The organism is Streptomyces sp. NPDC053665 (assembly GCF_055585285.1).
This window is the reverse complement of record NZ_JBVJKK010000007.1, coordinates 1-451476: the sequence shown is the minus strand read 5'-3', so window position 1 is coordinate 451476 and position 451476 is coordinate 1. Positions and strand designations below refer to the sequence as shown.

Annotated in this window: 407 protein-coding genes, 5 tRNA genes, 5 pseudogenes and 2 riboswitches (1 of these 419 only partly in view); of the genes and pseudogenes, 228 read left to right on the top strand and 189 right to left on the bottom strand. The window is 72.9% G+C overall.

Annotated features, from left to right (window positions below; translation table 11 throughout):
* The 7 genes from pstS to ACZ6ZN_RS27880 all read right to left on the bottom strand — a co-directional run.
* Nucleotides 1-363 carry the 5' end (the start) of a phosphate ABC transporter substrate-binding protein PstS gene (gene pstS / locus ACZ6ZN_RS27910; RefSeq protein WP_398110826.1) on the bottom strand. Its footprint begins 768 nt before the window's first position, so the window shows 363 of its 1131 coding nt (coding positions 1-363); its start codon is at nucleotides 361-363; the stop codon falls past the left edge of the window.
* Between the two features lie 311 nt (nucleotides 364-674).
* The gene (locus tag ACZ6ZN_RS27905; protein ID WP_451876847.1) at nucleotides 675-1121 is read right to left on the bottom strand and encodes an NUDIX hydrolase; all 447 of its coding nucleotides are present in this window, start codon (nucleotides 1119-1121) and stop codon (nucleotides 675-677) included.
* 34 nt (nucleotides 1122-1155) lie between these two features.
* Nucleotides 1156-2292 (bottom strand): CHAD domain-containing protein, encoded by a 1137-nt coding sequence (locus ACZ6ZN_RS27900; RefSeq protein ID WP_469650461.1) that lies wholly within the window; start codon nucleotides 2290-2292, stop codon nucleotides 1156-1158.
* A complete protein-coding gene (locus tag ACZ6ZN_RS27895; RefSeq protein WP_451876845.1) occupies nucleotides 2273-4639 on the bottom strand; it encodes an RNA degradosome polyphosphate kinase in 2367 nt (788 codons plus the stop codon). Before ACZ6ZN_RS27895 ends, ACZ6ZN_RS27900 begins: the two co-directional genes overlap by 20 nt.
* A 249-nt stretch (nucleotides 4640-4888) precedes the next feature.
* Nucleotides 4889-5746, bottom strand: coding sequence for an ABC transporter permease (locus ACZ6ZN_RS27890; protein WP_469650458.1), 858 nt, complete (start codon nucleotides 5744-5746; stop codon nucleotides 4889-4891).
* Entirely contained in the window at nucleotides 5743-6627 is an 885-nt protein-coding gene (locus ACZ6ZN_RS27885; protein ID WP_398110831.1) for an ABC transporter ATP-binding protein, read from the bottom strand. Before ACZ6ZN_RS27885 ends, ACZ6ZN_RS27890 begins: the two co-directional genes overlap by 4 nt.
* Nucleotides 6624-7016, bottom strand: coding sequence for a GntR family transcriptional regulator (locus tag ACZ6ZN_RS27880; RefSeq protein WP_398110832.1), 393 nt, complete (start codon nucleotides 7014-7016; stop codon nucleotides 6624-6626). Before ACZ6ZN_RS27880 ends, ACZ6ZN_RS27885 begins: the two co-directional genes overlap by 4 nt.
* Nucleotides 7017-7226: 210 nt before the next feature.
* Here ACZ6ZN_RS27880 and ACZ6ZN_RS27875 point away from each other — a divergent pair, with 210 nt between their 5' ends.
* Nucleotides 7227-8189 carry a LysR family transcriptional regulator gene (locus ACZ6ZN_RS27875; protein ID WP_451876843.1) on the top strand — a complete coding sequence of 321 codons (963 nt, stop codon included), beginning with the start codon at nucleotides 7227-7229 and terminating at the stop codon, nucleotides 8187-8189.
* Here ACZ6ZN_RS27875 and ACZ6ZN_RS27870 read toward each other — a convergent pair.
* Together ACZ6ZN_RS27870 and mshD are read right to left on the bottom strand one after the other, a co-directional pair.
* Nucleotides 8161-8682 (bottom strand): GNAT family N-acetyltransferase, encoded by a 522-nt coding sequence (locus ACZ6ZN_RS27870; RefSeq protein WP_469650453.1) that lies wholly within the window; start codon nucleotides 8680-8682, stop codon nucleotides 8161-8163. The two genes, ACZ6ZN_RS27875 and ACZ6ZN_RS27870, sit on opposite strands and share 29 nt — an antisense overlap.
* Nucleotides 8683-8685: 3 nt before the next feature.
* Nucleotides 8686-9612: a mycothiol synthase gene (gene mshD / locus ACZ6ZN_RS27865; protein WP_451876841.1), complete on the bottom strand. Its 927-nt coding sequence runs from the start codon at nucleotides 9610-9612 to the stop codon at nucleotides 8686-8688.
* 145 nt (nucleotides 9613-9757) lie between these two features.
* Here mshD and ACZ6ZN_RS27860 point away from each other — a divergent pair, with 145 nt between their 5' ends.
* Nucleotides 9758-11575, top strand: a complete 1818-nt coding sequence (locus tag ACZ6ZN_RS27860; RefSeq protein WP_469650450.1) for a bifunctional metallophosphatase/5'-nucleotidase — start codon at nucleotides 9758-9760, stop codon at nucleotides 11573-11575.
* Nucleotides 11576-11633: 58 nt separating this feature from the next.
* The gene (locus ACZ6ZN_RS27855; RefSeq protein ID WP_469650448.1) at nucleotides 11634-12866 is read left to right on the top strand and encodes an LmeA family phospholipid-binding protein; all 1233 of its coding nucleotides are present in this window, start codon (nucleotides 11634-11636) and stop codon (nucleotides 12864-12866) included.
* A 201-nt stretch (nucleotides 12867-13067) separates the two neighbouring features.
* On the opposite strand, the gene ACZ6ZN_RS27850 is transcribed toward ACZ6ZN_RS27855, so the two are convergent.
* The 5 genes from ACZ6ZN_RS27850 to ACZ6ZN_RS27830 all read right to left on the bottom strand — a co-directional run bounded on the left by ACZ6ZN_RS27850 (nucleotide 13068) and on the right by ACZ6ZN_RS27830 (nucleotide 18411).
* Entirely contained in the window at nucleotides 13068-14534 is a 1467-nt protein-coding gene (locus ACZ6ZN_RS27850; protein WP_469650445.1) for a sensor histidine kinase, read from the bottom strand.
* Complete coding sequence (locus ACZ6ZN_RS27845; protein WP_469650443.1) at nucleotides 14531-15268, bottom strand: response regulator transcription factor; 738 nt, start codon at nucleotides 15266-15268, stop codon at nucleotides 14531-14533. Before ACZ6ZN_RS27845 ends, ACZ6ZN_RS27850 begins: the two co-directional genes overlap by 4 nt.
* A 103-nt stretch (nucleotides 15269-15371) precedes the next feature.
* On the bottom strand, nucleotides 15372-16364 hold the full coding sequence (locus ACZ6ZN_RS27840) for a S1C family serine protease (protein ID WP_398110839.1): 993 nt from the start codon (nucleotides 16362-16364) through the stop codon (nucleotides 15372-15374).
* A gap of 107 nt (nucleotides 16365-16471) precedes the next feature.
* Nucleotides 16472-17494 carry a LacI family DNA-binding transcriptional regulator gene (locus ACZ6ZN_RS27835; protein WP_398110840.1) on the bottom strand — a complete coding sequence of 341 codons (1023 nt, stop codon included), beginning with the start codon at nucleotides 17492-17494 and terminating at the stop codon, nucleotides 16472-16474.
* Nucleotides 17495-17622: 128 nt separating this feature from the next.
* The gene (locus ACZ6ZN_RS27830; protein ID WP_451876836.1) at nucleotides 17623-18411 is read right to left on the bottom strand and encodes a winged helix-turn-helix transcriptional regulator; all 789 of its coding nucleotides are present in this window, start codon (nucleotides 18409-18411) and stop codon (nucleotides 17623-17625) included.
* A gap of 173 nt (nucleotides 18412-18584) precedes the next feature.
* Here ACZ6ZN_RS27830 and ACZ6ZN_RS27825 point away from each other — a divergent pair, with 173 nt between their 5' ends.
* The 8 genes from ACZ6ZN_RS27825 (at nucleotide 18585) to ACZ6ZN_RS27790 (ending at nucleotide 23769) form a co-directional block, all read left to right on the top strand.
* Nucleotides 18585-19436: an alpha/beta hydrolase gene (locus tag ACZ6ZN_RS27825; RefSeq protein WP_469650440.1), complete on the top strand. Its 852-nt coding sequence runs from the start codon at nucleotides 18585-18587 to the stop codon at nucleotides 19434-19436.
* Between the two features lie 78 nt (nucleotides 19437-19514).
* The gene (locus ACZ6ZN_RS27820; RefSeq protein WP_107456736.1) at nucleotides 19515-19769 is read left to right on the top strand and encodes a MoaD/ThiS family protein; all 255 of its coding nucleotides are present in this window, start codon (nucleotides 19515-19517) and stop codon (nucleotides 19767-19769) included.
* A 2-nt stretch (nucleotides 19770-19771) separates the two neighbouring features.
* Nucleotides 19772-20911, top strand: a complete 1140-nt coding sequence (locus ACZ6ZN_RS27815; RefSeq protein ID WP_469650437.1) for a hypothetical protein — start codon at nucleotides 19772-19774, stop codon at nucleotides 20909-20911.
* A 166-nt stretch (nucleotides 20912-21077) separates the two neighbouring features.
* On the top strand, nucleotides 21078-21815 hold the full coding sequence (locus ACZ6ZN_RS27810; RefSeq protein WP_469650434.1) for an LmeA family phospholipid-binding protein: 738 nt from the start codon (nucleotides 21078-21080) through the stop codon (nucleotides 21813-21815).
* Between the two features lie 203 nt (nucleotides 21816-22018).
* Nucleotides 22019-22099 carry an Ms5788A family Cys-rich leader peptide gene (locus tag ACZ6ZN_RS27805; RefSeq protein WP_350751515.1) on the top strand — a complete coding sequence of 27 codons (81 nt, stop codon included), beginning with the start codon at nucleotides 22019-22021 and terminating at the stop codon, nucleotides 22097-22099.
* Between the two features lie 137 nt (nucleotides 22100-22236).
* A complete protein-coding gene (locus tag ACZ6ZN_RS27800; RefSeq protein ID WP_398110845.1) occupies nucleotides 22237-23082 on the top strand; it encodes a sulfurtransferase in 846 nt (281 codons plus the stop codon).
* A gap of 43 nt (nucleotides 23083-23125) precedes the next feature.
* Complete coding sequence (locus tag ACZ6ZN_RS27795; RefSeq protein ID WP_398110846.1) at nucleotides 23126-23413, top strand: DUF1416 domain-containing protein; 288 nt, start codon at nucleotides 23126-23128, stop codon at nucleotides 23411-23413.
* 95 nt (nucleotides 23414-23508) lie between these two features.
* Complete coding sequence (locus ACZ6ZN_RS27790; protein ID WP_398110847.1) at nucleotides 23509-23769, top strand: DUF3099 domain-containing protein; 261 nt, start codon at nucleotides 23509-23511, stop codon at nucleotides 23767-23769.
* A 45-nt stretch (nucleotides 23770-23814) separates the two neighbouring features.
* On the opposite strand, the gene ACZ6ZN_RS27785 is transcribed toward ACZ6ZN_RS27790, so the two are convergent.
* A complete protein-coding gene (locus ACZ6ZN_RS27785) occupies nucleotides 23815-24177 on the bottom strand; it encodes a DsrE family protein (protein ID WP_333935212.1) in 363 nt (120 codons plus the stop codon).
* Nucleotides 24178-24381: 204 nt separating this feature from the next.
* Here ACZ6ZN_RS27785 and ACZ6ZN_RS27780 point away from each other — a divergent pair, with 204 nt between their 5' ends.
* The 3 genes from ACZ6ZN_RS27780 (at nucleotide 24382) to ygfZ (ending at nucleotide 26438) form a co-directional block, all read left to right on the top strand.
* Nucleotides 24382-24957 (top strand): heme-binding beta-barrel domain-containing protein, encoded by a 576-nt coding sequence (locus tag ACZ6ZN_RS27780; RefSeq protein WP_398110848.1) that lies wholly within the window; start codon nucleotides 24382-24384, stop codon nucleotides 24955-24957.
* A 67-nt stretch (nucleotides 24958-25024) separates the two neighbouring features.
* Nucleotides 25025-25462, top strand: a complete 438-nt coding sequence (locus tag ACZ6ZN_RS27775; protein WP_369194710.1) for a Fur family transcriptional regulator — start codon at nucleotides 25025-25027, stop codon at nucleotides 25460-25462.
* 10 nt (nucleotides 25463-25472) lie between these two features.
* A complete protein-coding gene (ygfZ, locus tag ACZ6ZN_RS27770; RefSeq protein ID WP_398110849.1) occupies nucleotides 25473-26438 on the top strand; it encodes a CAF17-like 4Fe-4S cluster assembly/insertion protein YgfZ in 966 nt (321 codons plus the stop codon).
* A 19-nt stretch (nucleotides 26439-26457) separates the two neighbouring features.
* Here ygfZ and dtd read toward each other — a convergent pair whose 3' ends face one another.
* Nucleotides 26458-26883: a D-aminoacyl-tRNA deacylase gene (dtd, locus tag ACZ6ZN_RS27765; RefSeq protein ID WP_398110850.1), complete on the bottom strand. Its 426-nt coding sequence runs from the start codon at nucleotides 26881-26883 to the stop codon at nucleotides 26458-26460.
* Between the two features lie 210 nt (nucleotides 26884-27093).
* Between dtd and ACZ6ZN_RS27760 the strand changes: the two genes are divergently transcribed.
* The 3 genes from ACZ6ZN_RS27760 to ACZ6ZN_RS27750 all read left to right on the top strand — a co-directional run bounded on the left by ACZ6ZN_RS27760 (nucleotide 27094) and on the right by ACZ6ZN_RS27750 (nucleotide 30246).
* Entirely contained in the window at nucleotides 27094-27726 is a 633-nt protein-coding gene (locus ACZ6ZN_RS27760; RefSeq protein WP_451876832.1) for an RsiG family protein, read from the top strand.
* Nucleotides 27727-27801: 75 nt separating this feature from the next.
* Complete coding sequence (locus tag ACZ6ZN_RS27755) at nucleotides 27802-29064, top strand: GNAT family N-acetyltransferase (protein WP_469650413.1); 1263 nt, start codon at nucleotides 27802-27804, stop codon at nucleotides 29062-29064.
* Between the two features lie 258 nt (nucleotides 29065-29322).
* Nucleotides 29323-30246, top strand: a complete 924-nt coding sequence (locus ACZ6ZN_RS27750; protein ID WP_451876830.1) for a FadR/GntR family transcriptional regulator — start codon at nucleotides 29323-29325, stop codon at nucleotides 30244-30246.
* 36 nt (nucleotides 30247-30282) lie between these two features.
* Here ACZ6ZN_RS27750 and ACZ6ZN_RS27745 read toward each other — a convergent pair whose 3' ends face one another.
* Nucleotides 30283-30471, bottom strand: coding sequence for a hypothetical protein (locus ACZ6ZN_RS27745; RefSeq protein WP_469650409.1), 189 nt, complete (start codon nucleotides 30469-30471; stop codon nucleotides 30283-30285).
* Between the two features lie 237 nt (nucleotides 30472-30708).
* On the opposite strand from ACZ6ZN_RS27745, the gene ACZ6ZN_RS27740 reads away from it, so the two are divergent.
* The 5 genes from ACZ6ZN_RS27740 to ACZ6ZN_RS27720 all read left to right on the top strand — a co-directional run bounded on the left by ACZ6ZN_RS27740 (nucleotide 30709) and on the right by ACZ6ZN_RS27720 (nucleotide 36340).
* On the top strand, nucleotides 30709-31590 hold the full coding sequence (locus ACZ6ZN_RS27740; RefSeq protein ID WP_451876829.1) for a GntR family transcriptional regulator: 882 nt from the start codon (nucleotides 30709-30711) through the stop codon (nucleotides 31588-31590).
* A gap of 29 nt (nucleotides 31591-31619) precedes the next feature.
* Entirely contained in the window at nucleotides 31620-32333 is a 714-nt protein-coding gene (locus ACZ6ZN_RS27735) for an HAD family hydrolase (protein WP_469650406.1), read from the top strand.
* A gap of 219 nt (nucleotides 32334-32552) precedes the next feature.
* A complete protein-coding gene (locus tag ACZ6ZN_RS27730; protein ID WP_469650404.1) occupies nucleotides 32553-33617 on the top strand; it encodes a phosphotransferase in 1065 nt (354 codons plus the stop codon).
* 24 nt (nucleotides 33618-33641) lie between these two features.
* On the top strand, nucleotides 33642-34277 hold the full coding sequence (locus ACZ6ZN_RS27725; protein ID WP_469650402.1) for a TetR family transcriptional regulator: 636 nt from the start codon (nucleotides 33642-33644) through the stop codon (nucleotides 34275-34277).
* A gap of 41 nt (nucleotides 34278-34318) precedes the next feature.
* Nucleotides 34319-36340, top strand: a complete 2022-nt coding sequence (locus ACZ6ZN_RS27720; RefSeq protein ID WP_469650400.1) for a HelD family protein — start codon at nucleotides 34319-34321, stop codon at nucleotides 36338-36340.
* A 31-nt stretch (nucleotides 36341-36371) separates the two neighbouring features.
* Here the strand turns inward: ACZ6ZN_RS27720 and ACZ6ZN_RS27715 are convergent, their stop codons facing one another.
* From ACZ6ZN_RS27715 to ACZ6ZN_RS27705, 3 genes are read right to left on the bottom strand one after another with little or no spacing between them, the layout of a single operon-like run.
* Complete coding sequence (locus ACZ6ZN_RS27715; RefSeq protein ID WP_469650398.1) at nucleotides 36372-37553, bottom strand: GDSL-type esterase/lipase family protein; 1182 nt, start codon at nucleotides 37551-37553, stop codon at nucleotides 36372-36374.
* A 4-nt stretch (nucleotides 37554-37557) separates the two neighbouring features.
* On the bottom strand, nucleotides 37558-38145 hold the full coding sequence (locus tag ACZ6ZN_RS27710; RefSeq protein ID WP_398110861.1) for a TetR/AcrR family transcriptional regulator: 588 nt from the start codon (nucleotides 38143-38145) through the stop codon (nucleotides 37558-37560).
* A 48-nt stretch (nucleotides 38146-38193) separates the two neighbouring features.
* Entirely contained in the window at nucleotides 38194-38736 is a 543-nt protein-coding gene (locus ACZ6ZN_RS27705) for a DUF2269 family protein (RefSeq protein ID WP_469650396.1), read from the bottom strand.
* A 108-nt stretch (nucleotides 38737-38844) separates the two neighbouring features.
* Here ACZ6ZN_RS27705 and ACZ6ZN_RS27700 point away from each other — a divergent pair.
* From ACZ6ZN_RS27700 to ACZ6ZN_RS27685, 4 genes and pseudogenes are all read left to right on the top strand, one after another.
* A pseudogene (locus ACZ6ZN_RS27700) lies at nucleotides 38845-39081 on the top strand (methyltransferase domain-containing protein); the annotation flags it as partial.
* A 172-nt stretch (nucleotides 39082-39253) separates the two neighbouring features.
* Nucleotides 39254-39886, top strand: a complete 633-nt coding sequence (locus ACZ6ZN_RS27695) for a helix-turn-helix domain-containing protein (protein WP_469650395.1) — start codon at nucleotides 39254-39256, stop codon at nucleotides 39884-39886.
* Between the two features lie 85 nt (nucleotides 39887-39971).
* Nucleotides 39972-40628: a hypothetical protein gene (locus ACZ6ZN_RS27690; protein WP_398110863.1), complete on the top strand. Its 657-nt coding sequence runs from the start codon at nucleotides 39972-39974 to the stop codon at nucleotides 40626-40628.
* 106 nt (nucleotides 40629-40734) lie between these two features.
* Nucleotides 40735-41067, top strand: coding sequence for a DUF2516 family protein (locus ACZ6ZN_RS27685; RefSeq protein ID WP_398110864.1), 333 nt, complete (start codon nucleotides 40735-40737; stop codon nucleotides 41065-41067).
* Nucleotides 41068-41118: 51 nt separating this feature from the next.
* Here ACZ6ZN_RS27685 and ACZ6ZN_RS27680 read toward each other — a convergent pair whose 3' ends face one another.
* The 3 genes from ACZ6ZN_RS27680 to ACZ6ZN_RS27670 all read right to left on the bottom strand — a co-directional run bounded on the left by ACZ6ZN_RS27680 (nucleotide 41119) and on the right by ACZ6ZN_RS27670 (nucleotide 44922).
* The gene (locus ACZ6ZN_RS27680; RefSeq protein ID WP_469650392.1) at nucleotides 41119-42462 is read right to left on the bottom strand and encodes a PP2C family protein-serine/threonine phosphatase; all 1344 of its coding nucleotides are present in this window, start codon (nucleotides 42460-42462) and stop codon (nucleotides 41119-41121) included.
* Between the two features lie 372 nt (nucleotides 42463-42834).
* Nucleotides 42835-43920, bottom strand: coding sequence for a C40 family peptidase (locus ACZ6ZN_RS27675; RefSeq protein ID WP_398110866.1), 1086 nt, complete (start codon nucleotides 43918-43920; stop codon nucleotides 42835-42837).
* Between the two features lie 183 nt (nucleotides 43921-44103).
* Entirely contained in the window at nucleotides 44104-44922 is an 819-nt protein-coding gene (locus ACZ6ZN_RS27670) for a class I SAM-dependent methyltransferase (RefSeq protein WP_469650390.1), read from the bottom strand.
* A 253-nt stretch (nucleotides 44923-45175) separates the two neighbouring features.
* Between ACZ6ZN_RS27670 and mshA the strand changes: the two genes are divergently transcribed.
* Both mshA and ACZ6ZN_RS27660 read left to right on the top strand, forming a co-directional pair.
* Entirely contained in the window at nucleotides 45176-46507 is a 1332-nt protein-coding gene (gene mshA / locus ACZ6ZN_RS27665; RefSeq protein WP_398110868.1) for a D-inositol-3-phosphate glycosyltransferase, read from the top strand.
* Nucleotides 46500-47009 (top strand): type III secretion system chaperone family protein, encoded by a 510-nt coding sequence (locus ACZ6ZN_RS27660; protein ID WP_398110869.1) that lies wholly within the window; start codon nucleotides 46500-46502, stop codon nucleotides 47007-47009. Before mshA ends, ACZ6ZN_RS27660 begins: the two co-directional genes overlap by 8 nt.
* A gap of 87 nt (nucleotides 47010-47096) precedes the next feature.
* On the opposite strand, the gene ACZ6ZN_RS27655 is transcribed toward ACZ6ZN_RS27660, so the two are convergent.
* On the bottom strand, nucleotides 47097-47915 hold the full coding sequence (locus ACZ6ZN_RS27655) for a helix-turn-helix domain-containing protein (RefSeq protein ID WP_469650387.1): 819 nt from the start codon (nucleotides 47913-47915) through the stop codon (nucleotides 47097-47099).
* A gap of 49 nt (nucleotides 47916-47964) precedes the next feature.
* Here ACZ6ZN_RS27655 and ACZ6ZN_RS27650 point away from each other — a divergent pair, with 49 nt between their 5' ends.
* On the top strand, nucleotides 47965-48432 hold the full coding sequence (locus ACZ6ZN_RS27650) for a DUF2000 family protein (RefSeq protein ID WP_469650385.1): 468 nt from the start codon (nucleotides 47965-47967) through the stop codon (nucleotides 48430-48432).
* 36 nt (nucleotides 48433-48468) lie between these two features.
* On the opposite strand, the gene ACZ6ZN_RS27645 is transcribed toward ACZ6ZN_RS27650, so the two are convergent.
* The 3 genes from ACZ6ZN_RS27645 to ACZ6ZN_RS27635 form a co-directional block, all read right to left on the bottom strand.
* The gene (locus tag ACZ6ZN_RS27645; RefSeq protein ID WP_398110872.1) at nucleotides 48469-48900 is read right to left on the bottom strand and encodes a nuclear transport factor 2 family protein; all 432 of its coding nucleotides are present in this window, start codon (nucleotides 48898-48900) and stop codon (nucleotides 48469-48471) included.
* A gap of 70 nt (nucleotides 48901-48970) precedes the next feature.
* Nucleotides 48971-49582 (bottom strand): DinB family protein, encoded by a 612-nt coding sequence (locus ACZ6ZN_RS27640; protein ID WP_469650383.1) that lies wholly within the window; start codon nucleotides 49580-49582, stop codon nucleotides 48971-48973.
* Nucleotides 49583-49817: 235 nt separating this feature from the next.
* Complete coding sequence (locus tag ACZ6ZN_RS27635; protein ID WP_469650382.1) at nucleotides 49818-50126, bottom strand: hypothetical protein; 309 nt, start codon at nucleotides 50124-50126, stop codon at nucleotides 49818-49820.
* 429 nt (nucleotides 50127-50555) lie between these two features.
* Between ACZ6ZN_RS27635 and ACZ6ZN_RS27630 the strand changes: the two genes are divergently transcribed.
* Entirely contained in the window at nucleotides 50556-50831 is a 276-nt protein-coding gene (locus ACZ6ZN_RS27630) for a ribosomal protein L7/L12 (protein ID WP_469650380.1), read from the top strand.
* Nucleotides 50832-50934: 103 nt separating this feature from the next.
* Here the strand turns inward: ACZ6ZN_RS27630 and ACZ6ZN_RS27625 are convergent, their stop codons facing one another.
* Nucleotides 50935-51696 (bottom strand): phosphoglyceromutase, encoded by a 762-nt coding sequence (locus ACZ6ZN_RS27625; protein ID WP_369194680.1) that lies wholly within the window; start codon nucleotides 51694-51696, stop codon nucleotides 50935-50937.
* A 159-nt stretch (nucleotides 51697-51855) separates the two neighbouring features.
* Between ACZ6ZN_RS27625 and ACZ6ZN_RS27620 the strand changes: the two genes are divergently transcribed.
* Nucleotides 51856-53133, top strand: a complete 1278-nt coding sequence (locus tag ACZ6ZN_RS27620) for an MDR family MFS transporter (protein ID WP_451876804.1) — start codon at nucleotides 51856-51858, stop codon at nucleotides 53131-53133.
* 87 nt (nucleotides 53134-53220) lie between these two features.
* Here ACZ6ZN_RS27620 and ACZ6ZN_RS27615 read toward each other — a convergent pair whose 3' ends face one another.
* The 3 genes from ACZ6ZN_RS27615 to phoU all read right to left on the bottom strand — a co-directional run bounded on the left by ACZ6ZN_RS27615 (nucleotide 53221) and on the right by phoU (nucleotide 54718).
* On the bottom strand, nucleotides 53221-53472 hold the full coding sequence (locus tag ACZ6ZN_RS27615; protein ID WP_398110875.1) for an SCO4226 family nickel-binding protein: 252 nt from the start codon (nucleotides 53470-53472) through the stop codon (nucleotides 53221-53223).
* A gap of 166 nt (nucleotides 53473-53638) precedes the next feature.
* Entirely contained in the window at nucleotides 53639-53794 is a 156-nt protein-coding gene (locus tag ACZ6ZN_RS27610) for a hypothetical protein (RefSeq protein ID WP_398110876.1), read from the bottom strand.
* Between the two features lie 222 nt (nucleotides 53795-54016).
* Complete coding sequence (phoU, locus tag ACZ6ZN_RS27605) at nucleotides 54017-54718, bottom strand: phosphate signaling complex protein PhoU (protein ID WP_398110877.1); 702 nt, start codon at nucleotides 54716-54718, stop codon at nucleotides 54017-54019.
* Between the two features lie 245 nt (nucleotides 54719-54963).
* Between phoU and phoR the strand changes: the two genes are divergently transcribed.
* On the top strand, nucleotides 54964-56286 hold the full coding sequence (phoR, locus tag ACZ6ZN_RS27600) for a two-component system sensor histidine kinase PhoR (RefSeq protein WP_398110878.1): 1323 nt from the start codon (nucleotides 54964-54966) through the stop codon (nucleotides 56284-56286).
* A 5-nt stretch (nucleotides 56287-56291) separates the two neighbouring features.
* Nucleotides 56292-56963: a two-component system response regulator PhoP gene (gene phoP, locus ACZ6ZN_RS27595; protein WP_020271862.1), complete on the top strand. Its 672-nt coding sequence runs from the start codon at nucleotides 56292-56294 to the stop codon at nucleotides 56961-56963.
* An 85-nt stretch (nucleotides 56964-57048) separates the two neighbouring features.
* On the opposite strand, the gene ACZ6ZN_RS27590 is transcribed toward phoP, so the two are convergent.
* Nucleotides 57049-57729 carry a copper chaperone PCu(A)C domain-containing protein gene (locus ACZ6ZN_RS27590; RefSeq protein WP_451876803.1) on the bottom strand — a complete coding sequence of 227 codons (681 nt, stop codon included), beginning with the start codon at nucleotides 57727-57729 and terminating at the stop codon, nucleotides 57049-57051.
* Nucleotides 57730-58331: 602 nt separating this feature from the next.
* Between ACZ6ZN_RS27590 and ACZ6ZN_RS27585 the strand changes: the two genes are divergently transcribed.
* The 7 genes and pseudogenes from ACZ6ZN_RS27585 to ACZ6ZN_RS27555 all read left to right on the top strand — a co-directional run bounded on the left by ACZ6ZN_RS27585 (nucleotide 58332) and on the right by ACZ6ZN_RS27555 (nucleotide 65151).
* Complete coding sequence (locus ACZ6ZN_RS27585) at nucleotides 58332-58814, top strand: CarD family transcriptional regulator (protein ID WP_003953493.1); 483 nt, start codon at nucleotides 58332-58334, stop codon at nucleotides 58812-58814.
* Nucleotides 58815-59125: 311 nt separating this feature from the next.
* Nucleotides 59126-59890: a 2-C-methyl-D-erythritol 4-phosphate cytidylyltransferase gene (gene ispD, locus ACZ6ZN_RS27580; RefSeq protein ID WP_469650375.1), complete on the top strand. Its 765-nt coding sequence runs from the start codon at nucleotides 59126-59128 to the stop codon at nucleotides 59888-59890.
* Complete coding sequence (ispF, locus tag ACZ6ZN_RS27575) at nucleotides 59880-60374, top strand: 2-C-methyl-D-erythritol 2,4-cyclodiphosphate synthase (RefSeq protein ID WP_398110881.1); 495 nt, start codon at nucleotides 59880-59882, stop codon at nucleotides 60372-60374. The genes ispD and ispF overlap by 11 nt, the downstream gene beginning before the upstream one ends.
* A gap of 423 nt (nucleotides 60375-60797) precedes the next feature.
* Nucleotides 60798-62192, top strand: coding sequence for a cysteine--tRNA ligase (gene cysS, locus ACZ6ZN_RS27570; protein ID WP_398110882.1), 1395 nt, complete (start codon nucleotides 60798-60800; stop codon nucleotides 62190-62192).
* Nucleotides 62193-62299: 107 nt separating this feature from the next.
* Entirely contained in the window at nucleotides 62300-63241 is a 942-nt protein-coding gene (gene rlmB / locus ACZ6ZN_RS27565) for a 23S rRNA (guanosine(2251)-2'-O)-methyltransferase RlmB (RefSeq protein WP_469650372.1), read from the top strand.
* 406 nt (nucleotides 63242-63647) lie between these two features.
* A pseudogene (locus ACZ6ZN_RS27560) lies at nucleotides 63648-64013 on the top strand (hypothetical protein); the annotation flags it as partial.
* Nucleotides 63940-65151, top strand: a complete 1212-nt coding sequence (locus tag ACZ6ZN_RS27555) for a DoxX family membrane protein (RefSeq protein WP_469650514.1) — start codon at nucleotides 63940-63942, stop codon at nucleotides 65149-65151. The pseudogene ACZ6ZN_RS27560 and the gene ACZ6ZN_RS27555, both read left to right, overlap by 74 nt.
* 189 nt (nucleotides 65152-65340) lie before the next feature.
* Here the strand turns inward: ACZ6ZN_RS27555 and ACZ6ZN_RS27550 are convergent, their stop codons facing one another.
* The 3 genes from ACZ6ZN_RS27550 to ACZ6ZN_RS27540 form a co-directional block, all read right to left on the bottom strand.
* Nucleotides 65341-66072, bottom strand: coding sequence for a nucleotidyltransferase family protein (locus tag ACZ6ZN_RS27550; protein ID WP_398110885.1), 732 nt, complete (start codon nucleotides 66070-66072; stop codon nucleotides 65341-65343).
* A gap of 97 nt (nucleotides 66073-66169) precedes the next feature.
* Nucleotides 66170-66619 carry a hypothetical protein gene (locus tag ACZ6ZN_RS27545; RefSeq protein ID WP_398110886.1) on the bottom strand — a complete coding sequence of 150 codons (450 nt, stop codon included), beginning with the start codon at nucleotides 66617-66619 and terminating at the stop codon, nucleotides 66170-66172.
* Nucleotides 66620-66837: 218 nt separating this feature from the next.
* Nucleotides 66838-67926: an ABC transporter ATP-binding protein gene (locus ACZ6ZN_RS27540; protein ID WP_398110887.1), complete on the bottom strand. Its 1089-nt coding sequence runs from the start codon at nucleotides 67924-67926 to the stop codon at nucleotides 66838-66840.
* 238 nt (nucleotides 67927-68164) lie between these two features.
* Between ACZ6ZN_RS27540 and ACZ6ZN_RS27535 the strand changes: the two genes are divergently transcribed.
* From ACZ6ZN_RS27535 to ACZ6ZN_RS27525, 3 genes are all read left to right on the top strand, one after another.
* Nucleotides 68165-68238: transfer RNA gene (locus ACZ6ZN_RS27535), tRNA-Thr, on the top strand.
* Between the two features lie 202 nt (nucleotides 68239-68440).
* Complete coding sequence (locus tag ACZ6ZN_RS27530) at nucleotides 68441-68974, top strand: hypothetical protein (RefSeq protein WP_469650369.1); 534 nt, start codon at nucleotides 68441-68443, stop codon at nucleotides 68972-68974.
* Nucleotides 68975-69106: 132 nt separating this feature from the next.
* A complete protein-coding gene (locus tag ACZ6ZN_RS27525; RefSeq protein WP_469650366.1) occupies nucleotides 69107-69883 on the top strand; it encodes a hypothetical protein in 777 nt (258 codons plus the stop codon).
* Nucleotides 69884-69903: 20 nt separating this feature from the next.
* Here ACZ6ZN_RS27525 and ACZ6ZN_RS27520 read toward each other — a convergent pair whose 3' ends face one another.
* From ACZ6ZN_RS27520 to ACZ6ZN_RS27510, 3 genes are read right to left on the bottom strand one after another with little or no spacing between them, the layout of a single operon-like run.
* Entirely contained in the window at nucleotides 69904-70839 is a 936-nt protein-coding gene (locus ACZ6ZN_RS27520; RefSeq protein ID WP_469650364.1) for an aminoglycoside phosphotransferase family protein, read from the bottom strand.
* A gap of 49 nt (nucleotides 70840-70888) precedes the next feature.
* Nucleotides 70889-71872, bottom strand: coding sequence for a zinc-binding dehydrogenase (locus tag ACZ6ZN_RS27515; protein ID WP_451876795.1), 984 nt, complete (start codon nucleotides 71870-71872; stop codon nucleotides 70889-70891).
* 46 nt (nucleotides 71873-71918) lie between these two features.
* Nucleotides 71919-73079: an FAD-dependent oxidoreductase gene (locus ACZ6ZN_RS27510; protein ID WP_469650363.1), complete on the bottom strand. Its 1161-nt coding sequence runs from the start codon at nucleotides 73077-73079 to the stop codon at nucleotides 71919-71921.
* A 178-nt stretch (nucleotides 73080-73257) separates the two neighbouring features.
* Between ACZ6ZN_RS27510 and ACZ6ZN_RS27505 the strand changes: the two genes are divergently transcribed.
* Nucleotides 73258-73929: a pentapeptide repeat-containing protein gene (locus ACZ6ZN_RS27505; protein ID WP_451876793.1), complete on the top strand. Its 672-nt coding sequence runs from the start codon at nucleotides 73258-73260 to the stop codon at nucleotides 73927-73929.
* A 42-nt stretch (nucleotides 73930-73971) separates the two neighbouring features.
* Here ACZ6ZN_RS27505 and ACZ6ZN_RS27500 read toward each other — a convergent pair whose 3' ends face one another.
* Nucleotides 73972-74472, bottom strand: coding sequence for a hypothetical protein (locus ACZ6ZN_RS27500; RefSeq protein WP_451876792.1), 501 nt, complete (start codon nucleotides 74470-74472; stop codon nucleotides 73972-73974).
* 7 nt (nucleotides 74473-74479) lie between these two features.
* On the opposite strand from ACZ6ZN_RS27500, the gene ACZ6ZN_RS27495 reads away from it, so the two are divergent.
* Nucleotides 74480-75916: a M1 family metallopeptidase gene (locus ACZ6ZN_RS27495; protein ID WP_469650512.1), complete on the top strand. Its 1437-nt coding sequence runs from the start codon at nucleotides 74480-74482 to the stop codon at nucleotides 75914-75916.
* Here the strand turns inward: ACZ6ZN_RS27495 and ACZ6ZN_RS27490 are convergent.
* Both ACZ6ZN_RS27490 and ACZ6ZN_RS27485 read right to left on the bottom strand, forming a co-directional pair.
* Nucleotides 75913-76425: a GNAT family N-acetyltransferase gene (locus tag ACZ6ZN_RS27490; RefSeq protein ID WP_469650360.1), complete on the bottom strand. Its 513-nt coding sequence runs from the start codon at nucleotides 76423-76425 to the stop codon at nucleotides 75913-75915. The genes ACZ6ZN_RS27495 and ACZ6ZN_RS27490 overlap by 4 nt on opposite strands.
* A gap of 175 nt (nucleotides 76426-76600) precedes the next feature.
* Complete coding sequence (locus ACZ6ZN_RS27485) at nucleotides 76601-77176, bottom strand: TerD family protein (protein ID WP_010035999.1); 576 nt, start codon at nucleotides 77174-77176, stop codon at nucleotides 76601-76603.
* A 146-nt stretch (nucleotides 77177-77322) separates the two neighbouring features.
* Between ACZ6ZN_RS27485 and arfB the strand changes: the two genes are divergently transcribed.
* On the top strand, nucleotides 77323-77760 hold the full coding sequence (arfB, locus tag ACZ6ZN_RS27480; protein WP_398110897.1) for an alternative ribosome rescue aminoacyl-tRNA hydrolase ArfB: 438 nt from the start codon (nucleotides 77323-77325) through the stop codon (nucleotides 77758-77760).
* Nucleotides 77761-77882: 122 nt separating this feature from the next.
* Here the strand turns inward: arfB and ACZ6ZN_RS27475 are convergent, their stop codons facing one another.
* On the bottom strand, nucleotides 77883-78470 hold the full coding sequence (locus tag ACZ6ZN_RS27475; protein ID WP_398110898.1) for a flavin reductase family protein: 588 nt from the start codon (nucleotides 78468-78470) through the stop codon (nucleotides 77883-77885).
* A 360-nt stretch (nucleotides 78471-78830) separates the two neighbouring features.
* Here ACZ6ZN_RS27475 and cdgB point away from each other — a divergent pair, with 360 nt between their 5' ends.
* Together cdgB and ACZ6ZN_RS27465 are read left to right on the top strand one after the other, a co-directional pair.
* Entirely contained in the window at nucleotides 78831-80492 is a 1662-nt protein-coding gene (gene cdgB, locus ACZ6ZN_RS27470) for a diguanylate cyclase CdgB (RefSeq protein WP_398110899.1), read from the top strand.
* Between the two features lie 116 nt (nucleotides 80493-80608).
* On the top strand, nucleotides 80609-81568 hold the full coding sequence (locus tag ACZ6ZN_RS27465) for a carbohydrate-binding protein (RefSeq protein ID WP_469650355.1): 960 nt from the start codon (nucleotides 80609-80611) through the stop codon (nucleotides 81566-81568).
* 19 nt (nucleotides 81569-81587) lie between these two features.
* On the opposite strand, the gene ACZ6ZN_RS27460 is transcribed toward ACZ6ZN_RS27465, so the two are convergent.
* The 3 genes from ACZ6ZN_RS27460 to ACZ6ZN_RS27450 all read right to left on the bottom strand — a co-directional run bounded on the left by ACZ6ZN_RS27460 (nucleotide 81588) and on the right by ACZ6ZN_RS27450 (nucleotide 84748).
* Nucleotides 81588-82517 (bottom strand): 1-phosphofructokinase family hexose kinase, encoded by a 930-nt coding sequence (locus tag ACZ6ZN_RS27460; protein WP_469650352.1) that lies wholly within the window; start codon nucleotides 82515-82517, stop codon nucleotides 81588-81590.
* A 123-nt stretch (nucleotides 82518-82640) separates the two neighbouring features.
* A complete protein-coding gene (gene nagA, locus ACZ6ZN_RS27455; RefSeq protein WP_469650350.1) occupies nucleotides 82641-83807 on the bottom strand; it encodes an N-acetylglucosamine-6-phosphate deacetylase in 1167 nt (388 codons plus the stop codon).
* Nucleotides 83807-84748, bottom strand: coding sequence for an ROK family protein (locus tag ACZ6ZN_RS27450; RefSeq protein ID WP_469650348.1), 942 nt, complete (start codon nucleotides 84746-84748; stop codon nucleotides 83807-83809). Before ACZ6ZN_RS27450 ends, nagA begins: the two co-directional genes overlap by 1 nt.
* A 132-nt stretch (nucleotides 84749-84880) precedes the next feature.
* On the opposite strand from ACZ6ZN_RS27450, the gene ACZ6ZN_RS27445 reads away from it, so the two are divergent.
* Together ACZ6ZN_RS27445 and ACZ6ZN_RS27440 are read left to right on the top strand one after the other, a co-directional pair.
* Entirely contained in the window at nucleotides 84881-86134 is a 1254-nt protein-coding gene (locus ACZ6ZN_RS27445) for an ABC transporter substrate-binding protein (protein WP_398110904.1), read from the top strand.
* Between the two features lie 55 nt (nucleotides 86135-86189).
* The gene (locus tag ACZ6ZN_RS27440; RefSeq protein ID WP_398110905.1) at nucleotides 86190-86438 is read left to right on the top strand and encodes a DUF3263 domain-containing protein; all 249 of its coding nucleotides are present in this window, start codon (nucleotides 86190-86192) and stop codon (nucleotides 86436-86438) included.
* A gap of 107 nt (nucleotides 86439-86545) precedes the next feature.
* On the opposite strand, the gene otsB is transcribed toward ACZ6ZN_RS27440, so the two are convergent.
* From otsB to ACZ6ZN_RS27425, 3 genes are all read right to left on the bottom strand, one after another.
* A complete protein-coding gene (gene otsB, locus ACZ6ZN_RS27435) occupies nucleotides 86546-87385 on the bottom strand; it encodes a trehalose-phosphatase (protein WP_469650344.1) in 840 nt (279 codons plus the stop codon).
* Nucleotides 87386-87392: 7 nt separating this feature from the next.
* Entirely contained in the window at nucleotides 87393-88781 is a 1389-nt protein-coding gene (locus ACZ6ZN_RS27430) for an alpha,alpha-trehalose-phosphate synthase (UDP-forming) (RefSeq protein WP_469650342.1), read from the bottom strand.
* Nucleotides 88782-88855: 74 nt separating this feature from the next.
* Nucleotides 88856-89800 (bottom strand): glucosyl-3-phosphoglycerate synthase, encoded by a 945-nt coding sequence (locus ACZ6ZN_RS27425; RefSeq protein ID WP_469650340.1) that lies wholly within the window; start codon nucleotides 89798-89800, stop codon nucleotides 88856-88858.
* A 152-nt stretch (nucleotides 89801-89952) separates the two neighbouring features.
* A riboswitch (SAM riboswitch) is annotated at nucleotides 89953-90108 on the top strand.
* 18 nt (nucleotides 90109-90126) lie between these two features.
* Between ACZ6ZN_RS27425 and thrC the strand changes: the two genes are divergently transcribed.
* From thrC to ACZ6ZN_RS27395, 6 genes are all read left to right on the top strand, one after another.
* Nucleotides 90127-91413 (top strand): threonine synthase, encoded by a 1287-nt coding sequence (thrC, locus tag ACZ6ZN_RS27420; protein WP_469650338.1) that lies wholly within the window; start codon nucleotides 90127-90129, stop codon nucleotides 91411-91413.
* Between the two features lie 108 nt (nucleotides 91414-91521).
* Nucleotides 91522-91797 (top strand): MoaD/ThiS family protein, encoded by a 276-nt coding sequence (locus tag ACZ6ZN_RS27415; protein ID WP_003991133.1) that lies wholly within the window; start codon nucleotides 91522-91524, stop codon nucleotides 91795-91797.
* A 447-nt stretch (nucleotides 91798-92244) separates the two neighbouring features.
* Nucleotides 92245-92448, top strand: a complete 204-nt coding sequence (locus ACZ6ZN_RS27410) for a cold-shock protein (protein WP_010035953.1) — start codon at nucleotides 92245-92247, stop codon at nucleotides 92446-92448.
* A 335-nt stretch (nucleotides 92449-92783) separates the two neighbouring features.
* Entirely contained in the window at nucleotides 92784-94406 is a 1623-nt protein-coding gene (groL, locus tag ACZ6ZN_RS27405) for a chaperonin GroEL (RefSeq protein ID WP_037759437.1), read from the top strand.
* A gap of 194 nt (nucleotides 94407-94600) precedes the next feature.
* The gene (locus ACZ6ZN_RS27400; RefSeq protein ID WP_469650336.1) at nucleotides 94601-95722 is read left to right on the top strand and encodes an NADH:flavin oxidoreductase; all 1122 of its coding nucleotides are present in this window, start codon (nucleotides 94601-94603) and stop codon (nucleotides 95720-95722) included.
* A gap of 92 nt (nucleotides 95723-95814) precedes the next feature.
* Nucleotides 95815-97365, top strand: a complete 1551-nt coding sequence (locus ACZ6ZN_RS27395; protein ID WP_469650333.1) for a carboxylesterase/lipase family protein — start codon at nucleotides 95815-95817, stop codon at nucleotides 97363-97365.
* On the opposite strand, the gene ACZ6ZN_RS27390 is transcribed toward ACZ6ZN_RS27395, so the two are convergent.
* The 6 genes from ACZ6ZN_RS27390 to ACZ6ZN_RS27365 form a co-directional block, all read right to left on the bottom strand.
* Nucleotides 97359-98627 (bottom strand): ABC transporter permease, encoded by a 1269-nt coding sequence (locus tag ACZ6ZN_RS27390; protein ID WP_469650330.1) that lies wholly within the window; start codon nucleotides 98625-98627, stop codon nucleotides 97359-97361. The genes ACZ6ZN_RS27395 and ACZ6ZN_RS27390 overlap by 7 nt on opposite strands.
* Nucleotides 98624-99337 carry an ABC transporter ATP-binding protein gene (locus ACZ6ZN_RS27385; protein ID WP_469650328.1) on the bottom strand — a complete coding sequence of 238 codons (714 nt, stop codon included), beginning with the start codon at nucleotides 99335-99337 and terminating at the stop codon, nucleotides 98624-98626. Before ACZ6ZN_RS27385 ends, ACZ6ZN_RS27390 begins: the two co-directional genes overlap by 4 nt.
* A complete protein-coding gene (locus tag ACZ6ZN_RS27380; protein ID WP_469650326.1) occupies nucleotides 99334-100677 on the bottom strand; it encodes an efflux RND transporter periplasmic adaptor subunit in 1344 nt (447 codons plus the stop codon). The genes ACZ6ZN_RS27385 and ACZ6ZN_RS27380 overlap by 4 nt, the downstream gene beginning before the upstream one ends.
* Nucleotides 100678-100705: 28 nt before the next feature.
* Nucleotides 100706-101656: a hypothetical protein gene (locus ACZ6ZN_RS27375; protein WP_469650324.1), complete on the bottom strand. Its 951-nt coding sequence runs from the start codon at nucleotides 101654-101656 to the stop codon at nucleotides 100706-100708.
* Nucleotides 101657-101744: 88 nt separating this feature from the next.
* Nucleotides 101745-102200, bottom strand: coding sequence for a hypothetical protein (locus ACZ6ZN_RS27370; protein ID WP_451876778.1), 456 nt, complete (start codon nucleotides 102198-102200; stop codon nucleotides 101745-101747).
* 121 nt (nucleotides 102201-102321) lie between these two features.
* On the bottom strand, nucleotides 102322-102891 hold the full coding sequence (locus tag ACZ6ZN_RS27365; RefSeq protein WP_398110913.1) for a hypothetical protein: 570 nt from the start codon (nucleotides 102889-102891) through the stop codon (nucleotides 102322-102324).
* A gap of 189 nt (nucleotides 102892-103080) precedes the next feature.
* Here ACZ6ZN_RS27365 and ACZ6ZN_RS27360 point away from each other — a divergent pair, with 189 nt between their 5' ends.
* Nucleotides 103081-105129 carry a hypothetical protein gene (locus tag ACZ6ZN_RS27360; protein ID WP_469650323.1) on the top strand — a complete coding sequence of 683 codons (2049 nt, stop codon included), beginning with the start codon at nucleotides 103081-103083 and terminating at the stop codon, nucleotides 105127-105129.
* A gap of 63 nt (nucleotides 105130-105192) precedes the next feature.
* Here the strand turns inward: ACZ6ZN_RS27360 and murQ are convergent, their stop codons facing one another.
* Together murQ and ACZ6ZN_RS27350 are read right to left on the bottom strand one after the other, a co-directional pair.
* Nucleotides 105193-106152, bottom strand: coding sequence for an N-acetylmuramic acid 6-phosphate etherase (murQ, locus tag ACZ6ZN_RS27355; protein WP_469650321.1), 960 nt, complete (start codon nucleotides 106150-106152; stop codon nucleotides 105193-105195).
* 46 nt (nucleotides 106153-106198) lie between these two features.
* Nucleotides 106199-107134, bottom strand: coding sequence for a MurR/RpiR family transcriptional regulator (locus ACZ6ZN_RS27350; RefSeq protein ID WP_469650319.1), 936 nt, complete (start codon nucleotides 107132-107134; stop codon nucleotides 106199-106201).
* A 55-nt stretch (nucleotides 107135-107189) separates the two neighbouring features.
* On the opposite strand from ACZ6ZN_RS27350, the gene ACZ6ZN_RS27345 reads away from it, so the two are divergent.
* Nucleotides 107190-107573 (top strand): hypothetical protein, encoded by a 384-nt coding sequence (locus ACZ6ZN_RS27345; protein WP_451876775.1) that lies wholly within the window; start codon nucleotides 107190-107192, stop codon nucleotides 107571-107573.
* A gap of 7 nt (nucleotides 107574-107580) precedes the next feature.
* Nucleotides 107581-107868, top strand: a complete 288-nt coding sequence (locus ACZ6ZN_RS27340; protein WP_398110917.1) for a DUF4031 domain-containing protein — start codon at nucleotides 107581-107583, stop codon at nucleotides 107866-107868.
* Here the strand turns inward: ACZ6ZN_RS27340 and ACZ6ZN_RS27335 are convergent.
* Together ACZ6ZN_RS27335 and ACZ6ZN_RS27330 are read right to left on the bottom strand one after the other, a co-directional pair.
* Nucleotides 107838-108917 carry a GNAT family N-acetyltransferase gene (locus ACZ6ZN_RS27335; RefSeq protein WP_469650316.1) on the bottom strand — a complete coding sequence of 360 codons (1080 nt, stop codon included), beginning with the start codon at nucleotides 108915-108917 and terminating at the stop codon, nucleotides 107838-107840. The genes ACZ6ZN_RS27340 and ACZ6ZN_RS27335 overlap by 31 nt on opposite strands.
* Nucleotides 108918-108927: 10 nt before the next feature.
* Entirely contained in the window at nucleotides 108928-109590 is a 663-nt protein-coding gene (locus ACZ6ZN_RS27330) for an HD domain-containing protein (protein ID WP_469650314.1), read from the bottom strand.
* A gap of 47 nt (nucleotides 109591-109637) precedes the next feature.
* On the opposite strand from ACZ6ZN_RS27330, the gene ACZ6ZN_RS27325 reads away from it, so the two are divergent.
* Nucleotides 109638-110315 (top strand): maleylpyruvate isomerase family mycothiol-dependent enzyme, encoded by a 678-nt coding sequence (locus ACZ6ZN_RS27325; protein WP_469650312.1) that lies wholly within the window; start codon nucleotides 109638-109640, stop codon nucleotides 110313-110315.
* Between the two features lie 99 nt (nucleotides 110316-110414).
* A complete protein-coding gene (locus ACZ6ZN_RS27320; RefSeq protein WP_469650310.1) occupies nucleotides 110415-111140 on the top strand; it encodes a copper homeostasis protein CutC in 726 nt (241 codons plus the stop codon).
* On the opposite strand, the gene ACZ6ZN_RS27315 is transcribed toward ACZ6ZN_RS27320, so the two are convergent.
* Complete coding sequence (locus tag ACZ6ZN_RS27315; protein WP_469650308.1) at nucleotides 111137-113197, bottom strand: HelD family protein; 2061 nt, start codon at nucleotides 113195-113197, stop codon at nucleotides 111137-111139. The two genes, ACZ6ZN_RS27320 and ACZ6ZN_RS27315, sit on opposite strands and share 4 nt — an antisense overlap.
* A gap of 275 nt (nucleotides 113198-113472) precedes the next feature.
* On the opposite strand from ACZ6ZN_RS27315, the gene ACZ6ZN_RS27310 reads away from it, so the two are divergent.
* Complete coding sequence (locus tag ACZ6ZN_RS27310) at nucleotides 113473-113664, top strand: hypothetical protein (RefSeq protein ID WP_363119841.1); 192 nt, start codon at nucleotides 113473-113475, stop codon at nucleotides 113662-113664.
* A gap of 16 nt (nucleotides 113665-113680) precedes the next feature.
* Here ACZ6ZN_RS27310 and ACZ6ZN_RS27305 read toward each other — a convergent pair whose 3' ends face one another.
* From ACZ6ZN_RS27305 to ACZ6ZN_RS27290, 4 genes are all read right to left on the bottom strand, one after another.
* Nucleotides 113681-115324, bottom strand: coding sequence for a DNA repair helicase XPB (locus ACZ6ZN_RS27305; RefSeq protein ID WP_398110923.1), 1644 nt, complete (start codon nucleotides 115322-115324; stop codon nucleotides 113681-113683).
* A 927-nt stretch (nucleotides 115325-116251) separates the two neighbouring features.
* Nucleotides 116252-116440, bottom strand: coding sequence for a hypothetical protein (locus ACZ6ZN_RS27300; protein ID WP_469650305.1), 189 nt, complete (start codon nucleotides 116438-116440; stop codon nucleotides 116252-116254).
* Between the two features lie 42 nt (nucleotides 116441-116482).
* Nucleotides 116483-116614, bottom strand: coding sequence for a hypothetical protein (locus ACZ6ZN_RS27295; RefSeq protein WP_398110925.1), 132 nt, complete (start codon nucleotides 116612-116614; stop codon nucleotides 116483-116485).
* Nucleotides 116615-116809: 195 nt separating this feature from the next.
* The gene (locus ACZ6ZN_RS27290; RefSeq protein ID WP_469650302.1) at nucleotides 116810-119350 is read right to left on the bottom strand and encodes a helicase-associated domain-containing protein; all 2541 of its coding nucleotides are present in this window, start codon (nucleotides 119348-119350) and stop codon (nucleotides 116810-116812) included.
* 152 nt (nucleotides 119351-119502) lie between these two features.
* Between ACZ6ZN_RS27290 and ACZ6ZN_RS27285 the strand changes: the two genes are divergently transcribed.
* Nucleotides 119503-120522: a hypothetical protein gene (locus ACZ6ZN_RS27285; RefSeq protein ID WP_469650299.1), complete on the top strand. Its 1020-nt coding sequence runs from the start codon at nucleotides 119503-119505 to the stop codon at nucleotides 120520-120522.
* A gap of 309 nt (nucleotides 120523-120831) precedes the next feature.
* A complete protein-coding gene (locus ACZ6ZN_RS27280; RefSeq protein ID WP_469650297.1) occupies nucleotides 120832-121464 on the top strand; it encodes an HAD family hydrolase in 633 nt (210 codons plus the stop codon).
* Here ACZ6ZN_RS27280 and ACZ6ZN_RS27275 read toward each other — a convergent pair.
* A complete protein-coding gene (locus tag ACZ6ZN_RS27275) occupies nucleotides 121443-121691 on the bottom strand; it encodes a hypothetical protein (protein WP_451878826.1) in 249 nt (82 codons plus the stop codon). The two genes, ACZ6ZN_RS27280 and ACZ6ZN_RS27275, sit on opposite strands and share 22 nt — an antisense overlap.
* Before the next feature lie 146 nt (nucleotides 121692-121837).
* On the opposite strand from ACZ6ZN_RS27275, the gene ACZ6ZN_RS27270 reads away from it, so the two are divergent.
* Nucleotides 121838-123451 carry a recombinase family protein gene (locus ACZ6ZN_RS27270; protein WP_469650294.1) on the top strand — a complete coding sequence of 538 codons (1614 nt, stop codon included), beginning with the start codon at nucleotides 121838-121840 and terminating at the stop codon, nucleotides 123449-123451.
* A gap of 260 nt (nucleotides 123452-123711) precedes the next feature.
* Nucleotides 123712-124095, top strand: a complete 384-nt coding sequence (locus tag ACZ6ZN_RS27265) for a cold-shock protein (protein ID WP_010035896.1) — start codon at nucleotides 123712-123714, stop codon at nucleotides 124093-124095.
* Nucleotides 124096-124129: 34 nt separating this feature from the next.
* Here ACZ6ZN_RS27265 and ACZ6ZN_RS27260 read toward each other — a convergent pair whose 3' ends face one another.
* The 4 genes from ACZ6ZN_RS27260 to ACZ6ZN_RS27245 all read right to left on the bottom strand — a co-directional run bounded on the left by ACZ6ZN_RS27260 (nucleotide 124130) and on the right by ACZ6ZN_RS27245 (nucleotide 127710).
* Entirely contained in the window at nucleotides 124130-124978 is an 849-nt protein-coding gene (locus ACZ6ZN_RS27260) for a 1,4-dihydroxy-6-naphthoate synthase (protein WP_469650292.1), read from the bottom strand.
* Nucleotides 124968-125636 carry a futalosine hydrolase gene (locus tag ACZ6ZN_RS27255; RefSeq protein ID WP_469650289.1) on the bottom strand — a complete coding sequence of 223 codons (669 nt, stop codon included), beginning with the start codon at nucleotides 125634-125636 and terminating at the stop codon, nucleotides 124968-124970. Before ACZ6ZN_RS27255 ends, ACZ6ZN_RS27260 begins: the two co-directional genes overlap by 11 nt.
* A 23-nt stretch (nucleotides 125637-125659) precedes the next feature.
* Nucleotides 125660-126133 carry a DUF2771 domain-containing protein gene (locus tag ACZ6ZN_RS27250; RefSeq protein WP_398110933.1) on the bottom strand — a complete coding sequence of 158 codons (474 nt, stop codon included), beginning with the start codon at nucleotides 126131-126133 and terminating at the stop codon, nucleotides 125660-125662.
* Between the two features lie 146 nt (nucleotides 126134-126279).
* A complete protein-coding gene (locus tag ACZ6ZN_RS27245) occupies nucleotides 126280-127710 on the bottom strand; it encodes an MFS transporter (protein ID WP_469650285.1) in 1431 nt (476 codons plus the stop codon).
* Between the two features lie 272 nt (nucleotides 127711-127982).
* Between ACZ6ZN_RS27245 and ACZ6ZN_RS27240 the strand changes: the two genes are divergently transcribed.
* On the top strand, nucleotides 127983-128909 hold the full coding sequence (locus tag ACZ6ZN_RS27240; protein WP_398110935.1) for a DUF3027 domain-containing protein: 927 nt from the start codon (nucleotides 127983-127985) through the stop codon (nucleotides 128907-128909).
* Between the two features lie 39 nt (nucleotides 128910-128948).
* Here ACZ6ZN_RS27240 and ACZ6ZN_RS27235 read toward each other — a convergent pair whose 3' ends face one another.
* The gene (locus tag ACZ6ZN_RS27235) at nucleotides 128949-129818 is read right to left on the bottom strand and encodes a helix-turn-helix domain-containing protein (protein ID WP_469650283.1); all 870 of its coding nucleotides are present in this window, start codon (nucleotides 129816-129818) and stop codon (nucleotides 128949-128951) included.
* A gap of 335 nt (nucleotides 129819-130153) precedes the next feature.
* Between ACZ6ZN_RS27235 and ACZ6ZN_RS27230 the strand changes: the two genes are divergently transcribed.
* From ACZ6ZN_RS27230 to ACZ6ZN_RS27215, 4 genes are all read left to right on the top strand, one after another.
* Nucleotides 130154-131032 carry a helix-turn-helix domain-containing protein gene (locus ACZ6ZN_RS27230; protein WP_469650280.1) on the top strand — a complete coding sequence of 293 codons (879 nt, stop codon included), beginning with the start codon at nucleotides 130154-130156 and terminating at the stop codon, nucleotides 131030-131032.
* The gene (locus tag ACZ6ZN_RS27225; RefSeq protein ID WP_451878820.1) at nucleotides 131029-131238 is read left to right on the top strand and encodes a DUF397 domain-containing protein; all 210 of its coding nucleotides are present in this window, start codon (nucleotides 131029-131031) and stop codon (nucleotides 131236-131238) included. Before ACZ6ZN_RS27230 ends, ACZ6ZN_RS27225 begins: the two co-directional genes overlap by 4 nt.
* A gap of 88 nt (nucleotides 131239-131326) precedes the next feature.
* Entirely contained in the window at nucleotides 131327-134491 is a 3165-nt protein-coding gene (locus tag ACZ6ZN_RS27220) for a sacsin N-terminal ATP-binding-like domain-containing protein (protein ID WP_469650278.1), read from the top strand.
* A gap of 149 nt (nucleotides 134492-134640) precedes the next feature.
* Nucleotides 134641-135399, top strand: coding sequence for a calcium-binding protein (locus ACZ6ZN_RS27215; RefSeq protein WP_469650276.1), 759 nt, complete (start codon nucleotides 134641-134643; stop codon nucleotides 135397-135399).
* Nucleotides 135400-135405: 6 nt separating this feature from the next.
* Here ACZ6ZN_RS27215 and ACZ6ZN_RS27210 read toward each other — a convergent pair whose 3' ends face one another.
* From ACZ6ZN_RS27210 to ACZ6ZN_RS27200, 3 genes are all read right to left on the bottom strand, one after another.
* Complete coding sequence (locus ACZ6ZN_RS27210; protein ID WP_451878817.1) at nucleotides 135406-137799, bottom strand: HAD-IC family P-type ATPase; 2394 nt, start codon at nucleotides 137797-137799, stop codon at nucleotides 135406-135408.
* Between the two features lie 133 nt (nucleotides 137800-137932).
* On the bottom strand, nucleotides 137933-138778 hold the full coding sequence (locus tag ACZ6ZN_RS27205; protein WP_469650274.1) for a class I SAM-dependent methyltransferase: 846 nt from the start codon (nucleotides 138776-138778) through the stop codon (nucleotides 137933-137935).
* 124 nt (nucleotides 138779-138902) lie between these two features.
* Complete coding sequence (locus ACZ6ZN_RS27200) at nucleotides 138903-139178, bottom strand: DUF2530 domain-containing protein (RefSeq protein ID WP_469650272.1); 276 nt, start codon at nucleotides 139176-139178, stop codon at nucleotides 138903-138905.
* 118 nt (nucleotides 139179-139296) lie between these two features.
* On the opposite strand from ACZ6ZN_RS27200, the gene ACZ6ZN_RS27195 reads away from it, so the two are divergent.
* On the top strand, nucleotides 139297-140751 hold the full coding sequence (locus ACZ6ZN_RS27195; protein WP_451878814.1) for an NCS2 family permease: 1455 nt from the start codon (nucleotides 139297-139299) through the stop codon (nucleotides 140749-140751).
* Here the strand turns inward: ACZ6ZN_RS27195 and ACZ6ZN_RS27190 are convergent.
* Nucleotides 140721-140948 (bottom strand): ribbon-helix-helix protein, CopG family, encoded by a 228-nt coding sequence (locus ACZ6ZN_RS27190; protein WP_398110944.1) that lies wholly within the window; start codon nucleotides 140946-140948, stop codon nucleotides 140721-140723. The genes ACZ6ZN_RS27195 and ACZ6ZN_RS27190 overlap by 31 nt on opposite strands.
* Nucleotides 140949-141103: 155 nt before the next feature.
* Between ACZ6ZN_RS27190 and ACZ6ZN_RS27185 the strand changes: the two genes are divergently transcribed.
* Both ACZ6ZN_RS27185 and ACZ6ZN_RS27180 read left to right on the top strand, forming a co-directional pair.
* Entirely contained in the window at nucleotides 141104-141541 is a 438-nt protein-coding gene (locus ACZ6ZN_RS27185) for a MarR family winged helix-turn-helix transcriptional regulator (RefSeq protein ID WP_398110945.1), read from the top strand.
* A gap of 27 nt (nucleotides 141542-141568) precedes the next feature.
* Complete coding sequence (locus tag ACZ6ZN_RS27180; RefSeq protein ID WP_469650268.1) at nucleotides 141569-142945, top strand: MFS transporter; 1377 nt, start codon at nucleotides 141569-141571, stop codon at nucleotides 142943-142945.
* A 6-nt stretch (nucleotides 142946-142951) separates the two neighbouring features.
* On the opposite strand, the gene ACZ6ZN_RS27175 is transcribed toward ACZ6ZN_RS27180, so the two are convergent.
* Entirely contained in the window at nucleotides 142952-143539 is a 588-nt protein-coding gene (locus tag ACZ6ZN_RS27175) for a Uma2 family endonuclease (RefSeq protein WP_469650266.1), read from the bottom strand.
* 112 nt (nucleotides 143540-143651) lie between these two features.
* Here ACZ6ZN_RS27175 and thpR point away from each other — a divergent pair, with 112 nt between their 5' ends.
* Nucleotides 143652-144224: an RNA 2',3'-cyclic phosphodiesterase gene (gene thpR / locus ACZ6ZN_RS27170; RefSeq protein ID WP_469650256.1), complete on the top strand. Its 573-nt coding sequence runs from the start codon at nucleotides 143652-143654 to the stop codon at nucleotides 144222-144224.
* Between the two features lie 190 nt (nucleotides 144225-144414).
* Here thpR and ACZ6ZN_RS27165 read toward each other — a convergent pair whose 3' ends face one another.
* Nucleotides 144415-145407 carry an aldo/keto reductase gene (locus tag ACZ6ZN_RS27165; RefSeq protein ID WP_398111140.1) on the bottom strand — a complete coding sequence of 331 codons (993 nt, stop codon included), beginning with the start codon at nucleotides 145405-145407 and terminating at the stop codon, nucleotides 144415-144417.
* A gap of 52 nt (nucleotides 145408-145459) precedes the next feature.
* Complete coding sequence (locus ACZ6ZN_RS27160) at nucleotides 145460-146134, bottom strand: SGNH/GDSL hydrolase family protein (protein WP_469650255.1); 675 nt, start codon at nucleotides 146132-146134, stop codon at nucleotides 145460-145462.
* Between the two features lie 136 nt (nucleotides 146135-146270).
* On the opposite strand from ACZ6ZN_RS27160, the gene ACZ6ZN_RS27155 reads away from it, so the two are divergent.
* A complete protein-coding gene (locus ACZ6ZN_RS27155) occupies nucleotides 146271-147251 on the top strand; it encodes a WD40 repeat domain-containing protein (RefSeq protein ID WP_469650252.1) in 981 nt (326 codons plus the stop codon).
* Nucleotides 147252-147347: 96 nt separating this feature from the next.
* Here the strand turns inward: ACZ6ZN_RS27155 and serC are convergent, their stop codons facing one another.
* Nucleotides 147348-148466, bottom strand: a complete 1119-nt coding sequence (gene serC / locus ACZ6ZN_RS27150; protein ID WP_469650249.1) for a phosphoserine transaminase — start codon at nucleotides 148464-148466, stop codon at nucleotides 147348-147350.
* 503 nt (nucleotides 148467-148969) lie between these two features.
* On the opposite strand from serC, the gene ACZ6ZN_RS27145 reads away from it, so the two are divergent.
* From ACZ6ZN_RS27145 to ACZ6ZN_RS27095, 11 genes are all read left to right on the top strand, one after another.
* The gene (locus ACZ6ZN_RS27145; RefSeq protein WP_469650246.1) at nucleotides 148970-151924 is read left to right on the top strand and encodes an FAD-binding and (Fe-S)-binding domain-containing protein; all 2955 of its coding nucleotides are present in this window, start codon (nucleotides 148970-148972) and stop codon (nucleotides 151922-151924) included.
* A 138-nt stretch (nucleotides 151925-152062) separates the two neighbouring features.
* Nucleotides 152063-153196, top strand: a complete 1134-nt coding sequence (locus tag ACZ6ZN_RS27140; RefSeq protein ID WP_469650244.1) for a lipid II:glycine glycyltransferase FemX — start codon at nucleotides 152063-152065, stop codon at nucleotides 153194-153196.
* A 117-nt stretch (nucleotides 153197-153313) separates the two neighbouring features.
* Nucleotides 153314-154318 carry an EamA family transporter gene (locus ACZ6ZN_RS27135; RefSeq protein WP_398110954.1) on the top strand — a complete coding sequence of 335 codons (1005 nt, stop codon included), beginning with the start codon at nucleotides 153314-153316 and terminating at the stop codon, nucleotides 154316-154318.
* A gap of 261 nt (nucleotides 154319-154579) precedes the next feature.
* A complete protein-coding gene (locus tag ACZ6ZN_RS27130; RefSeq protein WP_469650240.1) occupies nucleotides 154580-155374 on the top strand; it encodes a TIGR03084 family metal-binding protein in 795 nt (264 codons plus the stop codon).
* Nucleotides 155371-157041: an acyclic terpene utilization AtuA family protein gene (locus tag ACZ6ZN_RS27125; RefSeq protein WP_469650237.1), complete on the top strand. Its 1671-nt coding sequence runs from the start codon at nucleotides 155371-155373 to the stop codon at nucleotides 157039-157041. Before ACZ6ZN_RS27130 ends, ACZ6ZN_RS27125 begins: the two co-directional genes overlap by 4 nt.
* Complete coding sequence (locus ACZ6ZN_RS27120) at nucleotides 157038-158636, top strand: acyl-CoA carboxylase subunit beta (protein WP_469650234.1); 1599 nt, start codon at nucleotides 157038-157040, stop codon at nucleotides 158634-158636. The genes ACZ6ZN_RS27125 and ACZ6ZN_RS27120 overlap by 4 nt, the downstream gene beginning before the upstream one ends.
* A gap of 10 nt (nucleotides 158637-158646) precedes the next feature.
* Entirely contained in the window at nucleotides 158647-160488 is a 1842-nt protein-coding gene (locus ACZ6ZN_RS27115) for an acetyl/propionyl/methylcrotonyl-CoA carboxylase subunit alpha (protein ID WP_469650232.1), read from the top strand.
* Between the two features lie 82 nt (nucleotides 160489-160570).
* The gene (locus ACZ6ZN_RS27110) at nucleotides 160571-161698 is read left to right on the top strand and encodes an acyl-CoA dehydrogenase family protein (protein ID WP_469650229.1); all 1128 of its coding nucleotides are present in this window, start codon (nucleotides 160571-160573) and stop codon (nucleotides 161696-161698) included.
* 30 nt (nucleotides 161699-161728) lie between these two features.
* Nucleotides 161729-163294, top strand: coding sequence for a 4-coumarate--CoA ligase family protein (locus ACZ6ZN_RS27105; RefSeq protein ID WP_451878801.1), 1566 nt, complete (start codon nucleotides 161729-161731; stop codon nucleotides 163292-163294).
* Nucleotides 163291-164025, top strand: coding sequence for an enoyl-CoA hydratase family protein (locus ACZ6ZN_RS27100; RefSeq protein ID WP_469650226.1), 735 nt, complete (start codon nucleotides 163291-163293; stop codon nucleotides 164023-164025). Before ACZ6ZN_RS27105 ends, ACZ6ZN_RS27100 begins: the two co-directional genes overlap by 4 nt.
* Nucleotides 164013-164624, top strand: a complete 612-nt coding sequence (locus ACZ6ZN_RS27095; protein WP_451878800.1) for a TetR/AcrR family transcriptional regulator — start codon at nucleotides 164013-164015, stop codon at nucleotides 164622-164624. Before ACZ6ZN_RS27100 ends, ACZ6ZN_RS27095 begins: the two co-directional genes overlap by 13 nt.
* A gap of 28 nt (nucleotides 164625-164652) precedes the next feature.
* Here ACZ6ZN_RS27095 and pdxH read toward each other — a convergent pair whose 3' ends face one another.
* Complete coding sequence (gene pdxH, locus ACZ6ZN_RS27090; RefSeq protein WP_398111141.1) at nucleotides 164653-165282, bottom strand: pyridoxamine 5'-phosphate oxidase; 630 nt, start codon at nucleotides 165280-165282, stop codon at nucleotides 164653-164655.
* Nucleotides 165283-165602: 320 nt separating this feature from the next.
* On the opposite strand from pdxH, the gene ACZ6ZN_RS27085 reads away from it, so the two are divergent.
* Nucleotides 165603-166703 (top strand): citrate synthase 2, encoded by a 1101-nt coding sequence (locus ACZ6ZN_RS27085; RefSeq protein WP_383501952.1) that lies wholly within the window; start codon nucleotides 165603-165605, stop codon nucleotides 166701-166703.
* Between the two features lie 16 nt (nucleotides 166704-166719).
* On the opposite strand, the gene ACZ6ZN_RS27080 is transcribed toward ACZ6ZN_RS27085, so the two are convergent.
* Both ACZ6ZN_RS27080 and iscB read right to left on the bottom strand, forming a co-directional pair.
* Nucleotides 166720-167235 carry an HIT family protein gene (locus tag ACZ6ZN_RS27080; RefSeq protein ID WP_469650222.1) on the bottom strand — a complete coding sequence of 172 codons (516 nt, stop codon included), beginning with the start codon at nucleotides 167233-167235 and terminating at the stop codon, nucleotides 166720-166722.
* Nucleotides 167236-167494: 259 nt separating this feature from the next.
* Nucleotides 167495-169162 (bottom strand): RNA-guided endonuclease IscB, encoded by a 1668-nt coding sequence (iscB, locus tag ACZ6ZN_RS27075; RefSeq protein WP_469650220.1) that lies wholly within the window; start codon nucleotides 169160-169162, stop codon nucleotides 167495-167497.
* A gap of 284 nt (nucleotides 169163-169446) precedes the next feature.
* On the opposite strand from iscB, the gene ACZ6ZN_RS27070 reads away from it, so the two are divergent.
* A complete protein-coding gene (locus ACZ6ZN_RS27070) occupies nucleotides 169447-169857 on the top strand; it encodes a RidA family protein (RefSeq protein ID WP_469650218.1) in 411 nt (136 codons plus the stop codon).
* Nucleotides 169858-170033: 176 nt separating this feature from the next.
* Complete coding sequence (locus ACZ6ZN_RS27065) at nucleotides 170034-171431, top strand: PAS domain-containing protein (protein WP_469650214.1); 1398 nt, start codon at nucleotides 170034-170036, stop codon at nucleotides 171429-171431.
* A 33-nt stretch (nucleotides 171432-171464) separates the two neighbouring features.
* Here the strand turns inward: ACZ6ZN_RS27065 and ACZ6ZN_RS27060 are convergent, their stop codons facing one another.
* On the bottom strand, nucleotides 171465-172220 hold the full coding sequence (locus tag ACZ6ZN_RS27060; RefSeq protein WP_398110966.1) for an SIS domain-containing protein: 756 nt from the start codon (nucleotides 172218-172220) through the stop codon (nucleotides 171465-171467).
* Between the two features lie 319 nt (nucleotides 172221-172539).
* Between ACZ6ZN_RS27060 and ACZ6ZN_RS27055 the strand changes: the two genes are divergently transcribed.
* Both ACZ6ZN_RS27055 and ACZ6ZN_RS27050 read left to right on the top strand, forming a co-directional pair.
* Entirely contained in the window at nucleotides 172540-173232 is a 693-nt protein-coding gene (locus ACZ6ZN_RS27055) for a metal-dependent transcriptional regulator (protein ID WP_010035781.1), read from the top strand.
* Nucleotides 173233-174003: 771 nt separating this feature from the next.
* Nucleotides 174004-174903 (top strand): alpha/beta fold hydrolase, encoded by a 900-nt coding sequence (locus tag ACZ6ZN_RS27050; protein WP_469650212.1) that lies wholly within the window; start codon nucleotides 174004-174006, stop codon nucleotides 174901-174903.
* Nucleotides 174904-175082: 179 nt separating this feature from the next.
* On the opposite strand, the gene ACZ6ZN_RS27045 is transcribed toward ACZ6ZN_RS27050, so the two are convergent.
* The 3 genes from ACZ6ZN_RS27045 to ACZ6ZN_RS27035 all read right to left on the bottom strand — a co-directional run bounded on the left by ACZ6ZN_RS27045 (nucleotide 175083) and on the right by ACZ6ZN_RS27035 (nucleotide 178242).
* Nucleotides 175083-176675: a transporter gene (locus tag ACZ6ZN_RS27045; protein WP_469650208.1), complete on the bottom strand. Its 1593-nt coding sequence runs from the start codon at nucleotides 176673-176675 to the stop codon at nucleotides 175083-175085.
* Nucleotides 176672-177463, bottom strand: coding sequence for an ABC transporter ATP-binding protein (locus ACZ6ZN_RS27040; protein ID WP_451878793.1), 792 nt, complete (start codon nucleotides 177461-177463; stop codon nucleotides 176672-176674). The genes ACZ6ZN_RS27045 and ACZ6ZN_RS27040 overlap by 4 nt, the downstream gene beginning before the upstream one ends.
* A gap of 116 nt (nucleotides 177464-177579) precedes the next feature.
* Nucleotides 177580-178242 carry a bifunctional DNA primase/polymerase gene (locus ACZ6ZN_RS27035; protein WP_398111142.1) on the bottom strand — a complete coding sequence of 221 codons (663 nt, stop codon included), beginning with the start codon at nucleotides 178240-178242 and terminating at the stop codon, nucleotides 177580-177582.
* 307 nt (nucleotides 178243-178549) lie between these two features.
* Between ACZ6ZN_RS27035 and ACZ6ZN_RS27030 the strand changes: the two genes are divergently transcribed.
* Together ACZ6ZN_RS27030 and ACZ6ZN_RS27025 are read left to right on the top strand one after the other, a co-directional pair.
* Complete coding sequence (locus ACZ6ZN_RS27030; protein WP_398110970.1) at nucleotides 178550-179935, top strand: transcriptional regulator; 1386 nt, start codon at nucleotides 178550-178552, stop codon at nucleotides 179933-179935.
* A 200-nt stretch (nucleotides 179936-180135) separates the two neighbouring features.
* Complete coding sequence (locus ACZ6ZN_RS27025) at nucleotides 180136-181800, top strand: hypothetical protein (RefSeq protein WP_469650205.1); 1665 nt, start codon at nucleotides 180136-180138, stop codon at nucleotides 181798-181800.
* 10 nt (nucleotides 181801-181810) lie between these two features.
* Here the strand turns inward: ACZ6ZN_RS27025 and ACZ6ZN_RS27020 are convergent, their stop codons facing one another.
* A complete protein-coding gene (locus ACZ6ZN_RS27020) occupies nucleotides 181811-183121 on the bottom strand; it encodes an ABC transporter substrate-binding protein (protein WP_451878791.1) in 1311 nt (436 codons plus the stop codon).
* 117 nt (nucleotides 183122-183238) lie between these two features.
* On the opposite strand from ACZ6ZN_RS27020, the gene ACZ6ZN_RS27015 reads away from it, so the two are divergent.
* Both ACZ6ZN_RS27015 and purU read left to right on the top strand, forming a co-directional pair.
* Nucleotides 183239-183739: an SCO4402 family protein gene (locus tag ACZ6ZN_RS27015; RefSeq protein ID WP_398110973.1), complete on the top strand. Its 501-nt coding sequence runs from the start codon at nucleotides 183239-183241 to the stop codon at nucleotides 183737-183739.
* Between the two features lie 118 nt (nucleotides 183740-183857).
* Nucleotides 183858-184739 carry a formyltetrahydrofolate deformylase gene (gene purU / locus ACZ6ZN_RS27010; protein WP_398110974.1) on the top strand — a complete coding sequence of 294 codons (882 nt, stop codon included), beginning with the start codon at nucleotides 183858-183860 and terminating at the stop codon, nucleotides 184737-184739.
* Nucleotides 184740-184784: 45 nt separating this feature from the next.
* Here purU and ACZ6ZN_RS27005 read toward each other — a convergent pair whose 3' ends face one another.
* Together ACZ6ZN_RS27005 and ACZ6ZN_RS27000 are read right to left on the bottom strand one after the other, a co-directional pair.
* Nucleotides 184785-186119 (bottom strand): zf-HC2 domain-containing protein, encoded by a 1335-nt coding sequence (locus tag ACZ6ZN_RS27005; protein WP_469650508.1) that lies wholly within the window; start codon nucleotides 186117-186119, stop codon nucleotides 184785-184787.
* Nucleotides 186101-186682: a sigma-70 family RNA polymerase sigma factor gene (locus ACZ6ZN_RS27000; RefSeq protein ID WP_469650199.1), complete on the bottom strand. Its 582-nt coding sequence runs from the start codon at nucleotides 186680-186682 to the stop codon at nucleotides 186101-186103. The genes ACZ6ZN_RS27005 and ACZ6ZN_RS27000 overlap by 19 nt, the downstream gene beginning before the upstream one ends.
* 361 nt (nucleotides 186683-187043) lie before the next feature.
* Here ACZ6ZN_RS27000 and ACZ6ZN_RS26995 point away from each other — a divergent pair, with 361 nt between their 5' ends.
* The 3 genes from ACZ6ZN_RS26995 to ACZ6ZN_RS26985 all read left to right on the top strand — a co-directional run bounded on the left by ACZ6ZN_RS26995 (nucleotide 187044) and on the right by ACZ6ZN_RS26985 (nucleotide 189522).
* The gene (locus ACZ6ZN_RS26995; RefSeq protein ID WP_398110977.1) at nucleotides 187044-187424 is read left to right on the top strand and encodes an STAS domain-containing protein; all 381 of its coding nucleotides are present in this window, start codon (nucleotides 187044-187046) and stop codon (nucleotides 187422-187424) included.
* A gap of 167 nt (nucleotides 187425-187591) precedes the next feature.
* On the top strand, nucleotides 187592-188104 hold the full coding sequence (locus ACZ6ZN_RS26990) for an EF-hand domain-containing protein (protein WP_398110978.1): 513 nt from the start codon (nucleotides 187592-187594) through the stop codon (nucleotides 188102-188104).
* A gap of 929 nt (nucleotides 188105-189033) precedes the next feature.
* Nucleotides 189034-189522, top strand: coding sequence for an ATP-binding protein (locus tag ACZ6ZN_RS26985; protein WP_469650506.1), 489 nt, complete (start codon nucleotides 189034-189036; stop codon nucleotides 189520-189522).
* A gap of 550 nt (nucleotides 189523-190072) precedes the next feature.
* Here the strand turns inward: ACZ6ZN_RS26985 and ACZ6ZN_RS26980 are convergent.
* Complete coding sequence (locus tag ACZ6ZN_RS26980; RefSeq protein WP_469650195.1) at nucleotides 190073-191113, bottom strand: GlxA family transcriptional regulator; 1041 nt, start codon at nucleotides 191111-191113, stop codon at nucleotides 190073-190075.
* Between the two features lie 71 nt (nucleotides 191114-191184).
* Between ACZ6ZN_RS26980 and ACZ6ZN_RS26975 the strand changes: the two genes are divergently transcribed.
* Complete coding sequence (locus tag ACZ6ZN_RS26975) at nucleotides 191185-192489, top strand: MFS transporter (RefSeq protein ID WP_469650192.1); 1305 nt, start codon at nucleotides 191185-191187, stop codon at nucleotides 192487-192489.
* A 70-nt stretch (nucleotides 192490-192559) separates the two neighbouring features.
* Here the strand turns inward: ACZ6ZN_RS26975 and ACZ6ZN_RS26970 are convergent, their stop codons facing one another.
* Nucleotides 192560-193768 carry a flavin-containing monooxygenase gene (locus tag ACZ6ZN_RS26970; RefSeq protein WP_469650189.1) on the bottom strand — a complete coding sequence of 403 codons (1209 nt, stop codon included), beginning with the start codon at nucleotides 193766-193768 and terminating at the stop codon, nucleotides 192560-192562.
* Nucleotides 193769-194012: 244 nt separating this feature from the next.
* On the opposite strand from ACZ6ZN_RS26970, the gene ACZ6ZN_RS26965 reads away from it, so the two are divergent.
* The 3 genes from ACZ6ZN_RS26965 to ACZ6ZN_RS26955 all read left to right on the top strand — a co-directional run bounded on the left by ACZ6ZN_RS26965 (nucleotide 194013) and on the right by ACZ6ZN_RS26955 (nucleotide 195863).
* On the top strand, nucleotides 194013-194630 hold the full coding sequence (locus tag ACZ6ZN_RS26965) for a GNAT family N-acetyltransferase (RefSeq protein ID WP_469650186.1): 618 nt from the start codon (nucleotides 194013-194015) through the stop codon (nucleotides 194628-194630).
* An 81-nt stretch (nucleotides 194631-194711) separates the two neighbouring features.
* Nucleotides 194712-194930, top strand: coding sequence for a DUF4287 domain-containing protein (locus ACZ6ZN_RS26960; RefSeq protein WP_451878784.1), 219 nt, complete (start codon nucleotides 194712-194714; stop codon nucleotides 194928-194930).
* Nucleotides 194931-194981: 51 nt separating this feature from the next.
* The gene (locus tag ACZ6ZN_RS26955) at nucleotides 194982-195863 is read left to right on the top strand and encodes a GNAT family N-acetyltransferase (RefSeq protein ID WP_469650184.1); all 882 of its coding nucleotides are present in this window, start codon (nucleotides 194982-194984) and stop codon (nucleotides 195861-195863) included.
* 31 nt (nucleotides 195864-195894) lie between these two features.
* Here ACZ6ZN_RS26955 and ACZ6ZN_RS26950 read toward each other — a convergent pair whose 3' ends face one another.
* The 3 genes from ACZ6ZN_RS26950 to ACZ6ZN_RS26940 form a co-directional block, all read right to left on the bottom strand.
* Nucleotides 195895-196575 carry a pyridoxine/pyridoxamine 5'-phosphate oxidase gene (locus ACZ6ZN_RS26950; protein WP_469650181.1) on the bottom strand — a complete coding sequence of 227 codons (681 nt, stop codon included), beginning with the start codon at nucleotides 196573-196575 and terminating at the stop codon, nucleotides 195895-195897.
* Nucleotides 196576-196652: 77 nt separating this feature from the next.
* The gene (locus tag ACZ6ZN_RS26945; protein WP_451878782.1) at nucleotides 196653-197078 is read right to left on the bottom strand and encodes a pyridoxamine 5'-phosphate oxidase family protein; all 426 of its coding nucleotides are present in this window, start codon (nucleotides 197076-197078) and stop codon (nucleotides 196653-196655) included.
* 148 nt (nucleotides 197079-197226) lie between these two features.
* Nucleotides 197227-197856: a TetR family transcriptional regulator gene (locus ACZ6ZN_RS26940; RefSeq protein WP_398111144.1), complete on the bottom strand. Its 630-nt coding sequence runs from the start codon at nucleotides 197854-197856 to the stop codon at nucleotides 197227-197229.
* A 134-nt stretch (nucleotides 197857-197990) separates the two neighbouring features.
* Here ACZ6ZN_RS26940 and kbpA point away from each other — a divergent pair, with 134 nt between their 5' ends.
* The 5 genes from kbpA (at nucleotide 197991) to ACZ6ZN_RS26915 (ending at nucleotide 205579) form a co-directional block, all read left to right on the top strand.
* On the top strand, nucleotides 197991-198713 hold the full coding sequence (gene kbpA, locus ACZ6ZN_RS26935) for an AfsK-binding protein KbpA (RefSeq protein ID WP_451876670.1): 723 nt from the start codon (nucleotides 197991-197993) through the stop codon (nucleotides 198711-198713).
* A gap of 192 nt (nucleotides 198714-198905) precedes the next feature.
* A complete protein-coding gene (afsK, locus tag ACZ6ZN_RS26930) occupies nucleotides 198906-201281 on the top strand; it encodes a protein serine/threonine kinase AfsK (protein ID WP_469650177.1) in 2376 nt (791 codons plus the stop codon).
* A gap of 207 nt (nucleotides 201282-201488) precedes the next feature.
* On the top strand, nucleotides 201489-202052 hold the full coding sequence (locus ACZ6ZN_RS26925; RefSeq protein WP_469650175.1) for a hypothetical protein: 564 nt from the start codon (nucleotides 201489-201491) through the stop codon (nucleotides 202050-202052).
* Nucleotides 202053-202212: 160 nt separating this feature from the next.
* Complete coding sequence (afsR, locus tag ACZ6ZN_RS26920) at nucleotides 202213-205191, top strand: SARP-family global regulator AfsR (protein WP_398110990.1); 2979 nt, start codon at nucleotides 202213-202215, stop codon at nucleotides 205189-205191.
* A gap of 214 nt (nucleotides 205192-205405) precedes the next feature.
* Entirely contained in the window at nucleotides 205406-205579 is a 174-nt protein-coding gene (locus ACZ6ZN_RS26915; protein ID WP_398110991.1) for a hypothetical protein, read from the top strand.
* Between the two features lie 132 nt (nucleotides 205580-205711).
* Here ACZ6ZN_RS26915 and ACZ6ZN_RS26910 read toward each other — a convergent pair whose 3' ends face one another.
* Complete coding sequence (locus ACZ6ZN_RS26910; RefSeq protein ID WP_469650501.1) at nucleotides 205712-207226, bottom strand: CehA/McbA family metallohydrolase; 1515 nt, start codon at nucleotides 207224-207226, stop codon at nucleotides 205712-205714.
* A 200-nt stretch (nucleotides 207227-207426) separates the two neighbouring features.
* On the opposite strand from ACZ6ZN_RS26910, the gene ACZ6ZN_RS26905 reads away from it, so the two are divergent.
* Nucleotides 207427-208275 carry an LLM class F420-dependent oxidoreductase gene (locus ACZ6ZN_RS26905; RefSeq protein WP_469650172.1) on the top strand — a complete coding sequence of 283 codons (849 nt, stop codon included), beginning with the start codon at nucleotides 207427-207429 and terminating at the stop codon, nucleotides 208273-208275.
* Nucleotides 208276-208561: 286 nt separating this feature from the next.
* Nucleotides 208562-211147, top strand: a complete 2586-nt coding sequence (locus ACZ6ZN_RS26900; protein WP_469650170.1) for a bifunctional FO biosynthesis protein CofGH — start codon at nucleotides 208562-208564, stop codon at nucleotides 211145-211147.
* Between the two features lie 19 nt (nucleotides 211148-211166).
* On the opposite strand, the gene ACZ6ZN_RS26895 is transcribed toward ACZ6ZN_RS26900, so the two are convergent.
* Complete coding sequence (locus tag ACZ6ZN_RS26895) at nucleotides 211167-212576, bottom strand: hypothetical protein (protein ID WP_469650168.1); 1410 nt, start codon at nucleotides 212574-212576, stop codon at nucleotides 211167-211169.
* An 18-nt stretch (nucleotides 212577-212594) separates the two neighbouring features.
* Nucleotides 212595-213047, bottom strand: coding sequence for a GtrA family protein (locus ACZ6ZN_RS26890; protein ID WP_398110995.1), 453 nt, complete (start codon nucleotides 213045-213047; stop codon nucleotides 212595-212597).
* Between the two features lie 126 nt (nucleotides 213048-213173).
* On the opposite strand from ACZ6ZN_RS26890, the gene ACZ6ZN_RS26885 reads away from it, so the two are divergent.
* The gene (locus ACZ6ZN_RS26885) at nucleotides 213174-214172 is read left to right on the top strand and encodes a glycosyltransferase family 2 protein (RefSeq protein WP_469650166.1); all 999 of its coding nucleotides are present in this window, start codon (nucleotides 213174-213176) and stop codon (nucleotides 214170-214172) included.
* Between the two features lie 85 nt (nucleotides 214173-214257).
* Nucleotides 214258-214818: a hypothetical protein gene (locus ACZ6ZN_RS26880; RefSeq protein ID WP_451876677.1), complete on the top strand. Its 561-nt coding sequence runs from the start codon at nucleotides 214258-214260 to the stop codon at nucleotides 214816-214818.
* Here ACZ6ZN_RS26880 and ACZ6ZN_RS26875 read toward each other — a convergent pair.
* Genes ACZ6ZN_RS26875 through ACZ6ZN_RS26865 form a run of 3 tightly spaced genes read right to left on the bottom strand, consistent with a single transcriptional unit; the run spans nucleotide 214811 to nucleotide 216358 of the window.
* Nucleotides 214811-215323: a DUF2165 domain-containing protein gene (locus ACZ6ZN_RS26875; RefSeq protein ID WP_469650164.1), complete on the bottom strand. Its 513-nt coding sequence runs from the start codon at nucleotides 215321-215323 to the stop codon at nucleotides 214811-214813. The two genes, ACZ6ZN_RS26880 and ACZ6ZN_RS26875, sit on opposite strands and share 8 nt — an antisense overlap.
* Nucleotides 215324-215366: 43 nt before the next feature.
* Nucleotides 215367-215549, bottom strand: coding sequence for a DUF397 domain-containing protein (locus ACZ6ZN_RS26870; RefSeq protein ID WP_451876679.1), 183 nt, complete (start codon nucleotides 215547-215549; stop codon nucleotides 215367-215369).
* Nucleotides 215546-216358, bottom strand: a complete 813-nt coding sequence (locus ACZ6ZN_RS26865) for a helix-turn-helix domain-containing protein (RefSeq protein WP_469650162.1) — start codon at nucleotides 216356-216358, stop codon at nucleotides 215546-215548. The genes ACZ6ZN_RS26870 and ACZ6ZN_RS26865 overlap by 4 nt, the downstream gene beginning before the upstream one ends.
* A gap of 114 nt (nucleotides 216359-216472) precedes the next feature.
* Between ACZ6ZN_RS26865 and ACZ6ZN_RS26860 the strand changes: the two genes are divergently transcribed.
* From ACZ6ZN_RS26860 to ACZ6ZN_RS26850, 3 genes are all read left to right on the top strand, one after another.
* Nucleotides 216473-216901, top strand: a complete 429-nt coding sequence (locus ACZ6ZN_RS26860) for an ATP-binding protein (RefSeq protein ID WP_469650159.1) — start codon at nucleotides 216473-216475, stop codon at nucleotides 216899-216901.
* A 9-nt stretch (nucleotides 216902-216910) separates the two neighbouring features.
* Nucleotides 216911-217510, top strand: coding sequence for a hypothetical protein (locus tag ACZ6ZN_RS26855; RefSeq protein WP_469650157.1), 600 nt, complete (start codon nucleotides 216911-216913; stop codon nucleotides 217508-217510).
* A 153-nt stretch (nucleotides 217511-217663) separates the two neighbouring features.
* Entirely contained in the window at nucleotides 217664-218779 is a 1116-nt protein-coding gene (locus ACZ6ZN_RS26850) for an ADP-ribosylglycohydrolase family protein (RefSeq protein ID WP_398111003.1), read from the top strand.
* 37 nt (nucleotides 218780-218816) lie between these two features.
* Here the strand turns inward: ACZ6ZN_RS26850 and ACZ6ZN_RS26845 are convergent, their stop codons facing one another.
* The 3 genes from ACZ6ZN_RS26845 to ACZ6ZN_RS26835 all read right to left on the bottom strand — a co-directional run bounded on the left by ACZ6ZN_RS26845 (nucleotide 218817) and on the right by ACZ6ZN_RS26835 (nucleotide 225583).
* Entirely contained in the window at nucleotides 218817-220388 is a 1572-nt protein-coding gene (locus ACZ6ZN_RS26845; protein ID WP_398111004.1) for a sodium:solute symporter family protein, read from the bottom strand.
* Nucleotides 220389-220615: 227 nt separating this feature from the next.
* A complete protein-coding gene (locus tag ACZ6ZN_RS26840) occupies nucleotides 220616-222508 on the bottom strand; it encodes an MFS transporter (RefSeq protein ID WP_469650154.1) in 1893 nt (630 codons plus the stop codon).
* Between the two features lie 195 nt (nucleotides 222509-222703).
* Nucleotides 222704-225583, bottom strand: a complete 2880-nt coding sequence (locus ACZ6ZN_RS26835) for a D-alanyl-D-alanine carboxypeptidase (RefSeq protein WP_469650152.1) — start codon at nucleotides 225581-225583, stop codon at nucleotides 222704-222706.
* A 235-nt stretch (nucleotides 225584-225818) separates the two neighbouring features.
* Here ACZ6ZN_RS26835 and ACZ6ZN_RS26830 point away from each other — a divergent pair, with 235 nt between their 5' ends.
* From ACZ6ZN_RS26830 to ACZ6ZN_RS26820, 3 genes are all read left to right on the top strand, one after another.
* Complete coding sequence (locus tag ACZ6ZN_RS26830) at nucleotides 225819-226574, top strand: GOLPH3/VPS74 family protein (RefSeq protein ID WP_398111006.1); 756 nt, start codon at nucleotides 225819-225821, stop codon at nucleotides 226572-226574.
* Nucleotides 226575-226828: 254 nt separating this feature from the next.
* Nucleotides 226829-227686: a helix-turn-helix domain-containing protein gene (locus ACZ6ZN_RS26825; protein WP_398111007.1), complete on the top strand. Its 858-nt coding sequence runs from the start codon at nucleotides 226829-226831 to the stop codon at nucleotides 227684-227686.
* Nucleotides 227687-227882: 196 nt separating this feature from the next.
* Nucleotides 227883-228074 (top strand): DUF397 domain-containing protein, encoded by a 192-nt coding sequence (locus ACZ6ZN_RS26820; RefSeq protein WP_010035575.1) that lies wholly within the window; start codon nucleotides 227883-227885, stop codon nucleotides 228072-228074.
* 123 nt (nucleotides 228075-228197) lie between these two features.
* Here the strand turns inward: ACZ6ZN_RS26820 and ACZ6ZN_RS26815 are convergent, their stop codons facing one another.
* The 3 genes from ACZ6ZN_RS26815 to ACZ6ZN_RS26805 form a co-directional block, all read right to left on the bottom strand.
* Nucleotides 228198-229076, bottom strand: a complete 879-nt coding sequence (locus tag ACZ6ZN_RS26815; RefSeq protein ID WP_469650149.1) for a MerR family transcriptional regulator — start codon at nucleotides 229074-229076, stop codon at nucleotides 228198-228200.
* 181 nt (nucleotides 229077-229257) lie between these two features.
* On the bottom strand, nucleotides 229258-229773 hold the full coding sequence (locus tag ACZ6ZN_RS26810; protein ID WP_451876687.1) for a glutathione peroxidase: 516 nt from the start codon (nucleotides 229771-229773) through the stop codon (nucleotides 229258-229260).
* Complete coding sequence (locus ACZ6ZN_RS26805; RefSeq protein ID WP_469650498.1) at nucleotides 229770-230768, bottom strand: ArsR/SmtB family transcription factor; 999 nt, start codon at nucleotides 230766-230768, stop codon at nucleotides 229770-229772. The genes ACZ6ZN_RS26810 and ACZ6ZN_RS26805 overlap by 4 nt, the downstream gene beginning before the upstream one ends.
* Nucleotides 230769-230853: 85 nt before the next feature.
* Here ACZ6ZN_RS26805 and ACZ6ZN_RS26800 point away from each other — a divergent pair, with 85 nt between their 5' ends.
* Nucleotides 230854-232056 (top strand): MFS transporter, encoded by a 1203-nt coding sequence (locus ACZ6ZN_RS26800; RefSeq protein WP_469650146.1) that lies wholly within the window; start codon nucleotides 230854-230856, stop codon nucleotides 232054-232056.
* Nucleotides 232057-232115: 59 nt separating this feature from the next.
* Here the strand turns inward: ACZ6ZN_RS26800 and ACZ6ZN_RS26795 are convergent, their stop codons facing one another.
* The 4 genes from ACZ6ZN_RS26795 to ACZ6ZN_RS26780 all read right to left on the bottom strand — a co-directional run bounded on the left by ACZ6ZN_RS26795 (nucleotide 232116) and on the right by ACZ6ZN_RS26780 (nucleotide 235840).
* Nucleotides 232116-232844 carry a hypothetical protein gene (locus ACZ6ZN_RS26795; protein ID WP_469650144.1) on the bottom strand — a complete coding sequence of 243 codons (729 nt, stop codon included), beginning with the start codon at nucleotides 232842-232844 and terminating at the stop codon, nucleotides 232116-232118.
* Between the two features lie 333 nt (nucleotides 232845-233177).
* Complete coding sequence (locus tag ACZ6ZN_RS26790; RefSeq protein ID WP_469650141.1) at nucleotides 233178-233642, bottom strand: hypothetical protein; 465 nt, start codon at nucleotides 233640-233642, stop codon at nucleotides 233178-233180.
* Between the two features lie 252 nt (nucleotides 233643-233894).
* Nucleotides 233895-235256 carry an outer membrane protein assembly factor BamB family protein gene (locus tag ACZ6ZN_RS26785; RefSeq protein ID WP_469650139.1) on the bottom strand — a complete coding sequence of 454 codons (1362 nt, stop codon included), beginning with the start codon at nucleotides 235254-235256 and terminating at the stop codon, nucleotides 233895-233897.
* On the bottom strand, nucleotides 235253-235840 hold the full coding sequence (locus ACZ6ZN_RS26780) for a SigE family RNA polymerase sigma factor (RefSeq protein ID WP_469650136.1): 588 nt from the start codon (nucleotides 235838-235840) through the stop codon (nucleotides 235253-235255). The genes ACZ6ZN_RS26785 and ACZ6ZN_RS26780 overlap by 4 nt, the downstream gene beginning before the upstream one ends.
* A 174-nt stretch (nucleotides 235841-236014) precedes the next feature.
* Here ACZ6ZN_RS26780 and ACZ6ZN_RS26775 point away from each other — a divergent pair, with 174 nt between their 5' ends.
* On the top strand, nucleotides 236015-236542 hold the full coding sequence (locus ACZ6ZN_RS26775; protein WP_469650135.1) for an SMI1/KNR4 family protein: 528 nt from the start codon (nucleotides 236015-236017) through the stop codon (nucleotides 236540-236542).
* Between the two features lie 289 nt (nucleotides 236543-236831).
* Here the strand turns inward: ACZ6ZN_RS26775 and ACZ6ZN_RS26770 are convergent, their stop codons facing one another.
* Entirely contained in the window at nucleotides 236832-238388 is a 1557-nt protein-coding gene (locus ACZ6ZN_RS26770; protein ID WP_469650133.1) for an ATP-dependent nuclease, read from the bottom strand.
* Nucleotides 238389-238861: 473 nt separating this feature from the next.
* Here ACZ6ZN_RS26770 and ACZ6ZN_RS26765 point away from each other — a divergent pair.
* A pseudogene (locus ACZ6ZN_RS26765) lies at nucleotides 238862-239141 on the top strand (tyrosine-type recombinase/integrase); the annotation flags it as partial.
* A gap of 127 nt (nucleotides 239142-239268) precedes the next feature.
* Here the strand turns inward: ACZ6ZN_RS26765 and ACZ6ZN_RS26760 are convergent.
* The 3 genes and pseudogenes from ACZ6ZN_RS26760 to ACZ6ZN_RS26750 form a co-directional block, all read right to left on the bottom strand.
* A complete protein-coding gene (locus tag ACZ6ZN_RS26760; protein ID WP_469650131.1) occupies nucleotides 239269-239775 on the bottom strand; it encodes a hypothetical protein in 507 nt (168 codons plus the stop codon).
* A gap of 85 nt (nucleotides 239776-239860) precedes the next feature.
* A tRNA-Arg gene (locus ACZ6ZN_RS26755) sits at nucleotides 239861-239936 on the bottom strand.
* A gap of 136 nt (nucleotides 239937-240072) precedes the next feature.
* Nucleotides 240073-241311: pseudogene (locus ACZ6ZN_RS26750) on the bottom strand (M6 family metalloprotease domain-containing protein); the annotation flags it as partial.
* Between the two features lie 843 nt (nucleotides 241312-242154).
* Between ACZ6ZN_RS26750 and ACZ6ZN_RS26745 the strand changes: the two are divergent.
* Both ACZ6ZN_RS26745 and ACZ6ZN_RS26740 read left to right on the top strand, forming a co-directional pair.
* Nucleotides 242155-242799 carry a TetR/AcrR family transcriptional regulator gene (locus tag ACZ6ZN_RS26745; protein WP_369194532.1) on the top strand — a complete coding sequence of 215 codons (645 nt, stop codon included), beginning with the start codon at nucleotides 242155-242157 and terminating at the stop codon, nucleotides 242797-242799.
* Nucleotides 242800-242923: 124 nt separating this feature from the next.
* Entirely contained in the window at nucleotides 242924-244471 is a 1548-nt protein-coding gene (locus ACZ6ZN_RS26740; RefSeq protein WP_469650128.1) for an MFS transporter, read from the top strand.
* Between the two features lie 82 nt (nucleotides 244472-244553).
* Here the strand turns inward: ACZ6ZN_RS26740 and ACZ6ZN_RS26735 are convergent, their stop codons facing one another.
* The gene (locus ACZ6ZN_RS26735) at nucleotides 244554-245087 is read right to left on the bottom strand and encodes a MarR family winged helix-turn-helix transcriptional regulator (protein WP_469650125.1); all 534 of its coding nucleotides are present in this window, start codon (nucleotides 245085-245087) and stop codon (nucleotides 244554-244556) included.
* Between the two features lie 88 nt (nucleotides 245088-245175).
* Between ACZ6ZN_RS26735 and ACZ6ZN_RS26730 the strand changes: the two genes are divergently transcribed.
* The gene (locus ACZ6ZN_RS26730; protein ID WP_469650123.1) at nucleotides 245176-245961 is read left to right on the top strand and encodes a dioxygenase family protein; all 786 of its coding nucleotides are present in this window, start codon (nucleotides 245176-245178) and stop codon (nucleotides 245959-245961) included.
* 108 nt (nucleotides 245962-246069) lie between these two features.
* On the opposite strand, the gene ACZ6ZN_RS26725 is transcribed toward ACZ6ZN_RS26730, so the two are convergent.
* Complete coding sequence (locus ACZ6ZN_RS26725; protein ID WP_469650120.1) at nucleotides 246070-246588, bottom strand: GNAT family N-acetyltransferase; 519 nt, start codon at nucleotides 246586-246588, stop codon at nucleotides 246070-246072.
* Nucleotides 246589-246781: 193 nt separating this feature from the next.
* Between ACZ6ZN_RS26725 and ACZ6ZN_RS26720 the strand changes: the two genes are divergently transcribed.
* The gene (locus ACZ6ZN_RS26720) at nucleotides 246782-247780 is read left to right on the top strand and encodes a sigma-70 family RNA polymerase sigma factor (RefSeq protein WP_369194527.1); all 999 of its coding nucleotides are present in this window, start codon (nucleotides 246782-246784) and stop codon (nucleotides 247778-247780) included.
* 427 nt (nucleotides 247781-248207) lie between these two features.
* Nucleotides 248208-248879, top strand: coding sequence for a TetR/AcrR family transcriptional regulator (locus ACZ6ZN_RS26715; RefSeq protein WP_469650118.1), 672 nt, complete (start codon nucleotides 248208-248210; stop codon nucleotides 248877-248879).
* A 46-nt stretch (nucleotides 248880-248925) separates the two neighbouring features.
* On the opposite strand, the gene ACZ6ZN_RS26710 is transcribed toward ACZ6ZN_RS26715, so the two are convergent.
* Nucleotides 248926-249912 carry a helix-turn-helix transcriptional regulator gene (locus tag ACZ6ZN_RS26710; RefSeq protein ID WP_451876697.1) on the bottom strand — a complete coding sequence of 329 codons (987 nt, stop codon included), beginning with the start codon at nucleotides 249910-249912 and terminating at the stop codon, nucleotides 248926-248928.
* A 62-nt stretch (nucleotides 249913-249974) separates the two neighbouring features.
* Between ACZ6ZN_RS26710 and ACZ6ZN_RS26705 the strand changes: the two genes are divergently transcribed.
* The 5 genes from ACZ6ZN_RS26705 (at nucleotide 249975) to ACZ6ZN_RS26685 (ending at nucleotide 256177) form a co-directional block, all read left to right on the top strand.
* Nucleotides 249975-251534 carry an MFS transporter gene (locus ACZ6ZN_RS26705; protein WP_469650116.1) on the top strand — a complete coding sequence of 520 codons (1560 nt, stop codon included), beginning with the start codon at nucleotides 249975-249977 and terminating at the stop codon, nucleotides 251532-251534.
* A gap of 245 nt (nucleotides 251535-251779) precedes the next feature.
* Nucleotides 251780-252541, top strand: a complete 762-nt coding sequence (locus tag ACZ6ZN_RS26700) for a DeoR/GlpR family DNA-binding transcription regulator (protein ID WP_451876699.1) — start codon at nucleotides 251780-251782, stop codon at nucleotides 252539-252541.
* On the top strand, nucleotides 252538-253485 hold the full coding sequence (pfkB, locus tag ACZ6ZN_RS26695) for a 1-phosphofructokinase (RefSeq protein ID WP_469650112.1): 948 nt from the start codon (nucleotides 252538-252540) through the stop codon (nucleotides 253483-253485). The genes ACZ6ZN_RS26700 and pfkB overlap by 4 nt, the downstream gene beginning before the upstream one ends.
* 184 nt (nucleotides 253486-253669) lie before the next feature.
* Nucleotides 253670-255886 (top strand): PTS fructose transporter subunit IIABC, encoded by a 2217-nt coding sequence (locus tag ACZ6ZN_RS26690; protein WP_469650110.1) that lies wholly within the window; start codon nucleotides 253670-253672, stop codon nucleotides 255884-255886.
* Between the two features lie 132 nt (nucleotides 255887-256018).
* Nucleotides 256019-256177 carry a hypothetical protein gene (locus ACZ6ZN_RS26685; protein ID WP_398111027.1) on the top strand — a complete coding sequence of 53 codons (159 nt, stop codon included), beginning with the start codon at nucleotides 256019-256021 and terminating at the stop codon, nucleotides 256175-256177.
* Here the strand turns inward: ACZ6ZN_RS26685 and ACZ6ZN_RS26680 are convergent.
* The 4 genes from ACZ6ZN_RS26680 to ACZ6ZN_RS26665 all read right to left on the bottom strand — a co-directional run bounded on the left by ACZ6ZN_RS26680 (nucleotide 256174) and on the right by ACZ6ZN_RS26665 (nucleotide 260987).
* Nucleotides 256174-257016 carry a DUF6227 family protein gene (locus ACZ6ZN_RS26680; RefSeq protein WP_469650107.1) on the bottom strand — a complete coding sequence of 281 codons (843 nt, stop codon included), beginning with the start codon at nucleotides 257014-257016 and terminating at the stop codon, nucleotides 256174-256176. The genes ACZ6ZN_RS26685 and ACZ6ZN_RS26680 overlap by 4 nt on opposite strands.
* Nucleotides 257017-257216: 200 nt before the next feature.
* Nucleotides 257217-258434 carry a L,D-transpeptidase gene (locus ACZ6ZN_RS26675; protein ID WP_469650104.1) on the bottom strand — a complete coding sequence of 406 codons (1218 nt, stop codon included), beginning with the start codon at nucleotides 258432-258434 and terminating at the stop codon, nucleotides 257217-257219.
* Nucleotides 258435-258601: 167 nt separating this feature from the next.
* Nucleotides 258602-259690, bottom strand: coding sequence for a P1 family peptidase (locus ACZ6ZN_RS26670; RefSeq protein WP_469650101.1), 1089 nt, complete (start codon nucleotides 259688-259690; stop codon nucleotides 258602-258604).
* A gap of 46 nt (nucleotides 259691-259736) precedes the next feature.
* Nucleotides 259737-260987, bottom strand: a complete 1251-nt coding sequence (locus tag ACZ6ZN_RS26665; protein ID WP_469650099.1) for a low temperature requirement protein A — start codon at nucleotides 260985-260987, stop codon at nucleotides 259737-259739.
* 56 nt (nucleotides 260988-261043) lie between these two features.
* Between ACZ6ZN_RS26665 and ACZ6ZN_RS26660 the strand changes: the two genes are divergently transcribed.
* Nucleotides 261044-261256 carry a hypothetical protein gene (locus tag ACZ6ZN_RS26660; protein WP_451876707.1) on the top strand — a complete coding sequence of 71 codons (213 nt, stop codon included), beginning with the start codon at nucleotides 261044-261046 and terminating at the stop codon, nucleotides 261254-261256.
* 73 nt (nucleotides 261257-261329) lie between these two features.
* Here ACZ6ZN_RS26660 and mscL read toward each other — a convergent pair whose 3' ends face one another.
* The 7 genes from mscL to ACZ6ZN_RS26625 all read right to left on the bottom strand — a co-directional run bounded on the left by mscL (nucleotide 261330) and on the right by ACZ6ZN_RS26625 (nucleotide 267412).
* Nucleotides 261330-261788: a large conductance mechanosensitive channel protein MscL gene (gene mscL / locus ACZ6ZN_RS26655; protein ID WP_469650096.1), complete on the bottom strand. Its 459-nt coding sequence runs from the start codon at nucleotides 261786-261788 to the stop codon at nucleotides 261330-261332.
* 159 nt (nucleotides 261789-261947) lie between these two features.
* On the bottom strand, nucleotides 261948-262214 hold the full coding sequence (locus ACZ6ZN_RS26650) for an RcpC/CpaB family pilus assembly protein (RefSeq protein ID WP_469650095.1): 267 nt from the start codon (nucleotides 262212-262214) through the stop codon (nucleotides 261948-261950).
* Nucleotides 262211-262465, bottom strand: a complete 255-nt coding sequence (locus ACZ6ZN_RS26645) for a hypothetical protein (RefSeq protein WP_469650085.1) — start codon at nucleotides 262463-262465, stop codon at nucleotides 262211-262213. Before ACZ6ZN_RS26645 ends, ACZ6ZN_RS26650 begins: the two co-directional genes overlap by 4 nt.
* Nucleotides 262466-262921: 456 nt before the next feature.
* Nucleotides 262922-263830 carry an S-methyl-5'-thioadenosine phosphorylase gene (locus ACZ6ZN_RS26640; protein ID WP_469650083.1) on the bottom strand — a complete coding sequence of 303 codons (909 nt, stop codon included), beginning with the start codon at nucleotides 263828-263830 and terminating at the stop codon, nucleotides 262922-262924.
* A 90-nt stretch (nucleotides 263831-263920) separates the two neighbouring features.
* Nucleotides 263921-264250 (bottom strand): FmdB family zinc ribbon protein, encoded by a 330-nt coding sequence (locus ACZ6ZN_RS26635; RefSeq protein ID WP_469650081.1) that lies wholly within the window; start codon nucleotides 264248-264250, stop codon nucleotides 263921-263923.
* Between the two features lie 67 nt (nucleotides 264251-264317).
* Nucleotides 264318-265610 carry an MFS transporter gene (locus tag ACZ6ZN_RS26630; RefSeq protein ID WP_469650079.1) on the bottom strand — a complete coding sequence of 431 codons (1293 nt, stop codon included), beginning with the start codon at nucleotides 265608-265610 and terminating at the stop codon, nucleotides 264318-264320.
* A 272-nt stretch (nucleotides 265611-265882) separates the two neighbouring features.
* On the bottom strand, nucleotides 265883-267412 hold the full coding sequence (locus ACZ6ZN_RS26625; RefSeq protein WP_398111038.1) for a potassium/proton antiporter: 1530 nt from the start codon (nucleotides 267410-267412) through the stop codon (nucleotides 265883-265885).
* A gap of 238 nt (nucleotides 267413-267650) precedes the next feature.
* Here ACZ6ZN_RS26625 and ACZ6ZN_RS26620 point away from each other — a divergent pair, with 238 nt between their 5' ends.
* Nucleotides 267651-270515, top strand: a complete 2865-nt coding sequence (locus ACZ6ZN_RS26620; protein ID WP_469650075.1) for a penicillin acylase family protein — start codon at nucleotides 267651-267653, stop codon at nucleotides 270513-270515.
* Between the two features lie 59 nt (nucleotides 270516-270574).
* Here ACZ6ZN_RS26620 and ACZ6ZN_RS26615 read toward each other — a convergent pair whose 3' ends face one another.
* A complete protein-coding gene (locus ACZ6ZN_RS26615) occupies nucleotides 270575-271135 on the bottom strand; it encodes a 5-formyltetrahydrofolate cyclo-ligase (protein ID WP_469650072.1) in 561 nt (186 codons plus the stop codon).
* A gap of 156 nt (nucleotides 271136-271291) precedes the next feature.
* Here ACZ6ZN_RS26615 and galU point away from each other — a divergent pair, with 156 nt between their 5' ends.
* The 7 genes from galU (at nucleotide 271292) to ACZ6ZN_RS26580 (ending at nucleotide 276815) form a co-directional block, all read left to right on the top strand.
* Nucleotides 271292-272194, top strand: a complete 903-nt coding sequence (gene galU, locus ACZ6ZN_RS26610) for a UTP--glucose-1-phosphate uridylyltransferase GalU (protein ID WP_398111041.1) — start codon at nucleotides 271292-271294, stop codon at nucleotides 272192-272194.
* A 4-nt stretch (nucleotides 272195-272198) separates the two neighbouring features.
* Complete coding sequence (glp, locus tag ACZ6ZN_RS26605; protein ID WP_469650070.1) at nucleotides 272199-273539, top strand: molybdotransferase-like divisome protein Glp; 1341 nt, start codon at nucleotides 272199-272201, stop codon at nucleotides 273537-273539.
* An 81-nt stretch (nucleotides 273540-273620) separates the two neighbouring features.
* On the top strand, nucleotides 273621-274130 hold the full coding sequence (moaC, locus tag ACZ6ZN_RS26600) for a cyclic pyranopterin monophosphate synthase MoaC (RefSeq protein WP_376326778.1): 510 nt from the start codon (nucleotides 273621-273623) through the stop codon (nucleotides 274128-274130).
* Nucleotides 274127-274663, top strand: a complete 537-nt coding sequence (locus ACZ6ZN_RS26595) for a MogA/MoaB family molybdenum cofactor biosynthesis protein (protein WP_451876716.1) — start codon at nucleotides 274127-274129, stop codon at nucleotides 274661-274663. The genes moaC and ACZ6ZN_RS26595 overlap by 4 nt, the downstream gene beginning before the upstream one ends.
* 23 nt (nucleotides 274664-274686) lie before the next feature.
* Complete coding sequence (locus ACZ6ZN_RS26590; RefSeq protein WP_398111147.1) at nucleotides 274687-275307, top strand: GNAT family N-acetyltransferase; 621 nt, start codon at nucleotides 274687-274689, stop codon at nucleotides 275305-275307.
* Nucleotides 275308-275479: 172 nt separating this feature from the next.
* Complete coding sequence (gene sepX / locus ACZ6ZN_RS26585) at nucleotides 275480-276658, top strand: divisome protein SepX/GlpR (RefSeq protein WP_469650066.1); 1179 nt, start codon at nucleotides 275480-275482, stop codon at nucleotides 276656-276658.
* Between the two features lie 83 nt (nucleotides 276659-276741).
* Nucleotides 276742-276815, top strand: a tRNA-Ala gene (locus tag ACZ6ZN_RS26580).
* A gap of 133 nt (nucleotides 276816-276948) precedes the next feature.
* On the opposite strand, the gene ACZ6ZN_RS26575 is transcribed toward ACZ6ZN_RS26580, so the two are convergent.
* Nucleotides 276949-277437, bottom strand: a complete 489-nt coding sequence (locus ACZ6ZN_RS26575; protein WP_398111045.1) for a GNAT family N-acetyltransferase — start codon at nucleotides 277435-277437, stop codon at nucleotides 276949-276951.
* A gap of 60 nt (nucleotides 277438-277497) precedes the next feature.
* Between ACZ6ZN_RS26575 and ACZ6ZN_RS26570 the strand changes: the two genes are divergently transcribed.
* A complete protein-coding gene (locus ACZ6ZN_RS26570; protein ID WP_469650064.1) occupies nucleotides 277498-278301 on the top strand; it encodes an exodeoxyribonuclease III in 804 nt (267 codons plus the stop codon).
* A gap of 12 nt (nucleotides 278302-278313) precedes the next feature.
* Here ACZ6ZN_RS26570 and ACZ6ZN_RS26565 read toward each other — a convergent pair whose 3' ends face one another.
* Complete coding sequence (locus ACZ6ZN_RS26565) at nucleotides 278314-278937, bottom strand: MerR family transcriptional regulator (RefSeq protein ID WP_398111148.1); 624 nt, start codon at nucleotides 278935-278937, stop codon at nucleotides 278314-278316.
* Nucleotides 278938-279091: 154 nt separating this feature from the next.
* Here ACZ6ZN_RS26565 and ACZ6ZN_RS26560 point away from each other — a divergent pair, with 154 nt between their 5' ends.
* From ACZ6ZN_RS26560 to ACZ6ZN_RS26545, 4 genes are all read left to right on the top strand, one after another.
* On the top strand, nucleotides 279092-280621 hold the full coding sequence (locus ACZ6ZN_RS26560; RefSeq protein ID WP_469650060.1) for a flavin-containing monooxygenase: 1530 nt from the start codon (nucleotides 279092-279094) through the stop codon (nucleotides 280619-280621).
* Nucleotides 280618-281541 carry an alpha/beta fold hydrolase gene (locus ACZ6ZN_RS26555; protein WP_469650057.1) on the top strand — a complete coding sequence of 308 codons (924 nt, stop codon included), beginning with the start codon at nucleotides 280618-280620 and terminating at the stop codon, nucleotides 281539-281541. The genes ACZ6ZN_RS26560 and ACZ6ZN_RS26555 overlap by 4 nt, the downstream gene beginning before the upstream one ends.
* Nucleotides 281538-282422 carry an SDR family oxidoreductase gene (locus ACZ6ZN_RS26550; RefSeq protein WP_398111049.1) on the top strand — a complete coding sequence of 295 codons (885 nt, stop codon included), beginning with the start codon at nucleotides 281538-281540 and terminating at the stop codon, nucleotides 282420-282422. Before ACZ6ZN_RS26555 ends, ACZ6ZN_RS26550 begins: the two co-directional genes overlap by 4 nt.
* A gap of 76 nt (nucleotides 282423-282498) precedes the next feature.
* Nucleotides 282499-282696: a hypothetical protein gene (locus tag ACZ6ZN_RS26545; RefSeq protein ID WP_398111050.1), complete on the top strand. Its 198-nt coding sequence runs from the start codon at nucleotides 282499-282501 to the stop codon at nucleotides 282694-282696.
* Nucleotides 282697-282756: 60 nt separating this feature from the next.
* On the opposite strand, the gene ACZ6ZN_RS26540 is transcribed toward ACZ6ZN_RS26545, so the two are convergent.
* Nucleotides 282757-285987 carry a S41 family peptidase gene (locus ACZ6ZN_RS26540; protein ID WP_469650054.1) on the bottom strand — a complete coding sequence of 1077 codons (3231 nt, stop codon included), beginning with the start codon at nucleotides 285985-285987 and terminating at the stop codon, nucleotides 282757-282759.
* A gap of 155 nt (nucleotides 285988-286142) precedes the next feature.
* Here ACZ6ZN_RS26540 and ACZ6ZN_RS26535 point away from each other — a divergent pair, with 155 nt between their 5' ends.
* The 7 genes from ACZ6ZN_RS26535 (at nucleotide 286143) to ACZ6ZN_RS26505 (ending at nucleotide 292050) form a co-directional block, all read left to right on the top strand.
* Nucleotides 286143-286745, top strand: coding sequence for a TetR/AcrR family transcriptional regulator (locus ACZ6ZN_RS26535; protein WP_451876723.1), 603 nt, complete (start codon nucleotides 286143-286145; stop codon nucleotides 286743-286745).
* Nucleotides 286746-286841: 96 nt separating this feature from the next.
* Entirely contained in the window at nucleotides 286842-289067 is a 2226-nt protein-coding gene (locus ACZ6ZN_RS26530) for an MMPL family transporter (protein ID WP_469650051.1), read from the top strand.
* Between the two features lie 160 nt (nucleotides 289068-289227).
* Nucleotides 289228-290073, top strand: coding sequence for a helix-turn-helix domain-containing protein (locus tag ACZ6ZN_RS26525; protein ID WP_469650048.1), 846 nt, complete (start codon nucleotides 289228-289230; stop codon nucleotides 290071-290073).
* Nucleotides 290070-290255 carry a DUF397 domain-containing protein gene (locus tag ACZ6ZN_RS26520; protein ID WP_469650045.1) on the top strand — a complete coding sequence of 62 codons (186 nt, stop codon included), beginning with the start codon at nucleotides 290070-290072 and terminating at the stop codon, nucleotides 290253-290255. The genes ACZ6ZN_RS26525 and ACZ6ZN_RS26520 overlap by 4 nt, the downstream gene beginning before the upstream one ends.
* A 90-nt stretch (nucleotides 290256-290345) precedes the next feature.
* On the top strand, nucleotides 290346-290864 hold the full coding sequence (locus ACZ6ZN_RS26515; protein WP_398111056.1) for a YbaK/EbsC family protein: 519 nt from the start codon (nucleotides 290346-290348) through the stop codon (nucleotides 290862-290864).
* A complete protein-coding gene (locus ACZ6ZN_RS26510; protein WP_469650042.1) occupies nucleotides 290861-291706 on the top strand; it encodes an EamA family transporter in 846 nt (281 codons plus the stop codon). The genes ACZ6ZN_RS26515 and ACZ6ZN_RS26510 overlap by 4 nt, the downstream gene beginning before the upstream one ends.
* A gap of 68 nt (nucleotides 291707-291774) precedes the next feature.
* Nucleotides 291775-292050, top strand: a complete 276-nt coding sequence (locus ACZ6ZN_RS26505) for a DUF1876 domain-containing protein (protein WP_369194488.1) — start codon at nucleotides 291775-291777, stop codon at nucleotides 292048-292050.
* Between the two features lie 22 nt (nucleotides 292051-292072).
* On the opposite strand, the gene ACZ6ZN_RS26500 is transcribed toward ACZ6ZN_RS26505, so the two are convergent.
* The 5 genes from ACZ6ZN_RS26500 to ACZ6ZN_RS26480 all read right to left on the bottom strand — a co-directional run bounded on the left by ACZ6ZN_RS26500 (nucleotide 292073) and on the right by ACZ6ZN_RS26480 (nucleotide 296426).
* Nucleotides 292073-293239 carry a serine hydrolase domain-containing protein gene (locus tag ACZ6ZN_RS26500; protein WP_398111058.1) on the bottom strand — a complete coding sequence of 389 codons (1167 nt, stop codon included), beginning with the start codon at nucleotides 293237-293239 and terminating at the stop codon, nucleotides 292073-292075.
* 93 nt (nucleotides 293240-293332) lie between these two features.
* Nucleotides 293333-293794 (bottom strand): MarR family winged helix-turn-helix transcriptional regulator, encoded by a 462-nt coding sequence (locus tag ACZ6ZN_RS26495; RefSeq protein ID WP_469650039.1) that lies wholly within the window; start codon nucleotides 293792-293794, stop codon nucleotides 293333-293335.
* 10 nt (nucleotides 293795-293804) lie between these two features.
* Nucleotides 293805-294572 carry an energy-coupling factor ABC transporter ATP-binding protein gene (locus ACZ6ZN_RS26490; RefSeq protein WP_398111060.1) on the bottom strand — a complete coding sequence of 256 codons (768 nt, stop codon included), beginning with the start codon at nucleotides 294570-294572 and terminating at the stop codon, nucleotides 293805-293807.
* Nucleotides 294560-295321 carry a cobalt ECF transporter T component CbiQ gene (cbiQ, locus tag ACZ6ZN_RS26485; RefSeq protein ID WP_469650036.1) on the bottom strand — a complete coding sequence of 254 codons (762 nt, stop codon included), beginning with the start codon at nucleotides 295319-295321 and terminating at the stop codon, nucleotides 294560-294562. The genes ACZ6ZN_RS26490 and cbiQ overlap by 13 nt, the downstream gene beginning before the upstream one ends.
* Nucleotide 295322: 1 nt before the next feature.
* Entirely contained in the window at nucleotides 295323-296426 is a 1104-nt protein-coding gene (locus ACZ6ZN_RS26480) for an energy-coupling factor ABC transporter permease (protein ID WP_451876734.1), read from the bottom strand.
* Between the two features lie 169 nt (nucleotides 296427-296595).
* Between ACZ6ZN_RS26480 and ACZ6ZN_RS26475 the strand changes: the two genes are divergently transcribed.
* On the top strand, nucleotides 296596-296961 hold the full coding sequence (locus ACZ6ZN_RS26475; protein ID WP_398111063.1) for an SsgA family sporulation/cell division regulator: 366 nt from the start codon (nucleotides 296596-296598) through the stop codon (nucleotides 296959-296961).
* 10 nt (nucleotides 296962-296971) lie between these two features.
* On the opposite strand, the gene ACZ6ZN_RS26470 is transcribed toward ACZ6ZN_RS26475, so the two are convergent.
* The 3 genes from ACZ6ZN_RS26470 to ACZ6ZN_RS26460 form a co-directional block, all read right to left on the bottom strand.
* Nucleotides 296972-298642: a penicillin-binding transpeptidase domain-containing protein gene (locus tag ACZ6ZN_RS26470; protein ID WP_469650033.1), complete on the bottom strand. Its 1671-nt coding sequence runs from the start codon at nucleotides 298640-298642 to the stop codon at nucleotides 296972-296974.
* Nucleotides 298643-298738: 96 nt separating this feature from the next.
* Nucleotides 298739-300367, bottom strand: coding sequence for a penicillin-binding transpeptidase domain-containing protein (locus tag ACZ6ZN_RS26465; RefSeq protein ID WP_469650032.1), 1629 nt, complete (start codon nucleotides 300365-300367; stop codon nucleotides 298739-298741).
* Nucleotides 300368-300491: 124 nt separating this feature from the next.
* Nucleotides 300492-302240, bottom strand: coding sequence for a dolichyl-phosphate-mannose--protein mannosyltransferase (locus tag ACZ6ZN_RS26460; RefSeq protein ID WP_398111066.1), 1749 nt, complete (start codon nucleotides 302238-302240; stop codon nucleotides 300492-300494).
* A gap of 85 nt (nucleotides 302241-302325) precedes the next feature.
* On the opposite strand from ACZ6ZN_RS26460, the gene rsmI reads away from it, so the two are divergent.
* From rsmI to ACZ6ZN_RS26410, 10 genes are all read left to right on the top strand, one after another.
* Nucleotides 302326-303171 (top strand): 16S rRNA (cytidine(1402)-2'-O)-methyltransferase, encoded by an 846-nt coding sequence (gene rsmI, locus ACZ6ZN_RS26455; RefSeq protein WP_398111067.1) that lies wholly within the window; start codon nucleotides 302326-302328, stop codon nucleotides 303169-303171.
* A 201-nt stretch (nucleotides 303172-303372) separates the two neighbouring features.
* Entirely contained in the window at nucleotides 303373-303789 is a 417-nt protein-coding gene (locus ACZ6ZN_RS26450; protein WP_469650028.1) for a hypothetical protein, read from the top strand.
* 83 nt (nucleotides 303790-303872) lie between these two features.
* Nucleotides 303873-304754: a TatD family hydrolase gene (locus tag ACZ6ZN_RS26445; RefSeq protein WP_451876738.1), complete on the top strand. Its 882-nt coding sequence runs from the start codon at nucleotides 303873-303875 to the stop codon at nucleotides 304752-304754.
* A 127-nt stretch (nucleotides 304755-304881) separates the two neighbouring features.
* Nucleotides 304882-306339, top strand: a complete 1458-nt coding sequence (locus tag ACZ6ZN_RS26440) for a ubiquitin-like domain-containing protein (protein WP_469650025.1) — start codon at nucleotides 304882-304884, stop codon at nucleotides 306337-306339.
* Between the two features lie 56 nt (nucleotides 306340-306395).
* On the top strand, nucleotides 306396-307283 hold the full coding sequence (gene rsmA, locus ACZ6ZN_RS26435; RefSeq protein ID WP_451876740.1) for a 16S rRNA (adenine(1518)-N(6)/adenine(1519)-N(6))-dimethyltransferase RsmA: 888 nt from the start codon (nucleotides 306396-306398) through the stop codon (nucleotides 307281-307283).
* Nucleotides 307280-308179, top strand: a complete 900-nt coding sequence (locus ACZ6ZN_RS26430) for a 4-(cytidine 5'-diphospho)-2-C-methyl-D-erythritol kinase (RefSeq protein ID WP_469650022.1) — start codon at nucleotides 307280-307282, stop codon at nucleotides 308177-308179. Before rsmA ends, ACZ6ZN_RS26430 begins: the two co-directional genes overlap by 4 nt.
* Before the next feature lie 129 nt (nucleotides 308180-308308).
* Nucleotides 308309-310117, top strand: a complete 1809-nt coding sequence (locus ACZ6ZN_RS26425) for an ABC-F family ATP-binding cassette domain-containing protein (protein WP_469650020.1) — start codon at nucleotides 308309-308311, stop codon at nucleotides 310115-310117.
* Between the two features lie 189 nt (nucleotides 310118-310306).
* Nucleotides 310307-312103, top strand: coding sequence for an outer membrane protein assembly factor BamB family protein (locus ACZ6ZN_RS26420; RefSeq protein WP_469650017.1), 1797 nt, complete (start codon nucleotides 310307-310309; stop codon nucleotides 312101-312103).
* A 67-nt stretch (nucleotides 312104-312170) separates the two neighbouring features.
* Nucleotides 312171-314018 (top strand): outer membrane protein assembly factor BamB family protein, encoded by a 1848-nt coding sequence (locus ACZ6ZN_RS26415; RefSeq protein ID WP_469650015.1) that lies wholly within the window; start codon nucleotides 312171-312173, stop codon nucleotides 314016-314018.
* Between the two features lie 238 nt (nucleotides 314019-314256).
* Nucleotides 314257-314949: a helix-turn-helix transcriptional regulator gene (locus tag ACZ6ZN_RS26410; protein ID WP_398111076.1), complete on the top strand. Its 693-nt coding sequence runs from the start codon at nucleotides 314257-314259 to the stop codon at nucleotides 314947-314949.
* 105 nt (nucleotides 314950-315054) lie between these two features.
* Here the strand turns inward: ACZ6ZN_RS26410 and ACZ6ZN_RS26405 are convergent, their stop codons facing one another.
* Together ACZ6ZN_RS26405 and ACZ6ZN_RS26400 are read right to left on the bottom strand one after the other, a co-directional pair.
* Nucleotides 315055-315369, bottom strand: a complete 315-nt coding sequence (locus tag ACZ6ZN_RS26405; RefSeq protein ID WP_469650012.1) for a hypothetical protein — start codon at nucleotides 315367-315369, stop codon at nucleotides 315055-315057.
* Nucleotides 315370-315401: 32 nt separating this feature from the next.
* Nucleotides 315402-317096 (bottom strand): sodium:solute symporter family protein, encoded by a 1695-nt coding sequence (locus tag ACZ6ZN_RS26400; protein WP_469650010.1) that lies wholly within the window; start codon nucleotides 317094-317096, stop codon nucleotides 315402-315404.
* Nucleotides 317097-317314: 218 nt separating this feature from the next.
* Here ACZ6ZN_RS26400 and galT point away from each other — a divergent pair, with 218 nt between their 5' ends.
* Genes galT through galK form a run of 3 tightly spaced genes read left to right on the top strand, consistent with a single transcriptional unit; the run spans nucleotide 317315 to nucleotide 320527 of the window.
* Entirely contained in the window at nucleotides 317315-318376 is a 1062-nt protein-coding gene (gene galT, locus ACZ6ZN_RS26395) for a galactose-1-phosphate uridylyltransferase (protein ID WP_398111079.1), read from the top strand.
* The gene (gene galE / locus ACZ6ZN_RS26390; RefSeq protein WP_469650008.1) at nucleotides 318373-319338 is read left to right on the top strand and encodes a UDP-glucose 4-epimerase GalE; all 966 of its coding nucleotides are present in this window, start codon (nucleotides 318373-318375) and stop codon (nucleotides 319336-319338) included. The genes galT and galE overlap by 4 nt, the downstream gene beginning before the upstream one ends.
* Nucleotides 319339-319363: 25 nt before the next feature.
* Nucleotides 319364-320527: a galactokinase gene (gene galK / locus ACZ6ZN_RS26385; protein ID WP_469650006.1), complete on the top strand. Its 1164-nt coding sequence runs from the start codon at nucleotides 319364-319366 to the stop codon at nucleotides 320525-320527.
* Nucleotides 320528-320530: 3 nt separating this feature from the next.
* Here the strand turns inward: galK and ACZ6ZN_RS26380 are convergent, their stop codons facing one another.
* A complete protein-coding gene (locus ACZ6ZN_RS26380) occupies nucleotides 320531-320989 on the bottom strand; it encodes a GNAT family N-acetyltransferase (RefSeq protein ID WP_398111082.1) in 459 nt (152 codons plus the stop codon).
* Between the two features lie 298 nt (nucleotides 320990-321287).
* Here ACZ6ZN_RS26380 and ACZ6ZN_RS26375 point away from each other — a divergent pair, with 298 nt between their 5' ends.
* The gene (locus ACZ6ZN_RS26375; protein WP_398111083.1) at nucleotides 321288-322055 is read left to right on the top strand and encodes a LuxR C-terminal-related transcriptional regulator; all 768 of its coding nucleotides are present in this window, start codon (nucleotides 321288-321290) and stop codon (nucleotides 322053-322055) included.
* On the opposite strand, the gene tamR is transcribed toward ACZ6ZN_RS26375, so the two are convergent.
* Nucleotides 322014-322511, bottom strand: coding sequence for a MarR family transcriptional regulator TamR (gene tamR, locus ACZ6ZN_RS26370; RefSeq protein ID WP_451876749.1), 498 nt, complete (start codon nucleotides 322509-322511; stop codon nucleotides 322014-322016). The genes ACZ6ZN_RS26375 and tamR overlap by 42 nt on opposite strands.
* 138 nt (nucleotides 322512-322649) lie before the next feature.
* On the opposite strand from tamR, the gene ACZ6ZN_RS26365 reads away from it, so the two are divergent.
* Nucleotides 322650-323477: a trans-aconitate 2-methyltransferase gene (locus ACZ6ZN_RS26365; protein WP_469650001.1), complete on the top strand. Its 828-nt coding sequence runs from the start codon at nucleotides 322650-322652 to the stop codon at nucleotides 323475-323477.
* Nucleotides 323478-323504: 27 nt separating this feature from the next.
* Here ACZ6ZN_RS26365 and ACZ6ZN_RS26360 read toward each other — a convergent pair whose 3' ends face one another.
* Nucleotides 323505-324182: a TetR family transcriptional regulator gene (locus ACZ6ZN_RS26360; RefSeq protein ID WP_398111086.1), complete on the bottom strand. Its 678-nt coding sequence runs from the start codon at nucleotides 324180-324182 to the stop codon at nucleotides 323505-323507.
* Nucleotides 324179-325195: an acyl-CoA desaturase gene (locus ACZ6ZN_RS26355; protein ID WP_398111087.1), complete on the bottom strand. Its 1017-nt coding sequence runs from the start codon at nucleotides 325193-325195 to the stop codon at nucleotides 324179-324181. The genes ACZ6ZN_RS26360 and ACZ6ZN_RS26355 overlap by 4 nt, the downstream gene beginning before the upstream one ends.
* Nucleotides 325196-325490: 295 nt before the next feature.
* On the opposite strand from ACZ6ZN_RS26355, the gene ppc reads away from it, so the two are divergent.
* Nucleotides 325491-328220, top strand: coding sequence for a phosphoenolpyruvate carboxylase (gene ppc, locus ACZ6ZN_RS26350; protein WP_398111088.1), 2730 nt, complete (start codon nucleotides 325491-325493; stop codon nucleotides 328218-328220).
* A 66-nt stretch (nucleotides 328221-328286) separates the two neighbouring features.
* On the opposite strand, the gene ACZ6ZN_RS26345 is transcribed toward ppc, so the two are convergent.
* The 8 genes from ACZ6ZN_RS26345 to ACZ6ZN_RS26310 all read right to left on the bottom strand — a co-directional run bounded on the left by ACZ6ZN_RS26345 (nucleotide 328287) and on the right by ACZ6ZN_RS26310 (nucleotide 334753).
* Nucleotides 328287-329000: an LPXTG cell wall anchor domain-containing protein gene (locus tag ACZ6ZN_RS26345; RefSeq protein WP_469649998.1), complete on the bottom strand. Its 714-nt coding sequence runs from the start codon at nucleotides 328998-329000 to the stop codon at nucleotides 328287-328289.
* Nucleotides 329001-329134: 134 nt separating this feature from the next.
* Complete coding sequence (locus tag ACZ6ZN_RS26340; RefSeq protein WP_469649996.1) at nucleotides 329135-329626, bottom strand: hypothetical protein; 492 nt, start codon at nucleotides 329624-329626, stop codon at nucleotides 329135-329137.
* Between the two features lie 54 nt (nucleotides 329627-329680).
* Nucleotides 329681-330277, bottom strand: coding sequence for an aminoacyl-tRNA hydrolase (gene pth / locus ACZ6ZN_RS26335; protein WP_398111090.1), 597 nt, complete (start codon nucleotides 330275-330277; stop codon nucleotides 329681-329683).
* Between the two features lie 75 nt (nucleotides 330278-330352).
* Nucleotides 330353-330949, bottom strand: coding sequence for a 50S ribosomal protein L25/general stress protein Ctc (locus ACZ6ZN_RS26330; RefSeq protein WP_451876754.1), 597 nt, complete (start codon nucleotides 330947-330949; stop codon nucleotides 330353-330355).
* A 172-nt stretch (nucleotides 330950-331121) separates the two neighbouring features.
* Nucleotides 331122-332102 (bottom strand): ribose-phosphate diphosphokinase, encoded by a 981-nt coding sequence (locus ACZ6ZN_RS26325; protein WP_333935471.1) that lies wholly within the window; start codon nucleotides 332100-332102, stop codon nucleotides 331122-331124.
* Between the two features lie 135 nt (nucleotides 332103-332237).
* Nucleotides 332238-333686 carry a bifunctional UDP-N-acetylglucosamine diphosphorylase/glucosamine-1-phosphate N-acetyltransferase GlmU gene (gene glmU, locus ACZ6ZN_RS26320; protein ID WP_398111092.1) on the bottom strand — a complete coding sequence of 483 codons (1449 nt, stop codon included), beginning with the start codon at nucleotides 333684-333686 and terminating at the stop codon, nucleotides 332238-332240.
* Nucleotides 333687-333799: 113 nt separating this feature from the next.
* Nucleotides 333800-333872 (bottom strand) — tRNA-Gln (locus ACZ6ZN_RS26315).
* A gap of 8 nt (nucleotides 333873-333880) precedes the next feature.
* Nucleotides 333881-334753, bottom strand: coding sequence for a hypothetical protein (locus ACZ6ZN_RS26310; RefSeq protein ID WP_469649992.1), 873 nt, complete (start codon nucleotides 334751-334753; stop codon nucleotides 333881-333883).
* A 167-nt stretch (nucleotides 334754-334920) separates the two neighbouring features.
* Here ACZ6ZN_RS26310 and ACZ6ZN_RS26305 point away from each other — a divergent pair, with 167 nt between their 5' ends.
* Entirely contained in the window at nucleotides 334921-336225 is a 1305-nt protein-coding gene (locus ACZ6ZN_RS26305) for a sensor histidine kinase (protein WP_469649989.1), read from the top strand.
* A gap of 42 nt (nucleotides 336226-336267) precedes the next feature.
* On the opposite strand, the gene ACZ6ZN_RS26300 is transcribed toward ACZ6ZN_RS26305, so the two are convergent.
* Together ACZ6ZN_RS26300 and ACZ6ZN_RS26295 are read right to left on the bottom strand one after the other, a co-directional pair.
* Nucleotides 336268-336762, bottom strand: coding sequence for an SUKH-3 domain-containing protein (locus tag ACZ6ZN_RS26300; RefSeq protein WP_451876756.1), 495 nt, complete (start codon nucleotides 336760-336762; stop codon nucleotides 336268-336270).
* A gap of 76 nt (nucleotides 336763-336838) precedes the next feature.
* A complete protein-coding gene (locus ACZ6ZN_RS26295) occupies nucleotides 336839-337414 on the bottom strand; it encodes a YwqJ-related putative deaminase (RefSeq protein ID WP_398111096.1) in 576 nt (191 codons plus the stop codon).
* A 379-nt stretch (nucleotides 337415-337793) separates the two neighbouring features.
* Between ACZ6ZN_RS26295 and ACZ6ZN_RS26290 the strand changes: the two genes are divergently transcribed.
* The 3 genes from ACZ6ZN_RS26290 to ACZ6ZN_RS26280 all read left to right on the top strand — a co-directional run bounded on the left by ACZ6ZN_RS26290 (nucleotide 337794) and on the right by ACZ6ZN_RS26280 (nucleotide 342950).
* Nucleotides 337794-338828, top strand: a complete 1035-nt coding sequence (locus ACZ6ZN_RS26290; protein WP_469649986.1) for an SMI1/KNR4 family protein — start codon at nucleotides 337794-337796, stop codon at nucleotides 338826-338828.
* A gap of 7 nt (nucleotides 338829-338835) precedes the next feature.
* The gene (locus tag ACZ6ZN_RS26285; RefSeq protein ID WP_469649983.1) at nucleotides 338836-341823 is read left to right on the top strand and encodes an SUKH-4 family immunity protein; all 2988 of its coding nucleotides are present in this window, start codon (nucleotides 338836-338838) and stop codon (nucleotides 341821-341823) included.
* Between the two features lie 257 nt (nucleotides 341824-342080).
* Nucleotides 342081-342950 (top strand): cellulose-binding protein, encoded by an 870-nt coding sequence (locus ACZ6ZN_RS26280; protein ID WP_469649981.1) that lies wholly within the window; start codon nucleotides 342081-342083, stop codon nucleotides 342948-342950.
* A gap of 75 nt (nucleotides 342951-343025) precedes the next feature.
* Here ACZ6ZN_RS26280 and ACZ6ZN_RS26275 read toward each other — a convergent pair whose 3' ends face one another.
* From ACZ6ZN_RS26275 to ACZ6ZN_RS26260, 4 genes are all read right to left on the bottom strand, one after another.
* The gene (locus tag ACZ6ZN_RS26275; protein ID WP_469649978.1) at nucleotides 343026-344639 is read right to left on the bottom strand and encodes a sodium/solute symporter; all 1614 of its coding nucleotides are present in this window, start codon (nucleotides 344637-344639) and stop codon (nucleotides 343026-343028) included.
* Complete coding sequence (locus ACZ6ZN_RS26270) at nucleotides 344636-345070, bottom strand: DUF485 domain-containing protein (RefSeq protein WP_469649976.1); 435 nt, start codon at nucleotides 345068-345070, stop codon at nucleotides 344636-344638. The genes ACZ6ZN_RS26275 and ACZ6ZN_RS26270 overlap by 4 nt, the downstream gene beginning before the upstream one ends.
* Nucleotides 345071-345227: 157 nt before the next feature.
* A complete protein-coding gene (locus tag ACZ6ZN_RS26265) occupies nucleotides 345228-345752 on the bottom strand; it encodes a GNAT family N-acetyltransferase (RefSeq protein ID WP_469649972.1) in 525 nt (174 codons plus the stop codon).
* Nucleotides 345753-345772: 20 nt separating this feature from the next.
* Nucleotides 345773-347266 (bottom strand): MFS transporter, encoded by a 1494-nt coding sequence (locus tag ACZ6ZN_RS26260; protein WP_469649970.1) that lies wholly within the window; start codon nucleotides 347264-347266, stop codon nucleotides 345773-345775.
* 441 nt (nucleotides 347267-347707) lie between these two features.
* Here ACZ6ZN_RS26260 and ACZ6ZN_RS26255 point away from each other — a divergent pair, with 441 nt between their 5' ends.
* The 3 genes from ACZ6ZN_RS26255 to mfd all read left to right on the top strand — a co-directional run bounded on the left by ACZ6ZN_RS26255 (nucleotide 347708) and on the right by mfd (nucleotide 354889).
* On the top strand, nucleotides 347708-348496 hold the full coding sequence (locus ACZ6ZN_RS26255; protein WP_398111105.1) for an ABC transporter ATP-binding protein: 789 nt from the start codon (nucleotides 347708-347710) through the stop codon (nucleotides 348494-348496).
* Nucleotides 348493-351072, top strand: coding sequence for an ABC transporter permease (locus tag ACZ6ZN_RS26250; RefSeq protein WP_469649967.1), 2580 nt, complete (start codon nucleotides 348493-348495; stop codon nucleotides 351070-351072). Before ACZ6ZN_RS26255 ends, ACZ6ZN_RS26250 begins: the two co-directional genes overlap by 4 nt.
* A gap of 268 nt (nucleotides 351073-351340) precedes the next feature.
* Nucleotides 351341-354889 (top strand): transcription-repair coupling factor, encoded by a 3549-nt coding sequence (mfd, locus tag ACZ6ZN_RS26245; RefSeq protein WP_469649964.1) that lies wholly within the window; start codon nucleotides 351341-351343, stop codon nucleotides 354887-354889.
* A gap of 353 nt (nucleotides 354890-355242) precedes the next feature.
* Here the strand turns inward: mfd and ACZ6ZN_RS26240 are convergent, their stop codons facing one another.
* Entirely contained in the window at nucleotides 355243-355845 is a 603-nt protein-coding gene (locus ACZ6ZN_RS26240; protein ID WP_469649962.1) for a TetR/AcrR family transcriptional regulator, read from the bottom strand.
* 225 nt (nucleotides 355846-356070) lie between these two features.
* On the opposite strand from ACZ6ZN_RS26240, the gene ACZ6ZN_RS26235 reads away from it, so the two are divergent.
* The 13 genes from ACZ6ZN_RS26235 to ACZ6ZN_RS26175 all read left to right on the top strand — a co-directional run bounded on the left by ACZ6ZN_RS26235 (nucleotide 356071) and on the right by ACZ6ZN_RS26175 (nucleotide 370395).
* A complete protein-coding gene (locus ACZ6ZN_RS26235) occupies nucleotides 356071-356907 on the top strand; it encodes an SCO6745 family protein (RefSeq protein WP_469650496.1) in 837 nt (278 codons plus the stop codon).
* 201 nt (nucleotides 356908-357108) lie between these two features.
* On the top strand, nucleotides 357109-357885 hold the full coding sequence (locus tag ACZ6ZN_RS26230; protein WP_451880212.1) for an HNH endonuclease family protein: 777 nt from the start codon (nucleotides 357109-357111) through the stop codon (nucleotides 357883-357885).
* A gap of 278 nt (nucleotides 357886-358163) precedes the next feature.
* The gene (locus ACZ6ZN_RS26225) at nucleotides 358164-358769 is read left to right on the top strand and encodes a hypothetical protein (RefSeq protein WP_451880213.1); all 606 of its coding nucleotides are present in this window, start codon (nucleotides 358164-358166) and stop codon (nucleotides 358767-358769) included.
* A gap of 38 nt (nucleotides 358770-358807) precedes the next feature.
* Nucleotides 358808-360304 (top strand): protein kinase domain-containing protein, encoded by a 1497-nt coding sequence (locus ACZ6ZN_RS26220; protein WP_398111149.1) that lies wholly within the window; start codon nucleotides 358808-358810, stop codon nucleotides 360302-360304.
* A gap of 142 nt (nucleotides 360305-360446) precedes the next feature.
* Nucleotides 360447-361094 (top strand): SurA N-terminal domain-containing protein, encoded by a 648-nt coding sequence (locus ACZ6ZN_RS26215; RefSeq protein WP_398111112.1) that lies wholly within the window; start codon nucleotides 360447-360449, stop codon nucleotides 361092-361094.
* 799 nt (nucleotides 361095-361893) lie between these two features.
* A complete protein-coding gene (locus ACZ6ZN_RS26210) occupies nucleotides 361894-362913 on the top strand; it encodes a nucleoside triphosphate pyrophosphohydrolase (RefSeq protein WP_469649959.1) in 1020 nt (339 codons plus the stop codon).
* A gap of 46 nt (nucleotides 362914-362959) precedes the next feature.
* On the top strand, nucleotides 362960-364234 hold the full coding sequence (locus tag ACZ6ZN_RS26205; RefSeq protein ID WP_469649958.1) for a cytochrome P450 family protein: 1275 nt from the start codon (nucleotides 362960-362962) through the stop codon (nucleotides 364232-364234).
* Between the two features lie 179 nt (nucleotides 364235-364413).
* Nucleotides 364414-365412 (top strand): transglycosylase family protein, encoded by a 999-nt coding sequence (locus ACZ6ZN_RS26200; RefSeq protein WP_469649955.1) that lies wholly within the window; start codon nucleotides 364414-364416, stop codon nucleotides 365410-365412.
* Nucleotides 365413-365640: 228 nt separating this feature from the next.
* A riboswitch (cyclic di-AMP (ydaO/yuaA leader) is annotated at nucleotides 365641-365807 on the top strand.
* 4 nt (nucleotides 365808-365811) lie between these two features.
* Nucleotides 365812-366531 carry a transglycosylase family protein gene (locus ACZ6ZN_RS26195; protein WP_469649953.1) on the top strand — a complete coding sequence of 240 codons (720 nt, stop codon included), beginning with the start codon at nucleotides 365812-365814 and terminating at the stop codon, nucleotides 366529-366531.
* Nucleotides 366532-366930: 399 nt separating this feature from the next.
* Nucleotides 366931-368211 carry a phosphopyruvate hydratase gene (gene eno / locus ACZ6ZN_RS26190; RefSeq protein ID WP_365514982.1) on the top strand — a complete coding sequence of 427 codons (1281 nt, stop codon included), beginning with the start codon at nucleotides 366931-366933 and terminating at the stop codon, nucleotides 368209-368211.
* A gap of 114 nt (nucleotides 368212-368325) precedes the next feature.
* Complete coding sequence (locus ACZ6ZN_RS26185) at nucleotides 368326-368802, top strand: FtsB family cell division protein (protein WP_398111117.1); 477 nt, start codon at nucleotides 368326-368328, stop codon at nucleotides 368800-368802.
* 55 nt (nucleotides 368803-368857) lie between these two features.
* A complete protein-coding gene (locus tag ACZ6ZN_RS26180) occupies nucleotides 368858-369457 on the top strand; it encodes a DUF501 domain-containing protein (protein ID WP_469649949.1) in 600 nt (199 codons plus the stop codon).
* On the top strand, nucleotides 369454-370395 hold the full coding sequence (locus ACZ6ZN_RS26175) for a Ppx/GppA phosphatase family protein (RefSeq protein ID WP_469649948.1): 942 nt from the start codon (nucleotides 369454-369456) through the stop codon (nucleotides 370393-370395). Before ACZ6ZN_RS26180 ends, ACZ6ZN_RS26175 begins: the two co-directional genes overlap by 4 nt.
* A gap of 4 nt (nucleotides 370396-370399) precedes the next feature.
* Here ACZ6ZN_RS26175 and ACZ6ZN_RS26170 read toward each other — a convergent pair.
* Nucleotides 370400-370612: pseudogene (locus ACZ6ZN_RS26170) on the bottom strand (type II toxin-antitoxin system RelE family toxin); the annotation flags it as partial.
* Between the two features lie 168 nt (nucleotides 370613-370780).
* On the opposite strand from ACZ6ZN_RS26170, the gene ACZ6ZN_RS26165 reads away from it, so the two are divergent.
* The 3 genes from ACZ6ZN_RS26165 to ACZ6ZN_RS26155 all read left to right on the top strand — a co-directional run bounded on the left by ACZ6ZN_RS26165 (nucleotide 370781) and on the right by ACZ6ZN_RS26155 (nucleotide 375135).
* Nucleotides 370781-371707, top strand: coding sequence for a DUF2382 domain-containing protein (locus ACZ6ZN_RS26165; protein WP_469649947.1), 927 nt, complete (start codon nucleotides 370781-370783; stop codon nucleotides 371705-371707).
* A 526-nt stretch (nucleotides 371708-372233) separates the two neighbouring features.
* Nucleotides 372234-373622, top strand: coding sequence for an NAD(P)/FAD-dependent oxidoreductase (locus ACZ6ZN_RS26160; protein WP_451880022.1), 1389 nt, complete (start codon nucleotides 372234-372236; stop codon nucleotides 373620-373622).
* A 205-nt stretch (nucleotides 373623-373827) separates the two neighbouring features.
* Entirely contained in the window at nucleotides 373828-375135 is a 1308-nt protein-coding gene (locus ACZ6ZN_RS26155) for a class I SAM-dependent methyltransferase (RefSeq protein ID WP_469649944.1), read from the top strand.
* Between the two features lie 75 nt (nucleotides 375136-375210).
* Here the strand turns inward: ACZ6ZN_RS26155 and ACZ6ZN_RS26150 are convergent, their stop codons facing one another.
* Entirely contained in the window at nucleotides 375211-377745 is a 2535-nt protein-coding gene (locus tag ACZ6ZN_RS26150) for an ABC transporter permease (RefSeq protein ID WP_398111127.1), read from the bottom strand.
* Nucleotides 377746-377782: 37 nt separating this feature from the next.
* On the bottom strand, nucleotides 377783-378553 hold the full coding sequence (locus ACZ6ZN_RS26145) for an ABC transporter ATP-binding protein (protein ID WP_398111128.1): 771 nt from the start codon (nucleotides 378551-378553) through the stop codon (nucleotides 377783-377785).
* A gap of 415 nt (nucleotides 378554-378968) precedes the next feature.
* Between ACZ6ZN_RS26145 and ACZ6ZN_RS26140 the strand changes: the two genes are divergently transcribed.
* Together ACZ6ZN_RS26140 and ACZ6ZN_RS26135 are read left to right on the top strand one after the other, a co-directional pair.
* Nucleotides 378969-379052: transfer RNA gene (locus ACZ6ZN_RS26140), tRNA-Leu, on the top strand.
* Nucleotides 379053-379324: 272 nt separating this feature from the next.
* On the top strand, nucleotides 379325-380233 hold the full coding sequence (locus ACZ6ZN_RS26135) for a Bax inhibitor-1/YccA family protein (protein WP_398112480.1): 909 nt from the start codon (nucleotides 379325-379327) through the stop codon (nucleotides 380231-380233).
* 78 nt (nucleotides 380234-380311) lie between these two features.
* On the opposite strand, the gene ACZ6ZN_RS26130 is transcribed toward ACZ6ZN_RS26135, so the two are convergent.
* Nucleotides 380312-380542: a DUF4287 domain-containing protein gene (locus tag ACZ6ZN_RS26130; RefSeq protein WP_398112479.1), complete on the bottom strand. Its 231-nt coding sequence runs from the start codon at nucleotides 380540-380542 to the stop codon at nucleotides 380312-380314.
* A gap of 101 nt (nucleotides 380543-380643) precedes the next feature.
* Between ACZ6ZN_RS26130 and ACZ6ZN_RS26125 the strand changes: the two genes are divergently transcribed.
* Nucleotides 380644-380949, top strand: coding sequence for a hypothetical protein (locus ACZ6ZN_RS26125; protein ID WP_398112478.1), 306 nt, complete (start codon nucleotides 380644-380646; stop codon nucleotides 380947-380949).
* Nucleotides 380950-380984: 35 nt separating this feature from the next.
* On the opposite strand, the gene ACZ6ZN_RS26120 is transcribed toward ACZ6ZN_RS26125, so the two are convergent.
* The 3 genes from ACZ6ZN_RS26120 to ACZ6ZN_RS26110 form a co-directional block, all read right to left on the bottom strand.
* The gene (locus ACZ6ZN_RS26120) at nucleotides 380985-381770 is read right to left on the bottom strand and encodes a hypothetical protein (protein ID WP_398112477.1); all 786 of its coding nucleotides are present in this window, start codon (nucleotides 381768-381770) and stop codon (nucleotides 380985-380987) included.
* Nucleotides 381771-382043: 273 nt separating this feature from the next.
* Nucleotides 382044-383264, bottom strand: a complete 1221-nt coding sequence (locus tag ACZ6ZN_RS26115; protein ID WP_398112476.1) for an acetyl-CoA C-acetyltransferase — start codon at nucleotides 383262-383264, stop codon at nucleotides 382044-382046.
* A gap of 141 nt (nucleotides 383265-383405) precedes the next feature.
* Nucleotides 383406-384425: an SGNH/GDSL hydrolase family protein gene (locus ACZ6ZN_RS26110; protein WP_469649940.1), complete on the bottom strand. Its 1020-nt coding sequence runs from the start codon at nucleotides 384423-384425 to the stop codon at nucleotides 383406-383408.
* A 222-nt stretch (nucleotides 384426-384647) separates the two neighbouring features.
* Between ACZ6ZN_RS26110 and ACZ6ZN_RS26105 the strand changes: the two genes are divergently transcribed.
* Entirely contained in the window at nucleotides 384648-386036 is a 1389-nt protein-coding gene (locus ACZ6ZN_RS26105) for a cystathionine beta-synthase (protein ID WP_398112474.1), read from the top strand.
* Between the two features lie 453 nt (nucleotides 386037-386489).
* Here the strand turns inward: ACZ6ZN_RS26105 and ACZ6ZN_RS26100 are convergent, their stop codons facing one another.
* Nucleotides 386490-387359 carry a helix-turn-helix domain-containing protein gene (locus ACZ6ZN_RS26100; RefSeq protein WP_451880023.1) on the bottom strand — a complete coding sequence of 290 codons (870 nt, stop codon included), beginning with the start codon at nucleotides 387357-387359 and terminating at the stop codon, nucleotides 386490-386492.
* A 159-nt stretch (nucleotides 387360-387518) separates the two neighbouring features.
* Here ACZ6ZN_RS26100 and ACZ6ZN_RS26095 point away from each other — a divergent pair, with 159 nt between their 5' ends.
* Nucleotides 387519-388280, top strand: a complete 762-nt coding sequence (locus ACZ6ZN_RS26095; protein WP_398112473.1) for an SDR family oxidoreductase — start codon at nucleotides 387519-387521, stop codon at nucleotides 388278-388280.
* 54 nt (nucleotides 388281-388334) lie between these two features.
* Here the strand turns inward: ACZ6ZN_RS26095 and ACZ6ZN_RS26090 are convergent, their stop codons facing one another.
* Nucleotides 388335-388760 (bottom strand): hypothetical protein, encoded by a 426-nt coding sequence (locus tag ACZ6ZN_RS26090; RefSeq protein ID WP_398112487.1) that lies wholly within the window; start codon nucleotides 388758-388760, stop codon nucleotides 388335-388337.
* 170 nt (nucleotides 388761-388930) lie between these two features.
* On the opposite strand from ACZ6ZN_RS26090, the gene ACZ6ZN_RS26085 reads away from it, so the two are divergent.
* Both ACZ6ZN_RS26085 and ACZ6ZN_RS26080 read left to right on the top strand, forming a co-directional pair.
* Nucleotides 388931-389776 (top strand): MurR/RpiR family transcriptional regulator, encoded by an 846-nt coding sequence (locus ACZ6ZN_RS26085; protein ID WP_469649936.1) that lies wholly within the window; start codon nucleotides 388931-388933, stop codon nucleotides 389774-389776.
* A gap of 102 nt (nucleotides 389777-389878) precedes the next feature.
* Entirely contained in the window at nucleotides 389879-390463 is a 585-nt protein-coding gene (locus ACZ6ZN_RS26080) for a hypothetical protein (protein WP_398112471.1), read from the top strand.
* Between the two features lie 110 nt (nucleotides 390464-390573).
* Here the strand turns inward: ACZ6ZN_RS26080 and ACZ6ZN_RS26075 are convergent, their stop codons facing one another.
* Nucleotides 390574-391926, bottom strand: a complete 1353-nt coding sequence (locus tag ACZ6ZN_RS26075) for a type III PLP-dependent enzyme domain-containing protein (RefSeq protein WP_469649934.1) — start codon at nucleotides 391924-391926, stop codon at nucleotides 390574-390576.
* Between the two features lie 128 nt (nucleotides 391927-392054).
* Between ACZ6ZN_RS26075 and hutU the strand changes: the two genes are divergently transcribed.
* The 4 genes from hutU to hutI are packed head-to-tail and all read left to right on the top strand — an operon-like array spanning nucleotide 392055 to nucleotide 397550.
* Complete coding sequence (hutU, locus tag ACZ6ZN_RS26070; protein WP_469649932.1) at nucleotides 392055-393719, top strand: urocanate hydratase; 1665 nt, start codon at nucleotides 392055-392057, stop codon at nucleotides 393717-393719.
* Complete coding sequence (locus tag ACZ6ZN_RS26065; protein ID WP_469649929.1) at nucleotides 393716-394933, top strand: allantoate amidohydrolase; 1218 nt, start codon at nucleotides 393716-393718, stop codon at nucleotides 394931-394933. The genes hutU and ACZ6ZN_RS26065 overlap by 4 nt, the downstream gene beginning before the upstream one ends.
* A complete protein-coding gene (locus tag ACZ6ZN_RS26060) occupies nucleotides 394930-396264 on the top strand; it encodes a formimidoylglutamate deiminase (RefSeq protein ID WP_469649927.1) in 1335 nt (444 codons plus the stop codon). Before ACZ6ZN_RS26065 ends, ACZ6ZN_RS26060 begins: the two co-directional genes overlap by 4 nt.
* Nucleotides 396261-397550, top strand: coding sequence for an imidazolonepropionase (gene hutI / locus ACZ6ZN_RS26055; RefSeq protein ID WP_451880015.1), 1290 nt, complete (start codon nucleotides 396261-396263; stop codon nucleotides 397548-397550). Before ACZ6ZN_RS26060 ends, hutI begins: the two co-directional genes overlap by 4 nt.
* A gap of 159 nt (nucleotides 397551-397709) precedes the next feature.
* On the opposite strand, the gene ACZ6ZN_RS26050 is transcribed toward hutI, so the two are convergent.
* Entirely contained in the window at nucleotides 397710-398636 is a 927-nt protein-coding gene (locus ACZ6ZN_RS26050) for an RNA polymerase sigma factor SigF (protein WP_451880014.1), read from the bottom strand.
* A 239-nt stretch (nucleotides 398637-398875) separates the two neighbouring features.
* Between ACZ6ZN_RS26050 and ACZ6ZN_RS26045 the strand changes: the two genes are divergently transcribed.
* A complete protein-coding gene (locus ACZ6ZN_RS26045; protein ID WP_398112464.1) occupies nucleotides 398876-399253 on the top strand; it encodes an STAS domain-containing protein in 378 nt (125 codons plus the stop codon).
* 243 nt (nucleotides 399254-399496) lie between these two features.
* Nucleotides 399497-400051, top strand: coding sequence for an ATP-binding protein (locus tag ACZ6ZN_RS26040; RefSeq protein ID WP_451880013.1), 555 nt, complete (start codon nucleotides 399497-399499; stop codon nucleotides 400049-400051).
* Nucleotides 400052-400585: 534 nt separating this feature from the next.
* On the opposite strand, the gene ACZ6ZN_RS26035 is transcribed toward ACZ6ZN_RS26040, so the two are convergent.
* A complete protein-coding gene (locus ACZ6ZN_RS26035; protein WP_398112462.1) occupies nucleotides 400586-402124 on the bottom strand; it encodes a peptide MFS transporter in 1539 nt (512 codons plus the stop codon).
* Between the two features lie 516 nt (nucleotides 402125-402640).
* Here ACZ6ZN_RS26035 and ACZ6ZN_RS26030 point away from each other — a divergent pair.
* Both ACZ6ZN_RS26030 and ACZ6ZN_RS26025 read left to right on the top strand, forming a co-directional pair.
* Nucleotides 402641-403318 (top strand): response regulator transcription factor, encoded by a 678-nt coding sequence (locus ACZ6ZN_RS26030; protein WP_150481273.1) that lies wholly within the window; start codon nucleotides 402641-402643, stop codon nucleotides 403316-403318.
* A gap of 35 nt (nucleotides 403319-403353) precedes the next feature.
* Entirely contained in the window at nucleotides 403354-404628 is a 1275-nt protein-coding gene (locus ACZ6ZN_RS26025) for an ATP-binding protein (protein WP_398112461.1), read from the top strand.
* A gap of 35 nt (nucleotides 404629-404663) precedes the next feature.
* Here ACZ6ZN_RS26025 and ACZ6ZN_RS26020 read toward each other — a convergent pair whose 3' ends face one another.
* Nucleotides 404664-405155 (bottom strand): GtrA family protein, encoded by a 492-nt coding sequence (locus tag ACZ6ZN_RS26020; RefSeq protein ID WP_398112460.1) that lies wholly within the window; start codon nucleotides 405153-405155, stop codon nucleotides 404664-404666.
* A gap of 162 nt (nucleotides 405156-405317) precedes the next feature.
* On the opposite strand from ACZ6ZN_RS26020, the gene ACZ6ZN_RS26015 reads away from it, so the two are divergent.
* From ACZ6ZN_RS26015 to ACZ6ZN_RS26000, 4 genes are all read left to right on the top strand, one after another.
* Nucleotides 405318-406457: a 5-(carboxyamino)imidazole ribonucleotide synthase gene (locus tag ACZ6ZN_RS26015; RefSeq protein ID WP_398112459.1), complete on the top strand. Its 1140-nt coding sequence runs from the start codon at nucleotides 405318-405320 to the stop codon at nucleotides 406455-406457.
* Nucleotides 406454-406978, top strand: a complete 525-nt coding sequence (purE, locus tag ACZ6ZN_RS26010) for a 5-(carboxyamino)imidazole ribonucleotide mutase (protein ID WP_369194402.1) — start codon at nucleotides 406454-406456, stop codon at nucleotides 406976-406978. The genes ACZ6ZN_RS26015 and purE overlap by 4 nt, the downstream gene beginning before the upstream one ends.
* 5 nt (nucleotides 406979-406983) lie before the next feature.
* The gene (locus ACZ6ZN_RS26005) at nucleotides 406984-408171 is read left to right on the top strand and encodes a dipeptidase (RefSeq protein WP_451879356.1); all 1188 of its coding nucleotides are present in this window, start codon (nucleotides 406984-406986) and stop codon (nucleotides 408169-408171) included.
* Between the two features lie 109 nt (nucleotides 408172-408280).
* Nucleotides 408281-409414, top strand: coding sequence for a dipeptidase (locus ACZ6ZN_RS26000; RefSeq protein WP_451879357.1), 1134 nt, complete (start codon nucleotides 408281-408283; stop codon nucleotides 409412-409414).
* A 30-nt stretch (nucleotides 409415-409444) separates the two neighbouring features.
* On the opposite strand, the gene ACZ6ZN_RS25995 is transcribed toward ACZ6ZN_RS26000, so the two are convergent.
* Together ACZ6ZN_RS25995 and ACZ6ZN_RS25990 are read right to left on the bottom strand one after the other, a co-directional pair.
* Nucleotides 409445-409837 (bottom strand): VOC family protein, encoded by a 393-nt coding sequence (locus tag ACZ6ZN_RS25995; RefSeq protein ID WP_469649919.1) that lies wholly within the window; start codon nucleotides 409835-409837, stop codon nucleotides 409445-409447.
* 14 nt (nucleotides 409838-409851) lie between these two features.
* The gene (locus ACZ6ZN_RS25990) at nucleotides 409852-410223 is read right to left on the bottom strand and encodes a VOC family protein (RefSeq protein ID WP_398112456.1); all 372 of its coding nucleotides are present in this window, start codon (nucleotides 410221-410223) and stop codon (nucleotides 409852-409854) included.
* A 140-nt stretch (nucleotides 410224-410363) separates the two neighbouring features.
* Here ACZ6ZN_RS25990 and ACZ6ZN_RS25985 point away from each other — a divergent pair, with 140 nt between their 5' ends.
* Complete coding sequence (locus ACZ6ZN_RS25985; RefSeq protein ID WP_469649918.1) at nucleotides 410364-410870, top strand: CGNR zinc finger domain-containing protein; 507 nt, start codon at nucleotides 410364-410366, stop codon at nucleotides 410868-410870.
* A gap of 202 nt (nucleotides 410871-411072) precedes the next feature.
* Here the strand turns inward: ACZ6ZN_RS25985 and ACZ6ZN_RS25980 are convergent, their stop codons facing one another.
* Nucleotides 411073-412416 carry a UDP-glucose dehydrogenase family protein gene (locus tag ACZ6ZN_RS25980; RefSeq protein WP_398112454.1) on the bottom strand — a complete coding sequence of 448 codons (1344 nt, stop codon included), beginning with the start codon at nucleotides 412414-412416 and terminating at the stop codon, nucleotides 411073-411075.
* A 188-nt stretch (nucleotides 412417-412604) separates the two neighbouring features.
* Between ACZ6ZN_RS25980 and ACZ6ZN_RS25975 the strand changes: the two genes are divergently transcribed.
* Nucleotides 412605-413762, top strand: coding sequence for an acyl-CoA dehydrogenase family protein (locus ACZ6ZN_RS25975; protein WP_451879359.1), 1158 nt, complete (start codon nucleotides 412605-412607; stop codon nucleotides 413760-413762).
* Between the two features lie 67 nt (nucleotides 413763-413829).
* Here ACZ6ZN_RS25975 and ACZ6ZN_RS25970 read toward each other — a convergent pair whose 3' ends face one another.
* Entirely contained in the window at nucleotides 413830-415032 is a 1203-nt protein-coding gene (locus tag ACZ6ZN_RS25970) for a phospholipase D-like domain-containing protein (RefSeq protein WP_469649914.1), read from the bottom strand.
* Nucleotides 415033-415295: 263 nt separating this feature from the next.
* On the opposite strand from ACZ6ZN_RS25970, the gene ACZ6ZN_RS25965 reads away from it, so the two are divergent.
* Nucleotides 415296-415661, top strand: coding sequence for a four-helix bundle copper-binding protein (locus ACZ6ZN_RS25965; RefSeq protein ID WP_398112449.1), 366 nt, complete (start codon nucleotides 415296-415298; stop codon nucleotides 415659-415661).
* 78 nt (nucleotides 415662-415739) lie between these two features.
* Here ACZ6ZN_RS25965 and ACZ6ZN_RS25960 read toward each other — a convergent pair whose 3' ends face one another.
* Entirely contained in the window at nucleotides 415740-417020 is a 1281-nt protein-coding gene (locus tag ACZ6ZN_RS25960; protein WP_469649911.1) for an LCP family protein, read from the bottom strand.
* A 119-nt stretch (nucleotides 417021-417139) separates the two neighbouring features.
* Between ACZ6ZN_RS25960 and ACZ6ZN_RS25955 the strand changes: the two genes are divergently transcribed.
* Complete coding sequence (locus ACZ6ZN_RS25955) at nucleotides 417140-417697, top strand: acyl-CoA thioesterase (RefSeq protein ID WP_398112447.1); 558 nt, start codon at nucleotides 417140-417142, stop codon at nucleotides 417695-417697.
* Nucleotides 417698-417749: 52 nt separating this feature from the next.
* Here ACZ6ZN_RS25955 and ACZ6ZN_RS25950 read toward each other — a convergent pair whose 3' ends face one another.
* On the bottom strand, nucleotides 417750-419237 hold the full coding sequence (locus tag ACZ6ZN_RS25950) for an LCP family protein (RefSeq protein WP_469649909.1): 1488 nt from the start codon (nucleotides 419235-419237) through the stop codon (nucleotides 417750-417752).
* Between the two features lie 126 nt (nucleotides 419238-419363).
* On the opposite strand from ACZ6ZN_RS25950, the gene ACZ6ZN_RS25945 reads away from it, so the two are divergent.
* Entirely contained in the window at nucleotides 419364-420401 is a 1038-nt protein-coding gene (locus ACZ6ZN_RS25945; protein ID WP_398112445.1) for a glycosyltransferase family 2 protein, read from the top strand.
* Nucleotides 420402-420465: 64 nt separating this feature from the next.
* Here ACZ6ZN_RS25945 and ACZ6ZN_RS25940 read toward each other — a convergent pair whose 3' ends face one another.
* The 6 genes from ACZ6ZN_RS25940 to ACZ6ZN_RS25915 form a co-directional block, all read right to left on the bottom strand.
* Nucleotides 420466-422205, bottom strand: a complete 1740-nt coding sequence (locus tag ACZ6ZN_RS25940; RefSeq protein ID WP_469649906.1) for an LCP family protein — start codon at nucleotides 422203-422205, stop codon at nucleotides 420466-420468.
* 92 nt (nucleotides 422206-422297) lie between these two features.
* Nucleotides 422298-424043 (bottom strand): LCP family protein, encoded by a 1746-nt coding sequence (locus ACZ6ZN_RS25935; protein ID WP_469649903.1) that lies wholly within the window; start codon nucleotides 424041-424043, stop codon nucleotides 422298-422300.
* Nucleotides 424044-424258: 215 nt separating this feature from the next.
* Nucleotides 424259-425884, bottom strand: a complete 1626-nt coding sequence (locus ACZ6ZN_RS25930) for an LCP family protein (RefSeq protein ID WP_469649900.1) — start codon at nucleotides 425882-425884, stop codon at nucleotides 424259-424261.
* A gap of 93 nt (nucleotides 425885-425977) precedes the next feature.
* A complete protein-coding gene (locus tag ACZ6ZN_RS25925) occupies nucleotides 425978-427798 on the bottom strand; it encodes an LCP family protein (RefSeq protein ID WP_469649898.1) in 1821 nt (606 codons plus the stop codon).
* A gap of 240 nt (nucleotides 427799-428038) precedes the next feature.
* Nucleotides 428039-429271: an LCP family protein gene (locus tag ACZ6ZN_RS25920; protein WP_469649896.1), complete on the bottom strand. Its 1233-nt coding sequence runs from the start codon at nucleotides 429269-429271 to the stop codon at nucleotides 428039-428041.
* Nucleotides 429272-429528: 257 nt separating this feature from the next.
* Nucleotides 429529-430287, bottom strand: a complete 759-nt coding sequence (locus tag ACZ6ZN_RS25915; RefSeq protein ID WP_398112439.1) for a TIGR03089 family protein — start codon at nucleotides 430285-430287, stop codon at nucleotides 429529-429531.
* A 150-nt stretch (nucleotides 430288-430437) separates the two neighbouring features.
* Between ACZ6ZN_RS25915 and ACZ6ZN_RS25910 the strand changes: the two genes are divergently transcribed.
* Nucleotides 430438-431841 carry a peptidoglycan recognition protein family protein gene (locus ACZ6ZN_RS25910; RefSeq protein WP_469649893.1) on the top strand — a complete coding sequence of 468 codons (1404 nt, stop codon included), beginning with the start codon at nucleotides 430438-430440 and terminating at the stop codon, nucleotides 431839-431841.
* Nucleotides 431842-431987: 146 nt separating this feature from the next.
* Entirely contained in the window at nucleotides 431988-433070 is a 1083-nt protein-coding gene (gene manB / locus ACZ6ZN_RS25905) for a mannose-1-phosphate guanylyltransferase (protein ID WP_469649891.1), read from the top strand.
* Between the two features lie 45 nt (nucleotides 433071-433115).
* On the opposite strand, the gene ACZ6ZN_RS25900 is transcribed toward manB, so the two are convergent.
* The 4 genes from ACZ6ZN_RS25900 to ACZ6ZN_RS25885 all read right to left on the bottom strand — a co-directional run bounded on the left by ACZ6ZN_RS25900 (nucleotide 433116) and on the right by ACZ6ZN_RS25885 (nucleotide 437049).
* Nucleotides 433116-434117 (bottom strand): DNA-3-methyladenine glycosylase family protein, encoded by a 1002-nt coding sequence (locus ACZ6ZN_RS25900; protein WP_469649889.1) that lies wholly within the window; start codon nucleotides 434115-434117, stop codon nucleotides 433116-433118.
* A gap of 69 nt (nucleotides 434118-434186) precedes the next feature.
* Nucleotides 434187-435503: a coenzyme F420-0:L-glutamate ligase gene (locus ACZ6ZN_RS25895; RefSeq protein WP_469649886.1), complete on the bottom strand. Its 1317-nt coding sequence runs from the start codon at nucleotides 435501-435503 to the stop codon at nucleotides 434187-434189.
* Nucleotides 435500-436459 carry a 2-phospho-L-lactate transferase gene (gene cofD, locus ACZ6ZN_RS25890; protein ID WP_398112432.1) on the bottom strand — a complete coding sequence of 320 codons (960 nt, stop codon included), beginning with the start codon at nucleotides 436457-436459 and terminating at the stop codon, nucleotides 435500-435502. The genes ACZ6ZN_RS25895 and cofD overlap by 4 nt, the downstream gene beginning before the upstream one ends.
* Before the next feature lie 83 nt (nucleotides 436460-436542).
* Nucleotides 436543-437049 (bottom strand): cysteine dioxygenase, encoded by a 507-nt coding sequence (locus tag ACZ6ZN_RS25885; RefSeq protein WP_467739859.1) that lies wholly within the window; start codon nucleotides 437047-437049, stop codon nucleotides 436543-436545.
* 723 nt (nucleotides 437050-437772) lie between these two features.
* Here ACZ6ZN_RS25885 and ACZ6ZN_RS25880 point away from each other — a divergent pair.
* The 3 genes from ACZ6ZN_RS25880 to ACZ6ZN_RS25870 all read left to right on the top strand — a co-directional run bounded on the left by ACZ6ZN_RS25880 (nucleotide 437773) and on the right by ACZ6ZN_RS25870 (nucleotide 443548).
* Nucleotides 437773-438036, top strand: a complete 264-nt coding sequence (locus ACZ6ZN_RS25880; protein ID WP_010034659.1) for a WhiB family transcriptional regulator — start codon at nucleotides 437773-437775, stop codon at nucleotides 438034-438036.
* Nucleotides 438037-438251: 215 nt separating this feature from the next.
* A complete protein-coding gene (locus ACZ6ZN_RS25875) occupies nucleotides 438252-441977 on the top strand; it encodes a glycosyltransferase family 2 protein (protein WP_469649882.1) in 3726 nt (1241 codons plus the stop codon).
* Nucleotides 441974-443548, top strand: a complete 1575-nt coding sequence (locus tag ACZ6ZN_RS25870; protein ID WP_469649880.1) for a DUF5719 family protein — start codon at nucleotides 441974-441976, stop codon at nucleotides 443546-443548. The genes ACZ6ZN_RS25875 and ACZ6ZN_RS25870 overlap by 4 nt, the downstream gene beginning before the upstream one ends.
* Before the next feature lie 66 nt (nucleotides 443549-443614).
* On the opposite strand, the gene ACZ6ZN_RS25865 is transcribed toward ACZ6ZN_RS25870, so the two are convergent.
* Complete coding sequence (locus ACZ6ZN_RS25865; protein WP_398112425.1) at nucleotides 443615-444070, bottom strand: metallopeptidase family protein; 456 nt, start codon at nucleotides 444068-444070, stop codon at nucleotides 443615-443617.
* A 294-nt stretch (nucleotides 444071-444364) separates the two neighbouring features.
* On the opposite strand from ACZ6ZN_RS25865, the gene ACZ6ZN_RS25860 reads away from it, so the two are divergent.
* The 7 genes from ACZ6ZN_RS25860 to ACZ6ZN_RS25830 all read left to right on the top strand — a co-directional run.
* Nucleotides 444365-444787 (top strand): DUF3499 domain-containing protein, encoded by a 423-nt coding sequence (locus ACZ6ZN_RS25860; RefSeq protein ID WP_010034669.1) that lies wholly within the window; start codon nucleotides 444365-444367, stop codon nucleotides 444785-444787.
* 322 nt (nucleotides 444788-445109) lie between these two features.
* A complete protein-coding gene (locus ACZ6ZN_RS25855; protein WP_469649877.1) occupies nucleotides 445110-446474 on the top strand; it encodes a phosphomannomutase/phosphoglucomutase in 1365 nt (454 codons plus the stop codon).
* Nucleotides 446475-446542: 68 nt separating this feature from the next.
* Nucleotides 446543-446713: a Trm112 family protein gene (locus tag ACZ6ZN_RS25850; protein WP_398112422.1), complete on the top strand. Its 171-nt coding sequence runs from the start codon at nucleotides 446543-446545 to the stop codon at nucleotides 446711-446713.
* 110 nt (nucleotides 446714-446823) lie between these two features.
* The gene (locus ACZ6ZN_RS25845) at nucleotides 446824-447951 is read left to right on the top strand and encodes an SIS domain-containing protein (RefSeq protein WP_398112420.1); all 1128 of its coding nucleotides are present in this window, start codon (nucleotides 446824-446826) and stop codon (nucleotides 447949-447951) included.
* 71 nt (nucleotides 447952-448022) lie between these two features.
* Nucleotides 448023-449174, top strand: a complete 1152-nt coding sequence (gene manA, locus ACZ6ZN_RS25840; RefSeq protein ID WP_469649874.1) for a mannose-6-phosphate isomerase, class I — start codon at nucleotides 448023-448025, stop codon at nucleotides 449172-449174.
* 153 nt (nucleotides 449175-449327) lie between these two features.
* A complete protein-coding gene (locus ACZ6ZN_RS25835; protein ID WP_398112417.1) occupies nucleotides 449328-450308 on the top strand; it encodes a cation diffusion facilitator family transporter in 981 nt (326 codons plus the stop codon).
* Between the two features lie 395 nt (nucleotides 450309-450703).
* On the top strand, nucleotides 450704-451476 hold a 773-nt coding region (locus ACZ6ZN_RS25830), incomplete at its 3' end, for an adenosylhomocysteinase (protein ID WP_469649871.1).

Genomic DNA, 451476 nt, shown 5'->3' with positions numbered 1-451476 from the left:
GGTGACCTCGTCGGGCTTCAGCGCCGAGTCGGAACCGGCGAAGGCCACCTGGCCCTGGGTGAACGCGGTGACGCCGGCGCCGGAGCCGCCGCCCTTGTAGTTGATCTGGAGGCCCTGGCAGGCCGCGGTGAACTGCTTCACCCAGGCGTCGATGGCGTTCTTCTGCGCGGAGGAGCCGTCGGCGAGCAGCTGCCCCTTGGCGTCGTCGCACTTGACGTTGCTCGGCGCCGCGGCGTTGGAGGAGCCGCCGCCGTCGCTGTTGCCGCCGGTGTCGTCGGAGCCGCACGCCGTGAGGGCCAGGGCGCCGGAGACGGCGAGAGCACCGAGAGCGAGGGCCCGCCGGTTCATGCGCTGAAGCTTCACTTGAGTTCCTTCCGGGAGCCGCCGTCCTGAATTCGGCGGCGTGCGAAGTCTGAGTGACGCGGACGCGGACCCGCTCGCTTGGCGCGGCTCGCGTCGGTAAGGCCGAAATTAGGCAGATCAGGTGAAGGAGCCGATGGCCGCACATGAACGAGGGGTGAACCCCTGTCTAAGGCCTGGTGAGGTCACGGAATGCTCACGGGGAGGACACGGCGGCATGCCGCTTCGGCGGACGAAAGCGGACACAGCGGTCAGGTGGCGATCACGGCCGGCCGGTCGTCCCGGACGGCGGGGAGGCCGGCCGGGGCCGTCGGTCAGTCGGGAGCCGACGAAGGCGCCCCGGGCGGCCGCAGCGCGGTGAGCAACTCGTCGACCAGAGGCCGGTCCTGGGGCCGGGTGAGCCGGTCGCGGGCCGCGGCGGGCGTCAGCCACAGCACCCGGTCGACCTCGGCCGACGGGGTGAACGTGCCGGACACGGCCTCGGCGGCCCAGTAGCGGACCTGCTTGGGGCGGCCTCCGGCCAGGTAGTGCAGGGTGGACAGCTCCGGGCCCGGCACGGCCCGGCAGCCCGTCTCCTCCTCGACCTCGCGCAGGGCGCCGGCGAGGGCCTCCTCGCCCGGCTCGAGCTTCCCCTTCGGCCACGACCAGTCGTCGTATTTCGGCCGGTGGACCAGGCAGAGCCGCGGCTCGCCGCCGGTGGGGGAGCGGCGCCACAGCACGCAGCCCGCCGCCAGGACCGTGCCGTCCCCGGAAGTGCTCACGCCGTTCACCGCCTCCTGCCGCCCGGCCCGGTCCTCACGCGCCGACGGTCTCCTTCTGCCAGGCCTGCTGGAACGTGAAACGTGCCGCCTCCACCTCGTGCCGCTGGTCGGCGTGGAGCACGCCGAGCGCGTACGCCGTGGCCGGGGCGATCCGCGGGGTACGGGCCGCCTGGGCCGCCGCCGCTGCCGCCTCCGAGGCGTCGCGGTGCAGGTTCAGCGCCTGGCCCGCGGCGAGCAGGCGCAGGTCGACGACGGCGTTGCCGCGGGGGCCGCTGACCGTCTCGCGGGCGTAGCGGTGCAGGCGCAGCAGCAGACGGACCTGGTGCCAGGGGGCGTCCTGCGGGTGCGGGACCGTGTCGGGGGACAGGCCGTGGACGAGGGCCGCGGCGTTGTAGGGGCTGCCCGCGGTGACCAGGGGCAGGGCGGTCACGGCGTCGGTGAGCCGGTCCTCGGCCGCCCCGGCGAGGGGGCGCAGGTCGGTGGTGGCGGCGGGGCCGGTGAGGGGGACCTCGCTGGCCAGCACGGCGACCTTGTCGGCGACGGCGTGGAAGCGGCTGCTGCCCAGGGCCTGAAGGGCGGTGGAGTGGGCGCGGGTGCGGGCGAGGGTGAGCTGGCGGTCGAGCAGGGCGCCCGCCTTCGCCGCCCCGACGGTGAGGTTGCCGCGCTCCGGGGCCGCGGTGGCGCCCCGGGGAGCCGCCCCGGCCGGGACGGGCGCCGCACCGGCGGCCCGGCCGCCGGGGGGCGGACCCGCCGCGCCCGGGAAGGCGGTGGAACCCGATAGGCGGTGCAGGGCGGCCAGCAGGCGTTCCAGGCGGGCCGTGCAGGCGTGCTCCATCGCCAGGGTGCCCGACACCCAGGCCAGTTCGGGGCGCACCGCCTCGCACCAGTCGGCGTCCAGCAGGGGCTGGAAGGTGTGCAGGCTCGCGCTGATCCGGCGGGCCGAGCGGCGCAGGGCGCGGGCCGCCTCCGCCGAACTCTCCGAGCCGCCCGCCCCCACCCCCGTCTCGCGGTGCAGGCGCAGGGCCCGGAGGAACTCCGTGGCCTGGGCCCGCAGATAGCCCGCGAGGGCGTCACCGGTCGGGGCGGTCGCGACGGTCCCCGGCCGGGTTTCCGCCAGGGGCGCGGCGGTCCCGGGCCGGGGGCCCGTCGGGTCAAGGTGTCGCTGTGCCACGCCGGCGCCTCCGGGCGTCTATGAGCATCTCCTGGACGTTGCGCAGGGGCTGGCCGTCCGCGTCGGTGGCGTGCCGGGTCCACTCGCCGTCCGGACCGAGGTGCCAGGAGGCGGTGGAGTCGGACATGCCGGTCTCCAGCAGCCGGTTCAGGGCCGCCCGGTGGGCCGGGTCGGTGACCCGGACCAGGGCCTCTATCCGGCGGTCGAGGTTGCGGTGCATCATGTCGGCGCTGCCGATCCACACCTCGGGCTCGCCGCCGTTGCCGAAGGCGAACACCCGGGAGTGCTCCAGGAACCGGCCCAGGATCGAGCGGACCCGGATGTTCTCCGACAGGCCGGCGACGCCCGGGCGCACGGCGCAGATGCCGCGCACCCAGATGTCCACCGGCACCCCGGCCTGGGCGGCGCGGTAGCAGGCGTCGATGACGGCCTCGTCGACCATCGAGTTGACCTTGATGCGGACGTACGCGGGACGCCCCGCGCGGTGGTGCTGTATCTCCTTGGTGATCCGCGAGACCAGCCCGTCGCGCAGGGACTTGGGGGCGACGAGCAGCCTGCGGTAGGTCTCGCGGCGGGAGTAGCCGGAGAGCCGGTTGAACAGGTCGGACAGGTCCGCCCCGACCTGCGGGTCGGCCGTGAGCAGGCCGAGGTCCTCGTAGAGGCGGGCCGTCTTCGGGTGGTAGTTGCCGGTGCCGACGTGGCTGTAGCGGCGGAGCGTCTCGCCCTCCTGGCGGACCACCAGCGACAGCTTGCAGTGGGTCTTCAGCCCGACCAGGCCGTAGACCACGTGGCAGCCGGACTCCTCCAGCTTGCGGGCCCACTTGATGTTGGCGTGCTCGTCGAAGCGGGCCTTGATCTCGACCAGCACCAGGACCTGCTTGCCGGACTCGGCGGCCTCGATGAGCGCGTCGACTATGGGGGAGTCGCCCGAGGTCCGGTACAGGGTCTGCTTGATGGCGAGGACGTCGGGGTCGCCGGCGGCCTGCTCCAGGAAGGCCTGCACGGAGGTGGAGAAGGAGTCGTACGGGTGGTGCAGCAGCACGTCCCGTTCGCGGAGCGCGGCGAAGATGTCGGGCGCGGACGCCGACTCGACCTCGGCGAGGTCGCGGTGGGTGCCGGCGACGAACTTGCGGTACTTCAGCTCCGGCCGGTCCAGCGAGGCGATGCGGAAGAGGCCGGTGAGGTCCAGCGGGCCCGGCAGCGGGTAGACCTCGGCCTCGCTGATCTTCAGCTCGCGCACCAGCAGGTCCAGGACGTCGCGGTCGATGGACTCCTCGACCTCCAGGCGCACCGGCGGGCCGAAGCGGCGCCGCATGAGTTCCTTCTCCAGGGCCTGGAGCAGGTTCTCGGTGTCGTCCTCCTCGACCTCCAGGTCCTCGTTGCGGGTGAGGCGGAAGGCGTGGTGCTCCAGCACCTCCATGCCCGGGAACAGCTCCTCCAGGTGCGCGGCGATGACGTCCTCGATGGGGACGTAGCGGCCGGGGGAGCTCTCCAGGAAGCGGGACAGCAGCGGCGGCACCTTGACCCGGGCGAAGTGCTTGTGGCCGGTGACCGGGTTGCGCACGACGACGGCCAGGTTCAGCGACAGGCCGGAGATGTACGGGAAGGGGTGCGCCGGGTCGACCGCCAGCGGGGTCAGCACGGGGAAGATCTGGTGCCGGAACAGGGTGAACAGGCGGGCCTGCTCCTTCTCCTGGAGCTCGTTCCAGCGGACCAGGTGGATGCCCTCCTCCGCGAGTGCGGGGGCGACGTCCTCGTGGTAGCAGGCGGCGTGCCGGGCCATGAGCTCCCGGGAGCGCGCCCAGATCATCTCCAGCACCTCGCGGGGCTGGAGGCCGGAGGCGGAGCGGGTGGCCACGCCGGTGGCGATGCGGCGCTTGAGGCCGGCGACCCGGACCATGAAGAACTCGTCCAGGTTGCTGGCGAAGATCGCCAGGAAGTTGGCCCGCTCCAGCAGGGGCGTGTTCGGGTCCTCGGCGAGTTCGAGCACCCGCTCGTTGAACGCGAGCCAGCTGCGCTCCCGGTCGAGGAAGCGGCCCTGGGGCAGCTGGGGCCCGTCGTACGGCGACTCCTCGTAGGCGTCGAGGTCGGCGTCGATGTCGGGTTCCAGATCGGACACGACGGCGGCGACCGTGTGCGGGCGATGGGCCGCGATGGAGCCCACGGAGGGCTGCGGGTGCTGGACCTGTGCCTGGGTGTTCGGCTGGCTCATGGACCCATTCTTCCGCGCCGCGAGCATCACGGGCGCGTCGGAAGGCGCGGGCGCGAGCGGCGGAGTCTCATGAGCGCTCCCGTTCCCCGTGGGCCCCATCGGGGGCGGCGACGGTTCTGGCACGGCGGGATTCATTGGCCGAGCGTCGCAAGCCCGTCTGAATCGGCGGTTACGGAGACATGACGTGCGGGACACCGGGGGGCGGCCCGCCGGGGTGCGAGGGGGGCGGGTGGGGCGCGTGGGGCGTGAGGGGTGCCGGGCGCCGACGGGGGGGCGGCCGTGCACAGGCTGTGGACGGGGCCGGCCTTCCCGGGGGTGCCGTGCCCGCGCGTCGGGTGTCGGTCCGCGCGTCCGTCCCCCCGTGGACGGACGCGCGGACCGGGCTCAGGGCAGGCGCCGGGCCAGCAGGGCGAACGCGGCGGTGGCGGCCAGGGCGGCGACGGCCAGCACCAGGGACGTCTCGACCAGTTGCAGGGGCCAGAAGTGGGACGCCGGGTGCTCGTGCATCAGCTGAGCCGTCCCCGGCGGGGTCGGCCACAGATGCGGGCGCGCCTCGTCGAGCGCCCAGATCAGAGCCGCCACGGCCAGGACGGCGGCACCGAGGGCGGGCAGGGCGCGGCGCAGGACCACGCCCGCGAGGACGCCCAGGGCGAGGGCGGCCAGGGGGTGGACGGTGGCGAGGACGCCGTTGGCCTCGAAGACGCTGTCGTCGTGCCACTCGGACCAGCCGATGGCCCGGAACAGGTGGTGGTCCGAGGCCCACAGGGTGCGGTGCAGCAGGGTCAGCGCGAGGGTGCCCGGCACCAGCAGCAGGGCCGGGACGGCCAGCTTGGCGGCGAGCCAGCGGGCCGGGGTGACCGACTGGGTCCACGCCAGTCGGGCGGTGCCGTCCTCCAGCTCGCGGCCGACCAGCCCGCCCGCCCACGCGCCGGTGAGCACCGGCACGAGGGAGAGCAGGCCCTCGGCGACCGTCACCACGGTCTCGTACCGGAACATGGCGGGTCCGGGAATGTCGCAGCCCAGGTCCGGGGTGCCGTCGGTGCAGCCCATCTCCCGGTACTCGGCCCACGCGGCGTCCGCCCCCGGGCCCAGCGCCCACAGCAGTGCCCCCGCGGCCACCGCGACCAGCCCGATCCAGAAGACCAGCGCCGAGCGGTGCACGCGCAGTCCGGCGAGGAACAGCCCGCGCGGCCCCGGGAACCGGGGGGCGGCGACCGGGGTCGCGTCCGTCACGGCGGTCATACGGCGGCCTCCTGCGGGTCGAGCAGCAGCGAAGGGGCATCGGGGGCACGCAGGTGGGCCAGGACGACCTCCTCCAGGGAGGGGCGGTCGCCGTGCCGTGCGTCGCCGAGGGCGCCCGCGGGCCGTACCAGGGCGGTCAGCTGGCGGCCGGTGGTGCGGGACTCGACCACGGTGTGCGGGGCCAGGGAGTCGCCCGCCCGGGCCGTGACCAGGGTGTGCGCGGCGAGCAGGTCGTCCAGCGGCCCGGCCAGCCGGACCCGGCCGCGGCCGAGCAGCAGCAGGTGGTCGCAGGAGCCCTCCAGCTCCGCCACGACATGCGAGGACATGACAACCGTGGTGCCGTGGTCGGCGGCGTCGGCCATGAGCGTGGCCATCAGCTGGTGCCGCGCGAGCGGGTCGAGGTCGGCCATCGGCTCGTCCAGGAGCAGCAGCTCGGGGCGCTTGCCGAGGGCCAGGGCGAGGGCGACCCGGGTGCGCTGGCCGCCGGAGAGGGAGCGGATGCGGGCACCGGGGTCGAGGTCGCCCTCGGCCACGATCCGCTCGGCGGTCCGGGCGTCCCAGCGCCTCGGGTTGAGGTCCCGGCCCAGCCGCAGCGTGCCCGCGACGGTGAGCTGGGGGTACAGCGGCTTGTTCTGGGCGACGTGCGCGAGGCGCTCACGGGCCGCCGCCGGGGTGGTGCCGAGCACGGTGACGGTGCCCTCGGTGGGGCGCAGCAGCCCGGCCGCGAGGGCCAGCAGGGTGGACTTGCCGGCGCCGTTGGGGCCCACGAGGGCGCAGACGCGGCCTGCCGGGAGCCGGAAGGAGCACCCGTCCAGCGCCGGCCGGCGGCGGAGCCCGTACCTCCTGCCCAGTCCGGCCGCCTCGATGGCGGTGTCGGTCATGCGTCCCCCTTGGTCTGTGTGAACTGCGCGTCGAGTACGGAAGCGAAAAGGGCGGCCACGTCCTCGCGCTCCAGGCCGGCCTCGCGGGCCCGGGCCGCCCAGGCGTCCAGCTCCGCGCGCAGCGGGGAGTCGGCGGGGGCGGCGCCCAGGGACCGGCGTACGAAGGTGCCGAGTCCGCGACGGGCCTCGACCAGGCCCTCGCGCTCCAGCTCCCGGTAGGCCTTGAGCACGGTGTTCGGGTTGATGGCGGTGGCCTCCACGACCTCGCGGGCCGTGGGGAGCCGGTCTCCCGGTTGCAGCAGGCCCAGGCGCAGGGCCTGCTTGGTCTGCTGGACGATCTGGACGTAGGTGGCCACGCCGCTGCGCCGGTCGATGCGGTATTCGACCACTGCCTAACCACCCTTTCACTAATTGAGTAGTGAAAGGGTGGTGGGAAGTCCGGGTGGAAGTCAAGCCGGGTCGCGGCAGGCCGTCGGTCGACGGCGGTGGGTGCCGACGCCTGTCACAACCAGCAGTTGTGCAGCGGGCCGGGTCAGCGGCACGAGCACCCGAGGAGCCCCTTCCTGCACAACCACCTGGCGTGCCGCTAAGCTCCCGGCGTGGATCTCAAAGCCGTGCGGGCCTTCGTCGCGATCGCCGATTCCGGGCAGTTCCAGCGGGCCGCCGTCGACCTCGGGCTCACCCAGCAGGCCGTCTCCAAGCGGATCGCGGTGCTGGAGAAGGACCTCGGGGTGCGGCTGCTGGTGCGTACTCCCCGGGGTGCGGAGCTGACCATCGACGGCCAGGCGCTGCTGCCGCACGCCCGGGTCCTGCTGCGGGCGGAGGAGCGGGCCGCCGCCGCGGTGCGGCCCGGGGACCGGGCGCTGCGGGTGGACGTGGTGGGGCGCCGGAGCGCCGTCGGGGGGCTCGTGCAGGACTTCCACCGGGCGCATCCGGGGATCGCCCTGGACGTCGTCACGCTGTTCGACGCGGACACGGCGACGGCGGCGGTGCGGGACGGGGCCGTCGACGCCACCTTCCGCGCCGTCACGATGCCCGGGCACCGGCTCCCCGACGGTGTCGCGGCCGTCCCGGTCCTGGACGAGCCGCTGCACCTGTGCGTCGGCCCCGGGCACGCCTTCGCGAAGGCGCCCTGGGTGACGCCCGCGCAACTGGCCGGGCACCGCATCTGGATGCCGGGGAACGTGCCGGGGACCGAGTGGCACGCGTACTACGAGGCGTTCGCCGCGGAGTTCGGGCCGGCCGTCGACACCGTCGGGCCCAACTTCGGTCTGGAGGCGCTGCTCGACACGGTCGCCGGTTCCCCGACCGTGGCGACCGTCCTGAGCGAACGGACCCCGCACGTCTGGCCGGCCGGCCACGACCTGCGGCTGGTCCCGCTGCGCGACCCGGTCCCGGTCTACCCGCACTCCCTGCTGCGGCGCACGGACAACCGGCACCCCGGTCTGGCCGCGCTCCAGGACCACCTCACGGCGAACCGCCCCGCACCGCCGCAGGGGCAGACCTGGCGCCCGGCCTGGGCCCGGCCCACCCCTACGGGAGCCGCTTCTCCCTCAGCGTGAAGGACTTGGGCACCCCGCCCGGCTGCGGCTTGCCCTCCTTGCGGCCAACGACCCGGTAACCGGCGTCCTCGTAGTAGGCGTTGAGCCGGGCGTTGGCCGCCAGGCAGTCCAGCCGCACCGAGGTCCGGCCCGTCCCGGCCACACGGCGCTCGGCGGCCCTCAGCAGCAGCCGGCCCGTCCCGGGCGGGGCGACCGACCGGTCCACCATCAGCCGGTGCACGTACCCGGCCACCGGCGGCTGCGGGCCCCAGGCGTCCTCGTCCTGCCACCACAGCTCCCAGGCGCCGGTCAGGCGCCCCTCGGACTCGGCCAGCCAGACCTCGCCGGCCGTCATGGCCCGGCGGAAGTGCTCCCGGCCCAGCTCGCCCGGGCGCCACTGCCCGGTGATGCCGTGGGACAGCATCCAGCGGGCCGCGTCGTCGCGCAGGCGGACGAGGGCCGCCAGGTCGCCCTCATCGGCCGGGCGGATGCGTGGATCGGGCGCCCGGGACACGGCTCAGGTCTCCGTCCGGTACATGAGGTCCACCTCGTGCGTGGTGAAGCCCAGGCGTTCGTAGACCGTCACCGCCGCCTTGTTGTCGGCGTCGACGTACAGCATCGCGGTCGGCAGGCCCCGGTCCGCGAGGTGGCGCAGGCCGATCGTCGTGAGGGACCTGCCGAGGCCGCCGCCCTGCGCGCCCGGGGCGACACCGAGGACGTACACCTCGCCGAGGCGCTCGCGGTCGTGCACCTTCGTCCAGTGGAAGCCGACGAGCTCGTCGCCGCGGAACGCGAGGAAGAAGCCCGCCGGGTCGAACCACGGCTCGGCCTTGCGGTCGTCCAGGTCGCGCTGGGTGAGCGAGCCCTGCTCGGGATGGTGGGCGAAGGCGGCGGCGTTGACGGCGAGCCAGGCCGCGTCGTCCCGGCCGGGCTCGAAGGGGCGTACGGTGACGCCCTCGGGCAGCACCGGCTCCGGGGCGTCGAAGCCGGCCAAGGGGCGGCGCATCTGGCGGAGTTCGCGGAACAGCGTGAGGCCGAGGACCTGGGCGAGGTGCCGGGCGGCGGAGTGCCCGCCGTGCGCCCACACGCGAAGTCGCTTGCCGGAGGCGGCCAGCAGGGCCGAGCCGAGGGCCCGCCCGTGCCCGTGTCCGCGATGCCCCGGATGCACCACCAGCTCGGCGGCGGGCGGCTCGACCTCGTCGGTGTCCTCCAACTGGGCATATCCGACGAGGTGCCCGTCCACGGTGAGGAGCAGGTGGGACACGCCCTCGCGCTCCCCGCCCCGCAGCTGCAACCGGCCCTGTTCGGACACCGCCTGCTGACCGTCGGTCCGGGCCGCCTCGTCGAGCAGTCCGAGCACGGCCTCGGTCTGCTCCGCGGAGAGGGCGGCAAGGGTCTCGATCGAGCGGGGGTGGCCGGGCCGTACGGTGTCGTCGCTGGTCATGCGTACGAGGGTACGGGGCGGCACCGGCAAATCGGCGGCAAAGAAGCAACCCACTCGTAACCATGAAAGGCCTGTCGCGCTACGCGCGTTGACTTTAGGCTGCGCGCGACGACATCACTGTCACCGCAGACCCACAGGGGGGCGAATGCCAGCCACTTCACCGGCGCATCCGGAGCGCCGGAAACGCCGTACGACCCGTCTCGCCGCGCTCACCGCCGGTGTCGTCACCGTCGGCGCGCTGGCCGCCGCGGCGCTGCCCGGCTCCGCGAGCGCCGGTGAGGACCACCGCGAGGGCGGCCACGGGCACGGCCGCTACCAGGACGTGCAGCTGCTGTCCTTCAACGACCTGCACGGCAACCTGGAGCCCCCGGCCGGTTCCTCCGGCCGCGTCACCGAGACGCAGCCCGACGGCACGACGAAGACCATCGACGCCGGTGGTGTCGAGTACCTCGCCACGCATCTGCGGCAGGCCCGCGAGGGCGAGAAGTACTCCATCACCGCGGCCGGCGGCGACATGGTCGGCGCCTCCCCGCTGCTGTCCGGCCTGTTCCACGACGAGCCGACCATCGAGGCGCTGAACAAGCTCGACCTCGACGTCACCTCCGTCGGCAACCACGAGTTCGACGAGGGCGCCAAGGAGCTCGGCCGCCTCCAGAACGGCGGCTGCCACCCGAAGGACGGCTGCTACGCGGACGAGAAGTTCCAGGGCGCCGACTTCCCGTACCTCGCGGCCAACGTCCTCGACGAGAAGACGAAGAAGCCGATCCTCAAGCCCTACTGGGTGTGGAAGAAGAACGGCGTCAAGGTCGGCTTCATCGGCGTGACCCTGGAGGGCACCCCGGACATCGTCTCCGCCGAGGGCGTCAAGGGCCTGTCCTTCAAGGACGAGACCGAGACGATCAACAAGTACGCCAAGGTGCTCCAGAAGCAGGGCGTGAAGTCGATCGTCGCGCTCATCCACGAGGGCGGCTTCCCGGCGTCGACGTCGTACAACTACGACTGCGACTCCCCGGGTGCGGGCGACGGCATCTCCGGCCCGATCGTCGACATCGCCAAGAACGTCACGCCGCAGGTGGACGCGCTGGTCACCGGCCACACCCACAACGCGTACGTGTGCAGCATCGCCGACCCGGCGGGCAAGCCCCGCATGGTCACCTCGGCCGCGTCCTTCGGCCGCCTCTACACCGACACGACGCTGACCTACGACCGCAGGACCGGCGACATCGCCCGTACGGCGGTGAAGTCCGCGAACCGCGTGGTCACCCGGGACGTCCCCAAGGCGCCCGACATGACCGAGCTGATCGGCAAGTGGAACACCCTGGCCGCGCCCATCGGCAACCGGCCGATCGGTTACATCTCCGGCGACATCGGCAACACCGGCACCGAGTCCCCGCTCGGCGACCTCATCGCCGACGCCCAGCTCGCCCACGGCAAGCAGCTCGACCCGGAGACCGACCTGGCGCTGATGAACCCCGGCGGCATCCGCGCGCCCCTGACCTACGCGGCCAAGGGCGCCGAGGGCGACGGTGTCGTCACCTACGCGGAGGGCTTCACGGTCCAGCCGTTCGCCAACACCGTGAACCTCCAGGACTTCACGGGCGCGCAGGTGATCCAGGCGCTCAAGGAGCAGGTGTCCGGCCCGAACGCGGCCGCGCCGAAGATCCTCCAGGTCTCGTCCGGTCTGACGTACACGCTGGACCTCACCAAGTCCGGTGCCGACCGGGTGGTCACCGACAGCATCAAGCTGAACGGCTCGGCCATCGACCCGTCGGCCACCTACCGCGTCGCGACGAACAGCTTCCTCGCGGGCGGCGGCGACGGCTTCCCGACGCTGGGCCAGGGCACCGGCGACGTCGTGGGCGCCGACGACCTGACCGCGCTGGAGCAGTACCTGACGGCCAACTCCTCGGCGACCAGCCCGATCGCGCCTCCGAAGGCCGACCGGATCACGATCGTGAAGTAGGTCGCATACCCGGGGTTCGAGTTGCGGGTGGGACCGGTGCGCGTGGTCGGATGGCTCGATGCGTACCCCCCACCACGCAGCTGCGCATCCCCGGCCCAACCCGTACGAGGAGCTCGCCGCCCTCGACGACGGGCCTCTGGAGGTGACCCCTCTGGAGGAGTTCCTCCCCGAGGCGCCCGAGGAGGGCGCCGAGGACGCCTGGGCCCCGCCGGACCACCGGCGGGGCGGCAGGCGGGGCGGTCGACGGAGTGGCAGGCGGCGGAAGAATCGTTTCGCCGGACTGCCCTTCGCGCTGAAGGCGGTGGTCGGCCTGGTCGTCGTCGCCGCCTTCGCCGCCCTCGCCGACCGCTGGGCCCTGCTCTACGCCGAGCACCGCGCCGCCGACACCCTCCGGGACCGCCTCGACCTGGCCGCAGCGCCCGAGGTGGAGATCGGCGGCTTCCCCTTCCTCACCCAAGTCGCCGCTGAACGGCTGGAGTCGGTGAAGGTGATCGTCCCGGACGTCGCCGCCGACCGGGTCTCCCTCGCGAAGGTGTCCGCCACGGCCCACGACGTCCGCCTGGACGCCGACGGCCTCACCTCCGTACGCGGCGCCCGCGTCCCCCGCTTCGACGGGGAGGTGCAGCTGTCCTTCGCCGACCTCAACCGCGAACTCGGCGCCTCCCAGGTCGCGTTCACCGGCGAGGGCCGCGACCGCGTGCGGGCCGAGGGCACCCTGCCGGTCGCCGGGCACGACCTGCGGGTGCACGCCGAGGCCCGGATCCGCCGCCAGGGCGCGCACGGCATCGCCACCGAGATCGGCAGCATGCGCCTGGACATCGGCGACCTGGCCACCTACCGCCCGGGCACCGGTCCCGCGCAGGGCCTGCACCTCACGCCCGAGGGCAGCGCGGACCTGGCCCGGCAGACCCGCAAGGCGAAGGCCCTGCTGTCCGTCCCCGCCATCGTGCGGCGGCTCGGGGTGCCCGGGGCGACCGTGCGCGAGGCCCTGGCCGACGACGGCAGGCTCACCGAGCTCACCGGGTCCCCGCGCTTCGCGCGCCAGGCCCAGCGCCTGAACCTCGTCGACCTGGCCCTGGACCACCCGCAGGTGCTGCGCCGGCTCGGCCTCGACCCGAACCTGCTCGACGCCCTGTCCGGCCTGACCCGCCCGGTCCTGGCCGAGCGGCTGTCCCTGGCGTTCGAACTCCCGGAGCCGGAGCAGGGGAACGTGCGGTTGCAGGAGGTCCGCGTGCAGCGGAACGGCATCCGGGTGCGGGTGTCGGGGTCGGGGCTGTCCGTGGGGTCGTAAGGAGGACGCGTATCCGCCGGGCGTGGTCACCGTGGACATCTGCTCCCCCGGCATGCTCGGCTTCCACTGACACTTCACTCGTCGCCGCGGTGGAGGCGCCAGGGCGTGTTCACCGGCCTCGCCGTCGCGCAGTACCGCCCTGGCGCCTTCGAGCACCCCTGCCGCGCGGCTCGAGCCCTTGGGCATCCTTCGTGGCGTACGTCAGTCGGTAGGGAGGTCCGCCGGCGGGGGGACCGTCGCTCCTGGGAGCCGGACCGTCGCCACCGTGCCTCCGTCCTCGGCCGGGGCCAGGGTCACCTCGCCGCCCGCCTGCTGCACCGTGCGGGCCACGATCGACAGGCCCAGGCCCGAGCCCGGCAGGGACCGTGCGCTCGGGGAGCGCCAGAAGCGGTCGAAGACGTGGGGGAGTTCGTCGGCGGGGATGCCCGGGCCGTGGTCGCGGACCGTGAGGGTGCCGTCGGCCAGACGTACGTCGATCACGCCGCTCTCCGGGCTGAACTTCACCGCGTTGTCCAGGATGTTGACCACCGCCCGTTCCAGGGCGGACGGCTCCGCCCGGACGAACCACGGCTCGACGTCCGCCGTGATCGTCAGGTCCGGGCCCCGCAGCCGGGCCCGCCGCAGCGCCGACTCGACCGTGTCGTGCCAGGCGACGATCTGGGTCCGGCCGGCGTGGTGGCCAGTGTCCGGGCGGGACAGCTCCTGCAAGTCGCCGATGAGCGCGGCCAGTTCCGTCATCTGGGCCTTCACCGACGCCAGCAGGGCCTTGCGGTCGGCCTCGGGGAGGGGGCGGCCGGTCTCCTCGCTGCGGGTGAGGAGCTCGATGTTGGTGCGCAGCGAGGTCAGAGGGGTGCGCAGCTCGTGGCCGGCGTCGGCGATCAGCTGCTGCTGGAGGTCCCGGGAGCTGGCCAGCGCCGAGGTCATCGAGTTGAAGGAGTGGGACAGGCGGGCGATCTCGTCCTCGCTGTCGTCCTCCACGGGGATGCGGATGTTCAGGTCCTCGGTGCGGGCCACGTGCTCGACGGCGTCGGTCAGCTTGTCGACGGGCCGTAGCCCGGCCCGGGCGACGGCCAGCCCGGCCGCGCCGGCGCCGAGCACCCCCACGCCCGACACCAGCAGCAGGATCAGCGCCAGTTCGTTGAGCGTGGACTGGGTGCCCTTCAGCGGCAGGGCGACGACCAGCGAGTAGTCCGCGGCCACACCCGGCCGCAGGGAGTCGTCCTTGACGACGAGCGCCGTGGTCATGACGCGCAGCCTGTTCCCGTCGGTGTCGGTACCGTCCCGGAAGTGCTGCACGTTCGGGTCGGGGGCCTTGGCCACGGTCTTGTCGGCGCCGCTGACCTGCACCTGGGCCGTGGAGCTGGGGAAGAGGCACACCTTGCCGTCGACCCTGACCAACTGCCCGTAGCTCTTGGGCCGCGACCCCACGCCGAGTGCGTCGGAGGGTGTCTGGGGACAGGCGGCCACGAGGTCGCGGAACTCGTCCGGGCGCACCGGCCCCACCGACGACTTCAGGTCCTCGTCGATCTCGTCGTACAGCTTGCCCTGCACGATGAACCAGCAGGTCACCGACACCGCCGCCACGGCGAACGCCACGGCCGCCGCCACCAGCAGCGCCAGTCGCGAGCGGATCGGCAGCGAGCGGAAGCGGCGGACGAGCCTGTTCACTCGGCGCCGCCCTGGCGGAGCACGTAGCCGACCCCGCGCACCGTGTGGACCAGGCGCGGCTCCCCGCCCGCCTCGGTCTTGCGGCGCAGGTACATCACGTACACGTCCAGGGAGTTCGACGACGGCTCGAAGTCGAAGCCCCAGACGGCCTTGAGGATCTGCTCCCGGGTGAGGACCTGGCGCGGATGCGCCATGAACATCTCCAGCAGCGTGAACTCCGTGCGGGTGAGCTCCACCGGGCGCCCGCCCCGGGTGACCTCGCGCGTGGCGAGGTCCATGCGCAGGTCGGCGAAGGCCAGCACGTCCTCGTCGGCCGGGCCGGCCGCGCCCATGGCCGCCGCGTAGGAGCTGCGGCGCAGCAGGGCGCGGATCCGGGCGAAGAGCTCGTCCAGTTCGAACGGCTTGACCAGGTAGTCGTCGGCGCCCGCGTCGAGGCCGGTGACGCGGTCGCCGACCGTGTCGCGGGCGGTGAGCATCAGGATGGGTGTCGTGTCGCCGGCGGCGCGGATGCGGCGCGCGGCGGTCAGCCCGTCCATGCGCGGCATCTGGATGTCGAGGACGACGAGGTCGGGGCGGTAGACCGCGGCCATCTCCAGGGCGTCCGCGCCGTCGACCGCGACCTGCGTGCCGTACCCCTCGAAGGCCAGGCTGCGCTGGAGCGCTTCGCGTACGGCCGGCTCGTCGTCGACGATCAGGATGCGCTGGGTGTCACGGTCGCCGTCTGCGGGGCTCATGGGCGGGCGGTCCTCGGGTGTGGTGGGGGCGGGGGTGCTCTGACGTTCTCAGCGTCGCACGACTCGGCGCGGGGCCGGGCGCCCTCCGTCCGCAGGGGGGGAATCAGTCCGTCGACCCCGCCCGCAGCTTCGCGAGGTCGGCCTTCACCGTGTCGATCGGGATGGCGAAGCCCAGGCCGACGCTGCCCGCGTCGGCGGACGAGGAGGCCTGGCTCGCCGGCGAGTACATCGCGGAGTTGATCCCGATGATGTTGCCGTTCATGTCGATCAGCGCGCCGCCGGAGTTGCCCGGGTTGAGGGACGCGTCGGTCTGGAGCGCCTTGTACGTCGTGGTGTCGCTGCCGGTGTCGCCGTTGAACTGACGCCCGCCGAACTCGAACGGCCACTGTTCCCCGCCCTGCTGGGGCTGCTGCTGCCCCTCGTCGGTCGGGACGGTCACGTCGCGGTCGAGGGCCGAGATGATGCCGCTGGTCACCGTGCCGGACAGCCCCTCGGGCGAGCCGATCGCCACGACCTGGTCGCCGACCTGCACCCCGGCCGAGTCGCCGAGCGTGGCGGCCTTGAAGCCGGAGCCGTCCTGCACCTCGATCAGCGCCAGGTCCTTCTTGCTGTCGGTGCCGACGGTCTTCGCGGAGTACGTCTTGCCGTCGCTGGTCGTCACCTGGATCTTCGAGGCGCCGGAGACGACGTGGTTGTTGGTGACGATCTCGCCGCCGCTAGTGATGATCACGCCGGAGCCGGTGGAGGACCCGGCGTTGGAGTCGGCGCTGATCTCGACGATGCTGGGGCTGACCGCCTTGGCGACCCCGGCGACCGTGCCCTTCTGACTGGAGGGGACCACGTGGGTGCTGGTGGAGCTGGAGGCGACGGTGTCGTTGCCGGCCAGCTCCTGGATGCCGTAGGCGGTGCCGCCGCCTGTCGCGGCCGCGACGATCGCCACGGCGGCGAGCAGGGCCACGGGCCCGCGGGTGCGCTTGTGCGGAGCGTGCGCCGGGGCGTACGCCGGCGGGGGCGGCCACTCGGGGTTCACCGGGGCCTGCTGCTGACCCTCGTAGGGGTTCGGGTACTCGCCGCTGCGGTGGAAGCTCTCGGTCATGGCATCGAGCGTGCGGCCCGACCATGAGAGCTTCCTGAGTGCTCACTGAGAAGCCCGACAGAAGTGCGTATGCCCGATGTAAAGGGCCGCGCGCGGGAGCCGGCGGGTTACGCGCAGCCGCAGGAGTGGCGGACCACCAGCCGTGACGGGAAGACCTTCAGGCGCTCGCGCCGGGATCCCGCCACCCGCAGTCCGTCGTCGAGGACGAGGTCCACCGCGGCCCGGGCCATGGCCGGACGGTCCGAGGCGATCGTCGTCAGGGGCGGGTCGGTCAGGGCCGCCTCCTTGATGTCGTCGAACCCGGCCACCGCCAGCTCGCCGGGCACGTCGATGCGCAGTTCGCGCGCCGCGCGCAGCAGGCCGATCGCCTGGTCGTCGGTGGAGCAGAAGATCGCCGGCGGGCGGTCCGGGCCGGAGAGGATCTTCAGAGCCGCCTGGTAGGCGTCGTAGCGGTTGTAGAGGGCCTCGAAGAGGCGGCCCTCGGTGGGGATCCCGGCGTCGTCCATCGCGCGGCGCCAGCCCTCGACGTGGTCGGAGACCGGGTCGCCGACCGCGGGCGTCTCCGCTATGCCGCCCATGCAGGCGACGTACGCGTGGCCGTGCTCCAGCAGGTGCCGGACGGCCAGCTCGGCGCCGCCGAGGTCGTCCGTGGTGACGGCGACGTCGTCGATGGCCTCGGGGCGTTCGTGCAGCAGCACCACCCGGGCGTCCCAGGCGTCGATCTCGGCGGCGGCCAGGTCGTTGAGCGCGTGGCTGACGAGGATGAGGCCGGAGACCCGCATGCCCAGGAAGGCCCGCAGGTAGTGCACCTCGCGCTCGGCCACGTAGTCCGTGTTGCCGACGAGGACCATCTTCCCGCGCTCGGAGGCGGCCTGCTCGACCGCGTGCGCCATCTCCCCGAAGAAGGGCTGGCGGGCGTCCGGGATGATCAGGCCTATGAGGTCCGTGCGCCGGGACGCCATCGCCTGGGCCACCCGGTCGGGCCGGTACCCCAGTTCCTTGATCGCGGCGAGGACACGCTCGCGCGTGGCCGGGGCGACCGGCCGGGGTCCGTTGTTGATGACATAGCTGACCACGGCAGTGGAGGTCCCTGCCAGCCGCGCCACGTCATCCCGAGTCACCTTGGCCACGCGCGGAGTCTACGCGGATATACCCGCTCCGGGCAGGGCGTGAAGGAGGGTCCGTACGATATCCCGACCGCCGTCCGGGCGACGCCCTCGCGCGGGACGGGACCCAGGTCGGCGGCGGGATGCGCTCCTCACGCCCGGGTGCGCGCCTCGACGGCGTCCAGCGCGGCCGACTCGTCCGCTTTGCCGGTTTTTGCGGCGGCGGCTTCGGTCTTCGCCTCCTCGGCGGCCCGCTCCATCTTCTCCGGCTTCTCCGGCGTAACGAATCGATAACCCACGTTCCGCACGGTGCCGATCAGCGACTCGTGCTCGGGGCCGAGCTTGGCGCGCAGCCGCCGTACGTGCACGTCGACCGTGCGCGTGCCGCCGAAGTAGTCGTAGCCCCACACCTCCTGGAGCAGCTGGGCGCGGGTGAAGACCCGGCCCGGGTGCTGCGCGAGGTACTTCAGCAGCTCGAACTCCTTGAAGGTCAGGTCCAGGACCCGGCCCTTGAGCTTCGCGGAGTACGTCGCCTCGTCGACCGACAGGTCGCCGTTGCGGATCTCCATGGGGGAGTCGTCCCCGACGATCTGCTGCCGTCCCATGGCCAGCCGCAGCCGGGCCTCGACCTCGGCGGGTCCGGCGGTGTCGAGCAGGACGTCGTCGATGCCCCAGTCGGCGGTGACGGCGGCCAGACCGCCCTCGGTGACGACGAGGACCAGGGGGCAGCCCGGTCCGGTGGAGCGCAGCAGCTGGCACAGGCTGCGGACCTGGGGCAGGTCCCGCCGGCCGTCGACGAGGATGACGTCGGCGCCGGGGGTGTCGACGAGGGCGGGGCCCTCCGCGGGGGCCACCCGCACGTTGTGCAGGAGCAGGCCGAGTGCGGGGAGCACCTCCGTCGACGGCTGGAGGGCGTTGGTCAGGAGCAGCAGAGAACTCATACGTCTGGTTCCTCCTCGGTCCCTGCGAGGACGCTGGTTGGCACAGCACGGGCTCTGCGATCCCGAAGGCCCCGTACACCCGCGGTTTCCCGCGTCGTATACAACGCTTCCGAAAGCACAAAAGGACCCGGGGGCTTCGCTGCCCGAGTCCTCTGCCCAGCAGAATAGCCCACATGAGCTCTGGTCCGGCAGGTCATGTGGCGCGTTCCACCGATCGTCCGCATCCCGAGACGGCCGCGGGAACGCCCGTTCGGGGGTCGTCGCGGACGTTTCTGCGGACGTCCGACGGGGTGACGATCGACGCCCTCCACGAGCCGGGCGCCGCCGCGTCCGGCACCACCGGTACGCCCTCCGGCCACGTGGTGTTCGTCGTGGCGCACGGCTTCACCGGGGCCGTGGACCGGCCGCACGTGCGGCGGGTGGCCCGGGCCTTCGCGCGGTACGGGGCGGTGGTCACCTTCTCCTTCCGGGGGCACGGCGCCTCCGGCGGGCGCTCGACGGTCGGGGACCGGGAGGTGCTGGACCTCGCGGCCGCGGTGCGCTGGGCTGGGGAGCTGGGCTACCGCCGGGTCGTGACGGTCGGGTTCTCGATGGGCGGCTCGGTGGTGCTGCGGCACGCGGCGCTGCACCCCGGCGACAGCCGCGCGGTGGTGTCGGTGAGCGCCCCGGCCCGCTGGTACTACCGGGGGACCGCCCCGATGCGGCGGCTGCACTGGCTGGTGACCCGCCCCGAGGGCCGCGTGGTGAGCCGCTACGGCCTGCGCACCCGCATCCACCACCGCGACTGGGACCCGGTGCCGCTGTCGCCGGTGGAGGCGGTGCCGAGGATCGCCCCCACGCCCCTGCTGATCGTGCACGGCGACGCCGACGGCTACTTCCCGCTCGACCACCCGCGCATGCTGGCCGCCGCCGCCGGTGACCAGGGCGAACTGTGGCTGGAGCCCGGCATGGGGCACGCCGAGAACGCCGCGGGCGAGGAGCTCCTGGACCGGATCGCGGCATGGGTGGTCCGGCGGGCGGGCTAGCCTGTCGGGGTTCACCGTCGGGTGGACCCGTGCGAATGTCGATGTGAGTCCGCTGCGACTGTGCGATTGAGGAAGCAGATGCCAAAGGTCACGGTGCGCTACTGGGCCGCCGCCAAGGCCGCGGCCGGAGTGGCCGAGGAGCCGTACGAGGCCGCCACGCTCGCCGAGGCGCTGGCCGGCGTGCGCGAGCGGCACCCCGGGGAGCTGGAGCGCGTCCTGCTGCGCTGCTCGTTCCTGGTGGACGGCGACCCCGTGGGCACCCGCGGGCACGAGACGGTACGGCTGGCCGACGGTGGCACGGTCGAGGTGCTCCCGCCGTTCGCAGGAGGGTGACGATGACCGACCAGCCGTACGGCGGACACGACGGGTACGACGGGTACGACGGCTACCGCCCCTACGACTCGTACGGGCACCAGCCGCAGCACCAGCCACAGCAGCCGCAGCCGCAGGCGCACCAGCAGCCGCAGCAGCAGGCGTGGCCGGGTCAGGCGTACCCGGGGTACGACGACCCGCAGGCCGCGCAGCAGTACACGCAGCAGTGGCAGGGGCAGACCTGGGAGACGCAGACGCAGCAGTCGGTGTCCGCACCGGCCCCGGCGGAGACGGCGTACGCGGCGCCGTCCGCACATCCCGCGCCCGACGGCCCGCCGGACGCCGGAGCCCCCGACGGCGCCGGGCAGGCCGCCCCCGCGTACGGCCCGGCCACGGTCGGCGGCAACACCCGCCTCACGGACGCCCAGCGGGCCCGTGCGGAGGGACGCTCGCCCATCATCGAGCCGGGGATGCAGCCCGCCGCGCTGACCGCGCTGCTGGGGCTGCTGCTGGCCGGTGCGGCGGCGGTCGGCACGTACGCGCTGCTCGTGCCGCTGGTCGTGCTGCAGGCCGTGACCGCCGCGGGCTGGTTCCGGCTCAACGGCATGTGGCCGGCGCGGCAGGGCATCGCGCTCGGGTTCGCCGGGGCGCTGGCGGCGGACGCCGCGCTGCTCGCCTCGGACCGGTCGCCGGCGGCCCTCCTCGGGGCGCTCGGGGTGTGGGTGCTGCTCGCGCTGGTGCTCCAGCTGCGTTCGCACGCCGATCCCGACGAGCGGATGTACGGGCTGATGGCGACGGTCGTGGCCTCGGCGCTGGCGATCGTGGCCGGCGGCCACCTCGCCGCCGACGCGGACGCGGTGACGGTGGGCGCGGTCGCCGTGGCGGTGGCCGTCCTGGCGCGGGCGCTGCCGCTGCCGACCCCGGCGTCCGTGGTGGTGGCGCTGCTCGCGGGCGCGGGCGGCGGTGCGGCGGCCGGGGCGGTGACGGACCTGGGCACTTCCGGTGCGGTGCTGGGCGCGGGAGCGGCGGCGTGCGCACTGATCGGGCACCGCGCCGCGAGCTACGACTACCCCTCCCGCTTCGTCCACTTCACGGCCGGCGTGGCCCTGCCGCTCGCCGCGGCGGCCCCGGCGGTCTACGTCCTGGGCCGGGCGCTGGGCTAGGGGGTACCCCCTGGCACCCGCCGCCCGGACCGGGCCCCGCCCGGCCTGTCACAGATGATCGACAATTCGGCGGCCGCCCTTGCCCGCGGAGTTACGCTCACGCCAGGGACGGCCGCCCGGTCGTCGAGGGACGCCGTCACAACCGCCTAGGTGGGGGAAACACCGCATGCGCGCACTGCGAATACTGCTGATCTTCGTCGTGGTCCTGGGCGGCCTGTTCGTGATCGCCGACCGCCTCGCGGTCAACTTCGCCGAGGACGAGGTCGCCGACCGTCTGAAGTCGTCCGAGAACCTGTCCTCGACCCCGGACGTGAGCATCAACGGCTTCCCGTTCCTCACACAGGTCGTCGGCGGCTCCCTCGACGACGTCGAGGTGGGCATCGAGAACTACGAGGCCGCTGCGGGCGACGGCGGCCGCACCGTCCGCATCGACGACCTCCAGGCCGACATGAAGGGCGTCGAGTTCTCCGGCGACTACAGCTCCGCCACCGCGGCCACCGCCACCGGCACGGCGACCATCGCCTACGACGAGTTGCTGAAGACCGCGAAGGTCGAGCCCACGCAGATCGCCCCGGGCGTCACCGCCAACGTCGTCGGCCTCTCCGACGGCGGCAACGGCAAGATCAAGGTGGCCGTCGAGGCCACCGTCCTCGGCACCAAGCTGCCCGAGCCGGTCGCCGTGCTCAGCACGGTGACGGTGGTGGACGGGACCGTGCGCGTGAAGGCCGACGGCCTGCCGAAGTTCGCCGGGGTGAACCTCGCGGAGAACCGGGTGCGCACCATCACCGACTTCCAGCAGAAGATCGACGGCCTCCCCGGCGACATCGAGCTCGACAAGGTCCAGGCCGCCCCCGACGGCGTGGAGATCTCGGTGAAGGGTTCCGACGTCCGGCTCGCCGGGTAGGGGACCGGCACTCCCTTTCCACCAGGGCTGTCCGGTGGGCGAGACGGCGGCGTCCGCAGCGCAGATGCGCCGGACGGACCGGCCGGGCGGAACCGGTGCGGCGAGCGGCTCGACGGCTCACTGATCCCACATCGCGGATCATCCCGTCTCAGCATGCGACACGCCGGTGACATGGCCGCCCTGCCGTCCTTACGATCGAGGCCATGAAGCGACAGGCGGATCTCACGAAGCGGCGGGCAGTAGACCTGTGCCGCGTCGCCGCCATGCTCTGTCGCCCCTTCTGAGCGACCGCGCCGGCCTGCTCGCCGGTGCGCGCATCCCCGCCGCCCTGCATCAAGGGCACCCGTGCGCCGCCCCCGACACGGACGCGCGCCCGCAGACCTCGCACGCCCCGCCGTAACTGCCCCGGAGGAGAAAGAGCATGAGCCGCAGCGACGTCCTGGTAGACGCCGACTGGCTTCAGGAGCACCTGGACGACACGGACATCGCGATCGTCGAGGTGGACGAGGACACGTCCGCGTACGACAAGAACCACATCAAGAACGCGATCCGCATCGACTGGACCCAGGACCTCCAGGACCCGGTCCGCCGTGACTTCGTCGACCAGGAGGGCTTCGAGAAGCTCCTGTCGGAGAAGGGCATCGCCAACGACCACACCGTCGTCCTCTACGGCGGCAACAACAACTGGTTCGCCTCCTACGCGTACTGGTACTTCAAGCTGTACGGCCACGAGAACGTGAAGCTTCTCGACGGCGGCCGCAAGAAGTGGGAGCTCGACGCCCGCGAGCTGGTCCCCGGCGACGAGGTGCCGGAGCGTCCGAAGACGGACTACAAGGCCAAGGCCCAGGACACCTCCATCCGCGCCTTCCGCGACGACGTCGTCGCCGCGATCGGCGCGCAGAACCTGGTCGACGTGCGCTCGCCCGACGAGTTCTCCGGCAAGCTGCTCGCCCCGGCCCACCTGCCGCAGGAGCAGTCCCAGCGCCCCGGCCACGTGCCGAGCGCCCGGAACATCCCGTGGTCGAAGAACGCCAACGACGACGGCACCTTCAAGTCGGACGAGGAGCTCAAGGCCCTCTACGAGGCGGAGAGCGTCGACCTGGCCAAGGACACCATCGCCTACTGCCGCATCGGTGAGCGCTCCGCGCTGACCTGGTTCGTGCTGCACGAGCTGCTCGGCGTCCAGAACGTCAAGAACTACGACGGCTCCTGGACCGAGTACGGCTCCCTCGTGGGCGTGCCGATCGAGCTCGGCGCTGCGAAGTAAGCGAACCCGACCGACCTTTCCAGACCCCCTTCAGGAGTACGACATGTGCGGTGCGAAGGCCGGCGGCCCCGACGCCTCGACGATCAAGCCCGGTGAGACCACCATCCAGGGTCAGGTGACCAAGGACGGCGAGCCCGTGGTGGGCTACGTCCGCCTGCTGGACTCGACCGGCGAGTTCACGGCCGAGGTGCCGACCTCGGCGACCGGACAGTTCCGCTTCTACGCGGCCGAGGGCACCTGGACCGTCCGTGCCCTCGTGCCCGGCGCCAGCGCCGACCGCACGGTCGTCGCCCAGCAGGGCGGCCTGGCCGAGGTCGCGATCGCCGTCTGACGGCGGGAGGGCGAGAGCCCTCACGAGGGGCCGCACCCACCGGGTTGGACGCCTGGGGTGCGGCCCTTCGGCGCGCCCGGACCTACGCTGGAGTCATGTACGCACGGAGGCGGCGGACGTACTTCGCGATGATGGGCCTGTGCATCGGCCTCTTCGTCCTGGCCTGGGGTGTCGTGCGGCTGTGGTCCGTCCCCGTGGCCGTCGGGATGTGCGTCGTCGCGATGGTCATCCCGCCCGTGGCGGCCATGGTCGCGAACCGGCGCGGCCCGGAGGACCGCTGGTGGGACGACCCCTCGGGCGACCCGCAGTCCGACGACTGGTGGGACGAACTGGACGGCAGGAAGCGCCCGAGGTGAGCGACCCGCGCCCCTGCGGCTCCGCGCCGGGGCCACGGGCGTCTCTCAGTAGACGAGGGCCTGCGTGCCGTCGGCCATCGCCTCCTGGACGAAGACCTGCGCGCCCGCGATCCGTACGCCCTCCAGCACGTCCTTCTCCGTGATGTCCCGGCGGGCGGCGCACTGCGTGCACAGGGTGACGCGGCCGGCCGCGAGGATCGAGTCCAGCAGGTCCGGCAGCGGGGCGGCGTGCGGCAGCTCGAACTCGGCGGCCCGGCCGGGCAGGGCGAACCAGGCGGACTCCCCGGTCAGCCACAGGGAGACCTCGACGCCGCTGGCGACGGCCACCGCCGCCACCGTGAACGCCTGGGAGCACCGCTCGGGGGCGTCGGCCCCCGCCGTCACCTTGATCACCAGCTTGTTCGCCATAGCCGGAATCGTAGTGCGCACAGGGCCCGCGTAAGCTGGCCTCGGCCCTGTGCAACCGTTCGCACCCCCGCTCAAGGAGCACCCCGTGGAGCTTTTCTTCGAAATCCTGTTGGTCCTGGTCGCCGTCGGCGTCCTCGCCTTCGCCGGACTGACCGTGAAGAAGCTGTACCAGGGCCAGCGCTGACCCCCGTCTAGGAAGTTCCCATGATCGAGATCCCGTCCGACCTCCACAAGGACCTCGTCCCGCTCGCCTTCCTGCTCGGCAACTGGGCGGGCGCCGGCGTGCACGACTTCCCCGGCTCCGAGAAGTGCAACTTCGGTCAGGAGGTCGCCTTCACCCACGACGGCCGGGACTTCCTGGAGTACCGCTCGCACACCTGGGTGCTGGACAACGACGGCAACAAGGTCCGCCCCCTGGAGTCCGAGCACGGCTACTGGCGCATCGACGCCGACCGCAAGGTCGAGGTCACGATGACCCGCGACGACGGCGTCATCGAGATCTGGTACGGCGAGCTGGCCGACAAGAAGCCGCAGATCGACCTCGTCACGGACGCGGTGGCCCGCACGGCCTCCGCCCAGCCCTACACCGGCGGCAAGCGGCTGTACGGCTACGTCAAGAGCGACCTGATGTGGGTCGGCGAGAAGCAGACCCCCGAGGTCGAGCTGCGCCCCTACATGTCGGCGCACCTGAAGAAGGTCGTCACGCCGGAGGAGGTCGAGCGCTGGGCGAAGGCCCTGCCCGACGACATGCCGGACGACGGCATCGCCTTCTTCAAGTAGGCGCCTCGCCGAGCGGCCGGACGGCTTCCCCGTCCGGTCCGGTGCGAGTCCGCCTAGACTCTGGGGTGTGGTGAGCACCGACTGGAAGAGTGATCTGCGGCAGCGCGGCTACCGGCTGACCCCGCAGCGGCAACTCGTGCTCGAAGCCGTGGACACCCTGGAGCACGCGACCCCCGACGACATCCTCGTGGAAGTGCGGAAGACGGCGTCGGGGGTCAACATCTCGACCGTCTACCGGACGCTGGAGCTCCTGGAGGAACTGGGCCTGGTCAGCCACGCCCACCTGGGCCACGGGGCGCCGACCTACCACCTGGCCGACCGGCACCACCATCTCCACCTGGTCTGCCGGGACTGCCAGAACGTGATCGAGGCGGACGTGTCCGTCGCGGCGGAGTTCACGGCGCAGCTGCGGCAGACCTTCGGGTTCGACACCGACCTGAAGCACTTCGCGATCTTCGGCCGCTGCGAGGACTGCACCCTCAAGGCTTCAACTACCGAGTCGTAGGCTTACGGACATGAAGAGCCCTCTGCTGACCCTGCCCGGCGCCGTCCCCGCCGAGGGCGTGGACGAAGGCGTCGCCGCCCACTACGGCGACCTGTTCCGCGAGCAGCGCGCCCTCGCCGACGGCACCGGCTTCGTCGATCTCTCGCACCGCGGGGTCGTCACCGTCACCGGCGACGACCGGCTGGCGTGGCTGCACCTGCTGCTCACCCAGCACGTCAGCGACCTCCCGGCGGGCCGGGCGACCGAGGCGCTGATCCTCTCGGCGAACGGCCACATCGAGCACGCCCTGTACCTCGTCGACGACGGCACGACGGTCTGGGCCCACGTGGAGCCGGGCACCCAGGAGGCGCTGATCGCCTACCTGGAGTCGATGAAGTTCTTCTACCGCGTCGAGGTCGCCGACCGCACCGGTGACATCGCGGTCGTGCACCTCCCGGCCGGCTCCATCGCCGAGGTGCCCGAGGGCGCGGTCGTCCGGGAGACCCCCTACGGCCGGGACCTGTTCCTGCCGCGCGCCGACCTGGAGGCCTACGCCGAGCGGTCCGGGCCGCCCGCCGGGATCCTCGCCCACGAGGCCCTGCGCGTGGAGCAGCACCGGCCCCGGCTCGGCTTCGAGACCGACCACCGCACGATCCCGCACGAGCTGGGCTGGATCGGCTCGGCCGTGCACCTGCAGAAGGGCTGCTACCGGGGCCAGGAGACGGTCGCCCGGGTGCAGAACCTGGGCAAGCCGCCGCGCCGCCTGGTCTTCCTGCACCTGGACGGCAGCGAGGTGCACCTGCCGCCGGCCGGCACCGAGCTGCGGCTCGCCGAGGACACCCCCGACGGCCGGAAGATCGGCTTCATCACGACCTCCGCGCGTCACCACGAGCTCGGTCCGGTGGCCCTGGCCCTGGTGAAGCGAAACGTGGCGGTGGACGCCCCGCTGGTCGCGGGGGACACGGCGGCCGCCCAGGAAGTCGTCGTCGAGCCGTAGGACTTGTAGATCTTTCGGGTCAGATTTCGATCAGCACGGTGAACGGGCCGTCGTTGGTCAGTGATACACGCATCGCCGCCCCGAACCGGCCCGTCTCCACCGTCGCCCCGAGGGAGCGCAACTGCGCCACCACCTCGTCGACGAGGGGCTCGGCGACATCGCCCGGGGCGGCCGCGTTCCACGTGGGGCGGCGGCCCTTGCGGGCGTCCCCGTAGAGGGTGAACTGGCTGATCACCAGCAGGGGGGCGCCCGTGTCGCTGCACGACTTCTCGTCGTGCAGCAGGCGGATCGACCACAGCTTGCGGGCCAGCTGCGCGGCCTTCTCCTTGGTGTCCTCGTGCGTGACGCCGACCAGGACGCACAGTCCCTCGCCCTCGATCGCGCCCACGCTCTCGCCGTCCACGACGACGCTCGCGCCGTCCACCCTCTGCACCACTGCTCGCATGCGTCCATCATGCAGGGCGGTGACTTTCCCGCCTCACGCGGTTGGCGCATGGCTCGAAAGAGTGGTTTGCGCGGGCGCCAACAGGCAGCGCACGGACGTATTTTGCTGCTTAACCGCCCATCTGGGGTCTATCGGGGGCACTCGTTCCCATAGCGGCCAGTCGGGGTGGCACGATGCATTCACATCCGGTCGAGGGGACGGTCGAGGCACATGAGCACATCGAGCACCGGGCAGTACCCGGGCGCTGCCTGGTCGACGTACACGGGGGTCGGGGCGCCGGAGTACCACCGGCCGCCCGTCCAGCGCACGGACAGCCCGCGGCTGCCTTCGGACACCCCCGCGCGCGACCTGACCGCGCTGAGCCTGGCCGAGCTGCGCGCGCTGCGCCGCGAGGCCCAGCGCGACGAGGCCGACCTCAGTTACGTGCGGCGGCTGCTCCAGGGCCGGATCGACATCCTGCGCGCGGAGCTGGACCGGCGTGCGCCGGAGGGCGCGGCGTGTGTCGCCGCGCCCCCGGAGGCCTCCGTCGTCGAGCGGCTCGCGGAGATCCTGCGCGACGCCCCGGCCTCCAGCCGTTCCTCGGCCCGGCACCTGACGGTGGGCGCGCCGCAGGGCGAGGAGTACCGGCGGCTGGCCGCCGAGATGCTCGGCGAGGTCGAGCTGTCCGACCTGGGTGCGCGCACCGACCCGGAGCTGACCACGGGCATCGGGCGCCTGGAGCGCTACGAGCAGCAGGTGTCGCGCCGCCGCCGCCGGCTGCAGCGCACCGCCGACGAGTGCAGCACGGAGATCGCCCGCCGGTACCGCGAGGGCGAGGCACACGTGGACGACCTGCTGGCCTGAGCTTCGGGGGAGTGACCGGGAGGGCCGGTCGGATATTCGCACGACACCGGCCGGCCCGCCGCCTAGCGTGGGTCCATGACCTCCCTCGACCGCGCCGACGGCATCGACGTACGCCCGATCACGGAGACCGAGTTCACCGCCTGGCAGCGCGCCGTGGGCACCGGCTTCCTGCGGGCGCAGGCTCTGTCGGAGGAGGAGGTGGAGGCGCGGCGCCGGGTGTTCGTCCCCGGGCGGTACCTGGGGGCCTTCGACCGGGACCGGTGCGTGGCGACCTTCCGCTCCTTCGACCAGCGGCTCACGGCCGTCGGCGGGGCGAGCGTCCCGGCCGACGCCGTCTCGGGCGTCACCGTGACGGCGACCCACCGGCGGCGGGGTCTGCTCTCCCGGATGATGGCGCAGGACCTGGCGGCCGCGAAGGAGCGGGGGGACGTCGTCGCGACCCTGATCGCCGCCGAGTACCCGATCTACGGCCGGTTCGGTTTCGGCCCGGCGACCTGGACGGCCGAGTGGACCGTCGACGTGCCGCGGGCCGGGGTGGACGCCCGATGGGCGGGCCCGGCGGACGGCGGCCGGATCGACCTGGTGGACGGCGAGGATGTGCGCAAGCTCGGACCGGAGCTCCACGAGCGGCTGTGCCGCACCCGGCCCGGCGCCATCGACCGCGACGAGCACTGGTGGAAGGTGAACACGGGCGCCCTGCGCGCCGACCCGTCGTGGAAGACGCCCTTCTACGCCGTGTACCGCTCGGCGTCGGGCGAGGTGGAGGGCATCGCCGTCTACCGGGTGGACGACCACTGGGGTGACGCCAAGCAGCCGTTGAACACGGCGAGCGTGGACTGGCTGACCGGCGTGACCCCGCGGGCGGAGCGGGCCCTGTGGCACTACCTGTGCTCCATCGACTGGGTCGTCACGGTCAAGAGCGGCTGGCGCGCCCCGGACGACCTGCTTCCGCTGCTGCTGCCCAACCCGCGGGCGGCCGCCCTCACGACGCAGTCCGACTGGTTGTGGGTGCGCATCCTCGACGTCGAACGGGCCCTGGAGGCGCGGACGTACGAGGGCGAGGGCGCGCTGGTGCTGGAGGTCGCCGGGGTGGACGGGCTGACCGGCGGGCGCTACCGGCTGGAGGCCGGTACCGGCGGGGCGTCCTGCACGCCGACCACCGAGAGCGCCGATCTGGCGCTGGGTCTGGGGGAGTTGGCGGCGCTGTGGCTCGGGGACGAGTCGGCGGTGCGGCTGGCGGCTCTGGGGCGGGTCGGGGAAGAACGAGCGGGCGCCGCCCGGAAGGCCGACGCCCTGCTGCGTACGTCCAGGCGGCCGTGGTGCCCGGACATGTTCTGAGCCGCTCCCTTCTGCCGGCGGACAGGACCCGCATCCGTAGCGAGCTGTTCGGTTGTGGTGGTCGTGCCGTGTCTTCCTCCGGCCGTCCGGGGCTCCCGGCTCCCCTCCGGAGGGGAGTCCCGCGGCGATGTCGCGCCGGCCAACCGTCTCAAGGTCCGACCAGGTCGCGGAAGTTGGCTGCCAACTTCACTGTACTTATCTCCGCCTGGAAGCGGCTCATAACCACCTTTCCGTGAACTGCCGCAAGATGGCGGGAAGTTGTACGGTGCAGTTGTGGACCCGGAACACGACTCCGCCACTGGGCGGAAGAGGTCGCAACGGCCACAGCGGACACATCACGAGGTGGCCGACGCGTTGCGCGCCCGCATCAGGTCGGGGGCGTTGACGCCGGGTGCGCGCATGCCCACCCAGGCGCGGCTGGCCGAGGAGTTCGGCGTCGAGCGCGGGGTGGTGCGCCAGGCGCTGCGCGTGCTCCAGTCCGAGCAGTTGCTCACCCATGTCTCCAAGGGCAGCCCGGCGAGGGTGGCTCCCGATCCCGCCCGGGCCCTGACCGGCGGGCCCGAGGCCCCGCCGCTGCCCACGACGGTGACGCTCGCGCCCCGGATCGCGCGCGCCTTCGCCGCCGAGCACGTGGAGATCGACGCGGTGTGCCTGACCTCCGTCTCCCTCACGCTCGCCATCGGTGAGCCACTGCGGGAGATCCACGCCGGCCGGCTGAAACCGGCCAGGGTCGACGTCCGGGTGCTGCTGCCGAGCCGGGACATCGACCTCGCCTTCCCGGTGCCGGTCGCCGGGCCGCGCGGCGACGACCTGGTGCACGACCGGTGGCTGACCATGCGCAACGCCCAGGGCCAGGTCCTGCGGCACAACCTGCTGGCCCTGCGCTCCACGCACGGCATCGACGTCCGCGTCACCTTCCGCGCGCTGCCGTTCACGCCGCCGGTGAAGCTGTACCTGCTCAACGGCAGGGAGGCGCTGTTCGCCTACTACACGCTGACGCGCCGGGAGGCCGAGATCGGCCGGGAGCAGTTGGAGATGTACGACGCCCAGGGCACCCGGTCGATGCTGTTCTCGTTCCGGCAGGGGGCCGGGCCGCGCGACACGACGTTCGTGGAGCAGTCGCACCTGTGGTTCGACGCGCTGTGGGAGACGATCAGTTCGGAGCTGGCGCTCGGCGGCTGACGTCTCCCCCGGTGGTGCCGTGCGCGGTGCGCTGGTTCACAGGGCGGGTCCCGTCATGAGCAGTGCGAGCACGACGGCTCCCGCGGAGCTGACCGCCGGGCTCTTGGCCTTGATGCCGACGGTGAGCAGGAGGAGGCCGACGATGCCCGCCGGTCCGTACTTCCACTGGACGAGTTGCTCGAAGGTCACGACGAGGACCGCGGAGAGGAGGGCGAGGGCAGGCATGTTCTTTCCCCCTTCGGGCTTCCGGGGCGGGAGGGTGGGAGGCGAGAGGGTGCGGGCGGTACCGGGTGGTGCCGGGTGGTGCGGGGCGGTACCAGGCGGTGCGGGCGAACGTCGGAAGCAAAACTTCCGCCAACTCGCTCAAGTTGGCAACCAACTATGCTGAAGTTGTCCCCACTTGGTGACCGGATATAAACAACTTCCCGACAACTCCCGTCAGATGGATCAGGGTTGTAGCGTTTGGTCGTGACCCAGGAGAACGTCGCAGTGAACGGCAGCAGCAGGCGGGCCTCGCCGCAGGAGATCGCCGGCATCCTGCGGGAACGCATCCGCGCCGGGGAGCTGAGGGCGGGGGACCGGCTCCCCACCCAGGCCGAACTCGCCGAGGAGTTCGGCGTGGAGCGGGGAACCGTGCGCCAGGCCCTGCGGGCGCTCCAGGAGGACGGACTGCTCACCAACGTCAGCAAGGGCAGTCCGCCGAGGATCGCCGAGCCGGCCCCGGACCGCGACGAGCCCCAGCCGACCATGGTGGGACTGGCCCCGCGGCTGACCGAGGCGTTCTCGGCGCGGACCGTCCGCGTGGACGTCGTCTGCCACACCGCGGAGACGCTGATGGTCGCCCTCGGTGAGCCGCTCCGCCTGATCCACGAGGGCCGGATCCGCCCCGAGTCGATCGACGTGCGCATCCTGGTCCCGTCCCGGGACATCGAACTGGCCTTCCCGGTCCCGGTCGAGTCGCACGGCGAGGACGACTCCGTCCATCAGCGCTGGCTGGCCATGCGCAACGCCCAGGGCCAGGTGCTGCAGCACAACCTGCTTTCCCTGCGCTCCACGCACGGCATGGACGTCCATGTCCGCTTCCGGGCACTGCCGTTCACCCCGCCGGTGAAGCTGTACCTCCTCAACGGGGAGGAGGCCCTGATGGGCTACTACATGCTGACCAGGCGCGAGGAGGAGTGGGGGAGCCGGACGCTGGACATGTACGACGTCCTCGGGTCGAGGTCCCTGCTGTTCTCCTTCGCCCGGCGGGCCGGCCGGCGGGACGCGGCGTTCGTGGAGGAATCCCAGAAGTGGTTCGACGCCCTCTGGGAAACCATCACCACGGACCTGACACTCTCCTAGTGACTTCCGATACGCAGCAGACTGGTTCGGTGACGATCGAGACCGGGAACGATCCGGACGTGCTCCGTAGGCTGATCGCACGCGCCCGTGTGGTGCTGTGGGACTTCGACGGGCCCATCTGCCGTCTGTTCGCCGGGCATTCGGCGGAACGCGTCGCCGGCGATCTCGTCTCCTGGCTGGAGGGCCGGGGGCTGCACGGCCTTCTCACCGACGCCGAGCGCGCCTCCCTCGACCCCCAGGTGGTGCTGCGCGCCGTGGACCGCAGGCACCCCGGCAGCGACCTCGTCGCCGAGCTGGAGGAGCGCCTGACCCAGGAGGAACTGCGGGCGACGGCCTCGGCGATGCCCACCGCGTACGCCGACCCACTGATCCGCACCTGGACGGCGATCGGGTCCCGGCCGGCGGTCACCACGAACAACTCGCCCCGAGCGGCCCGCACCTACCTGGAGAGCCGCGGCCTGGCCGACTGCTTCGCCCCGCACCTCTACGGCCGGACCGAGGAACTGCGGCACCTCAAGCCCGACCCGCACTGCCTGAACCGGGCGCTGAACGCGATGGGGGCGGCCCCGGCGGACGCCCTGATGATCGGTGACACCCCCTCCGACCACCTGGCGGCGCGACGGGCGGGCGTGCCGTTCCTGGGCTACGCGCGCACCGAGGAGAAGGCCAAGAAGCTGAGGGCGGCCGGGGCCGGGACGGTGGTGGGAACCCTGGAGACGCTGCTGCGCCTGCTGCGCGGCTGAGCCGGGCGGTGCCTCGCGCCGCCGCCTCCACCGCCGTTCAGGTGTGCGCCGGTTAGCTCACACCGGGGGAACCCGGTCCCACCTGCCCGGTTCTCCCTCGCGGGCGCGGCCCGCGGGAGTAGATTGCGTCCCCTCCCACCCCGTCGGCACCACCGGAACAGGCTGAACCAGCACATGACATCCCCGTCGGTCACCGGTGCTCGACGACGAGCAGAGGGGATGAGCGGCGACCCGAGCCTGGTCCGGGGCCCGCTCAAGGGCTACCACCACGAGACCTACGTGCTCGCTCCGCCGGGCGGGACGCGCGCCGTGAAGTTCCGTGAGCCGCGGGCCGAGATCCTTTGGTTCGACCGGAGGTGCTTCCGGTCGGAGGAGGAGCTGCTCACGGCCCTGCGCCCGCACGTCAGCCGCGTCCCGGACGTCGTCGACGTGGGCGGCATGCCCCTCCAGGCCTTCATCGAGGGACGCACGCTCGGGGAACTGCGCCGTCCGGGGCGACGCGTCCCCGGGTCCGCGTGCGAGCAGATCCTGGACCTCTTCGGCGACCTGGTCCGGGTCACCCCGGACATGCTCGACGTCGAGCGACGGTGCGAGGACGACGACCGGGCCGAGGACGGGGACAGCGACGGCTTCCTGGAGCGCTTGATCGTCTTCGTCGAGGAGCGGGTGTACGCGAGGAACGCACCGGCCTTCGCCGGGCTCTTCCACGCGCTCGGTCTCTCGGACGAATCGTTCAGCCGGCTCAGGAAGCACGTGCTCGGGCTGCGGCGGCGGGGCTTCTGCCTGCTCCACGCCGACCTGCACCGGGAGAACCTGATCCTCGACCCCGCGGGGCGGCTCTGGGCCATCGACTGGGAACTGGCGATGCCGGGCGATCCTCTGTACGACCTGGCCACCCACCTGTACCTGATGCGCTACCCCGCCGACCAGGAGCGTCGCATCGTCGCCGGCTGGCGGCGGGTCGTCGAGCGGTGCGCGCCGGGCGCCTCGAACGGCTGGGAGGAGGACCTGCCGCTGCTGCTGGACTTCAAGCGGGCGCAGTCCGTGTTCACCGACGTGATCCGGGTGGCACTGTCCTTGCGGGAGGCGGGCGGATTCGACCGGGTGGCGCTGCCCGACGCGGCCGGACGGCTGCGGAGGATCCTGACCGCCGCCGCGCCACCGCTGGGGCTGACGCAGGTGCCGAGCCGTGCCCGGATCGCGGCGGCCCTGGTCCGCTGGCACGAGGACGGGCGGGCCGCGCCGGGCGAACACTCCCTGCCGGCCGCGCCGGACGTGTACTGACGCGGAGTGCATAGGCTCCCTCCCATGAGCGAGCCCGGCCTGCGTGAGCGCAAGAAGCAGCGGATGTACCGCGTCGTGTCGGACATCGCCGTCCGGCTCTTCCTGGAGAAGGGGTTCGACGCGGTGTCCGTCGCCGAGGTGGCCGCCGCGGCGGAGATCTCCAAGCCGACGCTGTTCCGGTACTTCCCCGCCAAGGAGGATCTGGTGCTGCACCGGATCGCCGACCACGAGGGCGAGGCCGCGCGCGTGGTGCGGGCGGCGCAGGAGCCGCCCGTGGCGGCGCTGCGGCGGCACTTCCTCGAGGGACTGGACCGGGAGGACCCGGTGACCGGGCTCAACGGCCACCCGGACGTGCTGGCCTTCCACGCGCTGCTGTACGGCACGCCCTCCCTCGTCGCCCGCGCCCACGGCCACCAGGAGCGGTCGGAGGCGGCGCTCGCCGACGCGCTGGGCGGTGACCTCGACGCGCGGCTCGCGGCCGGGCAGATCATGGCCGTGCTGCGGGTGCTCGCGCTGGAGAACTGGCGGCGGATCGCGGCCGGCGAGTCCGTGGCGCAGGTGCGCCCGGACGCGGTGGCGGCGGCGCGGCGCGCGTTCGGGCGGCTGGCCGAGGCCATGCCGCCCCACCTCCGGGACCGCGTCATGGCCGATACCAGGTAACTTATTTAACTCGGTTACGTTTTTGGCGTAGGCTCGGCGGCATGACGTCGACCGAGCCCGCCCTGCAGCACGTCCTCGACCGCGAACGCGCCCACCACGAACGCTGCCGTGCCGCCCTGGCGGCCATGGTCGAGGGCGCCGGCGAGCAGGTCGTCGCCGGAGAGGACGTCTCCGCGTCCGGGGCCGACGCCGAGGTCCTCGGGTACCGGCTGCGCAGCCGGGCCAAGGCCCTGCGGGAGTTGCCCGAGGGGCCGCTGTTCTTCGGTGCGCTGCACGGCGAGGAGGGGCGGCTGCACATCGGGCGGCTGCGGATCTCCGAGCACCCGGCCGAGCCGCCCCTGGTGGTCGACTGGCGCGCACCCGTCTCGCGCGCCTTCTACCAGGCCTCGGCCCGCGACCCCCAGGGCGTCGCCGTGCGCCGCCGGTTCGGCTGGGCGCCGGGCAGCCGGGGCGACTCCGGCGACCTGACCGGCCTGGAGGACGAGCACCTGGCGCGGGGGGAGACCCGGTCCAGCGAGATCGTCGCCCGCGAGATCGAACGGCCCCGCGTCGGCCCCATGCGGGACATCGCCGCCACCATCCAGCCCGAGCAGGACGACCTCGTCCGCGCCGGCCTGGCGGTGTCGGTGTGCGTCCAGGGGGCTCCCGGCACCGGCAAGACCGCCGTCGGACTGCACCGGGCCGCGTATCTGCTCTACACCCACCCGCAGCGCATCCGGCGGGGCGGCCTGCTGATCCTCGGGCCCAACCGCACGTTCCTGTCGTACATCGCGGAGGTGCTCCCCGCCCTCGGGGAGAGCGGGGTGCGGCAGTCGACCCTGACCGAGGAGATCGCGCGCTGCCCCGTGCGCGGCACCGACGACGCCGCCGCGGCCGCGGTCAAGCACGACGCCCGCACGGCCGAGGTGCTGCGGCGGGCGCTGTACGCGCGCGTGCGTCCCGAGGGGGCCGGGCCGCTGGCCGTGCCGGACGGCTCCTACCGGTGGCGGGTGCCGGAGGCGGAGCTGGCACGGATCGTGGCCGGGGTGCGCGCGGAGGAACCGCCCTACGAGGTCGGACGGGAGCGGGTCCGGGCCAGGATCGTGCGGTCGCTGCGGGAGCAGGCCGAGCGGCGGGCCGGGCCGCCCACCAACGCCTGGGTGCGCCGCGTGGAACGGGCCCGGCCGGTGTCCGCGTACGTCGACGCCGTCTGGCCGCGGGTGCGCCCCGAGGAGGTGCTGGCCGGACTGCTCGGTGACCCGGACGCGCTGGCGGCCGCCGCCGACGGGCTGCTCGACGCCGGTGAGCAGCGGGCGCTGCTGTGGGCCCGGCCGCCCCGGTCGTGGAAGTCGGCCCGCTGGTCGGAGGCCGACCTGGTGCTGCTCGACGAGGTGGCCGGGCTGATCGGTCACCCCGAGGGTTACGGGCACGTCGTCGTGGACGAGGCGCAGGACCTGTCGCCGATGGAGTGCCGGGCCATCGCCCGCCGGGCCCGCTTCGGGTCCCTGACGGTGCTGGGCGACCTGGCGCAGGGCACGACGCCGTGGGCCGCGCGGTCCTGGCGGACGGTCCTCGCGCACCTCGGGAAACCGGAAGCGCCGGTGATCGAGCTGACGACCGGGTTCCGGGTGCCGAAGGCGGTCGTCGGGCTCACCAACCGGCTGCTGGAGCGGCTGGACGTGGACGTGCCGGCGGCGCGTTCCCTGCGCGGTGACGGGGAGCTGACGGAGCGGCGGACCACCGCGGACGGCGTGCCCGGGGCCGTCGTGGACGCGGTGCGGGACGCACTGGGGCGGGAGGGGTCGGTCGGGATCGTCGCTGCGGACGCGGACCTGCCCCGCGTGCGGGCGGCCCTGGAGGCGGCCGGGGTCGCGGCGGCCGGCCCGGACGCACTCGGCGCACGGGTCTCCCTGGTGCCCGCGCGGCTGGTCAAGGGCCTGGAGTACGACCACGTCGTGGCGGTCGAACCGGCGGCCGTCGCCGAGGCGGAGGAGCGCGGTCTGCACCGCCTGTACGTGGTGCTGACCCGGGCGGTGTCGCGCCTGGAGGTGGTGCGCAGCAGGCCGCTGCCGTTCGGGTCGTGACGGACGCTCCGCTCCGCTCGGCGCTGTGCCGTCAGTCCTGCTCCGCGAACGCGCCCTTCGGCCCGAAGGCCGCTTCGGCGAAGCGTTCGCCGATGCGCCGGTGGGTGGCCGCGTCGGGGTGGACGTGGTCGGGCAGGGGCAGCTCGGCCGCGTCGGAGGCGCCGTAGAGGGTGAGGCCGTCCAGGTAGTGCAGGTGGGGGTCCTCGGCGGCGCGCCGGGCGGCGATGCGGGACAGCTCCTCGCGGATCGCGGAGAGGGTCAGCTTGCCCATCGCCGTCTCGGCCGGGTCGCCCATGGCGGCGAACGCCATGCGGCCCTTGCCGAGCTCCTCGACGTCCGGGGCGGTCGGGCCGGGGGTGTCCTCGTGGAGGGCGCAGTGGATGGGGGAGACCAGCAGCAGCGGGGTGTCCGGGTGCCCCTCGCGGATGGTGTCCAGGAACCCGTGCACGGCCGGGCCGAAGGCGCGCCGCCGCATCACGTCGTGGTTGACGATGTTGATCCCGATCTTGACGCTGATGAGGTCGGCCGGGGTGTCCCGCATGGCGCGTGCCGTGAACGGGTCGAGCATCGCGCTGCCGCCCAGGCCGAGGTTGATCAGCTCCACCCCGCCGAGCGACGCGGCGATCGCCGGCCAGATGGCCGTGGGGCCGGCCGCGTCGGACCCGTGGCTGATCGAGCTGCCGTGGTGCAGCCACACCCGGCGGCCCCGGTCCGGCAGCGGCTCCACGGGCGCGTCGGTGCGCAGGGCGACGAGTTCGGTGGTCTCGTTGTGCGGCAGCCAGATCTCGACGTCCTTCTCGCCCTCGCGCAGTCCGTCGAAACGGACCGTGCCGACCGGGCCGTGCGTGACCTCGCTCCGCCCGGTCTCCAGGTCGACCAGGAGGCGGTTGCCGCCGCTCCCGCAGGCCTGGCCGGCCGGGCGGCCGTCGACCAGCAGGTCGTACCGGCCGTCCGGGCGGTCGGGGAAGCCGGTGTAGTCGCGCTTGGTGCGCAGCGTGTCCAGCTCGACGGCGGTCGCGGAGGTACGGAACGCCAGCCGTACGCCGGAGGGCTGGGCCTCGGCCATCGCCAGCTGGGCGTCGGTGTTCTGGGCGCGGGCCCGGGCGGGCAGCCGGTGCGGCAGCAGGCCGTGCTCGGTGCGCTCCAGGTCGAGGGCGCCGCGCAGCAGGGCGGCGGTGATCGGCGTGGTGATCCAGTCGTGCTCGGTGTGCATCGTGTCAGCCTCGGGGATCCGTAGGGGGCGCGGGCCAGTTGCGCAGCAGCGTGTCGAGGGCGTCGAGGATCCGGGCCCAGGTCGCGTCGGTGTCGGGGGCGCTGTGGCTGAACCCGCCGCCCAGTTCCAGGCTCACGTAGCCGTGGAAGACGCTGCCCAGGAGCCGGACCGCGTGGGTCTGGTCCGGTTCCGTCAGGTCGTAGCCGCGCAGCAGCGCCCGGGTCATCCGGGCGTGCCGGACGCCGGCGCTCGCGGCCGCCGTCTGCGGGTCCAGTCGCAGCTGGGCCGCCGCGTAGCGGCCGGGGTGCTCCCGGGCGTAGTCGCGGTAGACGTCGGCGAGGGCGGTCAGGGCGTCCTTGCCGGAGCGTCCGGCCAGGGCCTCGGCGGCCCGGTCGGCCAGTTCCGTCAGGGCGAGCAGGGCGATCCGGGTCTTCAGGTCCTGGGAGTTGCGCACGTGCGAGTACAGGCTCGCGACCTTGACGTCGAACCGCCGGGCCAGTGCCGAGACGGTGACCTGCTCGAAGCCGACCTCGTCGGCCAGCTCGGCGCCCGCCTCGGTCAGCCGCTCCGGCGTCAGTCCCACACGCACCATCAGCGCTCTCCTCTCTACCTGAAGAGAGTGTGCCCCTGCCTAAAGCTTTTAGGCAAATGGCTTCTGCTCTCGGCCGCCGCGGCGGGTCTTCCCCCAGGGCTTGAGGACGGAGACCACCGTCATGAAGACGTAGGCGGACAGCGACACGACCGGGCCGAACAGCACGTCACCGGCGTCCGGCAGCGGTCCGCCCGCGGTGACGGCGGCGACCGCGGAGTCCATGCCGGGGCGCAGCGCGAGGACCGTGGCGGTGACCGTGCCGAGGGTCAGCCAGAACTTCGTGTACACCCACCGGTACCGGGCCAGGCCCCACTTCGTGCCCAGCGACAGCACCAGTCCGCTCAGCAGGGTGAGCAGCGCGGCGGGCAGCAGCAGCCAGTCCGCGAAGAGCTTCATGGTCCGCACGCAGGCCTCCACGGTCGCGGACGAGCCGGTGGTGGCCGCGGTGGCCCCGAGCGCGAGCAGCCCGAGCGTCAGGCCGAGCCAGCCGGCGGAGGCGACGACGTGCACGCAGAGCAGGGCCCGGCGGGCGGGACGGGAAAGTGTCGGCGCCGGGCTGGGCCTGCGGGCCGGCTTCGGGGCGGTGTCCATGCGAACCACGCTGCCGTGCGCCGCCGCCGGGGGCGTCCGGCGGCGGGAGTATCCCGGCATACCGGGATCGGCGTACGCGCCGCGCGCGCCGTCCCCTACCGTCACGGCATGACCGAGCCCTCCTACCTCGCCGCCGTCCGGCACTCCTACGACACCGTCGCCCGGGCCTACGCCGAGCGGGTGCCGCGGCCGCAGTCCCTGGACCCGGTGTCCCGTGCGATGCCGGCGGCCTTCGCCGATCTGGTGCGGGCCCGGGGCCCGGTCGCCGACCTGGGCTGCGGCCCGGGAAAGGTGACGGCCCACCTGGCCGCCCTCGGCGTCACGGTGTTCGGCGTCGACCTGTCGCGGAGGGCCCGTCGACCCGAAGGACGGGCACGTTCCTGGCGCACCGGCCGGAGGGCTGAGCACGCGGACGCGTGGTGGCCGTGGCAGGGCCATGCTGAGGCCCCGGCGTGGTGTGGCGCACTTTTGCAAGCAGGTGCTTGCAATAGTTAGCGAGGTGGGGCACTGTGAGGGCATGGCAACGCTCAACGTCGGCAATCTCGGTGACTATCTGCGCGAGCAGCGGCGCAACGCGCAGCTGTCGCTGCGGCAGCTCGCCGATGCCGCCGGGGTGTCCAACCCGTACCTGAGCCAGATCGAGCGCGGCCTGCGCAAGCCGAGCGCGGAGGTGCTCCAGCAGGTCGCCAAGGCCCTGCGCATCTCCGCCGAGACGCTGTACGTCCGGGCCGGCATCCTCGACGCCGAGCGCGACCGGGACGAGGTGGAGACGCGTGCCGTCATCCTCGCCGACCCGACGCTGAACGAACGGCAGAAGCAGGTGCTGCTGCAGATCTACGAGTCCTTCCGCAAGGAGAACGGGTTCACGGGTGGCGACGGCGGCACCGTGCCCGGCGGGTCCGCGGTGCTCGGCGTCGTGGACGGCGACGGCCCGGCCGAGGCGGCGACGGAGGCGGACCCGCCCCGCGGCGACGGCGACGGCGACATACCGGCGGGCGGTGGCGGCCGTTCCCCGGGGCGGCGCAGACGCGCCGACGACAGCGGTGCCTCCGCCCGTACGACCGGCGGCGCACGCGCCCGCCGCCCCCGCAGCACCGACGGCGGTACGACCGCCGGCAGCGACACCGACCCGCAGCAGACGGCCGGCTGAGCCGGACCAGGGCACCGGCCGCCCCCTGCGGATCACACCCTCAGCGAACCCTCGAAGCGACACAGAATCCGGGAGGACCATCACCATGGCCATCACCGACGACCTGCGCAAGACCCTCAGCGACCCGACCCCGCTCTACTTCGCCGCGGGCACCGCCGACCTCGCCTTCCAGCAGGCCAAGAAGGTGCCCGCCCTGGTGGACCAGCTGCGCTCCGAGGCCCCCGCGCGGTTCGAGGCCGTACGCAACACCGACACCAGGGCCGTCCAGGAGAAGGCCTCCGCCCGCGTCAAGGAGACGCAGGAGAGCCTGCAGAGCAAGGTCACCGGGTTCCTCGGCTCCGTCGACATCAAGAAGCTCGGCAGCAACCTGGACGCGGACCTGAAGAAGCTCGGCGAGAGCGCCCAGGACCTCGCGCTGCGCGGTGTCGGCGTGGCCGCCGAGTACGCCGTCAAGGCCCGCGAGACCTACGAGAAGGTCGCCGAGCACGGCGAGCAGGCCGTGCGCACCTGGCGCGGGGAGGCCGCCGACAGCATCGAGGACGTCGCCGAGGGCGTCGAGGAGCTGGCGATCGCGGTCGAGCCGAAGCGCGAGCCGGTCGAGGTCAAGGAGGAGCCGGCCAAGCCCGCGCAGGTCATCGCCTCCGAGGCCAAGGCCGCCGCGGCGAAGAAGACGCCCGCCGCCAAGAAGACCCCGGTGCGCAAGCCCGCCACGGCGAAGAAGACGACGCCGCCGGCCAAGTGAGCCGCAGCCGCCGACGCGGGCCGGGCACCCTGGGGGTGTCCGGCCCGTTGTGCGGGTACGGTGACCGCGTAGGGACGAGCCGAGCCGGGTGGTGGACGTTGTGCTGATGCAGGGCTTCCAAGGGTTTCTGTGGCTTCTGAACGTGGCGTTGACCGTGTTCAGCGCCTTCGCGCTGATCGACGCCGCGGTGCGCCGGGAGGACGCCTACCGCGCGGCCGACAAGAAGACCAAGCCGTTCTGGCTGATCATCCTCGGGCTCGCCCTCGTCGTGAACCTGCTCTTCCCGATCCTGTCGTTCCTGCCGATCATCGGCCTCATCGCGACGATCGTGTACATGGTCGACGTCCGGCCGGCGATCCGCGCGCTGCCCGGCGGCGGCCGCAGCCACCGCGGCTCCAGCAGCGACGGCCCGTACGGCCCGTACAACGGCGGCCGGTAGCGGCACGCGGCTCGCGCCGCGGCCCGCACGCGGGCGGCCCGGCCGTACGCCCTACGGCACCCGGTCCAGCAGGAGCACCGCTACGTCGTCCGTCAGCTCGCCGCCGTTGAGGTCCCGGACCTCGTTCACCGCCGCCTGAAGCAGCTGCTCGCCCCGCAGCCCCTCGGCGAACTGGCGGCGGACCATCTCCGTCATGCCCTCCTGGCCGAGCCGCTCGCGACCCTCACCGATGCGGCCCTCGATCAGGCCGTCGGTGTAGAGCATCAGGCTCCACTCGGCCCCCAGCTCCACCTGCATCCGCGGCCAGCGGGCCCGGGGCAGCAGGCCGAGGGCCGGGCCGTTGTTGTCGTACGGCAGCAGCCGGGCCGGCCGGCCCGGGCCCGCGAGCAGCGGGGAGGGGTGGCCCGCCAGGCACAGGCCCGCGCGACGGCCGTCGGGCGCGATGTCCACCGTGCACAGGGTCGCGAAGATCTCGTCGTCGGCCCGCTCGTGCTCCAGCACCTGCTGGAGCGTGCCCAGCAGCTGGTCACCGCACAGTCCGGCCAGCGTCAGCGCGCGCCACGCGATGCGCAGCTCGACCCCGAGGGCGGCCTCGTCCGGGCCGTGACCGCAGACGTCGCCGATCATGGCGTGCACCGTGCCGTCGGGGGTGCGGACGACGTCGTAGAAGTCGCCACCGAGCAGGGCCCGTGAGCGGCCCGGGCGGTACCGCGCGGCGAACCGCAGCGGGGAGCCCTCCAGCAGGGGCGTCGGCAGCAGGCCGCGCTCCAGACGGCGGTTCTCCTGGGCCCGCAGCTTGCCCTCGGCGAGCCGGCGCTCGGCCGACTCCGACCGCTTGCGCTCCACGGCGTAGCGGATCGCGCGGCTGAGCAGCCTGCTGTCCAGCTCGTCGCGGAAGAGGTAGTCCTGGGCGCCCACCCGCACCGCCTCCGCGCCGCGCTCGGCGTCGCCCGAGGCGGTCAGCGCCAGTACGGCGTGCCGGGGCGCGAGCTCCAGCACGTGCTTGAGCACGGCGAGCTCGTCATCGGAGTCGCTGCGGCCGGGCGCGGGCAGCGCGAGGTCCAGCAGGATGCAGTGGACGTCGTCGGTCAGCAGCCGCGCGGCCTCGGTGAGGTTGCGGGCCGTGCGGACGCGGATCGGCTTGCCGGCCTCGTCGAGCATGTCCGGCACGATCGGCGAACCGGCCGGATCGTCCTCGATCAGCAGCAGCGTCAGATTGGTGTGGGCGGTGTGCTCCACCCTTTTCGTGGTGTTCCCGGCGGTGTCCGGCGTGCGGGCCGCGCCCGGGGTGTCCGTGACGGACTCCTCGGCGGATCCGCCGCGCGGGGACGCGGCCTGCGCCTGACCACTCTCCGCGGCCGGGATCGCTCTCTGCCGCGGTATGGGTACGGGCATCGTCTTGGGTTCCTTCCCTCCCCCCGAGGGCATGGCGGGGCGAGGGACCTCGACCCACCGACGGGGACCATAGCGGGTGTCGGCGCCGCAGTGGAATGGTGCGAGCCACGGCCCTGGGTGATCGGCCGGTGTCATATGCCGCGATATGTACCGCAGTTGGACAGCCCTGGAATGCTGCGGCAATGACGAACGTCACGTCGGCGCTTGGTCGGGTGGGGTGTTCGGGGTGCGGTGGGTCACGTGGGCCAGGTCACGGGCGGTGCACCGGTGTCCGATATCCGGTGCCTTGGTGCTTGGTGCTTGGTGCTTGGTGCTTGGTGCTTGGTGCCTGGTGCTTCCATGTCCGCGCCCGTGCCCCGTGCCCGTGCGGTGTCAGCCCGCGTCGGGGCGGACCACTCCGAGGATCGGCATGGTCCCGGCCCCCGCGACGGTGATGTCCCGACCGGGCCGGGGGGCGTGCACGATCGCCCCGTCGCCGATGTACATCCCGACATGGCTCGCGTCACCGAAGTAGATGACGAGGTCGCCGGGGCGCATGTCCGCGACGGCGACGTGCCGCAGCCGCTTCCACTGCTCCTGCGAGGTGCGCGGGATGCCGCGGCCGGCGGAGATCCAGGCCTGGGACGTCAGCCCCGAGCAGTCGTAGCTCCTGGGACCCTCGGCGCCCCACTGGTAGGGCTTGCCGATCTGGGCCGTGGCGTAGGCGACGGCCTTCTTGCCCTGTGCGGAGGCCTTGGCGCTGATCTCGGACAGGGCACCGGAGTCGAGCCAGGCGGTCTGCGCCTTCTTCGCGGCCGCCTTCTCCAGCTCCGCGAGGCGCTCCCGCTCCTCCTCCTGCAACTCCGATTCGAGCTGCTCCGCCTGCGCGATCTGCTTCTCGATCTTCTTCTGGGCGGCGGCCTTGGCCTTGCGGCCCGCTTCCAGCTTCTTCCACTGGGCGGAGGCGTCCTTCGCGTACTGCTCCAAATCCTGCTGGGTGCGGGACAGTTCGCCGAGCAGTCCCTTGGTCGCGTGGTGGCCCTGGCGGACCCGGCCCGCGCCGTCGAGGAAGTCCTGCGGGTCGTCGCTCAGGACGAGATGCGCCTCGGGAGGCAGCCCGCCACCGCGGTACTGGGCGGCCGCCGCCGCTCCGGCACGGGCCTTGAGCTGCCGGAGCCGCTCCTTGCCCTCGACGATCTTCCTGGCCAGCTTGACGACCTCTTCGGACTGCTTGTCGGCCTTCTCCTCGGCGGCGTTGTACTCGTCGGTGGCGCGCGCGGCGGCGCGGTAGAGCCGGTCGAGCCTCTCGCGCACGGCCTCGAGGTCCCTGCTGGGCGCGGGCGCGGGTGTGGGGGCCGCGCTCGCGGTGGGCGCCGGGGGTTCCGGAGCGGCGAACGCCGTGCCCGGTGCCGCCAGCACGGTGACCGCGCAGACCACGGCCACGGCCGTCGCGATCAGGCCACGCCTGCCCGTACCCATACTCCAGCCCCCAAACTGATTAACCGTCAGTAACAACCGGTCCGCCTGGGGATGCTGCCACGTCCTGGCGTGAAACGACAGAGGCAGTACTTCCCGCCGCCCCCGCGCCGCCATGCCCCCGGCATGGCGATCTCCCCGCCTGTGTGACGAACGACTCACCGGGATCGTTCCACCGGGGCCGGATCACGCGCGGGGTGCCAACGCCTCCCAGCGCACGGTCACTTCGCCCTGCCGCCAGCGTGCCGGGCCGTCGGTCACCGGCCAGTCGGCCGTGAGGTCCCGGACCGTGCGGATCCAGCGCTGGCGGGCCCCGTACGACGCGTACGGCGCGGCGGCGGCCCAGGCGCGGTCGAAGTCGCCCAGGAAGGCGTGCACCGGCTCGCCCGGGACGTTGCGGTGGATGAGCGCCTTCGGCAGGCGTTCCGCCAGGTCGGAGGGGCGTTGCAGCGAGCCCAGCCGGGTGGCGAAGGTGACCGTGCGCGGGCCCTCGGGGCCGAGCGCGACCCAGACGTGCCGGCGCCCGATCTCGTCGCAGGTCCCCTCCACCAGCAGCCCGCCGCGCGAACCGGTCACCGGGTCGGCCGGGGCGAGCCGCCCGCACAGCCGCTCCCACACGCCCGCGACCTCGGCCTCCTCGTACTGCCGCAGCACGTTCGCCGCGCGGATGAGCAGGGGCCGCTGCGGCAGCGGGACCTCGAACCCGCCGTGCCGGAAGACCAGCCCCGGCCGCTCGTAGGGCCGGGCCGCGGCGACCCGGGCGGGCTCGATCTCCACGCCCACGACCCGGGTGCGGGGCGCGGCCGTGCGCAGCCGCTGGAGCAGTTCGACCGCCGTCCAGGGCGCGGCCCCGTACCCGAGGTCGACGGCCACGGGGTCGGCGGCGCGCCGCAGTTCCGCGCCGTGCGCGGCCGCGATCCAGCGGTCCATGCGGCGCAGCCGGTTGGGGTTGGTCGTCCCGCGCGTCACCGTTCCCACGGGGCGGGCGCCCGTACGGGCAGTCATGGCTACGAGGGTATGCGGCTGCCCGCGGTGGCCCGTGCGTCGCCCGGACCGCCCGGTGGTGCGGCGCGGAGGGGGGGCTGGTTGCTCCAGGGCCGGTGACGCCGCAACCGCTCGAACGGTTGAGCGAGATCGGTAATGGATCGGCAAAATACGGCGCGGCAGGAATGGGAATCACTCGCTCCCGTGTTGCACCCGCTTGGAGGGAAGAGCGCACCCTCCGGCCGGTATGCCCGCAGCCAAGGAGGATCGCCCCGTGAGCCAGTACATCGGCAGGCTCGGGCGGCGCTCCGCGCCCGGGCGCCTGCGGCTGCACCGCAGGCCCCGCCGGGTCGCCATGCTCTCCGTGCACACCTCCCCGCTCCACCAGCCCGGCACCGGCGACGCCGGCGGCATGAACGTCTACATCGTCGAGCTCGCCCAGCGCCTGGCGGCCCTGGGCATCGACGTGGAGATCTTCACGCGCGCCACCGCCGCCGCCCTCCCGCCCACCGTCGACCTGGCCCCCGGCGTCCTGGTCCGGCACATCGACGCGGGTCCCTACGAGGGCCTCAACAAGGAGGACCTGCCCGCCCAGCTGTGCGCCTTCACGCACGGCGTGATGCAGGCCTGGGCCGGCCACCGGCCCGGCTACTACGACCTGGTCCACTCCCACTACTGGCTCTCCGGCCACGTCGGCTGGCTCGCCGCCCAGCGCTGGGGCGTGCCCCTGGTGCACGCCATGCACACCATGGCCAAGGTCAAGAACGCCAACCTGGCCGACGGCGACAGCCCCGAGCCCGCCGCACGGGTCATCGGCGAGACACAGATCGTCGCGGCCGCCGACCGCCTCATCGCCAACACCGAGGAGGAGGCCGGCGAACTGGTCCGGCACTACGACGCCGACACCGCCAAGGTCGCCGTCGTCCACCCCGGTGTGAACCTCGGGCGCTTCACACCCGCCGACGGCCGCGCCGCGGCCCGGGCCCGGCTGGGCCTGCCCCAGGACGCCCTGATCCCGCTCTTCGCGGGCCGCATCCAGCCCCTCAAGGCCCCCGACGTGCTGCTGCGCGCCGTGGCCGTGCTCCTCGACGAGCGTCCCGAGCTGCGCTCCCGCATCCTCGTGCCGGTCGTCGGCGGCCCCAGCGGCAGCGGCCTCGCCAAGCCCGAGGGGCTGCAGAAGCTCGCCGCGCGCCTCGGCGTCGCCGACGTCGTGCGGTTCCGCCCGCCGGTCGGCCAGGAACAGCTGGCGGACTGGTTCCGTGCCGCGTCCGTATTGGTCATGCCCTCCTACAGCGAGTCCTTCGGCCTGGTCGCCATAGAGGCCCAGGCGGCGGGCACCCCCGTGCTCGCGGCCGCGGTCGGCGGCCTGCCGGTCGCCGTGCGCGACGGCCACACCGGCTTCCTCGTGCAGGGCCACAACCCGGCCGACTACGCGCGCGTGCTGCGCGCCTTCGCCGACGACCCGCACCTGGCGTCCCGGCTCGGCGACCAGGCGGCCCGGCACGCCCGGTCCTTCGGCTGGGACACCGCGGCCGCCGCCACGGCCGACGTCTACACGGCCGCGATGCAGTCCCATCGCCGTCGCGTACGCTCGCTGCATGGGTGAAACCGATCGGGAACAGCGTGCGGCGCAGGTCATCGAGGCGGCGTTCAAGGACGCCGAGCTGGAGTGGGAGAGCCCCGAGCCCGGGACCTACGTGGCCCAGCTCCCCGGCAGCCGAAAGCTGAAGACGACGGTCTCCCTGATCGTCGGCCGTCACTCCCTGTCGCTCAACGCCTTCGTCATCCGCCACCCCGACGAGAACGAGCAGGGCGTCCACCGCTGGCTCCTGGAGCGCAACCTCAAGCTGTACGGGGTGAGTTACGCCGTCGACCAGCACGGCGACGTCTACGTCACCGGCCGTCTCTCCCTGGACGCCGTCACCGCCGAGGAGATCGACCGTCTGCTCGGCCAGGTCCTGGAGGCCTCGGACGGCAGCTTCAACACCCTGCTGGAGCTGGGCTTCGCCTCGGCGATCCGCAAGGAGTACGACTGGCGGGTGTCGCGGGGCGAGTCCACCCGGAACCTGGACGCCTTCACGCACCTGACGCAGCGCCCGCAGCGCTAGAGTCCGCAGCGCTAGAGTCCGCAGCGCTAGGGTCCGTAGCGCTAGGGCGCCCGCAGGGCTAGGGCCCGCGGAGCCGGACCCGCGGAGCTAGGACCCGAACGACCGGCCCCGGGACCCCTGGCGGTACCGCCCGGGCGGCACACCCACCAGCCTGCGGAAGTGCCGGGTGAGGTGCGACTGGTCGTAGAACCCGGCCGCCACCGCCACCTCGCCCGGGGAACGCCCCTCCAGCAGCAGCCGCCGCGCGCGACCCACCCGCAGCGACGTCAGATACTGGTGCGGAGCGATGCCGTACGCGGCGCTGAACGCCCGTACGAGGTGGGCCGGGTGGCTGCCCGTCAGGTCGGCGGCCTCCCGCAGGGCGATGCCCTCGACGACTCGCTCGTCCAGCAACTCGCGCAGCCGGCGGGCGAGGGCGGGGTCGGCCGGGCGGGACCCTCCGTCCCCGCCCCGCAGATGCGCGCGCAGCCGCTCCCCGACGAACAACAGCCTGCTCTCGGCCTCCAGTTCGTCACCGGACCGCAGCAGCGCGCCGTGCACCTGCCCCACGCGCCGCCGCAGCAGAGGATCGCGCAGATCGGGTCGGTCGACGGCGGCGCCGATCAACTCGTCGCCCAGGTACGTCCCGTCCAGGTACAGCACCCGCTTGCGGAAGCCCTCCGGGCTGACGGGGGAGCCGTTGTGCGGCACGTGCGGCGGCAGCAGCGACACGGTGTCGTGCGGCGTGCCGTGCTCGTGCCGGTCGAGGTCGTAGCGCACGGCACCGGTGTCGACGATCAGCAGCGTCCACGCGTCGTGGACGTGCATCGGGTAGGCGTACTCGGTGAACCGGGCGTGGAAGACCTCGACGACACCGCTGACGGGGGGCCGCCAGGCGGAGACGATCCTGGAGGACTCGGAGGCCATGCAAAGAACGTACAAGACCCCGGCCGGACCCGCCGGGCACGCTCGGACCATGGACACCGCACCGATCACCGCACCGGACACCGCACCGGACATCGCGCCCGCCCCGATCCGCTTCGACACGAAGATCGCCGTGCTGCTGCGCGACGACCTGGAGCCCTGGCAGCGGCTGAACGTCACGTCCTTCCTGGTCAGCGGACTGGGGACGCACCTGCCCGAGGTGATCGGCGAACCGTACGAGGACGCGGACGGCGTGCCCTACCTGCCGATGTTCCGCCAGCCCGTCCTGGTCTTCGAGGCCACCAAGGAGACCCTGACCGCCGCCCACGCCCGGGCCCTGGCCCGCGCCCTGCCCCGCGCGGTCTTCACCTCCGACCTCTTCGGCACGGGCAACGACCGGGACAACCGCGCGGCCGTCCGGGCGGTCCCCACGGCGGAACTCGATCCGGTCGGGCTGGCGGTGTACGGCCCGAAGAACGCGGTGGACAAGGTGCTGAAGGGAGCGCGGATGCACCCGTGAAGTTCCGGACGCACCCGCGCGACGGCCGCCGGCCGACTAGGGCGTACAGGCGGCGGCGATCGACAGGCTGTTCTCGTACAGGTGGTGCCGGGTGATCCGCCCGTCCTCCACGGTGAGCCGCAGGGCGAACGGGCCCGAGAACGACTTGCCCGTCGCCCGCACGGTCCCCGACAGATGCCCCGTCAGTACGGCGTCCGGCCCGTCCACGAGCAGCGTGTCGACGGAGGCCCGGGCGTCCTCGGGCACCGTGTACCGGGCCAGTTCCTCGCCCTGAGCGGCACATTCGGCGGCGGTCGACCGGGGCCGGATCCACGGCACGGCGGGGTTCTCGGCCAGCACCCAGTCCACCTCGTCGGCGAACAGGGCGGTCAGGCCCGCGGTGTCCCCGGCGAGCCGCAACGCGAGGAAGCGCTGCACGACGGTACGGGTGGCGTCTGCGGTTTCGGTGGTGCCGGTGTGCGTCGTCATGGGGACAGCGTGCAGCGGACGGGCCCGGCGGGTCGATGACGCCGGAGGTAATGCGGCCCGCACCGTGCCCTCACTGCCCGACCCGGCCGTCGATGCGTTCGCGCAGCAGGTCGGCGTGGCCGCAGTGCCGGGCGTACTCCGCGATCTGGGCCACGAGGAGGTCGCGGAGCTGGTGCCGGCCCCCGGGCTCGGGACCGAGGTCGGAGTGGCCGGCGTTGCAGGCGGAGAGGTCGGTGGCACCGGCGAGGTAGCGGTCGGTGCGTGCCACCTCCGTACGCCACTGCTCCCAGGCGGCGTCGACGGTCTCCTGGTCGGGCGCCGCCCCGTTGAAGTCGCCGTCGCGGTCCTGGTCGGTGCGGTACAGCCGGGGCGCGTCCTCACCGGCCATGACCCGCCGGAAGTGCCGTTCCCCCTCGGTGAGGTGCCGCACCAGCCCGAGCAGGGACATGGTCGACGGCGGCGCGGAACGCGAGGCCATCTGCTCGGCGTCCAGCCCCGCGCACTTCATCTCCAGGGTGAGGCGGTAGGACCGCAGGTAGTCGAGCAGGATCCCGCGCTCGTCGACCGGCTCCGCACCGCTCTCCCGGGGATCGTCGTCCGGATCCACCCACATGTCGGGATAGACGGTCGCCCGAGTCCACCGCCCCGCAGCCCCGCCCTGCCCCTGCTCACCCGTCTCCATCCCGGCATGGTGACCGCCCGGCCACAGCCCCCGCCACCGAATTACGCCAAGCCAGCCCACAGGCCGAAGCCCCGCCCCACCGACCAGCTCCCGCCCCGCGAATTCCGGGCCGGGGGGCCCATGGCGTCCTCCTACTTCTACCCATGGGGCGTGCCGGCTATTTTGGCGAGCTGTATTTTCTCGGCCCGGGTTGCAAAGGCCACTTGGGTCAAGGCCACGACGCTCCCGGCACGGCCTACTTCGGCAGGGCCTGTCCCTGGTCCGTCACGTAGTAGTTGTGCTCGCACTCCAAAAACGCAGCCTCCGACACATTGAACGGACCGCCGGCCTGTTGAGTGCAGAATTTGAACAGGAGTCGACTCTTCTGCGCGGCAGATACCCCAGCAGGCTGGTTGTCCTGCTGCCTGCTGTTCTGCGGCTGATTGCCCGTGTGCCCCTGCACCCATGGTTCCGGGGAGGAGGAACCCGAGCCACCGTGGGAGCCCAGGATCGCTCCGCCCAGGAAGAATGAACCCGCAGCAATGGCTACGACGCCTGCCGCCATGGACATAGGCCTCCTCCACCAAGGCCTCTCCAGCTTCGCCAGGATGCGCTGGTACTCCGGGTCGTTCTCGTACTCATCCCGCCACCGGTACCGGACCCGTTTCACGGTCACCCCCACCCCGACTGGCACCTTGATCGTGCACGGGAAGTCGGGCGGCACAGGTTATCCAAGAGATGTGCATGCGCTCTACACGCCCGACCGAACTTCGGCCCGGGGGTGCGCGATTCGTCCACGTTCCCGTTGCGGGCGCCGACATGCTTCCCTCTGCCTTCCGCCACTCCAGTGTTTCCGCGTGTACGCGCACCTGATGCCGTCCAGTCAGGAGCGGCCCCACAAAGCCGTGTTCGCTCTTTTCGACGTTGTCCAAACCATGCGACAAGGCGGCTGCCGGGCTCGTAGTCTCCGGATCGGAGAAGGGCGGGGACAGGCATGGCGGACGAGTACTTCTGGCTGGTGTGCGACGACGTGCCCCACGACGTGGTGCTCACCGACCCCGGCGTCCGCGTGATGGACGTCGTCCAGGTCGTGCGTCGGTTGACGGGACTGAGCCTCTGGCGCAGCAAGGTCCTGGCAACGCAGGTTCCCGCGGTCCTTCTCGCCGGCGTGCCCGAAGAAGACGCAGCGGCAGCCGCCTCGGCCCTGCGTGATGCGGGAGCCCGGGCGGAGACGAGAGAGAGGCCGGAGCCAGACCTTCCGCAAGACTGAGCACGGCCCGATCAACGGGTTGACGGCCCGGAGGCCGCCCAGCGGCAGCGCAAAGCCCCCTACCAGCGGACAACCCGCAGGTAGGGGGCTTGTTCAGCGCTGGTTACTTCTTCTTGCCCTGGTTCTTGACCGCCTCGATCGCTGCCGCGGCCGCCTCCGGGTCCAGGTACGTGCCGCCCGGGTTCAGCGGCTTGAAGTCGGCGTCCAGTTCGTAGGACAGCGGGATGCCCGTCGGGATGTTCAGGCCCGCGATGTCCGCGTCGGAGATGCCGTCCAGGTGCTTGACCAGGGCCCGCAGCGAGTTGCCGTGGGCGGCGACCAGGACCGTGCGGCCGGTCAGCAGGTCGGGGACGATCGCGTCGAACCAGTACGGCAGCATCCGGACGACGACGTCCTTCAGGCACTCCGTGCGCGGGCGCAGCTCCGGCGGCAGCGTCGCGTAGCGCGGGTCGGCGAACTGGGAGTACTCCGCGTCGACGTCCAGCGGCGGCGGCGGGGTGTCGTAGGAGCGGCGCCACAGCATGAACTGCTCCTCGCCGAACTCGGCGAGGGTCTGCGCCTTGTCCTTGCCCTGTAGGGCGCCGTAGTGGCGCTCGTTCAGGCGCCAGGAGCGGTGGACCGGGATCCAGTGACGGTCCGCGGCCTCCAGGGCCAGCTGGGCCGTGCGGATCGCACGCTTCTGGAGGGACGTGTGGACCACGTCGGGCAGCAGGCCGGCGTCCTTCAGCAGCTCACCGCCGCGGACCGCCTCCTTCTCGCCCTTCTCGTTGAGGTTCACGTCCACCCAGCCGGTGAACAGGTTCTTCGCGTTCCACTCGCTCTCGCCGTGGCGGAGGAGGATCAGCTTGTACGGTGCGTCGGCCATGCCCCAGAGCGTAATCCACGGTTTCGCCCGTTCGCCCGGCTGCCCGGCAGGCGGACGCCCGTGCGGACGCTTGACGGGATCTGTTAATTCGGTGGCTGCCGGAGAACGGCCGCTTGTAACGTGCCGCTACTGCGAGCGCCACTTACACCGGGGGAGACCATGCCGTACGCCATGCGGGCCCGACGTGCCGTACGGGAGACGGTCTCGGGACTGCCCCGCGCCTTCTGGTGGCTGTGGACGGCCACGCTCGTCAACCGGCTCGGCGCGTTCGTCGCCACGTTCATGGCGCTGTACCTGACCCTCGACCGCGGCTACTCCGCCACCTACGCGGGTCTGGTCGTCGCGCTGCACGGGCTCGGCGGGGTCGTCTCCTCGCTGGGCGCCGGCGTGATGACCGACCGGCTGGGCCGGCGGCCCACCCTGCTCATCGCCCAGGCCTCGACTGCCCTGTCGGTCGCCCTGCTCGGGTTCGTGCGCGACCCGGTGGCGATCGCGGGCGTGGCCTTCCTGGTCGGCATGGCGAGCAACGCGTCCCGCCCCGCCGTCCAGGCGATGATGGCCGACATCGTCCGGCCCGAGGACCGCATCCGTGCCTTCTCCCTCAACTACTGGGCGGTGAACCTCGGTTTCGCGGTCTCCTCGATGGCCGCCGGGTTCATCGCGGAGGTCAGCTACCTGGCCGGCTTCCTGATCGAGGCCGGGATGACGATGGCCTGCGCGATCCTGGTCTTCCTCCGGCTGCCCGAGTCCCGGCCGGAAGCGACGGCGGAGACGGCCGCGGCCGGCCACGACTCCTCCGTCAGCCTCGCCACCGTGCTGCGCGACGGACGCTTCATGAGCGTCGTCGGGCTGTCCTTCCTGGTCGCGCTGGTCTTCCAGCAGGGGGCGGTGGGGCTGCCCGTGGCGATGGGGCAGGCGGGCTTCACCCCGGCCGAGTACGGAACGGCCATCGCGGTCAACGGCCTGCTCATCGTCGTGCTCCAGATCCCGGTCACCCGGCTCATCGAGCACCGCGACCCGCGCCGGCTGCTGGTGGTCTCCTCGATCCTCGCCGGGTACGGCTTCGCGCTCACCGCCTTCGCGGGGTCGGTCGGCGTCATCGCGCTGACGGTGTGCGTGTGGACGCTCGCCGAGATCATCAACGCGCCGACCCAGACCGGCCTCGTCGTACGGCTCTCCCCGGCGCACGGCCGGGGCCGCTACCAGGGCATGTACACGATGTCCTGGTCCGTCGCGGCCCTCGTCGCCCCGCTGATGTCGGGGTACGTCATCGACCGCTTCGGGCCGGAGTGGCTCTGGGCCCTGTGCGCCCTGGTGGGCACGGCGGCCGGGGTCGGGTACGGCGTGCTGATGCGACGTCTGCCTCAGGAGAAGACGGCGACGGTCGTGGAGCCCGTGCCGGGGCTGCGTCCCCAGCCGGAGGTCGGCGCCGGGTGATCCGGGTGCCCCGGGGGGCTCCTCGCTGTGGCGGGCGGGCATCGTCCGCCGCGGCGCGGAGCCCCCGGTGACCCCGCGGTCCCGGCCTCACTCCACGCGCAACGGCACCGGATGGATCTCGTCCGCCTTGTGGCCCGCCCGCTCGTGGATGCGCTGGACCGCCTCCGCCGAGGGGGCGTCCGACAGGCAGTAGACGAGTCCCGACTCCGGGTCCGCCCAGGCCGCCTCGAAGTGCACCCGTTCCTCGCCCTCGATGGCGAGGTCCGCGTTGTGGGCCTCGCGGAGCTGGTCCGCGGTGATGCCCTTCATGCTGTGGTGGACGTCCATGAACTTGGCCATGGCCCGGCCTCCCTTCCCGTGACCCCCCGAGCGGCGTCCGCGTCCCCCTCCATGCTCCGCCCGTCCGCTCCCGGCGGCGACCCGCACAGCCGAAGGGCCCCGGTGCGTGGCCGGGGCCCTTCCGCCGATGCGGCGTACGAGGTGTCGGGAGTCACCGGCGCCGGCGTCAGCCGCACTGGCAGGGGCTGCCCGACTGGCAGCCGCAGCCACAGCCCGAGCCGCAGCCGCACGCGGCGATCAGCGGCAGCTTCCTCAGCTCGGCGGGCTGCTCGGTCTCGCGCTGCTGCGTGGGGTCGGGCGTGGTGCCGGGGGTATCGGCCATGAGTCCCTCCTCGAGGCTGGTGCCTGTGCCCATTGGATGCCCGTTCCGCTGGGCGCATCAACGGCGCACGGAGGCGCCCGCACCGCCCGCCCGAACCCCTTCCACCCCGTTCACGCCCCCCGGCCGAGCCCTCGCCGGGCCGCCGCCGAGCCGCCGCCGCAGCAGTGGCGCGGCAGTGGCGCGGCAGTGGCGCAGCAGTGGGGTGGCGGTGGGGCGGCGGCCTCAGGCGCTCTCCGCCGGCGGCACCGACTGGATCTCCGGCTGCACGTCGGTCTGGATCTCGTCCGCGTGCTCACCCGTCACCAGGTACACCACCCGCTTCGCGACCGACACCGCGTGGTCGGCGAACCGCTCGTAGTAGCGGCCGAGCAGCGTGACGTCCACGGCCGTCTCGATGCCGTGCTTCCAGCGGTCGTCCATCAGGTGCTGGAAGAGCGTGCGGTGCAGCAGGTCCATCGCGTCGTCGTCCTGCTCCAGCTGGAGCGCCAGGTCGACGTCCTTGGTGATGATGACCTCGGCGGCCTTCGCCATCAGGCGCTGGGCGAGCTGGCCCATCTCCAGGATGGTGGCGTGCAGGTCGCTCGGGACCGCGCGCTCCGGGTAGCGCAGCCGGGCGAGCTTCGCCACGTGCTGGGCCAGGTCGCCCGAGCGCTCCAGGTCGGCCGACATCCGCAGCGACGTGACGACGATGCGCAGGTCGGTCGCCACCGGCTGCTGCCGGGCCAGCAGGGCGATGGCCCGGGCCTCCAGGTCGTGCTGGAGCTCGTCGACCCGCTGGTCGGCCTCGATGACGTTCTCGGCGAGCTTCAGGTCGCCGTCGAGCATCGCGGTCGTGGCGCGCCCGATCGCCGACCCGACCAGCCGGGCCATCTCCACCAGACTGTCGCTTATCGAGTCCAGTTCCTCGTGGTACGCGTCCCGCATCAGGTTCCCTCTCGTGCGTCTGTGTCGGGGGTCCAAGGGCCGGGGCCCCACCGGACGGCCGGCGGTACGACCGCCGTTCGACCGACGATCCGAACCCCACGCTCCCACGTTCCGTCCCGTACGCGTCCGTTTCCGTCATCCCATGTGAACCGGTACTGGCTCCGAGGTGAACTCTGGGCGACGAGTGTTCGAGCTCGCAGCCCGACGGCTGTGGAGGGCACCCGACCCATGCCTAACCTGGGGGCATGGACGTGAACGCGGCGGTCGCCGCAGCGGCAGCGATCGCCGGTGTGCTCACCGGTGTCATCGCCATGCTGGCGTTCCGCTGGAGCGAGCGCGAGCAGAAGCGCCACACCCGTACCTCCCTGCACACGGACGCGGTGCTTCCGCCCGGCGTGGACACGGTCCTGTCGGTCCTCAGGTCCTCGGCCGTGGTGCTCGACGAGGCCGACGCCGTCGTCAAGGCCAGCTCGGCGGCGTACGCCCTCGGTCTGGTCCGCGGCGGCAGGCTCGCCGTGGAGCCGATGCTGCAGATGGCGCGGGACACCCGGCGGGACGGAGAGATACGCCAGGTCGAGCTGGACCTGCCACGGCGCGGCACCGGACGCGGAGAGGCCCTGGCCGTCTCCGCGCGGGTCGCGCCGCTCGGGTCCCGGCTGGTGCTGCTGCTCGTGGAGGACCTGACCGAGGCCCGCCGCATCGAGGCGGTCCGGCGCGACTTCGTCGCCAACGTCAGTCACGAGCTGAAGACGCCGGTGGGTGCCCTGTCCCTGCTCTCCGAGGCCGTCATGGACGCCTCCGACGATCCCGAGGCCGTCCAGCGGTTCGCCGGGCGCATGCAGATCGAGGCCACCCGGCTCACCAACCTGGTGCAGGAGCTCATCGACCTGTCGCGCGTGCAGAACGACGATCCGCTGGAGGACGCCGAGCCGGTCCGGGTCGAGGAACTGGTCGCCGAGGCCGTCGACCGCTGCCGCCACCAGGCCGGCACCAAGCAGATCACCATGGCCTCGAACGTCTGGGCGCCGGACGGGCTCGCGGCCGAGGGCGGCCACGACCTGCGTGTCTGGGGCAACCGCGGCCAGCTCGCCGCCGCCCTCGGCAACCTCGTCGAGAACGCCGTGAACTACTCGCCCGCCCGCACCCGCGTCGGCATAGCGGCCCGCAGGGTGCAGGCACCCGGTGGGGAGCAGATCGAGATCGCCGTCACCGACCAGGGCATCGGCATCTCCGACAAGGACAAGGAGCGCATCTTCGAGCGCTTCTACCGCGTCGACCCGGCCCGCTCCCGTGCCACCGGCGGCACGGGGCTCGGGCTGGCCATCGTGAAGCACGTGGCCGCGTCGCACGGCGGGGAGGTCTCGGTGTGGAGCGCCGAAGGCCAGGGCTCCACCTTCACCCTGCGGCTGCCGGAGGCCGCTGCGGCCCGCGACCGCGCACATCAGCAGCCCGCCCGGGACGAACGCGCAGGAAGCGCGGGCCTCGACGAGGAGGCCGGGCGGTCCACCCCCACATCCCCCGAATCAACCGCGTACGAAACGCTTCCCGCCCCGGAGGTCCTTCCGTGACCCGTGTGCTCGTCGTCGAGGACGAGGAGTCCTTCTCCGACGCCCTGTCGTACATGCTCCGCAAGGAGGGTTTCGAGGTCGCCGTCGCGACCACCGGGCCCGACGGACTCGACGAGTTCGAGCGCAACGGCGCCGACCTCGTCCTCCTCGACCTGATGCTGCCCGGCCTGCCGGGCACCGAGGTCTGCCGCCAGCTGCGCGGCCGCTCCAACGTCCCCGTCATCATGGTGACGGCCAAGGACAGCGAGATCGACAAGGTGGTCGGCCTGGAGATAGGAGCCGACGACTACGTCACCAAGCCCTTCTCCTCGCGCGAGCTGGTCGCCCGCATCCGGGCCGTCCTGCGCCGCCGCGGCGAGCCGGAGGAGGTCACCCCGGCCGCCCTGGAGGCGGGCCCGGTCCGCATGGACGTCGACCGGCACGTGGTCACCGTCGGCGGCACCAAGATCGACCTGCCGCTGAAGGAGTTCGACCTCCTGGAGATGCTGCTGCGCAACGCCGGCCGGGTGCTGACCCGCATGCAGCTCATCGACCGCGTCTGGGGTGCCGACTACGTCGGTGACACCAAGACCCTGGACGTCCACGTCAAGCGGCTGCGCGCCAAGATCGAGCCGGACCCGGGCGCCCCGCGCTACCTGGTGACGGTGCGCGGCCTGGGCTACAAGTTCGAGCCGTAGACCGGCCCCGGGCCGGTATGCGACAGGGCGGGACCTCTTCGGAAGAGGTCCCGCCCTGTCGCGTGCTGCGGCTGTGCCGCCCGGCTCAGTGACCGGCGCCGGCGCTCGCCGAGGCCGCGTCGGTCGGCGTGCCGGAGGCGTCGTCGCCGCCCGGCTCGTCACCGGCGGCCGGGCTCTCGCTGCCGGCCGGCGAGCCCGAGGCGCTCGCGGACGGCGAGTCGGAGGGAGCGGCCGAACCGGCAGGGCCGGCCGGGACCTCGTCCGGGCCCCACTCCTTGAAGTAGTGCTCGGCGGGGACGACGAAGGCGCTCAGGCTGACCTCGCCCGTCTTGCTGAAGGTGAAGGTGATCTTCTGGGCGTTGCCGTCCTGCACGGCCTCGCGGCTGCTCGGGAGCATCGCCGTGGCGTTGTCCTTGCCGCCCACGATCAGGGAACCGCCGGGCGGGATGCTGAGGCTGCCGCCCTTGGCCGGCTTGAGCTCGGCGGTCTTGCCGGTGCCGGGCAGGGTGATGGACTCCAGCGTCTGGGCGGTGCTGCCCTCGTTGAAGAAGGTCGCGGAGATGGCGGCCGGGCCGGTGGACTCGAGGTCGGGCTGCGTGATCACGACCGCGTTCTGGATCTTGATGTCACCCACGCTCGTGGCCGCGTTGTCCGGCTTGATCTCCAGGGTCTGGGCGTTGTTGCCGGCTCCGCACGCGGCGAGCGAGGCGATCGAGAACGCGATGGCGGCAGCGGCGAGGGCGCCGCGTCGAAGGCTGCTGCTCACGGCGGCGGCAACTCCTTGATCTCGAGCGGAGCGGCCGGTGAAGCCGCCCTAAGGGTCTGTCAGCGGGCCTTAGGTTACCGAGACGTTCCCGTCAGGCCGCACCCGACCCCCCGGCACCCGTGATCCCACCCGGTTGTCACATCCGTCTCCTGCGTCACAAGCGACTCCGCGGGTGCTTTGGCGGGTGCTCGTCCGGCATTCACATAAGAAGCCGCCGGCAGCCGCACGGATTTTCCGTGAAGGAATGCGGAACCGCCCGGGAATTGATCACCGGGGGCCGACCGGGTGACCCGGTGATCAATTGGGGAATCGGCCGGAACCCCGCGCGGGCCGCCGAACGGAGTAGCGGAAGTCGATCACGCGGAACCGGACATATGGGGATGTTCGGCCGTCTGGGGGGCGCTCCGGATGCGTGTAACGTACGCGTTTCGCTCACCCCGGACAGCCGCTCCCACCTGCGAATACCTTCTTCCGCTCGCTGTCCGAAGCACGTTCGTGTCGGAGTTGTCAAGCCCCGAGATATGCCCTGACCTGCGAAAACGCCATTCAGTAGACGCCGTATCCGTGTTACCCTGGATAGCCACGGAAGGGGTACCTGTCACATGACGTTCAAGGTTGGCGACACCGTGGTCTATCCCCATCACGGGGCCGCGCTGATCGAGGCTATCGAAACTCGCCAGATCAAAGGCGTGGACAAGACCTACTTGGTGCTGAAGGTCGCCCAGGGTGACCTGACGGTACGTGTGCCAGCGGACAATGCGGAGTTCGTCGGCGTGCGTGATGTGGTCGGTCAGGACGGGCTGGACCGGGTCTTCGAGGTGCTGCGCGCGCCGTACGCCGAGGAGCCCACGAACTGGTCCCGTCGATACAAGGCAAACCTGGAGAAGCTCGCCTCGGGCGATGTCATCAAGGTCGCGGAAGTGGTGCGTGACCTGTGGCGTCGTGAGCGCGAGCGTGGACTCTCCGCCGGTGAGAAGCGCATGCTCGCCAAGGCCCGCCAGATCCTGGTGAGCGAACTCGCTCTCGCGGAGAACACCAACGAGGACAAGGCCGAGGCCCTGCTCGACGAGGTGCTCGCCTCCTGAGGCGAAGCCTTCGCTCAGCACTGAGCTGATCGAGGCTGCACAGCCGATCACGGCTGATCAGGCTGTACATCGAACTGCCGCGGTGCCCGATGACGAATTTCCTGTCGCCGGGCGCTGCGGCATGTTCGTACCCCGGCGGCGATGCGCCGCGGCCCCGGAATGTGTTATCACTCACGATCCGGTACTCGGTGTGCCGGGCCCGGGCAGCCGGCTCGACCAGCGTCACGGAAGGGTCCGGTCGAGCGCGTCGCGCCCGGCACTGTTCCAGGCCATACCCACGCCGGGCCGGCACACAAACCTGACAGGAACCGATGTCTGACGATTCGCGACCCACACCGCCCGTCGCCCCCGCCGCGGGCCGAACGGCGGCCGTGATCCCGGCCGCCGGCCGCGGTGTACGGCTCGGCCCGGGCGCCCCCAAGGCGCTGCGGGCGCTGGGCGGGACGCCCATGCTGATCCACGCCGTCCGGGCCATGGCCGCCTCCCGCGCCGTCTCCCTGGTCGTCGTCGTGGCCCCGCCCGAGGGCGCCGCCGAGGTCAAGTCGCTGCTCGACGCGCACGCCCTGCCCGAGCGGACGGACTTCCTCGTCGTCCCCGGCGGCGCCACCCGCCAGGAATCGGTCAGGCTCGGCCTGGACGCCCTTCCCCCCGGCCTCGACATCGTCCTGGTGCACGACGCGGCCCGGCCGCTGGTGCCGGTGGACACAGTCGACGCCGTGATCGAGGCCGTACGCGACGGCGCCCCGGCCGTGGTCCCGGCGCTGCCCCTGGCCGACACCGTCAAGCAGGTCGAGCCGGCCGCCGTGCCCGGCGAGCCGGAGCCGGTCGTCGCCACGCCGGAGCGCGCACGGCTGCGGGCGGTGCAGACCCCGCAGGGCTTCGACCGCGACACCCTCCTGCGGGCCCACGAGACGGTGACCGGCGAGGTCACCGACGACGCGGGCATGGTCGAGCAGCTCGGCCTCACCGTCGTCGCCGTGCCCGGGCACGAGGAGGCCTTCAAGGTCACCCGCCCCCTCGACCTGGTCCTCGCCGAGGCGGTCCTGGCCCGCAGGAGGCTCAACGATGGCTTCTGAGCACGTCCCGCTGCCGCAGGTCGGCATCGGCACCGACATCCACGCCTTCGAGGAGGGCCGCGAGCTGTGGTGCGCCGGCCTGAAGTGGGAGGGCGAGGGCCCCGGGCTGGCGGGCCACTCCGACGCGGACGTCGTCGCCCACGCCGCCTGCAACGCCCTGTTCTCCGCGGCCGGACTCGGTGACCTCGGGCAGCACTTCGGCACGGGCCGCCCCGAGTGGTCCGGCGCCTCCGGCGTCACGCTGCTGACGGAGGCCGCCCGCATCGTCCGCGCGGCCGGCTTCCGGATCGGCAACGTCGCCGTGCAGGTGGTGGGCCCCCGCCCGAAGATCGGCAAGCGCCGCGACGAGGCGCAGAAGCTGCTGTCCGAGGCGGCCGGTGCACCGGTGTCGGTCTCGGGCGCGACCACGGACGGGCTCGGCTTCCCGGGGCGGGAGGAAGGGCTGATGGCGGTGGCCACGGCACTGGTGGTGCGCTCCGGCTGAGGCCGGGGAGCCGGAACCGGCCGGGCCGCGGACCCGCCGGGCCGGGCCGCGGACCCGCCGGGCGGGGGCGCGGGCCAGCCGGGCGGGGGCGCGGGCCAGCCGGGCCGGGCCGAGGGCCAGCCGGGCCGGGCTGAAGGGCCCGCCCCGTGCGGTCGAGGGGCCGACCTCGTGCGGTCGAGGGGCCGACCCCGTGTGGCCGAGGGGCCGACCCCGTGTGGCCGAGGGGCCGACCTCGTGCGGTCGAGGGGCCGACCTCGTGCGGTCGAGGGGCCGACCTCGTGCGGTCGAGGGGCCGACCTCGTGCGGCCGAGGGGCCGGCCGGTGGCCCCGAGGGCCGGGGCCGGGCCCGTTGCCCAGGTCACGAATCGTCCGCCCCGCGGGGAAGGTCCTGAGGCACACCGCGCGGCCCACTACCCTGGAGGCGTGACTATTCGCCTGTACGACACCAGCGCCCGGCAGATCCGTGACTTCTCCCCGCTCACACCGGGTTGCGTCTCGATCTACCTGTGTGGCGCCACCGTGCAGGCGGCCCCGCACATCGGGCACATCCGCTCCGGCCTGAACTTCGACATCATGCGCCGCTGGTTCGCGTACCGCGGCTACGACGTGACGTTCGTGCGGAACGTGACCGACATCGACGACAAGATCATCGCCAAGTCGGCCGACCAGGACCGCCCCTGGTGGGCCATCGGCTACGAGAACGAGCGGGCGTTCAACGACGGCTACCGCGCCCTCGGCTGCCTGCCCCCGACCTACGAGCCGCGCGCCACCGGCCACATCACCGAGATGGTCGAGATGATGCGGGGCCTCATCGAGCGCGGGCACGCCTACGTCGCCGACGGCAGCGTCTACTTCGACGTCCGCTCCTTTCCCGACTACCTGGCGCTGTCGAACCAGGACATCGACGACCTGCGCCAGCCCGACGAGGGCGTCTCGGGCAAGCGAGACCCGCGCGACTTCGCCATGTGGAAGGCCACCAAGCCGGGCGAGCCCGACTGGGAGACGCCCTGGGGCCGCGGCCGCCCCGGCTGGCACCTGGAGTGCTCGGCGATGGCCCACAAGTACCTGGGCTCCGCCTTCGACATCCACGGCGGCGGCCTCGACCTGGTCTTCCCGCACCACGAGAACGAGATCGCGCAGGCCAAGGCCTACGGCGACGAGTTCGCCCGGTACTGGGTGCACAACGCCTGGGTCACCATGAGCGGCGAGAAGATGTCCAAGTCGCTCGGCAACTCGGTCCTGGTCAGCGAGATGGTCAAGCGCTGGCGGCCCATCGTGCTGCGCTACTACCTCGGCACCCCGCACTACCGCTCGATGATCGAGTACAGCGAGGAGGCCCTGCGCGAGGCCGAGTCGGCGTTCGCGCGGATCGAGGGCTTCGTGCAGCGCGTGGTGGAGAAGGCTGGCGCCGTCGAGCCCGCGCGCGAGGTGCCGCTCGCCTTCGCCGAGGCCATGGACGACGACCTGGGCGTGCCGCAGGCCCTCGCCGTCGTGCACACCACGGTCCGCCAGGGCAACAGCGCCCTGGCCGCCGACGACAAGGAAGCCGCCGTGGCCCGGCTCGCCGAGGTCCGCGCGATGCTCGGGGTGCTCGGCCTCGACCCGCTGGACCCCCAGTGGGCCGGCGAGGGCGACCGCGGCGACGACCTGCACGGCGTGGTCGACACCCTCGTGCGCATGGTCCTCGACCAGCGCGAGGCCGCCCGGGCCCGCAAGGACTGGCCGACCGCGGACGCCATCCGCGACCAGCTGGGCCAGTCCGGCCTGGTCATCGAGGACAGCCCGCAGGGCCCGCGCTGGAGCCTCGGCCCGCGCTAGACCGGCCGCGGCCGGAAGATCGATTGTGCCGCCCGGGCCTCCGGGCGGCACACTTCATAGACGTACGCAGTTCACCGCCTCACGGCGACAGCAGAGACAGGTAGGTCATGGCAGCCAACAACCGCCGCATGTCCGGCAAGAAGGGCGCGCAGGTCGGCAGTGGCGGCCAGCGGCGCAGGGGCCTGGAGGGCAAGGGCCCGACCCCGCCCGCCGAGATGCGCAAGGGCCACAAGAAGAACCGGATCGCCAACGCCAAGGCGCGGCAGACGACCCGCCGCCCCGCGCCCCGCGGCCGTGGCGGCAAGTCGGCCTCCGAGCTGGTCGTCGGCCGCAACCCGGTCTACGAGGCCCTGCGCGAGGGCGTGCCCGCCTCGACGCTGTACGTCCAGCAGTTCATCGACAACGACGAGCGCGTGCGCGAGGCCCTGCAACTGGCCGCCGAGCGCGGCGGGATCAACCTCATGGAGGCCCCCCGCCCCGAGCTCGACCGGATGACCAACGGCCTCAACCACCAGGGCCTGGTCCTCCAGGTCCCGCCGTACGAGTACGCCCACCCCGAGGACCTGCTCGACGCGGCCGCCGACGAGGGCGCCGACCCGCTGATCGTCGCGCTGGACGGCGTGACCGACCCGCGCAACCTGGGCGCGGTCGTGCGGTCCGTCTCCGCGTTCGGCGGGCACGGCGTGGTGGTGCCCGAGCGCCGGGCCGCCGGGATGACGGCCGGTGCGTGGAAGACGTCCGCCGGTACGGCCGCCCGGACGCCCGTGGCCCGCGCCACCAACCTGACGCGCGCGCTGGAGGCGTACAAGAAGGCCGGTGTCGTGGTCGTCGGACTCGCCGCCGACGGTGACGTCGAGCTGACCGAGCTGGAGGCGCTGGAGGGCCCGGTCGCGATCGTCGTCGGCAGCGAGGGCAAGGGCCTGTCCCGGCTCGTCGGGGAGACCTGTGACTTCCGGGTGCGGATCCCCATGCCGGGTGGCGCCGAGTCGCTCAACGCCGGTGTGGCGGCGGGCATCGTGCTCTACGAGGCGGCTCGCCGACGCGCCTGAACAGGCGTCCGCCACTTCACCCGTGCGGGGCAATTCCCGGGTCATCGGGGCGACGAGGACAAGCTTGACGGGGTCCGGACAGATCCGGCGGGTCAAAGCAGTGTCCTAACCCGACGTCACTCGGTTAGATGAGTGTGGACACCAGAACACCCCGCACTCCCACGGGGGACCGCTCGTCGGGACTCGACGACGCTCCCGCGCTGAGCATGGTGAAGGTGCCGAGCGACCCGGCGCAGGTCATCGTCAATCACGCGTCGTTCCGCGTGCAGTTGGGCGTCTCGACGCGTCGCGTCCAGTCCCCCCGGGTCGCACGGCTCCTGAACGCCACCGAGGACACCGCCCGCATCCCCGCCGCCACCGCCGGGGGCGCGGCGGACGGGGCCGCCGCCCGCCGCCGGCCGGTCGTCTGGAGCGGCAGATCCGCGCCCGACGACACCGGCGCCCACCGCCTGCTCCAGGCGGTGCGGCACGGGAGCGTCCCCCACGCCGACGAGCCCGTGGCGGACGCCGGGGCCACGCAGGTCATCGACCGCGTCGGCCCGGACTACGGCACCCCCGGGTACCAGGGCGCCGGTTACGCCGGCACCGGCTACCCGGGCGACGGCTACCAGGACGACCTCGTCCAGACCGTCGAGACCCCGGTCGTCGGCCCCCAGCGCACCCACGACCAGGCCGACGGCACGCGGCTGCTGCCCGCCATGCGCACCGTCGGAAGCGCCTACGACGAACCCGGCTACGACCAGCCCGGTTACGACGAGCACGGCTACGACGAGCACGGCTACGACGAGCGCGGTTACGACGAGCACGGCTACGAGGACGCGGAGTTCGAGGACTCCGCCGACGACGGGACCGGCCGGCGCGGCAGGCGCCACGGCGACGACCCGGCCCGGCACGCCTACTACCCGGGCCGCCGGATGAACCTCGGCGTCGTCCTGCTCCCGCTGCGCGTCTTCCTCGGCTTCATCTCCATCTACGCCGGCATGGGCAAGCTGTGCGACCCCGTCTACTTCGACGGCGGCAAGCGCGGCTCCATGGTCAAGTGGCTCAACACCCTGCACCCCTGGGAAGTCGCCGAGCCGCTGCGCCAGTTCGCCCTGGAGCACCCGGTCGGCTCCGGCCTGGTCATCGCCTTCGCGCAGGTCGTCGTCGGCGTCCTGACGGTGCTGGGCTGCTGGCAGCGCGTCGCCGCCTGCCTGGGCGCCCTGCTCTCGGCGGCCCTGCTGGTCACCGTCAGCTGGAAGAGCGTCCCGGCCTACGAGACGCCCGACATCATCTACCTCGCCGCCTGGTCGCCGCTGATCATCGCCGGCGCGCCCGTCTACTCCGTCGACGGCCGCCTGGCCGGCAGCGCCTGGCGCCGGCTCGGCCCCCGCGCCGACATCTGGGACCTGCGGCGCTACGTGCTGCGCCGCGGCGCGCTCGTCACCGCGGTCGCCACGGGGCTCACGCTGCTCGTCGGCTCCCTGCTCGGCGGCGCCGTCCGCGACGCCGACCGGGTCGTCGTCCCGGGCCCGGGCGAGGCCCCGCGCAACGAGCTGCCCGGTTCCCCGCTGCCCGGTGAGCCCGGCGGCAAGCGGCAGGAGAAGAAGCGCACCCCGTCGGCGTCCGTCTCCCCCACGCAGGGCGCGACGGCCGGTTCGGCCAGCCCCAGCGCGGGCACGACGACGCGGCCGGGCGCCACGCGCGACACCGGCACGGTCACGGGCGGCTCGCCGAGCCAGACCCAGGGCACCGGGGGCCAGGCCCCGCCCCAGCAGTCCTCCCCGCAGAACCAGGCGCCGAGCACCACGACGGGCCCGACCTCCGGCGGCGGCACGGCCACGGGCGGCGCCGGCTCGACCGGCGGCTCCGGCAGCGACGGCGGTGGCTCCACCGGCCGCCCGGGCCTGGTGGGCGGCCTCCTCGGCTGACCCCCGCGCGCCCGACGACGAGGCCCCGCACCGGGAGGTGCGGGGCCTTCTCGTGCATCGCTCGGCGACGGGGCCGGCAGGGGTGGTGGCGGGCCGGGCCTGGCCTGACCGGGCCGGGGCGGACGCCGGGGCTGGGCTCCGGGGGCGTGGCTCCGGCGGCGTGGCTCCAGCGGCGTGGCTCCGGGTGGGTCAGCGGCTGAGGGCGGCCAGTTCCTTCGCTGCTTCCGTCAGGTCCTTCGCCGTGTCGATGGCCCGCCAGTAGGAGCCCTGGGGGATCGTGAAGCCGGCCAGGCGCCGGTCACGGGCGAGGTGCGGGAACGTGGTCCGCTCGTGGTCTCCCCGGTGCGGCAGCAACTCGGCGAACTCGGGGGAGAAGACGTAGACACCGGCGTTGATCTCGAAGGTCGACGGCGGTGCCTCGATGAAGTCGGTGATGCGGCCGAACCCGTCCGTCTGCACGGCTCCCCACGGCAGGCGGGGCCGCGCGAGCGCCAGCGTGGCGACGGCGTCCCGCTCGGTGTGGAAGTCGGCCATGTCCCGGAGCGAGAACCGCGTCCAGATGTCCCCGTTCGTGGCGTACCACGGCTGGTCGGGGTGGGGGAGGTGGGCCGCGGCGTACTTGAGGCCGCCGCCGCGCCCGAGGGGCTCCGGTTCGACGACCGTCGTCACGGAGACGGGCAGCTCGGCCGTCTCCAGCCACTTCTGCAGGACCTCGGCGAGGTGGCCGCAGGAGACCACCACGTCCGTCACGCCCTCCTCGGCGAGCCAGGACAGCTGATGGCCGATGATCGGCGTCCCCGTACCGGGGATCTCGACCATCGGCTTGGGCCGGTCGTCGGTGTACGGACGCAGCCGGGAGCCCTGGCCGCCGGCCAGAACGACGGCTTGAACGGGGCGGGACGCGGCGTTCGGATCGCTCATGGAACCGAACTGTACGTGGCGTCCCGCCCGGGAAAGCGGCTGACGACCGTTCCCGTCAGCCGTGACGGACTTCCCACCCGGTGGCAGGGCGGTGTGCTCAGCGGTGCGCGGCCGCGACGCCGGTGGCGAAGGCGGTGTCGCAGACCGGCCGTGCGTAGGACTGGGCGCGGGTCGGGCCGTAGACCCGCACGGCGGCCTGGCCGAGGGCGCGGGCGATCGAGGCGCAGTGCTTCGCCAGGGACGGCCGGCCGTTGACGGCCTGCTGGAGGTGGGTGAGCGCGACGCCCGGGTCCTTCTCCTGCAGTTCCGTCAGCAGCCGGTCGCGCAGGACGTCCTGCGGGGCGCGCTTGACGGTGCGGGGCGTCCCGACGGAGGTGTCCGCGGCGGTGAGCACCGGGTCGGTGGTGTTCCCCGACCAGTTGACTCGGGTGACCGCGAGGGTCCCGGAGAGAACCAGGACGACGGGCAGGACGAATGCGAGGGTGCGGCCGATCCGGCGGGCGGGGCCCCGGCCGCGTCGCGTCTGAGGGGTGCTGGAGTGCTTCACGCGTGTGAGGGTAGCGCCCGGTAGTGGTTTGTAGACATTTAGTCACCGGTTCGGGGGATGAGGAAGTGCCCCTTCGTGGGTAGTGGGTTGACGCACGGCGCTCGAAACGTCCGTTCTGCCGGGGTATTTGTCGACAACGTGAGAGGGCCCCGCAGCGGTCTGCGGGGCCCTCTTCGTCAACCCGGGTGAATCACCCGGAGTCGTGCGTTCGCCAGGGGTCAGTCGGAGAGGCGCTCGCCCGTGGAGGTCGAGAACACGTGGGTCTCGCCGGAGCGCGGGACGATGTGCAGCTGGCTGCCCTTCTCCGGCACCTCGCGGCCGCTGACGCGGACGACGAGGTCCTTGGCCTCGTCACCGACCTGGGCGGTGCCGTAGACGTAGGCGTCGGCGCCGAGCTCCTCGACGACGTTGACGGTCACGGCGAGGCCCAGCTCGGCGTCGGGGCCGGCCACGTCGAAGTGCTCGGGGCGGACGCCGACCGTGACGGTCTTGTCGGTGGTGGCGGAGATCGCGTCGCGCTGGACCGGCACGACCGACTTGCCGAACTTCACGCCGCCGTCGGTGACCGGCACCTCGACGAGGTTCATCGCCGGGGAGCCGATGAAGCCGGCCACGAAGAGGTTGGCGGGCTTGTCGTACATGTTGCGCGGGGTGTCGATCTGCTGGAGCAGGCCGTCCTTGAGGACCGCCACGCGGTCGCCCATCGTCATGGCCTCGACCTGGTCGTGGGTGACGTAGACGGTGGTGATGCCCAGGCGACGCTGGAGCGAGGCGATCTGCGTACGGGTGGACACGCGGAGCTTGGCGTCCAGGTTGGACAGCGGCTCGTCCATGAGGAAGACCTGCGGCTCGCGCACGATGGCGCGGCCCATGGCGACACGCTGGCGCTGACCGCCGGAGAGCGCCTTCGGCTTGCGGTCCAGGTACTCCGTGAGGTCGAGGATCTTCGCGGCCTCCTCGACCTTCTGCCGGATCTCCGCCTTGTTGACGCCGGCGATCTTGAGCGCGAAGCCCATGTTGTCGGCGACGGTCATGTGCGGGTACAGCGCGTAGTTCTGGAACACCATGGCGATGTCCCGGTCCTTCGGCGGCAGGTGGGTCACGTCGCGGTCGCCGATGCGGATGGCGCCGCCGTTGACGTCTTCGAGCCCCGCGAGCATGCGGAGCGAGGTGGACTTGCCGCAACCGGACGGGCCGACGAGGACGAGGAACTCGCCGTCCTCGATGTCGATGTCGAGCGCGTCGACGGCGGGCTTGGTGGAACCCGGGTAGATCCGGGTCGCCTTGTCGAACTGCACAGTGGCCATGGTGAATGGACCCCTTCTACCGGCAGGAACGTGCCGGACGATCCGAGTAGGAAGGTGGTGCCACGACGGTGTTCCGTTGTGGTGTAGTCCACGCGTGTGAACTGGCTCAGGACGGTACCTGCCGTTCACCTGGTCTGTCAGTACTTCGGCGGCTGTGAACTTCGCGGAAATTTTCGACGGGGCCCGGGACGGACCTGGGTACACTGCTCGGGCACGCGCGGGGCCCCACCCCGCACCCGCCTCCTTAGCTCAGCTGGCCAGAGCAACGCACTTGTAATGCGTAGGTCGTCGGTTCGAATCCGACAGGGGGCTCTGTGCGTCGAAGCCCGGCCCGGAGGTCCTCCGAGCCGGGCTTCGCTTTCGGAGCCGTTCCCCTGTGGTCACCGAACCGGGTGGCGCGGTCACTGCGCGCGCCTCTAAGGTCGTTGCACGCATCTGGTCTCGGGGGGGCTTGATCGGCGTGTGTGCCAGAACGTCATGGGGCCGACGGGGCCGTGCCGGCCGTCTCGCCGGTATGCCGACGCTGGCCGTCTCGGCCTTCCTTCTCCTGGGAGTGGCCTGCAGCGGTGGCGCCGCTGAGGATCTCACCCGCGACATGAGCACAGCGGAGCTGTCGAAGTGGGGCGAAGGAATCATCGACTGTTCCGTCCCCGGACTGGGGGTGGAGATGCCTCTCGCGCCCGTGAGATCCGATGTCAGTGGCGACGGCAAGGACGATGTCATCGTCTCCCTGGAATGCGTGACCGGGGACGCGAGTTCGTTCAGTCACGTGGTCGCCTTGGACGGGGCGTCGGCGGCCGAGGAGCCGACGGTGCTCGGCACGTTGGTGTCCATGCCGAGAACCAAGGATTACCGGCGGGCCGTGGAAACGGGGGCGAAGGTCCGGAAGATCACGGTCAGGAAGGACCTGGTCACGGTCGTCGCCGATCAGTGGCGCTACATGGACGCCAAGGCGTGCCCGCGCCGCAAGTACGTCCAGATCTTCAGGGTGGAAGACGGGAAGCTTTCGGGCCGGGCGCCGTCGAGACTCGACGTGACCACGTGTTAGGGCGGGATGGACATGCCTAGATCCCGGGACACACGGCAGGCATCGACAGGCACTGCCGAGGGTGGCCGGAGCGGCGAGGCGCACGAGGGACAGGATCGCTCCCGCCCGGAGGGGCAGTCCTTCTGGGAACGCGTGCAGACAGCCTTCCAGGCCCACCGCCTTGGGGTGCTGATCGTGGGAGCGACGGCGGTGATCGGCCTTGTCGCGGCGGCCGTCGGTCTGTTCTTCACGTTCTTCCCCGATCTGCAGCCGAAGCCGGAGAGCAAATCGGCCGTCAAGATCCAGAACGTCGCCGTAGGGGGCATCAAGGAGCTGCACGGCGAGACGGAGGTGCCTGGCTACAAGAAGACGAAGCGCACGTTCGAGGCGCCCGTGCTCGACGTCCTGCTGTCGAACGAGGGGAATGAGACGTCCTACGTGAAATCCGCGACGTTCACCTTCTTCGCGGCGCAGGACATGCACCGGTGCTCCCGCATCGGAGGCGGGAACATCGACTACGTGACGTTCGGGGTCGGGGTTCCGCCCGATGTCAAGCCGGGGGACACGGTCAAGAAGGCGACGTTCTTCCAAGTGCGTCCGGGTAAAGGTGAGGCGTTGGCCTTCTCCCTGGGGCCGACGGGGGACAGCGTCTCGGAATCCTGGCTCTATGGCGTCTCCCTGGACCTGGGCATCGACTCTGCTTCCGTCTCGATCCCTGACGCGGCCGTTTCGAACGTGACTCTGTGGTCGGACGAGGTCCTGCAGAGCGCTGCCCAGTTGACAGCCCTCAATCAGCCGGAGGCCGAGAAAAGCCGTACGTGCTTCACGCGGACCCTCGACACAGTGAACGACGTACTCGACCGGGCGAAGCACGTGCCCCCCGGCCTGCAGGAATTCGCTGTCAAGCTCGAAGCGGTCCTCGCCCGGTAGGCAGGTGTCCGACGGGCTGGTCAGGCCCCCTGCGTGCGCAGGCGGTGGGCGGTCTCCAGGTGGGCCGGGTCGAGGGGGCGGCCGTCCTCGATGTCCCACAGGGCGTTCTGCAGGACGCGGCCCAGGGTCCAGGCGCGGGCCCGGGCGCGGTCCAGGGACAGGACGTCCGTCAGGGCGTCGAAGCGCCAGAGGATCTCGGCGGGGTCGAAGCGGTTGTCGAGGGCGGGCCAGAGGTCGAAGCCCGGGTCGCCCGCGAGGGGCTTGGGGTCGATCGCGAGCCAGGGGGCGCGGCGGGAGGCCAGGACGTTCTCGTCGTGCAGGTCCCAGTGCAGGAGGCGGTCGCCCGGCTCGTCGGCGACCTCGCGCACCGCGGCCGCGCAGTCGGCGACGAGGCGGCGCGCCCACGGGTCGGGGACGCGGTCGAGGGCCCGGGGCGTGGCGTCGAGCATCGCGCGGGCGATGTCGCCGAGCCGGCGCAGGCCGGGCGGGGCCGGGAAGGACGTCAGGTGGGCCAGCAGTTCGGCGATGGTGAGGACGGCCCGGCGGGTGTCCGGCTCGTGGGCGAGCATCCGGGTCTCGTCGAGGCGTTCCAGCAGCAGGGTGCCGGTGGGTGCGTCGTAGTCGAGCAGCCGGACCGCCCCGGCGCCGTCCCACACGCGCAGGGCGACGGGCTCGCCCTCGCTCTCCTCGTCGAGGAGCTGGAGCTTGAGGACGGCGGGGGTGCCGTCGCCGCGGCGCACCACCGGCAGGACCAGGGCGGAGACGCCGTGCATGGGCCTGCCGCCGGGTTCCGGTTCCAGGTCCCACCGGGTGAGGAAGCGGTCCGCCAGGCCGGGCAGGGCGGCGATGAAGGCACGGCCGGACTCGCCGTTGTACTCCGCCTGTGCGGCCGCCAGTTCCCGGGGGATCTCGATCGTCACGCCCGGCACGGTAGTGGGGGTGGCGGGGCGGGGCATGCGGTTTTCCGCCCCCCGGCCGGGCAGCCCCCGCCGTTCCCGCGTCGGCTCACGGCTCCAGGACCACCTTGCCCGTCGTCCCGCGGTTCTCCAGCGCGCGGTGGGCCGTCGCCGCCTCCGCGAGGGGGAAGCGCTGGACCGCCGGGACGAGGCGGCCGTGCGCGGCCTCGGCGAGGGCGCGCAGCTCCAGGGTGCGCAGGGGGTCGGGGCCGCCCGCCCGCCCCAGCATCACCGGGCCGAGGACCTGCTCGGACACCCCGTCGACCAGGTAGGGGCCGCCGCCCAGGACGCCCTCCCCGGACCAGCCGAAGACGAGGTGCCGGCCGCCGGGCCCGAGCAGGGCGACGGCCTCGCGGGCGACGTCGCCACCGACCCCGTCGAAGACCACGGTCGCGGGGCGGCCGCCCAGGTGGGCGCGTACCTTCGCCGGCCAGGCCGCTTCCGTGTAGTCGACGGCCATGTCGGCGCCGGCCTCCCGGACGCGGGCGGTCTTCTCCGGCCCGCCCGCGAGTCCGACGACGGTCGCCCCGGCGTTCCTGGCGTACTGCACGAGCAGGGTGCCGATGCCGCCGGCCGCGGCCGGGACGACGACCACCGAGTCCGGGCCGAGTTCGGCGAACTGCACGATGCCCATCGCCGTACGCCCCGTGCCGATCATGGCGACGGCCGCCGCGAAGTCCAGGCGCTCGGGGATCTCGTGCAGGCGCTCCGCCTCGGTGACGGCGAGTTCGGCGTATCCACCGGGGACGAAGCCGAGGTGGGCGACGACCCGCTTGCCCAGCCACAGTCGGGCGACCCCCTCGCCCAGCGACTCGACGACCCCGGCGACCTCGCGGCCGGGGATCGTGGGCAGCGGCGACGGTTCGCCGGCCGGGCCGCCGCGCATGCCCTGGCGCAGGGCGGTGTCCAGCAGGTGGACCCCGGCCGCGCGGACGGCGATCCGGACCTGGCCGGGGCCGGGACTGGGGTCCTCCACCTGCTCGTAGGTGAGGTTCTCGGCGGGGCCGAAGGCGTGCAGGCGTACGGCGTGCATACGGGGCTCCTCGTGTCGTCGCGGACTGCGGCCCCAGCCTGCGACCTCAAGCTTGCTCGAGGTCAAGCTCGTGCCGGCCGAGGGCCAGGGACACCGCCGTGAGGGCGCTGTTGAAGGAGACCTCCGAGAGCACGCCGGGGGCGGCGACCTGGTCGCCGGCGAGGTAGACACCGTCGCCCCGGTCCACGGCAGGCCGGTCGCGCCAGCTGGTGCCGGGCGGGTCGACGGCGCCCGTCCGGCCGTCGGCCACCGACGTGCGCCGCCAGGTGACCCGGTCGCGCCAGCCGGGGAAGGCCAGGTCGAGCAGCTGCTCGGCGCGGGCGGTGCCGTCCGCCTTCGCCTCGTGCGGCGCGAGCGGGATCTGCCCCTGGATCAGCTGCTCCCCGGCCGGGGCGAGGCTGCGGTCCTGGGCGGTGAACCGCTCGATCCAGCCCGGGGCGTCGAGGTCGGACACGGCGAAGGCGTCGCCGCGGCGGGTGCGCACCGCCAGGTCGACCAGGGCCGTCCGGCCGCTCGGCCAGGTCAGCGAGTCGTCGCCGAGCAGGCGGCGCGCGGCGGGCAGGGAGGTGGCGACCACGACGGGGGTGCCGGTGGGGAGCGTGTCGACGCGGGAGAGGGTCTCGATGCGCACCCCCAGGTTCCAGGCGCGGGCGGCCATCCGGTCGATGACGCTCGCCCAGCCGCCGCGCGGGTAGTGCGCCTCGGGCGGCAGCCGGGTGGCGCGCCGCAGCCGCTCCTGCACGAACGCGGCGGACAGGGAGCCGGGGTCGTGGTGGAAGAGGGCGACCGCGGAGTAGTGCGCGGCGGCCCGGGCGCCCTCCTCGCCCGCGATGCCGGTCGCCCAGGTCAGGAAGTCGGCGTCGACGGGTGCCTGCCGGCCGGTGCGGCGCAGCAGCTTGAGCATCGCGAAGGGAGGGGTGCGGCGCAGCGCGCCCTGGTGCCGCAGCCGGAGCCGGGCCGCCTCCAGGGGCGGGATCGGGGCGAGGGGGCCGATGAGATCGCGCTGCCGGAGCCAGGCCCAGTGCGGGCCGCCGTTGTACAGGGCGTGCGGTCCCTCGTTGGTGCGGTACGGGCCCTCGGCGGTGCGGGCCCGGCCGCCGAGGGTGTGATGGGCCTCGTGGACGGTGACCTGGGCGCCCGCCTCGGCGGCGGTGATGGCGGCGGTCAGTCCGGCGAAGCCGCCGCCGACGACGGTGATGCGGTGCATGGCTGGGGCTCTCCCTCGGGTCGCGGTGGCCCTCCTGGCCGGGGCCTTCCTGGCCGGGGCCCCGCGGGGCGGGCCGGGCCTTCGGGAGTACGACGGGCCGGGGGTACCGGGATGTGACACGACCGGTGTCCGCGCAGGTGGGGGCGGGTTGTCAGTGCCGGGGTGCAGCATGGGGGGCATGGCGAGGAGAGCGGCGGGCGGGGTGAAGGGCGCGCGGCGGCCGGAGGTGCGGCTGCCGTCGCCGGAGCCGTTCGGGGGCGGCGGCCTGGAGCCGGACGGGGACTACGACGGGCTGGGGTTCGACGGGCTGGATCTCGGCGGGCAGGACGGGTCCGGCGCGCGGTTCATGGACTGCGCGCTGACGGGGTGCGCGCTGGACGAGACGCGGCTGCGCCACGCCCGCCTGCTGGACTCGGTGCTGAGCGGTGTGCGCGGGGTCGGCACGGACCTGGCCGAGGCGACCCTGCGGGACGTGGAGCTGACGGACGCCCGTCTGGGCGGGCCGCAGCTGCACGGGGCGGTGCTGGAGCGGGTGCTGGTCCGCGGCGGGAAGATCGACTTCGCGAATCTGCGGACGGCCCGGCTGAGGGACGTCGTCTTCGAGGGCTGCGTGCTGGTCGAGCCGGACTTCGGCGGGGCGCGTCTGGAGCGGGTGGAGTTCGTCGACTGCGTCCTGAAGGGCGCCGACCTGCACGCGGCGACCCTCGTCGACGTCGATCTGCGCAGGGCCGCGTCGGTGGAGATCAGCAGCGGCCTGGACCGTCTGTCGGGCGCGGTGATCAGCCCGGCCCAACTGCTGGACCTGGCTCCGGCCCTGGCGGCGCAGTGGGGGATCAGGGTGGAGGGCTGACGGCTCGGAGCCCGACGGCCTCGGCGACTCGCGCCGCCGGCCTCACGACACCCGGGGGAAGCGGGACTGGAGGGTCCAGATCGCCGGGTTCTCGGCCAGGTCGTCGTGGAGGTCGCTGAGGTCGGCGATCAGGTCGTGCAGGAAGTCCCGTGCCTCGCGGCGCAGTTCGCTGTGGGAGACGGTGAGCGGCGGTTCCTCCGGGCGCATCCAGTCGGCCTCGATGTCGACCCAGCCGAAGCGCCGCTCGAAGAGCATCCGGTCCGTCGACTCCGTGAAGTCCAGCTCCGCGCGCTGTGGCCGGGAGGCGCGGGAACCGGCCGGGTCCCGGTCGACGCGCTCGACGATGTCGCACAGGGCCCACGCGAAGTCGAGCACCGGCACCCACCCCCAGGACGTGGAGACCTCGTGGTCGGTCCTGGTGTCCGCCAGGTAGACGTCACCGCAGAACAGGTCGTGGCGCAGCGCACGGACGTCCGCGCGGCGGTAGTCGGTCTGCGGCGGGTCGGGGAAGCGGTTGGAGAGGGCGTAGCCGATGTCGAGCACGCAGGTGATGGTGTCACGCCGCCATAGGATCGCGATCGTGGCCCGTTCTGCACGTGGTGTCCCCGTCCTGCTCGCCTGCGTCCTCGCCCTCACCGGATGCGGCGGTGGGGTGCACGGCACCCCGGGCGGCTCCGGCGTGCGCGACCCGTACTTCCCGAAGGCGGGCAACGGCGGGTACGACGTGCGCCACTACGGCCTGCGCCTCGCCTACGAGCCGGACGCGCACCGCCTGACCGGCACGGCCACCCTCACCGCCCGCGCGGACGAGGACCTCTCCGCCTTCAACCTGGACCTGCTCGGTCTGGAGGTCGGCGAGGTCACCGTGGGCGGCCGCCTGGCCCGCTTCAACCGCGCGGGCCAGGAACTCACCGTCAGGCCGCGCGACGACATCCGCCGGGGCGCGACCTTCCGCGTCACCGTCCGCTACTCGGGGGTCCCGCAGACCGTCACCGACCCGGACGGCTCGCAGGAGGGCTGGCTGCGCACCGCGGACGGGGTGCTCGCCCTGGGGGAGCCGACGGGGTCGATGGCCTGGTTCCCCGGCAACCACCATCCCTCCGACAAGGCCGCCTACGACCTGACCGTGACCGTGCCGGAGGGCCTGCGGGCCGTGTCCAACGGGGAGTTGCGCGGCGAACGCACCGCCGGCGGCCGCACGACGACGGAGTGGCACATGGGGCGGCCGATGGCGAGCTACCTGGCCACGCTGGCGATCGGCCGTTTCGAGGTCGACCGCTCCCGCACCCCGGCCGGCCTGCCCGTGTACACGGCCGTGGACCCGGCGGAGGCGGAGGCGAGCCGGCCGGTGCTGCGGCGGCTCCCGGAGGTGCTGGCCTGGGCGGAGCGGCGGTTCGGGCCGTACCCCTTCTCCTCGACGGGTGCGATCGTCGACCGGGCGCCCGAGCTCGGCTACGCCCTGGAGACGCAGACCCGGCCGGTCTTCCCCGGCGCCCCCGACCTGACGCTCCTCGTCCACGAGCTGGCCCACCAGTGGTACGGCGACTCCGTCTCGCCGGAGAGCTGGCGGGACATGTGGCTCAACGAGGGGTTCGCGACGTACGCGGAGTGGCTGTGGGAGGAGGAGCACGGCGGGAGGAGTGCGCAGCAGACGTTCGACGCGCTGTACTCCGGCAGCTACTTCACCACCGAGGAGGAGGCCGAGGAGGTGTGGGCCTTTCCGCCGGCCGAGCCGCCGGACGCCGCGCGGATCTCCGACCCGGCGGTGTACTGGCGGGGCGCGATGGTGCTCCAGCAGGTCCGCCGGACCGTCGGCGACGCGGCCTTCGGGCGGATCCTGCGCGGCTGGGCCGCCGCGTACCGCTACGGGAACGCCGGCACGGCCGACTTCACCGCCTACGTCGAGCGGCAGGCGCCCGGGAAGGACCTCGACCCCGTCTGGCGGGACTGGCTGTACGGCGAGGGGAAGCCGGACGGCACCCCCTAGGGAGTGCTGAGGACCTTGCGCAGGACGGTGCAGGGGCGGCCCAGCTGCCGGTCCTCGCGGTGGCCGATCGTCCCGTAGCCGAGGGAGGTCCAGAAGGTCAGGGCCCCGGCGTTGCCGGTGAGGACGGCGAGGCGTACGGCGGTGCGGCCCGCCGCGCGGAAGCGGTCCTCGACGAGGGACGCCAGGCGGCGGCCGTGCCCCTGGCCGTGCAGGGCGGCGTCCACCATCAGCAGACCGATCCACGGGTCGGGGTCGGCCGGGTCGGGGTGGTGGGCGAGGGTGACGGCGATGCCGACGAGGCGGCCGGCGCCGCGGGCGAGCAGGACCTCCGTGCCGGGCTGTTCCCACTCGGCGGCCAGCGCGGCCGCGACCTGCTCGGGGCGGATGTCGTGGGGGTCGGGGAAGTCGCCGCTGAGGGTGTGGAACGCGGTGTTGGAGGCGTAGAGGGCGGTCAGCTCCGCGAGGAGGGAACCGCTCGGGGGAACCGGGGGGAGGGGGGCGAGGATCACCCGGGGAACGTATCCCGCGCAGGGGAGGGCTTCGCGTGGCCGTAGGGGCTCGGGTGTTTCGTCCCTGCGGGGGGACGGTGGCTTGTCGCGCAGTTCCCCGCGCCCTTGGGGGAAAGCCCCCCGGGCCGGTTGTCGTCGGCCCGGGGGAACTCCGCTCACCGGGTTCGGGCGTCCGTCAGACGTTCACGCCGAAGTCCTGGGCGATGCCGACCAGGCCCGAGGCGTAGCCCTGGCCGACGGCGCGGAACTTCCACTCCGCGCCGTTGCGGTACAGCTCGCCGAAGACCATGGCGGTCTCCGTCGCCGCGTCCTCCGACAGGTCGTAGCGCGCGATCTCGGCGCCGCCGGCCTGGTTGACGATGCGGATGTAGGCGTTGCGCACCTGACCGAAGTTCTGGCTGCGGTTCTCGGCGTCGTAGATCGAGACCGGGAAGACGATCTTGTCGATGTCGGCCGGGAGGGCGGCGAGGTTGACGTTGATCGCCTCGTCGTCGCCGGCGCCCTCGCCGGTGCGGTTGTCACCGGTGTGGACGATCGAGTTGTCCGGCGTCTGCTTGTTGTTGAAGAAGACGAAGTGGGCGTCCGAGTAGACCTTGCCCTGCGTGTTGACCGCGATCGCGGAGGCGTCGAGGTCGAAGTCCGTGCCGGTGGTGGTGCGGACGTCCCAGCCGAGGCCCACGGTGACGGCGGTCAGGCCCGGAGCCTCCTTGGTGAGCGAGACGTTGCCACCCTTGGACAGGCTTACAGCCATTGTTGGGAGTCCCTTCCCTCGTGTACGTACGGCAAAGAAGCTACAGCTACCCCCATGAACGCGGAGAGGGGTACGCGAGGTTCCAGGTCCTTTACTTTCTTTACCCGGGATTATTCGGGTGACGTGGACGGGACAGGAGCGGGAACATGGACGGCATGTCCGGTCCCCATGTCATCCGCGGCTCCGTCTCCCTGCCCGAGGCCGAGCTCATGTGGCGTTTCTCGCGCTCGTCGGGGCCGGGCGGACAGCACGTCAACACCAGCGACTCCAAGGTCGAGCTGAGTTTCGACCTGGCGCGCACCGAGGCCCTGCCGGAGGTGTGGAAGCGGCGGGCCCTGGAGCGGCTGGCCGGCCGCCTGGTCGACGGTGTCGTCACCGTCCGGGCCTCCGAGCACCGCTCGCAGTGGCGCAACCGCGAGGCCGCCGCCGTGCGCCTGGCCGCGCTGCTGGCCGAGGCCAGCGCACCGCCGCCCAAGCCCCGCAGGCCGACCCGCGTCCCGCGCGGCATCAACGAACGACGGCTGCGCGAGAAGAAGCAGCGCTCCGACACCAAGCGCGGCCGCTCCGGGCAGAACTGGGGCTAGCGGGGCCACGCCGCGTCAGGCCGGGTCCGGCCCGCCCGCGCTCCGGCCGCCGCCGGGGTTCCTGCACGCGCCCCGGGGCGGGTGGTCCGGTCGCGGGGAGACGATCGGTCGCGGGGAGCCGGTCATCGGTCCAACTGCCGGTACCGGCCGCGGAAGTACGCCAGGGGGCCGCCGTCCGCGCTCGGGGTCCGGGCCGTCAGGACGCGGCCGATGACCAGGGTGTGGTCACCGGCCGGCACGCGCTGCTCGGTGCGGCACTCCAGGACCGCCAGGGCACCGCCCACCAGCGGCGACCCGGTGTACTCGCCGCGGGTGTACGGGATGTCGGCGAACAGCAGGCGGTCGCTGACCCGGCCCTTCATCGCGAACCGGCCCGCGATGTGCCGCTGGCTCTCGGAGAGGACCGACACCGCCCACAGGTCCTGCTCCTCCAGCAGCTCGTCCATGCGGGAGCCCTCGCGCAGGCTCACCAGCACCAGGGGCGGGTCGAGGGACACCGACATGAAGGCCGTGGCGGTCATGCCCACGTCCTCGCCGCCCGGGGCCGTGGGGTCGTCCGGGTCCAGCGGCGGCTCCTGGGCGGTCACCAGGACCACGCCGGAGGCCAGCCGGGACATGGCGGCGCGGAACTCGTCGTTGCTCACCCCCTCAGGATGCCCGGAGGCGGGCGGCGGCATGATCGGGGACGGGGCGGCGGGAGTGTTCGGCACATCCGGAACGCTAATCGCCGCCCTCGGCGCCGCGCATCGGGCTCCCGCCCGATCACGGTCCTAGGACTCCCGGCGGACGTCACGGACGGTGGGCAACCCCATCTGCGCAACGGCCTCATGAATAGATGTGTGCAACGAGATGAACTTTGTGCTCGGTAGACGCACGTGAAAAACGCAGAAACTCCACTCAATTGTTCAGGTTTGCCTGTGACTTGAGTCACAAGGGGCAGGAATTGTTGACCCTGTGTACCGAGTGGGCAGCGCGCTGTGATTCAGTGGCGAAGGAAGCTGCCAGGACCGTACGCCGATGAAGACCCTTGATTCTTGATTTGCTGCGAGGTACTCGGGGGGAGGGCGAGCATGGAGACCGAGTCGGAGCCGTATGTCCGTCTTGCGTCCCTGCGGCAACTGCACCAGGTCATGGCCGACATGAACACGGCCCGCAGCCTGGCGGACACCCTGCAGACCGTCGCGGAAGGCGTCGTCGCCGCCCTCGGGTACGAGCTGGCGTGCGTGAACCTCGTCCGGCCCGACGGCGACCTCGTCGTCGCCGCCTTCGCCGGGAACCCGGCCGCCGAGGCGCTCATCACCGGCCGCGTCGGCTCGCGCGACTCCTGGGACCGCCGCCTCGGCATGGGCGAGCACTGGGGCGACCTGGTGTTCATACCCCACACCGAGGGCTGGGTCCTCGACGACGACGACGTCCCCCAGTGGTACACCGACGGCCCCGCCCCCCGATTCGAGGACGAGTGGCACCCGGCCGACCGCCTCTTCGCTCCGATGTACGCGCCCGGCCCGCAGGGCAACGCGGCCTGCGGCGAGCTGATCGGGGTCCTGTCCGTGGACCGCCCGCGCAACGGCCGCCGGCCCGGTGCCTGGGGCCGCGAGGCGCTCCAGATGTACGCCTTCCAGGCCGCCATCGCCATCAGCAACGCGCGTCTGCGTGCCAACATGCAGCGCGCCCTGGTCCGCCTGGAGCGCGAGCAGCAGGCCCTGCGGGCGAGCGAGGAGAGCTTCCGGCAGGCCTTCGAGTACGCCCCGTCCGGCATGGCCATCGCCGAGATGGGCGGCGACCAGCACGGCCGGATCCTGCGCACCAACGACGCGCTGTGCCGGCTGCTGGGCCGCCCCGCCTCCGCGATGCGCCGCTACTCCTTCTCCGACCTGGTCCACCCCGAGGACATCGGCACCCTGCTGCGGACCTCCGCGGAGGGCGGTCGCGCCGAGCTCCGCCTCGGCCGCCGGGACGGCACGTACGTCTGGGTCAGCCTGCGCAACAGCGTCGTCGCGGACGCCGCCGACGGGCCGCGCTTCCTGCTCACCCACGTCGAGGACATAGAGGAGCGCAAGCGCCGCGAGCTCCAGCTCGCCCACCGCGCCTCGCACGACTCCCTCACCGGCCTGCCGAACTCCGCCGAGCTGCGCTCCCGGCTGTCGGCCCGCCTGTGCCGGCGCGCCACGCCCCCGTACGCCGCCGTCGCCGAGTCCCACGACGCCGCCTACGGCCACCCCGCGTTCGACGCGGTCGGCACCGGCTTCGACTTCCCGGCGGGGGGCGAGCCGTACGACGCGTTCGACCACCACGTGCACACCGTCGCGCCGGACGGGGACCATGACGACGGCACCAAGGGGCTCGCCGTCCTCTTCTGCGACCTGGACGGCTTCAAGTCGATCAACGACCGGTTCGGGCACAACGCGGGCGACGCGGTGCTCATCGAGGTCGCGCGGAGATTGAGCAACGGCGTGCGCGACGGCGACACCGTCGCCCGGCTCGGAGGTGACGAATTCGTCATCCTCGCCGACGGGCTCGGCCGCGCCGACGCGCAGGACCTCGCGGTCCGGCTGCGCAACGAGATCATCCAGCCCATCCGCGCCGAGGGGCGGGCCGTCCGCGTGGGCGCCAGTTTCGGCATCGGATGGGCACACTGTGGAATGACGGCGGACGAAGTGTTGAAATCCGCTGACGAGCGGATGTACGTCGAGAAACGATCTCGTCCCAAACAACACAGACGCGCGGGGTGATCCCAGGTCAGCGAGTCGGTGCGGTCTGAGTCACCCGTTCGGGTCCCTGGGAGCGGGTAGGCTCGCTGTCTTACGACCGGAACGTACGCACCGCTTTTGACTGAGGAGACCAAGGGATGACGCCCGGCAACAACGGCGCGAGCACGCCCGAGGACGACGACCCGTTCGGCTACCTCTACGCCGACGGGCAGGCCAACGGAGCCCAGCCGCCGTCCGGGGGCTACGGCTACCCGAACTCGGTCAACCGGGTGCGGACGGTCGGCACCCGCCCCTACGGCCAGCAGCAGGCGCCGGCCCAGGCGCCCTACGGGCAGCCCCCGCAGCAGCAGGGCGCCTACGGCCAGCCGAACGCGCACTACGCCGCGCCGGAGACGCTGCCCGGAGGTGCTCCCACCGCCCAGACGGCGCTGCACTCGGGCGGGCACGGGGGGCACGGCGGCCGGGGTGGCCGCGGGCCCAACACCAAGGGGCTGCTGATCGGCGCGATCGCGGTGGTCGCCGCGGTCGTCATCGGCATCGGCGTGGCCATGCTCGGCGGCGACGACGACAAGGGCGACGAGGGCAGCCAGGCCGACCCGGCGCCGACGCAGACGGAGGACTCCAAGCCGAGCCCGTCCGCGAGCAAGGGCGACGACGGCGAGGCGGAACTCCCGACGATCGACGCGAAGGCCCTGCGGCTCGGCGGCGGCGCGACCCTCGCCCAGGACGTCAAGGGCGCCCAGTCGGACGGCGGGATCTACGTCTCCAACCTCAACCAGCCCGGTTCCTCGGTGACCTGGACCGTCGACGGCATCCCGGAGGACGGCGCGTACACCGTCTTCGTCCGTTACAGCACGGTGGACGAGGACCAGAAGATGACGCTCACCGTCAACGGCAAGCCGTTCGGCACCAAGCTGAACATGGGCAACTTCACCCATGTCAAGGACGGCGACTTCGCCAAGGGCTGGACCAAGACCTACGCCTATCCGACCCTCAGCAAGGGCACCAACACGATCACGGTCTCCTGCGGAGACGGCGACAAGTGCAACGTCCTGCTGGACCAGCTGTGGCTGAAGGCGGGCCAGGTCAAGGACTAGCCGCGGCCCCGCACCCGGATCACGCCGCGCTGGCCTCCGGTGTCACCGAGACGGTGGTCAGCAGGGTCTCGTAGGTCCGGGGGTCGTACTCGCCGGCCACCGGTGAGGTGACCGCTGCCGCCGCCAGGGCCGCGGCCCGGGTCAGGCGGTCCGGCCAGGGGAGGCCCTCCAGCAGGCCCGACAGCAGGCCCGCCACCACCGCGTCGCCCGCGCCCGTCGGGTTGCCGCGGATCGCGGACGGCGGTGTGGCGCGCCAGCGGCCCTCCGGGGTGACCGCGAGCAGGCCCGCCGGGCCGAGGGAGGCGACCACCGCGCCCGCGCCCCGGCGCCGGGCGTCCTGCGTGGCGCGCAACGGCTCGTGGGAGCCGGTCAGTTCGGCCAGTTCGTCGGCGTTCGGCTTGATGATGTCGGGGCGGGCCGCCACCCCCCGCCGCAGCGGTTCACCACTGGTGTCGAGCAGGGCCGGCACCCCGGCGGCCCGGGCCGTGCGGACCAGGCCCGCGTACGCGCCCACCGGCACACCCGGCGGCAGGCTGCCGCACAGCGCCACCGCCGAGGCGCCGGGCAGCAGGCCGGCGTAGGCCTCCTGGAAGGCCGACCACTCGGCGGGCAGGACGTGCGGGCCCGGCTCGTTCAGCTGGGTGGTGTCGCCGGCGCGCTCGTCGACCACGGCGATGGTGCGGCGGGTGGCGCCGGAGACGGGGACCAGCGCGTCCACCACCCCCGGCACTGCCGCGAGCCCCTCCCGGACCACGCGGCCGGTCGGGCCGCCGGTGAAGCCGGTCACCGTGACCTCGTGGCCGAGGGCCGCGAGGACCCGGGCCACGTTGAGGCCCTTGCCGCCGGGGCGTTCGGTCACGTCGGTGACGCGGTGGGAGGTGTGCGGCCGGAGGGACCGCACGCGATAGGTGATGTCGAGAGCGGTGTTCAGCGTGACTGTGAGGATCACCTCGGCCGACCTCCCCCGGGAAACGCGCTTGTCGCCGTGGACCTGGTGAAGCCTGATCATGCCAAAGAGACGGCGGCCGGCCCAGTCCCGGACTCGGCCACCGTCTTCCGACTGCGGGACGGATCAGCCCAGTTGGGGACCGACCACCCATTCACCCCGGCGCATCACGCCCTTGAGGTCGAAGGCGGAGTCCAGGACCAGCAGGTCGGCGGACTTGCCGGGCTCCAGGGAGCCGATCGTGTCGTCCATGCCGAGCAGCCGGGCCGGGGTGGCGGACAGCGCCGTCACCGCGTCATCGACGGACAGCCCGTCGACCGTGACGGCCCGCTTGAAGGCGCGGTCCTGGGTGAGGGTGGAACCGGCGATCGTGCCGTCCTCCACCAGGCGGGCCACGCCGTCGGCGACCTCCACCTCCAGCGGGCCGAGCCAGTAGCGGCCGTCGCCGAAACCGGCCGCGTCCATCGCGTCGGTGATGAACGCGACCCGCCGGGCGCCCGCGTGATGGAACGCCAACTGGAGGGCTGCGGGGTGGAGATGCGTGCCGTCGTTGATCAGCTCGACGGTGATCCGCTCGTCCTCCAGCAGGGCGGTGATCGGGCCGGGGGCGCGATGGCCGAGCGGGGGCATGGCGTTGAACAGGTGTGTGGCGACCGTGGCGCCGGCGTCGATGGCCTCGACGGTCTGCTCGTAGGAGGCGTCCGTGTGGCCGATCGCCGCGATGACGCCGTGCTCGGCCAGGAGGCGCACGGAGTCCAGGCCGCCGGGCAGTTCGGTGGCGAGGGTGACCATCCTGGCCCGGCCCCGGGCCGCGTCGATCAGCTTGCGGACCTCCGCCGGGTCCGGGTCGCGCAGCAACTCCTCGGAGTGGGCGCCCTTGCGGCAGGGGGAGATGAACGGGCCCTCGAAGTGGAGGCCGGCGATCTCGCCCTGCTCGGCGAGCTCGCTCAGCAGGCCCGCGCGCCGGGTGAGGAAGTCCATGTCGCCGGTGACGGTGGAGGCGACCAGGGTGGTCGTGCCGTGCAGGCGGTGGGTGTGGATGCCCTTGAGGATGTCGTCGACCGAGCCGGAGGTGAAGGAGGCTCCGCCACCGCCGTGGTTGTGGATGTCGACGAAGCCGGGGATGACGTAGTGGCCGGTCACGTCGATGACCTGGGCGTTCTCCGGCGGGGTGGCGGCGATGTGGGTGCCGTCGACGGTCAGCCGGCCGTTCTCGACGGTTCCCGTGGGCAGGACCACGGTCGCGCCGGTGAGGACCGTGGGGCGTCCGGCCGGGGCGGGGGCAAGGGCCATCAGGGAGTTACCTCCATGCGGTCGGTTCGGTCGAGGAGATCCCAGGCCAGGAGCCCGGCGCCCAGGCATCCGGCGGCGTCGCCCAGGGCCGCCGGGACGATCGACGGCTCCTTCTGGAAGGTGATGCGGCTGCGGATCGCCTCACGCAGGGGCGTGAAGAGGGTGTCCCCGGCCTCCGCCAGGCCGCCGCCGACGATCAGGACGCGCGGGTCCAGCAGGGTCAGGGCCGTGACCAGTCCGTCGGCCAGGGCGTCCACGGCCTCCTGCCACACCGCGCACGCCCTGGGGTCGCCCGCGTCCACCGCCTTGGCGCAGTCCGCCGCGTCCGCGCCCGGGGTGCCGGAGGCCGCTGCCCAGGTCTCGCTGACGGCCGCCGCCGAGGCGAACCGCTCCAGGCAGCCGCGCTGCCCGCACGGGCAGGGGGCGCCGCCGGGGCGGACGACGACGTGGCCGATCTCGCCCGCGAAGCCGTGCGCACCCGCCTCGACCCGGCCGTCGACGCCGATGGCGCCCGCGATGCCGGTGCCGAGCGCCACGAAAAGGAACCGGTCCGCGCCCCGGCCCGCCCCGACCCGGCCCTCGGCGAGGCCGCCGGTGCGCACGTCGTGGCCGAGGGCGACGGGGACGCCCAGCCGCTCGGTGAGCAGGTCGCGCAGCGGGACGTCGCGCCAGCCGAGGTTCGCCGCGTAGGCGGCGACACCCCGGGCCTCGTCGACGATGCCGGGGACGGCCACGCCGGCGGCGGAGGCGGGCGTGCCGAACCGCTCGGTGCCGTACGCGTGCAGCTCGGCGGCGAAGTCGACGATGGCCGCGACGACCGCGTCCGGGCCGTGCGCGCGGCCGGTCGCCCGGCGGGCCCGGTGCAGTACCTCGCCCCCGGGTCCGGCCAGGGCGGCCTTCATCCCGGTGCCGCCCACGTCGAGGGCGATGACATGTCTCACGGGGACAGTGTGACCCGGGGACCCGCAAGAGGTCTAGTCCACTCACGTGGTGTAGACCTTGTTCCGGATATCGAAAAGTTTCGAACGGCGGTGACGCCAGGGGTGGGGAAGACAGCGGTGCAGCGGCGGCGGATGGCAGGAACGGTCGCGGTGGTGTCCGCACTGGGCATGACGGCGGTTCTCGGGGGCTGCGGGGATACGGGCGACTCGGCCGACGTCACGCTGAAGCTGGTCGCCGCCGACTACGGCGACAGCGCCGCCAACAGCTCGGAGAAGTACTGGGAGAAGCTGGCCGCGGAGTACGAGGCCGACCACCCCGGCGTGAACGTGGACGTCAGCGTCTACTCCTGGAACGACGTCGACCGCAAGGTCAAGGAGATGGTCGCGGCCGGTGACCCGCCGGACCTGGCGCAGATCGGCGCGTACGCCGACTACGCGGCGCGCGGCCGGCTCTACAAGGCCGACGAACTGCTCTCCATCCCCGTACAGGCCGACTTCCTCGGGCAGTTGGCCACCGCCGGGCAGGTGAACGGCGTCCAGTACGGCATGCCGTTCGCCTCCTCCACGCGGGTCCTCTTCTACAACAAGTCCCTCTTCGCCAAGGCCGGCATCACCCCGCCCGAGACCTGGGACGAGCTGGCCGAGGACGCGGAGAAGCTCAAGGCGAAGGGCGTGAAGTACCCCTACGCCCTGCCCCTCGGGCCGGAGGAGGCGCAGGCCGAGACGATGCAGTGGATGCTCGGCGGCGGGGGCGGCTACACCGACACCTCCGGCAGCTACGCCATCGACTCCCCGGACAACATCGGCACGTTCACCTGGCTGAAGGACGAACTGGTCGGCAAGGGCCTGACCGGGCCGGTCGCGCCGGGGAAGCTCAACCGGGCCGCCGCGTTCTCCGCGTTCGCCGACGGGGAGGTCGGCATGCTGACGGGCCATCCCTCGCTGATGGGGATGGCGGAGAAGAAGGGCGTCGACTACGGGATGGTGCCGCTGCCGGGCAAGGACGGCAGGAGCCGCTCCACCCTCGGTGTCGCCGACTGGATGATGGCCTTCCGCAAGAACGGCCACCGCGACGAGGCCGGGGACTTCCTCGACTTCGTCTACAGCGAGAAGAACGTGCTGGCCTTCTCCCGCGAGTACGACCTGCTGCCGGTGACGAACTCGGCGTCCGCGACCATGGCCGCCGCCGACCGGGACAAGCACCTCGGGCCGTTCCTGGAGGAGCTGCCCGCCTCCGAGATCTACCCGGTGGGCAAGACCTCCTGGGCCGAGGTCAGCGCGCAGGTCAAGCAGCAGATCGGCAAGGCCGTGGCCCCCGGGGGCAGCGTCTCGGGCGTCCTCGGCCACCTCCAGGCGTCGGCGAGCCGGGCGGAGAGCGCGGAGTAGCGCGGAGGCGTGCGCGGGAGCGCGGCTGTCGGTGGCAGGGGTTACGGTGCCGGGCATGGACGAGGAGAGCGGCGGCGGGACGGGGCTCGGGCGCAGGGAGCGGGACATCCTGGCGCTGGAGGGGCGTGGCTTTCCCGGCCCGGGCGCGAAGGAGCGGGCCATACGTGAGGAGCTGGGTCTCGCGCCGGTCCGCTACTACCAGCTCCTGAACGCCCTGCTGGACGACCCTCGGGCTCTCGCCCATGCGCCGGTGACGGTCAATCGGTTGCGGCGGGTGCGGGAGCGGCGGCGGGCGGAGCGGTGACGTCGGTCGTGGGTCCCCGGCCCTCCGGGGGACCCCGGGTTGTCCGTCGTCTGCGGCTGCGTCGTGGTTGTTCGCGCAGTTCCCCGCGCCCCTGGAGGGGTGGTTTCTCAGGGGATGTGGTCTGCCAGGGCTTGGAGTAGGTGGACGATGCCCTCGGGGCCGGGGACCACTACGTCTGCGCGGGCGCGCAGTTCGGTCACCTCGTCGCTGCCGCTGCACACCAGCAGGCCCGGGGTGCCCTCCGCGCGGAGGGTGTCCACGGCGGTGTAGGCGGGCAGGTCGCCCAGGTCGTCGCCGGCGTACAGGACGCAGCCCGCGCCGATCTCGCGGGCGAAGCCGGTCAGGGCGACCCCCTTGTCCATGCCGGGCGGGCGCAGCTCCAGGACCATGCGGCCGGGCTCGACGATCAGGCCGTGGCGGGCCGCCAGCGCGGTGAGCGGCTCGCGCAGGGCCTCGAGGGTGCCCTGCGGATCGGCCGCCCGCCGGGTGTGCACGGCCACGGCCCGGCCCTTGTCCTCCACGTGGGTCCCGGTACCCCCCAGCAGCCCGGGCAGCTCGGCGCGCACGGCGTCGACCCCGGGGTGCGCCGGCGGGGCGGTGACCTCACCCGTCCGGGCGTCCCAGCGCTCGGCGCCGTAGTGCCCGAGGACGACCAGGTGCTCCAGGCCGGGCGCGTCCGCGAAGGCGCCGTTGCGGACGGCGACCTCGGCCGGCCGGCCCGTGATCACCGCGACGGCGGCCACCTTCGGCGCGAGCGCCGCGAGCGCGGACAGGGCCTCCGGGTGGGCCCGGGCCCGCTCGGGGTCGGCCACGATCGGCGCGAGCGTCCCGTCGAAGTCGAGGCCGATCAGGGCCTTGCCCGGACCGGCGAGCAGGGCGTCCAGGCCCTCCTCACCGGCCTCGGTGACGGGGGCGGGCAGCGGCTGGGACGCGGGCGTGGTGCTCATCGGCCGCTCAGCCCCTCAGCGCGTCGAGCTGCTCGACGAACCAGCGCGCGGGCGGCAGTGCCGTGGCCGCCGCCGCCAGGCGCTTGCTGCGCTCGGTCCGCTCCTCCGGGCGCATCGACAGGGCCTCGTGCAGGGCCTCGGCCGTGCCGGTGACGTCGTACGGGTTGACGGTGATCGCGTCCTCGCCCAGTTCCTCGTGCGCCCCCGCCTCCCGGGACAGCACCAGCGCGCAGCCCGCGTCCGAGACGACCGGGACCTCCTTGGCCACCAGATTCATCCCGTCGCGGATGGGGTTGACCAGGGCCACGTCGGCCAGCCGGTACGCGGCCAGGGAGCGGGCGAAGTCGTCCTTGACGTGCAGCACGACCGGCGTCCAGCCCGGCGTGGCGAACTCGGCGTTGATCTCGTCGGCCAGGCGCTGCACCTCGGCCGTGTAGTCCCGGTACACCGCGAGGTCCTGCCGGGAGGGGTAGGCGAAGGCCACGTGCACCACGCGCTCGCGCCACTCGCCGTGGGCCTGGAGCAGCCGCCGGTAGGCCAGCAGGCCGCGCACGATGTTCTTCGACAGCTCGGTGCGGTCGACCCGGACGATGGTGCGGCGGCCCTCGCCGATCTCCTGCCGCAGCGCGGTGATCCGCTCCTCGACGTCCGGCTCGTGGGCCCGCTCGCGCAGGAAGTCCGCGTCGGCGCCGAGGCCGTGCACGCCGATCCGCGTGCCGCCGAGCCCGCCCGCGAACCGCTCGGCGCAGTCGGTGAACGCGTCCGCCCAGCGCTGGGTGAGGAAGCCGAGCCGGTCCGCGCCGAGCATGCCGCGCAGCACCTGCCCGGCCACGTCGTCCGGCAGCATCCGGAAGTACTCGGGCGGCGCCCACGGCGTGTGCGAGAAGTGGCCGATCCTGAGGTCCGGGCGCAGCTCGCGCAGCATGCCCGGCACCAGCGTCAGGTGGTAGTCCTGCACCACGACCGCCGCGCCCTGCGCCGCCTCCTCGGCCAGCGCCTCGGCGAACGCCCGGTTGTACGTCTCGTAGGACGCCCACTGGCGGCGGAACTCCGCGTCGAAGACCGGCTCCAGGGGGGTCTGGTAGAGCATGTGGTGGACGAACCACAGCACCGAGTTGGCGATGCCGTTGTAGGCGTCGGCGTGCACGTCGGCCGGGATGTCCAGCATCCGCACGCCGTCCTCGCCGACCCCGCGCCGCACGGCCTCCCGGTCGCCGTCGGACAGCGCCGAGCAGACCCACAGGGCGTCCGCGTCGGAGCCGATCGCCGACAGCCCCGAGACCAGACCGCCGCCGCCCCGTCTGGCGTTCAGCGAACCGTCGTCACCGACCGTGTAGGAGACCGGGCCGCGGTTGGAGGCCACCAATACCCGTGCAGAACCGTACGTCGAACCCATAGGCCTCAACCTAGCCCGGCCTGTAAACGCTCAAACGTACGGACCTGCCGCGCCCGGCCGAAAAACATCCCGGGTCAGGCGGCCCGCCGCGCCTGGTACTCGGCGATCTCCACCATCGGCGGGCGTTCCTCGGTGTCCACGGAGTACGTGCGCGGTTCGAAGCCGTCCCCGGTCCGCTCGAACTGGGTCAGGGACGGCCGGATCAGATGCCCCCGGGCCAGCCGCAGCTGGGCCGTGCGGTAGATCTCGGCGGCCATCCGCCCGAGTGCCTGCCCGTCCTGGTGCCGGTGCTTGCGCACGCCGACGTCGACCTGGGCGAGCGCGTCGAGGCCGGCCAGGTGCAGCGCGTCTACCAGCACGCCCAGCTCCACGCCGTACCCGACGGGGAAGGGCAGCTGCTCCAGCAGGGAGCGGCGGGCCGCGTACTCGCCGCCCAGCGGCTGCACGAACCCGGCGAGCCGCGGCCAGTGCATGTTGAGCAGCGGGCGCGCCATCAGCTCGGTGACCCGGCCGCCCTGCCCGGCGGCCGCGCCGAGGGGACGGTCGTACATGGCCTTGACCAGCTCGACCTCCGGGTCGGTCAGCAGCGGGCCCACGATGCCGGAGACGAAGTCGGACGAGAACTCCCGCAGGTCCGCGTCGACGAAGCAGACGATGTCGCCACGGGTGACGAGCAGCGAGCGCCACAGCACCTCGCCCTTGCCGGGCAGGGCGGGCAGGCGGGGCAGGATCGCGTCCCGGTGCACCACCGTCGCGCCCGCGGCGGCGGCCACCTCGGACGTGCGGTCGGCCGACCCCGAGTCGAGCACCACCAGCTCGTCGACGAGCGGCACCTGCAGCATCAGGTCGTGGCGGATCGCGGCGGCTATGTCGCCGACGGTCTCCTCCTCGTTCAGGGCGGGCAGCACCACGCTCACCGTGCGGCCCGTGCGCTGCTTGGCCGCCAGGACGCTGTGGAGCGGACGGTCGTGCACGGACCAGGAACGGGCGCTCAGCCAGCGATCGACTTCTTCCAGCACCGTGCTGCTCCTTGCGTTCTCTCGGCGGGACGAATGTGACGCGTCTCGCGGTTCGGACGACTATCTCAACTGTCCTGGTCGTCGGTTACAGTCTTGAACAACGCGGATGACCCTCGCATGTCCGGGGTCGCCCGCCGCCTACAACCACATACAGCTCATCCAGAGGGGCAGAGGGAAACGGCCCGATGAAGCCCCGGCAACCCTCCAGTCGGTACTCGTAGGTCACTGCTGACCACTCGGCGAGGCTCCCGGCTAGGGAAGGTGCCAAATCCGTCTCACGGCGAGATGCGTCGTGAGGAAGATGAGGAGAAAGGGCCTCGCCTCACATGGCTGTGCAGACTGTTGCAAGCACCACCGACTCCACCGTGGACCTCGGTCCCGCCGCGGCCCTCAGCTGCCGCGAGTGCGGTCACCGCGTCCCCCTCGGCCCGGTCTTCGCCTGCGAGGAGTGTTTCGGCCCGCTGGAGATCGCCTACGACTTCTCGGCCTACGACACCGAAGAGCTCCGCAAGCGCATCGAAGCGGGACCCGCGAACATCTGGCGCTACGCCCCGCTGCTGCCGGTCCCGGCCGACGTGGCGGACAAGCCGAACATCAACCCCGGCTGGACCAAGCTCGTCCAGGCCGACAACCTCGCGCGCGAGCTGGGCGTCGACGCCGGCAAGCTGTTCGTGAAGGACGACTCGGGCAACCCGACGCACTCCTTCAAGGACCGCGTCGTCGCCCAGGCCCTGGAGGCCGCCCGCGCCTTCGGCTTCACCACGCTCTCCTGCTCCTCCACCGGCAACCTCGCCGGTGCGGTGGGCGCCGCCGCGGCCCGCGCCGGCTTCCGCTCGTGCGTGTTCATCCCGCACGACCTGGAGCAGGGCAAGGTCGTCATGGCCGCGGTCTACGGCGGCGAGCTCGTCGGCATCGAGGGCAACTACGACGACGTGAACCGCTTCTGCTCGGAGCTGATCGGCGACCCGGCCGGCGAGGGCTGGGGCTTCGTCAACGTCAACCTGCGCCCCTACTACGCGGAGGGCTCCAAGACCCTCGCCTACGAGATCTGCGAACAGCTCGGCTGGCGGCTGCCGGACCAGCTGGTCGTGCCGATCGCCTCCGGCTCGCAGCTGACGAAGATCGACAAGGGGCTGCAGGAGCTGATCAAGCTCGGCCTCGTCGAGGACAAGCCGTACAAGATCTTCGGCGCGCAGGCGCTCGGGTGCTCGCCGGTGTCGACGGCGTTCAAGGCCGGGCACGACGTGGTGCGTCCGCAGAAGCCGGACACGATCGCCAAGTCCCTGGCGATCGGCAACCCGGCGGACGGGCCGTACGTGCTGGACATCGCGCGGCGCACCGGTGGCGCGGTGGAGGACGTGACGGACGAGCAGGTCGTCGACGCGATCAAGGTCCTCGCCAGGACCGAGGGGATCTTCGCGGAGACCGCCGGCGGGGTGACCGTGGGTGTGACGCGGAAGTTGATCGAGAACGGTGTTCTCGACCCGACGAAGACCACCGTGGTGCTCAACACCGGGGACGGTCTGAAGACGCTGGACGCGGTGGCCGGGACCGGGCTGACCGCGACCATCCGGCCCAGCCTGGACTCGTTCCGTGAGGCCGGGCTGGTCTGATCGAGTCGGCTGCGGGCCGTGGGGGCTGATCGCGCCCGCGCGGCGGAGCCGCAGATCGACACAGCCCCGCGCCCCTAGGTATCTCGCCCAACCGGAGGTTCTGAAGTCATGAGCGTCACCGTCCGCATCCCCACCATCCTGCGCACCTACACCGGCGGGCAGGCCGAGGTCGCCGCCGAGGGCGCGAACCTCGGGGAGGTCATCGCCGACCTGGAGAAGAACCACACCGGGATCGCCGCCCGGGTGCTGGACGACCAGGGCAAGCTCCGGCGGTTCGTCAACGTGTACGTCAACGACGACGACGTGCGGTTCGAGCAGGGTCTGGAGACGGCCACGCCGGACGGTGCCGGAGTGTCGATCATCCCGGCCGTCGCCGGCGGCTGAATCCGGCCGACCGGCTTGATTGTTACCTTGAGTAATGCCGGTCACCGAGCGTGCATCGAATTGCCCTCACCGTGAGAGAAGCGGAGGGGGCAATTCTGCGTGATTGAGCGCGGTACAGTTGGGGAACGCGTTCCGGATCCACTGACCGGAACCCTGAATTCCTGCCGCGAGCCCGACAAGATGTAGCCAAAGTGTGCGCGTCTTTCGCGGCTTTTGTTCTTTTTGTGCGGCCCGACTTGCCCTGAATTCGGGCGAACTCTCCCCGCATTCCGGACCCTGTGCGTCCAGAATTCTCGTCCGATTGACCTGTTGCAGACGGCAGTTGGACAGATACATTCAGCCGCGGTCGACGCGTTCCGGCGCACGCCCCCAACCGTGGGGGGTGAGGTCTGACCCGGATCCGCGAAGTGTGGATCTGTGCAAGGGCCAGTAATAGGGGAGTTAGGCATGGCTCAGGGCACCGTCAAGTGGTTCAACGCGGAGAAGGGGTACGGCTTCATCGCGGTCGACGGTGGTGCGGATGTTTTCGTCCACTACAGCGCGATCCAGATGGACGGCTACCGCACCCTGGAAGAGGGCCAGCGGGTCGAGTTCGAGATCTCGCAGGGCCAGAAGGGGCCGCAGGCCGACATGGTTCGCGTCTCTGCCTGAACGCGCACCACGACCACAAGCTCACGCGACCGGTCTTCGCAGAAGGGCCCGCACCCTCCGGGGGTGCGGGCCCTTCCGCGTGCCCGGGGGGCGCGCGGGGGCGTGTTCGCGGGCGGCTGAGCGCCCCACCCGATCCGGGGAGGCGCTTGCACTCGCAGGGGTCGAGTGCTAATCATTGGCGTTAGCACTCTGAAGGTGAGAGTGACAACGTAAGGACCGGGTCGGTGAGGCCCGCAGGCCGAAGTGGGAAGGAACCACGAGGCCGGCGAGCCGTCCGTCGCGGGCGCGGGCGCGGTCCGGAGTCATCACCCCCAGTCCTGGAGGGACCACTTCACATGGCCAAGATCATCGCGTTCGACGAGGAGGCGCGGCGCGGCCTCGAGCGCGGCATGAACCAGCTCGCGGACGCCGTGAAGGTGACGCTCGGCCCCAAGGGCCGCAACGTCGTCCTCGAGAAGAAGTGGGGCGCGCCCACGATCACCAACGATGGTGTGTCCATCGCCAAGGAGATCGAGCTCGAGGACCCGTACGAGAAGATCGGCGCCGAGCTGGTCAAGGAAGTCGCCAAGAAGACGGACGACGTCGCCGGTGACGGTACGACCACGGCGACCGTCCTCGCCCAGGCCCTGGTGCGCGAGGGTCTGCGCAACGTGGCCGCCGGTGCCAACCCGATGGCCCTGAAGCGCGGTATCGAGAAGGCCGTCGAGGCCGTCTCCGCCGCCCTGCTCGAGCAGGCCAAGGACGTCGAGACCAAGGAGCAGATCGCCTCCACGGCCTCGATCTCCGCCGCCGACACCCAGATCGGCGAGCTCATCGCCGAGGCGATGGACAAGGTCGGCAAGGAAGGCGTCATCACCGTCGAGGAGTCCCAGACCTTCGGTCTGGAGCTGGAGCTCACCGAGGGTATGCGCTTCGACAAGGGCTACATCTCGGCGTACTTCGCCACCGACATGGAGCGTATGGAGGCCGTCCTCGACGACCCGTACATCCTGATCGCCAACTCGAAGATCTCCAACGTCAAGGACCTGCTCCCGCTCCTGGAGAAGGTCATGCAGTCGGGCAAGCCGCTGCTGATCATCGCCGAGGACGTCGAGGGCGAGGCCCTGTCGACCCTGGTCGTCAACAAGATCCGCGGCACCTTCAAGTCCGTCGCCGTCAAGGCGCCGGGCTTCGGCGACCGCCGCAAGGCGATGCTGCAGGACATCGGCATCCTCACCGGCGGCGAGGTGATCTCCGAGGAGGTCGGCCTCAAGCTGGAGAACGCCACGCTCGACCTGCTGGGCAAGGCCCGCAAGGTCGTCATCACCAAGGACGAGACCACCATCGTCGACGGTGCCGGCTCCGCCGACCAGGTCCAGGGTCGCGTGAACCAGATCCGCGCCGAGATCGAGAACAGCGACTCGGACTACGACCGCGAGAAGCTGCAGGAGCGCCTGGCGAAGCTCGCCGGCGGTGTCGCGGTCATCAAGGCCGGTGCCGCCACCGAGGTGGAGCTCAAGGAGCGCAAGCACCGCATCGAGGACGCCGTGCGCAACGCCAAGGCGGCCGTCGAGGAGGGCATCGTCGCCGGTGGTGGCGTGGCCCTGCTCCAGGCCTCCCAGGTCTTCGAGAAGCTGGAGCTCGACGGTGACGAGGCGACCGGCGCCAACGCCGTGAAGCTCGCGTTGGAGGCCCCGCTGAAGCAGATCGCCGTCAACGGTGGTCTCGAGGGCGGCGTCGTCGTGGAGAAGGTCCGCAACCTCCAGGTCGGCCACGGCCTGAACGCCGCGACCGGTGAGTACGTCGACATGATCGCCGAGGGCATCATCGACCCGGCGAAGGTGACCCGTTCCGCGCTGCAGAACGCCGCCTCCATCGCCGCGCTGTTCCTCACCACCGAGGCCGTCATCGCCGACAAGCCGGAGAAGGCCGCCGCGCCGGCCGGCGGCGGCATGCCGGGCGGTGACATGGACTTCTGATCGACCCGGTCGATCACGTTCTTTCCGAGGGCGGCACCTCCTGTTCCGGCAGGGGGTGCCGCCCTCGGGCGTGTGCGGGATCACAGGGGACGGGGGATGGCGCGCCGGGGCCACTTGGTTGAACCGTAGGCCCTATGCGCATGCACATACTGACCGGTATGCGCATCCTGTCCGGTATCCGAAGGAGCCCCCACGTGAGCGACGCCGCCTCCCGCGCAGCCGACATCCTGTCCCGGCCCGTGACCCTGAACGGCCTGACCGTCCCCAACCGGATCGCGATGGCCCCGATGACCCGCATGTTCTCCCCGGGCGGCGTGCCCGGCGAGGACGTCGTCTCCTACTACGCGCGCCGCGCCGCCGCGGGGGTCGGCCTGATCGTCACCGAGGGCACCTACGTCGGGCACGAGTCGGCCGGGCAGAGCGACAGCGTGCCGCGGTTCCACGGCGAGGAGCAGCTCGCCGGCTGGGCGAAGGTCGCCGAGGCGGTGCACGCCGCGGGCGGCACGATCGTGCCGCAGCTGTGGCACATCGGCATGGTCCGGAACCAGGGCGAGCCCCCCGTCGCCGACGCCCCCGCCGTCGGCCCCTCCGGGCTGCGCATCGGCGCCGACGAGCCCACCGGCAAGGCCATGACCCAGGCCGACATCGACGCCGTCATCGGCGCCTTCGCCGAGGCCGCCGCGGCCGCCGAGCGCATCGGCTTCGACGGCGTGGAGCTGCACGGCGCCCACGGTTACCTGCTCGACCAGTTCCTGTGGGAGGGCACCAACCGCCGCACCGACGCCTACGGCGGCGACCGGGTCGCCCGGGTCCGGTTCGCCGCGGAGATCGTCGCGGCCGTCCGCGAGGCCGTCTCCGCCGACTTCCCCGTCGTCTTCCGCTACTCCCAGTGGAAGCAGGAGGCCTACCGCGCCCGCCTCGCCGAGACGCCCGAGGAGCTGGAGTCGATCCTGACCCCGCTCGCGGCCGCCGGCGTCGACGCCTTCCACGCCTCCACGCGCCGCCACTGGGTCCCCGAGTTCGACGGCTCCGACCTCAACCTCGCCGGCTGGACCAAGAAGATCACCGGCAAGCCCGCCATCACGGTCGGCTCGGTCGGCCTCGACGGCGTCGACTTCCTCAAGTCCTTCCAGGGCCGGGGCGCGGAGGTCGGCGACCTCGACAACCTCCTCGACCGCCTCGAGCGCGACGAGTTCGACATGGTCGCCGTCGGCCGCGCACTGCTCCAGGACCCCGAGTGGGCCCGCAAGGTGCTCTCCGGCCGCTTCGACGAGCTGGCCCCCTACGACCCGTCCGCCCTGAAGACCCTCAGCTGAGCCGGCCGGGCACGGGGTGCCCGCATCCGCTCGCGACGGCCGGAGGACACTGAACGGGCGCCAGTCCGACGGCACTTCGTGAGGAGACCCAGATGACGACGTCCGAGCCCCGCTTCTCGACGGACGGCCCGCGGCCCGGACCGGTGGTGCGCACCACCGCCGGCGCGGTCCGCGGCCGCAGGGAGGAGGGGCTCGCCGTCTTCCGGGGTGTCCCCTTCGCCGCGCCCCCGGTCGGCGAGGCCCGTTTCATGGCGCCCCGGCCCGCCGTGCCCTGGGACGGCGTGCGGGAGGCCCACGCCTTCGGCCCGCCGCCCCCGCAGGACCTCGGCCTGATGGGCGGCCCCGGCCTGATCGACGTGCCCCAGGGCGACGAGTGGCTCACGGTCAACGTCTGGACGCCCGAGCCGGATCCGGCCGCCCGCCGCCCGGTCATGGTGTGGATCTACGGCGGCGCCTACAAGCTCGGCCACGGCGGCAGTCCCGGCTACGACGCCCGGCATCTCGCGGCCGAGGGCGACGTCGTGGTCGTCACCTTCAACTACCGCGTCGGCATGGAGGGTTTCGCCGCCGTCGAGGGCGCCCCCGCCAACCGGGGCCTGCTCGACCAGGTGGCGGCCCTGGAGTGGGTGCGCGACAACATCGAGGCGTTCGGCGGCGATCCGGGCCTGGTCACGCTGTTCGGCGAGTCCGCCGGTGCGGGGTCGATCGCCTCGCTGCTCGCCATGGACCGGGCCGCCGGCCTGTTCCGCCGGGCGATAGCGCAGAGCGTGCCGGGCACGTTCTTCTCCGCCGAACTCGCCGCCGACATGGGCCGCGCCCTCGCCGCCGAGCTGGGCCTGCGCCCGACCGTCGCCGATCTGTCGGCGGTGGACCCGCGGCGGCTGCCCACCGCGGGCGAGACGCTGAGCGCCAAGATGACCCAGTACGTCGACCGCTGGGGCCAGGCGGCGCCCACGGTCACGCCGTTCGCCCCGGTCGTCGACGGCGAGATCCTGCCGCAGGCGCCGTGGCGGGCCCTGGCGGCCGGAAGCGCCCGGGACGTGGGGCTGATCGTCGGCCACAACCGCGAGGAGTACCGCCTCTTCCTCGCCATGGCCGGGCACCTCGGCGGTGTCGGCGAGGAGCGGGCCGCCTCGGCCCTGCGCCTGTTCGCCCCCGGCGGCGAGCAGTCCTACCGGGACGCCTTCCCCGGTGCCGGTGCGGGCGAGCTGTACGAACGCGTCCAGACGGAGTGGCTGTTCTCCATGCCCTCCCTGCACCTGGCCGAGGCGCAGCGCGCGGGCGGCGGCACCGCGCACGTCTACGAACTGACCTGGCCCGCTCCCGGCAGCGGCGGCGCGTTCGGCGCCTGCCACGGCCTGGACATCCCGCTGCTGTTCGGCACGTACGGCGCGGACCTGGGGGCCCTGCTGTTCGCGGGCGCCGAGCCGTCCGCCGAGGCCCGGGCGCTGTCGGCGCGCTTCCGCTCGTCCTGGTCGGCGTTCGCGCGCACGGGCGACCCGGGCTGGCCGGTCTACGACGAACAGCGGCTGGTGCAGGTGCTGGACGCGGAGCCGGTGGTCGTGCCATACCCCGAGGAGACGGCCCGGCGGCTGTGGGAGGACCACGAGTTCCGGCCGCTGCCGCTGCTGCGGTCTCAGTGACGGAAGGCGTCCACCGGCTCCACGCGTGAGGCACGCAGCGCCGGATAGGCACCCGCGAGGAGACCGGTCAGCGTCCCGAGCAGAGGGGCGAGGAACGCGACGGCCGTCGGCAGCACCGGGGTCCACTGCTGGAGGAGCGCGACGGTCACGACCGCGAGCACACCCGCGGCGGCGCCGATGAGACCGCCGACGCTGCCGATGAGGGCGCTCTCGGTGAGGAACTGCGCGGTGACGTGCCGGCGGCGGGCGCCCAGCGCCCGGCGCAGGCCGATCTCGCCGGTGCGTTCCAGCACGGCGATCAGCGTGGTGTTGGCGATGCCGACGGTGCCGATCGCGAGGCTGACCCCGGACAGCAGCAGGAAGAGGCTGTCCAGGTCGGTGGTGACGTCGTCCTTCAGGGAACGGGGGTCCGGCGGCGCGGCGGCCTGGAGGGTGCCGGGCCGGTCCGGGCGCAGCGCGAGGGGGAGCTGCGCGGCCACGTCGGCGGCCGCGCCCAGCTCCGTGTCGACGATCATCCGGGCCGGCTCGTCGCGCTTGCCGGGCGGTCCCCACATGTGTTCCGCCGTGCCGCGCGGCACGATGACCGCGGCGAGGACCTCCGCCTTGCGGTCGACGTCGCCGACGATGCCGATCACGGTCAGCGGCGTCCCGCCGACGAAGACGACCGGCTGCCGGTCGAGCCGGCTGATGCCCAGCCGCCGTGCGGCGCCCGAACCGAGGACGGCGACCGGCTCCGCCCGGCGGTCCAGGCCGGCGTCGAAGAGCCGCCCGCCGTCCAGGGTGGCGCGCAGCGCGGGGAGTGTTCCCGCCGAGGCCGCGATGACGGGCAGCTGCCGCGAGGAGGCGCCGGGCAGGGGCGCGCCGGTGACGTCACCGACGCGTTCGGAGGCGAGGGCGTAGTACGTCCCCGCGCTGCGCACGCCCCTGATCCGGGCCGCCCGGGCGTCGGCGTCGGCGGGGAAGGCGGAGCCGGCCGGGGTGACGTCCTGGCCGGACAGGCCGTCCGCCGACGGGCGGACCGTCACCTCGGTCGCCGTGAGGGCGTCGAAGCGCTCCGAGATCTGCCCGGAGGCACTGGCGGTCAGGCCCAGCACGGCCACGACGGTGCCGACGCCGAGGACGACGCCGAGCATCGTGAGCATCGTGCGCACCGGACGTTGCAGGACACCGGCGAGCGCCTCGGCCAGCAGGTCCGCGCCGGACAGGGTGGACGACGGACCGGGGGCGGCCCGCCCGGAACCGGAGGTGGGGGGAAGGCTCATGGGCGGCTCGTCCTCGCGGTGCGGTCCTCGGTGAGGACGCCGTCCCTCATGCGCACGACCCGTCCGGCGCCGTCGGCGACGGAGGTGTCGTGCGTGATCACGACGATCGTGACGCCCTCCTCGTGCAGTGCCGCGATGAGGTCGAGCACGGTCCGGGCGGTGGCGGAGTCCAGGTTGCCGGTGGGCTCGTCGCACAGCAGCAGGGAGGGCTGGACGGCGAGGGCGCGGGCGATCGCCACGCGCTGCCGCTCGCCGCCGGAGAGGGTGGTGGGTTCGGAGTGCAGCCGGTGCGCCATCCCGACCCGCTCCAGCGCCTCGGCGGCGACGGCCGGCCGGCGGCGCCGGGGGAGGCCCGAGTACATCAGGCCCAGCGCGACGTTCTCGACCGCCGTGCGGTACGGCAGGAGGTGGAACGCCTGGAAGACGAACCCGATGCGGTGGGCGCGCAGCGCGGTGCGCTCGGCGTCGGACAGGCCCGTGGTGTCGATGCCGTCGAGCGCGTAGCGGCCGCGGGTGGGGCGGTCGAGCAGGCCGATGACGTTGAGCAGTGACGACTTGCCGGAGCCGGACGCGCCGACGACGGCGACGTACTCCCCGGGGCGCACCGTCAGGTCGCAGGACCGCACCGCGGCGACCGGCGGCTCGACGGGGTAGGTGAGGTCGAGGCCCTCCAGTTCGACGACGGGCGGGGCGGGCGGGGCGGGCGTCACCGTGCGGCCCCTTCCGCGGCGGCCGGCCCGTCGGCGGGTGACAGCTCGTCGTCCTCCGGGCGGGAGATCAGCACCCGTGCGCCCTCGCGCAGGGCGCCACCCCGCTCGGGCGTGACGGCGACCATGCCGCCGGCGGACATGCCGACCGTGACGGGCACGGCCCGCTGCTCACCGGAGGGAAGCATCCGTACGACGTTGGTGGTGCCGTCCGCGGCGGCGAACAGGGCCGACACCGGCACGACCAGTACCTCGCCGTCGCTGGCCGCGGCCTCGATCCGCAACTGGACGTTGGTGCCCGCGAACTCCGCGTCCAGCGCCCGGTCCGGCGTCACGGTCAGCGGATGGCTCGACGCCCCGGTGTCCTCGTCCTGCACGAGCGCGCCCACGGAGGTGACCGTGCCCTCGGCGGACCTGCCCGTGGTCTCGGACAGGATGCGGACCGGCTGTCCCTTGCGCACGAGGTCGCGCTGTCCGGGGTTGAGCCGGCCGTCGATCTGCAGCCGCCCCGAGGACAGGGTGATCAGCGGGGCCTTGACCGGAGCCCCGAGCACCGCGTGACTGGAGGCGACCCGGGCGGGGAAGGCCGGCAGGAAGACGAACTCGCTGGCGGGCAGCATCGGGCCGGACCGGGCCCGCGCCCGTGCCAGGTCGTGCCGGGCCCGTTCCAGCCGCTCCTCGGCCCGCCCGGTGGCCGTCGCCGGCGGTCCTTCCCGCCGGGTGCCGGTGCCCCGGGCGGCGGCCAGCGCGTCCTCGGCCTCGCTCACCCGGTCCTGGGCGGCGGAGACCGCCTGGTCGTCGCCGGTGGTGGGCACCTCGTAGCCGATGGCGTCGTACAGCTCCCGCAGGGCGTCCTTGGTGCCGGCGCCGAACGCGCCGCCGTACTCGCCCGGGTCGTGTCCCAGTTTCTTCAGGGCCGCCTGCAACTGGGCGACGTCCGCGCCCTCGGCGCCGGGCCGGAGGTCGCGGTAGGCGGGCTTGCCGCCCGGCAGGGCGAACAGCGGCCGGCCGGAGACCTCGAGGAGGACCCTGCCGGGGCGGACGTCCTGCCCCTGCTCGGCCTTGACGGCGGTGACGATGGCCTGGGCCTCCTTGGAGGAGGGCGTGACGTCGACGGTCCGGGAGGCGGTGACGTCGCCGCGCAGGAGGACGGTGGACGTCAGGACGCGCCGTTCGACGGGCGTCGTCAGTGTGGTGAGCCCGGGGCCCGCCGCGTCCGCCGCCACCTGCTGCGGGGAGCGGATGGCCGAGCCCGCGGCGAAACCGACGGCGATCAGGGCCGCCGCGGCGACCGTGCTGCCGGTGAGCGCCCGGCGCCTGCCGCGCAGGGTGTTCTTGGGCACGCTCCTCATTCCTCTCGGCGTGTGTGGGCTAGCGGCCCAGGAGTTCGGCGACCCGCCGCATGACGGCCTCCTTGCCCCGGTCGTACTCCGCGAGCTCCTGGCTCCGGTCGTCGGCGACGCGCTCCTGGTAGGCCCGTTCGACGGCGGCCATGGTCTCGGCGACGCGTGCCGTGCGGCCGCAGCGGACCTCGGCGACCGCCACCGCCCTCTCGTGGGCGGTGGGGGTGTCCGAGGCCTCCCACCGCGGGTCGGCCCAGGCGTCCTGGGGCTTGCCGTAGTCGAAGCCGGCCCGCTTCATGCAGGCGCTCCAGTCGGCCAGGACCTCGACCACCCGGGGGTCCTCGCCGATCCTGCCCTGGAGGTTGATGGCGAGGCCGTTGGGATAGTTCTCGTCCCACTTCGGGTCGGTGCCCTCGCGCAGGGTGCGGCGGGCCTCCTCGACGCAGCCGCCGTCCGGCACCTTCCTGCCGCCGACGGTGCCGCTGCCCTGACCGGTGAGGACCGTGCGCAGCCGCGGTGACACCCGGGGGCCGGACGGCTGCTCGGCGGCGGTGCCGGTCGTGGTCCCCTCCGCGGTGCTCCGCTCACCGTTCCCGGCAGGGGCGTGGTACCCGTGCCGGCGGGCGGCGGCCTCGTCGTAGCGGATGTACGCGTCGGCTCCGTAGCGGAAGGTGTCCGGGACGTCGAGGTCGACCGGAGGCGGCTCCCAGCTCAGTCCGAAGCGCTGCGCACACTCCGTCCGCAGCCGCTGCTCCGCCGCGAACATCAGCTGCGTCTGGCGCTGCGTCATGATGTACCGGTTCAGCGGCTGCTCCACGTTCGCGGGGTCGCTGATCCGGGTCACCCTGATCGGCGGGGGCCCGTCCTTCGGCGGACCGCCCCCGTCGGGCGCGGCGCACCCGAGCGCGGTCAGCAGCGGCAGCAGACCGCACAGCGCCCACGCGCCGGTCCTTCGTGTCGAACGCCCTGTCTCGCCCATCGGCCTGGTTCTCCCTCGTGTGCGGCTGCGTCCGGTGCGCGGTGGGCGCCGGGCCGCTGAGCGGCCTCGAACGCCCACCGCCGTCCGGTCAGTTGACGAAGTGGGAACGGGCGTTGTTGCAGATGTACCAGGGCAGGACACCCCAGTTGGTCGTGCCGGTGTGGTTGTTGCAGGTACGGACACCGAAGCCGTAGGTGATGTTGTAACCCGAGGGACGGGCACCGCCGACGGACGGGTTGTAGTAGATCGTGCGGGTCCGGTCGAGCGCGTTCACGAAGAGGGAGCCGTCGTTGTTGCCGATGGCCTGGCCGGAGCCGGTGCCGCTGCCCACGTACCGGTCGAGGTTGAGGTCCCACGCGTTACCACGGAAGTAGCTGATCGCTCCCCCGTCCTTGTTCCAGTTGCCGCTCCAGCCGTAGCACATCACTTCGTCGCTGGGGCATCCCGCGCCGTCCGTCGCACCGGCGTTGCCGGACGACGCGAGAACCGCCGCCACCGCCGCCGACGCCACGGCGAGCGCCTGCAAAGACCGCCACTTCGCCACCGTTTTCTCCTTCTGGTCCTGTCCTGGTCGTGCGGACGCTGGAGAACCTAGGGAAGGGGCGGGTGGTGCCGGTACTGACAGATGTCAGGGGCGCGCAGGGGAGGGCCGTACGGGCGGGCGGCTAGAGGTTGCCCATCGGCTCGATGTCGACGCGTACGGGGGTGCCCCACACGCGCAGCACCTCGTAGTCGGTGAACTCGTGCACCAGCCGGTACGCCATGGCCGCCCGGGGTGCGCGGCGCTGGGCCGCGATGTACAGCTCGGCCTCGCGGCGGTCGCGGCGCGGGGTGCCGCACAGCTGCCAGCTCTGGCCGTTCCACAGCTCCGGCAGCCAGCGCTGCTGGGGCTGGGGGCGGTCGCCGCGCACGCCGTAGCGGGTCTGGACCGGCTCGCTCTGCGGCTGGTGCGGGGCGGGGCCGTTGAACTCCGCCCGGCGGGCCGCCCTGCGCCGGGTCTCGCACAGCAGGCACCGGTCCGGGGCGGCCTCGTCGACCGGCCCGTTCGGGTGCTCGGGGCAGCGGGTGCTGGGCGCGGCGTTCGAGACGCTCTCCTCCAGCAGGTCCAGGGCCCGCCGCAGATCCGCCCTGACCTCGTGCAGCTTGGCGTCCGGCGTGTCGCTGGTCAGGGCCTCGCCGTGCTCACCGAGCAGACGGAGGGCACGGCCGAGTGCGGTCAGCTGGGCGTGGTTCATGCCCCCCATTGTCCTCCGCCGGCCGGCGGACCGATCGGGAGGTGACGTCGCGGTGACGTACGGATGATCGAAGGGTGTACAACCAAACGGCCCTGATCACCGTCTAACAGGCGTATCGCGCGTACACCCCGGCGTCCGCCCCACCGCACGCCGCCCGGAATGCACGTCTGCCCGAGAGAAAGCCTGTCCATGACGTTCCGTTGGCTGTGCGGTGTCCTGCGTGTGCGCGGGAAGACCGACCTTCTGCTCGTGTTCCTGTTCGCCGCCGGCTTCGCCGCACTGCCCGTCTTCGCGCTGCTGCCGTCGCTGTGGGGCTTCGCCGCGGCCTCGCTGGTGACCTACGTGGCCGACGAGGTGCTGCACACCCGTGCCCCCGCCTTCGTGCGGCGGCTGGCCGCGCTGCAGCTGACCCGCACCCTGCGGTTCGCCGTGCGGACGGTGATGCTGCTCGCCCTGGCGGAGCGCCTGGGCGCCCCCGACACCGTGCTGGTCGGCGCGCTGGCCGTGTTCAGTCTGCACTTCACCCTGGTGATCCTTTACTCGGCCGTGCACCACGCGATCCGGCGGCGCCGCGTGCTGCCCGTGGTGGTGCGCAACCTCGACATGAGCGGGGCGGGCATCCCGCAGTCCCCGCCCGCCTTCCTGTACCGGCGCTTCCTGCGCAAGCTGCTGCACCTCGACCTGCCCGCGCACGCGGGGCTGCTCGTGGCGCTGGCCGCGGGCGCGTGGCAGGCCGCCGGGACCGGGTACGCGCTGACGGCCGGACTGACGGCGGCAGCCGTGGTGGCGCTGCTCGGTCAGCTGCGCCGGGCCCGCCGGATGCCCGGCCGGGACGAGGTGATCGCCGAGGTGAACCGGCAGCTGGCCGGGTACCGCCCCGAGGTGGCCCTGTACTTCAGCTTCGCGTCCGTCTCCCGCGACTTCATGTACCAGGTCAACATGTGGATCGAGACGCTGGAGCAGCTCGACCGCCGGCCGCTGATCATCCTGCGCGAGCGGGCCTCGTTCCGCTTCCTGAGCCGGACGCGGATCCCCGTGCTGTGCGTGCCGAAGGCGGACGACGTGGCGCTGTTGGAACTGCCCGAGCTGCGGGTCGTCCTCTACCCGGGCAACGCGGGCAAGAACGTGCACATGCTGCGCGTCGCCGAGGCCAAGCACGTGTTCATCGGGCACGGCGACAGCGACAAGCTCGCCAGCAGCAACCGCGTGAGCAAGGTCTACGACGAGATCTGGGTGGCCGGCCGGGCCGGACGCGACCGCTACCAGCGGGTGCGCCACGCCATCAGCGACTCCGCGATCGTCGAGGTGGGCCGCCCGCAGTTGTCGTCGATCCGGCTGCACGCCGACCACGTGCCGGGGCCGCTGCCGACCGTGCTGTACGCGCCCACCTGGGAGGGGTGGAGCGACGACGACTGCCACACGTCCCTGATCCCGATGGGTGTGACGCTGGTCGAGAAGCTGCTCGCGGAGAACGTGCGGGTCCTCTACAAGCCGCACCCCCTCACCGGCAAGCGCTCGCCCGCTGCGGCCGAGGCGGACCGGGCCGTGCGGGAGCTGCTGAACGCCGACAACGAGCGGCGGGACGCCGAGCGGGCGCAGTCCGCGATCGCCGAGGCCCGGCCGCGCATGGACGAGATCCGCGACCGGCTCGCCGAGCTGTCCGGGCGGCTGCGCGGCGACGACGCCGAGCAGACGCGCGAGGCCCGCGTCCCGGGCCCGGACGGCGAGGCCGAGTGGCACGAGCTGCGCGCCGAGTGGCACCGCCTGTTCTGGGCGAGCCGGGGGCCCCTGCGGCACGAGGTGGTCACCGGTCAGCTGCCGACGCTGTACGCGTGCTTCGACGAGGCCGACATGCTCGTCAGCGACGTGTCGTCCGTCGTCGCGGACTTCGTGGCCAGCCTCAAGCCGTACGTCCTGACCAACGCGAACGACCTGCCCGACGCGGAGTTCCGGGCCGCCTACACCACGGCCGGGGGCGCCTACCTCCTCGACCGGGACTGCACCCGGCTGCCGGAGATCCTCCGCTCGGTCCGCGAGCCCCGGCACGACCCGATGGCCGCCGAGCGCCGCGTCCTCAAGGAGTACGTGCTGGGTCCGGACCGCCCGACGTCGATGCAGCGGTTCAACGCGGCGGTGGAGGCCCTCGCCGCCAAGGCGGAGGCGGAGCGGGACCAGCGGCAGGAGGAGGAGCGGCGCGTCGCGGTGGTGGTGTCCGGTCCGACGGTGCTGCTCACGTGAGCTCCCGGCGGTGACGGCCCGGCAGTACCGCCGGGCCGTCACGGGGCCGCGGGGGCGGGGCCCTCAGGCGGGGCCGTCCTCCGGTCCGCCCTGCCCGTGGGCGCCCAGGGCCGCCCGCAGGTGCCCTCCGGACTCCTGGAGCAGGCGCGCCGCCGTCGGGGCGTCCACGTCGGCCAGGATCGTGAGGATCGCGTTCTTCACCTCGCCGTCGGTGGCGGTCAGCGCCTCCTCGATCTCCTTGTCCTCGGCGCCCGTGGCGAGGGCGACGATGCGGTGGGAGCGGGCGCGGAGCTTGTCGTTGGAGGCGCGGACGTCGACCATCAGGTTCCCGTAGGTCTTGCCCAGGCGGATCATCGTGATCGTCGAGAGCATGTTCAGGACGAGCTTCTGCGCGGTGCCGGCCTTCAGGCGGGTGGAGCCGGTGAGCAGTTCGGGGCCGACGACGACCTCGATGCCGTGGTCGGCGGCGGCCGCCAGGGGGCTGCCCGCGTTGCACGACAGGCCGACGGTGAGGGCGCCCCGCTCCCGGGCGTACCCGACCGCGCCGATCGCGTACGGGGTGCGGCCGGAGGCCGAGACGCCGACCACCGTGTCGTCGGCGGTCAGGCGGAGCGGCTCCAGGGCGGCCCGGGCCAGTTCCGGGGAGTCCTCCGCGCCCTCGACCGAGGTGACCAGGGCCTGCGGGCCGCCCGCGATCAGGCCGACGACCCGCGAGGGGTCGGTGTTGAACGTCGGCGGGCACTCGGAGGCGTCCAGGACGCCCAGCCGGCCCGCGGTGCCCGCGCCCGCGTAGACGAGCCGGCCGCCGCGGGCCATGCGTGCGGCGACGGCGTCGATCGCGGCGGCGATCTCGGGCAGCCGCGCCGCGACCGCCCCGGCCACGCTCGCGTCCTCCCCGTTCATCAGCCGCGCGAGGTCGAGCGTGGGCAGCCGGTCGACCTCGGCGAGCTCCGGCCGGAAGGCCTCGGTGGTCAGGGTCGCCAACTCGGCGCGGACGTCACGGGGTCGGGAGGCGGAGGTCATGGACGGCTCTTTCCGTGTGCGTGAGGTGCCGGGCGGGGCGGCCGGCTCAGGAGCGGTGCCGGTGGGCCAGCGCCTCGTACGACGCCGAGAGCGCCGGCGCCGCCGACTCGTACGTCCGCTGCGCCACCCCCACGAACAGGCAGTCCACCACGAGGAGCTGCCCGGTCCGCGACGACATGGCCGCCGGGCGCAGCTCGCTCTCCCGGGCGGTGGACGTGGTCAGGACATGGTCGGCGTACTGGGCGACGGGGCCGTGCGGACGGCCGGTGATGGCCACGGTCGTCGCGCCGCGCTCGAAGGCAACCCGCAGCGGTTCGATGACGTCCCCCGTCGACCCGGAGTGGGTGACGGCGATCGCGACGTCGCCCGCGCGCAACTGCACGGCGTTGGTGACGGCCAGGTGCGGATCGCTGTGCGCGTGCGCCATCAGCCCTATGCGCAGCAGCTTCTGCGTGAGGTCCTGGGCCACCAGCCCGGACGCTCCCACGCCGTACACGTCGGTGCGCCGGGCCGCGGCCAGCGCGGTGACGGCCGCTCCCAGCTGCACCGTGTCCAGGCCCGCCGCGGTGTCGGCGAGGGTCTGCTGCTCGTCGTAGGCGAGTTTGGCGACGACGTCGGCGATGGGGTCGTCGACGGCGATGTCCGTGGTGATGGCCGGGGCCCGGCCCGACTGCTGCTGCGCGGCGAGCCCGGCCAGGGCCAGCCGCAGGTCCCGGTAACCCGGATAGCCCAGCAGCCGCGCGGTGCGCACGACCGTCGCCTCGCTGGTGCCGGTGAGCTCGGCGAGGCCGGTGACCGTGAGCGCCGCGCAGCCGGCCGGGTCGCCGGCGACGGCCTCGGCGACGCGCTGCATGGAGCGTGTCATCGACGGGCCCAGCGTGCGGACCTTGGCCGCGAGGGCCGCGGGGGCGGGCGGTGCGCCCACCGTGCCGCCGGGGCCGCCGCGGTCCCGGGCGAAAATTTCCTTCACGTCGCGGGTCACCCCTGAAAGATATTTTCGGGGCGGCGTGCGGGTCAAGAGTGCGCACAATGGGTGCATGGAACCCATCAGCCCCCTGGAGCAGGCGCTGCACGCCGCGCGCGCCCTCGTGCTGGCCGACCTCGTCGCGGGACGCGTCGCCGAGGCGGACGTCGTGTCGCTGGTCGAGGAGTCCGTCGTGCAGCGGCGCTGGTGGGTCGAGCAGTGGCCGGAGGGCGCGCGGTACGTGGCCGGGCTGGTCGCGCAGGACGTGCAGGACGCCCTGCTGGAGCGGTACGGCCGCTGGCCCCTGTGCCCGGTGTGCGGCACGGGCCAGCCCCACGCGCTGGACGTGGAGCCGGAGTTGGGGCCCGACCCGCACTGGGTGTGCAGCGAGGCGGGGGTGAAGGTCGCCGCGGTGGGGTCGCTGGGCGAGGCCCTCGGCGATCCGGCGTCCTCGTGAGGTCGGGGTGACGATCTACATAGACCCGCCGACCTGGCCCGGCCACGGCCGCATGTGGTCCCACCTGGTCAGCGACGTCTCCTACGACGAACTCCACGCCTTCGCCGAGCGCCTGGGCGTGCCCCGCCGCGCCTTCGAGCGCGACCACTACGACATCCCCGCCCAGCGGTACGCGGACGCGGTGGCCGCCGGTGCCGTGGAGGTGCGCAGCCGCGAGGTGGTGCGGCTGCTGCACGCGGCGGGGCTGCGCCGGCCCAAGGGCCGCTACCCGTCGCCGGGTTCGCGCAGCTCGTAGGCCAGGTGCTCGGGGTCCTCGGCGACCCGGGCGAAGCCGGCGCGCGCGAGCACGTTCTGCGACGGCGTGTTGCCCCGCTCGACGTTCGCGACGACGGTCCGCACCTGCGGCCGGTCCAGTGCCCACCGCGACAGCGCGACCAGCGCCTCGGTCGCGTGGCCGCGGCCCCGGGCGCCCTCGACCAGGTCGTAGCCGACCTCGACCCGCCCCTGCGCGTCCGGCACGCCGTGGAATCCCATCGCGCCGATCGCCCGGCCGTCCTCGCGGCGGACCAGCACGTACATGCCCCACTCCGGCAGGTGGACGCCGTCCTCGTACTGCATGCGCACCAGCCCGGCGCCCACCCGGGTGCCCTCGACCGGGCCGCCCTCGATCCACGCGAAGCCGCCGTCGCCCACCGCGGCGAGATCCGCGGCAGCCGCCGGGGTGACGCCCTGGAGGGTGAGCCGCTCGGTGCCGAGGACCAGGTTGTTGCTCCAGCGCCAGCCGGCGACCGGGGGCCGGCCGGGCAGCTCGCCGCGTCCCGTGGCCCACAGCAGCGTCCGCCAGGGGCTCTCGCCGGGCCGGACGTGCGGGAAGATCCGGGTGAGCACGAAATCACACAGCCCGGGGGCCGGTTCGTAGGCCAGTCCCAGGCCCTCGGCGACGTCGTGGGTGTGCAGCAGCACCTCGGCCACGCCCATCGCGGCGAAGCCCTCGCGGTTCGCGCTGCGGAACGGGTAGGGGTGGAAGGCCCGCACCTCGCGCGGGGTGGTGCGGACCGCGGCGGCCAGCAGCGCCCCCGTCGTGCCGATCACCCGCAGCGCGTCCGCGTTGCCGGCGCCCTCCTCCAGCACGAGTTCGAACGGTGCGTACGACTCCTGCTCCCGTCCGGCCAACTGGCCCGCGTAGGCGATGAGGTCCTCCGCGATGTGCACGGCCGTCCGCCGGCAGCTCCACTCCAGCCTCCCGGCCCGCACGCCCTCCCAGTCCCGGCCGGTGACCGCCCCCAGCAGCTCCACGCACTCGGCGACGGCCTGCTCCACCTGTTCCGCACCCGTTGTCCACATGGCGGGCAGGCTACGAGGGATCCACGCCCGGCAGCGACAGCATTTCCAGCTCGGAGGCCAGGTTGTACCGGGCCGTGGCCTCCCACTCGGCCGCGCCGTGCGGCGTCCGGAACAGCCGCGGCAGGTCCAGCAGTTGGCGCAGGATCGCGGCGCGGCCCGTGCGGAAGGCCTCGTTCGGCACGAAGTGGTACTCCGCGCGCACGGCGGCGGTGTACGCGGCGTACGCCGAGGGCGGGGCGGCGAGGACGGCCAGGTCCGCGTCGCACAGGACCTGGCCGTCGGGGTCGTCGTCGGCCGGGTCGTGGGTGACGGTGAGCCGGACCAGCCGGGCCACCTCGGCCACCGTGCCGTCCGGGACGCCCGCCTCCGGCAGGGCCCGCTCGGCCAGCCGGGCGGAGCGCTCCTCGTTCTCGGAGCGGTCGGGCAGGTACACCGCGTCGTGGAACCAGGCGGCCAGCCGCACCACGTCCGGGTCCCGGGCGTACCGCTGGAGCTCGTCGACGCGGTCCAGGACCGCGGTGAGGTGCTCGGCGGTGTGGTAGCGGCGCTGGGGCTCCTGCCAGCGGGCCAGCAGGTTCTCGGCGTAGGGCACCGGGTCGGGCCCGCCCGCCGGGCCCCGGGCCCCCTCCAGGGCGCGGACGAAGCGGGTGCGCAGCATCTCGGGATCGGCCATGGGGGCATTCTCCCGCCGGGGCGGCCCGGGCACCTAGCGTGGGGGTCATGACGACTCCTGCCGATGTGCACGACGTACGGGACCCCGAGCAGCCCGGGCGGTTGCTCGCGACGGAACGGGACGCGCTGATCCCGCTGCTGCGGGGCCGGGCCCCGGAGGACTTCGCCCGGCCGGTGGCCGCGTGCCCGGGCTGGACGGTGCGGGACGTGCTGGCCCACTGCTCGGCCGCGCTGACCCGGGCGGTGGAGGGCGCACTGGGGCCGGACGTGTTCTCGCCCGAGTCCAACGACCGGGACATCGCCGCGCGGTCCGGCTGGAGCGACGCCGAGGTCGTGGACGAACTGGAGCGCGGGATGACCGCGGCCGGGCCGGTGATCGCCCGGGCCGGCGGGAAGCTGGACGGCCTCGCCCTGGGGGAGTGGGTGCACGCCGGGGACGTGCGGGACGCCCTGGGCGAACCGGGGGCGTACGGCGGGGCCGGGCTGCCCGACGCGCTGGCGCTGCTCGCCCGCCTCACCCGTGAGCGCGGCCACGTGCCGCTGCACGCCGACCTCGACGACCTGGACGAGCCGCTGCGGCTGGGGGAGAGCGGCGGGGAGCGGCCCCCGGGCCGGTTCATCGGCGACGGGCCGACCCTGGTCCGGCTGTACACGGGACGGCCGGCCGGCGGCGCCGTGTTCGAACTCGCCGGGGTGGAGGCCGAGGAGCTCGACATCTACAGGTGAGGCGCTCCCCGGGGCGTGGGAGGCGGTGGGAATGGGCAGCGTAGTCTGTGATTGGACTAGACCTGTCATCGAACGCCGCCATGCCGACGAAGGGGCCCCATGAGCAAGCGTGCAGTCCTGGAGGTGATCGCCCTCGGCGTCGAGGACGCGGTCGCCGCCCAGGAGGGAGGCGCGGACCGCCTCGAGCTGGTCACCGACATGGCGGCCGACGGGCTCACCCCGTCGCCCGCCACCGTCGCCGGGATCCGGCGCGCCGTCGACATCCCCCTGCGGGTGATGGTCCGCCTCGCGGACGGCTTCGCCGCGGGGGACGTCGACCGGCTCGCCGGTACGGCCGCGGAGCTGCGGGAGGCCGGGGCGCGCGAGTTCGTGCTGGGCTTCCTCGACGCCGGGGGCGCGGTGGACCTGCCGGCCGTGGAGCGGGTGGTGGCCGCACTGGACGGATGCCCCTGGACCTTCCACCGGGCCATCGACCGGGCCGCCGACCGGGACGCCGCGCGCAAGCAGCTGGACGGGCTGCCCGGGCTCGACACGTACCTGACGGCCGGATCCCCTGGCGGGGTCGACGACGGGCTGCCCGTGCTGCTCGCGGAGGCCGCACGGGCCGGTGAGCCGGGCTACGAGCAGCAGGTGCTGGTGGGCGGCGGGCTGCGGCTCGACCACGTGCCGGTGCTGCGCGCGGCCGGCGTCGACGGCTTCCACATCGGCGGCGCGGCCCGCCCGGGCGGCTGGGACGCGCCGGTGTCGGTGGAGGCGGTGGCCGAGTGGCGCGCCGCGGTGGACGCCGCCCGGCACGCGCCCGCCGCCCCCCTGGCGGCGACCTAGCCCGACACCCCCGGGCCCTGGGCGAGTTGCGGGGGCAGCGGGGCCGTGTGCGTGACCGTCAGGCCCGACACCGCCCGGGTGAGGGCCACGTACAGGCGGCGCAGGCCGGTTCGCTCGTCCGGTTCGCCGTCGACCACCGCGCGCGGCTCGTCCAGGACGACGTGGTCGTACTCCAGGCCCTTGGCCAGGGACGCCGGGACCAGGGTGAGCCGGGTCTCGCGGGTGGTCTCCTCGCCGGGGCCCAGATACGGGATCCCGGCCCGCTCCAGCGCCCCGGCCAGCTCCGGGATCCGCGCGTCCGCCGCGATCAGGCCCGTCGAGCCCTCGTGCCGCAGCGCGTCACGGCAGGCGTCGACCACGTCCGCCGCGCCGGATACCGGCCGGATCTCGAAGCGGCCCGGGTTCTCCCGGATCGACACCACCGGGGTGAGGCCGGGGGCGATGTCCGGCAGCAGCCGGGAGGCGTAGGTGATGACGTCCGTCGGCACGCGGAAACCGGCCGTCAGCTCCTCGATCACCGCGTCCTGCTTGCCGAGGTGGCGCAGCGCCTCCTGCCAGCTGCGCGTCGCCCAGGGCGTCGTGCCCTGGGCCAGGTCGCCCAGAACGGTGGCGCTGCCGGTGGTGCAGCGGCGGCCGACCGCCCGGTACTGCATGGGGGACAGGTCCTGTGCCTCGTCCAGGACGACGTGCCCGAGGGAGTGCGTGCGCCGGACCAGGTCGGTGGCCTCGTCGACCAGGACGGCGTCGGCGGCCGACCACCTGGCCGACTTCACACTGCGGGCAGGCTTCGCCCACAGGATCGCCTTCCGCTCGTCCGCGTCGAGGATCCCCTCCGCGTGCTCGGCGAGGAACTCCGCGTCCGACAGCAGCCGCAGCACCAGTTTCGCCGGGTCGACGGCCGGCCAGATCGTCTTCACGGCCGCCTTCACCGCGGTGTTGCGGGCCACCGCGTCCTGCACGCGGTCGTCCGGGGCCTCGCCCGAACGCTCCATCTGCACCAGCACGGCGTGCGCGATGCGCTGCGGCAGGGCCTCCCGCGCGGCGCCGTAGCGGATGTCCCGCTCGAGCAACTCGCGGACGATGTCCTCCAGTTCGTACGCCGGCACCCGCCAGCGGCGGGAGCCGCGCACCACCACGACCGGCTCGGCGGGCATCGTGACGTGCGAGTACAACGCCCGGCGCAGCACCTCGGCCATGCGGGCGTCGCCCTTGACGGTCGCGGCCGCCGCCTCGTCCGTGCCCCTGATCTCCACATGGGCCACCAGGTCCTCGACGGTGGCCTGCTGCACGGTCAGTTCGCCGAGCGCGGGCAGCACCTGCTCGATGTAGTGCAGGAAGGACCGGTTCGGCCCGATGACCAGCGTGCCCGTGCGGGCCAGGCGCTCGCGGTGCGCGTAGAGCAGGTAGGCGACCCGGTGCAGGCCGACGGCGGTCTTCCCGGTGCCCGGGCCCCCCTGCACGCACACCGAGCCGGCCAGCCCGGACCGGACGATCTCGTCCTGCTCGGGCTGGATGGTAGCGACGATGTCCCGCATCGGGCCGACGCGGGGCCGTTCGATCTCCTGCTGGAGCAGCTTGCTGGTGCGGGCCGCCTCGGCCGGGTCGGAGAGGTGCTCGTCCTCGTACGCCGTGATGTCGCCGCGGGTGTAGCCGAAGCGGCGGCGCAGCGCGACGTCCATCGGGTCCTTCTTGGACGCCCGGTAGAACGGCTGCGAGACCGGTGCCCGCCAGTCGATGACCATGGGGTCGCCGTCATGGTCGTGCACATGGCGGCGCCCGATGTAGAAGCGTTCCCCCTCCGCTCCCTCGGCCCGGTCGCCGCCCGGGGCGTGCAGGTAGTCGAGCCGGCCGAAGAACAGCGGGGTGTCGCTGAGGTCGGCCAGGGCTTTGACGCGCTCCTCGATCTGGCGGGCCAGCACCTCGGCGTTGACCCAGTTCGCGGTGACGTCGGTGATGTCGAGGGCCTCGACGTCCTCACGCATGGCGCGCAGGGCGGAACGGGACGCGGCGAGGTGGGAGCGCTCACGGGAGAGCGGATCGTCGACGGGCGTGGACAAGGGGGTGCCTCCGGAGGGACCTGCTGGGGGAAGGGCGGTGAGGCCGACCGGTTTCCGTCCGGTCGGCGGCGCTCCGAGAGGGAGGCGGGCAAGAGCGGAGATCTTAGAGGAGCGGCACCACCGCCCGCGAACCGTTTTCCGTCCCCTAGGGGACCGACCGGGCGCAAGCCCTCCTTCCCGGGGGGACCGGTCGGCCCACGGGCGTACCCGCACGGCCCGCAGGTTCCGTCCCGAGACCGACGCGGGCTTTACGGGGCGAAACGCACCATGGAGACATGAGCGCAGCCACCATCCACCCTGCCCCGGCACCGGGCCGCCCGCCCGGCGCCACCGCCGTGGCGGGCAGCCACCGCCACCGTCTCGGCGATGCCCTGCGCGCCGTCAAGGTCTTCGCGGGCGCCGCCTTCGACGTGATCGTCCTCGGTCAGTACGGGGAGGAGGTCGGCGTGGTCCGCCGCCCTCGGTGAGCGGGCCCCGCGTACCTCAGCTCCCCGCCAGCAGCTCGTCCGCGTCCATGATCCGGTACGCGTAGCCCTGCTCCGCCAGGAAGCGCTGGCGGTGGGCGGCGAAGTCCTGGTCGATGGTGTCCCGGGCGACCACGGAGTAGAAGTGCGCCTGGTGGCCGTCCGACTTGGGCCGCAGCACCCGGCCGAGGCGCTGGGCCTCCTCCTGCCGGGAGCCGAAGGTGCCCGACACCTGGATCGCGACCGTCGCCTCCGGCAGGTCGATCGAGAAGTTCGCGACCTTGGACACCACGAGCACGCTGATCTCGCCCTCGCGGAAGGCGTCGAAGAGCTTCTCCCGCTGCGCGTTGGACGTCTCGCCCTTGATCACGGGCGCCCCGAGGTGCTCGCCCAGCTCGTCGAGCTGGTCGATGTACTGGCCGATGACCAGGATCTGCTGCCCGGCGAACCGGCGCACGATCGCCTCCGTGACCTTCCGCTTGGTCGCGGTCGTCGCACAGAAGCGGTACTTCTCCTCCGCCTCGGCCGTGGCGTACGCCAGGCGCTCGGAGTCGGTGAGGTTGACGCGGACCTCGACGCAGTCGGCGGGCGCGATGTAGCCCTGCGCCTCGATCTCCTTCCACGGCGCGTCGAACCGCTTGGGACCGATCAGGGAGAAGACGTCCGACTCCCGGCCGTCCTCCCGGACCAGGGTCGCCGTCAGCCCGAGCCGTCGGCGGGCCTGGAGGTCGGCGGTGAACTTGAAGACCGGCGCGGGCAGCAGGTGCACCTCGTCGTAGACGATCAGCCCCCAGTCCCGGGAGTCGAACAGCTCCAGGTGCGGGTAGACGCCCTTCCGCCGGGTCGTCAGCACCTGGTAGGTGGCGATCGTGACGGGCCGGATCTCCTTGCGGGTCCCGCTGTACTCGCCGATCTCCTCCTCGGTCAGCGAGGTCCGCTTCACCAGCTCGTGCTTCCACTGCCGCGCGGAGACGGTGTTGGTGACGAGGATCAGCGTCGTCGACTTCGCCTGGGCCATCGCACCCGCGCCGACCAGCGTCTTACCGGCGCCGCAGGGCAGGACGACGACGCCCGAACCGCCGTGCCAGAAGTTCTCCACGGCCTGCTGCTGGTACGGCCGCAGCGCCCAGCCGTCCTCGGCCAGGTCGATCGCGTGCGCCTCGCCGTCGACGTACCCGGCGAGGTCCTCCGCCGGCCAGCCCAGCTTCAGCAGCGTCTGCTTGATCTGGCCGCGCTCCGAGGGGTGCACGGCCACCGTGTCGGGGTCGATCCGCGCGCCGACCAGCGGGGTGATCCGCTTGGACTTCAGGACCTCCTCCAGCACCGGACGGTCGGTGGTCGTCAGGACCAGTCCGTGCGCGGGGTGCTTGGAGAGGGTGAGGCGGCCGTAGCGGTCCATCGTCTCGGCGATGTCCACGAGCAGCGCGTGCGGCACCGGGTAGCGGCTGTACTGCACCAGCGCGTCGACGACCTGCTCGGCGTCGTGGCCGGCGGCGCGCGCGTTCCACAGGCCCAGCGGGGTCACCCGGTAGGTGTGGATGTGCTCCGGGGCCCGCTCCAGCTCGGCGAACGGGGCGATGGCCCGACGGCAGTCGCCGGCCTGCTCGTGGTCGACTTCCAGGAGCAGGGTCTTGTCGGACTGGACGATCAGCGGACCATTCACGCGCGGCACCTTTCTGCGGCCGGAGGGCTCGGACGGCTCGACAGCACGACGCCTCGGCCAAACGTCCAGTGTGCCTGATCCACCCCACCGCACGCTGTGACGCGCGCCCGCCCCCCGGCTCCCCGGCGCCGCCCAGCCCTCCGACCGCCCGACGCCCCGGCACCCGGGCCCTCCGGCGCCCCAGCTCTCCGGCCCTCCGGCCCCCGGCCCCCCGGTCGTCCGTCCGTCCGGCGCCCCGGCTCTTCGGTGTCCCGGCCCTCCGGCTGTCCGGCGCCCTGGCCCATGGCCGTCCGGCCCTCCGTCCGTCCGGCGCCCCGGCTCTTCGGTGTCCCGGCCCTCCGGCTGTCCGGCGCCCTGGCACCCGGGCCGTCCAGCGCCCCGGCGCCCTGGCCCTCCGATGCCCTGGCCCCCCGATGCCCCGGCCCTCCGGTGCCTCGGCTCTCCGGCCCTCCGGTTGTCCGGCCTCTCGGTCCTCCGGCGTCCCGGCCTCCCGGGACCCCCGGCCGTCCAGCGCCCCGGCCCCCCAGTTGTCCGGTGCCCTGGCTCCCGGGGCCGTCCGGTGCCCCGGCCCGCGGGCCCTCCGGTACCCCGGCGCTCTGGCGCCCCCGGGGGCCGCCCGGCGCCCTGGCCCCCGGCCCCCCGGCTGCCCGGCGGGCCCCCTCGGCCCCCGGCTGTCCGGTGCCCCGGCCCTCCGGGATCCTCCGGCTGTCCGGTGTCCCGGCCCTATGGCCCTCCGACCCTCCGGCCGTCCGGCGCCCTGGCCCCCGGCGCCCTGGCCCCCCGGCGCCCCGGCGCCCCGGCGCCCCGGCCCCCCGGCGTCCTGACCCCGGGCTGTCCGGCGCCCTGGCCCCCGGGCCCTGCCGGCGCCGCCGCCCCCCGCCCACACACGGGCGCCCGGCGCCCGTACACCCGGACACCCGGGCGCTGTCACCTCTGTGCGGGCAGGGTGATGTTGTTCACTAGTGGGCCCTCGACGCTCACCCCCTCGGTGATCAGGGGCTCCACCCCGGCGACCGGCAGGGGCAGCGGCAGCGCGGGCCCCGCTGTGGCGGCGGGCGCGGCCCCGACCAGCAGGGCGACGGCGAACAGGACGGCGGCGGCGGACTTCTCACGCATGAGGACGACGGGACCCCTTCCCTGCCGGCGGTGCGGAACGGATCAGATCTGCGGCGTCTCCAGGACGAGACCGGCGATGTCGATGCTCACCGCGGCCGCCGGAGTGGCGAGCGAACCGCACGTCATCAGCACGGCGGTGGCCAGGACGGCGGCGATACGGCGGACAGCGCGCATGGGGACACTTCCTTTCGGGTGGCGACCGGCCCGGGCCCCCTCCCGGGACCGGGCCGCATCAGGACACCCGGTGGCTGCCCCCGCGCCCGGCCCGTGATGCGGCGCACCCGGCAAGGTCGCCCGAGGGTGGGAACTCCCCGGCGTGGCGCGCATGAACGCCGGCGTGCACCCGTACGGGTGAGACGCCGGGCGGTCTCAGCCGGCGTCGTCCGCGAGCTCCGCGACACCGGTGATCCGGTGCAGCGGATACGTGCGGACCTCGTCGGCGGTGTGGTCGTACGCCGTGACGAAACCGCCCTCCACCCGGATCGGGGCGATGACCCGCTGGCTGGCGGCCCCCTCGGCGTTGACGTAGCCGATCCACAGGGCCTCGCCGGTGAGGACGGCGGCCTGCATGGTGGCCAGCGTCTCCGCCGGACCGGTGCGCGGCAGTTCACCGTCCGCGGCCGGGGCCGTACCGGGCTTGCGCGGAGCGGTGGAGGCGAGGTCACCCGCGCGGATCGCGCGCAGCGCGGCCGACAGGAGGGTGTCGTCGGGCACCGGCGGGCCGTCGGGAACCGGCTCGGGCGCGCCCCGGGGCGGGGTGCGGTGGGCGAGCGCGCGCGTGATCAGCACATCGCCCTCGGCGGACTCGGCGGCCGGCGCGAAGCCCATCGCCCGCAACCCCTCCAGCAGCCCGGCCGGGTCGGCCTGCGCGGCCAGCACCGTCGGGGCGAGCCGGCGCAGCCCCAGGCCGCCCGCCCGCTTGTCGGCGAGGATCTCGTTGAGCACCGCCTCGTCGTCGCAGCGCACGTACGACGACGCGGCGCCGACGCGCAGGTGCCCGTGCCGGCGGGCCACGTCGTCGATCAGGTAGGCGAGCGGCTGCGGCACCGGCGTACGGGAGTGCGCGGCGAGGAAGGCGTGCAGGTCCGAGGCGCTCTGCCCGGCGTCCAGCGCCCGGCGCACCGAACCGGGCGTGAACCGGTAGACGGTGGCCCCGCCCTTGGACTCGACGTCCGCGAGCACCCCGAGCATGTCGGCCAGCGGCCGCTGCAAGGGCCCGGGCGCCACGGCCGTCAGGTCGGCCTGCAACAGCACGTGGTCCAGCGGCTCGGGCAGCAGCGGGGCGAGCAGCCGGGCCGCGGCCGCGGCGGCGACGGCCTGCTCGGCCGCGTTCAGCGGGGCGGGCGGAGCGGGACGGTGGTGATGGTGGACGGGCAGCTTGTCGCCCGGCCCGGACGGCTGTGCCCCGGTCTCCTTCGCCGGGACCGGCGGCAGGCCCAGCAGCGCCCGGCCGTGGCCCGACAGCGCGCCCCGGCCCGTCACACCGAGCAGTTCCGCCTCCGACAGCGCCCACTCGGCGAGCCGCCCGCGCAGATCGTCCTCGCCCCGGTCCCCACGCAGGGGCCGCTCCCAGCGCAGCCGGGCGAGCACCGACGCGGCGGGCGGCGCGGCGCCCTCGGGCAGCCCGGCCAGCAGGGTCAGCACCCGGTGCCGCACCTCCGGCGCGGCCGACCGGTCGAGTCCGGGCCCGAGCGCGGACAGCGTCCGGTCCTTGGCGTCGCGCCCGCCCACCAGGCCCGCCGTGCGGGTCGCCGCCAGCCAGGCCGTGACCAGCCGCGCCCAGCGCTCGGCGGCGGGCTGCTCGCGCCACTCGTCGTGGGCGGGGGTCACCGCGTAGCGCTCGTCGGCCTCCCCGTCCGAGGCGATCAGGCCCGCCGCGTACGCCAGTTCCACCCAGAACGCGGCGACCGGCTCCGGCACGTCCAGCGCGACCGCCGTCCGCTTCAGGTCCCGCACGCTCAGACCCCCGGCCCGCAGCACCGCCGGACCGCCCTCGTCCCAGTCCTTCAGCAGCTCCTCGACGGTCGCGAGCGCGGTGTACGCCTGGCCGGCCGCGGTGCTGTCCACAACCTGTGGACGGTACGCGGCGGCGGCCTCGACGGCCGGCGGCACCGGCTCGGGCGCCCGATGGGCCCGACCACCCCGCAGGTGCAGGGCGACCTCACGCGGCAGGACGACCGTCCCGGGCGCGGTCGGCAGCAGCAACCCGCGGTCCAGCAGCCAGCGCAACCGGGGCGCCGGATCGGCCGTGACCTGCCCGTACGGCGGCCCCCACACCAGGCGCTCCAGCACCTCCAGGGAGTCGGCCGGGGCGCCGTCGAGCAGGGCGGCCATCCGCTCCCGGTCCCCGAACAGCGCCGACAGCGCGGTCACCGCGGAGACCGAGTCATGCGTGGAGGGCAGCCCGGCCGCCGTGACGATCTCCTGGATCCGCCCCGGCGACATCCCCGAGGTGGCCTCCCGCACCGTCGGACCCAGACCCGTCGGCGAGGGGTGCTGCGGCGAGGGCGACAGCAACTCGCGCGCGGTGCGCACCAGCCGCAGCCGGTCGTCGCCACCCCACACCAGGGCCTGCTCGCGCAGCACGTCCAGGGCGTGCGGCAGCGCCGCGACGACGGCCGGGTCCGCCTCGTCCCCGGCCATGAGCCCGAGCAGCTCCCCGTACTCCGCCGGGTCCCCGGCCACCGCCAGCGCCTCCGCCGTCTGCAGGGCGAACCGGTCCAGCCGCTCCAGGGCCCGGACGACCGAGGCACGCGTGCCCGCCCGCGTCGCCAGCTGCGTCAGGTCGGTGGGGACGGGCGTGATGAGGTCCGGGCGGCTGCGCAGGAGCGCGCCCAGCGAAGCGTCGCCCCGCGCGCGGAGCGCTTCCGCCAGGGAGCGGGGGGCCGAAGGCGTGTCCTCGGGGCTCATCCGGTCCACGGTAGCGGGTCGCCTCGGGCGCCCGGGCCGACCGTGCGGGGCCCCGCTCCCGGACGGCGGACGGGCATTTGGCCGGGTCACCGCCCCGCGCGGTACCGTCGTCCGACGGCGTCACGCAACGGATGCGCCCCGGAGGGGACTTCGTGGGGATTGAGAGCGACCAGGTCGTTTACGAGTATCTGAGCCGCGTCGGCGACGTGGCCCAGCAGCAGCAGTTGTCCTCGGCCACCCGGATGCGCCTGGTCGCCGACCTGCGCAACGAGATCGACCGGCGCCGCGCCAAGGCCACCGTCGACTCGCCCGCCGCCGTGCGCCGCATCCTGACCCGGCTGGGCAGCCCCGACGAGGTCGTGGCGGCGGCGGCCGACGGCGGCGGCCCGGACACCGCCGGTGCCGCGCCGGGCACCGCGCCCGCCGCCGTGCCCGTGCAGCGCGAGCGCGAGCCCCGGGGACGGGACGAAGGGCCCGAGGGAGGCGTCCGGCGCATCGTCCCGCGCCCCCGCCGGTCCCGGGCCGCCGAACAGGCCCGGCCGGCCCCCGCGGAGGGAGCGGCCCCGCCGCACCTGGCCGCGGCGCACGAACTCGGCGGCAGCGCGGTGGAGCCGGACTGGTGGCGGGTGGACAGCAGCCCGTTCGGCGTGGGCGACGAGGTGCCCGGGTTCGTGGGCGGGGTGGAGCTGCCCGACCTGCTCAAGCCGCCGCCGCAGCGCAAGCCGGAGAACGAGGGACCGGACGAGCCCGCCGCCGGGACCGCCCCGGCGGTCGAGACGGCCCCCGCGACCCCGGAGCCCGGCGGCCGCCGCCGCTTCCCGGGCCTGCCCTCGCCGGGCTGGAGCAACCCCTTCCTGCTGGTCGCCGCCGGCCTCCTGGTCACGGGCGCCGTCCTCGGCAACTGGTTCGTCCTGCTCCTCGGCTGGCTCCTGGCCTACGCCTCGCGCCGCCTCACCCCGGCGGAGACCAAGTGGACGGTCGCCGTCCTGCCCGGCCTGTGCGTGGCAGGGGGACTGGTCTGGCTCTGGGGCCGGATGAACGACCGCTGGGGCGACCCCGTCGCCGAGGGCCACCTGAACGACGCGGTGTCGGAGACCTGGCCGTGGGTGGTACGCGCGGCGGCGATCACCTCGGCCCTGTTCCTCGTCTGGCGCTCCCAGCGCCGCGCATAGCCGACGACGGGCCGACACCCCCGCGCAACCACCGCCGCCCCCACCCGGACGACGGTCCGCCACCCGCGCCCGCCGGACCGCTGCTCACCGACCGCAGACCCTGGCCGCAGCCCAGCACCTGCCACCGTCCGCAGCGACGACCGCCCTCCACAGGGGCCGACGGCCGTCGGGGTGTCCGGGGCCCTGGTCAGCGCCCGTAGGGGCGGGGCCGCCACCCGTTCGCAGGCGGCGGCCGGCATGCGCAGGGCGAGGGCCGGGCCGTCAGGGGGTCCCGGCCGGCGTCGACGGCGCCCGGGCACAATGGCCCATATGGCTGACACCACCTCGCCCGCGCTCACCGTCGGCTTCGACCTCGACATGACCCTCATCGACTCCCGCCCCGGCATCCGCGCCTGCTACCTGGCGCTGTCGGAGCGGACGGGCGTGCACATCGACGCCGACCTGGCGGTCACCCGGCTCGGACCGCCCCTGGCCGAGGAGCTGATCAACTGGTTCCCGGCCGAGGAGGTGCCGGCGATGGCGGACCTGTACCGGGAGATGTACCCGGCGTACGCCGTCGAGGCGACCCCCGCGCTGCCCGGCGCCCGCGAGGCCATGGCCGCCGTGCGCGAGGCCGGGGGACGGGCGATCGTCGTGACCGCCAAGTACGAGCCCAACGCAAAGCTGCACCTCGCCCACCTGGGCATCGAACCCGACGCCGTCATCGGCGACCTGTGGGCCGAGCAGAAGGCGGAGGCCCTGCGCGAGCACGAGGCGGGCGTCTACGTCGGCGACCACGTCGGGGACGTCCGCGGGGCCCGCACGGCCGGCGCGCTCTCCGTCGCGGTGGCCACCGGCCCGTGCTCCCCGGAGGAACTGCGCGCGGCGGGCGCGGACGTGGTGCTCGGTGACCTGACCGAATTCCCGCGGTGGATGGCGGACTACCGCCCCGCGCGCGCCTGACGCCGCCCGGCCGCCACGGAACGCAGCACTCCCGCTCCGGCCAGCAGGAAACCTACGGCCATGAGCATGCTCAACCCGAACATGTACGTCGGAAAGGGCGTCGTCCCGAGGAGCAACGGGGCGACCGTGACCAGAGTGGCCACGGCGCCGACGAAGAAGACGACGGCTCCGGTACGGACCAGACGGTCACCGGGAGCGGCGGAATTCGGTCGGGTGTTGTCACGCACCCGTCCAGGGTAGTTCCCAGCATGACGGAGCAGCCGGTGCCCCCGTTGTCACCCGGCTGTAGAGGACGAGCGCGAGGCGATGAAGTGTGCCTCCCGGTAATCGCAAGCTGATCACCAAAGCACACACCCTTCGCTAGCCTCCCCTCATGCAGCCCGCCCTGCGCTACCTCGCCTGTCTCCGCCTCTCTGCCGACTCGGACGGCTCCACGTCCATCGAGTGGCAGCGCGGCGTGATCCGACACCACGTCAGCTCCCCGCACCTGTCCGGCGTCCTGGTGGGGGAGGCGGAGGACACGGACGTATCCGGCTCCTTGTCCCCCTTCAAGCGTCCCAGGCTCGGACGTTGGCTCACGGCCAGGGCTGATGAGTTCGACGTGCTCATCGCAGCCAGGATGGACAGGCTCACGCGTCGCTCAGTGCACTTCAGCGAACTGATGGAGTGGGCGCAGGAAAACGGGAAGTTCATCGTCTGCGTGGAGGAGGGGTTCGACCTGAGCACCCCTCAAGGCAAGATGATGGCTCGTATGACAGCCGTTTTCGCTGAGGCTGAGTGGGACACCATCCAGGCGCGCATTCTCAACGGAGTCCAGAGCCGCCTGGAGAACCGCTCATGGCTTACGGGCGCTCCACCTACCGGCTACCGCATCAAAAGCGTGGAGGGAGGCATGAGGAAGGTCCTGGAGATTGATCAGGACTTCCACCCCTACGTGGAAGAGATTTTCACCCGTGTGCGTGAGGGGCAGTCCACGCACAGGATTGCCCGAGACTTCAACAGTCGTGGCGTGCTCACCTGGGGGGACCACCTCAGGAAGTTGAAGGGGGAGCAAACCAAGGGAACGCAATGGCAATCGACCATTATCAACAAGTTTCTCCGCTCCTCTTGGGTGCCCGGTATCTACACATACAAAGGGGAGGCTGTTCTGGATGCCGAGGGGAACCCTGTTGTTCTGCCTGAGAAGCCCCTGGCGTCCATGGATGAATGGGCAGACCTGGTCGACAGGATCAAACCGACTCCCAAGCCCGTAGGGGCGGAAAGCCGTACCGGTGGCAAGAGTCTGCTTGCCGGTATCGCTCGCTGCGGCAGCTGTGGAGCTCCTGTCACTTCTCTTCTGAACTCTGGGCACACCAGGAAAGACGGCACGAGGGTTCCCGGCCACAGGTATTACCGCTGCTCCAACAAGTTCAAGGGCGGCAACTGCACTACTGGTCTCTACGTCCGTGCTGATGTGCTCGATGCATGGGTCGATCAGGAAATCCGCGGGAGCGTAGGTACGTGGGAGATGTACGAGCGGGTCGGTAAGGGACCTTCGCAGGCCGGGAAACTTCAGTCGTCCAGGGCGCGCCTGGAAAAACTGGAGGCCGACTTCCTGGCAGGTGAGTACGACGCAGAGGGGCAGGAAGAGTCGTACCGGCGCATGCACAAAGGGTTGTCGGCGAAGGTGGCTTTCCTGGCGAAGTGGGAAGAGGAGAGGATCAACCCGGCGCCGAGAGTGACGGGCAAGAAGTACGGGGAGGTCTGGGAGTCCAAGGATCAGGAGGACCGTAGAGAATTTCTCCGCACCTACGGCGTGAAGATCTGGGCGTGGGACAAGGGGGCGGACGAAAGGAGGAGAGGGATGGTGATGGACCTGGGAGACATCCAAGCCATGGCGAACGAGTTTGCTCTGTCCCACCCTGAAAATCGGAGCCAGATGGCAAGAACGGTGATCAGTCACAACGTCACCGAGGGATACCGACGGAAGGTGTTGGGGTTCGCTTGATGACACTTTGATGATGGGCGTGCCCGCTCCGGTCCCGAGCCGCCGAGGCTCTCGGGGGCCCGGACTCCCGCGCCACCCTGCACCGGCACCCTGGCCGGGTCCCCCAACAGCCCCTCCCGGACTCTGCCTTACCTGGGCGGGGGCTCCGGGTCCGGGGCGGGATTAAGGCCGTGTGTCCCTGGGGAGAGCCCCAGTAAGGTGGTCAACGGCAGTTCAGTGGCGTCCGGCCCCGTCCGGGACCGATCGAGGGAGCGTGTGCTTTGCCGACTGGCAAGGTCAAGTGGTTCAACAGTGAGAAGGGCTTCGGCTTTCTCTCCCGTGACGACGGCGGTGACGTCTTCGTCCATTCCTCGGTCCTCCCCGCCGGAGTCGAGACGCTCAAGCCGGGCCAGCGCGTGGAGTTCGGCGTCGTGGCCGGGCAGCGCGGCGACCAGGCGCTGTCGTTGACGATCCTGGACCCGACCCCGTCCGTCGCGGCGGCGACACGCAAGAAGCCGGACGAGCTGGCCTCGATCGTCCAGGACCTGACCACGCTTCTGGAGAACATCACGCCGATGCTGGAGCGGGGCCGCTACCCCGAGAAGACCGCCGGCAAGAAGATCGCCGGGCTGCTGCGCGCGGTCGCCGACCAGCTGGACGTCTGACCGGCCGGCCGACCGCCGTGCGGGCCCACCGGGCTCAGGGGAACCGCAGCGCGTCCGGGCCGAGGGGCGGGACGAGTCCCTCGGCCGCCGCGCGGGTCAGCAGCCCGCGCACGGCGGCGTAGCCGTCCTCGCCGAGGTCGGCGGTGAACTCGTTGACGTACAGCCCGATGTGCTGGTCGGCGACGGCCGGGTCCATCTCCTGGGCGTGCTCCATGACGTACGGCCGGGACGCCTCCGGGTCGTCCCACGCGGCCCGCACGGACGCCCGGACCGCGTCGGCGAGCAGCCGCAGCCGCTCCTCGCCCAGCGACCGCCTGGCGATGATCGCGCCGAGCGGGATCGGCAGGCCGGTGGTGCGCTCCCAGTGCTCGCCCATGTCGGCGAGCTTGTGCAGCCCGTAGTTCCGGTAGGTGAAGCGCGCCTCGTGGATCACGAGTCCCGCGTCGACCTTCCCGTCGCGCACGGCCGGCATGATCTCGTGGAACGGCATGACGACGATCTCGCCGACCCCGCCGTCCAGGGTGTCCGCGGCCCACAGCCGGAACAGCAGGTAGGCGGTCGACGTCTCGCTCGGCACCGCGACGGTCCGCCCCGTGAGGTCGGCACCCGCCTCCCGGGTCAGCACGAGCGGCCCGCAGCCGCGTCCCAGCGCGCCGCCGCAGGGCAGCAGGGCGTAGTCGTCCAGTACGTAGGGCAGGACGGCGTACGACACCTTGAGCACGTCGTGCTCGCCGCGTTCGGCCATGCCGTTGGTGATGTCGATGTCGGCGAAGGTCACGTCCAGCGCGGGGGCACCGGGGACGCGGCCGTGGGCCAGGGCGTCGAAGACGAAGGTGTCGTTCGGGCAGGGGGAGTACGCGATCTGCAGCTGCTCAGCGGTCATGCCGGTTCCAACTCTCCAGGACGGGCGCGAGCTTCCCGAACGCCTCGGTGAGGGCCGTCAGGGCGTCGGGGATGCGCCAGGCGGCGCGGTCGCGCGGTCCGACGGGATTGGAGATCGCCCGGATCTCCAGTACGGGCACCCCCTGCGCGGCGGCGGCCTCGGCGACGCCGAAGCCCTCCATCGCCTCGGCGAGGGCGGTGGGGTGCCGCTCGGCCAGTGCCGCGGCACGGGCGGCGGTGCCGGTCACGGTCGACACGGTCAGTACGGCGCCGGCCGGGGCGCCGGTGGCGTCGGCGGCCCGGCGCACCAGGGCGGCGGGCGGCTCGTGCCGGACCGTGCCGAAGCCCAGCTCGGTGACCGACAGGAACCCGTCCTCGGTCTGCGCGCCGAGGTCGGCCGCGACGATCTCGTCGGCGATCACGAGTGATCCCGGGGGTGCCGCGGGCAGGAACCCGCCGCCGATGCCGGCGGAGACGACGAGGTCGTAGGGGGTGCCGCGCAGGGCGGCGGTGGTGAGGGCGGAGGCGGTCGAGGCCGCGGCGAGCGCGGGTCCGACCCCGGCGGCGATCACGTCCGTGCCGCCGCCGCCGCTGTTGCTGCCGCGCAGGCCCGCGGCCACCGCGTCCCGCTCCACGGGAACCGCGGTGGCGACCAGCACCCGGTGGGGCTCGGCGGCAGCGATCAGGCGTCCTTCTTGAGCTTGAAGTTCCAGAGGCCCTGGGTGTCCTTCTCGCCGGCCTTGATGGACACCAGCGTGGAGTTGCCCTGCGCGCCGTACTGGGCGTTGAAGAACACGCTGCCCGGGATCGTGCGGTAGGTCTTCTTGCTGGCCTCGGTCAGCGGCTGACCGTTCATCAGGATCGTCCAGCCCTCGTCGGCGATCTCCGGGTCGACACCGAACCGGACGGTCTCGTCGGGGTCGACGGAGATGCTCTTGATGCCCTTGTCCTTCAGGCACTGGCTGAGCGCGGAGGTCTTCAGGGACTTGCCCTCGCCGCCGCAGGTGGCCTCGGAGCTCACCGAGTCGCTGCCCACGGTCAGCGTGGCCATCGACGTCGGCTTGTCACAGGCCGACAGGACGAGCAGTCCGGCGGATACGACGCCGGCGGCGGCGACGGCGCGGCGGCGTCGCACAGCGGATTGCAACGTGTTCATGGGCGAAGGCTATCGGGCCCGCGGGTCACACCGCCCACGCGGGGTCCGGCGCGCCCGTGCCACCCTTGTCCGGGTCCGGCTCGGGTGCCCGCGTGGTGTCTCACCGGGCGGGGTCCGGGCGGCCGGGGCCCGGGCGGCCGGGGCTCCTAGGCCACACGGGCCCGGCCCGTGCCTCCGCGCCGGGCCGAGTCGATCAGGCCGCGGGCGTTCGCCAGCCAGCCGGTGCCGACGATCGCGGCGCCGACCGCGAGCCCCGCCGTGCCGTTGAGCGGCATGACGATGCCGATCGCCCCGCCCAGCACCCAGGACATCTGCAGCAGTGTCTCGGAGCGGGCGAAGGCCGAGGTGCGGACCAGTTCGGGCACGTCGCGCTGGATCAGCGCGTCCAGCGACAGCTTGGCCAGCGCCTGGGCGAAGCCCGCGATCGCGGCCAGCACGGCGACGAGGATCGCCCCGAAGAACACCGCGGCCGTGATCGCCGCGCCCAGCACGCACGCCACGACCGTCACGATGATGATCTCCGGGGCCCGGGAGCGCAGCCACGCCCCGACGGCCGTGCCGAGCGCGTTGCCGGCCCCCGCGGCGACGCCCACTATCCCCAGGGACACGGCGGCGCTCTGGCCGGAGATCGGGTGCTCGCGCAGCAGGAACGCGAGGAAGAAGATCAGGAAGCCGGTGAGGCAGCGGATGGAGGCGTTGACGGCCAGTGCGTGGGTGACGGCCGGCCCGACCGTCCGCAGCCCGGGGCGTTTGACCGGCCGGCGGTGGGGCCCGTGCAGGTGCTGCTCGTCCGCGGCCAGCAGGGCGCGGTCCTCACCCTTGGCCGAGTCGACCTTCGGCGGCAGGGTGAACGACAGGAACGTTCCCGCGATGAAGATCAGGAAGGCGCCGTAGAGCGGCCAGCGCGGGCCGATCTGCTGGAGCCCCGCGCCGATGGGGGCGGCGATGCCGGTGGCGAGGAGGCCGCCCAGGGTGACCCGCGAGTTGGCCTTGACCAGGGAGAAGCGCGGGGGCAGCAGCCGCGGCACCACGGCGCTTCTGACCACGCCGTACGCCTTCGAGGCGACGAGGACGCCGAGCGCCGCCGGGTAGAGCTGCAGGCTGCCGCTGGCGACGGCGCCGGACAGCACGATCGCGAGCAGCGCCCGGGCGAACATCGCTCCGGCCATCGCGGCGCGGCGGCCGTGCGGGATGCGGTCGAGGAGGGGGCCGATGACGGGGGCGAGGAGGGTGAAGGGCGCCATCGTGATGGCGAGGTAGAGCGCGACGCGCCCGCGCGCCTCGTCGGTCGGCACGGAGAAGAACACCGTGGAGGCGAGGGCCACGGTGATCATGACGTCGCCGGCGCCGTTGACCGCGTGCAGTTCGATCAGCTTGCCGAGGCCGGACTCGCCGGCGCCGTGCGCGTGGGTGGCCTTGCGGATGCCGCGGGCGGTTCCGGTGAACGGGAAGTGCAGGGCGCGCCCGAACGCGCGGAAGGGGCCCCGACGGCCCGGCGTGTGCGGTCGGCTGGTTCCCTTGACCCCTTTCGACCCACCGGTCCCGGTGGCGCCCTGGGGCGTCTTCGCGGCTGCCACGTCGTCATAGTGCCCCGATAAGGCTGTGGCTAGTGCCATTACCGCTTGTATAGGGCCTCTGGGGTGACTGTCCGGGGGCGATCGGTGATGACCGGTCCGGTGGGTATCAGGACCGTCGGTGTACGCGAAGTGGGGCGGAAGGGTAGCGTGCGTATCTCAGCCATCCCGCAGAATGGATGAAGGACGTCGACGCGGTCCCCCGGTCCGCTCCGTCCGTCCCCGCGCCGGGAGTGGCGCACTCGTGAGACGGCGTATGGAGAGAAGCGATACCTGTGAGCGCAGCGACAACGCGAAGCCGCACCCCTGACCGCCTGTGCGCCGAGGCCGTCGACCTCGCACGCGCCGCCGCCGAGGAGGCCGCCGCGCCGGGGATCGTCGGCGAGCACGTGGGGGCGGTCTCCGAGGGGGACCGCGTTGTCACGCACTTCTTCGCGTGCCGGGAACTGGGCTACCGGGGCTGGCGCTGGGCCGTGACCGTGGCCCGGGCGTCCCGTGCGAAGGTGGTCACGGTCGACGAGGCGGTCCTGCTGCCCGGGCCGGACGCGGTGCTGGCGCCCGAGTGGGTGCCGTGGAGCGAGCGGCTGCGGCCGGGCGACATGGGCCCGGGCGACCTGCTCCCCACGGACGCCGAGGACCTGCGCCTGGAGCCCGGCTTCTCCGGTGAGGAGGAGCCGCCGCCCAACTCCGCGGTCTCCCACGAGATGGCCGACCTGGTGGAGGCGGAGGACGCCGACGTCACCGGGGACGGCCCCGCCCGCCTCCCGCTCACCCCGTCGCGCGGCTCCATCGCCGCCGTCGCGGAGGAGCTGGGCATGCGCCGCGCCCGGGTGCTGTCCCGTTACGGGCTGCACACCGCGGCCGACCGCTGGGAGGAGGCGTTCGGCGCCAAGACCCCCATGGCCCAGTCGGCCCCCGCGTCCTGTGTCAGCTGCGGCTTCCTGGTGCCGATCGGCGGCTCCCTCGGCCAGGCCTTCGGCGCCTGCGCCAACGAGTTCTCCCCGGCCGACGGCCGGCTGGTCTCCCTGGCCTACGGCTGCGGCGGCCACTCCGAGGCGGCCGTCATGCCCCGCCCGCCGCAGCCGGCCCCGCCGGTCGTGGACGAGACGCGTGTGGACCCCTTCCCGCTCCGCCCGGCCCCGGACTCCGGCTCGGTGCCGGTCACGGACGACGACACCTCGGCCGATCTCGGCCACTCGTAGCGTGCCCCGGGGGGCCGGCGGTGGTGCGCCGGCCTCCTCTCAGAGCCCCGGGTGCGTGAGGCAGCCGCGGCAGTGGCTCTCGGTCGCCGGGGCGCGGAAGGCGCGGTCGCAGGTCTCGCAGGAGCGCAGCGGGTGGCGTGGCGCGGGTGGGGGGATCGGGGCGGCGTACGGGGGCGGGTCCGGCAGCCGGGCCGTGAGGCGGTGGGCGAGCAGCGCCGCGGGGCGGCGCAGGGGCCCGTCGGGGAGACCGGTGGTCAGGGCGTGGCGTACGGCGGCGGGTGCGACGTCGCGCTCCAGCCAGGCCGCCACGCCGGGGGCCAGATGCGCGGTGTCCGTCGCGGACAGCAGCAGGCGGGGGTCGGACTGGCGCAGGCCGGTGAGGAGATCGGTCGCCTGCTGGTGCAGCGCGGTGGCTGCGGCGGGGGTCGGCCGGGGGACGGCGGGGAGGGCCTTGGGGGGCCGGGGCCTTCGCGCCGGTTCCGGCCGGGGCCGCGGGTCGGGGCAGTCGGAGCCGGCCGGCTCTCGCCGGTGGCCCGGTTGGTTGCAGGAGATGGTCCGGGTGACGATACGGCCGGTGGGGGTGCGGACGCGTTCACGGCGGAGGTAGCCGTGGGCTTCCAGTTCGCGCAGGGCGCCGGCGATCCGCGTGGTGCCCTCCGTGAACCGCGCGGCGAGGCTCTTGATGTCCACGGGAGTCCCGGCGGGCAGCGACTGGATGTGGCAGCCCAGGCCGATCGCGAGGAGCGACAACTCCTCGTGCTGGGCGAGGTGGTTGCCGATCACCACGAAGCGGGTGGTGTGGCGGGTGTTCTCGTGGACGACGCCGCCCGAGCGGTGACGCGAACGGGTCGAATTGCGGTCGGCGGCTGACCGGGCGCGCGAGGGCGCGCTAGGGTTTTGGGTATCCATCGGGGAAGGTCGTTTCTTCCTTGGTGGTCAGGCCCTCGCACTGGGATTGCCGTCCCGGCGGGGGCCGAAGTCTTTTTCGGTTGTGTGCGCTGAGCGTAGAGGTGCCGGGCCCCCGAAAATCCAGCTCAGCCGGTGATGTTCACCCTCCCGAGTGAGCGCGCGCCGCCGGGCGGGAAAGGGTGGGGCTTGGCGGGGTCCTTTCTCCCGCGGTTCTTTTCTCTGGAGGGCACCGACGGCACCGAAGCCCGGGAACGCGGGTTCCGGCAACCGGCGTGCCGTCACCCCGTGTACGTCTATGGTCACTTCGGGTGTTCGTTCCGAGGGAGAGGTGCGGCATGACGGCGGTCGAGGCGGGGGCGGGTCGGCTCAAGAGCGAGGCGGACGAGCCGGGTTGGGAGGTGGACCCGGACGACGAGTGGGGTGTCGCGGTCATCACCACCGTCGGCAGGCAGCTCAAGCTGCGGCGCGAGGCGGCGGGGATGCGGGCCGCCGAGTTCGGCCGGGCGGTCGGCTACGGCGAGGACATGGTCTACAAGATCGAGGGCGGCAAGCGGATCCCCCGCCAGGAGTTCCTCGACCGGGCGGACGAGGTCCTGGACGCGGGTGGACTCCTCGCGGCGGCCTGGGAGGACGTGAAGAAGGTCCGGTATCCCAAACGGGTCCGGGAGCTGGGGAAGCTGGAGGCGAAGGCGGTCGAGATCGGGTTGTACGAGTGCAACATCGTCGCCGGGCTGTTGCAGACGCCGGAGCACGCGCGAGCCGTGATCGGAGCCGCACAGCCTCCGTACTCGCCGGACGACGTGGAACGCATGGTGGCCGCTCGCCTGGCTCGGCAGGCGGTCTTCGAGCGTGACCCGGCCCCGGCCCTCAGCTTCGTCCTGGAAGAGGGGGTTCTACGACGCCCTATCGGGGGGAGGATGGCTTGGCGTCGGCAGCTCGAACGCCTGTTGGAGGTGGGGAAGTTGCACAACGTCGTGTTGCAGGTGATGCCGATGAACTGTGACACCCACTCCGGGATGGACGGCAGGATCGAATTGATGAAGTTCGCGGACGGGACGGCGGTAGGGCGCTCCGACGGCGCCTTCAGCGGTCGGCCGACCTCCGATCCGAGGCACCTGCGCATCCTTGAGCTGAGGTATGGCACGATCCGGGCTCAGGCACTCTCTCCACGCGAGTCAACGGCCCTCATCGACGAACTGCTGGGAGAAACATGATCCGCAAGACCAACGGCGGGGACGCTTCCGAGCCGGCGTGGTTCAAGAGCAGCTACAGCGGTGGCAACGACGGCAACTCCTGCGTCGAACTCGCCCTCACCCCCGGCGCCGTCCTCGTCCGCGACTCCAAGGACGCCGACGGCCCCCGCATCGGCTTCACCCCGGGCACCTGGGCGGCGTTCGTGCCGTACGCCTCCCGGGTCTGACGCCCGGCGCACCGGGCCCGCGCCGCTCACGGCCGTCTCGCCGCCCCGCCGGGGAGCGGTACCTTCGACCTCACGCCGATCAGGGCCGATGAGGAGAGTCAACGTGAGCAGCAAGTTCGTGCGCCCCGCCGCCGAGGGTGCCGACCCCTTCGGCACGGCCCGGCTGCGGCGCGGTGTCCTCGACGCCTGGGCCACCAGCCCGGCCCGGTTCCGTGAGGACGCCAACGCCGAGGAGGACCTGGTCCTGGGCGGCTACCGGGACCGGCTCGTCGTCGAACTGGCCCAGAACGCCGCCGACGCCGCGGCCCGCTCCGGGGCCGCCGGGCGGCTGCGGCTGACGCTGCGCGACGGGGTGCTCGTCGCCGCCAACACCGGTGCCCCGCTGGACGCGGCCGGTGTCGAGTCGCTGTCCACGCTGCGGGCGTCCGCCAAACGCGACACGCCCTCCGTCGGGCGGTTCGGCGTCGGCTTCGCCGCCGTGCTGTCCGTCACCGACGAGCCCGCCGTCGTCGGCCGGCACGGCGGGGTGCGCTGGTCCCTCGCCGAGGCCAGGGACCTGGCCGCCGACACGGCGCGGCACAGCCCCGGTCTCGGTGACGAGGTGCGCCGGCGCGACGGCCACGTCCCGCTGCTGCGGCTGCCGTTCGCCGCCGAGGGCACCGCGCCCGCCCCGTACGACACGGCCGTCATCCTGCCGCTGCGCGACGCGGCCGCCGCCGATCTCGCCGAGCGGCTGCTGCGGTCCGTCGACGACGCGCTGCTGCTCGCCCTGCCCGGGCTGGAGGAGGTCGTCGTCGAGATCGGCGACGAGAGCCCGCGCACCCTCACCCGCCGCACCGACGGTCCCTTCACCGTCGTCGACGACTCCCGCGACGGCGTCACCCACTGGCGCATCGCCGCCGCCCACGGCCCCCTCGACCCGGGCCTGCTCGCCGACCGGCCCGTCGAGGAACGGCTGCGGCCGCACTGGTCGGTCACCTGGGCCGTGCCCGTGGACGGCGACGGCGGCCCGGCCCGGCCGCGCACTAGCCCCGTGGTGCACGCCCCCACGCCCAGCGACGAGCCGCTCGGTGTCCCCGCGCTGCTCATCGCGTCCTTCCCGCTGGACTCCACGCGCCGCCACGCCGCCCCGGGCCCGCTGACCGACTTCCTGGTCGAGCGTGCCGCCGACGCCTACGCCGAACTCCTCGCCGCCTGGCGCCCGGTGTCCACCGGCATCATCGACCTGGTGCCCGGCCCGCTCGGCAAGGGCGAACTGGACGGCGCCCTGCGGCACGCCGTCCTCCAGCGGCTGCCGCGCACCGCGTTCCTCCCGCCCGCCCTCCCGCCGCAGGAGGACGACGACCTGCCCGAGTCCCTGCGGCCGCGGGACGCCGAACTCGTCGAGGGCGCGGGCGCGGACGCCGTGCGGGTCCTCGCCGAGGTGCTGCCCACGCTGCTGCCCGCCGGACTGGAACGCCGCCCCGAGCTGCGCACCCTCGGGGTCGCCCGGGTCCCCCTGACCGACGCGATCGACCGGCTGGCCGGGCTGGAGAAGGAGCCGGGCTGGTGGCGGCGGCTCTACGACGCTCTCGCCGGGGTCGACCCGGACCGGCTGTCGGGACTGCCCGTGCCGCTGGCCGGGGGCGGGCCCGAGACGTCCGGCAGCGGAGCGGGACGTACGACGATCGGGCCGCGGCAGGTGCTGCTGCCCGGGCCGGAGACCGCCCGCATCGACCCGGAGGTCCTGGCCCGGCTGGGGCTGAAGGTCGCCCACCCGGACGCCGTCCACCCGATCCTGGAGAAGCTGGGGGCCTTGCCCGCCACCCCGCGGGCCGTCCTCACCACTCCGCAGGTGAGGGCCGCCGTCGCCGCCTCCCTGGACGACGAGGGCGGGCTGAACTGGGAGGACGACGTCCTCGACGCCGAGGAGCTGGCCGACACCGTGCTGGGCCTGGTCCGGGACGCCGGTCTGGAGCCCGGCGAGGAGCCCTGGCTCGGCGCGCTCGCCCTGCCCGACGAGGACGGCGAACCGGCCCCGGCGTGCGAACTGGTCTACCCGGGCGGGCCGTTCGCCGGGGTCATGCGGGAGGGCGAACTGGCCTTCGTGGACGCGGAGCTGGCGTCGCGCTGGGGGGAGCAGCCGCTGGCCGCGTGCGGGGTGCTGGTGGACTTCGCGCTGGTGCGCGCCACCGACGTCGTCCTCGACCCGGACGAACTGGAGCCGCGCGAGGGCGACTTCGCGGAGCCGGACGATCCGGGGCTGCTGGACGCCGTCGACGTGTGGTGCGAGGACGTGCTCGACCGGTTCCCCGACAGCCCGGTGCCGCCGGTGGCGACCGAGATCGTCGCGGTGCGGGACCTGGACCTGGTCGACGAGGACAAGTGGCCGCAGGCGCTGGCGCTGCTGTCCCGGCCGCCGCTGCGGGACGCCCTGGTGCAGCCCGTGCGGATCCTGCTGCACGACGGGACGCACGAGGTCGTCCGGCCGTACACCGCCTGGTGGCTGCGCGGGAACCCCGTGCTGGACGGCCGCCGCCCGGCGGGTCTGCGCTCGGCCGGAGGGGACCGGCTGCTGCGGGGCCTGTACGACGAGGCCGACGCCACCGGCTTCGACGACGAGCAGGTGCTGCGGGCGCTGGGCGTGCGCACGTCCGTCGCCGCGCTGCTGGACGAGCCCGGCGGCGCCGCCGAACTGCTCGACCGGCTGGCCGACCCGGAGCGGGAGGTGACGGCCGCGCAACTGCACGCGCTGTACGGGGCGCTGGCCGACCTGGACCCGGACCAGGTGACATTGCCGGACGATCTGCGCGCGGTCGTCGACGGCCGGGTGGAGGTCGTGGACGCGGCCGACGCGGTGGTCTGCGACTCGCCCGACCTGCTGCCGTTCACCCGGGGTGTGCCCCTGCTGCCCGTACGCCCGGCCCGGGCCGCGGAGCTGGCGGAGCTGTTCCAGGTGCGGCGGCTCAGCGAGTCCGTCACCGGCGAGGTCACCTCCGAGGGCACCGGGCACGAGGTGCCGGAGGCGGTGCGGACGCTGCTCGGGGCGCGGACCCCGGCCTCCTACGTCGAGCACGAGGAACTCGTCGTGGACGGGGTGGAGATCGACTGGCGGCTGACCGACGACGGTGTGCTGCACGCGGCCACCCTGGAGGGCGTCGCCGCCGGACTCGCCTGGGCGGCGGGTCAGTGGCCCCGCCGCTTCGAGGTGGCGGCCCTCCTGGAGGACCCGTCCCGCACCCGGGAACTGGCCCGGGACCGGTGGTTCGACTGAGGGAGAGCCGGCGCTCACGAATTCTTCACCCTCCATACAACCTTTCCCCCGCCTTGCGGATCTGATCGCGTGAGTCAGCAGACTCCACGATCACCTGGGCCCCGGGAGCCGACGACGAGCACCGGGGCCCCTCTCCACCTGGGGAACGCATGCGCATTCGAGCCACCGTGGCCGCCGTCACCGGCGCCCTGGCCCTCTCCGCCCTCGCCGTCCCGGCCGCCCAGGCCGACGGCGGTGACGGCGACACCCGGATCACCAAGGTCGTCGTCGACGGCGACAACAAGGTGTCCCTCGGCATCTCGGAACCGAAGACGATCAAGGTCAGTGTGACCGCCACCGACGACTCCGGCATCGCGAGCGCCGACGAGTTCTCGCTCGAGGGCCCCGACTACGGGTACCTCTCCACCGGCAGGCCCACCTGCAAGGCGGCGAGCTCGACCACCTCGACCTGCACCGCCTCGGTCCTGGTCGACCCCAAGGTCGACTACTTCAGCAACGCCAACGCCGGCACCTGGTACGTGGGCGCCTGGGTCGACGCCGAGGACGGCGACTGGAACTGGAAGGAGAAGGCCGCCTCCTTCCAGTTCCAGCGTGCCTCCAGGCTGACGGTCAACGCCTCGCCCGAGCCGGTCAAGAAGGGCAGGACCATCACGGTCACCGGCAAGCTGTCGCGGGCCAACTGGGAGACGCTCAAGTACGCGGGCTACACCAACCAGTCCGTGAAGCTTCAGTTCCGGAAGAAGGGCTCCAGCACCTACACCACGCTGAAGACCATCAAGTCGAACAGCACGGGTGAGCTGAAGACCACCGTCACGGCCTCCACGGACGGCTACTTCCGGTACTCGTTCGCCGGCACGACGACCACCCCGGCCGTCAACGCCACGGGCGACTTCGTCGACGTGCAGTAGCCCCGGCTACGCGGGGAAGCGGCGGTCCACCCCTCTCCACAGGAGTTCCAGGGCGGCCGCCGCCACCGCCGCGATGCCGACGGCGGTCCACGGCATCGTCATCCCCACCAGCTTCAGCGCGAAGAAGTGCTGCAACCACGGGACCACCAGCACCAGCAGGAACGCCCCTCCCATCGCGGCGACCAGCGCGATCCGCCACCAGGTGTAGGGCCGGGCGATGATCGCCAGCACCCACATCGACACGAGGAACAGCGTCAGCGTCGCCGCGCTGGTCTCCGCGTCCAGCGCGCCCGGCCCCGCGTAGTGCCCCCGCGCGAGGAGGTACGTGGCGAAGGTGGCCACCGCCGCGACCACCCCGCCGGGGATCGCGTACCGCATGACCCGCCGGACGAAGTGCGGCCTCGCGCGCTCCTTGTTGGGCGCGAGCGCCAGGAAGAACGCCGGGACCCCGATCGTCAGCGTCGACAGCAGGGTCAGATGGCGGGGCAGGAACGGGTACTCCACCTGCGAGCACACCACCAGGACGGCCAGCAGTACCGAGTACACCGTCTTGACGAGGAACAGCGTCGCCACGCGCGTGATGTTGCCGATCACCCGGCGGCCCTCGGCGACCACCGACGGCAGGGTCGCGAAACTGTTGTTCAGCAGCACGATCTGCGCGACCGCCCGGGTCGCCTCCGAGCCGGAGCCCATCGCCACACCGATGTCGGCGTCCTTGAGGGCGAGCACGTCGTTGACGCCGTCCCCCGTCATCGCGACGGTGTGCCCGCGCGACTGCAACGCCCCGACCATGTTCCGCTTCTGCTGCGGGGTGACCCGGCCGAACACCGTGCCGTCGTCGACCGCGTCCGCCATGCCGTCCTGATCGTCGGGCAGCCGCCGCGCGTCCACGGTGGTCCCGGACAGCCCCAGCTTGGCGGCGACCGCACCGACCGAGACCGCGTTGTCGCCCGAGATGACCTTGGCCCGTACGTCCTGGTCGGCGAAGTAGCGCAGGGTGTCGGCCGCGTCCGGCCGCAGCCGCTGCTCCAGCACGACCAGGGCGGTGGGCTCGGCGCCCTCGGTCACCCGGGGATCGCCGAGGTCCCGCGCGACCCGGACGAGCAGCAGCACCCGCAGACCCTGCTCGTTGAGCCGGCCGGTCTCCGCGAGCGCCTCGTCGTCGTCCGCCAGCAGCACGTCCGGCGCGCCCAGCAGCCACCGCGAGGTCCGCCCGCCGCCCTCGTCGAAGGCGGCACCGCTGTACTTGCGGGCCGAGGAGAACGGCAGCGCCTCGGTGCAGGGCCAGTCCGCCACGGCCGGGTACGCGTCGATGATCGCCTTCAGCGAGGCGTTGGGCCGCGGGTCCGACGCGCCGAGGGCGCCGAGCACCTTCCGCACGTACGTCTCGTCCGCGCCCCGGAGCGGGTGCGTCCCCGTGACGTCCATGCCGCCCTCGGTGAGGGTGCCGGTCTTGTCCAGGCAGACGGTGTCGACCCGGGCCAGGCCCTCGATCGCGGGCAGCTCCTGGACCAGGCACTGCTTGCGGCCCAGCCGGATCACGCCGATGGCGAAGGCGACCGAGGTGAGCAGGACCAGACCCTCGGGGACCATCGGGACGATGCCGCCGACCGTGCGGGCGACGGAGTCGTCGAAGGCGTTCTCCTTCACGAACAGCTGGCTGACGATCAGGCCGATCGCGGTCGGGACCATCATCCAGGTGACGTACTTCAGGATGGTGGAGATGCCCGAGCGCAGCTCGGACTGGACGAGCGTGAACCGGGAGGCCTCCTCGGCGAGCTGCGCCGCGTACGCCTCCCGGCCGACCTTCGTGGCCTGGAACGCCCCGCCGCCCGCCACCACGAAACTGCCGGACATCACCGGGTCGCCGGGCTGCTTGACGACCGGGTCGGCCTCGCCGGTGAGCAGCGACTCGTCGATCTCCAGCCCGTCGGCCTCGGCGCACACCCCGTCCACGACGACCTTGTCGCCCGGGCCGATCTCGATCAGGTCGTCGAGGACGATCTCGGAGGTGTGGACCTGCGCGGAAGCCCCGTCGCGGCGCACGGTCGGGCGCACCTCACCGATCACCGCGAGCGAGTCCAGGGTCTTCTTCGCCCGCCACTCCTGCACGATGCCGATGCCGGTGTTGGCGAGGATCACGAACCCGAACAGGCTGTCCTGGATCGGTGCGACGACCAGCATGATCAGCCACAGCACGCCGATGATCGCGTTGAAGCGGGTGAAGACGTTCGCCCGGACGATCTCGGCGACCGACCGGCTGCTGCGCACCGGCACGTCGTTGACCTGCCCGCGCCGCACCCGCTCGGCGACTTGGGCGCCGGTCAGCCCCGTCTCGCGTGCGGTGATCGTCCCCGGCGGTGCGGAGCCGGTCCGGGCACCCGCGTCGAGATGCGTCATGCCTTCGACGGTACGTGCGGTCGTGTCGCTTCACCCGCCGAATGCGGCGAAGATCCGACCTGGGAAGGACCGGCTTCGTGCCGTGGTCGTACGGCGGTTGCATCCCGTCCGACCGCGGTGCCGCCGCCGGGTCTCAGCCGGCCCGGCGGGCGGTGAGCAGCAGGTACTCCCACTCCAGAGCCGTCCCGTCCTGCCCCGCCGCGAGGCCGCCGTCGCGGGCCAGGGCGACCAGGTCCCGGTCGAGGGCGGCGGCGCGGCCGGGCTCGCCGGCGAGGTTCTTGTAGACGGTGATGGTGGGGCCGTAGCGCTCCTTGAAGTAGTCGCGGAAGGCCTCCGGTGTGGCGAAGCGGTCGACCCGGACCGTCCGGCGCTCGGCGCGCACGTCCGTGACCCGGTCGCCGAGGAGGCCGCGCACATGCTCCTCGTCGCCCCACAGCGGGGGCGGCTGCGCGCCGGGCGGGGGCGGCGGCGCGTAGGGCTTCATCGCGGCGAACATCCGCCCGATGAACCCCTGAGGCGTCCAGCTCAGCACGCCGATGGTGCCGCCGGGGCGGCAGACCCGGACGAGTTCGCCGGCGGCCCGCTCGTGGTGCGGGGCGAACATCACGCCGACGCAGGACAGCACGGTGTCGAACTCCGCGTCGCCGAACGGCAGGGCCTCGGCGTCGGCCTCCTGCCAGGTGAGCCGCGCGCCCTGCCCCTCGGCCGCGCGCCGCCCGGCCTCGAAGAGCTCGGGGGTCAGGTCGGAGGCGACCACGTCCGCGCCGGCCAGGGCCGCCGGGATCGCGGCGTTGCCGGACCCGGCCCCGACGTCCAGCACCCGCTGCCCGGGGCCCACCCCGCACGCCTCGACCAGGATCGCCCCCAGTTCGGGGATGACCTCGGCGGCCAGGGAGGGGTAGTCGCCCTGGGCCCACATCGCGCGGTGCTTGGCCTTCAGCGCCCGGTCGACGTCGGCCGTGCTGTTCTGCGTGGTCATGGCTGCGCTCCTCACCGGTCGGGCGGCGGTGTCGCACCGACGGTCCCGGGCGCACCCGGCCGCCTCCTTCGAGCGTAGGGACGAGCCGGGGGAGTGTCTCCCCGGGGAGCGGGGCGGGAAGGCGCTATCCGGCCGGGGGCGCCGGGGTCTGCCCGCCGGACGCCGACCGCTTGATGGCGGCGTCCCGCCTGCGGACGTACCAGATGCCGATGAGGCCGAGCCCGCCGCCGGCCAGGCAGGTCCACACCCACCAGGTGTGGCCGTGGTCGTCGAACCAGCCGTAGAAGGGGAGCTGCACCAGGAAGAGGACGAACCACAGGATCGTGCCGCCGGTGATGGTGGCGACCACGGGGCCCTCCAGGGGCTCCGGCGCCTCGTGTCGGGGGGTCCACTTCGCCATGGGGGACAGCTTACGAGGCGATCAGGTCTACGCGCGGAGATGGCCGACCCGGGCCTCATATGTTCATACTGAAACGGTTTGCGTTTGACCACTTCTCTTCGTAGGAAACACCGAATACATGTCCTCCTCGGCTCCCGCCAAGGTCCCCGCCCCTGATCAGCAGCCGGGAGCCGGGCCCACGTACGGCGCACTCGACCGCTTCTTCCGGATCTCCGAGCGGGGCAGCACCCTGCCCCGCGAGGTCCGTGGCGGTCTCGCCACCTTCTTCGCGATGGCCTACATCATCGTGCTGAACCCGATCATCCTCGGCAGCGCGAAGGACATGTACGGCCACCAGCTGGACAACGGCCAGCTGGTCACCGCCACGGCCCTGACCGCCGCGTTCACCACGCTGCTCATGGGTGTCGTCGGCAACGTCCCGATCGCGCTCGCCGCCGGTCTCGGCGTGAACTCGGTCGTCGCCCTCCAGCTCGCCCCGCGCATGTCCTGGCCGGACGCGATGGGCATGGTCGTCCTGGCCGGCTTCGTCGTGATGCTGCTGGTCGCCACGGGTCTGCGCGAGCGCGTGATGAACGCCGTCCCGCACGGGCTGCGCAAGGCGATCTCCATCGGCATCGGCCTGTTCATCCTGCTGATCGGCCTGGTGGACGCAGGCTTCGTCTCCCGGATCCCCGACGCCGCCCAGACCACCGTCCCGCTGCAGCTGGGCGCCACCGGGCACCTGGACGGGTGGCCTGTCCTGGTCTTCGTGTTGGGCGTCCTGCTGACCCTGGCGCTGATCGTGCGCAAGGTCTCGGGCGCGATCCTGATCTCGATCGTCGCCATGACGGTCCTCGCGGTCGTCATCAACGCGGTCGCGAAGGTGCCGAGCTGGGGCCTGACCACGCCCAAGTGGCCCGGCAACCCCGTCGCCAGCCCCGATTTCGGGCTGATCGGCCAGGTCAGCCTGTTCGGCGGCTTCGACAAGGTCGGTGTGCTGACCGGTGTGCTGTTCGTCTTCACCGTGCTGCTGTCGTGCTTCTTCGACGCGATGGGCACGATCATGGGCGTCTCCGACGAGGCGAAGCTGACCGACGGCGAGGGGCAGATGCCCGGCATCAACAAGGTGCTGTTCGTCGACGGTCTCGCGGTCGCCGCGGGCGGTGCCAGCTCCTCCTCGGCGACGACCGCCTTCGTCGAGTCCACGGCCGGGGTCGGCGAGGGCGCCCGGACGGGCCTGGCCAACGTCGTCACCGGCTCCCTGTTCGCCGTCGCGCTGTTCCTGACGCCGGTCGCCACGATGGTCCCGTCGCAGGCGGCCACCCCCGCCCTGGTCGCGGTGGGCTTCCTGATCCTGGCCGGGTCGGTGAAGGAGATCGACTGGGCGGACTACACGATCGCCGCGCCGGCCTTCGTGACGATGGTGATGATGCCGTTCACCTACTCGATCACCAACGGCATCGGCATGGGCTTCATCACCTTCGTGGTGCTGCGGCTCGCGGTGGGCCGGGGCCGTGAGGTGCCGGCGGCCATGTACGCGGTGGCGGCGGTCTTCGCCTTCTACTACCTGATGCCGGCGCTGGGCCTGACCTGATCGCCGTCCTCGGAGCCGGGTGAGCCGTAGAACCGCTCCGTCTCCTCGACCGCGGCCTGGAACCGCTGGTCGAAGTCATCCCGAATGAGCGTCCGGACGACATAGTCCTGGACGCTCATTCCCCTTTTCGCGGCATGGTGCCGGAGCCGTTCGAGCAGGTCGTGGTCTATTCGCAGGCTGAGCACACTGGTCCCCATGCCCACGAGGGTCGCGGCACCGTTCGGGGCGGTGTGTCCCGTTCCGCCCCCGCGTCACTCGAACGAGTGATCTCGCGGGGCAGTGGCGGGGGTCACGGCCGGAGAGGTGTGTTACCGGTGGTCCTTAGCGAGAGTAATGAGTTAGACTAACGAACATGCCGGACCTCAGCCATGGCGACGACGTAGCCGCCGTGAACTCCCTCCGCTCCGCCGTGATGCGGCTGTCCCGTCGTCTCAAGCACCAGCGGGTCGACGAGTCGCTCAGCCCCACCGAGATGTCGGTGCTGGGCACCCTGTCCCTGTGCGGCCGGGCGACGCCGGGCGAGCTCGCCCGCAAGGAGCACGTCCAGCCGCCGTCGATGACCCGCATCGTGGCGCTGCTGGAGGCCAAGGGCCTGGTCCGGCTGGAGCCGCACCCCGAGGACCGGCGCCAGAAGGTCGTCACCCGCACCGAGCAGGCCGAGGCGATGCTCGCGGAGAGCCGCGCCAAGCGCAACGCGTTCCTGGCCTCGCTCGCGGAGAACCTCGACGAGGACGAGTGGGCGAAACTGCGCGCCGCCGCCCCCGTGCTGGAGAAGCTCGCGCACCTGTAAGCCGTATGCGCCAAGGAGGCGAACCTTTTGAGTTCGGGACCCGGAACACCTTCCGCCCCCGCACCTGAACCCCACGACTCCCCGCCCGCACGCCGATCCCCCGTCTCCCGGCCCGCCCGCACGTCCTCGATGTTCTCCTCCCTTCGGGTGCGCAACTACCGCCTGTTCTTCCTGGGGCAGGTCGTCTCCAACATCGGCACCTGGATGCAGCGCATCGCCCAGGACTGGCTGGTGCTCAGCCTCACCGGCTCCTCCGCCGCGGTCGGCATCACGACCGCGCTGCAGTTCCTGCCGATGCTGCTCTTCGGCCTGTACGGCGGCGTCCTCGTCGACCGGCTGCGCAAGCGGCCCACGCTGCTCGTCACCCAGACGGCGATGGGGCTCACGGCGATCGCCCTGGCCGTCCTCACCCTCACCGGCCACGTCCAGGTGTGGCACGTGTACCTCGCCGCCTTCGCGGTCGGCCTGGCCACGGTCGTCGACAACCCCGCCCGGCAGTCCTTCGTCTCCGAGCTGGTCGGCCCCGGCCAGTTGCAGAACGCCGTCAGCCTGAACTCGGCGAACTTCCAGTCCGCCCGCCTGGTCGGCCCCGCCGTGGCGGGCCTGCTGATCACCGGCGTCGGCACCGGGTACGCCTTCCTGTTCAACGGCCTGTCCTTCGTGGCGCCCCTCGCCGGGCTGCTGCTGATGCGCGCCCGCGACCTGCACGTCGCCGAGCGCGCCCCGCGTGGCAAGGGACAGCTGCGGGAGGGCGTCCGCTACGTCACCGGCCGGCCGGAGCTGATCTGGCCGATCGTCCTGGTCGGCTTCGTCGGCACGTTCGCCTTCAACTTCCCCGTCTACCTCTCCGCCTTCGCGGACGACGTCTTCCACGCCGGCGCGGGCGCCTACAGCATGTTCAACACGCTGATGGCCGTCGGCTCGGTCGTGGGCGCCCTGCTCGCGGCCCGGCGGGGCACGGCCCGGCTGCGGCTGCTGATCGTGGCCGCGATGGCCTTCGGCGCGCTGGAGATGCTCGCGGCGACGACCCCGGCGCTGTGGATGTTCGCCCTGCTCATGATCCCGCTGGGGCTGTTCGGCATGACGGTCAACGTCACGACGAACACCGCGATCCAGATGTCCACCGACCCGGCCATGCGCGGCCGGGTGATGGCCCTCTACATGATGATCTTCCTCGGCGGTTCCCCGGTCGGCGCGCCGATCGTCGGCTGGGTCACCGACACCTACGGTGCCCGGGTCGGCCTGGCGGCCGGAGGCGCGGTGGCCGCCCTCGCCGCGGCCGTCATCGGCCTGGTCCTGGCCCGCGTCGGCGACCTCCGCCTGTCGGTCGGCTGGCACCGCGGCCACCCGACGGTCCGCTTCGTCCCCCGGGAGCGGCGGGAGGAGCTGGCCCCGGCGGCGTAGGGCTGGTCAGTCCCGGGGGAACTCGCCGGTCTCCAGCACGAGCCCGACCACGGTGCCCGTCAGGTCGATCTCGTCCCCGAAGTCGAGACTCAGCTCGCCCCGGTACTCGCCGTCCTTGGGCTTGGTGTGCAGATGCCAGCGGCCGGTGTACGGGTCCACGATCAGGTACACCGGCACGCCGGCCGCCGCGTAGGCGTCCTTCTTCGGCCCGTAGTCGTTCGCCGCGGTCTTCCGCGAGATCACCTCGGCGACGAACTCGACGTCCTCGTAACGCCACAGCCCTTTGCCGTTCTTCGCCGCGCCCTCCGCCATCAGGGTCACGTCCGAGGCGAAGCCGTTGAGGTGACCCGGGTAGTCGACCCGGACGTCGGACTTCACGCGCCTGCGCGGATACGTCGTCCGCAGCTGCTCGACGATGTCCAGGATGATGTCCCAGTGGGTGTCCCGCTGAGGCGCCATGAAGATGTTCCCCCCGACGATCTCGACCTTGTAACCCTCGGGGACGGGCATCGTCTCCACCCACTCGAACATCATGTCGAGGGTGAGTTCGCCGCTGCTGTCGGCCATCTCGATCCTGTCGTCAAGGACGGTCATCGTGGCGCTCCTCCCCGGCCGCACCCGTGGTCGGACCGGCCGCGCGGTACAACGATACGCACGGTGACCGGGACACGCCCGGGCCCGCGGGCCCGGGTGCCATCGTGGACCCATGAGACTCTTCGCGGCCGTGCTGCCTCCCGACGACGTGGTGCGTGAACTGGGTTCCGTGGTCGACGGGTTGCGGCTCCTCCCCGGTGCCGACCGGATGCGCTGGACCGGCCGCCCCGGCTGGCACTTCACTCTCGCCTTCTACGGCGAGGTCGACGACGCGCTCGTGCCGGAGCTGTCGGCCCGGCTGGAGCGGGCCGCGCAGCGGACCGCCCCCTTCCCGCTGGCCGTGCGGGGCGGGGGCCAGTTCGGGCACGGCAGGGCCCTGTGGGCCGGGGCCGGGGAGGACGTGGCCGCCCTGCGCCTGCTGGCCGAACGGGCCGAGGCGGCGGCGCGGAAGGCGGGAGTGCCGATGGGGGAGCACCGGCGGTACAAGGCCCACCTGACCGTGGCGCGCAGCCGGGAGGCGAGGGACGTGCGGCCCTACGTGGACGCCCTGGCGGCGTTCGGCGGCCGGACCTGGACCGTGGAGGAGCTGGCGCTGGTGCGCAGCCGGCTGCCGGTGTCGGGAGTGCCGGGCGAGCAGCCCCGTTACGAGGCGGTCGGGCGCTGGGCGCTCGGCGGTGCCGGTTAGGCTCGGTGGCGTGGACCCGAAGACCCGCAACCGGATCATGGCCGGTGTGCTCGTGCTGATGTTCCTCGTCGTCGCCCTGGCCTCCGTGCTCGGGAAGTAGACCGCGGGGAACCGCGGACGCCTGCCCTGCGGCGGTGGGCCGGTGGGTGGTGTGTCGCGCGGTTCCCCGTGGAGTGCTGCCGGGGCGGGCCTACCAGGCGAAGGCCTCCGGGGACGGTCCCGGGCCCGGGAAGATCTCGTCCAGCCCGGACAGCAGTTCCTCCGACAGCTCCAGCTCGACCGCGCGGACCGCGGAGGCGAGCTGCTCGGCGGTGCGCGGGCCGACGATCGGGCCGGTCACACCCGGGCGGGTGAGCAGCCAGGCCAGGGCGGCCTCACCGGGCTCCACACCGTGCTTGTCGAGCAGGTCCTCGTAGGCCTGGATGCGGGACCGCTGCGCGGGGTCGGCGAGCGCGTCGGCGGCGCGGCCCGAGGCGCGGCGGCCGCCCTGGACCTCCTTCTTCAGCACACCGCCCAGCAGGCCGCCGTGCAGCGGCGACCAGGGGATCACCCCGAGGCCGTAGTCCTGCGCGGCCGGCACGACCTCCATCTCGGCGCGCCGCTCGGCGAGGTTGTACAGGCACTGCTCGCTGACCAGGCCGATGGTCCCGCCGCGCCGGGCGGCGATCTCGTTGGCCTGGGCGATCTTGTAGCCGGGGAAGTTGGACGAGCCGACGTAGAGGATCTTGCCCTGCTGGATCAGGACGTCGATGGCCTGCCAGATCTCCTCGAACGGGGTGTCCCGGTCGATGTGGTGGAACTGGTAGAGGTCGATGTAGTCCGTCTGCAGCCGCTTGAGGGAGGCGTCCACGGCCCGGCGGATGTTGACGGCGGAGAGCTTGTCGTGGTTCGGCCAGGCCGGGCCGTCGGCACCCATGTTGCCGTAGACCTTCGTGGCGAGGACGACCTTCTCGCGCCGGCCCCCGCCCTGGGCGAACCACGTGCCGATGATGCTCTCGGTACGGCCCTTGTTCTCGCCCCAGCCGTACACGTTGGCGGTGTCGTAGAAGTTGATGCCGGCGTCCAGAGCCGCGTCCATGATGGCGTGGCTGTCGGCCTCGTCGGTCTGCGGACCGAAGTTCATGGTGCCGAGGACGAGCCGGCTGACCTTGAGTCCCGTGCGTCCGAGCTGCGTGTACTCCATGGTGCCCAAGCCAACGTCCTGGAGTGCGCTCCAGGCAAGCACCGCAGGGGGGCTACGGCCGGTAGGGCCCGCCCAGGCCCCATCCCTGGTGCAGGGCCTCCGCGAAGGCGGCCGCGATCTTGTGCTCGCCGCTCGCGTTGGGGTGCGTGCCGTCGTAGGTGTCGGCGGAGACGTCGTACGAGGGCGGGGAGGAGGCCAGGAGGATGGGGGAGCCGGGCTCGTCGAGGTCGGCCGCCGTCTTGGCGAGGAGTTCGTTGAAGCGGGCGACCTCGGCGGCGAAGGCCTCGTCCGTCCGCGCCCGGATGTTCGGGGTGACCGGCAGCCACACCATCCGCACCCGCCGGTTGGCCGCCCGTGCCTCGCGGACGAAGGCCCGGACGTTCTCGGAGGTCTGCTCGGCGTTCGTGTAGAAGCCGAGGTCGATGAGGCCGAGGGAGACCAGCAGGACGTCCGCGCGGCCGGCCCGCACCGCCTCGCCGATCAGGGGCGCCATGTGCAGCCAGCCCTCGCCCCAGCCGGCCAGGTGGGCGCGCGGGAAGCCGGGCTCGGCGTACGCGAGGGAGGTCGGGGTGCCGGCGAGCTTGTCGTGGAGGGTCTCGCGCGGGCCGACGAGGGTGAACGGGCCGCCGTGGCTGCGGCACAGGTGCTGCCACATGCGGTAGCGCCACGTGTGTTCGCCCGCGCTCCCGATCGTCATGGAGTCACCGACGGGCATGAACCTGAGCATCCGCTCATCATGGACGATCGGCCCGCCCGGCGGGGTGTGAGTCGGGCCACGCGCCCCGGTCCCGGAACCCCCGCCCACCGCCCCGGCTTCCGGTCCCGGCCCGCTGAACGGCCGGGCGGGATGGCAGGCTTGGGGCATGCGCAGATCTCTCGCCCTCGTCGCCGCGGCCCTCGTCACGGGCGCGCTCGCCGCGCCCGCCTCCGCCGCCGCCGACGGGGACGGGGACGGGAAGTTCACGATCAGGGATCCGCGCATCACCGAGTCCAGCGGCCTGGCGGCCTCCCGGCAGCACCCGGGCATCTACTGGACGCACAACGACAGCGACGACGGGGCGTACCTGTACGCCGTGGACGGCTCCACGGGCGAGACGGTGGCGACGATCACGATGTCCGGCGTGGGCAGCCCGCGCGACGTGGAGGCCATCTCCGTCGGGCCGGACGGTCACCTCTACGTGGGCGACATCGGCGACAACCTCGGCGGCACCTGGCCGTACGTCTGGATCTACCGGCTGCCCGAGCCGAAGGAGCTGACGGACCGGACGATCCGGGCCACGCAGTACGTCGTGAAGTACTCCGACGGTCCCCGCGACGCGGAGTCCCTGGTCGTGCACCCGAAGACCGGCCGGGTCTACATCGTCGACAAGAACGAGAAGGGCGGCCACCTCTACGAGGGCCCGGCCCGGCTCTCCGCCTCCGGGTCCAACACCTTCCGCCCCGTCGCCGCCGTCCCGGACCTGGAGGCCACCGACGCCACGCTCTCCCCGGACGGCGAACACCTGGTCGTGCGCAGCTACTTCGGGTCGATCGCGTACGACTGGAACGGCGGGAGGATCAAGCGCAAGGAGCGGCTCGGGGTGCCGTTCCTCGGGCAGGGGGAGTCGGTCACCTACACCGCCGACGGCACGAAACTCATGTACGGGGCCGAGGGCGCCGACAGCCCGGTGGAGCCGCAGGACGCACCCGGGGGCGGGGGCTCCGGCTCGTCCTCGGACAAGGGGAGTTCGGCCGCGTCCGACGGTGGTGAGGGGTTCGACGGCACCCTCAGGACGGGCGCGATCGCCGCGGGCGCGGCCCTGGTCGTGGTCTTCGCCCTGCGGCGACTGAGGCGCCGCTCCTAGGAGCCGCCGGGCCGCCGGCGGGGTCGGGAGCCGGGCCGGGGACGGGCGAGGGCGCCCCGCACACGCGGGGCGCCCTCACTCATGTCCGCGCGGCGGTCAGAGCTTGTCGATCACGTAGTCGACGCACTGGGTGAGCGCCTCGACGTCCGCCGGCTCGATCGCCGGGAACATCGCGACCCGCAGCTGGTTGCGGCCGAGCTTGCGGTACGGCTCGGTGTCCACGATGCCGTTGGCGCGCAGCACCTTGGCGACGGCGGCGGCGTCGACCTCGTCGGTGAAGTCGATCGTGCCGATGACCTGCGAGCGCTTGGCCGGGTCGGTGACGAACGGGTTCGCGAACTTCACGTCCTCGGCCCAGCCGTACAGCGTTCGCGCCGAGGTGGCCGTGCGGCGCACCGCCCAGTCCAGGCCGCCCTGGCCGTTGATCCACTCCAGCTGCTGGTTCAGCAGGAAGAGGGTGGACAGCGCCGGGGTGTTGTACGTCTGGTTCTTGCGGGAGTTGTCGATCGCCGTGGGCAGGCTGAAGAACTCCGGGACGTGGCGGCCGGAGGCGTGGATCCGCTCGGCGCGCTCGATCGCGGCCGGGGAGAACACGCCGATCCACAGGCCGCCGTCGGAGGCGAAGGACTTCTGCGGGGCGAAGTAGTAGACGTCCGTCTCGCTGACGTCGACGGGCAGGCCGCCGGCGCCGGAGGTGGCGTCCACGAGCACCAGAGCGCCCTCGTCGGCGCCCGCCACGCGCTTGATCGGCATGGCGACACCGGTGGAGGTCTCGTTGTGGGTGAACGCGTAGACGTCCACGCCGGACTGGGCGACGGCCTCGGGGTGCGTGCCCGGGTCGGCGGCGATGACGTCCGGGTCGGCCAGCCACGGGGCGAGCTTGGCGGCCTTGGCGAACTTGGAGGAGAACTCGCCGAAGCTGAGGTGCTGCGACTTGTTCTCGATCAGGCCGTGCGTCGCGATGTCCCAGAACGCGGTGGAGCCGCCGTTGCCGAGGATCACCTCGTAGCCGTCGGGGAGCTGGAACAGCTCGCTGATGCCCTCGCGGACCTGGCCGACCAGGTTCTTGACGGGGGCCTGGCGGTGGGAGGTGCCCAAGAGGGAGGTGCCGGTGGCGGCGAGGGCGTCCAGCGCCTCCGTCCGCACCTTGGAGGGTCCCGCGCCGAAACGTCCGTCCGCGGGCTTGATGTCAGAGGGAATCTGGATCTCAGCCACGGAGGGGAGCGTAGCCGCTTCCCCAAACGCGGGCGAAACGTCGTCCGTCGGCTGAGACGGGGGCGGGCGGCGACTTCCGGAGGCCCGCCGCCCGCCGCCCGCCACCCGCCGGCCGTCCGCCGCCTGCCGGGGCCGGGTGTCCCGGCGGGGCCGTGCCGTGCCGGGCGGGGATGCGGCCTGCCGACCGCTGCCTGCCACCCACCGGGTGTCCGGGCCCGGTGCCCCGGCGGGGCTCGTGCCGCGCCGGCAGGCGACGCGGGCTGCCGCTCGCCGCCTGACGGGGGAGTGGTGGCCGTGTCCGTTTCCTGCGCCGCGCCGGACGGCGACGCGGACTGCTGCCCGCCGCCCGCGGCCTGTCGGGGCCGGGTCCCCCGGGCGGTACTCGCGCCGTGCCTTGCCTTGCCGGGCCGGGGCGCGGGCTGCCGCTCGCCGCCCGCCAGGGGAGTGGTGGCCGTGTCCGTTTCGCGTTCCGGGGCGGGCAGGGGGCCGTGCATGCTGGGCGTATGACTGATTCCCCCGTCCTCGAGACGGAGTTGCGGGCGGTCGTCCGGGGTGAGGTCGGCTTCGGGGCCGGGGACAGGGCGCTGGTGACCATGGACGCGTCCAACTACCGGCGCGTCCCGCTGGGGGTGGTGGCCCCGGTGGACGCCGAGGACGTGGCCGCCGCGCTGGCGGTGTGCCGGGAGCACGGGGTGCCGGTCGTCGCCCGGGGCGGGGGGACGTCCATCGCCGGGCAGGCCACCGGGACCGGTGTCGTCCTGGACTTCACCCGGCACATGAACCGGCTGGTCGCGCTGGACCCCGAGGAGCGCACGGCTGTCGTGCAGCCGGGGCTCGTCCTGGACCGGCTCCAGGAGGCCGCCGCCCCGCACGGGCTGCGCTTCGGCCCCGACCCCTCCACACACAGCCGCTGCACGCTCGGCGGCATGATCGGCAACAACTCGTGCGGCTCCCACTCGGTGGCGTGGGGGACGACCGCCGACAACGTCCGGGAACTGGGCGTCCTCACCGCGCGCGGGGAACGGCTGCGGCTCGGACGGCAGTGGGCCGGCGCACCGCAGGGCCTGCGCGCCCTGGCGGAGGCGGAACTGGCCCTGCTGCGCACCGGCTTCCCGGACCTGCCCCGCCGTATCTCCGGGTACGCGCTGGACGCCCTGCTGCCCGAGCGGGGCGCCGACGTGGCCCGCTCCTTCTGCGGCAGCGAGGGCACCCTGGGCGTCCTCACCGAGGCGGTGGTGCGGCTGGTCGAGGCGCCACGCGCGCGTGCGCTGGCCGTGCTGGCGTACGCCGACGAGAGCGCGGCGGCCGAGGCGGCCGCCGGGCTGCTGCCGTACCGCCCGCTCACGGTCGAGGGCATGGCGGCGGACCTGGTGCCGTCCGCGGCGGACCTGCCGCGGGGCGGGGCCTGGCTGTTCGTGGAGACCGGCGGGGAGTCGGCGGCGGAGGCACACGCGCGTGCGCAGACGATCGTAGGGGCGGCCGACGTCCTGGACGCGCTCGTCGTCACCGACCCGGCCGGGCAGCGGGCGCTGTGGCGGATCCGGGAGGACGCCAGCGGCACGGCGACCCGGATGCCCGACGGCACCGAGGCCTGGCCCGGCTGGGAGGACTGCGCCGTACCGCCCGCACGGCTGGGCGCCTATCTGCGGGACTTCCGGGCGCTGATGGCGGCGCACGGTCTGCGCGGCACTCCCTACGGGCACTTCGGGGACGGCTGCATCCACGTCCGTATCGACTTCGACCTGCTCATCCGGCCCGGAGTCGCCCGGTTCCGCCGCTTCTCCGAGGAGCTCGCGAAGCTGGTGGTGGCGCACGGCGGGTCGCTGTCCGGTGAGCACGGCGACGGGCAGGCGCGCGCCGAGCTGCTGCCGACGATGTACGGGCCGCGGACGGTCGGCCTGTTCGAGCGGGTGAAGGGCGTGTGGGACCCCGACGACCTGCTGAACCCCGGGATGCTGGTGCGGCCGGCGCCCCTGGACTCCGGCCTGCGCTTCGCCGTGCTGCCCCGCGAGCCCGTCGACGTCGCCTTCGGCTACCCGGCCGACGGCGGTGACTTCACGGCCGCGGTGCGCCGCTGCGTGGGTGTCGCCAAGTGCCGTACGGAGTCGGTGTCCGGCCCGGCCGTGATGTGCCCGTCCTTCCGGGCGACCGGCGCGGAGGAGCACTCCACGCGCGGGCGGGCCCGGCTGCTGCACGAGATGCTCGCCGGCGAGGTCGTCACCGGCGGCTGGCGTTCGCCCGAGGTGCGGGACGCGCTGGACCTGTGCCTGTCCTGCAAGGGCTGCCGCTCGGACTGCCCGGTCGGCGTCGACATGGCCACGTACAAGGCGGAGTTCCTGCACCACCACTACGCCGGGCGGCGGCGCCCCGCCGCGCACCACTCGATGGGCCGGCTGCCGCTGTGGCTGCGGGTGGTCGCGCGCACCCGCACGGCCGGGCTGGTCAACGCGCTGTCCGGGATCCGGCCGCTCGCGTGGGCGGCCCGGCGGCTGGGCGGGATCGCACCCGAGCGGCCGCTCCCGCGGCTGGCGCGGCGGACGTTCAGCGGCTGGTGGGAGCGGCGGCGCCCGCACCGCCCCGCCGCGAGCGGCGAGCTCGTGGTGCTGTGGCCCGACACCTTCACCGAGCACCTCTCACCCGCCGTGGGGCAGGCCGCCGTACGGGTGCTGGAGGCGGCCGGGCTGCGGGTGGCGCTGCCGCCGACCGTCCACCTGGCACGACCCCCCGTGGGCGACGGCCGGACGGTCGCCCTCGACCCGCTGTCGCTGCTGCGCGGGCGGGGCCGGGTGTGCTGCGGGCTGACGTACGTCTCCACGGGCCAGCTGGACCGCGCCCGCGCCGTCCTGCGCCGCACGCTCGACCTGATGGAACCGGTACTGGAGACGGAAGCGCCGGTCGTGGTCCTGGAGCCGAGCTGCGCGGCCGCCCTGCGCACCGACCTCCCGGAACTGCTGCACGACGACCCACGCGCCGCCCGCCTCGCCGCCCGGGTCCTCACCTTCGCCGAGACGCTGGAGCGGCACGCTCCCGGCTGGCGCCCGCCGCGCGTCGGCCGCCCGGTGGCAGGACAGACCCACTGCCACCAGCACGCGGTCCTGGGTGATGCCGCCGACCGCCGGCTGCGCCGGGAGGCCGGGCTCACCGGGGAACTGAGCGGCGGCTGCTGCGGGCTCGCCGGCGACTTCGGCTTCACCCGCGGCCACTACGACGTCTCCGTGGCCGTCGCGGAGGAACAGCTCCTGCCCGCGGTGCGCGAGGCCCCGGACGGCGCGGTGGTCCTGGCGGACGGCTTCTCCTGCCGCACCCAGTTGCAGCATCTGGCCGGCGTCCGGGGCAGGCACCTGGCCGAGGTGCTGGCCCAGGCGCTGGACGAGACGCGGGACGAGGCGCTGGACGAGGTGCTGGACGAGGCGCTGGACGCGGGCGGAGCGCCGCAGGGGGCGCGGGAAGAGGAGTGAGGCAGCGGGGGTCTGTGGGGCGTTCGGGCCACGGGTGGGTGGACCCGAGTGTCTGAGCCGGGGGAGGGCCCGGGCCGCTCCTACGCTCGCGGGACCAGTCACTGCCCGTCGAGGGCCGCTGCTCGAAGGAGCCCGCGCATGAGCGTCCGCGTCCAGCCGATCACCCGCGACGAGCACCTCGCGTTCGTCGCGGGCCGCCCCTCCGCCAGCCACACCCAGGTCCCGTCCTGGGGTGAGGTGAAGCCCGACTGGGAGGCGGAGAGCCTCGGCTGGTTCGACGGGGCCGGGCAGCTCGTCGGCGCGGGCCTGGTGCTGTTGCGGCCCCTGCCCGGTCCGCGGCTGCCCGGCCTGCCGCGGTACTTCGCCTACCTGCCCGAGGGCCCGCTCCTGGACTGGCACGAACCGGGTCTGGAACGCCTGCTGGAGCCGATGCTGACGTTTCTGAAGGGCCGGGGCGCCTTCGCCGTGCGCATGGGCCCCCCGGTCGTGGTGCGCCGCTGGAGCGCCGAGACGGTCAAGGCCGCCATCACCGACCCGGCCGCCCGGCGGCTGCGCGACGTGCGGGCCACGTCGTACGAGACCCGGGCCGGGCGGGTCGCGGACGTCCTGCGGCACATGGGCTGGCGGCAGACCTCGGCCGGCGAGGACGGCTTCGCCGCGGGCCAGCCCCGTCACGTCTTCCAGGTGCCGCTCGCCGGGCGGTCGCTGGAGGAGATCCACGACGGTTTCAACCAGCAGTGGCGGCGCAACATCAAGAAGGCGGAGAAGGCCGGGGTGAAGGTCGTCCGCGGTGACCTGCCGGACCTGCCGGTCTTCCACGAGCTGTACACCGAGACCGCCGAACGGGACGGTTTCCTGCCGCGCCCGCTGCCCTACTTCGAGCGCATGTGGAACGCGCTCACCGCCGAACACCCCGACCGCATGCGGCTCTACCTCGCCCACCACGACGGGGAGGTGCTCGCCGCGGCCACCATGCTGACCGTCGGCGACCACGTCTGGTACTCCTACGGCGCCTCCACCGCCCGCCGCCGCGAGGTCCAGCCCAGCAGCGCCGTCCAGTGGCGCATGATGAGCGACGCGCACGAACTGGGCGCCGCCGTCTACGACCTGCGCGGCATCACCGACACCCTGGAGGAGTCCAGCCCGCTGCTGGGGCTGCTCCGCTTCAAGGTGGGCACCGGTGGTGAGGCCGTCGAGTACCTCGGCGAGTGGGACCACCCCCTCAACCGGCTGCTCTACAAGGGATTCAGCCTGTATCTCGCCCGCCGCTGACGTCTCGGAGGGCAAGACAGAGGCAAAAAGGGTTCACGCACCTGACGAAGTCCATTACCCTGGACTGTGTAGTGCACCGGGCTGTACGTTGAGTGCATCAGGGTGTACGCACCGCACATGAGCAGCACCCCGGAACCCGCCCCTCGAGCACAGGATCCGCCCGTGACCACCCCGGAGACCACCGCCCCGCCCCAGTCCACGACCGGTGCCGCCGGCTCCCCGCCGGCCGGCCCGGGTCGCTTCGGCTCGCTCGGCCCCGTCGGCCTGGTGCTCGCGGGCGGGGTCTCCGTGCAGTTCGGCGCCGCGGTCGCGGTGACGCTGATGCCCAGGGCCGGGGCCCTCGGGGTGGTGGCACTGCGGCTGCTGGTGGCGGCGGTCGTCCTGCTGGTGGTCTGCCGGCCGCGGCTGCGCGGCCACTCCCGGGCCGACTGGGGCACGGTCGTCGTCTTCGGCGTCACCATGGCCGCGATGAACGGCCTCTTCTACCAGGCCGTCGACCGCATCCCCCTGGGCCCCGCCGTGACCCTGGAGGTCCTCGGCCCGCTCGCCCTGTCGGTCGTGGCCTCCCGCCGCGCGATCAACGTCGTCTGGGCGGGCCTCGCGCTCGCCGGTGTCTTCCTCCTCGGTGGGGGCGGGTTCAGCAGCCTCGACCCCACGGGTGCGGCCTTCGCGCTGGGCGCGGGCGCCATGTGGGCCGCCTACATAGTCTTCAGCGCCCGTACGGGCCGCCGCTTCCCCCAGGCCGACGGACTCGCCCTGGCCATGGCGGTCGGAGCGGTGCTGTTCCTGCCCCTCGGCCTCGCCGAGTCCGGTACGAAGCTGTTCGACCCGGTGACCCTGGGTCTGGGCGCGGCGGTCGCCCTGCTCTCCTCGGTCCTGCCCTACACCCTCGAACTGCTCGCCCTGCGCCGGCTGCCCGCCTCCACCTTCGCGATCCTGATGAGCCTGGAACCGGCCCTCGCCGCTGCGGCGGGCTTCCTCGTCCTCGACCAGGCCCTCGCCGCGAGCGAGGCCGCCGCGATCGCCCTCGTGATCGCCGCGAGCATGGGCGCGGTCCGCACGCAGGTGGGCCGCGGCCGCAAGAAGAGGGCAGCACTGGAGAGCACGGCCTTGGAGGGCTAGGGCCCACCGGCTGTTCGTTTCCCCTGCTGTTCGTTTCCCCGGCCGGGCGGCCGGGCGCTCATCCGTCCGGTTGTCCGCCTGGCCATCCGGCTGCCCGGCCGATCACACCCACCGGCGAACGGCCCCCACGCCAGCCGATGCCGGGCCGGACCAGCCCGGGCAGATTTTCATGCAAGCACGCTTGATTGTTTCTCGGGCCGCTGCCATGCTCCTCAGCACGCCGCACCACCCCGCACACCGCCGTGTCCCGAGGGAGCGCCCGTGTCCGATCCGACGTCGGTGATCGACGACCTGCGCGAGGAGAGCGAGGAGCTGGACGCGCTCGTCGCCGGGCTGGACCCCGGGCGCTGGTCGCTCGCGACGCCCGCCCCCGGCTGGACCGTGGCCCACCAGATCGCCCACCTGGCCTGGACCGACCACGCGGCCCTGCTCGCCGCCACGGACGCCGGCGCCTTCCACGCCCTGGTCGAGAAGGCGCTCGCGGCCCCCGGCTCCTTCGTCGACGAGGGCGCCGAGGAGGGCGCCTCGCTCCCGCCCGCCGAACTGCTCACCCGCTGGCGGGAGGGCCGCACGGCACTGGAGCGGGCCCTGCGGGCGGCCCCGGCCAAGGCACGGTTCCCCTGGTACGGCCCACCCATGTCGGCCGCCTCCATGGCGACGGCCCGGCTCATGGAGACCTGGGCCCACGGGCAGGACGTCGCCGACACCCTCGGTGTGGTGCGCCCACCCACCGACCGGCTGCGGCATGTGGCCTGGCTCGGGGTCCGGACCCGGGACTTCGCCTACGGGGTGCACGGACTGACCCCGCCCGCGGCACCCTTCCGCGTCGAACTCCACGCACCGTCGGGCGAGGTGTGGGCGTACGGACCCGCGGACGCCCCGCAGCGCGTCACCGGATCCGCCGTCGACTTCTGCCTGCTGGTCACCCAGCGCGCCCACCGCGCCGACCTGGCCCTGCGCGCCGACGGTCCCGACGCCGACCGCTGGCTGGACATCGCGCAGGCGTTCGCGGGACCGCCGGGGGGCGGACGCCCGCCGCAGGGGGCCGGGTCGTGACGGTCCTGCGCATCGGCAACGCCTCCGGGTTCTACGGCGACCGCTTCGACGCCGTGCGCGAGATGCTCACCGGCGGTGAACTGGACGTCCTCACCGGCGACTACCTCGCCGAGCTGACCATGCTGATCCTCGCCCGGGACCGGCTGAAGGACCCGGCCGCGGGATACGCCCGCACGTTCCTGAGGCAGCTGGAGGAGTGCCTGGGACTGGCCCAGGAGCGGGGCGTCCGGATCGTCGCCAACGCCGGCGGCCTCAACCCGGCCGGGCTCGCCGACGCCGTACGGGCCCTGGCGGACCGGCTCGGTCTGCGTGTGCGCGTCGCACATGTGGAGGGCGACGACCTCACCGCGGCCCACCCCGGGAGCCTCGCCGCCCACGCCTACCTCGGCGGCTTCGGCATCGCGGCCTGTCTGCGCGAGGGCGCCGACGTCGTCGTCACCGGGCGGGTCACCGACGCGGCGCTGGTCACCGGGCCCGCCGCCGCCCACTTCGGCTGGCGGCCCGATCAGTACGACCGGCTGGCCGGAGCCGTGGTCGCCGGGCACGTGCTGGAGTGCGGCACCCAGGCCACCGGCGGCAACTACGCCTTCTTCCGGGAGGGCGACGTCCGCCGTCCCGGCTTCCCGCTCGCCGAACTCCACGAGGACGGCGGCTGCGTCATCACCAAGCACCCCGGCACCGGCGGTTTCGTCGACGTCGGCACCGTCACGGCCCAGCTGCTGTACGAGACGGCCGGCGCCCGGTACGCCGGGCCCGACGTCACCGCCCGGCTGGACACGGTCCGGCTCACGCCCGACGGGCCCGACCGGGTGCGGATCGAGGGCGTGCGCGGGGAGGCACCGCCGCCCACCCTCAAGGTGGGGCGCAACCGGCTCGGCGGGTTCCGCAACGAGGTCGTCTTCGTGCTCACCGGACTGGACGTCGAGGCGAAGGCCGCCCTGGTCCGGGAGCAACTGCGCCCCGCCCTCGGCACGGTCGCCGAGGCGCGCTGGGAACTCGCCCGCACCGACCGGCCCGACGCCGGCACCGAGGAGACCGCCAGCGCCCTGCTGCGGCTCGTCGTCAGGGACCCGGACCAGCAGGCCGTGGGGCGGGCCCTCAGCGGGGCGGCGGTGGAGCTGGCGCTGGCCAGCTACCCCGGCTTCCACGTGCTGGCCCCACCCTCCAAGGGCTCGCCCTATGGGGTGTTCGAGGACGTGTACGTCCCCCATGGGGCCGTCGACCATGTGGCGGTCCTCCATGACGGGCGCCGGATCAGCGTGCCGCCCCCGCAGGGCACCCGGGCCCTCGAACCCGTACCGGAACCCGCGCTGCCGGAGCCGCTGCCGCCCGGCCCGTGCCGCCGGGCCCCGCTGGGGCTGCTCGCCGGGGCCCGCAGCGGCGACAAGGGCGGCGACGCCAACGTCGGCGTGTGGGTCCGCAGCGACGAGGCCTGGCGCTGGCTCGCGCACGAACTGACCATCGACCGGTTCCGGGAGCTGATCCCCGAGAGCCGCGAACTGACCGTCCGACGGCACGTGCTGCCGGCCCTGCGCGCCGTGAACTTCGTCGTCGAGGGGATCCTCGGCGCCGGTGTCGCCGCGCAGCACCGCTTCGACCCGCAGGCCAAGGCCCTCGGCGAATGGCTGCGCTCCCGCCACCTGGAGATACCGGAGGCCCTGCTGTGACCGTCCTGACCTCCGCGCTCGACCCCCACGGGCCGGACTTCCGGGCCAACCGCGAGGCGATGCTCGACAAGCTCGCCGCCCTCGACACCGAGCACGCCAAGGCCCTCGCGGGCGGCGGCGAGAAGTACGTCGCACGGCACCGGGCGCGCGGCAAGCTCCTCGCCCGCGAGCGCGTCGAACTGCTGCTGGACCCGGACACGCCCTTCCTGGAACTGTCCCCGCTGGCCGCGTGGGGCAGCGACCACACCGTCGGCGCCTCCCTGGTCACCGGCATCGGCGTCGTCGAGGGCGTCGAGTGCCTGATCACCGCCAACGACCCGACCGTGCGCGGCGGGGCGAGCAACCCCTGGTCGCTGAGGAAGGCCCTGCGCGCCCACGACATCGCCCTGGCCAACCGGCTGCCCGTGATCAGCCTGGTGGAGTCCGGCGGCGCCGACCTGCCGTCGCAGAAGGAGATCTTCATCCCCGGCGGCGCCGTCTTCCGCGACCTCACGCGGCTGTCCGCCGCCGGCATCCCGACCGTCGCGGTCGTCTTCGGCAACTCCACCGCGGGCGGCGCCTACGTCCCCGGCATGTCCGACCACGTGATCATGGTCGAGGAGCGCGCGAAGGTGTTCCTCGGCGGCCCGCCGCTGGTGAAGATGGCGACCGGCGAGGAGAGCGACGACGAGTCCCTCGGCGGTGCCGCCATGCACGCACGCGTGTCGGGCCTGGCCGACCACTTCGCCGTCGACGAGCCCGACGCCCTGCGCCAGGCCCGGCGCGTGGTCGCCCGCCTCAACCACCGCAAGGCGTACGGCGATCCGGGCCCGGCCGAACCGCCCAAGTACAGCGCCGAGGAACTCCTCGGCATCGTCCCCGGCGACCTGAGGACGCCCTTCGACCCGCGCGAGGTCATCGCCCGCATCGTCGACGCCTCCGACTTCGACGAGTTCAAGCCGCTGTACGGCACCAGCCTGACCACCGGCTGGGCCGCCCTGCACGGCTATCCGGTCGGCATCCTCGCCAACGCCCGGGGGGTGCTGTTCAGCGAGGAGTCGCAGAAGGCGGCCCAGTTCATCCAGCTCGCCAACCAGCGCGACATCCCGCTGCTCTTCCTGCACAACACCACCGGCTACATGGTCGGCAAGGAGTACGAGCAGGGCGGCATCATCAAGCACGGCGCCATGATGATCAACGCCGTCAGCAACTCGAAGGTCCCCCATCTGTCCGTCCTGATGGGCGCCTCCTACGGCGCCGGGCACTACGGCATGTGCGGCCGCGCCTACGACCCGCGCTTCCTGTTCGCCTGGCCCAGCGCCAAGTCGGCCGTCATGGGCCCGCAGCAGCTCGCGGGCGTCCTGTCGATCGTCGCCCGCCAGTCCGCCGCCGCCAAGGGCCGGCCCTACGACGAGGAGGCCGACGCGGCGCTGCGCGCCATGGTCGAGCAGCAGATCGAGTCCGAGTCGCTGCCGATGTTCCTGTCGGGGCGGCTGTACGACGACGGCGTCATCGACCCGCGCGACACCCGCACCGTCCTCGGCCTGTGCCTGTCCGCGATCCACACCGCCCCCTACGAGGGCGTGCGCGGCGGCTTCGGCGTCTTCCGGATGTGAGGAACCCCCAGTGATCACTTCTGTGCTCGTCGCCAACCGGGGCGAGATCGCCTGCCGCGTCTTCCGCACCTGCCGCGAACTGGGCATCCGCACGGTCGCCGTGCACTCGGACGCCGACGCGCGGGCCCTGCACACGCGCAGGGCCGACACGAGCGTACGGCTGCCGGGGGAGACGCCCGCCGACACGTACCTGCGCGGCGACCTGATCGTGCAGGCGGCCCTGGCGGCCGGCGCCGACGCCGTGCACCCCGGCTACGGCTTCCTCTCCGAGAACGCCGCCTTCGCCCGGGCCGTGCGGGACGCGGGCCTGACCTGGATCGGCCCGCCCCCCGAGGCCATCGAGGCCATGGCGTCCAAGACCCGCGCCAAGCAGCTCATGGGCGTCGAACCGCTCACCGACGTCACCGAGGGCGACCTGCCCGTCCTGGTGAAGGCCGCAGCGGGCGGCGGGGGCCGCGGCATGCGCGTCGTACGTCGGCTCGCGGACCTGGAGGCCGAACTCGATGCCGCCCGGGCCGAAGCGGCCGCCGCCTTCGGCGACGGGGAGGTGTTCGTCGAGCCGTACCTCGAGAACGGCCGGCACGTCGAGGTGCAGATCCTCGCCGACACCCACGGCACCGTCCACGCGCTCGGCACCCGCGACTGCTCCCTCCAGCGCCGCCACCAGAAGGTCGTCGAGGAGGCCCCCGCCCCGGGCCTGTCCGACACGCTGCGCCGGGAACTCGCCGACCTCGCCGTCCGGGCCGCCCGGGCCGTCGACTACGCGGGAGCCGGCACGGTCGAGTTCCTCGTCGCGGGCGAACGCGCCCACTTCCTGGAGATGAACACCCGCCTCCAGGTCGAACACCCCGTCACCGAGGCCGTGTTCGGCGTCGACCTGGTCGCCGAGCAGATCCGCGTCGCCGAGGGCCGTCCCCTGGCGGCCGAACCGCCCCGCGCCCGCGGCCACGCCGTCGAGGCCCGCCTGTACGCCGAGGACCCGGCGCGCGACTGGTCCCCGCAGACGGGCCGCCTGCACCGCCTGGCCGTACCGGAGGGCGTCCGCCTGGACACCGGGTACACCGACGGCGACGACATCGGCGTCCACTACGACCCGATGATCGCCAAGGTCGTGGCGCACGCCCCCACCCGCCCCGAGGCCCTGCGCCGGCTCGCCTCCGCCCTGGAACGCGCGGTGATCCACGGCCCCGTCACCAACCGCGACCTCCTGGTCGGCTCCCTGCGCCACCCGGAGTTCACCGCCGCCCGCATGGACACCGGCTTCTACGACCGCCACCTCGCGGACCTGGCCGAACCGGCCCCGGACCCGTACGCCCCCCTGGCCGCCGCCCTCGCCGACGCCCACGGCCGCTCCCGCTTCGGCGGCTGGCGCAACGTCCCCTCCCAGCCGCAGACCAAGCGCTACCTGATGGCCGGCGAGGAGCACGAGGTGCGCTACCGCCACGGCAGGCGGGGCCCGGAGGCGGACGGGGTGCGCGTGGTGCACGCCGACACGCGCCTGGTGATCCTCGAAGTCGACGGCGTCCGGCGCCGGTTCGAGGTCTCCCGCCACGGCGACCGGGTCTACGTCGGCGCCACCGCCCTGACCGCCCTGCCCCGCTTCCCCGACCCCACCGCCCGGCACACCCCGGGCTCCCTCCTGGCGCCCATGCCGGGCACGGTCGTCCGCGTCGCCGACGGCCTCACGGCCGGGACACCGGTGAAGGCCGGCGAACCCCTGCTCTGGCTGGAGGCGATGAAGATGCAGCACAAGATCACCGCCCCGGTGACGGGAACGCTGGCCGCATTGCCGGTCGCACCCGGCCAGCAGGTCGAGCCGGGGACGTTGCTGGCGGTTGTGCAGGAGGCCTGAAGGGGCGCGGGGCTGTATCGATATGCGGCTCCGCCGCGTGAGCGCGACACGTCACATCCGGCCCGCACCGAAAGGACTCCCCATGGACACCGAAGACCACAAGGCGCTCCGCGAAGCCGTCGCCGCCCTCGGCAAGCGCCACGGCCCCGGAGGCGAACCCGACCGGCTCTGGGCGGACGCGGGCAAGCTCGGCTACCTCGGAGTCAACCTCCCCGAGGAGTACGGAGGCGGCGGGGGAGGAATCTCCGAACTCTCCATCGTCCTGGAGGAACTGGGCGCCGCCGGCTGCCCCCTCCTCATGCTGGTGGTCTCACCGGCCATCTGCGGCACCGTCATAGCCCGTTTCGGCACCGACGCCCAGAAGCGGCAGTGGCTGCCCGGCCTGTCCGACGGCACCCGTCGCATGGCCTTCGGCATCACCGAACCCGACGCCGGCTCCAACAGCCACCGCATCACCACCACCGCACGCCGCGACCGGGACACCGGCGGCTGGATCCTCACCGGCCGCAAGGTCTTCATCTCCGGCGTCGACATCGCCGACGCCACCCTGATCGTCGGCCGCACCGAGGACGCCCGCACCGGCCGCCTCAAGCCCTGCCTGTTCATCGTCCCGCGCGACACCCCCGGCTTCACCCGCCGCCCCATCGACATGGAACTCCACGCGGCGGAGAAGCAGTTCGAACTCGTCCTGGACGACGTACGCCTGCCCGCCGAGGCCTTGGTCGGCGACGAGGACGCGGGCCTGCTCCAGTTGTTCGCCGGCCTCAACCCCGAGCGCATCATGACGGCCGCCTTCGCCATCGGCATGGGCCGCCACGCCCTCGCCAAGGCCGTCGGCTACGCCCGCGACCGCACCGTCTGGAACACCCCCATCGGCGCCCACCAGGCCATCGCCCACCCCCTCGCCCAGGCGCACATCGACCTCGAACTCGCCCGCCTGATGATGCAGAAGGCCGCCCACCTCTACGACACCGGCGACGACATCGGCGCCGGGGAAGCCGCCAACATGGCCAAGTACGCCGCCGGAGAAGCCTGCGTCAAGGCAGTCGACCAGGCCGTCCACACCCTCGGCGGCAACGGCCTCACCCGCGAGTACGGCCTGGCCCGCCTGATAACGGCCGCGCGCGTGGCTCGTATCGCACCGGTGAGCCGGGAGATGATTCTCAACTACGTCTCCCACCAGACCCTGGGCCTGCCCAAGTCGTACTGAGACGGCCCGCGCCGCGAGGAGGAACCCGCCATGTTCCGCAGCGAGTACGCAGACGTCCCGCCCGTCGACCAGCCCATCCACGACGCCGTCCTGGCCCGGGCCGCCGAGTTCGGCTCCACCCCCGCCCTCGTCGACGGCACCGACGGCACCACCCTCACGTACGAGCAGGTGGACCGGTTCCACCGGCGCATCGCCGCCGCCCTCGCCGAGACCGGAATCCGCAAGGGCGACGTCCTCGCCCTGCACAGCCCCAACACCGTCGCCTTCCCGACCGCCTTCTACGCCGCCACCCGCGCCGGCGCCACCGTCACCACCGTGCACCCGCTCGCCACCGCCGAGGAGTTCGCCAAACAGCTCACGGACTGCGCCGCCCGCTGGATCATCACCGTCTCACCGCTGCTCGGCACCGCCCGGCGCGCCGCCGAACTCGCGGGCGGCGTACGGGAGATCTTCGTCTGCGACAGCGCCACCGGCCACCGCTCCCTGATCGACATGCTGGCCTCCACCGCCCCCGAACCCCACGTGGCCATCGACCCCGGCGAGGACGTCGCCGCCCTGCCCTACTCCTCCGGCACCACCGGCACGCCCAAGGGCGTCATGCTCACCCACCGGCAGATCGCCACCAACCTCGCCCAGCTCCACCCCGCGATCCCCGCCGGCCCCGGCGAACGCGTCCTCGCCGTCCTGCCGTTCTTCCACATCTACGGCCTCACCGCCCTGATGAACGCCCCCCTGCGCCAGGGCGCCACGGTCGTCGTCCTGCCCCGCTTCGACCTCGAACAGTTTCTCGCGGCCATCCAGAACCACCGCATCACCGCGCTCTACGTCGCCCCGCCCATCGTCCTGGCCCTGGCCAAGCACCCGGCCGTCGCCCAGTACGACCTGTCGTCGCTGCGCTACATCATCAGCGCCGCCGCCCCCCTGGACGCCCGCCTGGCCGCCGCCTGCTCCGCCCGCCTCGGCCTGCCCCCCGTCGGCCAGGCCTACGGCATGACCGAACTCTCGCCCGGCACCCACGTCGTCCCCCTGGACGCCATGCGCGACGCCCCGCCCGGCACCGTCGGCAAGCTCGTCGCCGGCACCGAGATGCGCATCGTCTCCCTCGACGACCCCGCCGAGGACCTCCCCGCCGGCGCATCCGGCGAGATCCTCATCCGCGGACCCCAGATCATGAAGGGCTACCTCGACCGCCCCGACGCCACCGCCGCCATGATCGACCCCGACGGCTGGCTGCACACCGGCGACGTCGGACACGTCGACGACCAGGGCTGGCTGTTCGTCGTCGACCGCGTCAAGGAACTCATCAAGTACAAGGGCTTCCAGGTGGCCCCCGCCGAACTCGAAGCCCTCCTCCTCACCCACCCGGGCATCGCCGACGCCGCCGTCATCGGCACCTACGACGACGACGGCAACGAGACCCCGCACGCCTACGTCGTCCGCCAGCCCACCGCCGCCCTCACCGAGGCGGACATCATGACGTACGTCGCCGAACGCGTCGCCCCCTACAAGCGGGTCCGCCGCGTCACCTTCACCGCCGGCATCCCCCGCGCCGCCTCCGGCAAGATCCTGCGACGACAGCTCAGGGAGCGCACATGAGCCTCGTGACCCGCACGCGCACCCGCGCCGTGGACACCCTCACCCTCGACTCACCGGCCAACCGCAACGCCCTGTCCGCCGCCCTCGTCACCGAACTGGCCGACGCCCTCACCGACGCCGGCAAGGACGGCGCCGTCCGCGCCGTCGTCCTCACCCACACCGGCAACACCTTCAGCGCCGGCGCCGACCTCAAGGACCCCCCACGGCCCGAGACCCTGGTCGCCCTCCTGCGCCAGATCGTCGAACTGCCCAGACCCGTGATCGCCCGCGTCACCGGACACGTCCGCGCGGGCGGCCTCGGCCTGCTCGCCGCCTGCGACATCGCCGTCGCCGCCACCACCGCCACCTTCGCCTTCACCGAGGTCCGCATCGGCGTCGCCCCCGCCGTCATCTCCCTGCCGCTCCTGCCCCGCGCCGACCCGCGCGCCCTGGCCCGCCACTACCTCACCGGCGAACGCTTCGACGCCGCCGCAGCCACCGCGGCCGGCCTGCTCACCACCCACGCCGACGACGTCGACACGGCCCTCACCCCCATGCTCGACGGCCTGCGCAGATCCGCCCCCGACGCCCTGGCCGAGACGAAACGGCTGCTCACGGCTAGGGTGCTGGAAGCCTTCGACCGGGACGCGGACCACCTCACCGCGCTCTCGGCCCGGCTGTTCTCCTCCGCACCGGCACGCGAGGGGATGACGGCCTTCCTCGAACGACGGGATCCGGCATGGGTGGTGTGAGCGCGGTCGACCGTGCGGAGAGAGTCCCCAAGCAGGACCGCAGCCGGGCCACCCGGCAGCGGCTCCTGGAGGCCGCCGTGGCCTGCCTCGCCGAACACGGCTGGGCCGGGTCCACCGTCTCCGTGGTCGCCGAACGCGCCGGCGTCTCCCGCGGAGCCGCCCAGCACCACTTCCCCACCCGCGAGGACCTCTTCACGGCCGCCGTCGAGTACGTCGCCGAGGAACGCTCCACCGCCCTGCGCGCCCTCTTCCCCGACGGCGCGACCGGCGACCGCCGCGCCGTCGTCGCCGCCCTGGTCGACCTCTACACCGGCCCCCTGTTCCGCGCGGCCCTCCACCTGTGGGTCGCCGCCTCCAACGAGGACCAGCTGCGCCCCCGCGTCACCGAACTCGAATCCCGCGTCGGCCGCGAGACCCACCGCATAGCCGTCGACCTCCTGTGCGCCGACGAAACCGTCCCCGGAGTCCGCGAGACCGTCCAGGGCCTGCTCGACATGGCCCGGGGCCTCGGCCTCGCCAACCTCCTCACCGACGACGCCCCCCGCCGCGAACGCGTGGTCGCCCAATGGGCCGGCGTCCTGGAGGAGGCACTGGGCTGAGCGGGACCGAGCGCACACCCCCCGGCCCTCAGGGGCTCAGGCGCTCCACCCGCCAGCCGCCGTCCGGCTGCCCCACGTAGCGCAGGCGGTCGTGCAGGCGGTTCTCGCGGCCCTGCCAGAACTCCACCGTCTGCGGCGCCACCCGGAACCCGCCCCAGTGCGGCGGCACCGGCACTTGCTCGCCCTCCGGGTAGCGCGCGGCCAGCTCCGCGTACGCCGCGTCGATGTCCGCCCGGGTCTCCACCACCGACGACTGGGCGCTGGCCCACGCCCCCAGCTGGGAGCCGTGCGGCCGACTCCGGAAGTACGCCGCCGTCTCGTCCCGCCCGGTCCGCCGCGCCACGCCCGACACGATCACCTGCCGCGCCATCGGATGCCAGGGGAACAGCAGCGAGACGTACGGGTTCTGCGCCAGGTCACGCGCCTTGCGGGAGTCGTAGTTCGTGTAGAAGACGAAACCCTGCTCGTCGAAGTGCTTCAGCAGGACCGTGCGGGAACCGGGCCGCCCCTCCGCGTCGGCCGTCGAGACCACCATGGCGTTCGGCTCGAACAGCCCGCCCTCCGTCGCGGCCTGGCGGAACCAGCGCGCGAACTGCTCCACGGGATGCGCGGCCAGCTCGCTCTCGGCAAGCCCGTCGGCCCGGTACTGCTTGCGCATCGAGGCCAGGTCGAAAGGAACGGCGTCACGGTCGGTCACCCGGTCATCTTGCCGTACGGACGGTGTCCTTCGTCACTGCATGGCACTCAGTGCCGCGACCCCTCCCCAATCGTGACACCCGGGGATATCGTTTCCGTGCCGTTGCGGTTGGATGACCGCCGACCGCACGGGGCATCACAGGGGAACCGGCCGGGACCGCGAGTCGCCGCACACGACCGCGGATCCGTCGGACGGTCGACCGCCCGCCATCCGACCGACTCGGTGTGTTCGGCCCACCCCGCAGCGCACCATCTGTCACTCACACCACGAGGAGCCGCCTGATGTCCGACTTCGTACCCGGGCTCGAAGGAGTCGTCGCGTTCGAGACGGAGATCGCCGAACCGGACAAGGAGGGCGGCGCCCTCCGCTACCGGGGCGTCGACATCGAGGACCTCGTCGGCCACGTCTCCTTCGGCAACGTCTGGGGCCTGCTCGTGGACGGCGCCTTCAACCCCGGCCTGCCGCCCGCCGAGCCGTTCCCCATCCCCGTCCACTCCGGGGACATCCGCGTCGACGTGCAGTCCGCGCTGGCCATGCTCGCCCCCGTCTGGGGCCTCAAACCCCTCCTCGACATCGACGCCGAGCAGGCCCGCGAGGACCTCGCCCGCGCCGCCGTCATGGCCCTGTCCTACGTCGCCCAGTCCGCCCGCGGCCAGGGCCTGCCCATGGTCCCGCAGAGCGAGATCGACAAGGCCCAGTCCGTCGTCGAACGCTTCATGATCCGCTGGCGCGGCGAGCCCGACCCCAAGCACGTCGCGGCCGTCGACGCCTACTGGACCAGCGCTGCCGAGCACGGCATGAACGCCTCCACCTTCACCGCCCGGGTCATCGCCTCCACCGGCGCCGACGTCGCCGCCGCCCTGTCCGGCGCCGTGGGCGCCATGTCCGGCCCCCTCCACGGCGGCGCCCCCTCCCGCGTCCTCGGCATGATCGAGGAGATCGAACGCACCGGCGACGCCGAGGCCTACGTGAAGAACGCCCTCGACAAGGGCGAACGCCTCATGGGCTTCGGCCACCGCGTCTACCGCGCCGAGGACCCCCGCGCCCGCGTCCTGCGCCGCACCGCCCGCGAACTGGGCGCCCCCCGCTTCGAGGTCGCCGAGGCCCTGGAGAAGGCGGCCCTCGCCGAACTCCACGCCCGCCGCCCCGACCGCGTCCTCGCCACCAACGTCGAGTTCTGGGCGGCCATCGTCCTGGACTTCGCCGAGGTCCCGGCGCACATGTTCACCTCGATGTTCACCTGCGCCCGCACGGCCGGCTGGTCCGCCCACATCCTGGAGCAGAAGCGCACCGGCCGCCTCGTCCGCCCCTCCGCCCGCTACGTCGGCCCGGGCAGCCGCAACCCCCGCGAGATCGAGGGCTACGGCGACATCGCCCACTGACCCCGACCCGCCCCTCCTACGGCCCCATCCGCTCCCCGGGTGGGGCCGCACCCGTGCCGTCCCCCCGCAGCAGGTCGAGCTCCGCACCGACAGCGGCCCGCAGCACGTCGTGCCGCTCCCCGAGCGCGTACCGCTCCTCGTGCCACATCCGCCGCGGATGGAGCCACACGGGCCGCCCTACGAGATCCGCCGGCTCCCAGTCGTAGCGCGGCCACACATGGGCGTGCAGGAACGGGTCGGTGTTCCCCAGGATCTCCAGATTCACCCGCCGGAACCCCGGCTCCAGCCGCCGGCAGGCCCGCTCGACGGCCTCCCCGAGCCGGTCCATGTCCGCCAGGAACGCCAGGCGCCTGCCGCGCGGCAGCTCCGACAGCCGCTGCACCGCGGGATCGTCGGTCAGCAGCACCGAGTAACCCGGCAGGAACTGCACGTCCCCGATCACCGCGAACCCCGCCTCCAGCCTGCGCAGCACCGTCGGGTTCTCACCCCGCAGAGCACTGCCGACCCGGTCGGAACGCCACGCACCGCTCACACCCTCCGGGAACGCAGACGACCCGCGAGTCTGGTTCCTCCTGCGGAGGAGCCGGCCGGACGTACCGGCGACTCGCGGGTCGGGTGACTGCCTGAGATTGGGCCGGCTGCGCGCTTCGATCACACGCTGGTCCGGCACCGCACTGAGTGTGGTGACGAGCCGCTAGCCCGCAGCCACCTCACGCGTCCGGGATGCATACATTCTCCGGATCACCTCCTTTCGGTGTGAGCCACACACTAGGAACCGCTCGGCCACCGCATCAACCCATTTTCCGAGAGATTGACCCGACCACTTCGCACCGCAGGCCCCATGCGTAACCATCGCCCCGTTGCAGCAGGCGAAGCCGCAGGTGGGAGACGTCGATCGGTCCCGCGGGCGTACTGATCCTGTGTTGCCCCCGCGCGCGGACCGAGACCCTCCCGGTCCAGGTCCCGGCCCGAGCACCGGACGGCAGGACCGCCCGCACGAGGTCACCCGTGGCGTAGCCGAAGTGCTGTTTGGCGCGCGTGCGGAGCAGACGCGGGAAGCCGTGCCGGTCCGGCGTCGTACGGGCGTAGGAGCCGCGCCCGGTCGCCGAGGCCGTCAGCGTCTGCCGGGGAAACCGCACGATCCGGTCGCCGGACGCGTGATCCAGAGGCCCGACACAGAGCGCGTCCAGAGTGTGCGTCTTGTCCAGGCCCATGGCGACGCGGTTGGCACTGGTGAGCCTGCCGGTGCACGTCCGGACGGGCCTGCCCAGAGCGATCAGGGCTGCGGCGAGCTGTCGCTGGGTGGCGTTCATGGCGGCGGCGTCCTCCAGCGGTGCACCGAGCTGGCGAAGGACCAGCGCGAGACGGTCGGGACGGTGCGCGAGGAAGAGCCGGACCGGCAGCACGCCCTTGGCCCGGTTGCACGGAGCACAGGCGAGGACCAGATTGGACCGCCGGTGTGAGCCCCCCCGGCTACGGGGCCGAACGTGTTCGATGTTCATCGGCACACCGGACCTGCCGCAGTAGGCGCAGGCTCCGCTCCACTCCGCGCGCAGGCGGCCGCGCACCGTGCTGCGGTCCCGAGGGTCGCGCACGTGCCCGGGATCGTGGAGGGATTCACCGGCACCGGGTGCGCGGGTGCCGAACGCGGCGCGCTCCATGTGGATCTCCCTCACGGGAGCCCAGCCACAGAGCCGACCGGCCAGCGAGAAGGCTGTGTCGACCCGGTGGCGCAGGGAGGGGGGCAGCAGGCCCGCCCGTCGAGCGCGGTTGCGCGACCGGGGTGCCCGGTACCGGAGATTCGCTCCGCGTCTGCGGCGCCGGTATCCCGCGCGCTGCCTCATGCTTGCCCGGATGCGGTCACCCCGGTGCCGTAGCTCGACGGCCAGCAGCCCGCGCCGGACGGTGACGATGCCGCCGTGATCACCCCGCTCCGTCTTCTCGTCGGTGAGCGCGAGGCCGGTGCCCTTGGAACCGGGGTCGATGCGCAACTGCACCCCTTCGACCGTCGAGGCGTCACGGGTGCGGTCCCGTAGACGGATCACGAAGGGGACGTGGCGCACGACGGCCGCCCGCCCCCTGCGCAGCAGTTCTCGCGCGCGGGCGGGGTGGCACGGCATGAGCGGTAGGCCCTCCCGGGACAACACGAGGACCCGGCTCGCACCGGCGCCGCCCGAGTACGGTCGCGCGACGTCGTCCGCAGTGGGAGCGTCACCGCTCCCGGTCTCTGCCGCATGCGCTGCCGGAACAGCGCTCCCGGCGTGACGCCGACGGGCTGCGGTGCCGCGCCCGCCGGTCTCCCCTCGCCCAGGTTCCCTGCCGGTGCCCCGCCCGGGGGCGGAGAGTCCGTGAGCCGTTTCGTCCCTGCTCCCGGGGGTGTCTGCTCTCACGGATTCCAGAGCAGGCTGCTGAGGAAGCACAGCCTGGTGGGTCGGCTCGCCCACAGGAAACGTAGTCATCGGTCGCACCTGCCTGATCCGCCGGATCGTGATGACTGGGGCTGGTCACCCGGGGCCGTATGGCCGGGGAGCGGGTGACCTCCCTTCTCGAGTACACCGCCGAACGTAGCCGCCCAGACGGCTCGGACGGGCCCCGGAGGCCGGGAGAACGCCCGTTCGTGCGAACGGAGGGATTTCGTCGAACTCGTGGCCGGTCCTCTGCTACTCGTACGCGGTGCTTCTCGGGTCACCGGGCCGCCGTACGTCGTGGACGTATGGCCGATCTCCGCCCTAGCGTTCGGGGCATGACGCAGCGGTGGGCGATCGGGAGTGGGTCCTTGTTCGAGGAGCGGATCGGGTATGCCCGGGCCGTGGTGGACGGGGACCGGGTGCACGTGTCGGGGACGACCGGGTTCGACTACGCGGACATGACGATCTCGGACGACGTCGTCGAGCAGGCGGAGCAGTGTCTGCGGAACATCGGGGCGGCCCTCGAGGAGGCCGGGGCCTGTTTCGCGGATGTCGTGCGGGTGCGGTACATGCTGCCCGTCCGGGAGGACTTCGAGCCCTGCTGGCCGGTGCTGCGCGCGTGCTTCGGGGAGGTGCGGCCGGCCGCGACGATGCTCGTGTGCGGGCTCGCCGATCCGCGGATGCGGATCGAGATCGAGGTGGAGGCCCGGCGCGGCAGCGGCGGGGTCACGCCGTCGTCCGGCTGACGGCCGAGGCGGTCCGCGGGGGCGGTGCCCGGGGCGTTGACGTGGGGATTGCCGCCGTACAACGATTCCCTCAATGTTGTGGGAACTCGCTGTGCGCCCGGTCACGTTCCAGTTGAATGATGGCAAGGAGCGAACCGGCGTGCCGTGCGTGCGGACGCAGCCTGCAGGGGGTCCAGGTGAGTGCTTCCCGGCGTAGTGGGACCACCGGCGAGCTGGGGCCCGACGAGCCCGGGCCGGACGGTCCGGACGGGTCCGACCTGCTCGCCGCGCTGCTGGACGGCATGGACGCGGCGCTGTGCGCGTTCGACGCCGACGGGATCGTGACGCACTGGAACCGCGAGGCCGAGCGGATCCTCGGCTGGAGCGCGGAGGAGGCTGTCGGGCGGCGTGGGCTGGCCGGCTGGGCGGTGCGCAGCGCGGACGCCGAGGAGGTCGAGAGCCGGCTGCTGTCGGTGATGCACGCGGTGGGGCGGCAGGTGCACGAGTTCGCGCTGCTGACGAAGGACGGCGGCCGGGTGCTGGTGCGGACGCAGTCGGCGGCGGTGCGGGGGCCGGACGGGAAGCCGGCGGGGGTGTACTGCGCGTTCAGCGAGGTGCACACGCAGATCGACCTGGAGCGGTCGATCGCGCTGAGCGAGGCGCTGTTCGAGGACGCCGGCTGGGGTGTGGTGCTGGTCGACGCGGATCTGCGGCCCGCGGTGGTGAACGCGCACGCGGCCCGGGCCCTGGGCAGGGGCCGTACGTCGGTGCTGGGCCGGCCGCTCGGGGAGCTGCTGGCGCAGGGGGTGGAGGAGCTGGAGAGCGCGTTGCAGCACGTGCTGGCCCAGGGGGCGCCGCCCGAGCCGGCCGAGGTGTGGGTGAGTGTGCGGTCGCCGGAGGGTGAGCGGCGGCGGTGCTGGCGCAGCGGTTTCCTGCGGCTGGCGTCGCCGTTGGCGGAGGAGCCGGTGCCGTTGGGTGTGGGCTGGCTGTTCCAGGATGTGACGGAGTCCAAGCAGGCGGAGCAGGAGGCGTCGCTGCTGAGGTTCCGTGCGCAGCAGTTGCACCGGGCGTCGCGGGCCGCGGCGGAGTGCGAGGACCCGGGGGAGGCGGCCACGGTGCATCTGGACTTCGCCCTGGCCGGGTTCGCCGACCACGCGCTGATCGACCGGGTCGCGGACGGGGCGCCGGCCGGAGTGCCGGACGAGGGGCCGGTGCGGCTGGTGCGGGTGGCGGCCACGCCCTCCGGGGCGCCGGGTCCGAGCAGGCTCTCCGGGCGCGCGGGGCTGCCCGTGCGGTACGCCGAGGGGCATCCGGCGTTGCAGTGCGTGGAGCGGGCGGGTGCGCTGCGGGCGAGTGCGGGGGCCGCGGGGCCGGAGGAGGCGCGGGCGTGGGCGGTGTCCCGGCAGTGGCCGCCGGACGCGGTGCACGCGTTGTGCGCGGTGCTGCGCAGCCGGGGGCGGACGCTGGGGGTGGTGACGTTCCTGCGGGGCGGGGGTCGCAGCGCTTTCGAGCGCGCGGACGCGATGTACGCGGAGGACGTGGCGGTACGGATCGCCGCGGCCCTGGACCTGGCGGAGCTGACGGGCCGGGGCTGAGCCGGCCGGGGCGTCCCGGCCCGGGCCCGGGGCTCAGTGGCGGTAGAAGATCCGGTCGGCGTACTGCTCCATGACGCGGGCGTTCCAGTCGTGGCCGCCGTCGACGTTGCCGGAGCGGAGCAGCGGGGGTTCGATGCCGCGCTCGGCGAGGGCAGTGGCGGTGGTGGCCATGACGGCCTGGAGGAGGGCCGAGGTGACGACCGTGGAGGCGGGGGCGAAGGGCGCGGGGATGGCGTCGTGGGTGAGTTCGGCGTCCCCGACCGGGATCCGCGAGTCGAGGACGAGGTCGCAGTGGTCCTTGAGGTACGTGCCCGAGCTGTGCCGGGAGGTGGTCTGGGAGGCGTAGGCCACCGAGGTCACGCCGATGACCGTCACGCCGAGGGTGCGGGCGTGCTGGGCCATCTCGACGGGGAGGGCGTTGCGGCCGGACAGCGAGATGATCAGCAGGGCGTCGCCGGCGCGGAGCGGGGAGCTGTCGAGGACGGCGGAGGCGAGGCCGTCGACGCGTTCGAGGGCGGAGCCGAGCGGTGCGGGCATGACGTCGACGCCGACGGCGCCCGGCACGACGAGCAGGTTCATCAGGGCGAGGCCGCCGGCGCGGTAGACGAGGTCCTGCGCGGCGAGGGAGGAGTGCCCGGCGCCGAAGGCGAAGAGCCGGCCGCCGCTCGCGACGGTGTCGGCGAGGAGGGTTCCCGCGGCGGTGATGCCGTCGGCCTCCTCGTCACGGATCGTGCGCAGCAGGTCGATCGCGGCGTCGAGGAACTGGTCGGCCGGCGCGCGGTCGCTCATGGAGGGTCCCTTCCGGCTGGCCCGTCGGTTGTGTCGCGCATCACGGTGCGGTCTGGACCAGTGCGGTGTCAATACGGCCGGGTGGCGGGTGCCGGGTGTGGGGTGCGGGCGCGGCCCCGGTGGTGGTGGGCGACCGAGTGGGGCGGAGGCGGGGCCGTACGCTGCCGAGGGGGCGGGTGACCGCGTGTGACCCCTGGCTTCTCCCCGCTCTGCCTCCCGCGGCACGGTTGTCGGTGGTATCCGGCAGAATTGGAGGCAGGGCCAGCGCACACGCCGGTGAGCTGTCCAGCCTCCGGCAGATCTCATTCGAGGGGCACGTATGTCCGGACTGATCGACACCACGGAGATGTATCTCCGCACCATCCTCGAGCTGGAGGAAGAGGGTGTGGTCCCCATGCGCGCCCGTATCGCCGAGCGGCTCGACCAGAGCGGGCCGACGGTGAGTCAGACCGTGGCGCGGATGGAGCGGGACGGTCTGGTGTCCGTGGCGAGCGACCGGCATCTGGAGCTCACGGACGAGGGGCGCCGGCTGGCCACCCGCGTGATGCGCAAGCACCGCCTGGCCGAGTGCCTGCTCGTGGACGTGATCGGCCTGGAGTGGGAGCAGGTCCACGCGGAGGCGTGCCGCTGGGAGCACGTGATGAGCGAGGCGGTGGAGCGCCGCGTGCTGGAGCTGCTGCGGCACCCGACGGAGTCGCCGTACGGCAACCCGATCCCGGGTCTGGAGGAGCTGGGCGAGAAGGACGGCGCGGATCCGTTCCTGGACGAGGGCATGGTGTCGCTGGCCAGCCTGGACCCGGGCGCGGAGGGCAAGACGGTCGTGGTGCGCCGGATCGGTGAGCCGATCCAGACGGACGCGCAGCTGATGTACACGCTGCGGCGGGCGGGCGTGCAGCCCGGCTCGGTGGTGAGTGTGACGGAGTCGGCGGGCGGGGTGCTGGTCGGCAGCGGCGGTGAGGCGGCCGAGCTGGAGTCGGACGTGGCCTCGCACGTGTTCGTGGCGAAGCCCTGAGCGGTGGCGGGCCGATCCGGGCCCGCCCGACACCGTGGCGGGTCCTTGACACCCGTGATGGGTCCCCGGCACCCGTAGTGGGCCCAGGGTCTGCGGTGGGCATGGCGACCTCCGGATCCCCGGCGCGCACGGAGCGGCCCGGCCCGGCGGGCGTGGTGCCCCGGCTCCGGCTGTGAGGGGGGTGGCTTCGCCCTCGATGCCCGCGATGCGCGTGGGGGTGCCGTGGCGTGGCGCGATCTTTGCCCGCTTCTCGTCCGCAGTCCGTCGAAGGGCAGCGCTCGCCCGCTTCCCGTGCGACGCTGTGGCGTGAGGCATATGACCTGAGGGCTCTTGGCCGTGGTCTGACAGCGATGTCGCCCGGCCGGGGAGGGGGCGGGAGGATGTGCCGGCGGAACGTGGAGAGCCCCGGCGCCGTGCGGCGCCGGGGCCTGTCCTCCCCTGGTCGGACCCGGAGCCCCGAGCTCTCAGGGTCATTCCCTCGGACCGTTTTTCCCCGAGCGGTCCGCCCCCCGCTGAAGATCTCCCCTGGGAGACGGCGATCAATCCCCGGCGGCTGTCACTCGATTGAGGGGTGTTGGCCGCCGGACGGCCAGTCTCGAAAGCGCATTCGATAGTCTGCGGACGGCGCGCGGCACGGGTGCAGGGGCAGTGGCGTGGGGCGCCGCGCGGGGCAGAAGGCACTGCAGAAGGCACAACAGGCAGAACACGGTTCACAGGACCGAACCGGCCGATCGGGCCGGGGTCCGAGCGAGGCTTGGGGGGTGCCAGGACATGGCGCGACGCATCGACGTGACCGGGACGGGCGGCGTACGCCTCGCGGCCTGGGAGTTCGGCGACCCGCCCAAGCCGGATCCGGCCGGCGCGGCCCCGGACGCGCAGGGCGCGCATCCCGCCCAGGACGGCTCCCCGGGCGTGCTGTTACTGCACGGTCTGATGGGCCGCGCCTCGCACTGGGCGCCCACCGCCCGCTGGCTCTCCGAGCGCCACCGCGCGGTCGCCCTGGACCAGCGCGGCCACGGCCGCAGCGACAAGCCCTCGCAGGGCTCGTTCGCCCGTGACGCCTATGTCGACGACGCCGAGGCCGCCCTGGAGCAGCTCGGGCTCGCCCCGGTCGTCCTGATCGGCCACGCCATGGGCGCGCTGACCGCCTGGCAGCTCGCCGCCCGGCGTCCCGACCTGGTCCGCGGCCTGATCATCTGCGACATGCGGGCCTCCGCGCTGGGTGCCGCCTCGCAGCGGGAGTGGGACCAGTGGTTCAAGACCTGGCCGCTGCCGTTCGCCACCCTCGCCGACGTCCGCAAGTGGTTCGGCGAGGACGATCCCTGGGTGGAGCGGCCCAACCCCGCCCGGGGCGAGTTCTACGCCGAGGTGATGGCCGAGTCCCCGGACGGCTGGCGCCCGGTCTTCGACCCCGAGCAGATGCTCCGCTCCCGCGAGACGTGGGTGTACGACGCGCACTGGGAGGAACTGGCGCAGGTGCGGTGCCCGGCGCTGGTGGTGCGCGGCCTGGACGGCGAGCTGGGCCGCGCGGAGGCCCAGGAGATGGTCCGGGTCCTGCCCCGCGGCCAGTACGCGGAGGTCGCCGACGCCGGCCACCTGGTCCACTACGACCAGCCGGAGGCCTGGCGGGCCGCGATCGAGCCGTTCCTGGACTCGCTGACCGGGCCCTGAGCTGCCCGCCCTGAGGCGGGCCCTGAGGCGGGCCCCCGGCCGGCACCTCCGGCCTGAGGCGAGGCCCCCGGCCTGAGGCGAGGCCCCCAGCCTGAGGCGAGGCCCCCAGCCTGAGGCGGGCCCCCGGCCGGCGCCGCCGGCTTGAGGCGAGGCCCCCGGCCGGCGCCGCCGACCCCGCCTCACCCCTTGCTGACCGCCGTCAGGATCTCCGGCAGGCGCCGGGCCGTGCGCGGTGCGGCCAGGCGCAGCCCCGCCATCGTCAGCGCGGCCCCGTACGCCGTGCCGGCCGGCAGCAGCAGCCAGGCGTAGGCGTCGCCGCCGGCGCTGACGTTCAGCCAGATCGTGAGCGCGATGACGGGGGCGCACAGCAGGGCGGCGGCCACCATGCCGCCGAAGATGGAGATCCAGGCGAGCCCGGTCTGCCCGGGGGCGACGTTCTTGTACCCCTCCTGCGGGATGGAGTACGGGAAACGGGCGGAGGTCCACGCCCCGGTCGCGAGCATCGCGCCGAGCAGCGCGAAGGACAGCCCGAGCGCCTCGGGCAGCCGCCGCCAGTCGCCGAGCATGGCCGTGGTCAGGACCGTCACGAGCGTGGCGTACGGCAGGGTGATCAGCAGCAGCGCGTAGGCGCGGGCGCGCAGTTCGGCGAATGCGTCGCGGGTCGAGGAGATCGTCAGGGCGACGATCCAGAACGCGGAGGTGTCCTGCCCGAACTGGTTGTACATCTGGATGCCGAGCATCCCGGCGGCGAAGCACGCGAAGTACACGGAGCCGGTGCCCTGCCAGGCGTTGAACACCGGCACGATCAGCCCGATGGCCAGCGAGGTCACCCAGGCCGCCTTGGTCTTCGGGTCGCGCCACACGTACCGGAGGCTGCGCTCCATGACGGTGCCCGTGCGGCCCGCGGGCAGCAGCCGGGCGAGACCGGTGGAGGTCCGCTCGCGGGCGGCCCGGTCGGCGGCCGGCAGGGTCGATCCGTCCGGCGAGGTCATCAGCCGGGTCAGATGCCGCGACCAGACGGCGAGCAGCGCGGCCAGCGCGCCGGCGGTCAGTGCCAGTTGTGCGCCGGCGCGCCCGTAGGCGCCCTCGCTGACGGCGTGCACGGCGCCGATCGCCGAGGCGGGCGGCACCCACTGCACCACGTCCGCCGCGGGGGAGAGTTCGCCGAGCCCCGAGGCGCCGATGCGCTGGGCGCCGAAGTTGACCAGCTGCGCCCCGACGGCGACGACGAGCCCGCTGAGCACCGCGAGGTCGCGTCCCTTGCGGCTGGTCAGCAGCCGGACGTTGGCGGCGGCGACGGCCCGGGCCAGCGCCACGCACACCAGCAGCGCCAGGGCGACGGCCGCCACGCCGATCACGAGGGCCGCCGCGCCCCGAGCCACGGCGACGACGGAACCGGCCAGCAGGCACAGCGTGAACAGCGGCCCGATGCCCACCAGGGACGAGGTGAGCAGCGCCCGCATCAGGGGCCGGGGCCGCAGCGGAAGCATCACCAGCCGGGTCGGGTCGAGGGTCTCGTCGCCGCTGGGGAAGAACAGCGGCATCACCGCCCAGCCCAGTCCCAGCACCGCCACCGCCAGCACCACCACCGCGTCGGCGTGCGCGTGCCCGCGCAGCGCGATCAGGCCGATCAGTTGCAGGGCGGCGAAGAGCAGGGCGAAGACGGCCGAGGTGATGTAGGCGGCCTTGCGCCCGGCGGACTGGCGCAGTCCGTTGCGCAGCAGGGACAGCTTCAGCCGGACGAAGACGGGGGTGATCGCGGGGCTGCTCACCGGGACCCGCCGCCCAGCCAGTCGAGGTCAGAGCCGGCGTCCCGGCTCTGCGCGCCGACGAGTTCGAGGAAGGCCCGCTGCAACGACGGCGCCTCGCCGCGTACGTCGGCGAGTGTGCCGGTGGCGCGGATCCGCCCGGCGGCCATCACCGCGACCCAGTCGCACAGCGACTCGACGAGCTCCATGACGTGGGAGGAGAACACCACGGTGGCGCCGGAGGCCGTGTACCGCTCCAGGACGCCGCGGATGGTCTGGGCGGAGACGGGGTCGACGCCCTCGAACGGCTCGTCCAGGAAGAGCACTTCGGGATTGTGGAGGAGAGCGGTGGCGAGTCCGATCTTCTTGCGCATGCCGGTCGAGTAGTCGACGACCAGCTTGTGCTGCGCCCCGGCCAGGTCGAGCACGTCCAGGAGCTGGGTGGCCCGCTTGTCGACCTCGGCACCGGGCAGCCCGCGCAACCGCCCGGTGTAGGCGAGCAGTTCGCGTCCGGACAGCCGCTCGAAGAGCCGCAGTCCTTCGGGCAGCACGCCGATGCGGGCCTTGACCTCGACCGGGTCGCGCCACACGTCGTGCCCGGCGATCTCGACGGTCCCCTGGTCGGGCCTGAGCAGCCCGGTGACCATCGACAAGGTGGTGGTCTTCCCGGCCCCGTTCGGGCCGACGAGCCCGATGAACTTGCCCGCGGGCAGCTCCAGATCGATCCCGGCGACAGCGACCTGCTGCCCGAACCGCTTCCAGAGCCCCTGCACCCGTACCGCGCTGGATCCCACCGCGCCTCCCTCCGTCACGGAGAACCCTACGGCGGGGCAACGCCCTTGTTTCAGGGGCGCGGGGAACTGCGCGATCAACCACGACGAAGCCGCAGCCGCCGAGGAACACGGATCAGGCAGGACGGAAGGCGCCCTCAGCGATCCCTGCCGCACGCATAGGCCAACGGTGAGATCAACTCCTCCGCGTCCGGCAGCCACCGGTTCGCCGGCGTCGGCCGGCAGGCCCACTGCACGGCGCCGCGCGACCCGAACCGCGTGGGCGGCGCGGCCACGTACGCGCCCTCGCCCAGCACGTGCAGGTCCAGCGACGACACCGACCACCCGAGCCCCCGCACCAGGTCGGGCACCTTGGCTGCGGCCCCCGGCAGCACGAAGAACTCCATGCGCCGGTCCGGCGTGAGCGTCACCGGCCCCAGCGTCAGCTCCATGCGCTCCATCCGCGCCAGCGCCAGGAACCCGGCCGTCTCGGGCACGGAGATCGCGTCGAACGTCCGGCCCGTCGGCAGCAGGATCGACGCGGCCGGCTGCTTCTGCCACATCCGTCGCGCCACGGTCGCGCTGCCCGTCGCCTGCGTCGCCCAGTCGGGGCGCGCCGGGTGCGACCCGGGTGCCGGGCACGAAGCGTCACCGCAGGAGCAGCGCTGGCTTCCGTCGGCTGCTTCCAGCCAGGTGCCCGGGAACACGTCCCAGTGGCGTTCCTCGGCGTAGCGGACAGCGGTCTCCAGCAGCGAGTCCCCGCGCTGCTTCGGGATCTGGGCGGCTTCGGTGCCGGCGAGCGTCTCTTCCACGATGAACACAACTCCGGTCGTCACCAGGGGTTACGCCCACCCGTGTGCGCGGGGAGGGGCATCGCGCCCGTGGCCGGGGCGCATGGGTGCATCTCCGGGGGCGCGCGTGCGGATCGGCGGCCCGGGGTGGGTAGCCAGGAGGGGGGCCGGCGCAGGCCGCAACCCCGGCAATCCTCACATGCCTCGCATTTTCGCCTGGTCGGCGGGGCATTGATCTTCACGGCCGGATCTCTTCGCCGGGGCGCGAGGGACCCCGGCCGCGGAAGACACGTCAACTCGGTGCGAGGGCAGAGCACCGCAGCCAAGGGGGTACGCCATGGCCGCAAGGCCGCTCGTCGCCCGGCAGCCGAACGAACGGCTCCAGGCGCTCATCCAGGAAGCCGGATGCTCCAACGCCGGCCTCGCCCGCCGGGTCAACATGTGCGGCGCAGAGCACGGACTCGACCTGCGCTACGACAAGACCTCGGTGGCGCGCTGGCTGCGCGGGCAGCAACCGCGGGGCCGGGCGCCGGCGATCATCGCCGAGGCGCTGGGCCGCAAGCTCGGCCGTACGGTCACGATCGACGAGATCGGCATGGCCAACGGCAAGAACCTCGCCTCGGGCGTGGGCCTGCAGTTCTCGCCGACGGTGCCGGGGGCCGTGGAGCAGGTCTGCGAACTGTGGCGCAGCGACGTGGGGCGGCGGGACTTCCTGGCCGGCTCCTCCGTCGCCGCCTCCGCGCTGGTCGAGCCCAGCCGGGACTGGCTGATCTCGGCGCCGGACGCGCAGGTGTCGCGCGCGGCGGGGCCGCGGGTGGGGCAGTCCGACGTGCAGGCGGTGCGGGCGATGACGCAGGCGCTGGTGGATCTGGACCACCAGTACGGCAGCGGGCACGTGCGGCCGGTCGTCGTGCACTACCTCAACAGCGTGGTCTCCGGGCTGCTCGCCGGGTCGTACCGGGAGGCCGTGGGCCGCGAACTGTTCGCCGCGGTGGCCCGGCTGACCGAGCTCGCCGGGTACATGGCCGTCGACACCGGCCAACCGGGCCTCGCCCAGCGCTACTACATCCAGGCGCTGCGGCTCGCGCAGGCCGCCGGGGACCGCGGCTACGGCGGGTACGTCCTGGCCGCCTCCATGAGCCATCTCGCCGCGCAGCTCGGGAACCCGCGCGAGATCGCGCAGTTGGCCCGGGCGGCGCAGGAGGGGGCGCGGGGGCGCGTGACCCCGCGGGCGGAGGCGATGTTCCACGCCGCGGAGGCGCGCGGGCACGCCCTGCTGGGCGACGCACGCGCCGCCCACTCCTGCGCGGGGCGCGCGGTGAGCGCCCTGGAGGCGGCCGACCCGGCGACCGGCGACGACCCGGTGTGGATCGCGCACTTCGACGAGGCCTACCTCGCCGACGAACTGGCGCACTGCCACCGGGACCTGGGGGAGGCCGAAGCGGCGGCCCGCTGCGCGCAGGAGTCGCTGGCCGGGCACCCCGAGACGCGGGCCCGCCGCCGGGCCATCGGCTATGTGCTGCTCGCCACGGCCCAGGTGCAGCAGCGCGAGATCGAGGAGGCGTGCAGCACGGGCATGAAGGCCGTCGAACTGCTGGAGGACCTGCGGTCCAACCGGGGCGCCGAGTACCTGGAGGACTTCCAGCAGCGACTGGAGCCGTACCGGGACGAGGCGGTGGTACGGGAGTTCGGGGCACGCCTCGATCTGCAGGCGGCCGCGTGAACACCTGCTCCACCGGCGCGTGAACGTACGGGGGACGGCCGTTTGACGCGAGGGAGGTGATGTGCAGGGCGGACCGTGAGCCGCGCCGTCACCGCCCGTGCAGGGCGGGAGGCCACGTCCCGTGCTGCGTGGCACCGGGCTCCGGGGACCCGGTAGCGTGACCCGACGATTCACAAGGTCCCCCATTAGTAGGAGTCCCGGTGACGCAGAGTGGACAGGGCGAGGAGCCCTCGGCGCGCCCCGCGCGCGAAGGCATCGTGCTGCCCTCGGACGGCGGCGAACCGCTGCTGCCGGGCATGACGGGCGGACCGGCCGGAGCGCCGTCCGGCCACCGTGACGCCTCGTCGGGCGCCCCCGCGGGCGGCCAGACCTGGGGGGATCCCTGGGGCCCGGGCGAGCAGGCGCCGCCCCCGCCGCCGGACCAGGGCTGGCAGTCCCCGCAGACGCAGCAGTGGACGAGCCCGGAGCCGCAGCAGGGGTGGAACGGCGGGCAGCAGCCCGGCGCCCAGGCACCGGGAGCGCTCCCGCCGGAGAACGCGCCGCACCCCTACGGCGCCCAGCAGCCCGCCGGGCCGTACGGCGGCGACCCGTACGGCACGCACGGCGGAGCGTCGCTGCCCGGGCAGGACACCGGCCGCGCCGAGGGGTACGGCCCGCTGCCGCCCGCCGCCGACGCCTACGGCGGCCCCGCGGGGCCGGCCCCCCAGGCGTACGGGACCACCGGCGGCTACGGGAGCGGCGGGGCGCCGCAGCCGCCCGCCGGGCACCGCGCGCCGGCGCCCGACGAGGGCGCGACGCAGTTCCTGCCGCCCGTCCCGGCCGACGGGTCCGCCGCGGCGACCCAGTACCTGCCGCCCGTGCCGCCGGCCGCCGGCGAGGCGGCGACCCAGTACATACCGCCGGTGACGCCGGGGGCGCTGCCGCCCGAGCGGTCCGCCGCGCAGGACCCCGAGGCCACCCGGTACCTGGGCACCGGACCGCTGGCCGCAGGGACGCCGCAGGCTTCCGGCCCGGACGCCGAGGCGACGCGGTACATCCCGCCCGTGCCCGGCGGCGGTGACCAGCAGCCGCCCGCCGACTTCGGGCACCTCTTCCGCAGCGACGGGGGCCAGGAGCCGTCCGGCGCCACCCAGCAGATGCCCCGGATCGAGGCGTCCTCGCCGCCGCCGCACGGCGGCGGGCCGTCCTCCCGTAAGGCGGCGGCCCCGGGCCGTTCGCGCGGCGGCCGCGGCGGCTCCCGCGTACCCGTGATCGCCGCCGTCGGCATCGGCATCGCCGTCCTCGGCATCGGCGCGGGCGCGCTGCTCGCCGGCGGCGGGGGCGGGGACGACGAGGGCGGAGACGGCAAGACCGTGGCCGCCTCCGCGTCCGCGCCCGCCGAGGAGGAGTCCGCCTCGCCGTCCGCCGACCCGGTCCGGGCGCAGGCGGTGGAGCTGGACAAGCTGCTCGCCGACAGCGGCGACAGCCGCAGCACCGTGATCAACGCGGTCGCGGACGTCAAGCGCTGCGACAACCTCGCGCAGGCCGCCAAGGACCTGCGCGAGGCCGCCAAGCAGCGCAACCAGCTCGTCACCCGGCTCGGCGGCGTCGAGGTCGGCCGGCTGCCGGACCACGCCGCGCTGACCACCGCCCTGACCAAGGCCTGGCAGGCCTCCGCCTCGGCCGACGACCACTACGCGGCCTGGGCCGACCAGACCGCCGGCAGGAAGGGCTGCAAGAAGGGCCAGGCCAGGGCCACAGGCCAGACCGCGGCCGGCAACCGGGCCAGCGGCGTCGCGAGCGCCCAGAAGGCCGAGGCGTCCCGGCTGTGGAACGCCATCGCCCGGAAGTACGGCCTGACCGAGCGCGGGCCGACCCAGCTGTGAGCGGCGCCGCTCAGTAGGCCACGTCGGCGTCCTGGAGCGTCCGCGTGGTGTCGGTGAAGCCCTTGCGCGCCGCCACCAGCCGCCCCTCGCGCACGACCTGGAGGGTCACGTTCGCGTTGACCAGGCGGGGGAAGCCGACGCCGGCGAGCTTGTCCTGGAACTGCCAGCGCAGCGTCGGCGTCAGCCCGCCCGTGCCGATCCTCAGCCCGTCGTCGAGGGCCTCGGTGAGGGTGTCGGCGCTGACCCGGCCGCCGCCCAGCGACTCGACGGCCTTGCGCAGGACGGTGTAGGCGATGTACGTCGTCTGCACCCCGGCATCGGCGGGGTCGACGCGGTTGTCGCCGAAGGCCTCCTCCCGGATCACCTGCTTCATCCCGTCCCAGCGCGCATCGGTCACCACCGGGTACCAGCCCGTGAGGTACGACCCCTCGTACGGGCCCGAGGCGCCGCCGGTCGCGTCGATCACGGTCTGGTCGACGCTGCCGAGCACCGTGGCCGTGCGGACGTCCGGGTAGTCCTCGCGGGCGCGGCGGAAGGAGTCCATGAAGGTGCTGTTGCGGTCGCCGAGCGCCGGGACCACGCACCCCTGCTCCTCCGGGTCGGCGGTCGTGGCGCGCAGCGCCCGCGCGGCCTGCTCGTCGTACTCGGTGGCGTCCTCCGCCGCCCGCTGGTCCCGGGAGCCCTCGTGGCCGCCCGTCTTCAGGCCCGAGTCGAGCAGCGGCGGCAGCTGGTCGCCCGTGAGGGTGTCGGGCCGCACCAGGGCGACCGGACCGCAGCGGGCGAGCTCCCGGCCCAGACCGGCCAGCAGCGCGGGCTGGCCTCCGTTGACGGGGTAGGACAGGGGGCTGGTGAACTCGGCGGTGGTGATGCCGTAGCCGCCGATGTAGGGGATGCCGGCGCCCTCCAGTGACGGGAAGAAGGAGTCGGCGTGCTGGCTGTACGATCCGACCACCGCGACGGCGTTCTCCTTGACGGCGCGGCGCGCGCACTTCGCGGCGGCCACGCTGTCGTTGTGGTCGTTGCAGGTCAGGACGTTGAGCTTGCGGCCGTTGAGCCCGCCCCGGTTGTTGATCCAGCGGGCGTACGCCTCGGCGAAGGCGGGCATCCCGGGCTTGTTGGTGGCCCGGGTGTCCTGCGGCGCCCAGGTCATGACGGTGACGGTGTCGTCCCCGGCTCCCCCCGTGGTGCCGGGGACGACACCGCAGCCGGCGAGGAGCACCGCGCACACGGCCGCCGCGCCCGCCGCCACGACGCCGTCTCTGGCGTGGCGGGCGAGGAGGCCGGGGAGGAATGGACTGCGGGTGCGTCGCATGCCGGTCATGGGTCGGCACGATTCCGTCACACGACCAACCCGTGAGTGACCCGTGCTCAACGGACGGTGACGGACAGGTGAACAGCGGGGGTTGGTGTGATCGATGTGGAGGGGAACGTACGATCGATGACCGTGCAAGCTTCGGAGAACTCTTCCCGTCGTGGCCGTCGCTCCTCCACCATGGGCGGCATGCCTGTCAACGACATGCCGTGGTGGCGCTGGCGCAGCAATGTGCGCTCGGCGCTGCACATGCTCTCCGATCCCGCCTTCCAGCGGGACGTCTGGCTGGCCGGCGTGGAGGGCTACGGCGACGTGACCGACGCGGTGTACCGGCTGGTGGAGGACACCTGGCTGGACCACTGGTCGGCGGAGAAGTACGTCGGCACGATCTTCCGCGACGCGCAGGAGGCGGCGCTGGTCGACACGGCCGTGCTGCGGGTGCTGCGGATCATGCACCAGGTGGGGCCGGACGCCCCGGTCGCCGCGTACCTGGAGCACGAGGCGTGGCCGGAGGCGGTCGGGGCGGCCCGGGAAGCCCATGTGCGGCTGGCGGCGAGTGACGGCGAGGAGCCCGACTTCCCGCCCCGCAGCCTGGAGGTCCTGCACCTCATGACGAGGTCCGCCTAGCCTGCGCGGAGCGGGCGGGACGGCCGGGCGGCACCGCGGCGGCCCGTCGGTCGTCGCCGCTGGTCCGAGGATCGGGACGATTGCCGGTGCCGCCATCCCTTGTGGGAACCTGTTCGGCATGAGCGAGCAGTCCTCCAGCGCCCCGGTCCCGCCCGACCAGTACGTCCTCACCCTCTCCTGTCCGGACAGGAAGGGCATCGTGCACGCCGTGTCGAGCTACCTGTTCATGACCGGGTGCAACATCGAGGACAGCCAGCAGTTCGGCGACCACGACACGGGACTGTTCTTCATGCGGGTCCACTTCTCGGCGGACGCGCCCGTCACCGTGGACAAGCTGCGCGCCAGCTTCGCCGCGATCGGCGACTCCTTCCAGATGGACTGGCAGATCCACCGGGCCGAGGACCGGATGCGGGTCGTGCTGATGGTCAGCAGGTTCGGGCACTGCCTGAACGACCTGCTGTTCCGGGCCCGGATCGGGGCACTGCCCGTCGACATCGCGGGCGTGGTGTCCAACCACACCGACTTCGCCGAACTGGTGGCCTCGTACAACATCCCCTTCCACCACATCCCGGTGACGAGGGACAACAAGCCCGAGGCCGAGGCGCGGCTGCTGGAGATCGTGCGCGCGGAGGGCGTGGAGCTGGTCGTGCTCGCCCGCTACATGCAGGTCCTCTCGGACGACCTGTGCAAGCAGCTGAGCGGGCGGATCATCAACATCCACCACTCGTTCCTGCCGAGCTTCAAGGGCGCGAAGCCGTACCACCAGGCGCACGCCCGGGGCGTGAAGCTGATCGGGGCGACGGCCCACTATGTGACGGCCGACCTCGACGAGGGCCCGATCATCGAGCAGGAGGTCGAGCGGGTCGGGCACGACGTCACGCCGGACCAGCTGGTGGCGATCGGGCGGGACGTGGAGTGCCAGGCGCTGGCGCGGGCGGTGAAGTGGCACGCCGAGCGGAGGATCCTGCTCAACGGGCGACGGACCGTGGTGTTCGCCTGAGGGACCCGCGGGCTACGGCGAGGGGCGGGTGCCCGCCGCCGGGCGCTACATCCTGCTCAGTGACGCCGCCGCGAAGAGCACGTCCCTGATTGCCTGCCTGTCTCCCACCTGACCGGCCGCCGCCTCCTGCGGGGGCACGTGACCGGCGGCCAGGCGGCAGAACTCGACGCCGTCCAGCGCCACATGGGCCACCTCGTGCTCGGCGGAGCCCTTGGCCGCGGGGGAGTCGAGGGGAATCAGCCACTCGCCCCCGCCCGACCCCTCGATCTCCAGACGGAGACTGCGGCCCGGCTCGCCCGCCGCGACCAGGTGCCGGTGCGGAGCCGGAGCGGCGAGACCGGTGCGGCGGCGGTGGGCCAGGGCCGTCGGCAGCATGCGCGCGGCGAGGTCGATCATGCGGTGCAGATGGCGCGGCGAGGGCGGGTCGTAGGGGTAGTCCACCGCGTCCGCGATGTCCTCGGCGTGCACCCAGCACTCGAAGGCCCGGTCGAGCATCGCGTCGTGCAGGGGAAGCTCGAACTCCCCGAAGGAGATGGGCATCCTGCCCGCCCCGCCGCCCGTGAAGGACACCGTGCGGACCAGGCTGTGGCTCTGCTCGCGCCAGGGGCCCCGCACGGCGCGCGTGGGCGGGAAGTGGGAGGCGCGCCAGTACGCCTCCGTGCGGGCCGACGGGGTCGGCCGCTGCGCGGGGACCTCGCCCAGCGGGTCGTCCAGACCGAGCGCGACCGCCACCATGCCGTCCACACTGAGCAGGTGCGCGATCACGCCGGCGACGGTGGTGCGGCGGCTCGTCGACTCGTCGGAGCGGAACCAGCGCAGCCGTACCGGGGCGTGCCACTCGGCGTCGCCGAAGTCCTGGAGCAGGGCGTCCAGGCGCGCGGTCTCGGCGTCGTAGGCGGCGGCCCAGTCGGGCACGGGGATGCGGGGCGGGCGGCGCTCCAGGCAGGTCTGGAGGACCCGGGTGCGCAGGCCCGGGTCGAGGTCGAGGCTGTCGGGGCGCTGGAGCAGCCCGACCGCCTCGCGCAGCCGCCGCGCCTCGTCCGCGCACCCGCCGCAGGCACCGAGGTGCTCCTCGACGGCCGTCGCCTCCTCGGCCGAGCACGCGGCCAGCGCCCACGCGCCCAGCAGGGACTTCAGCACGGCGTGCTCCAACACGGGGCGGGACGGCCGTGCGAGGGCCTCGCCGGGGTCCGTCGGTGCGGGCAGGGGCACGTCGCCGTCCTCGACGGACGCCCGGGGGAGCGGTATGCGGGGCTGCCCGGCCGGGTCCCGTCCGGCATCGGGGACCGCGTCCCGGTCGCCGTGCCCGTGGCCGTCCCCCTCGTCATGGCCGTCGTACGCCTCGGAGCGGTCCGGGCCGTTCACACCGCACCCCCGTATCCGGGCGGTGCGCCCGGGGCGTGTGTGTCGTGGGCCGTGGACAGCAGTTGGAGGCCCAGGCGCAGGCGGCGGCGGGCCTCGTCCTCGGTGATGCCGAGGTCGGCCGCGGTCTGGCGGTAGTCCCGGCGCTGGAAGTAGGCCCGCTCCAGGGCCGAGCGCAGCGGGACCGGCATGGACTGGACGATGTAGTCGGCCCGGGCAGCGACCGAGGCGCTGCGCACCCTGAGCTCCAGTTCCTCGGCGCTGCCCGCGCCCTCGCGGGCCAGGGCGGCGGTCTCGGTGGCGCGCAGCCGTTGCAGCGCGAGCCGGTGGGTCAGGGTCGCCACCCAGGTGCGCAGCGGGCCCTTGCGGGGGTCGTAGGAGTCGGGGTGTTCCCAGACGTGGACGAAGACCTCGCGGGTGATGCCGTCGGCGGCGCGTTCGTCGCCGAGGACGCGGTGGGCGAGGCCGTGCACGAGGGAGGCGAAGCGGTCGTACATCTCACCCAGGGCGGCGGCCTCCCCGCGGGCCAGCCGCTGCTGCATCTTGCGGTCCCAGCGAGGCGGTACGTCCTTTTTGGCCATGTGGCTCCGTCACCCCCTGCTCGTCCTTCGCGCCCGTTCCCCGTCCAGCCTGTGCCCGACGTCTCCTCGAATGTAGTCGGCACGTACGGTGGCGCACGCCCCTTTGTGCCAATGTGCGCCCCCTGGCGAGCCGCAGGTGGTAGAGGACCACCGGCGCGTGCACCGTGTGGAGTCGGGCTCGCGCCTCCCCACCCGCCTCCGATCGCACCGGTCCGAAAGGGATCGAACAGGATCGAAGTCGACTGGATCCGGCCTCTTCCCCGGGGGATCAGTTTTACGGCCCGCGTTTCAGGGAACGGCCGCTGGGCAGCCGCGCAGCAAGGAAGCGTAGGGACTGCTTCCGTTCGGGCGAGCGAGGGGCGTGGTGGTGACCTTCAAAGTGACCGACGGTGAGCAGGGCGCATGGTCCGTGCTCCTGGTGTCGGGCGAACTGGACCTGGTGACGTCACCGGTGCTGCGTCAGCGCGTGCACGACGTGGTGGCCGAAGGGCGCCACTGTCTGGTCCTCGACCTGTCCGAGGTGTTCTTCTGCGACTCCAGCGGCGTCGGCGTGCTGATCGCCGTCCGCCGGCTGATCCGCTCCTGCCAGGGCCGGTTGCGCCTCGTGCTGCCCGCCCGCGGTGCGGCGGACGGCTCCCACGTCAACCGCGTGCTCGGGGCGCTGGGCGTGCGCAGGCTCTTCGACGTCTACGCCGACCTGGACGCGGCCCTCGGCGACGAGGGCGAACCCCTCTCCGCCTGAGCGGCGGTGACGCACAGCGGACCCGGTGTCGCGGTCCGGCCACACCTCCGTCCCGGATCGCCCCCGGTCCGGGTACAAGTCGCGCTTTCCCGCGCCCGGACAGTCCCCTCCGTCGTACGCTCCGACCCGGACGTACCCCACCCGACGTAAGGCGGCCCGAAACAGACATGGTCAGCAGCGAGTACGAGCGCAGGATCGCCGACCGGTTCGCCGGCTTCGACCAGGACGGCAACGGCTACATCGACCGCGAGGACTTCTACGGGGCGGCCAAGGCGCTCCTCGGCGAGTTCGCCGTGGCGGCCCGCTCCGACAGAGGGCAGGCGCTGTACGGCGGCGCCGAGGCCTTCTGGCAGGGCATGGCCGGGATCGCGGACCGCGACGGCGACCAGCGCATCACGCGCGAGGAGTTCGTCAACGGCGCGGTCAAGCGACTGCGCGACAACCCGGACCGGTTCGCCGAGATCGCCCGGCCGTTCCTGCACGCGGCCCTGGACGTCGCCGGCGCGGACGGTGACGGCACGGCGACGGTCGAGGAAGCCGCCCGCGTGCTGAAGTGCCTCGGCGTTCCCGAGGAGCTCGCCGGCCGGGCGGCCGGAGCGCTCGACGCGGACGGCGACGGCAAGGTCGGGGAGGCAGAGGTCGTGCCCGCCTTCGCCCGCTACTTCACCGTGCCCGAGTAGGCGCGGCGCCTTCCGCGGGGCACGCCCCGCGGAAGGGCGTCCCCCAACTCGCGGTGCCGGCGCCCGGCGGAGCGCGACCGCCGGATCGTTCCGCCAGAACTGACGGTGTGAGAAGCCCTGTTCGACGCCCGCCGGGCAACACGCCCGGCCGCGCGAGCAGTTCGGCCGTCCCGCCGACGCCCTCCCGGCGGTGGCGCGCCGGTGCGCGGCGCCGCCCGGCCGCGTCCCGCGAAGGCGTGTGTGACGCCCCCGCGGTGGCCGCCGCCCACCCGCCGGGCCGGCCCCGCCCTCCCGCTCCCCGCTCCGGGGCACCCGTCGTGCCGGGATCTCGCCGCCGCCTCCGCCCGCCCCGCGGCACGGTCCTCACCTGGCAGTCCGGGCCGCGGCGCCCTCCCGGGGCGCATACGGGTTCGAACGCCTCGCAGCCGCACCGTGACACACGGTGACGATGCCGTCCGGGCGTTGTCTCCGGCCCCAGGGGCCCGACCCTTCGCCTGACTGCGCTGTCGCCCCGATGGTCCCGGACCGTGTCGCGGATCGTGGCAGTGCGTGATCACGGAGCGTTGATACCGCTCTGTGTCCTCCCGCTTGTCCCGTCACCGCCCGGAGTCGGCGGCCCCTCCGGTACCTTGGGTGAGATGCGAGTGGCTCTGAGCGCGGTGGGACCCGGTGGCGCCGCATGTTCGACTGCCCCTGAGGAGCGTCGCACAGTATGCCGCAGGGGTACTCCTTCGCGCTGGAATATGCCCGAAGCGCTTGTTGGGGTGACTGTACGTCAACCATGCTGTCCCACAAGGGATGCACATTCCGTGATCCCTGTCCCGGCCGTTGTTCTGGCCATGCAGGAAATGGCTACGATCGTGGCCCTCGTGAGGCGCGAGCCTAAGTGTCCGCCGGTTCGGATGGTGTGAGCGGTGCAGGTGCTTCAAGTGCAGCTGGAGATCCGGCCCGACCCCGCAGAGGTGGGGCGGGCGCGACGGTGGGCCCGCTCGCGCCTGGCCGGGTCGGGCATACAGGCCGATGAGCCGCTCGCCGAGACGCTGATCCTGCTCGTCTCCGAGCTCGTCACCAACGCCGTGCTGCACACCGGCCGCCCCGCCCTGCTGCTGCTCTCCCTGCCGCCCGTGGTGACGGACGAGGCCACCGTCCGGCTCGAGGTCGCCGACCGCAGTGGCCGGGCCCCCGTGCCCCGCTGCGCGAGCGACGAGGCGACGGGCGGCCGGGGCCTGGCCCTCGTCGACGGGCTCGCGGACCGCTGGGGCTGGAGCGTCGAGGCCGGCGGCAAGCGCATCTGGTGCGAGGTGGACCGCTGCGCCGCGGCCCGCGACGTCACGACCTCGTGCCCGGGCGGCGCGATGGTGTACGGCGGCGCCGGCGAGGCCGCCTTCGACGGGCTGGCGGCGTACGAGGCCGTGTAGGACGCCGGTTCCGCCCCGGGGCACATGCCGCACGGCCGTGCGGCGGAGCGGGGGCACGGGTGCATGCCGAGCCGGCCGTTTCCCCTGGACACCCGAGGGTGCGCCGGGCCGTGCTTCCGTGCGCGCCCGCAGTGAAAGCCCCACAAGGGACATATCGCCGATCGGCAGTTGACTGCTCGTGACCGGCTGATCACGCTGGTGGGCATCGATTCGCCGTGAGGGGACGGCGAGGGCCCCGGTGGTGGCGGTCCTCGGCGAGTGCGGGTCGTGAATTCGGCGTCGGTTTCCGTCAGGTCCTGGAAGCCGGGGGTGGGAGCGCCGGAGTCGGGGGTGGCGCGCGCTGCCGTGCTCGGGGCGAGCAGCGCGGCGCCGCCACCTCCACAGGGGGAGTGGCGCCGTCCGAAAGTTGTCCACAGGCTGTGGACGGCGGGCGGGGCCCGGGCGGGACGGCCGCGGGGGACCGGGTGCGACGGTTGCGAGGCCCGGAGTGGACGCCGCCGGTGTCCAGGTCGCGGGGGCGGCGGGGCTCAGGTCGCGGGGGCGGCGGTGCTCAGGCCGCGGGGGCGGCGGGCGCCGGGTTCTGGGCGCGGAAGGTGCGGCGGTAGGCGGTCGGGGTGACGCCGAGTGCCGCCTGGAGGTGCTGGCGCATCGACTGGGCCGTGCCGAAGCCGGCCTCCCGGGCCACCTGGTCGACGGAGCGGTCGGTGGACTCCAGGAGGTGGCGGGCCCGCTCCACCCGCTGCTGGGTGAGCCACTGGCCGGGGCTGACGCCCGTCTCCTCGCGGAAGCGGCGCGTGAAGGTGCGCACCGACATGGACTCCTGCGCGGCCATGTCGCGCAGCTGGATCGGCTCGTGGAGACGACCCAGGGCCCAGGCGCGCGCGGTGGTGGTGGACGCCTGCTGCGGATCGGGCACCGGCCGCTCGATGTACTGCGCCTGCCCGCCGTCGCGGTGCGGCGGCACGACCGTGCGGCGGGCCACCTCGTTGGCGACGGCCGCGCCGTGGTCGCGGCGCACCATGTGCAGGCACAGGTCGATGCCGGCCGCGACGCCCGCCGAGGTCAGCACGTCGCCGTCGTCGATGAACAGCACGTCCGGATCCACCTCCACCTGCGGGAACAGCCGCTGCAGGTGGTCGGCGTCGGCCCAGTGGGTGGTGGCGCGGCGCCCGTCGAGGTAGCCGGCGGCGGCCAGGACGTGGGCGCCGTTGCAGATCGAGGCCAGCCGGGTGCCCGGCCGGATCCGGGCCAGCGCGGCGGCGAGCTCCTCGGTCAGCACGCCCTGGTCATAGACCGGGCCCAGCTCGTACGACGCCGGGACGATCACCGTGTCGGCCGTGGCCAGGGCCTCCGGGCCGTGCGGGACGTGGACGGCGAAGTCGGCGTCGGTCTCGACCGGGCCGGGCGGCCGGACCGAGCAGGTCACGACCTCGTACAGGTGCCGCCCGCGGTCGTCCCGGGGGCGGCCGAAGATGCGGTGGGGGATGCCCAGTTCGAAGGGGAGCAGCCCGTCGAGCGCGAGGACGACGACGCGGTGGGGGTGGAAGCCGGGCTCCGGCCGGGCTCCGGGTGCTGCACTGGACGGGGTCATGGCCCGATCCTAGCGAATGCTGTCCCTCGGGCCACTCGCTGCGGGGCGACGGGGGCCCGAAGCTCTATGACGTGAGCCAGACAACCGAAGCAGCGGCCGTCGAGCAGCCGCCGAAGTCCCGCCGTCACCGTGTGCACCGCGCCTGGTTCGTCGCCGCCGTCACCTTCGTGACGATCATCGGCGCCGCCGCCTTCCGCTCCGTGCCGGGTCTGCTGATCGACCCGCTGCACGAGGAGTTCGACTGGTCGCGCGGCACGATCGGCGCCGCCGTCTCCGTCAATCTCGCGCTCTACGGCCTGACGGCCCCGTTCGCGGCGGCCCTGATGGACCGGTTCGGCATCCGCCGGGTCGTCGCGGTCGCCCTCACGCTGATCGCGCTGGGCTCCGGCCTGACCGTGTGGATGACGGCGGCCTGGCAGCTGATGCTGTGCTGGGGACTGCTGGTCGGCCTCGGGTCGGGCTCCATGGCGCTGGCCTTCGCGGCGACCGTCACCAACCGGTGGTTCACCACCCGCCGCGGTCTCGTCAGCGGCATCCTCACCGCCGCGTCCGCCTCCGGGCAGCTGATCTTCCTGCCGTTGCTGTCGTGGATCATCGACCGCCACGACTGGCGGCCGGCGGCCGTGACGGTGGCCCTCGCCGCGCTGGCGGTCGTGCCGTTCGTGTGGCTGCTGCTGCACGACCACCCGGCCGACGTGGACCACAAGCCGTACGGGGCCGTGGAGTTCGTCGCCAAGCCGGCGCCCGTCACCGGGGCCGCCCGGCGGGCCGTGACCGTGCTGTTCTCGGCCGCGCGCACCGGCCCGTTCTGGCTGCTCGCCGGCACCTTCGCGATCTGCGGTGCCTCCACCAACGGGCTGATCCAGACCCACTTCATCCCCGCCGCCCACGACCACCACATGCCGGTCACGGCCGCCGCCTCGCTGCTCGCGGTCATCGGCGTCTTCGACGTCGTCGGCACCATCGCCTCCGGCTGGTTCACGGACCGCTTCCCGCCGCGCCGCCTGCTGGCCGTCTACTACGCCCTGCGCGGCGTGTCCCTGATGTTCCTGCCGATCCTGCTGGGCCCGAGCGTCCACCCGCCGATGGTCTTCTTCATCGTCTTCTACGGCCTCGACTGGGTCGCCACCGTCCCGCCCACCCTGGCGCTGTGCCGCGAGCATTACGGCGAGGACAGCGCCATCGTCTTCGGCTGGGTCCTCGCCTCCCACCAGGTCGGCGCGGCCCTGGTCGCCTTCCTGGGCGGGGTCGCGCGCGACGCGTTCGGCTCCTACGACGTCGTCTGGTACGCCTCGGGGGCGCTGTGCGCGGCGGCGGCGCTGATGGCGCTGGTGATCCGCCGCAGCACGCCGGCGGCCGTACCGGCGGCGGTCTGAGCTCGGGGGGTTCCGGGCGGTCGGGGCGGACGACGGCCGCTCCTCCGAGCGTGTCGTGACGAGCGGCGGGTCAGTGCGGGAGGCGGGCGGCCCGGCCCGCCTCGTTCCTCGCGACGGCCTTCGCGATGCGCACCGCGTCGATCGCCATCTCGCGGAGGTTGCCGCTGATCGGGTTGGTGAAGCCGGTGAAGTAGAGGCCGGGGGCGGTCCTCGGGGCGCGGGGGCCGTGCGCCACCGGCCTGCCGCGGGCGTCCAGCACGTCGAGGTGCCCGACCAGGTCCTCCAGGGCGCGGACGTACCCCGTGGCGGCGATCACCGCGTCCGGGGAGATCCGCGAGCCGTCGGCCAGCAACACCCCGCCGTCCTCCTCGAAGCCGTCGACGGCGGCGACGATCTCGACCCTGCCCTTGCGCACCGCGTCGATCAGCCCGACGTCCTGCACCGGGATCGCCCCCTGCTTCACGCGGCTGTACAGGCCCGTGTCGGGGCGCGGCAGGCCGTGGGCCGACAGGTCGGGCACGGCCACCCTGGCCTGCACCCGGCTGATCCGGTCGACGAGGCCGACCGGCAGGCGGCGGACCAGGACGCCGCTGTACTGGGCGGCCCACCCGGCGGTCGACCGGCGCACGATGTGCGGCACGGTGCGCACGGCCAGCCGGACCCGGGCGGCACCGTTCTCCACCAGGTCCACCGCGATCTCCGCCCCGGTGTTGCCGACGCCGACCACGAGGACGTCCCGGCCGGCGTAGGGCTTGCCGTTGCGGTACTCCCCGGCGTGCAGGAACTCCCCGGGCCAGGACGCCCGGCCGGGCCAGGACGGCACGCGCGGGGTGTGGTTGAAGCCGGTCGCGACGACCACCGCGGCGCCGGTCAGCTCGCGGCCGCCGGTGGCGTGCAGCAGCCAGCCCGTGCCGTCGGGGGCGCGTTCGATGCGGGAGACCTCGACGCCGGTGACGATCTCCAGGCGGTGGTGCTCGGCGTACTTCTCCAGGTAGCGCACCACGTCGTCGCGGGACACCCAGCGCCCGAACCGGCGGGGCATCGGCAGGCCGGGCAGGGCGGACAGCCGGCGGGTGGTGTGCAGGTGCAGCCGGTCGTAGTGGCGGCGCCAGGACGCTCCGACCCGGTCGGACTTCTCCAGGACGACGGCCCGCACGCCCCGGGCGCGCAGCGCGTACGCGGCGGCGAGCCCGCCGGGGCCGCCTCCGACGACGTAGACGGGGCGGTCGGACGGCGCGGGCTGCGCCGGGGAGTGGGTGGGGGGTGCGGAGTCGGCCATGAGCGCGAGCGTAATCACGGACCCGCTTGATGGGTCTCGGTCAAGACCGGAATTGGTTTCGGATTGATCACGCCTGTAGGGGGAGCGGGTGGGGCCGATGGCGCAACCGGCCCGGTTGTGGCGGCCCGGTGACCGATTCCGGGGACGTGCGCGGTTCGGTCGCACCCGGGGGAGACGCCTGCCGTGCGGCCCTTCCCACCTCGCGGGGCGGGTGCCCGCGGGTCCCACGCGCTTGAATGGCCCCATGGCCCCCACACGTGACCACGCACTCCCCGAACTGACCGGCCACGGACTGCACTTGCGCCCCTGGGACCCCGGTTCCGGCTCCGACGTGGACCTCTGGCTGCGCGGGCTGCGGGACCCGGAGTTCCGGCGGTGGAACACCCCGCTGCGGCCCGTCACGGACCGCAGGAGCGCCCGGGAGTCCCTGCTGGCGCGCGAGCAGAGCGCGGCGGAGGGCACCTCGCTGTCGTTCCGGATCGCGGACGCGCACAGCGGTGCCGTGCTCGGCCACATCGGCGTCAACGAGATCAAGTACCACCTGCGGTTCGCCCGCGTCGGCTACTGGGTCCTGCCCGAGGCCCGCGGCCGGGGCGTCGCGACCCGGGCCCTGCTGCTCGCGGCACGCTGGTCGTTCACGGAACTGCGGTTGCACCGGCTCGAGTTGGACCACGCCGTCGGCCACGAGGCGTCCTGCCGGATCGCCGAGCGCTGCGGATTCGCCTACGAGGGAACCCTGCGCGGAGCGATCTTCGAGGAGGACCGGCACGACGCGTTCCGGGACGCCCATCTGCACGCCCGGCTCGCCACGGACCCCGACCCCGGGGCAGCGGGGACCACGCGGACGGACGGCGAGGTGTGACGCGGGTCACCGGCGCCGGGCGATGAGGACCGCGCGGGCCGCCGGTCGTATCCGGTGACCGCACACGAAGGGACACCCGAGATGACCGCACCCGTGAAGGGCCCGGCGAGCTACTTCCCCGCCATCGAGAAGAAGTACGGCCGGCCGGTGGCCGAATGGCAGCAGCTCATCCGCTCCTCTCCGCTCACCCGGCACATGGACCTGGTCGGCTGGCTGAAGACCGAACACGGCCTGGGGCACGGCCACGCCAACGCACTGGTGGCCCACACCCTCGCCGAGGACGCGAAGAAGCAGGGCTGAGCCCGCGGAAATGCGAGGGCGCCGGGACGCGGCCCGGCGGCACCATGAGGCATGGACACCCACACGGACACCGCCGCCGGAGCCGGCACCTGGTACACCACCCGGGACCTGGAGGACTTCCTCGCCCGCGCCGGGGAGTTCCTGCGCGCGGACCCCGCGCTGCACACCGTCCCGCTGACGGTCACGGAGACGCTGCGCACGCGGGGACCCGACGTGTACGGGGAGGGCGCCCCGGAGTTCGGGCTGCTGGAGCGCGACGGGCAGGTCCGGGCGGCCTTCTTCCGGACCCCGCCGCACTGGCTGAACGTCACCGGCCTCACCCCCGGGGAGGCCGAGGCCCTCGCCGCCCTCCTGGCCCGCCTCGGCCGGCGGCTGCCCGGGGTGAACGCCGACAGCGGCACCGCCGAGGCCTTCGCGGGAGCGTGGCATCGGCACACGGGCGTCACGGCCCGGCTCCGGCAGCGCCAGCGGCTCTACCGCCTCGGCACGCCGGCCGGGCCGGACCCCGTGCCGCCCGGTGCCCCCCGGGTCGCCGGCGAGGCCGACCGCGAGCTGCTGATGCGCTGGCACGACGAGTTCTCCGCGGCCGTCGGATCGGGCACCGCCCAGGGAGCCGCCGAGTGGGTGGACGCCCGGATCCGCGGCGGTGGCGTCACCCTCTGGGAGACCCCGGACGGCACGCCCGTCGCCATGGCCGGGGTCGCGCCCCGGGTCGCCGGGCAGGTGCGGGTCACGACCGTCTACACCCCCGCCCACCTGCGCGGCCGGGGCTACGCCGGTGCCGTGACCTCCGAGGCCGGCCGGGCCGCCCTGGCCTCGGGTGCGGCCGAGGTGGTCCTCTTCACGGACCTCGCCAACCCGACCAGCAACGGGCTCTACCAGCGCCTCGGCTACCGACCGGTCGCGGACTTCGCGGTGTACGACTTCACCTGACGGCGACGCGCGGGCGCCTGCCGTGGGCGTCTCACGGCCAGAGCAGCTCGCGCGCCCAGGAGTCCCGCAGGCCCTCCGGGTTCTCCCGCCGGTAGCGGAGGCGGACGTGCCGGCGCCGCTCGTCCCCCTGGAAGAACTCGACCTCCTCGGGGCGCAGCCGGTAGAGGGTCCAGGACGGGACGGGGGCCGCCGGGTCCGTGGCGGCCCGCTCCCACGCCGCCTCCGAGGCCCCGGCCAGCTCGTCCAGGGACGGCAGGACCTCGCTCTGGTGCCCGGTCAGCGCCGCCGCCAGCGCCCCGGTGGAACGGGCGTGGAGGTCGCCCTGGGCCTGTTCGGACGGCGCCGCCGACACGCGCCCGCGCACCCGGACCTGGCGGCCGAGCACCGGCCAGTAGAAGCAGAGCGCGGCATACGGGCGGGCGGCGAGCTGGCGGCCCTTGCGGCTGCCGTCGTGCGAGGCGAACGACCAGCCGTCGGCGTCCGCGCCGTGCAGCATCACGATCCGCACGTCGGGCAGGCCGGAGGCGTCCGAGGTCGCCAGGGACATGGTGTGCGGCTCGGTCTGGCCGGCCGACACCGCCGCGGCGAACCACTCGGCGAACAGCGGCAGCGGGGTGGCGGGCGCGGTGTCCGGGTCGAAGGGCGCAAGCGCGGTGACCTGCGGATCCCAGACCCGCAGGGTCCGCAGCAGCTCATGGAGATCGGATGCCATCCCCCGATTCTCACCCCGCGGCCCCCGGCAAGCCCACCGGGGCCCGACCGCTTCCTCGAAGCCGGTGGAAGCCGGTGTCAGACCTGGCCGAGGTCCGAGGAGACCCAGCGCTCCGGCCGCATCCGCACGACCACCTGTTCCCCGTGGTTCTTCCAGGCGAAGTCCACGTAGCCGTCGACCTTGTCGGCCGGCAGGTAGCGGGCCGAGATCTCCCTCAGCTGTTCACGCGTCGCGGGGACCGTCTCGAGCACCGGGCCCTCCACCGACACGTACCGGATGGTGGGCTCCAGGCGGTCCACCAGCAGGGTGAACCGGCCCGCCGCGCCGATCAGTTGGTTCTTGCGCGAGTCCAGGCCGGTCATGATCCATACCTCGCCGCCGGGCTCGTACCCGTACCAGATCGGCACCGTGAGCGGGGCGCGGCCCGGGCCCGCGTCGACCGCCAGCGCGGCGACGTGCGGCTCGGCCAGGAACTGTTCGCGCTCTTCGCGGGTCAGGGCCATCGCGGTCTCCTTCGGGCAGGAAGCTGGGATACCGGGGCAACGCCCGCACGGGGAGCGGCTGTTCCCGGAAACGGCGGCGGGCGGCGGTCCACCGCAGTGGACCGCCGCCCGCCAGACAGGACGTGACAGGTGTGCGTGCCGTCGCCGGCTACTTCGTCGGCTTGCGGCCCGTGACCCCCAAATACACCAGCAGGGCGAGGTTGGGCTTCAGGTCGGCCTGCTTCACGCCGGGGAAGCCCTTCTGGTGGGACGCCACGGCCGCGAGCATCGCGACCAGCGAACCGGCCATGGCCGCCGGGTTCACGTCCTTGTCGACGCGGCCCTTGGACTGCAACTCCGTGACGGCGCCCGCGAGGGAGGTGTTGACCGAGTTGAGGATCTTCGCGCGGAGCTTGGAGAAGCGCTTGTCGCCCTCGGCGGCACCCAGGTCCACCACCCGGAGGATGGCGTCGTTCTGCCGCCAGAACTCCAGGAAACCGTCGACGAGTTCCTGGGCCGTCTGCCAGCCGGCCTTACCCGCCCAGGAGCGGCCCTCCAGCGTTTCGGTCAACGAGGCGCTCTCGGCGGCCATTTGCTCGGCGATCTCCAGGACCGCGCCCTCGACGTCCGGGAAGTACTGGTAGAACGTCGCGGGCGAAGTGCCCGCCTTGCGTGCGACATCGATGACCTTGACGTCCCGGTAGGGGGAGGAGCTGAGCATCTCGCTGAGGCAGTCGAGCAGCTTCTGCCGGGTCGCCTGCCCACGCCGGCCGGCCACGCGGCCGTCGACGGTACGCACTTGTCCTGTCATGCCGTCAGCTTACCGACGCGTGATCGGGGCGCTATTCGGCCGACTGCAAATGGGGTGCGGGAGGGTTCGGGGGCCGGTGTGCCTGGTCTGCGGGCTGCGGCCGACCCGGTTACGTTGGCGACATGGCCGAAAACAGGGCATCGGTGTACGCGGAGGGCGTCCCCTGCTGGGTGGACGCGCAGCTCCCCGACGTCGAGGCGGGCAAACGGTTCTACGGGGACCTCTTCGGGTGGACCTTCGAGGACTGGTTCGGCCCGTTCGCGCGGGCGCTGAAGGGCGGCGAGCCCGTGGCCGGGCTGGTGCGCAAGATGGACGGCCGGCTGCCCTCCGTCTGGACGGTGTACTTCGCCACCCCCGACGCGGCGGCCCTGGCCCGGCGCGTGCGGGAGGCGGGCGGGCAGGTCGTCTCGGCGCCGGTACCGGCCGGTGACCTCGGGGTCGCGGCGCTGGTCACCGACCCGGAGGGCGCCGTCTTCGCCCTGTGGCAGCCCGGTGAGCACCCGGGCTTCGGCGTGCGGCACGAGCCCGGGACGTTCGCCTGGACCGAGCTGTACACCCGGGACACCGAGGCGGCCAACGCCTTCTACGGCGACCTCTTCCACGAGGCCCTGTTCGGGCCGGACGCCGACCCCGACGTCGGCCGCGCGCCCGTGTCCGACGTGTTCCCGGCGGAGATGCCGCCCCACTTCCTCGTGCACTTCGCCGTCGAGGACGTGCCGGCCGCGGTGGAGGACGTGACCCGCCTCGGCGGACGCGTCCAGGCCCCGCCCTTCCGCACCTCCTACGGCACCGTCGCCGTCGTCACCGACGACCAGGGGGCGTCGTTCGCGCTGCTGCATCGCTGACCCGGCTGTGATTGGTCCGCGTTTGGTGGCCTGTGGCCGGACACATCCCAATTGTCACCGGGTTCGCCACCGCGGCCCGGGCCAGGAAGAATCAGGGTGCGTGCCGCCATGGCGGTGCGGTGGTGAGACGCTGCACGGGGTCGCGTGGAAGATGTGGCTTGGCGCGGCTCGTACGGGGAGGTGGCAGGCAGAGTGGTGGATCAGCTGACGCAGCACGATCCGCGGCGGATCGGGCCGTTCGAGGTGCTGGGACGGCTGGGTGCCGGCGGCATGGGGCTGGTCTATCTCGCGCGCTCGGCGTCGGGCCGGCGCGTGGCGATCAAGACCGTCCGGACGGAGCTGGCCGAGGACCAGCTGTTCCGGGTCCGCTTCACGCGCGAGGTGGAGGCCGCCCGGGCGGTCTCCGGCTTCTACACGGCCGCCGTCGTGGACGCCGATCCCCGTGCCGCCGTGCCCTGGCTGGCCACCGCCTACGTCCCGGCGCCCTCCCTCGAGGAGATAGTGAACGACTGCGGGCCGCTGCCGGCCCAGGCGGTGCGCTGGCTGGCCGCGGGTGTGGCCGAGGCGTTGCAGTCGATCCACGGGGCCGGGCTGGTGCACCGCGACCTCAAGCCCTCGAACGTCCTCGTCGTCGAGGACGGCCCCCGCGTGATCGACTTCGGCATCGCGTCCGGTGTGTCGAACACCCGTCTGACGATGACGAACGTCGCCGTCGGCACCCCCGCCTACATGTCACCCGAGCAGGCCAAGGACTCCCGCAGCGTCACCGGCGCCAGCGACGTGTTCTCGCTCGGCTCGATGCTGGTGTTCGCCGCCACCGGGCACCCGCCCTTCCACGGGGCCAACCCGGTCGAGACGGTCTTCATGCTGCTGCGCGAGGGGCCGGACCTGGAAGGGCTCCCCGACGAGCTGCGCCCGCTCATCGAGTCCTGTATGCAGATGGACCCCACGGCCCGCCCCAACCCCGCCGACCTCCAGGCCCAGCTCGCCCCGCACCTGTTCGGCTCCGGCTCCGACGACAGCGGCACGGCCTCCGCGTGGCTGCCCGAGCGGGCGGTCGGCCTGATCGAGTCCCGGCGCAACGGCCGCCCGGCCGGCAAGCCCGCCGCCGGCCGCGGCGGCGGACGCCCGGCCCCGGGTCCCGCGCCCATCCCGCCCCCGCCGTCGCACGACCCGGTCGTGCCGTCCCCCGCGCCGGTGCCCGCCCCCGTCGGCGCCCCGGACACCGGCCCCGTCCGGCTCGCCGGCGCCCAGGTGCCCATCGGCCCGGGTCCGCGCGTCGCCGACGTCCGCGCCGCGGCCGTGCAGGCGCCCCCTCCGGAGGCGGCCCTCGCCGCCTCCTGGTCCAAGCCCCGCCCTGGCGTCAACGGCACGGACCCCGCCGTGGGCCCCGCCGTCGCCGCGCCCCCGGCCCCGGCGGCACCGCCCGAGCAGGCCGGCGGCTGGCGGCCCTGGCGCTTCCGCATGTCCAACGACGTCTGGGGCACGCCCTCGGTCGCCGGCGACCTCGTCTACGTCACCTCCTTCGAGGTGCACGCCCTGGACGTCGCCACCGGCCGCCGCCGCTTCAAGACCCGCGACGTCGCCTGGTCCATGGCGGTCGCCGACCAGCGCATCCACGCCTCCGACGGCCCCACGCTGTTCGCCCTGGACGCCCGCGAGGGCGCCGACCTGTGGCGGTTGCAGACCGACGCCTGGGTCTACTCCCTCAAGGCCGAGCGCGGCACCGTCGTCACCGGCACCCGCGGCGGCGGCGTCCAGGGCTGGGAGGCCTCCACCGGGCAGAAGCTGTGGGAGACCACCGGCTGCCAGAGCGACTTCGAGTCCCCCGAGGCCGGGCCCGCCCTGCACGACGGCACGGTCTACGTCTGGCAGGACGCCCGGCTGCGCGCCCTGGACGCCCGCACCGGTGACGAGCGCTGGTCGTACCCGATCGGCGACGCGGCCTCCTGCGGCGGCGTCCCGGTGCGGATCGCCCCGGGGACCGACGGGTACGTGTACGTGAGCGCAGGCACCCGCGTGCTCGCCCTCGACGTGGCGGCCGGGCACGTGAAGTGGCACTTCGAGGCGCCCGCCGTCTTCCTCTGCCCGCCCGCCTTCGTCCCGGGACCGGCCGTCACCGGCGGCGGCGTCTACCTCGCCGACTACCTCGGCACGGTCTACGCCCTCGACGCCACCGACGGCCGCGACCGCTGGCGCATCGCCACCGAGTCCCGTGCCTCCGTCGAGCCCGTCCTGGTCGCCGCCGGACACGTCCACGTGGGCAGCGGCAAGGGCCTCTACACCCTCGACGCGGTCACCGGCACGCCCAAGTGGCGCTTCCAGGCGGGCGGCGACATCGTCGGCGCCCCCTCGGTCGCCGAGGGGCGGATCCACTTCGGCTCCACCGACCACCTGCTCTACACCCTCAAGGCCGACGACGGCCGGCTGCGCTGGAAGCTCGCCACCGGCGGCGAGATCACGGGCTCCCCGGTGGTCCGGGACGGGGTGGTGTACGCGTGCAGCAAGGACCGCTGCGTGTACGCGCTGGACGCGGAGAAGGGCACCGGAACGGCCCGCACGGCCTGACGCCGGGCCGGGGGACGGCCGTCGCACCGGTGCACGGAAGGGGTTCCGGACGGCGGCCGCCGCTCGGCGGGAGACGGCGTGGAACCGGCTCCACGCCCGACGCTACGCCGGGTACGCACCGGTCGCCAGGCAGTGACATGACCGTGACAGGCGATCACTAGGCTGTCGGTCATGCGAATTCGGGGGCGTGCGCTCAGGTACACAGCCGTGTCGGCTCTGGTGGTGCTGGCACTGACCGGCTTCTCCTCGGGCCGGGGCCGCGGCGGCGGGCACGGCGGTGACGGGGGCGGCGGCGGATGCAGCAGCTCCAGCCAGGACCACGACAGTTCCCGCTCGTCCGGCTCCGGCGGCGCGTACGGCTCGGGCGGCTCCTACGGCTCCGACGACCCGTACGACGATGACGACGACGACTACGGGTCCACAGGCGGCGGTTCCTCCAACCGTCGGCCGAACTACGGTTCCGCACCGACCTCTTCGCCCGGCTCGGGCCGCGGCAGGGACCTGGAGGACGGCACGGCGCGCCTGGTGAGGTGTGCGACACCGTCCGCCCCGTACGCGACCGTCGAGGTGAGCAACCCCAACGCCCGCAAGGCCACGTTCACCGTCTGGGTCACCTTCACCGACGACAGCGGCGACACCGTCGTGACCGGGTCGGCGGACGTCAGCGTGCGCGGTGACGACGAGGCGACCGTCCGGGTCGAGGTGGACGCGGACCTGGTGGACTCGGTCGCCGACTGCAGGGCCGACCGCGAGGCCCTCGTCGACGACTGAGCGCCCACGGAACCGGGGCGACCGCCCGCCGGGTGCGAAGAGAATGTGCGGACCGGGCAACTCCCGTGCGCTGCCCTGTGATCGGCGTCTCCCACGGCTGACGTATCCACCGCGTACAAGGCAGACTGGCGTGGTTGCTCAGGATGTCGAGGGGGACTGCATGGACGGTGTACCGGTCGGTGTGCCGCGCGTACCGGAGCAGCGGCGTTCCGACTCCTCGCCGGAGTCACCGGTGCCGCCCGCGGCGCTGCGCTTCAGCGTGCTCGGCCCCGTGCGCGCCTGGCGCGGCGAGGAGCCGATCACCACCGGCTCCCCCCAGCAACGCGCCCTGCTGGCCGCCCTCCTGCTGCGCGAGGGCCGTACGGCCACCGCCGCCGAGCTGATCGACGCCCTGTGGGGCGAGGAGCCGCCCTCGCAGGCCCTGGCCGCGCTGCGCACGTACGCCTCCCGGCTGCGCAAGGTCCTCGACCCGGGCGTCCTGGTGAGCGAGTCGGGCGGCTACGCGGTACGGGACCTCGCCGAGGGCGCCCTGGACCTGGCCGTCGCCCGGGACCTGGCGACCGAGGCCGACAAGGCCCGCTCCGCCGGGGACCTGTGCCACGCACGCACCACGCTGCGCCGCGCCCTGGCCCTGTGGGACGGCGAGACACTGGCCGGCGTCCCGGGCCCGTACGCGGAGGCCCAGCGCACCCGCCTGGAGGAGTGGCGGCTGCAACTGCTGGAAGCCCGCCTGGACATGGACCTGGAGCAGGGCCGCCATGCCGAGGCCGTCTCCGAACTCACCGCCCTCACCGCCGCGCACCCCCTGCGCGAGCGGCTGCGCGAGCTGCTGATGCTGGCCCTGTACCGCAGCGGCCGGCAGGCCGAGGCCCTGGCCGTGTACGCCGACACCCGGCGCCTGCTCGCCGACGAACTCGGCGTGGACCCCCGACCCGGCCTCAGCGAGCTCCAGCAGCGGATCCTGCGCGCGGACCCGGGCCTCGCGGAGCCCTCCTCACCGGCCCCCGAACCGGCCGCCGTCCCGCTCCGCCCGGCACAACTGCCCGCCACCGTCCCCGACTTCACCGGACGGAACGCCTTCGTGCGGGAACTGGGCGACATCCTGGCCTCCGCCGAGGGCCGCGTCATGGCGGTGTCGGCCCTGGCGGGCATCGGCGGCGTCGGCAAGACCACCCTCGCCGTGCACGTCGCCCACCGGGCGCGCTCGGCGTTCCCCGACGGGCAGCTGTACGTCGACCTCCAGGGCGCCGGGGCCCGGGCGGCGGAGCCGGAGACGGTCCTCGGTTCCTTCCTGCGCGCCCTCGGCACGGCCGACTCGGCGATCCCCGACTCCCTGGAGGAGCGCGCGGCCCTGTACCGCTCGGTGCTGGCCGGCCGCCGCGTCCTGGTCCTGCTGGACAACGCCCGCGACGCGGCACAGGTGCGTCCGCTCCTGCCCGGCACCGACGGCTGCGCCGCGCTGGTCACCTCCCGGGTGCGGATGGTGGACCTGGCGGGCGCGCACCTGGTCGACCTGGACGTGATGTCCCCGGACGAGGCACTGGCGCTGTTCACGCGGATCGTGGGCGAGGAGCGGGTCGCGTCCGAGCGCAAGGCCGCCCTGGACGTCGTCGCCGCCTGCGGTTTCCTCCCGCTGGCCATCCGCATCGCCGCGTCCCGACTGGCCGCCCGCCGCACCTGGACGGTCTCCGTCCTCGCGGCGAAGCTCGCCGACGAGCGCCGCCGCCTGGACGAACTCCAGGCCGGGGACCTGGCGGTGAAGGCCACGTTCGAGCTGGGCTACGGCCAGCTGGAGCCCGCCCAGGCCCGCGCGTTCCGCCTGCTGGGCCTGGCCGACGGGCCGGACATCTCCCTCGCGGCGGCGGCCGCGGTCCTGGACCTGCCGGTGGAGGACACCGAGGACCTGCTGGAGTCGCTGGTCGACACGTCCCTCCTCGAATCGGCGGCCCCCGGCCGCTACCGCTTCCACGACCTGGTCCGGCTCTACGCGCGTGCGTGCGCGGAACGCGACGAGCAGCCCCCGGGCGAACGCGAGGCGGCCCTGTCCCGGCTGCTGGACTTCTACCTGGTGTCGGCGGCGGGCGTCTACGCGATCGAACGCCCGGGGGACCGGCTGGTCGACCACCTGGAGGCCGCCTCGTACCCCGGCCTGCGCTTCGAGGACCGGCACACCGCGCAGGACTGGCTGTACGCGGAGGCGATCTGCCTCCTGGCCCACGTACGGCAGTCGGCCGGCCTGCCGCGGACCCTCCCGCGCGCCATCGACCTGCTGTGGGCGGCCCACGACCTGTCCGAGTCGGGGGCCAACTCCAAGGAGTACGAGGCCACGGCCACGGCGCTGCTCGACGCGGCCCGCGAGCACGGACTGCACCGGGCGGAGGCACGGGCGCTGATGACGCTCGTCAACGTCCACCACGTGAGCGGGCGTTTCGAACGGGCCGACGAGGAGGCGGAGCGGGCCATCCAGCTCGCCCGGGAGGCCGACGACCTGCTGCCCGTGTGCTGGGCGCGCAACGCGCGCGGCATCATCGCGCTCTACCAGAACCGCCACGAGGACGGCGAGGAGCACCTCTCGCGGGCCATCGAGCACTTCCGGGCCCTGGGCGACCGGCCCGGCGAGGCCGCCGCCCTGTGCAACCTCTCCCGCATCCGCCTGGCGACCGGGCGGACCCAGAGCGCGGTGGCGCTGGCCCAGGAGGGCATCGCCATCTACGACGCCATGGGCAACTCGATGCGCGGTGCCAACGCCCGCTACGCCCTCGGGCTCGCCCTCACGCAGAGCGGGGAGCTGCGCGAGGCGGCCGGACGGCTCCAGGAGGCGCTGGAGGTGTTCCGCGACAGCAGGCAGCGGCTGTGGGAGGGCATGAGCCTGTTCCGGCTGGCCGAGGTGGACCTCGCCGCCCGGCGTCCCGCCCAGGCGGCGGCCAACGCCGAGATGGCCCTCACCGTGCTGCGCGGGATCGGAGGCGAGTGGCGCCGGGGCAACGTCCTCACCGTCCTCGGACGCGCGCTCAGCGGCCTCGACCAGACGGGACGGGCCCAGGTCTGCTGGCAGGAGGCGGCCGGCATCTACGAGGAACTGGGCTCGCCGGAGGCCGCCGAGGTGCGGGCCCTGCTGACGCCGGTACGGGCGGCCTGAGGTCCGCTCCGGGGCGTTCATCGTTCGTTTATCGCCCTGCGCGATGATTCTTCTCGGTCGATCCGTCGCGTCGGGGGGCAGACGGGTCGCCGCACGGGCCTCGCACCGGCAACCGGGCGAGCCGCCCGGGCGGGCCCGTCCGGTCGTCCTCGGGGGAGTGACCGGCCGGGCCCGCCGACCCCACCGCCTGATCCGTGAAGGGAAGTCGAGGACCATGGGTGACGAGCTGAAGCCGCAGGACCTGCACGCGACCGACGAGCCGCTGGAGACGAAGGACCTGCACGCCACGAACGAGCCGCTGAAGCCGCAGGACCTGCACGCGACCGGCGAGCCGCTGGAGACGAAGGACCTGCACGCCACGTCGGAGCCGTTCAAGCCGACCAAGTAGGCCATTAGACGGGGGAGTTCGGGGGCACCCGGGGGAGACCGGCCGCGGCGGCGCGGAGGGGACGCCGTCGCGGCCGGTCGGTGTGTCCGCCGGACCGCACCGGCCGGCGGTCCCGGCGCGGGCGCCGCGCGCTCACCCGGTGCGGCGGCCCAGGAAGACGGGGTTGGTGAACGCCGCGAGCGGCCCGGGCACCGGGCCCGCGGCCGCCTCGTGCCGCAACTCCGCCCGCACGTACGCCGCGTGAGACGGCGTGGTGCGCCACTCGACCGTGCCCGCGCCGGACACCGGCAGCGGGTCACTGGTGTGCAGCACGCCCTGGTCGGTGACGAAGCGGACCGTGCAGCGCGGGGCGCCGGTGACCTCCAGGCGGACGGTGACCGGGGTGTCCCGGCCGACGCCGAGCCGCTCGCCGATGCCCGCGTGCTCGCCGCGCCCGCCGGACGCGCGGAACGCCAGCGAGACCCGGGCCGACTCGGCGACGTAGGACCGGCCCGCGCGGATGCCCTCCTGGACGGCCTCCCGGGTGAGGTCGTCGGCCAGCACGACCGTCTGCGGGCTGCCCACGGCGTCGGGGGCGCGGTGGGCGTCGCTGCTGCCCATGGCCGGGATCCAGTCGCGTCCGTCCCGCACGGACGCCACCAGCATGCTGTCCCAGTCGGCCAGGGCGACCTCGTCGTCAGGCGTGTAGGGGCCGTTCCACACCTCGACGGCGTCGGCCTCGCCGAAGCCGAACTTCCAGTTGCAGCCGATGCAGGTGGCGTGCGGGTGGGCCGGGACGACCAGGCCGCCGGCCCGCCTGACCTGGCGGGCGAACCGGCCGAAGCGGTTGTCGCGGGCCCGGTAGCGCCAGTCGACGAAGGTGCCGGGGTCGGTGCCGAGCGCGACGACGTGCCCGTTGCGGGTGGTGATCTCCTCGCCCAGCATGACCAGCAGGTCGTCCCCGGCCACGTCGGCCCAGTGGGCGTGCGCGCTGTGGGTGTTGTGCTCCGAGGAGTTGATGAAGTCCAGGCCGGCCGCGCGGGCCAGCTCCCCGATCTCGGCCGGGGTGCGGCGCCCGTCGGAGTGCCAGGAGTGCAGGTGGCAGTCACCGCGGTACCAGGCCCGCCCGCGCCCCACGGCCCGCTCGGGCGGGTACACCGGCCGGACGGTCGCGCCCGGCTCGCCGTACGTCAGCGTCACCGTGATCGCGTACGACAGCCCCTGCGGGGCGACGGTGTAGGGGCCGAGCGCGATGTGCCAGGTGCCCTCGCGCACCGGGCCCGGGAGGTAGCCGGGCGTGGCCTCGTCCGCCCGGATGAAGAACTCGGTGCGCGCCCCGCCCGACCAGCCGCGAAAGCCCCGGCCGCCCAGCTCGGTGCCGCGTTCGTCGAAGACGCCGATGTCGAGGGCGTTGCCCGGGGTGCCGGCCGGGACGGAGGGCCGGTCGTAGGTGTAGGCGACCTTCAGCTCCCGGACCCCGGCCGGGACCTCGACCGGCACGTAGACGAAGTCCGGGGCGCCGGGAGGCAGCGTGCCGCGCACCGTCCTGCTCTCCGGCCGCCCGCCGGCCGCTGAAGCGAAGCTCACGCCTCCCAACGTAAGCGCGGCGGCCGCTCCCGTCACGAACAGGGCCCGCCGGCCGAGTCCGCCCTGCTGGTCCTCGCACATGCTGCTGCTCCCCGGTGTGGTCGGTGACACGGCACGGATGGTGCGGGGGTGGGGCGTGGAACGTCGTGCCCAGTCTTGTACCGAGCCGTGAACCCCGGTGCAAGGCAGGGGGACGGGCGGATGTCACCCGTACGGCCGCCCGTGGCGAATGCCGACCGGTCGGTATGGACACCGTGCCGTCCCTCGGGTACAGATGGGTCATGCGCATCGCCGTGACGATCTTCCTCACCGACGAGACGATCACTCCGACCCGGCTGGCCCGGGAGCTCGAGGAGCGCGGATTCGCCGGTCTGTACCTGCCCGAGCACACCCACATCCCCGTCGAGCGGACCACCCCGTACCCGGCCGGCGGTGAGCTGCCGCGGGAGTACGGGCGCACCCTCGACGCGTTCGTGGCGCTCGGCCAGGCCGCCGCCGTCACCGAGCGGCTGGGTCTCGGCACGGGCATCACGCTCCTCGCCCAGCACGACCCGATCGACCTGGCCAAGCAGATCGCGACCCTGGACCACCTGTCCGGGGGCCGGTTCACCCTCGGGCTCGGCTTCGGCTGGAACGTCGAGGAGGCCGCCGACCACGGCGTGCACTGGAGCAGCCGGCGTGAACTGGTCCGCGACCGGATGGCGTTGATGCGGGCCCTGTGGTCGGAGGAACCGGTCGCGTACGACGGGGAGTTCGGCGGTGTCCGGGCCAGTCACGCGTATCCGAAGCCCGTGCAGAAGCCGCGCGGTCCGGTCGTGGGCCCGCGCACGCTCGTCGGCGGGGCCGCCGGGCCCAAGCTGTTCTCCCACATCAGCGAGTACGCCGACGGCTGGCTGCCGATCGGTGGACGCGGCCTGTCCGAGTCCCTGCCCCGGCTGCGGGCGGCCTGGGCCGAGGCGGGCCGCGACCCCGAGGCCCTCCAGGTCGTCCCCTACGCCGTCCACCCCAGCCCCGGCAAGCTCGCCCACTACGCCGACCTCGGCATCGGCGAAGTCGTGGTCCAGCTGCCTCCGGCGGGGGAGGCGGAGGTGCTGAAGGCGCTGGACCGGTACGGGGTGTTCGTGGGGTAGTCGGGGTCTCGTCCGCCGGGCGGGGGGTGTGCTGCCGAGTGCGGGCGCGTCGTGGCCGGTCGCGCAGTTCCCCGCGCCCCTGAAGGAGGGCCTGCGGCCCCCCTAGGGGGCGCGGGGAACTGCGCGAGAAACCACGGACGGCCCGCACACGCCGACGAACCAGTACGCCCGAGCTGAAACGCGCCCCGCGCCCCTGAAGGCCTGCGACCCCCAGCACGCCCGAGCCGGGACGCGCACGGGGACTCACCGCTGTCACGGCTGATCAGCGCACTCGTATGCTCGAAGGATGACGACTGCCGCGACCTCCGGAACCGGACCCACCGAGAACTCCCTGCGTCGCGCCCTGAAACGGGCCCGGGACGGCGTCTCGCTCGACGTCGCCGAGGCGGCGGTCCTGCTCCAGGCGCGCGGTGAGCACCTGCGGGACCTGTCGGCCTCCGCGGCCCGGGTGCGGGACGCGGGTCTGGAGGCGGCCGGCCGGCCCGGCGTCATCACGTATTCCAAGAGCGTCTTCATCCCCCTGACGCGGCTGTGCCGGGACAAGTGCCACTACTGCACGTTCGTCACCGTCCCCGGCAAGCTGCGCCGCGCCGGGCACGGGATGTTCATGTCCCCGGACGAGGTGCTGGACATCGCCCGCAAGGGCGCGGCCCTCGGCTGCAAGGAAGCCCTCATCACCCTCGGGGACAAGCCCGAGGACCGCTGGCCGGAGGCGCGCGAGTGGCTCGACGCGCACGGCTACGACGACACCCTCGCCTACGTCCGGGCCGTCTCCATCCGCATCCTGGAGGAGACCGGGCTGCTGCCCCACCTGAACCCGGGCGTCCTGAGCTGGTCCGACTTCCAGCGGCTCAAGCCCGTCGCGCCCAGCATGGGCATGATGCTGGAGACCACCGCGACCCGCCTGTGGTCGGAGCCGGGCGGCCCCCACCACGGCTCGCCCGACAAGGAGCCAGCCGTCCGTCTGCGCGTCCTGGAGGACGCCGGGCGTTCCTCCGTCCCCTTCACCTCCGGGCTGCTCATAGGCATCGGCGAGACCTACGAGGAGCGCGCCGAGTCGCTGTTCGCGCTGCGCAAGGTCTCCCGCGCCTACTACGGCGTCCAGGAGCTGATCATCCAGAACTTCCGCGCCAAGCCGGACACCGCGATGCGCGGCATGCCCGACGCGGAACTGGACGAACTGGTCGCCACGGTGGCCGTCGCCCGCCTCCTGATGGGCCCGGGCGGCAACATCCAGGCCCCGCCCAACCTCGTCGACGGCGAGTACGAGCGGCTGATCGCCGCCGGCATCGACGACTGGGGCGGCGTCTCCCCGCTCACCATCGACCACGTCAATCCCGAACGCCCCTGGCCGCAGATCGAGCAACTCGCCGAGAAGTCCCGTGCGGCCGGCTTCGAGCTGCGCGAACGGCTCTGCGTCTACCCGGAGTTCGTGCAGCGCGGCGAGCCCTGGCTGGACCCGCGGGTGCGCCCGCACGTGGCCGCGCTCGCCGACCCGGCAACCGGCCTCGCCCGCCCCGACGCCCTGCCGCAGGGCCTGCCCTGGCAGGAGCCGGAGGAGGTCTTCACCGCCTCGGGCCGCACGGACCTGCACTCCTCGATCGACACCGAGGGCCGCAGCTCCGACCGCCGGGACGACTTCGACGAGGTGTACGGCGACTGGGGCGCCCTGCGCGAGGCCGCCGCCCCGGGCATGGCACCCGAGCGCATCGACACCGACGTACGGCAGGCGCTGCGCACGGCCGCCGACGACCCGACGAAGCTGACCGACGACGAGGCGCTGGCCCTGCTGCACGCGGACGGCCCGGCCCTGGACGCCCTCGCCCGGGTCGCCGACGACGTGCGGAAGTCCGCCGTGGGGGACGACGTCACCTACATCGTCACGCGCAACATCAACTTCACCAACGTCTGCTACACCGGCTGCCGTTTCTGCGCCTTCGCCCAGCGCCGCACCGACGCCGACGCCTACACCCTCTCCCTGGACCAGGTCGCCGACCGGGCCCGGCAGGCGTGGGACGTGGGCGCGGTGGAGGTCTGCATGCAGGGCGGCATCCACCCGGACCTGCCCGGCACGGCCTACTTCGACATCGCGCGGGCCGTGAAGGAACGCGTCCCGGGCATGCACGTGCACGCCTTCTCCCCGATGGAGGTCGTCAACGGCGCGACCCGCACCGGCATGTCGGTCCGCGAGTGGCTGACCGCCGCCAAGGAGGCGGGCCTGGACACCATCCCGGGCACGGCCGCCGAGATCCTCGACGACGAGGTCCGCTGGATCCTCACCAAGGGCAAACTGCCCGCCGCCGACTGGATCGACGTGGTCACGACCGCCCACGAGCTGGGCATCCGCTCGTCCTCCACGATGATGTACGGGCACGTCGACCAGCCCCGCCACTGGCTCGGGCACCTGCGCACCCTCGCGGGCATCCAGCAGCGCACGGGCGGCTTCACCGAGTTCGTCACCCTGCCGTTCGTGCACACCAACGCGCCGGTCTACCTGGCGGGGATCGCCCGGCCGGGCCCGACCATGCGGGACAACCGCGCGGTCACCGCCATGGCCCGGCTGCTGCTGCACCCGTACATCCCCCACATCCAGACCAGCTGGGTGAAGCTCGGCACCGAGGGCGCGGCCGAGATGCTGCGCTCGGGCGCGAACGACCTCGGCGGCACGCTCATGGAGGAGACCATCTCCCGCATGGCGGGCTCCTCGTACGGCTCGTACAAGTCGGTCAAGGACCTGATCGCGGTGGCGGAGGCGGCCGGGCGCCCCGCGCGGCCCCGCACCACCCTGTACGGGGAGGTCCCCGAGGAGCGGCAGCGGGCGGCGGCCGCCTCGGACGGCCACCTGCCGGAGCTGCTCCCGGTGCTGGACTGAGGAGTTGCCCGACGCCCCCCTACGGGCCCTTGGCGTCCGCCGGCTGCTGCTTCGTCAGGGGGCGTCCGGCGGCGGCGCCGGGGTCCGCGGGCCGCGGTGACGGCGTGCCCCGGCCCGCCCAGAGCAGCAGCAGGCCGAGGGTGCCGGCGACGGCGGGCCAGTAGACGTAGCGGAAGTCCGTCGCGGGCATGATCGGCAGGTAGCCGAGGATGTAGGCGGCCGCGCTCACGCCCAGCGCCCGGACCGGCAGCGCGAAGGCGCCCCGGCCGGGCCGGACGGCCAGCACCAGCGCGACGGCCAGCCAGAACCAGCCGCGGAACAGCCAGGGCAGGTCGGCGACCATGCCCCGGACGTAGGAGCCGAGCATGTCCTCCAGGCGGGGGTGCGCCACCTCGATGCCGAGGTCGTTGCGGGTGATGCCCGCCTTGTAGGGGTAGCCGGTCTCGAACAGCAGCGTCGCGAACAGCCGCAGCCGGTACTGGAGGTACTGCGGCAGGTGCCCGGCCATCTCCCGCAGCCACAGGGAGCCGATCTCGTCCGCGTCGCCGCGCAGCCCGTCCGGCGGCCGGTCGTAGCAGGCCCAGTAGGCGTCCGACAGCGCCCCGACGCGCTCGCACTCCCGCGCGGAGGCCACCAGCCGGTCCCGCAGGGCGGGGGAGACGTCCGCCGCCCGCAGCTCGTCCACCCGCAGCACGTGCACGAGGTCGTCGAGCATGATCTGGGCGCCCTGCTCGGTCTGCACCGGCCGGGCGAACAGCGCGATGGCGGCGGCGGGCACGACCAGCGCGGCGGCGAGCGCGGCGGTGCACCGCACCCACGTCCCGCGTCCCGGGCCGCGCCACAGCGCGAGCACCAGCAGGACGAAGACGGGCAGCGCGGCGAGGAAGGCGTTCTTGCGCACGAGCATGGCGTAGGCGAGGAAGAGCACGCCCAGGCAGAGCAGGCCCCGGCGCACGGCGGGACGGACGTCCCGGTCCCGGATCCGCAGTCCCGTGAACGCGACCGCGCACGCGGCGAGCAGGGCCTGGGCCGCGTGGACGTCCTTCCACACCACCCCGGCGAACGTCAGCACGTACGGGGCCAGGCCGATGCCGAGCACGGCGAGCGACGCGCCGCGCCTGCCGGTCAGGTCCCCCACGCACCGGGCCAGCACCCACAGCGCCCCCCACAGCACGAGCGACTGCACGACGAGCATCGCGGTGAAGGTGCCGGTCACCGCGATGAGCGCCCGCCACACCAGGCTCAGCACGGGCGGGTGCCAGTCCGTCAGCGGCTTCCTCCCCTCGGCCTGCCGGAGCTGGTCGAGGCTGTCGGGACTCAGGAAGCCGGGGGCGAAGACCAGGATCGTGGCCAGGCAGCACACGGCGGCGACGGCCGCCAGGACCCAGCCCCAGGTCCGTGTTCGGGCCGTCCATCCCATTTGTCCCATGTGCCGGATGCTAACGGCTCAGGGTGCCACGAAGACGTAGCGCCGGTAGGCGTAGAAGCGGAACAGGGTCGCGAGCACCCAGCCGAGGATGCGGGCCGTGTTGTCGCTGAGCGCGGAGTCGAGGCCGAGCAGGTGCCGGGAGGCGAAGACGGTCCCGGCGGTGATGGCGAGCCCCACGCCGTTGGCGACGAGGAAGAGGACGAGTTCGCGGGTCACCTTGTCGCGGTGCCGGTCGCGGTAGGTCCAGTAGCGGTTCCCGGCCCAGCTGAACAGCGCGGCGGCGCACGTCGCGACGGCCGACGCCTGGACCGGGGAGTCGCCCATCGGGCCGCCGCGCGCGCCGCCCGGCAGCCCGAAGACGAGCAGGGTGTACCCGCCGTTGTCGACGACGAACGCCAGCGCGCCCACGACGCCGAACTTGGCGGCTTCGCGCCAGATGCCCTGCACGGCGTGGCGCACGGAGCTGGTCACAGAGGGAGGAACCGGCACGAAAGGGAGGGTAGCCATCCGGCGTGCCCTCGCTCCGAGGGCTCGCGCATATCGCATCATTTCCTACTATCCGACAGCGCTTCGGCCGAGGAGTGGCGAGGAGTGGGAGTGGTAGTGGAACCGACGATCGCGTGTGTCGTGCCGTGTCACAACGAGGAGGCGGCCGTCGCCAAGGTGGTCCGCGACCTGCGCGCCGCCCTGCCCGAGGCCGTGGTCTACGTGTACGACAACGCCTCCACCGACCGCACGGTCGCGGTCGCCCGGGCGGCGGGCGCGATCGTCCGCGAGGAACCCCGCAAGGGCAAGGGGAACGTCATCCGCCGTGCCTTCGCCGATGTCGACGCGGACGCGCTGCTCATCATCGACGGCGACGACACCTACGACGCCTCCCGCGCCCGGGACCTGGTCGACCTGCTCTTCGAGGGGCCCTACGACCAGGTCGTCGGCGCCCGCCGGGTGACGGTGGACGGGGCGTACCGGGCCGGGCACGCCGTCGGCAACAAGGTGCTCACCGGGGCCGTGCGCTCACTGTTCGGCAACGACGTGACCGACATGCTCAGCGGCTACCGGGTGTTCTCGCGCCGGTTCGTGAAGTCCTTCCCGGCGCTCGCCCGCGAGTTCGAGACCGAGACCGAGATGACCATCCACGCGCTGCACCTGCGCCTGCCCACGGCTGAGGTGCCCGTGGACTACCGGGTCCGGCCCGCGGGCGGCGAGAGCAAGCTGCGCACCTACCGCGACGGCTGGCGCATCCTGCGGGTCATCCTGGACCTCGCGCGCCGCGAACGCCCCTCGCTGGTGCACACCCTCATCGCGGGTGTGCTGGCCCTGGTCTCGGTGATCCTCGGCGTCCCGGTCATCGCCGACTTCGTCGAGACGGGCACCGTGCCCCGCGTCCCGACGGCGATCCTGGCCGCCGCGATCATGACGATCGCCGCGCTGGTGCTGCTGTCCGGCTACATCCTCGAATCGCTCACGCACATGCGCCAGGAGCAGACCCGGCTGGTCCACCTCGCCTACCCGGCCCCCGTCCGCGCGCCGCGCTACACCGCCCGGGGCGCGGGCACCGGCCCGGTCCCCGCGCGCAAGACGGCCGACGGGCCCTGAGGCCGCAGGGGAGCGGCCCGCGCGCAGTACGATGATCGGAACCCCGGTGCTGTGCGGGGTCCCGTGACTGAGGAGATGCGTGCCGGTGCCTGCCCGAATCCCTTCGTGGGCCTGGGTGACCGGGCTGACCGTGGGAGCGATAGCCGCGGTGACGGTCCTGGGCGTGCAGGCGGACCGCGGCCCGCACCCCACCGCGTCCGCGGCGAAGCCGAGCACCCCGGCGACCGCGCGGCCCACGCCCACGCCCACGGCGAAGGAGCCGGCGAAGGTGCCGGACGGCTCCGGCACCGGCCGGCGCATCGTGTACTCCCTCGGCGAGAAGCGGGTCTGGCTGGTCGACGCGAGCGACGCCGCGCGGCGCACCTTCACCGTCTGGCCGGGGACGGTCGATCCCGACCCCGGCACCTACACGATCTCCTCCCGCAACCGCGCGACGACCGGTTCGGACGGCGTCGAGATCGAGCACATCCTCTACTTCACGGCGAAGTCCGGGGTGTCCGTCGCCTTCTCCAACGCGGTCGACGGGGCCTCGCCGCCGCCGGCCGCCTCCGGCACGCGGACGGGTGGCGTGCGGATGAAGAAGGCGGACGGCACGGCCCTGTGGACGTTCGGCACGGTCGGCACGACCGTGGCCGTGGTCAAGTAGCGGACGGCTCCGCCCGCGGTGCCGTCATCTGGTTGACGATCAGCACGATCCCGCTGAACAGGAAGATCCGGGTCGCGGCGTCCAGCCCGTTCCAGGTCTTCGACTGCCACATCGAGAACCACTCGCCGCCGACGGCGATGAACCCGACCCCGAACAGCAGCATCACCATCAGCAGCCCGTACGTCGACGTCCGCCGGGCCGCCACCGCGTCGCGCCGGGCCCACAGCCACGTCCCGTATATGAGGACGAGCGCCGCGACGGACTCCCAGGCGATGATCGCGACGTAGGCGGCGTCCTGGAGCGTGGTACTGGTGACGGCCCGCCACATCAGGTCCTCGTCCTTGAACGTGGTGTCCATGGCCAGTACATGGCGGACGAACTGCTGATTGGTCCCGAAGTCGGTGATGTTCCCGAAGGCGACGAGAGCCATGTAGAGGGCGACGGTGGCGGTCAGGAGCGTGGCGGCAAGTGACAGTCCGCCGCGTGGAGTTGATGAGGTGGCCATGGCGATCATTCTCCCCGCACGAGCCGCCGGTGTCTCCGTGGGTTCAGCGTCCCGCGGCGAACGTGAGGAAGGCCGACCAGGCGTCGTCCCCGAACGCCAGCCGGGCGCCGTCCACGTCCTTGGAGTCCCGCACGTGCACGGCCGGGCGGGCCAGGGCTATCTCCACGCAGTCGGGGCCGTCGTTGCTGCTGTAGCTGCTCTTGAACCAGTGCAGTTCGGTGGTCACGTCGCATCTCCCAGAACTTTTTCGATGAAGGCCAGGGACTCCTGAGGCGAGAGGGCCTGGGCCCGGATCATTCCATAGCGCATGTCGAGGATCTGGGCGTCCTTCGGGTCGCTGATCACGCGGTTGTGCAACTGGGCCTCGAAGTGACCCAGCGTCTTGCCCTCCGGGAGCTTCAGCACCCGGAACGGGCCTGCCATGCCCGCGTGGTCCTCCTGATCGGTCGGCATGACCTGGATCGACACGTGCCGCAACGCGGCGATTTCCAGCAGGTGTTCGAGCTGCCGGCGGAGCACCATTCTGCCGCCGACGGGCCGCCGCAACGTCGTCTCTTCCTGGACAAAGGTGATGAGCGGACGTGGCACGCGGTCGAACACCGCCTTGCGTGCCATGCGGGCCGCGACGTGCCGCTCGATCTCGTCCTCCGTGAAGGCCGGCCGGCGCATGGCGTACAGCGCCTGGGCGTACTCGGGGGTCTGGAGAAGCCCGTGGATCTGGTGGTTGTCGTACGCACCGAGCTCGACGGCCTCGTCCTCCAGCTTCGCCAGGTCGCGGACCTTCTTGGGGTAACGCGCCCTCTCGACGTCCTCCTTCATCGCCGCGAGCTTGCCGCCCGCGGCGAGGGCCTCGTCCGCCCGGTCGAGGAAGTCCGGCTTCGGTACGCGCCGGGCCCGCTCCACCGACGAGACCATCTCCTCGCCGTAGCCGATGGCCGAGCCCAGCTCCGCCTGCTTCAGCCCGGCGGCCTCGCGCCACATCTTGATCTGCCGCCCGACCGCCCTGAGCACGGCCGCCGCTTCCTCGTCCTCCACGCGTTCCCCTCCTGGCGTACGAGCCGTACGACCCCGGGAAGCGCCCGGACAGTCACGCTCCGTACCGACGTCGTAGCTGTTCAGCGTAGGGACCGTGCGGCCACTGTGGGTGACATGAGCCAGAGATTCACCGTGGAGGTTCCCGTCCCCACCCGGCAGTTCGCGGTGCGGCTGTCCGCCACCCGCAGGGGCGCGCGCCTGGCCCGGCTGCTCACCGAGCGCCAACTCGACGACTGGGGCGAGCCGTACGAGGCCGCGGCCCAGGTGGTGGCGGAACTGGCGTCCAACGCCGTGCTGCACGGGCGTGTACCGGGCAGGGACTTCCGGCTGGTGCTGGAACTGCGGCCCGGCCGCACGCTCCGCGTCGAGGTCACCGACGCCCGGGGCGACCGGGTGCCGCACCTCCCCGACCCGGTGGAGGGGGACGCGGAAGGGGGCCGCGGCATGACCATCGTGGCGGCGTACGCCAGCCGTTGGGGTGTGCGCGGGGAGCCGGCCGGAGCGAAGACGGTGTGGGCCGAACTCGCGCTCGGACCTGGCTAGGGTGTCCGGATGGACGTGGGGGCGGTCTTGATAGCCGTGGCCGGTGTGGCGGGGACGCTGGGGGGAGCGCTGCTCACCCAGCGGGGTGCCGACAAGGCCAAGCGGCGCGAGCTGGAGATGAGCCAGGCGCTCCAGGAGGAGCGCGCGAACCGGGAGCTGCGGCGCCGCTGCTACACGGAACTGCACCGCGACGCACGGCAGTTCTGCACGGCGCTCAGCCGGCACCTGTACGTCATGCGGGACCGCACGGCCGGCGACGAGGACGTCCAGGTGCTGGAGGCCGCCAAGGACACCTACCGCGACCGCTGGTCCGAGGCGCTGATGATCGCGCCGGACGCGGTGGTCGAGCCGGCGCGTGCGGTCAACGGTGCGCTGAACGGGGTCTACGGGCAGGTCAAGCGGCTGGAGCAGGGGAACCCGCGGCCGGGCGAGACACTGCGGTCGGCCGCCGAGGCGCAGCACGCCGTGTGGACGCTGATCGCCGCGGCGAGGGAGGCGATGCGCCGCGATCTCGGCATCACCACCGAGTCCGACGAGCCACCTGCCTACTCCACCGACGCCCACACCTTCTTCCACGACTTCTCACACCCGGGTCACGACCCGTCCTGACCCGGGGCCGGGAGGGGACCCGGTACGGCCGATATCCGGCCACTCCGGTCCCTCCCGGCACTTCTCCCATACCGTTGCGGCCCTCAGCCCGCCGTTCCCGTTCGATTACAGTGCTCAGCGTCGTACGTGTGGACGGTGCCCTGGGAGGTCGAGGTGGGTGCGACTGCCGGGGCCGTCTGGGGCCGTGCGGAACAGCAGGACTTCCGCAGCCGGGTGCGCGGGACGCTGCTCGGCGTGGCCGTGGGCGACGCCCTCGGCGCACCGGTCGACGGTCTGGGCATCGAGCAGATCCGGGAGGCGCACGGCGCGGAGGGGCTGCTCGACCTCGCCCCCGCCTACGGCCGGCGCGGCGCCGTCACGCACCTGACGCAGCTCACCCTGTTCTCCGTCGACGGGCTGATCCGCGCCCAGGTGCGGCGCGACACCGGCGCCTGGCACCCGCCGACCGACCTGCACCGGGCGTATCTGCGCTGGGCGGCCACCCAGCGGGACTGGGGGCCCGACGAGCGCCGCAAGGACGACGGGTGGCTGGCCCGCGAGGAGTGGCTGTACGCCCGGCGCAACCCCGGCCGGGCCCTGCTGCTGGGGCTCGGGGACGAGACGATGGGCACCCCGGAGGCACCCAAGAACCCCGGGGAGACCGGGCCGGAGGCCGCCGCGCGGTCCGCGCCGTTCGGGCTGCTCGTCGGCTGGGAGCCGCAGCTCGTCGCCCAGCTCGCCCTGGAGTGCGCCGCGCAGACCCACGGCTCCCCGGCGGCCTGCCTGGCCGCGAGCGCCTACGCCCTGCTCGTGCACGGGCTGGCCCGCGGGGAGAGCCTCGACACGGCGGTGCAGCGCACCCTCGCCCTGCTGGCCTCCCGCCCGGGGCACGCACCGGTGTCCGACGCGCTTCAGCAGGCGCTCGGCGCGGTCCGCCAGGGCATGCCGGGGCCGGAGCGCGTGGCCGAACTGAGCGGGCCCGGGACGGCGGAGGGTCTGGTCGGGGCCGCCGTGTACTGCGCGCTCGTCGCCGCCGACGTCCGGCACGGGCTGTGCCTGGCCGTGAACCAGGACGGCCCGTCCGCCGCCACCGCCGCGCTGGCCGGCGGCCTGCTCGGCGCCCTGCACGGGGAGACGGCCCTCCCGCCGGCCTGGCTGGCCGAGCTGGAGGGCCGTCCCACGATCCTGGAGCTGGCCGACGACTTCGCCATGGAGATGACCCAGGGGCCCGCCCTGCACGGTCCCGGCGGCTCCTCCCCGGGATGGCTCGCCCGCTACCCGCGGGCGTGAGCGCGCCGCCGGACGAGGGGGGACCGGTCCCCGTCCGTCATTCCCGGACCGTCGTGCGGACCGCCTCGTCCACCGGACCGGCCGGAGCCGGCACCGCGGCCGTCGCCGCTCCGTCCCCGTCGGTGTTGATCTTCTCGATGATCGCCAGGCGTTCGGGGGTGTCCTCGGGCTTGAGGTAGCCGATCAGGACGTACAGGACCAGGGACACCGCGAGCGGGATCGACACCTGGTACTGGAGCGGCACACCGCCCTCGACGTTCCAGTTGATCGGGTAGTTCACCAGCCAGAAGGCGAGCAGGCCCATCGACCAGCTGACCAGTGCCGCGGTCGGGCCGGAGCGGCGGAACGCCCGCAGCAGGCCGAGCATCATCGGGATCGCCATGGGGCCCATCAGGCCGGCCACCCACTTGATGACGACGGTGATGATGTCCTTGAACGCGGGGGAGTTGACCTGGGTGGCCGCCGCCATCGAGAGCCCGAGGAAGACGACCGTGGCGACCCGGGCGACCCGCAGCCCCTGGCTCGGGTTCCAGGACCGGGCCCGGGCCCAGATCACAGGGGCGCAGTCCCGGGTGAACACGGCCGCGATGGCGTTGGCGTCCGAGGAGCACATGGCCATCGTGTGGGAGAAGAACCCCACGATGACCAGGCCCAGCAGGCCGTGCGGCAGGAGCTGCTCGGTCATCAGCGCGTACGAGTCCGAGCCGTCCGCCTTCTGCGACTCGACCAGCAGCGGCGACATCCACATGGGGAAGAACAGCACGAGCGGCCAGACCAGCCACAGGATCGCCGACAGCCGGGCGGACCGCTCGGCCTGCTTGGCGTTCGGCGTGGCCATGTAGCGCTGGGCCTGGTTGAGCATGCCGCCGTTGTACTCGAACAACTTGATGAAGAGGAACGCCAGCAGGAACACCGTGCCGTACGGGCCGACCAGTGGCTTCTCGTGCCCCTGGAGCTCGGGGGAGTCCCAGACGCCGAAGAAGCCGCCGTGGTCGTCGAGCCGGACGACGACCGCGACGAACATCGCGACGCCCGCCAGCAGCTGGATGACGAACTGGCCGAGTTCGGTCAGCGCGTCCGCCCACAGGCCGCCGATCGTGCAGTAGATCGCCGTGATGCCGCCGGTGATCAGGATGCCCTGGTTGAGCGAGATGCCGGTGAAGACGGACAGCAGCGTCGCGATCGCCGCCCATTTCGCGCCCACGTCCACGATCTTCAGCAGCATCCCGGACCAGGCCAGCGCCTGCTGCGTCTTCAGGTCGTAGCGGTTCTTCAGGTACTCCAGCGGGGAGGCCACGTGGAGCCGGGAGCGCAGCCGGTTGATGCGCGGCGCGAAGAGCTTGGAGCCGATGGCGATGCCGAGGGCGATGGGGAAGGACCAGGTGACGAAGGACGTGACGCCGTAGGTGTAGGCGATGCCCGCGTACCCGGTGAACATCACCGCGCTGTAGCCCGACATGTGGTGCGAGATGCCGGACAGCCACCACGGCATCTTGCCGCCGGCCGTGAAGAAGTCGCTGACGTCGTCCACGCGTTTGTGCGACCAGACGCCGATCGCGACCATCACGGCGAAATAGCCGATGAGCACGGCCCAGTCGAGACCGTTCATGAGTCCCCTTCCACGGTGCTGCCGCCACAGTCAGGCATGTGAACTCTGGGTTCGGTGACGTGCGCACGGCAAGCAAGCGGAAGGTCAAGAGACGGCAAAATTGTTCGGCAAGGTGACCTGCGTTCATCTACATGAACAAAGTCGGGTGTCTGCGGCCCGATGCACGACACCCCCGGCCTGCGTCGGGCAGGCCGGGGGTGCCGGGGGTCGGACGGGATCCGCGGAGGTCAGCGCAGTTCCTCCGGGCAGGGTGTCCCGCGCGGGAACTGGTACGGCGCCGCCAGGCGGTACGTGCCCGCCTTCGGCGCGAGCAGCTCCGTCCACTTGTCGCCCTGCGCGTCCTCCTCCGTCTCCGCCAGGCAGCCGTTGACGTTGACGTACGTCTTCGGCTCGCCCTCGGGACGGTTCTCGGAGGCCTCCGTCTCCTGCGGCGGCTTCAGGCTCTTGCCCTCGGCGTCGACGATGCTCAGCCACGGGGAGTACGGCACACGCACCAGGATGCGGCCCGGCTTCTTCACCTGAAGCACCATCTCGCCCTGCTCGGCCCGGTCGACCACCGCGTTCGGCTCGGCCAGCGGCGTGGGCTCGGTCACCTCGAACAGCTGCCAGTTGGCGTCGCCCCAGATCTGGTTCAGATAGGGCAGACCGCGCTGCACCAGAGCGCGCTCGCGCTCCCCGCCGTCGCCGTCCGGCTCGTCCTTCGGCAGCACCACGTAGTGGACCGCCCAGCGCTTGAGCCACTCGTGGTAGTTCGCCGAGTTGAGGGTGTCGTCGTAGAAGAGCGGGTTGCGCTCCATGTCGGCCTGGCGGTTCCAGCCCCGGGCCAGGTTGACGTACGGGGCCAGGGCCGAGGCTTCGCGGTGCGACCGGGCGGGCACGACCTCGACCCGGCCCTTCTCCGCGCCGACCTCCTGCAACTCGTTCACCAGCGGCGCCAGCTCACGCGACCAGGAGGCCGCCGGTGCCGTGTGCACGATGTCGTCGACCGTCTTGAAGCCGATCCACACGCCGAAGCCGACGAGGGCGACCACGGCCGCGTACCACCTGCGGCTGCGCGGCACCGTGAACGGCAGCGCGGCGACCAGCGCCACACCGGCGAACAGCATGGCCAGCCGCGTGATGTTGGAGCCGATCTGCGAGCTGATCAGCCACACCAGCACGACCCCCAGGCCGTACACCGCCGCCGTCAGCCGGACCGTCTTCCAGTCCCGCGGCACCAGCACGAGGACCAGCACCGAGAACGCCAGCGGCAGCAGCACCGAACCGAAGATCATCGGCTGCGTCCCCGAGAACGGGAACAGCCACGCGGACAGCGCCACCACCACGCTCGGCGCCAGCCCCAGCGCCCAGGCGCCGGGCCGCCGCTTCTGGAGGAACAGCGCCACCGCCACCAGTCCCACGAACAGGCCCGCGACCGGGGACGCCATCGTCGCCAGCGCCGCCAGGGGCGCCGCGCACAGGGCCTTCGCCCAGCGCCGGTACCGCCACCGGTGCGGCCAGCAGAACACGACCGCGACCGCGCCGAGCGCGAACATCATGCCCAGGCCGAAGGTGACCCGGCCGGACACGGCGTTGCAGAACAGCCCGAACACACCCGCCAGCGACGCCCACAGCGGGTTGCGGACCGAACGGGAGCGCAGCAGCAGCAGCGTCAGCAGACCGGCCGACACCGTCCCCGCGATCATCATCGTCGTCCGGACGCCGAGCACCGACATCAGGTACGGCGACACCACGCTGTACGACACCGGGTGCATGCCGCCGTACCAGGCGAGGTTGTACGCCGAGTCCGGGTGCCGGCCGACGAACTCCGCCCAGGCGTCCTGCGCGGCGAGATCGCCACCACTGTTCGCGAACGTGAAGAACCAGACGACGTGCAGCACCGCGGCCAGGCCCGTGATCGACAGGACCGGGTGACGCAGCATGCGGGCGCGCACGGCCCGCACCACGGGAGGCAGCCCGGCCCCGCCGTCAGCACCGTCAGTGCCCTGCGTGCCCTCAGCGCCGGCCGCTGCCGCGTCCTGCGGCGGCGCGCCCTCCGGTTCTGCGGGCAGGCCTATTCGCGGGCCGGATACCGGGCCCGGATCGGCGTCGTCTGCGCGTGTCGGCTCCGCAGTGGCCACTCGAAGGCACTCCCCGTGTCCCGTCTTCTGTTCTCGCCCGATGCTCCCCGGCCGTGAACCGTTCGTCCCCCGGTCCGCCGCATGCCGCCGGGCACGGCGACCTGCCCCGTTTCGTGACGCTAGCACGCACCCCGCCGGGCAGGGCCCGGACGGGCCCCCACCGGCGGGGTGCGGTGCGCGGGCGGCGGCCCGCGCTCAGGCGATGCGCGTCAGCTTGTCCGCGAAGCCCGGCTCGACCAGATCCTTCTGAAGGGCCACCGGGACCTTCACGGCGCCGCTGGACCCGTCGCCGACGGTGAGCGTGCCCACCTTCGTGCCGGCCTTCGCCTGGTGCGGCAGCTCGTCCGCGGCGAACGTCAGCTTGACCGACAGCCCAGCCCAGCCGACGGCCGTGACGTCCTTCGTGACGACGACCGGCGTGCGTCCGCCGAGCCCGTCGTCGGCGTACCCGACGACCTCGCCCTTCTTCAGGATCGTCGCCGACTCCAGCGCGCCCTGCGCGGCCCGGATCAGCTTGTCGCCCTCGTGCAGGGCGGCGCCGAGGATGGTGTTGTCCGGGCCGCCGGCCGGCTGGCGCACGACCGCGCCGATGATCCGCCGCGTCTCGCCGTTCACGTCCTTCTTGGCGGAGAACACGAGGTTGCCGAGCGCGGAGGTGGTCGTGCCGGTCTTGATGCCGGTCACGTCGTTGTAACCGACCAGGCGGTTCCAGTTGTCGTGCTTGACGCCCTTGTAGTCGACGTACGACATCATCGCCGCGACCTCGCGGAACGCCGGCTGCTGCATGGCGGCCTTGGCGAGCTTCACCTGGTCCACGGCCGTGGAGACGGTGGTGTTGTTCAGGCCCGACGGGTCGGTGTACGTCGAGTTCTTCATGCCGAGGTCCTCGGCGGCGTCGTTCATCTTGCCCACGAACGCCTTCTCCGACCCCGCGTCCCAGCGGGCCAGCAGCCGCGCCACGTTGTTCGCGGACGCGATCAGGATGCCCTCCAGGGCCTCCCGCTGACTGATCTTGTCGCCCGCGGTGACGTCGACGGTGGACTCCTGGCCGGCGTCCGACTGGTCCTCGGCGGCCTGGTCGATGCCGATCTTCGGGCCGTCCTCGCCGCTCTTGAGCGGGTGGTCGCGCAGGATGACGTAGGCGGTCATGACCTTGGCGACGCTGGCGATCGGCACGGGCCGCTGCTCGCCGGAGGAGCCGAAGGTGCCGATGCCCTGGACGTCCAGCGCGGCCTGGCCGTCGGCCGGCCAGGGGATGTCGACCTTGCCGCCCTCGAACGTGTAGCTGTCCTTCGCGGTGAGGTCGAGGGTGGGCGACGGCAGCGGCCGCAGGTTCTGCGCGACCGCGAAGACGATCAGCAGCAGCAGCGCGATCGGCGTCCAGATCTTCACCCGCCGCACGGCCGTGCGCAGCGGGGTCTCCGGGGGCGGCGGGGTGTTCGTCAGCTCGGCCAGCAGGTCCAGCGGCGGCTTGGGCGGCAGCGGCTGCTGCGTGGTCCGCTCGGGCCCGACGACGGGCACGGCGGCGGTGGCCTCGGCGGGGGAGGTCGTGCGCCCGGGAGCGCCCTTCCCCGGGGCGGCCGGCGCCTTCTGCTCCGGCGCCTTCTGCCCCGGGGCCTTCTGCTCCGGGGTCGACGGCGGCTTGCGCGTCGCGGGGTCGTCCAGCGGCTTGAGGGCGACGAACGTGCTGGTCCGCTCGGCGTCCTTCTCCGCGTCCTTCTCGGCGGCGCCACCGGCGGTGCCCTTCGGGGCGTCCTTCGGAGCGCCCTTCGGAGCGTTCTCGGGGGTGGCGTCGGCGGGGCCCTTGCGGGTGTCCTCGGGTGCGGTGCCGGGTGCGGCCCTGCGGTCGCTCCTCGGGGCGTCCTTGGCGGCGTCGCCGAGCTTCAGCATCGTGGTGGCCTGGTCGACCGGGGGCCGCACGGCCTTGAACACGGCGGTGGGCTGGTCGACGTGCGGCGCGGCGGGCTTCGCGGACTTCCCGTCGCTGTCGCTGTCGCCGTCGCCCTCGGCGCTGTCCTTGCCGGTGTCCTTGGAGGCCGTGCCTCCGGTGCCCCCGGCGACGGGCTTGCCGTCGGTCCGGAAGACGGCGGTCGGCCGGTCGACGTGCGGCGCGGCCGGCTTCCCGTCGCTGTCGCCGCCGTCGCCCTCGGTGCTGTCCTTGGCGTCGTCCTTGCCCGTGTCCTTGGAGGCTGTGTCGCCGGTGCCCCCGGCGACGGGCTTGCCGTCGGTCCGGAAGACGGCGGTGGGCCGGTCGGCGTGCGGCGCGGCGGACTCGTCGCCGTCGCGACCCTTGCCGGTCCCACCGGCGTCCGTGGCGTCGGCAGGGTCCTCGTCGGTGGTGGTGTCGGCGTCGGCGGTGGCGTCCGAGGCCGCGTCCCTCTTCGCGGCGGGGGCCTCGGTGGCGGACCCGGCGGAACGGTCCGCCTCCGGCTCACCGTCCTCGTCGCCCCGGGCGTCGTCGGACCCCGGCTTCCGGTCGGGCTCGCCGTCCTCGCCGTCCTGGTCGGCCGTGGCCACCCACGCGGCGACGGCCTCCCTGAGCCGCCCGTCACGGTCGGAGGCGTCCTCGTCCCGCCCGGCGGCACCGGCGTCGTCGCTTCCCTCGCCGGAAGCCTCGGCCGACGGGACGTCCTCGTCACCGGCGCCGCCACCCCGGGTGTCACCCGGCTCGGCGTCCGCCCCCGAGTCACCCTCGGCGCGCTCCGCCTCCCGCGTGCCGGCGTCGCTCCCGGCCTGCTCGGCGCTCGCGGTCGTGTCGGCCGTGGCGGCCGTGGCGGCCGCGTCAGTCGTGCCGGTCGTGTCGGTCGCGTCCGGCTCGGCGTCCGTACGCTCCGGCTCCGCCTCGGCGGACGCGGCCTTCGCGTCCCCGTCCGCGGGGACGGACAGGACGCGCGTCGCCGTGTCGACGCCACCGCGCCCCCCGGAGGAAGTCTTCGAACTCTTCGCGTCCCGGGCCACCGCGAGCCGCGGATCGGCGGACTCGCTCCTGGCCCCGGGAACCGGACCCGCGCTCCCCGACGTCGGTTCTGCCGACGACTCGCGCTGCTTCGACCTGTCGGGGGACTCGCCCGCCACCGATGCCTCCTCCTCGCGCCGCACCACCCGCGAACGCGTACCGAACCTCTACCGCCGCCCTGACCCCGCACACCGGCGCTGTCCGAACCATGTACCAGTGTCCTGTGCGCGGACCAGATCCATCCGGTAGACGAGAACGACATACCTACTGGTTCCACTACGAACCGGTCACGCACCCTCGACAGACCAATGTGAGAGGGGTCACCCTGTCTTTCATCCACGCGGGGAGGCATGGATGGGCAGGAGCCGCAGAACACTTCCGGAGGAGCTTCTGCTGCTGGCGTTGGACCCGGCCACGGGTACCACTGCACAGCCGCAGTCGCTCGACCTGGGTCTGGCCGGAGCACAGCTAGTGGAGCTGGCGCTGGCCGGACGGATAGCCCCGGACGGGGATCGTATCGCCGTGGTGGCACCACGGCCGACCGGAGATCCGACACTGGACTGCGCGTTGGAGTTGCTGCGAAGGCGTGGCGCTCCCGTGCGTGCCGTCCACTGGATCGGCGGACCCCGACTGGGGCTCCGCCAGACCTACCTCTCGCATCTGGAGCGGTGCGGCATGGTGCATGCCGTGGCGGGCCAGATGTGCGGAGTGCTGCCGACGACTCGCTACCAGGCGACGGACACCGAGATCAGCCGGGAGATCAGGGCCCGGCTGGACTCCGCGATCCGCACCGGCGTACCGCCGGACCCGCGGACCGCGGCGCTCGCCGCACTGGCCCACGCGGTCGGACTGGGCAAGCACCTGTACCCGGGCAACGAGGGACGCTCCTCTCGCTCCCGGCTCAGGGACCTGATCAGGCACGACCCCATGGGCGGCCTCGTCGCGCACGCCGTGATGGACGTCCAGAACGGCGTGGGGGCACAGCCACGCCGCAACCCGGCCCCGCCCGGCCGCCAGGCCGCCGGCGGACCCGGGCCCGCACCGGAACCGGCCCGGGGTGTTCCGATGCAGCCGCGCCACGGAAGCATGGCGCGCGCCGCGGTCCACTGACCGTCCGCGACCCGAACCGCCCGACGACCGGAACACCTCACGGGACCCCACGAGCCCGGTCACGGGAGCCGCTGTCCGAGCGGGGTGGCGAGAGCCGGCGCTCTCGCCACCCCGCTCGGGCGTGCCGTGCCGCGTCGGACTGGCGTGTACCCGTCGCACATCCACCGTTTCCCAGCGGTGGCGAGCACCTTGGTGGCAGTCTGCTCAACAGCAGATACGCAAAGTAGAGGCACGCAGCCGGAGGTGCACGTCCCGTGGCGTCCAATGTCAATCCCACCGTCAGGAGGCGCCGGCTCGGCCAGGAGCTCCGCAGGCTCCGGGAGCTCAAGGGCATGACGGCCGAAGAGGTCGCCGAGCGACTGCTGGTGTCCCAGTCGAAGATCAGCCGGCTGGAGAACGGGCGGCGCAGCATCAGCCAGCGCGACGTGCGCGACCTGTGCGGGGTCTACGAGGTCGAGGACCAGCGCATCGTCGAGTCGCTGATGCAGATGGCCAAGGACTCGCGCCAGCAGGGCTGGTGGCACGCGTTCGGGGACATCCCGTACAGCGTCTACATCGGCCTGGAGACGGACGCCGAGTCGCTCCGGGTCTACGAACCCCAGATCATCACGGGCCTGTTGCAGACCCGCGCGTACGCCGAGGCCATCATCCGGGGCGGGTCGCCCGAGGCGTCGGACGCGGACCACGACAAGCGCGTCGAGGTCCGGCTGCGCCGGCAGGGACGTATCACCGCCGAGACGGAGCCGCTGCGGCTGTGGGTGGTGCTGGACGAGGCGTCCCTGCACCGGGTCGTCGGCAGCCGCCCGGTGATGCGCGAACAGCTGGAGCACCTCATCGAGATGTCGCAGCTGCCCCACATCACCGTGCAGGTCCTGCCGTTCGAGGTCGGCGCCCACGCGGGCATCAACGGCCAGTACTCCATCCTGGAGTTCGCCGACGCGGCCGACTCCAGCGTCGTCTACATCGAGGGCGTCACCAGCGACCTGTACCTGGAGAAGCCGCTCGACGTGCAGAAGTACACGGTGATGTACGAGCACCTGCGCGCCCAGGCCCTGAACGTGGACCAGTCCCGGCAGCTCATCGAGCGTCTGGCCAAGGACTACGCGCGCTGAGCGGCACCGGAGGACGACCGTCCGCCGGACGGGCCGCCGGATGCTACACCTCTGACACGGCCGACTGGAAGTCTCCACTGGAATATGCCATCCGGTCGAGTGAATGGCTGCGCCGAACGATGAGGCGGGCGAGTAGCGTCGATCACGCCAACCACCAGCACGGGTTGGCGTAAACGCAACTGGCTACGGAGCGATCATGGCTATTCGTCTGGGCGCCACGGAAACGTGGACGACGTCCTCCTACACCAACAACAACGGCGCCTGCGTGATGGTCAGGTCGACCGTCGAAGAGGCCCTGGAGCTCGGGGACACCAAGATCCCCGAGGGCCCCAAGCTGGCGTTCCCCGCCGACGCGTGGAGCGCCTTCGTGGCGTCGGTCAAGGCCTGAGCCGCGGCACGACAACAGCACAAGCACCACCGATCGGGCCCTCTCGACCAGTATCGCCGTCCTAGCCGAGAGGGCTCCGCTTGTGCCCGCGGGCGACGGGAAGTCCGGAGAACCGGAGATCCCTCAGCGCACCGGGAACGCCACGTCGCACACCAGGTCCTCGGGCCCTGCCGCCGTCCAGTCCGCGAAGTACAGCTCCCGGCACGGACCGGCCGGGGCGAGTCCCCGCGCCGCGATCCACTCCTCCACCGCCTCGAAGGCGGCCAGGATCTGCGGGTGCGCCACCTGCGCCTTGGTGATCCTGGTGTACGCCAGCCGCCCGGCGGGCTCCACCCGTACCGCCGTCTCCCAGGTCCGCCCGTGCCGCTCGGCCCACCGGCGGGCGGCCGCCTCGTCGGCGACCGGTACGCACGCCTCGGCCGGGCCGTCGCTCTCCATGGACACCTCGGCGTGGTAGGCGACGTACGGCACGCCCGTCACGCCTCCGCACTCCCGGGCCGCCTCCTCCAGGCGGCCCAGCGCCGCACCGATCCACGCCGGCAGCTCGTCCGCCAGCGTGTGCCGCTTCTCGGTGATCACCACCTGGGCCGGCACGTCCACCGTCTCCACCGCGAACTTCCCGTCCATACCGGGATTCCTTCCCGACAGCCGTCCACGGAGGTACGCGGCGAGCGTCCGCTGACCGGCGCGTCGCGCCTCGACGTCCGCCCAGTAGGCACCGAGCAGGTCCGCCGCCGCGGGGCCGCCGCCCGTCGCGAGCACCTCGGCGATCCGGGCGAGCGGCATGTCCAGCTGCCGCAGCATCGCCACCAGCCGGGCCTGTTCGACCTGCCCGGCCCGGTAGTAGCGGTAGCCGGTGACCTCGTCCACGTGCGCCGGGGACAGCAGGCCCAGCCGGTCGTACAGCCGCAGGGCCTTGGGCGACAGCCGGGCCCGCGCGGCGAACGCGCCGATGGTCAGCAGCTCCCCGTCCGGTACGTCCACGACCGCATCCTCCGTCATCGGGCGGCCGTTCCGCCCGACGAGGAGGACGCTGCGGCCTGCCCCAGGGGCAAGGTCAAGCGGCCCGGCCGGCACCGGGCGATCACCACCGGGTGGGAGGCACCGCACGGGCGGCACCGGGCGGGAGGCGCCGCACGGGCGGTACCGGGCGGTTGGCGCCGCACGGGCGGCACCGCGGGCGTCAGGCCAGCTGGGCCTCGACGGCCGCGACCAGCTCCGGCGACTCCGGTTCCGTCTGCGGCGAGAAGCGGGCCACGACCTGCCCGTCCCGGCCGACGAGGAACTTCTCGAAGTTCCAGCGGATGTCCCCGCTGTGCCCCTCGGCGTCGGCGAAGCCGGTCAGGCGCTCGTACAGCGGGTGCCGCCCGTCGCCGTTGACCTCGACCTTCTCCGTCATCGGGAAGGTCACCCCGTACGTCGCCGAGCAGAACTCGGCGATCTCCTCGGAGTTGCCGGGCTCCTGCCCGAGGAACTGGTTGCAGGGCACACCGAGGACGGTGAAGCCGCGCCCGGCGTACCGCTCCTGCAGCCGCTCCAGTCCGGCGTACTGCGGGGTCAGACCGCACTTGGAGGCCACGTTCACCACGAGCACCGCACGGCCCGCGTACTGGGACAGGTCGGCCGAGCCGCCCTGGAGGGCGCCGATCTCGACGTCGAGAGGGGAGGAAGCAGCGGAAGAAGCAGGGGAAGTCGTCATGGAGCAGACCCTAGCTCCGGCCGGTGACGGGCCCGGTTCTGGGCCTCCACCAGGGTCTGCCCGGCCGCGGTCCGCGCGTACAGCACCGACCGGCCCGCCCGCGTCCGCTCCACCAGCCCCGCGTCCAGCAGCACCCGCAGATGCCGGCCGACCGAGCCGAGCCCCTGCCCGGTCACCGCCACCAGCTGGCTGGTGCTCAGCGGCGAGGCGAGCCGGATCAGCACCCCGGCGCGGGCGGTGCCGAGCAGCGCGCCGAGACTCGCGGGCACGGGTCTGCCCCCGGGGTCGGCGAGCGCCCCGGCACACGGGTAGACCAGCGCGTAGCGGTCCGTGCCCTCCCACGACACCCAGCCGACGCGCTGGACGGTGATCGGCACGAACACCAGCTCCGCGCCGGAGATCTCACGCGGCGGGTACTCGTGGGCGTTGACCTGGAGCCGGTTCTCGCCGAGCCAGCGCGTGCCCGGCCGCAGGGTGTCCAGGGCGGACGCCCAGCCGCCCCTGCTGACCTGAGCGGTCCGGGCCACCACATCGGCCTGGAGGATCCGCCGGCGGTGCGGCCAGTACGGGCGCACGGCCGTCTCCCAGACGTACGTGAGCAGATCCGCGGCCCGCGCGGGCAGATCGTCCCGGTCCAGGACGGGGGGCACCGGGCCGCGCAGGGACACGGTCAGATCGGTGCGGGCCGCCCGCGGGCAGGCCGCCCGCACCCGCGCCACCGCCTGCTCGAAGGTCTCGCCGTCGCAGGGCGTGGGGGCCAGGAAGTCGGCCGTCCACTCCGTCCCGATACCGGCCCCGACGAGCCGCGCGGTCACCGGGTCCCGCGCCAGGCGCGCGCGGTAGGCCGGCAGATGGGCGTCGAGCCAGCCGCGCTCGCCGGGGTGCGCGGCCCGCGCCCCGTGCAGCAGGCGCAGGCTTGCGAAGACCTCGGCGAACGGGGAGATCACGAACCGGCTGCCGGCCAGGGTGTCGGCGTTGATCTGCCACCAGCCCACGGGCGCCCTCCCGGCCACGTCCTCGACGTTTCGCGTGTGCGCGAAACATTAACCCCGCCCCGTGGGCCGCCCGGAGACTCCGGGCATGCGCAGTTACCGCGAACTGTTCCGCACCCCTGAGTTCACCCCCTTCTTCGTCGCCGCGTCGGCGCAGACCGTCGCCCAGACCATGGCCGGACTCGCCCTGGGCACCCTGGTGTACCGCGCCACCGGATCGCCCCTGCTGTCCGCGGTGAGCATGTTCGGTTCGTCGCTGGTGCAGGTGCTGGGCGCGACGTTCCTGCTCTCCGCCGCCGACCGCCTGCCCCCGCGCGCCGCCCTGACCTCCCTGGCCCTGCTGTTCGCCGCCGCCACGGCGGCCCTGGCCCTGCCGGGGCTGTCCGTCGCGGCGCTGTTCGCGATCGTCCTGGCCAGGGGACTGGCGGAGTCCGTCGGCGGGGGAGTGCGCTGGGGCCTGCTGAACGAGATCCTCACCAAGGACGGCTACCTGCTCGGCCGGTCGGTGTTCAACATGATGAGCGGCGTCATGCAGATCGCCGGGTACGCCACCGGCGGCACCCTCGTGGCCCTGCTGTCCCCGAGGGCGTCCCTGCTGGTGGCCGCCGGCCTGTACCTCGCGGCGGCCGCGACCCTCCGCCTCGGCCTGACCGTCCGTCCGCCCCGGACCACGGGCCGCCCCTCGGTGCGGGCGACCTGGCGGGCCAACGCCCTGCTGTGGTCGTCCCCGCAGCGCCGCCAGGTCTACCTCGCCCTGTGGATCCCCAACGGCCTCGTCGTGGGCTGCGAGTCCCTGTACGTCTCCTACGCGCCGGAGGCCGCCGGCACGCTGTTCGCCTGCGCCGCGCTCGGCATGCTGGCCGGAGACGTCCTGGTGGGCCGCCTGCTGCCGCCGGCCCTGCGCCGGCGCCTCGGCTTCCCCCTCCTGCTGCTCCTGGCCCTGCCGTACGTGCCGTTCCTGCTGCTGCCGCCCCTGCCCCTGGCGGCCGCCGCCGTGACCCTGGCCTCGGCCGGTTTCGGCGCCGGCCTGGTCCAGCAGGAACGCCTGGTGGAGCTGACCCCCGACGACATGACGGGCCACGCGCTCGGGCTGCACTCCGCCGGCATGCTCACGATGCAGGGCGTGGCGGCGGCACTGGCCGGCTCGGTGGCCCAACTGACCTCCCCCGCCGGGGCGATGACCGCGATGGCCGCGGCCTCGGCAGCCGTGACGCTGCTGCTCATGGCGGCGGACGGACGGGTACGGCGGCGGCCGGTGGCGGTGCCGGGCGGTGGCGGGGCGGGGTGGTAGCGGTGCGGGGTGGTAGCGGGGCCGGGCGGACACGATCGGTCGGGCAGGATCGGGCGCCGTCACGCTCGGTCGCCGAACCGGTCCCCGGGGGCACCGCCCTCCGCGCCGCCGTCGTCGGGGGCCTCCCCCTCGATGAGGCGTTCGGCGATGTCGTCGGCCCACTCCTGGGCCCAGCGACGCAGCCCGGCGACGCTCCCGGGCTCGACACCCTCGGCGACGAAGGCCCGGTCGTCGAGCCAGTCCGTGCCGGTGAGCCGGGCCTGGAGGTCGGTCAGGTCGAAGGAGTCCGGGGCGTGCCGGCGGGCGAGCTCCTCGAGCTCGGGATGGCTCCAGCGTGAGGAGACGGCGTGGACGTGCACGAGGTCGCGGGCGAGTCCCTGATCGGCCAGGTCGCGCACCCGGATGCCGACGAGGTCCTCCGGCGACAGCGCCGGTCCCAGGTCGGAGGTCACGGGAGGGCGCCAGAGCACTTCCTTGCGCAGGGAGACCCCGCACTCCCGCCCGGTCGCCGCGTCCGTCGCGAGGAAGCCGGCGGCCAGCGGATCGCCCTCCAGCGTCCGCACGAGCCAGCCACGCGCCACGAGCCCGGTCCGTACGGCACCGGCGATCTCGTCCATCCCGGCGGGATGCTCGGTGGCGAGACCCACCTCCGGCCCACCGCGCGCGGCGAGCCCGTGGGCGACCATCCCGTACCCCCCGGCCAGGACGAGCCCGTACGCCTCCCCGACAGCCAGCACGTCACCGACGAGCCGAAGACAGGGCTCGGGGGCGTCGTCGGGGTCGGACATGCCGTGATTATCCAACGGGAGACCAGGCACGTTCCCTCGGACCACCCCGGACGGGTGACAGACCCGACTACCGGCGTGGAGGCCGCGACGAGGGAACGCCGAGAACGACCCCCACTCAGGGGCGCGGGGAACTGCGCATGGTCAGAGGGGCCGGGAGGATGGAACGCCGCGAACGACACCGACTCAGGGGCGCGGGGAACTGCGCATCGGCAGGGGGCCGCGACGAGGGAACGCCGCGAACGACACCCACTCAGGGGCGCGGGGAACTGCGCGACCAGCCCCCACCGCGCCGCAACCGCACACGCCCCCCCCGGCCCTCACCCACACGCCGCGCTACACCCCCGGCGAGGCGACGCCACCCCCGCGCCGCCCGGCGATCAGCCACACGCCCCGCGCCACGGCCCACACCACCAACCCGGCGGCGACCGGCGCACCGAGAACGAGGAGCAACCCGGCCCCGATGTTCGCCCCGACGACCCCCGCCGTCAGCACCCGCCACCCCACCCCGGCCATGAGCCCGACGACCACGAGCGGCCCGACGACACTCCACCAGCGCGGATCCAGCACACCCCGCCGAACACCCCGCACCAGCACCACCGCACCGGCCGCGACCCCCACCAGGGCGATTCCCCCGACGACCGCGGCCACCCCGTCCCCCACCCCCCAGGGCTGGAACGCGTAGTCGAGCTCACCGGCAGGCAACCCCTCGTAGTCCTGCCGCCCCGTCAACCCCCAAGCAGCAACAGGAACCAGACCCACGACCGCGACCCCGGCAGCAACCATTCCCCGTGTCCTCATGCCCCCAGCCTCACCGCCCACCCCGCCCGCGGTCATGAGCACGCGTACTCAGGTACGCCCCCCAACCAGCCCGCTAGGGTTCCCGCATGGCACTCGCGGACATATCGCGCACCGAGATCCTCAAGGCGATCGAGGGGTCGCGTGCGCGTCGGTCCTGTGGGGGTCCGCGTACCACGTGGCAGCACGCGGCTGACCCCACCCCATCCGGGAGGCACGGCGGCGCCTGAGGCCCCTACCGCCCCACCCCTCCCGTCACCCCCCGGTCCGCGGCAGCAGCGACACGATCCGCTGACCGTTCCGGACGATCAGCGCATCCTCGTGGAGCAGGAGTTGAGGCGAGCCGGCCGAACCCGGACCCGGCGTCCCGATGTCGGCGTGGCCGCGCCACACCCGCTCACCCGTCAGCAGATCCAGCGCGGAGAGGTCCCCGGTGTCGTCGGCGAAGTACACGACACCCTGCCGCTCCGACACCACGGGGAACACGGCCTGTGCGAACGCGTCCGGCCCCGGCACCTCCACACCCGCGGGGCGCGTCCACAGGCTCCTGCCCGCGGACAGGGAGAAGACCGAGGCTGCGCCCTGCCGCGACAGCGAGACCACGCGGTCACCGGCGACCTCCAGCGCCGCGAGCGGCCCCACCCGGTAGGGCCACGAGGTCTGCTTCCCGGACCCGCTGACGGTGATCAGCCGCAGGTTCTTCCCGGCCCCGCCCTTCGACGCGAGCAGCACCATCCGGCCCCCCGAGGTGCCGACGAGATCCGCCCTGCCGTCCAGGGTCGTCACCTTCGTGGCGCGTCCTGTTGCCGGATCGAGCCGGAGGACGTCCGTGTCGTGGGGCTCCTCGGTGTCCCGCGTGCACAGCAGATGGGGCACCCCGGTCACCGCGGCCCGCTCGCACACCGTCCCCTTGGCCCAGCTGAACCGCCACTTCTCCGCACCGGTATGCGGATCCAGAGCCGACATGGTCCGGATGGTCGGTGTGTTGGCCAGCACCGCGCCGTCGATCAGGAGGGCGGCCTGCCCCGTCCGGTCGTCCTGGGGCATCTCGGCCTTCCACAGCACCTCACCGCTCCCGGCGGCCACGGCCATGAGATCGGTGCCGCCCGCGTAGTCGCCGTCCGGCAGGTTCTCCGCAGTGTGATTCCGGTAGGCGTAGACGACCCCTTCGCGCGCCGCGAAGGGGTGATCGATCCCGCCGCCCTCGCGGTTGACCGCGACGGTCCACTGGCGCTTCCCGGTGCCGGCGTCGAACTTCGCCACGTCGTACCGCGACCCGGCGCAGTACAGCGCGCCACCGTCGACCAGACAGCCCCGCTCACCCGCTCCCCGGATCTCCCCCTGCCAGGGCTTCCAGCCGTCGGGGGGAGTCGCCGGCCGCGTGGCAGCCGGGCGCGCGGGCCGTTCCCGCCCGCCCGCGCCACCGTCCCCCAGCCCGAACACCGCCCCGGCCGCGATCGCGGCGACGGCGACCGTCGCTCCCGCGGCCTGCGAGAAGCGCCGCCGGCCGCGCCGCCGCACCACCCGCTCGACCAGATCGCCGGGCGCCCGCACCCCGTCCAGGTCGACCGCGTGCAGCGTCTCCCGGACCTTCGCCTCCACCTGCTCCGTGGTCATCCCCGGACCTCCTTCGGCGTGTAGCTGAGCGACTGCATTTGCTGCCCGGACTGCCCGGACTGCCCGGGCTGCACTTGCTGCCCGGGCCCTTCGGGACCGAGTTCCGGCACCAGGGCGCGGAGTTTGGCGAGCGACCGGTGTGCCGTGCTGCGCACCGTCCCGACCGGGCACCCCAGCAGCGCCGCGACCTCGCCCTCGGGGAGGTCCTCGAAGTACCGCAGCACGACCACGGCCCGCTGCCGCTTGCTCAGACGCCCGAGCGCCGCCCAGAGGGCGATCCGCACTTCGGAGCCCGCGTCGGCGTCGGCGTCCGTCGCGACATCGGGCAGCACGGGCACCGTCGTCTCGGCGCGATGCCTGCGCAGCCGCCAGCGGTTGACCTGCTGGCGGTACATGACCTGCCGGACGTACGCCTCATGCTGCTCGATGCGCGCCCATCGCCCGTACACCTTCATCAACGCGATCTGCAGCAGATCCTCGGCGGCATGCCGATCCCCTCCGGTCAACAGCACCGCGAGCCGCAGCAGCGCGGTCGACCGCATCGCCACGAACTCCCGGAACTCCTCAAGCTCAGAGCCCTTCATCGACCCTCCCCTTCTCGAACGATCACGACGGGGTGAGGGGGGTGTGGCTATCCGCCGGGGAGCAAGATTCTGCACGGCTGCGGCACGCCCAACTGGCCGTCGTGCCCCGAGGGCCAGGCGGAGCTGCGTAGGAGCGGCGGTCTCAGTGACAGTGCGGCTCGCTAGCCTGCGGGTGTGACGCCTACCCATGACCAGGAGTTCCCCGAAGCCCTTGCAGCTGCTTTGGCACGCGCCTTCGCCTACGACGACGGCAGCGGCGTCGACTTCGAGGCGTTCCCCGCTTTCCTGTCGGCCGAGGAGACCACCGACTGGTTCCGCTCGTGGACAGGCAATGAGGATGTGGACGGCGACAATTTCCGCGTCTTCGGACAGGACGGCTCGGGAGGCCAGGCAGCCTTCTGGCTCGTCCGCCCCAACCGCCCGCTCACCGACCAGCCCGTAATCTTCCTCGGCTCCGAGGGGGAAACCGGCGTCCTGGCGGGCGACTTGGGGGCGTTCTTGTGGCTGCTGGCCGACGGCTACGGACCCTGGGAGGCGGCCACGTCGTACGAGCCGGAGTGGACTCCGCAGCACAACCCGGAACTGACGGCCGTAGCCGAACGATTCGCCGCTGACCGCAAACAGCCGGCGGCTGTAGTCCTCGAGGAGGCGAGGCAGGAGTTCCCAGACTTCGACGCCACCATCATGGAGCTCTGCCGCTGAAGGAACTGGCAGGACGCGTATGTCTCGATCCACCCCTCATCGGCTTCAGCCACGCTACAAGTTTGTCCCGTCGACCAGAGCAAGCGGTGACGGCAGACGCCGCGAGGACGGTGGACGGGCCCCCTACTAAGGAACCTGCGATCGTAGCGGGAATGGTGCGCTCATCTAAACCAACGGCCGGAGTTGGCTCATCAGCGGTGCGGGCGCATACCGCTAATCCTCGCTACTCCGTGTGCGTTCTGGTGCGGTTGTCGTGCGGGACCTGTTGAGGACCCGCACGCCTTCCCGCCTACTTCAGGCGCAGGAGGTCGCCGGCAGGATTCCAGATCAGGTCTACGTCGTCTGGGTAGGCATACGACCAGGTCGTGATGAAGGCACGCTGCACGAGGTCTTCGCTTAGAAAGTCAAGGTCTTCCCCGATTTGAGCGAAGATATTGTGTCGATCGTGGTTAGTGTAGGCGCGCTGCGTTACAACTTCTCGCACTCGTTCCTGCATGAATGTGTCTAGGTGCAGCGAGATTGCAAGTTTGCCCAGTAGGTTGGGGATGGAATCAAATCCCTCCAGGATTCGGTCTATGATGTAAGCCTCAGGTGAATCTTCCCCTGGAATGAAGAGCAGGTCATCTGAGTTCGGGTTGCTTTCGTCGTTTACGGCTTCGTCTGGCAAGTTGAGCTTCTGTGGCTCAAATCCAGATTCGGTCCGCTTGTCACCGTCAATAAGTGCGATGGCGAAGAATCGGCGAGCAGGGCTTGAATTGTGGAATCGGGTGTGATCTCGCGCAGGGGCGGCTCCACCCAACTTATGCACTTCGATTCCTGAACGGTCAATTCCGTGCTTCTGACAGTAGGCACGGAGGGTGATGTCTGCGACCATTTCGCCGAAGCGGTCCTCTGTGAAAACTGCAAGTCGCGCGTTGATCTGCCCCGTCAGTGCGCGCAATGACGCTACGTCAAGCTTTCCTTGCTTAACCTCTCCACGATAAGCAACCCAGACAGCTTCATTCGGCAGAGGGAAAAGGGCGTCGTTGGAGTGAGTCGTGAAAATGACTTGGCACGACTTCCGCTTGGCTACCTTGATGAGATATTCAACGAGTCGCCTGGTGGCTACAGGGTGCAGCCCGTTCTCGATCTCTTCAATCAAGATCAGGGCGTTATCTGCGCTTGACTCAATCTGTGAGACAATGCGAATCACGCTGGCTTCGCCTGCGCCGAAGTGAAACTCTGAGTAACCCGCACCATCCTGCGATGGCAAGGATGCGAAGATGGATAGGTCGCCGCTGCTTGCGCTGACACGTAGGTAACTTCCGGCATCCTTGCCGAGAATCGACTCCACTGCTTCGATTACTGGCTCTGTGAGTTCCTCTTCCGAGAATCCTTCGAAGCTACCGCCAATGAATTTGGAAAGCTCCTTACGCTCACTTGCCGGAAGGGTTCGACTTACGCCAAAGGTCAGGACGTCCCTCTCGACGGCGTCACGGTTCCACTTAGCCTTCAAGTAGCTGGCGGTTCGGCTGATGGTTGTGCTGCTCTGTTCGCGTTTGTCGAGGATCTCGTACTCGACCCTCCAATTCTTCATGCTGTCGTCGTACTTGCCGCTCTTCGCGAAGAACTGTCGAGGTAGAACCTTGCGGTGAATTAGAGCGGCTGCGCCGAGAATCGTAGTCTTTCCTGACCCATTTGGCCCTACGAGTGCAGTTACAGGGAAGTCGAATGTTACCTCTCGGTTGGAAAATCCACGTAGCTTGACCATTCTGAGGCGTCGGAGGTACTTGTCATACGCTTTCTTGTTGACCCGAGACGCGAGTGCTGCAATGTCGCTTTTACGGATCTCGCTCTTCGTGGACATTCGAGTCCCCCCAGGGCAGTGTTCGGATTGTCTGGACATTGTATGGGGCCCAAGCCCCGAGCGGTGCCTTTTCTCCCAAGGCCGGCGGAGCGATTTGGGCTGGAGCGGGACGAAGGCGGGAGCGCAGGCCCGGCTGGAGGTTGGGCCGCGTGCGGTGAGCCGAGCGAGCCGCCTTGAACCAGTAGAGAGAGCTGCAACTCAGTCTGTGCGGTGAGGCTCGAAGCTCGGTGCGACGTTGGAGGTTCGGTGTCCTGCCGGTGTGTGAAGGGCAGGCACTGGCTGGATCGCTGAAGGGATGCAGACGCCGGCATCGGTGATGGTCATCGTGCAAGGCTCTGAGCGCATTAGGGCTCTGCGGGTCTCGGCGCGCTCTTCGTACAGCCACGCTCACGCGTGCATCGCGCTGCTGCGTCAGCAGCGGATGCGGCAGGTGGCGGTCCACCGGGCCGGACTGCTCCGGGGCGTCACCCGGAGCGGCGCGAGCGAAGACAGGGAAGACCTGGCGAGAGCCGGACTACGTCTTCACCACCCGGACCGGGCGCCCGGTCGAGCCGCGGAACATCTACCGTTCTTTCACCCGCATAGCCAGGTCCTCTGTCCTCCGGGGGGTCCGGCTGCACGACGCCCGGCACGGCACGGCGACGCTCCTGACGTCGGCCGACGTCAGGAGCCCGCTTGGTGATGTAGATCCTGGGCCACTCGCAGATCAGCATCACCACGGACGTGTACGCGCACGTCGTGCAGGACACGTAGCGAGAGGTTATGAGCCACATGCACCGGCTGCTGAGAAGGCGTCCCGATTCGGGCTGACCACCGTCGTTATCCCCCATATGGGACGAGGAGCCCCGGGCCGTGGCAGTCCCGGGGCCTTCGTGGCTTCTCAGAGGCCGGTCCCGGGCTCTCCGCTCTCAACAAACGCGCGAGCGGCGAAAACTACCTTTTCCTTGAGCTGTTCCAGCGGAGTGCTCCAATCGGCGTTCCAATCGGCCAGTTGGATGGCGCACTCGACGATCGGCTGCAAACGGTCGGGATAGTCGAGTTCCATGGCTGCTTCGACCCATATGAGGTCGGCACCAGTCGCCGGGTCCAGGGAGCCGTCAACGATCTGAGCGGCCAACCAGTAGGCCAGTGCCCATTTGGCGGCGATCGGGTCTGCGGGCGCCTCGAAACCCAACCCCAGCCCGTCGACGACGTGGTCGAACAGCTCCCGTGCCTCATGCTCCTCACGACGGCCCAGGCCCGCCAGGAGGGCAAGCGACGGTGCATCGACATCGGCCAGAAGAGCGTCAAGGCCAGCTTGGATCAATCGGTCCGAGCCGACGTGACGTCCGAGTGCCTGAGCCCGTGCAAGCTGCCTCAACTGATCGAGGGCCTCATCTTTCGTCACGCCGGACGTACCCCGTCCCGTCCCCGTTGATGTCAGAAGTGGATGTCAAAGGCCCCGGACCATGATCGGTCCGGGGCCTTCTGGCTGGTGCCCCCGGCAGGATTCGAACCTGCGACACCCGCTTTAGGAGAGCGGTGCTCTATCCCCTGAGCTACGAAGGCAGTCGTGTGGTCCGGAAGACCACAGGCGTCAGCGTACCGGATGCGGGTCGGGACGGTGGGGGGTCGGGGCGGGGGAGAGAAGGGGGGCGGTGCCCCTTGCCACGCCCGGTGGGCTTCCCGTGCCCGTGCGGGCGCCCCGCGTCACCCTGACCCGGTAACCGCCCTCCGGGCCCTCCCCGGTGACCTGCACCTCCACCCCGCTTCGTGCGTCGCGGAACGTCTCGCCGGGGGTGTACGGGGCATCGGACAGCTCGGCGTGGACGTTCGGGGAGCGGACGCAGCCGCCGCTGTCGCGGCGGGCGTCGTGGACCGTGACCGGGCCCATGCCCGTGTCGACCTCCGCGTCGACCTCGTAGATCAGTACGCCCGGCCGGCACACCGCCTCGTCGTTGCCGGCGCGCGTGCGGACCTCCACGGCGTAGCCGGTCCTGCCGTCGACGGGGAGGAAGATCAGCTTGGGGCCGCCCGCCTGCGAGAGGGGCGTGAGGGTGAACTCCGTCGTGCCGGCGGCGGCCGCGCAGTGCACCTGGGACGCGTCCAGCCAGCCCAGTTTCCACTTGTGCCAGCCGAGGAAGTCGTTGTTGGCCCCCCAGTCCTCGCTCATGATGTCCCAGTGGCCGACCGCGCCCCCGCCCTCGGCGGTGTAGAGGTCGGGCAGGCCGAAGACATGGCCGTTCTCGTGGGGGAGCACGCGGTAGCCGGTGCGGTCGTAGGAGCCCGATCCGTCGTCCTGGCGCGAGTAGACGAACGAGGCGTTGGCGACGGGGACCCCGTCGGCCTGCGGGGCCTCGGTGTTGCCGGCGAACGTGACGGACAGGACGGTGTCCAGGGCGGAGGGGCCCGCGTTGGGGGTGACCAGGACGTTCAGCAGGTCGTAGCGGCCGAAGTCCACCTGCGGGTCGGCCGCGGCGACGAGGTCCTGGACCAGCGCGCGGTAGCCGGGCTCGAAGGGGGCCCCGCGCTCTATGCCGTAGTCGTGGAAGGACTTCGGCATCCGCAGCCAGTCGGATATGGGGGTCTCGGGGCGGTAGTCGAGGCGGCCGTAGGAACTGGTGCGGAACCACTCCGTGGTCTGCGGGAAGAACTCCCGGTAGCGGTCCAGGGCCCGGCCCTCGCCGGGGGCGTCCGAGAAGTCGATCATCAGCGTGAGTGCGCGCACGGTGCCGGTGGAGCGGGCGTAGCCGGCCGACGTCGGGATGCCCTCGGACATCTGGACCTCGCGGGCCGGGCGGATCAGGCAGGGGGCGTGCGCGGGCGTGCGGGACAGGGTGGTCGGGGCCGCTCCCGCCGTCATGGCGTCGGGGGCCAGGCGCCCCGATCCGGCCGACGTGCTCACCGTGAAGGTCAGTGCGGTGACGCAGGCCAGCGCGGCCAGGCGCCGCCGGGGTATGCGGCGGCGGCGGCCGGCGAGCGGTTCGGGACCGCCTTCGTTGTGGCCGCCCTTGCCGGGACCCCCGTCGTCGTGGCCGCCCCCGTCGCAGCCGCCCTTGTCGTGGCCGCCTGTGCCGGGACCGCCCTCGCCGTGGCCGCCCTTGCCGGGACCGCCCTCGCCGCGGCCGCCCGTGCCGGGACCGCCCTCGCCGCGGCCGCCTGTGCCGGGACCGCCCTCGTCCTGGCCGCCCTTGTCGTGGGCACCCTTGCCGTTGCCACCCTCGCCGTTGGCACCTTTGCCGTGGCCGCCCGTGCCGGTGCCTCGGGGCGCGTGCCCGCTGCTCTCCCCCCGCCGGGATATGCCGCCGCCCACCTGTTCGCCGTCGTCCTCGCCGCCGCGTCGGCGTATGCGGTGGCCGGGCGGCCCCGCGTTGCTCGTTCGGGGGCGCCGGGGCCGCGGCTGCGGCTGTGGCTGCGTGCCAGGGACCTGCAAGGGACCTCCCGCGCCACGGCAGCCTCCCGTCTCCGGCTGCACCCTTGCGCTCACCCTGCGGCGCCGTGTGCGGGGTCGCCCGCTGGACGAGACCGATCGTGGGTTTCCCGCGAGTAGCCCGGACCGTCGGCGGACGTCGGCTTGCGGGGGAGGGCTCCCGGGTACTCGGCCCTGTCAGTCCCCATCGCTCCGGCTGTGCGGCCCCCTCCGCCCATCTCCAAGATGTGACCCAGGTCACATATAAAGTTCCCGCGTTCGGGAAATACCGGGGACCCACTCCCCGTTTAGCCATGTGTCCGACTGAAACGGGGAGCCTCTCCCCGGATCATCAACCCCTTGCCACAGGAGGGCACCGTGCAGACCGCCACCCCCGCACAGCGCAAGGCGCCCCGGCCCCGTGCCGACGCCCTGCGCAACCGGGAGCGGATCGTCACCGCCGCCCGGGAGATGTTCGTCGAGCACGGCCCCGAGGTGCCGCTCGACGAGATCGCCCGCCGGGCCGGCGTCGGCAACGCCACGGTGTACCGCCACTTCCCCGACCGCGACGCCCTCGTCCGCGAGGTCGTCTGCTCCGTCATGGACCGCACGATCGCGGCGGCCGAGTCCGCGCTCGCCGAGACCGGCGACGCGTTCGAGGCGCTGGAGCGGTTCGTGCACGCCGCCGCGGACGAGCGGATCAGCGCGCTCTGCCCGATGGTCTCCAGCACGTTCGATCAGCACCACCCGGACCTGGAGGCCGCGCGCGAGCGCGTCGAGCGGCAGATCGAGGAGGTCATGAACCGGGCCCGGGAGGCCGGTCAGCTGCGCTCCGACGTGGACGTCGGGGACGTCATGATCGGCGTGGCCCAGCTCAGCAGGCCCCCGGCCGGTACGGACTGCTTCCGCGCCGACCGTTTCGTCCACCGTCATCTCCAGCTGTTCCTGGACGGGCTGCGGGCTCCCGCCCGTTCCGTCCTGCCGGGCACCGCCGCCACCCTGGAGGACCTGCGCCGCCCCTGACCGATTAGTTCCGCCCTTTCCACCCGTCTGTAGACCAGGCGACAGTCCCAGCGGCCGCCGCACCGGGCGAGCCGTCACCTTTCGTCGCACTTTTCCGTCACGAAGTCCCGAAGTGGGTACCCCCATGTCTGAAACAGCCTCCAAGGCCCGCGTCATCCCGGCCGTACCGGACGAACCGGATCCCGGTCGCTGGAAGGCGCTCGTCTTCATCGCGCTCGCCCAGCTGATGGTCGTCCTGGACGCCACCATCGTGAACATCGCCCTGCCCTCCGCCCAGCAGGACCTCGGCATCTCCGACGGCAACCGGCAGTGGGTCGTCACGGCCTACGCCCTCGCCTTCGGCGGTCTGCTCCTGTTCGGCGGCCGGATAGCCGACCTGTGGGGCCGCAAGAAGGCCTTCGTGGTCGGACTGGGCGGCTTCGCCGCGGCCTCCGCGCTCGGCGGCGCCGCGACCAACGAGGCGATGATGTTCGGCGCCCGCGCCCTCCAGGGTGTCTTCGGCGCCCTGCTCGCGCCCGCCGCGCTCTCCCTGCTCGCCGTGATGTTCACCGACGCCAAGGAGCGCGCCAAGGCCTTCGGCATCTACGGCGCCATCGCCGGTGGTGGCGGTGCCGTCGGCCTGATCCTCGGCGGTTTCCTCACCGAGTACCTGGACTGGCGCTGGACGTTCTTCGTGAACATCCCGTTCGCCGTCGTCGCCGCGGCCGGTGCCTACTTCGTCATCCGTGAGCCCAAGGGCGGCCGCAACCGCTCCCCGCTCGACATCCCCGGCGTGGTCCTGTCCACCCTCGGCCTGGTCGCCCTGGTCTACGGCTTCACCCGCGCCGAGTCCGACGGCTGGAGCGACGCCGTGACCGTGGGCATGTTCGTGGCCTCGGCCGTGCTGCTGCTGGCCTTCGTGGTCGTCGAGTCCAAGGTCAAGGCCCCGCTGCTGCCGCTGCGCGTGGTCACCGAGCGCAACCGCGGGGGCATCTACCTCTCCCTCGGTCTCGCGATCATCGCGATGTTCGGCCTGTTCCTCTTCCTGACCTACTACCTGCAGATCGTGAAGGGCTACTCGCCGGTCAAGACCGGGTTCGCGTTCCTGCCGATGATCGCGGGCATGATCACGGGCTCGACGCAGATCGGCACCCGCCTGATGACCCGGGTCGCCCCGCGCCTGCTGATGGGCCCCGGCTTCCTGGTCGCCGCGCTCGGCATGCTGCTGCTGACCCAGCTGGAGATCGGCTCCTCGTACGCGGCACTGCTGCTGCCGGCGATGCTGCTGCTCGGCCTCGGCATGGGTACGGCGTTCATGCCGGCCATGTCGCTGGCGACCCAGGGTGTCGAGCCGCGGGACGCCGGTGTCGCCTCCGCGATGGTCAACACCTCGCAGCAGGTGGGCGGCGCGATCGGCACGGCCCTGCTGAACACCATCGCCGCCTCGGCGACCACCTCGTACATCGCCGACCACATCGTCGGCGCCACCAGCCGGTCCCAGCAGCAGCTGGTCCAGCTGGAGGGCCAGGTGCAGGGCTACACCAGCGCCATCTGGTTCGCGGTCGGCATCCTGGTGGTGGCCGCCGCGATCGCCCTGACGCTCGTCAACGCCGGCCGTCCGAACATGACCCCGGCGACCGGCGCCGGCGAGGGCGCGGCGGACGAGGTGCAGATCCCGGTCGTCGCCCACTGACGGCGGCGCCCACCTTCGGGCCGTTTCGCGGGTACGGGGAAGGGGACGCCTCGTACCCGCGGCAATCCGGATCTGCCCCGGCTCAGCGGAGCCAGGGCAGGTCCGCACCCGCTTCGGCCGGCTGGAGTCCCTCGGCGATGATCCGCATGATCTCGCCGAGGGACTTCTGCTGTTGCGGGGAGAGCCGGTCGAAGACCGCCTGGCGTACGGCCTCGACATGGCCCGGCGCGGTCTGCCGCAGCACCTCGTAGCCCTCCTCGGTGAGGACGGCGAACTGGCCGCGCTTGTCGTCGGGGCAGTCCTCGCGGCGCACCCAGCCGCTCTTCTCCAGTCGCGCGATCGCGTGCGAGAGGCGGGAGCGGGTGATCTTCGCCAGTCTCGCCAGCTCGGTCATCCGCAGCCGCCGCCGCGGTGACTCGCCGAGCTTGACCAGCAGGCCGTAGTAGACGTGCGGCATGCCCGCGTCGCGCTGGAGCTGACGGTCGAGATGGTCGTCGAGGAGGGTGACGCCCTCCATGAACGACCGCCACACGTGCTGCTCCTCGTCGGTGAGCCAGCGCGGTTCCAGGGGCTCCGCGGCGGAGCCCGGCGACGGTGCGGATGCGGGTGCCTTCATGTGCTCCACTGTACGCGGACTCTCCTTGAACTTTAAACAAGTGTGTCTTACAGTTTTCAAGTAACAGGTCCCCGGAAGGAGCCGCAGCATGTCCGCCGCCATCGGGGAGCGCATGCCCGCTCTCTACCTCAGTCACGGTGCCCCGCCCCTGGCCGACGACCCGGTCTGGCCCGGCGAACTGGCCGCCTGGTCCGCCCGCCTGCCGCGCCCCCGGGCGATCCTCGTCGTCTCCGCCCACTGGGAGGAGGCCCCGCTCGCCCTCGGCGCGACCGACACCGTCCCGCTCGTCTACGACTTCTGGGGCTTCCCGCAGCACTACTACGAGGTGACCTACGCCGCGCCCGGCGCACCGCAGCTCGCCGAGTCCGTACGCAAGCTGCTGCGCGCCCCCGGCACCCCCGTCCAGGATGTCCCCGACCGCGGCCTCGACCACGGCGCCTACGTCCCGCTGGTCGAGATGTACCCGGAGGCCGACATCCCGGTGCTTCAGGTGTCCATGCCGACGCTGGACCCGGTCCGGCTCATGGAGATCGGCCGCCGCCTCGCCCCGCTGCGCGACGAGGGAGTCCTGATCGTCGGCTCCGGCTTCTTCACCCACAACCTCGCGGCGCTCCGGCAGGGCGGCATCCCGGCCTGGTCGGCGGAGTTCGACGACTGGGGCCGGCGGGCCCTGGAGAGCCGGGACGTGGACGCGCTGCTGGACTTCACCCGCAAGTCGCCGGCCGGGACGCTGGCCCATCCGCGCACCGAGCACTTCGCCCCGCTGTTCGTGACCATGGGCGCGGCGGACGCCGCCGGTGAGCTGGACGCGCACCAGTCGGTGATCGACGGGTTCTGGATGGGCCTGGCGAAGCGGTCGGTGCAGTTCGGCTGACCCGCCCCCCGGCGCCTCGGTGTGACCCCGGCGCCTCGGTGAGGGCCCCGGCACCTCGGTGAGGCCCCGGCACCCTGGATGAGACCCCGGCGCCTCGGTGTGGCGCCGCTACAGCGGCTTCTCGTACCAGGCCACGTCCCAGTACCGGCCGAACTTGCGGCCCACCTCGCGGTACGTGCCGACGTGCTGGAACCCGAAGCGCTCGTGCAGCCGGACGGACGCCTCGTTCGGCAGCGCGACACCGGCGTAGGCCCGGTGCAGGTCCTCGCCCGCCAGTGCGGCGAAGAGGGCCTCATAGAGCAGGGAGCCGATGCCGCGCCCGCCGGCGTCGGGGGCGACGTACACCGTCGTCTCGACGGAGGTCGCGTACGCGGGCTTCGCGCGGAACGGGCCGGACGTGGCGTAGCCCAGGATGCGCCCGGTCCGCGGCTCCGTGGCAACCCTCAGGCGGTGCGGCCCGTCTTCAGGGTGGGAGAGCAGCCACGAGCGGCGCTCCGGAGGGGTGAAGATCACCGTGTCGAACGTGATCGCCGTCTCACGCACGTAGTGGTTGTAGAGGGCCGTGAGGGCCTCGAGGTCGTCCTCGACTCCCGGCCTGACCTGCACCTCTGCACGCTCGGTGAACACCGTTCCCCCTCCTGTGGCCGGGTAGGATACTGCATGATCAGAAAAATCGAGCGTCGGGTTGGGAATTCTGTCCTGATTCCAGTCGTTGTTTCCATCGGATGCAGGGCACCCGAGGAGAGTCCGGAAAGGGTCCCCGAGACGGAGTCCGCGTCCGAAGGACCACCCGCTGACCTCAATTCGCAAGGGAGCACGCATGGCAACCCGTGCCGTCGCCCGTCGTCAGTCCGCCACCGGCGAGACGGCGAACGCGGCAAGCAGTGTTCGCGCCCATGGCGGCGAGATCGCCGATCGCGACCTGGTCGGCATGTACCTCGACGAGATCGCGCGCACACCGCTGCTCGACGCCGCCAAGGAAGTCGAGCTGTCCCAGGTCATCGAAGCGGGTGTGTTCGCACGGCAGGTCCTCGACGGATTCGAGGAGACGAAGACGGACGCCAGCCGCGAGGAGCTCGAGGCGCTGGTCGCGGACGCGGAGCGGGCCAAGGACATCTTCATCCGCTCCAACCTGCGTCTGGTCGTCGCCGTCGCCCGCCGCTACCCCCGCAGCGGCCTGCCGCTGCTGGACCTGATCCAGGAGGGCAACGCCGGCCTCGTCCGCGCGGTCGAGAAGTTCGACTACCGCAAGGGCTTCAAGTTCTCCACGTACGCCACGTGGTGGATCCGCCAGGCGATCACCCGCTCGATAGCCGACCAGTCCCGCACGATCCGCCTGCCCGTCCACCTGGTGGAGGAGCTGGGCCGGATCCGCCGTGTGCAGCGCGAGTTCAACCGTGAGCACGGCCGGGACCCGGAGCCCGCGGAGATCGCCGCCGAGCTCGGTTCCACGCCCGAGCGCGTGACCGACGTGCTGGACTGGGCCCGCGACCCGGTCTCGCTGAACATGTCGGTGGACGACGAGGGCGAGACCCAGTTCGGCGACCTCCTGGAGGACACCTCGGCGGTGTCGCCCGAGCAGTCGGTGCTCACGCTGCTGCGCAGCGAGGAGCTCGACGACCTCATCGGCCGTCTCGACCAGCGCACGGCGTCCATCATCAAGATGCGCTACGGCATCGAGGACGGCCGGGAGCGCACGCTGACCGAGGTCGGCAAGGAGCACGGCCTGACCCGCGAGCGCATCCGCCAGATCGAGAAGCACGCGCTGCTGGAGCTGAAGAAGCTGGCCCGCAGCACCGGCTTCGACGCGGCGGCCTGACCCCCGCCGCACGGTGAGCGTCCGGGCGCCCGGCCCGTCCCCACGACCCGTGGGCGACGCACCGGAGGCGCCCGGGGGGCACCGCGTACGCCGGGTGGCGAAAGACCGCGCAAACATGGCGTTGTAACGCCGCTTCAATCCCCGGACGCAGGGAACAAGACTTCTGGGTCCACCAGTTCGGATCGGGGCGCGGTCCCCGATCCCCGCACACCACGTCCCGTCGCACTCCCCCCGGCGCCGGGACGTTCCCCAGCCGGGCTTCGGCGTCCCTCCCCCCGGACGCCGGGGCCCGGCTCGCTTTCTGCGGCCCGCCCCGCGGCCTCCGGCGTGGTCGGAAGGGCCAGCTGGGGGCGGGGCACCCCGTACCTGAACCACGGGGTGGCCCGCCAGATGGCAGATTGTGTCACATGGGCATAGCCTGCCGGGCGTGAGCAGCACCACCCCCAGCCCGCCTCCGCACTCGCTGACCGAGCGGCGGAAGGCAGAGACGCGCATGGAGATCGCCCGGGCGGCGGCCGGCCTCTTCGTACGGCACGGCCTGCGCGCCACCCGCGCCGAGGACATCGCCCAGGCCGCCGGCATCGCCCCGCGCACCTTCTACCGGTACTTCGCCACCAAGGAGGAGGCCGTCGCCCCGCTCTACGCGACAGGGTCCCGGCGCTGGGCGGAGGCCGTACGCGCCGCCCCGGCCGGCGTCGGGCTGCTCCGGGCCCTGGAGGAGGGCGCGCGCCACACCCTCACCCCCGGGGGCGGTGTCTCCACGGCCTCCTGGGAGTGGGTCCGCGCACTGCTGCGCCTGGCCGACGCCAACCCGTCCCTGCGCAGGGTGTGGGCGGAGGTCTGCCAGGCGTCGGAACGGCTGCTGGCCGAGGTGCTGGAGGAACGACTGACACGTGTCGCCGGGGCCGGTGAGGCGTCCCCCGACAACGTTGCCCCCGGGGCTGACCTGCGGTTCGCCGCTGCCGTGGCCAGCGCCGCCGTGCGGACCGCGATGGAGGACTGGGCCGAGGGCGAAGGTCCGGTGGAGGGGCCGGGCGGACCGGCGGAGCTCGCCCTGCGCAACCTCGCGGCGCTGCGCGACTTCCCCTGGGCGGGCTGAGGCGCGCGGGCCCGGGCCTCCCCCTCCCGGCCCCGGCGCCTCCGGTTCACGCCCCCGGCCGGGGGACCCCGCCCTCCGCCGCCCTGCTCAACCGCGCCCCCAACTCCCGCACAGCCGTGACGAGTTCCGCCGGGCTGTGCACCACGAAGTCGCACTCCAGCATCGCCAGCCGGAACGCCATCCACTGCACCGCGTCCCCGACGGACCCCCGCAGCCGGCACCTGCCGTCGTCCAGTGGCTCGGGTCGGCCGAGCCAGTGGGGCACGCGGGCGGCGACGTACTCGGCGGGGGCGGCGAAGTCGACCTCGAACTCGTAGGTCCGCTGCTGCCGTTGCATGGACCGCCGCAGGTACTCCGCCGCGTCCCCCGTGGGCAACTCGCGCGGGACGAACCGGGCGCCGGTGGCGAACGGCTCGCTCACCCGGTCCACACGGAACGTGCGCCAGTCGTCCCGGTCGATGTCGTAGGCCACCAGGTACCAGCGGCGGCCGGTGGACACCAGCCGGTACGGCTCCGTCAGCCGGCGGGACTCGGTGCCGTCCGCCGCCCGGTAGGCGAACCGCAGGCGCTCGTGCCCGGCCGCCGTGGAGGCCATGACGGTCAGGGTCTCGGGCGCGATGCTGGGTCCGTCCCCGCTGGTCAGGGGAGTGGTGGCGGCCTGGAGGGTCGTCACGCGGTGGCGCAGGCGGCCGGGCAGCACCTGTTCCAGCTTCGCCAGGGCCCGTACCGACGCCTCGTCCAGGCCCTCGACCGCGTGCCCGGCCCCGGCGCGCAGCCCGACCGCGATGGCGACGGCCTCCTCGTCGTCGAGCACCAGCGGCGGCATGGCCTTCCCGGCGACCAGCCGGTAGCCGCCGTCGGAGCCCTTCGTGGCCTGCACGGGGTAGCCGAGCTCGCGCAGCCGGTCGATGTCCCGCCGGACCGTGCGCCGCGAGACCCGCAGCCGCTCGGCGAGCTCGCCGCCGGGCCATTCGCGGGGCGTCTGGAGGAGGGAGAGGAGCGTCAGCAGCCGGGCCGGGGTGTCCGTCGTCATGGTCCCGAGGATGCCGTACCACTAGGACACGACCTGACCTATAGGCCCCCTACCTTCACGGTATGAACTCCACCGACACCACCCTCGGCAGTGCGGCCGGCCCGGCCGGCGCAGGCGACCGCCGCCGCTGGTTCGCCCTCGCCATCGTGATGACCGCGGCCTTCATGGACCTCGTCGACGTCACGATCGTCAACATCGCCATCCCGTCGATCCAGCGCGAGGAGGGGGCGTCGTTCAGCGAGATCCAGTGGATCACCGCCGGGTACGCCCTCGCCTTCGCCGCGGGGCTGATCACCGGAGGGCGGCTGGGCGACATCCACGGGCGCAAGCGGATCTTCCTGCTGGGCATCGGCGGCTTCACCGTCGCCTCCGCGCTCTGCGGTCTCGCGGTGAACCCGGACATGCTGGTCGCCTCCCGATTCCTTCAGGGCGCGATGGCGGCGCTGATGGTGCCGCAGGTGCTGTCGATCGTGCACGCGACCTTCCCGGCGCACGAGCGCGGCAAGGTGTTCGGGCTGTTCGGCGCGGTCGTCGGCCTCGGTGCCGTGTCCGGGCCGCTGCTCGGCGCGCTGCTCACCGAGTGGGACCTGTTCGGGTGGGGCTGGCGCGCCATCTTCCTGATCAACCTGCCCGTGGGCGTCGCCGCCCTGGTCCTCGGCGGCCGCTTCATCACCGAGTCCAAGGCGCCCCGCGCCCTGAAGCTGGACCTGGTGGGCGTCGCGCTGGTGACGCTGGGCCTGCTGATGCTGCTCTACCCGCTGATCCGGGGCCGCGAGCTGGGCTGGCCGGCGTGGGGGTACGTCTCGATGGCCGGCTCGGTCCTCGTCCTGGCGGCGCTGGTGGTGTACGAGAGGCGCAAGGCACGGCGGGACGGCTCGCCGCTGGTGGAGCTGTCGCTGTTCCAGGTCAAGAGCTTCGCGGCCGGTATCGCCGTGCAGACCGTCTTCGGCATCGCGCTCGGCGTGTTCTTCCTGGTGTGGACCCTCTACATGCAGTTCGGGCTGGGCTGGAGCCCGCTGAAGGCCGGGCTGACCGGAGTGCCGTTCTCGATCGCCGTGTCGGTGGCCGCGGGTGTCTCGGTGCAGAAGCTGGTGCCGGTGTTCGGACGCAAGGTGCTTCAGGCGGGCGCCCTGGTGATGGGCGTGGGAGTGCTCCTGTACCTCTGGGAGGCCGGGCACTACGGTCTGGCCGTCACGCCCTGGCAGATGGCCCTGCCGCTGGTCGTCATGGGCGCCGGCATGGGCCTGATCGTCGCGCCGCTCACCGACGCGATCCTCTCCGAGGTGCCGCGCGAGCACGCGGGCTCGGCGTCGGGGCTGATCAGCACGGTGCAGCAGATGGGCAACGCGCTGGGGCTGGGCCTGGTCTCGGTCGTCTTCTTCGGCACCATCGCCGACCACCTGCGCCCGGCGCAGGTGGGGCCGGCCTTCGTCGACGCCTTCCAGCATGCGCTGGGCTGGGTCGCCGGCGTCATGGGCGCCATCTTCCTGCTGATGTTCGCGCTGCCGAAGCGGCCCGCCCAGCACATCGAGGGCGGACAGCCCGAGACGGCGGATGAGCCCGAGACGGCGGACGAGGACGGCCACGCCGCCCACGAGGGTGAGAAGGCCGCGCTGGTCTGACACGGGACGACGGGGGCGAGGGGACGACGGACCGGGCAGCGGGCTCGGCGACGGTCTCGACGACGGACCCGGCGACGGACCCCGGCACCGCTCGGACCCGGTCACGGACCCGGCACCGCTCGGTGCCGGGTCCGTTCGTGCCCGACTGAGTCCGATGCACGTCCGAACCTGTTTACTTCGCGGACATCACGGCGTAGCCTCCCGCTGAAACCACACGTTCGGGCATGAGGTGGAGGCGAACGGGCATGTACGCACCGGAGCGGCAGCAGGAGATCCTCCGGCTCGCCCGTGACGGCGGCCGGGTGGACGTCGTGTCGCTGGCCGAGGAGTTCCAGGTGACGGCGGAGACGATCCGCCGGGACCTGAAGGCCCTCGACCGCGCCGGGCTGGTCCGCCGCGTGCACGGGGGTGCCATCCCGGCCGGACGGCTGGACTTCGAGCCGGACCTCGCCGAGCGGGAGACCACCGCCGCCGACGAGAAGGACCGCATCGCCAAGGCGGCCCTCGCGGAACTGCCCGCCGAGGGCACGGTGATCCTCGACGCCGGCACGACCGTGGCCCGCCTGGCGGCCGCCCTGCCGCTGGAGGCCTCCCTCACCGTCGTCACCCACAGCCTGCCCATCGCCGCCCGCCTCGCCGACCACCCCGGCATCCAGCTGCACCTCGTCGGCGGCCGCGTACGGCACCGCACCCGCGCCGCCGTCGACGCCTGGGCGCTGCGGGCGTACGCGGAGATCCGCGCCGACGTGCTGTTCGTGGCCGCCAACGGCTTCTCCGCCGACCACGGGCTGACCACCCCCGACCTCGCCGAGGCCGCCGTGAAGCGCGCGGCCGTGGCCGCCGCCCGCCGGGTGGTGCTGCTCGCCGACTCCTCCAAGCACGGCCAGGAGCACTTCGCCCGGTTCGGCGACCTGAGCGACGTCGACCTGCTGATCACCGACAGCGGGCTGAGCACCGAGGACGCCGTCGCGATCGAGCGCGGTGGCACGGAAGCGGTGCGCGCATGATCCTCACCGTCACCCCCAACCCGTCCCTGGACCGCACGTACGAGGTGCCGTCCCTCGACCGCGGCGAGGTCGTCCGCGCCACGGGCGAACGGATGGACCCCGGGGGCAAGGGCGTGAACGTCTCGCGGGCGGTCGCCGCGTCCGGGCGGCGCACGGTGGCGGTCCTGCCCCTGGGCGGCGCCCCCGGAGCGCTCGTCGCGGAGCTGCTCGACCAGCAGGGCATCGAAGTCGCCCCGGTCCCCGTGGCCGGGGCCACCCGCTCCAACATCGCCCTCGCGGAGTCCGACGGCGTCCTGACGAAGATCAACGCGCCTGGTCCCGAACTGTCCGACGCCGAGACGGAACTGCTGCTGGAGACCGTGCGGCGGCAGTCCCGCGACGCCGCCTGGATCGCCTGCTGCGGCAGTCTCCCGCGCGGCCTCGCCCCCTCCTGGTACGCCGACCTGGTCGCCCGCAGCCACGCCGCCGGGGTCCGGATCGCCCTGGACACCTCCGGGCCCGCCCTCCTCGCGGCCCTGCGTGAGCGGCCCGACGTGGTCAAGCCCAACGCCGAGGAACTGTCCGGGGCGGTGGGCCGTCCCCTGGCCACCGTCGGGGACGCCCTGAAGGCCGCGGAGGAACTGCGCGAGCGGGGCGCCCGGGCCGTCCTGGCCAGTCTGGGCGCCGACGGGCAGCTGCTCGTGTCGGAACAGGGCACGTGGTTCGGCAGCGCCCGCGTCGAGTCGGTCCGCAGCAACGTCGGCGCCGGCGACTCCTCCCTCGCCGGTTTCCTCATCGCCGGTGGCAACGGCCCCGAGGCCCTGGCCTCCGCCGTCGCGCACGGCGCCGCCGCCGTCCGGCTGCCCGGCAGCGTCATGCCGACGCCGGCCGACCTGGACCCGGCCGCGGTGACGGTCACACCGGAGGTCCCCGCCGACCGCCCGCTGCGGGAGCCGGTGTCATGACGTACGGCCGGCCGCAGGCACGCCTACGGGAGCGGCGGGCCACCCCGTCCCCTCCCGCACCCACCCTCCCCCTCACCCTCCACCGCATCCCCGCCCTCCCCTCTCACCCCGCACCGCGTCCCCGACCCCGTCCCCTCCCCGCCCACTCCTCCCACCGGGCGATACGCGTGCTAAGGAGCCCGCGATGAGCGACATGATCACGGCGGAGCTGGTCGACCTCGACCTGTCCGCCGACACGAAGGAGGCGGCGGCGCGCGCCCTCGCCGAGCGCATGGTGGCCCTGGGCCGGGTGACCGACCTGGACGGCTTCCTCGCCGACGTGGCCGCCCGCGAGGCCCAGATGCCGACCGGCCTCGACGGCGGGATCGGCATCCCGCACTGCCGCAGCGCGCACGTCACCGAGCCGACCCTGGCCTTCGGGCGCAGCGCCCGGGGCGTCGACTTCGGAGCCGCCGACGGTCCCGCCGACCTGATCTTCCTGATCGCCGCGCCCGCCGGTGCCGACGACGCCCACCTGACGATCCTGTCGTCCCTGGCCCGGCAGTTGATGAACAGCGAGTTCACCGACGCGCTGCGCGGTGTGGGCGACCCGGCCGTCGCGGCCGCCCTCATCCGCGGCGACGAGCCGGTGCCGCCCGCCGGGGCGGCTTCCCCCGACTCCGTGGCGGCGGCGGGAGCGGCCTCTCCCACCGCCGCCACGGTCGCAGCCGGGGCCGGAGGCGCTTCCATAGCCGAAGCCGAAGGGACCGCCGGGGGCGGGGCGGACCGAAGGGACGGGGCGGACAGCGGGACCGAGGCGGACAGCGGGACCGAGGCGCCGGAACAGCCCGAGGCGCCGGGACAGCCCGAGGCGCCGGGAGACGTCGAGGCGTCCGGCCGGGCCGGGGAGCCCGCGTTCCGGATCGTCGCCGTCACCTCCTGCCCCACCGGCATCGCCCACACCTACATGGCCGCCGAGGCGCTGGAGAACGCCGGCCGCGAGGCGGGCGTCGAACTCACCGTCGAGCCGCAGGGCTCGGCCGGTTTCACGCGGCTCGATCCCGCGGTCGTCGCCGCGGCGGACGCCGTGATCTTCGCCCATGACGTGCCCGTGCGGGAGAAGGAACGCTTCGCCGGCAAGCCGACCGTCGATGTCGGTGTGAAGGCGGGCATCAACCGTCCCGCCGAACTCATCGCCGAGGTCCGCGAGAAGGCCGCCCGCGGCGAGGTCACGGCCGGCTCCGCCCCGGCGACCCCGGTCGAGCGCGCGGGAGACTCGCACGAGGGCTACGGCACCAAGTTGCGCAAGTGGCTGATGTCCGGCGTCAGTTACATGGTCCCGTTCGTCGCGGCGGGCGGTCTGCTCATCGCCCTCGGCTTCGCGCTCGGGGGCTACAAGGTCGACAAGGCCCCGTCCGTCATGGACCACTTCCTCTGGACGCAGGCCGACAGCTGGGGGGCCCTGCTCTTCCAGATCGGCGGCGTCGCCTTCGGCTTCCTCGTCCCGGTCCTGGCCGGCTACATCGCCTACGGCATGGCCGACCGGCCCGGCCTCGTGCCCGGGTTCGTCGGCGGCGCGATCGCCCTCACCATCAACGCCGGGTTCCTCGGCGGTCTCGCGGCCGGCCTGATCGGCGGCGGCGTGGTGCTGGCGATCCAGCGGGTGCGGGTCCCCGCCGCGCTGCGCGGCATCATGCCGGTGGTGGTGATCCCGCTGATCTCCTCGGCGATCGTCGGGTTCCTGATGTTCGTCGTCATCGGCAAGCCCATCGCCGAGGCGCAGAAGGGCATGACCGACTGGCTGAACGGCCTGTCCGGGTCCAACGCGATCCTGCTCGGCATGCTCCTCGGCCTGATGATGTGCTTCGACCTGGGCGGCCCCGTCAACAAGGTCGCCTACACCTTCGCCACCGCCGGGATCGCCGTCGCCAGTCCCGCCGACGCGGCCATGAAGATCATGGCCGCGGTGATGGCGGCCGGCATGGTCCCGCCGCTGGCCATGGCCCTGGCGACGACCGTGCGGGGCAAGCTCTTCACCCGGACCGAGCGCGAGAACGGCAAGGCCGCCTGGGTGCTGGGCGCCTCGTTCATCTCCGAGGGCGCGATCCCGTTCGCCGCGGCCGACCCGCTGCGCGTCATCCCCGCCTCCATGGCGGGCGGCGCGGTCACCGGCGCCCTGTCGATGGCCTTCGGCGCCACCCTGCGCGCCCCGCACGGCGGCATCTTCGTGGTCCCGCTGATCGGCAACCCGCTGCTCTACCTGGTCGCCATCGCCGCGGGCGTCTGTGTCACCACCACCCTGGTGATCGTCCTGAAGAGTCTGCGCGCACCCGCCCCCGGCGCCGCGACGGCCACCGGCGAGGACTCCGCCGTCCCGGCCGCGAAGACGGCCGCGGAGACGAAGGAGTCGGTCGCGGCATGAGAGCAGATGCCATGGCCCCGACCGGTCTTCGCCCCATTCGGGCTGTCTGAACGGTTCATGCCACCTGCGAGATAGATCACGAAAATCACGGCCCGGGACCGCAGTCCCGGGCCGTGGTGTTCACTGGGCGGCATGCCCGAGCACGTCTCCCGATGGCCCGAAGGCCGGCCTCTCCCCGCTCTTCCGCAGCAGCGGCAGACGGGGCACCGGTCGGAGTCCGTGGAACTGACCCGCGAGGAGCGGGACGCCTTCTCCGAACTGGTCCGCCGCCTCGGCGGCCGGACCGTCTAGGACAGGCGGTCCGAGCCGGAGGGCCGGTCCGTCAGCCCCCGGTCCGTCACCTGTCGACCCGTCAGCTCCCGGCCCGCCAACCCCCCGTCCGGCCAGGAGAACTGCTCCGCGCGGCGCTCCATCGCCGCACGCGCCGCCTCCTCGTCGGCGTACACCTCGCACATGTGCCGTCCGTCCGGCGTCGCCGTGTGCTCGACCTCCCAGAGGGAGACCTCCTCGCCGTCGCGCAGCAGGAACGCGTGCTCGTACAGCGTGAAGGACAGGACCGCCCGGCCCGCCCGGCTGGGGCGGCCGAACGCCTGGGTGATCTGGTGACCGGACGCCGTGGCCAGGAGGGCCGCCACGTCCGCGCCCGGCCGGTCCGGGTTCTCCGCCCGGCGCAGTAAACGGCGCGCGTGGTCCGCCGAGCCCTCCCCGGCGTACGCGTGCCGCGGCGCGGCGACCGCCGACAGCTGGACCGTCACCGGCAGTTCGAAGTCCGGGGTCTCCGGCGGCAGCGCCAGCCGCGCCGTCGCGGCGCGCAGCTCCTCCTCGTCGGCGTACACCTCGTGCTGCGGCTCGCCGCCCGGCACCGTGTTGTGCACCAGCTCCCACAGGGTGAGCGCGCACCCGTCGGCCAGCAGCCAGGTGTGCCGGTACGTCTCGCGATGCAGGCCCTCGCTGTGGTGGGCGGAGTGCAGCGAGCCGTCGTGCGCCAACGCGCAGTCGAGCAGCCTTATCGTCTCGTCCGGCAACTCGAAGGAGTTGAGGGCGCGGCCGAGGAGCCGCGCGAGGTGCTCCTCCGGAGACTCGGGCGAGTCATGGCCTTCGTACGCTGCCGTCTCGTACGGAACGCTCAAGGTTTCTCCCGGCGTTGCTGCATGTCACCTTGTGGGTGCATACCGTAGCCCCTCGGTCGGACATCATGTCCGGGAACCGAGAAAACGTACGTCCGGGAAAACGCACGGGCCGCGCGAAAAGTTCCCGCGCGGCCCGTCCGATGCGTCAAGAACCCCAGTCGGGGCGGTCATTCACCCGGTCAGGGCGGTCCTCCGCCCGGTCAGGAGGCGCTGCCCGCGACCCACTGGCTCCACGCCATGTTCCAGCCGTTGAGCCCGTTGTCCGGCGCCACCGTCTTGTCGGGGGAGTTCTTCACGATCACCACGTCCCCGATCAGGGAGTTGTCGTAGAACCACTTGGCGGGGGTGTCGCCGCCGGCGCCCCGCACATCGGCGAGTCCCACACAGCCGTGGCTGGTGCCCTGGCGCCCGAAGGGCGGGTTGCCCTTGTTGTACCAGTAGTTCCCGTGGAGGAACGTGCCCGACGTCGTCAGCCGCATCGCGTGCGGCACGTCCGGGATGTCGTACTCGCCGCCCATCCCGACCGTCCGGCTGTTCATGCGGGTCTGGGTGAACTTCTCGGAGATCACCATCTGCCCGTTGTACGTGGTGTGCTGCGCGTCGCCGGTCGAGATGGGGACCGACTTGAGCGTCTTGCCGTCCCGGACGACCGTCATGGTCTGCGTGTTCGCGTCGACCGTGGAGACCTGGGAACGACCGATGGTGAAGGTGACCGTCTTCTTCTGCACCCCGTAGACGCCGTTGGCGCCCTCGATCCCGTCCAGGTCGATGTCCATGGTGACCTTGGAGCCGGCCTTCCAGTACTCCTCGGGCCGGAAGTCGAGCCGCCGGCCGTTGAACCAGTGCCCCACCACCTTCTGCCCGCTGCTGGAGGTGACCGAGATGTGCGACTGCACGGCCTTGCGGTCCGTGATCGCCTTGTCGAAGGTGAACGACACCGGCATGCCCACGCCCACCGTGGTGCCGTCGTCCGGCGTGTACGTCCCGATGAAGCTGTTCGAGGTCGACACCGTCGTGAAGATGGAGTTGGCCGCGGCCGTCCTGCCGTCCGCGTCCTTGGCGGTCGCCGATATCCGGTACTTGGTCCCGCGCTCCAGCTGCTCCTTCGGCTTCCACACCTTGCCGTCGGCGGAGAGCGAACCCGTGACCGCCGCACCGCTGTCCGCGACCGTCATCTTCACCTCGGTCAGCTTGCCGCCGCTGACCTTCACCCCGGTCTTGTTGATGGACGCGCCGGTCGAACCGTCCTTCGCCGAGATCGCGATCTTCGCCACCGACGTCTTCGCGTCGTTCCCGCCGCCCTTCTCGTCGTCCTTGGCGGTGGCGCTGCCGCCGCAGGCGGTGAGCGTGAGGGCGCCGACCACCAGGGCGGCACAGGCCCCCAGAGTGCGCCGCGCTGAAATGTTCGGCGTTGTCACGGGCTGCTCCCAGTTCATGTGATGTGCGTGATCCGCTCCGGTACGCCAGGGAAGAGGGCCCGGGCCGCGGACCGGGTTCCGCCCGTGCGCGGTGAAGGCCATCACGTGACAGAACCGCGACAAAAGTCCGGCCCCCGGGAGCAGCCGCCGTGCCCGGCCACCCCGGTTCAGGGCTCCCCGTGCGACTCCCCGTACCGCTCCCCGTGCGACTCCCCGTACCGCTCCCCGTGCGGCTCCCCGTACAGCTCCCCGTACGACGGCCACGCCCCGCCCGGCCCGTCCACCGGTTCGGCGGCCCGCACCGCCCGCACGATCGCCCGGGTCACCACGTCCGCCCCGGCGGCGAGGATCTCGTTCAGGGCGAGCGGGTCCGCCGCGTCCAGGGAGCGCTCGCCCGTCGCCAGCGCGAACACCGTGTCCCCGTCGTTGAGCAGGTGCACCGGCCGCACCGCCCGGGCGATCCCGTCGTGCGCGGTGCCCGCCAGCTTCTGCGCCTGCGCCTTGGTCAGGCCGGCGTCCGTGGCCACCACCGCGAGCGTGGTGTTCAGCGGAGGAGGAGCACTGCGCGCCGCCGTCTCGGCCAGCCGCCGCACCGCCGCCGCGTGCACCTCGGCCGCGGGGTACGCCACGCGCCCCTGGAACAACTCCCCGTACAGCACCCCCGTCTCCGGATCCACCACCGATCCCGCCGCGTTCGCCACCACCAGCGCCGCCACCGTCACGCCGCTGTCGAGCACCGTGCTCGCGCTGCCCACGCCGCCCTTCACCACCCCCGTCACCGCGCCCGTACCGGCACCCACACACCCCTGCGCCACGGGAGCACCGGGTTCGCTCGCCGCCGCGGCCTCGACGGCGGCCCGGCCCGTCGCCGCGTCCGGCCGGGCGCGGAAGTCGCCGCCCCGGCCCAGATCGAAGACACAGGCGGCCGGCACCACCGGCACCACGTGCGCCGGATCCGCCCCGACGCGGACCCCTCGCCCCCGTTCCTCCAGCCAGGCCATCACCCCCGACGCGGCGTCCAGCCCGTAGGCGCTGCCCCCGGTCAGCACGATCGCCTCGACCGTGCGGACCACGTTGCGCGGGTCCAGCGCGTCCGTCTCCTTGGTGCCGGGACCACCGCCCCGCACGTCCACGGCGGCCACAGCCCCGCCCTCCGGGGCAAGCACGACCGTGGTGCCCGTGAGCCAACCGTCACCGGCACGCGTCGCATGCCCCACCCGCAGACCGGCGACATCCGTCAGAGCGTCAACTGTCATGACGGACAGTCTCGTCCAGACGCCGGCCGGTGCGCCGGTGCCGCCGTCAGACCGTCCGGGGCGCCGCCCCGCTCCTCCCGGCGGTCCGGCGCGTGGCCAGGACCTCCCCCGCCACCACCGACAGCGCGCAGACCAGGCCCGCGGCCAGTACCGCCCAGTCACCCAGGAACGTGCAGCAGATGACGAGCAGGGCCGTCGTCGGCAGCACCATCTGCTGGCCGATGCCCCGCTTGAAGTACCGAGAGTGCAAGGCCCACAGGGTGAGCAGGTAGAGGGCCGTCGGCAGCGTCACGGCCGCCGACGCCGACAGCGTGGAGATGTGCGCCTCGCCGACCGTGTGCTCCACCGCCACCTCCAGACCGGCCCCGATCGCGGCCGCCGAGGCCAGGACCAGGTAGTGGCCGTAGCCCCAGAGGAACGCCTGCCGGTTGGAGCGCAGATGGCCGTGGATGGGCACCGCGAAGTACACCCACCACGCGGCGAAGATGATGAGCAGCCCGCCCGCGGCGATCGGGAGGAGCTCGCCCAGCGCGTCGTTCTCGTCGACACCGGACTTCACGGCGACCGTGGCCGCGGCGATCGTCTCGCCCAGCACGATGATGGTGAACAGCCCGTACCGCTCCGCGATGTGGTGCGGGTGCCAGGACGTGGAGCGGTGCCTCTCCGCGATGGGCGGCACGGACATCTCCAGCAGCGCCATCACCAGGAACCACCACGGCCGGACGTCCCCCGGCAGGAACAGCAGCCCCAGCCAGCCGACCTGGCACAGCAGCACACCGCCCGCGTACCGCAGGGCCGTCGCACGCTCCGGGCCCTCGCTCGCCCGGGCCACCCGGAGCCACTGCGACACCAGCGCCAGCCGCATGATGGCGTAGCCCAGCCACACCAGGAGGTAGTCGTGCTCCTCGAAGGCCCGCGACACCCCGGCCGCCAGGACCAGCACGCCGGCGATCTGCACCAGGGTGACGACCCGGTACAGGACGTCGTCGTTGTCGTAGGCGGAGGCGAACCAGGTGAAGTTCATCCACGCCCACCACAGGGCGAAGAACACCATCGCGTAGTCGAGGATCCCCTCGCCCGCGTGCCCCTCGGCGACCGCGTGCACGAGCTGGATGCCCGCCTGCGCGACGGCCACCACGAAGCACAGGTCGAAGAAGAGCTCCAGCGGCGATGCGGCCCGGTGCGCCTCCTCGCGGTCGCGCGCACGGAGCCTGCGCAGGGGACCGCGGTGGTCCGGGGCGCCTGAGCCACCTGGGCCGTCGGAGGGGGCGGGCGGGGGAGCGGTGCTGGAGGTCATGATTCCCAGCACAGCAGAAGGCGGGGGGATTTTCTCCGCGACCGTACCCTGGACGCATGAGTACCGCCCCCGAGTCCGCGTCCGGTTCCGAGCCCGAGCGCCCCGAGGCCGAGCCGCGCGAGCCCAGGCCCGCGCTGGTCTTCGACGACCCGCTGGACCAGCAGTCCTCCGACGACACCGACCGCGGCTGGGGCGACCGCACCGACTCCGGTGGCGCCGCGGCCGACCTCCGCCGCTTCCTCGACGAGAAGCCGCCCCACCACCTGTGAAGCAGCCGGGCCGCCGCCCGCGCCACTACGGCGGGCCGGGCCGCCGCCCGCGCCGCTACGACCCGCCGCGCTCCTACGGCCGGTCGTGCCCGGCGCCGCGCTGGGCGACCAGCGCGTCGCGGATCTCCTTCAGCACCTCCAGCTCGGTCACCTCGAGGACCTCCTGCGTGCCCTCCTTCGCCTTGCGGCGGGCCTCCTGCCGGGCCAGGAACTTGGCCATGGGCAGAACCATCAGGAAGTAGACGACCGCCGCGGTGATCACGAAGCTGAGCGTGGCGCCCAGGACCGAGCCCCACAGGATCTGGATGCCCTCGTCGCCGTCGCACGACGTGCTCAGGCACGAGCTGTAGTGGTCGAGGTTCTTGGTGCCGATGGCCCCGACGACCGGGTTGATGATCCCCTTCACCACCGCGTTGACGATGTTGGTGAACGCGGCACCGATCACGACCGCGACCGCCAGATCGACGACGTTCCCGCGCATCAGGAAGGTCTTGAAGCCCTGCCAGACGCTCGGATCCTTCTTCTCGCTCACCTCGGGGCCTCTTCTCGCACGCGCAGCCTGTGGAACAAAACGCTCCGCAACCTACGTCAACGCTGGGCCGAACAGCGCACCCGGGTCCCTCTGACGAGGGACCGGACACGGGACTCGACCAGACCGTGCGCGAGAGCTCCGCGGACGCCGCGGCGGACCTCACCACAGGGTCACCGCCAACCGTCCGGCGGCGCTCGCCCCGGCCAGGCGGGCGGCGGTCTCCCGCGGCACCGAGAGCACGACCAGCGCCCCGGCGTCCGGAGTGTCCTCCAGGGGCTCGGGAACCTTCGTCACCCTGACCCCGCGGGCGACCACCCGGGCTTCACCGCCCCCGGCGGTCTCCTCGGCGGCGATGACGTCGACCCGGTCGCCGGGGCGCAGCAGCCGCACGGTGGCCGCGTCGGCGATGCGGACGGGCGCCGTCACCCGCTCCGCGGGGGGACGCGCCGGGCGGCAGGCCTGCCGGAGAGCGAGGAGTCGTGCGCGGGAGGCTCGGCCCGGGGATGGCCGCGGGCCCCGTCCGCGTCACGCGGGCCCGCCATGGCGAACGCGGTCGCGACGACGGCGAGCCCGGCCGCGAGGGCCACCCGCCGCTGCCGCCCGAGCCGGCCGGGCAGGCACCGGCCCCCGCGCACCCGCACGGGTTCGAAGCGCGGCACCTCGCGCGTGGCGGGCACCTGCGCCTCCGGCGGCCCCGCCGCGGCAGCGGCCCAGGCGGGGACGGCAGGCGGCCGGGGGGACAACCCGCCGGGCCGGGGAGGAACGGCAGCGGGGATCGACGAAGGCGCAAGGGCTCCGGGCGACCCGGACGGGCGAACGGGCGGAGGGACGGACAACGACTGGGCGAGGGACACGGGAACCACCACCTGCGACGAGGGACCGGCTTGCGCTCCCCACGATGAGGCTCCGCACGGCCGCCCGCTGAGGCCTGTGGACGCACCACGGACCTGTGGACAACTCCCTCACCGGAATGACAACTTCCGCCCCGCCCCGGCCGTTGCCCTCTCCCGGCCGCTACCCTTGTCCTCTCATCCCCGGCCCCGGCACCCCGACCCCGGCACCCGGCCCCGGACCCCGGCCCCGGCACCCCGGCCCCGGACCCCGGCCCCGGCACCCCGGCCCCGGCACCCCGACTACGGCAACACGATCCCCGGATCCATCCCACCGAGCGCCCCCACGCACAGGCAGTCCCGCTCGCCGTTCGCCGGCAGCCCGGCCACCGCGTCGAACAGCACCCCGCGCAGCCGGTCCACGTTCGCCGAGAACACCCGCAGCACCTCGTCGTGCGAGACGCCCTCCCCGGTCTCCGCGCCCGCGTCGAGGTCGGTCACCAGCGTCAGGGACGTGTAGCAGAGCTCCAGCTCGCGGGCGAGGGCCCCCTCGGGGTGGCCGGTCATGCCCACCACGGACCAGCCCTGCGCCTGGTGCCACAGCGACTCCGCGCGGGTGGAGAAGCGCGGTCCCTCGACCACGACCAGCGTCCCGCCGTCCACCGGCTCCCAGTCCCGGCCGCGTGCCGCCTTCAGCGCGACGGTCCGCCCGGTGGGGCAGTAGGGGTCGGCCAGTGACACGTGGACCACGTGCGGCACCGACCCGTCGGGCAGCGGCAGCCCGTCGAAGTAGGAGTTGGCGCGGGCCTTGGTGCGGTCGACGAGCTGGTCGGGCACCAGCAGTGTGCCCGGCCCGTACTCGGGGCGCAGGCCGCCCACCGCGCACGGGGCGAGGACCTGGCGCACACCGACCGACCGCAGGGCCCACAGGTTGGCGCGGTAGTTGATCCGGTGGGGCGGCAGGTGGTGGCCCCGCCCGTGCCGGGGCAGGAAGGCGACCCGGCGGCCGGCGACCTCGCCGAGGAAGAGCGAGTCGCTGGGAGGCCCGTACGGGGTGTCGACCCGGACCGCGGTCACATCGTCGAGGAAGGAGTAGAACCCGGAGCCGCCGATGACCCCGATGTCCGCGCCCGCCCCCGCGCCCGCCGCCACAGAGTCCGCCGCCGCATCCGCGGAGCCCACCGCACCCGTCGCCTTCGCCTTGTTCGCCATGCCCGCACCCTAACCGCACGCGGAAACACCGAGGACCCCGTCGCCCGGGGGCGACAGGGTCCCGTAAGGAAGTGCGGTGCGGGGCAGGCCCTACGCGGCGGTGGTGCTGCTGCCGGCCGAGCTGCTCGTGCTCGACGACGAGCCGCTCGACGACGAGCCGGAGCCGGAGCTCGACGAGCCGGAGTCCGAGGACGACGAGGAGCTCGACGACTTCGACGCGGCCGGGGAGCTGCTCGACGAGGAGCCGCGGCTGTCGTTGCGGTAGAAGCCGGAGCCCTTGAAGACGATGCCGACCGCCGAGAACACCTTCTTCAGGCGACCCTTGCAGGTGGGGCACTCGGTCAGAGCGTCATCGGTGAACTTCTGCACCGCCTCGAGGCCCTCGCCGCACTCGGTGCACTGGTACTGGTAGGTGGGCACTGTCTTCCTCCTGGCACTCTCACTCGATGAGTGCTAACGACGCTCCATAGTGACGTATTCCGGCCGCTCAGTCCACTGCCACCGGCACGCGGTGACCCACGCCACGTGCCACGGTCCGCCCCGGACCCCGTGCGGACAGCCGGGAACGCAGGGACAGAAGGGTCAGCAGGGCCAGGACCGTGCCGCCCATCGGCACCAGGAAACCGGCGCCGTCCCACAGGCGGTCCTCCAGCTGCCCGGCGACCGTGACGGCTGCGGCCTGGCCGAGTGCCACCGCGCCGGTCAGCCAGGTGAAGGCCTCCGTGCGGGCACCGGCCGGGACGAGGCTCTCGACCAGGGTGTAGCCGGTGATCAGGGCGGGCGCGATGCACACGCCGACCAGCAGCCCGAGACCGGCGAGGACCAGCACCGAGTGGGCGGCCCACAGGCCCGACGCGGTCAGCGCGAGCGCGGTGTAGCCGACGACCAGGCGCCGCTGCGGTGCCACCTTCCAGGCGATCGCGCCGCACACCAGGCCGGAGAGCATGTTGCCCGCGGCGAAGACGCCGTACAGGACGCCGTTCAGACCCGGTTCGCCGATCGACTCGGTGAACGCGGCCAGCGAGACCTGCATGCCGCCGAAGACGGTGCCGATGCCCAGGAAGGTCACGATCAGCACCCGCACCCCGGGCACCCGCAGGGCGGAGACGTGCTCCACGCGTGCGTGGCCGGTGCCGGAGACCGACGGCTGGGTGCTCTTCTGCGCGGCGAACAGCAGGCCGCCGACCAGGGTGAGGGAGGCTTCCGCGACCAGGCCCGCGGCCGGGTCGACGGCGGTGCACAGGGCGGTGGCCAGCAGCGGCCCGAGGACGAAGGTCAGCTCGTCCGTGACCGACTCGAAGGCGGCCGCGGTGGACATCAGGGGCGAGTCCTTGAGCTTCACGCCCCAGCGGGCCCGCACCATGGGCCCGATCTGCGGGACCGAGGCGCCGGTCGGCACGGCGGCCGCGAAGACCGCCCACAGGGGTGCGTCCATCAGGGCCAGCGCGGTCAGCGTCAGCCCGGACACGGCGTGCAGCAGGACCCCGGGGACCAGCACCGTGCGCTGCCCGTAGCGGTCGGCGAGGCGGCCGCTGTAAGGCGCGAACAGCGCCATGGAGACACCCGTGGCGGCCGCGACGGCGCCCGCCGCGCCGTAGGAGCCGGTGGTGTGCTGCACGAGCAGGACGATGGAGAGGGTGAGCATCGCGAACGGCTGCCGTGCCGCGAAGCCGGGGAGCAGGAACGTCCAGGCGCCGCGGGTGCGCAGCAGCCGGCCGTATCCCGGGCGGGCGGAAGCCGTCGAGTTCTTCGACTTCTCCGAGGTGACCGTGGACTCCACGGCCCGTGCCTTTCTGCCGCCTGGTAGCGCCGGCCCCGTCATGGGCCTCGCCGAGAGCTGTCCTCTTGCGCGGAACTGCGGTAGATGCCGGGGCCCGGTGAGGAGGGGTGTCCCGACCGCCATACGGTCGCGCCAGCTCTGCGTCAGGCAGAGTTGGTTCGATCTGGGTACGCCTTCATCTTACAGGGATCAAGGGCTGCCCGGCCTGTGAAAGCGAGCACCATGGGGCGCCCGCCCTGCAATACCAAAAGGCCAAAAGGGGCAAAGCACCCTCAGGGCTTCGGTCCGCCCGTGCCCAGCCATCCGGCGAGCTTGCCCCCGTGGCCCACGGCCCGCAGCCGGTTCTCGGCCGCGTCCCGCACCGGGTCCGTGGCGACCACCAGGAGCTCGTCTCCCCGCTGCAGGATCGTCGTCGGCAGCGGGACGAACGACTCGCCCCCGCGCACCACGAGCGTCACGGCGGCACCGTGCGGCAGCCGCAGTTCGGCCACCTCCACGCCGTGCATCTTCGACCCCGCGGGGATCGCCACGGACAGCAGGTGCCCGTGCAGCCGCCCCAGGGGGGCCGACTCGATGCCGAGGTCCGCGGCCTCCGCGTCCTCCCCGAGGCGCAGGGTGCGGCCCAGCCAGGGCAGTGTGGGGCCCTGGACCAGGGTGTAGACGACGACCAGGACGAAGACGATGTTGAAGATCCGGTCGCTTCCGGTGACGCCCTTCACCATCGGGATGGTCGCCAGGATGATAGGCACCGCCCCGCGCAGGCCCGCCCAGGACATCAGCGCCGACTCCCGCCAGGGCACCCGGAACGGGGTCAGGCAGGCGAACACCCCCAGCGGCCGCGCCACCATCGTCAGGACCAGCCCGATGACCAGCGCGGGCACGATGTCGTCGCCCAGTTCGTGCGGGGTGACGAGCAGGCCGAGCATGACGAACATGCCGATCTGCGCCAGCCAGCCGAGCCCGTCGGCGAAGCCGCGCGTGGCCGGCCAGTGCGGCAGCCGCGCGTTGCCCATCACCATCGCGGCCAGGTAGACCGCGAGGAAGCCGCTGCCGTGGGCCAGCGCGCCCGCCGCGTACGCGACGACGGCGATGGCCATGACGGCGATGGGGTACAGGCCGGACGCGGGCAGCGCCACGTGCCTGAGCCCCCAGGAGCCGAGCCAGCCCACCGCGAGGCCGATGGCCGCGCCGATCGCCAGTTCCAGCAGGATCTCGCCCAGCAGCACGTACCAGTGCTCGACCGGCCCGGCGGTGGACAGGGACACCACGAGGATGACCACGGGGGCGTCGTTGAAGCCGGACTCCGCCTCGAGCGTGCCCTTCACGCGCGCGGGGAGGGGGATCTTGCGCAGCACGGAGAACACGGCGGCCGCGTCGGTCGAGGAGACCACCGCCCCGATGATCAGCGCCTGCCGCCATTCCAGCCCGACCAGGTAGTGCGCGGCCGACGCCGTGACCCCGACGCTCACCGCGACACCGGCCAGCGCCAGTGCCGTGGCGGCCGGCATCACCGGCTCGATCTCCTTCCACTTCGTGCCCAGGCCGCCCTCGGCCAGGATCACGACCAGGGCCGCGTACCCGATGACCTGGGTCAGCTCGGCGTTGTCGAAGTGGATGTCACCCACGCCGTCCTGGCCCATGGCGACGCCGATCCCCAGGTACACGAGCAGGCTGGGGAGCCCGCTGCGCGAGGAGATCCGTACCGCTGCGACGGCGACGAGCAGGACGAGCGAGCAGACGAGCAGGAGCTGGTTGAGGTGATGGACAGTCAGCGGCCGAATCCTTCCCTGGCCCGCACGCACGCGCGCGTGGGCTCACGTACATCGCACATGACGCAGTGGCGCATCGCGCCAACTACTTCGTTACCTTACCTAACTCTTGACGATTTCTTGACACTCGAGAAGGCAAGATCGAACGTCCGTCCGTGCCGGTTCCCGACTCCGCGTCAAGGGGCGCAAGGCCCTGCGCCTATCGTTGCTCCAGCGCTCAGTTAAAAGCACAGCCGAACCTGCCGCTCGCGTTAGGACAGCAAGGACAGCGATGCCCACCGACACCACCGCCTCCACGGGTCAGCAGCCCGGCAAGTCCGGCAGGAGAAAGGGGCGCAAGGCCCGTCTCCTCGTGCTCGTCCTGGTGCTGGCCCTCCTCGGGGGCGTCGCCTTCGGCGCGTACTGGACCATCAGCACGGTCCGGGCCTCCTTCCCGCAGACCAAGGGCACCCTCACGCTCAAGGGCCTGTCGGGCCCGGTCGAGGTCAAACGGGACGGCTACGGCATCCCGCAGATCTACGCCTCCTCCGACGCCGACCTGTTCATGGCGCAGGGCTACGTCCAGGCGCAGGACCGGTTCTACGAGATGGACGTGCGCCGCCACATGGCCTCCGGCCGGCTCTCGGAGATGTTCGGCAAGAGCCAGGTCGACAACGACGAGTTCCTGCGCACCCTCGGCTGGGACCGCGTCGCCCGGCGCGAGTACGAGACCAAGCTGTCGGCGTCCACGAAGAAGTACCTCCAGGCCTACGCCGAGGGTGTCAACGCCTACCTCCAGGGCAAGGACGGCGAGGACATCTCCCTGGAGTACGCGGCGCTGGGCTTCACCAACGACTACAAGCCGCACAAGTGGAGCCCGGTCGACTCGATCTCCTGGCTGAAGGCGATGGCCTGGGACCTGCGCGGCAACATGCAGGACGAGATCGACCGCGCCCTGCTCACCAGCCGCCTGGGACCGAAGCAGATCGCCGACCTGTACCCGCAGTACCCGTACAGCCGGAACAAGGCGATCGTGCAGGAGGGCCAGGTCGACGCGCTGACGGGCACCTTCACCCAGGGCGACTCGTCCGGCACCGGCGGAACGGCCGGGAGCTCCGGGACCCCCGGCACCTCCGGGACGCCCGGCGCGAACGGGACCGGCGGCACCGGCTCGGGCACGTCGGGTGGTTCGGGCACTTCGGGCACGTCGGGCACCCCGGGTGGCTCCGCCGGGACGTCCGGCCCGTCCGGCACCTCGGGCGTGGAGAGCCAGCTCACCGGTCTCACCCGGGTGCTGGACGACCTGCCCCCGGCCGTCGGCGTGAACGGGGACGGCATCGGCTCCAACTCCTGGGTCGTGCGCGGGGACCACACCATCACCGGCAAGCCGCTACTGGCCAACGACCCGCACCTGTCGCCCTCGCTGCCCTCCGTCTGGTACCAGATGGGCCTGCACTGCCGCAGCGTCTCCAGCGCCTGCCAGTACGACGTCAGCGGCTACACCTTCGCCGGCATGCCCGGTGTGATCATCGGCCACAACCAGGACATCGCCTGGGGCATGACCAACTCCGGCGTCGACGTCACGGACCTCTACCTGGAGAAGATCACCGGCGACGGCTACCAGTACGACGGCAAGATCAAGCCATTCACCACGCGCGAGGAGACCATCAAGGTCGCCGGCGGGACGCCCAAGAAGATCGTCGTCCGCGAGACCAACAACGGGCCCCTGCTGTCCGACCGCGACGAGGAGCTCGTGACGGTCGGCCGCAAGGCCACCGTCGACACCGCCGCACCCGACCGGGGCGACGGCTACGGCGTCGCGCTGCGCTGGACCGCCCTGCAGCCGGGCCGGACCATGGACGCCGTCTTCGCCATGGGCAGGGCGAAGGACTGGACCGGCTTCCGCAAGGCCGCGGCCCTGTTCGAGGTCCCCTCGCAGAACCTGGTCTACGCCGACACCGAGGACAACATCGGCTACACCCTGCCCGGGAAGATCCCCACGCGCGCGAAGGACCACGACGGTTCCGTCCCCGCACCCGGCTGGGACCCCGACTACCGCTGGACCGGCTACCTCCCGCAGGACGCGCTGCCCTACGAGTACAACCCCGAGCGCGGCTACATCGTCACCGCCAACCAGGCCGTGATCGACGAGGACAAGTACCCCCACACCCTCACCACCGACTGGGGCTACGGCGCGCGCAGCCAGCGGATCACCGACCTGATCCAGTCGAAGATCAAGGACGGCGGCAAGGTCTCCACCGACGACATGCGGCAGATGCAGCTCGACAACAGCAGCGAGATCGCGCGGCTGCTGGTGCCCACGCTGCTGAAGATCGACCCGGAGAACAAGGACGTCCGCGAGGCGCAGAAGCTGCTGGAGGGCTGGGACTACACCCAGGACGCCGACTCGGCCGCCGCCGCGTACTTCAACGCCGTCTGGCGCAACGTCCTCAAGCTCGCCTTCGGCAACAAGCTGCCCAAGGAGCTGCGCGCCAAGGGCCAGTGCCTGTGGGTCAAGCCGGTCAACACCACCGGCCCCGCCGACGAGGCCGGGGAGGTCCGTGAGTGCGGCCGCCGCGACCCCGACCGGGCCCAGCCTGACGGCGGCGACCGGTGGTACGAGGTGGTCCGCACGCTGATGAGCCAGCCGGACAGCGACTGGTGGCGGACGCCCGAGGTGGGCACCCGCGACGGTGCCGTCAACCGCGACCAGCTGCTCAAGCGGGCCATGGTCGACGCCCGCTGGGAGCTGACCGCCAAGCTCGGCAAGGACATCGACTCCTGGAGCTGGGGCCGGCTGCACCGCCTGTTCCTGAAGAACCAGACCCTCGGCACGGCCGGGCCCGGCTTCGTCCGCCAGGCCCTCAACCGCGGTCCCTGGGAGCTCGGCGGCGGCGAGGCCACGGTCAACGCCACCGGCTGGAACGCCGCCGGCGGCTACGGGGTGGTGTGGGTGCCGTCCATGCGGATGGTGGTGAACCTCGGCGACCTCGACAAGTCCCGCTGGATCAACCTCACCGGCGCCTCCGGGCACGCCTACAGCGCCCACTACGTCGACCAGACGGACAAGTGGGCCGACGGCGAACTGCTGCCGTGGTCCTTCTCGGACCGGGCGGTGGACGGCAGCACGACCGACAAGCTCGTGCTCAAGCCCTGAGCGGCTGACACCGGCGGCACGGCGACGGCCCTCCACGCGTGCGTGGAGGGCCGTCGCCGTCAGGACGGCCGGCCGAACCGCCGTACCCCCGATGGTGTCACCGCCGCGTGCACCGGACGGTCGTGCGGCTCCTCCGGGACGTGCCCGACGACCTCGTCGTCGTACAGCAGCACCACCAGGGCGGGATGCGCACCTGCGCGCTCCAGCCGTGCCAGCACCCGGTCGTAGGAGCCTCCGCCGCGCCCCAGCCGCATCCCCCGGGCGTCGACCGCGAGCCCCGGCAGCAGGACGGCGTCCGCCCCCGTCACGGCGTCCGGTCCGAGGCGCTCGCCCGCCGGCTCGTACAGGGCCATCCGGCCGCCGTGCCGGACGCGCACCAGTGAGGCCTCGCCCTCGTACACGCCCCAGTCGAGGTCGTTGTCCGGCAGCAGCACCGGCAGCAGCACGCGCACGCCCCGGGCGCACAGAGCGTCGAGGAGCGTGAGCGTGCCCGGTTCACTCCCCACCGAGACGTACGCCGCGACCGTTCCGGCGTGGGCCAATTCCGGCAGCCCCAGCGCTCGCCCGGCCAGCGCGGCCGCCGTTTCCCGCAGGTCATCCGCTGTCAACCTGCTTCTCATCTGAATTAGTCCGCGCCTCAAGGTGCGCTTGCTAGCCTCGCCCGGACGTGCGAAGTGACTCAATAGTTGCTCCCTTACCGTCGCAATCAGCTCATATGAGTACCAATGCATCGGAGCAGCAGATTCCAGCACAATGCAGCGGCTAGGGTGTCGGACATGACACAGTCCCACCCTCGGATCAGCAAGGCTGTCATCCCCGCGGCAGGCCTCGGCACCCGGTTCCTGCCGGCCACCAAGGCCACCCCGAAGGAGATGCTGCCGGTCGTCGACAAGCCGGCGATCCAGTACGTGGTCGAGGAGGCCGTCGCGGCGGGTCTCGATGACGTCCTCATGGTGACGGGCCGCAACAAGCGCCCCCTCGAGGACCACTTCGACCGCAACTACGAGCTGGAATCGGCCCTGCTGAAGAAGGGTGACGAGAACCGCCTCGCCAAGGTCCAGGAGTCCAGCGACCTCGCGACGATGCACTACGTGCGCCAGGGCGACCCCAGGGGCCTCGGCCACGCCGTCCTGTGCGCCGCCCCGCACGTCGGCGACGAGCCCTTCGCCGTCCTCCTCGGCGACGACCTGATCGACCCCCGCGACCCCCTCCTCCAGCGCATGGTCGAGGTCCAGGAGCAGCGCGGCGGCAGCGTCGTCGCCCTCATGGAGGTCGCCCCGGAGCAGATCCACCTCTACGGCTGCGCGGCCGTGGAGACCACCGAGGACAGCGACGTCGTCAAGGTCGGCGGCCTGGTCGAGAAGCCCGACCCGGCCGACGCGCCCTCCAACTACGCGATCATCGGCCGCTACGTCCTGGACCCGAACATCTTCGAGGTCCTGCGCCGCACCGAGCCCGGCCGCGGCGGCGAGATCCAGCTGACCGACGCCCTCCAGCAGCTCGCCGAGGACGAGAAGATCGGCGGCCCGGTGCACGGCGTCGTCTTCAAGGGCCGCCGCTATGACACCGGCGACCGCGGCGACTACCTGCGTGCCATTGTCCGCCTCGCGTGCGAACGTGAAGACCTGGGCCCGGAGTTCCGGACCTGGCTTCGCAGTTACGTAGCCGAGGAGATGTAGCACGTTGAGCAGCGCCGCGCCCCGCGTCACCGGCCACGACCACGCCGGCTCCGGCCACCTGTGGTCGGTGGACGAGCACCTGGAGGACATCCTCGCCACCGTCCGGCCCCTGGAACCCATCGAGCTGCACCTGCTCGACGCCCAGGGCTGCGTCCTCGTCGAGGACGTCACGGTGCCCGTGTCGCTGCCGCCCTTCGACAACAGCTCGATGGACGGCTACGCGGTGCGGGTCGCGGACGTGGCGGGCGCGAGCGAGGAGTTCCCGGCCTCCCTGGAGGTCGTCGGGGACGTGGCCGCGGGCCAGGCCGACCCTCTCCACGTGGGGCCCGGCCAGGCCGCCCGCATCATGACCGGCGCCCCGCTGCCGCCCGGCGCCGAGACCGTCGTGCCCGTGGAGTGGACCGACGGCGGGCTCGGCGAGGGCCCGGTGCACGGCATGCGCGCCCGCAGCCTCGCCCCCGAGGGCGCCACCGGGCAGGTGCAGGTGCACCGTCCGGCCGGATCCCGCGCGCACGTGCGCGCGAAGGGCAGCGACGTGAAGGCCGGCGACCGCGCCCTCCAGGCGGGCACGATCCTCGGCCCGCCGCAGATCGCCCTGCTCGCCGCGATCGGCCGCGGCACCGTCCGCGTACGCCCCCGCCCGCGCGTGGTGGTGCTCTCCACCGGCAGCGAACTCGTCCAGCCCGACACGGAACTGCGCACGGGTCAGATCTACGACTCCAACAGCTTCGCCCTCACCGCGGCCGCCCGGGACGCCGGGGCCATCGCCTACCGCGTGGGCGCCGTCGCCGACGACGCCGAGACCCTGCGCTCCACCATCGAGGACCAGCTGGTCCGCGCCGACCTGGTGGTCACCACCGGCGGCGTCAGCGTCGGGGCCTACGACGTCGTCAAGGAGGCCCTGGCCCACGTCGGCGACGAGGACGAGCCCGGCAGCGGCGTGGAGTTCCGCAAGCTCGCCATGCAGCCCGGCAAGCCCCAGGGCTTCGGCTCCATCGGCCCCGACCACACCCCGCTGCTGGCCCTGCCCGGCAACCCGGTGTCCTCGTACGTCTCCTTCGAGCTGTTCGTCCGCCCGGCCATCCGCACCCTCATGGGCCTGGACGACGTGCACCGCCCCACGACCCGGGCCACGCTCGTCGCGGACAAGGCGCTGACCTCGCCGAAGGGCCGCCGGCAGTTCCTGCGCGCCACCTGCTCCGGCGGCCGCGTCACCCCCGTCGGCGGGGCCGGGTCCCACCTGGTCGCCGCCCTCGCCCACGCGGACGCCCTCATCGTCGTCCCCGAGGACACCGAGTCCGTCGAGCCGGGCACCGAGGTCGAGGTGGTCCTGCTCGGCCGATAGCCCCTGGTTGGGGGTACCGTGTCGCGCACAGCAGGCCCCGCGCCGCACCGCGCCGGGCCCGGACCGGGAGCGCCACACAGCATGAGCACGCAGGACCCACCCAGGCGGGACGGCCCCGCACAGGACCGGCTGACGCACATCGACGAGGCGGGCGCGGCCCGCATGGTCGACGTCTCGGACAAGGACGTCACCGCGCGCACCGCGCGCGCCAGCGGACGCGTCCTGGTCTCGCCCCGCGTGATCGAGCTGCTGCGCGGCGAGGGCGTCCCCAAGGGCGACGCCCTCGCGACCGCGCGGATCGCCGGGATCATGGGCGCCAAACGCACCCCCGACCTCATCCCGCTCTGCCACCCGTTGTCGGTGTCCGGTGTGAAACTGGACCTGTCGGTCGCGGACGACGCCGTGGAGATCCTGGCCACCGTGAAGACGACGGACCGCACGGGCGTCGAGATGGAGGCCCTCACCGCGGTCTCCGTCGCCGCGCTCACCGTGATCGACATGGTCAAGGCGGTCGACAAGGGAGCGGTCATCACGGACGTGCGGGTGGAGGAGAAGACGGGCGGCAAGTCGGGCGACTGGAGCCGGGCATGACACACGACGCGCCGACCGGTGACGCGCTGCCGGCCCCCTACCGCGCGCTGGTCGTCACCGCCTCGAACCGGGCCGCCGCCGGCGTCTACGAGGACAAGGGCGGTCCGCTCATCGCCGACGGCCTGAAGCGCTTCGGCTTCGCCGTCGACGGCCCCCAGGTCGTCCCCGACGGCGACCCTGTCGAGGCGGCCCTGCGCGCCGGGGTCGACGCCGGCTACGACGTGATCGTCACCACCGGCGGCACGGGTATCTCGCCCACCGACCGCACCCCCGAGGCGACCCGCCGGGTGATCGACCACGAGGTGCCCGGCATCGCCGAGGCCGTCCGGGCGTTCGGCCGCGAGAAGGTGCCGACCGCGGCCCTGTCCCGCGGTCTGGCCGGAGTGGCCGGGAGCACCCTGATCGTCAACCTGCCCGGATCCAGCGGCGGCGTGAAGGACGGCCTCACCGTCCTGGAGCCGCTGCTCGTCCACGCCGTCGAGCAGCTGCGCGGCGGCGACCACCCGAGACCCGGCAGTGGGGGTGCGAGCTGAACCGCCCATCCTGGCCCGCCGAACTGGTGGACGGCGACATCGTCCTCAGGCCCATAAAGCTGCGCGACCAGCGGGCGTGGCGCGACGTCAACCGGCGCAACCGCGACTGGCTGCGCCCCTGGGAGGCGACGATCCCGCCGCCCACGCCGGGCGGGCCCCTGACGCACCGGCCGACCTTCCGCCAGATGGTGCGCCACCTGCGGTCGGAGGCGAACGCGGGCCGGATGCTGCCCTTCGTGATCGAGTACCAGGGGCAGCTGGTCGGGCAGCTGACGGTCGCCGGGATCACCTGGGGCTCGATGTGCTCGGGGCACATCGGCTACTGGGTGGACGAGGCGGTGGCCGGGCGCGGCGTGATGCCCACGGCCGTCGCCCTCGTGACGGACCACTGTTTCCGCACGGTCGGACTGCACCGCATCGAGGTCTGCATTCGCCCGGAGAACGGGCCGAGCCGCCGGGTGGTGGAGAAACTCGGATTCCGCGAGGAGGGGCTGCGGCCGCGTTATCTGCACATCGACGGCGCCTGGCGCGACCATCTCGTCTTCGCGCTCACCGCGGAGGAAGTGCCGGACGGGCTGCTCAGGCGCTGGCACCGGGCGCGGGCGCAGAGTAATCCGGGAATGCGCCACCACCCCGGAAATTGAATACGTGTTCGAAATTGATCGCCGGATGACCGTCTCGCGGTCATGAATTCCCGGCCCGAGCGGTCTGCTGATCGCATCGGTCACAAGAAAAGTTCGAAATATCAGCCAGATCGTGCGACACACCGGCTCAATTGGCAGATGGCCTCACGCAAACCCCTCTACGGTGTGAGGCGTGAGCAGCAGCGGCCTCATCTACGCAGTCATTGTCGGGGCCTGGGCCGCCTACTTGGTGCCGATGTGGCTCCGTAGGCAGGACGAGCTGAACGAGGCCCGTCCGACGGAACGCTTCAGCACCGCCATCCGGCTCCTGTCCGGAAAGGCGGCCATGGAGCGCCGGTACGCCAAGGACCTGCGGGCGCGCTCCACCGAGGAGGGGGAGCAGGACGCCGGCGACCTGGACGCCGCCACCGAGTCGGTGGACGTCCGGGCCTTCGCCGTGTCCAAGACCCGCCCGCACACCCAGGTGCCCGTACCGTCGCCCGCCCCCGACCAGCCGGCCCACCCGGCACCGGACCCGGCCGGCCGCGACCGCACCCGCGACCGCGCGCCCGTCCCCGCCGCCCGGCGCCCCTCGCCGCAGGCCGAGGCGGCCGCAGCACGGGCCCGGCGCTCGAAGGTCCTCGCGCGCCGCCGGCGCACCACGATCATGCTCTTCCTCGCCTTCACCCTCGGCGCGATCGTCGCGGCCGTCGGCGGACTCGCGTTCCTGTGGGCTCCCGGCGTGCCCGCGGTCATGCTCAGCGTGTACATCGCCTACCTGCGCTCCCAGGAGCGCCGGCGGTTCGCCTACCAGATGGACCGCCGCATGGCCGAGGTCGCGGCCCAGCGGCTGCGCGAGCGGCAGCGCCAGCCCCGCAGGCGCCCGGCGGCCGACGAGGTGGCCGCCGAGCCGGAGGAGGGGCCCGAGCCGGTCTCCGACCCCGGGCTGTCCGCCCTCGCGGCCGACCGGCGCGCCCTCGTCGAGCAGACCGACCACGCCGAGTGGGTCGACCAGCAGCGCGAACGGCAGCGGCGGCCCGGCCAGGGCGGCGACAGCTGGGAGCCGGTGCCGGTGCCCCTGCCGACGTACGTGACCGCCCCGGTCGCCCCGCGGGCCACCAGCGACGTCGACCTCGGCGCCCCCGACACCTGGAGCTCGGCCCGCTCCAGCGCGGTCGCGCCGGACGCCGAGCACGAGAGCGCGCCCGCCGAGCCGGCCGCGGCGGACCCCCGCCCCCAGGAGCCGGCCGACGACGACGGGCGCAGCGACGCACGCCGCGCGGCCTCCGCCCGACGGGCCCGGGAGCGCGGACGCACGCCCCTGTTCGACCAGTACGAGGACGGTGAGCGCCCCCGGGCGGCCAACGAGTAGCCCCGCGAACCCGCAGGTGGCCGCCCCTTCGGAACGGATTTCCAAGCAGGCCGATCGGGGTGCTAAAGTTTCACTCGTTGCAAGGGCCTGTGGCGCAGTCCGGTAGCGCACCTCGTTCGCATCGAGGGGGCCAGGGGTTCAAATCCCCTCAGGTCCACGCAGCTCAGAGCCCGGTCGGGAAACCGACCGGGCTCTGACGTATGTTCAGGGCCCGCTCGGCCGAGCCGGTGGCCGGCGGCGGCCCGCGCCGGGTGACACGGGCCACAGCAGCCACATCTGCTGAGCGCCCGTCAGCCGCCCGCCCGCAGGTCCTTGGCGAAGCAGCGGCTCGCCTCGTGATGACGGTAGTAGCCGAACTTCCCGCAGGGCGCGTAGCCGCTGGACGTGTACAGGGCGATGGCCTCGGGCTGCTTGGTGCCGGTCTCCAGGACCATGCGCCGGCGGCCCGCCGCCCGGGCGTCCTCCTCCAGCGCGGCCAGGATGCGGCGGGCCAGGCCCCGGCCGCGCATCTGCTCGATCACGTACATCCGCTTGAGCTCGGCGTCGCCGTCGAGGTTGCCCTCGCCGTTGGCGTCCTGGGTGCGCCAGCCGCCCGAGGCGACCGGTGTGCCGTCCGCGTCGTAGGCGACCAGGTAGGTGCCGTTCGGCGGGTCGAAGTCGGCGGCGGCCATGGGGGTGGCGTCGCCGTCGTCCCCGTAGCGGACGGCGTACTCGGCCTGGACCTGGTCGCTGAGCTTCATGGCGTCGGGGTGGTCGAAGGAGACCCGGCGTATGTCCATGACGGATACGGTATGCGATCCGGAACTGGACGCAGTCCAGGGTGCCGGTATCGTGCCGGGGTGCTGACTGTGACCTCTGTGAATGTGAACGGGCTGCGGGCCGCCGCGAAGAAGGGCTTCGTGGAGTGGCTCGCCGGGACCGCGGCCGACGTGCTGTGCCTCCAGGAGGTGCGGGCCGAACCGGAGCAGCTGCCCGAACACGTCCGGGCGCCCGAGGGCTGGCACGTCGTGCACGCGCCGGCCGCCGCGAAGGGCCGTGCCGGGGTGTCCCTCTACAGCCGCCGCGAACCCGACCGCGTGCGGATCGGCTTCGGCTCCGCCGAGTTCGACGGCAGCGGCCGGTACGTGGAGGCGGACCTGCCGGGCGTCACCGTCGCCTCGCTGTACCTGCCCTCCGGCGAGGTCGGCACGGAGCGGCAGGACGAGAAGGAGCGCTTCATGGGCGAGTTCCTCGCCCACCTGAAGGAGCTGCGGCAGCGGGCCGCCGCCGAGGGGCGCGAGGTGCTGGTCTGCGGCGACTGGAACATCGCCCACGAGAGGGCCGACCTGAAGAACTGGCGCGGCAACCAGAAGTCCTCCGGCTTCCTGCCCGAGGAGCGCGCCTGGCTGACCAGGGTCTTCGACCCGGCGGACGGCGGCTACACCGACGTGGTCCGCGCCCTCCACCCGGACACGGAGGGCCCGTACTCGTGGTGGTCCTACCGGGGGCGGGCCTTCGATTCCGACACCGGTTGGCGCATCGACTACCACGTCTCCACCCCGGGGCTCGCCGAGCGGGCCGTCAAGGGGTTCGTCGAGCGCGCCGCCACGCACGCCGAGCGGTGGTCCGACCACGCCCCCGTGACCGTCGTCTACGACCGCTAGACCGGTCCGGCCTTAGGAGTCTCCCGCGCGCATCCGCCGGTCCAGTGCCAGGGACAGTTCCGCTTCCACCACGCTGCGGGCCAGGGGGCGCAGGCGGGGGAGGTCCTGGTGGGTCGCGTGGCGGAGGACCAGGGCCGTGAAGAGGTCGGCCAGGGCGTCGGTGTGGGTGCGGACCTCCTTGGCGGCGGCCAGGACCTCCGCGAGCGGGATGCCCTCGCGGACCAGGGCCGAGGAGACGTCCAGCAGGCGGCGGCTGATGTGCACGATCTCGCCGCCGTCGGTGCCGAGGTAGCCGAGGTCCATCGCGGCCGCGAGGTTCTCGGGGGTGGCCTCGCCGGCGAAGTGGTCGGCGAGTTCCTCGGGGGTGAGGTGGACCGGTTCCTCCTCGGTGGGCGGGCCGACGCCGAGGAGGTCGCCGACGTCCCGGCCGTGGTCGAAGGCCTCGGCCAGTTCGGCGATGCCGCTGAGGGTGTGGCCGCGCTCCAGCAGGGCGGTGATGGTGCGCAGCCGGGCCAGGTGGTCGTCGTCGTACCAGGCGATGCGGCCCTCGCGGCGTGGTGGCGGGATCAGCTTGCGTTCGCGGTAGAAGCGCAGGGTGCGCACCGTGATCCCGGCGAGGCGGGCCAGCTCTTCCATGCGGTATTCACGCTTCTCGGCCACCTGGGCACCTTAAGGCGTACCGCCGGTAACTTCCTCGTCCTGCCCCCTACCCATCGGTACGTTCCTGTCCTACGCTCCCATTGCGCCAGTGTTCACTGGCATGGTTCTCGTGGTGTGTGGAGGTGTCGGCATGGGCGAGCGCGAACGCGAGCACGTACGGGTCGCGGTGATCGGATCCGGGTTCGGCGGGCTGGGGGCCGCCGTGCGGCTGCGCCGGGAGGGGATCACCGACTTCGTCGTGCTGGAGCGGGCGAGCAGCGTCGGCGGCACCTGGCGGGACAACAGCTACCCGGGCTGCGCCTGCGACGTGCCCTCGCACCTGTACTCGTTCTCCTTCGCGCCCAACCCCGACTGGCCGCGCACCTTCTCCGGCCAGGAGCACATCCGCGCCTATCTGGAGCACGTGGCGGACACCTTCCGGCTGCGGCCGCACATCCGCTTCGACTCGGAGGTGAAGCGGATGGCCTGGGACGGCGAGCGGCTGTGCTGGGACATCGACACGAGCAGCGGGAGCCTGTCCGCCGACCTGGTCGTGTCGGCCACCGGGCCGCTGTCGGACCCGAAGGTCCCGGACGTCCCGGGCCTGGAGTCCTTCCCCGGCAAGGTGTTCCACTCCGCCCGCTGGGACCACGACTACGACCTGCGCGGCAAGCGCGTCGCCATGGTGGGCACCGGCGCCTCGGCCATCCAGATCGTGCCGTCGATCCAGCCGGAGGTCTCCCGGCTCACCCTCTTCCAGCGCACCCCGCCGTGGGTGATGCCCCGGATGGACCGGGCCGTCAGCGGCGCCGAGCGGTGGCTGCACCGGCAGCTGCCCTTCACCTCGCAGCTGCGCCGCGGACTGCTGTGGGGGATCAGGGAGCTGCAGGTGCAGGCGTTCACCAAGCGCCCGAACGAGCTGGGCTTCGTCGAGCAGCTCGCCAAGCGGAACATGGCCCGGGCGATCAAGGACCCGGCGCTGCGGGCGAAGCTCACGCCGGACTACCGCATCGGCTGCAAGCGGATCCTGCTGTCCAGCGCGTACTACCCGGCCCTCGCGCGGCCCAATGTGGACGTCGTGGCGAGCGGTCTGGCCGAGGTGCGCGGCTCCACCCTGGTCGCCGCCGACGGCAGTGAGGCCGAGGTGGACGCGATCGTCTTCGGCACCGGCTTCCACGTCACCGACATGCCCATCGCCGACCGGGTCGTGGGCGCCGACGGGCGGACGCTGGCCGAGACGTGGCAGGGCGGCATGGAGGCCCTGCGCGGCGCCTCGGCGGCCGGCTTCCCGAACTGGATGACGATCATCGGGCCCAACACGGGCCTGGGGAACTCCTCGATGATCCTGATGATCGAGTCCCAGCTGAACTACCTGGCCGACTTCGTGCGCCAGCTGGACGTGCTGGGCGGCCGGGTCGCCCTCGACGCGCGGCCCGAGGCCGTGCGGGGGTGGAACCACCGCGTGCAGGAGCGCATGAAGCGGACGGTGTGGAACACCGGCGGCTGCACCAGCTGGTACCTCGACGCGAGCGGCCGCAACACCACCATCTGGCCCGGGACGACGGCCGAGTTCCGGCGTGCGACGCGGCGCGTGGACCTCGCCGAGTACGACGTGCTGCGGCCGCCCGCGGCCGGCCGGGGCGAGAAGCGCGACGCGACGAAGGCGGGGGTGGACGCGTGAGCCGTCTCCTCCATGTCGACTCCGGGCCCTACGCCCCGCCCGCCCCGGCGCGTGAGCTGACCGCCGTCTCCGCCGACGGCGCCCGGCTGCACGTGGAGGTCCACGGGCCCGAGGGCGCCCCGGCGGTGGTCCTCGCCCACGGCTGGACCTGCTCCACGGCCTTCTGGGCGGCGCAGATCCGCGACCTGGCCGTCGACCACCGGGTCATCGCCTACGACCAGCGCGGCCACGGCCGCAGCCCCGCGAGCCGGGCGTGCAGCACCGACGCGCTCGCCGACGACCTGGAAGCCGTCCTCGAAGCCACTCTGGCGCCCGGGGAGCAGGCCGTGATCGCGGGGCACTCCATGGGCGGCATGACCGTCATGGCGGCCGCCGCCCGGGCCGGCTTCCGCGCCCACGCGGCCGCCGTCCTGCTGTGCAGCACGGGCAGTTCGCAGTTGGTGGCGGCCTCCACCGTCGTGCCCCTGCGGCCCGGGCGGCTGCGCACCTGGCTGACCCGGCGGATCCTCGGCTCGCGTGCCCCGCTCGGGCCGGTGACGCCCCTGGCCCGCCGGATCCTCAAGTACGGGACGATGGGGCCGGCTTCGGCGCCGCACATGGTCGAGGCGTGCGCCCGTATCGTGCACGCCTGCCCCCGCACGGTCCGCCACACCTGGTCGCAGGTGCTCGACCTGCTCGATCTCGACCACGGCGTGCGGGAGTTGCGGGTGCCGGCGGCGGTCGTCGTCGGGACGGCGGACCGGCTGACGCCGCCGTCGCAGGCCAGGGCGCTGTGCGAGGCGCTGCCGGTGTGCACCGGGATCACCGAACTGCCCGGCATCGGCCACATGGCGCCCATGGAGGCGCCCGAGCAGGTCACCGGGGCGATACGCGAGCTCGTCACCACCCACATCCAGGTCGAATCCGAGGAGAGCGCATGAGCAGGGTCAGCCTCGAGGGCAAGGTCGCCGTGGTGACCGGAGCGGCGCGCGGCGTGGGGGAGTTGCTCGCCCGCAAGCTCTCCGCGCGGGGCGTGAAGGTCGCCCTGGTCGGGCTGGAGCCGGACGCGCTCAAGCAGGTCTCGGCGCGGCTGCACAGCGACAGCGACCACTGGCACGCCGACGTCACCGACCACGAGGAGATGGCGCGGGTCGCCGCGGCGGTCAAGGAGCGCTTCGGCCGGGTGGACATCGTCGTGGCCAACGCCGGTGTGGCGACCGGCGGTCCGTTCGCCGACTCCGACCCGGAGTCGTGGCGGCGGGTGATCGAGGTGAACCTGATCGGCTCGGCGGTGACCGCACGGGCCTTCCTGCCCGCGCTGCTGGAGAGCCGGGGCTATCTGCTGCAGATCGCGTCCCTGGCCGCCATCACCCCGGCGCCGATGATGACCGCGTACTGCGCGTCCAAGTCGGGCGTGGAGGCGTACGCGCACAGTCTGCGGGCCGAGGTCGGGTACCGGGGCGTGGGGGTCGGTGTCGGGTATCTGTCGTGGACGGACACGGACATGGTGCGCGGGGCCGACCAGGACGACGTGATGCGGGAGTTGAGGCAGCGGCTGCCCTGGCCGTCCAACAAGACCTATCCGCTCGGTCCGGCGGTGGACCGGCTGGTGGCGGGGATCGAGCGCCGGTCGGGCCACGTCTACGGGCAGTGGTGGCTGCGGGGGATGCAGGGGGTGCGCGGCTACCTGCCGGCGGTCATCGGGACGGTGGGGCAGCGGGAGATGCGGCGCTTCGCCGACCGGCTGACGGGCATGCGCACGGGCCTGGTGGGGGCCGGTGGCGCGGCCGACGAGCAGCGGCGGACCACGCTCCGTGAGTGATCGACATGCGCAGCGTCACGGCCCGTGTGAATCTGATCGAGCCAGATCCCCTCACCCCCAACGGGAGTGAACCCACATGGGTATGAAGGACCAGTTCCAGGAGAAGTCCGAGCAGTGGCAGAACCAGGCCCGTCAGAAGGCGGACCAGGCTCGCGAGCAGATGCAGGGCCGCGGCCGTCGGCGTGACGAGGACATGGACCCCTCGCAGCCGCAGCGCGACCGTGAGCGTGAGCGCGAGCAGGAGGACCGCTTCGACCAGGACTTCGACGCCTGACGTTGCGTGCTGAGCGGACTGGGGCGCCCCTGTGCGGGGCGCCCCTTTCCCGTGCCGGTGTCAGGAGCGGGGCGGCAGCTTCGGGCGGGAGCGGTCGGGCACGTCGCGGTACGTCGGCGGGGTCGCGGGCGGGTCGGTCTCCAGCAGGCGCAGGGCGAGTTCGACGGCGTCGGTGAGCTGGGCGTGCCGTCCCTCGGCCCAGTCCAGCGGGGTGCGCAGGACGTCGATGTCGGGGGCGACGCCCTTGTTCTCCACGGACCAGCCGTAGGCGTCGAACCAGGCCGCGTTCATCGGCACGGTGATCACGGTGCCGTCGCCCAGGACGTGCCGGCCGGTCATGCCGACCACTCCGCCCCAGGTGCGCTGGCCCACCACGGGTCCCAGCCCGAGCAGCTTGAACGCGGCGGTGATCATGTCGCCGTCGGAGGAGGTCGCCTCGTCGGCCAGGGCCACCACCGGGCCGCGGGGCGCGTTGGAGGTGTACGACACGGGCTGGGCGTCCCGGGTCAGGTCCCAGCCCAGGATGGTCCGGCTCAGCGTCTCGACGACCAGCTCGCTGATGTGGCCGCCGGCGTTGCCGCGCACGTCCACGATCAGGGCGGGCCGGGACACCTCCATGCGCAGGTCGCGGTTGAACTGCGCCCAGCCGGAGCCGCCCATGTCGGGGATGTGCAGGTAGCCGCAGCGGCCGCCGCTCAACTCGCGGACGACCTCACGGCGTTTGGCGACCCAGTCCTGGTAGCGCAGCGGCCGTTCGTCGGTCAGCGGGACCACGGCGACGCGGCGGGGCGCTCCCGTGCCCCCGGCGGGGGTGAAGGTCAGTTCCACGGTCGTCCCGCCGGCTCCGGCCAGCAGCGGGTAGGGGCCGGTGCCGGGGTCCACCGGGCGGCCGTCGACGTGGGTGAGGACCGCGCCCTCGCGGATGCCCGTGCCGGCCAGCGGGGAGCGGGCCTTGGAGTCGGAGGAGTCGCCGGGCAGGATCCGCTTGACGGTCCAGCCGCCGTCGCGGCACACGAGGTTCGCGCCCAGCAGGCCCTGGCGGCGCTGGTAGTGCGGCGGGCCCTCGTTGCGCCGGGCGGCCGTCACGTAGGCGTGGGACGTGCCGAGTTCGCCCAGCACCTCGCGCAGCAGGTCCGCGAACTCGTCCGGGGACGCGACCCGTTCGACCAGCGGGCGGTACTGGTCCAGCACCCCGTCCCAGTCGATGCCGCACATGCCGGGGTCCCAGAAGTAGGCCCGGATCAGCCGTCCGGCCTCCTCGTACGCCTGCCGCCATTCCGCCCCGGGGTCGACGGTGTGCAGGATGCGGCGTGCGTCGATCCACACCGTCGAGTCGGAGTCGCCCGGTTCGTGGGACGGGACGGCGCGCAGTTCGCCCTCGTCGACGATCACCAGCCGGGTGCCGTCGCCGCTGACGGCGAACCCGTCCAGGTGCTGGGCGAGTTCGGACCTGCGGCCCTTGGTGAGGGTGAAGTGCTCCAGGGTGGGCCGGCCGGTGGTGTCGTCCGGGTTGGCGAAGGTCTCGCCGAGCGCGCCGGAGATCGGCCAGCGCAGCCACACCAGGCCGCCGCCCGCCACCGGGTGCAGCGCCGAGTACTTGGAGGCGGCCACCGGGAAGGGGGTGACCCGGCTCTCCAGGCCCTCGACCTCCACGGTCACGGCCCCGTTCTCGCCGTTGCCGTCGTCCTCGACGGGGTCCAGGCCCCCGGCGGCCGGGCGTCCCTCGGGGTTCACCGCGAACGGGGAGGGCGTCGCGGAGGACAGCGGCACCAGGTAGGGGCGGCAGCCCAGGGGGAAGGACAGGTCGCCGGTGTGCACGTCGTAGACGGGGTCGAAGCCGCGCCAGGAGAGGAACGCGAGGTAGCGGCCGTCGCGGGTGAAGACCGGGTTCTCGTCCTCGAAGCGGCCGTTGGTGACGTCGGTGACGAACCCGTCGGCGATCCTGGCGAGTCTGATCTGCCGCAGGGTCCGGCCGATGCCCGGGTGCGACCAGGTCAGCCACGCGCCGTCCGGGGAGAACGCCAGGTCGCGCACGGGGCCGTTGTCCGACCTGGTCAGCTCGGTGACCTCGCCGGCGGCGTCCTCGCCCACGTCCACCAGCAGCAGCCGGCCGTCGTGCGCGGCGACCGCGAGCCGCTCGCCCTCGGGGTCCGCGACCAGTTCCCGTACCCGCCCCAGCGCGCCCTGCGCCAGCCGCCTGGGGGTCCGGGCGCCGCTGGCCCGGGGCAGGAAGGCGATCTCGACGGCGTCCTCGCCGCCGGCGTCGGTCACGTACGCCACCCGGCCGCTGCCGCCGAGCATCTCCGGCAGCCGCACCCGCACGCCGGGGGTGTCGGCGAGGGCGCGGGCGGGGCCGTCGCGGTGGGTGAGCCAGTACAGGCTGCCGCGTACGACGACCGCGCAGGCGCGCCCGGTCTCGTCGACCGCGATCCCGTCGAGGTGCTGGGAGGCCGCCACCTGGTAGGGGCGCCGCCCGGCGCGCGGTCCGCCCAGCCGGACGTCCAGCCGGCGCGGCACGGCGTCCGGCGCCAGATCGTCCACCAGCCACAGGTCGCCCGCGCACTGGTACACCACGCGGGTGCCGTCGCTGGACGCGTGGCGGGCGTAAAAGGAGTCGTGGTCGGTGTGGCGGCGCAGGTCGGAGCCGTCGTGGGCGCAGGAGTAGAGGTTGCCGACGCCCTCGTGGTCGGAGAGGAAGGCGATCCGGCCGCCGACGAGCATGGGGGAGTGCAGATGGCCGTCGAGGCCGTCGAGGAGCCGCTCGCCGTGCAGCCACAGGCGGCCCGTCGCCCCGCCGCGGTAGCGCTTCCACGAGGCCGGTTCGTGCGGCGGGGTGCCGGTGAGCAGCAGCGACCTGCGCTCCCCGGCGAGGTCGGCGACCTGGATGTCGGAGACCGGGCCCCAGGGCAGTTTGCGACCCGGGTCGCCCTCGGGGGAGAGCTTGTAGGCCCAGGTGAAGAACGAGAAGGGCTCGCCGTGCGAGGCCACGGCCAGGATGTCGCCGTCCGGGGTCCAGCCGCAGACCCGGGTGTCGGCGCTGCCCCAGTGGCTGACCTGCCGGGCCGGGCCGCCGTCCACCGGGGCGAGGTGGACCTCGGGTACCAGCGTGCGCCAGCTCGTGAACGCGAGGTGGCGGCCGTCGGGCGAGAAGCGCGGGTGGCCCACCTTGGTGCGGTCCACGGTGAGCCGCCGGGCGCGCCCGGAGCCGTCGAGGGGGGCGAGCCAGAGGTCGTCCTCGGCCACGAAGCAGAGCACGTCGTCATGGAGGTGCGGCAGACGCAGATAGGTCACTCGACCATGCTTTGCCCGGGTATGGCGACCAGCAAGTCGTGACAAGTACGGCACCGTGACGCAGGACACGTACGAAACGGTTTCGTTTTCTTAAGCCCTGGGGTACCTTCGTGGTGTACGAAACCGTGTCGTTCCGGAGCAGGAAGGTGGGCACGATGGCCGAGGTCGCCGCGGCGCGACGCAGCCGGATCACCCCCGAGCGCGAGGCCGAGCTGTACACGGCCGTGCTCGACCTGCTCCGCGAGGTCGGTTACGACGCCCTCACCATGGACGCCGTGGCCGCCCGCACCCGGTCCAGCAAGGCCACGCTCTACCGCCAGTGGGGCGGCAAGCCGGAGCTGGTGGCGAAGGCGATCCGGCACAACAAGCCGGGCGGCACCGCCGACGTCGACACCGGATCCCTGCGGGGCGACCTGCACGCCCTCACCGCACGGGAGGACGACTGCGCCATGCAGCAGAACGCCGCGCTGATGCGGGGCCTGTTCATGGCGGTGCACGGCAACCCGGATCTCCTCCAGGCGTTCAAGGAACTGCTCATCGAACCCGAGATGGAGGAGTTCCACCGGGTGGTGCAGCGGGCCGTCGACCGCGGCGAGATCCAGGCCGGCCGCCCGGCGCTGGACTACATCGTGCACATGCTGGTGGGCGCGTTCGCCACCCGCACGCTGATCGACGACCAGCCGCCCACCCAGGCCTTCCTCATCGCGTACATCGACGCCGTGGTCCTCCCCGCCCTCGGCGTCCCCACCACCGACTAGTCCCCAGCTAGCCCTCCACCTGACGTCCACCGCTCACGTCGTCGGGCTGGTCCCCCCTGCCCTGAAGACCCACGACCTGACCGGGAGTACGCCCTCGTGGCCACTTTCCTCTACAAACTCGGCCGGCTCTCGTTCCGGCGGCGGCACCTCGTCGCCCTGATATGGGTGGCGCTGCTGGCCCTCGCCGGGGCCGGCGCGGCCAGTGCCCCCACCGCGGGCAACAGCTCGTTCTCCATCCCCGGCACCGAGGCCCAGAAGGCCTTCGACCTGCTGGAGCAGCGCTTCCCCGGCACCAGTGCCGACGGCGCCACCGCCCGGGTCGTCTTCAAGGCGCCCGGCGGCGAGAAGATGACCGACCCCGGCAACAAGGCGACCGTCCAGGACACCGTCGAGGAACTGTCCGACGGTTCCGAGGTCGCCGCCGTCACCGACCCCTACCGGGCCAAGGCCGTCAGCAAGGACGGCACGATCGCCTACGCGCAGGTGTCCTACAAGGTCTCCGGCATGGAGCTGGACGACGCCGCCAAGGACGCCCTGGAGGACAGCGCGCAGCACGCCCGCGAGGCCGGGCTGACCGTCGAGATCGGCGGCGACGCGCTCCAGGCGGTGCCGCACACCGGCTCCAGCGAGGTCATCGGCATCGCGGTCGCCGCCGTCGTCCTGGTCATCACCTTCGGCTCGCTCGTCGCGGCCGGCCTGCCGCTGCTGACGGCGCTCATCGGTGTCGGCATCGGCGTGTCCACCATCACCGCGCTGGCCAGCGCCCTGGACCTGGGCTCGACCACCTCCATCCTCGCCATGATGATCGGCCTCGCGGTCGGCATCGACTACGCCCTGTTCATCGTCTCCCGCTACCGGGCCGAACTGGCCGAGGGCCGCGAGCGCGAGGAGGCGGCGGGCCGGGCCGTCGGCACGGCCGGCTCCGCGGTGGTCTTCGCCGGCCTCACCGTGGTGATCGCCCTGGTGGGCCTCGCCGTGGTCAACATCCCGATGCTCACCAAGATGGGCGTCGCGGCGGCCGGCACGGTGGCCATCGCCGTGCTGATCGCCCTGACCATGGTCCCGGCGCTGCTCGGCTACGCGGGCCGCAGGGTCAAGCCGATGGGGGAGAAGGGCAGGCTGGCGGGCCGGGCCAGGAAGCGCGACCACTCCGGCGGTGCGGACCAGCCCGCCCGGCCCAACCTGGGCACGCGCTGGGCGAGCTTCGTCGTCCGCCGCCCCCTCGCCGTCCTGCTGCTCGGTGTCGTCGGCCTCGGCGCGGCGGCCGTCCCGGCGGCCGACCTGGAGCTGGGTCTGCCCGACGACGGGTCCCAGCCCACCTCGACCACCCAGCGCCGCGCCTACGACCTGCTGTCCGAGGGCTTCGGGCCGGGCTTCAACGGCCCGCTGATGGTCGTGGTCGACGCCAAGGGCAGCGACGACCCCAAGGCCGCCTTCACCGCGGTCGGCGACGAGATCAAGGGCCTGAAGGACGTGGTGACGGTGACGCCGCCCGCGCCCAACAAGGCCGGCGACACCGCCACCATCACCGTGATCCCCGGCTCCCAGCCGTCCTCGCCGTCCACGGAGAACCTGGTGCACGGCATCCGCGACGCGGGCGCCGGCATCCAGGCCGACACGGACGCGAACGTGCTGGTCACCGGCAGCACGGCCATGAACATCGACGTCAGCCAGAAGCTCAACGACGCCCTGGTGCCCTACCTGGTCCTGGTGGTCGGCCTGGCGTTCCTGCTGCTCATCGTGGTGTTCCGCTCCATCCTCGTCCCGCTCAAGGCGGCCCTCGGCTTCCTGCTGTCGGTGCTGGCGGCCCTCGGCGCGGTCGTCGCGGTCTTCCAGTGGGGCTGGCTGTCGGGCCTGATGGGCGTGGAGCAGACGGGCCCGGTCATGTCGATGATGCCGATCTTCATGGTCGGCGTGGTCTTCGGGCTGGCCATGGACTACGAGGTGTTCCTCGTGACCCGCATGCGGGAGGCCTACGTCCACGGCGAGAAGCCGGCCCAGGCCGTGGTCACCGGCTTCCGCCACGGCGCCCGGGTCGTCACCGCCGCCGCCGTGATCATGATGGCCGTGTTCGCCGGCTTCATCGGCTCCTCCGAGTCGATGGTCAAGATGATCGGCTTCGGCCTCGCGATCGCCGTGCTGTTCGACGCGTTCGTCGTCCGCATGGCCATCGTCCCGGCGGTCCTGGCGCTCCTAGGCCGCCGGGCCTGGTGGCTGCCCACGTGGCTGGACCGGGCCCTGCCCAACGTCGACGTGGAGGGCGAGGGCCTGCGCGCCGCCTCCGGCGACGACGACGGCGACCGGGAACTGGTCCGCGTCTGACGACGCGTGAGAGACCGGCCGGTGAGGGCGCACCGAGAGACGGTGCGCCCTCACCGGTGGGGTGGGGGAGCTGGTCGCCGCCGGAAGTCCCGAGCTTGTCTCGTGCTGTCCCGGCTGTCCCGGTCGTTGTACGGGTACGGCTGCGCGATGGAGGTGGGGCATGAACGAGGCTGTCGACGAGGCCGGCTGGGACGTCGAGCCGGGCGACGAGATCGAGCCGTTGGTCCAGGCCGTGGGGAAGCTGCTGAAGGTGTGCCGGGAGGCGGCGGGACTGCGGGTCGCCGAGCTGGGCGAGATGCTCGGCTACGGCGAGGACATGATCCGCAAGATGGAACGGGGAACGCGCATTCCCCGGCCGGAGTACCTGGACAGGGCGGACCGGGTGCTGAACGCCCAGGGGCATCTGAGGGCGTTCGCGAAGGACATGGAGCGGGCCCGGTACCCGAAGAAGGTGCGGGAGCTGGCGGAGCTGGAGGGCCGGGCGGTGGAGATGCTGCTCTACAGCCACCACAACATCCACGGGCTCTTGCAGACGCCGGAGTATGCGAGGGCGTTGTTCGAGATGCGGCAGCCTGCCCTGTCCGCCGATGTGATCGAGCGGGAGAGTGCCGCGCGTATGGCCCGCAAGTCGGTCTTCGATCGGGACCCTGCTCCGGATCTCAGCTTTGTCCAGGAACAGGTGACGCTCGAACGTCCCTTCGGGGGCAAGATGGTGTTGCGCCGCCAACTCGAACACCTGCTGGAGGTGGCCAAGTTGCGAAATGTGTCGCTCCAGGTCATGCCGACCGATCGGGAAGAGCACGCGGGTACGCAGGGCCTGATCGAGGTGCTGAAGTTCGCCGACGGTACGGCCATCGGACGCTCCGAGGGCGCGTTCAACGGTCGCCCGGTCTCAAGCCCTCGTGATCTACGGGTACTTGAACTGCGCTATGGCATGATCCGGGCGCAGGCTCTCACGCCAAGGGAGTCGCAAGCCTTCATCGAGCAATTGCTGGGGAGACTATGAGCACGCCGGAACTCCAATGGTTCAAGAGCAGCTTCAGCAGCAGCAGTGAGCCCGGCGACTGCGTCGAGGTGGCCCACACCCCCGCCGTGATCCACGTCCGGGACTCCAAGACCCCGGGGACTCCCCACGTGACGGTCGCCTCCGCCACGTGGGAGTCGTTCCTCGCGTACGTCACCGAGTGACAGCCGGCCTGACCCGGGTGTGCGCCCGGAGGACTCCACCAGCTGAAACGGCCTCGCGTGTGCCCTACACACACCGATAGCGTGCTCCGCATGACGACGACAGCCGCCACTGACGCCGACAGCTCCGGAGCGCACCCCCGTTTCGCCGAGGCCCTGCGGAACCTCGGACTCGACCACCTCGTGGGCCGGGTCCGGCGCTTCCCGGACGCCACCCGCACCGCCGCCGAGGCCGCCGCCGCGGTCGGCTGCGAGCTGAGCCAGATCTGCAAGTCGCTGATCTTCGCCGCGGACCGGGAACCCGTGCTGGTCCTCATGGACGGCGCCTCCCGCGTGGACCTCGACCTCGTGCGCGAGGAACTGGGCGCCGGCAAGGTCACCCGCGCCAAGGCGGAGGTCGTCCGCGAGACCACCGGGTATGCCATCGGCGGGGTGCCGCCCTTCGGCCACCGGACCAGGACGCGGGTGCTCGCCGACCGGTCCCTGCTGGAGCACGACCTCGTCTGGGCCGCGGCCGGGACACCGCACACCGTCTTCCCGATCGCCCCCGGCGACCTGGTCACCCACGCCCGCGCCACCCTCGTGGACGTCCGCGAGCGCACCGCCCCGTGACCCCCCTGGTCACCTCCGCCGTCCTGCTCGCCGCGGTCACCCACGCCGGCTGGAACGCCCTCGCCCACCACATCACCGACAAGCTGGCCGGCTTCACCCTGATCTCGGGCGGCGGACTGCTCATCGGGCTGGCGATGACGCCCTTCGTACCCCAGCCCGCATCCGGCGCCTGGCCGTACCTGCTGGGCTCGGCCGCCCTCCACATCGCCTACTACGCCCTGCTGATGACGTCCTTCCGGCTGGGCGACTTCGGGCAGGCCTATCCGATCGCCCGCGGCACCGCGCCCCTGGTCGTGACGGTCCTGGCCGCCCTCTTCGCCCACGAGGTGCCCGACGGCTGGGCCGCCGCGGGCGTGGCCCTGTCCTGCGCCGGGCTGACCGGGGTGGCCCTGTGGGGGCTGCGCGGGCGCCGGCCCGACTGGGCGGCCATCGGGGCGGCCCTGGCGACCGGGCTGGCGATCGCCGCGTACACGGTCGTCGACGGGCTCGGCGTGCGCGCCTCCGGCTCGCCCCTGGGGTACATCGCCTGGCTGATGGCCGTGCAGGGCCTGGTCATCCCGGCGTACGCGCTCTGCCACTGGCGCGGCGGGACCGCCCGCATCCTGCGGCCCTTCGCCTGGATCGGACTGGCCGGGGCGGCCCTGTCGGTCGCCGCCTACGCCCTGGTGCTGTGGGCCCAGACCCGGGCCGCGCTCGCGCCCGTCGCGGCGCTGCGCGAGTCGTCGATCATCGTCGGGGCGGCCATCGGCGCGGTGTTCTTCAAGGAGCGGTTCGGGGCGCCCAGGATCGCGGCGGCCGGGCTGCTCGTCGTCGGGATCGGGCTGATGCTGCACGCCGGATAGGGCCGGTGGGATGCGCTGCGGCACCTGGCGGGAGCACCCTGGAAGCAAGCGCTCCGGAGGTGATCCTCATGATGCACACCGCAGTCGGATGGCACGTCGAGATGGAGTTCATGGAGGACGACCAGCGCACGAGGGCCGCCGCGATGGTCCGCCTGCCCGACGGCACCGAGGTACGGGCGCACGGGCACGCGAACCGGCACCGCTCCGACGCCAATCAGCCCCGGATCGGCGAGGAGATCGCCGCGGCCCGGGCGCTCAACGAACTCGCCATGCAGTTGCTGACCAAGGCCCACGAGGAGATCGACCAGGCGTCCGGGCGGACCTCCCACCCGATCCACGTCTAGCCGGTGGCGCCCCCCGGCGCCCTCACGGCAGGTCCAGCGCCCCGCGCACCGCACGCAGCAGGCTCTGCGCGCGCGGATCGGCCGTCACCGACGTGCGCAGGCCGTTGGTGACGTAACCGAACGCGATGCCGGTCTCCGGGTCGGCCAGGCCCAGCGCGCCGCCGCGGCCCGGATGGCCGAAGGACCCCGGCGTGAGCAGCGGCGAGGCGCTGCCGTGCAGCATGTAGCCGAGGCCGAAGCGGGTGCCGACCACCAGGACCCGGTCGGGACCCGCGGACTCCTCGGCCCGGGCCAGCTCCACCGTCTCCGGCGTGAACAGCCGGGCGGAACCGGCCGTGTCGCCGATCAGTGCGGCGTAGAAGCGGGCCAGTCCGTCCGCCGTGGCGACGGCGTTCGTGGCGGGCAGGGCCGCCGCGAGGTAGGCCGGGTCGTTCTGCTCCGGGAACGGGGTGATGGCGGCGAAGGCCCGCCGGGTCAGGGACTCCGGGTCCTCGTAGGCCCGGGTCACCGAGGGCTTGGGGCGGGCCCGCAGGCCCCCGGCCGGCTCGGCGCCCTCGACCCGGCCCACCCGCCCGGCCCGGCCGGCCCGCGAGGGGGGCAGGCCCAGCCAGAGGTCCAGCTCCAGCGGGCCGGTGACCTGGGCCGCGAGCCACTCGCCGGCCGACTGCCCGGTCACCCGCCGCACGATCTCGTCGACCAGCCAGCCGTAGGTCAGCGCGTGGTAGCCGTGGTCGGTGCCGGGCTCCCAGACGGGGGCCTGGGCGGCGACCGCCTGCGGGCCCTTCAGCGGGTCGAGGGCCTCCTGCGGGCTGAGCGGCCGGTCCAGGACGGGCAGACCCGCCCGGTGGTTCAGCACGTGCCGTACCAGCACGCCCTCCTTGCCCCGCGCCTTGAACTCCGGCCAGTACCGGCCCACCGGCGCGTCCAGGTCCAGCTGCCCGCGCTGGTGCAGCAGCAGGAGCACGGCGGCGGCCACGCCCTTCGTCGCCGAGCGCACGACCTGGGCGGTGTCCCGCTGCCACGGCTCGGTGCCGTCGACGTCCTTCGTGCCGCCCCACAGGTCGACGACCCGCTGTCCGTGCCGGTACACCGCGACGGCCGCGCCCCGGTCCCCGAGCGCGTCGAAGTTCCGGACGAACGCCTCCCTCACCGGCTCGAAGCCCTCGGCCACTGTGCCGTGCACGTCCACGTCCGTCACTCCTCGATCCCGCTGCGGTGGCGCTGTCTCCCTCTCACCCAAGCAGGACGGTCACGTCGATGTTCCCCCGGGTCGCGTTCGGGATCAGCGGCTGCGGTCCGCCGCCGACCCCGCCCGCGCGGTCAGGTGCCACAGCTCCTCGCGCAGCCGCACCACCTCCGCCTCACCGAGCCCCGTCGCCGCGAGCAGCGCGCCGGGCACCCGCCCCGCCCGCTCCCGCAGCTCCTCCCCGCGCCCCGTCGGCGCCACCAGCACCGACCGCTCGTCGCGCGCGGAGCGCTCCCGCCGCACCAGGCCCGCCGCCTCCAGCCGCTTCAGCAGCGGCGAGACGGTCCCGTAGTCCAGGCGCAGGGCCCCGGCCAGCTCCTTCACCGGGGTCTCCCCGCGCTCCCACAGCACCAGCAGCACCAGGTACTGCGGATAGGTCAGGCCGAGATCGTCGAGGAGCGGGCGGTACGCGGCCGTCACGGCCCGCTGCGCGGCGTACAGCGCGAAGCACAGCTGCTCGTCCAGCAGCGGTGGGCGCTCGGTCTCCTCGTCGGTCACGCGCCCATTGTCACGGACGGGCCGGGGCGGCCGGCACGGAACGCGGATCGAACCCGAACGGCAGCTCCAGCCGGTGCGCCCGCATCAGCTCGGCGTCGGAGAGCAGCCCGCCCGTCGGGCCGTCCGCCACGATCACCCCGTCGCTGAGCACCAGGGCGCGGGGGCACAGCTCCAGGGCGTACGGCAGGTCGTGGGTCACCATCAGCACCGTCACGTCGAGCGAGCGCAGGATGTCGGCCAGCTCGCGGCGCGAGGCCGGGTCCAGATTGGACGACGGCTCGTCGAGGACGAGGATCTCCGGCTCCATCGCCAGCACGGTCGCCACCGCCACCCGGCGGCGCTGGCCGAAGGAGAGGTGGTGCGGGGGCCGGTCCTTGAACTCCCGCATGCCGACCCGCTCCAGCGCCCGGTCCACCCGGCGCTCCAGCTCCGGCCCCTTCAGCCCGGCGGCCGCCGGCCCGAACGCGACGTCCTCGCGCACGGTCGGCATGAACAGCTGGTCGTCCGGGTCCTGGAAGACGATGCCCACCCGGCGCCGCACCTCGGCCATGTGCCGCTTGTCCACGGGCAGCCCGGCCACCCGCACCGCGCCGGTCCCGCCGCTCAGGATGCCGTTGAGGTGCAGCACCAGGGTCGTCTTGCCGGCGCCGTTCGGCCCGAGCAGCGCGACCCGCTCGCCGCGCTCGATCGAGAAGTCGACGCCGAAGAGGGCCTGGTGCCCGTCGGGGTAGGCGAAGGCGAGGCCCGAGACCTCGAGGGAAGCAGTCACAGGGTCCATCCCAGCAGACAGACGACGAGCGCCGCGCCCGGGAGGGCCAGGGCGTGACGCCACTGCGCCCGGGACGCGGTCACCTCGTCGATGACCGGCATGGAACCGGCGTACCCGCGGCTGACCATCGCCAGGTGCACCCGCTCACCGCGCTCGTAGGACCGGATGAACAGCGCGCCCGCCGACTTGGCGAGCACCCCCCAGTGCCGCACGCCCCTGGCCTCGAAGCCGCGGGACTCCCGGGCGATCCGCATGCGCCGCATCTCGTCCGTGATGACGTCGCCGTAGCGGATCATGAACGACGCGATCTGCACCAGCAGCGGCGGGAGCCTCAGGCGCTGGAGCCCCAGGAGGAGTTCGCGCAGTTCGGTGGTGGCGGCCAGCAGCACCGAGGCGGCGACGCCGAGCGTGCCCTTGGCCAGCACGTTCCAGGCGCCCCACAGGCCGTTCACGCTCAGGGACAGGCCGAGGACGTCGACCCGCTCGCCCTCCGCCACGAACGGCATGAGCACCGCGAACGCGACGAACGGCACCTCGATCAGCAGCCGGCGCAGCAGGAAGCCCGCGGGCACACGCGCCGCGTACGCCACCGCCCCCAGCAGCACCGCGTACAGCCCGAACGCCCACATCGCCTCGCGCGGGGTCGTCACCACGACGACCACGAAGGCGAAGACGGCGGCGAGTTTGGTGTGCGGCGGCAGACCGTGCACGGGCGAGTGCCCGTGCCGGTACAGCTTGTGCGTGTGTCCCGCTCCCATGTCAGACGCCCGTGGTGCGGGCACCGGCCGAGGCGTCCGCCGGTTCCCCGTCGCCCGTCGCGTGCACGGTGTCGGAGGGGGAGGTGTCACCGCTCCGGCGGCGGCGGACGGCCCAGAAGACGGTGCTGCCCGCGACGACCGTGACCCCCACGCCGATGACGCCCGCCAGCCCTCCGGACAGGCGGGCGTCGTCGACGTCCTCGACGCCGTAGTCGGCGAGCGGGGAGTCGGCCGCCGCGTGTTCCTCGGTCTTCTCGTCGATGCCGTTGTCGCCGGCGACCTTCTCCAGGCCGTCGGGGTTCGCGGAGGCGTAGAAGCTGACGAACCCGGCGAGGACCAGCGAGGTGACCAGACCGGCGGCCCACACCCTGCGGTGGGAGGACCGGGCGGCGACGGGCTCGGGCCCGGCCTGCGGCGCGTCGACCAGCTCGCCGTTCACCCGCAGCTTCAGCTTCCGCGTGAGGCCCCGCGCCCCGTACACCAGGTCCGGGCGCACGGCGACGACGGCGCCGACGGTCAGCGCGGTGATGACGGCCTCGCCGATGCCGATGAGCAGGTGCACGCCGATCATGGCGGTGGCGACCTTGCCGATCGAGACGTCCGTGGTGCCGCCGACGGCGTACAGCAGCGTGAAGACCAGCGCGGCGGCCGGCACGGACAGCAGGGCGGCGACGAACGAGGCGGCGGTCACCGTCCGGCGCGTGCGGGGCAGCACCTTCACCAGGCCGCGGAAGACGGCGTAGGCCACGACCACCGTGACGATCGCCATGTCGGTGACGTTGACGCCCAGCGCGGTCAGCCCGCCGTCCGCGAACAGGATGCCCTGCATCAGCAGGACGACGGACACGCACAGGACCCCGGTGAAGGGGCCGACGAGTATCGCGGCCAGTGCCCCGCCGAGCAGATGCCCGCTGGTGCCCGCCGCGACCGGGAAGTTCAGCATCTGCACCGCGAAGATGAACGCCGCGACCAGGCCGGCCAGCGGGGCCGTGCGCTCGTCGAGTTCGCGGCGGGCGCCGCGCAGGCTCACGGCGATGGCACCCGCGGCGAGCACACCGGTGGCGGCGGAGGTGGGGGCGTCGATGAATCCGTCAGGTACGTGCACTGTTCGATGATGTGGCTTGATGCGAACGATGTGCAAGAGCGTGCCGCTCGTTTTATCTCATCCGTGAGATGTGCCTCCACAAAGGGTGAAAACCGGAAAATATGGGACATTGGAGAGGTGGTGGCTGCACATCCTCCACGACGGTGGCGCACGGTGAAAGGGCTGTCCGATGTCCGTAGTCGAGCAGTACGCGCGAGCCCACATCATCACGGAGACGGCGGTGCCCCTGATCGACGAACTCCAGGCGGTCCCGGTCAGTCTTCGGTACGACCCCGACGGCGATCCCCGCTGCGTCACCGTGCGGCTGCCCGGCGCCGGCGGGCGCGAGTGGCGGTTCGACCGCCGCCTGCTGGAGGAGGGGCTGCGCAGCCCGGCGGGCAGTGGTGAGGTGCGGGTCTGGCCCTGCGGCCGGGTGCAGACGATCGTCGAGTTCCACTCCGCCCAGGGCGTGTCGGTGGTGCAGTTCGAGCGGCCGACGCTGCTGCGGTTCCTGCGGCGGACCTACACGGCCGCCGCCGAACCCGTCACCCACTGACCCCGCGGCCTCAGCCGCCGGCCTTCAGCAGCGCCGCCACGATGGGCCCGGCCGTGGACCCGCCGTGCCCGCCCTGCTGGACCACACCCGCCGCGGCGAGGTCGCCCCGGTAGGCGGTGAACCAGCCGTTCGGCTTCTTCTGCCCGTCGACCTCGGCCGATCCCGTCTTGGCGCCCGTGTCGCCGCCGACCCCGGCCATCGCCTCGGCGGCCGTGCCGTACCGGGCCGTGTACGACATCAGCTCGCGCAGCTGCGACAGGGTTTTCGCCGACATCGTGCGGGACGGGGTGGCGAGCTCGCGCCCGTCGACGTCCGGGGACACCAGGTAGGGCTGGTGGAAGGTGCCGGCCTTCACGGTCGCCGACACCGACGCCATGTTCAGCGGGTTCATCCGCACCCCGCCCTGGCCGATCAGCGACGCCCCCATCTGCGCGGCCGACTGCACCGGCACCGAACCGTCGAAGGACGGCACCCCGATCGCCCAGTTGCCCAGCCCCAGACCGAACACCTGCTGGGCCTGCTTGGTGAGGTCGTCGTTCTTCAGCTTCGGCGCCTGGCTGATGAAGGCCGTGTTGCAGGAGCGGGCGAAGCTCGCCTTGAAGGTGCCGCCCTTGATCTCGAACTTGTCGTCGTTCTGGAACTTCCAGTGCCCGTAGGTGAAGTACTTGGGGCACGGGTGCTTCTTGTCGGCCGACGCCAGGCCCTTCTCGATCAGCAGCGAGGAGGTGACGACCTTCATCGTCGACCCGGGCGCCAGGGAGCCCTGGAGGGCGGTGTTGAAGCCCCGGGAGGCGTTCGCGGCGGCCAGGATCTCACCCGTCGACACCCGCAGCACGGCCACCGACGACCGGGCCTTGCGGGCGACCTGCCGCTCGGCCGCCGCCTGGAGACCGGGGTCGAGGGTCGTCCTCACCGTGCCCGGGGTGCCCTCGCTCAGCTCCACCAGCGTCTTGTCGGACAGGTCCTTGCCCTTGGCGGCCTTCCCGCGCACGACGCGCAGCTCGATGCCGGCCGTGCCGCCGGCCTCCTTGCCGTACTTCTCGCGCAGGCCGTCCAGGAGCGGGCCGATGGAGGCGTACTTCGCGGTGGTGAGTTCGCCGCCGTCGCGGTCCAGCGCCTTCACCGGGGGCGTGCCCGCCTCGCCGGTGACCAGCCGGTCGCCGTCCTTCAGGTCCGGGTGGACGACCGTCGCGTGCCAGTCGACCACGGGCTTGCCGTCACCGGCGCGGCGTACGACGGTCAGCGCGCTGTCGTAGGCCAGCGGCTTGTCGGTGCCCTTGTGGGAGACGGTGCCCTTGACGGCGAACGGCACCTCGGCGCCGCTGGGCCGGCCGGGGGTGAGGGTGACGTCCTTGATGTGGGCGTCCTTGCTGTAGCCGGTGAGCAGGGCTTTCGCCGCGGCGGTGTCGTCGGTGGCGGCGGCGGCCCGCGCGACCTCGCCGGACTGCCAGGCGCCGAGGAACGCGCGGGCGGCGGCGGTGACCTCGGTGCGGGCCAGCGGGCCCGTCCTGACCTCGGGCTTCTCGTCCGACACCGCGCGTGAACCGCTGTCGGCCGCGGTGTCGCCGCCGAACAGCGCGTAGGCGCCGAACCCGGCTCCGCCGACGACGACGGCGAGCACCGAGCCGATCACCGCGGGGTTCGTCTTCCGTCGCTCGGCGACGCGCCTTCTGTTGCCCACTGCTGTTCGTTCCTCCGCAAGTCCCGTGGGCCCCCGCCGCCCTCGGCTGTCCCAACGACGGCCCCCACCCTAGAGTCCCGTCGGGTGGGGGCGGGATCAGCCTCCTGTTCGTAGCACGGCTGCGACAATCGGCCCGGCCGCGTCGCCGCCGTGGCCGCCCTGCTCGGTCATGGCCGCGGCCGCGACGTCGCCCCGGAAACCGGTGAACCAGCTGTTGGAGCGGGCGCTGCCCTCGACCTCGGCGGAGCCGGTCTTGGCGCCGATGTCGCCGCCGAGCCCGCTCATGGCCTCCCGCGCGGTGCCCTGCGTCGCGGTCAGCCGCATCATCCGCTTCAGCTGTGCGGCGGTGCCCGCCCTCAGGCCCTCCGCCCGGGCCAGCCGGCGGTCGTCCAGGCCGGGCGGGACGAGGTAGGGCTGGCGGAAGGCGCCGGTGATCGCGGTCGCCGTGACCGAGGCCATGTTCAGCGGGCTCATCTGCACCTGGCCCTGGCCGATGGCCCCGGCGGCCCGGTCCGGGCCCCCGACGGCGGGAACCCTGCCGTCGAAGGAGGCGATGCCCGTCTTCCAGTCGTCCCGTCCGAGTCCGAAGCGCCGCTCGGCCTCCTGGCTCAGCGAGGCGTCCGTCAGCGGCTTCTCGTCGATGAGCTTGACGAAGGCGGTGTTGCAGGAGCGCAGGAAGCTGTCGGCCAGTGTGGCGTCCTCGTTCGGCTTCATGCCCGTCAGGTTCTTGAACGTCTGGCTCTGCCACGTCGCCGTGTCGGGGCAGGGCGCCGGGCCGTTCATCGAGGTCACGCCGTTGTCGATGAGCATGGCGGCGGTGATGATCTTCATGGTCGAGCCGGGGGCGGCCTGGCCCTGGAAGGCCGCGTTGAAGCCGTCGGCGCGGTTGTTGGCGACGGCCAGGACCTCGCCGGTGCTGGGCTTGACGGCGACCACCGACGACTGGGCGAACCGCTTGACCGCCCTCTCGGCAGCGGCCTGCGCGGTGGGGCTGATCGTCGTGGTGAGCCGGCCCGGCCTGCCCTTGGCGAGGGTGAGCAGCGGGGTGTCGGGAGCGCTCCCGCCGGCGTGCCGCACGACCAGTTCGACGCCGGGTGAGCCGCCGGCCTTCTCGCCGTACTTCTCGCGCAGGGCGTCCAGCACCGGTCCGAGGGAGGGGTACTTCTCCTTCGTCAGCTTCGACCCGTCCCGTCCGAGGGCCTCGACGGGCGGGTCGGCCGACTGCCCGGTGACCAGGGTGTCGTCCTTCCTCAGCCGCGGGTGCACGACCGAGGGCTGCCAGTCGACCAGCGCCCGCCCGGTGGTCACGCCGCGCACCACCTTCAGCTCGCTGCGGTAGGTCAGCGGCGCCGACTTCCCGCCGTAGGACACCTTCGCCTTGACCGTGTACGGCACGGTGGTGCCCTTCGCCGGGCCGGGGGTGACGCGCACGGCGGTGATGTGCGCGTCGTCGGCGAAGGCGCTCAGCACCCGGCCGGCGTCCGCGTCGTTGTTCGTGTACGACGCGGCCCGGACGCTCTCGCCCTTCTCCCAGGCGCTGAAGAACGCGTCCGTGGTCTCCTCGACCTCGTCCTCGTCGGGCGGCCCCGACTTCTTCTCGGCGGCGACCCCGCCGATGCCGTCGCCGTCCAGCGCCCCGAGGATGTTGTAGGCGCCGTAACCGGCCCCGCCCACCATCACCGCGAACACCCCGCCTATGACGGCGGCCTTGACCCCCTTGCCCATTGGGCGCCCCTCCCCGTTGAGCCGCACGCGACCGTTTGAACGCGTTCAGAAGCTCGATCGGGGGCACTCTATGCGCAAGCGGTTACTGGTGGTACCGGAGTTTCGATTTTTGACCGAACACCGTTCACACCCATGTGTCCAGCCACATCCGCGACCGCCAGTCGTCGATCGGGACGGCCTGGCCGGTGTAGATCGGCCAGAAGTAGATGAAGTTCCAGGCGATCAGCAGGACCAGGACGCCCGCGGCCGTCGCGCCGACGACCCGGCGGGTGTCGCCGGAACGGGGCGGCCCGACGATCGCCCCGAGCAGCATCGCCACCGCCAGGCACAGGAACGGCAGGAACACGACGGCGTAGAAGAAGAAGATCGTGCGCTCCTGGTACATGAACCAGGGCAGGTACCCCGCCGCGATGCCGCAGGCGATGGCCCCCGCGCGCCAGTCGCGGCGGAAGAACCAGCGCCACAGCACGTACAGCACCGCGAAGCAGGCCACCCACCACAGCAGCGGCGTGCCGAGGGCCAGCACCTCGCGGGCGCACTTCTCACCGGCGTCGGCGGGGCAGCCGGCCTTGCCGGGAGCCGGCGACTCGTAGAAGTACGACACCGGGCGGCCCAGGACCAGCCAGCTCCACGGGTTGGACTGGTACGTGTGCGGCGAGGACAGCCCCACGTGGAACTCGTAGACCTGGTGCTCGTAGTGCCACAGGCTGCGCAGCCAGTCGGGCAGGAACGTCCAGCTGCCGCCCTTGCCGTCGGTCGCCGCCCAGTTGCGGAAGTAGCCGCCGGAACCGTCGGTGGCGGACAGGAACCAGCCGGTCCAGGAGGCGAGGTAGGTCAGCAGGGCGACGGGCACGGTGGCGACGAACGCCAGGCCCGTGTCCCGCTTCAGGGCCGCCGTGTACGGGTGCCGGGCACCGGCGACGCGGCGCGCGGCGACGTCCCACAGCACCGCCATCACGCAGAACGCCGCCAGGATGTACAGGCCGTTCCACTTGGTGCCGATGGCCAGACCCAGCATCAGGCCCGCCCCCCAGCGCCAGGGCCGCCACCCCAGGCGGGCCGTCTCGGCCGTGTACCGGTCGGGCCGGACCCGGCCGTCGGCGTCCACGGGCAGCGCCGCGGCCAGCCGCGCGCGGGCCCGGTCCCGGTCGACCAGCAGACAGCCGAACGCGGCCAGCACGAAGAACATCAGCACACCGTCGAGCAGCGCCGTGCGGCTCATCACGAAGTGCAGCCCGTCCAGCGCCATCAGCGCACCGGCCAGACAGCCCAGGAACGTCGAGCGGAACAGGCGCCGGCCGATCCGGCACAGCAGCAGCACCGACAGCGTGCCGAGCAGGGCCGTCATGAACCGCCAGCCGAACGGGTCGAAGCCGAACATCAGCTCGCCCAGCCCGATGACGTACTTGCCGACCGGCGGGTGCACGACGTACGCCGCGTCGGTCGGGAGCTTCACGTTCCCGCCCGACGACAGGACCAGGTCGTTGGCGTTCTTCGCCCAGTTCACCTCGAAGCCGCGGTGGACGAGCGCCCAGGCGTCCTTGGCGTAGTACGTCTCGTCGAATATCACCGCCCGGGGGCTGCCCAGGTTCCAGAACCGCAGGACCCCCGCCAGCAGCGTCACCAGCAGCGGCCCGATCCAGCCCGACCAGCGCACCAGCCGCCCGGCGAGGGCGTGCGGCACGCCGAGCGCCCCCCACAGCCGCGGGGAGGGCTCGGTGTACGGCGGCACCAGCCGGTCCCGGACGTCACCGGCGTCGCTGCCGGGCTGCCCCTGGTAGCCGAAGCGGCGCAGCCGCTGCTGCCAGGGCGGCCGCTGCTCGAGCGGCGCCTGGCCCTGCCGGGTGTCCGTGGAGGACGCGGTACTGGTCACCGCGCCATCGTAGGGAACCGTGCTGTGTGAGTCCCGTCCATGACCGGTATGCGTCCGCATCCTCCGCCCCTGGGAGGATGGGGGCGTGACCGGAACCCTCGTACTCGCAGGCACCCCCATCGGCGACATCGCGGACGCCCCGCCCCGGCTCGCCGAGGAACTGGCCGGGGCCGACGTCGTCGCCGCCGAGGACACGCGGCGGCTGCGCCGGCTGACCCAGGCGCTCGGCGTCACGCCCAGGGGGCGGGTGGTGTCCTACTTCGAGGGCAACGAGGCCGCGCGCACGCCCGAACTGGTCGAGGAACTGGTGGGCGGGGCGCGGGTGCTGCTCGTCACGGACGCCGGCATGCCGTCCGTGTCCGACCCGGGCTACCGGCTGGTCGCCGCCGCCGTGGAGCGGGACGTGCGGGTGACGGCCGTGCCCGGGCCGTCCGCCGTGCTCACGGCGCTGGCGCTGTCGGGGCTGCCCGTGGACCGGTTCTGCTTCGAGGGCTTCCTGCCCCGCAAGGCGGGGGAGCGGCTCGGGCGGCTGCGGGAGGTGGCGGACGAGCGGCGCACCCTCGTGTACTTCGAGGCCCCGCACCGGCTGGACGACACGCTGGCGGCGATGGCGGAGGTGTTCGGCGCCGGGCGGCGGGCCGCGGTGTGCCGGGAGCTGACCAAGACCTACGAGGAGATCCGGCGCGGCGGTCTGGGCGAACTCGCCGAGTGGGCCGCCGACGGGGTGCGCGGCGAGATCACCGTGGTGGTCGAGGGCGCGCCCGAGAAGGGACCCGAGGACGTGGGGCCCGAGGAGTTCGTGCGGCGGGTGCGCACGCGCGAGGAGGCGGGGGAGCGCCGCAAGGAGGCGATCGCCGCCGTGGCCCAGGAGGCCGGAGTGCCCAAGAGGGTCGTCTTCGACGCCGTGGTCGCCGCGAAGAACGCCGGCTGACTCCCGCACACGCCTGTGAGCAGGGCGCTTGTCGTTTGAGCGTGCGCCCCATGGGTGGGCAAAGGTGATCTGCCCCTGGGACAAGGGCCGCCCAAATCGGGGCCAATTCGTCGGCAGGTCTGCTGCCGTCCGCCCGGCCGGGGAGTCCACTGGGGTGCGGGGACGCAACCGTTCCCACGCCACAGCGGAACAGGAGCCGGCATGAGTGAGATCGCAGGGCGGACCGGGCTTCGCGCCGGTGCGAGTGCCGTCGTCAACGAGTCCTACTCCTTCGCCTGCATGCGCTGCGGGCACGGCTGGGAGCAGTCGTACGAGATAGAGCACCACACAGACGCCACCGGGCACGAGTTCGTGCTCTACGTGGCCGACGGCCGGGTCGTGCCCTCCCCGCTGAGCAGGCCCGCCTGCCACAACTGCGACGGGCACGTCGTGCGGATCATGCGGCCCGGACGGGTCGCGTCGGCCCGGGACGCCGCCTACGGCTCCCGCCGGGTGCCGCCGCCCGCCGGACCCGTCGAGGCACCCGTCCCGGAGGCCGCGGCCACCCGGACCCCGCGGGTGCAGCACCACTGGCACCTGTCCGACCTGCTGCACCCCTTCCAGCGCAAGGCGAGCTGACCCGTCCGGCTCCCCTTGCCGTCGACGCCCTCCCCGCCTCCTCCCCCGCGGGGGAGGGCGTCGCCCTTCCGTAGGATCGGGGCATGCCTGCCAACGACCCCGACAAGCACACCGCGCCCCCGCTGCCGGACCCCCTGCGGGTACCGGTCGCCGACTCCCACACCCACCTGGACATGCAGTCCGGCACGGTCGAGGAGGCCCTGGCGAAGGCCGCGTCGGTCGGAGTGACGACGGTCGTGCAGGTCGGCTGCGACCTCGCGGGCTCGCGCTGGGCCGCTGAGACGGCCGCCGCGCACGACGCCGTCCACGCCACGGTCGCGCTGCACCCGAACGAGGCGCCCCGGATCGTCCACGGCGACCCCGACGGGTGGTCGAGACAGGGCGCCCGCGAGCCCGGCGGCCCGGCGGCCCTGGACGAGGCCCTCGCCGAGATCGACCGGCTGGCCGCGCTCCCGCAGGTCAAGGGCGTCGGCGAGACCGGACTCGACTACTTCCGCACCGGGCCCGAGGGCAAGGACGCGCAGGAGCGGTCCTTCCGCGCCCACATCGAGATCGCCAAGCGGCACGGCAAGGCCCTCGTCATCCACGACCGCGAGGCCCACGCCGACGTCCTGCGGGTACTGAAGGAGGAGGGCGCCCCCGAGCGGACCGTCTTCCACTGCTACTCCGGCGACGCCGAGATGGCGGAGATCTGCGCGGCCGCGGGCTACTTCATGTCCTTCGCCGGCAACGTCACCTTCAAGAACGCCCAGAACCTGCGCGACGCGGTGGCGGTGGCCCCGCTGGAGCTGCTGCTGGTGGAGACCGACGCGCCCTTCCTCACGCCCGTGCCCTACCGGGGCCGGCCCAACGCCCCCTACCTCGTGCCGATCACCGTGCGCGCCCTGGCCGAGGTGCGCGGCACCGACGAGGACACGCTGGCCACCGCGCTCGGCGCGAACACCGCGCGCGCGTTCGGGTACTGACCCCCCGGCCTCTCCCGCACGACTGTGCGTAGTCGCGTCGCTTTGGAGAGTGACGAGCGCTCCGCTAGGTTCTGGGGGCCCGATCCGGACCCCTCTGGACTCCCCCCGGCCCCTGGAGCCTGTCGGCGTGAGCAGCCCGCAGTACGACACGTACGAGACGTACGGCCCGGCCTACGCCGAGGCGGCGTACGGCGGCCTCGCCGTGCCGCCCGCCGATCTGCACAGCGCCGAGACCCTCGCGTACGGCACGCCCGCCTACGCGGACCCCTACCGGCCGGCCTACGCGGACACCTACCGCCCCGCCTACGAGGGCCCGACCCTGCCCGGTCTGCCCCGCCAGGGCGCACCGGCCGGCGACCTTCCGCCCGCGTGCACGGAGTATGACGACCCGGACGGCGACGCAGGGGTGCGCGCCGGATCGCGAGCCGCCTCGCGCACCGGCTCGCACCGCAGATCGCCGCGCCGGCGCCGCACCCGCCTCGTCGAACGCCCCGACAGCTCCGTGCTGCGCCTGCTCCCGCAGGCCCTGGTCGTGGCCTTCCTGGCGGGCGGCACCACGGCGTTCGTCGCCGAGGACAAGGCGATCGAGCTGAGCGTCGACGGCCAGGAGCGCACGCTGCACACCTTCGCCGACGACGTCACCGAACTGCTCGCCGAGGAGGGCGTGGAAGTCGGCGCCCACGACGTGGTGACCCCCGGGCACGGCGCCGGCCTCGGCAACGGCGACGAGGTGTCCGTGCTCCACGCCCGCCCCGTGCGGCTCACCCTCGACGGCCACCGGCGCGAGGTGTGGACGACGGCCCGCACGGTCGCCGGTGTCCTGCGCCAGCTGGGCGTACGGCAGGAGGGCGCGTACGTGTCCACCTCGCGCTCCCGGCCCATCGGGCACGCGGGACTCACCCTGGACGTCCGCACCGAGCGCACCGTGACGATCATGGCCGACGGCCGCGCCCGCACCGTCCGCACCAATGCGGCGACCGTCCGGGAGGCCGTCGAACAGGCCGGGATCACCCTGCGCGGCCAGGACACCACCTCGGTCGCGCAGACGAGCTTCCCGCGCGACGGGCAGACCGTCACCGTCCTGCGCATCACCGGGGGCCGGGAGATCCGCGAGGAGGCCATCCCCTTCCAGGTGCGGCGCACCGACGACCCGACCCTGTTCCGGGGCACCGAGGTCGTCGCGAGCCCCGGCGAGCCGGGCCTGCGCCGGATCACCTACGCCGTGCGCACGGTCAACGGCGTCCGCCAGACACCGCGCCGGCTGACCTCCGAGGTGGTGCGCGCGCCGCGCCCGCAGGAGGTGAAGGTGGGCACCAAACCCCGCCCGGAGTCGGTGCGGGGCGCCGACCACCTGAACTGGCAGGGCCTGGCCGCCTGCGAGTCCGGCGGCCGGCCGGACGCCGTCGACCCCTCGGGCACCTACGGCGGCCTCTACCAGTTCGACACCCACACCTGGCACAAGCTCGGCGGCCGGGGCCGCCCCCAGGACGCCCCGGCGGCGGAGCAGACCTACCGGGCCAAGAAGCTGTACGTGCGCCGGGGCGCGAGCCCCTGGCCGCACTGCGGCGGGCGGCTGCACCAGTAGCGGGCCCGGCGGCCGGGTGCGCGACCCCCCGCACCCTCCCCCGTACCCTTGTCCCCGTGACCAGCCCCGCCCCCGACGCCCTGCTCGGCCCCGCCGACGTCCGAGAACTCGCGGCAGCCCTCGGCGTACGCCCCACCAAACAGCGCGGACAGAACTTCGTGATCGACGCGAACACCGTCCGCCGCATCGTCCGCACCGCACAGGTCCGCCCCGACGACGTGGTCGTCGAGGTCGGCCCGGGGCTCGGGTCGCTCACCCTGGCACTGCTGGAGGCCGCCGACCGGGTCACGGCCGTCGAGATCGACGACGTGCTCGCCGCCGCGCTGCCCGCCACCGTCACGGCCCGCATGCCCGAGCGCGCCGACCGGTTCGCCCTCGTGCACTCCGACGCCATGCACGTCACCGACCTGCCGGGGCCCGCCCCGACCGCGCTGGTCGCCAACCTGCCCTACAACGTGGCCGTCCCGGTGCTGCTGCACATGCTGGACACCTTCCCGACCATCGAGCGCACCCTCGTCATGGTCCAGGCGGAGGTCGCCGACCGGCTCGCCGCCGCCCCCGGCTCGAAGGTCTACGGCGTCCCCTCGGTCAAGGCCAACTGGTACGCGCAGGTCAAGCGCGCCGGCGCCATCGGCCGGAACGTCTTCTGGCCCGCGCCGAACGTGGACAGCGGCCTGGTCTCCCTGGTCCGCCGGACCGAACCCCTGAAGACCACGGCGTCCAAGGCGGAGGTCTTCGCCGTGGTGGACGCGGCCTTCGCCCAGCGCCGCAAGACGCTGCGCGCCGCGCTGGCCGGCTGGGCGGGCTCCGCGGCCGCCGCCGAGGAGGCCCTCGTCGCCGCCGGCGTCTCGCCGCAGGCCCGGGGCGAGTCCCTGACGGTGGAGGAGTTCGCGCGGATCGCCGAGCACAAGGCGGCCCCCGTCCGGCGGGAGGAGTCCGCGTGAGCGTCACGGTCCGCGTCCCCGCCAAGGTCAACGTCCAGCTGGCGGTCGGCGCCGCCCGCCCCGACGGCTTCCACGACCTGGCCAACGTCTTCCTCGCCGTCGGCCTCCACGACGAGATCACCGTCGCCCCGGCCGCGGAACTCCGCGTCACCTGCGAGGGCCCCGACGCCGACCAGGTGCCCCTGGACCGCACGAACCTGGCGGCCCGGGCGGCGATCGCGCTGGCCGAGCGGTACGGCCGCAGCCCCGACGTCCACGTCCACATCGCCAAGGACATCCCCGTCGCCGGCGGCATGGCGGGCGGCAGCGCGGACGGCGCCGGCGCGCTGCTCGCCTGCGACGCGCTCTGGGGCACGGGCGCCTCCCGCGAGGAACTGCTGGACATCTGCGCCGAGCTGGGCAGCGACGTGCCGTTCAGCCTCGTCGGCGGGGCCGCCCTCGGCGTCGGACGGGGCGAGCGGCTGACGCCCCTGGAGGTCGGCGGCTCCTTCCACTGGGTGTTCGCCATGGCGGAGCGCGGCCTGTCGACCCCGGCCGTCTTCCGGGAGTTCGACCGGCTGGGCGAGGGCACGGACATCCCCGAGCCCGTCGCCGCACCGAAACTCCTCGCCGCCCTGGCCAAGGGCGACCCGGACGCGCTCGCCGCGGCCGTCTCCAACGACCTCCAGCCCGCGGCCCTCTCCCTCTTCCCGGAACTCGCCGGCACCCTCGCCACGGGCCGCGCCGCGGGCGCCCTGGCCGCCCTGGTCTCGGGCTCCGGCCCGACCACGGCCTTCCTGGTCCGCGACCCGGACTCGGCGGCGGCGGTGGCGCAGGCCCTCGTCTCCTCCGGCACCTGCCGCACGGCCAGGACGGCAGCAGGACCGGTTCCGGGGGCGACGCTCACGGGCCGCTGAGCGCGCGGCGGCCGCCCCCCTCGCAGGCGCGCGGTGGCCGGCCCCCGGCAGGCGCGCGGACGCCCCGCCGGAGCACCCCCGTGCCGGACTACCCTTGAGGGTCGATCCATCCCCCTTGGCAGGAGAGTAATGGCCGTCAACCTGGTCAATGTCGAGAACGTCAGCAAGGTGTACGGCACCCGTGCCCTGCTCGACGGCGTCTCCCTCGGCGTCTCCGAAGGGGAGCGCATCGGTGTCGTCGGGCGCAACGGCGACGGCAAGACCACCCTCATCCGCATGCTCGCCAAGCAGGAGGAGGCCGACACCGGACGCGTCACCCACTCGGGCGGGCTGCGGCTGGGCGTGCTGACCCAGCACGACTCCCTCGACCCCGAGGCCACCGTCCGCCACGAGGTCATCGGCGACATGGCCGACCACGAGTGGGCCGGCGACGCCAAGGTCCGGGACGTGCTGACCGGCCTGTTCGGCGGACTGGACCTGCCCGGCTTCCCCAAGGGCCTGGACACCGTCATCGGCCCGCTCTCCGGCGGCGAGCGCCGCCGCATCGCCCTCGCCAAGCTGCTCATCGAGGAGCAGGACCTGCTCGTCCTGGACGAGCCCACCAACCACCTCGACGTCGAGGGCATCGCCTGGCTCGCCCGGCACCTGCAGACCCGGCGCTCCGCCCTCGTCTGCGTCACCCACGACCGCTGGTTCCTGGACCAGGTCTGCACCCGCATGTGGGACGTCCAGCGCGGCGCGGTCTACGAGTACGAGGGCGGCTACTCCGACTACGTCTTCGCCCGGGCCGAGCGCGAGCGCATCGCCGCCACCGAGGAGGTCAAGCGCCAGAACCTGGTCCGCAAGGAGCTGGCCTGGCTGCGCCGCGGCGCCCCCGCCCGCACGTCCAAGCCCCGCTTCCGCGTCGAGGCCGCCAACGAGCTGATCAAGGACGTCCCGCCGCCCCGCGACAGCAGCGAGCTGATGAAGTTCGCCTCCACCCGGCTCGGCAAGACCGTGTTCGACCTGGAGGACATCACCGTCCAGGCCGGCCCCAAGGTCCTGCTCAAGCACGTCACCTGGCAGCTCGGCCCCGGCGACCGGATCGGCCTCGTCGGAGTCAACGGCGCGGGCAAGACCTCCCTGCTGCGGGCCATGGCCCAGGCGGCCCGGACGGAGGGGGAGGCCCAGCCCGCGGGCGGGCACATCCGCGTCGGCAAGACCGTCAAGCTCGCCTACCTCTCCCAGGAGGTCGCCGAACTCGACCCCGCCACACGCGTGCTGGAGTCCGTGCAGCAGGTGCGCGAGCGCGTCGACCTCGGCAAGGGCCGGGAGATGACCGCCGGTCAGCTGTGCGAGACGTTCGGCTTCTCCAAGGAGAAGCAGTGGACGCCGGTCGGCGACCTGTCCGGCGGTGAGCGCCGCAGGCTCCAGCTGCTGCGGCTGCTCATGGACGAGCCCAACGTCCTCTTCCTCGACGAGCCCACCAACGACCTCGACATCGAGACGCTGAACCAGCTGGAGGACGTCCTCGACGGCTGGCCCGGTTCGATGATCGTCATCTCCCACGACCGGTTCTTCGTCGAGCGCACCACCGACCGGGTCTTCGCGCTGCTCGGGGACGGCGCCCTGCGGATGCTGCCGCGCGGCATCGACGAGTACCTGGAGCGGCGCCGGCGCATGGAGGAGGCCGCGGCCGCCTCGGCCCCCGCCGCCGTGCAGCAGACCGCCGCCCCGGAGAGGAGCGCCGCCGACCAGCGCGCGGCCAAGAAGGAGTTGCAGAAGATCGAGCGGCAGCTCGACAAGGTCTCCGAGAAGGAGACCAAGCTCCACGCCCGGATCGCCGAGAACGCCACGGACTTCGCGAAGGTGGCCGAACTGGACGCCGAGCTGCGCGAGTTGGCCGGTCAGCGCGAGGAGCTGGAGATGCGCTGGCTGGAACTCGCCGAAGACGCGTGAAGGGCGCGTGAAGGCGCGTAACGAGGGCATCACGGGCCGGTCCTCCCTTGGGAACAGGGGATGGGACGGCCCGTTCGCTTGTCGGAACGGGGTGATAGAAAGAGCCGTCTTAGAACTTTATGGAACGACTCTGAGCGCTCCGGTGCCTCAGGGCGTGGCGAAAAATCAGTGAAACGGGGGGAGCGACTGATGTCTCAGCCGCCCAGTCAGCCGCCGCAGGGTGGCTTCGGAGCACCGCAGGACCCGCCGCCGCAGGGCGGTGGCTTCGGGGCACCGACCCCGCCGCCACCCCAGGGCCCGCCCCAGACGCCGCCGCCCCCGCAGGGCCCGCCGCAGCCCGGCTACGGCTACCCCCAGCAGCCCCCGCCGCAGCCCGGACCGTACGGGCAGCCGCAGCAGCCGGGCCCCTACGCCCCCGGACCCTACGGCCAGCCGCAGCAGCCCGGGCCGTACGGGCAGCCGCAGCAGCCGGGGCCGTACGGCCAGCCCGGTTACGGCTACCCGCAGCAGCCGGGTTACCCCGGCGGGCCCGGCACCCCGCCCCCCGGCGGCTCGCGCGGCCCCTTCAAGGGCAAGCCCGCCGCCGTCATCGGCGCGGCCGTCGCCGCGCTGCTCGTGGTCGGCGGCACCGTGTGGGCCGTCACCGCGACGGGCGACGACAAGGGGGACAAGAAGCCGGTCGCGCAGGGCAGCGACGACCCCAAGGGCGGCTCCTCCGCACCGGTCAACCCCGGTGACGGCGACGGCGACGGCGGCGAGGACCCCGACAACCTCAACGAGGGGCGCAAGGCCGGCGAGGCCAAGGTCCTCTGGTACAAGGAGGCGCCCGACGCGCCCGGTTCCGGCGCCGAGGCCCCCGGCATGTGGATCACGGACAAGACCGCCGTGAAGGCCGCCTACAAGCAGCTCCTCGCGTTCGGCGTGGCCGACGGCAAGCCCGCCTGGGACACCGTCACCTTCCCGCAGAAGATCTGCGCGACGACCCCGCAGAAGACGGCCGACGACAAGATCGTCGTGGCGTACATGAGCGGCAGCAGCGACCGCGCCAAGTGCAACCAGCTCCAGGAGATCGACCTCGACACGGGCAAGAAGGGCTGGACGCAGAAGGTCGCCGACGGCGCCCTGTTCGACTCCACCCTGTCCGTGGAGCTGACCGTCACCGGAAAGACGCTGATGGTGGGCCGCTCCCAGTCGGGCACGGCGTACGACGTCACCAGCGGCAAGAAGCTCTTCGACAAGAAGCGTTACGGCGACACCTGCTTCCCGGCCGCGTTCGCCGGCGGCGAGAGGCTCGTCGCCGTCTCCTCCTGCGGTGCGGGCGGGAACAACCAGCACGACGAGGTGCAGGAACTCGACCCGAGGACCGGCAAGGTCCGCTGGACGCAGAAGTTCGACAAGGGCTGGCGGGTCGCGCGCGCCTACTCGATGGACCCGCTGGTGATCTACAGCACCAACGAGGACAAGAAGGCCTGGAACATCTCCACCTTCACCTCCGGCGGCAAGTTCCGCTCCCAGGTCGGCTTCGACGAGGACTTCGCCCCCGAGTGCGGCTGGGCCATCCTCGCGCGGGAACTCCAGGGCTGCGAGGGCGTCGCCGCCGACGACGACACGCTCTACCTGCCGACCAAGGCGACCACCGGCGCCAACGAGATCGTCGCGATCAACCTGGCGAACGGCAAGGAGAAGTGGCGGGTGAAGTCCCCGGCCGAGGAGTCGATGGTCCCGATGAAGGTCGAGGACGGCAAGCTCATCGCCTACGTGGAGCCCTCCTACGACGGGGGCGGCCAGGTCGTCTCCATCCCGACCGGCGGCGCCGGCCACAAGCCGGTCGAGCTGCTGCGCAACCCGCAGGGCGCCGCGGACATCGAGAAGGGCTTCTTCTCCAAGGACATCGACTGGGTCGACGGGCGCTTCTACCTCTCCACCACCCGGCTGAGCGGGAACGACGACTCCAAGGAGAAGTTGATGCTCGCCTACGGCAAGTGACTCTTCGCCCTCCCGGACCGCTTGTCCCCCCGTCGCCGTCCGTCCCCTTCCCCGAGGTACTCACGTCATGACCCAGCCGCCCCCTCCGCCGCCCCAGCAGCCCCCGCAGGGAGGCGGGTTCGGCCCGCCCCAGGACCAGCCCCCGCAGACCCCGCCGCCCCCCGGCGGTCCGAACCTGAACAAGGCCCCGGAACCGGGCTACGGCTACCCGCAGACGCCCCCCACGGCTCCCCAGACGCCCCCCACGGCTCCGCAGACGCCTCCCGCGGCCCCGCCGCAGCCGGGCTACGGCTACCCGCAGGGCGCGCCCCAGCCGCCGCAGCCGCAGCCGGGCTACGGCTACCCGGGCCAGCAGCCGGGCCCGTACGGGCAGCCCGGGTACGGGCAGCCTCCGACGGTGCCGTACGGGCAGCCCGGCTACGGCTACCCGCAGGGGGCCATGCCGCAGCAGCCGCAGGCCGGACAGCAGGGCGGCGGCGGGTTCAACGCGCAGGTGGCCATCATCGTCGCCGCGGTCGTCGCGATCGCGCTGATCATCGGCGGCGGCGTCTGGTACGCCAAGTCCGGTGACGGCGACGGCAAGAAGGACGACACCGCCAGCTCCAGCGGCGGCACCGGCGGCTCCGACGACGGCAAGGGCGGGGCCTCCGGCGGCGAGGAGAAGGCCCCGGCCGACCCCACCGCCAAGGTCCTCTTCCAGGTCCCGGCGCCCGAGGTGAAGAACGACAGCACCGTCGTCGTCTCCGGCTCGTGGCTCACCGACAAGGCATACGTCAAGAGCGGCATCGCCAAGATCGTCGGCTACGACCGCGACAAGGGCACCCAGTTGTGGACCGTTCCGCTGCCCGGCCCGGTCTGCCAGGCCAGCCGCCACGCCACCGACGACGGCAAGACGGCGATCCTCTACCAGCCGGCCATGCCCACCAAGGCCCAGCCCTCGCACGGGTGCAGCCAGATCGCCCTGATCGATCTCGACGGGGGCAAGAAGCTGTGGACCAAGACGGTCGACACGGGCGGTGACCCGATCAGCTTCAACAACGTCACGATCAGCGGACAGACCGTGGCCGTCGGCAGCACCAGCGGCGGCGCCGCGTTCGACACCTCCGGCAAGCTCCTGTGGAGCCCCAAGACGAGCGACTCCTGCTACGACGCCGGGTACGGCGGCGGGGAGAGGCTCGTCGCGGTGCGCAAGTGCGGGTCGTACGGGGCGCGGCAGCTGCACATCCAGACCATCGACCCGAAGTCCGGGAAGGTGGTCTCCGAGTACAAGATGGCCGAGGACATCGAGTACGCGAGCGTCGTGTCGACCGACCCGCTCGTCGTGGCCGCCGACGTCGGCGACTCCGCGGGCGACGGCAGCGGCATCTCCGACTTCTTCTCCATCGACAACAAGACCGGCAAGCTGCGCACGCGCATCGCCGCGCCGGGCGAGCAGTTCGCGGCCCGCTGCGAGGGCATCACGCGCATCGAGTACTGCACCGGCATCGCCGTCGGCCCGAACCGGCTGTACCTGCCGACCGAGGAGCACGACGGAACCGGCAAGTACAGCCAGACCAACGAGATCGTCGCCTTCGACCTCACCACCGGCAAGCAGACCGGCCAGCGGGCCGACGCCGGCGAGGGCTACACGATCTCGCCGCTGCGCATGGACGGCGGCAACGTGATCGCCTACAAGCGCCCGCCGTACGACAAGGGCGGGCAGGTCGTCAGCATCGACGGCGGCAGCTTCAAGCAGACCAAGCTGCTGGAGAACCCGGCGACCGAGCAGGTGCGGGACGTGGAGAGCCGGATGTCCCCGGACTACTCCGAGTACCTCTACGCCGACGGGCACCTGTTCATGTCCCGGGTGTACGCGAGCAAGCGGTCCACGTCGGGCAACGAGGAGTACCTCGCGGTCGGTTTCGGTACGAGCTGATCGGCGTCCGGTCGGTTTCCGACCGAGCGGTGGCCACAGCGGTCCCGTCCCTGTTGAGGGGCGGGACCGTTCGCGTTTGGGCCGGTCAACCTCGTATGCGAGGAATTTCCTCGATCCGGGGCGATTCTCGCCGGTAGGGGGAGCGCGACGTCGAACAAGCGTGTAGCTTCCGGGGGCATGAAGCGGGGGAGCCGGGGGGCTTCCATCAGGGGGACCGGGGTGACTGGGGGGTTGCTCGATGGGAGTGCGGCTCATGGTGGTCGACGACCACCGTCTGCTGGCCGAGGCGCTGGCCTCGGCGCTGAAGCTGCGGGGGCACCGGGTGCTGGCCGCGGCGGCGCCGGCCGCGGGGGCGGCGGAGCTGGTGATCACCCGGGCGCCGGAGGTGTGCCTGCTGGGCACGGCCGCGCCGGCGGAGCCGGGCGTCTTCGACCCGGTGGTACGGATCAAGCAGGAGCGGCCGCAGGTCGCGGTCCTGGTGCTGGGACCGGTCCCGAACCCGCGCGGCATCGCGGCGGCCTTCGCCGCGGGGGCGTCGGGCTACGTCCGGCACGACGAGCGCATCGAGGGCGTCGAGCGGGCGATCATGAAGGCCCGGGCGGGGGAGGCGGCCGTGGCGCCGCAGCTGCTCCAGGGGGCGTTCGCCGAGCTGCTGAACCCCGCCGCCCAGCCGGACGACGAGGGGCAGCGGCTGCTGTCGATGCTCACGCCCCGCGAGGTGGAGGTGCTGGTCCGCGTCGCGGACGGCGAGGACACGCGCCTGATCGCGGCGGGCATGGGCATCGCCCCCTCCACGGCCCGCACGCACGTCCAGCGGGTCCTGATGAAACTCGGCGTCGGCTCCCGCCTGGAGGCAGCGGCCCTGGCAGCCCGCACAGGCCTCCTGGACCGAGCGACCCCACTGCCGGGCCCGCCGCACCAGGAGCCGTGACACGCCGCACGCCGCCCTGGGGGGACAGCTCCACCGGACGTCGTGAGGCGCACCGGCCGGCCTCGGCGCCCGGTCGGGGACCGGGCGCCGGTCGTCCCCGGAGCCTCAGTCCTGCGGCTCCTGGTCCGGTGTGACGTCCGGCGGGGGCGGGGCCGCCGGACGGAGCTTCAGCCAGACCAGGAAGAACAGGCCCAGCAGGAGCATGCCCAGGCCCGTCCAGAGGTTGATGTTGACGCCCTCCGCCTTGTCGATGTCGGCGTCGGACGCCGTGAAGCCGGCGATCATGACGATCACGCCGTACAGCACGAACAGCCCGCCGATGATGCGGCGGATGTCGAACAGCCGGGCGGCCGTCGCCGATTTGCCCTGCAGCTCGGTGACTTCCCGCTGCACGTCCTTCTCGGAGTAGAACTCGGACATCTGTCAATCCTCCCTCGAAAAAGCGTGACCCGTCAGAACGAGAACGGGATGTAGCAGGCCGCGGCCAGGATCACCGCGCCCCAGCCCAGCAGCGCCGGCCTGCGGTACCACGCCTCGTCCCCGGGCGCCGGCGGCTCGGACATGCCGGGAGAGGTCGTGCCGTAGACCAGGCCCTGGAGTTCCATCGCCGGCTTGGGCTTGGTGAACAGCGACACCGCCACCATCACGACCGCGCCCGCGACGAATCCCGCGATCGCCGAGACGAAGTTGGCCCCCTGGTCGGAGGGGATGTCGATGACGTCCTGCTTGTAGAGGACGAAGTAGTTGACCATCGCCGCCGTGGTGCCCGCCAGCAGCCCCCAGAAGCCGGACTTGACCGATGCCCGCCTCCAGAACATGCCGATGATGAACACCACGAACATCGGCACGTTGAAGAAGGAGAACAGCGTCTGGAGGTAGGCCATGATGTTCGAGAAGGACCGGGCCAGGAACGCCGTGCCGATGGACGCCAGGACGCCGACCGCGGTGATGAGCCGGCCGAAGCGCACGTAGTACTCGTCCTCGCGGTCCCGGACGATGTACTTGGCCCAGATGTCGGTCGTGAACACCGTGTTGAACGACGACACGTTGGCCGCCATGCCCGCCATGAACGCCGCGAGCAGACCGGTCACGGCGATGCCCAGCACACCGTTGGGCAGCAGTTGCTCCATCAGGTAGGGGATGGCGTCGTTGTACTGCAGATCGGAGTCCGCCGTACCGATCTTCGGCACCAGGACCGCGGCGACCAGGCCCGGGATCATCACCAGGAACACGATGAAGATCTTGGGGAACGCGGCGATCAGCGGGGTGCGCTGGGCGGCGGAGAGGTTCTTGGCGGACAGGGCGCGCTGCACCTCGGCGAAGTTCGTCGTCCAGTAGCCGAAGGAGAGCACGAAGCCGAGCCCGAGGACGATGGTCAGCCAGTTGGCGCCCAGCGGGTTGTCGCTGCCGATGCCGGTGCCGCCCCAGGACGTCATGAAGTCGGCGCCGCGGGACTCGGTGAGGGAGTCCGACAGCCCGTCCCAGCCGCCGACGCTCTTCAGCCCGAGCACGGTGATGGGGATGAGCGCGGCCAGGATGACGAAGAACTGAAGGACCTCGTTGTAGATCGCCGAGGACAGGCCGCCGAGCGTGATGTACGCGAGTACGAAGAACCCGGCGACCACGATCGCCACCCACTCCGGCCAGCCCAGCAGGGCCTCCACGACGATCGCCAGGGCGTACAGGTTGACCCCGGCGATGAGGATGGCCGCGAAGGCGAACAGGATCGAACTGAGCAGGTGCGCCGCCTTGTCGAAGCGCAGCAGCAGGAACTCGGGGACCGAGCGCACCTTGGAGCCGTAGTAGAAGGGCATCATCACCAGGCCCAGGAAGACCATGGCCGGGATGGCGCCGATCCAGTACCAGTGCGTGGTGTAGACGCCGTACTGGGCGCTGTTGGCGGCCATGCCGAGGATCTCGGTGGCCCCCAGGTTGGCGGCGATGAACGCCAGCCCGGTGACCCAGGCGGGCAGGGAGCGGCCCGACAGGAAGAAGTCCAGGCTGGTCTTCACCGACCGGCGCGCGGCGAAGCCGATGCCGAGGACCACGACGAAGTAGATGCCGAGGATCGTGTAGTCGAGCCAGTTGGTGGGGAGCCGCAGCTCGGCCGACAGATACTCGGCCGACAGATACAGGGGGGGATGCATGAGCCCTCGCTTCGTTGCGCGAACCGATACCTGGCGGAAATCCACTTCTCCGCGTTCCGTCATTGAACACGTCGGGTGGTGCTCTTTGTTTGATTGTGATGTTGACCCGCTGTGGTGAGTTGTGTTTCAATATGTTGGGTTATGTTTGAAGACTGTGTTTGAAGGCTGTGCCTGAAGGCTGAGGGTGAAGCCGAGTGAGCAGGATGAGGGAGTCCGGCGTGAAGAAGACCTCGACCCGGCTGGCCGACGGCCGCGAGCTCCTCTACTACGACCTGCGGGACGACACCGTCCGGGACGCGGTCGACCGCCGTCCCCTGGACCGCACGGTCACCACGTCGGAGATCCGCCGCGACCCCCTGCTCGGCGACGCGGTCGCCGTCGCCTCGCACCGCCAGGGCCGCACCTACCACCCGCCGGCCGACGAGTGCCCCCTGTGCCCCTCCGAGGGCGACCGGCTCAGCGAGATCCCCGACTCCTCCTACGACGTCGCCGTCTTCGAGAACCGCTTCCCCTCCCTCGCCGGCGACTCGGGCCGCTGCGAGGTCGTCTGCTTCACCTCCGACCACGACGCCTCCTTCGCCGACCTCGACGAGGAGCAGGTGCGCCTGGTGCTGGAAGCCTGGACCGACCGCACCGCGGAGCTGTCCCATCTGCCCGCCGTCGAGCAGGTGTTCTGCTTCGAGAACCGGGGCGCCGAGATCGGCGTGACGCTCCAGCACCCGCACGGGCAGATCTACGCCTACCCCTTCACCACCCCGCGCACCGCGCTGATGCTCCGTTCGGCCGCGGCCCACAAGGAGGCGACGGGCGGGGAGAACCTCTTCGACGCCGTCGTGCGGCGCGAACTCGCCGGGGAGCGGGTCGTCCTGGAGGGCGAGCACTGGGTGGCCTTCGTGCCGTACGCGGCGCACTGGCCCTACGAGGTCCACCTGTACCCCAAGCGGCGGGTGCCCGACCTGCTCGCCCTGGACGAGGCCGCGCGCACAGAATTCCCCCAGGTCTACCTGGAACTGTTGAGGCGCTTCGACCGGATCTTCGGTGAGGGCGAGCCGCCGACGCCGTACATCGCGGCCTGGCACCAGGCACCGTTCGGCGCGCTGGAGGAGTTCGACGGGGTCGTGCGCGAGGACTTCGCACTGCACCTCGAGCTTTTCACCATCCGCCGCACTTCCGGCAAGCTGAAGTTTCTCGCGGGTTCCGAGTCCGGCATGAACGTGTTCATCAACGACGTGCCGCCGGAGCGCGCGGCCGAGCGACTGCGAGAGGTAGCGAGTTCATGAGCGGGAAGTACCTGGTGACGGGCGGCGCGGGATACGTCGGCGGTGTGGTCGCCCAGCACCTGCTGGAGGCCGGCCACGAGGTCGTCGTCCTCGACGACCTCTCCACCGGCTTCCGCGAAGGCGTCCCGGCCGGGGCCTCCTTCGTCGAGGGCGACATCCGCGACGCCGCCAAATGGCTGGACTCCTCCTTCGACGGCGTCCTGCACTTCGCCGCCTCCTCCCAGGTCGGCGAGTCGGTCGTGAAGCCGGAGAAGTACTGGGACAACAACGTCGGCGGCACCATGGCCCTGCTCGACGCCATGCGCGAGGCGGGCGTGCGCACGCTGGTCTTCTCCTCCACGGCCGCCACCTACGGCGAACCGGAGCAGGTCCCGATCGTCGAGTCCGCCCCCACCCGGCCCACCAACCCCTACGGCGCCTCGAAGCTCGCGGTCGACCACATGATCACCGGCGAGGCGGCGGCGCACGGCCTGGGCGCGGTCTCCCTGCGCTACTTCAACGTGGCGGGCGCCTACGGGCAGTTCGGCGAGCGCCACGACCCCGAGTCCCACCTGATCCCCCTGGTCCTCCAGGTGGCGCAGGGCCGGCGCGAGGCGATCTCCGTCTTCGGCGAGGACTACCCGACGCCGGACGGCACCTGCGTGCGCGACTACATCCACGTCGCCGACCTGGCCGAGGCCCACCTGCTGGCGCTGAGGGCCGCCACCCCCGGCGAGCACCTGATCTGCAACCTCGGCAACGGCAGCGGCTTCTCCGTCCGCGAGGTCATCGACACCGTCCGCCGGGTCACCGGCCACCCGATCCCCGAGGTCGTCGCCCCCCGCCGCGGCGGCGACCCGGCGGTCCTGGTGGCGTCCGCTGCCACGGCCCGCGAGAAGCTGGGCTGGAACCCGTCCCGCGCGGATCTCGCGGGCATCGTCGCCGACGCGTGGGACTTCGCCCGGCGGCACGGCAAGCAGTAGCTACGAGTAGGTCAGGGAGCAGGGCATGAGCGAGGCTGTCGCCGGCACGGTCGCCGAACGGTTCACCGAGCTGTACGGCACGGGGCCGCAGGGGGTCTGGGCGGCTCCGGGCCGCGTGAACCTCATCGGCGAGCACACCGACTACAACGACGGCTTCGTCATGCCGTTCGCCCTGCCGCACACGGCGGTCGCGGCCGTCTCCCGCCGCGACGACGGCGTGCTGCGCCTGCACTCCGCCGATGTGGACTCCGGCGTCGCCGAACTGCGCCTGGACGCGCTGGCACCCGAGTCCGACAAGGACTGGACGGCGTACCCGGCCGGCGTGGTCTGGGCCCTGCGGGAGGCAGGCCACGCGGTCACCGGCGCGGACGTCCACCTGGCCTCGACGGTCCCCCCGGGCGCCGGGCTGTCCTCCTCGGCGGCCCTGGAGGTCGTGGTCGCGCTGGCCCTGAACGACCTGTTCGACCTGGGCCTGCGCGGCTGGCAGCTGGCCCGCCTGTGCCAGCGCGCGGAGAACGTCTACGTGGGCGCGCCCGTCGGCATCATGGACCAGACGGCGTCGGCCTGCTGCACGCGGGGCCACGCCCTGTTCCTCGACACGCGGGACCTCTCCCAGCAGCAGATCCCCTTCGACCTGGCGGCCGAGGGCCTGCGCCTGCTGGTCGTCGACACCCAGGTCAAGCACTCCCACAGCGAGGGCGAGTACGGCAAGCGCCGCGCGGGCTGCGAGAAGGGGGCGGCCCTGCTGGGCGTCGACGCCCTGCGCGACATCCCCTACGACGACCTGGACGCGGCCCTGGACCGCCTCGGCGACGAGGAGGAGGTCCGCCGCCTGGTCCGGCACGTGGTCACCGAGGACCGGCGGGTGGAGCGCGTGGTCTCCCTGCTCGAGGCGGGCGAGACCCGCGGCATCGGGCCCGTCCTGGTCGAGGGCCACGCCTCCCTGCGGGACGACTTCCGCATCTCCTGCCCGGAGCTGGACCTGGTCGTCGAGGCGTCCCTGGCGGCCGGTGCGCTGGGCGCCCGCATGACCGGCGGCGGCTTCGGCGGCTCGGCGATCGTCCTGGCGGAGGAGGCGGACGTCGACGCGATCGGCAAGGCGGTGACGGAGGCCTTCGCGGCGGCGGGCTTCACCGCGCCCCGGGTCTTCGAAGCGGTGCCGTCGGCCGGTGCCCGCCGGCTGGCCTGAGCCTCACCGAAGCGTTTTCGTCAGCAAGTACTCCGTGACGCCGGGCGGGTAGTCCGGCACGGTGCACGCCACCCGGTACCCCTGCTTCTCGTAGAAGCGGGGGGCCTGGAAGTCCCAGGTCTCCAGGCGGGAGAAGCGGCAGGAGCGCTGCGAGAGCGCGATGTCCTCCGCGCGGGCGAGCAGGCGGCTGCCCAGGCCCGCGCCGCGGTGGCGGTCGTCGACCCACAGGTGCGTCACGTGCAGCCAGGTCGCCCAGGTGTAGCCGACGAGCCCGCCGGCGAGATCGCCGTCCGTCTCGTTCACAGCCCACACATGCAAGGGGACGTCCCGTTCGCCGGGCGTTCCGCGCAGCGAGCGCAGGATCGCCGAGGCGGTCGTGTTGGAGTCCCGCAACCGGGTACGGAGCAGATCACGTCGGTCCTTGTCGACTTCTGTCTCAAGACGGAACATGCGGCACACCATAAACGCGTCGGACAGTCAGTTCTGCAAATAACCTTCCGCTCCGGGCACCCGTCCGTACTCTGATGAACAGCACCGGTGGGGGCCGGTGCCGCTCAGGGGGCGAGACAGCCGGGTACGACGCCCGGGGTGGGGGTGGCGGTTCCTGCACGGCGGCGGCCGTGCGGCTGCGGCGACCCGGTGCGGCTGCGGACGAGCACGGACGCGGCCGGTCACCGCACTCCGGCGTCGTGCCCGCGCGGTGTCGTCTTCCGACGATGGGGATCCCCTGCTCCTCGGGAGCATCGGGGAAGGGGGTTACGTGGTTCGCATCCGAGTCCTGGTCGTCGACGACCACCGCATCTTCGCCGAGTCGCTCGCCGCGGCCCTGGCCGCCGAGCCCGACGTCGAGGTGTCCGCGGCGGGCAGCGGCCCGGCCGCCCTGCGCAGCCTGGAGCGGGCGGTCGCCGAGGGGCGCCGCTTCGATGTGGCCCTCGTCGACGCCGACCTGGGCGGCAAGGTCCCGGGCGCCCGCCCGGCCGTGCCGGTGCAGGAGGGCAACGAGGACGGGCTGGTCGACGGGATCTCCCTGGTCACCGGGGTGCGCACCGCGCAGCCGAACGTACGGATCGTCGTGCTCGCCGAGAAGGACGACCCGCGGCGGGCCGCGCTCGCTCTTCAGGCGGGGGCCTGCGGCTGGGTCGCCAAGGACTGCTCGCTGTCCCGGCTGCTCACGGTCATCCGCGGGGTGCTGCGCGACGAGACGCATCTGCCGCCCGCCCTGCTGACCGGGGTGCTGCGCGAACTGACCGCCGCCCGCAAGCACCGCACCGAGAGCGAGCGGCTCGTGGAGTCGCTCACGCCGCGGGAGCGCGAGGTGCTGCGGTGCATGGTGGCGGGGCTGGGGCGCAAGGCCGTCGCCGAGCGCCTGTACCTGTCGCCGCACACCGTGCGGACCCATATGCAGAACGTGCTGGGCAAACTCGGCGTGCACTCCACGCTCGCCGCCGTGGCCCTCGCCCGGCGGGCCGGGGTGGGACCGGCCGACCTAGCCGGGGATGTTGTCGAACGGGGCGGTCAACTGGCGTAGCAGACCGGCCAGCTCACCGCGCTGGCCGCGGGAGAGCTCCGCGAGGATCGCCCGCTCCTGGTCCAGCAGTCCGGACAGGGCCTGGTCCGCGCGGTCCCGGCCCTCGTCCGTCAGCCGCACCAGCACGCCCCGCCGGTCGCTGGGGTCCGGGAGGCGCTCCACCAGGCCCTTCTTCGCCAGCCGGTCGATGCGGTTGGTCATCGTGCCCGAGGTGACCAGGGTCTGGGTGAGGAGCTGCCCCGGCGAGAGCTGGTACGGCGTGCCCGCCCGGCGCAGCGCCGTCAGCACGTCGAACTCCCACGGCTCCAGGTTGTGTTCCGAGAAGGCCAGGCGCCGGGCCCGGTCCAGGTGCCTGGCCAGCCTGCTGACGCGGCTGAGCACCTCGAGCGGTTCCACGTCGAGGTCCGGGCGCTCCCGGCGCCACGCTGCGACCAGCCGATCGACCTCGTCCTCCATGACGATCAGTGTAGTGGTTGTGTCGACGTAGAGTCTCTTGACGTCGATCTTCTTGACATCAAGAGACTTGCGGGATCACGCTGGGTGCAGCGCCGAGCGTCCGCACCCGGGGACACCGGCCGGACACCTGGAGGACCCATGCCCGCGGACACCCCCACCTGGGACCCCGACCGGTACCTGCGGCACGCCGGGCACCGCGCCCGCCCCTTCGCCGATCTCCTGGCCCGCGTCCCCGACCTGCCCACGCAGCCGCCGGACCGCCCCCGCATCGCCGACCTCGGCTGCGGCCCGGGCAACGTCACCACCCTGCTCGCCGGCCGCTGGCCCACCGCGCGGATCACCGGCTACGACAACTCCGCCGAGATGCTCGACCGGGCCCACGTGGACCACGAGGGGCCCACCGCGGGCGGCGGCCGGCTGGACTTCGCCCCCGCCGACGCCCGCACATGGACACCCGGCGAGCCGCACGACCTGATCGTCAGCAACGCCACCCTGCAATGGGTGCCCGGACACGCCGAACGGTTCGCGGACTGGACGGCCGCGCTGAAGCCCGGCGGCACCCTCGCCTTCCAGGTGCCCGGCAACTTCGACGCCCCCAGCCATCGCCTCATGCGCGCCCTCGCCGCCTCGCCCCGCTGGCGCGGCCGGCTCGACGGCGTCCTGCGCCACGCCGACGCCGTCCTCTCCCCGGCGGCCTACCACGAGCGGCTGACCGCGCTCGGCTGCGCGGCCGACGTGTGGGAGACGACGTACCTCCACCTGCTGCACGGGCCGGACCCGGTCCTCGACTGGGTCGAGGGGACCGGGCTGCGGCCCGTCCTCACCGCCCTCGGCGACGACCCCGCGGCGCGCGAGGCGTTCGTCGCCGAGTACCGCACGGCCCTGCGCGCGGCCTACCCGCCCGGCCCGCACGGCACCGTGTTCCCCTTCCGCCGCGTCTTCGCCGTGGCACGCAGGGGGGACTGACGGCCGGGGGCGGCCCGGCCGGCGCGGTCAGGCCTTGCGGCGGCCTATCAGGTGGGGCTTGGCCTCCAGGCCGTCCAGGCCGTGCCAGGCCAGGTTCACCAGGTGCGCGGCCACCTCGGCCTTCCTCGGCTTGCGCACGTCCAGCCACCACTGACCCGTCAGCGCGACCATCCCGACCAGGGCCTGCGCGTACAGCGGGGCCAGCTTCGGGTCGAAGCCGCGGCTCTTGAACTCGCGGCCCAGGATGTCCTCCACCTGGGTGGCGATGTCCGAGATCAGCGACGCGAACGACCCCGTCGACTGGGGGATGGGCGAGTCACGGACCAGGATGCGGAACCCGTCCGTGTACTCCTCGATGTAGTCCAGCAGCGCGAACGCCGCCTGTTCGCACAGCTCGCGCGGGTGACCGGCGGTCAGCGAGCCGGTGACCATGTCCAGCAGGCACCGCATCTCACGGTCCACGACCACCGCGTACAGGCCCTCCTTGCCGCCGAAGTGCTCGTACACCACCGGCTTGGAGACCCCGGCCTTCGCCGCGATCTCCTCCACCGACGTGCCCTCGAAGCCCTTCGCGGCGAAGAGCGTGCGACCGATCTCCAGCAGCTGCTGACGGCGCTCGGCACCGGTCATACGGGTGCGACGCACTCGCCGCGGCTTGTCATTGCTGGGATTGCTGCTCGAGTCGGTCGCCACAGCGACCATCATGCCGCCTCGGCGGGTTCCTTCCCGCGCCGGGAGCCGCCTTCCCCGCCGGTACGGCGCGAATCGATACGCGAGCGTGACGGCCAGCGCACGTCGTACGCCCAGCCCGCCAGCTCGAACCAGCGGATCAGCCGGGCGGAGGAGTCCACCTGCCCGCGCATCACGCCGTGGCGCGCGGACGTCGGGTCGGCGTGGTGCAGGTTGTGCCAGGACTCGCCGCACGACAGGATCGCCAGCCACCACACGTTGCCCGAGCGGTCACGCGACTTGAACGGCCGCTTGCCCACCGCGTGGCAGATCGAGTTGATCGACCAGGTCACGTGGTGCAGCAGCGCCACCCGCACGAGCGAACCCCAGAAGAACGCCGTGAACGCGCCCCACCAGGACATCGTCACCAGACCGCCGATCAGCGCCGGCAGCCCCAGCGACACCACCGTCCACAGCACGAACTGGCGCGAGATGGTGCGGAGCGTCTTGTCCTTGACCAGGTCCGGGGCGTACTTCTCCTGCGGCGTCTGCTCCTCGTCGAACATCCAGCCGATGTGCGCCCACCACAGGCCCTTCATCAGGGCCGGCAGCGTCTCGCCGAACCGCCACGGCGAATGCGGGTCGCCCTCGGCGTCGGAGAACTTGTGGTGCTTGCGGTGGTCGGCCACCCAGCGCACCAGGGGCCCCTCGACCGCCATGGACCCCGCGATCGCCAGGGCGATCTTCAGCGGGCGCTTGGCCTTGAAGGAGCCGTGCGTGAAGTGGCGGTGGAACCCGATCGTGATGCCGTGGCACCCCAGGAAGTAGAAGAAGACCAGCAGACCGAGGTCCAGCCAGCTCACTCCCCAACCCCACGCCAGCGGCACGGCCGCCAGCAGCGCGACGAACGGGACGATGATGAAGACGAGCAGGGCGAGCTGCTCGATGGACCGCTTCTTCTCGCCACCCAGCGTGGCGGAGGCTGCGGCGTCGCTGGACCGACCGGGTGCCTTCGCGGCGTCCTCGATCACATCGGAACTACTGGTCATACGCGTCCCCTGGGGGGTATGTGGAGGGAGATGGTGTGGCCGGGCCACGGGAATCCGTGCCGTGCTCCCTACGGTTCCGTAACCTACGGCATCGTAAGTATGGCAGTGCGGTGCTCCGCGGCAAGGGCCCGACGGCCTGCGCGTCCCGGTCGACACCTATCCTTGAGTCGGTCGGACAGCGCGGTCCGCTCTGATTTCTTCCCGGACGCCCCGCCCCGTAAGCGGCGCCCGCCGCGCGAGACGCCGTCCGGGTTCCCCTCCCAGACGAGCTTCAACACTGCAAGGAGCCGCACCTGTGAGCAGTGCCGACGACCAGACCACGACGAGCAGTGAGCTGCGTGCCGACATCCGCCGCCTGGGCGACCTCCTCGGGGAGACCCTCGTCCGGCAGGAGGGCCCCGAGCTGCTGGACCTCGTCGAGAAGGTACGCCGACTGACCCGCGAGGACGGTGAGGCCGCCGCCGAGCTGCTGCGCGGCACCGAACTCGACACCGCGGCCAAGCTGGTCCGCGCCTTCTCCACCTACTTCCACCTGGCCAACGTCACCGAGCAGGTCCACCGCGGCCGCGAGCTGCGCGCCCGCCGCGCCGCCGAGGGCGGACTCCTCGCCCGCACCGCCGACCGCCTCAAGGACGCCGACCCCGAACACCTGCGCGAGACGGTCCGCAACCTCAACGTCCGCCCCGTGTTCACCGCACACCCCACCGAGGCCGCCCGCCGGTCCGTCCTCAACAAGCTCCGGCGCATCGCCGCGCTCCTGGAGACCCCGGTCATCGAGTCCGACCGCCGCCGCCTCGACACCCGGCTCGCCGAGAACATCGACCTCGTCTGGCAGACCGACGAACTGCGCGTCGTCCGCCCCGAGCCCGCCGACGAGGCCCGCAACGCCGTCTACTACCTCGACGAACTCCACGCCGGCGCCGTCGGCGACGTCCTGGAGGACCTCACCGCCGAACTGGAGCGCGCCGGCGTCAAGCTCCCCGACGACACCCGCCCCCTCACCTTCGGCACCTGGATCGGCGGCGACCGCGACGGCAACCCCAACGTCACCCCCCAGGTGACCTGGGACGTCCTCATCCTCCAGCACGAGCACGGCATCAACGACGCCCTGGAGACCATCGACGAGCTCCGCGGCTTCCTGTCCAACTCCATCCGCTACGCCGGCGCCACCGAGGAACTGCTCACCTCCCTCCACGCCGACCTCGACAACCTCCCCGAGATCAGCCCCCGCTACAAGCGCCTCAACGCCGAGGAGCCCTACCGGCTCAAGGCCACCTGCATCCGGCAGAAGCTGGAGAACACCAAGAAGCGCCTCGCCGACGGCACCCCCCACGTCGACGGACGCGACTACCTCGGCACCGGCGAACTCCTCGCCGACCTGCGGATCATCCAGGAGTCCCTGCGCGCCCACCGCGGCGGCCTCTTCGCCGACGGCCGCCTCGCCCGCACCATCCGCACCCTCGCCGCCTTCGGCCTCCAGCTCGCCACCATGGACGTCCGCGAACACGCCGACGCCCACCACCACGCCCTCGGCCAGCTCTTCGACCGGCTCGGCGAGGAATCCTGGCGCTACGCCGACATGCCCCGCGACTACCGCGCCAAGCTCCTCGCCAAGGAACTGCGCTCCCGCAGGCCCCTCGCCCCCACCCCCGCACCCGTCGACGCCGCCGGCGAGAAGACGCTCGGCGTCTTCCAGACCGTGCGCAAGGCCCTGGAGGTCTTCGGACCCGAGGTCATCGAGTCCTACATCATCTCCATGTGCCAGGGCGCCGACGACGTCTTCGCCGCCGCCGTCCTCGCCCGCGAGGCCGGCCTCCTCGACCTCCACGCGGGCTGGGCCAAGATCGGCATCGTGCCGCTGCTGGAGACCACCGACGAGCTCAAGGCCGCCGACACCATCCTCGAGGACATGCTCTCCGACCCGTCCTACCGGCGCCTCGTCGCGCTGCGGGGCGACGTCCAGGAGGTCATGCTCGGCTACTCCGACTCCTCCAAGTTCGGCGGCATCACCACCAGCCAGTGGGAGATCCACCGCGCCCAGCGCCGCCTGCGCGACGTGGCCCACCGCTACGGCGTCCGCCTGCGCCTCTTCCACGGCCGCGGCGGCACCGTCGGCCGCGGCGGCGGCCCCACCCACGACGCCATCCTCGCCCAGCCCTGGGGCACCCTCGAAGGCGAGATCAAGGTCACCGAACAGGGCGAGGTCATCTCCGACAAGTACCTCATCCCGTCCCTGGCCCGCGAGAACCTCGAACTGACCGTCGCCGCCACCCTCCAGGCCTCCGCCCTGCACACCGCGCCCCGTCAGTCCACCGAGGCCCTCGCCCGCTGGGACGCCGCCATGGACGTCGTCTCCGACGCCGCCCACGCCGCCTACCGCAACCTCGTCGAGGACCCCGACCTGCCGACGTACTTCCTCGCGTCGACACCCGTGGACCAGCTCGCCGACCTGCACCTGGGCTCCCGGCCCTCCCGCCGCCCCGGCTCCGGCGTCTCCCTCGACGGCCTGCGCGCCATCCCCTGGGTGTTCGGCTGGACCCAGTCCCGGCAGATCGTCCCCGGCTGGTTCGGCGTCGGCTCCGGCCTCAAGGCCCTGCGCGAGGCCGGCCTCGACACCGTCCTCGACGAGATGCACCAGCAGTGGCACTTCTTCCGCAACTTCATCTCCAACGTCGAGATGACCCTCGCCAAGACCGACCTGCGGATCGCCCAGCACTACGTCGACACCCTCGTGCCCGACGAGCTCAAGCACGTCTTCGACACCATCAAGGCCGAACACGAACTGACCGTCCGCGAAGTGCTCCGCGTCACCGGCGAGAACGAACTCCTCGACGCCGCGCCCGTACTGAAGCAGACCTTCACCATCCGCGACGCCTACCTCGACCCCATCTCCTACCTCCAGGTCGCCCTGCTCAAGCGGCAGCGCGAGGCGGCCGCCGCCGGCGAGGAGCCCGACCCGCTGCTCGCCCGCGCCCTGCTCCTCACCGTCAACGGCGTGGCCGCGGGCCTGCGCAACACCGGCTGACCCGCACCCGCACACAACCGTGCCCCCGGACCCGCAAGGGTCCGGGGGCACGGTCGTGCACGCACCTCAGCCGCGCGGCGCGCTCCGGCGACGGAACGCCAGGAACCCGCCCGCCGCCAGCAGCAGCGCCGCCACGCCCGACAGCAGGCCCACCGGCGCCCCGGTGCCCGTCTCCGCCAGGTCACCCCCGTCGGGACCCTGCGGCGACGGCGACGACCCACCCCCACCGCCCGGCACACCGGCCGACGCCGAAGCCGACGGCCCACCCGGCTCACCCGACGGCACACCGGACGCCCCCGGGGACGGAGACGCGGACGACGACCCCGACGGCGACGGCGACGCCGACCCGGACGGCACCCCGCCGCCGGGCTCCTCGTCGCCGCAGTCCGTCCAGAACACCTTGTGCTTCGCCGCGCCCTTCTCGCCGTCGAAGTTCCAGAACAGCTTGTAGTGACCGTCGGGCAGCGACAGATCCCCGGTCCGGCCGTGGCCCTGGCCGTCCAGCGTCAGCTCACCCGACTTCACCGTCTGCCCCTTGTTCTCGCTCGGGGGGATGGCGTCGATGTGCCAGTCGACCCGCTGACCGCCGTCGAAACCGAAGGCGTCCAGGTAGAAGGTGCACACATGCGGCTCGTTGCGGCGCAGCTCCTCACCGGTCGCGGCGTCATGGATCTTGACCGTGCCGTTGTCACCGGGCGGGGTCGCGTACGCGGCCGGAGCCGGCAGGAGGGCCGCCGAAGCGGTGGCGCAGACAGCGCCCAGACGGGAGAGGGTTCGCATCGGGAAGTCCATCTTCGAGAAGTGACGGGAAGATGTGGAGGGGGCGGTTCAGCTTCCAGCCCGGCCCGACGGCACGTCAATCACGAACCCGCAACACTCGGGCCCCTCACAGCCCAGGAGAACACCCCGACCCCTCAGACGGTCACGAAAGCCGCCGTCAGCAACGCCACCCCCGACAGCGCCAGCACCCACGCCGCCCGCGACCGCAGCAGACCCCCCGCCACCACCACCGACGCCAGCAACAGCGCACCCCCCAGCGGGATCCACGCGTACAGCACCCCCGCCGGACCCGAACGCACCGCGGCCTCACCACCCGGCTTCAGCACCACCATGTACGTCCGGCCCGCCTCCACCGCGACCGACTTCTCCAGCACCACCCGCGACCGCGGCTGCGACCCCGCCGACACCGGCGTGTACCGGCCCGAGCACGAGTCCGTCCCGCACCGCGTCACCTCGACCGTGCCCCGCTCCCGGCCCTTCGTCAGCATCACGTGCTGCGCCGTCCCCCACGACGCCCACACGCCCGCCACCAGGATCAGCACCGCCAGCGCCCCCATCGCGGCGAACCGCCCGAACCGCAGCGCGACGGCCGACACCGGACGGGAGGGCGTGGCGTGGGCAGGCATGGCCGGGATCATTGGCCATGCCTGAACAACCCGTCAACCTCGCCGGGTGACAAGTCAGGAGTTGTACGTACTCTGCGCCCGCTCCAGACCGTCCAGCACCAGACACTCCACCGCGTCCGCCGCCCGGTCCACGAAGTAGTCCAGCTCCTTGCGCTCCGCGGACGAGAAGTCCTTCAGCACGAAGTCCGCCACCTGCATCCGCCCCGGCGGCCGCCCGATCCCGAACCGCACCCGGTGATAGTCCGCACCGAACGCCTTCGTCATCGACTTCAGACCGTTGTGCCCGTTGTCCCCGCCCCCGAGCTTCAGCCGCAGCACCCCGTAGTCGATGTCCAACTCGTCATGGACCGCCACCACATGCGCCACCGGCACCTTGTAGAAGTCCCGCAACGCGTTCACCGGCCCGCCCGACAGGTTCATGTACGACATCGGCTTCGCCAGCACCACCCGCCGGCCCGCCGGCCCCGGCGGCCCGATCCGGCCCTCGACCACCTGCGCCTGCGCCTTCCCGGCCCGCTTGAACCTCCCCCCGATCCGCCCGGCCAGCAGATCGGCCACCATGAAGCCCACGTTGTGCCGGTTCCCCGCGTACTCCGGCCCCGGATTGCCCAACCCCACGATCAGCCACGGCGCGGCCGCATCGGTCGTCACGTCCCTGTCTCCTTCATACGCGTCGGCCGCTGCCCCGCACGGGAACAGCGGCCGACCACACGACGACGCTGAGGATCAGGCCTCGGCGGCCTCTTCCTCAGCGGCCTCCTCGCCCTCCGGGGCCTCCTCGGCCTGCGCGGCCAGGACCTGAAGGACGACGGCGTCCTCCTCGACGGCCAGCGTGACGCCCTTGGGCAGCTCGATGTCCTTGGCGAGGACCGAGGCACCGGCCTCCAGACCCTCCACCGACACCGTCACGGCCTCGGGGATGTGCGTGGCCTCGGCCTCGACCGGAAGCGCGTTCAGCACGTGCTCCAGCAGGTTGCCGCCCGGAGCCAGCTCACCCTCGGCCTGCACCGGGATCTCCACCGTGACCTTCTCGCCACGCTTGACCAGCAGCAGGTCCACGTGCTCCAGGAAGCCCTTCAGCGGGTCGCGCTGCACGGACTTCGGGATCGCCAGCTCGTTGGTCTTGCCGTCGATGTCCAGCGCGATCAGCACGTTCGGCGTACGCAGCGCCAGCAGCAGCGCGTGACCCGGCAGGGTCAGGTGCAGCGGGTCCGAACCGTGCCCGTACAGCACGCCGGGAACCTTGTCCTCACGACGGATACGGCGCGCGGCACCCTTGCCGAACTCGGTGCGCGTCTCGGCGGCGATCTTCACCTCGGACATGATCACTCCTCATAGTCAGTCGACGAACGTGGTCACCCGGCCACGAACGGCCTGCTACGAAGAGCGCGTCGATAACGGACCACCGCATCCCGCCAACAAACGGGAAACGGCCTCCCTCGCCGAGCAACTGCAGCAGTCTACTCGGCCAGGAAGGCCGCCTCCAAAACGATCTCTACTGCTCGTCGAACAGGCTCGTCACCGAACCGTCCTCGAACACCTCACGCACCGCCCTGGCGATCGTCGGCGCGATCGACAGCACCGAGATCTTGTCCATGTCACCGCTCAGCTCACCCGGCGTCGGCAGCGTGTTCGTGAACACGAACTCGCTCACCCGCGAGTTCTTCAGCCGGTCCGCCGCCGGACCCGACAGCACACCGTGCGTCGCCGTCACGATCACGTCCTCCGCACCGTGCGCGAACAGCGCGTCCGCCGCGGCACAGATCGTCCCACCGGTGTCGATCATGTCGTCCACCAGGACGCACACGCGGCCCTTCACCTCACCCACGACCTCGTGGACCGTGACCTGGTTCGCGACGTCCTTGTCCCGGCGCTTGTGCACGATCGCCAGCGGCGCGCCCAGCCGGTCGCACCAGCGGTCCGCCACCCGCACACGGCCCGCGTCCGGGGACACCACCGTCAGCTTCTCCCGGTCCACCTTCCGGCCCACGTAGTCCGCCAGCAGCGGCAGCGCGAACAGGTGGTCCACCGGACCGTCGAAGAAGCCCTGGATCTGGTCCGTGTGCAGATCCACGGTCAGGATCCGGTCCGCACCCGCGGTCTTCATCATGTCCGCGATCAGGCGCGCCGAGATCGGTTCACGACCACGGTGCTTCTTGTCCTGCCGCGCGTAACCGTAGAACGGCACGATGACCGTGATGGAGCGGGCCGACGCACGCTTCAGCGCGTCGATCATGATCAACTGCTCCATGATCCACTTGTTGATCGGAGCCGTGTGGCTCTGGATCAGGAAGCAGTCGGCACCACGCGCCGACTCCTGATACCGCACATAGATCTCGCCGTTCGCGAAGTCGAAGGCCTTCGTCGGGACGACCCCGACACCCAACTGCTGGGCGACCTCCTCGGCAAGCTCGGGGTGGGCGCGGCCGGAGAAGAACATCAACTTCTTCTCGCCGGTCGTCTTGATCCCGGTCACAGCACTGTCTCCTCAGAGGTGTCGCAGCTGGGTGTCGAGAGACCTCGCAGCCGGCTTGCCGGAGGCCGTCTCAGCTGGTGGGGGTGCGGGTGTGCACTTATCACCGTACGCCGTGTTTGAGGCAACCGTTTCCGGTCAGCCCTCCTCGGCCGACCCCCGGGAAGCCGCCTCCGCCGCCTTCGCGGCCGCGCTCCCCGGACGCTTGCGAGCCACCCAACCCTCGATATTCCGCTGCTGACCACGGGCCACGGCCAGCGAACCCGCCGGCACATCCTTCGTGATCACGGACCCCGCAGCGGTGTACGCACCGTCCCCCACCGTGACAGGCGCCACAAACATGTTGTCCGAGCCCGTACGGCAATGCGAGCCGATGGTCGTGTGGTGCTTCTCCTGCCCGTCGTAGTTCACGAACACGCTGGCGGCACCGATGTTCGTGTGCTCACCGATCGTCGCGTCACCGACGTACGACAGATGGGGCACCTTCGTGCCCTCACCGATCGAGGCGTTCTTCGTCTCCACGTACGTCCCGATCTTGCCCTTCGCGCCCAGCCGCGTCCCCGGACGCAGATACGCGTACGGACCCACTGTCGCGTCCGCCCCCACCTCGGCACCCACGGCCACCGTGTTGTCCACCCGCGCGCCCGCACCCACCCGGGTGTCGGTCAGCCGGCAGTTGGGCCCGACCTCCGCGCCCTCGCCCAGATGCGTCGCGCCGTGCAGCTGCGTGCCCGGGTGGACGACGGCGTCCTGCTCGAACGTCACGGTCACGTCGACGAACGTCGTCGCCGGGTCGATGACGGTCACCCCCGCGAGCATCGCCTCGGTCAGCAGCCGGTCGTTCAGGATCCGGCGGGCCTCGGACAGCTGCACCCGGTTGTTGATCCCGGCGATCTCACGGTGGTCACCGGCCACCGACGCCCCCACCCGGTGCCCCGCCTCACGCAGGATCCCGAGCACGTCCGTCAGGTACTCCTCGCCCTGGCTGTTGTCCGTCCGCACCTTCTTCAGCGCGTCGGCCAGCAGCTGACCGTCGAACGCGAACACACCCGAGTTGATCTCCCGGATCGACCGCTGCGCGTCCGTCGCGTCCTTGTGCTCCACGATCGCCGTGACGGCACCCGTGGCGTCGTCCCGCACGATCCGGCCGTAGCCGGTCGCGTCCGGCACCTCGGCGGTCAGCACGGTGACCGCGTTGCCGTCCGCGGAGTGCGTCCCGGCGAGCGCCCGCAGCGTCGCGCCGGTCAGCAGGGGAGTGTCCCCGCACACGACCACGACCGTCCCGTCGACCGACCCGCCCAGCTCCTCCAGGCCCATCCGCACGGCGTGCCCCGTGCCGTTCTGCTCGGCCTGCACGGCGGTGCGGACGCCGGGCGCGATCTCGCCCAGGTGCGCGGTGACCTTCTCCCGCGCGTGACCGACCACCACGACCAGGTGCTCGGGGTCCAGCTCGCCCGCGGCGGCGAGCACGTGCCCGACGAGACTGCGACCGCAGAGCTCGTGCAGGACCTTGGGTGTGGCCGACTTCATACGGGTGCCCTCACCCGCTGCGAGAACGACGACGGCTGCCGGGCGGTTGGCGCTCACGGGATGCCCTTCGGCTGTGGATGGGGTGGGGTGTCATCCGCAGGATACCGGGGGGTTTTCCGGGGGGCATGGGTGCGGGCCCTGACGTGACTGTCAGGGCCCGCACCGCGCAGCTCCGCCAGCTGGATTCGAACCAGCACTACAGGGCTTCAAAGGCCCGCGGGCTACCAGTTACCCCATGGCGGATGGCTGCGTCAGACCTTACCCGAGGAGAAGGACGTGGTGATCCCGGAAACCATTCCATGCCACCAGCCCTCGATACGACGGTACAACTCGGCGCCTTGGGAGACGCGGACCACGAGGCAACCCCGATAGTTCTCGCCCACGTTCTTGCGGACGGTCTTCGGGTTGTGCTTCTTGATCGTCGTCTTCTGGAATGTGGAGCTGTCAACGCCCACCACGTCGCCCCAGTAGCGCTCGGCACCCTCGACGTCGGCTGTCATATGGATCATGACGCGATACCGCAGGCGGTCGCGTTCCACGCCCAGCAGGTCCAGCCATGCCAGGTAGAGCCGAATCACCCCTGGGTCGCTGTTGACGAAGAGCACGTTCTCACGTCGGTCATAGGGCTTGTCCTTCGAGCCCTCGGCCCAATAGAGCGCCACGCCGGCGATGAACAGGTCACGGGCCGACAGTTCGGCGGTCTCCTGTGCCGCAGCCCGCTTGGTTCGCAGTCGCTCCTCGTCCCGGATGGCGAGTTCGTGCTCCCAGCGCTTCCGCGCCGCCAGCTTCGCCTGCTCGGTCGGGTCACGACGCTCCGGCTTCGGCAGGTCCCGCACCCACAAGGAGATCGAGCTCTTCGAGCACCCGAGCTCCGCCTCGATCCGGTCGTAGGTCCAGCCCTGGAGGCGCAACTCCCTGGCCCGTGCCCGGAGGTCGTCCTTGGCGTTCGGGCGCCTTGTCCAGGCCGGTGGCGGTTCGCCCTTCACCAGGCGGTTGAGGATGTCGTTGTTGTAGATCTTCAGTTCGTCGCGGATCTGCCGGAGGGAGAGGCCCTGGCGGCGCAGGGCCACCGCCTTCTCGCGGAGGGCCTCGAAGTCGGCGTACTTGCCGGGTGCATGTGTCATACGCATACCGTCCGGGCGGAATGACCGGCTCCGGGATCGAACGGCGTGCGATTCAGCAGTTCGAGGGATGTCGGGTGAATTCGCAGCCGATCGGTCACCGCGTGTGGTGCGGGCGAGTCCGGGAAACTCACCGGAAAACCGGCGGGGGGCGCCCGTAGGCTGGGGGCATGACCGCGACGGGGGAAGACCATGTGACGGCCCGGGGAGGGCCGTGGTGGTGGGCCAGGCGGCGCAGTGCCGTGTTCGACGCGAGTCTGGCCGTGGTGTCCGCGCTGGAGTGCGCGCTGGAGGGGATCCCGTTCGCGAGGGACGCCGGTATTCCGGTGGCGGCGGGGGTCGTCTTCGGTCTGCTGACCGGTTCCGTGCTGCTGGTGCGCCGGCGGTGGCCGATCGCGGTCGTGCTGGTGTCCATCGCGATCACGCCCGCGGAGATGGGCCTGATGATGGGCATCGTCGGCCTGTACACGCTGGCCGCGGCCGAGATGCCCCGGCGGATCGTCGCCTCGCTGGCGGGGATGTCGCTGGTGGGGACGCTCATCGTGACGTTCGTGAAGACGCGGCAGGACATGTCGCGCGGGGAGCTGGACCTGGGTGACTGGTTCGTGCCGTTCGCGGCGGTCACGATGTCGCTGGGCTTCACGGCGCCCCCGGTGCTGCTGGGTCTGTACGTGGGGGCGCGGCGGCGGCTGATGGAGAGTCTGCGGGAGCGCGCGGACAGTCTGGAGCGGGAGCTCCAGTTGCTGGCGGAGCGGGCGGAGGAGCGGGCGGAGTGGGCCCGCAGCGAGGAGCGGACGCGGATCGCGCGCGAGATGCACGACGTGGTCGCGCACCGGGTGAGTCTGATGGTGGTGCACGCGGCGGCGTTGCAGGCGGTGGCCCGCAAGGATCCGGAGAAGGCGGTCCGCAACGCCGTGCTGGTGGGGGACATGGGGCGGCAGGCGCTGACCGAGCTGCGGGAGATGCTCGGGGTGCTGCGCAGTGGTGGGGACGAGCGGCGTGCGCGGGCGGAGTCGGTGCCGTTGGCGGCGGTGGGGGCGGCGGCGGCCGCGGCTGCGGCGGCGTCGCGGGCGGCGGACGACGACGGGCCGTGTCTGGCGGAGATCGAGGAGCTGGTGGGGCAGTCGGCCGCGGCGGGGATGGTGGTCGATCTGTCGGTGGAGGGGGAGGCCCGGTCGTATGCGCCGTTGGTGGAGCAGACGGCGTACCGCGTGGTGCAGGAGGCGTTGACGAACGTCCACAAGCACGCGGCGGGTGCGAAGACGTATGTGCGGCTGGCGCACCGGGTGTCGGAGATCGCGATGCAGGTGGAGAACGAGCCGCCCGAGGAGGCGGCGTCGTCGGCTCGGCTGCCGTCCGGGGGGAACGGGCTGGTGGGGATGAAGGAGCGGGTGTCGGCGCTGGGCGGGGTGTTCGTGTCGGGGCCGACGGACGCGGGGGGTTTCCGGGTGTCGGCGGTGATTCCGGCGTCGTAGCCGGGCGTGGCGGGCGTGGCCGGGCCGGGTGCGGGGCTCGCGTCAGTGGGTGGTGAGGCGGGCGGGTGCGGTGCCGGCGATGAGGGTGGCCAGGGCCTGGTCGATGTCGGTGCCGAGGTACCAGTCGCCGGTGTGGTCGAGGGTGTAGACGCGGCCGTCGGTGTCGATGGCGAGCAGGGCCTGGGTGTCGGTCTCGGCGCCGAGGGGGCAGACCTCGGTGTCGAGGGCGCGGCCGAGGTCGCCGAGGGTGCGGGCCATGTGGAGGCCGTGCAGCGGGTCGAGGTGGAGGGTGGCGGGGGCGACCTGGCGGCCGGGGCCGCCGGGGGTGATGTGGAGTCCGCCGAACTCGGCCCAGGCCTCGACGGCGGCGGGGAAGACGCTGTGGCGGTGGCCTGCGGGGGAGGCGTGGTCGCGCAGGGCGTCGGCCCAGATCTCGGCTTGTTTGATGTCCCAGCGTCCGGGTTGCCAGCCGGCGGCGCGCAGGGCTGCGTCGACGGGTACGGCGAAGCGGGTGGTCGAGGTGCGGTCGGTGTGCATCTGCCCTTTGTCTTGTCGTGGTGACGGAGTGACGGAGTGACGGGGTAGCGGGGTGACGGGCGCGATCGTGGGCGCGTCAGGTGTTCTGGTCCGCGGGGTCGACTATGCGGACGCCGAAGTGGGCGCTGAGGGCGGTGCAGGCGCGGCAGGGGGTGGCGAAGCTGCCGTGGAGGGGGTCGCCGTCCTCGCGGATGCGCCGGGCGGTGAGTTTGGCGTGCTTGAGGGCTTTGCGGGCCTCGCCGTTGGTCATGGGCTTGCGTGCGGCGCGTTTGCTGCGTGCGGCGTCGGCTGCGGCGATGTGGCGGGAGATGAGGATGGTCTCGGCGCAGCGGCCGGTGAAGCGGTCGCGCTGGGTGCTGGTGAGGGTGTCGAGGAAGTCCTGGACGAGGGGGTGCAGGGCGGGGGGTGTGTCGCCGCGGGCGGCGGTGCCGGTGAGGGTGGTGCCGCGGACGGAGAGGGCGGCGGCGACGGTGGGGAGGATGCCGTCGCGGCGGTGGCGCAGGACGGGGGCGTGGGCCGCCGCGGTGGCGCTCCAGCCGATGCGGGGGTCTCCGCCCGGGGGGTCCGCGGGGTGCGGGACTGCGGTGCGCGGGTCGCCGTCGTGGTGGCCGGCGGGCCTGCCGGTGTGTGGTCCCGTCTGTGTCGCGTTCATGATCGTATTCCCCTCCGTGCATCCCCCCGGGTGGTCACAGACTGCCAAATGCCGTGGCTGGTGCGGAAGCTGGGGCGGTGCGACACGCCCGGGGCGGGGCGTGTCGTGACGGTGGGGTGACGGCGGGTCACGGGTGCGCCGGGGGGCGGCGACCGGCGCCGGTGACCGGTGTCGTCGTACCGCATAGGCTGTCCGGCACCGCGGTCGAAGCGGTGATCCGTTCGGGGTTCGATGCAGTGAACCGGAGGGTGATCCGTGGCGGCCGGGGACGCAGTGACGTGCAGGAAGTCGCATCAGCAGACGTGACAGTCGATACGGGCCGTAGTGCGCCAAGGGTGGTCAATACGGGTCGTACAGAGTGCCGCAGGGGGCAACCGCCATGACGACAGGTCGGCTCGGGCTGGGGGCGCCTCCCGGCCGCCAGGCCGGGGGACACGCCGCGCCGCCGAACGCGGCCTATGCCGGGCAGGTCGTGCACTTCCCGGATCCGGTGCGGGCGGCCCGTCACCCGAGAGGGGTACGGGTCGACGAGCGTGGTCACCCCGATTTCTCGCCCTACGCGCGCGCGGCCGCGGAGATCGCGGAGCCGCCGGAGGGTTTCGGTGTGGACGAGTTGCGGCTGACGGACTACGTGTCGGCGAACACGGCGCTGGCGGCGTCGGGGCACGAGTTGTGGGACACGGTGCCGGCGGTGGCGACGCCGCACGGCTGGACGTGGCACCACGTGGCGGACACGCGGCGGCTGGAGCTGGTCCCGGTCGAGGTGAAGGCACTGCTGCGGCATCACGGCGGGGTGGCGACGTCGGGCGTGGACCAGGACAAGCGGGGGACGCGGCCGTTGCAGGAGACGCGTCCGGCGCACTTCGGGCTGCCGAAGTCGGGTGTGGCGGTGACCGAGTCGCAGGTGCAGGGTGTCGAGGAGGACCTCGGGTACCGGCTGCCGGGTGCGTACCGGTCGTTCCTGAAGGCGGCGGGCGGTTGCGCGCCGGTGGGCGCGGCGCTGGACGCGGAGCTGGGGCTGCTGGTGGACCAGCCGTTCTTCACGGTGCGCGACGAGGCGGCGGTGAACGACCTGGTGTACGTGAACAAGTGCCTGCGCGACCATCTGACCAAGGACTATCTGGGTGTCTCGTTCGTCCAGGGCGGGCTGCTCGCGGTGAAGGTGAAGGGCGAGCGGATCGGGTCGGTGTGGTTCTGCGCGTACGACGACGCGCGGGACGTGGATCCGTCGCTGCCGCCGGCGGAGCGGGTGGAGCGGCTGCTGCTGCCGTGCGGGGAGGATTTCGACGCCTTCCTGTCGCGGCTGGCGGGCAATCCGCCGGAGTTGGAGACGGTGGCGGACCTGATGGTGGACGGCGGGTTCGCGCGTGTGGTGCCGGTGGACGCGGTGTCGTCCTCGGGCGTGGGGGAGTGACTCGGCGATGGTGACCTTCGCACAGGCGCAGGAGCGCGCCGAGGAGTGGATCAACGGGGACGTGCCGTCGTACCAGCATCGTGAGGTGCGGGTGCGGGAGTTCGACCTCGGGTTCGTGGTGTGGGCGGAGGACCGGGCGGACGGGCCGCGCTCCGACGGGGGCGGGCAGCGGCTGGTGATCGCGCGGGACAGCGGTGAGGCGACGCTGTGGCCCGGGCTGCCGGTGGGTGAGGTGATCCGCCGGTACGAGGAGGAGTACGGCCGTGCGGACGAGGATCCGCAGCCGGCTCCGGCGGCGCCGGCGCGGGTGGATCTGAACCAGACGTCGTTCCTGCTGACTCCGCCGGAGTGGTTGCAGGAGGCGGCGGACCGGATGGGCATTCCGGACCGGCGGGGCGGCGGGTCGTCGTCGGCCGGGGCCGGGGCCGGGGCCGGGGCCGGGGCTGCTTCCGCTGTGGCGGACGCCGCCGCCGTGCCCGGGGGTGCTTCCGGGCCTGGGGGTGATTCCGTGCCGGACGCGGCTGCTGCCGCGGCATCGGGGCCGGCGTCCTCGCCCGCCCCGGCTTCCGCCGCCGGGCCTGCCGCCCGAACGGAGCCGGCCGACGCTCCGCCCGCAGGCGCCACGCCTGCCGCCGGGCACGGGGCGCCCGTCGCGCCCGGGAGCGGTACGGCGTGGCCGGCCGCCGGGGGCAGTGACGTGCAGACCGACCCGGGGCCGTCCGGGACCGTGGGAGCGCCCGACGCGCCGGCCGGGGCGACGCCCTGGGCCGGTACGGACACCAACGCCGACGCGGGCGACGACCGTTCGGTGCCGCTGCCCGCGACGGTGTTCGCGCCGCCGCTGAGCGGGACCGACGATGACGTGCCTCCGCCCCCGTCGGCGGCGCCCGAGGCCCGCACGACCCTGATGTCGGGCGGCAGCCAGCTGCCGCCCACGGCGGTCACGCCGGCGCTCGGCGGCTCGGACGCGCAGGCCGCCCCGGGCGGTCCCGCGGCTCCGGGCACGCCGCAGGGGACGCCGCCCGGTGGGGTGCCGCATGGAACGCCGCCTGCCGGTGTGCCGCACGGAACACCGCCCGGTGGGGTGCCGCAGGGGACGCCTCCCGCGCCCACGTCGGGTGGGGCGCCGTACGGGAACGCGCAGGGGCCGGCCGGGCCCGTGCCCGGGCGGCCGCTCGCGCCGAACGCCGGGGACATCGCCGACGCGGCGACCAGCAAGGCGGCCCCGCCGCCCGGCCGTGGCCGGGGCAACGGCCCCTCGACACCGCCTCCGCCCGGCGCTCCGGGCACCCCGGGCGCGCGGCCGGGCGGCGGCGCCGCGCCGTCGGCCCCCGGGGCTCCCGGAACGCCCGGGGGCGCGTACGTGCCGACGCAGATGGTGTCGGCGCTCGGCCCGCAGGGGCCGGAGACGCCGGCCGGTCCGGCTTCCGGCGCCCCCGGTGGGTCCTCGGGTGCCGGAAGCGCCCAGGCCCCCGGAACGCCGCAGCCCCCGCAGCAGCCGGGCGCCCCCGGCGCCCCGCAGGCGCCCGGCGCCCCTGGGGGCACGCCCCCCGGCGGTGTCCACCACGCGGCGACGATGCTGGCGGACCCGGGCCGGACGGGTCCGGGTGCCCCGCAGCCGCCCGGGCCTCCCGGAGCGATGGGAGCGCCGGGAGCGCAGGGCGGGCCCGGCGGGCCGGGTGCTCCCCAGCCGCCGGGCGCCCCGCACCAGCCCGGAGTTCCGCACCCGCCTGCCGCGCCGGGCGCGCCCGGGGCCGCGGGTCCCGTGCACCACGCGGAGACCGTGCTGGCCGCGCCGCCGGTGGGCGGCCCCGGTGTGCCTCCGCCGCCGCAGGCCCCCGGCATGCCGCCCGCGGCCCCGGGAGCGCCCGGTGCTCCGGGTGTTCCGCCGATGCCGCACGGGGCGATGCCGCCCGGAGCGATGCCGCCCGGCGCGATGCCGCCCGGCGCGATGCCCCCGCCCGGTCAGCCGGTGCCCGGGGCGCCGCAGGGCTACGGGTATCCGCAGCAGCCGGCCGGGCAGCCGACGGTCGGCCCGGGCTACCAGGCCGTGCTGCGCTACCGCGCTCAGGACGGTTCCGAGCAGCAGCTGATCCGGCGCTCGGCGCCGGGCACGCCGCACCCGGAGTGGCAGATCTTCCACGAGCTGCGGGCCATGAACGTGCCCCCGGACCAGGTGCTGGAGCTGCACACGGAGCTGGAGTCGTGCGAGCTGCCGGGTGCCTACTGCGCGCGCATGATCCGCGAGCAGTGGCCGCAGGCGCGGATCACGTCCATCGCGCCCTACGGCACGGACCACGCGAGCCGGCAGCAAGGCATGCAGCAACTGCTGGCGCATCAGGGCGAGTTGCACCAGGTGGCGGACGGCCCCGCGCGTCCGGCGCCGGTGCGTGCTCCGCTGCCGCCCGTGCAGGCCGCGCCGCCGGTTCCGCCGGAGGCCGTCGCCCAGGAGCTGGGAGCGGCCTTCGGGCCGGGGGTGTTCCGGTTCGAGCAGGCCGCGGTGTCCCGGCAGGGCGTGCCGCCGGTCGTGGCGCACACCCTGGTCGTGGCGGGTCTGCCGCTCGACATGGGCCCGTTCTTCTGGGCGCAGGCCCAGCCGGGGCGGCCGGTTCCCACGCTGGCGGAACTGGCGGCCGAGCGCGGGGTGCAGCCGGCCCCGGACGCCGGGTCCTACCTGGTGATGGGCAGTGACTTCGGCAAGGCGATCTGCGTCCAGTACGGCACGGCGAACATCGTCGCGGTGCCGGTGGAGGCGGGGCCGGGCGGTGCGCCCGTACCGCCGCAGTTCGTGAACACCGGGCTGCCGGAGTTCGTGCGGTGCCTGGCGCTGCTGGGGCGGATGTGGCGGCTCCGGTTCGGGCTGAACCAGGAGCAGGCGGGCCGCTGGACCGTCGATTTCCAGGCCCAGTTGGCCGCGCTCGACCCGGCGGCGCTGGGATCGCCGGAGAGCTGGTGGTCGGTGCTGCTGGAGCAGATGTGGGACGGGCTGCTGTGAGGCGCCGCCGGCGCTGAGGCGCGAGGAGGGGAGCCGGGTCCGGTCGCGGGGTGCGACCGGACCCGGCTCTTTCGCGTGCGCGCCGGGGCGGACCGTGCCCGGATGTCCTGCCGTCGGCGGTCCCGTGACCTCGACGCGGAGTGTCACGTTATGCACCTTTCTCGCCTATCCATCAAGATGTGCGCGAAATAGGCATATTCCGCGTCGGGCGTCGCGTCCGTGTGGTGGAGAGGGGTCCCAGGATGAGGAGCGCACCGGTGTCACCGCACGGTTTCAGCGCCGTGCGGGGGCGCGGCTACCGTCCCGAGCAGGCCGACGCCTACGTCGAGGCCCTCTGCGCCGACCGTGACGCGTCCTGGGAGCGGGCCGCCCGGCTGACGGTGCTCGCCCGGCGGCTGGACGGGGAACTGGCCCGGCTGCGGCACGCCGCGGCGCGGCTGGTCCCGCAGTCCTACGAGTCGCTCGGCGAACGGGCGCGGCGGCTCTTCGCCCTCGGGCAGGAGGAGGCCGCCGCCGTGCGTGAGGGGGCGCGGCGAGAGGCGCGTCAACGGCTCGAGCGGGCGCGGGAGTCGGCGGCCGGCGTGCGGGGTGAGGCACAGGCGTACGCCGACGCGGTGCGCGCCGAGGCCGACGAGCGGGCCCGGCACCGGCTGCTCGCGGCCCGTGCGGAGGCCGACGAGATCGTGGGCGCGGCGCGGCGGGAGGCGGAGGAGCAGCGGGGTGAGGCGCTGGCCGCGCTGCGGGAGATGCGGCAGCGCACCGCCGGGATGCTGGCCGAGCAGGACAAGGAACGCGCCGAGCGGTGGACCGAGGTGGAGCGGGCGGAGGACGGCCGCGGAGCGGGGCCGGGCGTGGACGGCCCGGACGCGGTGGCGCGTGCCGAGAGCGCGCTGTCGGCGGCGAAGCGGGCCTTCGCCGAGGCGGAGGACGAGGCCCGGCTGCTGGAAGAGGAGGCGCGCGCGTGTGCCGCCGAGGCGGTGGAACGGGCCGGGGAGCGGGCCGGGGCCGTGGAGGAGGAGACGGAGCGGGTGCTGCGCGAGCATGCCGAACAGGGGGACGCCGTCCGCGCGCACATCGACCGTGTCCACGCCCGTCTGACGGCGTGGGCGGGCCAGACGGCCCGGTGACGGCGGAGCTCCGGCCGGCGGGGAGCCCTCGGGGATGCGGCACGGCAGTCCGTGGGGGCTGCCGTGCCGCACCGGTCAGTCGTCCTTGCGTCCCGCGCCCGCCAGGATCAGGCCCTCGACCGCTTCGTACCGGTGGCGCTGCTCCTCCGAGTTGCGGTGGCCGGAGGCCAGCGTGCCGAGCCAGCCGCAGGCGAAGCCCAGCGGGATGGAGAGCAGCCCCGTGGTGGTGAACGGGAACCAGTTGAAGTCGGCCTCGGGGAAGGCCGACACGGGTGAGCCGGAGACCAGGTTGGTGCCCGGCATCAGCAGCAGCACCGCCAGTGAGCCGCCGATGAGGGTGCTCAGCAGGCCCGTTCGCGTGAAGCGCCGCCAGAACAGGCTGTAGACCAGCGCGGGCGCGATGGCCGAGGCGCCCAGGCAGAACGACAGGGTCACCAGCGGCTGGAGGCTGCGGTGCTGGACCTGGGTGGCCAGGGCGATCGCGGGAATGCCCACGGCCAGGGCGGACAGCCGGGCCAGGGTCATCTCGCGGCGCGGCGACATCTCCTGCACACGGGCCGCGAACACGTCGTGCGCCAGGGAGTTGGCGCAGGCCAGGATCATGCCGGCGACGGAGGCGAGCAGCGTCAGGAAGACGGCGGTGGTGACGGTCGTGAACAGGAAGGTCTCCGCGGAGGACACCTCCGCGCCGAACGCGGCCTGCGCGCCCAGCAGGAACGCCGTGTTGCCCTGCGGGTCGACCTTCGCGATCACCGCCCGTCCGACCAGGGCGGTCGCGCCGAAGCCGATCACGGTGATGACGAGCACGAACAGCGCCACCCCGGACACCGCCCAGGACATCGAACGGCGTACCTGCCGTGCGCTGGAGGCGGTGTACATGCGCATGGTGACGTGCGGCAGGACGCCGCCGCCCAGCACCACGGTGAGCTGCGCGGTGATCATGTCGAGGTCGGGGTGGGGGCCGCCGGCGAACTGCAGGCCGGAGGTGAGGAACGCCGAGCCCACGCCGCTGCCCGCGGCGGCGGCGCCGAACAGCGCCCCGGGGTCCCAGTCGAAGCGATCGAGGATCAGCACGGCGACGACCATGCCGGAGCCGAGCAGCAGTACGATCTTCAAGATCTGGATGAGGGCGGTGCCCTTCATGCCGCCGATCGCCGCGTAGCTGATCATCAGGGCGCCGACGCCGATGATGCAGCCGGTCTGCAGTGATTCGCCGGAGAAGCCGAGGATGAACGCCATCAGCTGCCCGGTGCCGGCGAGTTGGACCAGCATCAGCGGCAGCAGGGCCGCCAGGGTCACCGCGCAGGCCGCGATCCGCACAGCGCGTCCGGGCATCCGCCGGGTCAGCGCGTCGCCCATGGTGAACCGGCCCGCGTTGCGCAGCGGTTCGGCCAGCAGGAACATCAGCAGCATCAGCGACAGGGCCGTGCTGAGGGCCAGTACGGTCCCGTCGTAGCCGAACAGGGCGATGACGCCGCCGGTGCCGAGGACGGTCGCGGCGGAGATGTAGTCGCCGGCGATCGCCAGGCCGTTGCGCATGGGGGACAGGGAGCTGTAGCCGGTGTAGAACTCGTCGAGGTCGTCCCGGTCCGGGCCGGTCATCACGCACAGCAGCAGGGTGATCGTGGCGACGGCGGAGAAGCCGACCAGGGACATGGCCTGGGCGTTGCCGCTGAAGTCGGTGGTCACAGCGCGCCCTCCCGCTTGGCGTCGAGCGCGGTCTGCCTGCGGATCCGGTCCGCGATCGGGTCGACGCGAGCCCGGGCGGTCCGCTCGTACAGGGCGATGGCCAGCCAGGTCACGGGCACCTGCACGAGTGCCAGGAGCAGGCCGGTGGGCAGGCCGTCGGTGACGGTGCCCGTCATGAACGACGGGGCGAACGCCGACAGGAGCAGGAACAGCACGAAGTAGCCCAGGGCGGTCAGTGTGGCCACGCGCCGCTGCCAGCGGTAGGCGCTGCGCAGGAGCCTCAGGTCGCTGTGCTGCCCGAGCGGGGCGTGGCGCCGGGTGCGCCGGCCGGCCGGCTCGGGCTCCTGCCGCGGCACCCAGGGGTAGGTGTCGTAGGAGGGGGAGGAGTCGGGCGGTGGGTACGGCGGGTAGGGAGGGGGATCGTAGGACATCCCGGGGCTCCTTGCGAGGGTCGGGTCCGGTGGACGGCAGGGAGGTGGGGGGCGGGCGGCCCCGCACGTTACTGCGGAGTACCGGGGCAGCGCGAGGGTTTGGACAAACTGATTGGTCGGTACGCGCTTGCCTTCGTGACCTCGGGTGTTACCCGCGTTAACCCGCTCTTGCGGGCATCGGCGGCGCCGCCGCGCCCAAGTCCCGCCGCTCGTAGCGGAGTCCGGGCCCGCCGTCGACCGGCGCGTTCCCCGCGCGCAGGAACCCGTTGCGCTCCAGGACCGTCCGGGAACCGGCGTTGTCCCACCTCGTCAGCGCCGTGAGGGTGCGGAGCCCGTATGCGGTGGCGGCCAGCCGGCACACCTGGGCGACCGCCGCTGTCGCCACCCCGCGGCCCGCCGCCCGCTCGCCCACGCGGTAGCCGAGTTCGGCGCCGCCGTCCGCCAGGTCCACCAGGTTCACGCGCCCGACGACGTCCCCCCGCTCCGCGAGGACGACGTGGAAGCGGCAGACGCCGGCGTGCTGCTCGGCGAGGAGCGCCCGGTGCCGTGCGGCGAAGCCCTCGGGGGTGAAGTAGGCGTCGCCGCGGTCCGGGACCGTGCGGGCGAAGTACGCCCGGTTCTCCCGCTCGAAGGCCAGCAGCGCGTCCGCGTGATCCGCCCGCAGCGGTTCCAGGGTCACCATGGCGGTGAGCGTAGGGAGGGTCAGTCCCCCAGCACCGGGAATTTCCGGGGCGCCAGGAGCAGCAGCACCAGGAACGCCAGCGCCGCGGCCCCCGCCGCGCCCAGGTAGACGGCGTGCACCGCGTCGGCGATGGCCCGCCGGGTCGCCTCGGGTGCCGTGCCCGAGTCCAGTGCCCGGGTCACCGAGTCGAGGTCGCCCGAGCCGCCGAGGCGGGCGGCCAGCACCCCGTTGGCCACCGCCCCGAAGACCGCCGCGCCGATCGTCTGGCCCGTCTGACGGCAGAACAGCACCGAGGCGGTCGTCGTGCCGCGCTCGGCCCAGCCCACCGTCGACTGCACCCCGACGATGAGCGGCAGCTGGAACAGGCCCAGCGCCGCCCCGAGCAGCAGCATCAGCACGGTGGGCTGCCACGCGTGCCCGGGGTAGGGCAGGAACGGGAACGCGAACAGGATCAGGGCGGCGGTGCCGATGCCCAGCATCGCGGTGTTGCGGAAACCGATCCGCCGGTACACGTGCTGGCTCAGCGCGGCCGACACCGGCCAGCTCAGCGTCCACACGGACAGCACGAACCCGGCCGCGACGGGCGCCAGGCCCAGCACCGACTGGGCGTAGGTGGGCAGGAACACCGTCGGTGCGACCATCAGCAGGCCCAGCGCCCCCAGGGCCAGATTGACCGCGGCGATCGTCCGCCGCCGCCACACCCACCCCGGGATGATCGGATCCGCGGCCCGGCGCTCCACCCGCACCACGACGGCGGCCAGGGCGAGCCCCGCGCCGAACAGGCCGAGCGAGGGCGCCGACAGCCACGGCCAGGCCACCCCGCCCTGCACCAGGGCCGTCAGCAGCACGCCGCCGCAGGCGAACACCGCCAGCGCGCCCGCCCAGTCCACCCGCGCGCGGGCACCGGCCTCCCGCTCCGGCTCGTGCAGGTGACGCACGATCAGCCACAGCGCGACCGCGCCGACCGGCAGGTTGACCAGGAAGATCCACCGCCAGTCCGCGTACGCGGCGAGCACCCCGCCGAGGCCCGGGCCGGCGACCGCGGACACTGCCCACACCGTCGACAGCTTCGACTGGATCTTCGGACGGTCCTTCAGCGGGTACAGGTCGGCCGCCAGGGTCTGCACGGTCCCCTGGAGCGCGCCGCCGCCCAGGCCCTGCACGACGCGGAAGGCGATGAGCGCCCCCATGTTCCAGGCCAGCGCGCACAGCAGGGACCCCAGCAGGAACAGCACCGAGCCCGCCACGAGCACGGGCTTGCGGCCGAAGGTGTCGGAGAGCCTGCCGTAGACGGGCAGGGTGACGGTCACCGCCAGCAGATAGCCGGAGAACAGCCAGGAGAAGACGGAGAACCCGCCGAGGTCCCCGACGATCTGCGGGACGGCGGTGGACACCACGGTCGCGTCGAGCGCCGCCAGCGCCATCGACAGCATCAGGGCCGCCACCACGGCCGAGCGCCGCCGGTCCGCCACGGGCGCCGCCGTCTCACGCGCCGCGGAACTCGTGCTCCCCACCCCGGGTCCTCCCCCTCGGTTCTGCCTGCCCCTTGCACCTATCTGCCGCCGGACAGCTTCCCACTTGACCCTGACGTCGCGGGAGGGTGGAGGCTGGATGAGCCGACGGGGGGACCCGACCCTGAGACGGCCTCCACCCCACGGTGGACTGCCCCTAGGGGTACCTCCGTACTACGACCTGGGGAGGGTTCGTACCGGCGGAGGACGAGAGGGGGAGGGGCTCGTCCTTAACCTGGCTTTACGCCGCCGGGGGGCGGTGGGCACACCGGCGGGGGTGGGGTTTTCCTCAGCAAAAGACTGCGCTGGACACCAGGGCGCAGGACCCCTCCCCGACGCGAGACTTGGCACACGTTCGACGGACCGCCCGGTCCGGCGCCGCACCAGCGGCCACCGGCCCGGCGACCGCCTTCACCAACTGCTGACCGATATAGGAGACATACCGTGACTTCGGCTGTGACCATTCCCAGGCACGGGGGTACTGGAGGGCGTACGGCCGTAGCCGCGCGGGCGCGGCAGGTCGTGAAGGCGTACGGGTCCGGTGAGACCCGGGTCGTCGCCCTCGACCACGTCGACGTGGACATCGCACGCGGCCAGTTCACCGCGATCATGGGCCCCTCGGGCTCCGGCAAGTCCACGCTCATGCACTGCCTCGCCGGGCTCGACACCGTCACCGGCGGGCAGATCTACCTCGACGAGACCGAGATCACCGGCCTGAAGGACAAGAAGCTGACGCAGCTGCGCCGGGACCGGATCGGGTTCATCTTCCAGGCGTTCAACCTGCTGCCGACGCTCAACGCCCTCGAGAACATCACGCTGCCCATGGACATCGCGGGCCGCAAGCCCGACAAGCAGTGGCTGACGCGGGTGGTGGAGACCGTCGGCCTGTCCGACCGGCTCAAGCACCGGCCCACCCAGCTCTCCGGCGGCCAGCAGCAGCGTGTCGCCGTGGCGCGGGCCCTCGCCGCCCGGCCCGAGATCATCTTCGGTGACGAGCCGACCGGCAACCTCGACTCGCGCGCCGGCGCCGAGGTCCTGGGCTTCCTGCGCCGCTCGGTCGACGAACTGGGCCAGACCATCGTCATGGTCACCCACGACCCGGTCGCCGCCAGCTACGCGGACCGGGTGCTGTACCTCGCCGACGGACGCATCGTCGACGAGATGCTCAAGCCCACGGCCGAGGCCGTCCTGGACCGCATGAAGGACTTCGACGCCCGGGGGCGCACGTCATGACCGTCATGAAGACCTCGATGCGCAACTTCCTCGCGCACAAGGGGCGCATGGCCCTCTCGGCGATCGCCGTGCTGCTGTCCGTCGCCTTCGTCTGCGGCACGCTCGTCTTCACGGACACCATGTCCACCACGTTCGACAAGCTCTTCGCGGCCACCTCCTCCGACGTCACGGTCAGTGCCAAGGGCGCCTCCGACAGCGGCGAGACCACCGCCGACAACGGCAAGCCCCCGGTCATGCCGGCCTCCGTGCTCGGCGAGGTCCGCAGGGCCGAGGGCGTGAAGTCCGCCGAGGGCACCGTGTTCTCCACCTCGGTGACCGTCGTCGACGCCGACAAGGACAGCCTGTCGCCCACCAGCGGCGGCCCGACCATCGTCGGCAGCTGGAACGCCACCGACGCCCGCACCATGAAGATCACCTCCGGTGCGGCGCCCGAGGGCGGCGACCAGATCATGGTCGACGCCGACACCGCCGACAAGCACGGCCTGAAGCTCGGCGACGAGATCGGCGTGCTCACCGCCGTCGGCAACCACACCGCCGAGATCTCCGGCATCGCCGACTTCACCGTCACCAACCCCGGCGCCGCGATCTTCTACCTCGACACCAAGACCGCCCAGCAGGCCCTGGTCGGCGAGAGCGGCGTCTACACCAACGTCAACGTCACCGCGGCCGCCGGCGTCAGCGACGCGCAGCTGAAGAAGAACGTCACGGCCGAACTCGGCGGCGGCTACCAGGTCAAGACCGCCAAGGAGACCGCCGACGCCAACCAGAAGGACGTCGAGGGCTTCATGAACGTCATGAAGTACGCGATGCTCGGCTTCGCCGGGATCGCCTTCCTCGTCGGCATCTTCCTGATCATCAACACCTTCTCCATGCTGGTCGCCCAGCGCACCCGCGAGATCGGCCTGATGCGGGCCATCGGCTCCTCGCGCAAGCAGGTCAACCGCTCCGTGCTCGCCGAGGCGCTGCTGCTCGGCCTCGTCGGATCGCTGCTCGGCGTCGGCGCGGGCGTCGGCCTCGCCGTCGGCCTGATGAAGCTCATGGGCCAGATGGGCATGGAACTGTCCACCGACGACCTCACCGTGGCCTGGACGACCCCCGCGGTCGGACTCCTCCTCGGCGTGATCGTCACCGTGCTCGCCGCCTACCTGCCCGCCCGCCGCGCCGGCAAGATCTCCCCGATGGCCGCCCTGCGCGACGCGGGAGCCCCCGCCGACGCCAAGGCCGGCTGGATCCGCGGCATCGTCGGCACCGTCCTCACCGGTGCGGGCGCCTTCGGCCTCTACCTGGCCTCGGCCGCCGACAAGGCCACCGACGGCTCGCTGTGGCTCGGCCTCGGCGTGGTGCTGTCGCTCATCGGCTTCGTCGTCATCGGCCCGCTGCTCGCCGGCGCGGTGGTCCGCGTCCTCGGCGCGGTCCTGCTGCGGATGTTCGGCCCCGTCGGCCGCATGGCCGAGCGCAACGCCCTGCGCAACCCGCGCCGCACCGGCGCGACCGGCGCCGCCCTGATGATCGGCCTCGCCCTGGTGGCGTGCCTGTCCGTGGTCGGCTCCTCGATGGTGGCCTCCGCCACCGACCAGCTCGACAAGACCGTCGGCACGGACTTCATCATCCAGTCCGACAGCGGCCAGCTGATCAGCCCGCAGGCGGTCCGGGCCGTCAAGTCCTCCGCGGACCTGGAACGCGTCACCGAGTACAAGTGGACCGAGGCCGACTTCACCACTCCCGACGGCAAGACTCTCAAGGACACCGCGATCACGGCGGCCGACCCGTCCTACGCGACCGACCTGCGCACCGAGACGGTCGCCGGCAAGCTCACCGACGCCTACAAGCCCGACTCGATGTCGGTCCACGAGAAGTTCGCGAAGGACCACCGCATCACCCTGGGCTCCAAGGTGCGGGTGGCCTTCAAGGACGGCAAGACCGCCGATCTGACCGTCCGGGCGATCACCAGCAGTGACGTCGTGATCGACGCCGGCGCGATGTACACGTCCATTTCGACGATGGCCACGTACGTCCCGGCCGACAAGATGCCGCTGGACACCCTGCTGTTCGCCTCGGCGAAGGACGGCAAGCAGGACGCCGCCTACACGTCCCTGAAGGCCGCGCTGCACGACTACCCGCAGTACACCGTGCGCGACCAGACCGACTACAAGGAAGCCCTGAAGGACCAGATCGGCCAGCTGCTCAACATGATCTACGGCCTGCTGGCCCTGGCGATCATCGTCGCCGTCCTGGGCGTGGTGAACACCCTGGCCCTGTCGGTGGTGGAGCGCACCCGGGAGATCGGCCTCATGCGGGCGATCGGCCTCTCCCGCCGCCAGCTGCGCCGCATGATCCGCATGGAGTCGGTCGTCATCGCCCTCTTCGGCGCCCTGCTGGGCCTCGGACTGGGCATGGGCTGGGGCGCCACGGCCCAGCAGCTGCTGGAACTGGAGGGCCTGATGGTCCTCGACATCCCCTGGCCGACGATCATCGGTGTCTTCGTCGGCTCGGCGTTCGTGGGCCTGTTCGCGGCACTGGTCCCGGCGTTCCGGGCGGGACGGATGAACGTGCTGAACGCCATCGCGACGGAGTAGCCACCCGGCACACCGTCATCCCGAGGAACCACCGCACACGGGGGTTGCGGGGGCCCGGCGCCGGGCGGTCCAGGAGTGGACCGCCCGGCGCCGGGTGCTTTCCCCGGCCCGCGGGCCCCCGGGCGACCACGCCGGGCACCCCGCACCCGGGGCGTCGTCCACAGGCCCCGGCGCCGAGCCGCGCAGCGACGTACGCTGGAGACCCCCGGCCCGCAGTGCGTGTCGGGCCCGTCGTGTTGCCCACCCCCCTGGACGGAAAAAGCCCCGAATGAGCCTGCACGGTCTGCTCGACGCCGTCGTCAAGGACGCCGCCCTCGCGGAAGCGATCAGGGCTGCCGCCGACGGCAACCGCATGCACGTCGACCTGGTCGGCCCCCCTGCCGCCCGCCCCTTCACGGTCGCCGCCCTGGCCCGCGAGACGGGCCGCCCGGTCCTCGCGGTCACGGCGACCGGCCGCGAGGCGGAGGACCTGGCAGCCGCCCTGCGCTCCCTGCTGCCCCCCGAGGGCGTCGTGGAGTACCCGTCCTGGGAGACCCTCCCGCACGAACGGCTCAGCCCCCGCAGCGACACCGTCGGCCGCCGCCTGGCCGTGCTGCGCCGCCTGGCCCACCCACGCCCGGACGACCCCGAGACCGGCCCGGTCTCCGTCGTCGTGGCGCCCGTCCGCTCCGTGCTCCAGCCCCAGGTCAAGGGCCTGGGCGACCTGGAGCCGGTGGCCCTGCAGACCGGGCGGAGCGCCGATCTGGGCGAGGTGGTGGAAGCCCTCGCGGCCGCCGCCTACGCGCGCGTGGAGCTCGTGGAGAAGCGCGGCGAGTTCGCCGTGCGCGGCGGCATCCTCGACGTGTTCCCGCCCACCGAGGAACACCCCCTGCGCGTCGAGTTCTGGGGCGACGACATCGAGGAGATCCGCTACTTCAAGGTCGCCGACCAGCGGTCCCTGGAGGTCGCCGAGCACGGTCTGTGGGCCCCGCCCTGCCGTGAGCTGCTGCTGACCGAGGACGTCCGCGCCCGGGCCCGGGCCCTGGCCGAACAGCACCCCGAGCTGGGCGAACTGCTCGGCAAGATCGCCGAGGGCATCGCGGTGGAGGGCATGGAGTCCCTCGCCCCGGTCCTCGTCGACGACATGGAGCTGCTGCTCGACGTGCTGCCCGAGGGCGCCATGGCCGTCGTCTGCGACCCGGAGCGGGTCCGTACGCGCGCCTCGGACCTCGTCGCCACCTCGCAGGAGTTCCTCCAGGCGTCCTGGGCGGCCACCGCGGGCGGCGGCGAGGCACCCATCGACGTCGGCGCGGCGTCCCTGTGGTCCATCGCGGACGTCCGGGAGCGGGCGCGCGAGCTGGACATGATGTGGTGGTCGGTGTCGCCGTTCGCCGCCGACGAGACGTTCGCCGACGGGGCGGGCGACGGGGACACCCTCAAGCTCGGCATGCACGCCCCGGAGACCTACCGCGGCGACACCGCCAAGGCCCTCGCCGACACCAAGGGCTGGCTCGCCGACGGCTGGCGCGCGGTGTTCGTCACCGAGGGCCACGGCCCGGCCGCCCGCACGGTCGAGGTGCTCGGCGGCGAGGGCATCGCCGCCCGTCTGGAAGGGGACCTCGGCGAGATCTCCCCGTCGGTCGTGCACGTGGCGTGCGGGTCGATCGACCACGGCTTCGTCGACCCGGCCCTCGGACTCGCCGTCCTCACCGAGACCGACCTGACCGGGCAGAAGGCCTCCGGCCGCGAGGGCGCCCGGATGCCGGCCCGCCGCCGCAAGACCATCGACCCGCTCACCCTGGAGCCGGGCGACTACATCGTCCACGAGCAGCACGGCGTCGGCCGCTACATCGAGATGGTGCAGCGCACCGTGCAGGGCGCCACCCGCGAGTACCTGGTCGTGGAGTACGCCCCCGCCAAGCGCGGCCAGCCCGGCGACCGGCTGTACATCCCCACCGACCAGCTGGAGCAGATCACCAAGTACGTCGGCGGCGAGGCGCCCACCCTGCACCGCCTGGGCGGCGCCGACTGGACGAAGACGAAGGCCCGCGCGAAGAAGGCGGTCAAGGAGATCGCCGCCGACCTCATCAAGCTCTACAGCGCGCGCATGGCCGCCCCCGGGCACGCCTTCGGGCCGGACACCCCCTGGCAGCGCGAGCTGGAGGACGCCTTCCCCTACGCGGAGACGCCCGACCAGCTCACCACCATCGCCGAGGTCAAGGAGGACATGGAGAAGTCCATCCCCATGGACCGCCTGATCTGCGGCGACGTCGGCTACGGCAAGACCGAGATCGCGGTCCGGGCCGCCTTCAAGGCCGTCCAGGACGGCAAGCAGGTCGCCGTGCTGGTGCCCACGACGCTGCTGGTGCAGCAGCACTTCGGCACGTTCAGCGAGCGGTACGCGCAGTTCCCGGTGAACGTGAGGGCACTGTCCCGCTTCCAGACCGACACCGAGGCCAAGGCCGTCCTGGAGGGCCTGCGCGAGGGCTCGGTGGACATCGTCATCGGCACGCACCGGCTGTTCTCGTCCGAGACCAAGTTCAAGGACCTGGGCCTGGTCATCGTCGACGAGGAGCAGCGCTTCGGCGTCGAGCACAAGGAGCAGCTGAAGAAGCTCCGCGCGAACGTCGACGTGCTGACGATGTCCGCGACCCCGATCCCGAGGACGCTGGAGATGGCGGTCACCGGCATCCGCGAGATGTCGACGATCACCACCCCGCCGGAGGAGCGCCACCCGGTGCTCACCTTCGTCGGCCCCTACGAGGAGCGGCAGATCGGCGCGGCCGTCCGCCGCGAGCTGCTGCGCGAGGGCCAGGTCTTCTACATCCACAACCGGGTCGAGTCCATCGACCGGGCCGCCGCCCGGCTGCGCGAGATCGTCCCCGAGGCGCGCATCGCGACGGCCCACGGCCAGATGTCGGAGCAGGCGCTGGAGCAGGTGGTCGTCGACTTCTGGGAGAAGAAGTTCGACGTCCTCGTCTCCACCACGATCGTCGAGTCCGGCATCGACATCTCCAACGCCAACACCCTGATCGTGGAGCGCGGCGACAACTTCGGCCTCAGCCAGCTCCACCAGCTGCGCGGCCGGGTGGGCCGGGGCCGCGAGCGCGGCTACGCCTACTTCCTCTACCCGCCGGAGAAGCCGCTGACCGAGACGGCCCACGAGCGGCTGGCGACCATCGCCCAGCACACGGAGATGGGTGCCGGCATGTACGTCGCCATGAAGGACCTGGAGATCCGCGGCGCGGGCAACCTCCTCGGCGGCGAACAGTCCGGCCACATCGCGGGCGTCGGCTTCGACCTGTACGTGCGGATGGTCGGCGAGGCCGTCGCGGACTACCGGCGCCAGCTGGAGAGCGGCGAGATCGAGGAGGAGCCGCCGCTCGAGGTCAAGATCGAACTGCCCGTCGACGCGCACGTCCCGCACGACTACGCCCCCGGCGAGCGCCTGCGCCTCCAGGCGTACCGCGCCATCGCCTCCGCCAACTCGGAGGAGGACATCAAGGCGGTCCGCGAGGAACTCGTCGACCGCTACGGCAAGCTGCCCGAGCCGGTGGAGAACCTGCTGCTCGTGGCCGGGCTGCGCATGTTCGCGCGGGCGTGCGGCGTGGGCGAGATCGTGCTCCAGGGCACCAACGTGCGTTTCGCGCCGGTGGAGCTGCGCGAGTCGCAGGAGCTGCGGCTCAAGCGGCTCTACCCCGGATCCGTCATCAAGCCGGCGGCCCACCAGGTCCTGGTACCGCGGCCGAAGACGGCCAAGGTGGGGGGCAAGCCGTTGCTGGGGCGCGAACTCCTGGCGTGGGTGGGCGAGTTCCTGACGTCGGTCCTGGGGTCCTGAGGGGGCGGGTGCCCTGGGGGTTCCTGACGCCGGTGGCGGCCCGGGGAGTTGCGGGCCGCCGCTGCGCGGGGCGGTGGGGCCGGGGGGGGGGCTGGCCTGTGGGTGCCGTGCCGTGCCGTGCCGTGTCGTGGCCCGGGGCCACTCGCCGTGGGATTCCTGGCTCGTGGGTGTCGTGGCCCGGGGCCCACTGGCCGTGAGTTTCCTGGCCCGTGGGTGCCCCCCACCTCGTGGGCACCTGTGGTCCGTAGGCGTCCTGGTCCGTGGGCATCCTGGCCCGTGGACGACCTGGCCCGTGGGCATCCTGGCGAGACCGCGACGATGTGACAGCCGCCGCCGGGATCGCCGGCCGATCCTCAGTCCGCGTCGCGGAACAGCATCACCGCCAGTTCCCGGAACACCTCCTCCGGATCCCGGTCGCCCACGGGACCGTCCAGGTTGTGGCCGAGCAGCAGCGTCGCGAAACCGTGGGCCAGGGACCAGGCGGCGACCCCGGCGAGCCGGGCATCGCCACCGCGGCTGTGCGGCGGCACGGCCGTGACGGCCTCGCGCAGGGCGTCACCGGCCAGGGCGCGCGCGGTGGTCAGCTCCAGATCCCCGGCCCGCAGCAGCCCGGGCGCGAACATCACCTGGAAGTGCGCCGGATGCTCACGCGCGAACCGTACGTACCGCACGCCCGCCTCCTTCAGGTCCGCCGCCTCCCGGAGCGCGTCGGCGAGCAGCCCGAACCCCTCGGCGGCGATCGCGGTCAGCAGCCCGGCGCGGTCCTTGAAGTGGTGGGCGGGGGCGGCGTGCGAGACGCCGGCGCGACGGGCGAGGTCGCGCAGGCTCAGCGCGTCCGGGCCGTCGGCCGCGATGACGTCGAGGGCGGCGCCCAGGATGGCCCGGCGCAGATCGCCGTGGTGATACCGGCGACCGGCCGCGCCCCTGCCGTCCGCTGCTGCCTTGCTGGTGCTCATGGGCAGGAGCCTACGCCGAATCTAGTCATTGACAAGTTCGCGGGGTCTCGGGCAATCTTGCCAGTGTCAAGTTGTGCGGGTCGTGCGGCGCCGACGGCGGCGTGCGGTCCCGCGCCTCGGGCAGGACGTGACGGGAGGCAGGCCGTGTCGGAACATCTCAAGGCGATCGGTGGAACCGGTGCGGACGTGCGGGAGGACGGCGTGGAGCCGGCCCGCGTGCGTCGGATGTGGCACCTGCTGGAACCGCTGCACGCGGTGCTGTACTACGCGCCGGAGGCCTTCGAGGAGGCCGCCGCCCTCGGGTTCGCGACGCAGGAGCGCTGGCCGAGCTATTTCCCCTACCGGGCGGCCCCGCTGGGCCAGGCCGGCCCCGAGCAGGTGGCCTCCGCCTTCTACAGCTTCAGTCCGCGCATGGTCGCCGAGTACATGGAACCGGCGTGGCGGACGGCGAGCCCGGCAGCGGTGCTCGACGCCAGAGTGCGGGCGGTCGACCGTGCCTACCGCGCGATTCTCGGCGACCGCCTGGACGCCCCCGAGCTCGCGGAGGCGGCGGCCCTCGTCCGGCAGGCTGCACAGTCCGTGCAGACCGCCGGCCGCCCGCTCGCCGCGGCCAACGCCGCACTCGACTGGCCCGAGCCCCCGCACCTTCAGCTGTGGCACGCGGCGACGATCCTGCGCGAGCACCGCGGCGACGGCCACCTCGCGGCCCTGCTGCTGGCCGGACTGGACCCGGTGGAGTCGCTCGTCTCGTTCGCCGCCATAGGCGCAGCGTCGGTGGAGCGCTTCGAGAGCCGCGGCTGGAGTCCCGAGCAATGGGCGGACGCGCGGGACCGCCTGACGGCGAGAGGACTGGTCGACGCCCACGGCACGGCCACCGACGCCGGCCGGGAGCTGCGCCGCCGGGTGGAGGAGCAGACCGACCAACTCGCCGCCGGGCCCTGGCAGTCACTGGGCGCGCAGCGGACCGATCGCCTCGCCGACCTGCTGGGCGACTTCTGGGTCGCGGTGCTGTCGTCCGGCCTGCTGCCCGCGGAGACCACCCTGGGCATAGGCAAGGTCTGACCGGGCCGGCACCGGCCGCCTGCCGCGCCGGCGCGGACCCGACGGCTCCCCGACTCGGCGACGCGCACGGGCACAAGCCGCCCGACAGGCGCGGTGTACCGCCTGAGGCCCCCTGTGGTCCGCACCTTCCCCTCGCTACCGTTGACCAGGCACGGGCCGCCCGTGCGACGGCGGAACAGGCAAAGCAGGGAGGGGCGCACGGTGAGGCGTCTGAGGGGTGGGGCGGCACTGGCTGTCGCGATGATGGTCACCGGCGCGGTACTGGCCGGCTGTGAAGGGCTCCCCGCACCGGAGGAGGGAAGCGGCGCTTCGGGCTCGGGGGCAGCGGCCGCCGGGAACGGCCGGGCGGTGAACCCGCTGGACAACCCGGACGGCACCGAACCGGGCCTCGCGCCGGTCACGTCCTCCGCGGACAAGGACGAGGCGCGCACCCTGATCGAGAAGGTGCGGACCAAGGGCCGCGGCCCGCGCACCGGTTACGAGCGGGACAAGTTCGGCTACGCCTGGATGGACTCGGCCCCGCGCGAGGTCCCCTTCTCGCACAACGGCTGCGACTCACGCAACGACCTTCTCAAGCGGGACGGCGACAAGCTCCGCTTCCGGTCCGGCTCGGACTGCATCGTCGTCTCGCTGACCCTGCACGACCCGTACACCGGCAAGGTCATCGAGTGGAAGAAGTCCCGGGCCACCGAAGTACAGATCGACCACGTCATGCCGCTGTCGTACGACTGGCAGATGGGCGCCTCGCGCTGGCCGAAGGACAAGCGGGAGGCGATCGCCAACGACCCGCTCAACCTGATCCCGGTGGACGGTCCCACCAACAGCTCCAAGGGGGACTCCGGCCCGGCGTCCTGGCTGCCGCCGGACAAGCGGATCCGCTGCGCCTATGCGGTGCGCTTCGCCCAGGTGTCCCTGAAGTACGACCTGCCCGTGACGGAACCGGACAAGGAGATGATGCTGAAGCAGTGCGGCGGATAGGGCTCAAGTCCCGCGGGGGACGGGCGACATGGGGTGGTTCTCCCGACACGGACGCGGGCACTCCGGGGCCCGGCGCCGCCAACAGCGGCCTCGGGCGGGCCCGGAGGCTCCCCACCCGCCCCGGCCCGCGCTCCTGACACGCGATGTGATCAGCACGACAACGGTTCGGTACAACCCGTGACCGGTGGTCCGTGTCGGGCTATACGCTCGGATCCCCCACCGTGCTCTGTCACTCGCACGTACCCGTCCCATTCGGCCACACCGGACCAGGAGCAGTCATGTACGGCCACGGCGCGGCGCCGCCTCCCCGCAGCGCGGCAACGGTCATCTCCCTGCGCGTGCTGATCGCCGCAGCCGGGGTCCTCACGTGCGGCGTGCTGGCCTGCGTCCCGCTGTTCCGGGCCGCCGTCCTGCGCGGCAAGGTGTACGACTGGATCGCGGCCTGGGTGAGCCTGCCCCTGGCCGTCACCTGCTTCGTGGTGATCGGCTCGCTCCCCGAGGGCGACTACCGCACCGACATAGCGCTCGCCGTGATCATGCTGCTCGGTCTGGGGTCCGCGATCTACTTCCTGGTCGTGGACATCGGCCACCACAACGCGCAGCGCCGGTTCGCCGGCTACCCGCCGTCGCAGGGGCCGACCGTCATCTCCGGGCAGACCCCGTACGGCTACCCGCACCAGGCGACGCCCTACAACCCGGCCGCCACGCCCGTCCCGCAGCAGCAGACCCAGCCGCCGCAGCATCCCGTTCCGCCGGTCCCGCAGCGGCCGGCGCCCGCCCGCATCGACCAGGTGCGTGCCGAACTCGACGAACTGAGCGACTACCTGCGCCGCCAGGAGGGCCGCCCTGACGGCACCCCAGGTGAGCCCGAGGGCAGCAGGTGAGTGCCGAGGCCGGACGCGTCGTCGCCGGCCGTTACGAACTGTCCGCCGTCCTCGGCCAGGGCGGCATGGGCCAGGTCTGGACGGCCTACGACCAGCGGCTGGACCGGCGCGTCGCCGTGAAGCTGCTGCGGCCCGACAAGGTGGCCGGCCAGGAGGCGGAGGAGTTGCGCCGCCGCTTCGTGCGGGAGTGCCGGGTGACCGCCCAGGTCGACCACCCCGGCCTGGTCACCGTGCACGACGCGGGCAGCGAGGGCGAGGAGCTGTTCCTCGTCATGCAGTACATCGACGGGGTCGACCTGGCCGGTCACCTCGCCGGCCGCACCCCCTACCCGTGGCCGTGGGCGGTCGCGGTGACGGCGCAGCTGTGCGCCGTTCTGAGCGCCGTGCACGCGGTGCCGATCGTCCACCGGGACCTGAAGCCGCGCAACGTGATGGTGAAGCAGGACGGCACGGTCACCGTCCTCGACCTCGGCGTCGCCTCCGTCATGGAGACCGACACCACCCGCCTCACCCACACGGGAACGCCCATCGGCTCGCCCGCCTACATGGCCCCCGAGCAGGCCATGGGCGGCGCGGTCGGCCCCTACACCGACCTGTACGCGCTGGGCGTGGTGCTGCACGAACTGCTCAGCGGGGACGTACCGTTCTCCGGCTCCACGGCACTCGGCGTCCTGCACCGGCACCTGTACGAGCCGCCGGTCCCGGTGCGTCGGCTGCGCCCCGAGGTGCCCGAGGCGCTGGAGACCCTGGTGCTGCGCCTGCTGGCCAAGGACCCGCAGCACCGGCCCGCCTCCGCCCAGGAGGTGTACGAGCGCCTGGAGCCGCTCCTGCCCGCCCGCGGCACACCCACCGGAGCGCCCCTCGACCCCACCCGCCCCTTCCTGCGCCCGCACGCCCCCTGGCCGGACCGGGCCCGCACGCCCGCCCCCCAGCCCGCCCCGGCCACCCCCGTCCCCGAGTCGCCGGGCAACACGGACATCGCCCGGGCCGTCGACGAGGTCAAACGCCTGCTCGGCGAAGGCCGCATCACCCAGGCCGTCGACATCCTCGGCGCGATCCTGCCCGTCGCGGCCGGCCGGCACGGCGAACACTCCCCGGTCGTGCGGACCCTGCGCAGGCAGTACGCGGCCACCCTGCTGGACGACGGCCAGTACCGGCGCGCCCTGCCCGAGCTGCGCCGCCTCGCCGACGAACGCGCCGCCGAGGCCGGCCAGGCCGACCCCCAGTGCCTGCGCTTCCGCTACGAGGCGGCCCAGTGCCTGGAACAGCTCGGCGAACCGGCCGCGGCCCTCGCCGAGTATCGGGCGCTGCTGCCGTACTACGAGAACCAGTACGTCGCGGCGGGCGGCCCGGAGCTGGCCCATGACGTGCGCCGCCGCATCGGTCACCTGCTGCTGGCCCTCGGCGACCGCGGCGCCGCCCACGACACCCTGGCCCGGCTGCTGCACGACGTCGAACGCACTCACGGACACGGTCACCCGCTGGGGGTGGAGATCCGCCGCACGCTGCAGTGGCTCGGGCAGGTGCGGGGCTGAGGTCCGGTCCGGGGGCGGCGCGGCGGTGCCGGAAGTCCCGGTGAATCGTTGGTCGAATGGGTTGGCCAGAGCCTGCCCACTGCCTACCATCGATCACCGCAAGACCTTGTGCACCGCCGCACAATCTCCTCGGGAGGTCTCCTTGCACCGCCGCCGTCGCACCGCGCTCGTCCTCACCGCCGCGATCGCCGCCGCGGCGCCTCTCCTCACCGCCTGCGGGAACGACGCGCATCCCGGTGCCGCCGCCGTGGTGGGTGGCCAGCGGATCACCGTCTCCCAGCTGGAGGAGCGGGTCGGCGAGGTCCGGCAGGCCCAGCGGGCGGCCGTGCGGGACGAGGCGCAGTACCGGCAGGCCATCGCCCGGACGGGCACCCTCACGCGGGACACCTTGCAGACCATGGTGCTCGACCGGGTGCTGCACCGCGCCGCGCAGGACGCCGACGTGACCGTCACCCGCAAGGAGATCCAGAGGATGCGCTCGGGCCTGGAGAAGCAGGCCGGCGGTGCGAAGGCGCTGGAGACGACCTGGCTCCAGCAGTACGGCATCCCGCCGCAGCGCCTGGAGGAGAACCTCCGCCTGCAGCTGGAGGCCCAGAAGCTCGCCGAGAAGCTCGGCACCGACACCAGCCGCCCCGAGTTCTGGAAGGCCCTCTCGGACGCCTCCAAGGACCTCGACGTCAACCTCAACCCGCGCTACGGCACGTGGGACGTCCGCAAGAGCAGCCGCGCCGACGCCAAGACCCCGTGGGTCCGCGACGTGACGGCGACGCAGGCGCAGCAGTCCATGTAGCACGCCGGACGACGCACCGGGCCCGGGCCACCTCCGGGCCCCCGGGTCCCGGGCCGGCCGACCGGCGCCCGATCCCGCCTGCACGAGCGACCGCTGAGCGCCCGGTCGGGCCCGGCGCGGGCACAGCCGAGTGCCCGACTTGGCCCGTGCGGGCAGTGCCGAGTGCCCGGTCGTACGTGGTGCGGGGCACTGCCGAGTGCCCGACTTGGCCCGTGCGGGCAGTGCCGAGTGCCTGGTCATACGTGGTGCGGGCGCCGCCGAGTGCCTGATAGCACCCTGTACGGGCACCGCCGAGTGCCCGGTCGAACCCCTGGCGGGTCGCGACAAGAGCCCGGGCGAACTCCGTGAGAGTGCAGACAAGCGCCCGCCCGGTCACGTCCTTCGGGCACCGCCGAGTGCCCGGCCGGACCCCGTGTGGGTCCTGGCAAGCGCCCGCCTGGTCACCCCCTTCGGACACCCCGAGTGCCCGGTCGGAATCCGTGCGGGCACTGCCGAGCGCCCGCCCGGTCACCCCCTGCGGGCACCGTCGAGTGCCCGACCCAACCCCTGGCGGGCCCCGACAAGAACCCGCCCCGTCACCCCCGGCGGCACTGACAAGCACCCGCGCCCGGCGCCCCCGGCGGACCCTCACGAGCGCCCGGTCTGCCCCCTGCGAGATCTCCGCACGCCCGCCCGGTCCGCCCCTGCGAAATCCTCCGCACGCCCCGCTCACCGCCCCCTGTGGACAACTTTCGAGGGCCCGCCCCCACCCCCTGTGGACAACTCCGGCACCGTCGGCCCTGTGGGATAGCTTCGAAACGTGAACGCCAACGCCAACGCCAACCGCTCCGAAGCCACCCCGGGACCCCCGCAGCCCGCCCCGGGTGCGGCGGCCCACCCCGGCCGCGCCGTCCTGCTCACGACCAGCCACCGCGTCGCCCCCGGCCTGCTCTCCTGGCCCGCCTGGCAGGCCCTGCACGCGGCCGACCGGGTGCTGTGCGCGGACGGGGCCCACCCGCAGCTGCCCTATCTGCGCGAGGCCGGCGTCGTCGTCGAGGTGGCGTCGCCCACCGCGCAGGACCTCGTCGACGCCTGCGCCGGCGGCCGCACCGTCGTCGTCGTGGCGACGGGCGAGGGCGAGCCGGCCCTGACCGACGGACTGGCCCGCCTCGCCGGCTCCGGCCGCCTCGCCATGCCGGAGCTTGAGCTGCTCCCGGCCTCCTACGACCTGCCCGGCGCCCGCCTCCTCGACCTCGTCCAGGTCATGGACCGCATTCGCGCCGAATGCCCCTGGTCGTCCCGGCAGACCCACAAGGGCCTCGCGAAGTACGGCATCGAGGAGGCGTACGAACTGGTCGAGGCGATCGAGGAGGGCGACCGCGACGAACTGCGCGAGGAGCTCGGGGACGTCCTCCTCCAGGTCGTCTTCCACGCCCGCATCGCCGAGGAGGACACCGAGGCGCCCTTCTCCATCGACGACGTGGCCGGCGGCATCGTCGCCAAGCTCGTCCACCGCCACCCGCACGTGTTCGGCGACGCGACGGCCACCACCCCCGAGGAGGTCAAGGCCCACTGGCTGCGCACCAAGGCGATCGAGAAGCAGCGCACCTCCGTCACCGACGGCGTCCCCCTCGGCCAGCCGGGACTGGCCCTGGCCGCCAAGCTCGCCTCCCGGGCCCGTACGGCCGGGCTCGACATACCCCTGCCCCCGGTCGAGGGCATCGGCTACGAGCTGCTGGCCCTGGCGGTCCGCGCCGAGGCCGACGGCGTCGACCCGGAGGCGGCGCTCAGAGCCGCGGCCCGCGCCTACCGGGACGCGATCCTGCGGGCCGAGGGCTGAGCGGACCCGGGCCGGACGGGGCCGGCGGGCCGGATACCGTCGGACCGTGACCGACCAGCCCCAGCCCAGCACGCCCGCCGCCGCCCCGGAACTCTTCACCTGGGAGTTCGCGAGCGACCCCTACCCCGCCTACGCCTGGTTGCGTGAACACGCCCCGGTGCACCGCACGCGGCTGCCCAGCGGGGTGGAGGCCTGGCTGGTCACGCGCTACGCGGACGCCAAGCAGACGCTCGCCGACCCCCGGCTCTCCAAGAACCCGGCGCACCACGACGAACCGGCCCACGCCAAGGGCAAGACCGGGATCCCGGGGGAGCGCAAGGCGGAGCTGATGACGCACCTGCTGAACATCGACCCGCCGGACCACACCCGGCTGCGGCGGCTGGTGTCCAAGGCGTTCACGCCCCGCCGGGTCGCCGAGTTCGCCCCCCGGGTGCAGGAGCTGACCGACGGCCTCATCGACCGGTTCGCGCGGACGGGGTCGGCGGACCTCATCCACGAGTTCGCCTTCCCGCTGCCCATCTACGCCATCTGCGACCTGCTAGGCGTCCCCCGCGAGGACCAGGACGACTTCCGCGTCTGGGCGGGCATGATGATCCGTCACCAGGGCGGGCCCCGCGGCGGCGTCGCCCGCTCGGTGAAGAAGATGCGCGGCTACCTCGCCGAGCTGATCCACCGCAAGCGCCAGGTGCTGCCCGACGAACCGGCCCCCGGCGAGGACCTCATCTCCGGGCTCATCCGCGCCTCCGACCACGGTGAGCACCTCACCGAGAACGAGGCGGCGGCCATGGCGTTCATCCTGCTGTTCGCCGGGTTCGAGACGACCGTCAACCTCATCGGCAACGGCACCTACGCCCTGCTCACCCACCCCGGGCAGCGGGCCCGCCTCCAGGCGTCCCTCGCCGCCGGGGAGCAGGACCTGCTGGCCACCGGCGTGGAGGAACTGCTGCGCTACGACGGCCCCGTCGAGCTCGCGACCTGGCGCTTCGCCACGCAGCCGCTGACGGTCGGCGGGCAGCGCATCGAGGCCGGCGACCCGGTCCTGGTGGTGCTGGCGGCCGCGGACCGGGACCCGGAGCGGTTCGCCGAGCCGGACACGCTGGACCTGTCCCGCCGGGACAACCAGCACCTCGGGTACGGCCACGGCATCCACTACTGTCTCGGCGCCCCGCTAGCCCGGCTGGAGGGCCAGACCGCCCTCGCCACGCTGCTGACGCGCCTGCCCGACCTCCGGCTCGCGGCCGACCCGGACGAGCTGCGCTGGCGCGGCGGGCTCATCATGCGGGGGCTGCGGACCCTCCCGGTGGAGTTCACTCCGGTGTGACGGCCGCCATGACCAGCGAGCGCTCCCGCCAAACATGACACGCCGTCATGTCTGTGATCTTCACGTGATCTGCGCGGCATGAACTTGTGACAAGTGATCGTCTGCCTATACGTTCACCCATCAACGCGGCCCGGAGACGGCGCCGCGCGGGTCACTGCTGTCTTGCGAAAGGTCTCCGTATGCTCTCCGGGAACGGTCGTCACCGTCGCCCCCGCCAGGCTCCGGCTCTCCTCGTCGCGGCCGGAGTGACCGGCTCCGCCATCGCGATCCCGCTCCTCGGGGCCTCCGGTGCCAGCGCTGCGGACGGCGCCACCTGGGACCGGATCGCGGACTGCGAGACCGGCGGGGCCTGGAGCCAGAACAGCGGCAACGGCTACTACGGCGGCCTCGCGCTCTCCCAGGAGGACTGGGAGAGTCACGGCGGTCTCGACTACGCCGCGAGCGCCGATCTGGCCAGCCGTTCGCAGCAGATAGCCGTGGCCGAGAGAATCCTCGCCGAACAGGGGGTCGGCGCCTGGCACACCTGCGGGCTCCTCTCCGGCCTCGAGAAGGGTGCGTCGGGTTCGGGCGATGCGTCCGGCTCGTCCGGCTCGTCCGGTGACTCCGCTCCGACGGACTCGCCCGGACTGCTCGACTCGCTCGGATCCTCCGGGTCCTCCGCCTCGCCCTCCCCGTCCGCATCGTCCCCGTCGTCTTCCCCGTCCGGCTCGGCGTCACCTGACGCTTCGTCGGCATCTCGGGGCGAATCGGATGATTCCGGTACATCGCGCGCCTCTCGCAGTGCCGATCGGGGGTCGGCCGGCTCGCGGTCGGCCACGCCCGAGAGCGAGGCATCCGGCAAGTCCCGCCCGAGCGACGGCTCCTCGGCCGCGGCGGACACCGGTTCCGGCCGGCACCGCGGCCCCAGTGCCGACGAGAGCACCGAGTCCGCGGACGGCGCTGCGAACGGGTCCTCGGGGCGCCACGCCTCGCGCGACGAGAAGGGCTCCGACGAGAAGTCGGAGGGCGCCTACATCGTCGGCGTCGGGGACAGCGCCTGGTCCATCGCCGACTCCCTCCGGATCGACGGGGGATGGGACGAGTTGTACGCCGGGGGCGAGAAGGCCGCCGACAGCGATGCGGAGCCCGTTCTGCCCGGTCAGACGCTTACCGCAGAGGACGAAACGGACGGGAAGTAGCCGTTCGGGCAGTGCGGGAACGGCGGCGGAAGTCGCCCCGAATCGACGCGAGTTCACGCCATGTTTCGCGGCCTATGTCCCGTATAAACGTGGTGAGAGATAGGTCTCAGAAGCCTTGATCGTCTTTGAAATTCCGGCGATCGCCTGTCTACGGTCGTGACCGCTCGCCACCGCGAGCCCCGGCGGCCGCAACGCCGAATCCTGCCAGCGGCCGTACGGGAACAGTCGTCGCGTCAAGCGCCGTAGGCAGGAGCGGGGGACCCAAGGTAGGTGCCCGACCGGCTCGTTGAGCCGGAAGGGCTAGGGGTGGAGCCGCGTCCCGTGAGGGACGTGGCCGGGCAACTCAACCGGCCCGAACCCGACAGCTCACCTCGCAGGCGTCGGTGAGGGGATCCATCCATGCTGTTTTCCGGCAAGGGCAAGCACCGTCGTCCGTCCAAGGCCACTCGCGCCATCGCCGTCGCCGGTGTCGCCTCCGCCGCCGTCGCCGCTCCGCTGATGGCGGCCGGCAACGCCTCCGCCGCCACCGCCTCCGAGTGGGACGCCGTCGCCCAGTGCGAGTCCGGCGGCAACTGGTCCATCAACACCGGCAACGGCTACTACGGCGGTCTGCAGTTCTCCGCCTCCACGTGGGCCGGTTACGGCGGCACGCAGTACGCCTCCACCGCCGACAAGGCCTCGAAGGCGCAGCAGATCGAGATCGCCGAGAAGGTCCTCGCCAGCCAGGGCAAGGGTGCCTGGCCGGTCTGCGGCAAGGGCCTGTCGAGCGCCGGTTACACCGGCGGCGGTTCCACCGACTCCGGCAGCTCCGCCGGCTCCTCGCAGCAGAACCAGCAGAGCCAGCAGAACCAGCAGGGCACCGAGTCCCGCGAGACCGAGCAGCAGCCGGCCTCCCGTTCCGACGAGCGCCCGGCCGCCAAGAAGACCGTCACCACCCCGACCGGCAAGAAGGTCAAGAAGGGCGACGGCGAGTACAAGGTCGTCAAGGGCGACACCCTCAGCTCGATCGCGGCCGAGGAGAAGGTCAAGGGCGGCTGGGAGAAGCTGTTCCGGCTGAACAAGGACATCGTCGAGGACGCCAACCTCATCTACCCGGGCCAGCAGCTGCACCTGAAGTAAGCAGCAGCTCCCACCGCCGCAGGGCGGTCCGCACCGCACACCCGCGGTCCGGCCGCCCGGCGGCCCCGCCCTCGCGGGAGGCCCTCGCCCTGACAGGCGGCCCCCCGCCGCACGGGCGGGACCCCCGTCCCCACGGGCTCCCCGCCCCGGTGCGCGTTCCCCCGTACGCACCGGGGCGGGGTCATGTCCGCCCGGGCTCCGGGGGCCGAGTTTCGGCCCGTTGCGGCGAACCGCCTTTGTTCCGTTCGGAAACAATTTACTCTCGGTTCTGTCCATGGGGTGGGCGACCCGGTGGCCGATCGCCCCGGGCCGGTTAGGCTCATGTCGCGAGCCACCGGGCCCGCACCCCGCCGGGTCCACGCGACCCGCGTCACCGCGTCACATAAGAAGGAGATGCTCGTGCCGTCCATCGACGTCGTCGTAGCCCGGGAAATCCTGGACTCCCGAGGCAACCCCACGGTCGAGGTCGAGGTCGGCCTCGACGACGGCAGCACCGGCCGTGCCGCCGTCCCGTCCGGCGCCTCCACGGGCGCCTTCGAGGCCATCGAGCTCCGCGACGGCGACTCGAACCGCTACCTCGGCAAGGGTGTGGAGAAGGCCGTCCTCGCGGTCATCGAGCAGATCGGCCCGGAGCTGGTCGGTTACGACGCCACCGAGCAGCGCCTGATCGACCAGGCGATGTTCGACCTGGACGCCACCGACAACAAGGGCTCGCTCGGCGCCAACGCCATCCTCGGCGTCTCCCTCGCCGTCGCCCACGCCGCCTCCGAGGCCAGCGACCTGCCGCTGTTCCGCTACCTGGGCGGCCCGAACGCGCACCTGCTGCCGGTGCCGATGATGAACATCCTGAACGGCGGCTCGCACGCCGACTCCAACGTGGACATCCAGGAGTTCATGATCGCGCCGATCGGCGCGGAGTCCTTCTCCGAGGCCCTGCGCTGGGGCGCCGAGGTCTACCACACGCTGAAGAAGGTCCTGAAGGGCAAGGGCCTGGCCACCGGCCTCGGCGACGAGGGCGGCTTCGCCCCGAACCTCGGCTCCAACCGCGAGGCCCTCGACCTCATCCTCGAGGCCATCAAGGAAGCCGGCTACACCCCCGGCGAGCAGATCGCCCTCGCGCTCGACGTGGCCGCCTCCGAGTTCTACAAGGACGGCGTCTACACCTTCGAGGGCAAGGAGCGCTCGGCGGCCGAGATGACCGAGTACTACGCGGAGCTCGTGGACGCGTACCCGCTCGTCTCCATCGAGGACCCGCTGTTCGAGGACGACTGGGAGGGCTGGAAGACCATCACCGCCAAGCTCGGTGACAAGGTCCAGCTCGTCGGCGACGACCTGTTCGTCACCAACCCCGAGCGTCTCGCCCGCGGCATCGAGGAGGGCGCCGCCAACGCCCTGCTGGTGAAGGTGAACCAGATCGGCTCGCTGACCGAGACCCTGGACGCCGTGGAGCTCGCCCAGCGCAACGGCTTCAAGTGCATGATGTCCCACCGCTCCGGCGAGACCGAGGACGTCACCATCGCCGACCTGGCCGTCGCCACCAACTGCGGCCAGATCAAGACCGGCGCCCCGGCCCGCTCCGAGCGCGTCGCCAAGTACAACCAGCTGCTGCGCATCGAGGAGATCCTCGACGACGCCGCGGTCTACGCCGGCCGCAGCGCCTTCCCGCGCTTCAAGGGCTGACGGCGACAGACCCGGCTCGTCGGCAGCAGCGTCGTACGTACGTCCCCGGACTCGGTCCCGTACCGTGTCCGGGGACGTACGCGCGTATGACGGTGGAGCGGGAGGCGGACTGACATGGCCGTGAAGGACCGGGACCGGTTCTCCACCGCGACCAGGATCCGGCTGCTCGGTGAGCAGACCGCGGCCCGGGTCTACCGCTCCCAGACCAGGCGCCAGGCCCGCCGCTCCCGGCTGACCGGCCGGGCGGCGCTGCTCGCGCTGGTGCTGTGCTCGCTGATCGTGGCCCTGGCCTGGCCGATGCGCCAGTACGTCTCCCAGCGCGCCGAGATCGAGGACCTGCAACGCGAGCAGCAGCAGGCGCGCGAGCGCGTCGAGCGGCTGCGCGACGCCAAGGCGCGCTGGCAGGACGACGCGTACGCGGAGCAGCAGATCCGGCAGCGGTTGCACTACGTCATGCCGGGGGAGACGGGGTTCGTCGTCGTCGACCCGGACGCGGCCGAGCAGTCGCGCACCGACCTGGGCGCGGCGGACCGCCCCTGGTACGCCAACGTCTGGGACGGGGTCGACAAGGCAGACGACTCCGACCGCTGAAACGCGCCCCAGTGACCCCGCAGAGAACCCAGAGAAAGACACCCTGAAGACAGTCATGGAAACGCCCCCGCCGACCACCCCGCGCACCGAGCCCACCGACGCGGACGTCGAGGCCTTCAAGCAGCAGCTCGGTCGGCCCCCGCGCGGACTGCGGGCCATCGCGCACCGCTGCCCCTGCGGACAGCCCGACGTCGTGGAGACGGCCCCGCGCCTGCCCGACGGCACGCCCTTCCCGACGCTGTACTACCTGACGTGCCCGAAGGCCAACTCGGCGATCGGCACGCTGGAGGCGAACGGCGTGATGAAGGAGATGACCGAGCGCCTGGCCGCGGACCCGGAGCTGGCGGCGGCGTACCGGGCGGCCCACGAGGACTACGTCCGGCGCCGCGACGAGATCGAGGAGCTGAAGAACTTCCCGAGCGCGGGCGGCATGCCGGACCGCGTGAAGTGCCTGCACGTGCTGGTCGCGCACTCGCTGGCCGCGGGCCCGGGCGTGAACCCGCTGGGCGACGAGGCACTGGCCATGCTGCCGGAGTGGTGGCGCAAGGGGGCCTGCGTGACGCCCGCCGGCCCGCCGAGCGGCGACGGCTGGCAGGTCGACGGCACGGACTCGGGGTACTTCGCCGTCAAGCCGCTCGAGGAGGACGGCCGATGACCCGGGTCGCCGCCGTGGACTGCGGCACGAACTCCATCCGCCTGCTGGTCGCCGACGCGGACCCGGTCACCGGTGAGCTCGCCGACCTCGACCGCCGGATGACGATCGTGCGGCTCGGGCAGGGGGTCGACCGCACCGGCCGGCTCGCCCCCGAGGCGCTGGAGCGGACCTTCGCGGCCTGCCGGGAGTACGCGGGGATCATCGAGGAGCACGGCGCGCAGCGGTTGCGGTTCGTGGCGACCTCGGCCTCCCGGGACGCCGAGAACCGCGACGAGTTCGTGCGCGGCGTCCTGGACATCCTGGGCGTGGAGCCCGAGGTGATCACCGGGGACCAGGAGGCCGAGTTCTCCTTCACCGGCGCCACCAAGGAACTGGCCGGGAGCGACCACCTCCCCACGCCCTACCTGGTGGTCGACATCGGCGGCGGCTCGACCGAGTTCGTCGTGGGCGACGACCGGGTGCGGGCGGCCCGGTCGGTGGACATCGGCTGCGTCCGCATGACGGAGCGGCACCTGGTCCGCGACGGCGTGGTGAGCGACCCGCCCTCGCCGGAGCAGGTCGCCGCGATGCGGGCCGACATCGAGGCCGCCCTCGACCTGGCCGAGGAGACGGTGCCGCTGCGCGAGGCGCGGACCCTGGTCGGCCTGGCCGGCTCGGTGACGACCGTGTCGGCGATCGCCCAGGAGCTGCCCGAGTACGACTCCGAGGCCATCCACCACTCCCGGGTCTCCCTGGACAGGGTCCGCGAGATCACCGAGTGGCTGCTGCGCTCCACGCACGCCGAGCGCGCGGCCGTGCCGTCGATGCACCCGGGCCGGGTCGACGTGATCGGGGCAGGGGCCCTGGTCCTGCTGTCGATCATGGAGCGCACCGGAGCGCAGGAGGTCGTCGTCAGCGAGCACGACATCCTCGACGGCATCGGCTGGTCTTTGGCCTGACCGCCTACGGGTTGCGGTGGACGTCCCGCCGGTCGCCCACCTCGACCACGAGGACGACCAGTTCACCGTCGTGGATCTGGTAGGCGACCCGGTAGCTTTCGACCCGGAGCCGGTAGAGGCCCGACGGGCCGGTGAGCTTCTCGACGTCGGCGTCCTGGCGGTACGGGTCGTCACCGAGTGCGGTCAGTGCGGTCAGGATGCGCATGGCCTCCGGTCGCGTTCGTGAGCGACGGCATCGCGTGGTCGGTGGTGTGACACCGGCGCACTGGCGGGGCGCAAGGTACTGGCGAAAAGAACGTGCCTTTTGTTGCCGTTGGTCAGTTTCGCCCCTTTTGTGATGCTCACCCGTCCCGGGAACCAGCCTCGCGAGAAGGGTGAGACGACCATGATCACCAGGGAGCAGATAGGGGCCGTCCTGGATCACGCGGTCCTGGACGAAGGCGGCAAGAAGATCGGTGAGGCCAAGCACGTCTTCGTCGACGACGCGACCGGGCGTCCGGAGTGGGTGTCGGTGAAGACAGGCATGTTCGGCACCAGCGAGACGTTCGTACCCATCCGCGACGCCTCACTGGTGGACGACCACACGGAGGTCCCCTACTCCAAGAGCCGGGTCAAGGACGCGCCGCGTGTGGACGTCGACAGCGGCGGTCACCTGTCGGAGGACGAGGAGCACCGGCTCTACGAGTACTACGGCATCGACTGGGACGAGTCCTGGTCGCGGGCCAACCAGCCCGGTGAGGGTGGCTGGGCCCACCGGGACGAGTCCGGTGAGGCCGGTACGGCGGGCACCGCCGGTGGCGCCGCCGGGACCGCGGGCGCCGCCGGGACCGCGGGTGTTGCCGGAACCGCGGGTGCCGCCGGGACCGCGGGCACCTCCGGGGCGGCCGCGGACGCCCGCCGGGGCACGGACGACGACGCGATGACCCGCTCCGAAGAGCGCATGCACGTGGGTGTCGAGCGCCGCGAGACCGGCCGCGCCCGCCTGCGCAAATACGTCGTGACCGAGGAAGTGCAGCAGACGGTCCCGGTACGGCACGAAGAGGTGCGCGTCGAGCGGGAACCCATCACGGACGCCAACCGGGACGCCGCGATGTCAGGTCCGGACATCGGCGAGGCCGAGCACGAGGTGGTGCTCCACGACGAGCGGCCGGTGACCGAGACCGAGGCCGTGCCGGTGGAGCGGGTCCGTCTGACCACGGAGGAGCGGACCGAGCAGGAGACCGTCCACGGCCAGGTGCGCAAGGAACGGATCGAAGGCAGCGCCGAGGAGATCGACGACGAGGGCGACGGCATGGGGCCGGGGCGCCGCTGAGCGGTCTCCGTACACCGGGCCGGCAGGGGTGTCGGCCGGGGTGCCGGCGGCGGGTTCGCCGCCGGCACCCCTCGCACGCCGGCCGGCCGGCCCGGCCCCGAACCGCGCTGGTCAACCGCCTCCGCTGAGCGTCGGCAGGTACGGGTGAGCGGGCCGGGACGGCCGCGGGCCGGGCCGGAGCGGGAAAGTTCGTGAAGTTCTTCACAAGGATTTCGGCCCCTGCGGGGGATCAAAGGGCCCTCGTTGACCCGTCCGAGGACCGAACTGCCCTTTGAACATGTTCAGAAGCATGATATGGAGGGTCCCGGAGACCCCCTCCGGACGGCCCGCGCGAATGCCCTCACAGGGGCCCCTCGGCCCCAGAGAGGCAGCTCACGCGGCATTGACAACGATCCGGGCTGCACACTCGCACTCCGTTGTCACCATGACATGGATCACGCGGGCGGCGGAGGATAGCACACCCCCTCCACAACCTTGTGAAGGGGCGCACGAGGTACCCCCCCGAGGCGGGTGGATACTCGATGGCATGAGCACCACGGAGCGTCCCAGGATCCTCGTAGTAGGCGGTGGGTACGTAGGCCTGTACGCAGCTCGGCGCATCCAGAAGAAGATGCGCTACGGCGAGGCGACCGTCACGGTCGTCGACCCCCGGTCGTACATGACCTACCAGCCCTTCCTCCCCGAAGCCGCCGCCGGCAACATCTCCCCGCGCCACGTCGTCGTCCCGCTGCGACGCGTGCTGCCCAAGGCGGAGGTCCTCACCGGCCGGGTCACCACCATCGACCAGGACCGCAAGGTCGCCACGGTCTCCCCGCTCGTCGGCGAGGCCTACGAGCTGCCCTTCGACTACCTGGTCGTCGCCCTCGGCGCGGTCTCCCGCACCTTCCCGATCCCCGGCCTCGCCGAGCAGGGCATCGGCATGAAGGGCATCGAGGAGGCCATCGGCCTGCGCAACCACGTCCTCGAGCAGCTCGACAAGGCCGACTCCACCACCGACGAGGAGATCCGCCGCAAGGCGCTCACCTTCGTCTTCGTGGGTGGCGGCTTCGCCGGCGCCGAGACCATCGGCGAGGTCGAGGACATGGCCCGCGACGCGGCCAAGTACTACAAGAACGTGTCCCGCGAGGACATGCGCTTCATCCTGGTCGACGCCGCCGACAAGATCCTCCCCGAGGTCGGCCCCAAGCTCGGCAAGTACGGCAAGGAGCACCTCGAGGGCCGCGGCGTCGAGGTCTACCTGTCCACCTCCATGGACTCCTGCGTGGACGGCCACGTGGTGCTGAAGAACGGCCTCGAGGTCGACTCCAGCACCATCGTGTGGACCGCCGGCGTCAAGCCCAACCCGGCCCTCGCCCGCTACGGCCTGCCCCTCGGCCCCCGCGGCCACGTCGACTGCGAGCCGACCCTCCAGGTCAAGGGCACCGACTACATCTGGGCCGCCGGCGACAACGCCCAGGTGCCCGACCTCGTCGGCCGCAAGGCGGGCAACGAGAACGCCTGGTGCCCGCCGAACGCCCAGCACGCGCTGCGCCAGGCCAAGGTCCTCGGCGACAACGTGGTGTCGGGCATGCGGGGCTTCCCGCAGAAGAACTACTCGCACGCCAACAAGGGCGCGGTGGCCGGACTCGGCCTCCACAAGGGCGTCGCGATGATCGTCATGGGCAAGATGAAGATCAAGCTCAAGGGCCGTCTCGCCTGGTACATGCACCGTGGCTACCACGGCCTGGCGATGCCGACCTGGAACCGCAAGATCCGCGTCTTCGCCGACTGGACCCTCGGCATGTTCCTCAAGCGCGAGGTCGTCTCCCTCGGAGCGATCGAGACCCCGCGCGAGGAGTTCTACGAGGCCGCCAAGCCGGCCCCGGTCGCCGCCGCGCCGAAGGCGAAGACCGAGGAGAAGGCCAAGGCCTCCTGACCTCGGCTCCCCGAGCAGTCCGCCGAAGGGCCTCCCGCCATCCGTGGTGCGGGAGGCCCTTCGGCGTGCCCGGCCCCTTCCCGCCGGCCGGGGGGAAGAACGGGCTTTGCCCAGACATGACGCGTGCCGGGGACTGCACCGGGGCGCCGCAGGTGTTTACGTGGTGTCCGGACATGCCGGGATCCTCGTCACGGAGGTGTACACCATGGCAGACGCCGCGCAGCGGCTGCAGGGCCTCTTCGCACAGGTGCTGGGAGCCCCGCTCCCCGTGCGCATCCGCGCATGGGACGGTTCGCAGGCGGGCCCGCCGGGCGCACCGACGCTCGTCGTACGCAACCGCCGGGCCCTGCGCCGCCTGCTGTGGAAGCCGGGCGAACTGGGCCTGGCCCGCGCCTGGGTGGCGGGCGAGCTGGACATCGAGGGCGATCTCTACACCACCCTCGACCTGCTCGCCGGCCTGATCTGGGAGCGCGGCGAGGACGCCCGCACCCTCGCCCAGGCCCTGCGCGACCCCGAGGTGCGCGCCGCCGTCCGCGGCCTGGTCCGGCTCGCCGGTCTCCCGCTGCCGCCCTCCCCGCCCCCCGAGGAGGTCCGCAACCCCCGGCGTCACCTGCACACCAAGCACACCGACCGGCGCGCCATCAGCCACCACTACGACGTCGGCAACGACTTCTACGAGATCGTCCTCGGCCCGTCCATGGTGTACTCCTGCGCCTACTGGCCCGCCCCGGACAGCACCCTGGAGCAGGCCCAGCACGACAAGCTCGAACTCGTCTGCCGCAAGCTCGGCCTGACGCCTGGTCAGCGGCTGCTCGACGTCGGCTGCGGCTGGGGCTCGATGGCCCTGCACGCCGCCCGCGAGCACGGGGTGAGCGTCGTCGGGGTCACGCTCTCCCAGGAGCAGGCCGCCTACGCCCGCAAGCGCGTCGCCGACGAGGGCCTCACCGACCGGGTCGAGATCCGCGTGCAGGACTACCGCGACGTCCGCGACGGCCCCTACGACGCGATCTCCTCCATCGGCATGGCCGAGCACGTCGGAGCCGACCGGTACCTGGAGTACGCCACCGACCTGTTCGGTCTGCTCAAGCCGGGCGGGCGGCTGCTGAACCACCAGATCGCCCGTCGCCCCCGGCGCGACGAGTCGGCGTACAGCGTCGACGCCTTCATCGACTCCTACGTCTTCCCCGACGGCGAACTCCAGCCGGTCGGCGGCACCGTGGCCCAGCTGGAGCGCGCCGGGTTCGAAGTGCGCGACGTGGAGGCGCTCCGCGAGCACTACGCCCTCACCCTGCGCGCGTGGGTGACCCGGCTGGAGGCCGACTGGCAGCGCGCCGTGCAGCTCGCCGGCCCCGGACGGGCCCGGGTCTGGCGCCTGTACATGGCCGCCTCCGCGCTGGCCTTCGAACGCAACCGCATCGGCGTCAACCAGGTCCTGGCCGTCCGGACCCCGGAACCGGGTGCCTCCGGGATGCCGCTGCGCGCCCGCACCTGGGGTGCGCCCGCCCCCGACTGAACCGGCCGACCGGAAAGGGCCGGGTTCCCCCGTGTCGGGGAGCCCGGCCCTTCGGCGTGCCGCGGAGCGGCCCGGTCACTCGGCCTTGATCGCGTTCAGCATGTTCAGCCGCGCGGCGTTGCGGGCCGGCCACATCGCGGCCAGGACGCCCACGAGGCCGGCCAGCACCAGGAAGATCCCGATCCGGTCCCAGGGCAGGACCAGCGCGTAGCCCGGGATCTGGTCCGCGAAGGTCTCGCCGATCGCCCAGCCGAGGAACGCGCCCAGACCGATGCCGACCACCGCGCCGAACACCGAGATGACGACGGCCTCCAGTCGCACCATCCGCTTCACCCGGCGCCGGTCCAGGCCGATGGCGCGCAGCATGCCGATCTCCTGCTGCCGTTCGAAGACCGACATGGCGAGGGTGTTGACGACGCCGAGCACCGCGATGATCAGGGCCATCGCCAGCAGGCCGTACATGACGTTCAGCAGGGTGTTGATGGCGCCGCCGAACTCGTTGCGGATGTCCTGCTTGTCCATCACGGTGATGGCGGGGTTGTCGCCCAGCGCGTCGATGAGGACCTTCTCGTTCGCCGCGGACTGCCCGCCGTCGAGCTTCACGAAGATCTGCCTGATGGACGGCTTGGTCTCGTGCCGGTCCGCGACCTTCCGGTCGATGAGGACGGGGGAGAGGAACTCGCTGTCCTTGTACACGGCGCCCACCGTCAGCGTGGCCTTCTCCTCGTCGCCGAAGGTGACGGGGAGCCGGTCGCCGGTCTTCCAGCCCCTGCTCTTCGCCGTCTTCTCGGCGACCGCGATCCGGCCGTCGGCGAGGGAGCCCGCACTGCCGCTGACGACGTCGACGGTCAGGACCTTCTCGATGTCACCGGGGGTGACCGCCGAGGCGGACACGAAGTCCTTGCCGTCGAGCTGGAAGTAGACGTCCTGCTGCGGCGAGACCGCGGAGACGCCCTCGGCCTTCGCCAGGGCCGTGAGCGCCGACCGGTCCAGGTCGCCGCCGTTGGCCATGGAGACCATGTAGTCGGCCTTGATGTTGTCGGTGGTCATCTTGTCGATGGCCGTGCCGACGGTGATGCCGAGCACCGACAGACCGGTCACCAGCGTCAGCCCGATGGCCAGCGCGGAGGCGGTGGCGCCGGTGCGGCGCGGGTTGCGGACGGCGTTCTGGCCGGCCAGCTTGCCCGCCACCCCGAAGGGGCCGACGAGCAGCGGACGGACGAGGGCGATCACGGGCCGGGACAGCAGCGGGATCAGGATGATCACGCCGATCAGCGCGAGGAAGGCACCCGCCCCGATGTACATGCGGCCGTCGTCGCCGCCCGTCGAGGCACCCGCCACGATCCCGACCGCGCCGAGGGCGGTGACGGCCGCGCCGATGGAGTTGCGCAGCACCAGCGACTTGGTGGTGGCCACCGCGTGGAGGCTGTTCATGGCCGCCACCGGCGGGATCTTCGCGGCCCGGCGGCCGGGCAGCCAGGCGGCGAGCATCGTGATGAGCACACCCACCGACAGAGCCGCGATCACCGGCGTGACGGACAGGATCAGGGGGCCGTCCGGCATCTTCATGTCGAAGGCGGCCATGCCGGAGCGCAGCCCGACGGCCAGGCCGATGCCGAGGACGAAGCCGACGGCCGAGGCGACCAGGCCCACCAGCGCGGCCTCGGCGAGCACCGAGCGGGTGATCTGCCGGCGGGACGCGCCGACGGCCCGCATCAGGGCGATCTCCTTGGTGCGCTGGGCGACCAGCATCGTGAACGTGTTGGAGATCAGGAAGATCCCCACGAAGAGCGCGATGCCCGCGAAGCCGAGCAGGACCTGCTTGAGGTTGCCCATGCCCTGCTCGATCTGGTCGGCCTGCTTGTCGGCGAGCGCCGTGCCGGTCTGCGCCTCGGCCGAGTCCGGCAGCAGCGGCTTGACCGCGTCCAGGATCTTCGTGTCGTTCGCCCCGGGGGCGGCGGTGACGGTGGCGCTCTCGAAGAAGCCCGGCTTGAGGTACTGCTTCTGGGCGACGGCGGTGTCGAAGAGGACGAGGCTGCCGCCGGCGTTCACGGCGCCGTCCTCGGTGGTGAACACCCCGCTGAGGGTGTACTCCTTCACCGGGCCGTTGGTCGCGACGCGCACCCGGTCGCCGACCTTGTACTCGCCCTTGGCTGCGGACTCCTCGTCCAGGGCGATCTGGTCGTCCTTCACCGGGCCGGAGCCGTCGGTGAACGTGTAGGCGGTGTCCTTGCCGTCCTTGCCGGGGGCGAAGTTCGAGCCCTTGTTGGACCAGCCGACGCCGATCAGCTTCCCGTCGGGGTCGGCGACCCCGGCGAAGCCCTCGACGCGGCCGTACACCCCGGCGACGCCGTCCACGGCGGAGATCCGGTCGAGGACCTTGCCGGACAGGCCCGGGTCCTGCTCGGGGTCGTCCGGGTCGGCGTACGAGGAGACGGACACGGCGACGTCGTCGTAGCTCTTCGCCGACTGGTTGCGGAAGGCGTGGGAGAGGGTGTCGGCGAAGACCAGGGTGCCGGAGACGAACGCGACGCCGAGCATCACGGCGAGCACGGTCATCAGCAGCCGGGCCTTGTGCGCGAGGACGTTGCGCAAGGCGGTACGGAACATGGTGGCGAATCTCAGTCCTGTCGGTCCTGGCGGGGGATCAGCTGGTGCGGCCCTTGGCGTCGAACTGCTTCATGAAGTCGAGGACCGTGTCGGCCGTCGGCCGGTGCATCTCGTCGACGATCCGGCCGTCCGCGAGGAAGACCACGCGGTCGGCGTAGGACGCCGCCACCGGGTCGTGGGTCACCATCACGACGGTCTGGCCCATCTCGCGCACGGAGTTGCGCAGGAAGCCCAGGACCTCGGCGCCGGAGCGCGAGTCGAGGTTTCCGGTGGGCTCGTCACCGAAGATGATCTCGGGCCGGGAGGCCAGCGCCCGGGCCACGGCCACGCGCTGCTGCTGACCGCCGGAGAGCTGGGAGGGGCGGTGGCCGAGCCGGTCGGCCAGACCGACCATGCGGATCACGGAGTCCAGCCACTGCTTGTCCGGCTTGCGGCCCGCGATGTCCATCGGGAGGGTGATGTTCTCCAGGGCCGTCAGCGTCGGCAGCAGGTTGAACGCCTGGAAGATGAAGCCGATCTTGTCCCGGCGCAGCTTGGTGAGCTGCTTGTCCTTGAGGGAGCCCAGCTCGGTGTCGCCGAGGCGCACCGACCCGGAGGAGAAGGTGTCGAGGCCGGCGACGCAGTGCATCAGGGTCGACTTGCCGGAACCGGACGGTCCCATGATCGCGGTGAACTCGGCCCGCCGGAACTCGACGGTGACCCGGTCCAGGGCGACCACCTGGGTCTCACCCTGCCCGTAGATCTTGGACAGATCCGTGGCGCGCGCGGCCACGGCGGTGGCCCGGTCGGCGAGGGATGCGGTGGTCACGGGGTGGCTCTCCTGTCGGACGGCTGTGCGGGGGAAGGACGTGTTCCATCGTCCGGGTCCGCGGCGGCCGTGTAGTCACCCGCTGTTCCGGTTCCGGGGGGCGACTCGGGTCGGACCCGGGGGCGCGGCGTCATACCTGGGGATGACACCGGACCCCGAAGAGGCCCTCTGGCCGGAACCTGTCGTTCCGGCTGTCCAGAACAGGTGGAGTGCCCTCGTTCCGGCGGTGAAATTCCGTCATTCCGCATACGCCGCTGTCCGTCGCACGCAAGGCTGATGGCAAGTGCGGACGGCGCGTTCCGTGTGCTGATGCACCCTCAGACGTCAATAAAATAAGACAACATCGGTCTGCCCGTCCGCTGTTCGGGGGACGTGTCCCGATAGTCTCGGAACCTCGTTGCGGAGCCCATGGCCTGCCCGGATGGTGGAATGCAGACACGGCGAGCTTAAACCTCGCTGCCCCTTCGCGGGCGTGCCGGTTCAAGTCCGGCTCCGGGCACTTTCCGGTCCCAGTGCGGTCCGCCGGCGTGATCCACCGACACGTCGACGACGGACCGGGCCCGGCCGATGATCACCGACCGGTACCGAGCCGGTTCCGGGACGGTACCGGACCGCTGTGGAATGAAGCCCTCCGGCCTGGGGAATCAGGGAGCGGCGTAGCGTGTTGCGCTGCACGACGAGGGAAAGATCCTCCCCGAGCAGGAGGGTCATTCCTTTGCCTACCTATTACTCTTGAGCCAAGGCCATGCCGTGTGGCCATGGAGGAGTGAAATGAGGAGCAGAAACCCGGTCTTCTCGCGACGGGGGTTCAGCCGCGACAACGGCTACGCGGGCTTCAACACCGCGCCGCAGGCCGGGGGTCCCGCTGTCGCCACCCAGGGCAACCCGTACGCGCAGCCCACGGGTGACGCGTACGCCCAGAACCCGTACGCGCAGAACCCTTACGCCCAGCAGGGCCAGCAGTTCGGCGCCCCGCCGCAGGCCCCGGCCGCCACCGGCCGGATGACCATCGACGACGTCGTCCTGCGCACCGCGAGCACCCTCGGTGTGCTCATCGTCACCGCGGCGCTCTCCTGGGCGCTGCTGCCGGTCGACGACGCCAACATCAGCCGCAGCTACGGCATCGGCATCGGCGCCGCGCTGATCGGCATGGTCCTGGCGTTCGTGCAGTCCTTCAAGCGCAAGGCCTCGCCCGCGCTGATCCTGGCGTACGCCGCGTTCGAGGGTGTCTTCCTCGGCGTCGTGTCCAACATCGTGGACAACCGCATCGCCGACGGTGCGGCCATGCAGGCGGTGATCGGCACGATGGCGGTCTTCGCCGGTGTGCTGATCGCCTACAAGGCCGGCTGGATCCGCGTCAACCGCCGCTTCTACGGCTTCGTGATGGCGGCCGCGCTCGGCTTCATCCTGCTGATGACCGTGAACCTGCTGTTCGCGGTGTTCGGCGGCGGTGACGGCCTCGGCTTCCGCAGCGGTGCCCTCGGCGTCGTCTTCGGCGTCATCGGCATCATCCTCGGTGCCTGCTTCCTCGCCCTGGACTTCAAGCAGGTCGAGGACGGCATCGCCTACGGCGCCCCGCGCGAGGAGGCCTGGCTGGCCGCCTTCGGCCTGACGCTGACGCTGGTGTGGATCTACCTCGAGTTCCTGAGGCTCATCTCGATCCTCAACAGCAGCGACTGACACCAGCAGGTCGTGCGCGAAGGGCCCCGGCTCCGGCCGGGGCCCTTCGTCGTCGTCGGGGGCAGGTGACGCACGCGCCTAGAGCAGCTTGCGCGCGGCCCTCCTGAGGTCGTACTCGTGGACGATCGCCTTGGCGTGGCCGTACGCCAGGTCGTGTTCGTGCCGGAGCCAGCTGACCTTTTCCTCGAAGCGGAAGAGTGCCGGGCCTTCGTCGACGGTGCGCAGCCAGTCGGAGATCTCACGGCCGGTGCAGTGCGGGATGCGGGCGAGCATGTTGCGGTGGGTCTCTTCGGAGAAGACTTGGGACATCGGCGCCTCCGGACGCTGGGATGTAAGCCGGTCCTTCAGGTCACCGTGCCCGAGTGTGCGTCCGTTGGCAACAGTCCCGGTGCGACGCGTACGCTCGCGGCGTGGTTGATACGACGCCCCTCCTCCGAGCCGTTGATCACTTCGCCGACCGTCTGAGGGCCGCGCCCCAGAGCCGGCTGCAGCGAGGCGCGGCAGCCGAGGCGCTCGCCCTGGCCCGGGAGCTGTCGCGCAGGTCGCAGGTCCTGGAGGGCGAGGAGCCCCGGGAGATGCCCGACGCGGGGATGTTCGCGGCGGCGGACCAGATCATGGTCGCCGGACACGACCTGGCCGTGGTGCTGCCCGGTGACGCCGAGGTCGACGAGGCGGTGCGCCTGGTCGAGGACGCCCAGAAGCGGGCCGGGGTGTGAGGCGGCCCGGGCCGGACGCGGGGGCGTGAGCGGTCCTAGAAGGACGCGATGACCCGGTCGGCCAGGATGTAGACGTTCTCCTCGCCGCACTCGAAGGTGAGCGTGTAGGCGCCCGAGATGCCCGAGCCGCCCAGCAGCACGGCGCTGCGGCCCGCGCGCAGGGCCTGCGCCAGCCGCTCCGCCGTCTCCCGGTGGCCCGGGGTCATGCACAGCGTGGTGCCGTCGGCGAAGACGTACACGTCCAGGGTGCCCAGGGGGCCCGGGCGGACGTCGGTCAGCTCGACGCGGGAGGCGGCCAGCTCCTCCAGGGCGGCGGCCGTGCGCTCGTGGTCGTTCACCACCGGGGAGGGGTTCGGCACGAAGTCCGGGTGGGAGGGGTGGCGGCGGCGGGCCGCGGCCAGCTCCGGGGACTCCCCGGCCGGCTCCTCGGCCTCGGCGGCGCCCGGCTCGGACACCGGCTCCAGGCCCGCGAAGTCGGCCTGCCGGGGCAGGAACAGGTCCGTGTCGGGCAGGCCCAGCAGGGACGGGGCGTCGGAGGCGTCACGGGCCTCCTGGGCGGCCCAGAAGGCGCGCGCCTCGGCGAGCTCCCGTTCCCGCTCCTCGGCGAGTGCCGCGGCCACGGCGGCCCGTATCTCGTCGGTGTCGGCCGTGGTGCGGGCGGCGGGCAGCAGGGCGCGCGTGGTGGCGGCGCGGTTCTCGGCCAGCGCGGTGTGCAGGGCCGCGACCTGTCGGCGCAGCTGCAGGACGGTGCGCAGGACGGCGACGCCCACGGCGCCCGTGGCGGCCGTGGTGACCAGCAACGCGATCGGCATGGCGCTCACTGACGTACTCCCGGTTCAAGGTCGACCCCCGACTTCCTACATCAGCTTGAAGGGCGGACTGACCGGCTGTCAGTGCGTAACGTCACGAAACGGACAGGACTTCGGTCGCGGGGGGGTGGGCGGTGCTGTCGTGACCTGCGGTTCTCCCTCCGCCGAGGGAGATAGGTCACATCCTGGGGGAGATTGGATCACAAAACAGCCCAGAACCCCGGTGTTTCCGGGGTTCTGGGCTCGTGCTTCACAGCGTGTGCTATGGCGACTACGCAGCGGTGATCAGCTGAGGCGCTCGATGACCATGGCCATGCCCTGGCCGCCGCCGACGCACATCGTCTCCAGACCGAACTGCTTGTCGTGGAACTGGAGCGAGTTGATCAGCGTGCCGGTGATGCGGGCGCCGGTCATGCCGAAGGGGTGGCCGACGGCGATGGCGCCGCCGTTGACGTTCAGCTTCTCCAGCGGGATGTCCAGGTCGCGGTAGGAGGGGATCACCTGGGCGGCGAACGCCTCGTTGATCTCGACCAGGTCGATGTCGCCGATGGTGAGCCCGGCGCGGCGCAGGGCCTGCTTGGAGGCCTCCACCGGGCCGAGGCCCATGATCTCGGGGGACAGGCCGGAGACGCCGGTCGACACGATCCGCGCGAGCGGGGTGAGGCCCAGCTCGCGGGCCTTGGTGTCGGACATGATCACCAGCGCGGCGGCACCGTCGTTCAGCGGGCAGCAGTTGCCGGCCGTGACCCTGCCGTCGGGGCGGAAGACCGGCTTCAGGCCCTGCACGCCCTCCAGGGTGACGCCCGCGCGGGGGCCGTCGTCCTTGCTGACCACTGTGCCGTCGGGCAGCGTCACCGGGGTGATCTCGCGCTCCCAGAAGCCGTTCTTGATGGCTTCCTCGGCGAGGTTCTGCGAGCGGACGCCGAACTCGTCCATGTCCTGGCGGGTGACGCCCTTCAGGCGCGCCAGGTTCTCGGCGGTCTGGCCCATCGCGATGTACGGGTCGGGCACCAGGCCGTCCTCGCGCGGGTCGTGCCAGTCGGAGCCCTCGGACCCGGCGACCGCGGCCGTACGGGCCTCGGCGTCGGCGAACAGCGGGTTGTGCGTGTCCGGGAGGCTGTCGGAGTTGCCCTTGGTGAAGCGGGAGACCGTCTCGACGCCGGCCGAGATGAATACGTCGCCCTCGCCGGCCTTGATGGCGTGCAGGGCCATGCGGGAGGTCTGCAGCGAGGAGGAGCAGTAGCGGGTGACGGTGCAGCCCGGCAGGTGGTCCATGCCCATCTGCACGGCGACGATCCGGCCGAGGTTGTTGCCCTGCTCGCCGCCGGGCAGGCCGCAGCCGAGCATCAGGTCGTCGATGTCGCGCGGGTCCAGCTCGGGGACCTTGGCCAGCGCGGCCTGGATGATCGTGGCGGTCAGGTCGTCCGGCCGCAGGTCCTTCAGCGACCCCTTGAAGGCACGGCCGATGGGGGAGCGGGCGGCTGAGACGATCACGGCTTCGGGCATCACGGCTCCATTGACGTACCGGGTGGTCTGGCAGGGCTGACTGGGAAGTTACCCGTACGTATGGGCTGGGTCACGGGTGTCGCGGTGTGACCCTGGCCGCAGTTTTCTAAGCGCTTGCTTTTTCGTGCCCGGCCCTCCGGCTCAGTTCGACGGGGTGGCCGGGGCCGCCTCCTGCTCGGGCACCCGCCGCCGGCGCCGGCGCTTGAGCAGCGCCCAGGGGCCCCTCGGGCCGGCCGGCATGGCCGCCGCGACCTCGGTGCCCGCCTCCGAGGCGGCCTCCGCTGCCGCCCGCGCCACCGGCAGGAATCCCTCGCGGCGGGAGGCGTCCGGGCGCTCCTCCTCGGCCGGCCACAGGCCCAGGGCGGCGCAGACCGTCGGCAGCACCGCCATCGCCGCCGTGGCATAGCCCTCGGCGGACGGGTGGTAGCTGTCCGGGCCGAACAGCTCGCGCGGGTTCTCCGCGAACTCGGGGCCCAGCAGGTCGCCCAGCGACACCGTGCGGCCGCCCTGCTCGACGACGCCGATCGTCTGGGCGGCCGCCAGCTGGCGGGAGGCTCGTCTGGCCAGCCAGCGCAGCGGCTGCCGGACCGGCTCGATGGTGCCCAGGTCGGGGCAGGTGCCGACGACGACCTCCGCACCGGCCGTGCGCAGCCGCCGTACCGCGGACGAGAGGTGGCGCACCGAGCGCGTCGGGGGCATGCGGTGGGTGACGTCGTTCGCGCCGACCATGATCACGCAGATGTCCGGCACGGGACCCGGGTCGGCCAGCACCAGGGCCACCTGGCGGTCCAGGTCGTCGGACCGGGCGCCCGGGGTCGCCACCGTGCGCAGCAGCACCGGGCGCTCGGCGAGGGCCGCCAGCCCCGACGCGAGCAGCGCTCCCGGGGTCTGCGAGCCCCGGTGCACGCCCTGGCCGGCCGCGGTGGAGTCCCCCAGCATGGTCAGCCGCAGCGGGGTGTCGGTGGTGTACGAGCGCCCGTACAGTCCGTCCCCGTTCGGCACGTGCGGTGACGTGCCGTTGCCCACCCGGCGCCGGGCCAGCTGCACCTCCGCCAGCACCAGCCCCACCGTGGCCGCACCGGCCAGACCGATCCCGCCGCCGCCGTACGCAGCGCCGGTCGCGATCCGCCGGGCCACCCTCGCCCTCGACATGCTCGACATGCGTCGCCGCCACCTCCTCGAACCCGTACACCCAGTGCTTGCCCCGTACAGCCCGTGCTCCAATCGCAACGGGCGGTGAACGACCGGCACGGACCACGGGCGGGGCGGGGGACCGGCGCACGGTGCGCCGCACGATCCCGGGCGAACAGCGGGAATCCGCCCGCAGGGCCTAGGCTGGCGGGACCACTAGGACCACTTCTTTTGCGGCATCCGGAGACAACGGTGCGATTCCACGACTCGATGATCAGCCTCGTAGGCGACACCCCGCTGGTGAGGCTCAACAGCGTGACCAAGGGCATCAGGGCGACCGTCCTGGCCAAGGTGGAGTACTTCAACCCCGGCGGTTCGGTGAAGGACCGCATCGCCCTGCGCATGATCGAGGCGGCGGAGGAGAGCGGCGCGCTCAAGCCCGGCGGCACGATCGTCGAGCCGACCAGCGGCAACACCGGTGTCGGCCTCGCCATCGTGGCGCAGCAGAAGGGGTACAAGTGCATCTTCGTGTGCCCCGACAAGGTCAGCACCGACAAGATCAACGTGCTGCGCGCCTACGGCGCCGAGGTCGTCGTGTGCCCCACGGCCGTCGACCCCGAGCACCCGGACTCGTACTACAACGTCTCCGACCGCCTGGTCCGTGAGACGCCGGGCGCCTGGAAGCCCGACCAGTACTCCAACCCCAACAACCCGCTGTCCCACTACCACTCCACGGGCCCCGAGCTGTGGGAGCAGACGGAGGGGCGGATCACCCACTTCGTGGCGGGCGTGGGCACCGGCGGCACCATCTCCGGCACCGGCCGCTACCTCAAGGAGGTCAGCGACGGCAGGGTCAAGGTCATCGGCGCCGACCCGGAGGGCTCCGTCTACTCCGGCGGCTCCGGCCGCCCCTACCTCGTCGAGGGCGTCGGCGAGGACTTCTGGCCGAGCGCCTACGACCGCACCGTCGCCGACGAGATCGTCGCCGTGTCCGACAAGGACTCCTTCCAGATGACCCGCCGCCTCGCCAAGGAGGAGGGCCTGCTGGTCGGCGGCTCCTGCGGCATGGCGGTCGCGGGTGCGCTGGAGGTCGCCGCGCGGCTCGGCGAGGACGACGTCGTGGTGGTCCTGCTGCCGGACGGCGGCCGCGGCTACCTCAGCAAGATCTTCAACGACGAGTGGATGGCCGACTACGGCTTCCTGGAGGACTCCGGCCCGAGCGCCCGCGTCGCCGACGTGCTGGCCGACAAGGAGGGCGACCACATGCCCTCCCTGGTCCACATGCACCCGGAGGAGACCGTCGGCCAGGCCATCGAGGTGCTGCGCGAGTACGGCGTCTCGCAGATGCCGGTCGTCAAGCCGGGCGCGGGCCACCCCGACGTGATGGCCGCCGAGGTCGTCGGCTCGGTCGTGGAACGCGAGCTGCTGGACGCGCTGTTCAGCAAGAGCGCCTCCCTCGACGACCCGCTGGAGAAGCACATGTCCGGCCCGCTGCCCCAGGTGGGCTCCGGCGAACCGGTCGCCGACCTGATGGCCGTGCTCGGCAAGGCCGACGCCGCGATCGTCCTCGTCGAGGGCAAGCCGACCGGTGTGGTCAGCCGGCAGGACCTGCTCTCCTTCCTCGCCAAGGGCGGCAAGTGACGGCCGGCCGGCGCTGAACCACCCGTGGCCTGCGGGAAGTTGCGGGCGCAGACGCACGTCGCGGACTTCGCGCAAGTGGTACGCGGGTGTCACGTCCACGCAGCACCCGCTTAACACGGGCCCTGCACAGTGGAGGTGTCGGCAAGGGCGACGGGAGACCTCCAGGGCGCTGAGCGCTCGGGGGAACACCCCGCCCCGGCCGGCGCCGAGCGGCGTCGCAGGACCTCCGGAGCGGCTCCCGGACCTCCACGGACGCCACGGACGCCGGGCGCGGCCTGACCGCGCTCGGCGTCCTCGCGGGGACCGCCGTCGTCCCGCCCCCCGGTCACGGGGGTGCGGCGGTCCCCGCGCACATGCCTCCCGTGCCTCCGCGCACGTTCCTCCCGTCCCCCGCGCACGTTCCACCCGTTCCCGCGCGGGCCGCCGGACGGGCCGCCGGACGGGCCCGCCGTGTCAGCCCGTGCGGGTCGTCGCCCAGCTCCCCAGCAGCGCCAGGCGCTCCTGGGCGTCCGAGCCCGGCTCGGGCACGTAGGCCACGATCGTCCGGTCCGGGTCCCCCGGGACGGTCAGGGTCTCGTAGGGGAGACTCAGCAGGCCCGCGACCGGGTGGCGCAGCAGCTTCACGCCGTGGTCGCAGGGCTTGACCAGATGGTCCGCCCACAGGCGGCGGAACTCCGGGCTGGCCTCGGACAGTTCGGCGACGAGTTCCGCCGTGGCCCGGTCGCCGGGGTGGTGGCCCGCCTGGAGCCGCAGGTGCGCGACCATCTGCGCGGTCACCTCGTCCCGGTCGGGGTAGAGGTCGCGGGAGGCGGGGTCCAGGAACAGCCGGCGCGGCAGGCTGAGGTCGTCCGCGCCGCCGAAGCCGAGCAGCGCGTCGGCGAGGGCGTTCCAGGCGAGGACCTCCATGCGGTGGTCCACGACGTAGGCCGGATTGCGGTCCATCCCGTCCAGGAGAAGCTGCACACCCGGGCGCACCCGCGACGCGGTGTCCCGGGAGGCGCCTGCGGCCCGCGCACCGTCCCGGCGGTGCGGCCGGGCGACCGCCCGCAGGTACTCGTGCTCGGCGGCGTCCAGCCGCAGCACCCGCGCGAGGGCGTCCAGCACGGCGTCCGAGACCCCGCCGGCCTTCGTCCGCGCCGGGCCCGCGGGTCCCCGGCTCTGCTCCAGGCGGACGTAGTAGTCGACGCTCACCCCCGCCAGCTGCGCCACCTCCTCGCGGCGCAGCCCCGGGACGCGGCGGCGTCCGTACGAGGGCAGCCCCACCTCCTCCGGCCGGATCCGGGCCCGGCGCGAACGCAGGAAGTCGCCCAACTCTCCGTCCATCAGCTCTCCGTCCATGGGTCCGAGCCTAGGCGGAAAGGGACTCGCGAACCTGGTACTGCCGGACCCAGGAAAAGCGCAGCCCTGGGTAGGGCCCCCGGCCGGGCCGACAGTGGTGGACGAGCCGGGGAGACGCCCCGGCCACCGTCGAGGGAGCACCCCATGTCGTACGAGAACCTGGCCGGCCGCACCGCCGTCGTCACCGGAGCCGCCAGCGGCATCGGCGAGGCCGTCGCGGTGCTGCTGGCCGCGCAGGGCGCCCGGGTGGCGCTGCTGGCCCGGCGCGAGGAACGGCTCGCGGCACTCGCCGGGAAGATCCGGGCGGACGGCGGGCAGGCCCTCGCCGTCGCCGCCGACGTCACCGACGAGACGTCCGTGACGGACGCCGTCGAGCGCATCCACAGTGAGTACGGGCGCGCCGACCTGATCGTGAACGCCGCCGGCGTCATGCTGCCGCACCCCGTCGACGCCCGGCGCGCCGACGAGTGGCAGCGGATGCTCGACACCAATGTCACCGGGGTGCTGCGCGTCATCGGCGCCTTCACCGCCGACCTGGTGGGCGCCGCCGCGGACGGCCGCACCGCCGACATCGTGAACATCTCCTCCATCGCCGCCCACGTCGGCTTCCCGAACTACGCCGTGTACGGCGCGACCAAGGCGGCCGTCACCTACCTGTCCCAGACCCTGCGCGGGGAGTTCGGGCCGCGGGACGTGCGGGTCACCAACATCGAGCCGGGGTTCGTGGAGAGCGAGCTGCGCACGCACATCGCGGACGCGGAGCTGTCCCGGCAGGTGGAGGGCATGCTGGACGAGGTGGGCGCGCTGTCCGCCGAGGAGCTGGCCGACCTCGTCGCCTACGCGGCGAGCCGGCCGCGCCGGGTCAACCTGCGGCAGATCGTCGCGCTGCCGACCCGGCAGGTCTGACGGCGACGTGCCTTTCGGCCGGCCATGGCCGTACCGGGGCCGGGCCGGGCGTCGTCAGTCCGACCAGTCGTCGTCCCGGCGGGACGCGCGGCGGGTGCCGAACAGGCCCGGGTTCGTGCGGACGGCCTGGGCCACGTTGACGCCGACGATGCCCGCCCAGGCGATGAGCAGACCGGGCGTCTGCGCGATGCCCCCGCCGATCGCGGACAGCGGCACCGCCAGGACGAGGGAGACGATCCCGAAGCCGAAACGCTCACCCCAGGAGTCGGTGGCCCGCGGCGTCCGGGAGTCACGCGCCGTCTGCATCTGCTGCTCGGCCAGTTGCCGGCGCACCCGGCGCTCCACCGCGCCGTCGATCCGCTGGTCGACCTTCTCCAGAAACGAGTCGACCAGCGCCGACTCGTACTCCTCGCCCAGGTCCCTGCGGGCGTGCAGGGTGGCGTCGAGTTCCTTCTTCAGGTCGGTGTCGCGCGCGTCCATTCCGCTCATGCCCCCACGGTAGGAAGGGGCGGCCCGCGCCGCACTGGGGTTAGCCCCCGTCTCCCGCCGGGGGCGGGCCGGGGCGGGGGCGGCCGATCCGGTCCCGCTTGCCGCTCTGCATATGCTCATGCAGAATCCTCAGCTACTGAATAGGCGAGGGGGAGCACGTCATGAGCGTGACCGACAGCCCTGCCGCGCGGCTGCAGGCCCTCTTCGAGGGCCACCGGCTGACGCCGACCCAGCGGCGCATCGCGCACAGCATGGTGCGCCGCGCCGCGGACGTGCCGTTCCTGTCCAGCGTGGAACTCGCCGAACTCGCGGGGGTCAGCCAGCCGTCCGTGACCCGCTTCGCCGTGGCCCTCGGCTTCGACGGCTACCCGGCCCTGCGCCGCCACCTGCGGGAGGTCGCCCCCGCCGAGAGCGCGGCACAGCCCGGGGACCGCAACGAGTACCAGCAGGCCGTCGAGGCGGAGATCGAGAACCTGCGGCACCTGGCGGAGGCGCTGGCCGACCCCGGACCCGTACGGCGCGCGGGCCGGCTGCTCGCGGCCTCCCGGCCGCTGCCCGTCCTCGGCCTGCGGGCGGCGGCCGCACAGGCGCAGGGCTTCGCCTACTTCGCCGCCAAGGTCCACCCCGACGTGCGGCTGCTCGGCGAGGGCGGCACGATGCTCCACGACCGCATCGACGCCGCCGTGCGGGCCGGGGCGAGCGCGCTGCTGTGCTTCGCCCTGCCCCGGCACCCCCGCGAGGTCCTGGACACCCTCGCCTACGCCAAGGAGCAGGCCGGACTGACCGTCGTCACCGTCGCCGACTCCGCCTTCGCCCCGGTCGCCAAGGTGTCCGACCTGCTGCTGCCCGCCGCCGTGGGCACCGGCCTCGCCTTCGACACGGCCTGCGCGCCGATGCTGCTGGGGCGGGTGCTGCTGGAGGCCATGTGCGACGACCTGCCCGATGCCCAGGCGCGGCTGGAGGAGTTCGACGCCAGGGCCGCCGCCCGGGGCCTGTTCGTCGACTGAGCACTCGGCAGCCGGTTTCTCAGACTCGTCTCATGCTCCGCCGCTAACCTGCCCGCGCTGCAACCCCTTTCAGACGCTTCGGGTACCGGACGGAGGCTGGACATGACACGTGGAGGACAGGGACTGGCCCGGGTGGCCGTCGTGGTGCGGGCGGGAGCCGCCCCGCTGTGGTGGCTGGGTGTGTGCGCCGCGGGTGTGGGGGCGCTGGTGCCGGGGCTGACCGGGCGCCGCATCGGCCTGCCGGCCGGGGCGGCGTTGTTCGTCCTGGCGACGGCGGTCGTCGCCTGCGCCCGGCGCCGGCGGTACGCCGCCCTGGCCGCTTCCGCGTCCCGCGCCGGGCGGAACGACGTGCTCCAGGACCGGGCGGTGACGACCCGCAACTGGCGCCGCCTGCACCGCTGGTGGCTCCTGCTCGCCTTCGTGGCGGCCGTCGGCTCGGCCTTCGCCGTCCCGGCCGCGGGCGGCCTGCTGCTGGCCGGCTGCGGAGCGGGCCTGTGGCTGAAGTCCGCGTGGCTCGGCCGCCGGGAGCAGAGCGGTGAGGCACTGCTGTGGGTCCGCGTGGACTGGCTGCGCGGGGGCGCGGCCCACCCGGCCGGCCGGCGCGTCAGGGCCTACCGCAGTACGGGCATCGCCGCGGGCGACGCGGCCCCGGGCGGCGCCCGCCGCAAGTCCCCGGCACTCGTCTGACCCCGGGGCGGGGCGGGGCACCCCCACCCCGCCCCCACCACCCCGAGCCCGGCCCCCGCCCGCAAGCGATCGCTCCGCTTCCGCCGGTCCCCGGCCGCCCCCACCCGCGCTCACATCAGGGCGTCGGCCCGGGAGCCGCCGGATTCTGCGACCACCTCCTGGACGGTCTGCGCCTCGCGGACCACCGCGAACCGGCCTCCCGGCCAGAAGCCGTACACCGCCGGACGCACCAGCGAGTTGTACGCGTAGTGGTGCGCGAAGTAGTACGCCCCGGTGTCCAGCGCCGCCGCGTGGTCCCCCTGCTCCAGCAGCGGCATGGAGCGGCCCTCCGCCAGGAGGTCCCCGGCGAAGCAGGCCGGGCCGGCGACGTCCTGGACGACGTCGGGCCCGTCCTTCGGCCGCCCCTTCGCGTCGTAGGCGGCGATCCGCAGCGGCCAGCTCTGCGGCGCGTACACCGTCCGCGCGGCGACCTGCACCCCGGCGTGCGTGACCGCGACCGCGCGCCCGCCCGAGCTCTTGGCGTACTCCACGCGCGCCACCACCGTGCCGTGCTTGGCCAGCAGCGACCGCCCGAACTCGGTGACCAGCCCGTACCGCCCGTCGAACAGCCCCGGCACCTCCTCGGCCAGCATCCGCGCGTACTGCGCGTACGTCGGCGTGGTGGCCTCGGAGGCGAAGTTCACCGGCAGCCCGCCGCCGATGTCGAGGGTGTCGACCTGCCGCCGGCCCGCCCGCCGGTTGATCTCCTCGGCCAGCGCGTACGTCTGCGCCGCGCCCCGCACCATCAGGGACAGTGGAATGCCCTGGGAGCCGGTGTGCGCGTGCAGCCGGGTCAGCCAGGGCCGGTCCAGGTACGCCCGGACCACCCACTCCCGCGCTCCCTCGTCGCGCAGCGCCACGCCGAACTTGCTGGTCGCCGTCGCCGTCGACAGCGCCTCGATGGAGCCCCCGCCGAGCTGTGGGTTCACCCGTATCCCGAGCGGGGAGCGGCTGGACCCCGACCGCATCAGGGCGTCCAGCCGGGCCAGCTCCTGCGGGTTGTCCGCGTTGACCGCGATGCCCAGGTCCAGCGCCTCGCGCAGTTCGGCCGGGGTCTTCGCGGGCGAGTCGAGCACCGTCATCCGCGCCGGCACCCCGGCGGCCCGGGCCAGCGCCAGCTCGCCGGGGCTCGCGACCTCGGCGCCGATGCCCTCCTCGCGCAGCAGCCGCAGCACCGGCACCAGCGGGGTCGCCTTGACCGCGAAGGCGTGCAGCACGGGAGTGCCGGGGGCGGTCACCGCCTCGAACGCGGCCCGCAGCGCGGCCGCCGACTCCTTGATGCCGGTGACGTCCAGCAGGGCGACGACAGGGCTGTCCGGCCGGACCAGCCCCTGCTCCACGGCGGCCCGCACCGCCTCGTCACGCCGGGCCGCCCGCCCGGCCGCGGATCCGTCCGTTTCTTCCGTTCCGATGTGTGCGTGCATGCCCTCCAGCCAAACATCCCCGCCACGGCCGCGTCGGTCCCCGGGGGTGTTGACTAGCTCTATTCATGACGCCAGGATGTGAATAGAAGCAGCAACATCCCGCGGGAGCACCCAACAGGAGGCAGACCATGTCAGGACCCCGACCCGTCCGAGCACCGCGCGGAACGGAACCGAGCGCCCTGGGATGGCAGCAGGAGGCCGCCCTGCGGATGCTGCAGAACAACCTCGACCCCGAGGTCGCCGAGCACCCCGACAAGCTCGTCGTCTACGGCGGGACCGGCAAGGCCGCCCGCGACTGGCGCTCCTTCGACGCGATGGTCCGCACGCTCAAGGGCCTCAAGCAGGACGAGACCATGCTGGTCCAGTCGGGCCGCCCGGTCGGCGTGATGCAGACCCACGAGTGGGCCCCGCGCGTCCTCATCGCCAACTCCAACCTGGTCGGCGACTGGGCCAACTGGGAGGAGTTCCGCCGCCTGGAGCAGCTCGGGCTGACCATGTACGGCCAGATGACCGCGGGTTCCTGGATCTACATCGGCACCCAGGGCATCCTCCAGGGCACCTACGAGACGTTCGCCGCCGTCGCCGCGAAGAAGTTCGGCGGGACCCTGGCCGGCACCATCACCCTCACCGCCGGACTCGGCGGCATGGGCGGCGCGCAGCCGCTCGCCGTGACGATGAACGACGGTGTCGCGATCTGCGTCGACTGCGACCCGCGCGCCATCGACCGCCGCATCGAGCACCGCTACCTGGACGTGAAGGCCGACAGCCTGGACCACGCCCTCGCCCTGGCGACCGAGGCCCGCGACGCCCGCCGCCCCCTGTCCATCGGCGTGCTCGGCAACGCGGCCGAACTGGTGCCGCAGCTCCTCGCCATGGGCGCGCCCATCGACATCGTCACCGACCAGACCTCGGCCCACGACCCGCTGGCCTACCTGCCGGTCGGCGTGGACTTCGACGACATGGCCGACGCGGCCGCCAAGGACCCGGCCGGCTTCACCACCCGCGCCCGCGAGTCCATGGCCCGGCACGTCGAGGCCATGGTCGGGTTCATGGACGCCGGCGCCGAGGTCTTCGACTACGGCAACTCCATCCGCGGCGAGGCCCAGCTCGCCGGGTACGACCGGGCGTTCGCCTTCCCCGGCTTCGTCCCCGCCTACATCCGCCCCCTGTTCTGCGAGGGCAAGGGCCCCTTCCGCTGGGCGGCCCTGTCCGGCGAGGCGTCCGACATCGCCAAGACCGACAAGGCGATCCTCGACCTCTTCCCGGAGAACGAGTCCCTGGCCCGCTGGATCAAGATGGCCGGCGAGCGCGTCCACTTCCAGGGTCTGCCCGCCCGCATCTGCTGGCTCGGCTACGGCGAGCGGGACAAGGCCGGCGAGCGGTTCAACGACATGGTCGCGAGCGGGGAGCTGGCCGCACCGGTCGTCATCGGCCGCGACCACCTCGACTGCGGCTCCGTCGCCTCCCCCTACCGGGAGACCGAGGCCATGCTCGACGGCTCCGACGCGATCGCCGACTGGCCGCTGCTCAACGCCATGGTGAACGTGGCGTCCGGGGCGTCCTGGGTGTCGATCCACCACGGCGGCGGCGTCGGCATGGGCCGCTCGATCCACGCCGGACAGGTCACCGTCGCCGACGGCACCGCCCTGGCCGGCGAGAAGATCCGCCGGGTGCTCACCAACGACCCCGGCATGGGCGTCATCCGGCACGTCGACGCGGGCTACGACATCGCCGAGTCCGTCGCCGGCGAGCGCGGGGTGCGGGTCCCGATGCGCGAGGGTGACCGGGCGTGACCTTCCACAGCATGTGGGCGGAGCTGCTGCCGATCGGCCGCAGCTCCGCCTCCGGCGGCTACCGCCGCTTCGCCTGGACCGGCGCCGACCTCGACTGCCGGGCCTGGTTCCGGGAACAGGCCGAGTCCCGCGGCCTCGCCTACGAGACCGACCGCAACGGCAACCAGTGGGCGTGGCTGGGCGACCCGGCCCGGGGCGACGCCGTCGTCACCGGCTCCCACCTCGACTCCGTCCCGGACGGGGGCGCCTTCGACGGGCCCCTCGGCGTCGTCTCCTCCTTCGCGGCGCTCGACGAACTGCGCGCCAGGGGAGCGGACCTCGCCAAGCCCCTCGGGATCGTCAACTTCGGCGACGAGGAGGGCGCCCGGTTCGGGCTCGCCTGCGTCGGCTCCCGGCTCACCGCGGGGCAGCTCACCGTCGACGACGCCCACCGGCTGACCGACGGGGACGGCACCACCCTGCCCCGGGCCATGGAGGCCGCCGGCCACGACCCGGAGGCGATCGGGCCGGACCCCGAGCGGCTCGCCCGCATCGGCGCCTTCGTCGAACTGCACGTCGAGCAGGGCCGGGCCCTGGACCTGTCCGGCGACCGGGTCGGCATCGCCAGCGCCATCTGGCCGCACGGCCGCTGGCGGTTCGACTTCGCCGGCGAGGCCAACCACGCGGGCACCACCCGGCTCGCCGACCGCCGCGACCCCATGCTGCCCTACGCCCAGACCGTCCTCGCCGCCCGCCGCGAGGCCGAACTCGCCTCGGCCGTCGCCACGTTCGGCAAGATCGCCGTGGAGCCCAACGGCGTCAACGCCATCCCCTCCCTCGTGCGCGGCTGGCTCGACTCCCGCGCCGAGGACCAGGACAGGCTCGACTCCGTCGTCGCCGGCATCGAGAAGGCCGCCGCCGAGTACGCCGCCGCCCACGGTGTCGACCTCTCCGTGGTCCGCGAGTCGTTCACCCCCGTCGTCGAGTTCGACCACGCCCTGCGCGACGAACTCGGCCGCATCCTCGGCAAGGACACCGAGCTGACGGTCCCCGTCCTCGGCACCGGCGCCGGACACGACGCCGGAATCCTGTCCGGGAGCATCCCGACCGCCATGCTGTTCGTGCGCAACCCCACCGGCGTCTCCCACTCCCCGGCCGAGTCCGCCGCCGAGGACGACTGCGTCGCCGGTGTGCTCGCCCTCGCCGACGTACTGGAAGGACTGGCCCGCACGTGACACGGACGTACTGGCTGGAGCACGCCTGGCTCGGCTCGGCCGTCGAGCCGGGCGTCGCCCTGGACGTGGACGGCGGACGCGTCAGCGCCGTCCGCCCCGGCACCCCCGCCCCGCCCCCCGGCGCCGAGATCCTGCGCGGCCTGACCCTGCCCGGCCTGGCCAACGCCCACAGCCACGCCTTCCACCGGGCCCTGCGCGGCACCGTCCAGGTCGGCTCCGGCACCTTCTGGACCTGGCGCGAGGTCATGTACGCCACGGCCGCCCGGCTCACCCCGGACAGCTACCACGCCCTGGCCCGCGCCGTGTACGCCGAGATGGCCCTGGCCGGCATCACGGCCGTCGGCGAGTTCCACTACGTCCACCACGCCCCCGGCGGCACCCCCTACGCCGACCCGAACGCCATGGGCGAGGCCCTGATCGCGGCCGCCGCCGACGCCGGCATCCGCATCACCCTCCTCGACACCGCCTACCTCTCCTCCGGCTTCGGTCACCCGCCCACCACCCCCCAGCTGCGCTTCTCCGACGGCACCGCCGACGCCTGGGCCGAACGCTGCGCCGCTCTGAAGGACCGCGCCCACGCCCGGATCGGAGCCGCGATCCACTCCGTACGGGCCGTGCCCGCCGCCCAGTTGGCGACCGTCGCCCGCTGGGCGGAGGAGCGCCGGGCCCCGCTGCACGTCCATCTCTCCGAGCAGACCGCCGAGAACGACGCCTGCCGCGAGGCCCACGGCCGCACGCCCACCCGGCTCCTCGCCGACCACGGCGTGCTCGGGCCGCGCACCACCGGCGTCCACAACACCCACCTCACCGACGAGGACATCGCCCTGCTCGGCGGCTCCGGCACCGGCACCTGCATGTGCCCCACCACCGAGCGGGACCTGGCCGACGGCATCGGACCCGCCGTCGCCCTGCAACAGGCGGGCTCCCCGCTGTCGCTGGGCTCCGACAGCCACGCCGTGATCGACCTGCTCGAAGAGGCACGGGCCATGGAGCTGAACGAGCGGCTGCGCTCCCGCACCCGCGGCCACTGGACGGCCGCGGCCCTGCTGCGGGCCGCCTCCGCCGACGGTCACGCCGCCCTCGGCTGGCAGGACGCCGGGACCCTGGAGCCGGGCGCGCTCGCCGACTTCACGACCATCCGCCTCGACTCGGTCAGGACGGCAGGGCCGCTTCCGCGACTCGGGGCCGAGACGGCCGTATTCGCCGCGTCGGCAGCGGACGTGTCGCATACGGTCGTGGCAGGCCGGCACGTCGTGCGGGACGGGGTGCACACGCTCGTCCCGGACGTGCCGCGCGCTCTCGCGGACGCCGTCGCAGACCTGCGCGGATGACCCGGGACCGCCCCCGCGGGCGGTCCGCCCCCGACCCCCGGCCCACCGCCGACCAGGCCAGCAAGGACGCCATGAGCAACGCGACGACCGTCAGCCCCGCCCACTCCGCGAGCACCGCAAGCACGCTCATCACCAACATCGCCGCCCTGGTCACCAACGACCCCTCCCTCGGTGACAATTCCCCCCTCGGACTGATCCAGGACGCGGCCGTCGTCATCGAGGGCGACCGCGTCGTGTGGACCGGTGAGCACAGGAAAGCACCCGCCACTGACAACCGGGTCGACGCCGGCGGCCGGGCCGTCCTGCCCGGCTTCGTCGACTCCCACTCCCACCTCGTCTTCGCGGGCGACCGCACGCAGGAGTTCAACGCCCGGATGTCGGGCCGCCCGTACAGCGCCGGCGGCATCCGCACCACGGTCGCGGCCACCCGGGCGGCGAGCGACGAGGAACTGGAGCGCAACCTCACCCGCTACCTCGCCGAGGCGCTCCGGCAGGGCACCACCACGTTCGAGACGAAGTCCGGCTACGGCCTGACCGTCGAGGACGAGGCCCGGGCCCTGCGCCTGGCGGCCGCCCACACGGACGAGGTCACCTACCTGGGCGCCCACGTCGTCTCCCCGGACTACGCGGACGACCCGGCCGGATACGTCGCCCTGGTCACCGGCCCGATGCTCGACGCCTGCGCCCCGCACGCCCGCTGGATCGACGTGTTCTGCGAGAAGGGCGCCTTCGACGGGGACCAGGCCCGGGCCGTCCTCACCGCGGGCAGGGCCAGGGGCCTGCACCCTCGCATCCACGCCAACCAGCTCTCCTACGGCCCCGGCGTGCAGCTCGCGGTCGAACTCGACGCGGCCAGCGCCGACCACTGCACCCACCTGACCGACGCGGACGTGGACGCCCTGGCGAACAGCCGCACCGTGGCCACCCTGCTGCCCGGCGCCGAGTTCTCCACGCGTGCCGCGTGGCCGGACGCCCGCAGGCTGCTGGACGCGGGCGTGACGGTCGCCCTGTCCACCGACTGCAACCCCGGGTCGTCGTTCACCTCGTCCGTGCCGTTCTGCGTCGCCCTCGCCGTACGGGACATGGGCATGACCCCGGACGAGGCCGTCTGGTCGGCGACGGCGGGGGGCGCGGCGGCCCTGCGCCGCACCGACGTCGGCCGCCTCACGCCGGGCGCGTACGCCGACCTGACGCTGCTGGACGCCCCCAGCCACGTCCACCTGGCCTACCGCCCGGGCGTGCCGCTGGTCACCGGGGTGTGGCGGCGCGGAGCGCGCGTGGTGTGACGGCCGGTCCGCGACGACCGGACCGTGCGGGAGCCCACCGAGAACGACGGCGACGCTGTTTGTCGACTCCTGAAGGGCCGCCGCCCACCACCGGTGGCACACGCCCGGGGGCGGGCCTTTCGGCCCGCCCCCGAGGGACACGTACACCAGGGTCGAGGATCACTCCTCGACGGTCAGCCCCTTGCGCAGCCGTACCAGCGTCCGCGACAGCAGCCGCGAGACGTGCATCTGGGAGATGCCCAGCTCCTCGCCGATCTCCGACTGGGTCATGCCGGCGACGAACCGCAGGGACAGGATCTTGCGGTCGCGCGGCGGCAGTTCGGCGATCAGCGGCTTCAACGACTCGACGTACTCGATGCCTTCGAGCCCGTGGTCCTCGTAGCCGATCCGGTCCGCGAGCGCGCCCTCGGAGTCGTCCTCCTCCGGCTGGGCGTCCAGCGAGGAGGCGGTGTAGGCGTTCGACGCCGCCATGCCCTCGACGACCTCGTCGCCGGAGATGCCGAGGCGCTCGGCCAGTTCGGCCACCGTCGGGGCGCGGTCCAGCTTCTGGGCCAGCTCGTCACCGGCCTTGGCCAGGTCGAGCCGCAGCTCCTGGAGCCGCCGCGGAACGCGTACGGACCACGAGGTGTCGCGGAAGAAGCGCTTGATCTCGCCGATGATGGTCGGCATCGCGAACGTGGGGAACTCGACACCGCGCGACAGCTCGAAGCGGTCGATCGCCTTGATCAGGCCGACCGTGCCGACCTGGATGATGTCCTCCATCGGCTCGCTGCGGGAGCGGAACCGGGACGCGGCGAACTTGACCAGCGCGAGGTTCAGTTCGACGAGCGTGTTGCGGACGTACGAGTACTCGTGGGTCCCTTCCTCCAGCGTCTCGAGGCGCTCGAAGAGGGTCTTGGACAGGGCCCGCGCGTCGACCGCGTCGACGTCCTCGTACGGGGGGATGTCCGGAAGTCCGGCGAGAAGGTCGTCCTGTGTGACGAGCATCTCGTCCTGCTCGATGGGATCCAGATGTTCCGGAGGGGGTGTCGACGTCGCTTCCTGGGTACGCGATCCGTCGAGCCGGGGTGACATGATGTCCTCCATCGTTCTCGGCATATGGCTGCCGGAGCCAGTACGTGCACTGCGGTGTGCGGCGCCTCCAAAGCCGGCCGTGTCGGGTACGTGTCCCTACTAGGCCTACCCGCTTTCCTGAGCCCACCGCAAGTGCGTTCTGTGGGCATATGTCCGTTTGTGTGCAGTTGTTCGGGTGTCGAAGCGTGGCGGGAGGGCGTAGTGTGCGAGGGCGTCAGCAACCAGCCACGACGTCGGGAGAGAGAGACGGCATGGACCGCGGGACGGTCGGCAGCGCACAGTCTGGCCGGCTTCTGGTCGAGGTGCGGGAAGAGGGCTCTAGTGCCGTCGTGACCCCGGCGGGTGAGTTGGATCACCACACCGCCGATCTGTTGCGTGAGCCACTCGAGGACTGCCTCGCCAAGGGATTCAAGCGCTTGGTCATCGACTGCGCGCGCCTGGAGTTCTGTGACTCCACGGGGCTCAACGTGCTCCTCGGCGCGCGGCTGAAGGCGGAGGCCGCCGGTGGCGGCGTCTCGCTCGTCGGCATGCAGCCGGTGGTCGCGCGCGTCTTCGAGATCACGGGAGCGGACGCCGTCTTCAGTGTCCACGACACGATCGAGGCGGCGTTGAGCGAAGGACAGGGCTGAGCGGCGGTGCGTCGGCGCACCGAGCCCCGGCCGGCCCCTCGTGACCGGTTCTCCACAACCGTCACGAGTTTGGTGCCGAATACATGGGTGTTCCGCCGGTCCCCCCGGGCAGGAGACATCCTGAACCTGTCGGCCACCGGGGTGGCAGTGGCGCCGCGCAACCGACCGGCCGCTTTCCGCGTGACTGACGGTGAAGTGAATCCTTTGAATCGTGAACTGGTGAATCGGTGAGGTGAAGCGCTGATGAGCACCACCCGGCCTTACCCGCCGGGCGACCGCGGGCCGGAGCCCAGCGGCGCTTCCGGGACGTCCGAAGGTGGCGAGCCGGCGGCCGGTGCGTCCGTCGAGGGCGTGGCCGCGCCGTCCGGAGCCGTGGCGCCGCCGGGGGGCCGGCAGGTGCGCCGGCTGAGCTTCGAGGGCGAGAGTGGTGTCGTACCGCTCGCCCGCGACTTCACCCGCCAGGCGCTGTACGCGTGGGGCTGGCTGCCGGCGGACTCCGCCGACCAGCGGGCCGCCGCCGAGGACGTGCTGCTGGTGGTGTCCGAGCTGGTCACCAACGCCTGCCTGCACGCCGAGGGGCCCGACCAGCTGCACATCACCTGTGACAACAAGGTGATCCGCATAGAGGTCTCCGACCGCGGCACGGGCCAGCCGGCACCGCGCACGCCCCACCGGGCCGGACGCCCGGGCGGCCACGGCATGTTCATCGTCCAGCGGCTGTGTCTGGACTGGGGCGTCGTCCGTACGCCCGGGGTCGCGGGCAAGACCGTGTGGGCGGAGCTGGGCGCCCCGGCCTGATCGAGCCGCAGCACGGGGCGTTCGCTTCCGCGGATGCCCCGGCCCGGCGTCGGCTCCCTCCCGGCTGCACCGACCCTGCTGTGCGCCTCCCGGCGTCTCCAGCACCCGTTGAGCCGTCCGGGTGACACCCGAAGGCCGCGGGGGGCCCTTCAGGGCCCTGCCAAGGCGTTCCTGGAGCCGACGAGGGCCCCGAGGGCCGCAGACCGCCTCGCTGCTCCGGCAGGGCGTCGCCGCCCACTCGGCCGCGCGACCGACACCGGCCTCATTCGTCCAGCACCCCGACTACTCCCGCCCACCGGCCGCTTCAGCACGCGCCGGTTGTTCTCCGTACGTCGGCCGCTGCAACAGGCTGCGTGTGCGCGCTGCCCGGCGGCGTCCCCGTCCTGCCATGAGCAGCTGGTGGGCCGTGGGGGCCCGGGCGGCTCCCCTGCACCCGCCGGCATTAGGCCTGGCGTCCCGCCAGGAGGGCCGGGCATGCGGAAGGGCCGCCACCCCCGAGTGGGGTGGCGGCCCTTCCGTGAGGTCGCCGGAGGGTCAGCGCACGTCGCCCATCAGGGCCTTGACCTTCCTGCGGTACATGTACACCGCGACACCCGCCGCGGCGGCCAGGACCGCCTCCACGGCGACCGCCCCGGTGCCGCTGAGGTCGACGCCGCCGACGGCCGGGTTGGAGAGCAGACCCGTCACCGAGTCGCCCGCCGTGACGGCGAGGAACCAGACACCCATCATCTGGCTGGCGTACTTGGCCGGAGCCATCTTCGTGGTCACCGACAGGCCCACGGGGGAGAGGCACAGCTCGCCCACCGTCTGGATCAGGTAGATGCCCACCAGCCACATCGGGCTGACCAGCTTGTCGCCGTCGGCCATGCCCAGCGGCAGCAGGAAGAAGAAGAACGAGACACCGATGAAGAACAGCGCCGCGGCGAACTTGGCGACGGTGCTCGGCTCCTTGCCCTTGCGGTTGAGCCACAGCCAGATCCAGGCGAAGACCGGCGCCAGCGCCATGATGAACACCGGGTTCAGCGACTGGTACCAGGAGGACGGGAAGTCGAAGCCGAGCAGCGAGCCCGAGGCCTTCGTCTCGCCGAACGCCTGGACCGTCGAACCGCCCTGGTCGTAGATCATCCAGAAGACGGCCGCCGCGACGAAGAACCAGATGTAGCCGGTCATCTTCGACTGCTCGACGTCGCTGAGTTCCTTGTCCCGCTTGATGCGGATCAGCACGCCGGCCGGGATGATCAGACCGATCACGGTCAGCGGGATCATCGCCCAGTTGAGCGTGAAGTGACCGGTGAGGCCGACGACGCCGTAGAAGACGGTCGCGACGATCAGCCACAGCAGGCCCTTGCGCAGCCACGAGGTGCGCTCCTCGGCGGCCAGCGGCTTGGGCACGAGGTTGCTCTGCGGGCTCAGGTGGCGGGTGCCGAGGAGGAAGGCGATGAGGCCGATGCCCATGCCGACCGCGGCGAGACCGAAGCCGAGGTGCCAGCTGACCTGCTGGCCGACGGTGCCGATGATCAGCGGCGCGAAGAAGGCACCCATGTTGATGCCCATGTAGAAGATCGTGAAGCCGCCGTCACGGCGCGGGTCGTCCGGGCCGTCGTAGAGGTGGCCGACCATCGTGGAGATGTTGGCCTTCAGCAGACCGGAGCCGAGTGCGACCAGGCCCAGACCGGCGAAGAACGGTGCCTGGCCGCCGGGCAGGGCGAGCACCAGGTGACCCGCCATGATCGTGACCGCGGCGATCGCCACCGTCTTGCGCGGACCCCAGACCCGGTCGCCGAGCCAGCCGCCGGGCATGGCGAGCAGGTACACCATCGACAGGTAGACCGAGTAGATCGCCGTCGTCGTGGCGAGGTCCATGCCCAGACCGCCGCCCATGCTGCCCTTCTTGGCGTCGGGGCCGCCGGAGAGCAGGTACACGACGAGCAGGGCCCGCATGCCGTAGAAGCTGAAGCGCTCCCACATCTCGGTCATGAAGAGAGTGGCCAGTCCGCGGGGGTGGCCGAAGAAGGTCTTCTCGGAACCGGGGGTGCCCGGTCGGGCCGAGTCCTTCGTCAGGCTGGACGCCATGGTCGTTCCTTGCTGCTCGGGACGCGTACCGCAGCAAGCGGTGGCGCGCCCGGTGGGGGTTGCCGGCACCGGTGCGTACGGCCGTCCGCCCGACGCCTTCGGGGGTCCGCTCCGGATCACGAAGCGGTGGGCGGTCGCCACCGGGATCCACGCCCTCACGCGCATCGCCGCACGCGAAGGCCCGGCCACAGGTCGTTCACTTTCGGGGGCCGGCGGGAACCGGCCCGCACACAAAAGAGACCTTCAGGGCAAACGGCCTCTGAAGGTCGCCGCGGTGCTACAGGCGTTGCATCACCATACGGCAGGACACCGCCGGATATGGAAGGGTTTGAGACGCGGATCACAGGTCTCGACGGAACCGCGCACCCGGTTTCGAAGGTCCTTACCAGGATCGCACCCCACAGGCAGAGGTACGTACGCATACCCCAGGCGGGTGAGAGGCGGGTGTGCCCCCGGTAAGAGCGGCCCCTTCCGGTCACACCCCAGCTCAGGGCCGTGCAGGTCTACCATCACTGCATGACCCGAGTACTGCTCGCCGAGGACGACGCGTCCATCTCGGAGCCGCTGGCCCGTGCTCTGCGCCGGGAGGGCTACGAGGTCGAGGTGCGTGAGGACGGACCCACCGCGCTCGACGCCGGACTGCAGGGCGGCGTCGACCTGGTCGTGCTCGACCTGGGCCTGCCCGGCATGGACGGTCTCGAGGTGGCCCGCCGCCTGCGTGGCGAGGGCCACAGCATTCCCATCCTCATCCTGACGGCCCGCGCCGACGAGGTGGACACCGTCGTCGGGCTCGACGCCGGCGCCGACGACTACGTCACCAAGCCGTTCCGGCTCGCCGAGCTGCTGGCGCGCGTGCGGGCCCTGCTCCGGCGCGGTGCCGCCGAACCGCAGCAGCCGCCCGCCACGCACGGCGTGCGCATCGACGTCGAGTCGCACCGCGCCTGGATGGGCGAGGAGGAGCTCCAGCTCACGGCCAAGGAGTTCGACCTGCTGCGGGTGCTGGTGCGGGACGCGGGCCGGGTCGTCACCCGCGACCAGCTGATGCGGGAGGTCTGGGACACCACGTGGTGGTCCTCGACCAAGACCCTCGACATGCACATCTCCTGGCTGCGCAAGAAGCTCGGCGACGACGCGGCCAACCCCCGCTACATCGCCACCGTGCGCGGTGTGGGCTTCCGCTTCGAGAAGAGCTGAACCGCGGGCCGGCACGGGGGATCGGGTAAGAGAACATGCGCCGCCGACTGATCCAGTCCACACTCGCCGTGGTGCTCGTGGTGATCGCCGTCTTCGGCGTCTCCCTCGTCATCGTCGAGACGCGGACGATCAGCAACAGCGCCCGCGAGCGGGTCGAGTCCGAAGCGGTGCGGCTGGCCAGCATCGTGGACAGCCGGCTCTTCGGCGAGCAGCAGGTCGACGCCGAGGTGCTGCGCGACCAGGTCACGCAGGACCGCTACTACGCCGTCATCCGCATCCCCGGCGAGGCGCCCATCGAGGTGGGCACCCAGCCGGCCGGGGACGTCATCAGCGCCACCGCCCCCGGTGAGGAGGGCGAGACCGTCACCGTCCAGGAGCCGCGCTCCTCGGTGACCCGCGAGGTCGGCCGCACCCTGCTGATCATCGCCCTGGTCGCCCTGTTGGCGGTCGTCGCCGCCGTCCTGCTGGCCGTGCGCCAGGCGAACCGGCTCGCCTCGCCGCTGACCGACCTGGCCGAGACGGCCGAGCGGCTCGGCTCGGGCGACCCCCGCCCGCGGCACAAGCGGTACGGGGTGCCCGAGCTGGACCGGGTCGCGGACGTGCTGGACGGCTCGGCCGAGCGCATCGCCCGCATGCTGACCGCCGAGCGGCGGCTCGCCGCCGACGCCTCCCACCAGCTGCGCACCCCGCTGACGGCGCTGTCCATGCGGCTGGAGGAGATCACCCTCACCGACGACCCGGACACGGTGAAGGAGGAGGCCACGATCGCGCTGACGCAGGTCGAGCGGTTGACGGACGTGGTGGAACGGCTGCTGACCAACTCGCGCGATCCGCGCACGGGCTCCGCCGTCACCTTCGACCTCGACGAGGTCATCCAGCAGCAGCTCGCCGAGTGGCGGCCGGCGTACCGCAGCGCGGGCCGGGCGATCGTCAGCTCCGGCAAGCGCCACTTGGAGGCGGTCGGCACACCCGGCGCGGTGGCGCAGGTCCTCGCCGCGCTGATCGAGAACTCGCTGATGCACGGCGGCGGCACGGTCGCGCTGCGCACGCGCGTCACCGGCAACCAGGCCGTCATCGAGGTCACCGACGAGGGCCCCGGCGTCCCCGCGGACCTGGGCGCCCGGATCTTCGAGCGCGCGATCAGCGGCCGCAACTCCACGGGCATCGGCCTGGCGGTCGCCCGCGACCTCGCCGAGGCCGACGGCGGCCGCCTGGAGATGCTGCAGACCAAGCCCCCGGTCTTCGGCCTGTTCCTGTCCCGCACCCCGGTGCAGAAGTCCCTCGACGGCGACGAGCCGACGGTCCGCTAGGTCCGGTCCGCGGGAGGGCCGGGTGCCCGCCGGCCCTAAGGCACCCGCTGGCCGGTCCGGGCCGGGCGGACCGGTTCCGGCCGGGCCACCGGCTCCGCGGCGGCGGGCAGGGCCCGGAAGACCCAGGAGCGGTAGGACCAGAAGCGGAACAGGGTCGCGACGCCGATGCCGACGAACTTGAAGACGTTGTTCTGCAGCGGGGTGTTCCAGCCGAAGCCGTACGTGGCCGTGTACAGCACGCCGTTCTCGATGACCAGGCCGACCGCGCTGAACAGCAGGAACAGGGTCAGCTCACGGGTCCGGCCGGACTTGTCGCGGTCCCGGTAGGTGAAGTAGCGGAAGCCGACGTAGTTGAAGGCGATCGACACGACGGTCGCGATGACGCTGGCCCGGACCACCGGGAGGTCGGTGACGTGCCGCACCAGGTTGAACACCAGCAGGTTGACCAGCACCCCGGCCCCGCCCACCGCGCCGAACTTGGCGACTTCGCGGACGAAACGCCGAAGCCCGGAGGCACCATCTGCCATGGTCGTACAGGCCCCCGTCCGTGGTCGGCGTCAACGCAGCCATGCTAACCACCCGCCCGCGCGATCTTCCTGCGGACGCCGGGGGACGGCCGCAGACGGTCCGGCCCGGCCCCAGGAGGGACGGGAAACCGGCCACCCTGGCGCGGCCGATACCCTAAGAGGGTGACGTTCCCGGTAGTCGGCATGGTCGGCGGTGGCCAGCTCGCTCGTATGACACACGAGGCGGGCATCCCGCTCGGCATCAGGTTCAAGCTCCTCAGTGACACCCCGCAGGACTCCGCTGCGCAGGTCGTGAGCGAGGTCGTCGTCGGCGACTATCGCGACCTCGACACGCTGCGCGAGTTCGCGCGCGGGTGCGATGTGATCACCTTCGATCACGAACACGTACCCACCGAGCACCTCAAGGCCCTGGAGGCGGACGGCATCCCCGTGCGCCCCGGCCCGGACGCGCTCGTGCACGCCCAGGACAAGGGGGTGATGCGCGCGAGACTCGACGCGATCGGCGTGCCCTGCCCCCGGCACCGGATCGTGTCCGACCCGCAGGACGTGGCCGCCTTCGCGGCCGAGGGCGACGGATTCCCCGTCGTCCTGAAGACCGTCCGCGGCGGCTACGACGGCAAGGGCGTGTGGGTCGTCGACTCCGTCGAGGAGGCCGCCGACCCCTTCCGGGCCGGTGTCCCCGTCCTCGCCGAGGAGAAGGTCGACTACGTCCGGGAGCTGGCCGCCAACGTGGTCCGCTCCCCGCACGGCCAGGCCGTGGCCTACCCCGTGGTGGAGTCGCAGCAGGTGAACGGCGTCTGCGACACCGTGATCGCCCCGGCGCCCGGCCTCGACGAGGCCCTCGCCCTGGAGGCCTCCGAGATGGCGCTGAACATCGCCAAGGAGCTCGGCGTCGTCGGCCACCTCGCGGTCGAGCTGTTCCAGACCCGCGACGGCCGCATCCTCGTCAACGAACTGGCCATGCGCCCGCACAACTCCGGCCACTGGTCGATGGACGGCGCCGTCACCAGCCAGTTCGCCAACCATGTCCGCGCCGTCCTGGACCTGCCCCTGGGCGACCCGCGCCCGCGCGCCAAGTGGACCGTGATGGTCAACGTCCTCGGCGGCGACTTCCCGGACATGTACTCCGCGTACCTGCACTGCATGGCCCGCGACCCCCAGCTCAAGATCCACATGTACGGCAAGGACGTGAAGCCCGGCCGCAAGGTCGGACACGTCAACACCTACGGCGACGACCTGGACGACGTGCTGGAGCGCGCCCGTCACGCTGCCGGCTACCTGAGAGGCACCATCACCGAATGAGCCCTGTTGTTGGCATCGTCATGGGGTCGGACTCCGACTGGCCCGTCATGGAGGCCGCCGCCAAGGCCCTCGACGAGTTCGAGATCGCCTACGAGGTCGACGTCGTCTCCGCGCACCGCATGCCGCGCGAGATGGTCGCCTACGGCGAGCAGGCCGACACGCGCGGGCTCAAGGTGATCATCGCCGGGGCGGGCGGCGCCGCCCACCTGCCCGGCATGCTCGCCTCGGTCACGCCGCTGCCCGTGATCGGCGTGCCCGTGCCGCTGAAGTACCTCGACGGCATGGACAGCCTGCTCTCGATCGTGCAGATGCCGGCCGGTGTGCCGGTCGCCACGGTGTCCGTCGCCGGCGCCCGCAACGCCGGACTGCTCGCGGCCCGCATCCTCGCCGCGCACGACGAGGACCTGCGCACGCGGATGCGGGAGTTCCAGCAGGAGCTCAACGACCAGGCCACCGAGAAGGGCAAGCGCCTGCGCTCCAAGGTCGAGGGCGCGGGCGGCGGTTTCGGGTTCGGGAAGTGACCGGCGTGCCGTCCCTCGACGACGCCCGGGCGCTGCTGGCCGAGTTCCCCGTCGTCGACGGGCACAACGACCTGCCCTGGGCGCTGCGCGAGCAGGTGCGCTACGACCTCGACGCCCGGGACGTGGCCGCCGACCAGAGCGCCCACCTGCACACCGACATCCCCCGGCTGCGGGCCGGCGGGGTCGGTGCGCAGTACTGGTCGGTGTTCGTGCGCACCGACTCGCCCGACCCTGTCGCGGCCACGCTGGAGCAGATCGACTGCGTACGCCGGCTGCTGGACCGGTATCCCGCGGATCTGCGCCCGGCGCTCACCGCCGCCGACATGGAGGCCGCCCGGGCGGAGGGCCGCATCGCCTCCCTCATGGGCGCGGAGGGCGGCCACTCCATCGCCAACTCCCTGGGCACCCTGCGCGGCCTGTACGCGCTCGGCGTGCGGTACATGACGCTCACCCACAACGACAACGTCGACTGGGCCGACTCCGCGACGGACGTGCCGAAGGCCGGCGGTCTCACCGCGTTCGGCCGCGAGGTCGTCCGGGAGATGAACCGCCTCGGCATGCTCGTCGACCTCTCCCACGTGGCCGCGACGACCATGCGGGACGCGCTCGACGCGAGCTCCGCCCCGGTGATCTTCTCCCACTCCTCGGCCCGGGCCGTCTGCGACCATCCGCGCAACGTCCCGGACGACGTCCTGGAGCGGCTGCCCGCCAACGGCGGCATGGCGATGGTGACGTTCGTGCCGAAGTTCGTGCTGCAGGCCGCCGTCGACTGGACGGCCGCCGCGGACGAGAACATGCGCGCCCACGGCTTCCACCACCTCGACACCACCGCCGGGGCGATGAAGGTCCACCGGGCCTTCGAGGAACGCCACCCGCGGCCCGTCGCCACGGTGGCGACGGTCGCCGACCACCTGGACCACATGCGCGAGGTCGCGGGCGTGGACCACCTCGGCATCGGCGGCGACTACGACGGCACGGCCTTCACCCCGGCCGGACTGGACGACGTCTCCGGCTACCCGAACCTGATCGCCGAACTCCTCGACCGCGGCTGGTCCAGAGCGGACCTGACCAAGCTGACCTGGAAGAACGCCGTCCGGGTGCTGGACGCGGCGGAGGACGTGGCCCGCGCGCTGCACACGGCCCGCCCGCCGTCCCACGCCACCATCGAGTCGCTGGACGCGCCCGCCCGCTGAGGCCCCCGGGGGCCCCGGACCCGTACCCCGAACGCCCCGCCCACCAGGAACAACCCCCTGCCGCGTGCGACGGTGACCGTACCTCACGAACGACCGTACGGGAGCCGCCATGGCAGACCTCCAGGACGAGCTGCGCCCCACCGCCGCGGCCGGCGAATTGGACGACCTGCCCGGCCCGTACCCCGACGAGGCCGTCGTCCCGGCGGAGACCTACGAGCCCGTCTCCGACCCGGACGACGCGCCCCTGACCCGGGCCCGCGCGATCCTCGCCGCGCACCCCGTGGCCGACGGCTACAACGGCCTGCCCTGGGCGCTGAAGCGGCTGTCCTGGTACGACCTGGAGGAGGGCGAGACCACGGTCGACACGGACGTGCCCCGGCTGCGCGAGGGCCGGGTCGGCGCGCTGTTCTGGTCCCTGCACCTGCCGGAGGGGCTGGACGGCGACCGGGCCGTCGGCGCCACCCTGGAGCAGCTGGACCTGGCGAGGACCGTCGCCCGGACCTGCGACGAGGGGCTGCGGCTGGCCACCACGGCCGGACAGGTCGTGGACGCCCGCAACTGCGGCCGGGTCGCCGTGCTGCTGGGGCCCGCCGGTGCGCCGGCGGTGGGCGACTCGCTCGGCATCCTGCGCCAGTTGCACCGGCTCGGCGTGCGCGCGCTGACCCTGACCGGGGTGACCTGGGCGAGCGAGGCCGGGCTGACCCGGTTCGGGGAGGAGGTGGTGCGCGAGATGAACCGGCTCGGGGTGATCGCGGACCTGTCCGGCGCGTCCGTCCCCACCATCCGCCGGGTGCTGTCCCTGTCCCGGGCGCCCGTGCTGTGCAGCCGCTCGGCCGCCCGCGCCATCCGCCCCCACCCGGCCAACCTCCCCGACGACCTGCTGGCGGAGCTCGGTGCGGCCAAGGGGCTGTGCCTGGTGCCGCTGACCGCCGAGCAGACCGGGCCGACGGTGCGGGACGTGGCCGACCACCTCGACCACGTGCGCGCGGTGGCCGGCGCCCACAGCGTGGGACTGTCCGGTACGTACGACTCGGGCTCCGCCCACCCGCAGGAGCTGGCCGACACCTCCTGCTACCCCAGGCTGGTCGCGGAGCTGCTGCGGCGCGGCTGGGACGAGGCCGACGTGGCCCTGCTCACCTGGGGCAACGTGCAACGCGTGCTGCGCGGCGCGGACTTCACGGCCCGTGCCGCCCAGCAGCGGCGCCGGCCGTCCGCCGCCACGATCGCGGAACTGGACGGCTGACTGGCCCGTCCTCACGGACGGGCCCGCCGGTCAGCCGTGCTCGATGCGGCAGAGGCAGAACGGATGCCCCGCCGGGTCGGCGTAGACCCGGAAGTCCTTCTTGACGTCGTCCTCCTTGTCCAGCACCCGTGCGCCCAGCGCCAGCACCCGCTCCTCGGCCGCGTCGATCTCCTCCCACGTCGACCCGGCGTCGAGGTCCAGGTGGAACTGCTGGGCGTTGCGGTCGGCCCGGGGCCACTCGGGCGGTGTGTGGTCCGGCGAGCGCTGGAAGGCGAGCCGGGGACCGCCGGGTATGTGCAGCACCACCCAGTCCTGACCGTGGTCCTCCGGCGTCCCGCCGACGACCTGCGCGTAGAAGCGGGCCAGTGCGCGGGGGTCGGCGCAGTCGACGACCACCGAACGAAGACGTGCCACCACGGACATGAACCCTCCCCGGGTCAGCAGGCGCAGAGGCAGAACGGGTGCCCGGCCGGATCGGCGTAAACCCGGAAGCTGCGCTCCCGGTCCTCGGCGTCGAGCACCTTCGCGCCCAGCGCCAGGACGCCCTTCTCGGCCGTGTCCAGGTCCTCCACCACCAGGTCCAGGTGGAACTGCTGGGAGTGCTCCGGCGAGGGCCATCGGGGCGGCACGTGTCCGGCGGCGGACTGGAAGGCCAGGTCCGGACCGCCCGGCACCTTCAGGTCGACCCACTCGTCCTCCCCGTCGGTCTCCACCGTCGGCGTGCCGCCGAGCACCTCGGCGTAGAAGCCGGCCAGTGCGCGCGGATCGGGACAGTCCAGGACGACGACACCCAGCTTGGCCAGTGCCATGACTTCCTCCTCGCATTCTCGTCACCCGTCGTGACATCCGTCGTGTTACCGACAGAGGACGGGTAACCGGTAACCGTTACTGCATGCTCCCGTATCGGCGGTAACCTCGCAAGGGAAAACGCGAGAGGTACGGTCCAGCCATGACGGAGAGATCGCCCGCGCCCGGCGGCCTGGCCCTGGTCGAGGCCCTGGTCAACACGCTGGACATCGAGTCGGGCGCCGACGCCCTGGACACGGCCGAGGGCCGGGCGCGTTTCGGGATCACCCCGCAGGAGGCGGACCGGGCGCGCGAACTGCGCGAGTCGCTGCGCGCGGTCCTCCTCGCCCACGCCGGGCATCCGCCCCACCGCGCGGTGACACCGCTCGGGGAACTGCTGGCCACGGCCCCGCTCGTCGTCACGGTCGACCCCGCGACCGGCGCCGCCGCCCTGGCCCCCGCCGACGGCCGCGGCCTGCCCGCCCGTGTAGCGGCCGCCGTCGCCGAGTCGCTGGTCACCGGGGCCTGGTCCCGGCTCAAGGCCTGCGAGGCCGCCGACTGCCACTGGGCCTACTACGACCGCAGCCCGGCCGGCCGCGGCCGCTGGTGCTCCATGCAGGTGTGCGGGGCCCGGGCGAAGATGCGCAGGTACCGGGCCAAGGAGGGCTAGGCGAGCGGCCCGCGTGGACCGGTCGCGCCAGGAGTCAGGCGCGACCGCACCGGGGGTCCGGCGGGGCCGGACGGGCCCCGGGAGCCCTCAACCGCCCCGCGGTCCGCCTCGGTGGGGCAGAATGCAGCAGGACGCCGGTTCGGCCGACTGAGCCTCGGCCGAACCGGCGTCATCTGTCCCGCGTGTCTCGCGCGCCGCGCGCTCAGGCCTGCGGGCGGCCCATCGCCCGGTAGGTCCAGCCGGCCTTGCGCCAGCGCTCCGGGTCGAGCGCGTTGCGGCCGTCCAGGATGACGCGGGCCGCGGCGACCTCGCCCAGGGCCTCCTCGTCCAGCTCGCGGAACTCCCGCCACTCCGTCAGGTGCAGCACGATGTCCGCGCCGCGCACCGCGTCCAGCGCCGAGCCGGCGTAGCCGAGGGTGGGGAAGACCCGGCGGGCGTTGTCCATGCCCTTGGGGTCGTAGACCGTGACCTGGCCGCCCTGGAGGTGGATCTGCCCGGCGACGTTCAGCGCGGGGGAGTCCCGCACGTCGTCGGAGTCGGGCTTGAAGGTCGCGCCCAGTACCGCCACGCGCTTGCCCAGGAACGGGCCGCCGCCCAGCGCCTGCCGCGCCAGCTCCACCATCTGGCCGCGCTGGCGCATGTTGATGGAGTCGATCTCCCGCAGGAAGGTCAGGGCCTGGTCCGCGCCCAGCTCACCGGCGCGCGCCATGAACGCCCGGATGTCCTTGGGCAGGCAGCCGCCGCCGAAGCCGATGCCGGCCCGCAGGAACTTGCGCCCGATGCGGTCGTCGTGGCCGATCGCCTCCGCGAGCTTGGCCACGTCGCCGCCGGCCGCCTCGCACACCTCCGCCATGGCGTTGATGAAGGAGATCTTCGTCGCGAGGAAGGAGTTGGCGGACGTCTTCACCAGCTCGGCGGTCGGGAAGTCGGTCACCACGAACGGCGAGCCCTCGGAGACCGGCGTCGCGTAGACCTCGCGCAGCAGCTTCTCGGCCCGCTCGCTGCGCACGCCCACCACGATCCGGTCCGGGTGCAGCGTGTCGTCGACGGCGAAGCCCTCGCGCAGGAACTCCGGGTTCCAGGCCAGCTCGGCGTCCTCCCCGGCGGGCGCGTGCGCGGCCAGGTAGGAGGCGAGGCGGTCCGCGGAGCCCACCGGCACGGTCGACTTGCCGACCACCAGGGCCGGGCCGCGCAGGTGCGGGGCGAGCGAGGCGATCGCGGAGTCCACGTAGGACATGTCGCAGGCGTACTCGCCGTGCCGCTGCGGGGTGTTCACGCACACGAAGTGCACATCGCCGAAGGCGCCCACCTCGGCCCAGTCCTGGGTGAAGCGCAGCCGTCCGCTGGAGCCCTCGATACCGGCGACGTGCCGGCGCAGCAGGTCGTCCAGGCCCGGCTCGTACATCGGGGCCTCGGCGCGCTCCAGCTTCTCGATCTTCTCGCGCACCACGTCGAGGGCCAGCACCTCGAAGCCCAGCTCGGCCATGGCCGCCGCGTGGGTCGCACCGAGATAACCGGTGCCGATCACGGTGATCTTCAGGGCCATGGGTGCTCCAGACGTCTGCGGCATGTCGTGCGCGCCCGAGCATATCCGGGGCCCGGCGGGCCGCCCCACGGGGCGACTTACGGGCTGTCGCCTAGCTCACGTATCACTCCGGTGGGCTACGTCATAAAATTTTGATTACTTAACGGTAGTTAGCGCCACCATCGCAGCGTTTTGGAGCGTGAGAGACCTTGGCCGGATCGGCTGACTTCGACCTGTACCGCCCGTCCGAGGAGCACGACATGCTCCGTGACGCCGTCCGCTCGCTGGCCGAGGCGAAGATCGCGCCGCACGCCGCCGCGGTGGACGAGGAGGCCCGCTTCCCGCGCGAGGCGCTCCAGGCGCTGGTCGCGAACGACCTGCACGCCGTGCACGTACCCGAGGAGTACGGCGGCGCGGGCGCCGACGCCCTGGCGACCGTCATCGTCATCGAGGAGGTCGCCCGGGTCTGCGCCTCCTCCTCCCTCATCCCGGCCGTGAACAAGCTCGGCTCCCTGCCCGTGATCCTCTCCGGCTCCGAGGAGCTGAAGAAGAAGTACATGGCCCCGCTCGCCAAGGGCGAGGGCATGTTCTCCTACTGCCTGTCCGAGCCGGACGCGGGCTCCGACGCCGCCGGTATGAAGACCAAGGCCGTCCGCGACGGCGACTTCTGGGTCCTCAACGGCGTGAAGCGCTGGATCACCAACGCCGGCGAGTCGGAGTACTACACGGTGATGGCCGTCACCGACCCCGCCAAGCGGTCCAAGGGCATCTCCGCCTTCGTCGTGGAGAAGTCCGACGAGGGCGTCTCCTTCGGGGCCCCGGAGAAGAAGCTCGGCATCAAGGGCTCCCCGACCCGCGAGGTCTACCTGGACAACGTCCGCATCCCCGCCGACCGCATGATCGGCGAGGAGGGCACCGGCTTCGCCACGGCGATGAAGACCCTCGACCACACCCGCATCACCATCGCCGCCCAGGCCCTCGGCATCGCCCAGGGCGCCCTCGACTACGCCAAGGGCTACGTCAAGGAGCGCAAGCAGTTCGGCAAGCCCATCGCCGACTTCCAGGGCATCCAGTTCATGCTCGCCGACATGGCCATGAAGATCTCGGCCGCCCGCGCCCTGACCTACCAGGCCGCCGCCGCCTCCCAGCGCGTCGACGCCGACCTCACCTACCTGGGCGCCGCGGCCAAGTGCTTCGCCTCGGACGTGGCGATGGAGGTCACCACCGACGCCGTCCAGCTCCTCGGCGGCTACGGCTACACCCGCGACTACCCGGTCGAGCGCATGATGCGCGACGCCAAGATCACGCAGATCTACGAGGGCACGAACCAGGTCCAGCGGATCGTCATGGCCCGCAACCTGCCGTAACCCCTCGGCGACCGGCCCGCAGCGCGGAACACCTCGGCCCCCGGCGCCCGCCGGGGGCCGGGGTGTCTCACAGGAAGCGGCGGATGGGGGTGACCGAGGCCTCGGCCAGACGCATCGGCAGCGGGCGCCGCCGCCAGCGCGCCGGGTCGATGGGCTCGCTCAGCTTGCGGTCGGCCTCGAAGTCGGCGTCCAGCCGGGCGGTGAAGTCCTCGTCGAGGACGGCCAGCAGGACCTCCTCGTCGTGCTCCATGGAGCGGCGGTTGAAGTTGGTCGAACCGATCAGCGAGCAGACCCCGTCCACCGTGAGGATCTTCGTGTGCAGCATGGTCGGCTGGTACTCCCGCACCTGCACCCCCGCGTCCACCAGCGTCTGGTAGTGCTGCCGCCCGGCCAGCAGGCAGGCCCGCTGGTCGGTGTGCGGCCCGGGCAGCAGGATCTCGACCTCGACGCCCCGGCGGGACGCGGCGGCGAGCAGGTCGATGAAGTACGTGTCGGGGGCGAAGTAGGCGGTGGACAGGCGCAGCCGCTCCTGCGCCGAGGTGATCACCACCCGCAGGATCGTCTGCATGTCCTGCCAGCCGAAGCTCGCCGAACCCCGCACCACCTGGACCGTGGCCCGGCCCGGCTGCTCCTGCGCGGTGAAGCGGTCGTGGTGGTCGTACAGGTCGTCGTGGCACTCGGCCCAGTTCTGCGCGAAGGCCGCGGCGATGCCGTCCACGGCCGGACCGCGCACCTGCACGTGGGTGTCGCGCCACTCGTCCGGGTTCCGCGCGTCGCCGCACCACTCCTTGGCTATGCCGACGCCGCCGGTGAAGGCGGTGTGCTCGTCGGTGACCAGCACCTTGCGGTGGCAGCGGTGGTTCTGCCGCATCGGCGACAGCCGCGTCGGCTTGCGGAACCAGGCCACCTGCACACCGGCCTCGTCCATGGCGTCCAGCAGGTCCCGCTCGATCTGCTTGGCCCCGAAGCCGTCCAGCAGCAGCCGCACCCGCACCCCGGCCCGGGCCCGCTCGGCCAGGGCGGCGGCGAACTCGTGGGCGATCTCGCCGCGCCAGTACACGAACGTCATCATGTCGACGGTGTGCCGCGCCGCGCGGATGGCGGCCAGCATCGCCGGGAAGATCTCGTCGCCGTTGCGCAGCGGGATCAGCTCGTTGCCCTCGGTCGCCGCGATGCCGATCAGCCGCTCCAGCCGTCTGCGCAGCCGCTGCTTGCGCTCCTCCGGGTCCTCCGGCCTCACCGACGGCCGTTCCTCGGTCTGCTGTGTCATCTGTGGTCTCCCCTGCCACGAACTGCTGGGCGCCCCGCCTGCGCGACGCCGCTCCCCGCGGACGCGCCATCCACCCTCTTTGCCGCTGCCGGTGATTTCACGCCGCCGGGAATGAGTCATGCCTCACAGCCGCGGGCCCCTCGGGGGCGGCCGGCGCCGCTTCGCACCCGCCCGTGTCCCCCTGTGGTGCTCATGGGGCGACAGGCGTAGGACGGGAAGGACGGGCGCCGATCCGCGGCTCCCGCTCCCCCCGGGAGGACGTCATGACCCAGCAGCCCGCCACCGCCACCCCGCTGAGCCAGGAGATGCAGGAGTGCGTCCAGGCGTGCATGACCTGCCACGGCGTCTGCGAGGAGACCATGAGCTCCTGCCTGCAGATGGGCGGCCCGGCCCAGATGCCGATCATGCGCGCCGTCATCGACTGCGCCGAGATGACCCGTATGTGCGCCGACATGATGATGCGCCGCTCGCCGCTGTCCGCCGACATGTGCGCGATGTGCGCCCGGGCCTGCGACATGTGCGCCGAGGCGTGTATGTCCATGCCGGACGACGCCCAGATGATGCGGTGCGCGGAGGCGTGTCGCCGCTGCGCCGACCTGTGCCGGTCGATGTCCGGCGCCACGATGTGAGCGCCGCGGCACGGCGAAGGGGGGCACCCGCCCGGGTGCCCCCCCTTCCTGCCGGCCGCCTTCGGCGCCCGGCCGTGCTCACTTGCCGGAGACGGTCACCGTCTCGTCGTTCTTCAGCTGGTTCACCAGCGTCTTCACCTTCGCGGTGTCCCACTGCAGGTTGCCGTTCGCGGTGTTGCCCGCGATCGGCATGTTCATGGACTTGCCGTCGCCGCCGCTGACCCCCTTCATCGCCCAGAACATCGACGCCAGGTCGTACAGGCCCATGTCCTTGTCGACGACCAGCGAGTCCAGGCCCGCGCCCATGGTCGGGTACAGCCTGAAGGGGTTCAGGATCGTGCTGGGGGTGGCGACCTGGTTGGCCAGGGCCGAGAGGAACTTCTGCTGGTTCTTCGTCCGGTCCAGGTCGGAGCCGGCCAGGGCGTAGCGGGTGCGGACGAAGGCCAGGGCCTCCTCGCCGTCGAGCGTCTGCTTGCCCTTCTTGAGGTCCGCGCCCGACTTGGTGTCCTTGATGTCCTGCGGGATGTCCATCTCGACCCCGCCGACCGCGTCCACGATGTTGGCGAAGCCGGCGAAGCCGATCTCCACGTAGTGGTCGATGTGCAGGCCCGTGTTGGCCTCCACCGTGCGCACCAGCAGCTCCGGGCCGTCCTCGGCGTAGGCCGCGTTCAGCTTCGTCTGGCGGCCCGTGGACGGGTAGAACTTGCCGGAGTCGGAGCCCTTGAACGACGGGATCGTGACGTTCGAGTCGCGCGGCAGCGAGACCAGCGTCGGGGCGCCGCCGCCGGTGTGCAGGATCATCATCGAGTCCGTGCGCTTGCCCTCGGCGGACCCGGTGTGCAGCTTCTTCTTCTCCTCGGCCGACATGCCCTTGCGGCTGTCGGAGCCGACGATCAGGTAGTTCGTGCCCTCGCCCGCCTCCGGCCGCTCGATGACCTTCGACAGGTCGACCTCGCGGTTCAGCTTGGAGTCGGCCCAGAAGTAGGTGCCGACACCCGTCACCACCAGCACGGCCGCGACCGTGATCGCCGTGAGCTTGATGCGGCGGCGCCAGTCCGGCGCGGGCCGCGGCTCGTACCGGCCGTCGCCCGGACCGCCGGGGCCCCTGCCGCCCGGGGTGCCGTAGACCTGGCCGGTGTTGTAGCCGCTGTCGTAGCCGTCGGCGGGTCCGTGGCCGGCGCCGTCGACGTACGACGGCTGCGGCGGCACCCCGCCGTAGCCGGCCTGCCCGGGCGGTGCCGCCGGGCCGCGGCGGACCTGCCGCATGACACGGGCGCTCTCGGGCTGTGCGCTGGAGCTGCCCCGTCCGTACCGGCTGCCGCGGTTGCCGCCGGAGAACCCCTCGGGCCAATCATTCATGCCGAACAGTGTGCAGGTCCCGGTGGTGGGCCATACAAGAGTCGTCGGAAAATCAGAGCACGGCTGTGGCGAAGCTGACACAAATCCCCCGCACGCCGCCGCGGCATAAGGTGGGGGTCATGACAGACCTGGCCCCAGCTGCGGATTCCGGCGCTTCGGAGATCCCGGGCAAGCCGACCTCGGCGTCCCGCACCACCCTCAGCCACATCATGACCCACAACGACACGAACCTTCTGGGGACGGTGCACGGCGGGGTGATCATGAAGCTGGTCGACGACGCCGCCGGGGCCGTCGCCGGGCGGCACTCCGGCGGGCCGGCGGTGACGGCCTCGATGGACGAGATGGTGTTCCTGGAGCCGGTGCGCGTCGGCGATCTGGTGCACGTCAAGGCCCAGGTCAACTGGACCGGCCGGACCTCCATGGAGGTCGGCGTCCGGGTGCTGGCCGAACGCTGGAACGAGTCCACCCCGGCCACCCAGGTCGGCTCGGCCTACCTCGTCTTCGCCGCCGTCGACGCCGACGGCAGGCCCCGCCGGGTCCCGCAGGTCCTCCCCGAGACGGAGCGCGACAAGCGCCGCTACCAGGAGGCCCAGATCCGCCGCACCCACCGGCTGGCCCGCCGCCGGGCGATCAAGGAACTGCGCGAGAAGCGCGCCGCGGAGGGCTTCGAGGACTGAGGCGCCGCCGCGTCCGCCCCGGGAGCGCCGGAGCCCTCCGGCCCGGCCGTCCCTACGAGCACGCCACCTCGTCGCCGCGCACCACGCCGAACTCGCCCTGCCCCGGGTCCTCCGCCCGCACCTTGCGCACCCGCTCGAAGTCCGCGCCCGCGATCACCTTCAGCGTCGGGCCGAGGCCCCGGACCGGGCGCAGCTCACTGCCCGGCAGGGCGGCGGCGAGGGACTTCGCGGAGCGGTCCCAGCGCGGGTCGTGGGCGACGACCGTGCGCCTGACGTCATGGGTGGCCGAGTTCACCGGCGCCTTGGTGGTGCGGAACCCCGTCGAGGCCAGGGCCGCGTCCACGCGGCGCCCGAGACCGGCGGTCCGGGTGCCGTTCTCCACCTGGACGCGGATCTGCTGCGGGGCGACCGGGACGATCAGGGCCGCGCCGCGCTGGTGGTGCACCGACAGCGGCTGGTCCTGGCGCAGGGCGTGGAAGAGCCGCTCGGCCTTCACCGGGTCCCACTTCAGCGTCGAGCCGACGCCCTTCACGGCGTAGCCCATGCGCCCGATCGGGACGGTGGTGAACTCGGACGAGGAGGGCGAGAAGTTCCGCATCGCCCGGCCCAGGTCCAGCATCTCGTCCGTGCCGAACCCCTTGTCCGCGCGCACCGAGCCCAGCACCGCCCGGGTCACGTCCCGGAACTTCATCGGGTTGAGCAGGATCCCGGACGAGGTGACCCGCTCCACCAGCGCCGCCAGGAACCGCTGCTGCCGCTTCATCCGGCCCAGGTCGGACGCCCCGTCGACATGGCGGGCGCGCACGTACTGCAGGGCCTGGCCGCCGGCGAGCGTGTGCCGGCCGGCCGGCAGGTTCAGGCCGGTGTAGCTGTCCTTGAGCGGGTCCGCGGTGCAGATCTGCACACCGCCGACCACGTCGACCGTCTTCATGAAGCTGGTGAAGTCGACCTCCAGGTAGTGGTCGATCTTCACCTTGGTCATGCTCTCCACGGTGCGCACGGTCAGCTGCGGCCCGCCCTCGGCGTACGCCGCGTTCAGTTTCACCGGGTGCCCGCGGTGGCGCTCGCCCGAGGTGCGGTCGACGTGCGCCGGTGTCTCGGCGTAGGAGTCGCGCGGCAGGCTGACCACGCTGGCCCGCTCCCGGTCCTGCGAGATGTGCACGATCATCATCGTGTCCGTGCAGTGGCAGGGGGCGCCGCCCAGCCGGTACCTGCGCCGCTCCTCCTTGCTGATCCGGTCGCGGCCGTCCGTGCCGACGAGCAGCACGTTCATGCCGTGGCCCGCCTGCGGGCGGTTCTTCATGTCCTTGAAGGGGTCGACCCGGGCGATGTCCGCGTCCAGGCTGGTCATCACCGCGTGCCCGATCCCGGCCGAGGCGAGGACCACCACGGACAGCGTGGTGACGACCCGCAGGCCCCAGCGGGGCCGGCGCCGCCCGCGCCCGGGCGGGGCGGGCCGGCGCGGGGTCCGCCGGGAGGGCGGCTGGGGGCGGCGTTGCGGGGCGGCGGTGGACCGAGGGGACCGCGGCGGCGTGGGCATGGGGCACCTCCGGACGACGGCCGTGCGTGGGATCCGTGAAACCGTAGGCCGATACGATCTGCGGCCCGCGGTACCGCCCCGGCGGCGCGCACCGGTGTCCCCCGTTCGCGGTAACGTGAGCCCCCTATGAACGCCAATCCCGACGTGCGGCTCCCCGCCGTTTCCGTGATCATGCCCGTCCTCAACGAGGAGCGGCATCTGCGGGGAGCAGTCCAAGCGATCCTCGCGCAGGAGTACGCCGGCGAGATGGAGGTCGTGATCGCCCTCGGTCCGTCCACGGACCGCACGGACGAGATCGCCGCCGAGCTCGTGGCCGAAGACCCGCGCGTGCACACCGTCCCCAACCCCACGGGCCGCACGCCCGCCGCGCTGAACGCCGCGATCAACGCCTCCAGGCACCCGATCGTCGTCCGCGTCGACGGCCACGGCATGCTCTCGCCGAACTACATCGCCACCGCGGTACGGCTCCTGGAGGAGACCGGCGCGCAGAACGTCGGCGGCATCATGCACGCCGAGGGCGAGAACGACTGGGAGCACGCGGTCGCCGCCGCGATGACCTCGAAGATCGGGGTGGGCAACGCCGCCTTCCACACCGGCGGCCAGGCGGGCCCGGCCGAGACGGTGTACCTGGGGGTGTTCCGGCGCGAGGCGCTGGAGCAGCAGGGCGGCTACAACGTGGAGTTCATCCGCGCCCAGGACTGGGAGCTGAACTTCCGCATCCGTGAGGCGGGCGGGCTGATCTGGTTCTCGCCCGAGCTGAAGGTGTCGTACCGGCCGCGGCCCACCGTGAAGGCGCTCGCCAAGCAGTACAAGGACTACGGCCGCTGGCGGCACGTCGTCGCCCGGTACCACGAGGGCTCCATCAACCTGCGCTACCTGGCCCCGCCGACCGCCGTGTGCGCGATCGCGGCCGGGACGGTCGTGGGCGCCCTGCTGACGCCGTGGGGCTTCGTGGTGCCCGGGGGCTACCTCGCGGCGATCGCGCTCGGCTCGGTGCCCGCGGGCAAGGGGCTGCCGCTGAAGGCGCGGCTGCGGATCCCGGTGGCGCTCGCCACGATGCACATGTCGTGGGGCTGGGGCTTCCTGACGAGCCCTCGGTCGCTGGCGAGGAAGGTCATCGCCTCCCGGCGCCCGGCGGTCCGCGCGGACGCCGCCACCGGCTGACGCCCCCTCCGTCCACAGGTGTGGCCCACGGGCCCCTTCCCGCACGGGGAGGGGCCCGTCGCCGTCACCAGGTGAAGCCGGGGCTCACCTTCATGCAGGCCTTGTCGTCCGCCCCGTTGAGGGCCTGCGCCGACTCGGGTGTCCTGTCGCTGCGCTCCGGCGCCTCGTAGGCGTCACCCGTGCGCCAGTCCGCGCCGACGACGAGGGTGACGCCGCTGACGTCGGTGGACCGTTTCACCGAACCCAGCGGTATCCCGAGGGCCTTGGCGACGCGCTGCGCGTCGCCCTCCAGGTCGGCGCTCGGGTAGCGGACGACGGTCGTCTTCTCGCTCCACGAGCCGTCGGTGTCGGCGACGGCCTGGGTGAAGCCCTGCTCCTTCAGCAGTCCGGCGACGGCGCCGGTGCGGCCGCTCGCCGGGGCCAGGGTGTCGGTCCGGGTCCCGTTGCGCACCTGGACGGCGATCTCGCCGTCGGCGGCGGCCGGGTCGTCGGAGGCCTTGTCCACCACTGCCTTCGGCTTGTCCTTGCCGTCCAGCGCGATGTCCTCGCGCACCAGCCGGAACAGCTGCTCGGCGTCCTCGGTGGGCTCGACCCGGGCGCCGACGTACCGGTTGGGCATCGTGGTCATGGTGATGCGCTCCGGCTCGACCATCCGCAGCTGGTCGCTGAGGTCGTAGAGCTTCTTGACCGTGTCCAGGCCCGGGTCGACGGTCAGCGCCCGGGTGGCCTCCTCGGCGAGCCTGCGCAGCTTGTTGGGGCTGCTGAGGGTGGCATTCTCGCGCAGCTGGCGGACCATCGCGTTCATGTACATGTGCTGGGCCTTGGCGCGGGCGAGGTCGCTGCCGTCCTCGAAGCCGTAGCGGGTGCGCAGCCACTGCAGAGCCTGCTCGCCCTGGATGTACGTGGTGCCCTTCTTCAGCTTCAGGCCCGAGCCCTTGCCGTCGGAGGTGCGCGAGTGGATGTTGCGGTCCACGCAGACGGGCACCCCGCCGACCGCGTCGGCCATCGACACGACCCCGGCGAAGTCGACCATGACGAAGTGGTCGATGTGGATGCCGGTCAGCTCCTGCCAGGTGGCGACCGTGCAGCCGGGACCGCCGTGGCCGAGGCTCTGGTTGGTCATGGTCCGGCCCCGGGTGCCCGGGTAGACCTTCCCGTCGTCCGGGTCGGTGCACTTGGGGATCTCGACCAGGGTGTCGCGCGGCATGCTGATGACCGACATGTTGCTGCGGTCGGCCGACACGTGCAGCAGCATCTGCACGTCCGCGAGCGGGGTGGAGCCGAACGTCTCGCGGGCGCCGCCGAGTTTCTGGTTCTCCTCGGTGTCCCGGGCGTCGGAGCCGATGAGCAGGATGTTCAGCGGGGTCTGGCCGGCTGCGTTCGGGGTGGGGGCGGCGACCTTGCCGTCGCCGAGGTTCAGGGCGTCCTTCTTGATGTTGCCGTTGAGGTGCCGGTAGTAGAGGTATCCCGCCCCGGCGGTCCCGAGTATCAGCACGGCCAGCACGGCGGAGGCCCACTTCAGCGCCCGCCGCCGGCGCTGGGGACGGCCACCGCGGCGCGCCCGGCCCGCCTTGCCGTCGCTCCCGTCCCCGGAGCCGCCGGTGGGGGAGGCGCCACCGCCCGGCGGGCCGTCGTCGTCCGGTCGGCCGTCGTCGTCGGACCGGCCGTCGTCGTCGGTCGGGCTGTCGTCGTCCGGCGGGGTGCCCGCGTCGAGCACGGGGGCGTCGTCCGGCACCGTCTCCTCCGCTCCCGGTCCACGGACGCCCTGTCGCACTCCGTCCTCCCGCACACCGCTCTGCGTCACTTCCCCGGTCCTTCCCGCCCCCCGGCGCATGCAACAGGCCCGTCCTGCCCCCTGTTAGACGCACGACGAGCCCGTCAGTTGCCCTCAGCGGGTCAACTCGCGCACGTGACCTTGTCGGCCGTGGACTTCTCCACCTCCGGCGCCTCGGCGGGGGCGTTCAGCTTGACGCCCGCGCCCTTGAAGTCCTTGCCGAGGGTGAGGGTGATCGCGGGCAGGCCCTGGGAGTTGGTGACGCTCTCGCCGGGCTTCATCGCGGCCCCGGACAGGCCCATGATGTCGGCGAGACGGCGGGCCTGCCCGGCCTGCTCGGGGGCGTACTCCAAGGTCGTCCTCCTCAGGGCCTCGGGCGCGTTGCCGGCGTTCTCCGACTTGGTCACACCCTTCTCGACCTGGAGGTACTGGAGCATCTTCTGCGCGCTGCCGGCGACGGCACCGCCGTTGAGGATCCGCACCCGCACCTCGGAGGCCGGGGCCTTGCTGCCCTTCAACCGGGCGGCGGCGGCGTCCTTCTCCTTCTTCTTCTGCTTCTTGACCTCGGTGAACGAGACGTCGTTGCTGATCATGTCGAACACCTGGGGCGCCTTCGACTCGTCGAGGACGACCGTCGCCTTCACCGTCTCCGCCGGGTTGTCCTTCACGGGGACGGTGGTGAAGGTGATGTTCTTCGTCGGCACCTTCTTCAGCTCCAGCGCCACGTCCTTGAGGGTGCCGACCGAGCCGATCGCCTTGTCGACCGTCAGCGCCTCGGTCGCGGCCTCGGCCAGCTTCAGCAGCTTGGACGGGTTGGTGAGGGTGTTGCCGGAGGACATCTTGCGCATCAGCGAGCCGAGGAACTGCTGCTGCACCTTGATGCGGTCCAGGTCGCCGCTGTTGCCGAAGCTCTTGCGCGTGCGGACGAAGGCGAGGGCCTGCTCGCCCTCGACCGTCGACTCGCCCGCGGGCAGCCTGAGTTTGGAGTCCTTGTCGTCGATCGGCTTCTCCACGCACACGTCGACGCCGTCGACCGCCGTGGTCAGCGTCTTCACCGCGTTGAAGTCGGCCATCATGAAGTGGTCGACGGAGATGCCGGTGTTCTCCTCCACCGTGCGCATCGTGCAGCCCGGGTCCCGGCCGTTCTCCCCGAGACTGCGGTTGAAGCGGACGCCCCGCGTCCCGGGGACGACCTTCTCCGAGCCGTCCTCCAGCTTCGTCGGGCAGTCCGGGATGTCCACGATGAGGTCGCGCGGGATGCTGAGCGCGGTGGCGTTGGAGCGGTCCTTGGCGACGTGCAGCAGGATCGTGGTGTCGGCGTGCCCGGAGCTGCCCTTGTCGCCGTACCCCTCGTTGCCCTCGCCGGTGCGCTTGTCCGTGCCGATGACGAGGATGCTGAACGCCTCGTCCGTGCTGAAGTCCGAGGCGCCGGCGCTGCCGACGTCGGTGGTGGTGACGTTGCCCTCCAGGTGCCTCAGGTAGAGGTAGCCGGCGGAGGCGACGCCGACGAGCACGAAGGCCATCGTGCCGCCGGTCCACAGCAGCACCTTCCTGCCCCGCCGGGGTTTCGGCTGCACCGGCCGGCGACCGCCGCGCCGCCCGGCGGGGGTCCCGGCGGGCTCGGTGCGCCGCTTGCGCTGCGGCGGCACGTCCGTGCGGGGCGCTCCGCCCGTCCGGGGGCCCGCCGGGCGCAAGGCGCCGGAGCGGGGGGCCGTCGTGCGCGCGGCGCCCGCGGACCCGGGGGTACCGCCGGGCGACTGCGGTGCGGAAGGGCCCAGTCGCAGTTCGTATTCACCGGTGTTCGGATTGAGCACCCACTGGTCCGCGGGGTCCATCCGGTCCCCCCGCCCACGGCGTTGCGCGTCCACGGTCGCTGTTTCCTCCGTCGGGGCACGCGGCGCCCCTCCCCCCGGGGAGCGCACGGGTACTCGATCGTCACAGAAGCACTGGATCGCTCACACTATCCGCCCGGTTGCACGCCGGTGTGCGCAGAACGACGATTTCGGCGTCCACATATCGGGCATCAACGCTCAAGTCCGCAAGCGGATTTCGATACACACGTGTGTCGCCGGACCCCCGGCCGTCACCAGCGGTAGGGCTTGTAGACGTCCATGCACGTGCCCGCGTCCGAGCCGTTGAGCGCGTCCGCGTCACCGGGCAGATCCTCCGCCCCGGGCTCCGGCCGCTTCGGATACGCCGTGCCCGTACGCCAGTCGGCGCCCACGACGACGGTCACCCCCGGGACGTCCGGCGACCGCCGTACCGAACTCGTCGGCACACCCAGGGACTTGGCGACCCGGCGGGCGTCGCCCTCCAGTCCGGCGTCCGGGTAGCGCACCACCGTCCGCTCCTCGGCCAGGGCGCCGGAGGTGTCCGCCGCGGCCTCCGTGAAGCCCTTCCCGGCGAGGATCCGCGCCACGTCGGCCGCCCGCCCGCCGACCGGCCCGAGCGTGCCGGTGCGCGTGGCGTTCCGCACGCGCACCTCGATCTCGCCGTCCGGCGCGGCCGGGTCCCGGGGCGTCTTGGCCCGGGGCTTCTTCGACGCCCGTGAGCCCTTGCCGTCGAACGGCACGTCGTCGCGGAGCATCTCCCACACCCGGTCCGCGTCGGCGCCCGCCGGGACCAGGTGGTTGGCGTCCTCGGGGTCCGCTGCCGTGGGCAGCGTCGTCATGGTGATACGGCCGGTGGGGACGGTCCTGAGCTGGGCGCCCAGGTCGTACAGCTTCTTGACCGTCCCGATCTCCTCGGAGACGTGCAGCGACCTGGTGGCCGCCTCCGCGAGGTCCGTGAGCCGGCCGGTGTCGGTGAAGACGTTCTGCGCCTTGAGCGTGCGGATCATCGAGTTCATGTACAGGTGCTGCGCCCGGGCCCGCAGCGGGTCGCTGCCCCAGGCGTGGCGGGTGCGCAGCCACTGGAGCGCCTGCTCGCCCTGCACCTTGCGGTGGCCGGCCTTCAGCTTCAGCCCCGAGCCGCCGGGCACACCGGGCAGCGGGCGGTCCCACACGTTCTGGCGCACGCAGACGTCGACCCCGCCGATGGCGTCGGCCATCCGCACCACGCCCGCGAAGTCGATCGTCATCCAGTGGTCGATGTAGACGCCGGTGAGGTTCTCCCACGTCGTCAGCGTGCAGCCGGCTCCGCCCCGGGCGAGGGAGGCGTTGATGATGGTGTTCACCGGCGGGTACGTGCGGCCGCTCTCCGGGTCCGTGCACCGGGGTATGTCGACCCGGGTGTCGCGCGGGATGCTCACCACGGACGCGCTCCTGCGGTCCGCGGCCAGGTGGATCAGCATCTGCACGTCGCCCAGGGGCGGGTTGCCGCGGCTGTCCCGGCTGCCGCCCAGCCGCACGTTCGCGTCGGACTTCCGGCTGTCGGAGCCGATCAGCAGGATGTTCAGGGGCGTCTGCCCGGCCGCGTTCGGCTCGGCCCTGCGCGCCTTGGAGTCGCCGCTGCTGCGCTCGCCCTTGTGGATGTTGCCGTTCAGGTGCTCGTAGTAGAGGTAGCCCGCCCCGGCCGTGACCAGCACGAGCGTGGACAGCCCGAGGGCCGACCAGCGCAGCACGCGGCGGCCGCGGCTCCGCGGCGGCCGGCCGCCCGTACCGCCGGAGCCACCCGCCCCGCCCGCCGGACCGCCGTCCCCGGCCACCGGCCGGCGCGGCCCGGGGCCCGGTTTCGTCCCCTCCCCGAACACACTGCTGCCCTGCGCCATCTCTCCCCCGCCTTCCCACCCCGCGCGATGTCGCGCGCGTCACCGGACACGGCCCGTCGTACGCCCTGTAGGACGCACGACCGGCCCGTCACGTCACTTGGCGCACTCGACCTTGTCGGCCGTGGACTTGTCGACGCCCTCCGGTGCCTTGTCCGGGGTCGTGAGCGGCACCCCGGCACCCTCGAAGTCCTTGCCGAGGGTGAGGGTGATCGCGGGCAGGCCCTGGGAGTTGGTGACGCTCTCGCCGGGCTTCATCGCGGCCCCGGACAGGCCCATGATGTCGGCGAGACGGCGGGCCTGCCCGGCCTGCTCGGGGGCGTACTCCAGGGTCGTCTTCTTCAGGGGCTCGGGCGCGTTGCCGGCGTTCTCCGACTTGGTCACGCCCTCCTCGTTCTGCAGCCAGCTGAGCGTCTCCTGGGCGCTGCCGGAGACGGCGCCGCCGTTGAGGATCCGCACCCGCACCTCGGAGGCCGGGGCCTTGCTGCCCTTCAACCGGGCGGCGGCGGCGTCCTTCTCCTTCTTCTTCTGCTTCTTGACCTCGGTGAACGAGACGTCGTTGCGGATCATGTTGAAGACCTGCGGCGCCTTCGAGTCGTCGAGGACGACCGTGGCCTTCACCTTCTCCGCCGGGTTGTCGATGACCGGCACCGTGGTGAAGGTCAGGTTCTTGACGTTGAGCTTGCCCAGCTCCAGGCCGAGGTCCTTGAGCTTGCCGATGCTGTCCAGCTGCGAGTCGACGGTCAGCGCCTTGGTGCCGGCCTCGGCCAGGTCGAGCATCTTCGACGGGCTGGTCAGCGTGTCGTTGGACTTCAGCTTGCGCATCAGCGCGCTCAGGAACTGCTGCTGCAACCCGATCCGGCTCAGGTCACCGCCGAAGCCCACGGCGTGCCGCGTCCGCACGAAGGCCAGCGCCTGCTCGCCCTCGATGGTGTGCGTGCCCTCGGACAGCTTCAGGTGGGAGTCCGGGTCGTCGATGTCCTTGCCCAGGCATACCTCGACCCCGCCGACCGCGCTGGTGAGCGTCTTGACCGCGTTGAAGTCGGCCACCATGAAGTTGTCCGGCTTGACCCCGGTCAGCTCGGTCACGGTCCGCATGGTGCAGCTGGGGGTGCGGCCGTCCTGGCCGAGACTGGTGTTGAAGCGGGCCCGCTGGGTGCCGGGGATGACCTTCTGCGAGCCGTCGTCCTGCGTGGTCGGGCAGTCCGGCACGTCCACGATGAGGTCGCGGGGGATGCTGAGCGCGGTGGCGTTGGAGCGGTCCTTGGCGACGTGCAGCAGGATCGTGGTGTCGGCGTGCCCGACACTGCCCGCGTCGCCGTAGCTCTCGTTGCCCTTGCCGGTGCGCTTGTCCGTGCCGATCAGCAGGATGTTGATGGCCTTGTCCTTCTCGAAGCCACCGGTGCTCGCGCCGTCGTCGGAGACGGAGGCGATGTTGTCGTTGAGGTGCTGGATGTAGAGGTACGCCGCGCCCGCTCCGGCGACCAGCACGAAGGCCATCGTGCCGCCGGTCCACAGCAGGATCTTCTTGCCCTTGGACGTCTTCTTGACCGGCCGCCTGCCGCGGCGTCCCGGCGGCGGCTCCTCCGGCGCCCCGCGCCGTCTGCGCGGCGGGGGCACGGCACGGCCCGGGGCGTCGCGTCCCGGGGTCTCCCGCCCCGGCGCCTCGCGGCGCGCCGTCTCCCGGCTCCGGGTCTTCTGGCCCTGGCCCTGGCCCTCCCGGCGCGGGCGTCCCGCGGCCTCCTTGCGGCCGCGGGCCGGCGGGGCCGCGTCGGAGGACCGCGGCCTGCGCGGGCCCGGCACCGACTGCGGTGCGGAAGGGCCCAGTCGCAGTTCGTATTCGCCGGTGTTCGGGTTGAGCACCCACTGGTCGGCGGGATCGATGTCGTCCGCCCGCCCACGGCCTTGCGCGTCCACGGTTGCCTGATTCCTCCGTCGGGGCACGCGGCGCCTTCCCCCTCCAGGCGCTCGGGTCTCGGTCACAGTGCGCGACTCGAGGACCGCTCCTCGGAAAGCCGGGCGCACCGGATCGCTCACACTAACCGCCCACTTCAGCGTCGAACGACGGCGGTGACAAATTCCACGTCCCTACACCTGGGCAATTCGCCCATTTCCCAGAGGAAGAGTTCGTCGCCGCGGATTCCCTTGGGACCCGCTTTACTCACAGGAGTGTTCGGCCGCGGTGTTCCCCCGGAACGTCGGAGGGGGAGAAGCGGTGACGGACGGCGTCCCGGAGGGCCCGCGGCGCGACTCCCCGTTCGATTCGACGCGGCCCTCGCGGGGCTCGTCGGGCGCGGGATTCGGCGGTACGTTTCCCGCCACGGCCACCGCCCTGTCGGTGCGCAGCCGCTCGAACAACTCCTCCGCCTCGGGCTCCACGAGCTGGTCGCGATTGGCGTCGAGCGCGTACGACTCCCGCGGCACGGTCAGGAATTGCACGCGTTCGATGGGGATGTCGCGCAGACCGCGCACGAGTTCGTACAACCCGCGCAGGCTCGCCAGATCCGGGTCGGTCGTGAGGGAGGACGTGGCGGCGTCCAGCACGGGATACAGCTTCGCGGGGTTCAGCAGGACGCCGTTGCTGCGCACCTTGTTGACGAGCGCGCCGAGGAAGCGCTGCTGGCGTTCCATCCGCTCGGTGTCGCTGCCGTCGCCGAGGGACTTGCGGGCGCGGACGTAGCCGAGGGCCTGCTCGCCGTTCAGGGTGACCCGTCCCGCGGGCAGCCGCAGCTTGGCGGCCCGGTCGTCGATCGGCTCGCGCAGGCACACCTGGACGCCGTCGACGGCGTCGACCATCTCCTTGAAGCCGTGGAAGTCGACGACGACGTGGTGGTCGACCCGGATGCCGGTGAGCTTTTCCACCGTGCGGATCGTGCACGCCGAACCGCCCACCTGGAACGCCTGGTTGAACATGGCGAACCGGGGCGCGCTGCGGGATCCGTCCCGGCGGCGGCAGCCCGGCAGCTGGACCATCAGGTCGCGGGGGAGGGACACGGCGGTCGCCCGGCCGCGGCCCGCGGACAGGTGCAGCAGGATCGCGGTGTCGGACCGCTCGGTGCCCGAGTCCCGTCCGTAGCGGGCGTTGTCGTCGCCCTCGCGCGAGTCCGACCCGATGAGCAGGATGTTCCGGGCGTCCTTGACCAGCGCGGTGGGCCGCTCCTTCTCGTAGCGCGCCAGCTCCGCCGCGGCGGCCTCGTCGGGGGTGATGTTCCCGCTGAGCTTCGCGTAGACGGCCCAGCCGGCGCCCGCGGCCACGAGGACGACGCCGGTGAAGGTGAACGCGGCGATCCGCACCCACCGCCGCCGGCGCCGGCGGGCCAGGCCCCCGCCACCGGCCGTGGCCCCGGCGACGGGCCCCCGCACCGGCCCCTGCCCTCCTGTGTCGGCCACGACAGGGACCACCCCTCCTGACGTAGGAACGTGCGCACTGCTTCCTACGACGATGGCCCGGCCGGGCCCCGGGGGAGGGATGGGGATACGCCGAACGAGCGAACGCCCCCGCTCAGCCCTCGTACTCGGCCCAGCCGCCCGGCGAGAGCCCTCGTGCTCCACCCAGTCGCCCAGCGAGAGCCCTCGTACTCGGCCCAGCCGCCCAGCCGCCCAGCCGCCCAGCCGTCAGCCCCTTCCGCCCGGTCCGGCCGCGTGGCTCAGCCCTGGGCGAGGGTCGTGACGCGTTCGCTTTCGATCCGCTTGTCGAGCACCCCGGCGCCGGCCCGGTCCAGGTTGCGGCAGAGCACCACCGAGCCTCCGGTCGCCAACGGCCCGTACAGGCCCGCGTTCAGGCCCTCCCACGTGTCGAAGCCGAGCCCCGACAGGATCCGCGACCCGGGACCGGTCAGCCCCAGGGCCGTCGCCTCCGCCCGGGCCCGCTCGACGACCTCGGCGCCGCTGAACTCGCGGCCGGCCACGATCAGCGCGGGGCCGTCCGGGTCCACCGGCGTGTACGGCACGAACCGGTCACCCTGCCCCGGCACCTCCACCGCATAGTCGGCGAAGCCCTCCGGCACCTGCGGGAACCGTCCGCCCAGCGGCCGCAGCGCCATCGCGATCCGTGCCCCGGAGCAGCCCCGGGCCGTCTCCAGCCCGTCCGGCCCGCTCACCACGACGTCGGCGGCCCGCACGTCCCCCGCCACGTCGGCGACGACGCCCACCGACGCGCAGGCCAGCAGCCACACCGCCGTCTGCCAGTGCGCCGGCAGCAGCAGGGCCACCCGGTCCCCGGGCTCGACCGACAGTTCGTCCTGGAGCAGGTTCGAGGTCTTGGCCACCCAATTGGCGAAGGTGGCCACGGACAGTTCGACCCGTTCGCCCGTCGCGTCGTCGTAGAAGGTCACCAGGGGGCGTCCGGGGTCCGCGGCGAGCGCGGAAGCCAGCAGGTCGGCAGGGGTGCGATCGGTGGCGTTCACCCGGGCAAGCGTACGCAACACCCGGGCCCGCGCCCAAGGGACGGCCTCCCGACCCGCCCCGGATGCGCCACCGGTTCGGCGGAATCCGGGCCGACAGCCCGTCACATCCCAGATGGACAGACTTGTATGACTATGTCCAAGATCAGGGGCATGCGTGGATTCCTTGCCTCCTCGATCGGTGTCACCTGTGCGGCCGCTCTGGCCCTTCCCCTCACCCCGCCCGCCGCCGCGGCGGCGAGACCCGCGGCCGACGCGGGCGCCCCCGGCGCACCGGCCCCTCGCGCGGCCGCGCCCGCCGTCCCCGGCAGCACCCAGTCCCTCCCCCTGGAACCCTCCGCCCGCGACCGCGCCACCCCCTCCGCCCCCGCCACCGAGCAGGTGGTGCCCCGCCGTTCCGTACGCCACTTCTCCCTCGTGGGGGTCGTCTGGGACGACCCCGCGGCCGAACTGCACGGCCGCGTCCAGGTCCGCACCCGCACCGCCGCGACCGGCGCCTGGTCCGACTGGCAGGCCCTGGAGACGCACAACACCGAGCACGCGGCCGACCGGGACACCGCCGAGGGCGCCTCGGGCCGGGTGCGCGGCGCCACGGCACCGCTGTGGGTGGGCGACTCCGACGGAGTGGAGCTGCGGGTCCGCTCCGAGCCGGTGCAGGACGCCACCGGGCAGGGCACCGACGCCCGCGGGGCGGCCGCCGCCGCGCCCCCGCTCCCGGCCGGACTCCGTCTCGAACTCGTCGACCCGGGCGACGAGGACCGGTCCGTCGACGGACCCCGCACCGCGGGCTCCGCCGCCGAGAGCACCGCCGCCGCCGAGGCCGCCGCCGCCAACGCCGGCCTCGCCGCCCCGGGCGCCGCCCAGATCGCGGCCCTCGACCGCGCCGAGACCGAGCAGGAGCTGCTCGCGCTCGCCGCCGAGGGGGTGGCCACCGCCCCGCGGGCGAAGCCGTACATCGGCCCCCGCCCGGCCATCGTCACGCGGCGCGGCTGGGGCGCGGACGAAGGGCTGCGGGAGTCGGGCTTCAAGTACACGAAGAAGGTCAAGGCGGCCTTCGTGCACCACACCGCCAGCGGCAACGGCTACAACTGCTCGCAGGTCCCCTCACTCATCCGCGGTATCTACCGCTACCACGTCAGGAGCATGGGCTGGCGGGACATCGGCTACAACTTCGTCGTCGACAAGTGCGGAAAGATCTACGAGGGCCGGGCCGGAGGCGTGGCCAGGCCGGTCCTCGGCGCGCACACCCTCGGTTTCAACAGCAACAGCATGGGGATCGCCGTCCTCGGGACGTACGGCTCGAAGAAGCCGTCGAAGGCCGCGGTCAAGGCCGTCGCCCGGCTCAGCGCCTGGAAGCTCGGCCTGCACGGGATGAACCCGAAGAAGAAGACCACGCTGAAGTCGGCCGGCAGCAACCTCTACAGCAAGGGCAAGAAGGTGCGACTCAACGTGATCTCGGGGCACCGGGACGGCTTCAAGACGGAGTGCCCCGGCGGGAAGCTCTACGCGAAGCTCGGCTCGGCCCGCTCCAAGGCGGCCCACTACCAGGGCCGCTGAGCCACACGTTCCCACCGCCGCCGGGGGGCATGCGGGGCGGGGAGGCGGAACGCCGCACGGCCAGCGAAGGCGCCACGGAACGGTCTGCATACACTGACCGGCCGAAAGACAGTTCGGCCGGTCCCGGCAGGAAGCAGAGACGACACGTGACAGAAGCGATCCTCCTGGTCGGCGGCAAGGGCACCCGGTTGCGCCCGCTCACGGTGCACACGCCCAAACCCATGGTCCCGGCGGCCGGGGTGCCCTTCCTCACGCACCAGCTGGCCAGAGCGAGAGCGGCGGGCGTCGAGCACATCGTCCTCGCCACGTCCTACCTGGCCGAGGTCTTCGAGCCCTACTTCGGCGACGGCTCCGCGCTCGGCCTGCACCTGGAGTACGTCACGGAGGAGGAGCCGCTCGGCACCGGCGGAGCCATCCGCAACGTCGCCTCCCGGCTGCACTCCGGCCCCGACGACCCGGTCCTGATCTTCAACGGCGACATCCTCACCGGCCTCGACATCCGCGCCCTGGTCGACACCCACGCGACCTCGGGCGCGGACATCTCCCTGCACCTCACCAAGGTCACCGACCCGCGCGCCTACGGCCTGGTCCCCACGGACGACACGGGCAGGGTGCTGGCGTTCCTGGAGAAGCCGCAGACGCCGGAGGAGATCGTCACCGACCAGATCAACGCGGGGGCCTACGTCTTCCGCCGCTCGGTCATCGACACGATCCCGCAGGGCCGGCCGGTGTCGGTGGAGCGGGAGACCTTCCCCGACCTGCTGGCGGCGGGCGCCCACCTCCAGGGCATGGTCGACTCCACCTACTGGCTCGACCTGGGCACGCCGGCCGCCTTCGTGCGCGGCTCCGCCGACCTGGTCCTGGGCCGGGCCCCGTCGCCCGCCGTCCCGGGCCGCTGCGGCGACCGCCTGGTGCTGCCGACGGCCCACGTCGCCTCCGACGCGAAGCTGTCCGGCGGCACGGTGGTGGGCGAGGGCGCGTTCGTCGCGGAGGGCGCGCGGGTCTTCGGCAGCACGATCCTGCCGGGCGCGGTGATCGAGCCGGGAGCCGTCGTCACCGACTCGCTGATCGGCACCCGGGCCCGCGTGGGCGAGCGCTCGGTCCTCACCGGCACGGTCATCGGCGACGGCGCGGTGATCGGCGCCGACAACGAGCTGCTCGAAGGCGCCCGCATATGGTGCGACGCCCGCATCCCGGCGGGCGCGGTGCGCTTCTCCTCGGACCAGTAGGCCGCTCGTGCGACGGGGCGGCCCGGCCGCCCCGTCCGGCGCGCCTCACAACCGCCCGATGTCCCACCGGGGCATCTTCGGCGCCCGGCGCGCCGGGACCCGTCCGCTCAGCAGGATCAGCCGGGCCGCCCGGTGCCGCTGGCCCGCGTACGGTGCGAGCAGCTCCAGCATCACCGCGTCGTCGGCGTCCCGGTCCCCGGCCAGCGCCCAGCCCACGATGCCGGGCAGGTGCAGGTCGCCGACGGTCACCTCGTCCGCCGCCCCGTGGCTGCGCTGCACCGTCTCGGCCGAGGTCCACGGCCCGATCCCCGACACCAGCTCCAGCCGTGCCCGGGCGGCGGCGGGCTCCATCCCCACCGTCTGCTCCAGCCGCGCGGCGACCCGCACGGCGCGCAGGATCGTCGACGCCCGCTTGTTGTCGACGCCCGCGCGGTGCCACTCCCACGACGGGATCAGCGCCCAGGTGCGGGGCGCCGGCATCACGTACATGCGCTCCGGCGCGGGGCCGGGCGCGGGCTCGCCGTAGCCGCGGACCAGCAGCCGCCACGCCCGGTACGCCTCGTCCGTGGTGACCTTCTGCTCCAGGATCGACGGGATCAGCGACTCCAGCACCAGCCCGCTGCGCGTCAGCCGCAGCCCGGGCCGCCGGTGCCGTGCCGTCGCCAGCAGCCGGTGCCGCGGCACGAAGGCCGACGGTTCGTCCGCGGCCCCGAGCAGCTCCGGCATCCGCTCCAGCAGCCACTCGGCCCCGGGTCCCCAGGCCTGCCCGCGCACCCCGCCGCCGTGGGCGCACACCCGCAGCGTGCCGGGTCCGGCCGGGGTGAGAGTGGCGCGCCACACCGAGCCGTCCGGCGTCGCGCGGAACGTCGGGTCCCCGGGCCCGCGCCGCAGCGGCCCGAGCACCAGCCCCAGGTCGAGCGGCCCGTCGGGCACCCAGTCCCGTACCCGCCCCGGCCCCGCGGCCTGCCGCGGCACGCCCCCGCCCACGGCGACATGGCCACCGCGCACGGATGTGCGGGTGGGCCGGGGGGCGAATCGTCCTGCCATCGGTGAAGTCCCTGGGTGCGAGTGCCGGTGCCGGGGGGCTCTACGAGGGTAGGCCCCTCCCGGCCCTGATCACCGCACCTGGATGAACGCCTCCGCGTCCCGCTCGGGCCGCTCGGGCGGTTCCCCCGCCGGATGCCCGACCGCCACCGCCCCCATCGGGTCCCAGTCGCCCGGCAGGTCCAGGGTCTCGCGCACCACGTCGCGGCAGAACATCGTCGAGGACACCCACGCCGAGCCCAGCCGCTCACCGGCGAGCGCGACCAGGAAGTTCTGCACACCCGCCCCGGCGGCGACCACGAACATCTCGCGCTCGGCGCCGTCCCGGCGGGCGTCGCCGTAGTGGTGCGAGCCGTCCATGACGAGGCAGGGCACGACGAGGCAGGGCGCGTTGCGCAGGACGTCGCCGCGCCGGACGCGCCGGGCGATGGACTCCTCCGTCTTCCCGTCCCGCCGCAGGTCGGCGATCCAGGCGTCCCGCATGGCGTCCAGCAGCCGGGTCCGCGACTCCTGCGACTCCAGCAGCACGAACCGCCACGGCGTGGTGTGGTGCGGGGCGGGCGCCGTCACGGCCGCGGCCACGGCCCGCCGTACGGCGGCGGGGTCCACGGGCTCGTCGGTGAACGCCCGCACCGTGCGGCGCAGCGTCACGGCCAGCCGGACCGCCTCGGAGGTGCCCAGGCGGAACATGTCGTCCCGGGCGCCGCGGACCATGGCCCGTGCCCCCTGCCCGTCGCCGTCGGCCACGACGTGGGACAGCCCGCGCACCACGGCGACGGGCCGGCCCGCCGCCTTGCCCTTGACCAGGTCGCCCGCGGCGGCGAGTTCGTCGGCCGTGGCGACGACGGTGGCGCTGAGCGGGTTGCCGTGCGCGTCCGTGCCGCCGCGCAGGTCGTCCAGGACGCGCACGCCCGCCGCGCCGATGGCGACGTCGGTGAGCCCGGCCCGCCAGGGCCGCCCGAACGTGTCGGTGACGACGACGCCGACGTCCACCCCGAGCGCGTCCCGCAGCCCGTCGCGGATCGCCCGGGCGGAGGCGTCCGGGTCCTCGGGCAGCAACAGCACCGTGCCGGCGGGGGTGTTGGAGGCATCGACCCCGGCGGCGGCCATGACCAGGCCCTGCCGGTTCTCCACGATGCGCAGGGCGCCGCGCCGGGCGACCACCCGGACGGTCTCGGCGTCGATCGCGGCCTCCCGGTCGTCCGCCCGGACGATCCGGCCCTCGGCCTTGGACACGATCTTCGAAGTGACGAGCAGCACGTCACCGTCGGCCAGCCCCGGCTCGGCGGCCGCGATCAGCTTGGCCAGATCGTCCCCGGGCGTCACCTCGGGCAGCCCGGCCGGGGCCCACACGCGGTACCCGGCGGCGCCCCGCTCCCCGCCGCTCACGCGCCGCGCACCTCCTCCGCCAGGTCCAGTGCCTCCCGGGCCATACGGGCGGTGGCGTCCGCGTCGGTCATCATCAGCGGCACGGCCCGGCAGCGGATCCCGGCCGCCTCGACCGCCTCCACCGCTCCCGCGTCCACCGTGTCGACGAGCCAGCCGTCCAGCAGGCCCGAGCCGTAGTGCTCGGCGACGGCCGTCGCCGTCGACTCGACGCCCACGGCAGCGAGCACCTTGTCGGCCATGCCCCGCACCGGCGCGTCGCCGACGATGGGGGAGAGGCCGACCACCGGCACCCCCGCGTCGGCGATGGCCTCGCGGATGCCGGGCACGGCGAGGATCGTGCCGATGGAGACGACGGGGTTGGACGGCGGGAAGAGGATCACGTCCGCCGAGGCGATGGCCTCCAGCACGCCCGGCGCGGGCTTGGCCTGGTCGGCGCCCACCGGCACGACCGCCTCGGCGGCCACGGAGGCGCGCAGCCGCACCCAGTACTCCTGGAAGTGGATCGCCTTGCGCTCGCCGTCGATCTCGACGGCCACGTGCGTCTCGACGCGGTCGTCCGACATGGGGATCAGCTTCACGCCCGGCCGCCACCGGTCGCACAGCGCCTCGGTCACCGCGCTCAGCGGGTAACCGGCGCCCAGCATCTGCGTCCGCACGATGTGCGTGGCGAAGTCCCGGTCGCCCAGGCCGAACCAGTCGGGCCCGACGCCGTACGCCCCGAGTTCCTCCTTGAGGTGGAAGGTCTCGTCGGCGCGCCCCCAGCCCTGCTCCTCGTTGATGCCGCCGCCGAGCGTGTACATCACCGTGTCCAGGTCGGGGCAGACCTTCAGCCCGAAGAGGTGGATGTCGTCCCCGGTGTTGCCGATGACCGTGATGTCCGCGTCGGGCACGGCCCGCTTCAGACCGCGCAGGAACCGGGCACCACCGATGCCGCCTGCCAGAACCACAATGCGCATGGGGCAAGTCTCGCAGGCGACCGCGGCAGCGGTCCGCCGGCCATGGCCACCGGGCACCCCCCGGCCCTCGGCGGCCGCCCCCGTCAGGCGGTGACGCCGCCCGGTACGCTCCGGGCCTCGCAGTGCGGCGCGGTGTGCATCGGCATCTCCGTCAGCCCCGGGTGGTACACGTGCAGGCTCACGGCGGGCTCCAGCGCGTCGTTCACCACCTCGTGCACGTACCCGGGCGCGAACACGCGCTGGGCGCCCGCCCGCAAGGCGCGCGTGCCCCGTTCCGTGCGCTCCGTCAGCGCCCCCCGCAGCACGGTCAGCACACCGGAGGAGCGGCCGTGGTCGTGCAGCCCGCTGCCCTGCCCGGGCACCCAGGACAGCAGCCACACCTCGTAGCCGGGGCCGGTGCGCAGGCGGTGGTACCAGCGGCTGGTCGCGTCGTAGCGGACGAGGTGCTCCCACTGGGAGGGGTCGGCGGCGAGGGAGCGGGCCAGTCCGGCGAACTCGGCGACGGTCGCCGGGTGCTCGCGCGGGGCCTGCAGGAGGTGCTGGACTTCGAGGATGTCGCCGGCGATCTGGAGGTCGCTGTCGCTGTTCATGGGGTGCGGTGGTTCCTCGGCGGGAGTGGAGGTCGGTGGGGGGTCGCGCCGCCTGTGCCCGGATCGCGGGCGGCGACAGGAGTGCCCTGGTGGGAGCGGAGGGAACAGCGGCCGGGTCGTGGGTGACCCGGCGGCAGCCGGAGCGCGTTGGGCTCAACAGCCGCGACAGCAACAGCTACAGCGAACGCGGGCAGCACCGTGGGACCCGGCGGTGCGGGTCGAGGTGGATGCCAAGTTCGCGAGCATGCCCACTAGGACACCGGTTCACACCCCCACTGTCAACTCGGCACCCGGTATGTGGGATGAGGTTCACCTCATCCGGTCGATCTCTCAGATGAAAGGTTTGTCCATGCCCCACCCGGGACACATGGCGTCCATCCGGGCGCACAAACTCCGTTGCGTACTCGTGATCCGAATGTGATCCCGTTCGCTTCGGGGCGTGCGTCGGAACGAGGTCGAACGACTGGGCGTCCTTCCCCGTAGAGATCTGCGAGGGGTCCGGCGGACGACAGGGCCCTCCGGGGTCCTGTCGGTGTGTCAGGTTTTATGGTGATTTGAACACTTACCGCAAGGGCTTGGTTCCGCAGAGTGAATCAGGGGCCCAATAGCAGATCTCAGCTTGACTCGCCCGGAGCAGCACACTTGTAATTTCACTCGTGTCGTTCAGCCGGAATCGGTAACGGCTAGATCACGGGGACGCGAGAAGACAGACGAGGGGCGCACATGACCGAGACGGTGCAGCAACTGCTGGTCGACGACGCGGACGAGGAACTCGGCTGGCAGGAGCGCGCACTGTGCGCCCAGACCGACCCCGAGTCCTTCTTCCCCGAGAAGGGCGGCTCGACCCGGGAGGCCAAGAAGGTCTGCCTCGCCTGTGAGGTCCGCTCCGAATGCCTCGAGTACGCCCTCGCCAACGACGAACGCTTCGGCATCTGGGGCGGCCTGTCCGAGCGTGAGCGCCGCCGGCTGAAGAAGGCGGCCGTCTGACCCGCCCCGTTTTCCGAACGGCCCGTTGCCCGTGGGTTGTCCACAGGCGGCGGGCCGCCTTGCCCGCCCGTCTCCCGACCACCACCCCTCAACGAGGCGCTTGCGCGCCGCCCCCGCAGGACTGCCGATAGTGTGGTCGCTCGTCCGAGACGCCCCGCAGCCCCCACCGGTCGTGGGCGTCCACCACAGTCCAGCGAACCGGGGCCCGTACCTCGATGTCCGTGCACAGCCACCCGGCAGCTCCTCACGACACCGCTGCCTCAGCCGCGTTCGACCCGGCCCACACACCCGAGTTCCCGCGCCACGTGGTCACCGCGGTCCTCGTCTCCCATGACGGTGCCCGCTGGCTGCCCGACGCCCTGGCCGGGCTGCTCGGCCAGGAGCGCCCCGTGCAGTACGCGATGGGCGCCGACACCGGCAGCGCCGACGCCTCCGCCGAGCTGGTCACCGACGCCCTCGGCGCCGACCGGGTGCTGCACCTGGCCCGCCGCACCGGCTTCGGCCAGGCCGTCGAGGAGTGCGACCGCACCGCCCCCGTCCTCACCCCGGACGAACTGCCGTACCTGAAGCGGCCCAGCGGCTGGGACCCGGTCACCCGCTCCTGGCGCGACGACGCCTACGACCTGCCCGAGCTGCCGCACGGCGAGCCGGTCCAGTGGCTGTGGCTGCTGCACGACGACTGCGCCCCGGAACCGGACGCCCTGGCCCAGCTCCTGCGGGTCGTGGACACCGAGTACGAACTGGGCCGCGAGGACGTCGCCGTCGTCGGCCCCAAGCTGCGCGGCTGGTACGACCGGCGGCAGTTGCTCGAGGTCGGCGTCTCCATCGCCGACTCCGGCCGCCGCTGGACCGGCCTGGACCGCCGCGAGCAGGACCAGGGCCAGCACGACCACGTCCGGCCCGTGCTGTCCGTCTCCACCGCCGGCATGCTGGTCCGCCGGGACGTGTTCGAGCAGCTCGGCGGCTTCGACCGCCACCTGCCCCTCATGCGCGACGACGTCGACCTGTGCTGGCGCGCCCACAGCGCCGGTTACCGCGTCCTCATCGCCCCCGAGGCGGTCGTCCGGCACGCCGAGGCGGCCTCCCGCGAACGCCGCACCGTCGACTGCGTCGGCCGCACGGCGGCCTCCCCGCACAAGGTCGACAAGGCCGGCGCCGTCTACACCCTCCTGGTCAACTCGCGTACGGCCGCGCTCCCCTGGGTGCTGCTGCGGATCGTGCTGGGCACCCTGGTGCGGACCGTCGCCTACCTCGTCGGCAAGGTCCCCGGACAGGCCGTCGACGAGATCCGCGGTCTGCTGGGCACCCTGCTGCGGCCCGAGCGGATCCTCGCCGGGCGCCGCGACCGGGGTGCGCCCCAGGTCGACAAGGACGAGCTGCGGCCGCTGTTCCCGCCGCCGGGCGCGACCGTCCGGGCCACCGTCGAGCAGGTCGCCGGCGACCTCGTCGGCCGCTCCGACCCGGAGGTCACCGCCGGGGCCGGACGGCACGGCGGGGCCGTCGAGTCCGGCCCCGGCGGTGACGACGCCGACTTCCTTGAGGTCGAGCAGTTCGCCCGGCTCAAGCGCGTCGCGCGCAAGCCCGGCCCGGTGCTGTTCCTGGTGCTGCTGCTCGTCTCCCTGGTCGCGTGCCGCCAGCTCCTCGGCGGCGGCGCCCTCGCGGGCGGCGCGCTGCTGCCCGCCCCGGCCGACTCCTCCGAGCTGTGGGCGCGCTACCTGGACGCCTGGCACCCGGTCGGCGCCGGAGGCACCTCCTCCGCGCCGCCGTACCTCGCGCTGGTGGCACTGCTCGCCTCCCTGCTGTTCGGGTCGACCGGCCTCGCCGTCACGCTCCTGCTCGTCTGCTCGGTGCCCCTGGCCGGTGTCACCGCCTACTTCGCCTCCCGCCCGCTGGTCCAGTCCCGGCTGCTGCGCGCCTGGGCGGCCGTCGTCTACGCCTTCCTGCCCGCCGCCACCGGCGCCCTCGCCGGCGGCCGCATCGGCACCGCCGTCCTCGCCGTGCTGCTGCCGCTGATCGCCCGCGCGGCCGTCGCGGCCGGCGGCCTGGCGCACAGCGGCGGCACACGCGGCAGCTGGCGGGCCACCTGGGCCTATGCGCTGCTGCTGACGATCGCCACGGCCTTCACCCCGGTCGTCTGGCCCGTCGCGCTGGTCCTCGGTCTGGCACTGCTGGTCCTGCGCCGCTCCGACGTCCTGGCCTACGGGCTGCGCTTCCTCGCCCAGCTCGGCACCCCCCTGCTCGTCCTCGCCCCCTGGTCGCTGACGCTGCTGCCGTTCGGCTTCTTCCGGGAGGCCGGGCTGGACTTCGGAGCGTCGGCCGCCTCCGCCACGGACCTGCTCGGCGCGAGCCCGGGCGGCCCCGGCACGGTCAGCGGCCTGATGCTCCTCGGCATCGTCCTCGCGGCACTGGCCGCCCTGCTGCGCGCGGAGCGCCAGTTGGGCATCCGCACGGCCTGGGTGGTCGCCCTGACCGGCTTCGTTTTCGCCGTCCTCGCCAACGGCACGGCCTGGGCCGGCCCCGCGACCCTCGTCCACGGCATCGCCCTGCTTTCGGCCGCCGCGCTCGGCGCCGACGGGGCACGCTCGCGCGTGGCCGAGCAGAGCTTCGGCTGGCGCCAGCCGGTCGCCGTCCTGATCGCCTTCGCCTCCGCCGCCGGCCCGCTGCTCATCGCCGCGGGCTGGATGATCGGCGGTGCCGACGGGCCCCTGGAGCGGCGCGACCCCGTCCAGGTCCCGGCCTTCGTCGCCGACGAGAGCGGCACGAACGGCGACCAGGCCCGCACCCTCGTCCTCGACAGCGACTCCACCGCCCACGTCCGCTACACACTCGTCCGCGGCTCCGGTGCGCGTCTCGGCGACGCCGAGATCGCCGCCTCCCAGGGGGACAACGCCACGCTCGACAAGGTCGTCGCCCATCTCGTCGCCGGCTCCGGAGCCGACCAGGCCGGCCAGCTCGGCGACTTCGCCATCGGCTACGTGCTGGTCCACCAGGGCGCGCCCCGCGAGGTCACCCGCGTCCTGGACGCCACGCCCGGCCTGGCCCGGCTCAGCCGGCAGGAGGGCGGCGCGCTGTGGCACGTCAAGCGGTCGGTCGCCCGGGCCGTGATCGTCGCCCCCACCGGCTCCGGCACCCCGAAGCCCGTCGCCGCGGGACCGGTCGACATCCACACGACGATCCCGGCGGGGGCCGGCGGGCGCCTGCTGCGCCTGGCCGACACCGCCTCCGACGGCTGGACCGCCACGCTCGACGGCAAGCCCCTGAAGCCCACCACCGTCGACGGCTGGGCCCAGGGCTTCGAACTCCCCGCCTCCGGCGGCAGGCTGGACGTCACCCACGACGACCCGATCGGCCACACCGCCTGGTTGTGGGCCCAGGGACTGCTGGCCCTCGTCCTCGTGGTGCTCGCCCTGCCCGGCCGCCGGCGCGACATCGACGACGACCTGCCCGAAGAGCCCGTCGTCCCGGCCCAGGCCGCCGCCGGGGAGGGCCGCCGCGCCCGCCGGCTGCGCGCCCAGGCCGAGGCCGAGGCCGAACAGGCCCCCGCACCCGACGACTTCCCGCCCCCGCAGACCCCCGCCGCCGTGCCCCCGCAGCAGGACGGCCAGTGGGACACGGCGGCCTACGCGGACCACGAGTACGGCGGCCACGAGTACGGCGGCCACGACGACGGCCGGTACCACGACGCCGCGTACCCGGCGGACCCGTACGGGCAGCAGTACCAGCCCGACCCGTACCAGGCCGGTCAGTACGACCCGTACGCCTACGACGGCACCCCCCATGCGGGTCACGACCAGGCCCCGTACGGCCACACCCCGTACGACCGGACCGGCTACGACCCCTCGTACCCGCAGGACTACGGCACGCCGTACGACCCGGCGCAGCAGCAGCACCACCACCCCCACGGCACGGGCAGTGAGCGTCCCGACGGGAGCCAGCAGTGAACCGCACGACCCTGTCCCTGATCGCCGGCGCGACCGCGCTCGCCGCCGTCACCGGCTTCGCCGCGCTGTCCGCCCCGGACGCCACGGGCACGGAGACCGCCGCCCAGCCCGCCGCCCAACGGCCCGTGGAGCGCACGAGCCTGCTGTGCCCCGCGCCGAGCACGTCCGACATCGCCGAGACCACCTACGCGTCCTTCACCCCCGTCACGAAGGGCGCCGGAAGCGGCGGCAAGGCCGAACTCCGGGCGGCCGCCGCGAAGTCGGCCGGCGCGGGGGCCGCGGACGACGGGAAGGGCGAGGACGGCAAGGACGGCAAGGACGGCAAGGACGGCGAGGACGGCGAGAAGACCGGCGGCACTTCGGATGGGGACGCGGCCGGCGAGCCCGTGCTGACCCCCAAGGAGCCGGGCAGGCCCGTCACCGGCGAGACGTCCGGCTCGGACGCACCCGCCCTGGTCGGCACCGCCGACGGCCGTTTCGCCCCCGGCTGGACCCTCCAGGAGACGACGGAGGTCGCGGCCGGCACGGGCCGGGGACTGCAGGGCGTGACCTGCACCGCGCCGGACACGGACTTCTGGTTCCCCGGCGCCGCCACATCCCCCGAGCGCACCGACTACGTGCACCTGACCAACCCGGACGACTCCGCGGCCGTGGTCGACATCGAGCTCTACGGCAAGGACGGCCTGCTGAAGTCCGAGGTGGGCGAGGGCATCACCGTCCCGGCGCACTCCAGCGAACCGGTCCTGCTGTCCACCCTCGCGGACGCGGACCAGACCGACCTGACCGTGCACGTCAACGTCCGCAGCGGCCGCGTCGGGGCCGCGGTGCAGGCGCTGGACGACAAGATCGGCGGCGACTGGCTGGCCGCGTCCGCCGACCCGTCCGGCAGCCTGGTCCTGCCCGGCATCCCCAAGGACGCCACCGAGGTGCGCCTGATCGCGTTCGCCCCCGGCGACGCCGACGCGGACCTGAAGGTGCGTCTCGCCTCCCCGTCCGGGCTGATCACCCCGGCCGGGCACGAGACGGTGCACGTCAAGGGCGGGATGACCGCCGCCGTGGACCTGGGCGACGTCACCCGCGGCGAGCCGGGCTCCCTGGTGCTGACGCCGACCCAGCAGTCGGTGCCGGTCGTCGCGGCCCTGCGTGTCGTGCGCGGCAAGGGGGACCGGAAGGAGACCGCGTTCATCCCGGCCACCCGCCCCGTCGGCACGCGCGCGACGGCCCCGGCCAACGGCGCCAAGGGCAGCACCCTGTCCCTGACCGCTCCCGGCCGCGCCGCCACCGTCGAGGTCACGGCCTCCGCGGGCAGCGAGGGCGGCACCCCGGTGTCCAAGACGTACACGATCAAGGCGGGCACCACCCAGGACATCGAGCCCCCGGTCCCCGGCGGCCTGAAGGGCACCTACGCGCTGACCGTCGAGCCGGTCTCCGGCGGGCCGGTCCACGGCGCCCGCACCCTGTCGGCCGCGCGGGACGGCGTCCCGGCCTTCACCGTGCAGGTCCTGCCGGACGACCGGGGCACGGTCGCGGTACCGCGGGCGGAGCAGGACCTGTCGGTGCTGCTGGACTAGGCCGCACCGGCCGGATCGGTCTGCCGGCCCGGCCCGCCCTGACGGTCCGGCCGGCCGGCGGCGGGGTCAGCCCTGGTCCTCGCCGTAGCGCGGGTCCACGGTCTCCGGTGTGAGTCCCAGCAGCTCGGCGACCTGCTCGACGACGACCTCGTGCACCAGCGCCGCCCGCTCGTCCCGCCCCTTGGTGCGGATCTCCACCGGCCGCCGGTAGATCACCACGCGTGCGGGGCGCCCCTCGCGCGCGCCGACCGTCCCGCCGAGCGGAACCGCCTCGTCGTGCCAGGCCTGGCCGGGCCCGTCGAGCCGGGGCACCTCCAGGACCAGGAAATCGATGTCGGCGAGCTGCGGCCACCGCCGCTCCAGGCGCTCCACGGAGTCCTGCACCAAATCCGCGAACGCCTCCGCGCGACTCGCGGCGAGCGGCACCTGCGGGGGTGCGATCGGACCGCGCATGCCCCGGCCGTGCCGATCACGGCGGCGGGGCCCGGGGGCGGCGGTGCGGGGGGCTACGGGCTTGTCCATCACTGGTGAAGGATAGTCCCCGCGGGGCTCGCGTGCCCGGCACCGCGGGGCTCGCCGGGGCGGGTTCCGGCCGCCCCGCGCGGCATGTCGTCACATGACCGTTCAAGCCAAGCTCGGGTTCGCTCCCGCCTCTCGATGAGACCGAGACCTTCGCGGCAATTGACCTCTTTATGCTGACTTTTGACCGCTCGTGGAGCTGCCCTAGGCCGGGTGCGGGAGGGCCCGAGCAGTCGGTAAGGTGCACTCGAAGGGGTGTGTGGGGCGTTTCACGCCACGACACGGTGGAGTGACCTGGTGGAGAGTCGTCGCGGCCCGCTCAAGAGTGCGGTACCGTCCAACGTCGTGAGCCCTGTACGTCGCTGTTCGCGCACCGCCTGCGGCCGTCCCGCCGTCGCGACGCTGACGTACGTCTACGCCGACTCGACCGCGGTCCTCGGCCCGCTCGCCACCTACGCCGAACCCCACTGCTACGACCTGTGCGCCGAGCACTCCGAGCGCCTCACCGCCCCGCGCGGCTGGGAGGTCGTCCGGCTCCTCGACGGCTCGGCGCCGGCCCGTCCCAGCGGTGACGACCTCGAAGCGCTTGCCAACGCCGTGCGCGAGGCGGCCCGCCCCCAGGAGCGGGCGGCCGGAGCCGGCGGCGGGGGGCGCGCGGCCGACCCGATGGAGGTTGCCCGGCGCGGCCACCTGCGGGTCCTGCGTTCGCCCGACAACTGACCGCGCCGCACCGCACCGCTCCCGGTCTCTCCGCACACCCACCCGTCGACGCGCCCCCGGCGCGGACGTGACCAGTCCGTCCTTAAGCGGCGAGAAAACGCTTTCGCTCGGCGGACACCGGTGAGGCGTCCGTGTACGTCCAGGAACCGGCGCCCGTCGGCGACTCGCTCGGCCTCTCCGCCCTGGCCGCGGCTCCGCCCCTGCTCGCGACCCCACCCCTGCCGGTCGTCCGCGTCCCGCCCGGCGGTGTCCGGCTCAAGGCCCACCCGGCGGTGCGGGTAGGTTGGACCGCCCGAGTGGACTTTCCAGGAAGAGGCGGGGCGTGGCTGCTGATCTGTCGCAGGTCGTCAAGGCGTACGACGTACGCGGGGTCGTCCCCGACCAGTGGGACGAGTCCCTGGCCGAGCTCTTCGGAGCGGCCTTCGTCCAGGTCACCGGGGCGAGCGCCATCACGACCGGGCACGACATGCGGCCCTCCTCACCCGGCCTGTCACGGGCCTTCGCCCGCGGGGCCGCGGCGCAGGGCGCCGACGTGACGGAGATCGGCCTGTGCTCGACCGACCAGCTGTACTACGCCTCGGGCGCGCTGGACCTGCCCGGCGCCATGTTCACCGCCTCGCACAACCCCGCGCAGTACAACGGCATCAAGATGTGCCGCGCGGGCGCCGCCCCCGTCGGCCAGGACACCGGCCTGGCCGACATCCGGGAACTGGTCGAGCGCTGGAGCGGGACCGGGGCCCCGCAGGCCGCCGCCCGGACGGGCACCATCAGCGCCCGCGACACGCTGTCCGACTACGCGGCCCATCTGCGCTCCCTCGTCGACCTCGGCGCGATCCGCCCCCTGAAGGTCGTCGTCGACGCCGGCAACGGCATGGGCGGGCACACGGTCCCCGAGGTCCTCGCCGGCCTGCCCCTGACGCTGGTGCCCCTGTACTTCGAGCTCGACGGCACCTTCCCCAACCACGAGGCCAACCCCCTCGACCCGGCCAACCTCGTCGACCTGCAGAAGCGCGTCCGCGAGGAGGGCGCCGACCTGGGCCTGGCCTTCGACGGCGACGCCGACCGCTGCTTCGTCGTCGACGAGCGCGGCGAGCCCGTCTCCCCGTCGGCGATCACCGCCCTGGTCGCCTCCCGCGAACTGGCCCGCAACGGCGGCCAGGGCATCGTCATCCACAACCTGATCACGTCCTGGTCCGTCCCCGAGGTCGTCGCCGAGCACGGCGGCACCCCCGTCCGCACCCGCGTGGGCCACTCCTTCATCAAGGCCGAGATGGCCCGCACCGGTGCCCTCTTCGGCGGCGAGCACTCCGCCCACTACTACTTCCGCGACTTCTGGAACGCCGACACGGGCATGCTGGCGGCCCTGCACGTCCTGGCGGCCCTCGGCGGCCAGGGCGCCCCGCTGTCGTCCCTGGTGGCCGAGTACGACCGCTACACCGGCTCGGGCGAGATCAACTCCACCGTCGCCGACCAGCGGGCCAGCCTCGCCGCCGTCCGCTCCGCGTACGCGACCCGCGAGGGCGTCACCCTGGACGAGCTCGACGGCCTGACGGTCTCCGCCGCCGACTGGTGGTTCAACGTCCGCCCCTCCAACACCGAACCGCTCCTCCGGCTGAACGCCGAGGCGAGGGACCCGCAGACGATGGCCCGGGTGCGGGACGAGGTGCTGGGGATCATCAGGGGCTGAGGCCCCGCCCCCCGCGGCGGTAATCTGACCAGGCACGACCCATGCGCCCGCACCGCGAAGGAACCTCCATGCCCCTCGAATCCGGCCTCCTCGACATCCTCGCCTGCCCGGCCTGCCACGCCCCGCTCCGGGAGCAGGACAGCGAGCTGGTCTGCACCGACGACAGCTGCGGCCTGGCCTACCCCGTCCGCGACGGCATCCCCGTCCTCCTCGTCGACGAGGCCCGCCGCCCCGCCTGACGCCCACGGGGCGCACCTTCGCGGTCCGCGGAGCACATGACGTCCCGGCACGGCGGGCATCGACGTAGGACGACATCCCACAGACCCCGGCGATCGGAGGCTGCCGCCCCATGCTCGACGAATCGCTGCTCGACAACCCGGACGCCCTCGCCGAGGCGGACCGCCGCGGACTGCTCCGCGGCGCGGCCGAAGCCGGCGCGCGGGTGCGCACGGCGGCCCGCCACTCCGCCGAGGCCGGCATCAACGACCTCAAGCCCGACGGCCGCCCCCGCGCGGTCCTGATCGCCGGGCCGGGCGCCGCCGCCACCCACGCGGCCGACCTCCTCGGCACCCTCGCCGCCGCCGGCAGCCCCGTCACCCGGCTGGCCCCCACGGGCGTCGCCCCCGCCGCGGGCGCCCTGCGCTGGGAACTGCCCGGCTGGACCGGCTCGGTGGACCTGCTGCTCATCACCACACCGGACGGCTCCGAACCGGGCCTGTCCCTGCTGGCCGAGCAGGCCTACCGCCGCGGCTGCACCGTCGTCGCCGTGGCACCGGCCGGCTCCCCGCTCGCCGACGCCGTCAACGGCTCGCACGGCCTGTTCGTCCCCATGGCGACTGCGCCCTACGACCAGGACGAGCCGCTCGCCGCGTCCGCCCCCGGCGTGCTGTGGGCCCTGCTCACCCCGCTCCTCGCGCTGCTGGACCGCACCGGCCTGCTCGAAGCCCCGCCGGACGCCCTCGCCAAGGTCGCCGACCGCCTCGACCGCGTCGCCGAACGCTGCGGCCCCGCCATCGCCACCTACAGCAACCCCGCCAAGACCCTGGCCACCGAACTCGCCGACGCGCTGCCCCTGGTGTGGACCGAGGGCGTCTCGGCCGGTCCCGCCGGCCGCCGCTTCGCCGCGGCCCTCGCCGAGCTGTCCGGCGCCCCCGCCATGGTCGCCGAGCTCCCCGAGGCCCTCGCCGCCCACAGCGCGCTGCTGGCCGGCCCGCTCGCCGCCAGCGCCGACCCGGACGACTTCTTCCGCGACCGCGTCGAGGAACCGCCCGCCCTGCACGCGCGCGTGGTGCTCCTGCGCGACCGCCCCATCGGCGGCCTCACCGCGGCCCCCGGCGCCCGGGAACTCGCCCTCAGCCACGACACGCCGATCAGCGAACTCGAACCCGAGCCGGGCGGCGAACTGGAGACCCTCGCGGAACTGATCGCCATGACGGATTTCGCCGCGGTTTACCTGGCGCTCGCCTCGAGGGCCTGATCTTGCCCGGGACGCCCTGACGCCGGGGACGTCCCTCGCGCCCGCACGCCCGTACACGCAGAGAGAACGCCATGGACCGCCTCGACAACACCGTCCGCCCCTACGCCTGGGGCTCCCCGACGGCCATCCCGCAGCTGCTCGGCACCGAACCGACCGGCGAACCGCAGGCGGAGATGTGGATGGGCGCCCACCCGGGCGCCCCCTCGCGCACCGCACGGGGCACCCTCGCCGAGGTCATCGACGCCGACCCCGAGGAGGAACTCGGCGCCGCCGCCGTCGCCCGGTTCGGCCCCCGCCTGCCGTTCCTGCTGAAGCTCCTCGCCGCCGGCGCCCCCCTCTCCCTCCAGGTCCACCCCGACCTGGCCCAGGCCAGGGAGGGCTACGCCGACGAGGAGCGCCGCGGCATCCCCGCCGACGCCCCGCACCGCAACTACAAGGACGCCAACCACAAGCCCGAACTCATCTGCGCCCTCACCGAGTTCGACGGCCTGTGCGGCTTCCGCGCCCCCCTGGAGGCCGCCGCCCTCCTCGACGGCCTCGGCGTCGACTCCCTCAAGCCCTACGTCGACCTGCTGCACGCCCACCCCGAGGACGCCGCCCTGCGCGAGGTCCTCACGGCGATCCTCACCGCCGACCGCGAGGAGATGACCCGCACCGTCGAGGAGGCCGCAGCCGCCTGCACCCGCCTCGGCGGCGCCTACACCCCGTACGCCGACATCGCCCACCACTACCCCGGTGACCCCGGCGTCATCGCCGCGATGCTGCTCAACCACGTCCGGCTCCAGCCCGGCGAGGCCCTCTACCTCGGCGCCGGCGTCCCGCACGCCTACCTCGACGGACTCGGCGTCGAGATCATGGCCAACTCGGACAACGTGCTGCGCTGCGGCCTGACCCCCAAGCACGTCGACGTGCCCGAACTCCTGCGCATCGTCCGCTTCCACGCCGCCGACCCGGGGGTGCTGCGCCCCGAGGCCGCCCCGGACGGCGAAGAGGTCTACGAGACGCCCATCGACGAGTTCCGCCTCTCGCGCTACGTCCTCGCCGAAGCGGGCGGCACCCGCGACCTCACACGGGCGACCCCGCAGATCCTGCTGTGCACCGCCGGCGCCGTCCGCGCGGGCGAGCACGAACTGGCCCCGGGCCGCTCCGTCTTCGTCCCGGCCGGCGAAAAGGCCGAAGTGTCCGGATCCGGAACGCTCTTCCGGGCCACCGTCGTCGTCTGACCGTTTCGAAGCCCCCCATGCCGGTGACCTGAACCACCGCGGCTGCGGCGGGCTGCAACAATGGCCCACCGTCAAGCACGGGCAAAGCCACGGGCGTCGCATCACGGCGGCGCCCCGGCCCTGGAACGGCGTACGAAGGGACAACGCGAACCAATGAGCGCGTCAGGCGGCACCAAGGCGATCGTGGCGGCACTGGCCGCCAACCTCGCGATCGCGGTAGCGAAGTTCGTGGCGTTCCTCTTCAGCGGCTCGTCGTCGATGCTCGCCGAGTCCGTGCACTCGGTCGCCGACTCCGGCAACCAGGCGCTGCTGCTCGTCGGCGGCAAGAAGGCCAAGCGGGAGGCGACCCCGCAACACCCCTTCGGCTACGGCCGCGAGCGCTACATCTACGCCTTCCTCGTCTCCATCGTCCTCTTCTCGCTCGGCGGCATGTTCGCCCTCTACGAGGGCTACGAGAAGATCAAGCACCCGCACGAACTGACGCACTGGTACTGGCCGGTCGGCGTCCTGGTCTTCGCCATCATCGCCGAGGGCTTCTCCTTCCGCACCGCCATCAAGGAGTCCAACAGCCTGCGCGGCGGCCGGTCCTGGAAGGACTTCGTCCGCCACGCCAAGGCTCCCGAGCTCCCGGTCGTCCTGCTGGAGGACCTCGGTGCCCTCGTCGGTCTCGTCCTGGCCCTCGGCGGCGTCGGCCTCGCCCTGCTCACCGGCGACAGCGTCTGGGACGGCATCGGCACCCTCTGCATCGGCATCCTGCTCGTCCTGATCGCCCTCGTGCTCGCCGCCGAGACCAAGTCGCTGCTGCTCGGCGAGTCCGCCGGCGCCGAGGAGACCCGCAAGATCGAGGCCGCCGTCGTCGACGGCGACGTCGTCACCCGCATCATCCACATGCGCACCCTGCACCTCGGCCCCGAGGAACTCCTCGTCGCCGCGAAGATCGCCGTCCGGCACGACGACACGGCCACCGAGATCGCCCACGCCATCGACGCCGCCGAGGCCCGCATCCGCGAGGCCGTCCCGATCGCCCGCGTCATCTACCTCGAACCGGACATCTACAGCGAGACCGAGGCGGCCAAGGGCCCCGACCCCGAGGCCAGCCCCGGCGGCCCGGCCCCCCACGCCACCGACCACTGACGACACCGCCTCCGACCCGCGGGGCCCGCCGGACACCCGGCGGGCCCCGCGGCGTTCCACGGCCCGCGCCCCCGGCACCCGGCCGGCCCACGGCCTTTCGCCGCCCGATGCGGAAGGCCCCGATCGCCCCCGGCTCCCTCACATGATCGGCTCGATGTGTTCGCGGGCGGACTGGGGATCGCACCCGCCCCCGGTGTAGCTTGGGACGGAGCCAGACGTCGCTGCTGATGGCGGTCGGGCGGTCCCACCGCGGACCGGCCGAGGGAGAGAGGGCCTCCGACGGACTGCGCTGCGCGCACGCGGGCATGCCTGTGTCCTCTTTCGGGCACCCCTGTGTCCGCCGCCGCGCAGACCAGCCGTACCCACCCTCGACCCAACCCGAGGAGCAGCTCGCAATGACGACTGTCGAGAACCGACAGGACTTCAAGGTCGCCGACCTCTCCCTGGCCGACTTCGGCCGCAAGGAGATCACCCTCGCCGAGCACGAGATGCCCGGCCTGATGGCGATCCGCAAGGAGTACGCCGAGGCGCAGCCCCTGGCGGGCGCCCGCGTCACCGGCTCCCTGCACATGACCGTGCAGACCGCCGTGCTCATCGAGACCCTGGTCGCCCTCGGCGCCGAGGTCCGCTGGGCCTCCTGCAACATCTTCTCCACCCAGGACCACGCCGCCGCGGCCATCGCCGTCGGCCCGAACGGCACCGTGGACAACCCCCAGGGCGTCCCCGTCTTCGCCTGGAAGGGCGAGACGCTCCAGGAGTACTGGTGGTGCACCGAGCAGGCCCTGACCTGGCCGGACAGCCCCACCGGCGGCCCGAACATGATCCTGGACGACGGCGGCGACGCCACCCTCCTCGTCCACAAGGGCGTCGAGTACGAGAAGGACGGCAAGGTTCCTTCGCCCGACACCGCCGAGTCCGACGAGCACCGCGTCATCCTCGAGCTGCTGACCCGCACCCTGGGCGAGAACCCCCAGAAGTGGACCCAGCTGTCCTCGGAGATCCGTGGCGTGACCGAGGAGACCACGACCGGCGTGCACCGCCTGTACGAGATGCAGCGCGAGGGCACCCTGCTGTTCCCGGCGATCAACGTCAACGACGCGGTCACCAAGTCGAAGTTCGACAACAAGTACGGCTGCCGCCACTCGCTGATCGACGGCATCAACCGCGC

Coding starts and splice junctions, on each gene's coding strand:
- ACZ6ZN_RS26465 (WP_469650032.1), bottom strand. CDS start 300,367: ATGGGCAAGGGGGTCAAGGCCGCCGTCATAGGCGGGGTGTTCGCGGTG.
- ACZ6ZN_RS27375 (WP_469650324.1), bottom strand. CDS start 101,656: ATGGGCGAGACAGGGCGTTCGACACGAAGGACCGGCGCGTGGGCGCTG.
- ACZ6ZN_RS26700 (WP_451876699.1), top strand. CDS start 251,780: ATGTACGCACCGGAGCGGCAGCAGGAGATCCTCCGGCTCGCCCGTGAC.
- galE (WP_469650008.1), top strand. CDS start 318,373: ATGAGCGGGAAGTACCTGGTGACGGGCGGCGCGGGATACGTCGGCGGT.
- ACZ6ZN_RS27630 (WP_469650380.1), top strand. CDS start 50,556: ATGGCGGACGAGTACTTCTGGCTGGTGTGCGACGACGTGCCCCACGAC.
- ACZ6ZN_RS26665 (WP_469650099.1), bottom strand. CDS start 260,987: ATGACCTCCAGCACCGCTCCCCCGCCCGCCCCCTCCGACGGCCCAGGT.
- ACZ6ZN_RS25970 (WP_469649914.1), bottom strand. CDS start 415,032: ATGACACAGCAGACCGAGGAACGGCCGTCGGTGAGGCCGGAGGACCCG.
- ACZ6ZN_RS26265 (WP_469649972.1), bottom strand. CDS start 345,752: ATGGTGACCCTGGAACCGCTGCGGGCGGATCACGCGGACGCGCTGCTG.
- ACZ6ZN_RS26080 (WP_398112471.1), top strand. CDS start 389,879: ATGACACGTGGAGGACAGGGACTGGCCCGGGTGGCCGTCGTGGTGCGG.
- ACZ6ZN_RS26285 (WP_469649983.1), top strand. CDS start 338,836: ATGGTGACCTTCGCACAGGCGCAGGAGCGCGCCGAGGAGTGGATCAAC.
- ACZ6ZN_RS26165 (WP_469649947.1), top strand. CDS start 370,781: ATGATCACCAGGGAGCAGATAGGGGCCGTCCTGGATCACGCGGTCCTG.
- ACZ6ZN_RS26030 (WP_150481273.1), top strand. CDS start 402,641: ATGACCCGAGTACTGCTCGCCGAGGACGACGCGTCCATCTCGGAGCCG.
- ACZ6ZN_RS27060 (WP_398110966.1), bottom strand. CDS start 172,220: ATGAGCGACCGCGCGCCGGCCGACCAGTTCCTCGACGCCGCGATCGAC.
- ACZ6ZN_RS26830 (WP_398111006.1), top strand. CDS start 225,819: ATGGGCAGGAGCCGCAGAACACTTCCGGAGGAGCTTCTGCTGCTGGCG.
- ACZ6ZN_RS27205 (WP_469650274.1), bottom strand. CDS start 138,778: ATGACCACGCAGAACAGCACGGCCGACGTCGACCGGGCGCTGAAGGCC.
- ACZ6ZN_RS26710 (WP_451876697.1), bottom strand. CDS start 249,912: ATGACGACGGACACCCCGGCCCGGCTGCTGACGCTCCTCTCCCTCCTC.
- ACZ6ZN_RS26310 (WP_469649992.1), bottom strand. CDS start 334,753: ATGACACATGCACCCGGCAAGTACGCCGACTTCGAGGCCCTCCGCGAG.
- ACZ6ZN_RS26875 (WP_469650164.1), bottom strand. CDS start 215,323: ATGGCCACCTCATCAACTCCACGCGGCGGACTGTCACTTGCCGCCACG.
- ACZ6ZN_RS27495 (WP_469650512.1), top strand. CDS start 74,480: ATGGTGTCACGCCGCCATAGGATCGCGATCGTGGCCCGTTCTGCACGT.
- ACZ6ZN_RS26160 (WP_451880022.1), top strand. CDS start 372,234: ATGAGCACCACGGAGCGTCCCAGGATCCTCGTAGTAGGCGGTGGGTAC.
- ACZ6ZN_RS27225 (WP_451878820.1), top strand. CDS start 131,029: ATGATCCGCAAGACCAACGGCGGGGACGCTTCCGAGCCGGCGTGGTTC.
- ACZ6ZN_RS26855 (WP_469650157.1), top strand. CDS start 216,911: ATGGACGTGGGGGCGGTCTTGATAGCCGTGGCCGGTGTGGCGGGGACG.
- ACZ6ZN_RS26915 (WP_398110991.1), top strand. CDS start 205,406: ATGGGTGACGAGCTGAAGCCGCAGGACCTGCACGCGACCGACGAGCCG.
- ACZ6ZN_RS26950 (WP_469650181.1), bottom strand. CDS start 196,575: ATGGCATCCGATCTCCATGAGCTGCTGCGGACCCTGCGGGTCTGGGAT.
- ACZ6ZN_RS26535 (WP_451876723.1), top strand. CDS start 286,143: ATGGCCGAGGTCGCCGCGGCGCGACGCAGCCGGATCACCCCCGAGCGC.
- ACZ6ZN_RS27210 (WP_451878817.1), bottom strand. CDS start 137,799: ATGACGCATCTCGACGCGGGTGCCCGGACCGGCTCCGCACCGCCGGGG.
- ACZ6ZN_RS27160 (WP_469650255.1), bottom strand. CDS start 146,134: ATGCTCAGGTTCATGCCCGTCGGTGACTCCATGACGATCGGGAGCGCG.
- ACZ6ZN_RS27585 (WP_003953493.1), top strand. CDS start 58,332: ATGACGTTCAAGGTTGGCGACACCGTGGTCTATCCCCATCACGGGGCC.
- ACZ6ZN_RS26780 (WP_469650136.1), bottom strand. CDS start 235,840: ATGAAGGGCTCTGAGCTTGAGGAGTTCCGGGAGTTCGTGGCGATGCGG.
- ACZ6ZN_RS27615 (WP_398110875.1), bottom strand. CDS start 53,472: ATGGCCAAGTTCATGGACGTCCACCACAGCATGAAGGGCATCACCGCG.
- ACZ6ZN_RS27730 (WP_469650404.1), top strand. CDS start 32,553: ATGAGCGGCGACCCGAGCCTGGTCCGGGGCCCGCTCAAGGGCTACCAC.
- ACZ6ZN_RS27270 (WP_469650294.1), top strand. CDS start 121,838: ATGCAGCCCGCCCTGCGCTACCTCGCCTGTCTCCGCCTCTCTGCCGAC.
- ACZ6ZN_RS27515 (WP_451876795.1), bottom strand. CDS start 71,872: ATGCACGCCGTACGCCTGCACGCCTTCGGCCCCGCCGAGAACCTCACC.
- ACZ6ZN_RS27555 (WP_469650514.1), top strand. CDS start 63,940: ATGCGCACCGTCGGAAGCGCCTACGACGAACCCGGCTACGACCAGCCC.
- ACZ6ZN_RS26910 (WP_469650501.1), bottom strand. CDS start 207,226: ATGTGCGAGGACCAGCAGGGCGGACTCGGCCGGCGGGCCCTGTTCGTG.
- ACZ6ZN_RS27140 (WP_469650244.1), top strand. CDS start 152,063: ATGAGCGTCCGCGTCCAGCCGATCACCCGCGACGAGCACCTCGCGTTC.
- ACZ6ZN_RS27365 (WP_398110913.1), bottom strand. CDS start 102,891: ATGAACCACGCCCAGCTGACCGCACTCGGCCGTGCCCTCCGTCTGCTC.
- ACZ6ZN_RS27000 (WP_469650199.1), bottom strand. CDS start 186,682: ATGGCCAAAAAGGACGTACCGCCTCGCTGGGACCGCAAGATGCAGCAG.
- ACZ6ZN_RS27780 (WP_398110848.1), top strand. CDS start 24,382: ATGATCGAGATCCCGTCCGACCTCCACAAGGACCTCGTCCCGCTCGCC.
- ACZ6ZN_RS26845 (WP_398111004.1), bottom strand. CDS start 220,388: ATGAACGGTCTCGACTGGGCCGTGCTCATCGGCTATTTCGCCGTGATG.
- ACZ6ZN_RS26115 (WP_398112476.1), bottom strand. CDS start 383,264: ATGCCCGAAGCCGTGATCGTCTCAGCCGCCCGCTCCCCCATCGGCCGT.
- ACZ6ZN_RS26110 (WP_469649940.1), bottom strand. CDS start 384,425: ATGTCGAGCATGTCGAGGGCGAGGGTGGCCCGGCGGATCGCGACCGGC.
- ACZ6ZN_RS27840 (WP_398110839.1), bottom strand. CDS start 16,364: ATGACCGAGAGCTTCCACCGCAGCGGCGAGTACCCGAACCCCTACGAG.
- ACZ6ZN_RS26895 (WP_469650168.1), bottom strand. CDS start 212,576: ATGGGACAAATGGGATGGACGGCCCGAACACGGACCTGGGGCTGGGTC.
- ACZ6ZN_RS27760 (WP_451876832.1), top strand. CDS start 27,094: ATGAGCACATCGAGCACCGGGCAGTACCCGGGCGCTGCCTGGTCGACG.
- ACZ6ZN_RS27655 (WP_469650387.1), bottom strand. CDS start 47,915: ATGGCCTCCGAGTCCTCCAGGATCGTCTCCGCCTGGCGGCCCCCCGTC.
- ACZ6ZN_RS27855 (WP_469650448.1), top strand. CDS start 11,634: ATGCGTACCCCCCACCACGCAGCTGCGCATCCCCGGCCCAACCCGTAC.
- ACZ6ZN_RS27505 (WP_451876793.1), top strand. CDS start 73,258: ATGGCGAGGAGAGCGGCGGGCGGGGTGAAGGGCGCGCGGCGGCCGGAG.
- dtd (WP_398110850.1), bottom strand. CDS start 26,883: ATGCGAGCAGTGGTGCAGAGGGTGGACGGCGCGAGCGTCGTCGTGGAC.
- ACZ6ZN_RS27015 (WP_398110973.1), top strand. CDS start 183,239: ATGACCGTGCAAGCTTCGGAGAACTCTTCCCGTCGTGGCCGTCGCTCC.
- ACZ6ZN_RS26565 (WP_398111148.1), bottom strand. CDS start 278,937: ATGGAAGAGCTGGCCCGCCTCGCCGGGATCACGGTGCGCACCCTGCGC.
- ACZ6ZN_RS27550 (WP_398110885.1), bottom strand. CDS start 66,072: ATGAGCGATCCGAACGCCGCGTCCCGCCCCGTTCAAGCCGTCGTTCTG.
- ACZ6ZN_RS26250 (WP_469649967.1), top strand. CDS start 348,493: ATGACCGTCATGAAGACCTCGATGCGCAACTTCCTCGCGCACAAGGGG.
- ACZ6ZN_RS27795 (WP_398110846.1), top strand. CDS start 23,126: ATGTGCGGTGCGAAGGCCGGCGGCCCCGACGCCTCGACGATCAAGCCC.
- ACZ6ZN_RS27710 (WP_398110861.1), bottom strand. CDS start 38,145: ATGGTGCGTGTGGGACTGACGCCGGAGCGGCTGACCGAGGCGGGCGCC.
- ACZ6ZN_RS27105 (WP_451878801.1), top strand. CDS start 161,729: ATGTTCCGCAGCGAGTACGCAGACGTCCCGCCCGTCGACCAGCCCATC.
- ACZ6ZN_RS27830 (WP_451876836.1), bottom strand. CDS start 18,411: ATGAGTTCTCTGCTGCTCCTGACCAACGCCCTCCAGCCGTCGACGGAG.
- ACZ6ZN_RS26955 (WP_469650184.1), top strand. CDS start 194,982: ATGGACACCCACACGGACACCGCCGCCGGAGCCGGCACCTGGTACACC.
- ACZ6ZN_RS26240 (WP_469649962.1), bottom strand. CDS start 355,845: ATGAGCACCAGCAAGGCAGCAGCGGACGGCAGGGGCGCGGCCGGTCGC.
- ACZ6ZN_RS25850 (WP_398112422.1), top strand. CDS start 446,543: ATGCCCCTCGAATCCGGCCTCCTCGACATCCTCGCCTGCCCGGCCTGC.
- ACZ6ZN_RS26075 (WP_469649934.1), bottom strand. CDS start 391,926: ATGCACGCACACATCGGAACGGAAGAAACGGACGGATCCGCGGCCGGG.
- ACZ6ZN_RS25835 (WP_398112417.1), top strand. CDS start 449,328: ATGAGCGCGTCAGGCGGCACCAAGGCGATCGTGGCGGCACTGGCCGCC.
- ACZ6ZN_RS25960 (WP_469649911.1), bottom strand. CDS start 417,020: ATGAATGATTGGCCCGAGGGGTTCTCCGGCGGCAACCGCGGCAGCCGG.
- hutU (WP_469649932.1), top strand. CDS start 392,055: ATGTCAGGACCCCGACCCGTCCGAGCACCGCGCGGAACGGAACCGAGC.
- ACZ6ZN_RS27185 (WP_398110945.1), top strand. CDS start 141,104: ATGCCGGACCTCAGCCATGGCGACGACGTAGCCGCCGTGAACTCCCTC.
- phoR (WP_398110878.1), top strand. CDS start 54,964: ATGGACGTGAACGCGGCGGTCGCCGCAGCGGCAGCGATCGCCGGTGTG.
- ACZ6ZN_RS27895 (WP_451876845.1), bottom strand. CDS start 4,639: ATGAATCCCGCCGTGCCAGAACCGTCGCCGCCCCCGATGGGGCCCACG.
- ACZ6ZN_RS27810 (WP_469650434.1), top strand. CDS start 21,078: ATGCGCGCACTGCGAATACTGCTGATCTTCGTCGTGGTCCTGGGCGGC.
- ACZ6ZN_RS26445 (WP_451876738.1), top strand. CDS start 303,873: ATGCCTGCCAACGACCCCGACAAGCACACCGCGCCCCCGCTGCCGGAC.
- ACZ6ZN_RS26490 (WP_398111060.1), bottom strand. CDS start 294,572: ATGGACCCTGTGACTGCTTCCCTCGAGGTCTCGGGCCTCGCCTTCGCC.
- ACZ6ZN_RS27195 (WP_451878814.1), top strand. CDS start 139,297: ATGTCCTCCTCGGCTCCCGCCAAGGTCCCCGCCCCTGATCAGCAGCCG.
- ACZ6ZN_RS27660 (WP_398110869.1), top strand. CDS start 46,500: ATGGGTGAAACCGATCGGGAACAGCGTGCGGCGCAGGTCATCGAGGCG.
- purE (WP_369194402.1), top strand. CDS start 406,454: ATGAGCCCTGTTGTTGGCATCGTCATGGGGTCGGACTCCGACTGGCCC.
- ACZ6ZN_RS26175 (WP_469649948.1), top strand. CDS start 369,454: ATGACCCGGGTCGCCGCCGTGGACTGCGGCACGAACTCCATCCGCCTG.
- ACZ6ZN_RS27720 (WP_469650400.1), top strand. CDS start 34,319: ATGACGTCGACCGAGCCCGCCCTGCAGCACGTCCTCGACCGCGAACGC.
- ACZ6ZN_RS27250 (WP_398110933.1), bottom strand. CDS start 126,133: ATGAACACGTTGCAATCCGCTGTGCGACGCCGCCGCGCCGTCGCCGCC.
- pdxH (WP_398111141.1), bottom strand. CDS start 165,282: ATGCGCAAGCAGTACCGGGCCGACGGGCTTGCCGAGAGCGAGCTGGCC.
- ACZ6ZN_RS26400 (WP_469650010.1), bottom strand. CDS start 317,096: ATGCATCCCCCCCTGTATCTGTCGGCCGAGTATCTGTCGGCCGAGCTG.
- ACZ6ZN_RS27165 (WP_398111140.1), bottom strand. CDS start 145,407: ATGGAGTACACGCAGCTCGGACGCACGGGACTCAAGGTCAGCCGGCTC.
- ACZ6ZN_RS27110 (WP_469650229.1), top strand. CDS start 160,571: ATGGACACCGAAGACCACAAGGCGCTCCGCGAAGCCGTCGCCGCCCTC.
- ACZ6ZN_RS26860 (WP_469650159.1), top strand. CDS start 216,473: ATGAGCCAGAGATTCACCGTGGAGGTTCCCGTCCCCACCCGGCAGTTC.
- ACZ6ZN_RS27860 (WP_469650450.1), top strand. CDS start 9,758: ATGCCAGCCACTTCACCGGCGCATCCGGAGCGCCGGAAACGCCGTACG.
- ACZ6ZN_RS27885 (WP_398110831.1), bottom strand. CDS start 6,627: ATGACCGACACCGCCATCGAGGCGGCCGGACTGGGCAGGAGGTACGGG.
- ACZ6ZN_RS26770 (WP_469650133.1), bottom strand. CDS start 238,388: ATGTCCACGAAGAGCGAGATCCGTAAAAGCGACATTGCAGCACTCGCG.
- ACZ6ZN_RS25990 (WP_398112456.1), bottom strand. CDS start 410,223: ATGGCACTGGCCAAGCTGGGTGTCGTCGTCCTGGACTGTCCCGATCCG.
- ACZ6ZN_RS26035 (WP_398112462.1), bottom strand. CDS start 402,124: ATGGCGTCCAGCCTGACGAAGGACTCGGCCCGACCGGGCACCCCCGGT.
- ACZ6ZN_RS26560 (WP_469650060.1), top strand. CDS start 279,092: ATGGGCGAGCGCGAACGCGAGCACGTACGGGTCGCGGTGATCGGATCC.
- galU (WP_398111041.1), top strand. CDS start 271,292: ATGACACAGTCCCACCCTCGGATCAGCAAGGCTGTCATCCCCGCGGCA.
- ACZ6ZN_RS27085 (WP_383501952.1), top strand. CDS start 165,603: ATGTCCGACTTCGTACCCGGGCTCGAAGGAGTCGTCGCGTTCGAGACG.
- ACZ6ZN_RS26575 (WP_398111045.1), bottom strand. CDS start 277,437: ATGGACATACGCCGGGTCTCCTTCGACCACCCCGACGCCATGAAGCTC.
- ACZ6ZN_RS27335 (WP_469650316.1), bottom strand. CDS start 108,917: ATGTGGACAACGGGTGCGGAACAGGTGGAGCAGGCCGTCGCCGAGTGC.
- ACZ6ZN_RS25965 (WP_398112449.1), top strand. CDS start 415,296: ATGACCCAGCAGCCCGCCACCGCCACCCCGCTGAGCCAGGAGATGCAG.
- pfkB (WP_469650112.1), top strand. CDS start 252,538: ATGATCCTCACCGTCACCCCCAACCCGTCCCTGGACCGCACGTACGAG.
- ACZ6ZN_RS26380 (WP_398111082.1), bottom strand. CDS start 320,989: ATGGTGTGCCGCATGTTCCGTCTTGAGACAGAAGTCGACAAGGACCGA.
- ACZ6ZN_RS26815 (WP_469650149.1), bottom strand. CDS start 229,076: ATGACGGAGGATGCGGTCGTGGACGTACCGGACGGGGAGCTGCTGACC.
- ACZ6ZN_RS27230 (WP_469650280.1), top strand. CDS start 130,154: ATGACGGCGGTCGAGGCGGGGGCGGGTCGGCTCAAGAGCGAGGCGGAC.
- ACZ6ZN_RS26410 (WP_398111076.1), top strand. CDS start 314,257: ATGGGAGTGCGGCTCATGGTGGTCGACGACCACCGTCTGCTGGCCGAG.
- ACZ6ZN_RS25950 (WP_469649909.1), bottom strand. CDS start 419,237: ATGCCCACGCCGCCGCGGTCCCCTCGGTCCACCGCCGCCCCGCAACGC.
- ACZ6ZN_RS25910 (WP_469649893.1), top strand. CDS start 430,438: ATGCGTGGATTCCTTGCCTCCTCGATCGGTGTCACCTGTGCGGCCGCT.
- rlmB (WP_469650372.1), top strand. CDS start 62,300: ATGGCAGCCAACAACCGCCGCATGTCCGGCAAGAAGGGCGCGCAGGTC.
- ACZ6ZN_RS27685 (WP_398110864.1), top strand. CDS start 40,735: ATGCAGGGCTTCCAAGGGTTTCTGTGGCTTCTGAACGTGGCGTTGACC.
- ACZ6ZN_RS26785 (WP_469650139.1), bottom strand. CDS start 235,256: ATGACCACGGAGCAGGTGGAGGCGAAGGTCCGGGAGACGCTGCACGCG.
- ACZ6ZN_RS27415 (WP_003991133.1), top strand. CDS start 91,522: ATGAGCGTCACCGTCCGCATCCCCACCATCCTGCGCACCTACACCGGC.
- ACZ6ZN_RS26550 (WP_398111049.1), top strand. CDS start 281,538: ATGAGCAGGGTCAGCCTCGAGGGCAAGGTCGCCGTGGTGACCGGAGCG.
- ACZ6ZN_RS27280 (WP_469650297.1), top strand. CDS start 120,832: ATGGCTGACACCACCTCGCCCGCGCTCACCGTCGGCTTCGACCTCGAC.
- ACZ6ZN_RS26660 (WP_451876707.1), top strand. CDS start 261,044: ATGAGTACCGCCCCCGAGTCCGCGTCCGGTTCCGAGCCCGAGCGCCCC.
- ACZ6ZN_RS27445 (WP_398110904.1), top strand. CDS start 84,881: ATGGCAGGAACGGTCGCGGTGGTGTCCGCACTGGGCATGACGGCGGTT.
- ACZ6ZN_RS27520 (WP_469650364.1), bottom strand. CDS start 70,839: ATGCCCCGCCCCGCCACCCCCACTACCGTGCCGGGCGTGACGATCGAG.
- ACZ6ZN_RS26085 (WP_469649936.1), top strand. CDS start 388,931: ATGAGCGTGACCGACAGCCCTGCCGCGCGGCTGCAGGCCCTCTTCGAG.
- ACZ6ZN_RS25880 (WP_010034659.1), top strand. CDS start 437,773: ATGACCGAGACGGTGCAGCAACTGCTGGTCGACGACGCGGACGAGGAA.
- ACZ6ZN_RS26800 (WP_469650146.1), top strand. CDS start 230,854: ATGCGCAGTTACCGCGAACTGTTCCGCACCCCTGAGTTCACCCCCTTC.
- ACZ6ZN_RS26730 (WP_469650123.1), top strand. CDS start 245,176: ATGTCCGCCGCCATCGGGGAGCGCATGCCCGCTCTCTACCTCAGTCAC.
- ACZ6ZN_RS26345 (WP_469649998.1), bottom strand. CDS start 329,000: ATGCGAACCCTCTCCCGTCTGGGCGCTGTCTGCGCCACCGCTTCGGCG.
- ACZ6ZN_RS27145 (WP_469650246.1), top strand. CDS start 148,970: ATGACTGATTCCCCCGTCCTCGAGACGGAGTTGCGGGCGGTCGTCCGG.
- ACZ6ZN_RS27440 (WP_398110905.1), top strand. CDS start 86,190: ATGGACGAGGAGAGCGGCGGCGGGACGGGGCTCGGGCGCAGGGAGCGG.
- ACZ6ZN_RS27155 (WP_469650252.1), top strand. CDS start 146,271: ATGCGCAGATCTCTCGCCCTCGTCGCCGCGGCCCTCGTCACGGGCGCG.
- ACZ6ZN_RS27815 (WP_469650437.1), top strand. CDS start 19,772: ATGACCGACCAGCCGTACGGCGGACACGACGGGTACGACGGGTACGAC.
- cofD (WP_398112432.1), bottom strand. CDS start 436,459: ATGCGCATTGTGGTTCTGGCAGGCGGCATCGGTGGTGCCCGGTTCCTG.
- ACZ6ZN_RS27050 (WP_469650212.1), top strand. CDS start 174,004: ATGGCGCGACGCATCGACGTGACCGGGACGGGCGGCGTACGCCTCGCG.
- ACZ6ZN_RS27645 (WP_398110872.1), bottom strand. CDS start 48,900: ATGACGACGCACACCGGCACCACCGAAACCGCAGACGCCACCCGTACC.
- ACZ6ZN_RS27320 (WP_469650310.1), top strand. CDS start 110,415: ATGAGCAAGCGTGCAGTCCTGGAGGTGATCGCCCTCGGCGTCGAGGAC.
- ACZ6ZN_RS27070 (WP_469650218.1), top strand. CDS start 169,447: ATGACGCAGCGGTGGGCGATCGGGAGTGGGTCCTTGTTCGAGGAGCGG.
- thpR (WP_469650256.1), top strand. CDS start 143,652: ATGAGACTCTTCGCGGCCGTGCTGCCTCCCGACGACGTGGTGCGTGAA.
- ACZ6ZN_RS27510 (WP_469650363.1), bottom strand. CDS start 73,079: ATGCACCGCATCACCGTCGTCGGCGGCGGCTTCGCCGGACTGACCGCC.
- ACZ6ZN_RS26225 (WP_451880213.1), top strand. CDS start 358,164: ATGTACGGCCACGGCGCGGCGCCGCCTCCCCGCAGCGCGGCAACGGTC.
- ACZ6ZN_RS27235 (WP_469650283.1), bottom strand. CDS start 129,818: ATGGATACCCAAAACCCTAGCGCGCCCTCGCGCGCCCGGTCAGCCGCC.
- ACZ6ZN_RS27345 (WP_451876775.1), top strand. CDS start 107,190: ATGGAACCCATCAGCCCCCTGGAGCAGGCGCTGCACGCCGCGCGCGCC.
- ACZ6ZN_RS26475 (WP_398111063.1), top strand. CDS start 296,596: ATGTCCGTAGTCGAGCAGTACGCGCGAGCCCACATCATCACGGAGACG.
- ACZ6ZN_RS27845 (WP_469650443.1), bottom strand. CDS start 15,268: ATGAGCCCCGCAGACGGCGACCGTGACACCCAGCGCATCCTGATCGTC.
- ACZ6ZN_RS27635 (WP_469650382.1), bottom strand. CDS start 50,126: ATGGCGGCAGGCGTCGTAGCCATTGCTGCGGGTTCATTCTTCCTGGGC.
- ACZ6ZN_RS27175 (WP_469650266.1), bottom strand. CDS start 143,539: ATGACCGTCCTTGACGACAGGATCGAGATGGCCGACAGCAGCGGCGAA.
- ACZ6ZN_RS26050 (WP_451880014.1), bottom strand. CDS start 398,636: ATGGAGGACATCATGTCACCCCGGCTCGACGGATCGCGTACCCAGGAA.
- ACZ6ZN_RS26740 (WP_469650128.1), top strand. CDS start 242,924: ATGTCTGAAACAGCCTCCAAGGCCCGCGTCATCCCGGCCGTACCGGAC.
- ACZ6ZN_RS26820 (WP_010035575.1), top strand. CDS start 227,883: ATGGCTATTCGTCTGGGCGCCACGGAAACGTGGACGACGTCCTCCTAC.
- ACZ6ZN_RS27530 (WP_469650369.1), top strand. CDS start 68,441: ATGCCGACGCTGGCCGTCTCGGCCTTCCTTCTCCTGGGAGTGGCCTGC.
- kbpA (WP_451876670.1), top strand. CDS start 197,991: ATGGCCGAAAACAGGGCATCGGTGTACGCGGAGGGCGTCCCCTGCTGG.
- ACZ6ZN_RS26450 (WP_469650028.1), top strand. CDS start 303,373: ATGAGTGAGATCGCAGGGCGGACCGGGCTTCGCGCCGGTGCGAGTGCC.
- ACZ6ZN_RS26425 (WP_469650020.1), top strand. CDS start 308,309: ATGGCCGTCAACCTGGTCAATGTCGAGAACGTCAGCAAGGTGTACGGC.
- ACZ6ZN_RS26360 (WP_398111086.1), bottom strand. CDS start 324,182: ATGATGGTCGCTGTGGCGACCGACTCGAGCAGCAATCCCAGCAATGAC.
- ACZ6ZN_RS25845 (WP_398112420.1), top strand. CDS start 446,824: ATGCTCGACGAATCGCTGCTCGACAACCCGGACGCCCTCGCCGAGGCG.
- ACZ6ZN_RS25930 (WP_469649900.1), bottom strand. CDS start 425,884: ATGGCGCAGGGCAGCAGTGTGTTCGGGGAGGGGACGAAACCGGGCCCC.
- ACZ6ZN_RS26905 (WP_469650172.1), top strand. CDS start 207,427: ATGCGCATCGCCGTGACGATCTTCCTCACCGACGAGACGATCACTCCG.
- ACZ6ZN_RS26295 (WP_398111096.1), bottom strand. CDS start 337,414: ATGAACGCGACACAGACGGGACCACACACCGGCAGGCCCGCCGGCCAC.
- ACZ6ZN_RS26670 (WP_469650101.1), bottom strand. CDS start 259,690: ATGACAGTTGACGCTCTGACGGATGTCGCCGGTCTGCGGGTGGGGCAT.
- ACZ6ZN_RS26525 (WP_469650048.1), top strand. CDS start 289,228: ATGAACGAGGCTGTCGACGAGGCCGGCTGGGACGTCGAGCCGGGCGAC.
- thrC (WP_469650338.1), top strand. CDS start 90,127: ATGGCTGTGCAGACTGTTGCAAGCACCACCGACTCCACCGTGGACCTC.
- ygfZ (WP_398110849.1), top strand. CDS start 25,473: ATGAAGAGCCCTCTGCTGACCCTGCCCGGCGCCGTCCCCGCCGAGGGC.
- ACZ6ZN_RS26690 (WP_469650110.1), top strand. CDS start 253,670: ATGAGCGACATGATCACGGCGGAGCTGGTCGACCTCGACCTGTCCGCC.
- phoU (WP_398110877.1), bottom strand. CDS start 54,718: ATGCGGGACGCGTACCACGAGGAACTGGACTCGATAAGCGACAGTCTG.
- ACZ6ZN_RS26405 (WP_469650012.1), bottom strand. CDS start 315,369: ATGTCCGAGTTCTACTCCGAGAAGGACGTGCAGCGGGAAGTCACCGAG.
- ACZ6ZN_RS26965 (WP_469650186.1), top strand. CDS start 194,013: ATGGCCCCCACACGTGACCACGCACTCCCCGAACTGACCGGCCACGGA.
- ACZ6ZN_RS25985 (WP_469649918.1), top strand. CDS start 410,364: ATGACGGAGAGATCGCCCGCGCCCGGCGGCCTGGCCCTGGTCGAGGCC.
- ACZ6ZN_RS25875 (WP_469649882.1), top strand. CDS start 438,252: ATGTCCGTGCACAGCCACCCGGCAGCTCCTCACGACACCGCTGCCTCA.
- ACZ6ZN_RS27825 (WP_469650440.1), top strand. CDS start 18,585: ATGAGCTCTGGTCCGGCAGGTCATGTGGCGCGTTCCACCGATCGTCCG.
- ACZ6ZN_RS25980 (WP_398112454.1), bottom strand. CDS start 412,416: ATGGCCCTGAAGATCACCGTGATCGGCACCGGTTATCTCGGTGCGACC.
- ACZ6ZN_RS26020 (WP_398112460.1), bottom strand. CDS start 405,155: ATGGCAGATGGTGCCTCCGGGCTTCGGCGTTTCGTCCGCGAAGTCGCC.
- ACZ6ZN_RS26515 (WP_398111056.1), top strand. CDS start 290,346: ATGACGACGACAGCCGCCACTGACGCCGACAGCTCCGGAGCGCACCCC.
- ACZ6ZN_RS27800 (WP_398110845.1), top strand. CDS start 22,237: ATGAGCCGCAGCGACGTCCTGGTAGACGCCGACTGGCTTCAGGAGCAC.
- ACZ6ZN_RS27620 (WP_451876804.1), top strand. CDS start 51,856: ATGCCGTACGCCATGCGGGCCCGACGTGCCGTACGGGAGACGGTCTCG.
- ACZ6ZN_RS27325 (WP_469650312.1), top strand. CDS start 109,638: ATGACGACTCCTGCCGATGTGCACGACGTACGGGACCCCGAGCAGCCC.
- ACZ6ZN_RS27650 (WP_469650385.1), top strand. CDS start 47,965: ATGGACACCGCACCGATCACCGCACCGGACACCGCACCGGACATCGCG.
- ACZ6ZN_RS26900 (WP_469650170.1), top strand. CDS start 208,562: ATGACGACTGCCGCGACCTCCGGAACCGGACCCACCGAGAACTCCCTG.
- ACZ6ZN_RS26615 (WP_469650072.1), bottom strand. CDS start 271,135: ATGAGAAGCAGGTTGACAGCGGATGACCTGCGGGAAACGGCGGCCGCG.
- cdgB (WP_398110899.1), top strand. CDS start 78,831: ATGGAGACCGAGTCGGAGCCGTATGTCCGTCTTGCGTCCCTGCGGCAA.
- ACZ6ZN_RS26330 (WP_451876754.1), bottom strand. CDS start 330,949: ATGTCCGAGGTGAAGATCGCCGCCGAGACGCGCACCGAGTTCGGCAAG.
- ACZ6ZN_RS26235 (WP_469650496.1), top strand. CDS start 356,071: ATGTGGCACCTGCTGGAACCGCTGCACGCGGTGCTGTACTACGCGCCG.
- ACZ6ZN_RS27790 (WP_398110847.1), top strand. CDS start 23,509: ATGTACGCACGGAGGCGGCGGACGTACTTCGCGATGATGGGCCTGTGC.
- ACZ6ZN_RS27100 (WP_469650226.1), top strand. CDS start 163,291: ATGAGCCTCGTGACCCGCACGCGCACCCGCGCCGTGGACACCCTCACC.
- ACZ6ZN_RS26365 (WP_469650001.1), top strand. CDS start 322,650: ATGCCCGCGGACACCCCCACCTGGGACCCCGACCGGTACCTGCGGCAC.
- ACZ6ZN_RS27290 (WP_469650302.1), bottom strand. CDS start 119,350: ATGAGCCCCGAGGACACGCCTTCGGCCCCCCGCTCCCTGGCGGAAGCG.
- ACZ6ZN_RS26155 (WP_469649944.1), top strand. CDS start 373,828: ATGGCAGACGCCGCGCAGCGGCTGCAGGGCCTCTTCGCACAGGTGCTG.
- ACZ6ZN_RS25900 (WP_469649889.1), bottom strand. CDS start 434,117: ATGGCAGGACGATTCGCCCCCCGGCCCACCCGCACATCCGTGCGCGGT.
- ACZ6ZN_RS27690 (WP_398110863.1), top strand. CDS start 39,972: ATGGCCATCACCGACGACCTGCGCAAGACCCTCAGCGACCCGACCCCG.
- ACZ6ZN_RS26270 (WP_469649976.1), bottom strand. CDS start 345,070: ATGTCCTACGATCCCCCTCCCTACCCGCCGTACCCACCGCCCGACTCC.
- ACZ6ZN_RS26720 (WP_369194527.1), top strand. CDS start 246,782: ATGGCAACCCGTGCCGTCGCCCGTCGTCAGTCCGCCACCGGCGAGACG.
- ACZ6ZN_RS27020 (WP_451878791.1), bottom strand. CDS start 183,121: ATGACCGGCATGCGACGCACCCGCAGTCCATTCCTCCCCGGCCTCCTC.
- ACZ6ZN_RS25865 (WP_398112425.1), bottom strand. CDS start 444,070: ATGGACAAGCCCGTAGCCCCCCGCACCGCCGCCCCCGGGCCCCGCCGC.
- ACZ6ZN_RS27695 (WP_469650395.1), top strand. CDS start 39,254: ATGGCAACGCTCAACGTCGGCAATCTCGGTGACTATCTGCGCGAGCAG.
- ACZ6ZN_RS27805 (WP_350751515.1), top strand. CDS start 22,019: ATGAAGCGACAGGCGGATCTCACGAAGCGGCGGGCAGTAGACCTGTGC.
- ACZ6ZN_RS26200 (WP_469649955.1), top strand. CDS start 364,414: ATGCTCTCCGGGAACGGTCGTCACCGTCGCCCCCGCCAGGCTCCGGCT.
- ACZ6ZN_RS26290 (WP_469649986.1), top strand. CDS start 337,794: ATGACGACAGGTCGGCTCGGGCTGGGGGCGCCTCCCGGCCGCCAGGCC.
- purU (WP_398110974.1), top strand. CDS start 183,858: ATGAGCGAGCAGTCCTCCAGCGCCCCGGTCCCGCCCGACCAGTACGTC.
- ACZ6ZN_RS27680 (WP_469650392.1), bottom strand. CDS start 42,462: ATGCCCGTACCCATACCGCGGCAGAGAGCGATCCCGGCCGCGGAGAGT.
- ACZ6ZN_RS26130 (WP_398112479.1), bottom strand. CDS start 380,542: ATGTCCCAAGTCTTCTCCGAAGAGACCCACCGCAACATGCTCGCCCGC.
- ACZ6ZN_RS25955 (WP_398112447.1), top strand. CDS start 417,140: ATGACAGACCTGGCCCCAGCTGCGGATTCCGGCGCTTCGGAGATCCCG.
- ACZ6ZN_RS27260 (WP_469650292.1), bottom strand. CDS start 124,978: ATGACCGCTGAGCAGCTGCAGATCGCGTACTCCCCCTGCCCGAACGAC.
- ACZ6ZN_RS27890 (WP_469650458.1), bottom strand. CDS start 5,746: ATGACCGCCGTGACGGACGCGACCCCGGTCGCCGCCCCCCGGTTCCCG.
- ACZ6ZN_RS27675 (WP_398110866.1), bottom strand. CDS start 43,920: ATGGGTACGGGCAGGCGTGGCCTGATCGCGACGGCCGTGGCCGTGGTC.
- manA (WP_469649874.1), top strand. CDS start 448,023: ATGGACCGCCTCGACAACACCGTCCGCCCCTACGCCTGGGGCTCCCCG.
- ACZ6ZN_RS27715 (WP_469650398.1), bottom strand. CDS start 37,553: ATGCACACCGAGCACGACTGGATCACCACGCCGATCACCGCCGCCCTG.
- ACZ6ZN_RS25885 (WP_467739859.1), bottom strand. CDS start 437,049: ATGAACAGCGACAGCGACCTCCAGATCGCCGGCGACATCCTCGAAGTC.
- ACZ6ZN_RS26095 (WP_398112473.1), top strand. CDS start 387,519: ATGTCGTACGAGAACCTGGCCGGCCGCACCGCCGTCGTCACCGGAGCC.
- ACZ6ZN_RS26980 (WP_469650195.1), bottom strand. CDS start 191,113: ATGACCCCGTCCAGTGCAGCACCCGGAGCCCGGCCGGAGCCCGGCTTC.
- ACZ6ZN_RS27755 (WP_469650413.1), top strand. CDS start 27,802: ATGACCTCCCTCGACCGCGCCGACGGCATCGACGTACGCCCGATCACG.
- ACZ6ZN_RS27390 (WP_469650330.1), bottom strand. CDS start 98,627: ATGAGCCTTCCCCCCACCTCCGGTTCCGGGCGGGCCGCCCCCGGTCCG.
- ACZ6ZN_RS27725 (WP_469650402.1), top strand. CDS start 33,642: ATGAGCGAGCCCGGCCTGCGTGAGCGCAAGAAGCAGCGGATGTACCGC.
- groL (WP_037759437.1), top strand. CDS start 92,784: ATGGCCAAGATCATCGCGTTCGACGAGGAGGCGCGGCGCGGCCTCGAG.
- ispF (WP_398110881.1), top strand. CDS start 59,880: ATGGCTTCTGAGCACGTCCCGCTGCCGCAGGTCGGCATCGGCACCGAC.
- ACZ6ZN_RS27745 (WP_469650409.1), bottom strand. CDS start 30,471: ATGCCTGCCCTCGCCCTCCTCTCCGCGGTCCTCGTCGTGACCTTCGAG.
- ACZ6ZN_RS27300 (WP_469650305.1), bottom strand. CDS start 116,440: ATGCGTGAGAAGTCCGCCGCCGCCGTCCTGTTCGCCGTCGCCCTGCTG.
- cbiQ (WP_469650036.1), bottom strand. CDS start 295,321: ATGGGAGCGGGACACACGCACAAGCTGTACCGGCACGGGCACTCGCCC.
- ACZ6ZN_RS26970 (WP_469650189.1), bottom strand. CDS start 193,768: ATGGCCGACTCCGCACCCCCCACCCACTCCCCGGCGCAGCCCGCGCCG.
- ACZ6ZN_RS27610 (WP_398110876.1), bottom strand. CDS start 53,794: ATGGCCGATACCCCCGGCACCACGCCCGACCCCACGCAGCAGCGCGAG.
- ACZ6ZN_RS27705 (WP_469650396.1), bottom strand. CDS start 38,736: ATGGACACCGCCCCGAAGCCGGCCCGCAGGCCCAGCCCGGCGCCGACA.
- afsR (WP_398110990.1), top strand. CDS start 202,213: ATGGACGGTGTACCGGTCGGTGTGCCGCGCGTACCGGAGCAGCGGCGT.
- ACZ6ZN_RS26300 (WP_451876756.1), bottom strand. CDS start 336,762: ATGCACACCGACCGCACCTCGACCACCCGCTTCGCCGTACCCGTCGAC.
- galK (WP_469650006.1), top strand. CDS start 319,364: ATGAGCGAGGCTGTCGCCGGCACGGTCGCCGAACGGTTCACCGAGCTG.
- ACZ6ZN_RS26620 (WP_469650075.1), top strand. CDS start 267,651: ATGCCCACCGACACCACCGCCTCCACGGGTCAGCAGCCCGGCAAGTCC.
- ACZ6ZN_RS26340 (WP_469649996.1), bottom strand. CDS start 329,626: ATGCCTGCCCACGCCACGCCCTCCCGTCCGGTGTCGGCCGTCGCGCTG.
- ACZ6ZN_RS27625 (WP_369194680.1), bottom strand. CDS start 51,696: ATGGCCGACGCACCGTACAAGCTGATCCTCCTCCGCCACGGCGAGAGC.
- ACZ6ZN_RS26090 (WP_398112487.1), bottom strand. CDS start 388,760: ATGGACGCGCGCGACACCGACCTGAAGAAGGAACTCGACGCCACCCTG.
- ACZ6ZN_RS27295 (WP_398110925.1), bottom strand. CDS start 116,614: ATGCGCGCTGTCCGCCGTATCGCCGCCGTCCTGGCCACCGCCGTGCTG.
- ACZ6ZN_RS27785 (WP_333935212.1), bottom strand. CDS start 24,177: ATGGCGAACAAGCTGGTGATCAAGGTGACGGCGGGGGCCGACGCCCCC.
- ACZ6ZN_RS26355 (WP_398111087.1), bottom strand. CDS start 325,195: ATGACCAGTAGTTCCGATGTGATCGAGGACGCCGCGAAGGCACCCGGT.
- ACZ6ZN_RS26040 (WP_451880013.1), top strand. CDS start 399,497: ATGAGCACCACCCGGCCTTACCCGCCGGGCGACCGCGGGCCGGAGCCC.
- ACZ6ZN_RS26545 (WP_398111050.1), top strand. CDS start 282,499: ATGGGTATGAAGGACCAGTTCCAGGAGAAGTCCGAGCAGTGGCAGAAC.
- ACZ6ZN_RS26025 (WP_398112461.1), top strand. CDS start 403,354: ATGCGCCGCCGACTGATCCAGTCCACACTCGCCGTGGTGCTCGTGGTG.
- ACZ6ZN_RS26810 (WP_451876687.1), bottom strand. CDS start 229,773: ATGACGACTTCCCCTGCTTCTTCCGCTGCTTCCTCCCCTCTCGACGTC.
- ACZ6ZN_RS26195 (WP_469649953.1), top strand. CDS start 365,812: ATGCTGTTTTCCGGCAAGGGCAAGCACCGTCGTCCGTCCAAGGCCACT.
- ACZ6ZN_RS27215 (WP_469650276.1), top strand. CDS start 134,641: ATGCGCATTCGAGCCACCGTGGCCGCCGTCACCGGCGCCCTGGCCCTC.
- ACZ6ZN_RS26150 (WP_398111127.1), bottom strand. CDS start 377,745: ATGTTCCGTACCGCCTTGCGCAACGTCCTCGCGCACAAGGCCCGGCTG.
- ACZ6ZN_RS26420 (WP_469650017.1), top strand. CDS start 310,307: ATGTCTCAGCCGCCCAGTCAGCCGCCGCAGGGTGGCTTCGGAGCACCG.
- ACZ6ZN_RS27820 (WP_107456736.1), top strand. CDS start 19,515: ATGCCAAAGGTCACGGTGCGCTACTGGGCCGCCGCCAAGGCCGCGGCC.
- ACZ6ZN_RS27430 (WP_469650342.1), bottom strand. CDS start 88,781: ATGGGTTCGACGTACGGTTCTGCACGGGTATTGGTGGCCTCCAACCGC.
- ACZ6ZN_RS26990 (WP_398110978.1), top strand. CDS start 187,592: ATGGTCAGCAGCGAGTACGAGCGCAGGATCGCCGACCGGTTCGCCGGC.
- mfd (WP_469649964.1), top strand. CDS start 351,341: ATGAGCCTGCACGGTCTGCTCGACGCCGTCGTCAAGGACGCCGCCCTC.
- ACZ6ZN_RS27030 (WP_398110970.1), top strand. CDS start 178,550: ATGGCCGCAAGGCCGCTCGTCGCCCGGCAGCCGAACGAACGGCTCCAG.
- ACZ6ZN_RS27200 (WP_469650272.1), bottom strand. CDS start 139,178: ATGGCGAAGTGGACCCCCCGACACGAGGCGCCGGAGCCCCTGGAGGGC.
- ACZ6ZN_RS27360 (WP_469650323.1), top strand. CDS start 103,081: ATGACGTTCCGTTGGCTGTGCGGTGTCCTGCGTGTGCGCGGGAAGACC.
- ACZ6ZN_RS27410 (WP_010035953.1), top strand. CDS start 92,245: ATGGCTCAGGGCACCGTCAAGTGGTTCAACGCGGAGAAGGGGTACGGC.
- iscB (WP_469650220.1), bottom strand. CDS start 169,162: ATGACTACGTTTCCTGTGGGCGAGCCGACCCACCAGGCTGTGCTTCCT.
- ACZ6ZN_RS27055 (WP_010035781.1), top strand. CDS start 172,540: ATGTCCGGACTGATCGACACCACGGAGATGTATCTCCGCACCATCCTC.
- ACZ6ZN_RS26185 (WP_398111117.1), top strand. CDS start 368,326: ATGGCCGTGAAGGACCGGGACCGGTTCTCCACCGCGACCAGGATCCGG.
- murQ (WP_469650321.1), bottom strand. CDS start 106,152: ATGACCTCCGCCTCCCGACCCCGTGACGTCCGCGCCGAGTTGGCGACC.
- ACZ6ZN_RS25945 (WP_398112445.1), top strand. CDS start 419,364: ATGAACGCCAATCCCGACGTGCGGCTCCCCGCCGTTTCCGTGATCATG.
- ACZ6ZN_RS27310 (WP_363119841.1), top strand. CDS start 113,473: ATGAGCGCAGCCACCATCCACCCTGCCCCGGCACCGGGCCGCCCGCCC.
- ACZ6ZN_RS26705 (WP_469650116.1), top strand. CDS start 249,975: ATGAACTCCACCGACACCACCCTCGGCAGTGCGGCCGGCCCGGCCGGC.
- ACZ6ZN_RS26945 (WP_451878782.1), bottom strand. CDS start 197,078: ATGGCCCTGACCCGCGAAGAGCGCGAACAGTTCCTGGCCGAGCCGCAC.
- ACZ6ZN_RS26960 (WP_451878784.1), top strand. CDS start 194,712: ATGACCGCACCCGTGAAGGGCCCGGCGAGCTACTTCCCCGCCATCGAG.
- ACZ6ZN_RS26305 (WP_469649989.1), top strand. CDS start 334,921: ATGACCGCGACGGGGGAAGACCATGTGACGGCCCGGGGAGGGCCGTGG.
- ACZ6ZN_RS26100 (WP_451880023.1), bottom strand. CDS start 387,359: ATGGACGGAGAGTTGGGCGACTTCCTGCGTTCGCGCCGGGCCCGGATC.
- ACZ6ZN_RS27190 (WP_398110944.1), bottom strand. CDS start 140,948: ATGGGGACCAGTGTGCTCAGCCTGCGAATAGACCACGACCTGCTCGAA.
- ACZ6ZN_RS26000 (WP_451879357.1), top strand. CDS start 408,281: ATGGCAGACCTCCAGGACGAGCTGCGCCCCACCGCCGCGGCCGGCGAA.
- ACZ6ZN_RS27485 (WP_010035999.1), bottom strand. CDS start 77,176: ATGGCTGTAAGCCTGTCCAAGGGTGGCAACGTCTCGCTCACCAAGGAG.
- arfB (WP_398110897.1), top strand. CDS start 77,323: ATGGACGGCATGTCCGGTCCCCATGTCATCCGCGGCTCCGTCTCCCTG.
- ACZ6ZN_RS27330 (WP_469650314.1), bottom strand. CDS start 109,590: ATGGCCGATCCCGAGATGCTGCGCACCCGCTTCGTCCGCGCCCTGGAG.
- ACZ6ZN_RS26415 (WP_469650015.1), top strand. CDS start 312,171: ATGACCCAGCCGCCCCCTCCGCCGCCCCAGCAGCCCCCGCAGGGAGGC.
- ACZ6ZN_RS26640 (WP_469650083.1), bottom strand. CDS start 263,830: ATGGCGAACAAGGCGAAGGCGACGGGTGCGGTGGGCTCCGCGGATGCG.
- ACZ6ZN_RS26135 (WP_398112480.1), top strand. CDS start 379,325: ATGAGGAGCAGAAACCCGGTCTTCTCGCGACGGGGGTTCAGCCGCGAC.
- ACZ6ZN_RS27465 (WP_469650355.1), top strand. CDS start 80,609: ATGACGCCCGGCAACAACGGCGCGAGCACGCCCGAGGACGACGACCCG.
- ACZ6ZN_RS27095 (WP_451878800.1), top strand. CDS start 164,013: ATGGGTGGTGTGAGCGCGGTCGACCGTGCGGAGAGAGTCCCCAAGCAG.
- ACZ6ZN_RS26180 (WP_469649949.1), top strand. CDS start 368,858: ATGGAAACGCCCCCGCCGACCACCCCGCGCACCGAGCCCACCGACGCG.
- hutI (WP_451880015.1), top strand. CDS start 396,261: ATGACCCGGGACCGCCCCCGCGGGCGGTCCGCCCCCGACCCCCGGCCC.
- moaC (WP_376326778.1), top strand. CDS start 273,621: ATGAGCACGCAGGACCCACCCAGGCGGGACGGCCCCGCACAGGACCGG.
- mshD (WP_451876841.1), bottom strand. CDS start 9,612: ATGACCAGCGACGACACCGTACGGCCCGGCCACCCCCGCTCGATCGAG.
- ACZ6ZN_RS27640 (WP_469650383.1), bottom strand. CDS start 49,582: ATGGAGACGGGTGAGCAGGGGCAGGGCGGGGCTGCGGGGCGGTGGACT.
- ACZ6ZN_RS26795 (WP_469650144.1), bottom strand. CDS start 232,844: ATGTCCGACCCCGACGACGCCCCCGAGCCCTGTCTTCGGCTCGTCGGT.
- ACZ6ZN_RS26735 (WP_469650125.1), bottom strand. CDS start 245,087: ATGAAGGCACCCGCATCCGCACCGTCGCCGGGCTCCGCCGCGGAGCCC.
- ACZ6ZN_RS27220 (WP_469650278.1), top strand. CDS start 131,327: ATGAGGAGAGTCAACGTGAGCAGCAAGTTCGTGCGCCCCGCCGCCGAG.
- ACZ6ZN_RS27540 (WP_398110887.1), bottom strand. CDS start 67,926: ATGGCCACTGTGCAGTTCGACAAGGCGACCCGGATCTACCCGGGTTCC.
- tamR (WP_451876749.1), bottom strand. CDS start 322,511: ATGGAGGACGAGGTCGATCGGCTGGTCGCAGCGTGGCGCCGGGAGCGC.
- otsB (WP_469650344.1), bottom strand. CDS start 87,385: ATGAGCACCACGCCCGCGTCCCAGCCGCTGCCCGCCCCCGTCACCGAG.
- ACZ6ZN_RS26520 (WP_469650045.1), top strand. CDS start 290,070: ATGAGCACGCCGGAACTCCAATGGTTCAAGAGCAGCTTCAGCAGCAGC.
- ACZ6ZN_RS26505 (WP_369194488.1), top strand. CDS start 291,775: ATGATGCACACCGCAGTCGGATGGCACGTCGAGATGGAGTTCATGGAG.
- ACZ6ZN_RS26595 (WP_451876716.1), top strand. CDS start 274,127: ATGACACACGACGCGCCGACCGGTGACGCGCTGCCGGCCCCCTACCGC.
- ACZ6ZN_RS27135 (WP_398110954.1), top strand. CDS start 153,314: ATGAGCAGCACCCCGGAACCCGCCCCTCGAGCACAGGATCCGCCCGTG.
- ACZ6ZN_RS26045 (WP_398112464.1), top strand. CDS start 398,876: ATGGACCGCGGGACGGTCGGCAGCGCACAGTCTGGCCGGCTTCTGGTC.
- ACZ6ZN_RS25995 (WP_469649919.1), bottom strand. CDS start 409,837: ATGTCCGTGGTGGCACGTCTTCGTTCGGTGGTCGTCGACTGCGCCGAC.
- ACZ6ZN_RS27395 (WP_469650333.1), top strand. CDS start 95,815: ATGACGACGTCCGAGCCCCGCTTCTCGACGGACGGCCCGCGGCCCGGA.
- ACZ6ZN_RS26790 (WP_469650141.1), bottom strand. CDS start 233,642: ATGAGGACACGGGGAATGGTTGCTGCCGGGGTCGCGGTCGTGGGTCTG.
- ispD (WP_469650375.1), top strand. CDS start 59,126: ATGTCTGACGATTCGCGACCCACACCGCCCGTCGCCCCCGCCGCGGGC.
- ACZ6ZN_RS26685 (WP_398111027.1), top strand. CDS start 256,019: ATGCCCGAGCACGTCTCCCGATGGCCCGAAGGCCGGCCTCTCCCCGCT.
- ACZ6ZN_RS27670 (WP_469650390.1), bottom strand. CDS start 44,922: ATGACTGCCCGTACGGGCGCCCGCCCCGTGGGAACGGTGACGCGCGGG.
- nagA (WP_469650350.1), bottom strand. CDS start 83,807: ATGGCCCTTGCCCCCGCCCCGGCCGGACGCCCCACGGTCCTCACCGGC.